This window comes from Streptomyces sp. NBC_00663 (genome assembly GCF_036226885.1).
Classification (GTDB): domain Bacteria; phylum Actinomycetota; class Actinomycetes; order Streptomycetales; family Streptomycetaceae; genus Streptomyces.
The window spans coordinates 567,879-1,019,735 of the sequence record NZ_CP109027.1; the positions used below are offsets into that span (position 1 = coordinate 567,879).

The 451,857-nt window shown below is 71.6% G+C and carries 411 protein-coding genes and 8 pseudogenes (2 of these 419 running past the window's edge); 205 read left to right on the plus strand and 214 right to left on the minus strand.

The annotated features are described in order from the left end of the window. The 9 genes from OG866_RS02685 to OG866_RS02725 form a co-directional block, all read right to left on the minus strand. Positions 1 to 552, minus strand: the 5' portion of a protein-coding gene (locus tag OG866_RS02685) for a TetR/AcrR family transcriptional regulator (protein WP_329331715.1). It extends 3 nt beyond the left edge of the window; 552 of the gene's 555 nt are visible here — the first part of the coding sequence; the start codon lies at positions 550 to 552; its stop codon lies off the left edge, out of view. Continuing rightward, positions 549 to 989: an ester cyclase gene (locus OG866_RS02690; RefSeq protein WP_329331716.1), complete on the minus strand. Its 441-nt coding sequence runs from the start codon at positions 987 to 989 to the stop codon at positions 549 to 551. Before OG866_RS02690 ends, OG866_RS02685 begins: the two co-directional genes overlap by 4 nt. A gap of 69 nt (positions 990 to 1,058) precedes the next feature. Then, positions 1,059 to 1,895, minus strand: coding sequence for an endonuclease/exonuclease/phosphatase family protein (locus tag OG866_RS02695; RefSeq protein WP_329331717.1), 837 nt, complete (start codon positions 1,893 to 1,895; stop codon positions 1,059 to 1,061). A gap of 74 nt (positions 1,896 to 1,969) precedes the next feature. Then, on the minus strand, positions 1,970 to 3,928 hold the full coding sequence (locus OG866_RS02700; RefSeq protein ID WP_329331718.1) for a hypothetical protein: 1,959 nt from the start codon (positions 3,926 to 3,928) through the stop codon (positions 1,970 to 1,972). Between the two features lie 222 nt (positions 3,929 to 4,150). After that, a complete protein-coding gene (locus OG866_RS02705) occupies positions 4,151 to 5,617 on the minus strand; it encodes a C40 family peptidase (RefSeq protein ID WP_329331719.1) in 1,467 nt (488 codons plus the stop codon). Positions 5,618 to 5,794: 177 nt separating this feature from the next. Next, positions 5,795 to 6,751, minus strand: a complete 957-nt coding sequence (locus OG866_RS02710) for a DUF1353 domain-containing protein (RefSeq protein ID WP_329331720.1) — start codon at positions 6,749 to 6,751, stop codon at positions 5,795 to 5,797. 97 nt (positions 6,752 to 6,848) lie between these two features. Continuing rightward, positions 6,849 to 7,268, minus strand: coding sequence for a DUF6083 domain-containing protein (locus tag OG866_RS02715; RefSeq protein WP_329331721.1), 420 nt, complete (start codon positions 7,266 to 7,268; stop codon positions 6,849 to 6,851). A gap of 156 nt (positions 7,269 to 7,424) precedes the next feature. Then, positions 7,425 to 8,768 (minus strand): AMP-binding protein, encoded by a 1,344-nt coding sequence (locus OG866_RS02720; protein WP_329331722.1) that lies wholly within the window; start codon positions 8,766 to 8,768, stop codon positions 7,425 to 7,427. Between the two features lie 194 nt (positions 8,769 to 8,962). Continuing rightward, positions 8,963 to 9,949, minus strand: coding sequence for an endonuclease/exonuclease/phosphatase family protein (locus tag OG866_RS02725; protein WP_329343892.1), 987 nt, complete (start codon positions 9,947 to 9,949; stop codon positions 8,963 to 8,965). Positions 9,950 to 10,317: 368 nt separating this feature from the next. Between OG866_RS02725 and vanR-Sc the strand changes: the two genes are divergently transcribed. The 4 genes from vanR-Sc to OG866_RS02745 all read left to right on the plus strand — a co-directional run bounded on the left by vanR-Sc (position 10,318) and on the right by OG866_RS02745 (position 13,668). Then, the gene (vanR-Sc, locus tag OG866_RS02730; RefSeq protein ID WP_329331723.1) at positions 10,318 to 10,989 is read left to right on the plus strand and encodes a VanSc-type vancomycin resistance response regulator transcription factor VanR; all 672 of its coding nucleotides are present in this window, start codon (positions 10,318 to 10,320) and stop codon (positions 10,987 to 10,989) included. After that, positions 10,982 to 12,064: a sensor histidine kinase gene (locus tag OG866_RS02735; protein ID WP_329331724.1), complete on the plus strand. Its 1,083-nt coding sequence runs from the start codon at positions 10,982 to 10,984 to the stop codon at positions 12,062 to 12,064. The genes vanR-Sc and OG866_RS02735 overlap by 8 nt, the downstream gene beginning before the upstream one ends. Before the next feature lie 141 nt (positions 12,065 to 12,205). Further along, positions 12,206 to 12,610, plus strand: a complete 405-nt coding sequence (locus OG866_RS02740; protein ID WP_329331725.1) for a nuclear transport factor 2 family protein — start codon at positions 12,206 to 12,208, stop codon at positions 12,608 to 12,610. Positions 12,611 to 12,636: 26 nt separating this feature from the next. Continuing rightward, positions 12,637 to 13,668: a threonine ammonia-lyase gene (locus OG866_RS02745; RefSeq protein ID WP_329331726.1), complete on the plus strand. Its 1,032-nt coding sequence runs from the start codon at positions 12,637 to 12,639 to the stop codon at positions 13,666 to 13,668. On the opposite strand, the gene OG866_RS02750 is transcribed toward OG866_RS02745, so the two are convergent. Further along, the gene (locus OG866_RS02750; protein WP_329331727.1) at positions 13,634 to 14,626 is read right to left on the minus strand and encodes a LysR family transcriptional regulator; all 993 of its coding nucleotides are present in this window, start codon (positions 14,624 to 14,626) and stop codon (positions 13,634 to 13,636) included. The two genes, OG866_RS02745 and OG866_RS02750, sit on opposite strands and share 35 nt — an antisense overlap. 217 nt (positions 14,627 to 14,843) lie before the next feature. On the opposite strand from OG866_RS02750, the gene OG866_RS02755 reads away from it, so the two are divergent. From OG866_RS02755 to OG866_RS02765, 3 genes are all read left to right on the plus strand, one after another. Further along, positions 14,844 to 15,839 (plus strand): ArsR/SmtB family transcription factor, encoded by a 996-nt coding sequence (locus OG866_RS02755; RefSeq protein WP_329331728.1) that lies wholly within the window; start codon positions 14,844 to 14,846, stop codon positions 15,837 to 15,839. 73 nt (positions 15,840 to 15,912) lie between these two features. Then, a complete protein-coding gene (locus OG866_RS02760) occupies positions 15,913 to 16,071 on the plus strand; it encodes a hypothetical protein (RefSeq protein ID WP_329331729.1) in 159 nt (52 codons plus the stop codon). Between the two features lie 189 nt (positions 16,072 to 16,260). Next, positions 16,261 to 17,772, plus strand: coding sequence for an FG-GAP repeat protein (locus tag OG866_RS02765; protein WP_329331730.1), 1,512 nt, complete (start codon positions 16,261 to 16,263; stop codon positions 17,770 to 17,772). Positions 17,773 to 17,837: 65 nt separating this feature from the next. Here the strand turns inward: OG866_RS02765 and OG866_RS02770 are convergent, their stop codons facing one another. From OG866_RS02770 to OG866_RS02780, 3 genes are all read right to left on the minus strand, one after another. Next, positions 17,838 to 18,947: a hypothetical protein gene (locus OG866_RS02770; RefSeq protein ID WP_329331731.1), complete on the minus strand. Its 1,110-nt coding sequence runs from the start codon at positions 18,945 to 18,947 to the stop codon at positions 17,838 to 17,840. 2 nt (positions 18,948 to 18,949) lie between these two features. Further along, the gene (locus tag OG866_RS02775) at positions 18,950 to 20,023 is read right to left on the minus strand and encodes a hypothetical protein (RefSeq protein ID WP_329331732.1); all 1,074 of its coding nucleotides are present in this window, start codon (positions 20,021 to 20,023) and stop codon (positions 18,950 to 18,952) included. A gap of 102 nt (positions 20,024 to 20,125) precedes the next feature. Further along, positions 20,126 to 21,091, minus strand: a complete 966-nt coding sequence (locus tag OG866_RS02780; protein ID WP_329331733.1) for an alpha/beta hydrolase — start codon at positions 21,089 to 21,091, stop codon at positions 20,126 to 20,128. Positions 21,092 to 21,264: 173 nt separating this feature from the next. Between OG866_RS02780 and OG866_RS02785 the strand changes: the two genes are divergently transcribed. After that, positions 21,265 to 21,783 carry an adenylate kinase gene (locus OG866_RS02785; RefSeq protein WP_329331734.1) on the plus strand — a complete coding sequence of 173 codons (519 nt, stop codon included), beginning with the start codon at positions 21,265 to 21,267 and terminating at the stop codon, positions 21,781 to 21,783. Between the two features lie 58 nt (positions 21,784 to 21,841). On the opposite strand, the gene denD is transcribed toward OG866_RS02785, so the two are convergent. Beyond that, positions 21,842 to 22,873 carry a D-erythronate dehydrogenase gene (denD, locus tag OG866_RS02790; protein ID WP_329331735.1) on the minus strand — a complete coding sequence of 344 codons (1,032 nt, stop codon included), beginning with the start codon at positions 22,871 to 22,873 and terminating at the stop codon, positions 21,842 to 21,844. A gap of 220 nt (positions 22,874 to 23,093) precedes the next feature. Between denD and OG866_RS02795 the strand changes: the two genes are divergently transcribed. The 3 genes from OG866_RS02795 (at position 23,094) to OG866_RS02805 (ending at position 27,142) form a co-directional block, all read left to right on the plus strand. Continuing rightward, the gene (locus OG866_RS02795) at positions 23,094 to 24,290 is read left to right on the plus strand and encodes a serine hydrolase domain-containing protein (RefSeq protein ID WP_329331736.1); all 1,197 of its coding nucleotides are present in this window, start codon (positions 23,094 to 23,096) and stop codon (positions 24,288 to 24,290) included. A 183-nt stretch (positions 24,291 to 24,473) separates the two neighbouring features. After that, the gene (locus tag OG866_RS02800; protein WP_329331737.1) at positions 24,474 to 25,532 is read left to right on the plus strand and encodes a serine hydrolase domain-containing protein; all 1,059 of its coding nucleotides are present in this window, start codon (positions 24,474 to 24,476) and stop codon (positions 25,530 to 25,532) included. 65 nt (positions 25,533 to 25,597) lie between these two features. Next, the gene (locus tag OG866_RS02805; protein ID WP_329331738.1) at positions 25,598 to 27,142 is read left to right on the plus strand and encodes a serine hydrolase; all 1,545 of its coding nucleotides are present in this window, start codon (positions 25,598 to 25,600) and stop codon (positions 27,140 to 27,142) included. Positions 27,143 to 27,155: 13 nt separating this feature from the next. Here OG866_RS02805 and OG866_RS02810 read toward each other — a convergent pair whose 3' ends face one another. Beyond that, on the minus strand, positions 27,156 to 27,941 hold the full coding sequence (locus OG866_RS02810; RefSeq protein WP_329331739.1) for an AraC family transcriptional regulator: 786 nt from the start codon (positions 27,939 to 27,941) through the stop codon (positions 27,156 to 27,158). 70 nt (positions 27,942 to 28,011) lie between these two features. Between OG866_RS02810 and OG866_RS02815 the strand changes: the two genes are divergently transcribed. Together OG866_RS02815 and OG866_RS02820 are read left to right on the plus strand one after the other, a co-directional pair. Then, complete coding sequence (locus OG866_RS02815) at positions 28,012 to 28,830, plus strand: phytanoyl-CoA dioxygenase family protein (RefSeq protein WP_329331740.1); 819 nt, start codon at positions 28,012 to 28,014, stop codon at positions 28,828 to 28,830. Beyond that, complete coding sequence (locus tag OG866_RS02820; RefSeq protein WP_329331741.1) at positions 28,827 to 29,138, plus strand: hypothetical protein; 312 nt, start codon at positions 28,827 to 28,829, stop codon at positions 29,136 to 29,138. Before OG866_RS02815 ends, OG866_RS02820 begins: the two co-directional genes overlap by 4 nt. A 15-nt stretch (positions 29,139 to 29,153) precedes the next feature. Here the strand turns inward: OG866_RS02820 and OG866_RS02825 are convergent, their stop codons facing one another. Further along, a complete protein-coding gene (locus OG866_RS02825; protein WP_329331742.1) occupies positions 29,154 to 31,973 on the minus strand; it encodes an ATP-binding protein in 2,820 nt (939 codons plus the stop codon). Positions 31,974 to 32,141: 168 nt separating this feature from the next. Between OG866_RS02825 and OG866_RS02830 the strand changes: the two genes are divergently transcribed. The 5 genes from OG866_RS02830 to OG866_RS02850 all read left to right on the plus strand — a co-directional run bounded on the left by OG866_RS02830 (position 32,142) and on the right by OG866_RS02850 (position 37,407). After that, on the plus strand, positions 32,142 to 33,134 hold the full coding sequence (locus OG866_RS02830) for a helix-turn-helix domain-containing protein (protein ID WP_329331743.1): 993 nt from the start codon (positions 32,142 to 32,144) through the stop codon (positions 33,132 to 33,134). Then, complete coding sequence (locus tag OG866_RS02835; RefSeq protein WP_329331744.1) at positions 33,131 to 34,081, plus strand: helix-turn-helix domain-containing protein; 951 nt, start codon at positions 33,131 to 33,133, stop codon at positions 34,079 to 34,081. Before OG866_RS02830 ends, OG866_RS02835 begins: the two co-directional genes overlap by 4 nt. 1,054 nt (positions 34,082 to 35,135) lie before the next feature. Further along, positions 35,136 to 36,104 carry an alpha/beta hydrolase gene (locus OG866_RS02840; RefSeq protein WP_329331745.1) on the plus strand — a complete coding sequence of 323 codons (969 nt, stop codon included), beginning with the start codon at positions 35,136 to 35,138 and terminating at the stop codon, positions 36,102 to 36,104. A gap of 20 nt (positions 36,105 to 36,124) precedes the next feature. Continuing rightward, positions 36,125 to 36,841: an alpha/beta fold hydrolase gene (locus OG866_RS02845; RefSeq protein ID WP_329331746.1), complete on the plus strand. Its 717-nt coding sequence runs from the start codon at positions 36,125 to 36,127 to the stop codon at positions 36,839 to 36,841. A 113-nt stretch (positions 36,842 to 36,954) separates the two neighbouring features. Continuing rightward, positions 36,955 to 37,407 (plus strand): VOC family protein, encoded by a 453-nt coding sequence (locus OG866_RS02850; protein WP_329331747.1) that lies wholly within the window; start codon positions 36,955 to 36,957, stop codon positions 37,405 to 37,407. Here the strand turns inward: OG866_RS02850 and OG866_RS02855 are convergent. Beyond that, positions 37,404 to 37,967 (minus strand): dihydrofolate reductase family protein, encoded by a 564-nt coding sequence (locus OG866_RS02855; protein ID WP_329331748.1) that lies wholly within the window; start codon positions 37,965 to 37,967, stop codon positions 37,404 to 37,406. The two genes, OG866_RS02850 and OG866_RS02855, sit on opposite strands and share 4 nt — an antisense overlap. Positions 37,968 to 38,208: 241 nt before the next feature. Here OG866_RS02855 and OG866_RS02860 point away from each other — a divergent pair, with 241 nt between their 5' ends. Together OG866_RS02860 and OG866_RS02865 are read left to right on the plus strand one after the other, a co-directional pair. Beyond that, on the plus strand, positions 38,209 to 41,208 hold the full coding sequence (locus OG866_RS02860) for a glycosyl hydrolase (protein WP_329331749.1): 3,000 nt from the start codon (positions 38,209 to 38,211) through the stop codon (positions 41,206 to 41,208). A gap of 104 nt (positions 41,209 to 41,312) precedes the next feature. After that, positions 41,313 to 41,960 (plus strand): dihydrofolate reductase family protein, encoded by a 648-nt coding sequence (locus OG866_RS02865; protein ID WP_329331750.1) that lies wholly within the window; start codon positions 41,313 to 41,315, stop codon positions 41,958 to 41,960. A 21-nt stretch (positions 41,961 to 41,981) separates the two neighbouring features. Here OG866_RS02865 and pgm read toward each other — a convergent pair whose 3' ends face one another. Next, positions 41,982 to 43,622 (minus strand): phosphoglucomutase (alpha-D-glucose-1,6-bisphosphate-dependent), encoded by a 1,641-nt coding sequence (gene pgm, locus OG866_RS02870; RefSeq protein WP_329331751.1) that lies wholly within the window; start codon positions 43,620 to 43,622, stop codon positions 41,982 to 41,984. A gap of 143 nt (positions 43,623 to 43,765) precedes the next feature. On the opposite strand from pgm, the gene OG866_RS02875 reads away from it, so the two are divergent. Further along, complete coding sequence (locus OG866_RS02875) at positions 43,766 to 44,401, plus strand: class I SAM-dependent methyltransferase (protein ID WP_329331752.1); 636 nt, start codon at positions 43,766 to 43,768, stop codon at positions 44,399 to 44,401. Between the two features lie 142 nt (positions 44,402 to 44,543). Beyond that, positions 44,544 to 45,050 carry a cupin domain-containing protein gene (locus tag OG866_RS02880; RefSeq protein ID WP_329331753.1) on the plus strand — a complete coding sequence of 169 codons (507 nt, stop codon included), beginning with the start codon at positions 44,544 to 44,546 and terminating at the stop codon, positions 45,048 to 45,050. 5 nt (positions 45,051 to 45,055) lie between these two features. On the opposite strand, the gene OG866_RS02885 is transcribed toward OG866_RS02880, so the two are convergent. The 3 genes from OG866_RS02885 to lexA form a co-directional block, all read right to left on the minus strand. Continuing rightward, positions 45,056 to 45,307, minus strand: a complete 252-nt coding sequence (locus OG866_RS02885) for a hypothetical protein (protein WP_329331754.1) — start codon at positions 45,305 to 45,307, stop codon at positions 45,056 to 45,058. A gap of 343 nt (positions 45,308 to 45,650) precedes the next feature. Beyond that, the gene (locus OG866_RS02890; RefSeq protein WP_329331755.1) at positions 45,651 to 46,046 is read right to left on the minus strand and encodes a GNAT family N-acetyltransferase; all 396 of its coding nucleotides are present in this window, start codon (positions 46,044 to 46,046) and stop codon (positions 45,651 to 45,653) included. A 6-nt stretch (positions 46,047 to 46,052) separates the two neighbouring features. Continuing rightward, positions 46,053 to 46,724, minus strand: a complete 672-nt coding sequence (gene lexA / locus OG866_RS02895) for a transcriptional repressor LexA (protein WP_329331756.1) — start codon at positions 46,722 to 46,724, stop codon at positions 46,053 to 46,055. A gap of 113 nt (positions 46,725 to 46,837) precedes the next feature. Between lexA and OG866_RS02900 the strand changes: the two genes are divergently transcribed. Beyond that, complete coding sequence (locus OG866_RS02900; RefSeq protein WP_329331757.1) at positions 46,838 to 47,527, plus strand: 2-phosphosulfolactate phosphatase; 690 nt, start codon at positions 46,838 to 46,840, stop codon at positions 47,525 to 47,527. On the opposite strand, the gene OG866_RS02905 is transcribed toward OG866_RS02900, so the two are convergent. Both OG866_RS02905 and OG866_RS02910 read right to left on the minus strand, forming a co-directional pair. Next, positions 47,524 to 47,937 carry a (R)-mandelonitrile lyase gene (locus OG866_RS02905; RefSeq protein ID WP_329331759.1) on the minus strand — a complete coding sequence of 138 codons (414 nt, stop codon included), beginning with the start codon at positions 47,935 to 47,937 and terminating at the stop codon, positions 47,524 to 47,526. The two genes, OG866_RS02900 and OG866_RS02905, sit on opposite strands and share 4 nt — an antisense overlap. Before the next feature lie 52 nt (positions 47,938 to 47,989). Next, positions 47,990 to 49,006 carry a zinc-dependent alcohol dehydrogenase family protein gene (locus OG866_RS02910; protein ID WP_329331760.1) on the minus strand — a complete coding sequence of 339 codons (1,017 nt, stop codon included), beginning with the start codon at positions 49,004 to 49,006 and terminating at the stop codon, positions 47,990 to 47,992. Positions 49,007 to 49,178: 172 nt separating this feature from the next. On the opposite strand from OG866_RS02910, the gene OG866_RS02915 reads away from it, so the two are divergent. Next, the gene (locus OG866_RS02915; protein WP_329331761.1) at positions 49,179 to 50,060 is read left to right on the plus strand and encodes a helix-turn-helix domain-containing protein; all 882 of its coding nucleotides are present in this window, start codon (positions 49,179 to 49,181) and stop codon (positions 50,058 to 50,060) included. Here the strand turns inward: OG866_RS02915 and OG866_RS02920 are convergent. Continuing rightward, positions 50,013 to 50,751: pseudogene (locus OG866_RS02920) on the minus strand (XdhC family protein); the annotation flags it as partial. The gene OG866_RS02915 and the pseudogene OG866_RS02920 sit on opposite strands and share 48 nt — an antisense overlap. Before the next feature lie 220 nt (positions 50,752 to 50,971). Here OG866_RS02920 and OG866_RS02930 point away from each other — a divergent pair. After that, positions 50,972 to 52,399 carry a diacylglycerol/lipid kinase family protein gene (locus OG866_RS02930; RefSeq protein WP_329331763.1) on the plus strand — a complete coding sequence of 476 codons (1,428 nt, stop codon included), beginning with the start codon at positions 50,972 to 50,974 and terminating at the stop codon, positions 52,397 to 52,399. Further along, positions 52,392 to 52,988 (plus strand): phosphatase PAP2 family protein, encoded by a 597-nt coding sequence (locus tag OG866_RS02935; protein WP_329331764.1) that lies wholly within the window; start codon positions 52,392 to 52,394, stop codon positions 52,986 to 52,988. Before OG866_RS02930 ends, OG866_RS02935 begins: the two co-directional genes overlap by 8 nt. Before the next feature lie 23 nt (positions 52,989 to 53,011). On the opposite strand, the gene OG866_RS02940 is transcribed toward OG866_RS02935, so the two are convergent. Continuing rightward, entirely contained in the window at positions 53,012 to 53,443 is a 432-nt protein-coding gene (locus tag OG866_RS02940) for a helix-turn-helix domain-containing protein (protein ID WP_329331765.1), read from the minus strand. A 110-nt stretch (positions 53,444 to 53,553) separates the two neighbouring features. Here OG866_RS02940 and OG866_RS02945 point away from each other — a divergent pair, with 110 nt between their 5' ends. After that, positions 53,554 to 54,402 carry a class I SAM-dependent methyltransferase gene (locus OG866_RS02945; protein WP_329331766.1) on the plus strand — a complete coding sequence of 283 codons (849 nt, stop codon included), beginning with the start codon at positions 53,554 to 53,556 and terminating at the stop codon, positions 54,400 to 54,402. A gap of 107 nt (positions 54,403 to 54,509) precedes the next feature. After that, positions 54,510 to 55,214: a GNAT family N-acetyltransferase gene (locus OG866_RS02950; protein ID WP_329331767.1), complete on the plus strand. Its 705-nt coding sequence runs from the start codon at positions 54,510 to 54,512 to the stop codon at positions 55,212 to 55,214. A gap of 19 nt (positions 55,215 to 55,233) precedes the next feature. Here the strand turns inward: OG866_RS02950 and ppdK are convergent, their stop codons facing one another. Both ppdK and OG866_RS02960 read right to left on the minus strand, forming a co-directional pair. Beyond that, positions 55,234 to 57,921: a pyruvate, phosphate dikinase gene (gene ppdK, locus OG866_RS02955; protein ID WP_329343894.1), complete on the minus strand. Its 2,688-nt coding sequence runs from the start codon at positions 57,919 to 57,921 to the stop codon at positions 55,234 to 55,236. 9 nt (positions 57,922 to 57,930) lie between these two features. After that, a complete protein-coding gene (locus tag OG866_RS02960) occupies positions 57,931 to 58,842 on the minus strand; it encodes a universal stress protein (RefSeq protein ID WP_329331768.1) in 912 nt (303 codons plus the stop codon). A gap of 164 nt (positions 58,843 to 59,006) precedes the next feature. Here OG866_RS02960 and OG866_RS02965 point away from each other — a divergent pair, with 164 nt between their 5' ends. From OG866_RS02965 to hypE, 12 genes are all read left to right on the plus strand, one after another. Next, on the plus strand, positions 59,007 to 59,828 hold the full coding sequence (locus OG866_RS02965; protein ID WP_329331769.1) for a universal stress protein: 822 nt from the start codon (positions 59,007 to 59,009) through the stop codon (positions 59,826 to 59,828). Positions 59,829 to 59,900: 72 nt separating this feature from the next. Then, complete coding sequence (locus OG866_RS02970; RefSeq protein ID WP_329331770.1) at positions 59,901 to 60,395, plus strand: hydrogenase maturation protease; 495 nt, start codon at positions 59,901 to 59,903, stop codon at positions 60,393 to 60,395. Beyond that, the gene (hypF, locus tag OG866_RS02975; RefSeq protein WP_329331771.1) at positions 60,392 to 62,686 is read left to right on the plus strand and encodes a carbamoyltransferase HypF; all 2,295 of its coding nucleotides are present in this window, start codon (positions 60,392 to 60,394) and stop codon (positions 62,684 to 62,686) included. The genes OG866_RS02970 and hypF overlap by 4 nt, the downstream gene beginning before the upstream one ends. Positions 62,687 to 62,692: 6 nt before the next feature. Then, a complete protein-coding gene (locus tag OG866_RS02980; RefSeq protein WP_329331772.1) occupies positions 62,693 to 62,950 on the plus strand; it encodes a HypC/HybG/HupF family hydrogenase formation chaperone in 258 nt (85 codons plus the stop codon). A gap of 149 nt (positions 62,951 to 63,099) precedes the next feature. Further along, the gene (locus tag OG866_RS02985; RefSeq protein ID WP_329331773.1) at positions 63,100 to 64,233 is read left to right on the plus strand and encodes a 4Fe-4S dicluster domain-containing protein; all 1,134 of its coding nucleotides are present in this window, start codon (positions 63,100 to 63,102) and stop codon (positions 64,231 to 64,233) included. Next, the gene (locus tag OG866_RS02990) at positions 64,233 to 64,697 is read left to right on the plus strand and encodes a Crp/Fnr family transcriptional regulator (protein WP_329331774.1); all 465 of its coding nucleotides are present in this window, start codon (positions 64,233 to 64,235) and stop codon (positions 64,695 to 64,697) included. Before OG866_RS02985 ends, OG866_RS02990 begins: the two co-directional genes overlap by 1 nt. Next, positions 64,694 to 65,500: an FAD/NAD(P)-binding protein gene (locus OG866_RS02995; protein WP_329331775.1), complete on the plus strand. Its 807-nt coding sequence runs from the start codon at positions 64,694 to 64,696 to the stop codon at positions 65,498 to 65,500. The genes OG866_RS02990 and OG866_RS02995 overlap by 4 nt, the downstream gene beginning before the upstream one ends. After that, positions 65,500 to 66,252 (plus strand): oxidoreductase, encoded by a 753-nt coding sequence (locus tag OG866_RS03000; RefSeq protein ID WP_329331776.1) that lies wholly within the window; start codon positions 65,500 to 65,502, stop codon positions 66,250 to 66,252. Before OG866_RS02995 ends, OG866_RS03000 begins: the two co-directional genes overlap by 1 nt. Next, on the plus strand, positions 66,249 to 67,610 hold the full coding sequence (locus tag OG866_RS03005; RefSeq protein WP_329331777.1) for a Ni/Fe hydrogenase subunit alpha: 1,362 nt from the start codon (positions 66,249 to 66,251) through the stop codon (positions 67,608 to 67,610). The genes OG866_RS03000 and OG866_RS03005 overlap by 4 nt, the downstream gene beginning before the upstream one ends. Further along, on the plus strand, positions 67,603 to 68,229 hold the full coding sequence (locus tag OG866_RS03010) for a CBS domain-containing protein (protein WP_329331778.1): 627 nt from the start codon (positions 67,603 to 67,605) through the stop codon (positions 68,227 to 68,229). Before OG866_RS03005 ends, OG866_RS03010 begins: the two co-directional genes overlap by 8 nt. After that, positions 68,226 to 69,329 (plus strand): hydrogenase formation protein HypD, encoded by a 1,104-nt coding sequence (hypD, locus tag OG866_RS03015; protein WP_329331779.1) that lies wholly within the window; start codon positions 68,226 to 68,228, stop codon positions 69,327 to 69,329. The genes OG866_RS03010 and hypD overlap by 4 nt, the downstream gene beginning before the upstream one ends. Then, positions 69,326 to 70,360 (plus strand): hydrogenase expression/formation protein HypE, encoded by a 1,035-nt coding sequence (gene hypE, locus OG866_RS03020; protein ID WP_329331780.1) that lies wholly within the window; start codon positions 69,326 to 69,328, stop codon positions 70,358 to 70,360. The genes hypD and hypE overlap by 4 nt, the downstream gene beginning before the upstream one ends. 323 nt (positions 70,361 to 70,683) lie before the next feature. On the opposite strand, the gene OG866_RS03025 is transcribed toward hypE, so the two are convergent. The 3 genes from OG866_RS03025 to OG866_RS03035 form a co-directional block, all read right to left on the minus strand. Then, a complete protein-coding gene (locus OG866_RS03025; protein ID WP_329331781.1) occupies positions 70,684 to 71,274 on the minus strand; it encodes an Rv1733c family protein in 591 nt (196 codons plus the stop codon). A gap of 598 nt (positions 71,275 to 71,872) precedes the next feature. Then, a complete protein-coding gene (locus OG866_RS03030) occupies positions 71,873 to 72,865 on the minus strand; it encodes an Acg family FMN-binding oxidoreductase (protein WP_329331782.1) in 993 nt (330 codons plus the stop codon). Then, positions 72,862 to 73,173: a hypothetical protein gene (locus tag OG866_RS03035; RefSeq protein WP_329331783.1), complete on the minus strand. Its 312-nt coding sequence runs from the start codon at positions 73,171 to 73,173 to the stop codon at positions 72,862 to 72,864. Before OG866_RS03035 ends, OG866_RS03030 begins: the two co-directional genes overlap by 4 nt. Positions 73,174 to 73,582: 409 nt before the next feature. On the opposite strand from OG866_RS03035, the gene OG866_RS03040 reads away from it, so the two are divergent. Beyond that, a complete protein-coding gene (locus OG866_RS03040) occupies positions 73,583 to 73,870 on the plus strand; it encodes a hypothetical protein (protein ID WP_329331784.1) in 288 nt (95 codons plus the stop codon). 340 nt (positions 73,871 to 74,210) lie between these two features. After that, positions 74,211 to 74,480, plus strand: a complete 270-nt coding sequence (locus OG866_RS03045) for a DUF1876 domain-containing protein (RefSeq protein WP_329331785.1) — start codon at positions 74,211 to 74,213, stop codon at positions 74,478 to 74,480. Between the two features lie 96 nt (positions 74,481 to 74,576). Here the strand turns inward: OG866_RS03045 and OG866_RS03050 are convergent, their stop codons facing one another. The 9 genes from OG866_RS03050 to OG866_RS03090 form a co-directional block, all read right to left on the minus strand. Then, on the minus strand, positions 74,577 to 75,545 hold the full coding sequence (locus OG866_RS03050; RefSeq protein ID WP_329331786.1) for a GerMN domain-containing protein: 969 nt from the start codon (positions 75,543 to 75,545) through the stop codon (positions 74,577 to 74,579). Positions 75,546 to 76,133: 588 nt separating this feature from the next. Next, the gene (locus tag OG866_RS03055; protein WP_329331787.1) at positions 76,134 to 77,204 is read right to left on the minus strand and encodes a zinc-dependent alcohol dehydrogenase family protein; all 1,071 of its coding nucleotides are present in this window, start codon (positions 77,202 to 77,204) and stop codon (positions 76,134 to 76,136) included. A 196-nt stretch (positions 77,205 to 77,400) separates the two neighbouring features. After that, a complete protein-coding gene (locus tag OG866_RS03060) occupies positions 77,401 to 77,814 on the minus strand; it encodes an Hsp20/alpha crystallin family protein (RefSeq protein WP_329331788.1) in 414 nt (137 codons plus the stop codon). Positions 77,815 to 77,869: 55 nt separating this feature from the next. Next, entirely contained in the window at positions 77,870 to 78,379 is a 510-nt protein-coding gene (locus OG866_RS03065) for a flavodoxin domain-containing protein (RefSeq protein ID WP_329331789.1), read from the minus strand. Between the two features lie 22 nt (positions 78,380 to 78,401). Then, positions 78,402 to 79,133, minus strand: coding sequence for a CBS domain-containing protein (locus OG866_RS03070; RefSeq protein WP_329331790.1), 732 nt, complete (start codon positions 79,131 to 79,133; stop codon positions 78,402 to 78,404). A 12-nt stretch (positions 79,134 to 79,145) separates the two neighbouring features. Then, complete coding sequence (locus OG866_RS03075) at positions 79,146 to 81,854, minus strand: bifunctional acetate--CoA ligase family protein/GNAT family N-acetyltransferase (protein ID WP_329331791.1); 2,709 nt, start codon at positions 81,852 to 81,854, stop codon at positions 79,146 to 79,148. 265 nt (positions 81,855 to 82,119) lie between these two features. Next, positions 82,120 to 82,995 (minus strand): universal stress protein, encoded by an 876-nt coding sequence (locus OG866_RS03080; RefSeq protein ID WP_329331792.1) that lies wholly within the window; start codon positions 82,993 to 82,995, stop codon positions 82,120 to 82,122. 5 nt (positions 82,996 to 83,000) lie between these two features. Then, positions 83,001 to 84,023: an alcohol dehydrogenase AdhP gene (adhP, locus tag OG866_RS03085; protein WP_329331793.1), complete on the minus strand. Its 1,023-nt coding sequence runs from the start codon at positions 84,021 to 84,023 to the stop codon at positions 83,001 to 83,003. A 25-nt stretch (positions 84,024 to 84,048) separates the two neighbouring features. Then, complete coding sequence (locus OG866_RS03090) at positions 84,049 to 84,954, minus strand: universal stress protein (RefSeq protein WP_329331794.1); 906 nt, start codon at positions 84,952 to 84,954, stop codon at positions 84,049 to 84,051. Positions 84,955 to 85,151: 197 nt separating this feature from the next. Between OG866_RS03090 and OG866_RS03095 the strand changes: the two are divergent. Continuing rightward, positions 85,152 to 85,460: pseudogene (locus OG866_RS03095) on the plus strand (SulP family inorganic anion transporter); the annotation flags it as partial. Positions 85,461 to 85,562: 102 nt separating this feature from the next. On the opposite strand, the gene OG866_RS03100 reads toward OG866_RS03095, so the two are convergent. Then, complete coding sequence (locus tag OG866_RS03100; RefSeq protein ID WP_329331796.1) at positions 85,563 to 86,486, minus strand: carbamate kinase; 924 nt, start codon at positions 86,484 to 86,486, stop codon at positions 85,563 to 85,565. Between the two features lie 244 nt (positions 86,487 to 86,730). On the opposite strand from OG866_RS03100, the gene OG866_RS03105 reads away from it, so the two are divergent. Both OG866_RS03105 and OG866_RS03110 read left to right on the plus strand, forming a co-directional pair. Continuing rightward, positions 86,731 to 87,195, plus strand: coding sequence for a cyclic nucleotide-binding domain-containing protein (locus OG866_RS03105; RefSeq protein ID WP_329331797.1), 465 nt, complete (start codon positions 86,731 to 86,733; stop codon positions 87,193 to 87,195). Positions 87,196 to 87,245: 50 nt separating this feature from the next. After that, positions 87,246 to 87,908 carry a CBS domain-containing protein gene (locus OG866_RS03110; RefSeq protein ID WP_329331798.1) on the plus strand — a complete coding sequence of 221 codons (663 nt, stop codon included), beginning with the start codon at positions 87,246 to 87,248 and terminating at the stop codon, positions 87,906 to 87,908. A 421-nt stretch (positions 87,909 to 88,329) separates the two neighbouring features. Here the strand turns inward: OG866_RS03110 and OG866_RS03115 are convergent, their stop codons facing one another. Genes OG866_RS03115 through OG866_RS03125 form a run of 3 tightly spaced genes read right to left on the minus strand, consistent with a single transcriptional unit; the run spans position 88,330 to position 92,350 of the window. After that, entirely contained in the window at positions 88,330 to 90,699 is a 2,370-nt protein-coding gene (locus OG866_RS03115) for a glycoside hydrolase family 65 protein (protein ID WP_329331799.1), read from the minus strand. Continuing rightward, the gene (locus OG866_RS03120) at positions 90,696 to 91,469 is read right to left on the minus strand and encodes an HAD family hydrolase (RefSeq protein WP_329331800.1); all 774 of its coding nucleotides are present in this window, start codon (positions 91,467 to 91,469) and stop codon (positions 90,696 to 90,698) included. The genes OG866_RS03115 and OG866_RS03120 overlap by 4 nt, the downstream gene beginning before the upstream one ends. Before the next feature lie 2 nt (positions 91,470 to 91,471). Continuing rightward, positions 91,472 to 92,350, minus strand: coding sequence for a universal stress protein (locus tag OG866_RS03125; RefSeq protein ID WP_329331801.1), 879 nt, complete (start codon positions 92,348 to 92,350; stop codon positions 91,472 to 91,474). Between the two features lie 86 nt (positions 92,351 to 92,436). Here OG866_RS03125 and OG866_RS03130 point away from each other — a divergent pair, with 86 nt between their 5' ends. Further along, on the plus strand, positions 92,437 to 92,694 hold the full coding sequence (locus OG866_RS03130; RefSeq protein ID WP_329331802.1) for a hypothetical protein: 258 nt from the start codon (positions 92,437 to 92,439) through the stop codon (positions 92,692 to 92,694). A gap of 234 nt (positions 92,695 to 92,928) precedes the next feature. Further along, complete coding sequence (locus OG866_RS03135; RefSeq protein ID WP_329331803.1) at positions 92,929 to 93,207, plus strand: hypothetical protein; 279 nt, start codon at positions 92,929 to 92,931, stop codon at positions 93,205 to 93,207. A 191-nt stretch (positions 93,208 to 93,398) separates the two neighbouring features. Here the strand turns inward: OG866_RS03135 and OG866_RS03140 are convergent, their stop codons facing one another. The 3 genes from OG866_RS03140 to OG866_RS03150 all read right to left on the minus strand — a co-directional run bounded on the left by OG866_RS03140 (position 93,399) and on the right by OG866_RS03150 (position 96,144). Further along, on the minus strand, positions 93,399 to 93,605 hold the full coding sequence (locus OG866_RS03140) for a hypothetical protein (RefSeq protein WP_329331804.1): 207 nt from the start codon (positions 93,603 to 93,605) through the stop codon (positions 93,399 to 93,401). 206 nt (positions 93,606 to 93,811) lie between these two features. Next, positions 93,812 to 95,251: an MBL fold metallo-hydrolase gene (locus OG866_RS03145; RefSeq protein WP_329331805.1), complete on the minus strand. Its 1,440-nt coding sequence runs from the start codon at positions 95,249 to 95,251 to the stop codon at positions 93,812 to 93,814. A gap of 170 nt (positions 95,252 to 95,421) precedes the next feature. Beyond that, positions 95,422 to 96,144, minus strand: a complete 723-nt coding sequence (locus OG866_RS03150; RefSeq protein ID WP_329331806.1) for a CBS domain-containing protein — start codon at positions 96,142 to 96,144, stop codon at positions 95,422 to 95,424. A gap of 314 nt (positions 96,145 to 96,458) precedes the next feature. Here OG866_RS03150 and OG866_RS03155 point away from each other — a divergent pair, with 314 nt between their 5' ends. After that, complete coding sequence (locus OG866_RS03155) at positions 96,459 to 97,352, plus strand: universal stress protein (RefSeq protein ID WP_329331807.1); 894 nt, start codon at positions 96,459 to 96,461, stop codon at positions 97,350 to 97,352. Between the two features lie 316 nt (positions 97,353 to 97,668). Here OG866_RS03155 and OG866_RS03160 read toward each other — a convergent pair whose 3' ends face one another. Together OG866_RS03160 and gap are read right to left on the minus strand one after the other, a co-directional pair. After that, positions 97,669 to 99,399 (minus strand): sensor histidine kinase, encoded by a 1,731-nt coding sequence (locus OG866_RS03160; RefSeq protein WP_329331808.1) that lies wholly within the window; start codon positions 99,397 to 99,399, stop codon positions 97,669 to 97,671. A gap of 123 nt (positions 99,400 to 99,522) precedes the next feature. Further along, positions 99,523 to 100,551, minus strand: a complete 1,029-nt coding sequence (gene gap, locus OG866_RS03165) for a type I glyceraldehyde-3-phosphate dehydrogenase (protein WP_329331809.1) — start codon at positions 100,549 to 100,551, stop codon at positions 99,523 to 99,525. A 177-nt stretch (positions 100,552 to 100,728) separates the two neighbouring features. Here gap and OG866_RS03170 point away from each other — a divergent pair, with 177 nt between their 5' ends. Beyond that, the gene (locus tag OG866_RS03170; protein ID WP_329331810.1) at positions 100,729 to 101,097 is read left to right on the plus strand and encodes a hypothetical protein; all 369 of its coding nucleotides are present in this window, start codon (positions 100,729 to 100,731) and stop codon (positions 101,095 to 101,097) included. Positions 101,098 to 101,163: 66 nt separating this feature from the next. Here OG866_RS03170 and OG866_RS03175 read toward each other — a convergent pair whose 3' ends face one another. The 4 genes and pseudogenes from OG866_RS03175 to OG866_RS03190 form a co-directional block, all read right to left on the minus strand. Continuing rightward, on the minus strand, positions 101,164 to 101,997 hold the full coding sequence (locus OG866_RS03175; RefSeq protein WP_329331811.1) for a universal stress protein: 834 nt from the start codon (positions 101,995 to 101,997) through the stop codon (positions 101,164 to 101,166). Between the two features lie 143 nt (positions 101,998 to 102,140). Beyond that, positions 102,141 to 102,572: pseudogene (locus OG866_RS03180) on the minus strand (pyridoxamine 5'-phosphate oxidase family protein); the annotation flags it as partial. Between the two features lie 210 nt (positions 102,573 to 102,782). Then, positions 102,783 to 103,643 carry an SDR family NAD(P)-dependent oxidoreductase gene (locus OG866_RS03185; protein ID WP_329331812.1) on the minus strand — a complete coding sequence of 287 codons (861 nt, stop codon included), beginning with the start codon at positions 103,641 to 103,643 and terminating at the stop codon, positions 102,783 to 102,785. A 71-nt stretch (positions 103,644 to 103,714) separates the two neighbouring features. After that, entirely contained in the window at positions 103,715 to 105,856 is a 2,142-nt protein-coding gene (locus tag OG866_RS03190; protein ID WP_443063492.1) for a glycoside hydrolase family 36 protein, read from the minus strand. A gap of 75 nt (positions 105,857 to 105,931) precedes the next feature. Between OG866_RS03190 and OG866_RS03195 the strand changes: the two genes are divergently transcribed. From OG866_RS03195 to OG866_RS03215, 5 genes are all read left to right on the plus strand, one after another. Beyond that, positions 105,932 to 106,963: a LacI family DNA-binding transcriptional regulator gene (locus tag OG866_RS03195; RefSeq protein WP_329331813.1), complete on the plus strand. Its 1,032-nt coding sequence runs from the start codon at positions 105,932 to 105,934 to the stop codon at positions 106,961 to 106,963. 67 nt (positions 106,964 to 107,030) lie between these two features. Next, complete coding sequence (locus tag OG866_RS03200) at positions 107,031 to 108,365, plus strand: ABC transporter substrate-binding protein (RefSeq protein ID WP_329331814.1); 1,335 nt, start codon at positions 107,031 to 107,033, stop codon at positions 108,363 to 108,365. Between the two features lie 2 nt (positions 108,366 to 108,367). Continuing rightward, complete coding sequence (locus OG866_RS03205) at positions 108,368 to 109,291, plus strand: carbohydrate ABC transporter permease (protein ID WP_329331815.1); 924 nt, start codon at positions 108,368 to 108,370, stop codon at positions 109,289 to 109,291. Then, entirely contained in the window at positions 109,288 to 110,112 is an 825-nt protein-coding gene (locus OG866_RS03210) for a carbohydrate ABC transporter permease (protein WP_329331816.1), read from the plus strand. Before OG866_RS03205 ends, OG866_RS03210 begins: the two co-directional genes overlap by 4 nt. Positions 110,113 to 110,206: 94 nt before the next feature. Next, positions 110,207 to 112,663: a CBM35 domain-containing protein gene (locus OG866_RS03215; protein WP_329343898.1), complete on the plus strand. Its 2,457-nt coding sequence runs from the start codon at positions 110,207 to 110,209 to the stop codon at positions 112,661 to 112,663. A 76-nt stretch (positions 112,664 to 112,739) separates the two neighbouring features. Here OG866_RS03215 and OG866_RS03220 read toward each other — a convergent pair whose 3' ends face one another. Then, positions 112,740 to 114,236, minus strand: a complete 1,497-nt coding sequence (locus OG866_RS03220) for an alpha/beta fold hydrolase (protein WP_329331817.1) — start codon at positions 114,234 to 114,236, stop codon at positions 112,740 to 112,742. A 178-nt stretch (positions 114,237 to 114,414) separates the two neighbouring features. Between OG866_RS03220 and OG866_RS03225 the strand changes: the two genes are divergently transcribed. The 11 genes from OG866_RS03225 to OG866_RS03275 all read left to right on the plus strand — a co-directional run bounded on the left by OG866_RS03225 (position 114,415) and on the right by OG866_RS03275 (position 126,264). Then, positions 114,415 to 115,671: an ATP-grasp domain-containing protein gene (locus OG866_RS03225; protein WP_329331818.1), complete on the plus strand. Its 1,257-nt coding sequence runs from the start codon at positions 114,415 to 114,417 to the stop codon at positions 115,669 to 115,671. Then, positions 115,668 to 116,528 carry a Rossmann-like domain-containing protein gene (locus OG866_RS03230; protein WP_329331819.1) on the plus strand — a complete coding sequence of 287 codons (861 nt, stop codon included), beginning with the start codon at positions 115,668 to 115,670 and terminating at the stop codon, positions 116,526 to 116,528. Before OG866_RS03225 ends, OG866_RS03230 begins: the two co-directional genes overlap by 4 nt. Continuing rightward, the gene (locus OG866_RS03235) at positions 116,525 to 117,601 is read left to right on the plus strand and encodes a PLP-dependent cysteine synthase family protein (RefSeq protein ID WP_329331820.1); all 1,077 of its coding nucleotides are present in this window, start codon (positions 116,525 to 116,527) and stop codon (positions 117,599 to 117,601) included. The genes OG866_RS03230 and OG866_RS03235 overlap by 4 nt, the downstream gene beginning before the upstream one ends. Further along, a complete protein-coding gene (locus OG866_RS03240) occupies positions 117,598 to 118,647 on the plus strand; it encodes a dipeptide epimerase (protein ID WP_329331821.1) in 1,050 nt (349 codons plus the stop codon). Before OG866_RS03235 ends, OG866_RS03240 begins: the two co-directional genes overlap by 4 nt. Beyond that, positions 118,631 to 119,881, plus strand: coding sequence for an MFS transporter (locus OG866_RS03245; protein ID WP_329331822.1), 1,251 nt, complete (start codon positions 118,631 to 118,633; stop codon positions 119,879 to 119,881). The genes OG866_RS03240 and OG866_RS03245 overlap by 17 nt, the downstream gene beginning before the upstream one ends. A gap of 12 nt (positions 119,882 to 119,893) precedes the next feature. Beyond that, entirely contained in the window at positions 119,894 to 120,682 is a 789-nt protein-coding gene (locus OG866_RS03250) for a class I SAM-dependent DNA methyltransferase (protein ID WP_329331823.1), read from the plus strand. 21 nt (positions 120,683 to 120,703) lie between these two features. Then, positions 120,704 to 122,260, plus strand: a complete 1,557-nt coding sequence (locus OG866_RS03255; RefSeq protein ID WP_329331824.1) for an ABC transporter substrate-binding protein — start codon at positions 120,704 to 120,706, stop codon at positions 122,258 to 122,260. Further along, positions 122,257 to 123,210: an ABC transporter permease gene (locus tag OG866_RS03260; RefSeq protein WP_329331825.1), complete on the plus strand. Its 954-nt coding sequence runs from the start codon at positions 122,257 to 122,259 to the stop codon at positions 123,208 to 123,210. Before OG866_RS03255 ends, OG866_RS03260 begins: the two co-directional genes overlap by 4 nt. Then, complete coding sequence (locus tag OG866_RS03265) at positions 123,207 to 124,052, plus strand: ABC transporter permease (protein ID WP_329331826.1); 846 nt, start codon at positions 123,207 to 123,209, stop codon at positions 124,050 to 124,052. Before OG866_RS03260 ends, OG866_RS03265 begins: the two co-directional genes overlap by 4 nt. Positions 124,053 to 124,069: 17 nt before the next feature. Further along, positions 124,070 to 125,665 (plus strand): ABC transporter ATP-binding protein, encoded by a 1,596-nt coding sequence (locus OG866_RS03270; protein ID WP_329331828.1) that lies wholly within the window; start codon positions 124,070 to 124,072, stop codon positions 125,663 to 125,665. A 65-nt stretch (positions 125,666 to 125,730) separates the two neighbouring features. Further along, positions 125,731 to 126,264 (plus strand): VOC family protein, encoded by a 534-nt coding sequence (locus OG866_RS03275; RefSeq protein ID WP_329331829.1) that lies wholly within the window; start codon positions 125,731 to 125,733, stop codon positions 126,262 to 126,264. 27 nt (positions 126,265 to 126,291) lie between these two features. Here the strand turns inward: OG866_RS03275 and OG866_RS03280 are convergent, their stop codons facing one another. Further along, entirely contained in the window at positions 126,292 to 127,572 is a 1,281-nt protein-coding gene (locus OG866_RS03280) for a hypothetical protein (RefSeq protein ID WP_329331831.1), read from the minus strand. Between the two features lie 61 nt (positions 127,573 to 127,633). Then, the gene (locus tag OG866_RS03285) at positions 127,634 to 129,094 is read right to left on the minus strand and encodes a hypothetical protein (protein WP_329331832.1); all 1,461 of its coding nucleotides are present in this window, start codon (positions 129,092 to 129,094) and stop codon (positions 127,634 to 127,636) included. A gap of 188 nt (positions 129,095 to 129,282) precedes the next feature. Here OG866_RS03285 and OG866_RS03290 point away from each other — a divergent pair, with 188 nt between their 5' ends. Beyond that, the gene (locus tag OG866_RS03290; RefSeq protein ID WP_329331833.1) at positions 129,283 to 129,849 is read left to right on the plus strand and encodes a phosphoribosylanthranilate isomerase; all 567 of its coding nucleotides are present in this window, start codon (positions 129,283 to 129,285) and stop codon (positions 129,847 to 129,849) included. A gap of 16 nt (positions 129,850 to 129,865) precedes the next feature. On the opposite strand, the gene OG866_RS03295 is transcribed toward OG866_RS03290, so the two are convergent. The 5 genes from OG866_RS03295 to OG866_RS03315 all read right to left on the minus strand — a co-directional run bounded on the left by OG866_RS03295 (position 129,866) and on the right by OG866_RS03315 (position 138,305). Beyond that, positions 129,866 to 130,933, minus strand: coding sequence for a P1 family peptidase (locus OG866_RS03295; protein WP_329331834.1), 1,068 nt, complete (start codon positions 130,931 to 130,933; stop codon positions 129,866 to 129,868). 42 nt (positions 130,934 to 130,975) lie between these two features. After that, positions 130,976 to 131,653, minus strand: a complete 678-nt coding sequence (locus tag OG866_RS03300) for a haloacid dehalogenase type II (protein ID WP_329331835.1) — start codon at positions 131,651 to 131,653, stop codon at positions 130,976 to 130,978. 77 nt (positions 131,654 to 131,730) lie between these two features. After that, on the minus strand, positions 131,731 to 136,935 hold the full coding sequence (locus tag OG866_RS03305) for a family 43 glycosylhydrolase (RefSeq protein ID WP_329331836.1): 5,205 nt from the start codon (positions 136,933 to 136,935) through the stop codon (positions 131,731 to 131,733). Between the two features lie 270 nt (positions 136,936 to 137,205). Next, the gene (locus tag OG866_RS03310) at positions 137,206 to 137,658 is read right to left on the minus strand and encodes a hypothetical protein (RefSeq protein WP_329331837.1); all 453 of its coding nucleotides are present in this window, start codon (positions 137,656 to 137,658) and stop codon (positions 137,206 to 137,208) included. Positions 137,659 to 137,753: 95 nt separating this feature from the next. Then, on the minus strand, positions 137,754 to 138,305 hold the full coding sequence (locus OG866_RS03315) for an FABP family protein (RefSeq protein WP_329331838.1): 552 nt from the start codon (positions 138,303 to 138,305) through the stop codon (positions 137,754 to 137,756). A 160-nt stretch (positions 138,306 to 138,465) separates the two neighbouring features. Between OG866_RS03315 and OG866_RS03320 the strand changes: the two genes are divergently transcribed. The 3 genes from OG866_RS03320 (at position 138,466) to OG866_RS03330 (ending at position 141,928) form a co-directional block, all read left to right on the plus strand. Continuing rightward, a complete protein-coding gene (locus OG866_RS03320) occupies positions 138,466 to 139,185 on the plus strand; it encodes a DinB family protein (RefSeq protein WP_329331839.1) in 720 nt (239 codons plus the stop codon). 155 nt (positions 139,186 to 139,340) lie between these two features. After that, positions 139,341 to 140,795, plus strand: a complete 1,455-nt coding sequence (locus tag OG866_RS03325) for a hypothetical protein (RefSeq protein ID WP_329331840.1) — start codon at positions 139,341 to 139,343, stop codon at positions 140,793 to 140,795. Further along, positions 140,792 to 141,928: an ARPP-2 domain-containing protein gene (locus OG866_RS03330; protein WP_329331841.1), complete on the plus strand. Its 1,137-nt coding sequence runs from the start codon at positions 140,792 to 140,794 to the stop codon at positions 141,926 to 141,928. Before OG866_RS03325 ends, OG866_RS03330 begins: the two co-directional genes overlap by 4 nt. Positions 141,929 to 141,934: 6 nt before the next feature. Here the strand turns inward: OG866_RS03330 and OG866_RS03335 are convergent, their stop codons facing one another. The 4 genes from OG866_RS03335 to OG866_RS03350 form a co-directional block, all read right to left on the minus strand. Continuing rightward, a complete protein-coding gene (locus OG866_RS03335) occupies positions 141,935 to 142,387 on the minus strand; it encodes a GNAT family N-acetyltransferase (RefSeq protein ID WP_329331842.1) in 453 nt (150 codons plus the stop codon). A gap of 33 nt (positions 142,388 to 142,420) precedes the next feature. Continuing rightward, positions 142,421 to 143,080, minus strand: coding sequence for a YceI family protein (locus OG866_RS03340; RefSeq protein WP_329331843.1), 660 nt, complete (start codon positions 143,078 to 143,080; stop codon positions 142,421 to 142,423). Between the two features lie 106 nt (positions 143,081 to 143,186). Beyond that, positions 143,187 to 144,785 (minus strand): solute symporter family protein, encoded by a 1,599-nt coding sequence (locus OG866_RS03345; protein ID WP_329331844.1) that lies wholly within the window; start codon positions 144,783 to 144,785, stop codon positions 143,187 to 143,189. Beyond that, positions 144,779 to 145,219, minus strand: a complete 441-nt coding sequence (locus OG866_RS03350) for a DUF485 domain-containing protein (RefSeq protein WP_329331845.1) — start codon at positions 145,217 to 145,219, stop codon at positions 144,779 to 144,781. The genes OG866_RS03345 and OG866_RS03350 overlap by 7 nt, the downstream gene beginning before the upstream one ends. Before the next feature lie 366 nt (positions 145,220 to 145,585). Between OG866_RS03350 and OG866_RS03355 the strand changes: the two genes are divergently transcribed. After that, a complete protein-coding gene (locus tag OG866_RS03355; RefSeq protein ID WP_329331846.1) occupies positions 145,586 to 146,314 on the plus strand; it encodes a carbonic anhydrase in 729 nt (242 codons plus the stop codon). A 68-nt stretch (positions 146,315 to 146,382) separates the two neighbouring features. Here OG866_RS03355 and OG866_RS03360 read toward each other — a convergent pair whose 3' ends face one another. After that, complete coding sequence (locus tag OG866_RS03360) at positions 146,383 to 147,321, minus strand: hydrolase (RefSeq protein ID WP_329331847.1); 939 nt, start codon at positions 147,319 to 147,321, stop codon at positions 146,383 to 146,385. Positions 147,322 to 147,521: 200 nt separating this feature from the next. Here OG866_RS03360 and OG866_RS03365 point away from each other — a divergent pair, with 200 nt between their 5' ends. Further along, positions 147,522 to 148,466 (plus strand): WD40 repeat domain-containing protein, encoded by a 945-nt coding sequence (locus OG866_RS03365; RefSeq protein WP_329331848.1) that lies wholly within the window; start codon positions 147,522 to 147,524, stop codon positions 148,464 to 148,466. A 123-nt stretch (positions 148,467 to 148,589) separates the two neighbouring features. Continuing rightward, on the plus strand, positions 148,590 to 149,393 hold the full coding sequence (ppk2, locus tag OG866_RS03370; protein ID WP_329331849.1) for a polyphosphate kinase 2: 804 nt from the start codon (positions 148,590 to 148,592) through the stop codon (positions 149,391 to 149,393). 12 nt (positions 149,394 to 149,405) lie between these two features. Here the strand turns inward: ppk2 and OG866_RS03375 are convergent, their stop codons facing one another. Next, entirely contained in the window at positions 149,406 to 149,765 is a 360-nt protein-coding gene (locus OG866_RS03375) for an ArsR/SmtB family transcription factor (RefSeq protein WP_329331850.1), read from the minus strand. A gap of 208 nt (positions 149,766 to 149,973) precedes the next feature. Beyond that, entirely contained in the window at positions 149,974 to 150,348 is a 375-nt protein-coding gene (locus OG866_RS03380; RefSeq protein WP_329331851.1) for a hypothetical protein, read from the minus strand. A gap of 385 nt (positions 150,349 to 150,733) precedes the next feature. Here OG866_RS03380 and OG866_RS03385 point away from each other — a divergent pair, with 385 nt between their 5' ends. Beyond that, positions 150,734 to 151,918 carry a globin domain-containing protein gene (locus OG866_RS03385; protein WP_329331852.1) on the plus strand — a complete coding sequence of 395 codons (1,185 nt, stop codon included), beginning with the start codon at positions 150,734 to 150,736 and terminating at the stop codon, positions 151,916 to 151,918. A 280-nt stretch (positions 151,919 to 152,198) separates the two neighbouring features. Further along, positions 152,199 to 154,136, plus strand: a complete 1,938-nt coding sequence (locus OG866_RS03390; protein ID WP_329331853.1) for a PAS domain S-box protein — start codon at positions 152,199 to 152,201, stop codon at positions 154,134 to 154,136. A 30-nt stretch (positions 154,137 to 154,166) separates the two neighbouring features. Here the strand turns inward: OG866_RS03390 and OG866_RS03395 are convergent, their stop codons facing one another. Together OG866_RS03395 and OG866_RS03400 are read right to left on the minus strand one after the other, a co-directional pair. Beyond that, the gene (locus OG866_RS03395) at positions 154,167 to 155,891 is read right to left on the minus strand and encodes a sensor histidine kinase (protein ID WP_329331854.1); all 1,725 of its coding nucleotides are present in this window, start codon (positions 155,889 to 155,891) and stop codon (positions 154,167 to 154,169) included. A gap of 116 nt (positions 155,892 to 156,007) precedes the next feature. Beyond that, a complete protein-coding gene (locus OG866_RS03400) occupies positions 156,008 to 156,703 on the minus strand; it encodes a response regulator transcription factor (protein WP_329331855.1) in 696 nt (231 codons plus the stop codon). Positions 156,704 to 156,881: 178 nt separating this feature from the next. Between OG866_RS03400 and OG866_RS03405 the strand changes: the two genes are divergently transcribed. Then, complete coding sequence (locus tag OG866_RS03405) at positions 156,882 to 157,310, plus strand: pyridoxamine 5'-phosphate oxidase family protein (RefSeq protein ID WP_329331856.1); 429 nt, start codon at positions 156,882 to 156,884, stop codon at positions 157,308 to 157,310. A 67-nt stretch (positions 157,311 to 157,377) separates the two neighbouring features. Here OG866_RS03405 and OG866_RS03410 read toward each other — a convergent pair whose 3' ends face one another. Together OG866_RS03410 and OG866_RS03415 are read right to left on the minus strand one after the other, a co-directional pair. Further along, entirely contained in the window at positions 157,378 to 158,004 is a 627-nt protein-coding gene (locus OG866_RS03410; RefSeq protein WP_329331857.1) for a hypothetical protein, read from the minus strand. A 197-nt stretch (positions 158,005 to 158,201) separates the two neighbouring features. Continuing rightward, a complete protein-coding gene (locus tag OG866_RS03415) occupies positions 158,202 to 158,900 on the minus strand; it encodes a pyridoxamine 5'-phosphate oxidase family protein (protein ID WP_329331858.1) in 699 nt (232 codons plus the stop codon). A gap of 286 nt (positions 158,901 to 159,186) precedes the next feature. Here OG866_RS03415 and OG866_RS03420 point away from each other — a divergent pair, with 286 nt between their 5' ends. Next, positions 159,187 to 159,579: an STAS domain-containing protein gene (locus OG866_RS03420; protein WP_329331859.1), complete on the plus strand. Its 393-nt coding sequence runs from the start codon at positions 159,187 to 159,189 to the stop codon at positions 159,577 to 159,579. Between the two features lie 12 nt (positions 159,580 to 159,591). Here the strand turns inward: OG866_RS03420 and OG866_RS03425 are convergent, their stop codons facing one another. After that, the gene (locus OG866_RS03425) at positions 159,592 to 160,593 is read right to left on the minus strand and encodes an Acg family FMN-binding oxidoreductase (protein ID WP_329331860.1); all 1,002 of its coding nucleotides are present in this window, start codon (positions 160,591 to 160,593) and stop codon (positions 159,592 to 159,594) included. A gap of 291 nt (positions 160,594 to 160,884) precedes the next feature. Here OG866_RS03425 and OG866_RS03430 point away from each other — a divergent pair, with 291 nt between their 5' ends. From OG866_RS03430 to OG866_RS03455, 6 genes are all read left to right on the plus strand, one after another. Then, positions 160,885 to 161,469, plus strand: a complete 585-nt coding sequence (locus tag OG866_RS03430; RefSeq protein ID WP_329331861.1) for an Rv1733c family protein — start codon at positions 160,885 to 160,887, stop codon at positions 161,467 to 161,469. Positions 161,470 to 161,553: 84 nt separating this feature from the next. Beyond that, positions 161,554 to 162,237: a class I SAM-dependent DNA methyltransferase gene (locus OG866_RS03435; protein WP_329331862.1), complete on the plus strand. Its 684-nt coding sequence runs from the start codon at positions 161,554 to 161,556 to the stop codon at positions 162,235 to 162,237. A 52-nt stretch (positions 162,238 to 162,289) separates the two neighbouring features. Continuing rightward, positions 162,290 to 164,092: a SpoIIE family protein phosphatase gene (locus OG866_RS03440; RefSeq protein ID WP_329331863.1), complete on the plus strand. Its 1,803-nt coding sequence runs from the start codon at positions 162,290 to 162,292 to the stop codon at positions 164,090 to 164,092. Between the two features lie 123 nt (positions 164,093 to 164,215). Beyond that, positions 164,216 to 165,088 (plus strand): formyltetrahydrofolate deformylase, encoded by an 873-nt coding sequence (gene purU / locus OG866_RS03445; protein ID WP_329331864.1) that lies wholly within the window; start codon positions 164,216 to 164,218, stop codon positions 165,086 to 165,088. 55 nt (positions 165,089 to 165,143) lie between these two features. Continuing rightward, positions 165,144 to 166,406: a serine hydroxymethyltransferase gene (glyA, locus tag OG866_RS03450; RefSeq protein ID WP_329331865.1), complete on the plus strand. Its 1,263-nt coding sequence runs from the start codon at positions 165,144 to 165,146 to the stop codon at positions 166,404 to 166,406. A 12-nt stretch (positions 166,407 to 166,418) separates the two neighbouring features. Further along, the gene (locus tag OG866_RS03455; RefSeq protein WP_329331866.1) at positions 166,419 to 167,786 is read left to right on the plus strand and encodes an L-serine ammonia-lyase; all 1,368 of its coding nucleotides are present in this window, start codon (positions 166,419 to 166,421) and stop codon (positions 167,784 to 167,786) included. 70 nt (positions 167,787 to 167,856) lie between these two features. Here OG866_RS03455 and OG866_RS03460 read toward each other — a convergent pair whose 3' ends face one another. The 9 genes from OG866_RS03460 to OG866_RS03500 all read right to left on the minus strand — a co-directional run bounded on the left by OG866_RS03460 (position 167,857) and on the right by OG866_RS03500 (position 182,043). After that, on the minus strand, positions 167,857 to 168,462 hold the full coding sequence (locus tag OG866_RS03460; RefSeq protein WP_329331867.1) for a sarcosine oxidase subunit gamma: 606 nt from the start codon (positions 168,460 to 168,462) through the stop codon (positions 167,857 to 167,859). Next, positions 168,455 to 171,721: a sarcosine oxidase subunit alpha family protein gene (locus OG866_RS03465; RefSeq protein ID WP_329331868.1), complete on the minus strand. Its 3,267-nt coding sequence runs from the start codon at positions 171,719 to 171,721 to the stop codon at positions 168,455 to 168,457. Before OG866_RS03465 ends, OG866_RS03460 begins: the two co-directional genes overlap by 8 nt. Positions 171,722 to 171,745: 24 nt before the next feature. Further along, entirely contained in the window at positions 171,746 to 172,978 is a 1,233-nt protein-coding gene (locus tag OG866_RS03470; RefSeq protein WP_329331869.1) for a sarcosine oxidase subunit beta family protein, read from the minus strand. A gap of 22 nt (positions 172,979 to 173,000) precedes the next feature. After that, on the minus strand, positions 173,001 to 173,861 hold the full coding sequence (locus OG866_RS03475; RefSeq protein ID WP_329331870.1) for a bifunctional methylenetetrahydrofolate dehydrogenase/methenyltetrahydrofolate cyclohydrolase: 861 nt from the start codon (positions 173,859 to 173,861) through the stop codon (positions 173,001 to 173,003). Positions 173,862 to 173,874: 13 nt separating this feature from the next. After that, entirely contained in the window at positions 173,875 to 176,313 is a 2,439-nt protein-coding gene (locus OG866_RS03480) for a GcvT family protein (RefSeq protein WP_329331871.1), read from the minus strand. 181 nt (positions 176,314 to 176,494) lie between these two features. Next, positions 176,495 to 177,454 (minus strand): ABC transporter substrate-binding protein, encoded by a 960-nt coding sequence (locus tag OG866_RS03485; RefSeq protein ID WP_329331872.1) that lies wholly within the window; start codon positions 177,452 to 177,454, stop codon positions 176,495 to 176,497. Between the two features lie 13 nt (positions 177,455 to 177,467). Continuing rightward, positions 177,468 to 179,468, minus strand: coding sequence for an ABC transporter permease (locus tag OG866_RS03490; protein WP_329331873.1), 2,001 nt, complete (start codon positions 179,466 to 179,468; stop codon positions 177,468 to 177,470). Beyond that, positions 179,468 to 180,556, minus strand: coding sequence for a quaternary amine ABC transporter ATP-binding protein (locus tag OG866_RS03495; RefSeq protein ID WP_329343900.1), 1,089 nt, complete (start codon positions 180,554 to 180,556; stop codon positions 179,468 to 179,470). Before OG866_RS03495 ends, OG866_RS03490 begins: the two co-directional genes overlap by 1 nt. A 17-nt stretch (positions 180,557 to 180,573) precedes the next feature. Then, the gene (locus OG866_RS03500; RefSeq protein ID WP_329331874.1) at positions 180,574 to 182,043 is read right to left on the minus strand and encodes an aldehyde dehydrogenase family protein; all 1,470 of its coding nucleotides are present in this window, start codon (positions 182,041 to 182,043) and stop codon (positions 180,574 to 180,576) included. 218 nt (positions 182,044 to 182,261) lie between these two features. Here OG866_RS03500 and purU (OG866_RS03505) point away from each other — a divergent pair, with 218 nt between their 5' ends. Beyond that, positions 182,262 to 183,143 carry a formyltetrahydrofolate deformylase gene (gene purU, locus OG866_RS03505; RefSeq protein WP_329331875.1) on the plus strand — a complete coding sequence of 294 codons (882 nt, stop codon included), beginning with the start codon at positions 182,262 to 182,264 and terminating at the stop codon, positions 183,141 to 183,143. A 69-nt stretch (positions 183,144 to 183,212) separates the two neighbouring features. Here purU (OG866_RS03505) and OG866_RS03510 read toward each other — a convergent pair whose 3' ends face one another. Together OG866_RS03510 and betA are read right to left on the minus strand one after the other, a co-directional pair. Continuing rightward, the gene (locus OG866_RS03510; RefSeq protein ID WP_329331876.1) at positions 183,213 to 184,049 is read right to left on the minus strand and encodes a 5,10-methylenetetrahydrofolate reductase; all 837 of its coding nucleotides are present in this window, start codon (positions 184,047 to 184,049) and stop codon (positions 183,213 to 183,215) included. A 3-nt stretch (positions 184,050 to 184,052) separates the two neighbouring features. After that, positions 184,053 to 185,729 (minus strand): choline dehydrogenase, encoded by a 1,677-nt coding sequence (betA, locus tag OG866_RS03515; protein WP_329331877.1) that lies wholly within the window; start codon positions 185,727 to 185,729, stop codon positions 184,053 to 184,055. A gap of 202 nt (positions 185,730 to 185,931) precedes the next feature. Between betA and OG866_RS03520 the strand changes: the two genes are divergently transcribed. Further along, positions 185,932 to 186,678 (plus strand): IclR family transcriptional regulator, encoded by a 747-nt coding sequence (locus OG866_RS03520; protein ID WP_329343902.1) that lies wholly within the window; start codon positions 185,932 to 185,934, stop codon positions 186,676 to 186,678. Positions 186,679 to 186,690: 12 nt separating this feature from the next. Here the strand turns inward: OG866_RS03520 and OG866_RS03525 are convergent, their stop codons facing one another. The 6 genes from OG866_RS03525 to OG866_RS03550 all read right to left on the minus strand — a co-directional run bounded on the left by OG866_RS03525 (position 186,691) and on the right by OG866_RS03550 (position 192,083). Beyond that, entirely contained in the window at positions 186,691 to 187,821 is a 1,131-nt protein-coding gene (locus OG866_RS03525; RefSeq protein ID WP_329331878.1) for an aromatic ring-hydroxylating oxygenase subunit alpha, read from the minus strand. Positions 187,822 to 187,912: 91 nt separating this feature from the next. Continuing rightward, positions 187,913 to 189,070, minus strand: a complete 1,158-nt coding sequence (locus tag OG866_RS03530) for an NAD(P)/FAD-dependent oxidoreductase (protein ID WP_329331879.1) — start codon at positions 189,068 to 189,070, stop codon at positions 187,913 to 187,915. Further along, a complete protein-coding gene (locus OG866_RS03535; RefSeq protein ID WP_329331881.1) occupies positions 189,067 to 189,429 on the minus strand; it encodes a bifunctional 3-phenylpropionate/cinnamic acid dioxygenase ferredoxin subunit in 363 nt (120 codons plus the stop codon). Before OG866_RS03535 ends, OG866_RS03530 begins: the two co-directional genes overlap by 4 nt. A 198-nt stretch (positions 189,430 to 189,627) precedes the next feature. Beyond that, positions 189,628 to 190,260 (minus strand): MBL fold metallo-hydrolase, encoded by a 633-nt coding sequence (locus tag OG866_RS03540; RefSeq protein ID WP_329331882.1) that lies wholly within the window; start codon positions 190,258 to 190,260, stop codon positions 189,628 to 189,630. After that, positions 190,260 to 191,345, minus strand: coding sequence for an S-(hydroxymethyl)mycothiol dehydrogenase (locus tag OG866_RS03545; protein WP_329331883.1), 1,086 nt, complete (start codon positions 191,343 to 191,345; stop codon positions 190,260 to 190,262). Before OG866_RS03545 ends, OG866_RS03540 begins: the two co-directional genes overlap by 1 nt. Before the next feature lie 138 nt (positions 191,346 to 191,483). Further along, entirely contained in the window at positions 191,484 to 192,083 is a 600-nt protein-coding gene (locus OG866_RS03550) for a YciI family protein (RefSeq protein WP_329331884.1), read from the minus strand. 80 nt (positions 192,084 to 192,163) lie between these two features. On the opposite strand from OG866_RS03550, the gene OG866_RS03555 reads away from it, so the two are divergent. Together OG866_RS03555 and OG866_RS03560 are read left to right on the plus strand one after the other, a co-directional pair. Continuing rightward, on the plus strand, positions 192,164 to 193,420 hold the full coding sequence (locus tag OG866_RS03555) for an MFS transporter (protein WP_329331885.1): 1,257 nt from the start codon (positions 192,164 to 192,166) through the stop codon (positions 193,418 to 193,420). 56 nt (positions 193,421 to 193,476) lie between these two features. Then, on the plus strand, positions 193,477 to 194,334 hold the full coding sequence (locus OG866_RS03560; protein ID WP_329331886.1) for a fructosamine kinase family protein: 858 nt from the start codon (positions 193,477 to 193,479) through the stop codon (positions 194,332 to 194,334). 5 nt (positions 194,335 to 194,339) lie between these two features. On the opposite strand, the gene OG866_RS03565 is transcribed toward OG866_RS03560, so the two are convergent. Then, positions 194,340 to 195,359 carry a hemolysin family protein gene (locus tag OG866_RS03565; protein WP_329331887.1) on the minus strand — a complete coding sequence of 340 codons (1,020 nt, stop codon included), beginning with the start codon at positions 195,357 to 195,359 and terminating at the stop codon, positions 194,340 to 194,342. Then, the gene (locus OG866_RS03570) at positions 195,356 to 196,684 is read right to left on the minus strand and encodes a hemolysin family protein (protein ID WP_329331889.1); all 1,329 of its coding nucleotides are present in this window, start codon (positions 196,682 to 196,684) and stop codon (positions 195,356 to 195,358) included. Before OG866_RS03570 ends, OG866_RS03565 begins: the two co-directional genes overlap by 4 nt. Before the next feature lie 187 nt (positions 196,685 to 196,871). On the opposite strand from OG866_RS03570, the gene OG866_RS03575 reads away from it, so the two are divergent. Next, complete coding sequence (locus OG866_RS03575) at positions 196,872 to 197,327, plus strand: tellurite resistance TerB family protein (protein ID WP_329331890.1); 456 nt, start codon at positions 196,872 to 196,874, stop codon at positions 197,325 to 197,327. 23 nt (positions 197,328 to 197,350) lie between these two features. On the opposite strand, the gene OG866_RS03580 is transcribed toward OG866_RS03575, so the two are convergent. From OG866_RS03580 to OG866_RS03605, 6 genes are all read right to left on the minus strand, one after another. Continuing rightward, the gene (locus OG866_RS03580) at positions 197,351 to 198,283 is read right to left on the minus strand and encodes a M56 family metallopeptidase (RefSeq protein ID WP_329331891.1); all 933 of its coding nucleotides are present in this window, start codon (positions 198,281 to 198,283) and stop codon (positions 197,351 to 197,353) included. Positions 198,284 to 198,289: 6 nt separating this feature from the next. After that, positions 198,290 to 198,676 (minus strand): BlaI/MecI/CopY family transcriptional regulator, encoded by a 387-nt coding sequence (locus OG866_RS03585; RefSeq protein WP_329331892.1) that lies wholly within the window; start codon positions 198,674 to 198,676, stop codon positions 198,290 to 198,292. A 29-nt stretch (positions 198,677 to 198,705) separates the two neighbouring features. Beyond that, positions 198,706 to 199,290, minus strand: a complete 585-nt coding sequence (locus tag OG866_RS03590) for an ATP/GTP-binding protein (RefSeq protein WP_329331893.1) — start codon at positions 199,288 to 199,290, stop codon at positions 198,706 to 198,708. Between the two features lie 244 nt (positions 199,291 to 199,534). After that, positions 199,535 to 201,205: a cellulase family glycosylhydrolase gene (locus tag OG866_RS03595; protein WP_329331894.1), complete on the minus strand. Its 1,671-nt coding sequence runs from the start codon at positions 201,203 to 201,205 to the stop codon at positions 199,535 to 199,537. 149 nt (positions 201,206 to 201,354) lie between these two features. Beyond that, positions 201,355 to 203,037 (minus strand): hypothetical protein, encoded by a 1,683-nt coding sequence (locus OG866_RS03600; protein ID WP_329331896.1) that lies wholly within the window; start codon positions 203,035 to 203,037, stop codon positions 201,355 to 201,357. Positions 203,038 to 203,077: 40 nt separating this feature from the next. Continuing rightward, entirely contained in the window at positions 203,078 to 204,235 is a 1,158-nt protein-coding gene (locus tag OG866_RS03605; protein ID WP_329331897.1) for a class I SAM-dependent methyltransferase, read from the minus strand. A gap of 295 nt (positions 204,236 to 204,530) precedes the next feature. On the opposite strand from OG866_RS03605, the gene OG866_RS03610 reads away from it, so the two are divergent. Then, positions 204,531 to 205,457, plus strand: a complete 927-nt coding sequence (locus tag OG866_RS03610; RefSeq protein ID WP_329331898.1) for a GNAT family N-acetyltransferase — start codon at positions 204,531 to 204,533, stop codon at positions 205,455 to 205,457. Positions 205,458 to 205,480: 23 nt separating this feature from the next. After that, entirely contained in the window at positions 205,481 to 206,257 is a 777-nt protein-coding gene (locus OG866_RS03615) for a class I SAM-dependent methyltransferase (RefSeq protein WP_329331899.1), read from the plus strand. Here the strand turns inward: OG866_RS03615 and OG866_RS03620 are convergent. From OG866_RS03620 to OG866_RS03650, 7 genes and pseudogenes are all read right to left on the minus strand, one after another. Then, a complete protein-coding gene (locus OG866_RS03620) occupies positions 206,233 to 206,874 on the minus strand; it encodes a class I SAM-dependent methyltransferase (RefSeq protein ID WP_329331900.1) in 642 nt (213 codons plus the stop codon). The two genes, OG866_RS03615 and OG866_RS03620, sit on opposite strands and share 25 nt — an antisense overlap. 84 nt (positions 206,875 to 206,958) lie before the next feature. Continuing rightward, a pseudogene (locus OG866_RS03625) lies at positions 206,959 to 207,240 on the minus strand (response regulator transcription factor); the annotation flags it as partial. Between the two features lie 211 nt (positions 207,241 to 207,451). After that, positions 207,452 to 207,823, minus strand: a complete 372-nt coding sequence (locus OG866_RS03630; protein ID WP_329331901.1) for a hypothetical protein — start codon at positions 207,821 to 207,823, stop codon at positions 207,452 to 207,454. A gap of 584 nt (positions 207,824 to 208,407) precedes the next feature. Then, the gene (locus OG866_RS03635) at positions 208,408 to 208,860 is read right to left on the minus strand and encodes a flavodoxin family protein (RefSeq protein ID WP_329331902.1); all 453 of its coding nucleotides are present in this window, start codon (positions 208,858 to 208,860) and stop codon (positions 208,408 to 208,410) included. A gap of 58 nt (positions 208,861 to 208,918) precedes the next feature. Then, positions 208,919 to 209,623, minus strand: a complete 705-nt coding sequence (locus OG866_RS03640; protein ID WP_329331903.1) for a hypothetical protein — start codon at positions 209,621 to 209,623, stop codon at positions 208,919 to 208,921. Between the two features lie 101 nt (positions 209,624 to 209,724). After that, a complete protein-coding gene (locus OG866_RS03645) occupies positions 209,725 to 212,061 on the minus strand; it encodes an ABC transporter permease (RefSeq protein WP_329331904.1) in 2,337 nt (778 codons plus the stop codon). Further along, positions 212,058 to 212,750 carry an ABC transporter ATP-binding protein gene (locus OG866_RS03650; protein WP_329331905.1) on the minus strand — a complete coding sequence of 231 codons (693 nt, stop codon included), beginning with the start codon at positions 212,748 to 212,750 and terminating at the stop codon, positions 212,058 to 212,060. Before OG866_RS03650 ends, OG866_RS03645 begins: the two co-directional genes overlap by 4 nt. A gap of 222 nt (positions 212,751 to 212,972) precedes the next feature. On the opposite strand from OG866_RS03650, the gene OG866_RS03655 reads away from it, so the two are divergent. The 4 genes from OG866_RS03655 to OG866_RS03670 all read left to right on the plus strand — a co-directional run bounded on the left by OG866_RS03655 (position 212,973) and on the right by OG866_RS03670 (position 217,034). Next, entirely contained in the window at positions 212,973 to 214,283 is a 1,311-nt protein-coding gene (locus tag OG866_RS03655) for a sensor histidine kinase (RefSeq protein ID WP_329331906.1), read from the plus strand. Further along, entirely contained in the window at positions 214,268 to 214,990 is a 723-nt protein-coding gene (locus OG866_RS03660) for a response regulator (protein WP_443063493.1), read from the plus strand. Before OG866_RS03655 ends, OG866_RS03660 begins: the two co-directional genes overlap by 16 nt. A gap of 181 nt (positions 214,991 to 215,171) precedes the next feature. Next, entirely contained in the window at positions 215,172 to 216,350 is a 1,179-nt protein-coding gene (locus tag OG866_RS03665; RefSeq protein WP_329331908.1) for an alanine--tRNA ligase-related protein, read from the plus strand. A 120-nt stretch (positions 216,351 to 216,470) separates the two neighbouring features. Further along, positions 216,471 to 217,034 (plus strand): hemerythrin domain-containing protein, encoded by a 564-nt coding sequence (locus OG866_RS03670; RefSeq protein WP_329331909.1) that lies wholly within the window; start codon positions 216,471 to 216,473, stop codon positions 217,032 to 217,034. An 11-nt stretch (positions 217,035 to 217,045) separates the two neighbouring features. Here the strand turns inward: OG866_RS03670 and OG866_RS03675 are convergent, their stop codons facing one another. Beyond that, positions 217,046 to 217,570, minus strand: a complete 525-nt coding sequence (locus OG866_RS03675; protein ID WP_329331910.1) for a hypothetical protein — start codon at positions 217,568 to 217,570, stop codon at positions 217,046 to 217,048. Positions 217,571 to 217,658: 88 nt separating this feature from the next. Then, positions 217,659 to 219,182 carry a methionine--tRNA ligase gene (locus tag OG866_RS03680; RefSeq protein ID WP_329331911.1) on the minus strand — a complete coding sequence of 508 codons (1,524 nt, stop codon included), beginning with the start codon at positions 219,180 to 219,182 and terminating at the stop codon, positions 217,659 to 217,661. 227 nt (positions 219,183 to 219,409) lie between these two features. On the opposite strand from OG866_RS03680, the gene OG866_RS03685 reads away from it, so the two are divergent. Next, on the plus strand, positions 219,410 to 219,697 hold the full coding sequence (locus tag OG866_RS03685; RefSeq protein WP_329331912.1) for a hypothetical protein: 288 nt from the start codon (positions 219,410 to 219,412) through the stop codon (positions 219,695 to 219,697). A gap of 10 nt (positions 219,698 to 219,707) precedes the next feature. On the opposite strand, the gene OG866_RS03690 is transcribed toward OG866_RS03685, so the two are convergent. The 6 genes and pseudogenes from OG866_RS03690 to OG866_RS03715 all read right to left on the minus strand — a co-directional run bounded on the left by OG866_RS03690 (position 219,708) and on the right by OG866_RS03715 (position 227,352). After that, positions 219,708 to 221,549: an RICIN domain-containing protein gene (locus OG866_RS03690; RefSeq protein ID WP_329331913.1), complete on the minus strand. Its 1,842-nt coding sequence runs from the start codon at positions 221,547 to 221,549 to the stop codon at positions 219,708 to 219,710. Between the two features lie 71 nt (positions 221,550 to 221,620). Continuing rightward, a complete protein-coding gene (locus tag OG866_RS03695; protein ID WP_329331914.1) occupies positions 221,621 to 223,351 on the minus strand; it encodes an amylo-alpha-1,6-glucosidase in 1,731 nt (576 codons plus the stop codon). A gap of 44 nt (positions 223,352 to 223,395) precedes the next feature. Next, entirely contained in the window at positions 223,396 to 224,205 is an 810-nt protein-coding gene (locus OG866_RS03700) for a carbohydrate ABC transporter permease (protein WP_329331915.1), read from the minus strand. After that, a complete protein-coding gene (locus tag OG866_RS03705; protein WP_329331916.1) occupies positions 224,202 to 225,161 on the minus strand; it encodes a carbohydrate ABC transporter permease in 960 nt (319 codons plus the stop codon). Before OG866_RS03705 ends, OG866_RS03700 begins: the two co-directional genes overlap by 4 nt. Positions 225,162 to 225,181: 20 nt before the next feature. Continuing rightward, a pseudogene (locus tag OG866_RS03710) lies at positions 225,182 to 226,151 on the minus strand (sugar ABC transporter substrate-binding protein). Between the two features lie 181 nt (positions 226,152 to 226,332). Next, entirely contained in the window at positions 226,333 to 227,352 is a 1,020-nt protein-coding gene (locus OG866_RS03715) for a LacI family DNA-binding transcriptional regulator (RefSeq protein WP_329331918.1), read from the minus strand. Positions 227,353 to 227,614: 262 nt separating this feature from the next. Between OG866_RS03715 and OG866_RS03720 the strand changes: the two genes are divergently transcribed. Next, positions 227,615 to 231,268: a LamG-like jellyroll fold domain-containing protein gene (locus tag OG866_RS03720; RefSeq protein WP_329331919.1), complete on the plus strand. Its 3,654-nt coding sequence runs from the start codon at positions 227,615 to 227,617 to the stop codon at positions 231,266 to 231,268. 225 nt (positions 231,269 to 231,493) lie between these two features. Here OG866_RS03720 and OG866_RS03725 read toward each other — a convergent pair whose 3' ends face one another. Continuing rightward, positions 231,494 to 231,994 (minus strand): alpha/beta fold hydrolase, encoded by a 501-nt coding sequence (locus OG866_RS03725; protein ID WP_329331920.1) that lies wholly within the window; start codon positions 231,992 to 231,994, stop codon positions 231,494 to 231,496. Positions 231,995 to 232,016: 22 nt separating this feature from the next. Continuing rightward, positions 232,017 to 232,103, minus strand: a pseudogene (locus OG866_RS03730) (nuclear transport factor 2 family protein); the annotation flags it as partial. Positions 232,104 to 232,370: 267 nt separating this feature from the next. Between OG866_RS03730 and OG866_RS03735 the strand changes: the two are divergent. Further along, the gene (locus OG866_RS03735; protein ID WP_329331922.1) at positions 232,371 to 232,778 is read left to right on the plus strand and encodes a hypothetical protein; all 408 of its coding nucleotides are present in this window, start codon (positions 232,371 to 232,373) and stop codon (positions 232,776 to 232,778) included. A 148-nt stretch (positions 232,779 to 232,926) separates the two neighbouring features. Here the strand turns inward: OG866_RS03735 and OG866_RS03740 are convergent, their stop codons facing one another. Beyond that, the gene (locus tag OG866_RS03740) at positions 232,927 to 233,601 is read right to left on the minus strand and encodes a nucleotidyltransferase domain-containing protein (protein ID WP_329331923.1); all 675 of its coding nucleotides are present in this window, start codon (positions 233,599 to 233,601) and stop codon (positions 232,927 to 232,929) included. A gap of 161 nt (positions 233,602 to 233,762) precedes the next feature. Here OG866_RS03740 and OG866_RS03745 point away from each other — a divergent pair, with 161 nt between their 5' ends. Then, on the plus strand, positions 233,763 to 234,386 hold the full coding sequence (locus tag OG866_RS03745) for a lipoprotein (protein ID WP_329331924.1): 624 nt from the start codon (positions 233,763 to 233,765) through the stop codon (positions 234,384 to 234,386). Positions 234,387 to 234,450: 64 nt separating this feature from the next. On the opposite strand, the gene OG866_RS03750 is transcribed toward OG866_RS03745, so the two are convergent. Then, complete coding sequence (locus OG866_RS03750; protein ID WP_329331925.1) at positions 234,451 to 235,776, minus strand: endo-1,4-beta-xylanase; 1,326 nt, start codon at positions 235,774 to 235,776, stop codon at positions 234,451 to 234,453. A gap of 246 nt (positions 235,777 to 236,022) precedes the next feature. Here OG866_RS03750 and OG866_RS03755 point away from each other — a divergent pair, with 246 nt between their 5' ends. After that, positions 236,023 to 236,583, plus strand: coding sequence for an AMIN-like domain-containing (lipo)protein (locus OG866_RS03755; protein ID WP_443063494.1), 561 nt, complete (start codon positions 236,023 to 236,025; stop codon positions 236,581 to 236,583). A 3-nt stretch (positions 236,584 to 236,586) separates the two neighbouring features. On the opposite strand, the gene OG866_RS03760 is transcribed toward OG866_RS03755, so the two are convergent. The 7 genes from OG866_RS03760 to OG866_RS03790 form a co-directional block, all read right to left on the minus strand. Further along, complete coding sequence (locus tag OG866_RS03760; protein ID WP_329331927.1) at positions 236,587 to 237,219, minus strand: SRPBCC family protein; 633 nt, start codon at positions 237,217 to 237,219, stop codon at positions 236,587 to 236,589. Then, positions 237,212 to 237,565, minus strand: a complete 354-nt coding sequence (locus tag OG866_RS03765; protein WP_329331928.1) for an ArsR/SmtB family transcription factor — start codon at positions 237,563 to 237,565, stop codon at positions 237,212 to 237,214. Before OG866_RS03765 ends, OG866_RS03760 begins: the two co-directional genes overlap by 8 nt. Positions 237,566 to 237,863: 298 nt before the next feature. Beyond that, positions 237,864 to 238,643, minus strand: a complete 780-nt coding sequence (locus OG866_RS03770) for an alpha/beta fold hydrolase (protein WP_329331929.1) — start codon at positions 238,641 to 238,643, stop codon at positions 237,864 to 237,866. A 157-nt stretch (positions 238,644 to 238,800) separates the two neighbouring features. Then, complete coding sequence (locus tag OG866_RS03775; protein WP_329331930.1) at positions 238,801 to 239,037, minus strand: hypothetical protein; 237 nt, start codon at positions 239,035 to 239,037, stop codon at positions 238,801 to 238,803. Between the two features lie 110 nt (positions 239,038 to 239,147). After that, complete coding sequence (locus OG866_RS03780; protein WP_329331931.1) at positions 239,148 to 239,588, minus strand: Lrp/AsnC family transcriptional regulator; 441 nt, start codon at positions 239,586 to 239,588, stop codon at positions 239,148 to 239,150. Positions 239,589 to 239,592: 4 nt separating this feature from the next. Next, on the minus strand, positions 239,593 to 240,942 hold the full coding sequence (locus OG866_RS03785) for a transaminase (protein ID WP_329331932.1): 1,350 nt from the start codon (positions 240,940 to 240,942) through the stop codon (positions 239,593 to 239,595). Between the two features lie 345 nt (positions 240,943 to 241,287). After that, positions 241,288 to 242,772, minus strand: coding sequence for a helix-turn-helix domain-containing protein (locus OG866_RS03790; RefSeq protein ID WP_329343904.1), 1,485 nt, complete (start codon positions 242,770 to 242,772; stop codon positions 241,288 to 241,290). A 164-nt stretch (positions 242,773 to 242,936) separates the two neighbouring features. Between OG866_RS03790 and OG866_RS03795 the strand changes: the two genes are divergently transcribed. The 6 genes from OG866_RS03795 to OG866_RS03820 all read left to right on the plus strand — a co-directional run bounded on the left by OG866_RS03795 (position 242,937) and on the right by OG866_RS03820 (position 248,156). Then, complete coding sequence (locus OG866_RS03795) at positions 242,937 to 243,557, plus strand: L-threonylcarbamoyladenylate synthase (RefSeq protein ID WP_329331934.1); 621 nt, start codon at positions 242,937 to 242,939, stop codon at positions 243,555 to 243,557. 121 nt (positions 243,558 to 243,678) lie between these two features. Beyond that, positions 243,679 to 244,434, plus strand: a complete 756-nt coding sequence (locus OG866_RS03800; protein ID WP_329331935.1) for a dienelactone hydrolase family protein — start codon at positions 243,679 to 243,681, stop codon at positions 244,432 to 244,434. 166 nt (positions 244,435 to 244,600) lie between these two features. Beyond that, on the plus strand, positions 244,601 to 245,833 hold the full coding sequence (locus tag OG866_RS03805; protein WP_443063495.1) for a glycoside hydrolase family 64 protein: 1,233 nt from the start codon (positions 244,601 to 244,603) through the stop codon (positions 245,831 to 245,833). Between the two features lie 109 nt (positions 245,834 to 245,942). Further along, a complete protein-coding gene (locus OG866_RS03810) occupies positions 245,943 to 246,281 on the plus strand; it encodes a Pepco domain-containing protein (protein WP_329331936.1) in 339 nt (112 codons plus the stop codon). Between the two features lie 13 nt (positions 246,282 to 246,294). Next, positions 246,295 to 247,695 carry a caspase family protein gene (locus tag OG866_RS03815; protein ID WP_329331937.1) on the plus strand — a complete coding sequence of 467 codons (1,401 nt, stop codon included), beginning with the start codon at positions 246,295 to 246,297 and terminating at the stop codon, positions 247,693 to 247,695. 35 nt (positions 247,696 to 247,730) lie between these two features. After that, the gene (locus tag OG866_RS03820) at positions 247,731 to 248,156 is read left to right on the plus strand and encodes a VOC family protein (protein WP_329331938.1); all 426 of its coding nucleotides are present in this window, start codon (positions 247,731 to 247,733) and stop codon (positions 248,154 to 248,156) included. A gap of 31 nt (positions 248,157 to 248,187) precedes the next feature. On the opposite strand, the gene OG866_RS03825 is transcribed toward OG866_RS03820, so the two are convergent. Then, positions 248,188 to 249,015 (minus strand): SDR family oxidoreductase, encoded by an 828-nt coding sequence (locus OG866_RS03825; protein WP_329331939.1) that lies wholly within the window; start codon positions 249,013 to 249,015, stop codon positions 248,188 to 248,190. A gap of 48 nt (positions 249,016 to 249,063) precedes the next feature. Between OG866_RS03825 and OG866_RS03830 the strand changes: the two genes are divergently transcribed. The 4 genes from OG866_RS03830 to OG866_RS03845 all read left to right on the plus strand — a co-directional run bounded on the left by OG866_RS03830 (position 249,064) and on the right by OG866_RS03845 (position 253,817). After that, positions 249,064 to 250,029 (plus strand): RNA-binding protein, encoded by a 966-nt coding sequence (locus tag OG866_RS03830; RefSeq protein WP_329331940.1) that lies wholly within the window; start codon positions 249,064 to 249,066, stop codon positions 250,027 to 250,029. A 179-nt stretch (positions 250,030 to 250,208) separates the two neighbouring features. Next, a complete protein-coding gene (locus OG866_RS03835) occupies positions 250,209 to 251,120 on the plus strand; it encodes an MHYT domain-containing protein (RefSeq protein WP_329331941.1) in 912 nt (303 codons plus the stop codon). 94 nt (positions 251,121 to 251,214) lie between these two features. Continuing rightward, the gene (locus OG866_RS03840; protein WP_329331942.1) at positions 251,215 to 252,717 is read left to right on the plus strand and encodes a metallophosphoesterase family protein; all 1,503 of its coding nucleotides are present in this window, start codon (positions 251,215 to 251,217) and stop codon (positions 252,715 to 252,717) included. A 71-nt stretch (positions 252,718 to 252,788) separates the two neighbouring features. After that, positions 252,789 to 253,817 carry an LLM class flavin-dependent oxidoreductase gene (locus OG866_RS03845; protein ID WP_329331943.1) on the plus strand — a complete coding sequence of 343 codons (1,029 nt, stop codon included), beginning with the start codon at positions 252,789 to 252,791 and terminating at the stop codon, positions 253,815 to 253,817. Between the two features lie 2 nt (positions 253,818 to 253,819). On the opposite strand, the gene OG866_RS03850 is transcribed toward OG866_RS03845, so the two are convergent. Genes OG866_RS03850 through OG866_RS03860 form a run of 3 tightly spaced genes read right to left on the minus strand, consistent with a single transcriptional unit; the run spans position 253,820 to position 256,982 of the window. Next, positions 253,820 to 254,797, minus strand: coding sequence for a TauD/TfdA dioxygenase family protein (locus OG866_RS03850; RefSeq protein ID WP_329331944.1), 978 nt, complete (start codon positions 254,795 to 254,797; stop codon positions 253,820 to 253,822). 20 nt (positions 254,798 to 254,817) lie between these two features. After that, entirely contained in the window at positions 254,818 to 255,414 is a 597-nt protein-coding gene (locus tag OG866_RS03855; protein ID WP_329331945.1) for an AAA family ATPase, read from the minus strand. A 20-nt stretch (positions 255,415 to 255,434) separates the two neighbouring features. Next, the gene (locus tag OG866_RS03860) at positions 255,435 to 256,982 is read right to left on the minus strand and encodes a glycoside hydrolase family 32 protein (protein ID WP_329331946.1); all 1,548 of its coding nucleotides are present in this window, start codon (positions 256,980 to 256,982) and stop codon (positions 255,435 to 255,437) included. Between the two features lie 147 nt (positions 256,983 to 257,129). Between OG866_RS03860 and OG866_RS03865 the strand changes: the two genes are divergently transcribed. From OG866_RS03865 to OG866_RS03880, 4 genes are read left to right on the plus strand one after another with little or no spacing between them, the layout of a single operon-like run. Next, entirely contained in the window at positions 257,130 to 258,539 is a 1,410-nt protein-coding gene (locus tag OG866_RS03865; RefSeq protein ID WP_329331947.1) for an extracellular solute-binding protein, read from the plus strand. After that, the gene (locus OG866_RS03870) at positions 258,536 to 259,489 is read left to right on the plus strand and encodes a carbohydrate ABC transporter permease (RefSeq protein ID WP_329331948.1); all 954 of its coding nucleotides are present in this window, start codon (positions 258,536 to 258,538) and stop codon (positions 259,487 to 259,489) included. Before OG866_RS03865 ends, OG866_RS03870 begins: the two co-directional genes overlap by 4 nt. A 17-nt stretch (positions 259,490 to 259,506) precedes the next feature. Continuing rightward, entirely contained in the window at positions 259,507 to 260,361 is an 855-nt protein-coding gene (locus tag OG866_RS03875) for a carbohydrate ABC transporter permease (RefSeq protein WP_329331950.1), read from the plus strand. After that, the gene (locus tag OG866_RS03880) at positions 260,358 to 261,725 is read left to right on the plus strand and encodes a glycoside hydrolase family 32 protein (RefSeq protein ID WP_329331951.1); all 1,368 of its coding nucleotides are present in this window, start codon (positions 260,358 to 260,360) and stop codon (positions 261,723 to 261,725) included. Before OG866_RS03875 ends, OG866_RS03880 begins: the two co-directional genes overlap by 4 nt. Here OG866_RS03880 and OG866_RS03885 read toward each other — a convergent pair whose 3' ends face one another. Continuing rightward, complete coding sequence (locus OG866_RS03885; RefSeq protein ID WP_329331952.1) at positions 261,726 to 262,790, minus strand: LacI family DNA-binding transcriptional regulator; 1,065 nt, start codon at positions 262,788 to 262,790, stop codon at positions 261,726 to 261,728. Positions 262,791 to 262,886: 96 nt separating this feature from the next. Here OG866_RS03885 and OG866_RS03890 point away from each other — a divergent pair, with 96 nt between their 5' ends. After that, positions 262,887 to 263,717, plus strand: a complete 831-nt coding sequence (locus OG866_RS03890) for an aldo/keto reductase (protein WP_329331953.1) — start codon at positions 262,887 to 262,889, stop codon at positions 263,715 to 263,717. Between the two features lie 115 nt (positions 263,718 to 263,832). Then, a complete protein-coding gene (locus tag OG866_RS03895; RefSeq protein ID WP_329331955.1) occupies positions 263,833 to 264,267 on the plus strand; it encodes a cupin domain-containing protein in 435 nt (144 codons plus the stop codon). 14 nt (positions 264,268 to 264,281) lie between these two features. On the opposite strand, the gene OG866_RS03900 is transcribed toward OG866_RS03895, so the two are convergent. From OG866_RS03900 to OG866_RS03915, 4 genes are all read right to left on the minus strand, one after another. Beyond that, positions 264,282 to 266,621, minus strand: a complete 2,340-nt coding sequence (locus tag OG866_RS03900; protein ID WP_329331956.1) for a SpoIIE family protein phosphatase — start codon at positions 266,619 to 266,621, stop codon at positions 264,282 to 264,284. A 99-nt stretch (positions 266,622 to 266,720) separates the two neighbouring features. Further along, positions 266,721 to 267,188 carry a peroxiredoxin gene (locus OG866_RS03905; protein WP_329331957.1) on the minus strand — a complete coding sequence of 156 codons (468 nt, stop codon included), beginning with the start codon at positions 267,186 to 267,188 and terminating at the stop codon, positions 266,721 to 266,723. Continuing rightward, the gene (locus OG866_RS03910; RefSeq protein WP_329331958.1) at positions 267,185 to 267,565 is read right to left on the minus strand and encodes a DoxX family protein; all 381 of its coding nucleotides are present in this window, start codon (positions 267,563 to 267,565) and stop codon (positions 267,185 to 267,187) included. The genes OG866_RS03905 and OG866_RS03910 overlap by 4 nt, the downstream gene beginning before the upstream one ends. A gap of 73 nt (positions 267,566 to 267,638) precedes the next feature. Next, entirely contained in the window at positions 267,639 to 268,388 is a 750-nt protein-coding gene (locus OG866_RS03915; RefSeq protein ID WP_329331960.1) for an AraC family transcriptional regulator, read from the minus strand. Between the two features lie 54 nt (positions 268,389 to 268,442). Here OG866_RS03915 and OG866_RS03920 point away from each other — a divergent pair, with 54 nt between their 5' ends. Beyond that, the gene (locus tag OG866_RS03920) at positions 268,443 to 269,612 is read left to right on the plus strand and encodes an MFS transporter (RefSeq protein ID WP_329331961.1); all 1,170 of its coding nucleotides are present in this window, start codon (positions 268,443 to 268,445) and stop codon (positions 269,610 to 269,612) included. Here the strand turns inward: OG866_RS03920 and OG866_RS03925 are convergent. The 6 genes from OG866_RS03925 to OG866_RS03950 form a co-directional block, all read right to left on the minus strand. Further along, positions 269,570 to 270,085: a MarR family winged helix-turn-helix transcriptional regulator gene (locus tag OG866_RS03925; RefSeq protein WP_329331962.1), complete on the minus strand. Its 516-nt coding sequence runs from the start codon at positions 270,083 to 270,085 to the stop codon at positions 269,570 to 269,572. The genes OG866_RS03920 and OG866_RS03925 overlap by 43 nt on opposite strands. 78 nt (positions 270,086 to 270,163) lie before the next feature. Beyond that, the gene (locus tag OG866_RS03930; protein WP_329343907.1) at positions 270,164 to 271,351 is read right to left on the minus strand and encodes an NAD(P)/FAD-dependent oxidoreductase; all 1,188 of its coding nucleotides are present in this window, start codon (positions 271,349 to 271,351) and stop codon (positions 270,164 to 270,166) included. A 14-nt stretch (positions 271,352 to 271,365) separates the two neighbouring features. Next, positions 271,366 to 271,560, minus strand: a complete 195-nt coding sequence (locus OG866_RS03935; RefSeq protein ID WP_329343908.1) for a ferredoxin — start codon at positions 271,558 to 271,560, stop codon at positions 271,366 to 271,368. 67 nt (positions 271,561 to 271,627) lie between these two features. Further along, complete coding sequence (locus OG866_RS03940; protein WP_329331963.1) at positions 271,628 to 272,860, minus strand: cytochrome P450; 1,233 nt, start codon at positions 272,858 to 272,860, stop codon at positions 271,628 to 271,630. A 155-nt stretch (positions 272,861 to 273,015) separates the two neighbouring features. Continuing rightward, positions 273,016 to 273,669: a TetR/AcrR family transcriptional regulator gene (locus OG866_RS03945; RefSeq protein ID WP_329331964.1), complete on the minus strand. Its 654-nt coding sequence runs from the start codon at positions 273,667 to 273,669 to the stop codon at positions 273,016 to 273,018. Positions 273,670 to 273,746: 77 nt separating this feature from the next. Next, positions 273,747 to 273,923: a hypothetical protein gene (locus OG866_RS03950; RefSeq protein WP_329331965.1), complete on the minus strand. Its 177-nt coding sequence runs from the start codon at positions 273,921 to 273,923 to the stop codon at positions 273,747 to 273,749. Between the two features lie 38 nt (positions 273,924 to 273,961). On the opposite strand from OG866_RS03950, the gene OG866_RS45210 reads away from it, so the two are divergent. The 3 genes from OG866_RS45210 (at position 273,962) to OG866_RS03965 (ending at position 275,814) form a co-directional block, all read left to right on the plus strand. Further along, a complete protein-coding gene (locus tag OG866_RS45210; RefSeq protein ID WP_443063496.1) occupies positions 273,962 to 274,333 on the plus strand; it encodes an MMPL family transporter in 372 nt (123 codons plus the stop codon). Positions 274,334 to 274,861: 528 nt separating this feature from the next. Continuing rightward, positions 274,862 to 275,149 carry a hypothetical protein gene (locus tag OG866_RS03960; RefSeq protein WP_329331966.1) on the plus strand — a complete coding sequence of 96 codons (288 nt, stop codon included), beginning with the start codon at positions 274,862 to 274,864 and terminating at the stop codon, positions 275,147 to 275,149. Further along, on the plus strand, positions 275,146 to 275,814 hold the full coding sequence (locus tag OG866_RS03965; protein ID WP_329331967.1) for a response regulator transcription factor: 669 nt from the start codon (positions 275,146 to 275,148) through the stop codon (positions 275,812 to 275,814). The genes OG866_RS03960 and OG866_RS03965 overlap by 4 nt, the downstream gene beginning before the upstream one ends. A 1-nt stretch (position 275,815) precedes the next feature. Here the strand turns inward: OG866_RS03965 and OG866_RS03970 are convergent, their stop codons facing one another. Continuing rightward, the gene (locus OG866_RS03970; RefSeq protein ID WP_329331968.1) at positions 275,816 to 276,496 is read right to left on the minus strand and encodes a TetR/AcrR family transcriptional regulator; all 681 of its coding nucleotides are present in this window, start codon (positions 276,494 to 276,496) and stop codon (positions 275,816 to 275,818) included. Positions 276,497 to 276,612: 116 nt separating this feature from the next. On the opposite strand from OG866_RS03970, the gene OG866_RS03975 reads away from it, so the two are divergent. The 5 genes from OG866_RS03975 to hemC all read left to right on the plus strand — a co-directional run bounded on the left by OG866_RS03975 (position 276,613) and on the right by hemC (position 281,509). Beyond that, positions 276,613 to 277,365, plus strand: coding sequence for an SDR family oxidoreductase (locus tag OG866_RS03975; protein ID WP_329331969.1), 753 nt, complete (start codon positions 276,613 to 276,615; stop codon positions 277,363 to 277,365). An 80-nt stretch (positions 277,366 to 277,445) separates the two neighbouring features. Then, positions 277,446 to 278,426, plus strand: coding sequence for a non-homologous end-joining DNA ligase (ligD, locus tag OG866_RS03980; protein WP_329331970.1), 981 nt, complete (start codon positions 277,446 to 277,448; stop codon positions 278,424 to 278,426). Between the two features lie 162 nt (positions 278,427 to 278,588). Then, positions 278,589 to 279,371 (plus strand): NPP1 family protein, encoded by a 783-nt coding sequence (locus tag OG866_RS03985; protein WP_329331971.1) that lies wholly within the window; start codon positions 278,589 to 278,591, stop codon positions 279,369 to 279,371. Between the two features lie 121 nt (positions 279,372 to 279,492). Then, positions 279,493 to 280,500, plus strand: a complete 1,008-nt coding sequence (locus OG866_RS03990) for a questin oxidase family protein (protein ID WP_329331972.1) — start codon at positions 279,493 to 279,495, stop codon at positions 280,498 to 280,500. Positions 280,501 to 280,573: 73 nt separating this feature from the next. Beyond that, a complete protein-coding gene (gene hemC, locus OG866_RS03995; protein WP_329331974.1) occupies positions 280,574 to 281,509 on the plus strand; it encodes a hydroxymethylbilane synthase in 936 nt (311 codons plus the stop codon). A gap of 12 nt (positions 281,510 to 281,521) precedes the next feature. Here the strand turns inward: hemC and OG866_RS04000 are convergent, their stop codons facing one another. The 4 genes from OG866_RS04000 to OG866_RS04015 form a co-directional block, all read right to left on the minus strand. Next, positions 281,522 to 282,037 carry a hypothetical protein gene (locus OG866_RS04000; RefSeq protein WP_329331975.1) on the minus strand — a complete coding sequence of 172 codons (516 nt, stop codon included), beginning with the start codon at positions 282,035 to 282,037 and terminating at the stop codon, positions 281,522 to 281,524. A gap of 192 nt (positions 282,038 to 282,229) precedes the next feature. Continuing rightward, the gene (locus tag OG866_RS04005; RefSeq protein WP_329331976.1) at positions 282,230 to 283,075 is read right to left on the minus strand and encodes an ABC transporter permease; all 846 of its coding nucleotides are present in this window, start codon (positions 283,073 to 283,075) and stop codon (positions 282,230 to 282,232) included. Beyond that, positions 283,035 to 283,856: an ABC transporter ATP-binding protein gene (locus tag OG866_RS04010; RefSeq protein WP_329331977.1), complete on the minus strand. Its 822-nt coding sequence runs from the start codon at positions 283,854 to 283,856 to the stop codon at positions 283,035 to 283,037. The genes OG866_RS04005 and OG866_RS04010 overlap by 41 nt, the downstream gene beginning before the upstream one ends. Continuing rightward, positions 283,853 to 284,308, minus strand: a complete 456-nt coding sequence (locus tag OG866_RS04015; protein WP_329331979.1) for a MarR family winged helix-turn-helix transcriptional regulator — start codon at positions 284,306 to 284,308, stop codon at positions 283,853 to 283,855. The genes OG866_RS04010 and OG866_RS04015 overlap by 4 nt, the downstream gene beginning before the upstream one ends. 242 nt (positions 284,309 to 284,550) lie before the next feature. Between OG866_RS04015 and OG866_RS04020 the strand changes: the two genes are divergently transcribed. Further along, positions 284,551 to 285,342 (plus strand): SigB/SigF/SigG family RNA polymerase sigma factor, encoded by a 792-nt coding sequence (locus tag OG866_RS04020; protein ID WP_329331980.1) that lies wholly within the window; start codon positions 284,551 to 284,553, stop codon positions 285,340 to 285,342. Between the two features lie 4 nt (positions 285,343 to 285,346). On the opposite strand, the gene OG866_RS04025 is transcribed toward OG866_RS04020, so the two are convergent. Beyond that, positions 285,347 to 285,679, minus strand: a complete 333-nt coding sequence (locus OG866_RS04025) for an ANTAR domain-containing protein (protein ID WP_329331981.1) — start codon at positions 285,677 to 285,679, stop codon at positions 285,347 to 285,349. 158 nt (positions 285,680 to 285,837) lie between these two features. Here OG866_RS04025 and OG866_RS04030 point away from each other — a divergent pair, with 158 nt between their 5' ends. Then, positions 285,838 to 286,641 carry a VOC family protein gene (locus tag OG866_RS04030; protein WP_329331982.1) on the plus strand — a complete coding sequence of 268 codons (804 nt, stop codon included), beginning with the start codon at positions 285,838 to 285,840 and terminating at the stop codon, positions 286,639 to 286,641. Here OG866_RS04030 and glgX read toward each other — a convergent pair. After that, positions 286,613 to 288,736, minus strand: coding sequence for a glycogen debranching protein GlgX (gene glgX, locus OG866_RS04035; RefSeq protein WP_443063635.1), 2,124 nt, complete (start codon positions 288,734 to 288,736; stop codon positions 286,613 to 286,615). The two genes, OG866_RS04030 and glgX, sit on opposite strands and share 29 nt — an antisense overlap. A 26-nt stretch (positions 288,737 to 288,762) precedes the next feature. Continuing rightward, entirely contained in the window at positions 288,763 to 289,248 is a 486-nt protein-coding gene (locus OG866_RS04040; RefSeq protein WP_329331985.1) for a pep a2, read from the minus strand. 252 nt (positions 289,249 to 289,500) lie between these two features. Between OG866_RS04040 and OG866_RS04045 the strand changes: the two genes are divergently transcribed. From OG866_RS04045 to OG866_RS04090, 10 genes are all read left to right on the plus strand, one after another. After that, a complete protein-coding gene (locus tag OG866_RS04045) occupies positions 289,501 to 289,800 on the plus strand; it encodes a DUF5133 domain-containing protein (RefSeq protein ID WP_329331986.1) in 300 nt (99 codons plus the stop codon). A 90-nt stretch (positions 289,801 to 289,890) separates the two neighbouring features. After that, positions 289,891 to 291,903 carry an alpha-1,4-glucan--maltose-1-phosphate maltosyltransferase gene (locus OG866_RS04050; RefSeq protein ID WP_443063497.1) on the plus strand — a complete coding sequence of 671 codons (2,013 nt, stop codon included), beginning with the start codon at positions 289,891 to 289,893 and terminating at the stop codon, positions 291,901 to 291,903. After that, the gene (gene treS / locus OG866_RS04055; RefSeq protein WP_329331987.1) at positions 291,900 to 293,618 is read left to right on the plus strand and encodes a maltose alpha-D-glucosyltransferase; all 1,719 of its coding nucleotides are present in this window, start codon (positions 291,900 to 291,902) and stop codon (positions 293,616 to 293,618) included. Before OG866_RS04050 ends, treS begins: the two co-directional genes overlap by 4 nt. 28 nt (positions 293,619 to 293,646) lie before the next feature. Then, positions 293,647 to 295,038, plus strand: coding sequence for a maltokinase N-terminal cap-like domain-containing protein (locus OG866_RS04060; RefSeq protein ID WP_329331988.1), 1,392 nt, complete (start codon positions 293,647 to 293,649; stop codon positions 295,036 to 295,038). A gap of 4 nt (positions 295,039 to 295,042) precedes the next feature. Beyond that, positions 295,043 to 297,244 (plus strand): 1,4-alpha-glucan branching enzyme, encoded by a 2,202-nt coding sequence (gene glgB, locus OG866_RS04065; RefSeq protein WP_329331989.1) that lies wholly within the window; start codon positions 295,043 to 295,045, stop codon positions 297,242 to 297,244. A gap of 64 nt (positions 297,245 to 297,308) precedes the next feature. Beyond that, the gene (locus OG866_RS04070) at positions 297,309 to 298,394 is read left to right on the plus strand and encodes a glutamate--cysteine ligase 2 (protein WP_329331990.1); all 1,086 of its coding nucleotides are present in this window, start codon (positions 297,309 to 297,311) and stop codon (positions 298,392 to 298,394) included. Between the two features lie 161 nt (positions 298,395 to 298,555). After that, positions 298,556 to 300,460 carry an AMP-dependent synthetase/ligase gene (locus tag OG866_RS04075; protein ID WP_329331991.1) on the plus strand — a complete coding sequence of 635 codons (1,905 nt, stop codon included), beginning with the start codon at positions 298,556 to 298,558 and terminating at the stop codon, positions 300,458 to 300,460. A 93-nt stretch (positions 300,461 to 300,553) separates the two neighbouring features. Continuing rightward, positions 300,554 to 300,979 (plus strand): ATP-binding protein, encoded by a 426-nt coding sequence (locus tag OG866_RS04080; protein WP_329331992.1) that lies wholly within the window; start codon positions 300,554 to 300,556, stop codon positions 300,977 to 300,979. Positions 300,980 to 301,182: 203 nt separating this feature from the next. Then, positions 301,183 to 302,547 (plus strand): NAD(P)/FAD-dependent oxidoreductase, encoded by a 1,365-nt coding sequence (locus tag OG866_RS04085; protein WP_329331993.1) that lies wholly within the window; start codon positions 301,183 to 301,185, stop codon positions 302,545 to 302,547. 283 nt (positions 302,548 to 302,830) lie between these two features. Then, complete coding sequence (locus OG866_RS04090; RefSeq protein ID WP_329331994.1) at positions 302,831 to 305,062, plus strand: FUSC family protein; 2,232 nt, start codon at positions 302,831 to 302,833, stop codon at positions 305,060 to 305,062. A gap of 56 nt (positions 305,063 to 305,118) precedes the next feature. On the opposite strand, the gene OG866_RS04095 is transcribed toward OG866_RS04090, so the two are convergent. The 3 genes from OG866_RS04095 to OG866_RS04105 form a co-directional block, all read right to left on the minus strand. Next, positions 305,119 to 305,958 (minus strand): DUF1206 domain-containing protein, encoded by an 840-nt coding sequence (locus tag OG866_RS04095; RefSeq protein WP_329331995.1) that lies wholly within the window; start codon positions 305,956 to 305,958, stop codon positions 305,119 to 305,121. A gap of 63 nt (positions 305,959 to 306,021) precedes the next feature. Then, on the minus strand, positions 306,022 to 306,855 hold the full coding sequence (locus tag OG866_RS04100; protein ID WP_329331996.1) for a SigB/SigF/SigG family RNA polymerase sigma factor: 834 nt from the start codon (positions 306,853 to 306,855) through the stop codon (positions 306,022 to 306,024). A 186-nt stretch (positions 306,856 to 307,041) separates the two neighbouring features. Further along, positions 307,042 to 307,527, minus strand: a complete 486-nt coding sequence (locus tag OG866_RS04105; RefSeq protein WP_329331997.1) for an ATP-binding protein — start codon at positions 307,525 to 307,527, stop codon at positions 307,042 to 307,044. Between the two features lie 275 nt (positions 307,528 to 307,802). Here OG866_RS04105 and OG866_RS04110 point away from each other — a divergent pair, with 275 nt between their 5' ends. The 3 genes from OG866_RS04110 (at position 307,803) to OG866_RS04120 (ending at position 310,275) form a co-directional block, all read left to right on the plus strand. Next, a complete protein-coding gene (locus OG866_RS04110) occupies positions 307,803 to 308,024 on the plus strand; it encodes a hypothetical protein (protein WP_329331999.1) in 222 nt (73 codons plus the stop codon). Between the two features lie 42 nt (positions 308,025 to 308,066). Continuing rightward, on the plus strand, positions 308,067 to 309,545 hold the full coding sequence (locus tag OG866_RS04115) for an aminotransferase class I/II-fold pyridoxal phosphate-dependent enzyme (RefSeq protein ID WP_329332000.1): 1,479 nt from the start codon (positions 308,067 to 308,069) through the stop codon (positions 309,543 to 309,545). 277 nt (positions 309,546 to 309,822) lie between these two features. After that, complete coding sequence (locus tag OG866_RS04120; protein WP_329332001.1) at positions 309,823 to 310,275, plus strand: cyclic nucleotide-binding domain-containing protein; 453 nt, start codon at positions 309,823 to 309,825, stop codon at positions 310,273 to 310,275. Between the two features lie 15 nt (positions 310,276 to 310,290). Here OG866_RS04120 and OG866_RS04125 read toward each other — a convergent pair whose 3' ends face one another. Together OG866_RS04125 and OG866_RS04130 are read right to left on the minus strand one after the other, a co-directional pair. Beyond that, complete coding sequence (locus OG866_RS04125; RefSeq protein ID WP_329332002.1) at positions 310,291 to 311,589, minus strand: MFS transporter; 1,299 nt, start codon at positions 311,587 to 311,589, stop codon at positions 310,291 to 310,293. A gap of 111 nt (positions 311,590 to 311,700) precedes the next feature. Then, the gene (locus tag OG866_RS04130; protein WP_329332004.1) at positions 311,701 to 312,318 is read right to left on the minus strand and encodes a LysE/ArgO family amino acid transporter; all 618 of its coding nucleotides are present in this window, start codon (positions 312,316 to 312,318) and stop codon (positions 311,701 to 311,703) included. A 95-nt stretch (positions 312,319 to 312,413) separates the two neighbouring features. Between OG866_RS04130 and OG866_RS04135 the strand changes: the two genes are divergently transcribed. Beyond that, entirely contained in the window at positions 312,414 to 313,313 is a 900-nt protein-coding gene (locus tag OG866_RS04135) for a LysR family transcriptional regulator ArgP (RefSeq protein ID WP_329332005.1), read from the plus strand. On the opposite strand, the gene OG866_RS04140 is transcribed toward OG866_RS04135, so the two are convergent. Beyond that, on the minus strand, positions 313,302 to 314,027 hold the full coding sequence (locus OG866_RS04140) for a TetR/AcrR family transcriptional regulator (RefSeq protein WP_329332007.1): 726 nt from the start codon (positions 314,025 to 314,027) through the stop codon (positions 313,302 to 313,304). The genes OG866_RS04135 and OG866_RS04140 overlap by 12 nt on opposite strands. A gap of 113 nt (positions 314,028 to 314,140) precedes the next feature. On the opposite strand from OG866_RS04140, the gene OG866_RS04145 reads away from it, so the two are divergent. Continuing rightward, positions 314,141 to 315,361 (plus strand): saccharopine dehydrogenase family protein, encoded by a 1,221-nt coding sequence (locus OG866_RS04145; RefSeq protein ID WP_329332008.1) that lies wholly within the window; start codon positions 314,141 to 314,143, stop codon positions 315,359 to 315,361. A gap of 175 nt (positions 315,362 to 315,536) precedes the next feature. Continuing rightward, the gene (locus OG866_RS04150) at positions 315,537 to 315,791 is read left to right on the plus strand and encodes a WhiB family transcriptional regulator (RefSeq protein ID WP_329332010.1); all 255 of its coding nucleotides are present in this window, start codon (positions 315,537 to 315,539) and stop codon (positions 315,789 to 315,791) included. On the opposite strand, the gene OG866_RS04155 is transcribed toward OG866_RS04150, so the two are convergent. The 4 genes from OG866_RS04155 to OG866_RS04170 are packed head-to-tail and all read right to left on the minus strand — an operon-like array spanning position 315,747 to position 320,466. Next, positions 315,747 to 317,579, minus strand: a complete 1,833-nt coding sequence (locus tag OG866_RS04155) for a sensor histidine kinase (protein ID WP_329332012.1) — start codon at positions 317,577 to 317,579, stop codon at positions 315,747 to 315,749. The genes OG866_RS04150 and OG866_RS04155 overlap by 45 nt on opposite strands. Further along, on the minus strand, positions 317,576 to 318,256 hold the full coding sequence (locus OG866_RS04160) for a response regulator transcription factor (RefSeq protein ID WP_329332013.1): 681 nt from the start codon (positions 318,254 to 318,256) through the stop codon (positions 317,576 to 317,578). The genes OG866_RS04155 and OG866_RS04160 overlap by 4 nt, the downstream gene beginning before the upstream one ends. A 19-nt stretch (positions 318,257 to 318,275) precedes the next feature. Then, entirely contained in the window at positions 318,276 to 319,028 is a 753-nt protein-coding gene (locus OG866_RS04165) for a L,D-transpeptidase family protein (protein ID WP_329332014.1), read from the minus strand. A gap of 52 nt (positions 319,029 to 319,080) precedes the next feature. Further along, a complete protein-coding gene (locus OG866_RS04170) occupies positions 319,081 to 320,466 on the minus strand; it encodes a M1 family metallopeptidase (RefSeq protein WP_329332015.1) in 1,386 nt (461 codons plus the stop codon). A gap of 160 nt (positions 320,467 to 320,626) precedes the next feature. Between OG866_RS04170 and OG866_RS04175 the strand changes: the two genes are divergently transcribed. After that, complete coding sequence (locus OG866_RS04175; protein WP_329332016.1) at positions 320,627 to 320,974, plus strand: DUF488 domain-containing protein; 348 nt, start codon at positions 320,627 to 320,629, stop codon at positions 320,972 to 320,974. Positions 320,975 to 321,592: 618 nt separating this feature from the next. On the opposite strand, the gene OG866_RS04180 is transcribed toward OG866_RS04175, so the two are convergent. Together OG866_RS04180 and OG866_RS04185 are read right to left on the minus strand one after the other, a co-directional pair. After that, positions 321,593 to 323,266, minus strand: coding sequence for an FAD-binding dehydrogenase (locus OG866_RS04180; protein ID WP_329332017.1), 1,674 nt, complete (start codon positions 323,264 to 323,266; stop codon positions 321,593 to 321,595). Positions 323,267 to 323,282: 16 nt separating this feature from the next. Next, on the minus strand, positions 323,283 to 323,900 hold the full coding sequence (locus OG866_RS04185) for a TetR/AcrR family transcriptional regulator (RefSeq protein ID WP_329332018.1): 618 nt from the start codon (positions 323,898 to 323,900) through the stop codon (positions 323,283 to 323,285). Positions 323,901 to 324,016: 116 nt separating this feature from the next. On the opposite strand from OG866_RS04185, the gene OG866_RS04190 reads away from it, so the two are divergent. From OG866_RS04190 to OG866_RS04200, 3 genes are all read left to right on the plus strand, one after another. Beyond that, positions 324,017 to 324,646, plus strand: a complete 630-nt coding sequence (locus OG866_RS04190) for an alpha-ketoglutarate-dependent dioxygenase AlkB (RefSeq protein WP_329332020.1) — start codon at positions 324,017 to 324,019, stop codon at positions 324,644 to 324,646. Positions 324,647 to 324,841: 195 nt separating this feature from the next. After that, entirely contained in the window at positions 324,842 to 325,588 is a 747-nt protein-coding gene (locus OG866_RS04195; protein WP_329332021.1) for an MBL fold metallo-hydrolase, read from the plus strand. A 41-nt stretch (positions 325,589 to 325,629) separates the two neighbouring features. Further along, positions 325,630 to 326,874: a DUF4032 domain-containing protein gene (locus tag OG866_RS04200; protein ID WP_329332022.1), complete on the plus strand. Its 1,245-nt coding sequence runs from the start codon at positions 325,630 to 325,632 to the stop codon at positions 326,872 to 326,874. A gap of 1 nt (position 326,875) precedes the next feature. Here the strand turns inward: OG866_RS04200 and OG866_RS04205 are convergent, their stop codons facing one another. Further along, positions 326,876 to 327,754 (minus strand): universal stress protein, encoded by an 879-nt coding sequence (locus OG866_RS04205; RefSeq protein WP_329332023.1) that lies wholly within the window; start codon positions 327,752 to 327,754, stop codon positions 326,876 to 326,878. Between the two features lie 62 nt (positions 327,755 to 327,816). Here OG866_RS04205 and OG866_RS04210 point away from each other — a divergent pair, with 62 nt between their 5' ends. From OG866_RS04210 to OG866_RS04230, 5 genes are all read left to right on the plus strand, one after another. Continuing rightward, on the plus strand, positions 327,817 to 328,176 hold the full coding sequence (locus OG866_RS04210; RefSeq protein WP_329332024.1) for a VOC family protein: 360 nt from the start codon (positions 327,817 to 327,819) through the stop codon (positions 328,174 to 328,176). Positions 328,177 to 328,242: 66 nt separating this feature from the next. Continuing rightward, on the plus strand, positions 328,243 to 329,919 hold the full coding sequence (locus tag OG866_RS04215) for an FAD-dependent oxidoreductase (protein ID WP_329332026.1): 1,677 nt from the start codon (positions 328,243 to 328,245) through the stop codon (positions 329,917 to 329,919). Then, the gene (locus OG866_RS04220; protein ID WP_329332027.1) at positions 329,916 to 331,373 is read left to right on the plus strand and encodes an ATP-binding protein; all 1,458 of its coding nucleotides are present in this window, start codon (positions 329,916 to 329,918) and stop codon (positions 331,371 to 331,373) included. The genes OG866_RS04215 and OG866_RS04220 overlap by 4 nt, the downstream gene beginning before the upstream one ends. Continuing rightward, entirely contained in the window at positions 331,370 to 331,723 is a 354-nt protein-coding gene (locus OG866_RS04225) for a UBP-type zinc finger domain-containing protein (RefSeq protein ID WP_329332028.1), read from the plus strand. Before OG866_RS04220 ends, OG866_RS04225 begins: the two co-directional genes overlap by 4 nt. A gap of 55 nt (positions 331,724 to 331,778) precedes the next feature. Continuing rightward, positions 331,779 to 334,697, plus strand: coding sequence for a helix-turn-helix transcriptional regulator (locus OG866_RS04230; protein ID WP_329332029.1), 2,919 nt, complete (start codon positions 331,779 to 331,781; stop codon positions 334,695 to 334,697). Positions 334,698 to 334,704: 7 nt separating this feature from the next. On the opposite strand, the gene OG866_RS04235 is transcribed toward OG866_RS04230, so the two are convergent. The 5 genes from OG866_RS04235 to OG866_RS04255 all read right to left on the minus strand — a co-directional run bounded on the left by OG866_RS04235 (position 334,705) and on the right by OG866_RS04255 (position 343,131). Next, entirely contained in the window at positions 334,705 to 335,895 is a 1,191-nt protein-coding gene (locus OG866_RS04235) for an SGNH/GDSL hydrolase family protein (protein WP_329332031.1), read from the minus strand. Further along, on the minus strand, positions 335,892 to 338,243 hold the full coding sequence (locus tag OG866_RS04240) for a glycosyl hydrolase family 95 catalytic domain-containing protein (protein WP_329332032.1): 2,352 nt from the start codon (positions 338,241 to 338,243) through the stop codon (positions 335,892 to 335,894). Before OG866_RS04240 ends, OG866_RS04235 begins: the two co-directional genes overlap by 4 nt. 18 nt (positions 338,244 to 338,261) lie before the next feature. Beyond that, on the minus strand, positions 338,262 to 340,040 hold the full coding sequence (locus OG866_RS04245; RefSeq protein ID WP_329332033.1) for an alpha-galactosidase D: 1,779 nt from the start codon (positions 340,038 to 340,040) through the stop codon (positions 338,262 to 338,264). 28 nt (positions 340,041 to 340,068) lie between these two features. After that, positions 340,069 to 341,241 carry an ROK family protein gene (locus tag OG866_RS04250; RefSeq protein WP_329332034.1) on the minus strand — a complete coding sequence of 391 codons (1,173 nt, stop codon included), beginning with the start codon at positions 341,239 to 341,241 and terminating at the stop codon, positions 340,069 to 340,071. Positions 341,242 to 341,373: 132 nt separating this feature from the next. Beyond that, positions 341,374 to 343,131, minus strand: coding sequence for a M4 family metallopeptidase (locus OG866_RS04255; RefSeq protein WP_329332036.1), 1,758 nt, complete (start codon positions 343,129 to 343,131; stop codon positions 341,374 to 341,376). 314 nt (positions 343,132 to 343,445) lie between these two features. On the opposite strand from OG866_RS04255, the gene OG866_RS04260 reads away from it, so the two are divergent. The 7 genes from OG866_RS04260 to OG866_RS04290 all read left to right on the plus strand — a co-directional run bounded on the left by OG866_RS04260 (position 343,446) and on the right by OG866_RS04290 (position 351,859). Next, entirely contained in the window at positions 343,446 to 344,672 is a 1,227-nt protein-coding gene (locus tag OG866_RS04260; RefSeq protein ID WP_329332038.1) for a serine hydrolase domain-containing protein, read from the plus strand. A gap of 87 nt (positions 344,673 to 344,759) precedes the next feature. After that, positions 344,760 to 346,097, plus strand: coding sequence for a CAP domain-containing protein (locus OG866_RS04265; protein ID WP_329332039.1), 1,338 nt, complete (start codon positions 344,760 to 344,762; stop codon positions 346,095 to 346,097). A 40-nt stretch (positions 346,098 to 346,137) separates the two neighbouring features. After that, positions 346,138 to 346,815, plus strand: coding sequence for an AIM24 family protein (locus OG866_RS04270; protein ID WP_329332041.1), 678 nt, complete (start codon positions 346,138 to 346,140; stop codon positions 346,813 to 346,815). Positions 346,816 to 347,000: 185 nt separating this feature from the next. Further along, positions 347,001 to 348,041 (plus strand): tetratricopeptide repeat protein, encoded by a 1,041-nt coding sequence (locus OG866_RS04275; protein WP_329332043.1) that lies wholly within the window; start codon positions 347,001 to 347,003, stop codon positions 348,039 to 348,041. Beyond that, the gene (locus tag OG866_RS04280; RefSeq protein WP_329332044.1) at positions 348,038 to 349,096 is read left to right on the plus strand and encodes a polyprenyl synthetase family protein; all 1,059 of its coding nucleotides are present in this window, start codon (positions 348,038 to 348,040) and stop codon (positions 349,094 to 349,096) included. Before OG866_RS04275 ends, OG866_RS04280 begins: the two co-directional genes overlap by 4 nt. 69 nt (positions 349,097 to 349,165) lie before the next feature. Next, positions 349,166 to 350,125, plus strand: a complete 960-nt coding sequence (locus tag OG866_RS04285) for a threonine/serine dehydratase (protein ID WP_329332046.1) — start codon at positions 349,166 to 349,168, stop codon at positions 350,123 to 350,125. Between the two features lie 120 nt (positions 350,126 to 350,245). Next, positions 350,246 to 351,859 carry a serine/threonine protein kinase gene (locus OG866_RS04290; RefSeq protein ID WP_329332047.1) on the plus strand — a complete coding sequence of 538 codons (1,614 nt, stop codon included), beginning with the start codon at positions 350,246 to 350,248 and terminating at the stop codon, positions 351,857 to 351,859. 1 nt (position 351,860) lies between these two features. On the opposite strand, the gene OG866_RS04295 is transcribed toward OG866_RS04290, so the two are convergent. Continuing rightward, positions 351,861 to 353,252 (minus strand): serine hydrolase domain-containing protein, encoded by a 1,392-nt coding sequence (locus OG866_RS04295; protein WP_329332049.1) that lies wholly within the window; start codon positions 353,250 to 353,252, stop codon positions 351,861 to 351,863. Positions 353,253 to 353,336: 84 nt separating this feature from the next. Between OG866_RS04295 and OG866_RS04300 the strand changes: the two genes are divergently transcribed. The 3 genes from OG866_RS04300 to OG866_RS04310 all read left to right on the plus strand — a co-directional run bounded on the left by OG866_RS04300 (position 353,337) and on the right by OG866_RS04310 (position 355,960). Further along, entirely contained in the window at positions 353,337 to 354,311 is a 975-nt protein-coding gene (locus OG866_RS04300; RefSeq protein ID WP_329332051.1) for an LLM class F420-dependent oxidoreductase, read from the plus strand. 96 nt (positions 354,312 to 354,407) lie between these two features. Then, positions 354,408 to 355,463, plus strand: a complete 1,056-nt coding sequence (locus OG866_RS04305; protein ID WP_329332053.1) for a hypothetical protein — start codon at positions 354,408 to 354,410, stop codon at positions 355,461 to 355,463. A gap of 62 nt (positions 355,464 to 355,525) precedes the next feature. Then, entirely contained in the window at positions 355,526 to 355,960 is a 435-nt protein-coding gene (locus tag OG866_RS04310; protein ID WP_329332055.1) for an SsgA family sporulation/cell division regulator, read from the plus strand. Positions 355,961 to 355,966: 6 nt separating this feature from the next. Here OG866_RS04310 and OG866_RS04315 read toward each other — a convergent pair whose 3' ends face one another. Both OG866_RS04315 and OG866_RS04320 read right to left on the minus strand, forming a co-directional pair. After that, positions 355,967 to 356,455 carry a DUF6328 family protein gene (locus OG866_RS04315; protein WP_329332056.1) on the minus strand — a complete coding sequence of 163 codons (489 nt, stop codon included), beginning with the start codon at positions 356,453 to 356,455 and terminating at the stop codon, positions 355,967 to 355,969. Between the two features lie 59 nt (positions 356,456 to 356,514). After that, complete coding sequence (locus tag OG866_RS04320) at positions 356,515 to 357,498, minus strand: aldo/keto reductase (protein ID WP_329332058.1); 984 nt, start codon at positions 357,496 to 357,498, stop codon at positions 356,515 to 356,517. Between the two features lie 137 nt (positions 357,499 to 357,635). Here OG866_RS04320 and OG866_RS04325 point away from each other — a divergent pair, with 137 nt between their 5' ends. Continuing rightward, positions 357,636 to 359,315 carry a cholesterol oxidase substrate-binding domain-containing protein gene (locus tag OG866_RS04325; RefSeq protein WP_329332059.1) on the plus strand — a complete coding sequence of 560 codons (1,680 nt, stop codon included), beginning with the start codon at positions 357,636 to 357,638 and terminating at the stop codon, positions 359,313 to 359,315. Here the strand turns inward: OG866_RS04325 and OG866_RS04330 are convergent. The 3 genes from OG866_RS04330 to OG866_RS04340 all read right to left on the minus strand — a co-directional run bounded on the left by OG866_RS04330 (position 359,312) and on the right by OG866_RS04340 (position 362,676). After that, a complete protein-coding gene (locus OG866_RS04330; RefSeq protein ID WP_329332060.1) occupies positions 359,312 to 359,917 on the minus strand; it encodes a TetR/AcrR family transcriptional regulator in 606 nt (201 codons plus the stop codon). The genes OG866_RS04325 and OG866_RS04330 overlap by 4 nt on opposite strands. Beyond that, positions 359,914 to 361,368 (minus strand): MFS transporter, encoded by a 1,455-nt coding sequence (locus OG866_RS04335; RefSeq protein ID WP_329343910.1) that lies wholly within the window; start codon positions 361,366 to 361,368, stop codon positions 359,914 to 359,916. Before OG866_RS04335 ends, OG866_RS04330 begins: the two co-directional genes overlap by 4 nt. Positions 361,369 to 361,455: 87 nt before the next feature. Continuing rightward, a complete protein-coding gene (locus OG866_RS04340; RefSeq protein WP_329332061.1) occupies positions 361,456 to 362,676 on the minus strand; it encodes an FAD-dependent monooxygenase in 1,221 nt (406 codons plus the stop codon). Positions 362,677 to 362,989: 313 nt separating this feature from the next. Here OG866_RS04340 and melC1 point away from each other — a divergent pair, with 313 nt between their 5' ends. Next, complete coding sequence (gene melC1 / locus OG866_RS04345) at positions 362,990 to 363,349, plus strand: apotyrosinase chaperone MelC1 (RefSeq protein ID WP_329332063.1); 360 nt, start codon at positions 362,990 to 362,992, stop codon at positions 363,347 to 363,349. Positions 363,350 to 363,380: 31 nt separating this feature from the next. Then, positions 363,381 to 364,205, plus strand: a complete 825-nt coding sequence (melC2, locus tag OG866_RS04350) for a tyrosinase MelC2 (protein ID WP_329332065.1) — start codon at positions 363,381 to 363,383, stop codon at positions 364,203 to 364,205. Here melC2 and OG866_RS04355 read toward each other — a convergent pair whose 3' ends face one another. Next, a complete protein-coding gene (locus tag OG866_RS04355; RefSeq protein ID WP_329332066.1) occupies positions 364,206 to 364,904 on the minus strand; it encodes a ribonuclease H family protein in 699 nt (232 codons plus the stop codon). Positions 364,905 to 364,945: 41 nt separating this feature from the next. Next, positions 364,946 to 365,740, minus strand: a complete 795-nt coding sequence (locus OG866_RS04360; RefSeq protein ID WP_329332067.1) for a VOC family protein — start codon at positions 365,738 to 365,740, stop codon at positions 364,946 to 364,948. Between the two features lie 192 nt (positions 365,741 to 365,932). Here OG866_RS04360 and OG866_RS04365 point away from each other — a divergent pair, with 192 nt between their 5' ends. The 4 genes from OG866_RS04365 to OG866_RS04380 all read left to right on the plus strand — a co-directional run bounded on the left by OG866_RS04365 (position 365,933) and on the right by OG866_RS04380 (position 369,764). After that, a complete protein-coding gene (locus OG866_RS04365; RefSeq protein ID WP_329332068.1) occupies positions 365,933 to 367,450 on the plus strand; it encodes an alpha-N-arabinofuranosidase in 1,518 nt (505 codons plus the stop codon). Between the two features lie 64 nt (positions 367,451 to 367,514). Further along, positions 367,515 to 368,531 (plus strand): LacI family DNA-binding transcriptional regulator, encoded by a 1,017-nt coding sequence (locus OG866_RS04370; RefSeq protein ID WP_329332069.1) that lies wholly within the window; start codon positions 367,515 to 367,517, stop codon positions 368,529 to 368,531. A 123-nt stretch (positions 368,532 to 368,654) separates the two neighbouring features. Further along, the gene (locus OG866_RS04375; protein WP_329332070.1) at positions 368,655 to 368,780 is read left to right on the plus strand and encodes a hypothetical protein; all 126 of its coding nucleotides are present in this window, start codon (positions 368,655 to 368,657) and stop codon (positions 368,778 to 368,780) included. 90 nt (positions 368,781 to 368,870) lie between these two features. Then, positions 368,871 to 369,764 (plus strand): SGNH/GDSL hydrolase family protein, encoded by an 894-nt coding sequence (locus tag OG866_RS04380; protein ID WP_329332071.1) that lies wholly within the window; start codon positions 368,871 to 368,873, stop codon positions 369,762 to 369,764. Positions 369,765 to 369,767: 3 nt separating this feature from the next. Here the strand turns inward: OG866_RS04380 and OG866_RS04385 are convergent, their stop codons facing one another. Beyond that, positions 369,768 to 370,250, minus strand: a complete 483-nt coding sequence (locus OG866_RS04385; protein WP_329332072.1) for a VOC family protein — start codon at positions 370,248 to 370,250, stop codon at positions 369,768 to 369,770. Between the two features lie 253 nt (positions 370,251 to 370,503). Between OG866_RS04385 and OG866_RS04390 the strand changes: the two genes are divergently transcribed. After that, positions 370,504 to 371,142, plus strand: a complete 639-nt coding sequence (locus tag OG866_RS04390) for a ClpP family protease (RefSeq protein ID WP_329332073.1) — start codon at positions 370,504 to 370,506, stop codon at positions 371,140 to 371,142. Between the two features lies 1 nt (position 371,143). Then, positions 371,144 to 371,746: a ClpP family protease gene (locus OG866_RS04395; RefSeq protein WP_329332074.1), complete on the plus strand. Its 603-nt coding sequence runs from the start codon at positions 371,144 to 371,146 to the stop codon at positions 371,744 to 371,746. Between the two features lie 15 nt (positions 371,747 to 371,761). On the opposite strand, the gene OG866_RS04400 is transcribed toward OG866_RS04395, so the two are convergent. Beyond that, positions 371,762 to 372,148 carry a helix-turn-helix domain-containing protein gene (locus OG866_RS04400; protein WP_329332075.1) on the minus strand — a complete coding sequence of 129 codons (387 nt, stop codon included), beginning with the start codon at positions 372,146 to 372,148 and terminating at the stop codon, positions 371,762 to 371,764. Between the two features lie 84 nt (positions 372,149 to 372,232). Here OG866_RS04400 and OG866_RS04405 point away from each other — a divergent pair, with 84 nt between their 5' ends. Together OG866_RS04405 and OG866_RS04410 are read left to right on the plus strand one after the other, a co-directional pair. Beyond that, entirely contained in the window at positions 372,233 to 373,015 is a 783-nt protein-coding gene (locus tag OG866_RS04405; RefSeq protein ID WP_329332076.1) for a class I SAM-dependent methyltransferase, read from the plus strand. A gap of 178 nt (positions 373,016 to 373,193) precedes the next feature. Next, complete coding sequence (locus OG866_RS04410) at positions 373,194 to 374,081, plus strand: RNA polymerase sigma factor SigF (RefSeq protein WP_329332077.1); 888 nt, start codon at positions 373,194 to 373,196, stop codon at positions 374,079 to 374,081. Between the two features lie 50 nt (positions 374,082 to 374,131). On the opposite strand, the gene OG866_RS04415 is transcribed toward OG866_RS04410, so the two are convergent. Beyond that, entirely contained in the window at positions 374,132 to 374,599 is a 468-nt protein-coding gene (locus OG866_RS04415; protein ID WP_329332078.1) for an ATP-binding protein, read from the minus strand. 260 nt (positions 374,600 to 374,859) lie between these two features. Here OG866_RS04415 and OG866_RS04420 point away from each other — a divergent pair, with 260 nt between their 5' ends. Then, the gene (locus tag OG866_RS04420) at positions 374,860 to 376,113 is read left to right on the plus strand and encodes a streptophobe family protein (RefSeq protein ID WP_329332079.1); all 1,254 of its coding nucleotides are present in this window, start codon (positions 374,860 to 374,862) and stop codon (positions 376,111 to 376,113) included. Here the strand turns inward: OG866_RS04420 and OG866_RS04425 are convergent. The 3 genes and pseudogenes from OG866_RS04425 to OG866_RS04435 form a co-directional block, all read right to left on the minus strand. After that, complete coding sequence (locus OG866_RS04425) at positions 376,110 to 376,400, minus strand: hypothetical protein (RefSeq protein ID WP_329332080.1); 291 nt, start codon at positions 376,398 to 376,400, stop codon at positions 376,110 to 376,112. The genes OG866_RS04420 and OG866_RS04425 overlap by 4 nt on opposite strands. After that, positions 376,382 to 377,218, minus strand: a pseudogene (locus OG866_RS04430) (ATP-binding cassette domain-containing protein); the annotation flags it as partial. The pseudogene OG866_RS04430 and the gene OG866_RS04425, both read right to left, overlap by 19 nt. A 1-nt stretch (position 377,219) precedes the next feature. Then, positions 377,220 to 377,630: a hypothetical protein gene (locus tag OG866_RS04435; RefSeq protein ID WP_329332081.1), complete on the minus strand. Its 411-nt coding sequence runs from the start codon at positions 377,628 to 377,630 to the stop codon at positions 377,220 to 377,222. Between the two features lie 344 nt (positions 377,631 to 377,974). Here OG866_RS04435 and OG866_RS04440 point away from each other — a divergent pair, with 344 nt between their 5' ends. Next, on the plus strand, positions 377,975 to 378,358 hold the full coding sequence (locus tag OG866_RS04440) for a nuclear transport factor 2 family protein (RefSeq protein ID WP_329332082.1): 384 nt from the start codon (positions 377,975 to 377,977) through the stop codon (positions 378,356 to 378,358). Positions 378,359 to 378,421: 63 nt separating this feature from the next. On the opposite strand, the gene mgrA is transcribed toward OG866_RS04440, so the two are convergent. Beyond that, positions 378,422 to 379,417, minus strand: a complete 996-nt coding sequence (mgrA, locus tag OG866_RS04445; RefSeq protein ID WP_329332083.1) for an L-glyceraldehyde 3-phosphate reductase — start codon at positions 379,415 to 379,417, stop codon at positions 378,422 to 378,424. Between the two features lie 159 nt (positions 379,418 to 379,576). Here mgrA and OG866_RS04450 point away from each other — a divergent pair, with 159 nt between their 5' ends. The 3 genes from OG866_RS04450 to OG866_RS04460 all read left to right on the plus strand — a co-directional run bounded on the left by OG866_RS04450 (position 379,577) and on the right by OG866_RS04460 (position 382,585). Then, a complete protein-coding gene (locus OG866_RS04450; RefSeq protein WP_329332084.1) occupies positions 379,577 to 380,494 on the plus strand; it encodes a LysR family transcriptional regulator in 918 nt (305 codons plus the stop codon). A gap of 67 nt (positions 380,495 to 380,561) precedes the next feature. Further along, entirely contained in the window at positions 380,562 to 382,049 is a 1,488-nt protein-coding gene (locus OG866_RS04455; protein WP_329332085.1) for a carotenoid oxygenase family protein, read from the plus strand. A gap of 26 nt (positions 382,050 to 382,075) precedes the next feature. After that, a complete protein-coding gene (locus tag OG866_RS04460) occupies positions 382,076 to 382,585 on the plus strand; it encodes a mycothiol transferase (protein ID WP_329332086.1) in 510 nt (169 codons plus the stop codon). Here OG866_RS04460 and OG866_RS04465 read toward each other — a convergent pair. Together OG866_RS04465 and OG866_RS04470 are read right to left on the minus strand one after the other, a co-directional pair. Next, complete coding sequence (locus tag OG866_RS04465) at positions 382,573 to 383,637, minus strand: adenosine deaminase (protein ID WP_329332087.1); 1,065 nt, start codon at positions 383,635 to 383,637, stop codon at positions 382,573 to 382,575. The genes OG866_RS04460 and OG866_RS04465 overlap by 13 nt on opposite strands. A gap of 50 nt (positions 383,638 to 383,687) precedes the next feature. Continuing rightward, positions 383,688 to 384,080 (minus strand): VOC family protein, encoded by a 393-nt coding sequence (locus OG866_RS04470; RefSeq protein ID WP_329332088.1) that lies wholly within the window; start codon positions 384,078 to 384,080, stop codon positions 383,688 to 383,690. A 153-nt stretch (positions 384,081 to 384,233) separates the two neighbouring features. Between OG866_RS04470 and OG866_RS04475 the strand changes: the two genes are divergently transcribed. Further along, positions 384,234 to 384,692, plus strand: coding sequence for a pyridoxamine 5'-phosphate oxidase family protein (locus tag OG866_RS04475; protein ID WP_329332089.1), 459 nt, complete (start codon positions 384,234 to 384,236; stop codon positions 384,690 to 384,692). A 20-nt stretch (positions 384,693 to 384,712) separates the two neighbouring features. Here the strand turns inward: OG866_RS04475 and OG866_RS04480 are convergent, their stop codons facing one another. The 5 genes and pseudogenes from OG866_RS04480 to OG866_RS04500 all read right to left on the minus strand — a co-directional run bounded on the left by OG866_RS04480 (position 384,713) and on the right by OG866_RS04500 (position 391,208). Continuing rightward, the gene (locus OG866_RS04480) at positions 384,713 to 385,606 is read right to left on the minus strand and encodes an aldo/keto reductase (protein WP_329332090.1); all 894 of its coding nucleotides are present in this window, start codon (positions 385,604 to 385,606) and stop codon (positions 384,713 to 384,715) included. 55 nt (positions 385,607 to 385,661) lie between these two features. Further along, on the minus strand, positions 385,662 to 388,046 hold the full coding sequence (locus OG866_RS04485) for a phosphoketolase family protein (RefSeq protein WP_329332091.1): 2,385 nt from the start codon (positions 388,044 to 388,046) through the stop codon (positions 385,662 to 385,664). A gap of 152 nt (positions 388,047 to 388,198) precedes the next feature. Continuing rightward, positions 388,199 to 388,738: pseudogene (locus OG866_RS04490) on the minus strand (pyridoxamine 5'-phosphate oxidase family protein). Between the two features lie 568 nt (positions 388,739 to 389,306). After that, positions 389,307 to 390,632, minus strand: coding sequence for an aldehyde dehydrogenase family protein (locus OG866_RS04495; protein ID WP_329332092.1), 1,326 nt, complete (start codon positions 390,630 to 390,632; stop codon positions 389,307 to 389,309). Between the two features lie 138 nt (positions 390,633 to 390,770). Then, positions 390,771 to 391,208, minus strand: coding sequence for a MarR family winged helix-turn-helix transcriptional regulator (locus OG866_RS04500; protein ID WP_329332093.1), 438 nt, complete (start codon positions 391,206 to 391,208; stop codon positions 390,771 to 390,773). 78 nt (positions 391,209 to 391,286) lie between these two features. On the opposite strand from OG866_RS04500, the gene OG866_RS04505 reads away from it, so the two are divergent. The 6 genes from OG866_RS04505 (at position 391,287) to urtE (ending at position 397,366) form a co-directional block, all read left to right on the plus strand. Continuing rightward, on the plus strand, positions 391,287 to 392,399 hold the full coding sequence (locus OG866_RS04505; RefSeq protein ID WP_329332094.1) for a substrate-binding domain-containing protein: 1,113 nt from the start codon (positions 391,287 to 391,289) through the stop codon (positions 392,397 to 392,399). A gap of 206 nt (positions 392,400 to 392,605) precedes the next feature. Further along, positions 392,606 to 393,874, plus strand: a complete 1,269-nt coding sequence (gene urtA, locus OG866_RS04510) for an urea ABC transporter substrate-binding protein (RefSeq protein WP_443063498.1) — start codon at positions 392,606 to 392,608, stop codon at positions 393,872 to 393,874. Between the two features lie 63 nt (positions 393,875 to 393,937). Continuing rightward, the gene (urtB, locus tag OG866_RS04515) at positions 393,938 to 394,834 is read left to right on the plus strand and encodes an urea ABC transporter permease subunit UrtB (protein ID WP_329332095.1); all 897 of its coding nucleotides are present in this window, start codon (positions 393,938 to 393,940) and stop codon (positions 394,832 to 394,834) included. Further along, complete coding sequence (urtC, locus tag OG866_RS04520; protein ID WP_329332097.1) at positions 394,831 to 395,922, plus strand: urea ABC transporter permease subunit UrtC; 1,092 nt, start codon at positions 394,831 to 394,833, stop codon at positions 395,920 to 395,922. Before urtB ends, urtC begins: the two co-directional genes overlap by 4 nt. After that, positions 395,919 to 396,674 (plus strand): urea ABC transporter ATP-binding protein UrtD, encoded by a 756-nt coding sequence (urtD, locus tag OG866_RS04525; RefSeq protein WP_329332099.1) that lies wholly within the window; start codon positions 395,919 to 395,921, stop codon positions 396,672 to 396,674. The genes urtC and urtD overlap by 4 nt, the downstream gene beginning before the upstream one ends. Then, the gene (gene urtE / locus OG866_RS04530; RefSeq protein ID WP_329343912.1) at positions 396,674 to 397,366 is read left to right on the plus strand and encodes an urea ABC transporter ATP-binding subunit UrtE; all 693 of its coding nucleotides are present in this window, start codon (positions 396,674 to 396,676) and stop codon (positions 397,364 to 397,366) included. The genes urtD and urtE overlap by 1 nt, the downstream gene beginning before the upstream one ends. On the opposite strand, the gene OG866_RS04535 is transcribed toward urtE, so the two are convergent. Both OG866_RS04535 and OG866_RS04540 read right to left on the minus strand, forming a co-directional pair. Beyond that, on the minus strand, positions 397,356 to 398,522 hold the full coding sequence (locus tag OG866_RS04535; RefSeq protein WP_329332100.1) for an RNA polymerase sigma factor: 1,167 nt from the start codon (positions 398,520 to 398,522) through the stop codon (positions 397,356 to 397,358). The two genes, urtE and OG866_RS04535, sit on opposite strands and share 11 nt — an antisense overlap. After that, the gene (locus OG866_RS04540) at positions 398,519 to 398,875 is read right to left on the minus strand and encodes a YciI family protein (protein ID WP_329332101.1); all 357 of its coding nucleotides are present in this window, start codon (positions 398,873 to 398,875) and stop codon (positions 398,519 to 398,521) included. The genes OG866_RS04535 and OG866_RS04540 overlap by 4 nt, the downstream gene beginning before the upstream one ends. A gap of 98 nt (positions 398,876 to 398,973) precedes the next feature. Between OG866_RS04540 and OG866_RS04545 the strand changes: the two genes are divergently transcribed. Continuing rightward, positions 398,974 to 400,020, plus strand: coding sequence for an acyl-CoA dehydrogenase family protein (locus OG866_RS04545; protein WP_329332102.1), 1,047 nt, complete (start codon positions 398,974 to 398,976; stop codon positions 400,018 to 400,020). On the opposite strand, the gene OG866_RS04550 is transcribed toward OG866_RS04545, so the two are convergent. The 7 genes from OG866_RS04550 to OG866_RS45215 form a co-directional block, all read right to left on the minus strand. After that, the gene (locus OG866_RS04550) at positions 400,017 to 400,841 is read right to left on the minus strand and encodes an alpha/beta fold hydrolase (RefSeq protein WP_329332103.1); all 825 of its coding nucleotides are present in this window, start codon (positions 400,839 to 400,841) and stop codon (positions 400,017 to 400,019) included. The genes OG866_RS04545 and OG866_RS04550 overlap by 4 nt on opposite strands. Positions 400,842 to 400,882: 41 nt before the next feature. Next, positions 400,883 to 402,028 (minus strand): LLM class flavin-dependent oxidoreductase, encoded by a 1,146-nt coding sequence (locus tag OG866_RS04555; protein ID WP_329332104.1) that lies wholly within the window; start codon positions 402,026 to 402,028, stop codon positions 400,883 to 400,885. A 22-nt stretch (positions 402,029 to 402,050) separates the two neighbouring features. Continuing rightward, positions 402,051 to 403,235 carry an SfnB family sulfur acquisition oxidoreductase gene (locus tag OG866_RS04560; RefSeq protein ID WP_329332105.1) on the minus strand — a complete coding sequence of 395 codons (1,185 nt, stop codon included), beginning with the start codon at positions 403,233 to 403,235 and terminating at the stop codon, positions 402,051 to 402,053. Between the two features lie 7 nt (positions 403,236 to 403,242). Continuing rightward, positions 403,243 to 403,797, minus strand: a complete 555-nt coding sequence (ssuE, locus tag OG866_RS04565; protein WP_329332106.1) for an NADPH-dependent FMN reductase — start codon at positions 403,795 to 403,797, stop codon at positions 403,243 to 403,245. Positions 403,798 to 403,859: 62 nt separating this feature from the next. Beyond that, positions 403,860 to 405,077 (minus strand): acyl-CoA dehydrogenase family protein, encoded by a 1,218-nt coding sequence (locus OG866_RS04570; protein ID WP_329332108.1) that lies wholly within the window; start codon positions 405,075 to 405,077, stop codon positions 403,860 to 403,862. A gap of 13 nt (positions 405,078 to 405,090) precedes the next feature. Continuing rightward, on the minus strand, positions 405,091 to 406,200 hold the full coding sequence (gene sfnG, locus OG866_RS04575; protein WP_329332109.1) for a dimethylsulfone monooxygenase SfnG: 1,110 nt from the start codon (positions 406,198 to 406,200) through the stop codon (positions 405,091 to 405,093). Positions 406,201 to 406,309: 109 nt separating this feature from the next. Beyond that, positions 406,310 to 406,393, minus strand: coding sequence for a putative leader peptide (locus tag OG866_RS45215; protein WP_356352894.1), 84 nt, complete (start codon positions 406,391 to 406,393; stop codon positions 406,310 to 406,312). 138 nt (positions 406,394 to 406,531) lie between these two features. Here OG866_RS45215 and OG866_RS04580 point away from each other — a divergent pair, with 138 nt between their 5' ends. Further along, positions 406,532 to 407,452, plus strand: a complete 921-nt coding sequence (locus tag OG866_RS04580; RefSeq protein WP_329332110.1) for a LysR family transcriptional regulator — start codon at positions 406,532 to 406,534, stop codon at positions 407,450 to 407,452. Positions 407,453 to 407,455: 3 nt separating this feature from the next. On the opposite strand, the gene OG866_RS04585 is transcribed toward OG866_RS04580, so the two are convergent. The 3 genes from OG866_RS04585 to OG866_RS04595 all read right to left on the minus strand — a co-directional run bounded on the left by OG866_RS04585 (position 407,456) and on the right by OG866_RS04595 (position 410,520). Further along, the gene (locus OG866_RS04585; protein ID WP_329343913.1) at positions 407,456 to 407,656 is read right to left on the minus strand and encodes a hypothetical protein; all 201 of its coding nucleotides are present in this window, start codon (positions 407,654 to 407,656) and stop codon (positions 407,456 to 407,458) included. Between the two features lie 96 nt (positions 407,657 to 407,752). Next, complete coding sequence (locus tag OG866_RS04590; protein WP_329332111.1) at positions 407,753 to 409,846, minus strand: MMPL family transporter; 2,094 nt, start codon at positions 409,844 to 409,846, stop codon at positions 407,753 to 407,755. Between the two features lie 164 nt (positions 409,847 to 410,010). Beyond that, positions 410,011 to 410,520 carry a MarR family winged helix-turn-helix transcriptional regulator gene (locus OG866_RS04595; protein WP_329332112.1) on the minus strand — a complete coding sequence of 170 codons (510 nt, stop codon included), beginning with the start codon at positions 410,518 to 410,520 and terminating at the stop codon, positions 410,011 to 410,013. 106 nt (positions 410,521 to 410,626) lie between these two features. Between OG866_RS04595 and OG866_RS04600 the strand changes: the two genes are divergently transcribed. Next, a complete protein-coding gene (locus OG866_RS04600) occupies positions 410,627 to 412,156 on the plus strand; it encodes an SDR family oxidoreductase (protein ID WP_329332113.1) in 1,530 nt (509 codons plus the stop codon). Between the two features lie 283 nt (positions 412,157 to 412,439). After that, positions 412,440 to 413,813 (plus strand): cryptochrome/photolyase family protein, encoded by a 1,374-nt coding sequence (locus tag OG866_RS04605; RefSeq protein ID WP_329332114.1) that lies wholly within the window; start codon positions 412,440 to 412,442, stop codon positions 413,811 to 413,813. Positions 413,814 to 413,840: 27 nt separating this feature from the next. On the opposite strand, the gene OG866_RS04610 is transcribed toward OG866_RS04605, so the two are convergent. Beyond that, complete coding sequence (locus OG866_RS04610; RefSeq protein WP_329332115.1) at positions 413,841 to 414,851, minus strand: MerR family transcriptional regulator; 1,011 nt, start codon at positions 414,849 to 414,851, stop codon at positions 413,841 to 413,843. 125 nt (positions 414,852 to 414,976) lie between these two features. Here OG866_RS04610 and OG866_RS04615 point away from each other — a divergent pair, with 125 nt between their 5' ends. Then, a complete protein-coding gene (locus OG866_RS04615; RefSeq protein WP_329332116.1) occupies positions 414,977 to 415,600 on the plus strand; it encodes a sigma-70 family RNA polymerase sigma factor in 624 nt (207 codons plus the stop codon). A 231-nt stretch (positions 415,601 to 415,831) separates the two neighbouring features. Next, positions 415,832 to 416,272, plus strand: coding sequence for an SPW repeat protein (locus OG866_RS04620; protein WP_329332117.1), 441 nt, complete (start codon positions 415,832 to 415,834; stop codon positions 416,270 to 416,272). 67 nt (positions 416,273 to 416,339) lie between these two features. Here the strand turns inward: OG866_RS04620 and OG866_RS04625 are convergent, their stop codons facing one another. Next, on the minus strand, positions 416,340 to 417,107 hold the full coding sequence (locus OG866_RS04625; protein ID WP_329343914.1) for an ArsR/SmtB family transcription factor: 768 nt from the start codon (positions 417,105 to 417,107) through the stop codon (positions 416,340 to 416,342). A gap of 179 nt (positions 417,108 to 417,286) precedes the next feature. Here OG866_RS04625 and OG866_RS04630 point away from each other — a divergent pair, with 179 nt between their 5' ends. Then, on the plus strand, positions 417,287 to 418,036 hold the full coding sequence (locus OG866_RS04630; protein WP_329332118.1) for a hypothetical protein: 750 nt from the start codon (positions 417,287 to 417,289) through the stop codon (positions 418,034 to 418,036). Positions 418,037 to 418,123: 87 nt separating this feature from the next. Here the strand turns inward: OG866_RS04630 and OG866_RS04635 are convergent, their stop codons facing one another. After that, entirely contained in the window at positions 418,124 to 418,897 is a 774-nt protein-coding gene (locus OG866_RS04635) for a phosphotransferase family protein (protein ID WP_329332119.1), read from the minus strand. 9 nt (positions 418,898 to 418,906) lie between these two features. On the opposite strand from OG866_RS04635, the gene OG866_RS04640 reads away from it, so the two are divergent. Then, entirely contained in the window at positions 418,907 to 419,452 is a 546-nt protein-coding gene (locus OG866_RS04640) for a hypothetical protein (protein ID WP_329332120.1), read from the plus strand. On the opposite strand, the gene OG866_RS04645 is transcribed toward OG866_RS04640, so the two are convergent. Next, on the minus strand, positions 419,445 to 420,884 hold the full coding sequence (locus OG866_RS04645) for a hydrolase (protein ID WP_329332121.1): 1,440 nt from the start codon (positions 420,882 to 420,884) through the stop codon (positions 419,445 to 419,447). The two genes, OG866_RS04640 and OG866_RS04645, sit on opposite strands and share 8 nt — an antisense overlap. A 280-nt stretch (positions 420,885 to 421,164) precedes the next feature. Between OG866_RS04645 and OG866_RS04650 the strand changes: the two genes are divergently transcribed. Both OG866_RS04650 and OG866_RS04655 read left to right on the plus strand, forming a co-directional pair. Then, positions 421,165 to 421,428 (plus strand): GlsB/YeaQ/YmgE family stress response membrane protein, encoded by a 264-nt coding sequence (locus tag OG866_RS04650; protein ID WP_329332122.1) that lies wholly within the window; start codon positions 421,165 to 421,167, stop codon positions 421,426 to 421,428. Between the two features lie 155 nt (positions 421,429 to 421,583). Beyond that, positions 421,584 to 422,456, plus strand: a complete 873-nt coding sequence (locus OG866_RS04655) for a GNAT family N-acetyltransferase (RefSeq protein ID WP_329332123.1) — start codon at positions 421,584 to 421,586, stop codon at positions 422,454 to 422,456. A gap of 1 nt (position 422,457) precedes the next feature. On the opposite strand, the gene OG866_RS04660 is transcribed toward OG866_RS04655, so the two are convergent. Beyond that, a complete protein-coding gene (locus tag OG866_RS04660) occupies positions 422,458 to 423,396 on the minus strand; it encodes an NAD-dependent epimerase/dehydratase family protein (RefSeq protein WP_329332124.1) in 939 nt (312 codons plus the stop codon). Positions 423,397 to 423,453: 57 nt separating this feature from the next. After that, complete coding sequence (locus OG866_RS04665) at positions 423,454 to 424,230, minus strand: GNAT family N-acetyltransferase (protein ID WP_329332126.1); 777 nt, start codon at positions 424,228 to 424,230, stop codon at positions 423,454 to 423,456. Between the two features lie 101 nt (positions 424,231 to 424,331). Here OG866_RS04665 and OG866_RS04670 point away from each other — a divergent pair, with 101 nt between their 5' ends. The 3 genes from OG866_RS04670 (at position 424,332) to OG866_RS04680 (ending at position 430,039) form a co-directional block, all read left to right on the plus strand. After that, positions 424,332 to 424,811 carry a nucleoside deaminase gene (locus OG866_RS04670; protein ID WP_329332127.1) on the plus strand — a complete coding sequence of 160 codons (480 nt, stop codon included), beginning with the start codon at positions 424,332 to 424,334 and terminating at the stop codon, positions 424,809 to 424,811. A 130-nt stretch (positions 424,812 to 424,941) separates the two neighbouring features. Next, positions 424,942 to 429,228, plus strand: coding sequence for an aminotransferase class I/II-fold pyridoxal phosphate-dependent enzyme (locus OG866_RS04675; RefSeq protein WP_329343916.1), 4,287 nt, complete (start codon positions 424,942 to 424,944; stop codon positions 429,226 to 429,228). A 76-nt stretch (positions 429,229 to 429,304) separates the two neighbouring features. Further along, a complete protein-coding gene (locus tag OG866_RS04680) occupies positions 429,305 to 430,039 on the plus strand; it encodes a class I SAM-dependent methyltransferase (protein WP_329332128.1) in 735 nt (244 codons plus the stop codon). Positions 430,040 to 430,103: 64 nt separating this feature from the next. Here OG866_RS04680 and OG866_RS04685 read toward each other — a convergent pair whose 3' ends face one another. After that, entirely contained in the window at positions 430,104 to 430,751 is a 648-nt protein-coding gene (locus OG866_RS04685) for a chaplin (protein WP_329332129.1), read from the minus strand. A 271-nt stretch (positions 430,752 to 431,022) separates the two neighbouring features. Between OG866_RS04685 and OG866_RS04690 the strand changes: the two genes are divergently transcribed. From OG866_RS04690 to OG866_RS04700, 3 genes are all read left to right on the plus strand, one after another. Further along, positions 431,023 to 432,621 carry an alpha/beta hydrolase gene (locus tag OG866_RS04690; protein WP_329343917.1) on the plus strand — a complete coding sequence of 533 codons (1,599 nt, stop codon included), beginning with the start codon at positions 431,023 to 431,025 and terminating at the stop codon, positions 432,619 to 432,621. Continuing rightward, positions 432,618 to 433,109, plus strand: a complete 492-nt coding sequence (locus OG866_RS04695; RefSeq protein ID WP_329332130.1) for a DUF4232 domain-containing protein — start codon at positions 432,618 to 432,620, stop codon at positions 433,107 to 433,109. Before OG866_RS04690 ends, OG866_RS04695 begins: the two co-directional genes overlap by 4 nt. A gap of 76 nt (positions 433,110 to 433,185) precedes the next feature. Further along, positions 433,186 to 434,745, plus strand: coding sequence for an FMN-binding glutamate synthase family protein (locus OG866_RS04700; RefSeq protein WP_443063636.1), 1,560 nt, complete (start codon positions 433,186 to 433,188; stop codon positions 434,743 to 434,745). Positions 434,746 to 434,749: 4 nt separating this feature from the next. Here OG866_RS04700 and OG866_RS04705 read toward each other — a convergent pair whose 3' ends face one another. After that, a complete protein-coding gene (locus tag OG866_RS04705; protein ID WP_329332132.1) occupies positions 434,750 to 435,178 on the minus strand; it encodes a MarR family winged helix-turn-helix transcriptional regulator in 429 nt (142 codons plus the stop codon). A gap of 79 nt (positions 435,179 to 435,257) precedes the next feature. Here OG866_RS04705 and OG866_RS04710 point away from each other — a divergent pair, with 79 nt between their 5' ends. Beyond that, a complete protein-coding gene (locus OG866_RS04710) occupies positions 435,258 to 435,680 on the plus strand; it encodes a PaaI family thioesterase (RefSeq protein WP_329343919.1) in 423 nt (140 codons plus the stop codon). 1 nt (position 435,681) lies between these two features. Here OG866_RS04710 and OG866_RS04715 read toward each other — a convergent pair whose 3' ends face one another. Further along, a complete protein-coding gene (locus OG866_RS04715; protein WP_329332134.1) occupies positions 435,682 to 436,941 on the minus strand; it encodes an arginine deiminase in 1,260 nt (419 codons plus the stop codon). Positions 436,942 to 436,960: 19 nt separating this feature from the next. Continuing rightward, positions 436,961 to 438,379 carry a basic amino acid/polyamine antiporter gene (locus OG866_RS04720; RefSeq protein WP_329332135.1) on the minus strand — a complete coding sequence of 473 codons (1,419 nt, stop codon included), beginning with the start codon at positions 438,377 to 438,379 and terminating at the stop codon, positions 436,961 to 436,963. 133 nt (positions 438,380 to 438,512) lie between these two features. On the opposite strand from OG866_RS04720, the gene OG866_RS04725 reads away from it, so the two are divergent. Then, positions 438,513 to 439,613, plus strand: a complete 1,101-nt coding sequence (locus OG866_RS04725; RefSeq protein WP_329332137.1) for a baeRF3 domain-containing protein — start codon at positions 438,513 to 438,515, stop codon at positions 439,611 to 439,613. Between the two features lie 79 nt (positions 439,614 to 439,692). Then, the gene (locus tag OG866_RS04730) at positions 439,693 to 440,082 is read left to right on the plus strand and encodes a DUF7144 family membrane protein (RefSeq protein ID WP_329332138.1); all 390 of its coding nucleotides are present in this window, start codon (positions 439,693 to 439,695) and stop codon (positions 440,080 to 440,082) included. A gap of 44 nt (positions 440,083 to 440,126) precedes the next feature. Here OG866_RS04730 and OG866_RS04735 read toward each other — a convergent pair whose 3' ends face one another. Next, entirely contained in the window at positions 440,127 to 440,540 is a 414-nt protein-coding gene (locus OG866_RS04735) for an SsgA family sporulation/cell division regulator (protein WP_329332139.1), read from the minus strand. A 437-nt stretch (positions 440,541 to 440,977) separates the two neighbouring features. On the opposite strand from OG866_RS04735, the gene OG866_RS04740 reads away from it, so the two are divergent. Further along, positions 440,978 to 442,429 carry a PP2C family protein-serine/threonine phosphatase gene (locus OG866_RS04740; protein WP_329332140.1) on the plus strand — a complete coding sequence of 484 codons (1,452 nt, stop codon included), beginning with the start codon at positions 440,978 to 440,980 and terminating at the stop codon, positions 442,427 to 442,429. Positions 442,430 to 442,459: 30 nt separating this feature from the next. Here OG866_RS04740 and OG866_RS04745 read toward each other — a convergent pair whose 3' ends face one another. Continuing rightward, positions 442,460 to 443,950 carry a DNA-binding protein NsdB gene (locus OG866_RS04745; protein WP_329332141.1) on the minus strand — a complete coding sequence of 497 codons (1,491 nt, stop codon included), beginning with the start codon at positions 443,948 to 443,950 and terminating at the stop codon, positions 442,460 to 442,462. A gap of 273 nt (positions 443,951 to 444,223) precedes the next feature. Here OG866_RS04745 and OG866_RS04750 point away from each other — a divergent pair, with 273 nt between their 5' ends. After that, positions 444,224 to 445,363, plus strand: coding sequence for an aminoglycoside phosphotransferase family protein (locus OG866_RS04750; protein ID WP_329332142.1), 1,140 nt, complete (start codon positions 444,224 to 444,226; stop codon positions 445,361 to 445,363). 271 nt (positions 445,364 to 445,634) lie between these two features. Continuing rightward, a complete protein-coding gene (locus OG866_RS04755) occupies positions 445,635 to 447,584 on the plus strand; it encodes an N-acetylmuramoyl-L-alanine amidase (RefSeq protein WP_329332143.1) in 1,950 nt (649 codons plus the stop codon). Positions 447,585 to 447,596: 12 nt separating this feature from the next. Here OG866_RS04755 and OG866_RS04760 read toward each other — a convergent pair whose 3' ends face one another. The 4 genes from OG866_RS04760 to OG866_RS04775 form a co-directional block, all read right to left on the minus strand. Next, positions 447,597 to 448,094 (minus strand): hypothetical protein, encoded by a 498-nt coding sequence (locus OG866_RS04760; RefSeq protein ID WP_097260169.1) that lies wholly within the window; start codon positions 448,092 to 448,094, stop codon positions 447,597 to 447,599. A 115-nt stretch (positions 448,095 to 448,209) separates the two neighbouring features. Then, complete coding sequence (locus OG866_RS04765) at positions 448,210 to 451,092, minus strand: ATP-binding protein (protein ID WP_329332145.1); 2,883 nt, start codon at positions 451,090 to 451,092, stop codon at positions 448,210 to 448,212. Between the two features lie 110 nt (positions 451,093 to 451,202). Then, the gene (locus OG866_RS04770) at positions 451,203 to 451,811 is read right to left on the minus strand and encodes a CGNR zinc finger domain-containing protein (protein ID WP_329332146.1); all 609 of its coding nucleotides are present in this window, start codon (positions 451,809 to 451,811) and stop codon (positions 451,203 to 451,205) included. 23 nt (positions 451,812 to 451,834) lie between these two features. Further along, positions 451,835 to 451,857, minus strand: the 3' end of a protein-coding gene (locus OG866_RS04775; RefSeq protein WP_329332147.1) for a universal stress protein. Its footprint extends 886 nt past the window's final position; 23 of the gene's 909 nt are visible here — the last part of the coding sequence; its start codon lies beyond the right edge, outside the window; it ends in the stop codon at positions 451,835 to 451,837.

Genomic DNA, 451,857 nt, shown 5'->3' on the forward strand with positions numbered 1-451,857 from the left:
GGACTCCTCGGCGGACGGGGCCGCCAGGCCGAGGATCCAGGCGCTCCAGGTCATGTCGGCGCGTACGTCGGGGAGTTCGAGCAGCAGGGTGACCGTCAGCACCAGGCCGGTCGCAAAGAAGGTGCGTACCTGGAGCATGTCCGCGCCCGACAACCGGGCGACCAGGTGCTGGAGTTGGAGGTGGCGGCGCCCCACCGCCTCGCGTACGGCCTCGTCGGCCCCGGCGGCGTAGCCCTGCATCACGACCATGCCGACGGTGCGTTGGCTCCGGAGCAGACGGCCGTAGGCGTCACCGAGGGCGACGAGCGTCGGTTCGGCGTTCTCGAAGGTCGCCTCGATCCTGTCGAACGCCGCGTGGACGACTTCCAGGAACAGGTTCCGCTTGGAGCCGAACATCTGCACGACACGCGGGTGCGAGACCCCCACGCGCGCGGCGATGGCCTCCAGACGCGCCCCCGCGAGCCCGTTCGCGGCGAACTCGGCGTCCGCCGCTTCGAGGATCTCCGCGCGCCGCTGGGCGGCAGGCTTGCGGGGTGCGACGGACCCCGTCACGCTCCGGCCGCCTCGCCCTTGATCTGCTTCACCACGAAGCTGTTGTCGTACAGGCACCGATAGGCCGTGATCAGCCCGTCCTCCCCCAGCTCCAGGCGGTCGTCGCCGTGGAACTCGACACGCCGCCCGGTACCCGCGTGCGTACCCGAGAACCGCCACGCGACCAGCACCGCACGCCGGGTCACTTCCCCGTACAACCCCGTGCGCGTGAACGAGTAGTCCGGGAACGACTGGGCCATCCCCGCCACGAAACCCCGGATGGAGTCCGGCCCGTACACCGTCCTCCCCAGCGCCGGTTCGTCGTAGACGAGGTCCTGCGCGCACATCGCCGCCACGGCGTCACCGTCATGCGTGTTCCACGCCTGCTCCCATCGGGCGCAGAACTCCTCCACGGCGTCGGTGTCGGAGGCCGCCGGGTCGATCACGTTCGTCGTCATGCTTCTAACTTACAAGTTAGTAAGAAGACGCGACAAGGACTTGGCGGCGCCTGTCGGCGGCTCGATGCCTCAGGTCAGGTCGAGGTCCGCTTGCAGCAGGTCGTGGTCCGAGTACGCGGTGGGGTGGACCTCGTGCCGGAGGGAGGTGACATCGCGCAGGAAGACATAGTCGAACTTGCTGTGCCAGTCGGTCGTCGTGTCGCAGGCGCCGGAGGCCGTGGGGCGGCACTGGGGGTCGGTGTCCTCGGCCAGGGCCCAGAGCGGGGCGAGTTCGGGGGTCTCCGGCGTGGCGTTGAAGTCGCCGACCACGATCGCGCGGTCGTACCGGGCCACGGCCTTGGCGAGCACGTCGGCCTGCTCGGCGCGGACCGACTCCTGGCGCCGCTGGGCGAAGTGCGTGTTGAAGACCCGGACCTGCCGGCCGTCCACCGTGGTGGTGACCGCCATGTACCCGCGGTCCTCGGAACCGCCGTCGGGATACTCCACGAGGACCGGGTCGGTCATCGGCGCCGCCGAGAGGATCGCCTGGCCGTAACCCCCGGGGTTCCATGGCACTCCCCCGCAACGGCCCCACTTCTGTAGCACCGTCCCGTACTCGACGTGGTACGTCAGCCCGTACAGACCCTGGAGATAGTCCCGGATCCTCGCCACATCACTCGCGCACGCTTCCTGCAACCCGATGACCTGGGGCGCGTACGTGGCGATCTCCGCCGCCCGGTCGACGTTGGCCTGCTTGCACGGGTTGCACATGTTCCACGTCATGACCCGGTTGGGCACCACGTCCGTGGCCGCGCCGACCGGCAGCGGTCTGCCGATGACCGCGCCTCTCGGCGCGCTGGAGCCGAGGAGCAGCACGCCGACCGCGATCACCGCTCCCGCACACCACCGCGCGCCCCGTCCGAACACCTATGCCTCCCCGAGCTGGTTACGCACGTACGAGGCTATGCGAAGGACCTGTCGGCAACCTGTCGCCGATCCGCTCAGCCGACGAGGTCGGTCGGCTCCAGGAGTCTCCGGTCTTCCGCGAGCTCCGCCGCGCCCTTGTCCGCCAGGGCGTTGACGGCCGTGTTGAAGCGCTCCATGGAGGTGGGGTGGTCCGGGCCCAGGACGTACTCCTTGAGGGTGCGGCGCTCCGGCGCCATCGGGTCGTTCAGCGGCTCGCGCACCGAGCGGAGGATGTCCGGGAGCCGGGTGCAGTCCCGGTCGAGGAGATAGGCGCCGCCCGCGGTGGTGTAGGCGGCCCGGAACTCCTCGTCGGGCAGGTCGTGGGCGTTGGTGAGGACGTAGGGCTTGAGGCTGGCGACGAAGTCGGCGACCACGGAGGAGACATCGCTGACGAGCATGTCCGCCTGGTTGAAGCACTCGTACAGCGTGGGCAGTTGCTCAAGGATCACGTGGTGGCGGAGTTCGCCGTGGCTCTCCCAGAACAGGCGGTGCCACTCGGCGTGCAGGGTGTGCCACTCGGCCGCGTCGTCATGCTCGGGCAGGCGCGCCTCACGGGTCCGCTGGGCGTCGTCGCCGCGCTGGCGTCCGGCCAACTCGTCGAGCCTGGTCCGGAGTTGCGTCAGCCGCGGGCGGACGGCGGCGAGGTCGGCCAGCGCCGGAGCGGCCCGGCGGAGTTCGTTGTCGGCGTGCAGCAGCTCGCGGATGGCGCGGTCGGCCTCAGCCGCCTCGGCCGAGCGCTTGCCGGTGAGCGGATGCGGCTTGTAGATGACCCGAACGTCCTCGGCCAGCAGCTTCTCGACCAGTCGGACGCCCATCGGGATGAGAGACGTGTGGCAGTCGTCGTCGCTCCACCCCTCCCAGGTGGGGGCGTACATGACCACCGGACGACGGCCGGGCACGCGGTCGGCGTGGAACTGGATCGGCGCCAGCTGCGGACGGCCCACCTCGACGATCGCCGCGTCGCTGATGGCGTGCCGCACCCGCCGGTACCGGTCGCGCCCGGCCCGGCCGGCCACCCAGATCTCGTCGTACACCTTGCTGACCCGGTTGCTGCTGGCCAGCTTGTCGCTGTCGCCGTGCCCGATGAAGACGTGCTTGGCCTCCGCGATGCGCAACATGTGGACGTTCTTGCCGGCGTTGCCGGGATAGAGGACGACGCGGACGCCGGACAGGTCCAGTTCGGCCAGATCGTCGGCCTTGGGGACGCACAGGACGGGCAGTCGGGTGCGGCCGAGGTAACGGAACGAGGCCCGCTCGCGCAGGATGATCAGCGGGCGCCGGTCGAGCCGCTCCAGCGTCTCGATCCACATGTTCACCTGGTACATGAAGTCACGGGACACGGCGGCGAAGCTGAAGTAGAGCGCCACCTCGGGCCCGTACGCCGCGAGTTGACGATTGACCTCGGCGAACACGTCCTCCCGCACCGGCATGTGCCGCGCCCGCAGGTACTGCCCCGCCAGCGCCAGCACCGCCACCGCGGTGATGCCGAGGGTGAGCGCGAAGCCGGCGTACGCCCACTGGCGGGTTCCCGTGGCCAGCGCCACCAGAAAGCCGACGTGCGCCGGGAGGTCGAGGTGCAGCAGCTTGCGCAGGAAGCGCCGGAACAGGACGGCCGGCGGCTGCTGCGGAAGCGGCAACCCGCTCATGTCCAGGTTGCGCACCACCAACGGCAGCACCCGCCGGCGCCGGACCGCGTGATGCAGCGCGGTGTACAGCATCACCAGCGCGAAGTGGACGCTGAACACGGCGAGCGCGGATACCAGCAGCGCGTCCGACGCGCCCATCCGTTCGGCCAGCGCCAGCAGCATCACCGTACGGACGGCGAACCGCAGGGTGCGGTCCAGCTGAAGCGTCGCCAGCCGGCGCACGAACCCCGGCGCCCGGACGTGCAACACCTCGTCGGCGGCGTAACTCACCATCGACGCCACCGCGAAGCCCCCCAGCCACGGCAGCAGCGCGAAGACCGGCAGCGCCACGAAACCGGCTGCCAGCAACAGGACAAGACAAAGGTCAGTGGCCCCGCGCACGCGCAGCGCACCACACAACTGACGGACCATCATGGACAAGGTTCCCCCCACGGAACTGAGCACGGTGCGGTAACACCGTTGGTCGCCAGTTCGACCCGGGGAAGCCCTGCATGGTTGTGCACCCGGAGATCACAAAATGTTCAGCTTCGGTTCATGAGGGATTCAGGGACACCGCTCGGCGGCGAGGTCTCAGGCGGGGCGGACGGCTCCCCTGATCGCGGTCTGGCCGGCGAAGAACACCGACTCCTCACGGACGGGCGTCCCCGGCCCCGGGGCGTGGATCATCATGCCGTTCCCGGTCCAGATGCCCACATGGCTGAGGTCGTCGTGGAAGAAGACCAGGTCCCCCGGCTGTACGTCCGCGAGGGTGACCGGCATCCCCGCTCCGGCCTGCGCCTGGACGGTCCGCGGGAGCGTCACCCCGGCCACCTTCCAGGCGGCCTGGGAGAGACCGGGGGCGTCGAAGGATCCCGGCCCTGCCGCTCCCCAGACACAGGGCCGGCCGATCTGCGCCCGGGCGAAGTCGATCACCCGCTCGGCCTTGGTGCTGCGGGCGACGTCCGCCGGCGGTGGTGCGGGGCGATCGAACGCGGCGGGGGTGACGGGGGGTTCGAGGGGCGTGGGAGCGAAGCTCACGGCCGGGGCGGGGGTCGCGACCTCAGAGGTCGGATAGGCGGGCGGCGCCGTGAACGTCGGCACAGAGGGCGCCGACGCGAAGGCTGCGGGCATAGCGGCCGTTGCCGCAACGGCTGCCGACTCATAGGCCGTCGGTACAGAGGGCGTCAGTTCGGACGGCATCAGTTCGAACGGCGTCAGTTCAGGGGGCATCGGCAGTGCGGCCTCATAGGTCGCCGGCGTCGCGTCGATCGGCCACTCGGCGGTGTACGAAGGGGCCGGGTCGGCCGCCCCGCCCCTGAGATACGGGGCGATCCCCGCCGTTGCCGGTCCGGTGCCGAACAGCGCGCCGTCGTTCGCGGGGGGACTCACCTCGTAGGAACCGAGGACGGAGTCCTGAACGGTCGGCAACACGGCGGTGGGCTCCGGGACGTGCGCCATGGCGGGCTCGGGCAGCGGCCACCGCGTCGCACCACCGTCAAGGACCGGCTGCGAACCCGTGCCCCACGTCGCACCACCGTCAAGGACCGGCTGCGGGCCCGTGCCCCACGTCCCCGCGTCCGGCCGGGGCTCGGCGGCAGGCGCCGGACCGGCCGTCAACTCCCTTACCGGCGCGGCGGGAAGCTCCGGAACCGTCGCCTTGGGTGCCCTGGGCGCCTCAAGGGCGAGGGGTTCCGCCGGACGTTCCGCGGGGCGGGCGGGCCGGGGTGCGCGGGCCGCGGGGGCCGGCCGGGTCGACGGCCCGCGCCCTGCGGTCCGCGGCGCCGCGACGGTCGGGCCCAACTTGGCCCGGGCCGCGTCGAACCACTGTCGGGTCAGGTCCGAGAGCGCGGGCTCCACACTGTCCTGGGAGCCACGGCCGCCCCCGCCTCGCTGGCGCGGAATCGCCAGCGCGCGGGTCGCGTTGAAGGTGCCCGTGTCGCTCTCGGCCCGGTCGTAGAGGCTGTTGATCCGCCGGCGGACCTCGTCACGGCTCGGCGCCTCTCCCTCACCTGCTGACGGGACACCTGAGGACTGCGAGCGCAGGGGTTCCGGCGACATGAGACGGGCTCCTTCCGTACGAGAGCGCACGAGACGTCCTGTTGTTCGAAGTACGTCGTGCGGGCCAGGGTCAACCTAGCCAACTTGTGATCCTTTCGTGAAGATTGAAGGGTAAAATGCCCGATACGCTTCTGTGACCTTGGGCACGGCCGTGGCAGCGGGATCCCTTGCCACGCCTCACTGTTGGAGCAGCACCGCGACGAAGACGAGCAGCACCAGCGGCGCCGCGACCCAGGCCAGCGCGAGTGCCGCTCGCGGCGCCTTCCTGGTGAGCTTCTCCAGCGCCTGGTAGACCCCGGTCAGGATCAGCAACGCGACCGTGACGTGCAGCAGGAGCGCGAGGCTCACCCCCACGACCGCTCCGGCGATCCGGAACCGTCCCCACAGGAGCGCCGGCACCAGCGGGATCACGACCGCGCCCGACAGACCTCCGGCCAGCTCGACGAACCACCTGCGGTCGCCCATCCAGGGAAGTTCCGGCAGAAAGGCGGGCAGGGTGTCGAACAGGTCGAGGGTCGCCCAGACGCCGAGCACGGCGACGGCCACGACGGTGAGGGCCGCGGTCAGGCGGCAACGCCACGCGCGCGGCGTGGACCAGCCCGTGCCGCGGCCGTCGAGCATCGTCGCCGTCGCCACCGCCGACCACACCAGCCAACGCCGGATCAGCCCCGTGCCGGCGTCCGCCATCGCGTCGCGCAGGACGCGGTCGGCTTCCGCGCGCAGCACGACATGGTGGTCGGTCGAGACGTACGTCGGCTCGTCGGGCCAGTGGATCAGCCCGTCGTGCAGCAGCGTGGCCGGGAGGTGCTCCCCGGTCTTGGGCACCAGCCAGGTGAAGGAGGCGGGTACCGACGTCAGATCGGTGCGGAAGGTCCGCGTCTCCCGGGGTACCAGGAGTTCACCGAGGTGGCGGTCCCGGTAGGCGATACGCCGCCGCATCGCGAACTCCTCGCGGCCCTCCTCGATGACCCGGACCAGCTCGATGCGCGGGTCGCGGCCGGGGTCGGGCGGAAGCTCCGGCTGCCCTTCACCGGCGTCGACACCACCGTCGTAGAACCGCCGCGGCTGCGCGGGAATCGGCTCCTCCGCGGCCCGTCTCGTCGTTCGGCCTGGTCCCACCTCGGACGCAGACATACACGCCCCCTCTCGCCTGAGGTATTCGTACCCTCCTTTCTCTTCCGGCGATCGGCCCTCGCCATCCGTCCTCGTGACACACCGTCACCCGTGCGCCTTACGGCCGGTCGGCCGCCTCGCCGGTCGTGTCGGGCACGCACATCATGCGATGCGCCGGTACGACGGGTTCGCCGGGCAGAGGATCGAGTCCGCGCACCCGTACCGCCACGACGTCGATACCGACGTGGGATCGGCCGGGAAGCTTCGTCAGGCGCCAGCGGAAGGGCTCGGGAACGTCCTTGGCGGGCAGCTCCACCTCGGCGAGGCTGACCCATCGGTCGTAGTTGGTCGGGTAGACGCGGACGGGCATCGCGCACTGCGGACAGGTCGGCGGCTCGATCCAGGACGGGTCGTCGGGATCGGGCTCGGCTCTCGGTGCGGCGGTCGCCCCGTCGAGTCGCGCCATCTCGTTCGCGAGGATGTTCCAGCACCTCTCGCAGAGCCTGGCCATCAGATCGATCCGGCCGCGATCGCGCACGGTCTCGCCGATCGCCCCGCAGCGATGGCATAACCACCCTTGGTCCCTTGATACCCCCATGTGTTCGATAGTGAGTGAATACGACACGATTGCAGTAGAGGGCGATTCGGACGCGTCCGGTCGGTGGCCGCTCAGCCGCGCCCCACCGCCGCCGCGCTACCCCTTGGCGAGGCGACCGGTCACCGTGAGGGTGCCGTTCTCGGTGGAGCGTGCGACGGTGCCGGTGCGGAAGTAGCCGTCGGGGGTGACGGCGTGTGTGTTGTCGTCGGGGGCTCGGTAGTAGCCGCGCGGGGTGTGGGGCCCGCGGATGAGGAGTTCGCCGGGCGTCCCGGGTGGTACGTCCTTGTCGTCGGTGTCGACGATGCGGATCTCGTCGTCGGGCGAGAGGGGGCGGCCGTGGCCGGCGAGCGCCGCGTCGTCCGGGGCGGTCGGCGGGGTGAGGAGGAGCAGGCCTTCCGGCGTGGCGTAGAGCTGCTGCACGCGGCAGGACAGGCCGGTGCCCAGTCGGCGCGCGGTTCGTCGGTCCACGGGCGCGCCGCCCAGCTGGGCCAGTCGTAGGCTGGTCAAGTCGGCCTGGGTCTTGGGGAGTTCCTCCAGCCAGTGCCGGGCGACCGCGGGCACCACCGACGTGAAGGTGACCCGCTCCTGAGCGATGAGGGCGAGGCACTCGGCCGGGGTCTGGTTCTCGGCCAGGACGGCCGTGCCGCCGACGGAGAGCGTGCCGAGGATGCCGGGGCAGCCGAACGTGAGGGTGAACTCGGCGGGCAGCGCGGCGAGATACACGTCGTTCTCGGTGAGCGTGATCGACTCGGCGGCGGCCCGGACCTGGTAGGTGTAGTCGTCGTGGGTGCGCGGAATCAGCCGGGGCGTCTCGGTGGTCTCGGCGGCCAGGAGGAAGAAGGCCACCTGGCCGGCGCTCTGCGCGAGGGGGCGGTCGGGTGGGGCGTCCACGGAATCCAGCGGGAAGTAGTGGCAGCCCGACGGGTCGGTGGCGAGTCCGCCGTACGGGGAGGAGGTGCCCGGGGCCTCGTAGGTGAACACCCGCCGCAGGAAGGGCCATCGGGCCGCGATGCCCGCGGCCGTCGCCCGGTGGTCGACGCCCTCGTACATCGAGGGACCGACGTAGCCGGCGGCCTCGCTGACGTGGGCGGCATGGGCCACCTGGGACGCGCGGTACGACAGTGGGCAGAACACGGGGATCACTCCCGCACGCATCAGCGCGAACGCCGTGACGACGAGCTCGGGGACGTGCGGCAGCTGGACGACGACCCGTTGCCCGGGGCGCAGGCCACGCAGCCGGAAGCCTGCGGCCATGCGGTCGACACGCCGGTTCAGTCGCGCGTACGTGAGGCGGGTGTCGCCCTGTACGAGCGCGGTCCGGGGGCCGTGCTCCAGGGCCCAGCCGCGCAGCAGGTCGTCCAGCGTATGACCCCGCCAGTGCCCTGCCGCCCGGTAGCGGTCCACGAACACCTCGGGCCAGGGCGTGCAGCCGTCGAGCATGGAACTCCTTCGCGCTCTCGTGGGCAGGTGACCGGTCGGACCCGCCCATCGCCCAGAGGGCCAGGGCGAGCGCGGCCACTGACGGTCAGTCTTTCCGCACCACGCCGGCTCCTCGTACTGGCAGAACCCACGAAGATCCGCACCGCGCCCCGGTCACGTCCACCAACAACTCGCCCACCCGACAGGCGCCCCGCTCACCAGCTGACCCCGGCCGCCACCGGCAGATGGTCGCTGCCGGTGGCCGGCAGCACCCATGAGCTCTTCGGCTCCATTCCCCTGACCAGGATCTGGTCGATCCGTGCCACCGGGAAGTTCGCCGGCCAGCTGAAGCCGAAACCGTCCCCGGCCGCCTCCTGGGCCGAGCGGAGCCGCGAGGTGAGGCCGGACAACGCGCGGTCGTCGGTGGTGCCGTTCAGGTCGCCGAGCAGCACCAGGCGCCGGCTGCGGTCGGCGGCGACGACCTCGCCGAGCGCCCGCGCGCCCCGGTCCCGTGAGTCGGTCCAGAAACCTCCCCTGGGCATGAGGCGTACGGAACCGAGGTGGGCCACGTACACCGTCAGCGGACCCTGGTCGGTGGTCACCGTGGTGCGCAGCGCCCGGGTGTAGCCCAACTTCTCGTCGGCGGACTTGGCGTCGCCGAGCGGTCCGGCGTCCTGCTCGATGTCGACCGTCCTGGTGTCGGACAGGGGCAGCCTGCTCCACAGTCCGACCGTGCCCCGCACCGTGTGGTGGGGGTAGGCCGTCGCCAGTTCCTTCTCGTACGTGCCGCGGTCCTGTTCGGTCAGCTCCTCCAACGCCAGCACGTCCGCCCCGGACGCGGCCAGGTCGCGGGCGGTCGCGGCCGGGTCGGGGTTGTCGGCGCCGACGTTGTGGCTCACGAGGGTGAGGTCGGCGCCGGAGTGGGACTTGTCGACGAGCAGCCCGCCGTAGAGGTTCAGCCACACGGTCACCGGCAGCAGCAGCGCGACCACCGCGGAGGCGGAGCGGCGCCACAGCGCCCCGGTGAGCAGCAGCGGGACGAACAGCCCGCACCACGGCAGGAACGTCTCCACCAGACTGCCGAGGCTGCCGCGGTCCGTGATCTGCCCGTGGCACAGCATGACCAGGCCCAGCAGCAGCGCCAGGACCGCGAGCACCGGGCCGCGCTTCCAGGGCCCCGGCCGGGACCCGAGACGGATCACCCGGCGGACGCCCGCGAGCCGACCACCGGAGCCCGGCCCCGCCCGTCCGACCGCCTTCTCGCGGGTCTCCTCCCCTCCGGTCTGCGCTTCTCCGGTCTGCGCCTCTCCGGTGTGCTCCGCCGGGTCGACCTGCACCGTCGTCGTCTGTCCTCGCTCACCGCCGATCACTGCTGCGTCCTCGGGTCCTGCGTGGGGTCGGCGTACATCCGCGGGCAGCCTCGGCCGAGCCGGTGGTTCCGGTGGCTCTCTGTCGTCCTCGCCGATGGTGGAGTTCGCGTCATACGGCCAGTGAAGGCGGTGCGGTGTTGCCGGTGCGTATGCAGTTTTCGATATGCCGACGATATGTGTCGGCTCGTAGCCTGGAGAGCATGCGTGTGCTGATCGTCGAGGACGAACCCTTCATGGCGGAGGCCATCCGCGACGGACTCCGCCTCGAAGCGATCGCCGCCGACATCGCGGGAGACGGCGACACCGCCCTGGAACTGCTGAGCGTCAACGCGTACGACATCGCCGTCCTCGACCGTGACATCCCCGGACCGTCCGGTGACGAGGTCGCCAAGCGCATCGTGGCCTCCGGCAGCGGAATGCCGATCCTCATGCTCACCGCGGCCGACCGCCTCGACGACAAGGCCTCCGGCTTCGAACTCGGCGCCGACGACTACCTCACCAAGCCCTTCGAACTCCGCGAACTCGCGCTCCGCCTCAGGGCACTCGACCGCAGACGCGCCCACAGCAGGCCGCCCGTGCGGGAGATCGCGGGGCTGCGCCTCGACCCGTTCCGCAGAGAGGTCTACCGGGACGGCCGCTTCGTCGCCCTGACCCGCAAGCAGTTCGCCGTGCTCGAAGTCCTGGTCGCCGCCGAGGGCGGTGTCGTCAGCGCCGAGGAGCTCCTGGAGCGGGCGTGGGACGAGAACGCGGACCCGTTCACCAACGCCGTACGCATCACCGTCTCGGCGCTGCGCAAGCGGCTCGGCGAGCCGTGGGTCATCGCCACCGTGGCCGGTGTCGGCTACCGGATCGAGGGCGAGGGCCGTGGATAGGCGGCCCGGGCTGAGCGTCCGGCTCAAGCTCACCCTGAGCTACGCCGGCTTCCTCATGGTCGCCGGCGCCCTGCTGCTCGCCGCCATCGGGTACTTCCTCCTGGACCAGGGGTGGCTTCAGACCACCGAGCAGGGGGCGTGGAGAGCCACCCCGGGCACCGCCTTCGTGCGCGGTTTCGCCCCGATGGCGGTCACGGTCATGGCGTTTCTCCTGGTCTTCGGCCTCGTCGGAGGATGGCTCCTCGCCGGCCGCATGCTCGCCCCCCTGGACCGCATCACCCACGCCACCCGCACGGCCGCGGCGGGGTCGCTCGCGCACCGCATCCGGCTGCCCGGACCCCAGGACGAGTTCCGCGAACTCGCCGACGCCTTCGACGCGATGCTCGCCCGGCTCGAAGCCCACGTCGCCGAGCAGCGCAGATTCGCCGCCAACGCCTCGCACGAACTGCGCACCCCACTTGCCATCTCGAAGACACTCCTCGACGTGGCCCGCACCGACCCGGGCCACGACCGCGACGAGATCATCGACCGCCTCCACGCCGTCAACACCCGGGCGATCGACCTCACGGAGGCGCTGTTGCTGCTCAGCCGCGCCGAGCAGCGGTCCTTCACCCGCGAGCGGGTCGACCTGTCCCTCATCGCGGAGGAGGCCACCGAGACGCTTCTGCCCCTCGCGGAAAAGCGCGGCGTCACCCTCGAGACCTCCGGCGACATCGCCCCCGCGACCGGCTCGGAAACGCTCCTGCTCCAGCTGACCATGAACCTCGTGCACAACGCGATCATCCACAACCTGCCCGAGGGGGGCACGGTACGGGTCACGACCGGCGTCCGCCCCGGATCGGTGCTGCTCACGGTCGAGAACACCGGCGGGCACCTCGCCCTGGACCTCGTCCCCACCCTCACCGAGCCCTTCCGACGCGGCACCGACCGCGTCCACACCGACCACGCGGGCGTCGGCCTCGGCCTCGCCATCGTCAAGACGATCACCGAGGCCCATGACGGCACCCTGACCCTCACACCGCGCTCCAGCGGCGGGATCCGCGTCACCGTGGAACTGCCGGCGCCCCCTCCATGAGGAGGGCCCGACCGGGGCGAGCCGCTCGTCCCGCCGTTCGAACAGGATCGAATCCCTTGCCGCCCGCCCCGGATCGGCGCCTCATAGGAGGCTGGCGGACATCCCATGCCCCCTGAGCACGGACCAGTGAGGACGGCACCCATGGCAGCAGAGTCACCGACACAGACCGTGCAACGCCTGTTCCCGCTGCTCGCCGAAGGCAAGAGCGCGGAGGCCGCGGCGCTGTTCGCCGACTCGGTGTCGTTCTCCGTCCCGCACCCGCCGGGCATTCCCTGGGTGCCGAAGGTCGACTCGGCGGACGGCATGCGGACGTTCTTCGAGTTGCTCAAGGCCCATGTGCGGGCCAAGGAGTTCGAGCTGCGTCAGGTCATCGCCGAGGGCGACGACGTGGTGTTGACCGGGCGCATGGTCTCCGAGATCAGGAAGACGGGCCGGGACATCGACACCGCGTTCGCCCTGCACACCACGGTCCGGGACGGGCGGATCACCCGCTACCACCTCTACGAGGACACCTACGCCGTCGCCCAGGCCTGGTTCGGCACCTGAGAGTGCGCTCGCTACGCTCGGGCGCCATGCGGCAGACACGGCTCGACACCGACCGGATCCGCGCGGCTCGCCAGGTGATCGACCCGGCGTTCCTCGACACCCCGCTGTACCGCTGCGAGGCGCTGGAGCCCGGGCTCGGCTGCGCGGTGAGCATCAAACTGGAGACGGCGAACCCGGTCCGCAGCTTCAAGGGCCGCGGCACCGAGCTGGTCGCGAGCCGGCTCGCCGAGGACGGGCCACGGGCCGTGGTGTGCGCCAGCGCGGGCAACCTCGGCCAGGCCCTCGCCTGGTCCGCTCGCGGCCGTGGCCTCGACGTCACCGTCGTGGCGTCGCGCTTTGCGACCGAGGCCAAGCTCGACCGTGTCCGCGCGCTGGGCGCCCGGCTGGAGTTGGTCGACGGTGACCACGAAACGGCGCGTGAGCGGGCGGCGGCCCTCGCACGGCACGACGGCATCCGGCTGCTCGAGGACAGTCTCGACCTGGAGACCTGCGAGGGCGCGGCGACCATCGGCCTGGAACTCGTGGACCGCCCCGCCGCGGTCCCGCCGTACGACGCCGTCCTGGTCGCGCTCGGCGGCGGGGCCATGGCCACCGGCGTCGGTCATGTGCTCAAGGCCCTCGCCCCCGGGGTCGAGGTGATCTGCGTGCAGCCGCAGGGGGCGCCCGCACTGACCTTGTCGTGGCGGGCCCGGCAGGTCGTCACCACCGACGCGACCGAGACCATCGCCGACGGTGTCGCCGGCCGGTTCCCCATCCCCTCCGTCCTGGACGACCTCCTCCTGGTCGCCGACGACGCCGTCCTGGTCCGGGAGCCGTCGATCATCGCCGGGATGCGGCTGCTCCTCCACCACGCCGGTCTCGTCGTCGAACCGTCGGCCGCGCTCGGCATCGCGGCCATCCTGGAGGACCGCGCACGCTTCGCCGGCCGGCATGTGGTGACGATCGTGTGCGGCAGCAACGTCGACATGGGCTCCTACCACCGCTGGATCGGCGCGCCCCCGCAGCGGGGTGCCGCCACCTTGCTCAGGTCGGATCGCGGTGGGCGGGCGGAGCGTTGACGTCCGGGGCCGCTGTGTCCGGTTCGGCGTTCCGCGCCTCGTGCAGGACCTGGCGGGCCACTTCGCGCAGCGCGGACACGGCGGGCTTGTCCCGGTTCTCAGGGAGCCAGGCGAGTTCGGCTGTCGAGACGCCCAGCTCCGGGACGTCGACGTAGGTGAGGCCGGCCCGTGGGTACAGGCGGCGGGCCGCTGCGGGCAGGAAGGTGATCGCCTGCTGCTGGGTGACGGCGAGGACCATGCTCTCGGTGTCCCTGACGACCGGGCCGAAGCGGACCCGCGTACCGTCCGGGCGCGGATTGACCGTGAGGTGGTCCCACCACGAGCGCGGCACCTCCGGGGGCATGTCGACGACGACACGGTCCGCGAGCTGGGCGAGGGTGAGCACGTCCCGGTCGGCGAGCGGGTCGTCGGCGGGCAGACAGACCACGCGTGTCTCCGTGGCCAGGTGCAGGGACTGGATGCCCGGGGGCAGCGGGCCGCGGAGGAAGGCCGCGTCGACCTCGCCGGTGCTCAGCTTGCTGAACATGTCGACGAAGGACAGATTGCGGACCTCTGTCTCCAAGTCGGCGTGCGCGCCACGGAGTCGGGCGAGGATGGCCTGGGCGTAGGGCATGGCGGCCTCGGCGCCGAGGCTGCCGATCCGCAGCCGGCCGCGGGTCGTACCGGCGTGGATGTCGGCGGCCTGGAGCAGCCGGGCCATGGCGTCGACCACCGCCCTCGCCTCCTGGGCGAGGGCCTGGCCGGCGGCGGTGAGCCGTACCGCCCGGCCGCCGCGTTCGACGAGTTCGACATCCAACCGCCGTTCCAGCGACCTGATCTGCTGACTGAACGCGGGCTGGGTGACATAGACCCGCGCGGCGGCTCTCCCGAAGTGGAGTTCCTCCGCGAGGACGAGCAGCAGCCGGAGTTGGTGAAGGCTCGGTTCGCGCGTGGCACCAACCCCACGACCAGGTCTCATACAGGGAAGTTTATCGAGCGGGAGCCGATCCTCTCCGGCGACGATCTTCCGGTCCCGGAGCGGTCTGGACAGGATCGAATCAGTCGCCGGGCCGGCCCGGAGCCCGAGCGGCCCTTGCCGCCGAGGGGTCGGCAAGGGGGCCGGTGTCGCTGCCCGGTCCGGCGACCCGAGCAGCACCGCGCTGATCGGGTGCCCCCACCACCCTTGAGGAACGCCCTTGCTTCGCATCCACTTCGACTGGAGCGATCTACAGAACGTGCGGATCGCCCGGCAACCCGACCCACTGTGGGAGTTGATGTGCGCGATCTGCCGCTGGCAGACACACCAAGGACCACTGACATTCGGACACTGGCGCAGAGAGACCACCGAGCGGCTGACCCACGACGTCCGGGCCGCACACGCGTTGCGCACCCTGCGGACGTACGTCCCGACCTCCGGATACATTCCCGACTTCCTCACGCCCACGGTCACGGGTGAGGGGCTGGACGCCGGCCTGGAGGCCGTCCGGGCGACACCGCGTGACCGGCTGACGCTCGAACTGACCAGGCTCGCCGGTTCGACGCGCTTCCCACGACGGGTGAGAGGCCTGTACGAGCCGACCTTCGGTTCGCTCATGCTCGTGGCGGACGTCATGCGGCACTCGTTCCGCACGCTCCTGGAACCGTACTGGGAGCAGGTGCGGTCCGCGGTGAGCGACGACATCTCCCTGCGCACACGGACACTGCTGGACGGCGGGACCGCCGCCCTCCTCGGCGGTCTGCGTCCGTTCGCCCGCTGGAACCCGCCGTACCTCGACGTCGACTATCCCGTCGACCGGGAGTTACGTCTGGAGGGCCGCGGACTGATGCTCGTGCCCTCCTTCTTCTGCTGGCGCAGGCCCACGGCCCTCGCGGACCCCGGGCTCGATCCGGTGCTCGTCTACCCCGTCACCAAGCAGCCGATCGAGATCCTGCGCACCGGTGGGGAACGCCTGGACCGGCTGCTGGGCCGGACCCGCACCGCCGTCCTCGTCGACGTGGCGGGCCATCACGTCCGTACGACGACCGAGGTGGCGGTGTCCCTGGGACTGGCGCCCGCCAGCGCGAGCTATCAGATCGGTGTGCTGCGCGGGGCGGGCCTGATCGTGAGCCGCCGCGACGGAAAACACGTGGCGCACTCGGCCACGCCCCTGGCCCACAGTCTGCTGGCCGGCACCGGGGCGACGATTCGATGACCGTCGAAAGCATGGCCACGCCCGGGGGACTGTGCCAACGTCCCTGTGACCAGCGAGAGAACAGGGGAAACGCATGAACCTCCGCAAGCGTGTGCTGACCGTGGTGTTCCTGACGGCCACCGCTCTGGGAGCTCTCGGTGCACCGGCCATGGCCGCGCCCATGCCCTGGGAGACCAGCGGGACACCCACGACGGGCGTCACCGTGCAGTGCGGCGATCCCTGCTACCAGTAACCAGGTGCCCCGCCCCGCACGGTCGCCGACCACGACCCTGTGTGTCGGGGCTCCGCAACAGATGTCACCGGCGTGTCACAGCCCTCCCGGGCACCACAACTGCCGGGGGGACACCGGTGTCGAACCCTGCGTCGGAACAGACCAGCCGACGAACTGATGGACCATCAACCTTTCACGGGGGAAACAGACATGAGCTTCACCATGCGCACCGGCCGCCGTACCGCGGGCTCGGCCGCTGTCGCCGCCGCCTCGTTCCTGCTGCTGGCGGGCGCGGGCATCATGGCCGCGCCCAGCGCCTTCGCGGGTGTTCCCGGCGGCACCGCCGCGGCCGACCGCAACAGCGACTTCGACGGCGACGGCTACAACGACGTCGTCATCGGCGCTCCGGACGGCACCGTCGACGGCAAGGAAGGCGCCGGGTACGTCACCGTGCAGTACGGCGCGCCCAACGGCATCGGCACCAACAACACCGTGCCCAGGGGCGGCGTCCAGCTCGTGAGCCAGTCGTCCAAGGGTGTCCCGGGGACGTCCGAGTTCGGCGACCGCTTCGGGCAGGCCGTGGCCACCGGGGACCTCGACGGCGACGGCTACGACGACCTGGTCGTCGGCGCGCCCGGCGAGGACGAGGGCACGGTCGAGGACGCGGGCCGGGTGACGGTCCTGTACGGCTCCGCGAAGGGCCTCGACGCCGAGCGCACGTCGAGCATCACCGCCGCCCGGCCGACCGCCGACGCCCGCTTCGGCCTGGCCCTGGCCGCCGCACGGTTCACCGGGGACATCGACGGCGACCAGCTCACCGTCCTCGACCAGGCAGGCCTGAACGTCTTCACCTACCACGCGGGTGTCCTGCGCCAGGTCGGCACCCCGCACTCCACCGGTCACGCCCTCAACGGGGCCTACCTGACCACCGGCGACTACGACCACAACGGCTTCGCCGACCTCGTCGTCTCCGGCTACAGCGCCGACGACGACTACACCAAGGGCTGGTCCGCGCTGTACGCCGGCGGGACCGAGGGTCTCGCCTACCAGCGCGACCTGCACGGCGGTCTCGGCTCGGCCTCCGGCGACATCAACGGCGACGGGTACGACGACCTCGTCGTCGGCCAGCTCAGCGCCGTGGACGAGTCCACGGGCGACGCGAACGCGCTCGGCGGCCTGGTCGGCGTGTACTACGGCGGCGAGGACGGCCCGTCCGGCACCCAGGGCCCCGACAGCGGCGCGCAGTGGTGGTCGCAGAACTCCCCGGGTGTGCCCGGCACGGGCGAGCGCGGCGACGCCTGGGGCAACGACTTGTCCGTGGCGGACGTCGACGGTGACGGCCGCGCCGACGTGGCGGTCGGCGCGCCCGGCGAGGACGTGGGCCAGGTGGCCGACGCGGGCGCGGTGTGGCTGCTGCGCGGCTCGAAGGCCGGGCTCACCGGCACCGGTGCCCAGTCCTTCGACCAGAACACCGCCGGCATCCCCGGTACGGCCGAGGCGAGCGACGCGTGGGGCGCCCAGGTGCGGCTGGTGGACACCGACGGCGACGGCCGCAACGAGCTCGTGGCCGCCGCGCCGGACGAGAACGCCGGCGACGGCGCGGTGTGGCTGCTGCCCGCGAGCGGGAGCGGGCTGCGCGCCGACGGCTCCTCGTCCTACGGGGCCGCCGCTCTCGGCGGCAACGCTCACGGCGCCCACTTCGGTTCGGTGATCGACGAGTAGTCGTCCGCCGAGGCAGGAGGGCAACGAGAGCAACGAGCCGCGGGGTGCGGCTCGTTGCTCTCGTCTCAGCCGAAGCGCAGGACGCGCGGGGCGAAGGTCCCTTCGGGGCCGTCGGCGCAGCCGACCGACCACACCTGCGCCGTGCCCGGGACAGGCGCCAGCCGCAGTGTCCTGGAGTCTCCCTCGCCGGCCACCGCGGGTTCCTGGTACTCGGTGAACGACACGCCGTTCCAGGCGAGGAAGTCCGGCCCGGGGACCAGCGGAGGGGTGCTGCCGGGCGGGCCCCACTTCTGTGAGCGGGCCACCGCGACCCAGCCGAGCCCCCCGGACGCGGTGGGCGCGAGTGAGGTGATCCCGCCGAAGTCGGTGGGCACGGTCACCCGGCTCCAGGTCTGCCCGTCGAAGCGGACCAGCAGGGGCGGGATCGGCCGCCCCGGCGGGCCGCCGACGAACCCCGCGGTGCCGCCCGCCCACACCTGTGTCGGCGAGACCGCCAGCACGCTTCCCACGGCCGACCGCGGGAAGCCGTCCACGATCGTCTGCGTCCACATCTGTCCGTCCCAGTGCGCCACCGCCGCGCCCGAGTTGGTCTCGCCCGCGGCCCAGACGTCGTCGGCCGCCAGGATGTGCAGGCCGTACACGGATCCCGGCGGCACCGGGACGTCCCGCCAGCCGTTCCCGTCCCGGCGCAGCAGGGCCTGAGTCCCGTCGCGCGTACCGATCAGCCAGGTCTCACCGCCACCGGCGACGACCTCCGTCGGCAGGACACCTCGCGGCGGCCGGGTCTCGTACCAGGTGACGCCGTCGGAGCGCAGGAGCCGGGCGCCGCCCGCCGCGTCACGGCCGACCGCCCAGATCGTGGTCGCCGAGGTCGCCGCCACGGACAGCAGCTCTCCCTGCCAGCCGGGTCCGGGCAGACTCTGGCGCTGCCACGCGGTGCCGTCCCAGCGCAACACCAGCGGGAAGCCCGGCGCCTCACGGCCGACGGCGTCGGCGCCGACCGCCCACGCCCGGTCCGGCCCGGTCGCCGCGGCCTCGTTCAGCGCGGCCTGGGGGCGGACCTGGGCCGGGAGCGGCATGTGCTGCCAGGACGTGGTCTCCGCCGCGGCCGAGGTCATGAGCGGCAGGGCGGTCAGGGCGACGGCGAGGGCCGTGACGAGAAGTCTGCGGGTCATGGTCAGCCTCCCAGCCGCTCGCTCATCAGGTTCGGTTTCGAGCCGTAGATCTCGGCGGTCCCGAAGGACAACAGCGTGGAGCCGGCCCTCGCGAGGACGCTCGGTCTGACGTCGATCGCGTCGGTGCGCTCGGGGCCGTAGGAGAAGGTGGCGCGCGGGCCGTCCACCCGGGCGTACCTGGACTGGAACGCGCGGTCGCTGCGCATCGGCAGCCACAGCGCGCCGTCGGGGCCGCGCACCATGCCCTCGGTGTGGGTGTCGCCCAGGGGCGGGTAAGTGGTGTGCCAGGCATGCCCGTTGAAGGTCGTCAGGTAGGTGCGGGACACGCCGTCGGTGTACTGGCTGCCGCCGATCGTGATCCGGCCGGAGGGTTCGAGCAGGATCGTGTGCACGTTGCTGTCGGCGGGCAGCGGCACCTTCGCGTCCCGCCACACCGCGCCGTCCCAGTGCAGGACGATGGTGCCGGTGTCGGTGTCCGCCCAGGCCCAGGCGTCGTCGGCGGTACGCGCGGTGATCCCCATCAGGAACAGCACGCCGTCCGGGGTGGATTGCGTGGTCCAGCCGGAGCCGTCGTAGTGCAGCACCTTCAGGCCGGTGTCGTCCTCGCCCACCACCCATGCGGCGCCCGGTACGGCGGCGAAGTCCTGGTAGGTCCACAGGGTTCGGGGCAGCGGGACGGCGCTCCAGCCGTTCGCCGACCGGCGCAGGATCTCCCCCGCTCCCGCACGGTTCTGGAAGATCCACACCTCCTCGCCGACGAACTGCACCTTGCCGAGCCAGCCGAGGTCGTCGGCGCCGGGGAAGGAGGTGTCCCGGCTCCACGCCGTGCCGTCCCAGCGGTACAGCATCGGCCGCAGTCCGTCGGCGGCGTGCTCGTACCCGGTCGCCCACGCCTCGCCCGGCCCGCGGGCGGCGAGATCGGACACGGTCACCGGCGGGGCCGCCGCCGGTACCGGGAGCGCCGACCAGCCGGGGTGGGGAGGCGCGGCGCGCGTCGCGGCCGAAGCCGAGGCCGGCGACACGATCGCGGCGCACGCCAGGACCAGACAGAGGATGACCGCACGGAGACCGTTCACGAGACCTCCCAGACTGCGAAGGTCGCACACCGTACGGGCGTTCACCCTCCGGTGAACAGACGGCATTCGGCCATCACGGGCCCCGTCGGCCCCTCGTCCTGGTCAGTGGCCCGGCCGCAGGGCGTCCAGCAGCAGGGGCAGGGAGCGGTGGAGTTCGCGCTCCCAGTAGGGCCAGTCATGGGTGCCGGGACCGTAGAAGTCGGTGGTGAGCCGTACTCCGGCCGCCTTCAGCCGGTCGGCGACGGCGTGGTTCATCTCGTTGAGAACTGCCTCCAGGTCGTCGTGGGCCCCGGGCGGGTCGAAGGGGCCGGCGGTGCCGTCGCCGCTCGACAGGAAGACCGGCGTCGGGCGCAGCCGCTTCGCGAGGTAGTAGGGGTCGTGCGCCTCCCAGATGGGACGCTGGGCCACCGGGTCGCCCCACATCGCGAGCGGGTCCTCGCCGTACCCCTTCAACAGGTCCATCAGGCCGTACGGGAAGTCGCCGTACAGCGGATGCACCACGCCGCTGTAGCTCGCCGCCGCCCGGAACATGCCGGGGTGGTGTGCGGCGTAGAGCAGGCTGCCGAGGCCGCCCATGGAGAGCCCGGCGATCACCCTGCGGTGGCCCGCACCGTAGCCGTGTTCCAGCAAGGGCAGCAGCTCCCGCAGATGGAAGGTCTCCCAGGCCGGGGAGCCGCCCTTGCCGTGGTTCCACCAGTCGCTGTACCAGCCGTACTCTCCGCCCTCGGGCATGACGACCAGGGTGTCCCGCAGCTGTGGCGTGGTCGCGACGTCGGTCTCGCGGGTCCAGCTGTCGTACGTGTCGCAGCAGCCGTGGAGCAGGAGCAGCACCGGCCAGCGCTGGTTCTTCCGGCGTTCGTCCCAGCCGTCCGGGGTCAGCAGCCGGACCTTGGCGGTGCGGCCCAGAGCGGGTGAGGAGACGGTCAGGTCGACCAGCCGGGCCCCGGCCTTCTCCTCCGCCACGACGCGGGCGCCGCCGGGTCCGCCGCCCTCCTCACCGCCTGCCGCCGCGGTCGCGGTGCCTGGCAGAATCGCCATGACCAGGGCGATCAGGGCTGTCCAGATCATCAGTCGGGCACGACCAGGGCGCACAGTGAGCCTCCACTCCGAGCGAACCGCCAGTTGCGGATCGGTGCCACCGGGGAGCGTACGGACCGTCGGGATACGGGTCACTACGCCAGACTGCTGAAGTTCGGCGGAAGGCAGAGTTCCGGCGGCAGTCGAGAGCGAGGAGTGCACCTTTGGAACGGATCTTGGTGGTGGGTGTCACCGGTGCGGGCAAGTCCACGCTGGCCCGCGCCCTGGGCGGTCGTCTGGGCCTGCCGTACCACGAGATGGACGCGCTGTACTTCAACGGCCCCGACTGGGCCGTCAACGACAGCCTCACCGAGGACGTGTCCCGGCTCACCGCCGAGCCCCGCTGGGTCATCGACTCCCTCGGCTACCCGGAGGTCCGCGACCTGCTGTGGGAGCGGGCCGACAGCGTGATCTGGCTGGACTACCCCAAGCACGTCGTCATGCCTCGCGTCCTGCGCCGATCCTTGCGGCGCACCGTCACCCGCGAGGCGCTCTTCGGCGGCAACCGGGAGACCTGGCGGGGCTGGCTGAGCCGGGAGCACCCGGCCTGGTGGGCGTGGTCCCAACACGGCCCCCGCCGCCGGGAGATCGACCGCCGCGTCCGCGATCCCCGCTTCGCCCCGCTGGACACCCTCCGCTTCGACCGTCCCGGCGCCGCCGAGACGTGGCTGGCGTCCGTCTGACCGACGACGGGCTCAGGTCGGAGGGCGTCCGGATCCCGAGCCGCAACGGGCGTGCGCTTCACCCGAGTTGTCCAAGGCGCAGGTGGTCGGCGAGGGCCTCGGGATGGTCGGCGGCATAGTGCCGTACGACCGCTTCGAAGCTCGCGTCGGGCAGCAGGCGCAGGTGCGTGGCGCGGCTGTTGTCGAAGTCCGCGGGCCAGGAGCCCACGACGGCCTCCACCGCCGGATCGGGGGTGAGGGACACGAGATCCGCGGTCCTGGCGCCGGCCAGCCGTCGCAGTGTGTCGAGCATGTCGGCGACCGAGACGGTGAGCGCGGGCACGTTGACCGGCGTCGGTCCCTGGATCTGTCCCGGCCCGCTGCCGTGCCCTGTTTCGGCGATGCGCAGCAGGGCCTGGACCGTGGTCCGCGGGGAGGCCAGGGCGAGCCGCATGTCCGGGGCGACGGGGCAGACGGTCGGCCGTCCGGCGAGGGGCTCGCGGACGATCGCGGAGACGAAACCGGACGCGGCCGCGTTGGGCCTTCCCGGTCGTACCGCCACCGTCATCAGCCGGGCCACGCGTCCGTCGACGTAGCCGCGGCGGGTCATGTCGGCGATTAGGTGCTCGCACATCAACTTCTGCGTGCCGTAGCTCGATCGCGGTGTCGGCAAGGTCGTCTCGCTGACCGTCGTCGAGAGGTCCCCCGCCACCGGGCGGCCGTAGACGGCGATGCTGCTCGTGAAGACCACCCGTACCGTCGGCCCGCCGGTCGCCGACTGTGCCCGCGCCGCTTCGAGGAGCGCGCGCGTGGCGTCCACGTTCACGCGCATCCCGAGGTCGAAGTCGGCCTCGCACTCGGCGGACACCGCCGCGGCGAGATGGAACACCACGTCCACCGGCTCGGCGAACACCTCGGCCAGGCACCCGACCAGGTCACCGGTCACCACCCGCGCGAGCGGGTCCACGGCTGGCCCGTCATCGGGCGGAGCCTCGCGATCGACCAGCACCAGCCGGGTGATCGGTGCGCCGGCGAACGTCCGTGCGCGCAGGAGTTCCCTCACCAGCAGGCCTCCCACGAACCCGGACGCGCCCGTCACGACGATCCTCATCCGCCCCTCCACCTCACCAGACGGTCGCCCGCTCACACCATGGCGCACCCCGTCGCCTTCCGACACCCGCCGTGAGGCCGGAGACGGTACGTACATCAGAGCGCTTCGTGCGGCGCGAACGGGTGGACTCGTACGACGGGGGCCCGTGCGAAGAACGCGCGCTCACGGCGCGGATGGTGACGTGACTGCCTCGCCCCAGACCTGGAAGAGGCACCGAGACGTGAGACGACGTATCCCCGCCCGCCGTGTCCTCGCCGCAGCGCTGCTCGTGGCGTCCCTGCTGACCCCGCTGGCGGCGGTCCCCGCCACCGCCGCCCAGCCGCCCGGCACGAGCGTGGGTGACGACTGTCCCCCGCACGAACTCGATCCGAAGCTGGTCACGCGGCTGGACCGGGCCATCGAGAAGGTCCGCCGGGAGGCCGGCATCCCCGGCGTCGTCGCCGGGCTGTGGATGCCGGGCAAGGGCAGCTACGTCCGCGCCACCGGTGTCGCCGACAAGGCCACCGGCCGGCCGATGACCTCGGACGTGTTCGTCCGGATCGGCAGCGAGACCAAGACGTTCACCGTCACCGCGCTGCTCGAACTCGTCGACGACGGCCTCATCAAGCTCGACGACCCGATCTCCCGGTACATCCACGGCGTGCCCAACGGGCATCGGATCACGCTGCGCCATCTCGCCGAGATGCGCAGCGGCCTCTACCCCTACACGGCCGACGCGGACTTCCAGCACGACCTGCTCAGCGACCCGGCACGGCACTTCACCCCACGGGAGGTCCTGGCGTACGGCTTCAAGCACAAGAACACCTTCGCGCCGGGCACGAAGTTCGAGTACTCCAACACCAACCTCGTACTCCTCGGTCTCGTGGTCGAGAAGGTCAGCGGGCGCTCCCTCACCCACGTCCTCGACGAGCGGGTGCTGCGGCCCGCCCGGCTGTCCCACACACTGCTCCCTCGGGACTTCGAGTTCCCCCGGCCGCACCCGCGCGGGTACACCAACCAGACGCTGACCGGTGAGGTCGCCGACAGCACGGACTGGAACCCCAGCTGGGCGTGGGCGGCCGGGGCCATGATCTCCGATCTGCACGACCTGCGCCGCTGGGCGAAGGTCGTCGCCACCGGCACGCTGCTGCGGCCCAAGACGCAGGCGGAGCGGCTCAAGATGCTCCCCACCGGCTTCCCCGGCACCAAGTACGGCCTGGGCATCTTCGAGAGCGGCGGCTGGATCGGGCACAACGGGTCCATCCCCGGATACGAGACGGTCACCGTCTATCTGCCCTCGAAGAAGGCCACCCTGGTGCTGATGATCAACACCGACATCTTCTCCCAGGGCCAGGAGCCGTCCACGCTGCTCGCCCGGGCGATCACCGAGGTCGTGACCCCGGACCACGTGTACGCCCGGCCGATCCCCCCGAAGTAGGGAGAGTCGCCTCCGCCATGAGCCTCACGGGCAGCCCTTCACGGTCCCGCCCTCACCGCCACGGCCGTCACCGCACTCCTCGCGCTTCTCCCCCTCGGCACCCCGGTGGCCGCGGGCGGGAACGATCACCACCGGCCGTGTGCCGAGTCGCCGCCACCGGCTCAGGGCCCGGCACGCACCATCGTGCGGATCGCCGAGCGGGCCAAGGCCGAGATGGATCTGAAGTCCGTGATCGTCCGGGTCACCGTCGACGGCCACGAGGTCGTCACCACCGCGCTCGGCAAGTCGATGACGGGGGTCCCGGCCGATCCCGCCATGCACTTCCGCAACGGCAACATCGCCATCAGCTATCTGGGCACGGCCCTGCTGCGGCTGGTGGACCAGGGCCGGGTCGGTCTCGACGACCGCGTCGCGCGCTGGCTCCCCGATCTCCCGCACGGCGAGAAGATCACGCTGCGCATGCTGGCCGCGTCCACCACCGGACTGGTCGACTACGTCCGCCTCCCCGCCTTCCAGAAGGCCGTCGCCGCCGACCCGTTCCGGCAGTGGACGGCCAAGGAGCTGGTGGCGCTGTCCACCAGCAAGCCCCGCTGGTACAAGTCGGGCACCAACTGGAGCTACTCGCACGCCAACTTCGTCCTCCTCGGTGCCGCCCTGGAGAAGATCACCGGGACACGGTTGGACGTCCTGCTCCAGCGGGAGGTCATGGGCCCGCTGAGGCTGCGCGAGACCCGCAACAGCTTCACGCCCGACATCCCGACGCCGGTCCTGCACGCGTTCACCGACGACCGGGGGACGTACGAGGAATCCACGTTCTGGAACCCTTCCTGGACCACCGCACCCGGCGCGGTCCAGACCACCGACATCTGTGACCTGGCCCGCTCGGCCGCCGCCATCGGCTCGGGCGAGCTGCTCTCCCCCGCCTCGTACAAGGAGTTCCTGAACCCGGGGACGGTCGGTCTGGGCCACGCCACCCGCACCTGCCCGGCCACGGTCTGTCTCGCGAACACCGCGGCCACCCACTACGGCATGGGCGTGCTGGTCCTGGGCGACTGGATCTCCCAACACCCGCTGTTCTTCGGCTACTCCGCCTCCATGGACTACCTCCCCGCCGAGCGACTGGCGATCGCCGTCTCCACCACCCAGGGCCGCGAGGCACCGGACGGCCACAGCGCCCACACCATCGCCCAGCGGCTCGCCGCCGCCCTGGCCCCGGACCACCCGATCCCCGACTTCGGCTGAGGCACCCCGGCCGGGGCTGTCCGGCAGCGCGCGACATACGGCGGCGGGGGTCTTTCAATGGAGGGGTGAGCACTCTTGGGTGGATCGCCGCGGCCGGACTGTCGGCGCTGCTGGGCGCCGCTTCACCCGGACCCTCGCCGCCCCCTCCACAGCCCCCGCCCCAGCTCGACGACACGGAGGTCCAGCGGGCTGTCGACCAGCTGGACGGCGTGGTCAAGGCAGCGATGAAACGCACCGGGACCCCGGGCGTGGCGGTCGCCGTGGTGCACGACGGCAAGGTGATCCATCTCAAGGGCTACGGGGTCCGCAAGGCGGGCGAGAAGGCCGCCGTGGACGCCGACACCGTCTTCCAGCTGGCGTCCGTCTCGAAGCCGATCGCCTCCACCGTGGTCGCCGGAGCAGTGGGCGTGGAGGGCTGGAACCAGCCCGTCGCCCCGAACCTGCCGGACTTCCGTCTGAAGGACCCGTGGGTCACCTCCCATGTGACGGTCGCCGACCTCTTCTCGCACCGCAGCGGCCTTCCCGACCATGCCGGGGATCTCCTGGAGGACCTCGGCTACGACCGCGAGTACATCCTGTCCCACCTGCGCCACGAGCCGCTGACCCCGTTCCGCGCGAGCTACGCCTACACCAACTTCGGGCTGACGGCCGCCGCCCAGGCCGTCGCCGACGAGAAGGGCGTCTCCTGGGAGAAGCTCGCCGAGGACACCCTCTACAAGCCGGCCGGCATGGACTCCACCAGTTCCCGCTTCGAGGACTACGCGAAGGCCGCCGACCGGGCCTGGGGCCACGTCAAGACCGCCGACGGCGAGTGGAAGGCCGAGTCCGTGCGGGACCCGGACGCGCAGTCCCCGGCCGGCGGCGTCAGCTCCAGCGCCCGGGACATGGCGAGGTGGCTGGAACTCCAGCTCGGCGACGGCAAGCTGGACGGCAAGCAGGTCATCGACGCCGAGGCCCTGGAACGCACCCACTGGCCCGAGGCGGTCTCCAGTCCGCCCCACGCGGCGGCCGGCCGGACCGGCTTCTACGGCCTGGGCTGGAACGTGAGTTACGACGACGCAGGCCGGCTCAAGCTCTCCCACACCGGAGCGTTCGCGCTGGGCGCGCACACCAACGTCACCATGCTGCCGGGCGAGGATCTGGGCATCGTCGTCCTCACCAACTCCTCGCCGGCCGGGGTCGCCGATGCCGTGGCCCTCGACTTCTTCGACATCGCGGAGAAGGGGAAGGTCAGCCGCGACTGGATCCCCTTGGTGGACGCGCTGTACCAGCAGCAGGCGGACGAGGGCCGCTCGAAGACCGACTACGCGCACCCGCCCTCCGGTGCCGCGCCCGCGAAGGCGGCCGACACCTACACCGGCACGTACGAGAGCGACTACTACGGGCGGGCGCAGGTCGTCGCCGACGCCAAGGGCCGCCTGACCCTGCGGCTGGGTCCAAAGCCGCAGTCGTACCGGCTCACGCACTACGACGGTGACACCTTCAGCTTCGAGACGGCCGGCGAGAACGCGGTCGGCCGGACCGGGGTCTCCTTCGATCCGGGCAAGAAGTCCTTCACCGTCGAGTACCTCGACGCCGAGGGGCTGGGCACCTTCACGCGGGCCGCATAGATGTGCCGGGCGCTCACCCGCTCGCCGCCTGCCTCACCGCGCGGGGTGAGGCGCCCAGTTCCCTGCGGCACGTCTTGTTGAAGGCTTGCAGGTCGGCGATGCCAACGGCCGCCGCGATGGCCGGGATGGCGAGGGTCGAGGCGTTCAGGAGGTGCCGGGCGCGCTCCATGCGACGCTGTCTGATGTAGCCGACGACCGTGTACCCGGTGTCCTCGCGGAACAGACGGGTCAGATGGGTGTGCGAGACACCCGCGGCGCGGGCGACCGCCGGGATGGTCAGGGGGCCGGCCAGGTGTTCCTCGATATGGGCCATGGCCGTGCGCAGGGCGGGGTGGCGCGGGCTCGGGCTGTCGTCCGCGGAGCCGGTCAGGGTGGTCGTGCGCCACAGCACCGTCCACAGCTCAGCCGAGGCGCGCAGCGGGGACTGGGTGCTCGCCGCCACCGCCTGACGCAGCAGCCCGCTCAGCGCGGCCGCGTCCGCGCCGGTGTCCTGCATCGCCGGAAGCCGGCGCCGCTCTCCGCTGCCGGGCAGCCGGAAGTGGGCGTAGAGGTGCTCGCAGCGCGGGGCGTCGTAGTGGAAGTGCACCTCCGTGTCCGGCGGCACCAGGCTCAGATGCCCGGGCCGGATCGGGTGCGCCACCCCGCCGAACTCCAGGGTGCCGGAGTAGCTGTACAGATGGAGCTGCCACAGCCGCGGCAGCCGGAACACCTCGTGCGGCCCGGCCGCCCCGTGCACGCCCACACCGGCGTTCGCCACCTGGGGCGGCATGTCGAGGGCCAGTTCCACCTGTTGCCGCATGGTGGAAAATTACCAGCAGTCGTCGATTACGGCCCATTGCGGGAGAGGTGGTCGAACCTAGGCTCGGCGTATGCCAACCACACCTCAGCTGCTGAGCAGCGTCCAGGTGGCGCGGTTCGTGGCGCACGGTTTCCTGCGTCTCGACGGCGTCGTCCCGGCGGAGATGAACGAGGAGGCGCTTCGCGTCTTCACCGCCGGTCTGCCGGTCGTGCCGTACGGCACCCCGGTCCCGAAGGCCTTCCCCGAGGGCTCTTTCGCTCGCAGGCTCGTCGAACTGCCCGTCGTGGCCGGGGCGTTGGAGAGCCTGGTCGGCCCGGACCCGACCGTCGACCACCACTTCGTGCACACGCGTGAGCCGCACGAGGGCAGCGCCCAGCCGCTGCACGCCGACGCCCTCATCGACGTCCGCCCGGACGCGTTCGACGTGCAGCTCATGTACTACCCGCAGGACGTCACCGCGGACATGGGCGGCACCCTCGTCGTACCGGGCAGCCATCTGCGCCGCACCAACGAGTCGGACACCGGCCGTTACCAGAACCTGCTCGGCCAGACCCGGCTGACCTGTTCCGCCGGCACGGTCATGCTGCTGCACCACGGCATCTGGCACGGCGGGCGGCGCAACGACAGCGACACCGTCCGCCACATGTACAAGATCCGCTTCAACCCGACCGTGCCACAGGTACGGCTGTGGGACGTATCGGATCTGAACTCCCCTGCCGTGTCGGCGGAGTTGAGCCACACCTTCCCCTGGTACGAACCGGCGACCGGCCGGCTGGAGATCCACAACCGGATCCACCTGTGGCGCGCCCTGAGCGGCGACGGTGACTTCGACATCGACCACTGGGCCACCCGTATCGCCAACCGGCCCGCCCTGAGGAGCCAGGCATGACCGTCACGGACCACGAGACGACCCGGATTCCCGCGGGCGCCATCCGCCAGCAGGTCCTCGTCCTGTACCTGTCCACCTCCGCCCTCGACTCGAACGTGGTCGGCTGGGCCCGCTACGACGGCACCGGCACCACCCGTCCCACCACCGGCGACAGCGACGAACCGCCGTACACCACCGGCGTCGCCGCCCTCCAGGACGGCTGGCGGCTCTTCCAGGCCGCTCAGCTCATCCCGCCCCACCCGGGCGCGGAGCACCAGACCTCGTTCCTCAAGCACGAGTTCTTCTTCGAGAAGCTCGTTCAACTGTGAGGCCCTGAGGAGTTGTCAGTCCGAGCCCGGCAACCGGCCGAGGGCGTCGCGCAGTTGGGCGCGGCCGGTGATGCCGAGCTTGGGGAAGATCTTGTGCAGGTGGAAGCCGATGGTGCGCGGGGAGAGGTAGAGCCGGGCACCGATGTCCCGGTTGGTCAGGCCCTCCGCGGCGAGTTGGGCGATCTCCAGCTCCTGCGGGGTCAGCCCGGCCAGGGCGTCGGCCGGGGCGGCGGGGGTCACGGGAACGCCCGCCGCGCGCAGTTCCGCGGTGGCCCGCTCGGCCCAGGGGCGCGCGTCCAGTCGTACGAAGGTGTCGAGGGCGGCCGTGAGATGGGGGCGGGCATCGACGGCGCGGCGGCGGCGACGCAGCCACTCGGCGAAGTCGAGGCGGGCGAGGGCGTGTTCGAAGGGCCAGCGGGCGGCTGCCGGGTCGTCGGTCGCCGCGCGGAAGTGGGGCTCGGCGTCCTCGGGTTCGCTCAGCAGGGCCGAGGCGCGGTGCACGATCGCGGCCAACCGGGCGGAGCGCGGCTGTTCGAGGGTGCGGCGCACGGCGTCGAGCACGGTGCGGGCGTCGTCGGTCCGGCCGGCGCGGACGGCCGCGGCGGCGAGGTCGGCGAGGTGGTAGAGGGAGGCGTGGTAGTGGACGGGGGCCGGCCGGTCCTCGTCGGTGAAGGCGCGGCGGAGCTGGCCGTACGCCGTCTCGTGGTCGCCCTCCGCCGACGCCGCCAGGGCGAGCGCGTGGCGGTGCCGCACGTACAGGCTGCGGGACGCACGCAGGTCCCGGCCGCGGACGGCGTCCGCCACCTGGGCCCGGGCCCCGGCGTGGTCCCCGCGGGCGGCGCGCAGGGTGGCCTGGAGGAGCGGTGAGCCGACACCGACGTTGTCCGCGCCCGCCTCCGTCGCCAGCCAGAAGGCCTCCTCGGCGGCGGCCAGGGCCGCGTCCCAGGCGCCGCTCTCGAAGTGCGCGAGGGCCAGGGCCTGCGCGACGGTGCAGTTGGCGCCGGCGGTGGCGGCCCGGCGCAGATGGTCCATGGCCCGGCCGAGCAGGCGTACGGCCTCGTCGGTCTCGTCCAGGATCCAGGCCGCGCCGCCGAGAGTGACAAGGGCGGGCAGGGTGCGGTCCGTGTCCTGCGGCAGGGTGTCGACGGCGTGGGCCAGGTTCTTCAGCGTCCGCCGCCGGTCGGTGAACGGCTGGGTCGCCGCCTGAATCCAGACCCGGTCGGCCCCGTCCGGCTGCGATGCGAGGAGACCGTCGATCCGCTGGATCTCGTGCCGGTGGCGGGGGTCGCCCGAGTTGTACACCGGGGTCGCCGCCGTGCCCAGCGCGCTGAGGGCGAGGGCCGGTGCCGCCGTGGCCATGGACGCTGCGACGGGGAGCAGGAAGGCGAGGGAGTCGTCGTGGCGCAGGGTGACGGCGAGGGACCAGCCGGCGCGCAGGGAGGCTTCGGCGAGGAGTTGCGGGTCGTCGGTCAGCGCGGTGACGCGACCCGCGATCTCCCCGACCCATTGCGGGTGGCCCGCGTACATGGCGGACTCCGCTGCCAAGAGCAGGCGGCGGGCGCGGGTGTCCGGGTCCGGGGTGAGTTCGGCGGCGCGTTCGAGCGCGGTCGCCGCGGCCGCGTGTCCGCCTCGGTGCTGGAAGCGGCGCGCGCTCTCGGCCAGGGCTTCGGCGATCTCCTCGTCGGGGCCGAGCGCCGCCGCGGCGAGATGCCAGGCCCGGCGGTCGGGTTCATGCGCGAGGGCGGCAGCGAGGGTCAGGTGGGCCGCACGGCGTTCGGCGAAGGTGGCCGCCTGCTGGACGGCCGAACGGACCAACGGGTGGCGCAGCCGTACCCGGCCGTCGTCGACCCGCACCAGGCCCGCCTGCTCGGCCGACTCCCACACCTCCGGCCCGCCCACACCCGGGACGTCCGACAGCTGAGCGGTACCCGCCGCCGCCACCAGCAGGAGAGCGCGCCGCGTCGCGGACGGCAGCGTGGGCAGGTCGGCGGCGAACAACTCCTCCAGGCGTGCGGTCAGCGGGAGGGAACCGGCCGCCGCGAGCTCGCGGCCGGCCGGATCGCGGGTGAAGGCGCGCGTGAGTTCGATCAGGGCGAGCGGATTGCCGGCGGCCTGCGTGAGGATCTGCGAGCGGACCCGGCCCTGCGGCCTCCGCGGCTGGGCGTCCAGCAGCCGTCCGGCCGCGGCCCGGTCCAGCGGGCCCGCGCTCAGATGCGGGAAGTCGCGGTCGAAGCGGGCCGGGACCGATCCGTCACGGGCCGCGAGCAGCAGCGACACGGGTTCTCCGTCCAGACGCCGGGCGGCGAAGGCGAGGACGTCCAGTGAGCCGACGTCCAGCCACTGGGCGTCGTCGACGGCGACCAGCAGGGGACGCTGCGCCGCCGTGTCCAGGAGCAGGGTCAGCACCGCGGTACGGATCGTCAGCGCGTCGGGGGCCGATGCCCCGTCCGCGCGGTCCATGCCGAGCGCGTGGCGCAGGGCGTCGCGCTGGTGCGCGGGCAGCCGGTCCACGCCTGGGAGCACCGGACGCAGCAACTGGTGCACCCCTGCGAAGCCGAGGTCCTGCTCCCCTTCACAGCCCCGTACGCGCAGCACCCCGCGGCCCCGCTCCGACGCCCGCGCGACCGCCTGGTCGACCAGAGCGCTCTTGCCCGCGCCGGGCTCACCGGTCAGCACGAGCACGCGGGGTCCGGTGCCGTCCGCCGCGTCGATCAGCCGCGCGATCCGCGACAGCTCCCGCTCTCTGCCGAGTAGCGCGGGGCCGTCGTCCGGCCCGGCACCGAAGTCGCTGCTGTCACTGCTGTCGCCGAAGCCGCTGAAGCCACCGAAGTCCATCAAATTCCGTTCCCGCCCGCCCCACTCGCACCCCATCCTGCCAGGTCGGCCTCGGAGACCGGTCATATGACAGAAGCGGGACCCGCCACCCCGCTGACAGCATCGGACAGCGGGCAGGGCACGTGGATCGGGGGTGCGGCAGTGCGTGGCGAAAGGGACCATTCCGCCATGGCGGACGCGGGCGAGGGTGCGGTGCGGCGGCGCGGCCAGGTGTTCTGCACGAGTTCGGTGCCCGCCCGCGAGAGTCTGGAGTTCTGGCACGACGCCGTACTCGCCACCTTGGTCGGAATGGACATCCGCACGAAGAGCGGTACGTACGACGCCACCATGCGCACGGACCGGCTGGGCGAGCTCCGTCTCACGACGGTCGACTGCGATCCGGGGGAGGTCCACCGGAACTCCGGTCACGTCGCGTGTGGGGACGGCACCCAGGTGTTCGTCGCCGTGCAGGCCAGTGGCACCGCCCAGGTCGAGCAGGACGGCCGGTACACGGAACTGCGGCCCGGTGACATCGCGTTCTTCGAGACCGTCCGCCCGTACCGGACCCGGTTCCCGGAGCGGTTCCAGCTGAAGATCTTCGCCGTGCCGCGTGGCCTCCTCGGCCAGCCGGAGGCGGCGCTCGGCCGGATCACGGCACGGGCGATCCGTCCGGTGAGCGGGCTCGCCGCACTGCTGTCACCGTTCATGGCGCGTCTGGCGGACACCTCCGAGAGCTACACCGGGCCGGTGGCCGACCGGGTGGCCGACAGCGCCGTCGGTCTGTTGGCCGCGACGGCCGCGCAGCAACTGGGCGAGGACCCGGCCGACCTGCCCGGCGCCGAGCGGGTGCTGCTGCTGCGCGTCCAGCGGTTCATCCGCTGGAATCTTGCGGACGCGGACCTCACGCCCGCGGTCATCGCCCGGGCCCACGGCATCTCCGTGCGCTATCTGCACCGGCTCTTCGAGCAGGAGGGCACGACGGTCGGCCGCTGGATCCGCCGCCTCCGGCTCCAGGAGTGCCGCAGGGAGCTGACCGACGCGGCGAGCATGGGCAGCGTGGCCCGCCGCTGGGGCTTCAGCGGCACCCCGCACTTCGGACGGGCGTTCCGCCGGGAGTACGGCACCTCCCCCACCGACTGGCTGCTGGGGGAACGTGCGGATCACGCCCTGGAGGCGTCATGAGGGCGCCGACGCGCGGGGAGCGGTCCTTCTCGGCCGCGTACGGCGATGTCGAACTGGTCGTCCGCGCGGACCCGGAGTTCTGGCGGGGCTCCCTGCGCCTGCTCCACCTGGGCATGCTCCAGATCGCGACCGAGGAGTCCGACGCGGTGGAGGTCGTACGGACCGCCCGAGACGCGACGGCGGACGGCAGAACACACCTCTTCGCCCGCCTCCAACTCGAAGGCACCGCGCTGGTGTTCCAGGACGGTCGCCGCGCGCGTCTCCGCCCGGGAGACCTGGCCTTCCACGACGCCGGCCGGCCCTTCAGCCTTGCGTTGCCGGAACGTCAGCGAGCCCATGTCCTGATGATTCCCCGGCAGTTGGTGCGGCTGAGTGAGGCGGACATCGGCCGGGTCATGGCGAGGACCATCGGGGCGACTGTCGGGGCGGCGGCGACCGAGGACCCGGCCGCGCTGCTGCTTCCGCTGCTGACCGGGCTGGTGGACGAGATCGACGCGGCCACACCGGCCGCCCGCGAGGAACTCGCCCGCGCTGTCACGGACTTGCTCGCGGCCCTGGCCGCCGCTCAGCTGACCGGCACCGGGCACCAGCGGCCTCCGGCCGGCTCGGGGGAGACCGCGCTCTTCGAACGCGTCAGGACCACCATCGAGACGCGCCTCGGTGAGCCCGAGCTCTCCCCCAGGGTCCTCGCCGAGGCGCACGGCATCTCCCTGCGCTACCTGCACAAGCTCTTCCAGGAGCGGAGCACCACGGTCGGCGCGTGGATCCGCCGACGCAGGCTCGAAGCCTGCCGAGCCGAACTCGCCCGCCCCTCGGCGGCCGAGCGCTCCATCGCGGCCGTGGCCGCCCGCTGGGGTTTCGCCAGCCCCGCCCACTTCAGCCACACCTTCCGCAAGGCGTACGGGATGTCCCCCGCGCAGTACCGCGCGCAGGGACACAGCAACTGACGAGGCGTCCGTCCGCGACCTCGCCCCGCGCACACCCGGGACGTCCACCCATGCACGCCCGCGACTTCGACCCGCGCACGTCCGCGACGTCGACGCATGCACGCTCGCGACCTCGACGCGTGCATGTCCGCGACCTCGATACGTGCATGTCCGCGACCTCGACACGTGCATGTCCGCGACCTCCACCCGTGTACTGGCAGACCGAAGCCCCTGCACGCCCGCAACCTCCACCCAAGCACGCCCGCGACCTCGACCCGCGCACGTCCACGGCGTCGACGCATGCACACTCGCGACCTCGCCACGTGCATGTCCGACAACCTCGACACGTGCACGTCCGCGACCTCCACCCGTGTACTGGCAGACCGAAGCCCCTGCACGCCCGCAACCTCCACCCAAGCACGCCCGCGACCTCGACCCGCGCACGTCCACGGCGTCGACGCATGCACACTCGCGACCTCGCCACGTGCATGTCCGACAACCTCGACACGTGCACGTCCGCAACCTCCACCCGTGTACTGGCAGACCGAAGCCCCTGCACGCCCGCAACCTCCACCCAAGCACGCCCGCGACCTCGACCCGCGCACGTCCACGGCGTCGACGCATGCACACTCGCGACCTCGCCACGTGCATGTCCGACAACCTCGACACGTGCACGTCCGCGACCTCCACCCGTGTACTGGCAGACCGAAGCCCCTGCACGCCCGCAACCTCCACCCAAGCACGCCCGCGACCTCGACCCGCGCACGTCCACGGCGTCGACGCATGCACGTCTGCGACCTCCACCGTGTACAGCCGGACCGACGCCCGTGCACGCCCGCGGCCTCCACCCGCACACGCCCGCGACCCCCACCCGCACACCACCGGACCAACGCCCGTACACGCCCGCAACCCCCACCATGCCCGCCCGCGACCCCCACCCGTACACCACCGGACCAACGCCCGTGCACTGCCGGACCGGCACTGGTGCGCTGTCGGGCAATTCGCCCCGTCCTCGCGCGCTAGCGTCGTCATCGAGGCGCCCGCACAGCGCGTCCGAAACACTGAGGAGAACCACATGTCCGACGTCGTCGAGCCGGTCCAGCCGGTGCTTGAGCCGGCCGCCGCCGCCTTCGCCGGGGCGACCGCCAACCCGCCCTACCTCTTCGAGCTGCCGCCGGCCGAGGGCCGCAAGGCGGTCGACGAGGTGCAGTCCGGGGACATCGCCAAGCCCGCGGTCGACGAGGAGTGGGTCACCGTCCCGGGCGGCCCCACCGGCAGTGTCCGGGCCCGCGTCGTGAAGCCCGAGGGCGCGACCGGCAGCCTCCCGGTGGTCCTCTACATCCACGGCGCGGGCTGGGTGTTCGGCAACGCCCACACCCATGACCGCCTGGTGCGCGAGCTCGCCGTCGGTGCGAACGCCGCCGTGGTCTTCCCCGAGTACGACCTCTCCCCCGAGGTGCGCTACCCGGTGGCCATCGAGCAGAACTACACGGTCGCCAGGTGGGTCGTCGAGCAGGGCGCGTCGAAGGGTCTGGACGCCTCCCGGCTGGCCGTGGCGGGCGACTCGGTGGGCGGCAACATGACCGCCGCGCTGACGCTGATGGCCAAGCAGCGCGGTGATGTGCCGCTGGTCCAGCAGGTGCTGTTCTACCCGGTCACCGACGCGAACTTCGACACGCCCTCGTACCACCAGTTCGCCACCGGCTACTTCCTGCGCCGGGACGGCATGCAGTGGTTCTGGGACCAGTACACGACCGACGAGGCCGAGCGCGCCCAGATCACCGCGTCCCCGCTGCGGGCCACCACCGAGCAGCTCACCGGGCTGCCCCCGGCCCTGGTCATCACCGGTGAGGCGGACGTCCTGCGCGACGAGGGCGAGGCGTACGCCAACAAGCTGCGCGAGGCCGGCGTCGCGGTCACCGCGGTGCGGTTCCAGGGCATCATCCACGACTTCGTGATGCTCAACGCTCTCCGCGAGACCCACGCCGCCGAGGCCGCGATCACGCTGGCCGTCAACACCCTGCGCACCGCGCTGCACGGCTGACCCGAGAAGGAGACCCGCCCATGTCCACCACTCCCACCGTCCTCCTCGTGCACGGCGCCTTCGCGGACGCCGCCAGCTGGTCCGGGGTGATCGAGGAGCTCCAGAAGCACGGCGTCCCCGTCATCGCGCCGCCCAACCCGCTGCGCGGCCTCGCCTCCGACGCCGCCTACGTCGCCTCCGTGGCGGCCCAGATCGACGGCCCGGTCGTCCTCGTCGGCCACTCCTACGGGGGTGCGCTCATCACCGTGGCCGGTGTCACGGAGAACGTGGTCGGTCTGGTCTACGTGGCGGCGTACATCCTCGAAGAGGGCGAGAGCCTCGGCGAGTTGCAGGGGCGCTTCCCGCTCTCCCCGCTCGTCAGCAACCTGAAGGAGTGGACGTACCCGATCCCGGGCGGAGAGCCCGGCGTCGAGGTCACCATCGCCGAGGACGCCTTCCCGTCCGTGTTCGCCGCCGATGTGCCCGCCGACGTCACCAAGGTCCTCGCGGCCGCCCAACGCCCCCTGGCCGCCTCGGCGTTCGAGGAGACCGCGTCGGCCGCCGCGTGGAAGACCAAGCCGTCCTGGGCGCTGGTCGCCGCCGCGGACGAGGCGATCAACCCCGAGGTCGAGCGCTTCGGCGCCAAGCGGGCCGGGGCCACGATCGTGGAACTCGAAGGCGCCTCGCACGCCGTGGCGGTCTCCCGCTCCAAGGAGGTCGCCGACCTCATCCGCGACGCGGTCCGCGCGACGAGCTGACCCGCGCGGAACGGACAGCGGCGCGGCCGGACTTCTGTACTGTGTCCGGCCGTGCCGTTGTCCTTCCCCGGGCGGCGGACAGATGGAACGCACTCCCCCAGGAGGCCCCCGGAATGACGATCCAGCGGATGGACAACGTGCTCATCGTGGTCGACGACCTCGACGCCGTCATCGCGTTCTTCGTCGAACTCGGCATGGAGTGGGAGGGCACGATGCCGGTCGAGGGAGGTTGGGCGGACCGTGTCATCGGGCTCGACGGCGCCCGGCAGGACGTCGCCATGCTGAGGACCCCCGACGGCCACAGTCGACTCGAGCTGACGAGGTTCCACACGCCGAAGGCGCTCGCCTCCGAACCCGCGCACGCACCGGTGAACACGCTGGGCCTGCGGCGCATCATGTTCGCCGTCGACGACCTCCAGGACACCCTCGCCCGCCTGCGCACCCATGGCGCCGAACTCCTCGGCGAGGTCGGGCAGTTCGAGGACAGCTATCTGCTCTGCTACGTCCGCGGACCCGAGGGCCTCATCGTCGGACTGGCCGAGCAGCTCGGCGGACAGGCCGGCTAACGCTTCACGCGGTGGCGGAGGTGGACGACGCCCGAGCCGAAGGTGCGGGTCTCGACGAGTTCGAGGTCCACCCGGCGCTCCTGCCGAGGGAAGTACGGGGTGCCGCCGCCGACCAGTACCGGGTAGACCACGACCTGGTACTCGTCGATCAGACCAGCCGCTGCCGCCTCGGCGGCGAGCGTCGCGCCGCCGATCGCGATGTCGCCCTCCCCCGGCTCGGACCGCAGCCGCTCGATCTCCTCCGCCACACTGCCGGAGGCCAGTCGGGCCCGCCCCTGCACCGTCTTCAGCGTGGTGGAGAACACCACCTTGGGGAGCGGATTCCAGAGCGCGACCCATTCGCGTTCCGCGTCGTCGAGCGAGGTTTCCTGCTCGGCCGTCTCCCAGTAGAGCATCGTCTCGTACAGCCGCCGTCCCAGCAGATGGACGCCGACCTGCCGGATGTCGTCGATCCAGAAGCGGAAGACCTCCTTATCGGGTGCCGTCCAGTTGAACCCTCCGTCCGGCCCGACGATGTAGCCGTCGAGGGAGCAGTTCATCGAATAGGTCACTTTCCGCATCAGAAGTCCTCCTCGGTGCCGGGTTCGACAGTAAGACCGCCGGACGCCGCGGAACTCATCGCGACGCGCACAGCCGGTTTTTCCTCGCACGGATCTTGACGCCGGAGGGACGGCGCGCTTAGCGTTCCGGCGTTTACGGCGTATTGAATCGTTTCAACCAGCGCGTTTCCAACAAGGCGTTTCCATCAAGGCGTTTCACTCAACCCGTTTCCATCGGCTCGATCAGAACCTGGGGCGACACATGCAGAAGCCCGTTCCGCAGCGTGGCGGGATATCCCGGCGTACCGTGCTGGCCGCGGGTGCGGCCACGGCTCTCACCGTGGCGGGCGCGGCGCACGCCGGTGCGGTACCGCTGAACGGCCCGCAGCAGCTGTCCGGCGACTGGTTCGGCACGCCACCGCGCTCCGTGCGTCCCAGGTTCCGCTGGTGGTGGCCGGACGGTCTCGTCGACCCGGCGGAGATCGCCCGCGAGATCGACCAGATCGCCGACGCGGGCTTCGGCGGGGCCGAGATCGCCGCCGTGCACCACAGCATCAAGGACAAGTCCGTCCTCGACACCGCGCACCACGGCTGGGGCAGCGCCCCATGGCGGGAGGGCGTCGAAGCCGCCCTGCGGCAGGCCGCCCGCAGGGGCCTGACCGTGGACCTCACGCTCGGCCCCAGCTGGCCCGTCGCCGTCCCCGGTGTCACCCCCGACGACGAGGCCGCCGCCCGCGAACTCGCCTACGGCCGCGTCTCCGTGCCCGCCGGCACCACCTACCAGGGCCCGGTGCCCGAACCCGTGCGCGCCGCCGCGAGCGGTGTCACCTCGCGCTCTCTGCTCGCCGTCCAGGCGGCCCGCGTCGAGCCCGCCAACGCGACCCGCAAGGAGACCGGCCTCGACCTCGCCGGCGTCCAGGACCTCACCGCCTCCGTGGTCGACGGCGGGCTCACCTGGACGGCGCCGGCCGAGGGCGACTGGGTGCTGCTCTCCTACTGGCAGCGCGGCACCGCGCAACAACCTGAGTCTGGCCCGCACTCCGCCCCGGCCGCCTACGTGGTCGACCACTTCAGCCCGGCCGGCACCGCCGCCGTCACCGGCTTCTGGGAGCGCTCCGTGCTCACCGGCCCCGTGCGCAGGCTGCTCAAGGCCGCCGGCGGCACCTTCTTCGAGGACTCCGTCGAGCTGGAGACCGACTCCCTCGTGTGGACCCCGGCACTGCCCGAGGCCTTCGAGAAGCGCACCGGCCGTTCCCTGCTGCCGTACCTCCCCGCTCTCGTCCTGGACAAGAGCAACCAGGTCTTCGCCTTCGAGGCGCAGGTCACCCGGCAGATCCGGCACGACTTCTGGGAGACCGTCTCCCACCTGTTCAACACCCACCACGTCACCGCCCTGCGGGACTGGGCGCACTCCCTCGGCATGGAGTTGCGGTCGCAGCCGTACGGCCTCCAGACCGACGCCATCGCGTCGGCCGCGCTCCTCGACATCCCCGAGGGGGAGTCGCTCGGCTTCAAGAACCTCGACGACTACCGCTGCCTGGCGGGCGGCCGGGACATGGCCGGGCACACGGTCCTGTCCTGTGAGTCGGGCGCCTACAACGGCTCGGCCTACAGCACGACCTGGGACCGGTTCCTGCGCACCATGGGCGGCGCCTACGCGGCCGGTGTCAACCAGACGGTGGTGCACGGCTTCTCGTACGCCACCGCCCCCGGCGTGAGCTGGCCGGGCTTCGCCGCCTTCAGCCCGTACAACGGCGCCCCCGGCTACGGCGAGTCATGGGGTCCCAGACAGCCGACCTGGCGGCACGCCGGAGACATCGCGGGCTATCTCGGCCGGGTCCACCAGGTGCTGCGGACCGGCACCCCGCGGGTCGACGTCGCCGTCTTCCGGCAGACCGGCTACACCGCCACCGGCATCGGCGCCTCCTGGTTCACCGCGTCCGGCGTGCCGCTCGGCTGGACCCACCAGTTCCTCAGCGGACCGCTCCTCGATCTGCCCAACGCCCGTGTCGCGGAAGGCCGGTTGGCCCCCGACGGCCCCGCCTACAAGGCGCTGTTCGTCGAGGGGGACTTCTTCTACTCCTCGACCCCGACCCTGGCCCTCACCGACGCCCGCAAGCTGCTGAGCCTGGCCCTGGCGGGGCTGCCCATGGTCCTGCTCGGCGCCTTCGACCAGGCCCTGACCCCGGGCGCGCCCGATGCGGACGAGACAAATCGACTGCGCGAGGTCCTCGCGAGCCTCCTCGCCCTGCCGAACGTCCGAAGGGTCACCGACAAGGCCGCCGTCGGTGACGCGCTCGCCGCCCTCGGCGTCACTCCTGACGCCCGGTACGCCACCTCGTCCACCCTCCTCAACTTCCACCGTGTCAGCGGCGACACCGACCTGTTCTACCTCTGCAACGGCAAGCACGCCGAGACGGTCAAGCCGCCCGTCGCCGCCATCGACCACGACATCACCCTGCGCCCGACCAGACGCGGCACGACCGTCCCGTATCTCCTCGATCCCTGGACGGGCGAGGCGACCCGGGTCGGCCGCTATACGGAGGACGACGACGGCATCACCCTGCGCGTCACCCTCGAACCCGGCCAGGCCACGGTCGTCGCCCTCGGGCGCCCCGGCCTCTTCGGGGACCGTAACGGCGACCGGCAGTACGCCGTGGCGAGCGACGCCGACAGCGTGCTCTTCACCGGCCGCGGTCTGGCCGTCCGTGCCACGGCCGCGGGCACGTACACCACCCGGCTGTCCCGCGGCCGTACGGTCACCACCGCCCTGCCCGCCGTGCCCGCACCGGTGTCCCTGGCCGGTTGGCGGCTCGACGTCGAGGACTGGACTCCCGGCGCCGCACCGACCGAGACCGACGTCGTCCGGCGCACGCTCTCCCTCGACGCCCTGCTCCCCTGGTCGCAGATCCCCGAACTGGCCGACTCCGCCGGCATCGGCCGCTACCGCACCACCGTGGACCTGCCCGCCGACTGGTCCGCCGCGCACGGCGCGCACCTCGAACTGGGCGTGGTCAGCGACACGTTCCGGGTCACCGTCAACGGCACCCGGCTGGCCCCCGCCGACCGGCTCCACCCGGCCGTCGACCTCGGCGGCCGGCTGCGGCCCGGGAGCAACGTGATCGAGGTGGAGGTGGCGACGCCCCTCATCAACCGGCTCCGGGTGGCCCAGCCGGCCGTCTTCGGCACGGCCGCCCGTCAGGCGTACGGCCTCTCCGGGCCGGTCCGGCTGGTGCCGTACGTCCAGGGGCTGGTGGACTGACGACGCGCTGGCGGGCGCGTTCCCGGGATTTCGCCGGCTCGCTCAGCGATCCTGGAAGGAGCCACGACGAAGCTCGACCGGAAGAACACGAGGAGCCGCCCGCCATGTCACTCGCCCGCGTCCACAACTTCGCGATCTCGCTCGACGGCTTCGCCACCGGTGAGGGACAGAGCCTCGACGCACCGTTCGGTCACGCCGGTGAACGGCTGCACGAATGGATGTTCGCCACCAGCTGGTGGCACGAGTCGAGCGGCCGCTCCGGCGGGAACAAGGGCGTCGACGACGTGTTCGTGCGGCAGTTCACGCCCGGGATCGGCGCCGAGATCATGGGCTCCCGGAAGTTCGGCCACCCCCAGTGGCACCAGGACCCGGAGTGGAAGGGCTGGTGGGGTCCCAACCCGCCCTTCCACACCCCCACCTTCGTCCTCACCCACCACCCGCGTCCGTCGATCGAGATGGAGGGCGGGACCACCTTCCACTTCCTCGACACCTCGCCCGCCGAGGCGCTGGCGACGGCCCGCGAGGCCGCGGACGGCCAGGACGTACGCATCGGCGGCGGCGCCACCACCATCCGCGACTTCCTCGCGGCCGGACTCATCGACCACCTGCACATCGTGGTCGTACCGATCCTGCTCGGCCGGGGCGTACGCCTCTGGGACGGGCTGGAGGCTCTGGAGAAGGCGTACGACGTCGAGTCCGCGCCCTCCCCCAGCGGGGTCACGCATCTGACGTTCACCCGCAAGGAGTCCTGAGCCGCCCGCCCTCGCGCGGGGTCAGCTGCCCAGTGCGTTCAGCACCACGGCCCTGGCCTCCTCCTGGACCTGCCGCAGATGGTCCGGGCCGAGGAACGACTCCCCGTAGATCTTGTAGACGTCCTCGGTGCCCGAAGGGCGGGCCGCGAACCAGGCGTTGGCGGTGCCGACCTTGATGCCACCGAGGGCGGCGCCGTTGCCGGGCGCCTCGGTGAGGACCGTGGTGACCGGCTCGCCGGCGAGGGTGTCGGCGGTGACCTGGCGCGGGGAGAGCTTGGCGAGCAGCGCCTTCTCCTCGCGGGAGGCGGGGGCGTCCACGCGCGCGTAGGCGGGGGCGCCGAAGCGGTCGGTGAGCTCGGCGTAGTGCCGCGAGGGGGTCCTGCCGGTGACCGCGGTGATCTCGGAGGCGAGCAGGGCCAGCAGGATGCCGTCCTTGTCGGTGGTCCACACCGAGCCGTCGCGGCGCAGGAAGGAGGCGCCCGCCGACTCCTCGCCGCCGAAGCCGAGCGTGCCGTCGGCGAGACCGTCCACGAACCACTTGAAGCCGACCGGGACCTCGACCAGCGGGCGGCCGACGTCCGCCGCGACCCGGTCGATCATGCTGGACGACACCAGCGTCTTGCCGATGCCGGCCCCCGCCGGCCACTGCTCGCGGTGCGAGAACAGATAGGAGATCGCCACCGCCAGATAGTGGTTGGGGTTCATCAGGCCCCCGTCCGGCGTGACGATGCCGTGCCGGTCGGCGTCTGCGTCGTTGCCGGTGGCGATGTCGAAGCGGTCGTTCTGCTCGATGAGCGAGGCCATGGCGTACGGCGAGGAGCAGTCCATGCGGATCTTGCCGTCCCAGTCGAGCGTCATGAAACGCCAGGTGGGATCGGTGAGCGGGTTCACCACCGTGAGGTCGAGCCGGTGCTCCTCGGCGATACGGCCCCAGTAGGCGACCGAGGCGCCGCCCAGCGGGTCGGCGCCGATGCGCACCCCGGCGGACCGGATCGCGTCCAGGTCCAGGACGTTCGGCAGGTCGGCGACGTAGGCGCCGAGGAAGTCGTGGCGACCGGTGCCGGGGGCGGCCAGGGCGCGGGCGTACGGGACACGTCGTACGTCCTTCAGGCCGCCGGTGATGATCTCGTTGGCGCGGTCCTGGATCCAGGAGGTCGCCTCGGAGCCGGCCGGGCCGCCGCTCGGCGGGTTGTACTTGAAGCCGCCGTCGGCGGGCGGGTTGTGCGAGGGGGTGACCACCACGCCGTCGGCGAGGCTGGAGGTGCGGCCCCGGTTGTGGGTGAGGATGGCGAGCGACACCGCCGGGGTGGGTGTGTAGCCGTCCGCCTGGTCGATGAGGACGGTGACGTCGTTGGCGGCGAACACCTCCAGGGCCGTGATCCGGGCGGGTTCGGACAGGGCGTGGGTGTCGGCGCCGAGGAAGAGGGGGCCGTCGGTGCCCTGGGCGGCGCGGTACTCGCAGATGGCCTGGCTGGTGGCGGCGATGTGGTCCTCGTTGAACGCCGCCGCGAGGGACGAGCCGCGGTGCCCCGAGGTGCCGAACGCCACGCGCTGCCCGGGCTCGGCCGGGTCGGGGTGGAGCGCGTAGTACGCCGTGACCAGCCGGGCCACGTCGATGAGGTCCTCGGGCCCGGCGACCTGTCCCGCTCGCGCGTCCTGCATTTCCCCGCTCCTCCGCAAGAGTCGACCGTTGGGTACGGCCCATTCTCCCCTGCCCGGGCCTCGGGGGCGCGCACCGGGCACCCGTTGTGGCAGGTGTACGGCGGATGCGACGATGCGGGCCGACGAGCGAAGGGGACATCGACATGGCGTACGACGACCAACGGCCGCCTGCCGCCGTGCTGTTCGACGCGCTGGGCGCCGACTACGAGAAGGCGTTCGCCCACGCACCCGCGCACCTCGCCGCGCTGGAGTGGCTGGCCGAGCGGCTGCCACCCGCCGCGCGGGTCCTGGACGTGGGCAGTGGCACGGGCCGGCCCACCGCGGCCGTGCTGGTCGCGGCGGGCCACTCGGTGCTGGGCGTCGACATCTCCCCCGTGATGGTCGAACTCGCCGCCCGTCAGGTGCCGGAGGCCGAGTTCCGCCACGCCGACATCCGTGAACTTCCCCTCGACGCGGACGTGTTCGACGGGGTGTGCGTGTTCTTCTCGCTTCTCCAGATGACCCGCGCCGAGCAGTCGGCCGTGCTGGCGCGGCTGGCCGGCGCGCTGAAGCCCGGCGGGCATCTGGTGCTGGCCACCGTGCCCGCGGACGTGGAGGACGTCGAGGTGGTCTTCATGGGCCGCCCGGTCCGCGCGACGAGCTTCGCCGAGGAGGGAGTGACCGCCGTCGTGGAGGCGGCCGGCCTCACCGTCCTGTCCCGGCACCAGCACACCTTCACCCCGGACCATCCGGCCGCGGGACCCGAACCCCACCTGTTCCTGCACTGCCGCCGCGACTGACACCCGCGCCCGCCGCCCGCCGCCCGCGGTACTAGGTCCCCAGCCCTCGTCCCCATCCAGGCCCTGGATCGGCCGCGAGCCCGATGCCGCCGCCCCGACCCGGGAGCCACCCTTGCGGTGAGAGACCGTCAAAGGAGCGCTGATGTCGTACCTCGCCTACCCGGAGCCCCGCTACCACGGCGACAAGGGAGAGGTGAACGCGGCCTTCCGCCCGGCCGACACCCCTCCGGAACTCTCCTCGCCCGGCGGCGCCACCCACTACCTCGCCACGCACGAGTCGACCGGCGGTGAATTCGGGCTCTACAAGGTCGAGTTGGGGGCACGGTCCGCGGGCGCCAAGACGCACTTCCACAAGGCGATCTCGGAGTCCTTCTACATCCTCTCCGGGGAACTCGAGCTCTACAACGGCGAGAAGTGGGTCACCGGCCGCGCAGGAGACTTCCTCTACGTGCCCGTCGGCGGTCTGCACGCCTTCAAGAACGTGACCGACGAGCCCATGTCCATGCTCATGCTCTTCTCCCCCGGCGCGCCGCGCGAGGAGTACTTCGAGCAGGTCGCGGAGATGAGCCGGCGCCCCCGCGAGGAACTCAAGGAGTTCCGCGTCCGGCACGACAGCTACTTCGAGGAGGATCTCGAAGCCGGAGCGTAGGCCCGTTACCGCCGGTCATGCACAAGGGGCGTGACCGCCGAGCAGTTGACCGACATCGTCGCGGTGCGCACCGCTCCCGCCGCGTGGGCGCGGTCGAGCAGCCGGCCGGCGAGGGAGTCCAGCGTGCCGGTGATCTCCTTGGTGCGGGGGAGCACGTGGACGGGAGCGGCGCGTACGAGGGGGAGGGAGGGGTCGGTCAGCTGCGCCGTCAAGGTGGTCTCGAGGAAGCCCGTCAACGCCTGCCACGGGTCGTCCAACGACCGCATGGTCGCCGGCCGCGAGGAGATCTACTTCGGCCACCAGTTCACCTCCAAGGCCGCCCTCTACGTCGACGCGCTGCGCGACCCGGCCGCCCGCCACGCCAGCTTCGAGGTCTACCGCCGCCTGGACGAGACCACCGAGCAGTTCCAGCGCCGGCACAAGGAGGACGGCCCGCTGACCATCCCCGTCCTGGCCCTCGGCGGCGAGTACAGCACCGGCACCGCCCCGGCCGAGGACATGCGCAAGGTCGCCACCGACGTCACCGGAGTCGCCGTCCCCGGCTCCGGCCACTTCCTCGCCGAAGAGGTACCCCGGCTTCCATGGGGCAGGGGGCGGATGTCACAGGGCGATCAGGCCCGCCGCGGTCGCTCTGAAGCCGCAGGCGTCGAAGTAGAAGCTCCGCAGGTCGTCCTCGAAGTCGACATGCAGCCACTCGCACCCGGCCGCGCGGCTCTCCTCGGCCGCTGTCCTGACGAGCGCGGCGCCCACCCCGCTCGCGCGGTTCCGCCGGGCCACGACCGTGTCCAGGAGGAAGGCATGGGCCCCTCCGTCCCAGGCGACGTTCACGAAGCCGACGAGCCGGTCGTCCTCCCAGGCGCAGACCCAGCCGAGGCTGTGTCGTCGTAGTCTCGCCCGCCAGTCCGTCCGCCCGACCGGGTGGCCGAAGCCCTCGGCGTGCAGCTCCTCCAGAGCGGCGTCGTCGACCTCGCCGCGCCACTCGTACCTGATCGTCATCGCCGGTCAGAGGACGCGCAGGACTCCGACCACCTTGCCGAGGATCTGGGCCTGGTCGCCCGGGATCGGCTGGTAGGCGGGGTTGCGGGGCATCAGCCACACCTGTCCGTCCTGGCGGCGGAGCACCTTCACGGTGGCCTCGTCCTCCAGGAGCGCGGCGACGATGTCCCCATGGTCGGCGCTGTCCTGGCGTCTGACGGTCACGATGTCGCCGTCGCAGATCGCCGCCTCGATCATCGAGTCGCCGGACACCGTCAGGGCGAACAGCTCTCCGTCGCCCACGACCTGCCGGGGCAGGGAGTAGACGTCCTCCACCATCTCGTCAGCGAGCAGCGGTGCGCCGGCCGCGATCCGGCCGACGAGGGGCACTTCGACGGGTTCCGCGCCGCGGTGGCCCAGGTCGGGTGCCCAGGAGGGGCGGACCTGGTAGGCGCGGGGGGTGTGGGGGTCGCGGTAGAGAACGCCCTTGCGCTCCAGCACCATCAGCTGGTGGGCGACCGAGGACGTACTGGCGAGTTCCACGGCATGGCCGATCTCGCGCATCGACGGCGGGTAGCCCTGCCGGGCGACGGTCTCGGTGATGTAGCGGACGATGGCCGCCTGGCGGCTCGTCAGCTCTCCTTCGGCGACCCGGGGACCCGGGGGGCGGCCCCGGCGGGCGGGCGCTGTGTTCTCCATCCGGGGCACCTCCGTACAAGATCCTTACGCAATGTGACCATAACCCACCCTCACCCTAATGGGAACACTGATTCGATCGACGGTCCCGGCTCGGTCTCGGCCAGACTGGGGCGATGACTCATCGATTCGTCGGCATCGGGGAGCTCACCGACGTTCCACGCGTCGCGGTGGTGATCGACGTGATGCGGGCCTTCACCGTGGCCGCCTGGGCCTTCTCGCGGGGTGCGGAGCGGATCGTCCTGGCCTCGTCTCGGGAGGAGGCGCTGAGGTTGAAGGCGGCTCGGCCGGGCTGGCTGGCGCTCAAGGACGGCCCACCGGCGGCGGGCTTCGACGCGGTGAACTCGCCGGGACTCGTCAAGTCGGCGGATCTGGCCGGTCGTACGGTGGTGCAGAAGACGACGGCCGGCACCGTGGGCGCGCTGGCGGTCGCCGGCGCTCCCCTGGTCCTGTGCGCGAGCTTCGTGGTGGCGGGCGCGACGGCGCGGTTCCTGCGCGCCGCGGGGCGGGAGCCGGTGACGTTCGTGGTCACGGGTGAGGACGGCCGGGCCGCCGAGGACCTGGCCTGCGCCGAGTACATCGGGCGGCGCATCGCCGGCGGCGACGTCGAGGCGGCTCCGTATCTCCGCCGGGCGCGGACCTCCGGGGCCGCGGGCGAACTCGCCGACGGAGTGCGGCGCGGATACCGGGGGGTTCATCCGGACGACGTCGAACTGTGCCTGGAGGTCGACCGGTTCGACTTCGCGATGGCGGCCCGGCGGGAGGAGTCCCTGCTGGTGCTGCGCCCCCTCCCCCCGTGCCGCTAGCGATTCCGGGTGCGGGGCCCGCCGTACTGCTCGTCGGTGACCGGTTCGGCCCAGGTGGTCTCGGGTGTGCCGTCCGCCTGCCCCTCCCACATGGCCAGGTGTTCCATGAAGCGGTCGGGGGCGGCGCCGTGCCAGTGCTCCTCGCCGGGCGGGCAGGTGACGGTGTCGCCGGGGTGTGCCTCGAAGACGGTCCCGTCGCGGGTGCCGATCAGGGCGACGCCGGAGACGACGTGCAGGGCCTGCCCCAGGGCGTGGGTGTGCCAGTTGGTGCGGGCGCCCGGGGAGAAGCGGACCATGTTGACGCGCATCCGTGACGGTTCCTGCCCGGCGACGATGACGTCCCACCACACGTCGCCGGTGAACCAGTCCGCAGGGGCCTTGCTGCTGGGGTGCTGCTGGGCGAATTCCACGATGCCTCTCGACTGTGCTTGTCGTTTGTGCCGCTGGTGAGTCGGTCGGCCGTCAGGGCCTCAGGAGTGCCTTGATGGCACGGCGTTCGTCCATCGCCCTGTAGCCCTCGGCCACCTGGTCCAGCGGCAGGGTCAGGTCGAAGACCTTGCCCGGGTCGATACGGCCCTCGAAGACGCGCTGGATGAGGTCGGGCAGATAGCCGCGCACCGGTGCCGGGCCGCCGCGCAGGCCGACGTGCGAGAAGAACAGCTCCTGGCCGTCGAAGGCCACGTCGTGCGGGACGCCGACGAAGCCGACGTTGCCGCCGGGGCGGGTGGCCCGCAGCGCCTGCTGCATGGACTGCTGGGTGCCGACGCACTCCAGCACCGAGTCGGCGCCGACGCCGTCCGTGAGGTCCTTGACGCGGGCGATGCCTTCCTCGCCGCGCTCGGTGACGATGTCGGTGGCGCCGAACTCCTGGGCCAGCTTCTGCCGGTCCGCGTGCCGGCTCATCGCGATGATCCGCTCGGCGCCGAGTTCCCTGGCCGCGATGACACCGCACAGGCCTACCGCTCCGTCGCCGACGACGACGGCGGTGGAGCCGGGCCTGACCTCCGCGGCCTGGGCCGCGAACCAGCCGGTGCCCATCACGTCGGACAGGGCCAGCAGGCTGGGCAGGAACTCGTCGGCGGGGTGCTCGGGCGTGGCGACCAGGGTGCCATGGGCATTGGGGATGCGCACGTACTCGGCCTGGCAGGTGCTCATGAACTCGCGGTTCACACAGTTGGACTGGTAGCCCGCCCGGCAGTTGGCGCAGGTGTTGTCGGAGGTGGCGAACGAGCCGATGACGAACTGGCCCGGCCTGACGTGGGTGACCTCGCTGCCGACCTCCTCGACGACCCCGACGTACTCGTGGCCCATCGGGTGCGGCTGGTCCACGGGTTCCGCTCCGCGGTAGGGCCACAGGTCCGAGCCGCACACACAGGTCACGACGGTGCGGATCACGGCGTCGGTGGGCTTGATGATCCTCGGTTCGTCGACCTCCTCGAAACGGACGTCGCCGGGGGCATGGATGACAGCTCCGCGCATGGTGGTGCTTCCTTTGCTGCGAGGGGGCGGGCGCCGCGGCCCGGGGGGCTGGGCCACGGCTCGGAATCGAGCCTCACACGCGGGAGCGGGTGGCAAAAGCGGAGAGATCCATCCTGGGAGGGAAACATCCCGGGAGGAAACTCTCCCCCCTTTCCGGGATGCGATCGGTGCCATGCTGGGGAGCATGACCAGCAATGTTCCCCTCAATGAGCTGGGAGAATTCCTCAAGAGGCGCCGCTCGGAACTGAGCCCGCGGACGGTCGGGCTGCCGGAGACCGGCCGCACCCGCCGGGTCGCCGGGCTCCGCCGCGAGGAGGTCGCCCAGCTCGCCTCCATCAGCACCGACTACTACACGCGGCTCGAACAGGGCCGGATGCAGGCCTCGGCGCCCGTGCTCGACGCCCTGGCCCAGGTACTCCACCTGGACGACGACGAACGCGGCTACCTCTTCCAGCTCGCGGGCAAGCCGGCCGTACGCACCCGCCGCCGGGGCCGGCAGAAGGTCCAGCCCCAGCTCCAGCGTGTCCTGGACGACCTGACCGCCACGCCCGCGCTCGTGCAGGGCAGGCGTGGGGACATCCTGGCGTGGAACGCGCTGGCCGCCGCCCTGGTCATCGACTTCTCCCGGATCCCGGAGAAGCACCGCAACTACCCGCGCATCCAGTTCACCGAACCGGCGATGCGCACCTTGTACGCCGACTGGGAGGCCTCGGCCCAGATCTCCGTGGCGCAGCTGCGGATGGAGGCGGCGAAGTACCCCGAGGATCCGCGGCTGATCGAGCTGGTCGGGGAACTGTCCACCAGGGACGTCCAGTTCGCGAAGTGGTGGGGCGCGCACCGGGTGGCCGCCCGGACGGTGGGGACGAAGACGCTCAACCATCCGGTGGTGGGTGAACTGGTCCTGGACTGGGACACGTTGACCGCCAACACCGATCCCGACCAGCATCTGACCGTCTGGACCGCCGCCCCCGGTTCGCCGACGCACGACCGGCTGCGCATCCTCGCCTCATGGGCCGCCGAGCAGAAGATGCCGGCTTCGCCGTCCCCGGCCTGAGCCCGGCGCCGGCGGCGGCCGGTGGATGGGGCCCGTGGCCCGGTTCGCGCAGGCGATGATCTCGACGGTGATGGAGACGGCCGTCTCCTCGGGGGTGCGGGCGCCGAGGTCGAGACCGATCGGCGACCGCAGCCGGGTCAACCGGCCCTCGGTGACCCCGACTTCGCGCAGACGGCGCAGGCGCTCGGCGTGGGCGCGCCGGGAGCCCATGGCGCCGACGTAGCCGACCGGCAGGGCGAGAGCGAGCCCGGAGCAGGGGGATGTCGAACTTGGCGTCGTGGGTGAGGACACAGACGGCCGTACGGTCGTCCACCCGCGTGCCTTCCAGGTAGCGGTGGGGCCAGTCGACGACTACCTCGTCCGCGTGCGGGAAGCGGGCCTCGGTGGCGAAGACGGGGCGCGCGTCGCACACCGTGACGCGGTAGCCGAGGAACCGGCCGGTCTGGCTGAGGGCGGCGGCGAAGTCGACCGCGCCGAAGATCAGCATGCGGGGCCGGGCCGCGTGGACATGGACCAGCACCTACAGCCGCTCGGTGCAGGTGGCGGCGTCCCCGCCGACCTCGGCGCGGGCGGTGCGCCCGGTCCGCAGCAGCGCGCACGCCGACGCGCCGACCTCCCGGCGCGCCGCTCCGGCCAACGGCCCGTCATGGACGCCGCCCGCCGTGTCGACGTACAGCATCCCGCCGACCAGTTGAACAGCACACGTTCCACCTCGCCCGCCACCAGGTCGTAGCCGCCCTCGACGGCCACGGTCGCGGGTGCTTCATCGTGCCGCGTGAACCGCGTTCACGGCAGCCCAGCTGAGCAACTGGCACCGGAGCGGAGCAAAGGGACTGCGGTCGGGCGATCATTGCGGAGAGAATGGCACCGACCGGCCCAGACCTGGGATCTCACGAATCGCCCGGAGCAGCATGAACACGGCCCCCTCGACGCACCGCACGGAGCCGGGCGGCTCCGACGGACGGGCGCGGGCCCTGGCCCGGCTCGCGCTGCTCTGTCTGGCGGGTGCCGTCGCGGCCGTGGCGGCAGGTGCGGGCCAGATCCTCATCCTGCTGCTGGGCCTGGGCGGACTGGGGCTGGCCGGTGCCGGGATCTGGTGGGCACTGGCGCACCGGGGGCTGCCGCGGCTGTGCGGCGCGCTCCTGGCCGTCGCCGCGCCGGTGGGCGTTCTCGTCCTGTACGCCGTCTCGGGGCTGTGGCTTTACGCGGTGGCGGCGCTCGGAGCGTGGGCCGCGGCGCTGGCCTGCGCCAGGAGCGCGCTGCGTCGGCGGCGCAGACCGCACGGCATGCGCTCGCGTTCCGTACGGCCGCCCAGCCGACCCGTGCTGATCATGAACCCGCGGTCGGGTGGCGGGAAGGTCGCCCGGCATGAGCTGGTGGAGAGGGCCGAGACGCTGGGCGCCCGGGTCATCCTGCTGGACCTGGACCCGGACCCGGACCCGGACTCCGGGGCCGAGGCCGGGGCCCCCGGGGTCGCCGACCGCCCCCGTCCTGATCCCGCGGCGCTGGCCCGGCAGGCCGTCGCCGAGGGGGCGGATCTGCTCGGCGTGGCCGGCGGCGACGGCACGCAGGCGCTGGTCGCGGAGGTGGCCGCGGCGCACGGCGTACCGTTCATGGTCCTGGCCGCCGGGACCCGCAACCACTTCGCGATGGACCTGGGCCTGGACCGCACCGACCCGGCGAGCGGCCTGGACGCCCTCACGGACGGCGTGGAACTCCGTGTCGACCTGGGCGACGTGGCCGGACGGCCGTTCGTCAACACGGTCTCTTTCGGGGCGTACGCCGAGATCGTGCAGAGCCCCGACTACCGCGACGCGAAGGCCGTCACCGCGCTCGACCAGCTGCCGGACCTGCTGACCGGCGAGGCCTCCGCCAAGCTTCAGGCCCGGGCCGACGACGAACCGCTCCCGGTGCCGCAGGCGCTCTTGGTGAGCAACAACCCCTATGTCCTCGCCGACCCGCTGGGCGCGGGGCGCCGAGCGCGGCTCGACGCGGGTCGCCTGGGTGTGGTGGCCGTCCGGATCGAGGGTGCCGCCCAGGCCGCCGAGCTGGCGTTCCGGGGCGAACGGGCCAGCGGTATCACCTCGTTGACCGCACGACGGGTCACCGTCGAGGCCGACGCCGGCCTCATCGCCGTAGCGGTGGACGGGGAGGCGCTCACCCTGCCGCCGCCCGTGGTGTGCACGGTGCGGCCCGGGGTGCTGCGGGTCCGGGTGCCCCGGCACCGGCCCGGCGCGCCCTACATAGCGCCGTCCGTGGACTGGCGGCGCATCGTCCGCCTCGCCTTCGACCGCCCTTCCCCGACCACCGGCACGACGCAGGAGCACAGCGATGCCTGACCGCCCCCAGCCCGATCACGGCGCTCCCCGAGCGCTGCTGCGCGATCTCGCCGCCCTCGACCAGGCGCTCTACGAGGCCGTGACGGTCACCCACACCCCGACCCTGGACCACGCCCTGCGCCGGCTGTCCGCGGCGGCCGACCACTCCAAGATCTCGTTCGCGGTGGCCGGCCTGCTCGCCCTGTGCCCCGGCCGGCCGCGCCGTGCCGCGGCCCTCGGGGTCGCGGCGATCGGCGTCGCGTCGACGACGGCGAATCTGCTCGGCAAGCGGCTGGTGCGCCGGCACCGTCCGCACCGGGCCGAGGACTCGCCGTTTCCCGGGCGGCACGTACCCATGCCGAAGTCCGCGTCGTTCCCCTCCGGCCACACCGCGTCGGCCGTCGCCTTCGCGGCCGCCGTCGGTCCCGTCCTCCCGGTCTCCACGGTTCCGCTCGGTCTGCTCGCCTGCGCGGTCGGCTATTCCCGCGTCCACACCGGCGTGCACTACCCGGGCGACGTCATCGCGGGCGCCGTCCTGGGCACCGGCGCGGCGGCCGTCATCCTCGCCGCCACCGGCTGGGACGGCCCGCTCCGCACCCGCCTGCGCTGATGCCGGCCGCGGCCGGGGCGGGATCAGCGGGGCCCGGGTGTGCGCTTTCTCGGCGGGGTCACGGCGCCCGTCGCCGCGGCCGCGAGGAGGCCGCGGAAGGTGGGGCATTCCAGGTGGCTCGGCGCGGGGCAGGCCGCGGCGTGCCGCAAGGAATCGCGCAGGACGGTCAGTTCACTGATCCGGGCCTCCAGTTCGTCCGCCTTGGCCGCGAGCATCCCCCGGTCGATGTCGGGCTGTCCGTCGGCCGCGAACGTGCGCGCGATCTCGTCGAGCGAGAACCCCGCGGTGCGCCCCAGCGCGATCAGCGCGAGGCGCTCGATGACATCGGGGTCGTACTGGCGGCGCAGACCCCGTCTTCCGCAGGAGGCGATCAGGCCCTTCTCCTCGTAGTACCGCAGCGTCGAGGCGGGGACGCCCGCGCGTCGGGCCACCTCGCCGATGTCCAGGACTGTCATCTCGTTTGACCTCAAGTCGACTTGAAGTAGCACGCTGTCATTCCGAACCCGCCGTTGGCAAACCCCTTCGTCGGCAGCTCTTCGCCGACCAGCAAGGACAGGAGACGATCATGGAGATGAAGCACCCCACCGAGGGCGAGCAGCCGGAACGCTGGGGCGGTCGCGCCGGTCATGTCTGGGTCGAGAAGCGGGAGTTGCTGGACGGGCTGCTCAAGCCCTTGGAGGAGGTGCTCGTCGAGGGGCTGCCCACCGGGGCCGGGGGCCGGGTGCTCGATGTCGGCTGCGGCACCGGGAGCACCACGGTGGCCGTCGCCCGGCGGCTCGGCCCCGATGGACGGTGCGTCGGCGTCGACATCTCCGAACCGATGATCGGCGCCGCCCGGGACCGCGCGGCGGAGGCGGGCGTGGCGGCGGCGTTCGTCGTGGCGGACGCGGCGGACCATCCCTTCGAGCCGGCGGCCTTCGACGCCGTCGTCTCGCGCCTCGGTGTGATGTTCTTCGACGACTCGGTACGGGCCTTCACCCACCTCCGGCGCGCCGCGCGGGACGGGGCCCGGCTGCGCTTCGTCGCCTGGCGGGGCGCCGACGAGAACCCGTTCATGACCACGGCCGAACGGGCCGCCGCCCCGCTCGTCCCCCAGCTTCCGGCCCGACGGCCGGACGGCCCCGGCCAGTTCGCCTTCGCGGACGCGGACCTGGTCCGCGGCGTCCTGGCCGACAGTGGGTGGGGTGACATCGACATCCGGCCGGTCGAACTGCCCTGCGTACTGCCGACGAGCGAGCTGGTGGGCTACTTCACCAAGCTCGGCCCCCTCGGGATGATCCTTCCCGACCTGGACGAGGAGACCCGGCCGCGCGTCGTCGAGACGGTCCGCGCCGCCTTCGAACCCTTCGTGCACGGTCCCGAGGTCCGCTTCACGGCGGCCTGTTGGCTGGTGGACGCCAGGGCGACGGTCTAGGGGTCCGTCCACCCGCACGGCGTGGTGCTCGGGCTGTTCTCTGTGGAGTGGGCCGTACCATGCCGGGGGCCGTTCCGGCCGACCTGCGCGCGACGAAAGGCCCCAGGATGACGAACCGTGACGCTGCCGTGCTCGACGACCCGGTGGGTTCGTCACTCGGCGGTCACCACGCTCATCTCGCCCAGCGGCTCGGCCGGGTTGCAACGTACGCGCCGGGGGTCGCGACCTTCTCCGCGGTGCCCGCCGACGCGGAGGCGAGGGACTGGGCCGATCTGGCCCAACTGCTCGGGGGCGGGCAGTTCGCCGATCTGTTCAGCTGCCCGCTCACCCCGCCGGCGGAGTGGGAGCCGGTCTTCGTCCTGGAGGGTCGGCAGCTGATCCGGCCCGGCGGTGACTCGGTCGAGCGGGCGGACGACGTGAGCGGTGCCGAGATGGTGGAACTGGGGGCGGCGGACGTCCCCGAGATGCTCGACCTCGTCACCCGGACCGAACCGGGTCCGTTCTGGCCCCGCACCCACGAGCTGGGCACTTACCTGGGCATCCGCGACGGCGGTCGGTTGGTGGCCATGGCGGGTGAACGGCTCCGGCCGCCGGGCTGGACCGAGATCAGCGCGGTGTGCACGGCCCCCGAGGCCCGCGGACGCGGCCACGCGCGGCGCCTGATCGGCGCGCTCGCCGCACGCATCCGGTCCCGCGACGAACGCCCCTTCCTCCACGTGGCCGAGACGAACACCGGTGCGCTCGCGCTGTACGAACGACTCGGCTTCGAGAGCCGGAAGCACGTCACCTTCCGGGGGTTCCGCACGCCGTGACGGTCCCCCGAGGGGGATGTCATCGGCTGTCGCTGCTCCCGGTCCGGTCCGCCACGGCCGCCCGGCCCGCCTCCAGCCGGGCCGCCGGAATGCGGAACGGCGAGCAGGAGACGTAGTCCAGGCCCGCTCGGTGGAAGAAGTGGATCGATGCCGGGTCGCCGCCGTGCTCACCGCACACGCCCGTCTCCAGACGGGGGTTGACCTCCCGGCCGGACCGCGCCGCCAGCTCCACCAGGCGGCCGACACCCTCCTGGTCGATCGTCTCGAACGGCGACGTCGTGAACACACCCTTGTCCAGGTACAGCGGGAAGAACGAGGCCTCGGCGTCGTCGCGGGACAGACCCCAGGTCGTCTGGGTGAGGTCGTTGGTGCCGAAGGAGAAGAAGTCGGCCGCCTCGGCGATGTGCCCGGCGGTGAGGGCGGCGCGCGGCAGTTCGATCATCGTGCCGATGGGCAGGTCGAGCACAGTGCCGGTCTCCGCCGCGACTTCGGCCAGCACGCGCTCCGTCTCCGCCCTCGCCAGGCGCAGTTCCTCGACCGTGGCGACGAGCGGGATCATGATCTCGGCGCGCGGGTCGCCGCCGTCGCGCCGGCGCCGGACCACGGCCTCCGCGACGGCCCGCACCTGCATGGCCATCAGTCCGGGCACGGCGAGGCCCAGACGGACCCCGCGCAGGCCCAGCATGGGGTTCTGCTCATGCATCCGCTCGACGGCGTGCAGCAGGGCCCGGTCGTGCGGGTCCGGATTCGCCCGGGAGGCGAGGCGGACGGCGAGTTCGGTGCGGTCCGGCAGGAACTCGTGCAGCGGCGGGTCGAGCAGCCGGATCGTCACCGGCAGGCCGTCCATCGCCTCAAGGATGCCGGTGAAGTCGGCGCGCTGCAACGGCAGCAGGGCCGCCAGCGCCTTCTCCCGTGCGGTGTCGTCGCCGGCCAGGATCATCGCCTCGACCAGCGTCCGGCGTTCGCCGAGGAACATGTGCTCGGTGCGGCACAGTCCGATGCCCTGGGCGCCGAGGGCGCGGGCGCGGACGGCGTCCTGGGGGGTGTCGGCGTTGGCCCGCACCTGAAGGCGGCGTACGGAGTCGGCGTGCGCGAGGGCCGCCAGCACGGCCCGGGTCAGGGACCCGGTGCCGGTGCCGTTCTCCAGGGCGCGGCCGACCTCGGACGCGGTGAGCCGCAGCGCCCCTTGGTGGACGGTACCGGCGGTGCCGTCGACGGAGACGATGTCGCCCTCGCGTACGACGACGCCGTCGGCGGTGGTGAACCGCCGGGCCACCGGGTCGACATCGAGGCCGTCCGCGCCGCACACACAGACCTTGCCCATGCCGCGGGCGACGACTGCGGCGTGGCTGGTCTTGCCGCCCCGGCTGGTCAGGACGGCCTCCGCGGCGATCATGCCGGGCAGGTCGTCGGGGGTGGTCTCCCGGCGGACCAGGACCGTCCGCTCACCGGCGGCGGCTCGTCGTACGGCCGCGGCGGAGTCGAAGACGACGGCGCCGACCGCCGCCCCGGGCGCGGCGGGCACGCCGTGGGCGATGGGCACGTCGGCGGCGGTGGTGGCGAAGCGGGGGAACATCAGCCGGGTCAGTTCCGTGCCGTCGACCCGGATCAGGGCCTCGTCGGCGCTGATGGCGCCGTCCTCGCGCAGGTCGTGGGCGATACGGAAGGCCGCCTCGGCGGTGCGCTTGCCGACGCGGGTCTGCAGGATCCACAGCTTGCCGCGTTCGACGGTGAACTCGACGTCGCACAGGTCGCGGTAGTGGCCCTCCAAGGTGCGCAGATGGTCGCCGAGTTCGACGTAGGCGCGCGGGTCGATCGACTTCAGCGAGCTGAGCGGCAGGGCGTCGCGGACGCCCGCGACGACGTCCTCGCCCTGGGCGTCGGGCAGATAGTCGCCGTACATGCCGCCGCGGCCGGTGGCGGGGTCCCGGGTGAAGGTGACACCGGTGCCCGAGTCGGGGCCGAGGTTGCCGAAGACCATTGCCTGGACGTTGACGGCGGTGCCGAGGCCGTCCGGGATGTGCTCTCGGCGGCGGTAGACACGGGCGCGTTCGCCGTTCCAGGAGTCGAAGACCGCACGGATGGCGCGGGCCAGCTGGTCGGCGGGGTCCTGCGGGAATTCCTCGCCCGTCTCCCGGCGGATGAGGTCCTTGAACTCCTCGGTGAGGGCGACGAGTTCGCCGGTGTCGAGGTCGTGGTCGTCGGCCGTGCCGCGCCGGGCCTTGTGGGCGGCGATGGCCTCCTCGAACAGGTCGCCGTCCACGCCCAGCACGGTGCGGCCGAACATCTGGATCAGCCTGCGGTACGAGTCCCAGGCGAACCTCTCCTGTCCCGAGGCCTTGGCGAGGCCGGTGACGGACCGGTCGTTGAGGCCGATGTCGAGGATGGTCTCCATCATGCCGGGCATCGAGAAGCGGGCGCCCGAGCGCACGGACACCAGCAGCGGGTCGTCGGGAGCGCCGAGGGTGCGGCCCATCGCGCGCTCCAGGGCGACGAGGGCGGTGGCGGCCTCGACGGCGAGCTCGGGCGGCTCCGCGCCGGTGGCCAGGTAGACCTTGCAGGCCTCGGTGGTCACGGTGAAGCCGGGCGGCACGGGCAGACCCAGCCGGGTCATCTCGGCGAGCCCGGCGCCCTTGCCGCCGAGCAGGTCGGCGAGGTCGCGACCGCCCTCGGCGAATGCGTAGACGTACTTGACCGGCGCGTTCATCATGGCCTCTCAGTCGTGAGGGACGACGGCCACAGGGCAGCCGACGTGGTGGATGGCGGCATGCGCGACGGGCCCGGTGCGCGGCCCCGCCGGGCGGTCGGTGACGCGACGGCCCACGACCAGCAGGCTCGCCCCGGACGCGGCGCGCACTAGCACGGACTGGGGACGGCCCTCGGTGACGGTCTCGACGACGTCGGCCTCGGGGTACTTCTCGCGCCACACCTGAAGGACGGCGGTCATGAAGCCGAGCCATTCGTCCGCGCGCCGCGGTTTTTGCACCAGGCCGATGTCCCCGGGGCCGAGCGCGATGGCCGAGGGCTGCTGCCAGGCGTGGACGACACGCAGCCGGGCGTGATGCAGCCGGGCGGCCTCGAAGGCGAACTCGATCACCTCGTCGCACGGGTCGCCGAGGTCGAGACCGAGGACCACGTCCCGGCCGGGGGTGCGGGTGGAGTCACGGGCGGAGTCCTGGCCGCGGGCGGCCGGAACGTGCTCGTCCGTCGCCGTCTCGTCCGCGCGCACGAGCACGACGGGGCGGGCGGCCCGGGCCACCACACCGAGAGCCACGGAGCCGACCACGAACCCGGTGAAGCCGCTCAGGCCGCGCGAGCCCAGCACCAGCAGGTCGGCCCGGGCGGCCGCGCGCAGCAGGGCGGCGGTCGCGGGCCCTTCGACCTGTTCCTCCTCGACGCCGACGCCGGGGCAGGTGCGCTGAATGCGTTCCTCGGCCCGGTGCAGGCAGCGCCGGGCCAGATGCCGTTGGGCGGCCGTGGCGGGCTCGCCGTCCTGGCGGGGGTGCCAGTTCCACACGTGCACCAGCTTCAGCGGCCGGTTTCGGCGCACCGCCTCCCGGGCCGCCCACTCGGCCGCGGCGAGGCTCTCGGCGGAACCGTCGACTGCGGCGATGACGGGTGCGAGCATGGCGCGCACCTCCCTGCGGTCGTCCACTGCTCTTCTCCAGCGTCGCCCCGTCGGCTACCGGCAGCTATGGGCCCCGGGGGCCCGTTCCGGGTCCGTTCGGCCCCCTGCGCGGGGTGTGGGCGCCCGGTCAAGGTGGAGGTCGCGGCTCCGAAAGGCGGCACACCATGGGCCGAACGATCATCACCGGCGTCGACCGGTCCGCTCGCAGCAGGGCTGCGGCCGACTGGGCGGCGCGCGAGGCCGTCCTGCGCGGCCTGCCCCTGCACGTGGTCCACGTGACCGCGCCGGACGACCCGGCGGCGGACGAGCGGCCGTACCGTCCGGAGACGGTGGCGGACCGGGTGTTCGCCGAGCTCGTGCAGCGTCACCCCGAACTGGCGGGCCGCGCCGGCACCCTCGACGGTGCGCCCGTGCCGGTCCTGCGCGCGCTCGCGGCGGACGCGGAGCTGCTGGTGATCGGCCTGCGCGGCGAAGGCGGCCACGCCGGTGTCGCCGTCGGGTCGACCGCCGCGGCGCTGGCCGTGGACTGCCCCGGTCCGGTCGTCCTGGTGCCCGGCACGCACGCCGGTGGGGAGTGGTCGGGCCGGGCCGACGGAGTGACGGTGGGGATCGATGCCCGCAACCCGGTGAAGCCCGCGGTCGACCTCGCCTTCGAGGCGGCCCGGCTGCGCGGTGTGCGGCTGCACGCGGTGCACGCCTGGGCGTTTCCCCCGCAGGCGCCGCGCTCGCCCTTCCCGGTGCTGGAGGAGGACCGCGCGACCTGGGAGGACCAGGAGGTGCAGCTGCTGTCCGACGCGCTGCGGCCGTGGCGCGGCACGTATCCGCACGTCGACGTCCTGGAGGACGTGGTGCTGTTCACGCCGGCCGAGGCGCTCGCGCACACGGCCCGCAACTGCGGCCTCGTGGTCGCCGGACGCCGCTCGGGCGGCATCGCGCTCGCGCTGCTGGAGCACGCACACTGCCCGGTCGCCGTCGTGCCCGCGTGAGCCCGGTCGGCCCTCGCGCCCGGGCCGTTCGGCCCCTGTGGGGCACAGTGGCCGCGCCGCACCGTGAAAGACATGCACAAGCGTGGTCGCATCGCCGTCATCGGCGTCGGGAACGAGTTCCGGCGCGACGACGGCGTGGGCTGGGCCGTCCTGGCCCGCCTGGGTGAGCGGCCGTTGCCACCGGACACCGTCCTCACCACGTGCGACGGCGACCCCGGTCGGCTGATCGGCCTGTGGGAGGGCGCCCGGCTCGCCGTCGTCGTCGACGCGGCCCACGCCCACCCGGGCACTCCCGGGCGCGTCCACCGCCTGGAGCTGGCCGCGGGGCTCCTCGGCCGGACGCCCACGACCAGCTCGCACGGTCTGGGCCTCGGCGAGGCGGTGGAACTCGCCCGCGTTCTCGGCCAGTTGCCGGAGCGCCTGGTCGTCTACGCCGTGGAGGGCGCCGACGCCACCCTGGGCACCGGTCTCTCCCCCGCCGTGGCGGACGCCGTCGAACCCGTCGTCACGGCCGTCGCGGACGAGCTCGCACGGGAGACGCGCGAAGCGGCGAGGAGGCCGGCATGACCGTACGCCGCTTCCGAGTGGAGGGAATCGTGCAGGGCGTGGGCTTCCGGCCGTTCGTCTATCGCACCGCGGAGGAATTGGGCCTGGTCGGCTGGGTGGCCAACGTCAACGGTCACGTGGAGGGCGAGGTCGCCGGACCGTCGCAGGTCGTCGAGGAGTTCGCCGCCCGGCTGCGCACCGACGCCCCGGCCCTGGCCAGAGTGCGGCGCGTCCGGCTGACCGACGGTCACAGCGGTCAGGCGCGGTACCGGGAGGGTTTCCGGGTACGGCACAGCACGCCGGGCCCCGCCGACACCACGCCGCGCGAGGTCCCGCCCGACGCGGCGATCTGCCCCGCCTGCCTGGCCGAGCTGCGTGACCCGCATGACCGCCGACACCGCTACCCGTTCATCAACTGCACGGACTGCGGCCCCCGGGCCACGATCATCGAGAACCTCCCCTACGACCGGACCCGCACGACCATGCGCCGCTTCCCGATGTGTCCGGCGTGCGCGGCCGAGTACGCCGACCCCGGTGACCGGCGCTTCCACGCCGAGCCCGTGGCCTGCCCCGCGTGTGGGCCCCGGCTGGCCTGGCACGGGCTGCGCGGCGAGGAGGCGCTGCGGGCCGCGGTGAAAGCGGTCGACGAGGGTGGGATCGTCGCGGTCAAGGGGCTCGGCGGCTATCAACTGGTGTGCGACGCGGGTGACACGGCGGCGGTGGCGGAGCTGCGTCGCCGCAAGCTCCGTCCGGCGAAGCCGTTCGCCGTGATGGTCGGCGACCTGGAGACGGCAAAGCGGCTGGCCCGGTTCGGCGCGAGCGAGCACGCGGCCCTGACCTCGCCGGAACGTCCCGTGGTGCTGCTCGCCCGGCGCCGAGGGCACGGGAGGGTGCCGCCGCTCGCCCGCGAGGTGCATCCCGGGCTGGACCGGGTCGGACTGTTCCTGCCCACCACCGGCCTGCACCATCTCCTCCTCGACGCACTCGCCCGTCCCCTCGTCGTCACCAGCGGCAACCGCAGCGACGAGCCCATCGCCGTGGACGACACGGAGGCGGCCCGGGCGCTGGCCTCGGTCGCGGACGGGTTCCTCACCCACGACCGGCCGATCCGCTCCCGTTACGACGACTCCGTGGTGCAGTTCACCGGCCGGACCCGGATCACGGTCCGCCGGGCCCGCGGGCTGGCCCCCGCCCCGCTGCGGCTCGCCGTGCGCGAGCCGGTCGCGGGCGTGGGCGCCCAGCTGAAGCACACGTTCACCCTGGCCGCCGACGGCCGCGCCCATCTCGGGCCGCACACCGGGGATCTGGCCGACCTGGCGACGTACGACGCGTTCGTGGCGTCGTACGACCGTCTGCGGCAGCTCACCGGTATCGAGCCGCGCGTTCTGGCCCACGATCCGCATTCCGGCTATCTGTCCACGCAGTGGGCCCAGGCGCAGCCGCTGCGCCGCATGGCCGTGCAGCACCATCACGCGCACGTGGCCGCGTGCGCGGCCGAGCACGGGGTGCGCGGACCGTTCCTCGGCGTCGCCTACGACGGCCTCGGGCTCGGTGCCGACGGCACCCTGTGGGGCGGCGAGATCCTCGTCGCCGACCTGTGCGGATATCGCCGCGTGGGCAGGTTCGCGACCGCGCCCCTGCCCGGCGGCGACGCGGCGGTACGCCACCCGTCCCGCACCGCCCTCGGTCATCTGCTGGGCGGTGAGACGCTGGGCCACCCGCGTCCCTACCCGTGGCTCACCCGGCCCTTCACGGAGCGACTCGACCCGGTGGAGGCCGCCGCCGTGGGCGCGATGATCGCGCGGGGCGTCAACTGCCCGCGCTCCTCCAGCGCGGGGCGGCTCTTCGACACGGTGGCCTCGCTGCTGGGGCTCTGCGACCGGGTGAGTTACGAGGGTGAGGCCGCCGTCCTGCTGGAGGCCGCGGCGGGCGGGACGCGTGCCGTGCCGCTGGCCCATCGCGTCGTACGGGAGCGCGGACTGTGGGTGTACGACCCCGCGCCGACCCTGGCTGACCTGCTGCGCCGGCGACTGGACGCGGAGCCGGTGGGGTCGCTGGCGGCGGCCTTCCATTGCACGCTCGCGGTCGTCACCGGCGAGCTGGTGGCGCGGGCCGTGGCGGAGGGCGCGCCGCGCACGGTGTGCCTGGGAGGGGGCTGCTTCGTCAACCGGCGGCTGCTCACCGAGGTCCGACGCCGGCTGCACGCGCAGGGGCTGCGGGTGCTGGTCGGCGGTCAGGTCCCGGTCGGGGACGGTGGCATCAGCTACGGCCAGGCGGCGGTCGCGGCCGCCCGGCTGGCCGGGGAGAGGTGAGCGCGGATGTGTCTGGGCATTCCGGGCAGGGTGCTGGAGGTTCACGACGACGCCGGGCTGCGCATGGCGAGCGTCGACTTCGGCGGGATACGGCGAGAGGTGTGCCTGAGCTGCACGCCCGAGGCCGATGTCGGGTCGTACGTGATCGTGCACGTCGGCTTCGCGATCACCCTCGTCGACGAGACCGAGGCCCGGCGCACGCTCGATGTGCTGCGGGCGATGGCGGGGGCGGTGGAGGGGGAACTGGGCGAGCCACTGCCGTGAGGGGAGGGCGGGACGCGGCCGCCGTCGAGCGGCCCGCGGGACCCGGTCGGACCGTCGGGAGGGCCGGTCAGCCCCTGTCGCCGGGTTCGGGCCAGGGTCGAATCTGGCAGTGGAGGAGCACGCAGCCGCCTATCGCCTGGAGGACCGCCATGAGCGCCACCGCAGCCCCGGCCGTGCTCGACCGGGACGGTCTCGACGCCTTGGTCGCGGCGCTGAGGGCACAGGGCCGGACCGTGATCGGGCCGACCGTCCGCGACGGTGCGATCGTGCTCGCGGAACTGGACTCCGCAGACGCGCTCCCTTTCGGCTGGGGCGTCGAACTGGACGCCGGGCGCTACCGGTTGGTCCGCCGCGAGGACGGGGCCGCGTTCGCGCACAGCGCGGGGCCGCAGTCCTGGAAGAACTTCCTGCACCCGGCACGGGAGCGGCTGTGGAGCGCCGACCGGACGCCACAGGGGGACGTCTCCTTCACCCCGGAGGTGCCGGCCGCGCCCTCGTACGCCTTCCTCGGTGTCCGCCCCTGTGACCTGCGGGCCATCGCCGTCCAGGACCGGGTGCTGACCGGCGGACGGTACGGCGACAGCGGGTACGCCGGGCGCCGGGGGCGGGCGCTGCTGATCGCCGTGGAGTGCACCGAGCCCGGCGCGACCTGCTTCTGCGTGTCCATGGGCGGCGGGCCCGCCGCCGACCCCGGGTACGACCTGGCGCTCACCGAGGTGGAGGGCCGGTTCCTGGTGCGGGTGGGCAGTGACGAGGGGGCCGCGCTGCTCGCGCAGGTCCCGCACCGGGCGGCCGACACCGGCACACGGAAGACGGCACGCGCCGCGGTGGACACGGCCCGCGACCGCATGGGCCGTGCCCTGCCGCCCGTGGACCTGCGGGATCTGATGGGCGCGAGCCTGACCGCCGAGCGCTGGGACGACGTCGCCGCCCGCTGTCTGACCTGCGGCAACTGCACGATGGTCTGTCCGACCTGCTTCTGCACCACCACGGAGGAGGTCACCGACCTCACCGGCGACCACACAGAGCGGTGGCAGCGCTGGGACTCCTGCTTCGACCTGGACTTCTCGTATCTGCACGGCGGCCCGGTCCGCCCGACGTCCCGCAGCCGGTACCGGCAGTGGCTGACGCACAAGCTCGGCACCTGGCACGACCAGTTCGACATGTCCGGGTGCGTCGGCTGCGGGCGCTGCATCGCCTGGTGCCCGGCCGGCATCGACATCACGGAGGAAGTGGCCGCGCTCGACGCCGAGCGCTCGGACCGGGAAACGGAGACGGACTGATGCCTCCCTCGATCGCCCTGCGCGTGCATCACGCCCTGCCCGCCGAGCACCGTGACCGGCTGTTGCGCGTCGCCCGCGAGGTCAGCTTCCCGCCGGGTACCCGCCTGTTCGACGAAGGCGGCCACGCGGACCGCTTCTGGATCGTCCGGGACGGCACGGCCGCGCTGGACCTGCATGTGCCCGGCCGCCGCGCCCCGGTCGTCGAGACGCTCGGCGTCGGTGACCTGGTCGGCTGGTCGTGGCTGTACGAGCCGTTCGTGTGGCGGCTGGGTGCCGAGGCCGTGACCCCGGTGGGTGCCTACGAGTTCGACGCCGTCGCCGTGCGGCTGATGTGCCTGGACGACGCCGAGTTCGGCCGGGCCGTGGAGCACTGGGTGGGCCGGGTGCTCGCCCACCGGCTCCAGGCGGCCCGGACCCGGCTCCTGGACCTGTACGGTCCCCACAACAGCGGCGGTGCCCGATGACGGATGTCCCGGTGCCGTACCGCGTGGTCGCCCGCAGGCCGGAGACCGCGGACACCGTCACCCTGCGGCTGGAACCGCTCGGTGCGCCGCTGGACGATTTCGCGCCCGGGCAGTTCGCGATGGTGCACTGCTTCGGGCGCGGCGAGATCCCCGTCTCGGTGAGTTCCGTGCCGGCCACCGGCGGGCTCGCGCACACGATCCGGGCGGTGGGGGCGGTGTCGGCGGGGCTGTGCGCGGCGCGGGCCGGGGACGTGCTGGGGGTCCGGGGGCCGTACGGCGTCGGCTGGGAGCTGGAACGGGCGCGCGGACGGGACGTGGTCGTCGTCGCGGGCGGCATCGGGCTCGCGCCGCTGAGGCCGCTGATCCTGCGCGCGCTGGCCGAGCCGGCGGCGTACGGCCGCATCGACGTGCTCATCGGGGCGCGCAGCCCGGCCGAGCTGATCTCTCGCAGGGAGATCGAGCGCTGGCCCACCGCGTACACCGGAGTGACCGTCGACCGGCCCGACCGGGAGTGGCGCGGGGACGTCGGGCTGGTCACCACGCTGCTGGACCGCGCGGAGTTCGCACCGGCGCGCACCACGGCGTTCGTCTGCGGACCCGAGCCCATGATCCGGGCCACGGCCCGCGACCTGGCCTTCCGAGGAGTGCCCCGGGACCGGATCCGGGTCTCGCTGGAGCGCAACATGCGCTGCGCGACCGGGCACTGCGGGCACTGCCAGCTCGGCCCGCTGCTGCTGTGCCGGGCCGGGCCCGTCGTGGGCTGGGACGAGGCCGAACGCCTTTTGTCCGTAAGGGAGTTGTGATGACACCCACCCTCGCCGTGTTCAAACTGGCCTCGTGCGACGGCTGCCAGCTCACCCTGCTGGACTGCGAGGACGAACTCCTGGCGCTGGCGGGCCAGGTGGAGATCTCGCACTTCCTGGAGGCGTCCAGCGCGGTGACGGGCGGACCCTACGACCTGTCCCTCGTCGAGGGCTCGGTCACCACGGCCGCGGACGCCGAGCGCATCCGCTCGATCCGTGCCGCTTCCCGCCGTCTGGTGACCATCGGGGCGTGCGCGACAGCCGGCGGAATCCAGGCCCTCAGAAACCTCGCGGACGTCGACGCCTACCGGCGTGTGGTGTACGCGCACCCCGAGTACATCGACACCCTCGCCACCTCCACGCCCGTGTCCGCCCATGTCGACGTCGACTTCGAACTGCGCGGCTGCCCGATCGACAGACGGCAGCTCATCGAGGTCATCACCGCCTTCCTCGCCGGACGCCGACCGGACGTGCCCAACCACAGCGTCTGCTTCGAGTGCAAGCGGCGCGGCACGGTCTGCGTCACCGTCGCCCACGGCACCCCCTGCCTGGGGCCGGTCACGCACGCCGGGTGCGGGGCGCTGTGTCCGGCGTACCAGCGGGGCTGCTTCGGCTGCTTCGGGCCCTCCGGGTCCGTGAACCTGCCCGCGCTGATCCCGCTGCTGCGCCGCGACGGTCTCGACGAGGACGCCGTGGGGCGGTTCCTGCACACCTTCAACACAACCGCGTTCGAGGAGGAGTTGGCGCCGTGACGCACCGAGGATCCCGTGTCCTGCACGTCGGCTCGCTGTCCCGGGTCGAGGGCGAGGGCGCGCTGCGCCTGCGGGTGCACGACGGGACGGTCACCGAGGCACGGCTGGAGATCTACGAACCGCCCCGGTTCTTCGAGGCGTTTCTGCGCGGGCGCTCGTACACCGAGCCGCCCGACATCACCGCCCGGGTGTGCGGAATCTGCCCGGTGGCCTACCAGATGAGCGCGTGCGCGGCGATCGAGGACGCCTGCGGGGTCACCGTCGACCCGGTGATCCGCGAGCTTCGCCGGCTGCTGTACTGCGGCGAGTGGATCGAGAGCCAGGCCCTGCACATCTACCTCCTGCACGCCCCGGACTTCCTGGGCCGGGCGAGCGCGATCGAACTGGCCCGCACGCACCGGGCCGACGTCGAACGGGGGCTGCGCCTGAAGAAGGCGGGCAACTCGGTGATGGAGCTGCTCGGCGGACGAGCCGTGCATCCGGTGAACGTCCGTCTCGGCGGCTTCCACCGGGTACCGACCCGGCAGGAACTCCGGCCGCTGCGCGAGCAGTTGACGCAAGCACTCGACGACGCCTGGGAGACCGTGCGCTGGGTGGCCGGATTCGAGTTCCCGGACGCCCGCGTCGAGGCCGACCTGCTGGCGCTGGCCGAGCCGGACACGTACGCCATCGAGGGCGGGACCCCGACGGTGCTGCGCGACGACGGGGTCGAAACCGCCTTCCCCACAGGGGACTTCACCGAACACGTCACCGAGACCCATGTCGCGCGCTCCACCGCACTGCACTCCCGGCTCGACGGCCGGCTCCATCTCACCGGCTCCCTCGCCCGGTTCGCGATCAGCGGGGCGCGTCTGTCGCCGGTGGCGCGGGAGGCGGCCGTGGCGGCCGGGCTCGGCGATCCCCGCGAAGGCGCGGTGTGCCGCAATCCGTTCCGGTCGATCCTGGTGCGGGCCGTGGAGACGCTGTACGCCGTCGACGAGGCCCTGCGGATCATCGGGACGTACGAACCACCCGAGCGCCCGTACACGGACGTGCCGTCGGTCCCGGGCGTCGGACACGGCGCCACGGAGGCACCGCGCGGGCTGCTCTACCACCGCTACGAGCTCGACGCCGACGGCCTGATCACCGATGCGCGGATGGTGCCGCCGACCGCGCAGAACCAGGGCGCGATCGAGGACGACCTGCGGCGGATCGCCCAGCGGGCCCTCGCCGAACAGGGCATGGACGACGCGGCGTTGACCCATCTGTGCGAGCGGGCGATCCGCAACCACGACCCGTGCATCTCGTGCTCCACCCATTTCCTCGACCTGACGGTCGTCCGGACCGCAGGAGACACCGCGGGAGGCTCTGATGTCTGAATCCCCCTACACCGTGAGCGATGTCATGACCCACACGGTGGTCGCCGTCGGACGCGATGCGTCCTTCAAAGAGGTCGTCGGCCTGATCGACCAGTGGAAGGTCAGCGCCCTGCCGGTACTGGAGGGTGAGGGGCGGGTCGTCGGTGTGGTCTCCGAGGCCGACCTGCTGCCCAAGGAGGAGGCCAAGGGCCGGGACGAGGAGTCCCTCGACCTCGCCGAGCGGGCCAAGGCCGCGGCGCTCACCGCCGGTGAGCTGATGAGCACCCCCGCGGTGACCGTGCACGCGGACGCCGCGGTCGCCGAGGCCGCCCGCATCATGGCGCGCCGGCACGTGAAGCGGCTGCCGGTCGTGGACCGCGTCGGCATGCTCCAGGGCGTGGTCAGCCGCGGCGACCTGCTGAAGGTCTTCCTGCGCCCCGACGAGGAGATCGCCGACGAGATCGTCCACACCGTGCTGACCCGACTGCCGGTCACCACTCCCCTGTCCGTCACCGTCACCGACGGTGTCGCCACCCTGGAAGGCGCCGCGGCCGAGCGCACCTACCTGCCCATCGTGGCCCGTGCGGTGCGGGCGGTGGAAGGAGTCGTGGACGTCCGGCTGGAGCTCACCCACCGATGAAATACCTCGACGAGTACCGCGACCCGGCGCTCGCCCGACGTCTGCTGGACGAGCTGCGGCGCACGACCACGCGCCCGTGGCGGATCATGGAGGTGTGCGGCGGCCAGACCCACACCCTGGTCCGGCAGGGCATCGACGAACTGCTGCCGGCCGGGATGCGGATGATCCACGGCCCGGGCTGCCCGGTCTGCGTCACACCGCTGGAGACCCTGGACCGGGCCATGGCCATCGCCGCCCGGCCCGGCGTGATCCTCACCAGCTTCGGCGACATGCTGCGCGTGCCCGGCAGCGACACCGACCTGCTGTCGCTGCGGGCGCGCGGGGCGGACGTACGGGTGGTGTACGCCCCGATGGACGCCGTACGGCTGGCAGCCGCCCACCCGGAACGTGAAGTCGTCTTCCTGGCCGTGGGGTTCGAGACGACGGCCCCCGCCAACGCGACGGCCGTGCTGCACGCGGCCCGCCTCGGGCTCGCGAACTCTTCGATGCTGGTCAGTCACGTCCTCGTACCGCCCGCGATGACGGCCCTGCTCGACGATCCCGACTGCGATGTGCAGGCGTTCCTGGCGGCCGGGCATGTGTGCGCGGTGATGGGCTGGCGGGAGTACGAGCCGATCGCCGCCCGGTATCAGGTGCCGATCGTGGTGACCGGGTTCGAGCCGCTGGACCTGCTGGAGGGCATCCTGATGGCCGTACGGCAGCTGGAGTCGGGCCGGTTCGAGGTGCGGAACCAGTACGCGCGTGCCGTGCGGCGGGCCGGGAACACCGACGCGCAGGACGCGGTCCGCGAGGTCTTCCAGGTCACCGACCGGGCCTGGCGCGGGATCGGGGCGCTGCCCGACAGTGGGCTCGAACTCCGCCAGAAGTACCGGTTGTTCGACGCCGCCCGGCGGTTCGACGTGGGCGGGCTGCGTCCCGTCGAGGACGCCGAGTGCATCGCGGGCGCCATCCTGACCGGGGCGAAGCTGCCCACCGACTGCGCGGCGTACAGCACCCGTTGTACGCCCCGCCATCCCCTGGGCGCGCCCATGGTGTCGTCCGAGGGTACCTGTGCCGCCTTCCACGCGGCCGGGCGCACGCCGACGAGGAGCACGTCATGAGCATCCAATGCCCCACCCCGCACCATGACGACGAGGTGGTCCTGCTCGGCCACGGCGCCGGCGGACGGCTCACCGCCGAGCTGCTCGACCAACTCGTCCTGCCGTCCCTGGGCGGCGACACGGGTCCTCTGGAGGACGCGGCGCTGCTGCCCGGCTACCGCGAACTGGTGATCAGCACGGACAGCTTCGTCGTCAGTCCGCTGTTCTTCCCCGGCGGGGACATCGGGTCCCTCGCCGTGCACGGCACCGTCAACGACCTCGCGATGCGGGGTGCGTGGCCGATCGCGCTGTCCGTCTCCCTCATCGTCGAGGAGGGGCTGCCGATGGCCGAACTGCGTGCCGTCATGGCGTCGTTGGGGAAGGCGGCGCAGGAGGCCGGGGTGCCGGTGGTCACCGGAGACACCAAGGTGGTCGGGCGCGGCGCGGCCGACCGGCTGTTCGTGAACACCACGGGCGTCGGGCAGCGGCACGGCTCGCTGCATCCGTCCGCCGCCCTCGCCCGGCCCGGCGACGCGGTGCTGCTGTCCGGGCCGATCGGGCTGCACGGCACGACCGTGCTGAGCACGCGTGAGGGTCTCGGCTTCGAGAGCGACATCGCCTCGGACAGCCGTCCCCTGCACCGTCTCGTCCTGGCGCTGGCACCGAACGGCCCCGCCATCCATGTCCTGCGCGACCCGACGCGAGGCGGCCTCGCCGCGGCCCTCAACGAGATCGCCCGCGACTCCGCCGTCACCGTCGAGATCGAGGAGAGCGCGGTCCCCGTTCCCGAAGCGGTGGCCTCCGCCTGTGACCTGCTGGGCCTCGACCCGCTCATCGTCGCCAACGAGGGCTGCTTGATCGCCTTCGTCACCGCCGACGCGGCCGACGACGTCCTCTTGGCGATGCGGTCCCTGCCCGAGGGCGCGCACGCGGTACGGATCGGTGAGGTGACCGCGCGGGAGCCGCACGGGAGGGTGGTCCTGCGGACCATGGTGGGGGCGCGGCGGATCGTGGAGATGCCGTTGGGCGAGCAGCTTCCGAGGATCTGCTGAGGGAGGGGCGGGCCCACCGCGGCCTCGCGCCGGCCCCACCGCGCGGGCGCACCGCGGCCTCGCGCCGGCCCCACCGAGCGGGCGCACCGCGGTCGTGTGGTGGCCCCACCGCGCGTGGTGGGTGCCTCGCGGTCGTGTGGGTGGCTTCGCCGCACATGCGCCATGCGGTCGGGCGGTGGTCCCGCCGCGCATGCGGCACGCAGTTGTGTCGTGGCCCCGCCGTGCATGCGCCACGCGGACGTGCGGTGGCCTCTCCGCCCACAGGCCGCGCGGACGGGCCGCGGTCCCGCCACGGGTGCGTCGATCGCCGGTTCTGTCTGCCGTCAGCCGGTCTTGTGACCCCACCTCGGACCGACCTCGGCCCACTCCGCGTCCCACTGCGCCATGCGGCCCCGGTCCAGGCGCCCGTGCAGGACCCAGCCGAGGGGCAGGACGAGGGCGCAGACGCACACCGCGGTCGCCGCGCCCAGCACGACGCCCTGGAGCTCGGCTTCCTCGCTGCTCACGGGAGGAGGGACGAGTTTGCCCTGTCGGTCCAGCCACACCCGGGCCGTGCTGCCTGCCTTGATGCCGGGTTCGACCCGGGCCAGTCCGGTGCGGGACGAGCCGTCCGCGGCCGTCCAGCGGACCTTGGCCCAGGAGTAGTCGTCGGACGACGTGGTCGAGGTGACCGTGTCGGTGGCGTCCTGCACGAGGACGGCGGCAACGGCATGGCGTTGCGTCCTGCGGTCGTCGAGGCTCTGCTCCACCGCGTGCGCGGTCACCATGCCCGCGACGGCTCCCGCGGCGACGGCCAGACAGCACAGGGCGAGCAGCAGCCAGGCCTCGACGATGTCACTGCGGCGCAGCAGCGGACTGGGCCGCCAGCGCCACAGCCGCACCTTCCGTACCCTCCGGCGCACTGTCCGTGTCATCGTCCGGCACCTCCTCGCGGGCGAGCCGCAGGCGAATCCCTCCTGTCGGCAATCTTCCAGGCCGGTGCCGGGAGCGGCAGGGGTCGACCGGGCGTCCACCAGGGACCTCCGGACCTCTTCGCCGCCCGACCGGCCCGGTTCGGGACCAGGCGCAGGATCAGCTACGGGAGTCGTTCCCAGTGTCGCGCGCCGGCCACCTGGAGCGCAGGTCGGGCGTGGGAGCGCTTGGGTGTGGAAGGCCGCCGCGAATCCGTGGGGCGCCGCGCACAGCAGGACCCGTTGGAGCGCCCGGCCCGTCCCCAGCCAGTCCAGCCGCGTGTCGTACGGGGCGTGCTCAGCACGACGACGGTGCCTGTGCGGGGCGTCCACCGCCGAGGCCGGTCGTCATCGCAGCCGACGGCCGAGGAGACGGTCCCGCCCGCCGCCCCCGGCGAACCGCTACGACCGTTCACGACCACAGCGCCGACGGGCCGCGCGCCGGGCAGGCGCTCGAAGGGTGCGGGGCTCTCTGCCGCGCCGTTCGGCACGGCGGAGGGGGACGAGAGCTCGTTGCCCGCGCCGCTCCCGCGGTGGCACGTCTCGGCACCCGGACCGGCTCTCAGGTGACGTCCAGGACGTCCCGCACGGGACGGCGGGGTGTTGCCGGGCCCTGCGGCCCGTAGCCGAGGCGCAGCACCATCTGGACGGGTCCCCGGCCCGCCACCGGATCGCGGACGAGCGTGCGCAGCTCGCGGGTCTCCAGCGGATGGGAGGTCAGCGCCCCGGCCAGTCCTGCCGCCGTGGCCTCCAGCAGGACACGTTCGAGGGCCTGCCCGGCGCGCAGCCAGTCGGCCGCGGTGTCTCCGGGCGTGGACAGCAGCGCCAGATGCGGCCTGTTCTCGAAGGAGACGGTGCCGCGGTCGGCCACCGGGCGGCGGCCTGCGAAGTCCCGCAACGGCGCGCGGCCGTCCCGCCGGCGCGGCCCGAAGGCGTACTCGGGTACGCCGTCGGTGGCGACGTCGGCCTCCGGGCCGAGCCGGGTCCACCGTTGCAGGTCCTCCCTGCCCGCCGGGTCGAGGACGTCACGGCTCTCGGCGTCACTGACCAGGTCCAGGACGGTCTCGACATGCCAGGGCCCGGGGAACAGCAGCTCGGCGCCCTCCTGGGCGGCCGCCGCCCGCAGTGTGTCCTGTACGTCGTCCGGGAGGTCCTTGTCCTCGAAGGGGTAACGGCTGGTGTGCCGTCGCCCGATCACGGGATACAGCCGCACCAGGTCGTCCGCGCCGGGTCCGACACCCGCATCCGGCAGATGGACGGCGGCCAGCGCCAGCGGGTCGCCCGCGTCCGGCAGCAACCGGACCCGCGGCGACAGGCCCGCGTGCGCGGCGGCCACGCGCAGGTTGAACAGCGCCGCACCGCAACCGATGTGCAGCGCCCTGTTGTCGGCGTCGGAGCGGGGCATGGCCCGGCTCAGGTCGGCGCGCAGCACCAGGAGGCGCTCGCCGGTGACGAAGCGGAACCTCCAGGGCTGGGCGTTGTGCATCGACGGTGCCGCCGTCGCGTCGGCGATCAGCGAGGTCACCGTCTTCGGGTCCAGCTCGCGCTCTGTCATCGTGGCCTCCTCCGGCGTGGCGCCTGGTCCGCGCCTTGGACGTGGACGCCGGCGGCGGCGCCGCCGACCTCGCCCCCGAGCCGGATCGCCGCGTCGTCGCGGACGAGCGCCTGCAACAGCCCACAGCGGCTGACGACACCGATTACCTTCGCAAGCAGGTCGGACGGGGCGATCACACCGGTCACCTGCCGTTCGGCGTCGCCCACAGGCGCCACACCGGTCTGTCGGCGGACCGTCATCCGGGCGACGTCCGGGAACACGGTGGCGGCGGGAGCACCGGTGACGGGCCGCACCGAGTGGGATGCCATGGCCGACAGGAGGCAGCGCGCCGTCAGATCGGGGCCGCTTGCTTCGGCCGGCCTCTCGGCACGGGTGCGTTCCCGTGGCTCTCGGTCGTCCATCACAGCCTCCCAGGGCGTGCGAGGGCTGGATCCTCCACCTCCACGGTCACACCGACCAGCCCGTACCGGGCAGGGGCCGTACGGCCCCCGCCCCGCGACAAACAGCCCCGGTAGGAAGCTCCGAGGCGCACTGGCGTGAGGAGTGACCGACCGGACACCCGGGCCGGGCCTGATACACCGCGCTTCCGGCGGCGACGGGGCACCCGGAGGACATGGGCGAGGGAAGAATCCGGCCCCGGTCGGCGCTGTTCCTCACAGCGGTCCGGTATGTGCGACCCGCCGGGTCCCACCGCTCAGATGGAGGAGAGGGAGAACCATGGCGGCAGCAGAACACGACCGGTCTCCGGTCCGTGCGGTCGACTCCCTCGTGACCGCCTGCGGGCGCAAGATCACCGTGCACGGGCTGCGGCTCTCGCCCGCGGGCCGGCCCATCAGGCGGATCGCCCTGGACGTGGGCCGGGACCAGGGCGGCGAACCGGGTGTATGGGCGGCCCTCACCACGGACGAGGCACGCGACCTGGCCCACCTTCTCCTGGCGCAGGCAGACCTGACCGAGCCCGGCACCGCACCCGGGTCTTCGGTGCAGCCCGGCGCTCAGGTGTAGACAATGTGCCCGCCGGCCGCGAGCTCGTGGAACTCACCGACTGCGAGATGACCTGGACCCGGACGACGAGCTCGTCCCTTGTCGAGTGCGCAAAGATCGGGTGCGAGACATCGACCGACGCCTCGCAGGCGTAGAAGCCCGCCCCGGTGTCAGCGATCATGTCGGTGGACCCGGGGGTCGGCGAGATGGAAGAGCCGGTACCGGCGGGGTGGGGAGACCTGACCGCAGCCCAGCGGTCAGGGCCGTTGTGCTCCTGGACCGGCCGCAGGAGCGGGCACAGGCTGGAGAGCGGGCGCAGGCTGGAGAGCGGAGGCCGAGAAGCGGGACGGAAGCGATCACGATGGAAGCGAAGCAGTGGACGGTTCACATCTACATCAGCGAGGAAGGAGACGAGACGCGGGCCCGGGCGGTCCTGGCCACGCGGGACAGGTCGAAGCTCACGGGCCGTGGGCTGGCCCGCCGCAACCCGATCGACCGGCCCGCTCCGGAGATCGGCGACGAGCTCGCGGCGAGCCGTGCGCTGGCGGACCTCGCCATCCGGCTGCACGACGTCACCGCCGACGACATCGTGGAGCCGGCCAGGCCGGTCCAGGCCTGGTACCAGGCGTGACGGGCGCGGGCCGGAACCCGCAGCGGCGGGGCACGGAATCCCGACCGTGCCCCTCCTCGTGCCGCCTTCACCGGCCCGCCACCGCTCCCCCTCGTGTCACCGCTGGACGGTCAGCGGGACCGTGTCCTCGACCACCGCGTGTCCGTCCTCCAGCGAGTTCCAGTACGCGCTGAGCAGCCCGGCGCCCGAGCGGGTCGCCCGGTAGGGGATCGTCACATCGAACGTGCCGCGGGTCCCACTGCCGGAGGTGGCCGTGACGCGGATGTCGGCCGCGGTGCGCCCGGCCGCGTCGGTGATCTTCAGCCGGAAGGTCGCCTCAAGGGTGTTGGCGCTGCCGGAGATCCTGAGCGGGGTCCGGACGGTGTCGCCGATCAGGGGCGACTCGACGAGGATCTGCGGGGCGAGATCCTCGAACTCGGCGCGGCCGACGGGGTGGTTGAGGACGATTTCCTCGCCGCCGAAGGACGTCACCGGCTTGCCGTCCAGTTCGAACCGCACCTTGTGGATCGGGGGGAAGCGGGTTGCGGTGAAGACGACCTGCGCGAGCCTGGCCTGCCTCGACAGGCTCCCGCCGCCGTCGTCGTAGCGCCCGGACAGATCGATCGTCGCCACATGGTGGCGGACCACCAGGGAACGCAGCGTCGTTCCCGAGGGAATCGCCGTGGTGCGGCCGTGGTCGCGTTCGTACCGGCTGGGCCCGGCCAGTAGGGCGCGCAAAGCCCCGGCCGCGGAGGTCGGTGCGGTCACCGTGCGCGGGGCGGGCGAGACCTGTCCGCTGTGCAGGAAGTACACCGCTGCGCGGACCTGGCGGTGTGGCGGGCCGGGGGACATCGGCATGGACGGCATGGACGGCATCGACGAGCCGTTCGGCGTCCCCGGTGCAGTGGGGGTGCCATGCCGCCCCCGGGCGGGGATGGTGTCGTCGTTGCCGTTCGACGCTCCCGCGGAGCCGTCGTCCTGTCCGCATCCGCCGGACAGTGCCGACGCCAGTACGACGGCCGTGGCGAGGACCAGAGTTCGACGCGGTCGGTATGGCCTGGACATGGTCGTGTTCTCGGCACTCATGGCAGCCTCCTACGACACTGCCAGCCAACCCCGTCCGTCGAGATGCCCCAAGTGCCTTACGGGCCCCCGCGGATGGGCCGTCCGGCACCGGCTTCCAGGGCCGGCCGACCGCCCTCGACGCCACGTCGGGAAGTACCGGTGGACGACACCGACGCCGGTCCGCGTTCGTCCTGGGCAGTGCGATGCCCGACCAGTCGCGGCGGGAGCCTTCCACGGCCCGCGCAACCTCCCCGGCATTCCCACGCCGACCCGAGCCACGAGTTGTTCTCCGGTGTCATCACACGGTCCCAACTACGGCTTCCCTGAGAAGTGTTGTTCCACCTGCGGGACGTGCGTGAGGTACGTCGGCCGCGCTCGGCCGTGCCGCACCGGGATGCTCCGCGTGCTGCCTCGCGTGGGCCGGCCGGTCCCGTCGGGGAGCCGCTCAGCCCTGGCGCGGCCACGCCGCGGGCCCTGTCGACGTCGAGGATCGGCATCCCCGGGACCGCGCTGCCCGGGCGACGGGCGATCAGGGGGACGGCGTGACCGGCCACGGGCACCGACGTCACCGTGCCGCCCGGCCCCGGTCGGGCCTCCCACCGCGTGCCGTCAGGCCGCCGGAACGGCGAGGACGTCGTGCCGCGGGGCGCCCAGCACCACCTTGAGGGCACCGGTGTCGGCGGCGTGGGCGAAGACGTCGTACGCCTCCTCCATCGCGTCCAGCGGGAAGGTGTGCGTGACCAGTGACGAGGTGGGCAGCCTGCCGGCGGCCGCCATCCGCAGCAGGGTGGGTGTGGATCGGGTGTCGACGAGGCCGGTGGTGATGGTCAGGTTCTTGATCCACAGCTCTTCGAGGTGCAGGGTGGCCGGCCTGCCGTGCACGCCGACGTTGGCCACGTGCCCGCCGGGCCGCACCACGCGGGTGCACAGCTCGAAGGTCTCCGGCACGCCGACCGCCTCGATGGCCACGTCGGCGCCCAGCCCGTCGGTGAGGTCCGTGATCAGTTGCTCGGGGGACTCGCCGGCGAAGGCCACCGCGTCGGCGCCCAGCGCCCGGGCGGCGTCCAGGCGAGGTGCGGCCACGTCCACGACCACGATCCGCTCGGGGGCGAACAGCCGGGCCGTGGCCACGGCCGCGAGTCCGACGGGGCCGGCGCCGACGACGGCCACGGTGTCGCCGGGTCGTACGCGTCCGTTGAGCACGCCCACCTCGTAGGCGGTCGGGAAGATGTCGGCCAGCAGGACGGCGTCCGGGCCGTCCAGGGTGCTGGGCAGCGCGTGGACGGACAGGTCGGCGTACGGGACGCGGACGTACTCGGCCTGGGTGCCGTCGATCAGGTGGCCGAGGATCCAGCCTCCGCCGCCCCGGCACTGGCCGTAAGAGCCCTCGCGGCAGTAGCCGCAGCGCCCGCAGGCGGTGATGCAGGAGACAAGGACGCGGTCTCCCGGCCGTACGGTGCGGACGTCGCCGCCGACCTCGACGATCTCGCCGACCGCCTCGTGCCCGAGGACGGTGCCGGGCCGGACCTCGGGGACGTCGCCCTTGAGGATGTGCAGGTCCGTTCCGCAGATGGTGACGGTGTCGACCCGGACGATCGCGTCGGTGGGTTCCTTGACACCCGGATCCGCGACCTCCTCCCAGGAGGACTGTCCCGGGCCGTGGAAGACGAAGCCCTTCATGATGGTCCCTGCCCTTCTCCCCCGCAGATCCGATGCCTTTCGCCGCCCCACAGATCCAGCCTGACCCTCCGGGACGCGCCCCGCATGGGCCGCTCGGCCCCTTCGGTCCGGCCGCGGGGTTCCTTCCGTCGGACAGGCGTCCGCGCACCCGGCCTCCCCTGACCCGGGTGCGCGGACGGTGCGGCACGGCCCTCGGTCAGCCGTGCCGCACCGGGATGGTCGTGGTGCCCGTCTTCGAGCTGGGCACCGGGACCGTGATCGTCAGCACTCCGTCCTGGTAGGCGGCGGTCGCCTTGTCGCCTTGCGCCCCGGCGGGCAGCCGGACGCAGCGGGCGAAGGTGCCGTACCGGAATTCGGTGCGGTGCTTCTCGGTGAGCTCCTCGCCGCGCTCGGCGCGCAGCGTCAGCAGCCCGTCCTCGACGGTGATCTCGACGTCCCGTGCGGGGTCGAGGCCGGGGAGTTCGGCCCGCAGGACATACGTCCCCTCCGTGACATGCTCCTCGATGCGGATCGCGTGCAGTCCGGGCACGCCGTGTGTGCCGGGGTGACCGGCCTCGACCCAGCCGAACAGGTCGGGCAGGGTCGGCCGGCCGTGCAGCAGCTCGATCATTCCCCTCACTCCTCTTTTCTCGCTCCTCGGTCGATCGGCGCTCTTCGCCGCGCGTTCAGTTCCCCGCCGCGTCCGTCGTCAGCTCGTCGGCGATGTTCTGGGCCCACTCCTCGATCAGGGCGAAGTCGCGGAAGTCGCCGCCCTTTCCCTTGCGGACGATCATCCGGGCGATACGGCCCTCGGCGCCCTCCACCAGGCAGCCGCCGAAGGTGACATGACCGCGGGCGTCGAGCCGGGTCATGGCACGCCGTACGCCGGGCACCGGCGGAATGTCCTTCTCCGACGCCGAGGCGTCCAGGGGACCGCTGCTGAACAGCCACAGCGGCTTCTGGGCGAGGGCGCGGTGATGGCGGCGCACGAAGCGGCGCGCGTGCCGATGCCAGCGCCCCGCGTACAGGCCTCCGCCGACCACCACGGCGTCGTAGTCCGCGACGCTCGCGACGGAGTCGGCGGGCCGTGCCCATGCCTGGAGGCCTGCCTTGTTCAGCACTTCGGCGACGGTCTCGGCGATCTGTGCGGTGGATCCGTTCGTCGTCCCGTAGGCGACCAGCACACCATCCGGCATGACGGTCCACCTCCTCTCCGATTCAGAGCTTGCGCAGCCAGTCGTCGGCGACACCGTGCAGCGCCTGTTCGGCGGGCTCCACATGGGAGTCGTCCAGTCGGTAGGTGAGCTTGCCGACGACGTCGACCACGCCGTCGATCTGCCGGGTCATGGAGCAGGCGATCTCCGTCTCGCTCTTGCGTTCCATGTGTCCGGAGAGCGTGACGACGCCCTCGACCACGGACACCTCCACCCCGCGCGGCGGCAGCCACAGGGCGCGGACCAACACCTCGTCGACGACCTCGGCACGGATCTCGGCGTCGGGCCGCAGGAAGACCTGGAGCAGGTCACGGCGGGTGACGATGCCGACCAGGCGCTGTTCCTCGTCGAGGACGGGCAGCCGCTCGATGTGGTGCTCGGCCATGGTGCGGGCGGCCTCGACGATGGTGTCGTCGGCGAAGACCGTGACAGGCGGGGCGGTCATCAACCGGCCTGCCGTTCGGGCCTTGGCCTTCACCGCCCGCGCGCGGCCGTGCCGCGTGAGCGCGGTGAACCGGAAGCGCTTCTTCGGTTCGTAGGGGTCCGGGGCGTCGGCCTGCCGGGCCATCAGATCGGTCTCGGAGATGACGCCGACGACCTTCTCGTCCTCGTCCACCACCGGCAGTCCGCTGATGCGGTGCTCGCCCAGCAGTCGGGCCACCTCCTTGAACGGTGTGCCGTACCGGGCGCGGACGACGTCCGAGGTCATGACGGAGCCGACCTTGTTGTGCTTCATGGTTGTCCCTCCTCAGCGGAGACGGCGCAGATACGGGTCGTGGGGCCTGCGGGGCAGCAGGCGGACACGCGCGTCGAGCACGTCGACTCCGCCCGGTGTCGCGAGAACGGGGTTGAAGTCGGCCTCGGCGAGCTGCGGCAGGTCGCTCGCCATGCGGGACAGCCGCAGCAGCAGCTGTTCGAGGCCCGCGAGGTCGACGGGCCCGCCGCCGCCGGCGCCGAACAGGAGCGGGGCGCAGCGAGGCGCCGTGATCAGGTCGTGCACGTCGTGGTCGGTGAGCGGGGCGAGCCGGGCGGCGTGGTCGGCGAGTATCTCGGTGGCGGTGCCGCCGAGGCCGAACAGGACGAGGGGTCCGAAGACCTGGTCCTGCACGACGCCCGCGAACAGCTCGGTGCCGCGGTCGGCCAGGGGCTGGACGACGACTCCGGTCAGCATGCCTGCGAACCGGGTCTCCAGGTCGCGGTAGGCGGCCCGCACCTGGGCGTCGCCGCGCAGGTCGAGATGGACCGCGTGCTGGGCGCTCTTGTGCAGCAGGCCCGGCCAGTGGCCCTTCATGACGACCCGGCCGTCGGCGCCGCGCAGCCGTTGGGCGGCCAGGACGGCACCGTCCTCGGTGTCGGCCCACGCCCAGGGCAGCTGGGGGACGCCGTAGCAGTCCAGGAGCTCGGCGCAGGCGCGCGGGTCGAGCCAGCCGCCGTCCGGATGGGCCGCGAGCCAGGCCTCGACCACGGCGTGGGCGCGTTCCGTCTCCACGCCGTCGAGGTCGGGGACCGTCCCGGCGGGGCGGGCGAGCCAGGCGGCACGGCGGGCCGCGTGGGCCAACGCCCGTGCCGCCGCCTGGGGTTCGGCGTACGACGGGACAGTGCCGTCGCCCTGGGCGGTGGGGAGCAGCTCGACGGGCAGGGCCTGTTCCAGCCGGACCGCGGCGACCGGCTTCGTCCTCTGTCCGGGGGCGCCGGTGAGAGCCCGGACGAGGTCGTCGCCGGTCGCCGCGGCGACCGCCGTGGGGACCAGGGCCACGAGGACGGCGTCGATGCCGCCGTACCGCATGATCCGGTCAACACAGTCCCTGAGCTGCTCCTCCGAGACGGCGGCGGTGGCGTCGACGGGGTTGCCGACGACGGCGCCGTCCGGGAGTACGGCGAGCAGGTCGTCGATGAGTTCGCGGGTGGGCGTGGGCAGGGTGAGCCCGGCCTCGGCGCAGGCGTCGGCCGCCAGGACGCCCGCGCCGCCCGCGTTGGTGACGATCAGGACGCGGGGTCCGGCGGGTAGCGGCTGGGAGTGCAGCAGGGCGGCGGCTTCGAGGAGTTCGCCGACCGAGCGGGTGGCGGTGATGCCGGCCTGGGTGAAGAGCGCGCCGCGCGTCATGGTGCGGGTGGCGGCGGCCGCGGTGTGCGAGGCGGCGGCTCGGCGGCCCGCCTCGGTGCGGCCGGCGTCGACGGTGAGGACGGGCATGCGGCGGGTGACGCGGCGGGCGGTGCGGGAGAAGGCGCGGGGGCTGCCGAAGGACTCCAGGTGCAGCAGGGCGAGGTCGGTACGGCCGTCGCTCTCCCACCACTGGAGCATGTCGTTGCCGCTGACGTCGTACTTGTCGCCGAGGGAGGCGAAGGAGGAGACGCCGATGCCGAGCCGGGACATCCCGTCGAGCAGGGCGATGCCGACGCCGCCGGACTGGACGGCGACGCCCGCGGTGCCGGGGCGCGGGTGGCCGGCGGCGAAGGTGGCGTCGAGGCGCAGTGCCGGGTCGGTGTTGGACAGGCCCAGGCAGTTGGGGCCGACCAGGCGCATGCCGTGCGCCCGGCAGGCCGCGAGCAGGGCCTGTGCCTGGTCGGCGTCGAGTCCGGCGGTCACGACGAGCAGGGCGCGTACGCCGGCCTTGCCGCACTCCTGCGCGGTCGCGGGGATCTCGGCGGCGGGCACGGCGAGAATCGCGAGGTCGGGTGTCCTGGGCAGGGCGGTGACCGACGGATGGCAGGCAACGCCGAGGATGGCGTGCGCGGAAGGGTTCACGGCGAACAGCCGGCCGGTGTAGCCGCCCGCGTGCAGCTGGTGCAGGACGGCCCGGCCGACCGAGCCGGGCTTGCGTCCGGCCCCGACGACGGCCACGGTCCGCGGGCGCAGCAGCGGTTGCATGCTGGCGATGTCGGCGGCCCGGCCGCGTTCCTCGACCGCGCTGAGGTAGCTGTCGCCGTCACTGTCGTCGAGGACGATGGTGCAGCGCACCTCGGGGCCGTCGAAGCGGCGGGCGGTGCGCAGACCGAGGTCGGCGAAGAGCCGCAGCACTTCGTGGTTCTCGCTGAGCGCGTCGGCCGTGAAGGTCGTGATGCGCGCGGCGCGGGCGGCCGAGACGAGATGCTCGACGAGCAGGGTGCCGACGCCGCGGTGGTGCAGCCCGTCGGCGACGGCGATGGAGATCTCGGCCGTCCGGGCGTCGGGTTCGCCGCCGGTGTCGTATTCGGCGAGGCCGATGACCCGGCCCTCGGTCTCGGCGAGCAGGGCCCCGTAGCCGGCGTGACGCGGTCCGCAGGCGCGATCGGCGGCCTTCGCCGCCGAGCGGCGGCTCGCGGCGAAGAAGCGCAGCCGCAGGTTCTCCGGGGACATCTCCTCGTACAGGTCCTGGAGTTGGTCGTGGTCGTCCCGCCGCACCGGGCGGATGCGGACCGTGCTGCCGTCCGCGAGCAGGGCGTGGACCGGGGGCCGGCTGAGTGTGTCGTCCGTCATCGCGGATCTCCTCACGGGTCTTGTCGACACTTGGAGCGTCTCGCGGAAGCGGCGCCGCTCCCATGGGCCGCCCGGGCGGCTCCGGTGGGCCGGTCGGCCCTCGTGGCAGGGACCGACGCGCCGGGTGGGCGCGGGCTCCGGGGCGGGCCGGGAGGCGCAGGCGAGCGCCGTCCGGGATGTGTTCCGCACGTGCGCGCGGCGTGACGTGGGTGAGAGCCGCGTGGTCCGTGGACCGGGGTCCGGGACCACGCGGCGCGTCTCCGGCTCACGCCGGGTGCGGTACGACCGCCACCGGGCAGGCGGACTGATGCAGTACGGCGTGGGCGACCCGGCCGAGTTGCAGTCCGAGGTGCCCACGGCGTCGCTGCGCGCCCACCACCAGCAGGTCGGCGCCGTGCGAGGCGTCCACCAGGACGCGGCGGGCGGGGCCCTCGACGGCGCGGGAGCGCACCTCGACGTCCGGCGGGGCGTCCCGCAGGGCGTCGGCCAGGGCCTTCTCGGCGCGCTCCGCGTGCAGCCGGGCGGGTTCCCCGACCAGCTGCGGATGGTCGGTGCTCTCGTGCGCCGGGCACCGCCAGGCCCGTACGGCCTCCAGGGGCACTCCGCGCCGCCTGGCCTCCGCGTAGGCGAACCGCCGTACGGCCGCCGCCTCGTCGGGGTCCTCGCCGACGCCCGTGACGACGCGGCCGTGGATGCCGTGTGCGGCCTTCGTGTCGTGGTTACCGCGCAGCACGATCACCGGGCAGTGGGCGTGGGCGGCGACCGTCAGGCTGACGGAGCCCAGCAGCGCCTCGGCGACCCCGCTGCGGCCACGCGTCCCCACGACCAGCGCGGAGGCGTCGCGGCTCTCGTGCACCAGGGTGTACTCAGGCTCCTCGAAGGCGACGTCGGTGGTCACCTTGAGCTCGGGCTGCCGGGCGTGGGCGCGTCGGGCGGCACCGGCGACGACGTCCTGGGGCAGCACCTCGGCGGAGGGGCTGCCGAGGTCCCGGGCGAGGGCGGCGCCCTCGTAGCGGTCCCACCGGCAGGCGTACACCACCCGCAGCGGCACACCCCGCAGCGCGGCCTCGTCGGCCGCCCAGTCCGCGGCGCGCAGGCTCGGCTCGGAGCCGTCGACACCGACGACGACGGGCAGTTCCATCACGTTCACCTCCCCTTGGCGAGGTCGAAGACGATGCGGGCCTTGACCTGGCCGCGCAGGACGTCCTCGATCGACTCGTTGACAGACGACAGCGGCCGGGTCTCGCTGATGACCCTGGTGCGGCCGGCCGCGTGCAGGTCGAACACCTCGGCGAGGTCCTGCCGGGTGCCGACGATGGAGCCGATCACGCTCGTCCCGTTCAGGACGGTGTCGAAGATCGGGACCTGGATGGTGCCGTGCGCGGGCAGGGCGACCATGACGAGTTTGCCGCCGCGCCGCAGCCCGGAGTTGACGGCCGTGAAGGCGGCCTCGTTCACGGCGAGGGCGATCGCCGCGTGGGCGCCGCCGTGTTCCTTGAGGACCTCGGCGACGTCCTGCTTGCGGGCGTCGATGACGAGGTCGGCACCGAGTTCCGCGGCGAGTTCGAGCTTGTCGTCGGTGACGTCGATCGCGGCGACGGTGGCACCGGCGATCTTCGCGTACTGCACGGCGAGATGGCCGAGTCCGCCGACGCCGGAGACGGCGACCAGCTGGCCCGGGCGCACTCCGGCGACCTTGAGGGCCTTGTACGTGGTCACGCCCGCGCAGGTCAGCGGGGCGGCGTCGACGGCGCTGACGCCCTCGGGCACCGGCTGGGCGAAGTCGGCCCAGGCGAGCATCTTCTCGGCGTAGCCGCCGTCGCAGCCGTACCCGGTGTTGATCTGCCGCTCGCACAGGGTCTCCCAGCCGGACAGGCAATGCTCGCACCGCCCGCAGGCCTTGCCGAGCCACGGCACGGCGACGCGCTGTCCGAGGCTCAGGTGGGTGACACCGGCGCCGAGTTCCTCCACGACGCCGACACCCTCGTGGCCGGGCACGAACGGCGGCTCGGGCTTGACGGGCCAGTCGCCGTGCGCGGCGTGGATGTCGGTGTGGCACAGCCCGGATGCCTCGACCCGGACGCGGACCTGGCCGGGTCCGGGTGCGGGATCGGGACGCTCCTCGATGACCAGGGGCTCGCCGAAAGCTCGTACGACGGCTGCCTTCATGGGGTCAACTCCTCTGTCTGTGACGTCAGTTGTGGGCGATGACCGCGACGGGCGCGACGGCGTGGTGCAGGACGGCGTGCGTGACGGGGCCGATATGGGAGCCGACCGGGTTGCGCCGGATGCGCCGGCCGACGACGACCAGGCAGGCGTCGCGAGCGGCGTCCACCAGCCGGTTGCCGGGGCTGCCGGAGGCGGGGGCCTCGGTGACCGCGACGTCCGGGTACTTCTCCCGCCAGGGCTTAAGCGCCTCGGTGAGGGCCGCCGCCTGCTGGCGGGCGATCTCGTCGTGCAGGTACGGGTCGGCGGACAGGCCGTACACGTAGTACGGCGGCAGGTTCCAGCCGTACACGGCCCGCAGGCCGGTGCCGCGCCGGGCGGCCGTCTCGAAGGCGAAGCCGATGACGGCGTCGTGGGGGCCGTGCGGGTCGACGCCGAGGACGACGGGCTTGAAGGGCGTGGCGGCCGACGGAATGCCGGCCGGGTCCGCCTCGTGCTCGTCGGCGGCCTGCTCCCCGGCACGCACCAGGACGACGGGCCGTTCGGCGTGGGCGATGACGGACAGGCCGACCGAGCCGACCATGAATCCGCCGATGCCGCTCAGCCCGCGGGAGCCGAGGACCAGCAGTTCGGCGTCTTCGGCGGCCTTGCCGAGAGCCTCGGACGCGCTGCCGGTCAGCTGATCGACACCCACCTCCACACCGGGGTGCCGCAACCGCAGCCCCTCGGCGGTCTCGCGGGGAATGCGCTCGCTCCAGTGCTGGTGAGTCTCCGCACCGAGGAGCGGAGCCTGGGCCATGGGGTCCGGGACGGGCTCCCAGACATTGACGATCTTCAACGGCAGGCCGCGCAGCTTCGCCTCGCGAGCCGCCCATTCGGCGGCGGCCCGGCTCTCGGAGGAGCCGTCGAGACCTGCGACAACGGTGCGCATCATGGTTCTGCCTCCTGTTGGTGTCTGAGTCCAGCCTTGTCCCGGACGCCGTCGACACAGCAGGGGCCGCAGGTCCCCACCAGGGGCCGACCGGCCCCTGGGCGGGCGGCACTGCCGGCGGAGTGCACGGCTCCCTTTCCCGCCGGGCGCACGCTCGCCCAACCTGACCCAACCTGAACGCAGCCGGCGAAAGGAACCCCATGTCACACGGCTCGGGCGGACATGGCCTGGGGTGGCGCCGACTCGCGCCCGGTATCGCCACGCTGTCCGGCTACCGCAGGGCCTGGCTGCGCGGCGATCTGCTGGCCGGGGTCACGGTGGCGGCGTATCTGGTGCCGCCGGTGATGGCGTACGCGGGCGTGGCCGGGCTGCCGCCGGTCGCCGGGCTGTGGGCGATCCTGCCCGCGCTCGGCCTGTACGCGGTGCTCGGCTCCTCGCGGCTGCTGTCGGTCGGCCCGGAGTCGACGACCGCGCTGATGAAGCAGGACCTGCTGGACGACCTGGAGGCGTACGGGCACGTCGAGTCGGTGGGCCGGGAGCTGATCTTCCCGACGCTGCCGACGGCCCTGGCGGCGTACCGGGAATGGTGCCGTACGCGCTGACCGGTGCGTTTAGGTGACCGGCAGATCCGGCCGCACCAGCGTCCCCGAGCGGCCGTGCACAATCTCGTACGCCGCGTCCAGCGCCCCGATCGCGGCCAGTTGGCCGGTGCGCTCCACGAACCGGGCGGCGGCCTCCGCCTTCGGGCCCATCGAGGCGGGGTCGTAGGCGGCGGCACGCAGTTCGGCGGGGGTGACGTCGAGAACCGGCCGCCGGTCGGGGGTGCCGTAGGCGGCGTAGACGTTGGGGACATCGGTGAGGATGAGCAGGAAGTCGGCCTTCAGGTCCTCGGCGAGCCGGGCGGCGGCGAGGTCCTTGTCGACGATCGCCTCCACGCCGCGCACCGCGCCGGTGACCCCGTCGCAGAGCACGGGGATGCCGCCTCCGCCGGCGCACACCACCACGCCGCCCGTCTCCAGCAGCACCCGGACCATGTCGCTCTCCAGGATCCGCGCGGGCTGCGGTGCCGGGACGACGCGCCGCCGGCTGTCCCCGCTCCCGGCCGTCTTCCAGCCGTACTTGGCGGCCAGAAGGTCGGCGACCTTGCGCGGATAGGCCGGTCCGACCGGCTCGGTGGGCCGGGCGAAGGCCGGATCGTCGGCACGCACCTGGGTGTGGGTCAGCAGCGACACGACCCGGCGCCCGGGCAGCGCGTCCCGCAGACCGCGCACCAGGAGGGTGCCGATCAGGCCCTGGGTCTGTGCGCCGAGCAGATCCACCGGGAAGGGCTCGGTGAGCGACCGGTCCGCCACGCTCTCGGCGGCCGCCAGAGCCAGCTGCGGGGTGTTGCCGTGGGTGACGACGAGGTCGTGCTCGTGGGCGAGGGCCGCGACGGCCGTGGCGACCCGGACGACATTGGCGCGCTGCACGTCCGCGGAGAGGCGGTCGCCGCGACGCAGCAGGGCGTTGCCGCCGAGGGCGACGACGATGCGCATGGCTGGACTCCTTGAGCTGGGGCCGGTGGAGCTCACCCCCATCGAACGGCGTTGCGTTCCCCGTCCGCAGCGTGCTGAAGGGCATCGGCGGACCGCCGGTCGGCCCTCGGCCGGGGCCGGGTGGCCCATGGTCCGGCCGGACGCCGGCCGCCACGCTGGTGGTGACAGCTCCGCACGCCTTGCCGGACGCCCGTGGATCCGGTCCTCGGGCCCGCGAGACACGCGACTGCCTGGAGGCGCCGTCATGAACGCACCCGCAACGACGACCATGCCGCGGGCGCTGCCCGCCGCACACCGCGACCGCCTGATGGGCATCGCCCGCGAGGTGTCCTTCCCCGAGGGCGTCCGGCTCTTCGAGGAGGGCGCCCGGGCCGACCGGTTCTGGATCATCCGCACCGGAACCGTGGACCTCGACATGCACGTGCCCGGCCGACGACCGGCGGTGATCGAGTCGCTCGGACACAACGAACTCGTCGGCTGGTCCTGGCTGTACCCGCCGCACGTGTGGCATCTGGGTGCCGGCACCGCGTCGCCGCTGCGGGCCTATGAGTTCGACGCGACCGTCGTGCGGCAGATGTGCCAGGACGACCCGGAGTTCGGCCGCACCATCGCCCGGTGGGTCGGCGAGGTCGTCGCCCATCGCCTACAGGCGTCCCGTACGCGGCTGCTCGACCTGTACGCCCCCTACGGCAGCGGCGGCATGCACTGACCGCGCCCGCGGACCGAAGGACCCGAGCACCGAAGAGCGAAGGAGTGACCGTGTCCGGTACCCCGCACATCGTGAGTGACGTGATGACCCGCGCCGTGGCCTGCGTGGACCGCGACGCCGCCTTCAAGGACATCGTCCGGACCATGCAGGACCGCAAGGTCAGCGCGGTGCCGGTGGTGGACGGCGGCGGCCGGGTCGTCGGAGTGGTGTCCGAGGCCGATCTGCTGCCCAAGGAGGAGTTCCGCGACAGCGACCCGGACCGCTCCACTCAGCTGCGCCGGCTGTCCGACCTGGCGAAGGCCGGTTCGGTGACCGCCGGTGAGCTGATGACCGCCCCCGCCCTGACCGTCGGCCCCGACGTGACGCTCGCGCAGGCCGCGCGGACGATGGCGCGGTCCCGCGTCAAGCGGCTCCCGGTCGTCGACGCCGACGGCCGGCCGGCCGGCATCGTCAGCCGCGCCGACCTGCTCAAGGTGTTCCTGCGCGGCGACGAGGACATCGCGGAGGAGGTACGGCGGGAGGTCGTCGCCTACCTCTTCCCGACCCAGGCGGACGCGGTACGTGTCGAGGTCCACGACGGTGTCGTGCGGCTGGGCGGCCGGGTCCGTGACAGGTCCCTGGTCCCGGTGGCGGCACGGCTGGTCCGCGCGGTGGAGGGGGTCGTGGACGTCGAGTTCCGGCTCGACCGGGAAGCGGACACCGACCTCGCCTGATCCGGTCCCCCGCCCTCCTGGCCACTCCGCTGCACGACTGCGGCCGGTCGGCCCCGGAGCGTTCGGCCCGTCGTCGTGCGCCTGCTCGAAGAGCACTCGACCGGGCTGGGAGCGCGCGGGTCCGGCGCGGGCGCCGGCTCGTTGGTTGTGGCGGCGCGCGCGGCCCGGCGCGTGAGGTGCTCGGCGTCGGTATGCCGGTGAGCCCGCACGGGCTTCGGGCCGGTGTCGCGGGAGGAGGTCGCCGTCACGGTGGCCGTGTTCGGCGCGCCCGACTCCGGGAACCCGGCCCGCCCCACGCGGCTGCTGGTCCGGGCGGACCTCGACGCGCATCTCGTCTCCGAGATCCGGATCGCCCACGTGGACACGGACGGCCCAGGGAGCAGCAGCACCGACACCGCGGCATCCGCCGGCCGGCCGGGGTTCACTCCGCCAGGTCCAGCCGCCCCGTCTCCCCCGGCGCCAGGCGTACCGCCCGGTCCGGCAGCCGCACGTCGATGGGGGTGGCGTCCGACGACGGCACCGTGATCTCCAGTCGGCCGCGCTCCAGGTGCAGCCGTACTCCCCAGTGGCCCTGATAGCGCAGCTCGAAGCCGTACGAGGAGAGTTCCGGCAGCGGCACCGGGTCGAGCCACAGGGCTCCGCCCCGGGTCTCCAGGCCGGTCAGCCCGCGCTGGACCAGATCGAGCGTGCCGGCCATGGCGCCGAGGTGGATGCCCTCGCCGGTGGTGCCGCCCTGGACATCGGCGATGTCGCCCTGGAGGGCCTCCTGGCAGTACTTCCATGCCTCCGCGCGCCGCGCCCGGGCCAGCACCCAGCCGTGCACCAGGCCGCTGAGGGTGGAGCCGTGGCTGGTGCGGCGCAGGTAGTGGTCGACGGTCCGGCGCCAGGTCTCGTCGTCGAGCGGCAGCCCCAGCCGGCCGAACAGGCCCTGAAGTTCCGCCGGGGAGAACAGATAGCCGAGCATCAGCACGTCGGCCTGTTTGGATGCCTGGTAGCGGTTGACGGTGTCGCCCTCCGCCTCCAGGATCCGGTCCAGGCGCCGGATGTCGCCGTAGCGTCTGCGGTAGCCGTCCCAGTCGAGTTCGGCGAGATCTCCGTAGCCCTCGAACTGACTGATGACTCCGGCGTGGAAGGGCACGTGCAGGGTGCGCGAGACGTCCTCCCACAGCTCCAGCTCACCCCCGTCCAGCCCGGTCCGCTCGACCAGTTCACGGCGGCGGGGTTCGGGCAGGGCCCGCAACAGCTCCAGGGTGCGGGTCAGGACCCACGCGGCGGTGACATTGGTGTAGGCGTTGTCGTCGAGGCCGGGTGTGATCGCGCCGGGGTACGCCTCGTGGTACTCGTCGGGGCCCACGACGCCCTTGATCCGGTGCCGGCCGAGACGGTCGTCGTAACCCGCCGAGTCGGCCCAGAAGCGGGCGATCTGGAGCAGCATCTCGGCGCCCTTGGTGTGCAGGAACTCCGTGTCGCCGCTGGCCTCGCAGTACTCCCAGATGTTGTAGGCGACGGCCGAGCCGACGTGGTGCTGAAGCCGGGAGTGGTCGGCCAGCCAACGGCCGGAACGCGGGTTGAGATGGAGCTGCTGGGTCTCCTCGCGGCCGTCGCTGCCGCTCTGCCACGGGTACATCGCCCCCTTGCGGCCCGCCCGTCGCGCTGCCGTGCAGGCCTGCTCCAGACGGCGGTGGCGGTAGCGCAGCAGAGCACGGGAGACCTCGGGGAAATGCAGATTCAAGTACGGCAGGACGAACAGCTCGTCCCAGAAGACGTGGCCGCGATATGCCTCGCCGTGCAGGCCCCGCGCGGGCACGCCGACATCGAGGTCGGCGGTGTGCGGGGAGAGGGTCTGCAGCACATGGAACAGGTGCAGGCGCAGGATCCGGCCCGGCTCCCCGGCCACGTCCAGGGCCGCCCGGCACCACAGCTGGTCCCAGGCGGTGAGGTGTGATTCGAGCAGTTCGTCGAAGCCCGGGGACCGTTCCACGCGGTCGACCGCGGCGGACAGCGGGTCGCTGATCGCCGGGTCGCGCGAGGTGCGCAGGGCGACGGTCTTGTCCACGGTCGCGGTACGGCCGGGCGTCAGGGAGAGAGTCACCCGCTGGACCGCGCGGGGTGGTTCGTGCCGGGCGGTGACGATCCCGTCGGCGGTCAGCCGGGCCGCCATGGCGATGCGGATGTCCGAGGTGCGGGTGCGGCAGCGCAGCCACACGGTGTCCGGTCCGGCGGAGCCGGCGTGCACATGGGTGAGATGACGGCCGTCCAGGTCGCGGTACCGGGACACGCCCGCGTTGCTGACGCCGCCGTCGAGGGCCGCCTCGACATCCAGCTCCCCGGCGTAGCCTTCGGCCGTGAACTCGGTGCGCAGGACGGCGAGATGAGGATCGGCCATGTGCACGACGCGCTGCTGGCGCACCGCCAGCACCCGTTGCGCGCCAAGGTCGTAGCGGGTGTGCCGCTCCAGCATCCCGGAGGACAGGTGCAGGGTCAGCCGGTGACCGAGCAGCGGGGTGCCGTCGGGGGTGAGCCAGTCGCCACCGGGCAGCCGGAAGCGCAACGGCAACCAGTTGGGGACGTTGACCATGTCCTCGTTCTCGACCTCGCGGCCCGCGACCTCGGAGGTGAGCCGGTTGTAGCAGCCGGCGACATAGGTGCCCGGGTAGTGCACGCCGTCCGCCGCGCACTCGGGCAGTGCACCGCGGGTGGCGAAGCAGCCGTTGCCCAGCGTGCACAGCGACTCGCGCAGCCGTTCGTCTGCGGGCGTGTAGCCCTCGTACTCCCAGGTCCAGCCCGTCACTTCGACTCCCCTGCCACGACCAGTTCCGCGAGATCCCGTACGACGACATCGGCGCCGCTGTGCCGCAGTGCGGCGCCCGATTCCCCGGTGGCGGCGCGATCCACACCGACCACGAGGGCGAAGCCGCCCCGACGGCCCGCTTCGACTCCGGCCAGGGCGTCCTCCACGACGGCGGCCCGATCCGCGGGGACACCGAGGCGCCGTACCGCCTCCAGGAACAGGTCGGGCCTGGGCTTGCCGGGCAGGGCGAGCCGGGCGGCCTCGCCGCCGTCCACGAGCGCGTCGAACAGGTCCAGCACCCCGGCGTGGTCGAGCAGCTCCCCGGCGTGCCGGGACGCGGAGGCGGCCGCGACGGGCACCCCCGCCCGGCGCAGGGCACGCACCAGGCGGACGGTGCCCGGGTAGGCGTCGACGCCGTGTGCGCGCAGCCGCTCGGTGAACAGCCGCTCCTTGTCCGCGGCGACGGCCCGCACGGTGTCCTCGGACGGATCGAGGCCCCGGGAGGCGAGGAAGGCGGCGGCGCCGTCGAGGCGGGACTTTCCGTCCACGTGGCGCAGATAGTCGTCCCGCACGTCGAACGGCCGCCGCTGGGCGGGGTCCGCGGGCGGATGCGCGCGCAGGAAGGCGTCGAGGGCCGTCTTCCATGCCGCGGCGTGCACCCGGGCCGAGTCGGTGATCACTCCGTCGGTGTCGAAGACGACGGCCCGGATGTCCCGCAGGACGGGGGCGACCCGCTCGTCGGGGTCCGTGTGGGTGCGCGGGCGGCGCACGGTCACACCGGCTGCGGGACGATGGCGACCGGGCACTGGGCGTGGTGCAGCAACGTGTGTCCCACCCGGCCGAGTTGGAGCCCGAAGTGGCCGGTCGCGCGACGCGCCCCGATGATCACGAGGTCGGCGGCCGCCGACCGGTTCAGCAGCACCTTGCGGGCCGGCCCTTCCACGGTGGCGCGGCGTACGCGCACTCCCGGATGGTCGGCCGCGGCGTCGAGCAGCGCCGCGTCGAGCAGCGTGGAGGCCTGCTCGGCGTGTTCGTGGCCCGCGTGTCCGGCGGCCGGCGGCGGGTGGTCGGCCGTCTCGTGCTCCGGACGGCGCCAGGCGCGTACGACGTCCAGGGTGCACCGGCGTGCCTCGGCCTCGCGGAAGGCGAACCGCACGGCCTCACCGGAGGCGGCGGGATCGCCGACGCCGAGCAGGATCCGCTCGTGAGTGCCCTCGCGGCTTGCGCGGTCGCCGCGGACCACGATCACCGGGCAGTGGGCGCGGGCCGCCACGGTCAGGCCGACCGAGCCGAGGAGCAGTCCCTGGAACGCACCGCGGCCGCGGCTGCCGGTCACCAGGGCCGAGGCCCCGAGCCCCTCGCGCAGCAGCGCGTCGACGGCCTCGTCGGGGACCACCTCGGTGAACACCTTGACCTCGGGGTGGCGACGGCGGGCACGTTCCGCCGCGATGCCGACGACGTCGTCGGCCATCACCTGATCGGACGGCCGGTCCGGGTCCGTGGACGGCAGGACGCCCTCGTAGCGCTCCCACAGCGACGCGTACACCAGGCGCAACGGCAGCCCGTGCCGGGCCGCCTCGTCCGCGGCCCAGTCGACCGCCGACAGACTCGACTCCGATCCGTCCACACCCACGACCAGGGGCAGCTCCATGCCTTCCACCGCCTTGTGTCGGGCTGCATCGTCGCAGCGCGGAACTCCACTCTCACCGTCCCACGCGCGGGCGCGCCACAGGAGGGGTGGATCGGGCCCTGACGGGGGACGTTCGGCCCCTGGGCCGGGCCGCGCCACCCCGAGAAGCCGCGGGCAACTACCCCGCCCACTGGGACCTGGAGTACCCCGAGCAGTTGTCCAGAGGGCTGGTCCTGGTGAAGTGGTGGCTGCTCGCCGTCCCCCAGTACCTGGTGCTCGGCATCATCATGGGCGGCGGCGGTTCCTGTGGGCGTCGAGCGGGCTCGTGGGACTCCTCGCCTTCTCCGCGGGCGTCGCCCTGTTGAACCGGAGTCCCTGCCGTGATCACCGCACTGGTCTCGGTCTTCCTGTGACCTGGCCGGCCTCGCTCGAACAGCCCGCGCGCCGCGTGCCGAGGTCGTGGCCGTCCGCGCCCGGGCGCCTGCCGGTCCTCGGCTCACCCCCTACGCCCCCGTGTCGGCCCGGCCGCCGCCCGCCGAGCAGCGTATCGAGGCCGCGCAACGGCCGGCCTCGACGCCGCGATCCATAGACTGGCCGTCATGGACGAGACCGAGACGTGGGAGACCGTCTGCCGGGTGTGCGGACACGACGACGCCGATGTGTTCTGGGCGGACGGGTGGCCGACGGCAGAGATCTGCTCCTGCTGCGGCAATGAGTCCGACGTCGGCGACGACAGCGTCGCGGGCCTGCGCAACTACCGCGGATACTGGGTCGGTCAGGGTGCCCCTTGGCAGAGTCCCCGTGCGGAACGCAAGCACCGGAGTCAGGGCTGGGATCTGCTGCGTCAGTTGGCGAACATCCCCGAGCAGTGGCGCTGAGCCGCGAGATGCACGCCGGTCGGCACGGCGCGAGGGCAGGCCGGCACCGAGGCGGGTGCGCGCCTCGGTCACCCAGCACAGAGCCGCCCGGCGCAGAGTCGGCCGGCGCAGAGTCGCTCAGCGCAGAGCCGCTCCGCAGAAGCCGCTCAGTAGGAAGCCGCTTCGTGGGAAGCCGCTCGGCGGAGCGTCGCTCAACATGAGACGGAGGTGCGGTGGTCCGTGCTCCGGACGCGGGGCGGGGTCTGCTCCGGCCCCGTCGGCGGGCGGTGTGCGCGGCGGTTGATCCGGCGCAGCGCCAGCTCGTCGAAGAACGCGGCGAGCGCGAAGGTGAGCCCCATCGCCGCGAACAGCAGCAGGGTGAACCTCTCCCAGAACTCCGGCGTCAGACTCGTACCCACTGTCCTCGCCCCCTCCTCGGTCGGCGTTGTCTCCCTCACACCTCCAGCAGACCGCGCCGGCGCACAAAACGCATGAGCCGGACGGCCCGGACCCGGGGCCATGGCGGCCCTTGCCGCACGCCTGCGGCGGTCCGAGGGCCGACCGGCCACTTCTGGCCGGCCGGATGCCCTGCCGACCACCCCCTGCGAGGCGCCCCCGGTCCCCGTCAGCGGACCAGCACCCGCTCCCCCGAGCGCGGCACGACCGCCGTCCAGCCCAGCGTCCCGTCGATCCGGTCGCGCAGGGCGGCGGCCGCGTCCGGCTCACCGTGGACCAGGTAGGTGGCGTGCGGAGCGGGGGCGTCACGCAGCCAGTCGACGAGCTGCCCGGTGTCGGCATGGGCCGAGAAGTGCGGCACGTTCGCGATCTGGGCGCGTACCGGAACGTACTCCCCGAACATCTTCAGCACCTGGGCGCCGTCGACGAGGTCCCGGGCGCGCGTGCCCTGCGCGGCGAAGCCCACCACGACGACCGCGTTGCGCGGGTCGGGCAGCAGGCGGCGCAGATGATGCACGACCCGTCCGCCGGTCGCCATGCCGGACGACGAGACGATGACGGCGGGTCCGCCGGTGTGTCCGAGGTCGAGGGACTCCTGGAGCGAGCGGACGGTGTGGAACGGCTCGGAGCCGAGTGCGGCCACGCCGCCCGCGGTCACCTCGGGGCGGAGCTCGGGAGCCTTCATCAGGGCGGCGTCCCGGTAGACGTCGAGGGCGGACAGGGCCATCGGACTGTCGACGTACACCGGCACGGCGGCCGGGAGCACGCCGGCGCGGCGCAGCTCGGCGAGCTCGTGCAGGACCACCTCGGTGCGGTCCAGGGCGAAGGCCGGTACGACGACGGTCCCGCCGCGTGCCAGGGTGCGGCCCAGTACCTCGGCGAAGCGCGCCCGGCCCGCCTCCTCCTCGTGCCATCGGTTGCCGTAGGTGGACTCCATCAGCAGGACGTCCGCCCCGGAGAAGGGCTCCGGCGGCAGCAGCAGCGGATGGCCGGGACGGCCGAGGTCTCCGCTGACGGCGAGGGTGTGTCCGTCCTCCAGGGTGAGATGCGCCCAGGCGGAGCCGAGAATGTGACCGGCGGGGTGCAGCGTGAGCCCGGTCCCGGGGGCGATGTCGACCGGGGTGTGGACGGGAACGGGGTCGAGCAGCTTCAGGGTGCGGTCTACGTCCGAGTCGTCGTACAGGGGCCGGGCGGGGTGGTGCTTGGACCAGCCGTGTTCGTTGGCGTGGTGGGCGGCCTCCAGCTGGAGCCTGGCGCTGTCCCGCAGCACGATCTCCATCAGCCGGGCGGTGAACTGTGTCGTCACGATCCGCCCCCGGAAGCCGTGCCGCGCCAGCCGCGGCAGGTAACCGCAGTGGTCCAGGTGGGCGTGGGTGACGACGACCGTCTCGATGTCCGCGCCGTCGCAGGGCAGTTCGCGCCAGTTGCGCCGGCGTAGGTCGGCCAGGCCCTGGAAGAGCCCGCAGTCGACGAGGACACGCGCGCGGTCGCTCTCGACGAGGAACTTGCTGCCGGTCACCGTGCCCACTCCGCCGAGGAACGTCAGCAGTGCCGGCCGTGAACGCGTCGCGGCGTGCCGCTCCTCCGGTCCCGCTACCCCTGTGATCATGAGGTCTCTCTCCTTCGGGAGGGGCCGATCGGCCCTGGTGACGCTCCGGGCGAAGTGGTCTGCCGAAGGTACGGAAGGGACCCGGGGCGACGCGGGGAAGCGGCCGTCAGCCGCGCACCGCGCCCTCAGGCTCCGCGAGAAGCGGGGGCGTCCTTTCCGCCCTCTCGTGCTCACGTCCTCCCGATCGGCCCGTCGGACCGTTCGGGCTGCGGGTGGTCCTCCGGATCCGGGTCGAGGACCGGCCGCCGGGGCGGACCCATGAGCGCGCAGTCCACGTCCACCACCCCCTCCACGGCCCGTGCGAGCCGTACGGCGATGGGGACGAGGCCGGTGTCCCGGATCCGGCCCGCCAGGGCGACGACCCCGTCCCGCACCTCCACCCGCACCGGGTCCAGCGGGTCGGGGAAGAGCGGCTCGACCACCTCTCGGCGCACTTCCTGGGCGATGTCCGCGTCGGTGCGCAGAAACACCTTGAGCAGGTCGGTGCGGCTGACGATGCCCGTCAGGAGGCCGGCGCCGTCGACGACCGGCAGATGTTTGACCTGGTGCCGGGCCATGATCCGGGCGGCCCGGGCGAGGCTCGCGTCCGCGTCGACGGTGACGGCGGGTGCCGTCATCAGCTCGCCCGCGGTGCGTGCCTGGGCCCGGGCGAGGGCCTCGGGGCGGTGCAGGCGGGTGTCCGGGTCGGGGTCGTGGGCACGGAACTCCTCCTTGGGCAGCAGATCGGCCTCGGAGACGACGCCCACGACCCGGTGCGCGTCGTCGATCACGGGCAGGGCGCTGATCTGCCGGCGCCGCATGGCCTTCACGATGTCCTTGAAGGTCGTGGTGCTCCCGAGGGCGACCACCGTGCGGGTCATCACCTCGCTCACGTGACGGGGGGTGCTGTACATGAGGGCCTCCGGCGGTGCTCGGCGATCGTCGCGGGGACGACCTCTGTCTCCAGACTGGGGGCAGCGGACCGCCGGGGGCTTGGGCCGACCGGCCCTCGTCAAGGGCCCTGACAGGGCAATCACGCCGGCCGCGTGACGGCCCCGCCCCGGTCGGCCCGGCGTCCGCACACGCCCCCTGCGGCGGTGCCCGAAGGGGCCGGTCGGCCCTGTGTCGGGCCGGGTCAGCCCCTGACCGTGTCGGCCCCCTGCGGGCACGCTGGTGATGAAGGGTCCGCACACCAGCGCGCGGACACGAATACGGGGAGGTGGGGTCCGTGCCTCGACCCGTTGTCGTAGGACTGGACGGTTCGAGTGAGAGTCTCGCCGCCGCCGACTGGGCGGCCCGGGAGGCGCTCAGGCGCGGCCTGCCGCTGCGCCTGGTGCACGCGTGGGAGGGCGGGACGGCGCAGGGCGTGCCAGGGCCGCCCGAGTTGGCGGCGCCCCGTTACTGGTCGCAGCGGATTCTGCGCGGGGCCCTGGACCGGCTCGGTGAGCGGTATCCGCAGGTACGACTGAGCGCCGATCAGGTGCCGCGGTCCGCGGCCGACGCCTTGGCCGCCGCGGGCGACGAGGCGGAGCTGCTGGTACTGGGCAGCCGGGCCTTCAGCGGCTTCGGCGGTTTCATGGCCGGTTCGGTGGCGCTGGCGACGGTGGCCCGGGCGACGCGGCCGGTCGTCCTCGTACGGGCTCGTCACAGCCTGGAGTCCGAGCATCTGCCGGACGCCGGGGGCGGGCCCGCCCTCAGCACGCCGTACCGGGCCGTGGTGGTCGGCGTCGACCCCGCGCAGCACTGTGACGAGGTACTCGCCTTCGCCTTCGAGAGCGCGATGATGCGGGCGGCTGTGCTCCGCGCCGTGTACGCGTGGCAGCTGCCGTATCTGCCCGGCGCCGTGGTGGCCAGGGCCGGCAGCACCATGGGTGGGGCCGCCGAACGGAGCCTTCGCGCGGTGCTCGGGCCGTGGCGGGAGAAGTTCCCCGTCGTGGAGGTCGATGAGCTGGTGCCCGAGGGCCGTGCCGGCCTGCGACTGACGCTCGCCGCACAGGACGCCGGTCTGCTGGTCGTCGGCCGCCGGATCCGGCCGGCCCGCGTCGGTACGCACACCGGGCCCGTCGCGCACGCGGTGATGCACCACGTGCGGTGCCCGGTCGCCGTCGTGCCCCACGAATGAGCCACGAGGAGGGAGAGCGTCCTTCCCGGTCCGTACAGCAGGAGGACGGATCGGGAAGGACCGTACTCGGAGCCCCCGTCCTGCTCCAGAGCCGCTCGGGCTCTCGGGGGACCACTCCCGACGGCGGAGTCGCTGTCGGTGGCGGCGTTCGTAAGACGCCGACGCGTCGGCGTCCGGGCGCGCGTATCTCGAACTCGCCCGGCGCGTCACGACGTCAGCTGCGTCCGAGTGCGACCGCTGTTGCGGCGTCCGCACCCGACACCGCCCTTCGCGTCCTGGCCCTCGACCCCGGGCAGCGGAAACGGCGCCGCCGGGCCTACCCCTCGGCCCGCGGCACCGGCACCCGCCACTCCAGCCTGGTCCCCCCGCCCTCCGGGGTGAGGATCGCGAAGTCGCCGCCCAGTTGTCCGGCCCGCTCGGCCATGTTGCCCAGGCCGCTGCGCCGACCGTCGGCCGGAACGCCCACGCCGTTGTCGGTCACGGTCAGCCGCACTTCGAGCCCGTCGGTCTCCAGGGCGACGTCGGCGCGGGCGGCGTGCGCGTGCCGGGCGATGTTGGTCAGGGCCTCGGACAGGACGGCCACCACCTCGTCGCCGATCTCGCGCGGCACATCGGTGTCGACGAGGCCCACCATGCGGACGCTGGGCGCGAAGCCCAGCACCTGAGCGGCCTCGCCGGTGACCCGGACGACCCGTGCGCGCAGACCGGTGCCCGCGGCGCCGTCACGGGCGCGCAGACCGAAGATGGTCGACCTGATGATCTTGATGGTCTCGTCCAGGTCGTCGACCGCCCGAACCACCCGCTCGGAGGCCTCCTCGTGGTCGATGAAGCGGCCCGCGCTCTGCAGGGTCATGCCGGTGGCGAAGAGCCGCTGGATGGCCAGGTCGTGCAGGTCGCGGGCGATCCGGTCGCGGTCCTTGAGCAGCGCGATCTGCTCGGCGTCCTGACGGCGCTCGGCCAGCTCCAGGGCGATCGCCGCCTGGGCGGCGAAGCCGTGCAACGGCTCCGTCTCCTTCGCGGTGAACACCGGCCGCCCCGCCGCGCGCACCAGCAGCAGCACACCGCGCAGGCCCTCCCCCGTCCCGATGGGCACGGCCACCGCCGCCCCGAGGCCGGTGAAACGCGGCACGGCGTTCGGCACACGCTCGTCGCGGGCCACGTCCGGACTGGTCGCGGGGCCGGCGCTGGCGAAGGCCTGGCCGATCAGGCTGCTGTCGACGGGCAGCACGAGTCCGTGATGCGCCTCGGCACCGGTCCCGACAGCCAGTTCCACCCGCAGCGAGTCGGTACCCTCCAGCGGCATGGCGATCACGGCGAGGCCGGCGCCGGTGATCTCCCGGGCGCTGTCGGCGATGAGCGCGAGGGCCGCGCCGCGCTCGCTGCCGGACATCAGGCTCTGCGTGATCTCGGCGGTGGCCCGCAGCCAGCGCTCGCGCAGCCGGGACTCCTCGTACAGGCGGGCGTTGTCGATGGCCACGCCGGCGGCGACGGCGAGGGTCGACAGCACTGCCTCGTCCTCCTCGTCGAACTGCGCCCCGCCCCGCTTCTCCGTCAGATACAGGTTGCCGAAGACCTGGTCACGCACCCGGATCGGGACGCCGAGGAAGGTGTTCATGGGCGGGTGATGGGCCGGGAAGCCGTACGAGGCGGGATGCTCGGAGAGCTTCGCCAGCAGCAGCGGCTCGGGATGCGTGATCAGCTCACCGAGGATGCCGTGCCCCTCCGGATAGGGGCCGATCCGGGCGATCTGCTCCGCGCTGACACCGACGGTGTGGAACGCCGAGAGCCGCTTGCCGTCCGAACCGATCACACCCAGCGCCGCGTACCGCGCGTCCACCAGCACCGCCGCGGCCTCCACGATGCTGCGCAGCGCCTGCTCCAGATCGAGCTCCCGGCCGACCGAGAGCACCGCCTCCAGCAGGCTGTGCACCCGGTCACGGGTGCCGCGGGCCGCGTCGAGGCGCGCCTGCAACTCCTCCAGCAGCTCGTCGAGCTTCAGCTGCGGCAGCCGTACGCGGGCCTCCCCGGCCTGCTCATGGCTTCCCACCGTGCTCCTCCACGTCTGCGCGGCACGTCCAGGGCGGGCCGTTGCCGTCACGTGCCAAGGTAATGGTCCGGGACGGGGAGCGATACGGGATCCGACCGGTTCGAGTTGGCCGGGGAGGCGGAGTCAGCCGCGCGGCAGGCGGGCGGCGACGTACTCGGTGAGGTCGAGAAGCCGGTTGGTGTAACCCCACTCGTTGTCGTACCAGCCGAAGACCTTGACCAGTTCGCCGTTCGCCTGGGTGAGCGGGGCGTCGAGGACGCACGAGGCCGGGTCGCCCACGATGTCGCGGGAGACGATCGGGGCGTCGGAGACCCGGAGCACTCCCTTCAGCGGCGCGGCGGCGGCCTCCCGGAAGGCGTCGTTGACCTCGTCCGCGGTCACCTCGCGGCCCAGCACCACCGTCAGGTCGGTCAGCGAGCCGTCCTCCACCGGTACCCGCACCGCGATGCCGTCCAGGGTGCCCGCCAGCTCCGGCAGCACAAGTCCCACGGCACGCGCTGCCCCGGTGCTGGTCGGGATGATGTTCACGGCGGCGCTGCGCCCGCGGCGCAGGTCCTTGTGGGGGCCGTCGAGGACGACCTGGTCGTTGGTGTAGCCGTGGATGGTCGTCATGAGTCCCTTGACGATGCCGAAGGACTCGTGGAGCACCTTGACCATCGGGGCCACGCAGTTGGTGGTGCAGGAGGCGTTGGAGACGACGTGGTCGCGCTCGGGGTCGTAGGTCCCCTCGTTGACGCCCATCACGACGGTGGCGTCGACGCCCTTGCCCGGCACGGAGAGCAGCACCTTGCGGGCGCCGGACTTCAGGTGCAGGCCGGCGTCCTCACGGCTGCGGAAGCGTCCCGTCGACTCGATGACGACGTCCACTCCCAGTTCGCCCCAGGCCAGTGCGGCGGGGTCCCGCTCGGCGGTCACGGCGATCCGGTGTCCGTCCACCGTGAGGGAGGCGTCGTCGTGCTCGACGGTGCGGCCGATGCGGCCGTACGTGGAGTCGTAGGCCAGCAGATGGGCCAGCGCCGCCGGTGAGGTGATGTCGTTGACCGCCACGACCTCCACCGGCGTACCGGCGGCGCCCTCCGCGCGCTCCAGCACGAGGCGCAGGTAGTTGCGGCCGATACGGCCGAATCCGTTGATGCCCACGCGCACGCTCATGTCCGTCGTCCTCCTGATCGGTGTCCGGTGGTTGCGGTGCGTTGCCAGCCTCCGGCCCGGGGCCGCGTCGAGGGAGGGGCCGTACGGGGGTGAGGCCCGGGCCGTCCGGCCCTGGGAGGGGGTGCGGGCGAGCGGGAGGGTGGAGGCATCGGCAGTGGATCAAGGGGAGTGGGACTCATGGTTCTCAGCGGCATCGAGGTGCGGGCGACGGGCAATGTCGACGCCGAGGCGCTCGGGTACGTGCGGGCGAAGGTCGCGGCGGCCTTCGAGCGGCCGGGGCTCCCGGACGTGACGGGTGAGGTGCGGGTCGCCCTGGCGGCGGCGCAGCACATCGGTCGGCCGTGGTCGGCGGCGGCCGAGATCCGGGTGGGCGACGCCCTCGTCGTCGTACACGCCCAGGAGGCGACCGCGTACGAGCTCGCCGACCGGCTCCAGGACCGGCTGCGGGGAGGCGCCGACCGCGCGGCCCACCGCGGTGACGAGGCGCGCAAGTCCGCGACCCCGCCACCGTGGCGCGGAGGGCCTGGCACGGAGACCGAAGACTGACGGGCGCAAAAAAAAGGGGGGGTGGGGCCGGGCCGGCCCCACCCCCCCTTTACGGCGTGCGCCGGTTCATCCGGTCGTCGGCACCAGCACCACCGGGCAGTGCGAGCGGTGCAGGAGGGTGTGTGCCACGGGGCCCAGTTGCGGTCCGAGTCGACCGGCCCGGCGGTGGGCGCCGATGACGACGACTGCGGAGTCGTCCGTGGCGGCCAGCAGGGCGTGGGCCGGACCGGTGCGTACCGTGCGAGCGTCCACCTCGACACCCGGATGCCGCTCCTCCAGCCGGGCCAGGCTGAAGCGCGGTACGGCTTCCTCGGCCCGGTCCTCCCGGTCGAGGTGCCGTTGCCCCGGGCTGGTGGCGGGGATCGGCGAGGGCAGTTCGGGGGTGATGTGCCGATGCGTGCGGGAGTGCAGGACGCGCAGCCGGACACAGCGGCGCTCGGCCTCGGCGAAGGCGTACGCGGTGGCTTCGGTGTCGGAGTCGTCCTCCAGGCCCAGCAGCACCGCTTGTCCGCCGTCGCACGGATGGTCACCCCGTACGACGAGCAGCGGCCCCCGCGCCTGTGCGGCCAGCCGCAGGCTGACGGAACCGGCCAGCAGCCCGGTGACACCGCCGAAACCGCGGCTTCCCACGACGGTGAGGACCGCGTCCTCGCTTTCCTCCGCGAGCGCCCGCGCAGGGCTGCCCGCGACGGCCCGGGACGTCAGGGTCAGGCCCGGGTGGCGTGCGTGCACGCGTGCGGTGGCCGACGCCAGGACGGGGCCGGCCTCGTCACGGTCGGGCACGGCGTACACGATCCGCAGGCCGGCCCTGTACCGCACGGCCTCGTCCGCGGCCCAGTCCAGCGCCCGCACGGAGACCAGTGATCCGTCCGTTCCCACGACCACGTGCTGGAGAGTCATGACCCCTCCTCCTCTGCTCTGTGGTCCCGATGCTCGTACGTGGCCGAGGCCCCGGGCAGGGGCCACGTGAGCCCGGTGGAGCGCCGGACGGCCCCTCTCGCAGGGCCTTCCGGACCGAGGGCCGGGCTCTCGGTCCGGTCGGGGAGGCGGACGCCGTACAGGGTGCGCCCGCCGACCAGTTCGCGGCCGGTCACCAGCTCTGCCTCGATGCGGACGAAGACCTCCTCGGGTGACGGCACCCAGGAGCGTGGGCCGGTACGGGTCAGGCGGTCGTTCTCGGCCGGGTCCGTGACGACCGAGGCCGCGCCGGTGACGACGACGCTCCAGCCGGAGTGCGTGGCGGCGTCGACCTGGTCGGCCTCGAAGGCGACGATCGAGCCGTCGATGGCGCGCACCAGTTCCGACGCGGCCGCGGTACGCAGCAGCACCGCGCCGTCGCTGTCGAGGCAGAAGTTGACCGGCAGCACGGCGGGGAGGGCCTGGCGGGTGTGGACGATCCTGCCCACGGGGACCCTGCCCAGCAGTCGCAGGCACTCCTGGCGTTCGAGTTCGCGGAATCCGTCGTTGGGATACATGGCCAGACCGTCTTTCGCCGGATGCGGCAGGCGGGCACCGCACGTCGTCCCTCCATCGTTGGCCGGCGCACGCCGTGCGCGAAGGGCCGTCGGTCCCGGATGTGCCGGACAACGGCCCTGTCACTCCGTGCCCCCGCGTCCCGTCTCAGGGGGTACCCGCCCGCCCGCGCGCGAGGTGTCCTGCTCAGCGGCGTGGAGGTGGTGCCGGCCCTACGCCTCCCCCTCCGTCGCCCCGTGCTCTCTCGGCGGGGTGGGCGCGGGGCGGGACTTGCTCAACTGCTTGAGCAGCACCCTCTCCAGCAGGCTGGTGACCCGCAGCGGGGCCAGTCGCCGGGCCCGCCACAGGGTGGTCGTGCCCCGTCCGGGGAACGCCAGGACGCGTCCCCTGGCCAGGGCGCGTTCGGCGGAGCGCAGTACGACGTCGGGGTGGATGCCGGGGGCGTCGCTGATGACGTCGGGATGGCCGCGCTGCATCTCGGTGAGCATCGGTGTCTCCACGGCGGGCGGGCAGACACACACCACCCGGACGCCGGTGCCGGCGCACTCCCGGGCCAGCACCTCGGCCATCGCGACGAGCGCGGCCTTGGACGCGGAGTACGCCCCTACCGACGTCATGGGCACCCATCCGGCGATGGAGGCGACCAGGATCAGCGCGCCACCCCGCCGGGCCGCCATGCGGGGCACGACGGCTCGGGCCACCTGGACGCTGCCGAGGTAGTTGACGCGCACCAACTGCTCGATGTCGGCGAGGGGTTGGTCCAGGAGTCTGCCCACGCGGGCGATGCCGGCGCAGTGCACGACCCGCGTCGGCGTTCCGACGGCGGCCTCGACGTCGTGGAGGGTCCGGTCCAGTGCGTCGGCGTCCGCGACGTCGCAGGCGAAGGTGTGCAGGTTTTCCCGGCGGGGCAGTTGGGCCAGACCCTCGGCGTCGATGTCCACGGCCGCGACCGGATGGCCCCGCCGGGCATAAGTGAGGGCGGTGTGTCTCCCGATGCCGCTGGCCGCTCCCGTCACCAGGACGGCCTGCGCGCCGATGTCCGAAGTGGTGCCGGTCCGCCTGCTTCCGATCACGTCGGCTCCCGAGGGAATGGCTCACGGAGGTCCCGAGGCGGCACCCCGCAGCCTCGCAGAAGAATCCTTGCCTACGCCTCGGCGGTCAACCGCACCAGCAGCACACCCGGCGCCCGCGGCACCGACACCCGCACCACGTCGCCGTCCCCGTCCCACTCGGCCGTGCCGGCCGACGCGTCCACCGGGTGCAGCACCTCCGCGCGCACCGCCCGTCCGGCCAAATGGCCGACCGGCAGACTCAGTTCGGCCTCCCCGCCGCGGCGCCACACCGACAGGTACGTGGTACGGCCGTCGGGCACCCGCATGCCGAGCGCGAGCCATTCGTCCGTCCAGCCCGGCAGCCCCAGCGGCCAGCACGGCAGGGCCGTCGCGAGGTCCCGGCGGATGCTTCGGTACACGTCCACCGCGTCCCGCACGAGCCGGAGTTGGGGCTCGGACATCCGGTTCAGATGCCCGGACAGGTGGATGCGGCCGAGGAGCGCGCCGCCGAGGGTGAAGCGGATGAGGTCGTCGTCGAACTCGGGTTGCGGGTAGGCCCATACGGCGCCCTGTTCGGGCGGGACGGCCGTGGCCGCGGAGGCGGAGACCGGCGGGTAGCGCAGCGGGTCCTGCTGGTCGCTGGTGGACTGGAGCTGGGTGACGGCCAGGGTGGCGCCGTCCATGCGCATGCCGCCCGAGGCGCAGTTCTCGACGACCAGTGCCGGGTACCGGTCCAGGACGTCGGACAGCCAGTCCAGGTATGCCTGCGCGTGACCGAGCAGCCCGGCGCCGGGCGCGAGGTCGCCGGGGCCGCGGGTACCGGGGTCGACGACGATGTTGTAGTCGAGCTTGAGGTAGCCCACGCCCCACTCCCCCACGATCCGGTCCACCGTCCGGTCCAGGTGCGCGCGGGCGGCCGGGTGCCGCAGGTCGAGCTGGTGACGGCCCTGTTCGGTGAGGCGTACGCCGTCGCGCTGGAAGAACGCGTCCGGCGGCAGCGTCGCCGCGAGGGGGCTGTCCACGCCGATGACCTCCGGCTCCAGCCACAGCCCGGGCACCATGCCGCGTTCACGGATGCGGTCCAGTACGGCCTGGATGCCGCCGCCCGGAAAGCGGCGGGGCGAGGGTTCCCAGGCGCCGACGCTGTTCCACCAGCCGCCGTCGGCCGTGTCGTCGTACCAGCCGGAGTCGATGCAGAAGTACTCCGCGCCGGCCTCGGCGGCGGCGTCGATCAGGGGAAGGAGCTTGGCCGTCGTGGGGTCGCCCATCAGCGTGTTCATGTAGTCGTTGAAGACGACCGGCAGGTGTTCATGGTCCGGGTGCGGGCGGCGGACGAGGCGGCGGTACGAGGTGAGGGCACCCATCGCCGCGTCGAACCCGGCGCCCAGCGCGAGCACACCCGGCACCGTGGTGAACTCCTCGCCCGGCGCGAGCCGGACCCGCCACTGGTGCGCGGCGTCGGTGGGGCCGTTCAGCGCCAGGTAGCTGCCACGGGCGTGTTCGCCGAGGTCCCAGCGCCAGCCCGCGGGGGACTCGATCTGCCACAGCCAGGTCCGGCCGTCGTCCCGTCGGGTCAGCGCGCCCATCGGCAGATGGCCGTCGGTGGGCCAGCTGCCGCGTCCGGTGAGGGCGAGGGCGGCCCGGCTGTCGTGCTGGTGGGCGTCGGCGTTGATGTCGGCGACGGTCGCGCGCAGGGGTTCGGTGTACCAACGGCACTCGGCGAGCCATTCGTTGCGGGCCCGGTGGACGTCGAGGGAGTCGGGCCCCGGCAGACCGGCGAGCAGGAGGCTGCTGACGGACTGGACGACGAGCGGTGTGTCGCCGTCGTTGCGCAGGCGCACACGGGACCGCAGGACGGGGACTCCGGCCGGGGAGGACAGCTCGGCGAAGGCCGTCAACCCGATTGCGGGGTCGTGGAGTTCGACGGTGAGGCGCTCCCAGCCGTCGCGGCGGTCCGTGCGGTGCCCCTGGTAGCGGAGGCGGGAGCCGAGGGCCGTGCCGGTGAAGCGCGGGCCGGACCAGCCGCTGCCGTGCCCCAGGGCGGTGAGCTCCACGAGCGGGAGCGCGGTCTCCGGGTCACCGGAGCCCGTGTCGTCGAGCCGGGTCAGCCGCAGCGTCCCGTCGGCGGCGGTGGCGAACTCGGCCGCCAGCCGCGCATGACCCCAACTGACCTTGCCCCGAGGAGAGTTCGGCGCCCGCTGGGCGAGCTCCCCCGCATCCGCCGTACCGGTCAAGGCACTCCCCCTCGGTCGCGCGGATCCGTTGTCACGTCTCTTGACGCCCCCTGTGTGACCGGTCACAATCCTCGCATGAATGTGACCGGTCACACAAGGAGCCCGGCGAGCATCAGGGACGTCGCGGCCGCCGCCGACGTCTCGTACCAGACCGTCTCCCGGGTGATCAACGGCCACCCCAGCGTCAAGCCGTCGACCCGGGAACGGGTGCTCGCCGCCATCGACGAGCTGGGCTTCCGGCGCAGCGCGACCGCGCTCGCCCTGGCCAGCGGGCGCACCCGGGCCGTGACCGTGCTCACCGCCAACACCACCCACTACGGCTACGCCTCGATCCTCCAGGGCGTGGAGGAGGCCGCGCGCGCCGCCTCCTACGCGGTCGGGATAAGCGTCCTGGAGTCGGCCGACGAGGCCGCGGTCGCCGTGGAGGTGCGACGGGCCGCCGACGCGGGCGGCGGGCTGATCGTGATCGCCTACGATCCGGCCGGAGTACGCGCCCTGGACGCGGTCCCGGCCGGACTGCCGGTCGTCGGCGTGGTGGAGACCCCGGCGAGCCCGCCCGGCGAGAACCGCCCCTGGGTGTGGACCGACGACCGCGAGGCCGCCTACGAGGCGACCCGCCATCTGCTCTCGCTCGGGCACGAGACCGTGCACTATGTCGCCATCCCGTCCAGCACCCGCCGCACGAGCGCCCGCACCAGCGGCTGGCGGCAGGCCCTGAAGGAGGCCGGCGCCCCGCAACCCCGCCCGGTGCAGGGCAGTTGGGGCCCCGCGGGCGGCCACGCGGCGGGGCTGAAGCTGGCGAAGGACCCCGCCGTCACCGCGGTCCTGTGCGGCAACGACGATCTGGCGCTCGGTGTCCTGCGCGCCCTGCACGAGGCGGGCCGCCCGGTGCCGGGCGCGGTCAGCGTGGCGGGGTTCGACGACGCCCCGCACTCCGCCTATCTCACGCCCTCCCTCACGACCGTACGCCTGGACTTCACCGGTCTGGGCCGGTCCGCGTTCGCGCTGCTGCACGGGGTGCTGGAGGCGTCGGCGCGGATCGCCCCGCACCCGGTCTCCGTCCCGGAGCTGGTGGTGCGGGAGAGCTCGGGGCCGCCGCTCTCCTGAACACCGCCTACGTGCACGGCAGTTGTGAGTCCCCGCTTCCTGAACCACCTGCTCCGAAAGGCACGTGATGAAGAGAAGAGCACTCCCCGCACTGGCACTGATATCCGCCCTGGCCCTGGCCGCCACCGCGTGCAGCGACCCCACCGCGGCCGACTCGGACTCCGACTCCGACTCCGACGCCCGGCAGACAGCCGTCGACCCCACCGCCCGCCTCGACGGCGTGAAGCTCACGATGTGGACCGCGCAGAACACCGTCAACGCGCCGAAACAGGTGATCGACGCCTTCGAGAAGGCCACGGGCGCCGAGGTCGAGACCCAGGCGATCCCGGACCTCTACGAGCAGAACGTGCCGACCAAGCTGGCCTCCGGTGACCGCCCCGACCTGATGTTCTGGCAGCCCTCAGTCTCCACCCTGCCCTTCATCCAGCCGAAGCAGAACCTCCTCCCCCTCGACGGGGAGCCGTGGGAGGCGAAGCTCGGCGACACCGAGAAGTCGCTCGGCGTGATCGACGGCAAGCGGTACGCGGCGATCGTCACCAGCCCCGCCATGCTCGGCGTCTACTACAACAAGGACGTCTTCGCGAAGGCCGGTCTCAGCGAGAAGGACTTCCCGAAGTCGTACGACGAGTTGCTCGCCCTCGGCCGCAAGGTCGTCGACAAGACGGACGCGGCCGCCTTCTACGAGGCCGGCGGTGACCAGTGGCCGTTGCAGTGGCAGATGCAGGTCCAGCTCACCGACCTCGACCAAGCGTGGTGGGACGGGCTGAACCGGAACAAGGAGAAGTGGACCGACCCCGTCGTGGTCGGTGCCGTCAAGAAGTACAAGGACAAGCTGCTCGACGCCGGGCTGGCCCAGAAGAACTACCGCACCGGCACCTTCACCGGGCAGGCCGACGCCCTGTGGAAGGGCGAGGCCGGGATGGTCCTCAACGTCACGTCCTTCCAGAGCCAGTTGCAGGCCAAGTACTCCACCGCCGAGATCGACCGCGAGGTCGGCTGGTTCCCCGTCGCCAACTCCTCAGCCACCGGCCTGTATTCACCCGACCAGACCAATGGGGTGGTCGCCTTCAGGACCGGTGACGAGAAGCGGCAGAACGCGGCCCGGCAGTTCCTCGCCTTCTGGCTCGGTCCCGACTACGCCGACTACATCAAGGCGATGAAGATCCCGTCCGTGCAGCCCTCCGTGCCGACCCCCGACGGCCTGCCGCAGACCTCGAAGGACCAGGTCGAGGCCCTGCCCACCGCCATCGGCGTGTTCCAGGCGAAGGCGATCGTCGCCCCGGACGCCCATCTGTACCTGGCCGACATGATCTACGGGAAGAAGAATCCCGAACAGGTCGCCCAGGCCGTCCAGGACCAGTTCGCCCAGGTGGCCAAGGCGCAGGCCGCGCCCGGATTCTGACGATGACTCATACCGTCGTACGCGCCAAGAAGCCCGCGCCGGTGTCGGGCACACCGAGGAAGCCGGGGCGGTTGCCGCGGGCCGCGGTGCACCATCCCTGGTGGTTCGCCCTCCCGGCGATCGTCGTCTTCGCCGGCTTCTTCCTGGTCCCCAACCTGCTCAACTTCTACTACCCGTTCACCGACTGGTCCTCCTACCACCCGGACATCGCCTTCACCGGCCTGGACAACCTCAGGACCATCGCCGACGACGGCTCGCTGCTGCGGGCGATCCGTACGACCCTGCTGTACGCGGCGCTCGCGGCGTTCTTCCAGAACGGCTTCGGTCTCGCACTCGCCCTGCTGCTGGAGGACGACACCCGCTTCAACCGCTTCTTCCGAGCGGCCTTCTTCCTGCCGGTGCTCATCTCGGCCCTTGCGACGGGTTACGTCTTCCAGGCGCTCCTCGACCAGGACGGCGCCGTCAACTCCGTGCTGGGAAGCGATGTTCCGTGGCTCGGCTCGACGACCTGGACGCTGGTCGTGGTCACCCTCATCCACGGCTGGAAGTGGATGGGGCTGTCGATGCTGATCTATCTCGCCGGGCTCAAGGGCATCCCCGGGGACATGCTGGAGGCCGCGCGGATGGACGGGGCCGGGCCGTGGCGGACCTTCTGGTCGGTGCGCTGGCCCATGCTCGCCCCGGCCGTCACCTTCAACGTGACCACGGCGCTGATCGGTTCGATGAACACCTTCGACATCGTCCAGGCCACAACCGGCGGCGGGCCCGCCGCCTCCACCGAGGTCTTCAACATCTACATGTTCCGGATCTTCGGGCAGGGCCTGTACGCCCAGGCCTCCGCGATGAGTCTGGTGCTCTTCCTGGTCGTGGTGGCCGTGGCGATCCCGCTGGTCGTCGGACTGCGCCGAAGGGAGCAACTCCTGTGACCCCGGTGTGGCGTTACGCCCGCCCGGCGCTCGTCCTCCTGCTCGCCGGCCTCGCCGTCGGCGTGCCGTTGTGGCTGGTCGCGGTCACCTCGGCCAAGCCGCAGACCGAGGCGATCAGACCCAACCTGGACCTGCCCCGGCACTGGCAGCCTTCCCGTAACTACGCGGACGCCGTCAGCGAGGGCGAGATGCTGCGCGGTTTCCTCAACTCCCTGCTGGTCGTGGTGCCTTCGGTGCTGCTCGTGCTGGTGCTCGGGGCGGGCGCCGCATGGGTCTTCGCGCGCCACAGGTCCAGGCTCGTCTCGGCGGCGTACGCCCTGTGCATCAGCGGACTGCTGCTGCCGCCCGCGGTCATCACCATCGTGATGGAACTGCGGCAGCTCGGCCTGGCCAACACCCGCCCCGGCATGATCGCCGTCTACACCGGCATGTACCTGTCGACATCGATCTTCTTCATGACCGGTTTCATCCGCGCGATCCCCATGGAACTGGAGGAGGCGGCCCGCATCGACGGGGCACCCCCCTGGCGGATCTTCGCGCGGATCGTCCTGCCGCTGCTCAGGCCGGTGATCGCCACCGCGACGATCATGGTGATGCTCTATGCCTGGAGCGACATCTTCTACGCCTTCTTCGTCCTCGGCGGCGGAGATCGGGCGACCCTGCCGCTCAACCTCTACCAGGTCGCCAGCGCCCAGCTCTATCTCGACAACTGGCATCTCGTCTTCGCGTACGTCGTGGTGATGAGCCTGCCGATGGTCGTCGTGTTCCTCGTCGGCCAGCGAAAGATCGTGTCCGGAATCACCAGTGGAGCCGTCAAATAACCGGAGGTCCGACAGCGTGCTCGTCCCCACCCGCACGAGATCCCGAACCGCCTTGCTGACCGCCGCACTTGCCCTCGCCGCCCTGCTCCCCACGATGGGCTCCGCGTCGGCAGCCGACCCCCAGCGCCTCACCGTCGACCTGGCCGACTCCGAGGGCCCGGTGACGCTCGGCGCCAACGGCGCCCTGTACGGCCTCGGTGACGACGGCGTCCCCAGCGACGCCGCCCTGGAACCCCTGAAGATCACCAGCATCTCGCAGAAGCCGGAGGGCGGCGCCCAGCACCCCAACGGCGACGCGCTCTCCGTCTCCAAGGCCTTCTTCCGCAACGGCGGCGGCGAGATCAACGTGATGATGCAGGACATGTACGCCAAGTGGCCGTACGAGGATCTCGGCATCGACGACTACCTCCCCAAGGTCGACAAGATCACCAAGGAGATCGCGGCCGACCCCAACAGCGACCGGTTCGTCTACATCCCCTTCAACGAACCGGACTTCATCTGGTACAAGCTCAACCTCACGGACCAGGCCGCGTACGAGGTCGAACGCGACCGCTTCTTCAAGCACTGGAAGACGGTCTACCACCGCATCCGTGCCATCGACCCGGACGCGGTGATCGCGGGCCCCAACGAGACCGGCTACTACCCCCGCTTCCTGCGGGACTTCCTCACCTTCGCCCAGCGCGAGAACGTCCTGCCGCAGATCATGACCTGGCACGAGCTGAGCTCCGGTTCGCTGCGCGACTTCCAGGGTCACTACGACAACTACCGTGCCCTTGAGCGTGAGTTGGGCATCGGCCCGCTCAAGATCAATATCGATGAGTACGCCAACCGCCGGGACCTGTCCGTGCCGGGGCAGCTCGTGCAGTGGGTCTCGATGTTCGAGAGGAACAAGGTGTACGCCAACATGGCGTACTGGGACGCCGCCGGCAATCTCAGCGGCCAGGTGGTGCAATCCAACATCCCCAACGGCGGCTGGTGGTTCTTCCGTTGGTACGCCGGGCTGACCGGCGACACGGTGAAGGTGACCCCGCCGCAGCCGAACACCATCGACACCCTCCAGGGCCTCGCCTCCCTGGACACCTCCCGCCGCCAGGCCCAGGTCCTGCTGGGCGGTTCGGCCGGTGACTCCGACGTCGTGGTGCGCAACGTCCCCCGCTCCGTCTTCGGCCGCACGGTCACCGCGACCGTCGCCGAGGCGGCCTGGTCCGGGTACGAAGGGCAGCACGCCGCACCGCAGGTGCTCACCCGCACCAAGCTCAAGGTGGCGGACGACGGCACGGTGACCGTGCCGCTGCGCGGCCTGCACAAGATGTCGGCGTACCGGATCGTCCTCACCCCCGCCGGCTCGGGCACCCCCTCCCCCGCCGCCGTCCCGTGGTCGGCGTCGTACGAGGCCGAGGACGCTGCGATCACCGCCGGGCAGATCTACACGCAGGGCACCGTGAGCAACGCCAACGGCTACGCGGCCTCCGGCACCAAGGACGTCGGCTCCCTCAACCAGCCCACCAGCAAGGTGGACTTCACGGTGTCGGTCCCGGCGGACGGCACGTACGGCCTGTCCATCCTCTACGGCAACCAGTCCGGCGGCCCGGCCACACAGGAGCTGTCGGTCGACGGCGCCGACCCGGTCACGGTCCCGTACCCCTCCACGGAGAACTGGACCTACCGCGCCAGGAAGGACGTCGGCATCCGGCTCACGGCGGGCTCGCACGTGCTGACCCTCGCCAAGGGCGACGCCGAGGTCACACTCGACCGCATCCACCTGACGGCCCGTACCGGCGAGGCCTCCGCGTCGTACGAGGCCACCCTCGCCGACATCAGCGGCAGGCCGTCGTACGACTACTCCTCGTCGTCCGGCGTCGGCACGGGCGCCCTCGTCCTGCGCACCGCCGACAAGGCGGTCTTCGACGTCTACGCTCCGCGCGACGGCTACTTCACGGTCCTCCCGCGTGCCTCCGCGCCGGTGAAGTTGCGGCTGCACGGGGAGACGGTGACGGCCGTGCCCGGCAAGCCCCTACGGCTGTATCTGGTGGCCGGGAACAACCGCGTCACGCTGACCGCGAAGCACGCCTCCGTCCGTTCCCTGGACGTCTCGGGCGACGGCTCGACGGCCGGCGCACTCACCTACGAGGCCTCTTCGGCCCTCCTCTCGGGCGGCGCCGAACTGGTCGACTCCGCGCACGCCTCCGGCGGCTCCTACATCGGCTCGCTGGGCAACAGCCCGTCCAGCACAGCCGAGTTCACGGTGAACGCGCCCAGGTCCGGCCGCTATCTCCTGGTCATCCAGTACGCGCACAACGAGCGGCGCGACAACGGGCACGCCTACAACACGGACATCATGTCCCGTACGGCGGACATCACCGTGGGGTCCGGCACCCCGACCCGGGCCACCTTCAAGAACACCTGGAGCTGGGACGACTACTGGACGCTCGGCGTCCCGGTCGACCTCAGGAAGGGCGCCAACACGGTGACGTTCGGCAACCCGACCGGCTGGGCGCCGAACATCGACCGGATCGAACTGGGGCGTGTCGTAGGCGAGTTCCGGCACTGATCGCAGCACGCCGTGTCACCGGGCCCGTGAGACAGCACGGGCCCGGTGACATGTGCGTCACAGGGGCGGCTACAGATCAACTCACCGTGCGACCCACCTGGGGCAGCCCGGGACCGACGCAGCGTACGTCCGCCGCCGGAACCGTTCCGTCGACGAGGTAGGCGGCGGCGGTCCGGTCCACGCAGGCGTTGCCGCGACTGGCGAAGACGCCGTGCGAATAGTCGTGGTCGAGGGTGATCAGCCTGGAGCCGGGCAGGAGGCGGCGCAACTGATGGGCTCCCTCGATGGGGGTGACGGGGTCGTGGGCGGAGGCGATCAGGAGAAGGGGCGGGGCGGCTGGGCTGCCGAGCGGGGTGCGGTGGGCCGGGCGGTGGGTCCAGTAGGCGCAGGTGGAGGCCTCCATGCCGGTCAGTACGGGCTGGGGGTCGAGGTTTCGGGTGCGGCGGATGTCGGCGAGGACGCGCCGCGGGGTGGGTCCGGGGCCGTCGGCGCATTTGGTGAGGCGGTTGGCGGATTCGTAGGTGCGTGAGTCGGGGCTGTCGAAGGCGGTGACGGGACGGAGGGCATCCACCATGCCGTCCCGCAGGTAGGCGCGGAGGCCCTCGGCGAGGCCCGTCCAGCGTTCGGTGCGTCCCAGGGCCCGGTAGACGGCACGGTCGAACTCGGCGGGACCGAAGCCGGCGACCGGGCGGGCGGTGAGGCCGTCGCGGACGCGCAGATACGCGCGGCGGACGGCCTGTGCGCTGTCGCCGAGGACGAAGCGGTCCGCGTGGGCGGCGGTCCAGACGAAGAACGTGTCGCGCTGACGCAGCAGCGCCCGGCTCTGGACGACATCGAAGTCGTACCAGTCCCAGGGGCCGACGACACTGTCGAGGACCATCCGGCCGGTGCGCTGCGGGAAGCGGGCGGCATAGGCGGCGCCGAGGTAGCTGCCGTAGGAGATGCCGAGGAAGTCGGTCCGCGGTTCGCCGAGCGCGGCGCGTATCGCGTCCATGTCCTGCGCGATCTGCTCCGTCGAGAAGTACGGCAGCACGTCGCCCTCGCGCGCCGCGCAGTCGTCGGCCATGCGGCTCAGGGAGGCGAGGTAGGCCTGTTCCGCCGTCGGTCCGACGGGGACGGGGTCGGCTCCGGGGCTGTCGAAGAGGCCGCCCATCGGGCCGCAGTCCACCGGAGCGCTCTGTCCGACGCCGCGCGGGTCGAAGCCCATGACGTCGTAGGCGCGCCGCACGCTCTCGGGGAGTTTGGCGCGCTTGGTGACCGCGTAGGGCAGTCCGGAGCCGCCCGGGCCGCCGGGGTTGACCAGCAGGGCGCCGCGGTGTTCGGCCGGGGTGCCGGAGGCGGGGACGCGGGAGACGGCCACCTCGATGCGTCGGCCGTCGGGGTGCGCCCAGTCCAGCGGGACGCCGAGGCGGGCGCATTCGACGCGGTCGGGGGCGGCGGGCTGCGGGACCGTGTCGGGGCAGGCGCCGAAGTGGAGGGCGGGTGCGGGCGGGGGTGTGGCGTGGGCAGGGGCGGCGGGCAGGGCGGCGGCTGCGGCCGTGAGCACGGACAGCAGGGCGGTACGACGAGACAAGGGTCGCTCCGGGCAGAGGGCGGTAAGCGAGGGCAGTGGCGGTGAGGGACGGCAGTAAGGGACTGGTAAATGAAAATGATTATCGATAGCTTGTCTGGGCGCAAGGTCCGGCCCCTCCCGCCCGAGGGCTTCTCCGGGCTGCCCTGAATCCTGAACTCACTGCACGAAAAGGGGAGTTGTGGCTCATCTGCTGATGGTCGAGAGCTGGGTCGGGTCGATGAGCAGACTTCTGCCGAGGGCCATCCGGGAGGGTGGGCACGAGTTCACGTTCCTCACCCGCGATCTGCACCACTACCTCCGCTCGGCGCCCGAGGGCACCGCTCATCCGCTGCTCGGCGCGCGGAACGTCATCACCGCCGACACGAACGACTTGGACACCCTGCTGCCCGAGATCGAGCGGCTGCACGCGGTGCTGCGCTTCGACGGGGTGCTCACCTCCTGCGACTACTACCTGCCGGCGGTGGCGCGGATCGCCGGACGTCTGGGCCTGGCGGGCCCCGGTCCGGAGGCGGTCGAGAACGCCTGCCGCAAGGACGCCACCCGCCGGGTCCTCGCCGACGCGGGGGTGCCCGGACCACGTTTCGCCGTGCACGAGGAGTGGGCCGATCTCGCCCGCGCGGCACGGGAGATCGGCTATCCGCTGGTGGTCAAGCCGGTCGACCTGTGCGCGGGCATGTATGTGCGACGCGTGGACGACGAGGAGCAACTCGCCACCGCGGTGCGCGCGTTGGCCGACTTCCCGGTCAACGCCCGTGGCCAGCGCCGGGACCCCGCGGTCCAGGTGGAGGAGCTGCTGGACGGCCCCGAGGTGAGCGTCGAGACCGTGTCGTACGCCGGGGCGGTGCACGTGGTGGGCGTGACCGACAAGAGCATCGCCGGGGCGCCCGCGTTCATCGAGACCGGGCACATGTTCCCGGCCGCCCTGTCGGCCGCCGACACCGAGGCCGCCGAGCACACCGCCCTCGCCGCGCTCAAGGCCCTCGGCCTCACCGACGGGGTCGTGGCCCACACCGAGATCAAGCTGACCTCCGCCGGTCCCCGCGTGGTCGAGGTCAATCCCCGCCCGGCCGGGAACCGCATCACCGAACTGGTCCGCCATGTCACCAGCATCGACCTGGCCGCGGCCTTCGTCGACGTCTCCCTCGGCCACGCACCCGACCTGCGGGGCGGCGACACCGGGCTGCGCAGCGCGGCCATCGGCTTCCTGGTGCCGGAGGCCGCGGGCACACTCGAAGCCCTCGGCGGGGACGAACTCCGCGATGCCCCAGGCGTGTTGGAGCTACAACTCGCCGATCCGGGCCGGCCGGTCACCGCGGCGGGCAGCAACAACGAGTACCTCGGGCACGTCATGGCGGCCGATGCCACGGGACTGGGCGCCCGCGAGCGGGTCGAGGCCCTGCTCGGCGAGCTGCGGTCCGGGCTGGTGATCCGATGACCGCCGTCACCGGCACCTTGAGTTTCGACGACCTCCTCACCCGCGTCCGCGCAGGTGAGCTGGGCCCGGACCCGGCCGCACAGCGCATCACCGTGGCCTTCACCACGCGACAGGCCGTACGGCACGACGGGCGCGGCAGCGGCTATCGCAACGAGGTGTTGAGCCTGCGCCTGGGCGGAGCCGTCGGCTCCTGCGCGGTCGAGCCCGGCACCCTGCCCGACGAGGCCATGGAGGAGTGCGTGGGCGCCGACGTGGCCCGACTGCTGGAGCATCCCTCGCTTCCGGTGCGCGTGGCCGCGCTGGACGCCTATCTGATGCACGTCGCCCCGCACACGCCGGAACACGGGGCGCGCCCCACCGCGCTGCCCGCCGGCACCTCGCTCGACAAGTCCCGCGCCCGGGCGGCGGCCGTGGTCGGTCTGCTCGATCTGCCGGCGGGCGCCACCGTGCTGGTGGTGGGGGTCGTCAACTCCCTGTTGGAGGCGCTGCGTTCACGGGGGCTCGGTTACGTGCCCTGTGACCTCAAGGGCGGGCTGACCGAGTGGGGCGAGGGGGTCGTCACCGACGCGCTCGCCGAGGCGGGCCGCTGCGACGCGCTGCTGGTGTCGGGGATGACACTCGGCAACGGCACCTTCGATCCGCTGCGGGAACACGCGCGGACGTACGGCAAGCAGCTGGTCGCGTTCGCGCAGACCGGCAGTGCCGTGCTGCCGCGCTTCCTCGGCCACGGAGTGAGCGCGGTGTGCGCCGAGCCGTACCCCTTCTTCTGGCTCGACGGCGGTGCGGGTGTCGTCCACCGCTACGGCGTCGGCCCAGGCGCTGCGTGTCGCGGCGACCGTCCGGAGGGCGGGCGATGACCACCGCCGCTGTCCTCCCCGTCGCCCGCCCGGAACTGCTCGGCCTCCTCGGCCGCACCCCCCTGCTCCGTGTCACCGCCGAACTGCCCGGCCCGCACCCCGGGTTCTGGGCCAAGCTCGAAGGGCTCGCGGCGGGCGGCATGAAGGCTCGGGCCGCCGTGTCGATGCTGCTGGGCGCCCGGGAGCGCGGCCAACTACGGCCGGGCGCACCGGTGGTGGAGTCGACGTCAGGGACGCTCGGCATCGGGCTCGCCTTCGCGGGCCAGGCCCTCGGGCATCCCGTCGTGCTGGTCGGAGACAGTGAACTGGAGCCTTCCATGCGGCAGTTGCTGCGCTCCCACGGCGTCCGGCTGGAGATCGTGGACCGCCCGGCCCCCGTGGGCGGCTGGCAGGCGGCGCGGCTGGACCGGTTGCGGGAACTGCTGGCGGTACTGCCCGGCGCGTACTGGCCGGATCAGTACAACAACCCCGACAACAGCGCCGGTTACGCCTCCCTGGCCGCCGAGATCGTCGACCGGCTGGACCATCTGGACATCCTGGTGTGCAGCGTCGGCACGGGCGGCCACAGCGCCGGCCTCATCGTCCCGCTGCGCCGACGCTGGCCCGCGCTGCGCCTGATCGGCGTCGACTCGACCGGGTCCACCATCTTCGGCCAGCCCGCCCGGCCCCGGCTGATGCGCGGGCTGGGCAGCAGCATCCATCCGCGCAACGTCGCCTACGACGCCTTCGACGAGGTCCACTGGGTCGGCCCCGCCGAGGCCGTGGACACCTGCCGTCGCCTTGCCCGGGGCAGTTTCGTCAGCGGTGGCTGGAGCACCGGCGCCGCCGCCCGCGTCGCGGCCTGGGCCGCCCGAGTCCACCCCGGCGCGGTCGTCGCCACGGTCTTCCCCGACGGCCCGCACCGCTACCTCGGCACCGTCTACGACGACGACTTCGCCGCCGCCCACGGCCTCGACCCGGCCACGGCCGCCACCCGCCCCGTCGAGATCCCGCACCCCCGCGCCGCCGAGGCCACCGGCTGGGTGCGCTGCACCCGCGTCGCCGACCCTCTGCTCCTGGAAAGGACCCCGTGAAGGCCAGCCTGCGCACCGTACGCCTCGCACTCGCCGAGCCGCTGCGCATCTCCCGCTCCACCATGTCCGCCCGCGACGCCGTGTGGCTGACCGTCGAGCACGACGGCGCCACCGGCCACGGCGAGGCCGTCACCAGCGTCTACTACGGACTCGACACCGACACCCTCGTACGACTGCTGGCCGCCGCCGGTACGGCCCTCGCGCGCTTCCCCGACCCCGAAACCGCCCTGTACGCATCGGAGTTGACCACCGCAGGCACTCCCCCGGCCGTGACCGCCGCCGTCGAGGCGGCCCTGTTCGACCTCGTCGGCAAGCGGGCCGGGGTCCCCGTCCACCGGCTGCTCGGCACGGCGGAACCGCCGGTCGCCGCCACCGCCCGCACCATCGGCATCACCTCGCCGTCCGACGCGGCGGCGCAGGCGCGACGGCTCGCGGCGAGCGGCTTCGAGGTCATCAAGGTCAAGGCGGGAACCGTCGACCCGGAGGACGACGTGGAGCGCGTCCGCGTCATCCGCGACGTCGCTCCCGGCGCCCGACTGCTCCTCGACCCCAATGGCGCCTGGACGCCGGCCCAGGCCGAGGCGCTGCTCCCGCGGTTCGCCGAGCTGGGCGTGGAAGCCGTCGAGCAGCCGCTCGCGCCCGGCACCCCGGAGGCGCTGGGCGCGCTGGCGGAACGCTCACCCCTGCCGGTCATCGCCGACGAGGACGCGGTGGACCTGGAGGACGTACGCCGCCTCACCGGACGCGTCCAGGGCATCAACGTCAAGCTCGCCAAGTGCGGCGGAGTGCGCGCGGCCCTGCGGATCGCCGCGTCGCTCGACGGCAGTGGCACGGAGCTGATGCTGGGCTGTCTCACCGCCAGCAGCCTCGGTCTCGCGCCCGCCGTGCACCTGGCCGACCGGGCCCGCTGGACCGACCTCGACGGACATCTGCTGCTCGCCCACGACCCGTGGACCGGCATCGGCGGCGCGGACGGCGTCGTACGCGCAAATGACCTGCCCGGTCTGGGAGTTGTGGAGGTGGGGGCGTATGAGGACGTGGCGTGAGATACGTGGCTTTCCGCTCGCCGTCCAGCTCCTGCTGGTCAACCAGCTCGGTGTCAACACCGGCTTCTATCTCCTCATCCCCTACCTCGCCACCCATCTCACCGACCATCTGGGCATGTCGGCGGCCGTCGTCGGGATCGTCCTCGGGGTGCGCAACCTCAGCCAGCAGGGCCTGTTCATCATCGGCGGCTCGGCCGCCGACCGGCTCGGCGCGCGCGGCGTCATCATCGCCGGATGCGCGCTGCGGACCCTGGGGTTCGCGCTGTTCGCGCTCGGCGACGACCTGGCCGTACTGCTCGCCGCGTCCGTGCTCAGCGGGCTGGCGGGGGCCTTGTTCAACCCCGCCGTGCGCACCTACATCGCCCAGGAGGCCGACGAGCGCAAGGCGGAGGCGTTCGCCCTGTTCAACGTGTTCGCCACGACCGGCGCCCTGATCGGCCCGCTGCTGGGCAGCGCCCTGCTGCTCGTCGACTTCCGTACGTCCGCGCTCACCGCCGCCGGGATATTCGCCGTCCTCACTCTCGCCCAGGCCCTGGTGCTGCCGGTCCGCACGGTCGAGCCCGGCAAGGGCACGGTGCTCGCCGACTGGCGCGAGGTGCTCGGCAACCGGGGCTTCCTCGCCTTCGCGCTCGCCATGGTCGGCATGTTCACCCTGGAGAACCAGCTGTATCTGCTGCTGCCCGACGGCGCCCGGCGGGCCACCGGCTGGGACGGTGCCGCGGGGCTCGTCTTCCTGGTCGGCACGCTCACCAACCTGGCGCTGCAACTGCGCATCACCCGGGCCCTCAAGGGGCGGGGTCACAGGGCGCGTTGGATCGCCACCGGCCTCGGCCTGATGGCGGTGGCCTTCCTGCCGCCCGCCCTGGCCGTGGGCTCCTCCGGCCACCCCGTGCTGCGCGCGCTGCCCGTCCTCGCCGGCGCCCTGCTGCTCTACCTCGGGGTGATGGTCGCCCAGCCGTTCGTCATGGAGCTGATCCCCGGCTTCGGCCGCAGCGAGCTGACCGGCACCTACTTCGGCGTCTTCTACGTGGTGTCCGGCATCGCCGCCGCCGTAGGCAACACAGTCGTCGGCTGGGCCATGGACGCCGGGGAGCGCGGCGACGCCGACTGGCTGCCGTGGGCCTGCTGCGCGCTCTTCGGGCTGGCCTCGGCGCTGGGCGTGGCCTGGCTGCACCGGGCGGGCACGCTCCCGACGCCGCCGAAGCCCGCCGTACCCGTACCGGCGACGGCTTGAGGAGGCACCCGGATGGCTCTTCGGCGCAATCTCCTCACCGACAACCCCGAGCTGTACGAGGTCCGCTTCCCCGACCCCGACCGGCTGGCCGGGCGCTGGGCGCAGGACTGCCTGCGCCGGCACGGTGCCGGACCGCGCGTCCTCGACATGGGCTGCGGCACCGGCCGCGACGCCGCCCATCTGCATGGCGTGGGCCGCACGGTCACGGGTGCCGACGTCTCCGAGGCGATGCTCGCCCACGCCCGCGTCCACCATCCCGGACCCGAGTACGTCCACGCCGACCTGCACGGGTTCGACATCGGGGTGTTCGACGCCGTCGTGTGCCTGGACAGCGCGCTGCTGTACTGCCACACCAACGCCCAGCTGGACGCGTTCCTGACGTCCTGCCGCCGTGCCCTGTCGGCCGGTGGGCTGCTGGTCGCGGAGATGCGCAACGGCGCGTACTTCCTCGGCCGCACCGACCTCCTGGACACACCCACCGTCGACTCCTTCACCTGGCAGGGCACCGTCCACCGCTCCACGACCACGCTCACCGTGGACCGCACAGCCCAACTCCTGTGCCGCACCCGCGTCTGGACGACCGACGACGGCTCGGAGCCGGTCGAGCAGCACTCCGCGTGGCGGCTGCTGTTCCCGCAGGAGCTACGGCAGCTGCTGACCACGCACGGCTTCGAGGTGCTCGAACTCCACGACGGCCCCGGCCCGCGCACCGAACCACCGTGGCAGGCAGGCCGGTTGCCCGGCGACACGGCGGACGCCGACCGACTGCATGTCGTCGCCCGCCTCAACTCCACCCTCTGACCTCACCCTTCAAGGACCTCCATGTACGACGAACGCCATCCCGCCCTGCGCCGACGCGGTTTCCTCGCCGCCACCTCGCTGGGCGCGCTCGCCCTCGCCGGGTGCGGCACCGACGACAGCGACCCCAAGAGCGGCGGCGCTCCGAAGAGCGGTGGGCGGCTGCGGGCCGCGTTCGCGGGCGGCGGTGCGAGCGAGACCCTCGATCCGCACCTGGCCAACCTCTTCGCCGACGCGGCCCGGGCCAAGGCCCTCTACGACAAACTCGCCGACTACGGCCCGGACTTGTCCGCGCAGCCCCGGCTCGCCGAGAAATGGGAGACGAACAAGACCCTGGACCGCTGGCAGGTGACCCTGCGTCAGGCCACCTTCCACGACGGCCGGCCGGTCACCGCCGCCGACGTCCTGTACAGCTACCGCCGTATCGCCGACCCGGACCAGGCGTTCCGCGCCAAGGCCTCCCTGGAGCCCATCGACCTCGACGCCAGCCGGGCGACCGGGCAGCGGTCGATCGAGTTCGTGCTCAAGCGGCCCACGGCCGAATTCCCCAACGTGCTGGCCGCGTTCGGGGCGTACATCGTCCCGGAGAAGGCCACCGACTTCGACAAGAACCCGATCGGCTCCGGCCCCTTCCGGTTCGTCTCCTTCGCCCCCGGCCGTTCGGCCGTCTTCCGCCGGTACGACGACTACTGGGAGGGCGCCCCGCACCTCGACGAGGTCGAGTTCGTGGTCGCCAACGAAGAGTCCGCCCGCGTCAACGCGCTCCTCGGCGGACAGGTCGAGTACGCGCACGAGCTCAACCCGACGACCGCCCGCGCCCATGAGGGCAGCGGGCAGATCGAGATCGTGCGGCTGCGCAACAGTGCGATGCAGGCGTTCTGCATGAAGACGGACCGGCCTCCCTTCGACGACGCGCGGGTGCGGCAGGCGTTCTTCCTCATCGCCGACCGCAAGGAACTCGTCGACGGCGCCCTGTCCGGGGCGGGGGCGGTCGGCAACGACCTGTTCGGCAAGGGGTACGAGTACTACGACGACTCGCTCCCCCAACGCGAGCAGGACCTCGACAAGGCCCGTGCCCTGCTCAAGCGGGCCGGCGCCGAGAACCTCAAGGTCACCCTGGACACCTCGGCCGTCGCCGCCGGGTTCACCGAGGCCGCGAGCATCTTCCGCGACCAGGCGGCCAAGGCCGGGGTCACCGTCGACGTGAAGATGGGCAGCAAGGACTCCTACTGGGCCGACATCCTCAACAACGGCACCCTGTGCTGCTACCGCTCGGGCGCCCTCCCCATCGAGGCCCATATCTCCCAGCGGCTGCTCACCGGCTCCACCACCAACGCCACCAAGTGGCGGCACAAGGACTTCGACGCGCTCTACGCGCAGGCCCAGTCCACCCGCGACGAGACCGCCCGGGCCGCCGTCTACGACCGGATGCAGCGCCGCCTGTACTCCGAGGGCGGTTTCCTGATCTGGGGGTTCGCCGACTGGATCCTCGGAACGGCCCGCACTGTACGGGGAGTCGAGGCCAAGGCACCCGCCAACACACTCGACTGGGCGCGGTTCGACAAGGTCTGGCTGGCGTGAACGGACTGCGTTCCTTCGTCGCCCGGCGGCTGCTTCTCGGTGCCGTGCAGACCGTGGCCGTGGTGCTGCTGGTCTTCGCGCTCACCGAGGCGCTGCCGGGCGACGCCGCGGTCGCCCTGGCCGGTGACCAGCCCGACCCGGCCCGGATCGCCGCCATCCGCGAGGCCATGCGTCTCGACGAGCCCGCGCACGAGCGGCTGGCCGACTGGGCGACAGGGCTGCTCCACGGCGATCTCGGCACCTCGCTGGTCTCCGGCCGCCCGGTCGGCCAGTACATCGCCGAGGGGTTCGGGCCGACGCTCCTGCTGGCCACGCTCACTCTGGTGCTGCTCATCCCCCTCGGCTTCGGCCTCGGGGTGCTCGCCGCCCGCCATGAGGGGCGCCTGGCCGACCGGTTGATCAGTTCGGTGACGCTCGCCGTGTACGCGATACCCGAGTTCGCCCTCGGGGTGCTGCTGGTGACCGTCCTGGCGCTCCAGTTGGCCTGGCTGCCGCCGACCGCCGTGGGATACGGCACCGATCTGCTCGGCCATCCCGCCGCGCTCGTCCTGCCGGTGCTGGTGCTGCTGTCACGTCCGGTGTGCTCGCTGTCCCGGCTGGTGCGGGCGGGCATGATCGACGCGCTGGCCTCGCCGTACGTGGCCCAGGCCCGCCGCTACGGCATCTCCGGCACCCGCATCCGCTACACCCATGCCCTGCCCAACGCACTCGCCCCCGCCGTACAGCAACTCGCCCGCACCGTCGACTGGTTGCTGTGCGGCGTCATCGTCGTGGAGGCGCTGTACGTGATCCCGGGACTCGGCACCGTGCTGCTCAACGCCGTCGCCGAACGCGACGTACCGGTGGTCCAGGGGCTCGCCGTCATGTTCGGCGTACTGACCGTGGCGCTGAATCTCGGCGCGGACCTGGTGGCCCAGCGGCTGGCTCCCCGGGCGGGGGTGGCCGCGTGAGCAGGTGGCGTACGGGGCGCTTCGCGTCCGGGATCGCGGTTATCGCCGTACCCCTGGTGATCGCCCTGCTGGGGCCGGTGTTCGCGGGTGAACCGGGGCCGCGGGCACCGTCGTTCACCCTCGGCGGGGGTCACTGGCTCGGTACCGACTTCGTGGGCCGGGACGTGTGGCGTCAGGTGCTGCACGGGGGCCGGCCGGTGGTGCTGACCGCGCTGGCCGCCACGGCGTTGTCGTATCTCGTCGCGCTCCCGGTCGGTCTGCTCGGCGCGCTCACCCAACGGCATTGGCTGGAGGAGCTGTTGATGCGTCCCCTGGATGTGTTGCTCGCCGTGCCCTCGCTGCTGCTGATCCTGCTGGCGGCGACCGTGTTCGCGCCGGGCGCCGTCGGGCTGGCGTTGCTGGTCGCGCTGGTCAACGTGCCCGATGCGGCCCGTCTCGTCCGGGCCGCCGCCGCGGAGGCCGCGGCCCGGCCCGCCGTCGAGGCGCTGCGGATGCAGGGCGAGACCTGGTGGCGGACGGCCGTCGACTATGTCGGCCGGTCCATGCTGCGCACGCTGGCCACCGACGCCGGGACACGGCTGACCGGCGTGCTGTATCTGGTCGCGACGGCGGCGTTCCTCGGTGTGGGGGTGGCTCCGGACGCCGCCGATTGGGCGGTGATGGTCGACCGCAACCGTACGGGTCTGTTCGTCCAGCCATGGGCCGTCGTCGTACCCGCCCTGTTGATCGTCGCCCTGACGACGGGCACCAACCTCCTTTTCGACGCCGCGCTCGGGGGCGACCGGGGCCGTCCGCGGCGCGGCCGGACCCGTCGCCGGGCAGGAAGTGAAGCACGCGCGTGAAACACACGGACGTTCAAGTGAACGGGGCCGGCGAACCCCTGGCCGAGCTACGGGATCTACGGGTCGAGGTCGACGGACGGGCGATCGTCGACGGAGTGACGCTCCGGGCCCTGCCCGGCAAGGTCGTCGCCCTGGTCGGCGCGTCCGGCAGCGGCAAGACCACCACGGGGCTGGCCCTGCTCGGCGAGTTCCCGCGCGGCGCCCACGTCACCGGTGACGTACGCCGGGCGACGGGCACCGGAGCGTTGGGCGGCGGACCTGTGAGTGGCGGTCCGGTGGGATACGTCCCGCAGCACCCCGCAGCCGTTCTCAACCCCGCCCGTCGGGTCTCCGCGCTCCTCACCGACATCGCCCGCGCACAGGTGAGTCATCTGCCGCGCCCACAGCGCCGGGCGGCGGCTCGCGAAAGGGTTCTGCGCGCCCTCGCCGAGGCTCAACTCCCGTGCGCTGAAGTCGTGTTGAAGCGTTACCCGCATCAACTCTCGGGTGGCCAGCAGCAGCGCGTCGTCCTCGCGCAGGCTCTGCTGCTGGGTGCCCGGATCGTCGTCGCCGACGAGCCGACCACCGGTCAGGACGCGCTCACCAAGAGCCGTGTCGTCGAGCAGTTGGCCTCCGTCGCGGCACGCGGCATCGCGGTCGTCCTGCTCAGCCATGACCTGGACGTCGTGCGCGCCCTCGCCGACGAGGTGATCGTCATGCGGGCGGGACGCGTCGTCGAGTCGGGTCCACCGGAGCGCGTCCTGCTCGCACCACGGCATCCATGGACGCGCGAACTCCTGAGCGAGCAGCCGGAGTTCAGGGCACCTGAAGGTGCGGGCGGACGGCCCGTTCTGGAGATCCACGGCCTCACCGCCCGCCATCGCGACGCCGAGGTGCTGCTGATGCCCGAACTCGACCTACGCACGGGCGAATGCCTGGCCGTCATCGGCCGTTCCGGCAGCGGCAAGACCACCCTCGCCCGCTGCCTGGCCGGGCTCCACCGCGACCACGACGGCGAGATCCTCCTGGAGGGCACCCCCTTGCCGCGCAGCCTGCGTGTTCGCAGCCGCGCGCAACTGGCGGCCGTGCAGTACGTCTTCCAGGACCCGCGTGCGGCCTTCGACGAACACCGTCCGGTCCTGCACCAGGTCGCCCGCACCGCGGTCCGGCTGCGCGGCTGCGACCCCGCCGCCGCGGAACAGGAGGCCCTGACCACGCTGGCCGGGCTCGGTCTGGGCGAGGATCTCATCCGTCGGCGCCCCGGGCTGCTCTCCGGCGGCGAACTCCAGCGGGCCGCCCTCGCCCGCGCCCTGCTGGCCCGCCCCCGCGTACTGGTCTGCGACGAGATCACCTCCGGCCTCGACGGCGTCACCCGCCGCGGCATCCTCGACCTCCTCACCGCCCTGCTGCACGACCGCGACGACCTGTCCCTCGTCCTGATCACCCACGACCTCGACACCGCCGCCCTGGCCCACCGCATCGCCGTCCTGGACGCCGGCGAACTCGTCGAACAGGGCCCGGCCCGTCGCGTTCTCACCGCGCCGCGCCATCCGTTCACCAGGTCGCTCATGGAGACGTCGAGGCGACTGCCGACGCCTGCCCGTGAGGCCGGCCAGGAGTCGCCGACCGTCTAGGACAGGAACCGACCTATACGGGGCCTAGCGTCGGTCTCCGAGCCGCTCCCGGCGAAAGGACCGCAATGCCCCAGCAGAAGACCGCCGCCCCCAAGGGCTACACCAGCGTCGCCCCCTGGGTCGTCACCGACGACACGGGTGCCTTTCTCGACTTCGTCGCCCAGGCGTTCGAAGGTGAGGAGCTCGCACGGGTGGTGACCGAGGACGGGCTGGTCGGGCATGGTGAGATCCGGGTCGGCGACACGGTCGTCCTGGCCTTCGACCGCCGCGCGGACTGGCCGGTCATGCCGAGCCTGCTGCGCGTGTTCGTCACCGACGCCGACGAGGCGTTCTCCCGGGCCCTGGCGGCGGGCGCTCAGGTGGTCACCGCGCTGACGAACGACGCCTTCGGGCAGCGGGGCGGTCGTGTCAGGGACCCGTTCGGCACCATCTGGTGGGTGGTCAGCCGTGTGGAGGACGTCCCCGAGGCCGAGATGTGGGCGCGGTTGCAGGAGCCCACGTACGCCAAGGCGATGCGCGTGGCCCAGGAGACCCTGGACGCCGAGCTCAGCGGGCGCCGCGAGGGTCGCAGCAGCGCCCCCGTCAGGCGGCCCGACTGAGCCGTCCCGGCCTCGACCGCACAGGGTCTATGACGCGGGGTCGACCGGGGGCAGTACCGACCGGACCTCCTCCAGGAATCTCGGATAGTCCTCGCCGTAGGTGACCACGCCCGCGAACACCGCGTCGAGCGCGGCCCGGAGCGGGTCCGCCTCCCCTGCTCCGATCAGCGCGGGGAGCGCCATGTGCGGCTGGGAGATCCGCCGGGACGCTTCCGGGGCGCCGAACGTGACCGCCATGGTCGCCGATCCGGCTGTGGGCCGACGCGTGGCGGCCTGTTCCACGACGGCGGTCGCGGGGCCGACCACCGCCTGCTCCGACCAGGTCTGCACCCCCGGTTGCCGCGTCGGCGGCTGGAAAGGGGGTCGCTCGGGCGGGACCGCCTCGCCCACCGTCCCGTCCGGGGCGTGCGGGTCGTCGGCCAGGGTCCGCCACATGCGGTCCCAGTCGTCGAAGGGCGGTGGCAGCGGGCGCCCTTCCGCCAGCTCGGCCAGAGCGTCGGTCACCCAGCCGAGGGCGGTGAGGCCGGACTGCTCGCACGCCCGCCGAGCCGCCAACACGGCCACCGCGCACTGGACTTCAGGACCGGCGGCGTCGATCGCATGGACCAGGGACGGATCGAAGCGCACCAGACCCGAGACATTGCCCCGGACCGCGCGCAGCGCCTCGCTGGGCAACTGCCCACCCCACTCCCAGCGTTCCAGGGCCAGCCGCTGCTCCCGCTCGGCCTGCTCCTTCTCCAGCCGTTCGCGGCGTTCGGCCTCGGCCCGCTCGGCGGGGGTGGGCGGCGGCGGTTGCTCACGGGCGAAGCCGTGCCAGTAGGCGGCGATCTGCGACGTCTGCTTGAGGATGCGGTCGGCCTCCGGCGGGGCGGGCCAGAACTGAAGCAGATAGGAGTCCAGTGGCGGCTCGGAGTCCAGCCGGGTGTCCTTCCTGTTCGCCTCGTCCATGCCCCTGGCGCAGTAGCGCACCCGGTAGTCGGTCTCCTCCAGGTCCAGCTCCCACATGTCTTCGCCCGCCCACTGCACCAGTTGGCTCTCCGCCGAGGCCGGGCGGAAGGACACCTCCACCACGTCCTCCCACCGTGGGTCCAGCGGCGGCGGCTCCTCGTGGACCTCCACGGTGAAGCCGACGTCACCCGTGTGCAGCCCGGTCGTCAGCCACAGCGACCCCGGGATCGCGGCGCCGCACAGTCCGGCGCTCTGTCCGGCGAACCCCTCGCCGAGATCCGGGCCGAAGGTGTCCGGGTCGCTCTCGACATAGATCTGACCGTAGTGAACGAACACTTCGCCCTCGACCGGCCTGCGCATCGCTGCCTCCCCGCGTGGTGTGCCCACCACCCTAGTGACGGGCACTGACAGTGCCGTCGGCTCAACGCGACTCGGCCCTGGTCAGCCGGTTGTGGAGGTGGACGAGCAGCGGGCGCGTCCGGGCGGCGACGTCCAGGCCCAGGCGGACGCTCCAGTAGCGGCCGTGGTCACTGGTCTGCGCCACGAGGATTTCGCGCTGCCCGGAACCGGCGTTCGGGGAGCCGTGCGCCATGTGCGACCAGGCTTCCCGGATCTGGGCCTCCAGAAAGGCCCGGTCGCCCGACGCGTCGGTGAGCAGCACGAAACGATGGACGGGTACCCGGTCGATGACCCGCTGGAGTTCGAACCGGGTGCCCTCGTTCTCCCGCCGGTAGCCGGACAGATCGATGACCACCAGGTCCACGTGGGCCAGCAGCGTGTCCACCGCCGACTTCCAGAAGCCGCCGTGACACAGCAGCGCACGTACCGGATAACTGCCGTACGCGTCCTTGACCAGGACCGCGCCCCGGGCGGCACCCACGAGCCGGTGGCGGCCGCGGGCCAGTGGGTGGACGGGCTGGTGGTAGAGCTCCTCGGACATCCGGGCCCGGGTGTTGATGAACATCTTGCCGGTCCCCAGCCGATGCGCCTCCCGCAGCTCCGCGGGGGACACCGAGGCGGCGCTGCGGATCAGATGGACGTACCCGAACTCGCGCCAGGCGCCGCGCATGAAGTCACGGACGCGCGGTTCGTTGTCGAAGAGGCGGAGATAGGCGATCCGCCAGGGCCGCCGGTCGATCACGTTCTTCTCCCGGGTGACCTGACGCAGTTCCGCGTAACGGCCTGTCATCGGCGGCTGGAACCTGACGTCCAGGGAGGGGATGGCGGAGGCTCGGCGGGGTGACACCGACGCCGGGTGGGAGAGGGTGAGTCCGACGAGGTTCGGGTCCTCCGAGAGCCGCTCGACCGTGCGGGAGCTGTACCAGCGGCGGAGCTGGGCGACGGCGGGCACCAGACAGGCCGCGGCGAACAGCCCCAGGAACACGCCCGTGTAGAGCTTTCCGAGTCGACTGTCGTCCTCCTGCGTCGGCGCCTCGCCCAGCAGGACGAGCACACCGTAGAGGGCCAGCGCGGCGAGGATCACGGCGGCCCAGGAGCCCAGGAAGACACCCACCGTCCAGTAACCGGCCCGCACGCTCAGCCGTCCCGAGCGGCGCACCGAGTCGTGTCTGGCCTCCGGCGGTACCAGCGCCGCCAGTTCGGGGTCCCGGGCCCAGCGCTCGTATCTGCGCGCGGTGCGCCACTGGCCGAAGGCGACCGCCGTCCCGGCGAGGAAGCCCAGCCCCACCAGTCCCAGAACCGCCGTCACGGTCGTGAAGAACCGGTCGGGCACGTCCAACTCCACGTACGGCCACCCGTCCGGCCAGTCACCGAGCCCATAGGCCCGTACGACCCACGCCAGCACACCGGCGACCAGGGTCACGCGCACCCGCCCGAAGACGTCTCCGCGCAGCTCCTCGGGGTCCTTCCGCACTCTGCGCATGAGCCCCTCCCGTGTGTCGCGGCGAGTGTAAGTCCGCGGCTCGGGGGACGAAAACGTTCCGTCGGACTGTCACACGTAAGGACGTCTCAGCAGCTATCCCGCGCCGGTCCGCCGGGGTGCGGGAACCACCGGGTCGGCCTGCGCATACGGTGAGCACAGCTTCGTGACATGTGCGAGAAGGAGACGGAATGAGCGGGCGGCCGACGGGGTCCGGCGGGTTCGTGAAGGTGTGCGGACTCACCCAGGAACAGCAGATCGACTGGGCCATCGAGCTGGGGTACGACGCCATCGGGATCGTGGTGACACCCAAGAGCAAGCGCTACTGCCCGCCGGAACGGGCGGTGGAACTCGCCGCCCACGCCCGAGGACGGATTCCGTCGTTCGCGGTGGCCCTGGCCCACGCCGAGACGGCCGCCGTCGCCGAGCACTTCGACACGATCCAGGTCTACGAGATGGTCGACATCCCGAACCTCGCCCTCGCGTCCGGCACCCCGCCCGAGCGTCCGGAGGCCCTCCAGTACTTCTTCTACGACGCCAGCACGGGCAGCGGCGTCTTCGCGGACATCCCCGAGTGGGTCAGGGACGTTCCCGGCCGGGTCGTGATCGCGGGCGGCCTCGACGAGCGCAATGTGGCGGGCGTGATCGAGGCGTTCGCCCCGTACGGGGTGGACGTCTCCAGCAGCGTCGAGACCGCGCCGGGCATCAAGAGCCGGGAGAAGATGGCCGCCTTCATCGCAGCGGCCCGCTCGCACTGACCCCGCGCGGGACGGCTCAGCCCGCCCGTCCCAGCAGGTCGAGCAGGGGCCCCGCGGGCAGCGGGTGACGCGTCCGCCCGTGCGGACCCGTGATCGTGGTGGCCGTCAGCAGGGAGTTGAGGACGGCCTCCTCCACGGCGTCGAGCACGGCGACGAACAGGGGGTCGAGCCGGTCGTCCGGCAGTACGGCCGGACCGGCGGCCTCGCCCAGGGGACGGGTGGCGAAGGCGAGGCCGTAGTCCCCGCTGCCGTGGCCGTACCCGGCGCCGACCCGGGCCAGCGCGTAGACCGCGCGGCGGGCCACCCGGGTCAGCTGGCGGGCGTCGAGCGGTGCGTCCGTGGCGGCCACGACCATGCAGGAACCACGGTTGGGGCCGGCGTCCGGGTCGGGCAGACCCACGTCGACGGGTGTGACCGTACGGCCCGAAATCCTGAGCGTGCCACCGAAGTTGGCCTGCACCAGCACTCCCAGCGTCACCTCCCGGCCGGCCAGTACCGGCCGCCGTGACGAGGTGCCGACACCGGCCTTGAAGCCGAGCGCGGCCGTCCCCGTCCCCGCCCCCACACATCCCTCGGCCACCGGCCCGCCGGACGCGCCCGCCAGTGCGGCCCGGACGTGTTCCTCGCGGACCGGGCGGGAGCGGATGTCGGACAGCAGCCCGTCGTTGCACTCCCCCACCACCGGGTTCACGCTCCGCACGCCCTCGTTCCCTGGCCGGTCCAGTGTCCAGCCGACCAGGGCGTCGGCGACCCGGAACGCGGAGAGCGTCGACGTGAGCAGCACCGGCGTCTCCAGGGCGCCGAGTTCGGCCACCTGTGTACTGCCGAGCAGCTTGCCGTAGCCGTTGCCCACGAACACTCCAGCGGGCAACGGTCGGGCCGGGCTCACCCCCTCGGGCACGATCGCGGTGACTCCGCTGTGCACCCGCGGCGGGTCGATCAGCGTGGTGTGTCCCACCCGGATGCCGGGCACGTCGGTGAGCGCGTTGTGCGCTCCCGTGGGCAGATCACCGACGCCCAGGCCGATGTCCCGGGCCCTGGGGGCGGTGGGAGAGGAGGACGGATCCGGGGCGGGTGCGCTCATGAGGGGCACCATACGTCCGGGTCGTCGTCGCCTCCGCCGGGTCTACGGCTTGTCGAGCCGGTCGGCCAGCTCGGCCAGGCCGTCGGCGTACAGGTCGAACCGGTCCTCGGGCGCGGGCGGGTCGCCGACCGGGCGGGCGAGGTACGCGGTGCGCAGGCCCAGGCGCTGGGCTCCACGCAGGTCCCAGGCGTGGGCGGCGACCATCAGCAGCCGCTCCGGCGCCAGCCCGGACACGGTGACCGCCAGCTGGTAGACCGCCGGATCCGGTTTGTACGTCCGGGCGTCCTCGGCGGACAGGGCCTGGTGCCAGCGCAGTCCGGCATGGGCGTTGAGCCCCAGCAGGGCCGTACGGCTCGCGTTGGACAGGCCGATCAGCGGGAACCGTTCGGCGAGCCGGGCCAGTCCTGCCACGGTGTCGGGCCACGGCGGGAGCCGGCGAGCCGCCAGGGCGAGCGCGGTCGCGTCGGCATCGACCGCGTCGGCGACCAGCTGCGCCGCTTCCCGGTCGATGGCCTCGCTGGTGACATAGGCCCTGGCCCCGTCCACGACGCGGCGCTGCTCGCGCTCGACGTGCTGTTGCCACAGGACGAGGAGCTCCTCGACTCCGGTCTCGTCGAGCGAGGGATCGAGCGCGCGGATGGCGGTACGGAGCCCCGCCGGTTCGTCGACGAGGGTGCCGAGCACGTCGAACACGAGGGCGTCGATCTCCAGCGCTGCCATGGGCGGGGCCTCCTGGACGGGTGAGGACGGCGGGCGGCGCGGGCCCTTGTCGGTGCCCGCGCCGCCCGGTGCCCGGTTCACCGTCGGGCGACGCCGATGGTGATGATGCCGGTCATCTTCGGGCTGGTGGCGTTGTCGTAAACGATGTCGCCGCCCGTCTTCTTCCAGATGCTGACGCGGATCGTGTCCGGGGTGGCGGTGATCCGGAACCCGTATCCGCTCTTGCCGTCGATCGTGCCGGATCCCTGGTAGGCGGCCTGGGAGCCGGTGACCACGAGCCAGTCGGAGCCCGTCGAGCGGAACTTCAGCCTGGCCGCGCCGAAGTCGAAGGACGCCCGCCCGGTGGGAACGGTGGCCCCCTTCTCGTACAGGGCGACGAAGGAGAAGGCGGCCTTGCCGGTCAGGTCCGGGCGGGCGGGGTAGGCGCCGGCCGGGGAGGTGAAGACGCCGGTGCCGAAGGCGGGGCCGGCCGAGCGGTCGTAGACGATCAGCTCGGGCAGGGTCGTGTCGTCCGAGGCGCCGTCGTCGTCGGTGACGGTGAGCACCGGGCGGCGTATGCCGGCCTTGGTGTAGCTGTGCTCGGCCCGGCAACCGGTGGCGGTGACCTTGCCGGACTGCGGTGCGCCGCCGTCCCTCCAGTCGACGGTGCAGGTGTGGGTGTCGGAGGTGCCCGGGTCGGTGAAGGCGGCGGTGACGACGGCGGTCCTGCCCACCGACACCGCGGACTTGGGCCCGGTGGCGGAGGTGATGGCCGGTGCCGCGTTGGCGACCTTCACGGTGGCGGTGTCGCTGCTGCGGCCGCCGGTCAGGGTGACGGTGTAGGTGCCGTCGTCGGTGCAGGTGAGCGTGGTCCGCGCCGCCGCCGGATCGGCGAGGGTGCAGGGCGCGCCGTTCTCGACCGTCCACTTGGGGCTGCCCGCCCCGGAGAGGGTGCCGTTCAGCGCGACCGAGTCGCCCTCGGTGCCCTCGACGTCCGGACCGGCGTGCACGATGGTCACCGGGTCGACGCTGGTGAGCGTCGGAACGACCTTCTTGATCAGGCCATCCGCGTCGAACTCCAGCTTGTCCACGGTGGTTTCACGGTGCGTGCCGTCACCGCCGGGGATGGCGAAGCGGTGGTAGGCGATGTACCAGTCGTCCGTGTTCGGGACGTGGACGACGGAGTGGTGGCCGGGGCCCTTGATGCCGAGCGAGAGGTCCTTCTCCAGGATCACTCCGCGCTTGGTCCACGGTCCGGTGGGTGAGGAGCCGGTGGCGTAGGCGACCCGGTAGTTCTCGTCCCGGGTGTCGTTCTCCGACCACATGAAGTAATAGGTGCCCTTGCGCTTGATGACGAAGGAGCCCTCGTTGTAGCCGCTGGGGGTGATGTCCTTCATCTTCGCGGTGTCGATCGAGACCATGTCGGCGTTCAGCGGAGCGACATAGGCATGCCCGTTGCCCCAGTAGAGGTACGAGGTCCCGTCGTCGTCGGTGAACACGGCCGGGTCGATCATCTGGCCGCTGAACTGGCCCGCCTTCAGCAGGGGTTGGCCAAGAGCGTCCTTGAACGGGCCGGTCGGCGAGTCGGACACCGCCACACCGATGTTGGCGTCGGCGCAGAAGTAGAAGTAGTACTTGCCGTCCTTCTCGGCGATGGTCGGCGCCCAGGCGCGGCTGTCCGCCCAGGAGACGTCGGGGCCGAGGTCGAGGATGACGCCGTGGTCCTTCCAGTGGACCAGGTCGGTGGAGGAGTACGCCTTGAACTGGGTGCCGCTCCAGCCGTCGAAGCCGTCGGTGGTCGGGTAGAGGTAGAAGGTGTCGCCGAAGCGGACGATGTTCGGGTCGGCGTTGAGGCCGGGCAGGACCGGGCTCTTCATGACGAGCGCCGAGACCGTCCAGGTGCGCTTCCTGCCGTCGGAGCCCGTCACTTCGTACGTCACCGGCTTGGTGAAGTCCTGGACGCTGCCGGAGGCGGGGCTGATCGCCGCGCCGTGGGCGAGGGTGAACTCCGGTGCCAGCGAGGTGAGATCGGCGCCTTCCTTCAGCGGTAGCGTGATCCTGCTGTCGGCGTTGTCGATGATCGCGTCGACCTTCAGATCCGGCTGCGTGGCCTTGGCGATGCCCGCGGTGTTGCCGCTGAGCTCCATGACCTCCGCGGCCGACAGAGCGCGGTCGTAGATGCGGAAGTCGTCGACCTCGCCGGCGAAGTAAGGGTCGGCCGAGTACAGGGAGCGGCCGATGTAGCCGCTGTAGTCCTTGTTCGCGTCGTACAGTTCGGACGGTTTGATGCCGGTCGTGGTGCGGGCGGCCTCGATGCCGTCGACGTAGAGGACCATGATCCCGGTCGAGCCGTCCAACGTCACCGTGACATGCCGCCACTCACCGGGCGTGAGCTGCGAGCCGGCCGTCAGCTTCGACTCGGCGGACCAACTCGCCTTGGTGATGGCCGAGTAGAGGCTGGAGCCGCCGTTGGACGGGGTGGCGAACAGGTACTTGTCGCTGTCGGGGCCGAGCCCGAACAGCCACTGGAAGCTCGCGCCGCCCTGCCACTTGGCGTACGTCGACACGGTCACGCTGTCCGTATTCTTCAGCACGCCGTTGGGGATCTTCACGTACGGGGACGTGCCGGCGTCGCCGGACATCTTGAACGAGCCGCCGTCGACTCCGGTGCCGAAGGCGGGAGTTCGGGCGTAGGTGCCGTGGTAGCCGTGGCCGCTGGCATCGCGGGCGATGTTGCCGCCGGTCTCGTCGAAGCCGTACTCCAGGAGCAGGTCGGCGGGAACGTCCGGGCCCTCCTGCGAGACGGTGACCTCCGCCTGGACCGGCAGTGCGGCGCCGTCGGGCAGGCTGCCGGTGACCGTGAAGGTGCCGGGCTGCGCGTACTTCGACGCCGGGACGTCCTCCCAGGCGACGGCGACGGGACGCTTGACGCCGTCGGCGTAGGTGGCGATCACGGTGGCCGGCAGGACAGGGGCCTCACCGGTCCGGGTCTTCACCTGGATGTCCTCGACGCTCTCCACGAGTTGGTCGGGCTGGTAGGCGCGCAGCAGCCGGTCGTACTCGGCCTGGGTGACCGGCAGGACCGTGCCGTGGCGCGGCTTGGACGGCAGGTCGTAGTCGGCGACCGGGGTCCAGACACCGGAGTCGAGGTCGGTTGTCTCGAAGGGGATGTAGCCGCGGCCGCCGAACTCGTCCAGGAACGCGTACCACTTCTCCTCGGTGTTCGACTTGAACACCAGCGGTCCCTCGGCGGCGCTCATCGCGCCCTTGCCGATGCCCTCGGCGACGGCGGTCCAGGAGGGGTTGAGGATCGAGTCGCTCTTCTCCTCGAAGATGAACTTGCTGTTGGGGGTGGAGGAGCTGTTGTTCCGCTCGTCCTTCGAGAGGCGGTAGTAGGTGCCGTCGTGCTGGATCATCGTGGAGTCGATGACCGAGTAGCCGCGGTCGATCCAGACCTTGGGCTCGCTGAAGGTGTAGAAGTCGCGGGTGGTCGCGTACATCATGCGGTTGTACGTGTCGCCCGAGTGCGCCTCGTTGTCGTACAGCTTCGACGCCCAGAAGACCACGTACTCGCCGAGCTGGGCGTCGTAGAAGGCCTCCGGCGCCCAGGTGTTGCCGGCGCTGTCCGGGGAGACCTTCACCAGGCGCTGGTCGGTCCAGTGCACGAGGTCGGTGGACTCCCAGACCATGATGGACTTGCTGCCGGTGCGCTGGGAGGCGTCCCAGTCGCCGTTGCCGTAGATCCGCAGGTCGGTGGCGATCTGGTAGAACTTGTCGCCCTCCGGGGAGCGGATGATGAACGGGTCGCGCAGGCCCTTCTCGCCGAGCGTGGAGGTCAGGACGGGCTTGCCGTCGTTCAACTCCCGCCATTTCAGCGGGTCGTCGCCCTTGCTGAGGGCGGAGTAGAGCTGTTCGCCGTCCGAGGTGCCCTCGCCGGTGAAGTAGCTGAACATATAGCCCTTGAGGGCTTCCTGCTTCGGGAGTTCGGGGACCTTCGCGGTGAAGGTGCGGGCCGTCTTCGCGTCGCCCTTGGTGACGGTGGCGGTCAGTTCGACGCTGGTGGCGCCGTCGCCGTGCGCGGGCCGGTGCACGACTCCGTCGTCGGTGATCACGTCCGAACTCGCGGAGGACCAGGCGACCTTGGTGCCGTAGTCACCGTTCGCGGGGAGGGTGAGGTTGCCGCGTACGTCGTCGAGGTTGTGGACGCTGAGGGCCTCGGCGGCCTGTTCCGTCGCCGCCTGGTCGTCGAAGTCGGGCAGCACCGTGACCTCGAAGGTCCTGGTGTCGGTCACGGTGCCCTTCTTCAGGGTCGCGGTGAGCGTGGCGTGGGCGTTCGGTGCACCGGCGGCGGGGCGGGTCACTTTTCCGGTGTCCGACACGGCCGCGGTGTTGTCGCTGGCCCAGCTGATCGCGGAGCCGCCCGCCGTGCCGGTCTTCGGCAGGTCCAGGTCGGCGGTGACGGCGCCGGTGTCGCCGAGGTCGAGGGCCGCCTTGTCGTCGGCGACGCCCTGGGTGGCCACGGGGAGCGAGAGCTGCTCGACCTCGGCGGCGTCCAGGGCGCGGTCGTAGACCCTGAAGTCGCGGACGCGGCCCTTGAAGAGCTTGTCGCCCGAGTAGACGGACTTGCCTATGTAGTTGGCGGTGGTGGTGCCGGAGCCGATGGCGCCGGGGGTGATGGTGACCGAGGTGTTGCGGCCGACCTCGACGCCGTCCTCGTACAGCACGGCCGTCGAACCGGTCTGCGTGTAGGTGAGGTGCTTCCACACCGCGCGGGTCAGGTTGTGCGCGTCAGACGGCTTGGTGGTCTGCTCCGTCGACCAGTTGCCGGTCGCGATCGAGGTGCGGTACGAGTTGCCTGTGGTGAACAGGTAGCCGTTCCCGTTGCTCGCGCTGGAGTTGCCGAAGCCGTAGATGAAGTACGGGGTGGTCTGCGCCGAGTCGATCAGCACGTCCGTCGAGACGGTGATCGAGGCCATGCCCTTCATGACGTCGTTCGGCACCTTGACGTAGGTGTCGGAGCCGTTGAAGGCGAGGCCCTGGCCGGTGCCCGACCAGTCGGCGGTGCCGCTGACCGTGCCGTCGCGGCCGTTGCCGGAGGCGTCGGTGACGGTGCTGCCGGAGGCGGCGTCGAGCTTGTACCAGAGGGCCAGGCCGTGGGTGGCGTCCGCGGATCCGGCCTCGGTCGCCGCGGTCGCGGAGGTGACGGGGGCGGCGAGGCCCAGGAGCAGCGACACGGCGGTCAGGCCCGCGAGGCGGCCCGCCCAGCGTCTCGCGCGGGTACGCGGACGTGCGAGGTGCGTCATGTGGGGTTTCCCTGCTGAGGCATGGCTGACGGGGGGGGAGCGGAGGGCAAGCGGGAGTCAGCCGGGAACAGGCGCCTCGGCCAAGGGCGCCCTGACGTTTCGGCTGGATGACGTCGTGTTGCGAGAGTGTCAATCGGGTTGTGGGGCAGCGTCAAGAGGTTTCGAACAATGTCCGACAGGCCGAACAATCGATGTCGCCGGTGGTCAACGGTCGGAGTTCCCCGCCGTGTTGGCGCGGGCCCGCCCGGGGCCCGCGCCCCTCCTGCCGCCTCAGCCCACCGCGCGCTTCACGAGCGCGCCGATCCGTTCCTCCACCTCGGCCGTCACCTCGGTCAGAGCGAACCCGGCCGCCCACATCGTGCCCTCGTCCAGATGGGCCAGATCACTGAAACCGAGCGTCGCGTAGCGCGCCTTGAACTTCTCCGCGCTCTGGAAGAAGCAGACGACCTTGCCGTCCCGCGCGTAGGCCGGCATGCCGTACCAGAGCTTGGGCGCGAGGGCCGGTGCGGCGGCGGCGACAACGGCGTGCACCCGTTCGGCCATCACCCGGTCCGAGTCCCGCATCTCGGCGATCTTCGCGAGCACGTCCCTCTCGGCCTCCGCCGCCTTGTCCGCGTTCGAACGCCGCCGCGCGGCCGTCTTCATCTCCCGCGCGTGGTCCTTCATCGCGGCCCGCTCCTCGGCCGTGAAACCCTCGTAGGCACCGTCGTCGGTACCGGTCATGGCAGATCCCCCCGTGGTGAACTGTGCTGTGCCGGAATTCGGTCGGGGGACTTTATCCCGGCCGCCCACCACGGTGAACCCTTCGCGGGCAGCGGTCAGCCCTGACTCCCGCGCCGCAGTTGTGCCGAGAGATGGTGCTGCAACGGCTGTCCGACCGCCGCGAGATCGTGGACGAACGTGAGCGTGTCCTCGCCGGTGAGCGTGTAGCGGCGGCGGGTGGCCTCGACCTCCTTGGCCGTCGGGGTGAGGGCCACCTGGTGGGTGGACAGGTCGACCGCGCCCTCCTCCGCGTGCCCTACGGCGATTTCCGCGATACCGGTGGGCTGGGTGATCAGGGCCTCCACCCGGCCGTCCGGCTGGAGCCGCCACCAGCCGCTCTCGCGGGCCGCCGGGCGCAGCGGCGTGTCGTCCGCGTCGATCAGCCAGGCCCGCGCCTCGTAGCGGAGGAAGGGCCGGCCGTCATGGCTGAAGGTGACCTCCTGCGCGTAGGCGAAGTCCCCGTCCAGGGTCGGATATCCGCCCCGGCCCCGGCCGTGCCAGGTACCCAGCAGGCCGAGCACCGGCTTGAGCAGGGCGTGCGGTGCGGGTGCCTCGTCCGGATCGTGGGCATCGCGGTACGGGTACGGGGGTGCGGCGGGGTAGGACACGGCGGTGTTCCTCCAGGTCGGTCCGGTGGCGGGAAAAGCCTAGGCCGCGCCGCCACAACCTCACTTCCCCGGCCGCTAATTCACTCGCCCGGCCGGAAGCCGAGCCCATAGGCTCCGCCCGCGCACCTGGGACGCGACACACGACCGCGAGGGGAACCCCATGGACACGCCCGGCTCACGCACCGACCGCTTCAGCCTGCTGCTCGACCAGTTCGACCGCGCCAGGGAGATGGCCCAGGTCCGGCTCATCGGCCTCGGCGACGAGGAGTACCTGTGGGAGCCCGTACCCGACTGCTGGTCGCTGCGACGGCGCGGTGAGGCGGTGACGCCCAGGGCGTTCGGGCCGGGTGACTGGGTGCTCGACCTCGGCGCGGCGGACATTCCGTCCAACGAGTACGAGGAGGTCGGCCGGCAGGCGGCCTCCGGCATGTCCGTCGAGAAGATCGCCGCCGACTGGAGCGTCAGCGTGGAGCGGGTCCAGGAGATCCTCGATCACACCGGCCCGCTGGAGCCCGACAAGACCCCGGTCACCACCATCGCGTGGCGCCTCGGCCATCTGCATTTCGAGTTCGCGGGCGCGTGGGAGTGGGCCTTCGGGGAGCGGCGGCAGGATCCGAAGCTGATGGTCGACTTCTCGCCCTCGGCGGCCGTGACCCTGGAGCGGTTCTGGCCGGTGATCGACCGCTGGCGCGAGAGCGTCGGCCGGATGACCGAGGAGCAGCTCGACACGGTCGGCTTCTCCCAGTACCCGTACGGCTCCGACGCCGACGAGCCGTACATCGGCGTGCTGTCGGGGGCCAACCTCGAGTTCATCCACCACATGGCCGAGATCGCCCTCCTGCGCGACCTGTGGCGGGCGCGCAGGGACGGCACCGCGTAAATGCCGTGGAACCGCAGGTCGGCGGCGTGTTAGCGTCCGAGCGCCGGCCGCGGGACTTCGGCGCGACTTCCGGAACCTGCCTGTACAGCAATGATTCGCAGCTCGTGCCCCCATTCCCCGGCCGGCATCCGGACCGAAGGGGGCGGGGAAAAGGCATGGAGTCGTACGGGGATCTCGTCGCGGCCGACGACGTACTGCTCTTCGTCAACGCGGCGATCACCGCGACCGGGCAGCGCGAGTTCCACGCCGACGCGGACACGCAGCGGCTCTCGCTCGACTTCCTGCACGCGTACATGCTCGGCAACTACCGCGATCTGTACGCGGGCGTGCTGGCGCTCGACATCAACGACCACAACGCCGCGCTGATCGTGCGCAGGCTGCTGGAGACCTCCGCCGATGCCACCGTGGAGCAGCGTCGCGGTGAAGGCCGGCTGATCGCGGGGCGGCTGGCGCTGCTGCCGCCCCAGCGGGTCTACGGACTCTTCCGCGCGCTGCGCCGCGCCGGGGTGAACAACCGCCGCACTCGCGCGCTGCTGCGCGACTGGCTGGCCGCCCGTCCCGATCTGGCCTTCGACGCGGTCAAGTACCGCAGCGGCCTCAAGCAGGCCCTGCGGCACGCGCATCTGTCCCCGGGCGACGGGGAGCTCGGCACGTTCCTGTTCGCGCCGCTGAGCCGTGCCCACTACGACACCCCGATCCTGGAGGCCTGGCGCCGGGCGCACTACGAGCAGTCGGCCCTGTACGAGCTGCCGTACACCGTGGCCGAGGGCTTCGCGGCCAGGCACGGCATCGCGCGTGGCGTCTTCCTGGAGCGGATCGCGCCCCGGCTGACGCGTCTTGAGGCGCTGCGGCTCCAGGAGACGGCCGAGCGGCGAGGGGTCGCGGACGCGGTCAGGGTCGACCTGGCGCGGATGCCGCTGACACGGCTCGCCGGCTATGTGCTGTCCCTGCCCGCCGCGGAGCGCGTCGAGCGGCGCGAGGAACTCACCGGCGCGCTGCGGGCCGCCGCCGTGCGGGTGGCCGGCGCGCACCGGGGGACGTGGGGCCGGGTGACGGCCGTGCTGGACGATAGCTTCTCCTCCTACGGTTCGGGCGTGAAGCGGCGTCGGCCGCTGGCGGTCGCCCTCGCCTGTCACTACCTCCTCGAAGCGCTCGCCGGCCGCTATGCCGGGCTGTGGACCTCCGGCCGCCGTGAGGCGCTCCTCGCGCATCCCGTGGGTCCGACCCCGCTGGGCGAGCGGATCCTCGACGCGCTGGAGACGGCTCCGGACCGGCTGGTCATCGTCTCGGACGGCTGGGACAACGCCCCGCCCGGGCTCGCCGCCGAGGTGCTCCGCGTCTGGCGCACCCGCCTCGATCCGGAGCGCCGCACCAGCGTGGTCCACCTCAACCCGGTCTACGACGCGGACGACTTCGACGTACGACGGCTCGCCCCGAGCGTGCCGACCGCGGGCGTGCGGGACGCGGAGGATCTGCCGGCGCTCGTCGAGATCGCGCAGTTCGCCGAGGGGCGGACCGGGCCGGCCGAGCTGACGGCCTACCTGGACGCCCGCGCGGAGCGGCTCACCGCCGTGCCGGCACGGCGGGCCTCGGCCGGGGGTGCGCGATGACGCCGTACAGCAAAGGCCATGCCCCCGCCGACCTGTTCGACGGGCTGCGGACGCGGCCCTCCCAGGTGTGGGGTGCGGTACGGCTGGTGCCGCTGGTGCGGGACGAGCCGGTGGCGGACCTGCGGCTGCACCCGCGGATCCATGCCGGTCACGGGGTGGTCGACCTGGGCCGCAAGGGCAGTTACTGCTCCTACATCCCGCACAGCTTCGTCGCCGAGTGGACCGGGGACGGCTCTCCCGCCGCCGCCTACGGCACCCAGCTCTCCGCGGGCCGGGCCGAGCAGGAGTCGGTGGCGGCGGTGGAGCTGCACTTCCATCGGCGGATGGCACGTCAGGAGGCCCGGCGACGGCTGCGGTTCCTGCCGCTGCACCTCGCGCTGGAGGGCTATCTCGCCCTGCACTTCGGCGGTCCCACCATCGCGTGGGAGGAGTGGTCGCGGCAGGCCGTACGGCAGGGTCTTTCGCCGCGCGTCGAGGCCGCCTACCTCGGGCTGCACGTGCCGGGGCTGGCGGACGCGCTGAGCGTCTTCGAGATCCACCCCGGTCAGTGCGGGGTCCTCGTCTATCTGGCCGACGCGCTGGCCGCCGCGTTCGTGGTGCCGCATCCGGAGGACTACCGCACGCTGCATCCGACGCTGGTCCAGGATCTGTACGGCGACCTGGTGCACCACTACGCGACGCTGATGCCGCCGGTGGCGGACTTCCGGGCGCGCATCGCCGGGACCGGCATCCGTTCGCTGGGCGAGTTGCGGGCGGCAGCCGCGGAGGAGACGGACCGCTGGGCGGAGTTCCACGACACGACCATGGCGGCCGGCCTGGTGGAGCAGGAGAGCGTCTGGCAGCCGGTGCGGCGGATGGGACGGTTCACGCTCTCCCGGTTCCTGCCCGAGTTCCGTCCCAAGCAGGACAACCACATCGGGGAGGCGATCACCGACGAGCACGGCCGGACCGTCTACCTCAAGACCTTCCGGCTCTCCGAGAACCAGGTCCGGCGCGGTTTCCTGCTCAGCCGTCTCGCCGCGCACGACTGGCATCTCGCGGACACGGCCGCCGAGTTCGGCATCGACAGCGCCGCGCTCGCCCAGCGTCTGGAGACCGCCGGCTTCGGCCGGCTGCTGCGGCAGCGTCGCTGACGCGGATCAGGGGGTGCGAGGCGCCGGGGTGCGGACCATGAACACGTCCACCTCGTCCTCGGACTCCGTCACGAATCCGTGTCGCTCGTACAGTCGGCGGGCCGCGCTGCCCTGAAGCACGTTCAGCCGGGTCAGGGCGCCCTCCCGGTCGGGGCGTTCCAGCAGGCCGCTCAGGACGGCCGAGCCGATGCCCCGGCCCTGGAGGTCCGGGGCGAGGAGGAAGTGCTCCAGCCAGTAGGCGTCGGCGGCCGGCCGCAGCGCCACGCAGCCCACCAGGGCACCGGCCACCTCGATCGCCCAGGTGTGCGCCGGCTGGTACGCGTCGCGCAGGCGCTGCCGTACCCGGTCTCCGTCGTATCGCCCGAGCCGCTCGAGGTCCGCCCTCATGACGACGGCACGGATCTCGACGATCGATTCGAGATCCGCCGTGGATGCCGCTCGGAGTTCCCAGTCCGCCATGATCATGATGTTATCGCCGGAGGGGAACGGGGCTCAGCCGATGGGAGCCGTGCGGATCGCCGCGATGTCGAACTGGAGGCGTACCTTCTCGCTGACCATGGCCCCGCCCTCGGCCAGCCTGGAGCTGTAGTTCAGGCCCCATTCCGTGCGGTCGATCGTCGTGGTGCCGTCGAAACCCGCGCGCTGGTAGCCGAAGGGGTCGGTGACCTGGCCGATGTAGGTGAGTTCGAGGTCGACGGGGCGGGTGGTGGCCTTGATGGTGAGGTCGCCGGACATCCGGTAGACATCGTCACCGAGGGGTTCCACCGCGGTGCTCTTGAAGCGCATCCGCGGGTGGTTCGCCGAGTCGAAGAAGTCGCGGCCCACCAGGTGCGCGTCCCGTTGCTCCACGCCGGTGTCGACGCTGGCCGTGGACACCGTGATCTCCGCCTGCGAGCGGGACGGGTCACGGCCGTCGAAGTAGAGCCGGCTCTGGTACTCCGCGAAGGCTCCGCGCACGGTGGTCACCATGGCGTGCCGTACCGAAAAACCGATTCTGCTGTGCGCCGGGTCGATGACCCATTCACCGGTCAGGGCGGCCAGGGCGGGATCCGGGAGAAGTGCGGTGGGGGCACCCGGACGGCCGGTGGGGGGTTGGGGGGTGACTGTGGGCTCCGCTCGGCGGAACGGAGTACCACGGCTGAACAAATTCATGATCCACCTAATTACTGCACGGGAGTTGGCGTGGCAAGTCCGTAAGGGCGGTCGACTAAAACTCCACAGGTCCCCCATCCAACTCCCCCAAGGGGCGGGCATCCGATTACTTCTCTTCGATTCCCACCAGCGTACGAACCTCGAAGTCGGCATAGTTTTCCGGCATTTCGGGGCGGGTCAGTACGGACCCCAGCCAACCGAGCAGAAAGCCCGCCGGGATGGAGACGATGCCCGGGTTCTGGAGCGGGAACCAGGCGAAATCCGCCGTCGGATAGAGCGAGGAGGCAGTGGCGGAGACGACCGGCGAGAACACGACGAGCAGGACGGAGCTCACCAGTCCGCCGCACAGGCTCAGCAGTGCGCCCTGCGCGGTGAAGCGCCGCCAGAACAGGGTGTAGACGAGGGTCGGCAACAGAGCGGACGCGGCGATGGCGAAGGCCAGGAACGCCAGCGTGGCGGTGTTGGCGCCCCAGGCGATCAGGGCGAGCAGCATGCCGAGGATGCCGATGGCGGCGGCCGAGAGGCGGGCCACGGCGAGTTCCTCCGTCTCCTTCGCCCTGCCCTTGCGGATGACCTCGCCGTAGAGGTCGTGGGCGAGGGAGGAGGCCGCGGCCAGGGTGAGGCCGGCCGCGACCGCGAGCAGGGTGACGAAGGCCAGGCAGGACAGGAGTGCGGTGAGCAGGCCGCCGCCCAGGTTCTGCGCCAGCAGCAGGACGGCCGCGTCACCCTTGCGGTCGGTCTGCGCGATGGCGTCCCGGCCGACGATGGCGGTGGCGCCGAGGCCCAGGATGCCCGCGGCGAGGCAGACGAGGCTGACCAGGCCCATGGCCCACACCACCGAGGTGCGCAGGACGGCGACCTGTTTCGGGGCGAGCAGCCGCATCATGACGTGCGGGAGCGCGGCGAGGCCGAGCACGATCGCCAACTGGAGGCTGAAGAAGTCGAGTTTGCTGGTGGTGCTGGCGCCGTAGCGCAGTCCTGGCTCAAGGAACCGGCTGCCCTCACCGCTGTTGTCGGCGGCGGCGGCGAGCAGGGCGTCGATGTTCCAGTCGAAGCGGTGCAGCACCATCACGGCGGTCACGGTGACCCCCGAGATCAGCATCACGGCCTTGACGACCTGGATGAACGTGGCGCCCGGCATACCGCCGATGGCGGCGTACACGATGACGATCGTGCCGATGACGACCACGCACAACGTGCGGGTGGTGGCACTCGGTTCGCCGGTGAACTGGGTCAACAGGGCGATACTGCCGACCAGTTGGGCCACCAGGTAGAGGGTGGCGACGGCCAGGGTACAGACGGCGAGCGCGAGCCGCACCGGCCGCTGTCCGCGCGGCAGGCGCAGCGCGATGGTGTCGCCGAGGGTGAACCTGCCCGTGTTGCGCAGGGGTTCGGCGATCAGCAGCAGGACCATCATCCAGGCGACGGCGGTTCCGCAGAGGTAGAGCAGTCCGTCGTAGCCGGTGAGGGCGACCAGGCCGGTGCTGCCGAGGAGCGTCGCGGCGGACAGATAGTCCCCGCACATCGCCAGCCCGTTGCGCAGCGGGGACATGGCCCGGTTGCCGAGGTAGAACTCGCCGATCTCGTCGCGCTGAGGCGCGGTGAGCAGGGCGGCGAACAGGGTCACGACGACCACGGACAGGAAGAGCACGAGGGTCAGCTGTAGGCCGATGCGGCCCACGACCGCGGCACCGGTCGTCACCACGAGCGGTACCCCCGGTCGTACGGGGCGGCCGGTGGCTCGGTGTGCGCCGGGCCGCGCCCCGCGCCGGTCGCCCCGTGGTGGCGGGCGAGTCCGCGCAGACCACGGACCACGGGGGTGACCCGTGTACGCAGATGGACGAGATAGCGCCACACGATGACCGCCATCAGCACGAACTGCCCGAGCCCCAGGGCGAGGCCCAGGGTGAGATGGCCGCTCAGGGAACGGTTCATCAGACCGGGCGTGAAACCGGACAGCAGGACGTAGAGGAGAAATCCACCGACCGCAGTCGCGGTCGCTTTCACTCCGAATCGCCGGTGGGCGTGCCGGAGCGACAGATACGCGGGATCGTTCGCCACTGTCGGTCGCTGGGCCTGCGCGGGTGTCGCCTCGGGAGAGGGCGGCGGGCCGCCGAATCCCAGGGGGTGCCGTGACACGGTGTACCTTCTTCGCGGGCTTCGTGGGGGTGCGCGGGGAGGAGTTCGTGGGGAGAGGTCGTGAATTCTCGAATTCACTGATCTAAGACCGGGACGGGGATTCTCGCAGCGGGTCCGTTGAACTATCAACGGACGGTACGAGGCGAAATTCACGCCTGACTCATTCACATGCCCGCACGCCCGAACTCGAAGTGAGGCAGCCTGCGCAAAGGGCGCTCCGCCGAATAGGTCTGCACCTTTCCTTCGGCCAGGTTGTCTCAAATGCAGTGCACAGGCACCACGGTGAAGGTCATGCTTCTCCCCTGTTTTGCCCTGCTGTTGGCAACGGGACGGATCACGGCCGGACTCGGACATACGTTCCTCTCCGTGAACTCTCAAGCCACCCCCGACAGACCCGTCCGCCGTACGTTCCTGCGGGCCGGACTGACCGGCGCCGCGGCTCTCGGCACCGGCCTCACCCTCGCCGCGTCCCCGGCCTCCGCCGCCTCCCCGAAGTCGCACCCTCGCCCCGACACACCCGACGCGGCGCTGCGGGAACTGGCCGCGGGCAACCGCCGCTGGCGCACCTTCCACGAGCGGCATCCGGACGAGACACCGGCCACCCGCCAGGCCCTGGTCTCCGGCCAGCACCCCTTCGCGGTCGTCCTCGGCTGCATAGACTCCCGGGTCCCTCCCGAGCTGGTCTTCGACCAGGGACTCGGCGACCTGATGACCGTGCGCAGCGCCGGCGAGGTCCTGGACGAGGCCGTGCTCGGCAGCATCGCGTACGGGGTGCTCGAACTGGCGATACCGCTGGTCCTCGTCCTCGGCCACCAGTCGTGCGGCGCGGTGCGGGCGGCGGTGGAGGCGGAGGAGTCGGGCGCGCAACTGCCCTCTCACATCCAGTACCTGGCCGACCAGATACGACCGAACATCGATCACACGAAGGAAGGCGCCGCGCGTATCGACGCGACGATCGACGCCAACGTCCGCGCGGTCTCGGCCCGGCTGGCGGCCGAGCCCGACCTCGCGGCAAAGGTGGCGGGCGGGCAACTGGCCGTCGTGGGCGCGCGCTACGAGCTGAGCAGCCAGCGCGTGCATCGCGTCGACAGCTGACGCGCGAGGGCGGCCCCGGGCAGGTGTCCCGGGGCCGCCCACCGCATCACTCGGGCTCTCGGCTCAGCTCAGGACGAGAGCCATTCGGTGGCGTTGAGGGCGAGGGCGGCGTTGGTGGCGCCGGAGTCGTTCCAGCCGTCGTAGAGCGTGTTCCCCGACTGACCCGTGCCGTCGTCGATCGGGGAACTGTCGCCCCAGAACGCGACCCGGCCGCTGCCGAAGGTGCTGGTGGCGAAGAACGCGCCGGTGTTGCCGGAGTAACCGGTGCGGTAGAGCAGGCCCTTGACCGAGGAGTTGTCGGCGGGCTTGAGCGTGGCCGTCGTGCCGCTGGCGATCAGGCTCTTGGTGACGGTGCCGAAAGAACCGTGCAGCACCGCGTTGGCGCTGTCGCTGATGGCGCTCGGGTAGTCGGAGCTGATGCTGAGCGAGTCGATGGAGAAACCGAACGGGTCGGTGGAGTCGACGCTGTTGTTGGTCATCAGGTCGTTGAGGATCTCGACCGCGTCCTCACCGTCGTTGTTGCGGTCGGCACCGGTGTGGTCGGAGATCATGAACAGACCGCCGCCGTTCTTCACGAAGTTCATGATCGCCGTCTTCTCCGATGCCGTGAACAGCGTGTTGGGCTCGGGGAGCACCAGCGTGTCGAAGTTCGCCAGGTCCTGCGCGCCAGAGCCGCCGTAGGTGAGGCCGGAGCCGGACGGCAGTGTCTTCAGGCTGTAGTCGCCGCTCTCCTGAAGGGCGACACCCCAGGACGACAGGGCGCCGGTCCAGTCGGTCTCGGAGGACGGTGAGGAGTCCTGGCCCAGCGGGTCGGGCTGGCTAGTGGAGACGATCCAGTCGGCGTTGCCCGCCGTCTCCGCGTGGGCGTTGTCGAACAGGACCCGGTGGGGGGTGGCCGCGGCGGCCGGGGTCACGGTGGCCGCCTGGACGGCGGCACCCGCGGCCAGCAGGCCGAACACGGTGACAGCGGTGGTGAGTCTGCGGGGGGACTTGCCCAGGCCGAGCATGCGATGAACCTCCATGAGTGGGGGGACGGGAGGCGGTGCGGGTGCCGAATCTTCGCGCGTAGAGCGGCAGTTGGGACGACCACCGCTCGACACAGGCTGGACGGTACACACAAGATCCAGAACGGCGGCAGGGCCTGCCGGGGGTTCACGTCGATCTCTTACCCCGCTGCAAGATAGACGGGGACGTTACGCTCCCGGACATGGCTCAGCCTCCCTCCCCCGCTCGGATCATCACGCGGCTCGTCGACGGACGTGTCCACGCCTACGACCTGGCCGTCGACGCCACCGGCGTCCTGGCCCCTGCCATGACCTGGCGGCCGGCCGACGGGGACGACGTCGTGGGACACACCGCCGCCGCCGATCTCCGGCGCGCCTACTACACGACGCTCCACGCGGTCGTCTGCCTGACACCGGAGGGGACCGAGGTCTGGCGGTCGGTGTTCGAGCCGCGGTCGCGGCGGCGGTACGGGCACCGGCCGAGCTGCGCGCTGTCGACGGACGGCCGGACGGTGTGGGTGTACCGGCCGGACGCCATGGCCGACCGCGGCGGGCCCGACCGCTGGGTCGCCCTGGACGCCGGAACCGGAGCGATACTCGCGCAGGCGGAGCTGGAGACCGTCGGGCACGGCGGCCACCATCTTCTGCACCCGGCGGGCGACGCGGTCCTCCTCGACATCGGAGAAGGGCAGGACGGCTCGGTCATCCACCGCGCGACCCTCACCGGCCACCGGCTGGATCTGGTCCGCTACCCCTGGAGCGACCGGTGTCTCATCGCCCTGTCACCCGACGGGAGCGCGTTCATGACGGTGGACCACGACCAGGGTGACGTCTCCCTCCACACCTACCCGGACGGCGAATCGACGCTCACCCTCTGCGTCGAGGCCTTCGGACACGACTCGGACGAGACCTCCGTGGAATGGAGCGGCGGCTATCTGACCCAGGACACCGTCATCGTCACCCTCGGCGGCGAGACCGAGGACGAGGAGGAGTGGTTCCGCCACTACCGCGTCGACATACGCTCGGCCGGCACCCCCACGCCGTTCGACGCCCACGCGGAGCACGCCTACGACCTGCACCCCCTCGGAGACGGAACCTGGCTCACGACGTCCCCTTCCGGCCACCCGGCCCGCTGGTCCGACTCCTAGCGCGCCCGCACCCGTCGCACACGCGCGTGGCGTCGGCGCCGGCCTGCCTGTTCCCGCGCTGGTCGGCCAGTACTGTGCCGACACGGGGACTCGACCACGTATGCGAAGAAATGGGTGGACGGCATGGCCGGTAAGGCGAAGGAGAAGCTGGGGCGGAAGGTCTATGAGCGGGAACTGCTCCGGTTGCAGACCGAGTTGGTGAAGCTCCAGGAGTGGGTGCGGGCGGAGGGCGCGCGGCTGGTCGTCGTCTTCGAGGGGCGGGATGCGGCCGGCAAGGGCGGCACGATCAAGCGGGTCGCCGAGCATCTCAACCCCCGTGTCGCGCGGATCGCGGCACTGCCGAAGCCGACCGAGCGGGAGCGGACGCAGTGGTACTTCCAGCGGTACGTCGAACATCTCCCGGCCGCCGGCGAGATCGTGCTGTTCGACCGGTCCTGGTACAACCGGGCCGGCGTGGAGCATGTGATGGGCTTCTGCACCAAGGAGGAGTACCAGCTGTTCCTGCGCCAGTGCCCGGTCTTCGAGCGGATGCTGGTGGAGGACGGGATCCTGCTGCGCAAGTACTGGTTCTCGGTGAGCGACACCGAGCAGCAGGACCGTTTCCGGCGCCGGCTCGACGACCCGCTGCGCCGCTGGAAGCTGTCCCCGATGGACCTGGAGTCGCTCAGCCGCTGGGAGGCGTACTCCCGGGCCAAGGACGAGATGATGGTGCACACCGACATCACCGAGGCACCGTGGTTCGTCGTCGAGAGCGACGAGAAGAGGCGGGCGCGGCTGAACATGATCGCCCATCTGCTGGACTCCGTGCCGTACCAGGAGGTCCCGCCGCCGGTGCTGGAGCTCCCGGAGCGCCCGGCGTCCACCGGCTACGAACGCACACCACGTGATCTCCAGACCTACGTCCCGGACCACGCGGCGAGTCTGTGACCCCCACCTGGGTCATCCGCTGGTGCGCAGGGGTTCGGCGGGGGCGTCCGCCTGCCGGAGTTCGGCGAGCAGCTCGTTCTGGCCGGCGAGCAGCTCGGTGAGGATCCGACGGGCGGCGCGCAGCAGTTCGGCGACATCGCCGCCGGCGAGCGCGTAGCGGACGGTGGAGCCTTCCCGCATGGACACGACGATGCCGGAGCGTCGCAGCACCGCCAGTTGCTGCGACAGGCTGGACGGTTCGATCTCGATGTCGGCGAGCAGGTCCCGTACGGACACCGGTCCGTGCTGAAGGAGCTCCAGCACCCTGATCCGCACGGGGTGGCCGAGCATGCGGAAGAACTCCGCCTTGACCTGGTAGAGGGGGGCCTGCATGGATGCTCGCTCCTTGTCGGCTGGAGGGACTGCGGCTGCCGGGGTGCGACGGCACCTGAGGGGGCGCCGCCGCACCACAGGCCACCCTCGGACGCCGATCCTTCACCCCCCGGGCCGTGCGCGAACACACATTGGAACCATGCTGATGTGGTGACTTGAAGAAGTCTTCACATGAAGGGCAGCGGTGGCCCCGGCAGCGGCGCCCGAGTCAGATCTCGATGCCCTCCTCGACCCGTTTGAGCTGGTGCCGGGCCATGGCCAGGTTCGAGCGGGCCTTGTCGAGGACGAGGTAGAGGAACAGGCCGTTGCCGCTGCGGCCGGTGACCGGGCGGATCAGGTGGTACTGGTTGTCCAGCGTGATCAGCATGTCCTCGATCCGGCCCTTGAGGCCGACCTGCTCCATGGTGCGCACCTTGGCCCGGACGACGTCCGTGTTGCCGGCCGCGGCGACCGTCAGGTCCAGGTCCTTGCTCCCGCCCAGGGTGCCCAGCGCCATTCCGCTGGTGTAGTCGACGACCGCGGCTCCCAGAGCCCCCTCGACCCCGGCCATCATCTCCTTCAGCGACACTTCCACACTCGCCACAGTGCCTCCCTTGCGCTGCGTTGACTGCGACGGACCGGCACCGCCGGCCCGCCTCGATGCCCCGGACCGTACGCACGCGGTCCGCCCGCGAAAAGCGACTCTCCGGGACTGATCCGTGACGGCCGGACTTCGACCGGACACCGGCGTGACCGGACCGTTCGATGGACCGGAACTGCCATCCCAGACAGCGAATTCGACGCCTTCGCCGGTCGCCCGCGGCTGTCTCGGGGCACCGAGGGACCCCCTGCCGTAGGGCCTGTCGGCCCTGGGTCCCGTCCCCATCGGGCCCTGGGGCGCACAGGGGCCCGGGGACGAAGGTGGTGTGCGGCGGGGCCGTGCCCCGCACTTCCGCGTTCCCCCCTCATCCCTCATCCCCGGAGGCTTCATGCTGTCCGCAGAGTCCGCCGCCGTCGTCCGGGCCACGCTGCCCGCCGTGGCCGGAGCCCTCGACGAGATCACCACGCGCTTCTACGGCGCGATGTTCCGCGACCGCCCCGAACTGCTGGACGGGATGTTCAACCGGGGCAACCAGGCGAGCGGCGCCCAGCGCCGGGCCCTGGCCGGGTCGATAGCGGGCTTCGCGACCGCGCTCCTCGCCGACCCGGACGTCCGTCCGGACGCGCTGCTGGCGCGGATCGCCCACAAGCACACCGCGGTCGGGGTCACCGACGACCAGTACACGATCGTCCACAAGTACCTGTTCGGGGCGATCGCCGAGGTGCTCGGCGACGCGGTCACCCCCGAGGTGGCCGCGGCCTGGGACGAGGTGTACTGGCTGATGGCCGGCGCGCTCATCGCCCAGGAGTCCCGTCTCTACCAGGAGGCCGGCGTCGTGCCCGGGGACGTGTGGCGGCCGTGGACGGTTGTCGGGCGCCACGAGGAGACCGCGGACGTCGTCTCCTTCGTCCTGCGTCCGGCCGACGGCGGCCCGGCCCCCGCGGCGAAGGCCGGACAGTACGTGAGCGTCCGGGCCCTGATGCCGGACGGCGTGCGCCAGTTGCGCCAGTACAGCCTGTCCGGCGACCCGGGTGGCGAGCTGCGGCGGATCACCGTCAAGCGGGTGGGCGGCGGAGAGGTGTCGACGCTGCTGCACGGCACCGTGCGGGCCGGCGACGAGCTGACCCTGTCCATGCCGTTCGGCGACGTCGCCCTCGACGAGTCGGACACCCCGCTCGTCCTCGCCTCCGCCGGCATCGGCTGCACGCCCATGGTCGGCATGCTGGCCCACCTGGCCGCCACCGGCTCCACCCGCCGGGTCCTGGTCCTGCACGCCGACGACTCCCCCGGCACCCACGCCCTGCGCACCGAGACGCGCACCCTGACCGAGCTGCTGCCGCGGGCGGACGCGGTGTTCTGGTACGAGCGTTCCGGCATCGCCGAACCCGGGGCCCGCTCCGGCCTGATGGACCTCGACGGGGTCGACGTGCCCGCCGACGCGACCGTGTACCTGTGCGGCCCGCTGCCGTTCATGCGCGCCGTCCGCACCCAACTGCTCGCCCTCGGCGTCCCATCCCGTCACATCCGCTACGAGGTGTTCGGCCCCGACCTGTGGCTGCCGGACGCCTCCTGACGCGGGGGACGCCTCGCCCGCGGCGCCCATGGCCTCGTAGAAGAGGAGGACGAAGAGCATCCGTCAGCCGTCACCGCATCCGGTCGGGCCTGGCTCATGAGCGCCGTACACGGTCTCAGGCTCGGCCGGTGAACGTCGTAGCGCTGTGGGACGGCCATCGTGCGCATATGCGGCGGACAGGTTCCGCCAGGGTACGGACAGTAAGCGACATAGCGTCCCGGGTCCCGTCCGGGTGCGGTGAGATGACCCGCACCATCACCGGCGGCGGATGGGGAATGGCATGGACCTGGTTCCGGTACGGGACGAGGCGGGCGGCGGGGAGCGGACACCGTGCGCCTGTGGAGGGGGGCTCCGGCCGGGAGCCGACGAGGACCGGTTCCGCGGTCTTCTGGAAGCGGCACCGGACGCGATGGTCATCGTGGACGACGGCGGCATCATCAAACTCGTCAACGCCCAGACCGAGGCCCTGTTCGGCTACCGCCGCGAGGAACTCCTCGGCCATCCGGTGGAGTTGCTGATCCCGCACCGCTTCCGCCCGCACCACACCCGGCACCGCGGCGGATACACCGCCAACCGGCAGGTCCGGCCCATGGGCGCCGGACTCGATCTGCACGGGCTGCGCAAGGACGGCACCGAGTTCCCCGTCGAGATCAGCCTGAGCCCGCTGGAGACCGCGGACGGGCTGCTGGTGTCCGCCGCGGTCCGCGACGTCAGTGACCGCAGGGCGGCCGAGGCCCGGATCAACGAGCTCGCCGCGCTCGTCGAGTCCTCCCAGGACGCGATCCTCGCCAAGACCCTCGACGGGTACATCACCTACTGGAACGCCGCCGCGCAGAGCCTGTACGGCTACACCGCCCAGGAGGCCATCGGCCGCCATGTCTCCGTCCTGGCCCCGAGGGAGACGCGCGAGGAGGTCACCGCCCTCCTGGAGCGGCTGCGGCACGGGGAGAAGGTCGAGCACTTCGAGACCCTGCGCCTGACCCGCGGCGGCGAGCTGCTGGACGTCGACGTTACCCTGTGGCCCACCCGCGACACCGGCGGACGGGTCGTCGGCGCCTGCGCCATCGTCCGGGACATCAGCGACCGCAAACGGGCCGAGGCCGAACTCACCATCCTCTACGAGCAGCAGCGGCACATCGCGCTGACCCTCCAGCGCAGCCTGATGGGCACGCCGGCCACGATCCCCGGGCTGGCCACGGCGAGCCGGTACCGGCCGGCGACCCAGGGTGCGGGCGTGGGCGGCGACTGGTTCGACCTGATCCCGCTGGGGGCCGGCCGGGTGGGGGTCCTGATCGGCGACGTGATGGGCCGCGGGCTGGAAGCCGCCGCCGTGATGGGCCAGTTGCGTTCCGCCGCGCACGCCCTGGCCAAGACCGGCATGCAGCCCCGCCAGCTGATGCAGGCCCTGGACACCTGTGTCGCCGACCTCGACGTCCCCGACCAGCTGGTCACCTGCTGCTATCTGGTCGTCGCCCCGGACAGCGGCACGGTCACCGTCTGCTCGGCCGGCCATCTGCCCGTCCTGGTCGCTCCCCCGGGCTGCGGGGTGAGCGGTCTGCGGACCCCGGTGAACGCTCCGCTCGGCGTCGGCGGCATCCTCTACGAGCAGTCCTGCGCGGACATACCGCCCGGCGCCACGCTCGTCCTCTACACCGACGGGCTGATCGAGACACCCGGCAGCGACATCGAGGAGCGCCTCGGCCAACTCACCTCCGTCCTGGACTCGTTCGTCGTCGACGCACCCTGTCTGGAGAGCGCGGCGGACCACGTCCTGACCAGTCTGCTGCCCGACGCCGACAGCCACGACGACGACGTGACCCTGCTGCTGGCGCAGCTTCCGGCCGCCCCGCTGGCGGCGCTCACCACCGATCTGCCGGCCCTGCCGTCCTCGGTGCCGGAGGGGCGCGCCTTCCTCAACAAGGCGCTCATCGCCTGGGAGTGCGGCGGCCCGGCGGAAGAGGCCCGGCTGCTGCTCTCCGAGATCCTCACCAACGCGGTCCAGCACGCCGAGGGCCCCATCGGGCTGCATCTGTGCCGCACGGTCACGGACCTCACCGTGGAGGTCAGCGACCGCAGTCCGCAGCTGCCGCAGCCGCGGATCGCGGGGGAGCACGAGGAGTCGGGCCGCGGTCTGCTGCTGGTCCGTGCCCTGGCCGACGGCTGGGGGGTGCGCCCCACCGACGAGGGCAAGACCACCTGGTTCACGTTGAAGCTGTGAGGCGCGTCCTGGTCCTGCCGGACGTGACCGCTACGCGTCCTGGACGGGGACCCGCCACACGAGCGTCGTACCGCCACCGGACGGCGAGGCCGACTCCAGTTCCCCGCCGAGTTGTTCGGCGCGTTCGGCCATGTTGCGCAGGCCGCTGCGGCGGCCCCCGGGCGGGATGCCCACGCCGTCGTCGGAGACCGTCAGCCGCAGAGCGCGGCCGTCCGTCTCCAGGACCACGTCGGCGCGCGTCGCCCGCGCGTGCCGGGCGATGTTGGTCAGGGCTTCGGAGAGGACGGCCACCGCGTGTTCGGCGACGTCCTTCGGCACATGGGTGTCCAGCAGGCCTTCCATGCGCACGCTCGGCGCGAAGCCCAGCACCGGTGCCGCCTCCCCGACGACCCGCACCACGCGGGCCCGCAGTCCGGAGCCTGGGGTGTCCTCGCGCGAGCGCAGACCGAAGATGGTCGACCTGATGATCTTGATGGTCTCGTCCAGGTCGTCCACCGCCCGCGCCACCCGCTTCGACGCCTCCTCGTGGTCGATGAAGCGGCCCGCGCTCTGCAGGGTCATGCCGGTGGCGAAGAGCCGCTGGATAGCCAGGTCGTGCAGGTCCCGGGCGATCCGGTCACGGTCCTGGAGGACGGCGATCTGGGCGGCGTCCCGCCGGCGGTCCGCCAGCTCCATGGCGACCGCGGCCTGCGCGGCGAACGCCTGGAGCGGCTCGATCTCCTGCCCGGAGTACACGGTGTGCCCGGCCTCCCGCACCAGCAGGACGACACCTCGGACACCCTCCCCCGTACCGATGGGCACGGCGACCGCGGGCCCGAGCCCGGCGACGCCCGACGGAACAGCCGACATCCACGCGTCCCGTGAGACCTCGGCGACGGTGGCGGGCACACCGCTGGAGAAGGCCCGGCCGATCAGCCCGTCGTCCGCGGGCGCCAGCAGGCCGCGGTAGGCGTCGGCGCCCTCCCCGAGGGCCAGCTCCGTCGCCAGCGAGCCGGTGCCCTCCACCGGAACCGCGACCAGCGCGAGCACGGCGGTGGTGATCTCCCGGGCCCGTTCGGCGATCACCCGCAGGACCTCGCCGCGCTCGCTGCCGGACATCACACTGTGCGTGATCTCGGCGGTGGCCCGCAGCCAGCGCTCGCGCAGCCGGGACTCCTCGTACAGGCGGGCGTTGTCGATGGCCACGCCGGCGGCGACGGCGAGGGTCGACAGCACTGCCTCGTCCTCCTCGTCGAACTGCGCCCCGCCCCGCTTCTCCGTCAGATACAGGTTGCCGAAGACCTGGTCACGCACCCGGATCGGGACGCCGAGGAAGGTGTTCATGGGCGGGTGATGGGCCGGGAAGCCGTACGAGGCGGGATGCTCGGAGAGCTTCGCCAGCAGCAGCGGCTCGGGATGCGTGATCAGCTCACCGAGGATGCCGTGCCCCTCCGGATAGGGGCCGATCCGGGCGATCTGCTCCGCGCTGACACCGACGGTGTGGAACGCCGAGAGCCGCTTGCCGTCCGAACCGATCACACCCAGCGCCGCGTACCGCGCGTCCACCAGCACCGCCGCGGCCTCCACGATGCTGCGCAGCGCCTGCTCCAGATCGAGCTCCCGGCCGACCGAGAGCACCGCCTCCAGCAGGCTGTGCACCCGGTCGCGAGTACCGCGGGCCGCGTCGAGACGCGCCTGCAACTCCTCCAGCAGCTCGTCCAGCCTCAGCTGCGGCAGCCGCACCCGGGCCGTCGAGAACTCCTCGGAGCTTCCCACCTGCGATCCTCCAGCCCCGTACGCCCTGCGGCGGCCGACCGTGCCACCTTCCTGCCACGGTATCGGCCCGCCGAACCCAGCGGTACGCAAGCCCGGGAGCCCGCGGTGCCCCCTGTTCAGCGGCCTTCCTGGCGGAGCCGGTCCTGGGCCTGGGTGGCGATGACGGCGGCCTGGATACGGCGTTCCACGCCCAGCTTGGCCAACAGCCGGGAGATGTGGTTCTTGACGGTCTTCTCCGCGAGATACAGCCGCTGCCCGATCTGCCGGTTGGTGAGACCCTCGCCGATCAGGGCCAGGATCTCCCGTTCCCGGTCCGTCAGACCCGGCAGTGCCTCGGGCTCCTCCTCCTGCTTCTGTCCCTCGCGCAGCCGGGTCATCAGCTTGGTGGTGGCGCTCGGGTCGAGCAGCGACTGGCCCGCGGCGACCGTGCGCACCGCGGACACCAGGTCGGAGCCCCGGATCTGCTTGAGGACGTATCCGGACGCCCCGGCCATGATCGAGTCCAGCAGGGCCTCCTCGTCGTCGAAGGAGGTCAGCATCAGACAGACCAGCTCGGGCATGCCGGAGCGCAGTTCCCGGCAGACGGTCACGCCGTCGCCGTCCGGGAGGCGTACGTCGAGGACGGCGACCTGGGGACGCAGGGCGGGGACCCGCACCAGGGCCTGCTCCACGGTGCCGGCCTCGCCGACGACGGTGATGTCCGGTTCGTCGTCGAGCAGGTCGCGCACCCCTCGTCGTACCACCTCATGGTCGTCCAGCAGGAAGACCCTGATCAGGTCCTCGGGGCCGGGCTGCTCAGCGCCGTCCGCCATCGAACGCTCCTCGTCACGTGTGTCATCGGCTTCTGTCTCAGATCCTTCACGTCCTCGGGCCCAAAGACCAGGGCCATCCGGCCCTAGCCGCCGCGGAGCACGGGGCGTTCCATCGGATCTGTCCCCCACCCTCCGGCGGATCGCACAGTCGGCGCCGCGGCCCCTTTGGAAGACCTTCATGACGATCAAAAGGGAACTGGACAGTTCCGAAGCCCTGAGACTGCTCGGCGGGGTGTCCCTGGGCCGGGTCGTCTTCACACGTCACGCGCTGCCGCAGATCCGCCCCGTCAACCATGTCGTGGACGGCGGCGACATCGTCATCCGCACCCACGAGGGCGCGGCCCTGACCTCGCACACCCGCCAGGGGGACGGCGAGGGAGTGGTGGTCGCGTACGAGGCGGACGTCATCGACCCCGACACCCACCTCGGCTGGAGCGTCGTCGTCACGGGGTACGCGCATCTGGTGACCGACCCGCGGGAGCTGGCCCGGTACCGGACGCTGCTGCGGCCCTGGGTGGAGCAGACGATGGACTACGCGGTCCGGATCCGCCCCGACCTGGTGACCGGGGTCCTGCTCACCGCGGCGGACGCCGTCCCGGAATCCTGAGCACCGCACGGTCGGGGCCCCGCCGCGTCAGTGCGGCGGGGCCCCGGTCGTGGGCGGGCTGATCGGTTCACATCAGCCAGCGGTTCCGGCTGACCAGGGGCATCCGCGCCCAAGCCTTGCCCAGCCCCCAGGTGGCGCCGGCGCCCGCGGCGGCGAGGGCGATCAGGACCATGGCGTAGACGAGGTGGTAGTCGGCGAACGGGTTGGTCGACATGCTGACCGAACCGTCCGAGAGGTGCTTGGCCGGCGGCCACTCCGCGATCCACATCAGCGCCATCATCGCCGTACCCGCGAGGGCGGCGAGCCGCAGACCGATCCCCGCGATCAGCGCGAGGCCGACGCCGAGGAGACCGAGCATGAACAGCCAGTCCGCCCAGCCGGCTCCGGCCCAGTCGTGGAAGGTGGACTCCATCGGGCCGGCGGCGACCCCGCTCAGGAAGCCCTTGGTGGGCGAGCCGCCGTCGATCCAGCCCTTGCCGGACGGGGTGGCGTAGCCGAAGCCGAAGGTCTTGTCGAGGAACGCCCACAGGAAGACGAACCCGGTCAGGATGCGGAGCACGGCCAGGACATACGGGCTGGTCGCCGTCGCCGTCGTGGCAGCGCTCGCCTCGGTCGAGGAGCTCGCCGTCCCGCTCCTGCGCAGGGACGGGAAACGGAATCCCGGGTGACGGTGCGGGTGATCGTGAACGGCCATGGTGTTCATCCCTTCCAGGGGTGACGCTCGGGCACTCGACGACTGTCGTCGCACCATCAATGTCCCGCTGCGCGGGCCGCGTCCGGAGGGGCTGCGAGGCCCGGCGTGGGGGGCCGAACGTCCTTGTCCGCAGGGCCCGTTCAGAACCGCACGGGCCAACTCGGGTCGGGGGACGGCAGGCAGGGGGCGGAGTACGGTCAGACGCCGAACGCCGAGACCTCGCGGAGCTCACGGCCGGTGATCTCGTCGGCGTCGACACACACCCACAGCTCGCGCCGGCCGCCCGCCCAGGGGGCGCTGTACGCCCGTTGCGTCAGCCGGCGGACGGTGTCGGGGTCCTCAGCGTGCCGGGCCCGGCCGCGGACGAGCACGCTCCAGCCCCGGCTCATGGCCTCGTCGATGTGGTCGACCTCGAAGGCGACCCGCCGGCCCAGGGCCTCGGAGGGGGTGGCGGCGGGTGTCGTCCGGAAGACGATCGTGCCGTCGACGACGGTGTAGTTGACCGGCAGAACCGTCGGTCCGTCGGCCGTGCTCACCGCGAGGCGGCCCACTCCGTGCGTGCCCAGACGGCGGCGGCACTCCGCGTCGCCGAGGGCCACCAGTTCGGTACGGCGAGCCGCCTGTTCCCGGCCCGGCGGAGCCTCGGCCTCGCCGCCGGTGAGGGCGGTCATGCCGGTCTCCAGCGCGCCCGCGAGGCGGAGCAGGGCGCTCCGGCCCGGGATCGCCGCGGAGGACTCCTCCAGGTACCTGAGGTAGGAGCAGGACATGCCCGCCCGGTCGGCCGTGTCGGCTCGGGTGAGCCCGAGTTCCTCGCGGCGTCGGACGAGGCGTCGTCCCAGATCGCCTCCGGGGCGCTCGGTGCGAGCCGCCGTGACGGATGATGTCGTGTCGGCCACGACCACTCACCTCCTGCTGGTACCGGGCCGCCGGAGCGGCCCGGGGCGGACCGGGTCCTTGCCGCCGGTCCCCCTCGCGTCCCCCCTGCGATGCCTCAGGTCCAGCATCGGCCCGGGCGGTCCGTCCGCGCTTGGGCCGGTCGGCCCTCGTCGCCCGGCGACCCGGTTCTGCCTGTCGGCCGAGAGAGGCGCGCCGGACGCATGCGGCACACCGGCCCCGATCAGCGTCTTGAACAGGGCCGTCCGACCCTTCCCCTGGTACTGGCGCACGGGGTTGTCTCTGACCATGTTCAAGGACCACGAGGAGTCCACGCCCTGCCGCACGGAACGTCTCGACGACGGCACGACCGTGGTGGAGCTGCGTGGTGAGATCGACCTGTGCACGGGGCCGCCCCTGTCGGCCCGCCTCGACGCCCTGACCGCCGCCCCGTTCCCCGACCTGGTCCTGGACCTGCGTCAGGTGTCCTTCGTCGACTGCGGCGGACTGCGCGCCCTGTGCCGGGCGCGCAACCGGGTCCTCGCCCGCGGCGGCCGACTCCGCCTGGTCACCGAGAGCGCCCGGCTGCTGGGCATTCTGCGGTACGTGGATCTGGGCGGCGTCTTCGAGACAGTGCCCCACCCGCCCGAAACCGCCCTCCGCGTGCACCGACCGGCCACTGTCCCCGTCACCGTCGGCTGACGTCACCGCCGGCTAACGCGGCGGCACCTGTGTGTCGAGCACGGCGTGCGGGTCGCGCCAGGGAGTGAGCGGGCCCGCGGGGCCGTAACCGACGCGGATCAGCATCTGTGCGTGTCCGCCGTGATCGGGGTCGGGGCTCAGGGCACGGCGCAGGTCGGGCCACTCCATCGGCTGGTGGAGCAGCGACGCGCGCAGCCCGTGGACGGTGGCGACCAGCAGGGCGTGTTCGAGCGCCTGTCCGGCGCGCAGCCAGTCGGTACGGCGGTCGTGGCTCGTCGTGAGAAGGCCGACGACCGGTTCCGTCTCGAAGTCCTGGGCGGGCAGCCGCTCCGCATGCCGCTGCGCGGTGAAGTCCCGCATGGGGATGCGTTCCCGGCGGTCCTGCGGGCCGAGCGCGGACCACGGCAGACCGGTCCGCGTCGGGGAGTCCGGGCCCTGGTGCACCCAACGGCGGCTCTCCACGCCACGCTCGCCGTCCGCGCGGTTGCGGAACTCGGCTTCCCCGGCCACCCGGAGCAGACGCGCGGTCTCGTCGGCCGCGGGGAAGCCGAGAAGGGCGCCCTCCAGGTGGGCGGCGTCAGCGAGTTCGGCGAGGGCGTGGCGCGGCAGCGGCCGTGCGGAGAAGGGGAAGCGGCTGCTGTGGCGGCGCCACAGGGCCGGGAAGAGATCACCGCGGTGGCCGGTGGCGTGTCCGCTGCGGCAGCCGCCCAGGCGGACGGTGGCCAGCAGGCCGGGGTCCTCCGGGTCCGGCAGCAGCCGTACGAACGGGGACCAGCCGAAGTGGGCGGCGGCGACACGGAGGTTGAAGACGCAGGCGCCCACCGACAGATGGAGGGCGCGGCCGACGGGATCGGTGTGGCGCAGCGCGCGGTCCACCGCCGAGCGCACCTCGAAGGCCGGGGCCTCGGGGTCCAGACGGAACCGCCACGGCTGGGTGTTGTGGATCGAGGGCGCGGCCACGGCCGCGGCGACGCAGGCTTCCAGGGTCGCGGCGTCGAGAGGCGTCGATCGCATGGTCTCCTCCTTCCGCACGAACGCGGTTCTTACGAGGGTGGGCCTGCCCCCGGGTGAGGGGACGGGGCCGTTGGTCCCTCGTGCACGGCCCTTCGGCGGGCGTGCGGTGCCGCGCTCGGCGCCGAGGGCGTCCGGAGCATTCCGGCGGTGCACGGCCGCGGGCTCAACGGCCCCTCGGGCGGCCCGGATCGGGCCCGAAGAGCCCGGCGGTGCCGTCCGGTCGGCCCCTGCCGCCATGTGCGACCTCATGTCACCTTCCTGGCAACGGCATACGGAGGGAAGGTGCGACCGATGCGCGGCGACAGGCGTACCAAGCGATGGCTGTGGCGGTTCAGGAGCAACCCGCTGCGTCGACATGACGACGTTCTGGAGGCGTGGCTCGTCCTGGCCGTCCTGCTCCTCGTGGCGGTGGGAGGAACCCTCGCGGGCGTCGTGACCGCCCGTGCCGCCGACGACACCTTCGCCGGGCAGCGCGCCGACCGCGCCCCCGTCCGAGCGGTGCTCCTCGCCGACGCGCCCCGAACGACCGGCGCGAAGGGCGGAGTGTACGGCGGCCGCACCACGACGAAGGTCCGCTGGACGACCCCGGACGGCTCCCGCCGCACCGGCAGCACCCTGGTGGACGCCGGGCAGGAGGCCGGGGCGGCGGTCACTGTCTGGACGAACCGGCAGGGTGAGCTCACCACCCGGCCACCGGGCCCGAGCGACGCGGCCGTCGAGGCGGGCTTCCTGGGCGCGGGGGCCGCCCTCGCCCTCAGCGGCCTCGTGATCGGCGCCGGAGCGGTCGTGCGGTGCCGGCTCGACCGGCGCCGGGTCGCGGGGTGGGGCAGGGAATGGGACCTGGTCGGGCCGGAGTGGGGCCACAGGACGAGCTGACCGGGCAGCGCAGCTGTCCAGGCCGCATCCCCATCGGTGTAACTATGAAAAAATCGCACATAACGGCATCGAAGGAGAACTCCTGTGAGCAGCCCCGCCGACAAGTCCGGCTACGGGAACATCCCTCTCGACCGCACGGGTCAGGCCGCGGCCTTCGACGCCCTCGGTGAGCGTTACGACGAGGCCTTCCCGCACAAGGAGGGGCAGGTCGCGGCGGCCGAATGGCTGATCCGGTCGCTGCCGACCGGGTCCCGCGCGCTCGACCTGGGGTGCGGCACGGGCATTCCGACCGCTCTCCAGCTGGCGGAGGCGGGCTTCGAGGTCGTCGGTGTGGATCTGTCGGACGGGATGGTGGCACTGGCACGCAAGCATGTGCCCGCCGGGGAGTTCCATCAGGCGGACATCGCCGACCTGCGACCCGGCGGCCCGCTGGATCTCGGCCGTTTCGAGGCGGTGGCGGCCTTCTTCTCGCTGCTGATGCTGCCGCGCGCGGAGATCCCCCTGGCTCTGCGGACCGTCCACCACCTGCTGGTGCCTGGCGGCCTGTTCGCGCTGTCGATGGTGGAGGCCGACGTCGACGACTTCTCCATCCCGTTCGTCGGGGAGAGCATCCGGGTCTCCGGCTACCTCAGGGAGGAGCTGCGCGAGGTGGTCGAGACGGCGGGCTTCGAGATCGTCGACGAGTCCTCGTTCACCTACGCCCCGGCCTCCGCGGACGTCCAGCCCGAGGTGCAGATCTTCCTGCGCTGCCGACGGCGGCACGCCTGACGACCCTGACGCGCCCGCCCCGGCGCGGGCGCGCACGGCAGGAAGGACACGCATGACCAAGCGCCTCGGGACCGGCAAGCGCACCGGCAGAAAAGCGGCCGGTGCGCAGGGGCGCGGCGCGCCCGCCCGCCGGCCGACGCGCTCCGGCCCGGCGTCCGTCCCCGGTGACCGCGCCGACGAGACGGGCCCGGCCCAGCCACAGACGGACCGGCTCCGGTACCTCGACGCGGCGACCCGGCGTATCGCCCGTGGCATGGACCTCGACGAGACCCTGTCCGAGCTGTGCCGGGCGGCCGTCCCCGCCTTCGCCGACACGGCGCTCGTTCATCTGTACGACCCGCTGCCGGTGGGCGACGAGACCACTCCCGTCCCCGGCGTCCTGCGGCTGCACACCATGGAGCAGACTTCCCCGCAGGCCCTGGACTCCGCGGCCGAGGCCGTGCACCCGGCCGTGGGCGGTCCGCTGGCCACACGGCTGAGGGACGGCCGGCCCGTCTTCGGTGACGTGCCGAACGCGGCCGCCACGGTGGCCGAGCTGCTGGGCCCGGCGAACGTCCGCACGACGCCACCGCCCGGACGGCGCCTGATCCTCGCCCCGCTGCACGGGCGCAGCCACGTCCTCGGCAGCGTCGTCCTCCTGCGCGGCACCGGCCGGCCCGCCTTCACCGACGACGATCTGCTGGTCGCCTCCCAGCTCGCCACCCACACCGCGCTCGGCATCGACAAGGCGATGCTGTACGCCCGTGAGGCGTCCGTCGCCGACACGCTCCAGCGCACCATGCTCCCGCCGTCGCTCCCCGAGCCGCCCGGCGTCCGGCTGGCCAGCCGCTATCTGCCGGCCTCGCGGACCGCGCAGGTGGGCGGCGACTGGTACGACACGATCCCGCTGCCGGGCAACCGGGTCGCGCTGGTGATCGGCGACGTGATGGGCCACTCCATGACGTCCGCCGCGATCATGGGGCAGCTGCGCACCACCGTGCAGACCCTCGCCCTGCTCGACCTGCCGCCCGACGAGGTGCTCCACCACCTCGACGAACAGGCCGAACGCCTCGGCACCGAGCACACCGCGACCTGTCTGTACGCCCTCTACGACCCCGTCCTCCAGCGACTGCTGGTGTCCAACGCCGGCCATCTGCCGCCGGTGCTGCTGCGCCCCGACGGCACCGGCGAAATCCTGTCGGTCCCGCCCGGGCCGCCGATCGGTGTGGGCGGCGGCAGCTTCGAGTCCACCGAGATCCACGCCCCGGCCGGGGCGACGCTGCTGCTCTACACCGACGGCCTGGTCGAGTCCCGCGCCTCCGACGTGCTGACCGGCATCGAGGACCTGCGTGCCCGGCTCCGTACGGCCGCCGCCCAGGCCACTCCCCCGGCGCTGGAGACACTCTGTGACGCGGCCCTCGGCGCGCTGGGCACGGGCGACCGGGACGACGACGTCGCACTGCTCGCCGCCCGGTTCGAGGGGATCCTGCCGGAGACCGTCGCGTACTGGTACATGGCACCGCGACCACAGACCGCCGGCCAGGCCCGCAGGCTGACCCGCAGGACGCTGCACCGCTGGGGGCTCGACTCCCTGATCGAGTCCACCGAGCTCATGGTCAGCGAGGTGGTGGCGAACGCCGTGCGCTTCGCGTCCCGCCCGATCACCCTGCGCCTGCTGTGCACGGACGTCCTGCGCTGCGAGGTCGGGGACGACTCGCCGGTGGTGCCGAGGATGCGGCACGCCCGGTTGAGCGACGAGGGCGGGCGGGGACTGTTCCTGGTCGACCAGCTGTCCGAGCGCTGGGGCGCGACCCGGCTGAGCACCGGCAAAGTCGTCTGGTTCGAACAGTCGTTGCACGACAGCGTTGCTCATTGAGCAGAGTTTTTCTCATCGCACAACACAACCGGGGCGGCGACGCCCTTGACCAGACCCCCTCACGCTTGGACCATGTTGCGTATCGCTCGCACTGTTGCTCATGACGCACTGCTGGAGGATGCCATGCCCCCTCGCCCCCACCCCGGCCGCGAGTTCGTCCTCACCCTCTCCTGTCCCGACCAGGCCGGACTGGTCCACGCCGTCAGCGGCTTCCTCGTCACCCACTCCGGAAACATCCTGGAGAGCAGGCAGTTCGACGACAGGCGCCAGGGGCGCTTCTTCATGCGCGTGCACTTCGACGTCTCCGACCCGAAGGCCTCGGTGGAGTGGCTGAGCGCCGACTTCACGCCGGTGGCCGAGGCGTACGGCATCGACTGGCGGCTGTGCGACGCCCACGCCCCGACCCGCGCGCTCATCATGGTCTCCAAGTTCGGGCACTGCCTGAACGACCTGCTGTTCCGCAAGCGGGCCGGCTCGCTCAACATCGAGATCCCGGCGATCGTCTCCAACCACCGCGAATTCGAGGGCCTGGCCGAGAGTTACGGCATCCCCTTCCACCACGTCCCGGTGACCAAGGACACCAAGCCCGAGGCCGAGGCCCGACTCCTCGAACTCGTCCGCGAGTTGGACATCGACCTGGTGGTCCTGGCCCGCTACATGCAGATCCTCTCCGACGACCTCTGCAAGCAGCTCGAAGGCCGGGCCATCAACATCCACCACTCCTTCCTGCCCAGCTTCAAGGGCGCCCGGCCCTACCTCCAGGCCTACCAACGGGGCGTCAAGCTCGTCGGCGCCACGGCCCACTACGTCACACCGGACCTGGACGAAGGGCCCATCATCGAGCAGGACGTCGTCCGCGTGGACCACTCCCGCGACCCCGACGAACTCGTGACCATCGGTCAGGACGTCGAGGCCCAGGTCCTGGCGCGCGCCGTGCAGTGGCACAGCCAGAGCCGCGTGCTGCTCAACGGCCACCACACGGTGGTCTTCCGCTGAGGGCCCGCTTCTCCCGCACTGATCACCCGTCCGCGACAGCCTTGGGAAGCCGCAGATGACCGTCCTCAACACGCCCCTGCACGAGCTGGACCCGGAGATCGCCGCCGCGGTCGATGCCGAGCTGAACCGTCAGCAGTCCACCCTGGAGATGATCGCCTCGGAGAACTTCGCTCCGCTCGCGGTCATGGAGGCCCAGGGCTCGGTCCTGACCAACAAGTACGCCGAGGGCTACCCCGGCCGCCGCTACTACGGCGGCTGCGAACACGTCGACGTCGCCGAGCAGATCGCCATCGACCGGATCAAGGACCTGTTCGGCGCCGAGTACGCCAACGTCCAGCCCCACTCCGGCGCCTCCGCCAACCAGGCCGCCCTCTTCGCCCTCGCCTCCCCCGGCGACACCATCCTGGGCCTGGACCTCGCCCACGGCGGCCACCTCACCCACGGCATGCGCCTGAACTTCTCCGGCAAGCAGTTCAACGTCGTCGCCTACCACGTCGACGACGCCGGCCTGGTCGACATGGCCGAGGTCGAACGCCTCGCCAAGGAACACCGCCCCAAGGTGATCATCGCCGGCTGGTCCGCCTACCCGCGCCAGCTCGACTTCGCCGAGTTCCGCCGGATCGCCGACGAGGTCGAGGCCTACCTGTGGGTCGACATGGCCCACTTCGCCGGCCTGGTCGCCGCCGGACTGCACCCCAACCCCGTCGAGCACGCCGACGTGGTCACCTCCACCACCCACAAGACCCTGGGCGGCCCCCGCGGCGGCATCATCCTCGCCAAGCAGGCCTTCGCCAAGAAGCTGAACTCCTCCGTCTTCCCCGGCTTCCAGGGCGGCCCGCTGGAGCACGTGATCGCCGCCAAGGCGGTCTCCTTCAAGGTCGCCGCGAGCGAGGAGTTCAAGGAGCGCCAGAGGCGTACCGTGGAGGGTGCGCACATCCTCGCCGAGCGCCTGACGGCCGCCGACGCCCGCGAGGCCGGGGTCAACGTGCTCTCCGGCGGCACCGACGTGCACCTGATCCTGGTGGACCTGCGCGCGTCCGAGCTGGACGGCCAGCAGGCCGAGGACCGTCTCCACGAGGTCGGCATCACGGTCAACCGCAACGCCGTCCCCAACGACCCGCGCCCCCCGATGGTGACCTCGGGCCTGCGGATCGGCACCCCCGCCCTGGCCACCCGCGGCTTCACCACCGAGGACTTCACCGAGGTCGCCGACGTGATCGCGGAGGCGCTGAAGCCGTCGTACGACGTCGAAAGCCTCAAAACCCGGGTCAGGGCGCTTGCCGACAAGCACCCGCTCTATCCCGGCCTGACGTCCTGACGGAGCTGCCTGATGGCCATCTCGGTCTTCGACCTCTTCTCGGTCGGCATCGGACCTTCGAGTTCACACACCGTGGGTCCGATGAGGGCGGCCCGTACCTTCGTCGTCCGCCTCGACGAAGACGGCCTGCTCGCCCGAACCGCCTCGGTTCACGCCGAGTTGTACGGCTCCCTGGGCGCGACCGGCCATGGCCACGGCACACCGAAGGCGGTGCTGCTGGGCCTGGAGGGCCACGAGCCGCACACCGTCGACATCGTCCGGGCCGACCAGGACGTCGAACGGATCAAGAGCGGCGGACGGCTGTCTCTGCTGGGTGAGCGGGAGATCGCGTTCTCCTACGACGACGATCTGGTCCTGCACCGCCGCAAGACGCTCCCGTACCACGCCAACGGCATGACGCTGTGGGCGTTCGACGCCGACGGCACCGAACTCCTCTCCAAGACCTACTACTCGGTGGGCGGCGGCTTCGTCGTCGACGAGGACGCGGTCGGCGCGGACCGCATCAAGCTCGACGACACGGTCCTCAAATACCCCTTCCGTACCGGCGACGAACTCCTGCGCCTGACCAAGGAGACCGGCCTGTCGATCTCCGCGCTCATGCTGGAGAACGAACACGCCTGGCGCACCGAAGACGAGATCCGCTCCGGACTCATCGACATCTGGCGCGTCATGCAGGCCTGCGTGACGCGCGGCATGACCCGTGAAGGCATCCTGCCGGGCGGACTCAGGGTCAAACGCCGCGCCGCCGTCACGGCACGCCAACTCCGCGCGGAGGGCGACCCGCTGGCGCACGCCATGGAGTGGATCACCCTCTACGCCATGGCCGTCAACGAGGAGAACGCCGCCGGCGGCCGGGTCGTGACCGCCCCGACGAACGGCGCGGCCGGCATCATCCCCGCCGTCCTGCACTACTACATCAACTTCGTCCCCGGAGCCGACGAGGACGGCGTGGTCCGCTTCCTGCTGGCCGCCGGCGCGATCGGCATGCTCTTCAAGGAGAACGCCTCCATCTCCGGCGCCGAGGTCGGCTGCCAGGGCGAGGTGGGCTCCGCCTGCTCCATGGCGGCGGGCGCGCTGGCCGAAGTCCTCGGCGGCTCCCCCGAACAAGTCGAGAACGCCGCCGAGATCGGCATGGAACACAACCTCGGCCTCACCTGCGACCCCGTCGGCGGACTCGTCCAGATCCCCTGCATCGAACGCAACGGAATGGCCGCCGTCAAAGCCGTCACCGCCGCCCGCATGGCCATGCGCGGCGACGGCTCCCACAAGGTCTCCCTCGACAAGGTCATCAAGACCATGAAGGAAACCGGCGCCGACATGAGCGTCAAATACAAGGAGACCGCCCGCGGCGGACTCGCGGTGAACATCATCGAGTGCTGAACGGACGGCGCTGTGGCAACGGCCCGGTCCGCGGGGTTGGCGAACTCCGCGGGCCGGGCCGTATCGGTGGTCAGACGTATTCCGTCGCCGCGTCGAGCAGCCAGTCCGCCAGATAGCCGGCGAAGGACGAGCGGACCAACACCCAGAACCCGGCCCGGGGTTCGCCCCGGGCGACCAGGACGACCTGGGTGCGGCCGAGGGTCGTCTGGGCACAGCGTCCGGCACCGAAGGCGCGGGGGTGGAGGTCCAGCGCGCAGCCGTGGGCCAGGAGGTCACGGGCGCGGGGGCCGGTGACCAGGAGCGTGGTGCGCTGGGCGGAGACGTCGATGACGGAGACGGGTTCGTCGCCCGCGGCCTCCCGGATGCCGCTCTCCAGGTCCCGGGCGGCGCCGGGAGGGGCGACCAGCAACCATTCGTCCGGGCCCAGCCAGAGCGCGGTCAACTCCCCCGCGCGGACCACGGTGTTGGGCTGAAGGGGCAGTTGGAGGTCGAGGGCGAGGCCCACGGCCTCCGCCGCCGCGCCCTTGGCGTCGAGACGTACGTTCAGCTGGGTCAGGAAGGGGAGTTCGGCCAGCCGTATCGCACCGCCGGACGTCCGGGTCGCGGCGGCGAAGCGGTCCGCGGCGGGCGCCAGCGGGCTGCGGAGCGGGGCGGCGGTCAGGGTGGTCTCAGCCATCGCGGCGGGCTCCTTCGGGGTCGTAGAGGACGGGGCTCGCGACGGTCACCGGGACCAGCCGGTCGCCGACGGGGGCGTACAGGCGCTCGCCGATGCGGTCCCGGCCGCCCTTGATCAGGGCGAGTGCGAAGGTCCGGCCGAGGGCGGCACTGCGGTAGCTGCTGGTGACGTGGCCGAGCATCGGGACCGGCGGGGCCGGGAGCACGCTGTCGACGATCAGGTGGGTGCCTTCCGGGAGGAAGGTCCCCGGGTCCTCGGGGAGCAGACCGACCAGGTGTTTGCGGTCGGAGCGGACCGTGTCGGCGCGGGCGAAGGAGCGCTTGCCGATGAAGTCGGGCTTCTTCTTCGAGACGGCCCAACTCATGCCCAGATCCTGGGGGGTGACGGTGCCGTCGGTGTCCTGGCCGATGATCGGGTAGCCCTTCTCGGCGCGCAGGACGTGCATCGTCTCGGTGCCGTAGGGGGTGATCCCGTACGGGGCGCCGGCCTCGTACAGGGCCTCCCAGAGGGCGCGGGCCGCCCAGGGCGACACGTTGATCTCGTAGGCGAGTTCGCCGGAGAAGCTGATCCGGCACACCCGTGCCTCGATGCCGGCGACGGTCGTCTCCCGCCAGGCCATGAACGGGAAGTCGTCGTTGGCCACGGCCAGTTGAGGCGCGAGCGAGCCGAGGACCGCGCGGGACTTCGGGCCGACCAGAGCGACGGTGGCCCACTGTTCGGTGACGGACGTGCAGTGGACCTTCAGCTCCGGCCACTCCGTCTGGAGCCACTCCTCCATCCAGTCCAGTACGGCGGCGGCGTTGCCGGTCGTGGTGGTGACCAGGAAGCGGTCCTGGTCGACGCGGATGACGGTGCCGTCGTCGAAGACCATGCCGTCCGGGCGGCACATGACGCCGTAGCGGATCATGCCGACCTTCAGGGTGCTCATCATGTTGGTGTAGAGCAGGTCGAGGAAGGTGCCGGCGTCCGGGCCCTGGACGTCGATCTTGCCGAGGGTGGAGGCGTCCATGAAGCCGACGCTGTCGCGGGTGGCGGCGCACTCGCGCAGGACGGCGGCCTCCATGTCCTCGCCGTCCTGGGGGTAGTACCAGGGGCGCTTCCACTGGCCGACGTTCTCGAAGAGGGCCCCGTGCTCGACGTGCCACTCGTGCAGGGCCGTGGTGCGGACCGGGTCGCTCAGGGCGCCCCGGTCGCGGCCGGCGAGGGCGGCGAAGGAGACCGGCGTGTAGGGCGGTCGGAAGGTGGTCGTGCCGAGCACCGACAGGTCCACGCCGAGGAGTTCGGCGACGACACCGCTCGCGAGGACGCCCGAGGTCTTGCCCTGGTCGTTGGCGGTGCCCGCGGTCGTGTAGCGCTTGGTGTGCTCGACGGAGCGCATGCCGGCGCCGGTCGCGCGGGTCAGGTCGTCCACGGTGACGTCGCGCTGGAGGTCGACGAAGCGGGGGGCGCCTTCGCGGCCGGGGACGGTGAAGACCTGCATGGCCGGTGTCGGCTGCGGCCGCGCGGCCGGTTCCGGCAGGCTCGGCGGCTGCGGGGTGTATCCCTCCGCCTCGATGGCGCGGGCGCCCGCCGCCGCGCCCTGGGCGAGGACGCGGGCGACGTCGAACACGCCGCCCGCGCCGCCCGCGACCTCGACGGCCTGGCGGCAGGCGTCCGGGACGAACGTGCCGAGTTCGGCGTCGTGGCGGAGCCTGCCGCCCGCCTGGCTGTAGAGGTGCGCGACCGGGTTCCAGCCGCCGGAGACGAGGAGCAGGTCGGCGGCGAACTCGCGTCGGCCGGTGGTCTCGCCGTACGGGGCGACGGCCACCGTGGTCAGGCGGGGGTCGCCTTCCGTGCCGGTGACGGCGTGGCCGGGCAGGACCTCGATGCCGGCCGCCCTCGCGCGCTCGGCCCACTCCCCCGGTTCGGGGCGGGTGTCGACGATCGCCGTGACGTCGACGCCGGCCGCGGTGAGGTCCAGGGCGGCGGCGTAGGCGCTGTCGTTGGACGTGAACACCACCGCGTGACGCCCGGGCAGGACGCCGTAGCGGTTGGCGTAGGCGCGGGCCGAGGCGGCCAGCATCACGCCGGGGCGGTCGTTGTCCGCGAAGGCCAGGGAGCGTTCGTGGGCGCCGGTGGCGAGGACGACCCGGCGGGCGCGGATGCGCCAGACGCGCTCGCGGGAGACGTCGGCGGGGGCGGCGGCGCCGAGGTGGTTCGTGCGGCGTTCCACGGCGAGGAGGTGGTTGTCGTCGTAGTAGCCGAAGACGGTGGTGCGGCGCAGGACGCGGACGTCGGGGGCCGCGTCGAGTGCTTCGGCGGTTCGCGCGACCCAGTCGAGGTGCTCGGCGGTGTTCAGGAGGCTGCCGCCGGGTTCGGGCTGGTCGTCGGCGAGGATGACGCGGGCGCCGGTGCGGGCGGCGGCGGTTGCCGCGGCGAGGCCGGCGGGGCCCGCGCCGACGATCAGGAGGTCGCAGTGGGCGTGTACGGCGTCGTAGCGGGCCGGGTCGGGTTCTGTGGCGAGGCGGCCCTGGCCGGGGAGGCTGGTGGCGACGAGGCCGTCGTAGAGCTCGATGGCCGGGGCGGGGAGCATCGGTTCGGGGAACGGGGCCTCTATCTGGACGACCGCGTTGGGTTCTTCGACGCCGGCCGAGAAGATGCCTCGGGGGCGGCCGAGTTTGATGCTGGTTCCGGCCTCGATGACGCCGTTGGCGAGGAGGGCGGAGGCGAGGGTGTCGCCTTGTTTGGCCTGGTATTCGGTGCCGTCGAAGGTGAAGGTGAGGGTGGTCGTGCGGTCGATTCGGCCGCGGGTGGGGTGGCGGAAAGGCGGGTTCTCGCCCCCGCCGCCCCTACCCGTCCCATCCACCAGGGGCGCCGCCCCTTCGACCCCGCTGGGGGCTGCGCCCCCAGACCCCCGCTTCGGCCCCGAAAGGGCCTCGTCCTCAAACGCCGGACGGGCTGAGAGATGCGGGCCGGTGTCGAGAGGTACCGCAGGACTCGGTTCGACAGGTGCCGGGCGTTGTTCTCCCGCCCGGTACACCGTCAGCACCTCGTTCGTCGACGTGTCGCGGATCGCGTTGAACCAGCGGCGGCAGCCCGCGGCGTGGGTCCAGCGTTCGGCGAAGGGGCCCTTCGGGTTGTCGCGGAAGAAGAGGTAGCGGGCCCATTCCTCGTCGGAGAGGGAGGCGGGGGTCTCCGGGTAGGGGACGTGGGCCTGGCCGCCGTAGTGGAACTCGGCCTCGTCGCGCGGTCCGCACCACGGGCAGGGGATGAGCAGCATGTCGTTCGGCTCCCTTGAGGATCCCTAGTGGGCCACCGCGGCGGCGCCGTGCTCGTCGACGAGCGCGCCGGTGGTGAAACGGTCGAGCGAGAAGGGGGCGTTGAGGGGGTGAGGGGTGTCGTGGGCGATGGTGTGGGCGTAGACCCAGCCCACTCCAGGCGTCGCCTTGAAGCCGCCTGTGCCCCAGCCGCAGTTCAGGTAGAGGTTGTCCACCGGGCTCAGGCCCACTATCGGGGACGCGTCCGGGCTGACGTCGACGATGCCGCCCCAGGTGCGCAGGACGTGGGCGCGGGCGAAGACCGGGAAGAGTTCCAGGGCCGCCGACATCTGCTCCTCGATGATGTGGAAGGCGCCGCGCTGGGTGTACGAGTTGTACGCGTCGATGCCCGCGCCCATCACCAACTCGCCCTTGTGGGCCTGGCTCACGTACACGTGGACCGCGTTGGACATGACCACCGTGGGGTGGACGGGTTCCAGGAGTTCGGAGACCAGGGCCTGCAACGGGTGGCTCTGGAGCGGGAGTTCTATGCCTGCCATGGCGGCGAGGACGGAGGTGTGGCCCGCCGAGCACAGGGCTACCTTGCCGGCCGCGATCGGGCCGAGTGAGGTCTGGACGCCGACCACCTTCCCGCCGACCACGTCCAGCCCTGTGACCTCGCAGTTCTGGATGATGTCGATGCCTGCCGCGTCCGCCGAGCGGGCGAGGCCCCAGGCCACGTGGTCGTGTTTGGCGATGCCGGCGCGCGGCTGGTAGGTGGCTCCGAGAACCGGGTAGCGCACGTCCGGGGAGGTGTTGACGATCGGGCAGACCTCGCGCACGCCGTCGGCGTCGAGCCACTCCGCGTCGACGCCGTTGAGGCGGTTGGCCTCGACGCGGCGCACGCTGTCGCGGACGTCCTGGAGGCTGTGGGCGAGGTTGAGGACGCCGCGCTGGCTGAAGAGGATGGGGTAGTCGAGGTCGTCCGCCAGGCCCTCCCAGAGTTTCAGCGCGTGCTCGTAGATGCCCGCGCTCTCGTCCCAGAGGTAGTTGGAGCGGATGATCGTGGTGTTGCGGGCCATGTTGCCGCCCGCGAGCCAGCCCTTCTCCAGTACGGCGACGTTGGTGATGCCGTGGTTCTTCGCCAGATAGTGCGCGGTGGCCAGGCCGTGTCCGCCGCCGCCGACGATGACGACGTCGTAGGACCGCTTGGGGGCGGGGTTGCGCCACAACCAGTCGGGGTGCTCGGGGAGTTCGGCGCCGGGGGTGCGGGGGCTCATCGGATGTCTCCGTTCGGCACGTTCATACGGTGTTCGCGTTCCTCTCCGCGGCCTCGACGACGTTGGCGAGCAACATCGCCCGGGTCATGGGGCCGACCCCACCGGGCATCGGTGCGACCCATCCGGCCACCTGCCGGGCGTCCGGATGGATGTCACCGACCAGGCCCTGGTCGGTGCGGGTGATGCCGACGTCGAGGACCGCCGCGCCGGGGCGCAGCATGTCTGCCGTGATCAGGCCGGGTGAGCCCGCCGCCGCGACGACGATGTCCGCCTCCCGTACGTGCCAGGCGAGGCCCTTGGTGCCGGTGTGGCAGAGGGTGACCGTGGCGTTCTCGGAGCGGCGGGTGAGGAGCAGGCCGATCGGACGGCCGACCGTGATGCCGCGGCCGATCACGCAGACGCGGGCTCCGGCGAGGGGGACGTCATAGCGGCGCAGGAGTTCCACGATGCCGCGCGGGGTGCACGGGAGTGGGGCGTCGACGCCGAGGACCAGGCGGCCGAGGTTGACGGGGTGCAGGCCGTCGGCGTCCTTGGCCGGGTCCATGCGTTCCAGTACGGCGTTGGCGTCCAGGTGCTTCGGGAGCGGGAGTTGGACGATGTAGCCGGTGCAGGCGGGGTCGGCGTTGAGTGCGTCGATGACGTCCTCGACCTGACGCTGGGTCGCGTCGGCGGGCAGGTCGCGGCGGATGGAGGCGATGCCGACCTGTGCGCAGTCGCGGTGCTTTCCGCCGACGTAGGCACGGCTGCCGGGATCGTCGCCGACGAGGACGGTGCCGAGGCCGGGCGGGCGGCCGGTGAGGGCGGTCGACTTGGCCACGCGCTCGGCGAGTTCGCGGCGGATGTCGGCGGCGGTCGCCTTGCCGTCGAGCAGCTGTGCGGTCATCGTCTTCCCTCGGTCAGCCACGGAGGCGGGACATGGTCGGGTCGAACAGGGGCTCTTCGGCGACGGTCGCTGCCACCCGCTGGTCGAAGTAGCCGATGTGCAAAGCCGTGCCGGGGGTGGCGAGTTCGGCCGGGAGCCAGGCGTAGGCGATGCCCTTGCCGATGGTGTAGCCGTAGGCGGCGCTGGTGACGTAGCCGACGGCGTGGTCGCCGTCGTAGACCGGCTCCTTGCCCAGGACGACCGAGCGCGGGTCCTCGATGGTGAGGCAGGTGAGCTTGCGCCGTACGTCGGTCTTGCGGCGCTCCAGGGCGGCCTTGCCGATGAAGTCGTCCTTGTCGAGCTTGACGGCGAAGCCGACGCCGGCCTCGTAGGGGTCGTGCTCGTAGGTCATGTCGGTGCCGAAGGAGCGGTAACCCTTCTCCAGGCGGAGGCTGTTGAAGGCGCCGCGGCCCGCGATGACACCGCCGAGCGGCTTCGCCGCCTGCCAGAGGGTGTCCCAGAGTTTCTGGCCCTGGTCGGCGGTGGTGTAGAGCTCCCAGCCGAGTTCACCGACGTACGACAGACGCATCGCGGTGACCGGGACGCTGCCGATGTAGGCGCGCTTGGCGCGGAAGTACTTCAGGCCGTCGTTGGTGAAGTCCTCGTCCGTCAGCGGCTGGAGGACCTTGCGGGCGAGCGGGCCCCACAGGCCGATGCAGCAGGTGCCGGGGGTGATGTCGCGGACCTGGACGGTGCCGTCGGCGGGGAGGTGGCGGGTGAACCAGTCGAGGTCGAGGTTGCCGTTGGCGCCGACCTGGAACTGGTCGCGGGCGAGGCGGGCCACGGTGATGTCGCTGCGGATGCCGCCGTCGTGGTCGAGAAGCAGGGTGTAGGTCACGGAGCCGACGGACTTGGCGACCTTCCCGGTGCACAGCCGTTCCAGGAACGCGCCGGCGCCGGGGCCGGTGACCTCCAGACGCTTGAGGGCCGTCATGTCGTACATCGCGACGGTCTCGCGGGTGACCTGGGCTTCGGCGCCGACGATCGGCGACCAGTACTGGGCGGCCCAGTCGTTCGGGGTGGGGATCGAACGGCCTGCCACGAGGCCCGCGTTGGCCTCGTACCACTGCGGGCGTTCCCAGCCGTTCGCCTCCAGGAAGAAGGCGCCGTGTTCCAGTTGACGGGTGTGGAAGGGGCTGGTGCGGATCGGGCGCGGCTTCCCGGAGGGCTGGAGGGGGTGGAGGATGTCGTAGACCTCGACGAAGTTCTGGCAGTCGCGGGCCAGGACGTACTCCGGGGAGAGCTGGTGCGGCTCGAAGCGGTTGAGGTCGCATTCGTGGAGGTCGAAGCTCGAGCAGTGGCCGTCGACCAGCCACTCGGCCATGGCCCGGCCGACACCCGCGGAGTGAGTGACCCAGACCGCCTCCGCGACCCAGAAGCCCTTGACGTCCGGGGACTCGCCGAGGAGCGGGAAGTTGTCGGTGGTGAAGGAGAACAGGCCGTTGATGCCCTCCTCGATCTTCGCCTCGCGCGTCGACGGGAGCAGGGACTGCGTCTCGGTCCAGGCGGGGTCGAAGTCGTCCTCGGTGAAATTCAGGACGGACGGCATCTCGGCGTTCTCGTCGAAGGCGCGGATGTCGTCGGCGGAGATCGGCATGGGGCGGTGGCCGTAGTAGCCGATGCCGATGCCGTCGTAGCGGTCGCGGTAGTAGAGGTCGGCGTCCTGGTGGCGCAGGATCGGGCGGACCGCCTCCTCGGTCTGGCCCGCGAGCGCCGGGACGGGGCCGGTCCAGGCGAGCTGGTGGGCCAGGGGGGTCAGCGGGAGGTTCATGCCGACCATGCGGGCGATCCTCGGGCCCCAGATGCCGGCGCAGCACACGACGATGTCGGCTTCCAGGTCGCCGTGGTCGGTGCGGACGCCGGTCACCTCGCCGTCGGTCCGCAGGATGTCGAGGACCTCGTGGCGGGCCAGGAACCGCACCCCGCGCTCGGTGGCCCGGCGGATCTGTGCCTCGACCGCGAGGACGGCCTTGGCGAGGCCGTCGGTGGGGACCAGCAGGCCGCCGAGGACCCGGTCCGGGTTGACCAGGGGGTGCTGCTCCAGGCACTCCTCGGGGGTCAGCAGCCGGGACTCGATGCCCCAGGCAGTGATCCAGCCGTGCCGGCGGTGCAGTTCGGCGAGGCGCTCGGGGGTGGTGGCCACTTCGAGGCCGCCGACCTGGAGGAAACAGGGCTTGCCGTCGACGTCGAGGGAGCAGAACTTCTCGACGGTGTACCGGGCCAACTCGGTCATGGTCTTGGAGGAGTTCGTCTGGAAGACCAGGCCCGGGGCGTGCGAGGTGGAGCCGCCGGTCGCCGGGAGCGGGCCCTGGTCGACCACGGTCACCTCGGTCCAGCCACGCTCGGAGAGCTCGTCCGCAACGGCCGCGCCGACAACGCCCGCTCCGATGACGACCACTCGGGGTCCCGCCATTGCCGCACCTCCGGTTCAGTTGCTTTCTACGCAACGTGATTCAGGTTGCGCAACTCAATGTGCCTGTCCCGCAGGTGGGTGTCAAGAGCCCGGTGACGTGCGGAAACGCGGCACGGAAAACAGGAATGCCCGGTGGGCGGCGCACGTCCTGCGCGCCGCCCACCGGGCATCCGTCAAGGAGTTACTTGATCCAGGCGTCCACCTTGGCGCGGTTGGCCTCGACCCACTTCTTCGCCGCCGCCTCGGGCGTCATCTTGTCCACGGCGATGTACTTCGCGACGGTGTTCTGGTCGTCGTTGGTCCAGTTGAAGTTCTTCACCAGGTCATAGGCGGGGCTGCCGGACTTGGCGAACTTGGCGCTCACTATCTTGTCCAGGTCGTACTCGGGATAGTCGCAGGCGACCTTCTCCGCGTCGGCGTCACAGCCGTCCTTGTAGGCCGGCAGCGCGACCTTCTTCAGCGGCACCTCGGACAGGAACCACTGCGGCTCGTAGAAGTAGCCGATCACCCATTCCTTGTTCTTCTCCGCCTTGCGGAAGGCCTGGATGAGCGCGGTCTCGCTGCCCGCGTACACCACCTTGAAGTCCAGCTTCAGGTTCTTCACCAGCGCCTCGTCGTTGGTGACGTACGAGGGGTCGCCGTCGAGGAGCTGGCCCTTGCCCCCCGACTCGGAGGTCTTGAACTTCGCCGCGTACTTGTCGAGGTTCTTGTAGTCGAGGATGTCGGGGTGGGCCTTCGCCAGCCACGGCGGCACGTACCAGCCGATGATGCCCTTGTTGCCGGTGGAACCGGCCTCCACGGCGGTCTTCTGGTCGGTGATGTACTTCTTCTTCAGGTCGGGATGGCCCCAGTTCTCCAGGACGGCGTCGACCTCGCCGGTCCCGAAGCCCTGCCAGGCGATCTCCTCCTTGAGGTCCTTGGAGTCGACCTTGCACTTGAGGTCGTTCTCCGCGACGTACGCGACGACGGCCGCGTCCGCCTCGTAACCCACCCACGGGTTGACCGCGAGGTTGAAGGTGCCGCACTTGCCGGACTCGCCCGAACCGGCGCTGTCGTCGCCGACCTTCGCGCCGCCGCAGGCGGTGAGGGCCAGGCCCAGGACCGCTGCGCCGGCCGCTCCGGCTCGCCAGTGTCTTGCCATGGTGTGGTGCTCCTTATGCGCTGGTGCGGCGAGCCGCCGCCTGAGTGATCCGGTCGAACATGACACCGAGCAGCACGATGGCGAGCCCGGCCGCCAGGCCCTTGCCGTACAGCTGTCCCTGGGAGAAGCCGGCCACGACGTCGTAGCCGAGGGCGCCCGCGCCCACCAGGCCGCCCACCACGACCATCGACAGCACGTAGATCAGGCCCTGGTTGGTGGCGAGGGTCAGCGCGCTGCGGGCCATCGGCAGCTGGACCTTGGTGATGATCTGCCAGGTGTTGCAGCCCGCGGCGGTGGCCGCCTCCACGGTGGTGGCGGGCACGTTCCGCACCCCGTCCGCGATGATCTTCATGGCGACGGGGGCGGCGTAGACGACGGCGGCGACGATCGCGGTGAAGCGGGTCGCGCCGAACAGCGCGAGGAACGGCACGAGATAGACGAACGGCGGCATGACCTGGGCCGCGTCCAGGGTCGGCCGCAGCACCCGGTCCACCAGGGCACTGCGGCCCATCCAGACGCCGAAGACGATGCCGAGCAGCATCACGAGCACCGTGGCGACGGCGGTGGACGCCAGTGTCGTCATGCTGTCCGACCAGACGCCGGTGCCGACGAGCAGACCCACGCACACCGCGGTGGTGACTCCGGCCCGCCATCCGCCGAGGACGACGCCGATCCCGATCAGGGCCGCGCCGACGAGCCACCACGGGGAGTCGGTGAGCAGCGACTGGAACGGATTGAGCAGACCGTTGGTGAGGGCGTCCCGGAACGCGTTGGTGAGGCCCGACAGGTTGTCCTGCGCCCAGGTGGTCACGTCGTCCGCCGCGCTGCGGATGGCGGTGCCCGTGTCGCCCTCGCCGGGGAACTCGGCCGCCCACACATAGGTGTGCGAGAGGTAGCCGAGGACCACGGCGACCGCAGCTCCCGCGCCCAGCAGGGGGCGCCGCCAGGCCAGGATGCGGTTCTTCGAACGCCGGGCCGCCTCCACGCGTCCGGCCGCCGCGGTCGTCACCCGGTCGAGCACGATGGCCATGACGACGATGGCCAGACCCGCGTTGAAGGCGGTGCCGACATCGAGCGACTGGAGCGCCTGGAGGACGGTCTTGCCGAGCCCCGGCGCATCGATCAGGGCGGCGATGGTGACCATGGCGAGGGCGGCCATGATGGTCTGGTTGACGCCCATGACGACGGTCCGCTTGGACATCGGCAGCAGCACCTTGGTCAGGGACTGCCGTCGGGTGGCGCCGAGCGAGTCGGCCGCCTCCACCGTGGTGTGCGGTACGGAGCGGATGGCGTGCGCGGTGATGCGGATCGCGGGCGGGGCCGCGTAGATGAGGGTGGCGATGTTGGCGGACGCGGGACCGATGAGGAAGAACAGGGTCATCGGGGCCAGGTAGACGAAGGTCGGCATCGTCTGCATGAAGTCCAGGAACGGCGTCAGGATGCGGTTGAACCGGTCGGACAGCCCCGCCCAGACACCGAGCGGAATCGCGAACAGCAGGGCCACGAACACCGCGGAGACGGTGAGTGCCAGGGTGTCCATGCTCTCCTGCCACAGCCCCTGGAGGCCGAGGAAGGTGAAGCCGGCGACCGCGAGCAGGGCGACGCGCCAGTTGCCGACGGCCCAGGAGACGTAGCCGGTGATGCCGACGACGCCGAGCCAGCCGATCTGCGGGAGGGGCCGGTCGCCGGTGGGCTGCGAGATCAGCCCCTGCACGAAGGTCACCAGGCCGTCGATGACGAGGCGGATCTCGTTGAAGAAGTACAGGAAGAGCGGGTTGGAGTTGCGGTCCGCGCCGATGGAGTCGTTGACGTCGTTGAACCAGCGGTGCAGATCGGTCAGGTCGGCCGCGGCCAGCGTGAGGGTCTGCTTGCCGCGCAGCACCACGAAGAGCAGGAGCCAGACGACGAGGATCGCGGCGATCACCATGGACCGGCTGATCCGCCGCTCGGCCTTGACCGGCGGGGCTTTCTCGACCGTCCCGGTCCTCTCCGGTTTCTCCATGACGACGGTCATCAGGCGCCGCCCTCCTGCCCGGCGACGACGGCGAGGATCTCCTCGTCGCCGACGATGCCGAGCAGTTTGCCGTTCTCGACGACCTTGACCGGCCGGTCGGCGGCAAGGACGGCCCGGGTGGCCTCCTTCACCACGACGTCCGGGCCGAGTTCGGGTCCGTCGAGTTCGTCGCCGTCCTCGGGGGCGCGCATGATCCAGCGCAGGGTCAGGACGTCGCCGCGCGGCACGTCCTTCACGAACTCCCTCACGTAGTCGTCCGCGGGGGCGCCGACGAGTTCGTCACCGGTGCCGCACTGGACCATCTTGCCGTCGCGCATGATGAGGATGCGGTCGCCCAGCTTGAGGGCCTCGGAGAGGTCGTGGGTGATGAACACCATGGTCTTGCCGACCTCGTGGTGCAGCCGGATGACCTCGTTCTGCATGTCCCGGCGGATGAGGGGGTCGAGCGCCGAGAACGGCTCGTCGAAGAAGAGGACGTCGGGGTCGCCGGCCAACGCCCGGGCCAGGCCCACGCGTTGCTGCATACCGCCGGAGAGCTGGTCGGGGTAGGAGTTCTCGTAGCCGGCGAGGCCGACGAGTTCGACGACCTCCTGGGCCCGCTTGTTCCGCTCCCGCCTGCCCATGCCCCGGATCTCCAGGCCGAACGCCACGTTGTCGACGACCCGACGGTGGGGCAGCAGACCGAAGTGCTGGAAGACCATGGAGAACTTGCGCCGGCGCAGCTCGCGCAGGCGGGCCGCGTCGGCCTGGCGGATGTCCTCCCCCTCGAAGACGATCTCGCCCGCCGTCGGTTCGATCAGCCGGGTCAGACAGCGCACCAGCGTGGACTTGCCGGAGCCGGACAGTCCCATGACGACGAACACCTCGCCGGGCGAGACGTCGAAGTGGACGTCGCGTACGGCGGCGGTGCATCCGGTGCGGTCCATGAGCTCGCGGCGGGACAGCCCGCACAGCTCCTCGGAGTCCGGGACCTGGTTGGCCTTGGGTCCGAACACCTTCCACAGCCTGCGCACGGAGATGACCGGGGTGGAGCCCGAGTCCTGGGGCGTGCCGCGCCGCTGCGGCACCTCGGTCTGTGTGGTCACGATCGACCTCTTTTCGGCGTTCAGCCGCGGAACCAGTGCTGCGGCCGGGGTTGGATGTTCTGCCAGATGTGTTTGGGCTCTCGGTACTCGTTCAGGCCGGTCGGTCCCAGCTCCCGGCCCACGCCCGAGTGCCCGAAGCCACCCCATTCCGCCTGCGGCACATAGGGGTGGTAGTCGTTGATCCACACCGTGCCGTGACGCAGCCGGCGGGCGACCCGCTGGGCCTTCCCGGCGTCCTGGGTCCAGACGGCGCCCGCGAGGCCGTACTCGGTGTCGTTGGCGATACGGACGGCGTCGTCCTCGTCGGTGAAGCGCTCGACGGTCAGCACCGGCCCGAAGGACTCCTCGTGGACGACCCGCATGTCCTGGGTGCACGCGTCGAGGACGGTCGGCGGGTAGTAGTGGCCGCTCGCGAGCGCCGCGTCCGTGGGGCGTTCGCCGCCGCAGCGCAGGACCGCGCCCTCGGCGAGGCCCGCGGCGACGTACGCCTCGACCTTGGCCAGGTGCTGGGCGGAGATCAGCGCGCCGGTCTCGGCCTCGGGGTCGAAGGGGCCGCCGAGCCGGATCTGGCGGGCGCGCCGGACGATCTCGTCGACGAGGCGGTCGTGCAGGGAGTCCTCGACGATGAGCCGGGCGCCGGCCGAGCAGACCTGGCCCGAGTGCAGGAAGACCGCGGTGAGGGCGAAGTCGACGGCGGTCTCGAAGTCGGCGTCGGCGAAGACCACGTTGGGGTTCTTGCCGCCGAGCTCCAGCGCGACCTTCTTCACGGTCGCGGCGGCGGTGGCCATGATGCGCTTGCCGGTCTCCACACCGCCGGTGAAGGAGACCAGGTCGACGGCCGGGTCCTCGGAGAGGGGTGCGCCGACCTCGGGGCCGGTGCCCAGGACGAGGTTGGCGGCGCCGGCCGGAAGTCCGGCCTCCTCCAGTGCCTTCATCAGCAGGACGGAGGTGGAGGGGGTGAGTTCGCTGGGCTTGAGAACGATCGTGTTGCCCGCGAGCAGCGCCGGGGCGACCTTCCAACTGGCCTGCAACAGCGGGTAGTTCCAGGGGGTGATCAGCCCGCACACCCCAACGGGCTCGTAGACGACGCGACTTACGGCGTCGTCGCGGCCGGTGTCGATGACGCGCCCGGCGTCGGTGCCCGCCAGTCCGCCGTAGTAGCGGAAGCAGGAGACGACGTCGGCGATGTCGTACTCGCTCTCCACGAGCCGCTTGCCGGTGTCCAGGGACTCGGCGCGGGCGAACTCCTTGGCGTCGCGCTCGATCAGATCGGCGGTGCGCAGCAGCAGTGCTCCGCGCTCCGGTTCGGGGGTGCGCGGCCAGGGGCCCTCGTCGAAGGCGCGGCGGGCCGCGGCGATCGCCGCCTCCGCGTCCGGACGCGTTCCTTCCGATACGGCCGCGACCAGCGTGCCGTCGGCGGGACATCGGAGGTCCCGGTGCCCACCGGACACCGGGTCCCGCCATTCACCATCCACATACAGGTCTGCCACGCGCCGAGCCTTTCAAGGGAAGTTCGTTGCGCATCGTGCACCCGATTGCTTGTGGTGGAACACCCTGGCGAATGTGCAGACATACGTCAAGGGGTTCGCCGATGACGATTCGGCACGGGGCCCCATGGGTCCCGATCTCTTGACCGAGGACCCCTCCGACGCCAACCATGTTGCGTATCGCTCACCTTGTTGTGCCATACGCACCGTCGGAGGCTGATGTGCCCACCCCGTCCCCCAGGCCCCGGCCCGGTCGCGAGTACGTGCTCACCCTGTCCTGTCCCGACCACGCCGGTCTGGTCCACGCGGTGAGCGGCTTCCTCGTGCGGAACTCGGGCAACATCCTGGAGAGCCAGCAGTTCGACGACCGGCTCCAGGGCCGTTTCTTCATGAGGGTGCACTTCGACGTTTCGGACCCGGACGCGGATCTGGAAAACCTGCGTTACCGGTTCGGCCCCCTCGCCCAGGCCCACCACATCACCTGGACCCTGCGGGACGCGTCGACCCCGACCCGGACACTCATCATGGTGTCGAGGTACGGACACTGCCTGAACGACCTGCTCTTCCGCCGGCGCACCGGCGCGCTGAACATCGAGATCCCCGCGATCGTCTCCAACCACCGGGACTTCGAGCGGCTGGCCGACACCTACGGCATCCCCTTCCACCACGTCCCCGTCACCAGGGACACCAAGGCCGAGGCGGAGGCCCGACTGCTGGAACTGGTCCGCGAGTTGGACATCGACCTCGTCGTCCTGGCCCGCTACATGCAGATCCTCTCCGACGACCTCTGCAAGCAGCTCGAAGGCCGCGCCATCAACATCCACCACTCCTTCCTCCCCAGTTTCAAGGGCGCACGACCCTACGAGCAGGCCTACGACCGCGGAGTGAAGCTCGTGGGCGCGACGGCGCACTATGTGACGCCCGACCTGGACGAGGGCCAGATCATCGAGCAGGACGTGGTCCGGGTGGACCACTCCCTCGACCCGGCCCGGCTCGTCACGGTCGGGCGGGACGTGGAGGCGCAGGTACTCGCGCACGCGGTGAAGTGGCACAGCGAGAGCCGGGTCATGGCGGACGGCAACCGCACGGTGGTCTTCCGCTGAGCGACGCCGGTGAGGGGACGGTCCGGAGCTCCGGCCCGTCCCCTTTGTATACGGCTTCCGGTACGGGCTTCAGCCGCCCAGCCGCTCCATCAGCGCCCGCCGCCACGCCTCCGTCTCGGCGATCTGGTTGAAGGTGAACAGGTGCAGCCCCGCCACCCCCGCGCAGGGCCGGGTGAGCGCCTCCTCGGCGCGGCCGAGCAGCTTCTCCGGTGAGTAGCCGCCGGGCGCCGCGAACCGCACGAACCAGGACGCGTGCCGGGTCAGGAACCGCGTCGACTCCCCCACCCCGATCTTCGTGGCCATCGCCAGCAGCTTCGCCCGCTGCACGGGACCTGCGACCCCCACGTGCACGGGCAGGGTCACGTCCCGGCCCCGTATGCGCGCGATCCACTCCCCCAACACCCGTGGGTCGAAGCAGAGGTTGCTGACGAGGTACGTGGCGTGCTCGCGCTTGTCCCACATGGCCTGGATGGTGAGGTCGTCGTGGATGAGGGGGTGGCTCTCGGGGTAGCCGGTGATGCCGACGTGGGTGAACGGGTCGCCGAGTTCGCTCAGCTTGCGCAGCACGGGCAGCGCCCCCTCGTAGGGGCCGACGGGCGGGTCCGCGTCGCCGGCCGGGACGAACACGTCGTCCACCGCGGCCTCGCGGAGCCGGGAGGCGACCTCCTTCAGGTGCACCTCGTCCCGCAGCAGGCGTGCGGGCACGTGCGGGACGACCCGGTAGCCGTGCCCGGCGAGCCGCTCGGCCAGGGCGAGCGTGGGCTCCAGTCCCTTGACCGGGGAGGCCGTCACGGTGACGACGACATCGCGCGGAACATGGGCGAGGACCTTGTCCTCGGTCGCCTTCGCGGGCAGCACCTCGTAGCGGACGCTGTCCAGCAGCGCCCGGAGTCCGACGGCGGCCAACGTCTACCCGACCTGCTTCTGGGCGTCACGGTGGCGGTAGTACGCGGCCTTGGACGGCGCGAGCGGTTCCTTGCCGAGGATCAGGTCGGCGGCCTTCTCGGCGACCATCATCACCGGGGCGTAGATGTTGCCGTTGGTGACGTACGGCATGACCGAGGCGTCGACCACGCGCAGGCCCTCCACGCCGTGCACCCGCATGCTGGTCGGGTCGACGACGGCCCTCTCGTCGGTGGCGGGCCCCATCTTGCAGGTGCAGGAGGGGTGCAGGGCGGTCTCGCCGTCCTTGGCGACCCACGCGAGGATCTCCTCGTCCGTCTCGACGGACGGCCCGGGGGAGACCTCCCCGTCGTTGTAGGGGGCGAGGGCCGGCTGGTTGAGCAGCTTGCGGGCGACCCGGATCGCCTCGACCCACTCGCGCCGGTCCTGTTCCGTGGAGAGGTAGTTGAAGCGCAGCGCGGGGTGTTCGCGCGGGTCCTTGCTCTTGATCTTCACCGAGCCGATCGCGTCGGAGTACATGGGCCCGACGTGCACCTGGTAGCCGTGGCCGCCGGCCGGTACAGAACCGTCGTAGCGGACCGCGATGGGCAGGAAGTGGAACATCAGGTTGGGGTAGTCCACGTCCTCGTTGCTGCGCGCGAAGCCGCCGGCCTCGAAGTGGTTGGTGGCGGCCGGGCCCTTGCGGAAGAGCCATTGCAGGCCGATGAAGGGGGCGCGCCACTTCGCCAGGTACGGCTGCATGGAGACGGGCTGCTTGCAGGCGTACTGGATGTAGACCTCCAGGTGGTCCTGCATGTTCTCGCCGACGCCGGGGAGGTCGTGGACGACGTCGATGCCGAGGGCGCGCAGCTCGTCCGCGTTGCCGACGCCGGAGAGCTGGAGCAGCTGCGGGGAGTTGATGGCGCCGCCGCAGAGGACGACTTCCTTGGCGCGGACCTGCTGGAGGGCTCCCTTGCCGCGCTGGTACTCGACGCCGACGGCCTTCTTGCCCTCGAAGAGCACGCGGGTGACCAGGGCCCGGGTCTTCACCGTGAGATTGGGCCGCTTCCGTACGGGCTTGAGGTACGCCTTCGAGGCCGACAGCCGGCGTCCGCGGTGGACGTTGCGGTCGAACTTGGCGAAGCCCTCCTGCCGGTAGCCGTTGACGTCGTCGGTGGGGGCGTAGCCGGCTTCCTCGGTGGCCTTCTGGAAGGCGGTGAAGAGGGGGTTGGTGGCGGGGCCGCGTTCCAGGACGAGGGGACCGTCGTGGCCACGGAACTCGTCGTCCGGGTCGGCGGCCAGACAGTTCTCCATGCGCTTGAAGTACGGCAGGCAGTGGGCGTAGTCCCAGGTCTCCATGCCGGGGTCGGCGGCCCAGCGCTCGTAGTCCATGGGGTTGCCGCGCTGGAAGATCATGCCGTTGATACTGCTGGAGCCGCCGAGCACCTTGCCGCGGGCGTGGTAGACGCGCCGGCCGCCCATGTGGGGCTCGGGCTCGGACTCGTACTTCCAGTCGTAGAAGCGACTGCCGATCGGGTAGGTCAGCGCCGCGGGCATGTGGATGAAGACGTCCCACGGGTAGTCCGAGCGGCCGGCCTCCAGGACCAGCACCCGGTTCGCCGGGTCCGCGGAGAGCCGGTTGGCCAGCGCACTGCCGGCCGAACCGCCACCGACGATGACGAAGTCGTATTGCAGGGGAGCCATGGTGCCTCGTCTCGCTCGCGCCGTAGATACGCGAGGCATGCTAGTACCAGTATCGCTATACGCACTAGGTTGCGAACCACGCAACTTAATGGGTCTCGGTTTCGACGTCGTTACTTGCAGCGCTGTTGTTTACTACGCGTATAGTTTTGTTGTGAGCAACTACAGCACTGACACGGAAACGTCGAATTCACAGGCCGGCGGAGTGCAGTCGGTGGACCGCGCCATCAGCGTCATGGAGATCCTCGCCCAGCGCGGCGAGGCGGGCGTCAGTGAGGTTGCGGCCGAGATCGACGTCCACAAGTCCACCGCCTTCCGCCTGCTGGGCGCCCTGGAGGCCCGCGGTCTGGTCGAGCAGGCCGGCGAGCGCGGCAAGTACCGGCTCGGCTTCGGCATCGTCCGGCTGGCCGGCGCGGTCACCGGACGTATCGACATCACCCAGCAGGGCCGCCCGGTGTGCGAGCGCCTCGCCGAGGAGATCGGCGAGACGGTGAACATCGCCGTCATGCAGGAGCACTACGCGATCAACCTGTACCAGGTGCGTGGTCCGGGAGCCATCACCGCGCACAACTGGGTCGGACAGCTGACCCCGCTGCACGCCACGTCGAGCGGCAAGATCCTGCTGGCGCACCTCCCCGCCCAGGACCGTGCGGACCTGCTCGCCGAGGCCGGCCTGAAGAAGGTCACCTCGCGCACCATCACCGCGAAGACGAAGCTCGAGAAGAACCTCGCCGAGGCCCGCGAGCGGGGTTACGCCTGGACGCTGGAAGAGCTGGAGATCGGTCTGCACGCCATGGCCGCCCCGGTCCGCAACCGGGACGGTGACGTCATCGCCGCGCTCAGCGCCTCCGGACCCTCGTACCGCTTCACCGAGGAGCGGCTGCACGAGCTCTCCCCGGTGCTGCTGAAGGGCGCGGAGGAGATCAGCCACCGCATGGGCTACCTGGGCTGAGCCGGCCCGCGGTCATCGCTGGGGGTTGCCCAGACGCTCGTTGACCCAGTCGTGGAAGGCCCCGATGTGGTGCTCGCTGGGCACCAGGACGCCGCCCTTGGCGTACATCCGGGAGCTCATCCCGGGCTGGGTGCGCTCGCACGCCTCGAAGTCCTGCCGGTTGACCCGGTCGAAGAGCTCGACGGACCGGCTGACGTCCTTGCCGCTCTCCACGACATGCGGCAGATAGAGCCAGTCGCACTCGACGATCGTGCGGTCGACGGCCACCGGGTACATCCGGTGGAAGATCACATGGTCGGGCACGAGGTTGATGAACACCTGCGGCCTGACCGTGATCGCGTAATAGCGGCGGTCCTGGTCGTCGGCGACGCCCGGAATCCGGTCCAGGCCCTCGGAGCCGTCGACGGTGAAGCCCCGCACCTCCGCGCCGAACTCGGCGCCGTGCCCCACGTAGTACTGGGCCGCGTACCCGTCCGCGAACTCCGGGAGCACCTCGGTGAGTTCGGGGTGGATGGTGGCGCAGTGGTAGCACTCCATGAAGTTCTCGATGATGAGCTTCCAGTTCGCCTTCACGTCGTAGACGATCCGTTTGCCCACGGAGAGATGGTCGATGTCGTAGTGCTCGATCGACTCCACGTCACCGAGCCGGCCGACGATCTCGCCGATGACCTCGTCCTCGAAGGAGGGCGGGTTCTCCGCGAGGCAGACCCACACATAGCCGAGCCATTCCCGGACGGCCACGCTGACCAGGCCGTACTCGGTGCGGCCCACATCGGGCATCTTGGTCAGGTTGGGCGCGGCGACGAGCTTGCCGTTCAGGTCGTAGGTCCAGGCGTGGTACGGGCATTGGAAGGCCCGTTTGACCTCGCCGGTCTCCTCCGTGCAGAGCTTGGCCCCGCGGTGCCGGCACACGTTGAAGTAGGCGCGGATCGACTGGTCGCGCGCGCGGGTGACGAGGATGCTCTCGCGGCCCACGTCGACGGTGCGGAAGGCGCCGGGCCTCGCCAGCTCCGAGGAGCGGGCGACACAGAACCACATGGTCTCGAATATGTGCTCCTGTTCCTGGGCGAAGATCCCGGGATCGGTGTAGGAGGAGCCGGGGAGGGTGGCGATCAGGCTGTCCGGCAGGCTGGTCGAGGTCACGGTGCACTCCTCGGAGAACGTCGTGGATCGGTCATTCACGCGCCGGCTACAGCGACTCCGGACGGCGTAGGTATGGGTACGAGAAGAGGCGTCAAGCTGTCGCGAGTTGCTTGCGCCAGCGGGTGAACAGCCGCGGCTGGTTCATCCCGAGGACGGCGACCGGCTGCCCGGCCCGCCGGTAGACGGCCAGGACGTCGCGGTCGTCCACGGCGCCCTGTTCGACCGTCACGCTGTCGGCGCCGGCCGCGTGACCGGCGAACTGGATCCGCACGCCGTACTGGTCCGACCAGAAGTACGGCGGCCTGGGCGTGCCCGGCTCGACCGCGCCGCCCGCGAGCAGAGTGGCCACGGCGGCGGCGGGGCGTTCCAGCGCGCCCGTCCAGTGCTCGACGCGGCGATGGGCGCCGGCGCGGGGGTCGTACCAGTTGGCGCAGTCGCCGACCGCGACCACACCGGCCAGGCTGGTGCGCCCGTCGGCACCGCACTTGACGCCGTTGTCGAGCGCGACGCCGGATCCCTCCAGCCACTCGACGCAGGGCCGTGCGCCCACCCCGACGACGACGATGTCTGCGGGGAGACTGCGGCCGTCCTCCAGCAGGACGGCGTCCACCTTCCGCTCCCCGCCGAGCCCCTTGACCCCGACCCCGCACAACAGCCGTACGCCGTGGTCGGTGTGGAGGCCGGAGACGACGGCGCCCATGGTCTCGCCGAGAGGTCCGGCGAGCGGTGTGGAGGCCACCTCGACCACCGTCACGTCGAGGCCGAGGGCGTACGCGGTGGAGGCGACCTCGGCGCCGATGAAGCCACCGCCGATCACCACCAGCCGTCCGCCGGCCGCCAGTTCGTCGCGCAGGGCGCGGGCGTCGTCCAGGGTCCGCAGGGTGTGCACGCCCGCCAGGCCTTCGCTGCCGGGCAGGCCGCGCGCGGCGGCCCCGGTCGCGATGACGATGCCGTCGGCGCGCAGTGCGCGGCCGTCGGCGAGCCGGACCGCCCGCTCGGTGCGGTCGAGCCCGGTGGCGCGGGCGCCGAGCAGCCACTCGACGCCCAGTTCCTCGTCGTCCGTCTCCAGGGCCAGGTCCGCCTCGCCGAGGGTGCCGGCCAGGAACTCCTTGGACAACGGGGGTCGGTCGTACGGGCGGTGGAGCTCGTCGCCGACGACGACCAGCCGGCCGTCGTAGCCCTGCTTGCGCAGCGAGCGTGCCGCCGACAGTCCGGCCAGCGAGGCGCCGACCACGGCCACCGTCCTCACGCGGGACCCCCGGCGAGCCGGGCGGCCACGCAGGGCGGCAGGTTGGGGGCGTCGGTAGAGAGCCGTACGTAGATCATGCCGTCCTCGACGGCGACCTCGTGGGTCCGCACCGGGAGCTTGGCCGGCGGGGCGTCGACCGCGCCGGTGCGCAGGTCGAACTTCGAGGCGTGCAGCGGGCATTCCACCTCACAGCCCTCCAGCCAGCCGTCGGCGAGCGAGGCGTCCTGGTGGGTGCAGGTGTCGTCGATCGCGAAAAGCTCGCCCTCATCGGTGTGGAAGACCGAGACCGGCGGATCGATGTCGAGCCTGGTGGCCTCACCTCGCGGCAGATCCGCGAGACGGCACGCGGGAATCATCATGACACCTCGGTGCGTATAGCGAAACGGATTGCGGTTAGCGCAACGTCAGTCTGCGGGCCGCTCCGAACCGTTGTCAAGGCGTCCAAAAGGCCTGGTTCCAACGGTTCTCACGGCCTGCCTCCAGGCAGCCCGAAGCGCCCGAACCACCTGCGGAAACAGGCGGAACGGGCGCCGTACGACAGCGTGCGGACGGGCGGTTCAGAAGCCGCGGTCGATCCACTCCTCAAGGTGCGGCGCCTCGGCGCCGACCGTGGTGGTGTCCCCGTGTCCGGTGTGCACGACCGTGTCGCCCGGCAGCGCGAGCAGCCGGTCCCGGATCGACTCGATGATCGTCGGGAAGTGGCTGTACGACCGTCCGGTGGCCCCCGGTCCGCCGGCGAACAGTGTGTCGCCGCTGAAGAGGGCCCCCAGAGCGGGGGCGTGGAGGCAGACCGCTCCGGGAGCGTGTCCTGGCGTGTGCAGCACGGTCAGCTCGACGCCGGCCACCGTGAGCCCCTGGCCGTCGGTCAGTTCGGCGTCCGGCGCCCGGTCGGGGTGGGTCTGTTTCCACAGCGGCAGGTCGTCCGGATGCAGGAGGACCGGGGCGCCCGTGCGCTCGGCGAGTTCGGGGGCGGCGTCGATGTGGTCGTTGTGCGCGTGGGTGCACACGACGGCCGTGAGCCTGCGACCGGCGAGGGCCTCGACGATCGCGTCGGCGTCATGGGCGGCGTCGATGACGATCGCCTCGGTGTCGTCGCCGACGATCCACACGTTGTTGTCGACGTCCCAGGTGCCGCCGTCCAGCGAGAACGTCCCCGAGGTGACGAGGCGTTCGATGCGGGCACCGGGCATCAGAGGACCACCACCGAGCGCAGGACGTCGCCGTCGTGCATCCGCTCGAAGGCCTTCTCCACCTCGTCGAGCGCGATGGTCTCCGTGACGAAGGCGTCCAGGTCGAGCCGGCCCTGGAGATAGAGGTCGACGAGCATCGGGAAGTCGCGGCTGGGCAGGCAGTCGCCGTACCACGAGGACTTCAGCGAGCCACCGCGGCCGAAGACGTCGAGCAGCGGCAGTTCCAGCTTCATCTCCGGGGTCGGCACGCCGACGAGGACGACCGTGCCCGCGAGGTCACGGGCGTAGAAGGCCTGCTTGTAGGTCTCCGGACGCCCCACCGCCTCGATGACGACATCGGCGCCGAAGCCGCCGGTCAGCTCACGGACCGCTTCGACCGCGTCGGTCTCGCGCGAGTTGACCGTGTGGGTCGCGCCCAGCTTCCTCGCCGTCTCCAGCTTGCGGTCGTCGATGTCCACCGCGATGATCCGCGCGGCGCCCGCGAGGTTCGCCCCGGTGACGGCCGCGTCGCCGACGCCGCCGCAGCCGATGACGGCGACCGTGTCGCCGCGACCGACATTGCCGGTGTTGATCGCGGCGCCGATGCCCGCCATCACCCCGCAGCCGAGCAGCCCGACGGCGGCGGCCGACGCGGCCGGGTCGACCTTGGTGCACTGGCCCGCCGCGACCAGCGTCTTCTCGGCGAACGCGCCGATGCCGAGCGCGGGCGACAGCTCGGTGCCGTCGGTCAACGTCATCTTCTGCTCGGCGTTGTGCGTGTTGAAGCAGTACTGAGGACGCCCACGCAGACACGCCCGGCACTGCCCGCACACCGCACGCCAGTTGAGGATCACGAAGTCACCGGGCGCGACATCGGTGACGCCCTCCCCCACCGACTCGACGACACCCGCCGCCTCGTGCCCCAGCAGGAAGGGGAAGTCGTCGCTGATGCCGCCCTCGCGGTAGTGAAGGTCGGTGTGGCACACCCCGCAGGCCTCGATCTTCACCAGCGCCTCGCCGGGACCCGGGTCGGGCACGATGATCGTTTCCAGGCTGACGGGGGCACCCTTCCCCCGCGCGACGACAGCACGGACCTGGTGCGACATGGCCACTCCTCGGCTGGTACGAGACTCGAGTCAGACTGTTGCTCATTACGGCACTCATCTCATGTGCCGCAACACAGCATCGTGGAGCGTCGACCCGGGGTCAAGGACTCGGATCCGCCGAATACGCCCCCCTCCGTCCTACCGGCGTCCCCCGAACTCCCAGTCATGGATCTCGACGCTCTCGTACAGCCCCGCCCGGGCGTACGGCTCGTCCGCCATCAGCGCCTCTGCGGCGGCCCGGTCGGCGAGCTCCACCAGCAAGGCGCTGCCCAGCCAGGTGACACCGTCCTCGCCCAGCAGCGGCCCGTAGGCGATCAGGCGGTCGCGATAGCCGTCTTCGAGATACCGGCGCTGTGCCGCGTCCAGTAGCCCCAGATCCGCGGTCGCGTCCGCCCCGCCCTGCGCGAGGATCAGGAACCGGCTGAATCCGGCCGTCGTCCCCGTGTACTCCCACATGGTCCGGCCCAGCGTGTTCCGCCACCGGCGGATCAGCACGTCCCGATAGACGCCCGCCTTGTAGTTGGGCTCCTCGAACGCGAACGTCCGCGCAGCAGCCGCGTCAGGCAGGTCGACGATGTGCATGCTGCCGCTCACACCCTCGCCCTCGGCCGGGAACGTGGGTCCCCGCGCGATCAGCTCCTCGGCATAGCCGTCCATGAAAGTCCAGTGGTCCTCGGTCAGTTGCATGCGCAGATCGAGGGAATCGGCCCGGTCACGGCAGTAGACGAAGTACTCCATGTCACTCCTCAAGAAGGTCGTCCGTACGAGATGGCCGGTTCGGATCGCCACCCCGTGTCGATCTTCTAGTGTCCGTGGCCATGACACGCCCTACGCCCCCTTCGCCGTTGTGGCGTGACCAACGCTTCCTCCTGCTGCTGTCCGCCCTGGTCGTCTCCGTCCTGGGCAACGGTTTTGCCCGGGTGGCACTGGCCTTCGCGGTGCTCGCGCTGCCCGGGGCGAGTGCGGGACGCCTCTCGCTGGTGCTGGCCTGTCAGGCGTTGCCGCAGCTGGTGTTCGTCCTGCTGGGCGGGGTGATCGCGGACCGGATGTCGCGGTCGCGGCTGATGGTCCTGGCGGACGTCCTGGGCACCTTCGCCTACGCGGGCCTGGCCGCGATGGTGCTGAGCGGTCACGCCCCGACGGCGGGCATGTGCCTGCTGGCGGTCGCCGCCGGAACGGCCACCGCGCTGTTCGCCCCCGCGATGGACGGCCTGGTGCCGCTGCTGGTCCCGGCAGAGCGCCTGCAACGGGCCAACGGTCTGCTGCGGATGGGCACCAATGCCTCCCTGCTGCTGGGGCTGGCGTTGTCCGGGGTGACGGTGGCCCTCGTCGGCGCCGGGTGGGCGCTCGCGCTCAACGCCGCGTCCTTCGCGGTCAGCGCCGCGCTCACCGCCCGCCTCCCGGTGGCCTCGCGACCGCGCGGCAAGACCTCCGGCTGGGCCGAACTCCGCGAAGGATGGCAGGAGTTCGCCTCCCGGCAGTGGCTGTGGGTCGTCGTCGCCCAGAGCGCGGTCGTCGTCGCCGCGCTCAACGCCAACGTCGGGGTGCTTGGGCCGCTCACGGCCGACCGGCACCTCGGCGGGGCACGCGCCTGGTCGGTCGTGGTCGCCGCCCAGGCCGTCGGGACGATCGGCGGGGCGGGGCTGGCCGCCCGGGTGCGGGTGCGCCGCCCGCTGCTGGTCGCCGTGCTGTGCATGTTCCCGGCCGCCGTGCCGATCTCGCTGCTCAGCGCGCGGGCCCCGGTGTGGGTGATCGCCACGGCCATGTTCACCGCCGGGGTCGCCAGTGACGTGTTCGGCGTGCTGTGGGCCACCACCGTGCAACGCGAGATCCCCGAGCACCTGTTGTCGCGCGTCAGCTCCTACGACTGGTTCGGCTCCCTCACTCTCGCCCCGCTCGGCCTGCTCGTCGCCGGGCCTGTGGCAGCCGCCGTGGGCATCGGCCCCGCCCTGGCCGGCTGCTCGGCCCTGGTGGTGCTGGCCACCGCCGGGGCGCTGCTCTCACCGCAGGTCCGGACCCTGCGTTCCCCGGCGGGCAGGGTGTCGGCGGACTCCCTGGAAGGCGCCGGTTCCTAGACTCGTGGGCCGGATGCGAGGGAGGTCGGCATGGTGCTGGACGCGGAGTCCGACGTATGAGCGGTGAACGGCCCGAAGCCGTGGCGGCCCGTCTCACCGGGCGGGACGCGGTGTCGTGGCGGCGGCTCACCGGGGCGGTCACCGAAGTCGTCCTCGACGACGGGCCGGTGGTCGTCAAGGACGCCGGAAGCGCGGGGGCGGCACGTGCCGAGGCCGCGGGGCTGGAGTGGCTCGCCGCCGCCGATGCGGTGAGCGTGCCGCTGGTGCATGGGCGGGAGCGGCAGTGGCTGGTCACCGGATCCGTCCCGCAGGGGCGGCCGGAGGCCGCGGCGGCGCTGCGGTTCGGCCGTGCGCTGGCCGCGCTGCACGCCACCGGTGCCGATGCCTTCGGCGCCCCACCGCCGGGCGGACCGAAGGACGCGTACATCGGCGCCGCCCCGATGGGCAACGTGCCGGGCGACGACTGGCCCGACTGGTACGCCCGGTACCGGGTGCTCCCCTATCTGCGCCGGGCGGTCGACGACGGGACCCTGCGGGCCGCCGAGGCCGCCTTGATCGAGCGGGTGTGTGAGCGCGTCGGGCAGCTGGCCGGCCCCGCCGAGCGGCCCGCGCGGCTGCACGGCGACCTGTGGAACGGCAATGTGCTGTGGGGCGCCGACGGACAGGTCTGGCTCATCGATCCCGCGGCACACGGCGGGCACCGCGAGACCGACCTGGCCATGCTCCAGCTCTTCGGCTGCCCGTGCCTCGCCGAGGTGCTGGAGGGTTACGAGGACGCCGCGCCGTTGGCCGCCGGGTGGCGGGAGCGGGTGGGTCTGCACCAGCTCTTCCCGCTGCTGGTGCACACCGTCCTGTTCGGCCGCTCCTACGCCGAACAGGTCCTCGCCGTGGCCCGCCGGTACGCCGCCGGCTGACCTCGCTACGGCTGCGGCTGAAGATAGCGGGCGAGCAGGTCGTCCAACGTCACCATCCCCGTGAGCAGACCCGCCTCGTCGCGCACCACCGCGAGGGAGGCGCGGTGGCGGCGGAGCAGTTCGATCGCGGCGGCGACGGTGGTGGCCCGGGTCAGCTCCGGTACCGGACGGGCCAGGGTGCGGGCCGTCGCGGTGCGTGAGCGGGCGCGGGCCACGAGCGCGTCGCGGGCGTGCACGGAACCGAGCACCTCGCCGCCCGCCTCGCGCACGAGCAGACGGGTGCGGTCGTGGTCGGTGGCGAGACGGAGGATGTCGTCGATGCCCGCGTCCCCGGCGACGGAGGTGATCCGGGCGGCCGGGATCTGGAGGTCGACGACAGGGGTCTCCGGCTCGACGAGCGAGCGGGTGAGCAGGTCCGAGTCGGTCTCGCTGATCAGGCCGAGACGCTCCGACTCCTCGACGAGATGGGTGAGCTGCTCGCGGTTGTGGACCGAGGCCAGTTCGTCGCGCGGGGTGACCCGGCACAGTCGTACGAGCGCGTTGCTGATCCGGTTGAGGACGCCGATCAGCGGCCGTACGACCTTGACGACGGCCCGGAACGGCGGGGAGAGCAGCATGGCCGAGCGTTCGGGGTGGGCGATGGCCCAGGACTTGGGGGCCATCTCGCCGACCACCATGTGCAGGAACACGACCACGATCATGGCCACGGCGAAGGCGATGCCGTAGCTGACGGCGCTCGGCAGGCCCACCTTGTGCAGCAGCGGGTCGAGTTCATGGGAGATGGCCGGCTTGGACACCGAGCCCAGGCCCAGGGTGCAGACGGTGATGCCGAGTTGGGCGCCGGCCAGCATCAGCGACAGCTCCCGCATCCCGGCGAGCGCGGCCTTGGCACCACGCTGGCCCTGGGCCGCCGCCTTCTCCATGCGGTGCCGTTTGGCGGCGACCAGGGCGAACTCGGCGGCGACGAAGAATCCGCTGCCGATCAGCAGCAGGACGGTGACGAAGGCCGCCATCGGGAAACTCATGCCGGTTCCTCCGCCGTCTGCTGGATGCGGACCCGCTCCGGTACATGCCGGTCCAGGGTGCGTACGTCGATCAGGGCCCGTCCCCCGACGGCGAGGTCGACGGTGAGCCGGTCGCCGACGGCCGGGAAGCGGCCGAGCCGGTCCACGATCAGGCCGGCCACGGTGTCGTAGTCCTCTTCCTCGGGCAACTCGATGCCGGTGACCTCGGCGATCTCGTCGAGCCGCCTCCCGGCGTCCACCAGCCAGCCGTCTCCGTCGGGGACGGCGACCTCGATGACCGTGTCGGTCTCGTCGGCGATGTCACCGACCAGTTCCTCGGCGATGTCCTCGTAGGTGACGATGCCGGCGACGCCGCCGTGTTCGTCGAGGACGACCGCGAACTCCTCGTCCCGCTCGCGCAGTTGCTCGACCGCGTCCGGCAGCGGCAGCGTGTCGGGGAGCAGCAGGGGGCGGCGGGCCAGCGCGCCCGCGGTGGTGGCGGCCAGGGCGGTCGCGGGCAGGCGCATGAGCTCGCGTACGCCGATGACGCCCGGGACGTCGTCCGGGTGGTCGCCGAGCACCGGGTAGGTGGAGTGGCCGTGCTTGGCGATCAGGTCGACGGCCTCGGCGGCGGTGGCGTCCTTGCGGACGAAGACGGCGTCGACGCGGGGGACCATGACCTCGTCGAGGGTGCGCTCGGAGAACTCCAGGGCGTGGTCGATGAGGGCGGCGGTCTCCTTGGGCAGCTCGCCCTGCTCATGGGACTCGCCGATGAGATGGCCGAGTTCCTCCAGGGTGGCGCCGTGGTGCAGTTCCTCGACGGGCTCGATGCCCGCCTTGCGCAGCAGACGGTTGGCGGCGCCGTCGAAGACGTGCACGAGCGGCCCGACGACCTTGAGATAGGCGAGGGTCGAGCCCGCGAGCGACTTCGCCAGGCGTTCCGGCACGGCGATGGCGAGGTTCTTCGGGGCCAGTTCACCGAGGACCATCTGGACGACGGTGGCGAGGACGAAGGCGAGCACCACCGAGATGCCGCCGACCGCTCCCTCGGGCACTCCTGCGCCGGTCAGGGCGGGCTTCAGCAGCGCGGAGACGGAGGGCTCGGCGATGAAGCCGACGACCAGGCCGGTGACGGTGATGCCGAGTTGGGCGCCGGACAGCATGAACGACAGCCGCTCAAGGACCGTCAGCGCCCGGGCTGCCTTCCGGTCGCCCGCCTCGGCCTCCCGGGCGAGGGCAAGTCGGTCCGCGGAGACGTACGCGAACTCCTGGGCGACGAAGTAGCCGGTGCCGGCGGTGAGGACGAAGACGGCCAGCAGGCCGAGCAGGGCGTTGGCGGTACTCATCCCTGCCCCCGGGGGTCCGTCGGTCGGGCGGACAAAGCGCGCTCCTTCAATGGTCGTTCCATGGCCGTTTCCAGGATCGCCGGAACTAATCGACCCAGCCGCTAGTTTCTACGTTGCTGTAGATATTACGGGGGTGCCGGTCCGTCAGCGGGACGGGCCGGGCCCCGACACACCTTTGGGAGTTGCGATGGCCCTGTGGGACCGCGTCAAGGAGTCCGCGTCGACGATGCAGACCCAGCTCATGGCGAAGAAGAACGACCTCAAGAGCGGCGCCTTCCGCGATGCCAGCATGGCCATGTGCGCGCTGGTGGCCGCCGCCGACGGCACGGTGGATCCGTCCGAGCGGCAGCGCGTCGCCCAGTTGATCGCCGGCAACGAGGTGCTCCAGAACTTCGACGCCATGGACCTTCAGCGGCGCTTCGACGAGAACCTGAACAAGCTCACCGCCGACTTCGCGTTCGGCAAGGTGAGCGTGCTCCAGGAGATCGGCAAGGCGAAGAAGAAGCCCGCCGAGGCGCGTGCCGTCATCCAGATCGGCATCGTCATCGGCGGCGCCGACGGCGACTTCGACAAGACCGAGCAGGCCGTCGTCCGTGAGGCGTGTTTCGCCCTGGACCTGCCGCCGCACGAGTTCGACCTCTGAGTCCGGTGCCCGGCGACGCCTCGCTACAGGGGCGTCGCCGCGCGCAGGATGAGGACCATCGTCACCGCGGAGTTGGCGGACGACATCGCCGACGCCGCGGTCCCGGCGGCGGCCGCCCAGGCCGCCAGGCCCACCGCCGTGAACATCGACGGCCAGCTGCGCGGCGCGGGTGCCGGCCGCAGCAGGGCGGCCACCCGGCGCGGTACAGGGCCGGGCAGCGCGAACCCCGCGAGCGTGGGCACCGGTGTCCCGCGTGAGGCCAGGGCCGCCTTGCCGATCGCGCGCGCCACGGTGCGCCGGTCGCCGACGGCCCGCGCCGCCTCCTCGTCCGCCCAGCGCTCGGTCGTGTAGGCCACGGCCGTGCGCAGCGGCGCCAGGAACGGATTGGCGCGCGCCGCGAGTCGCGCGACGAGCAGGAACCGATGGTGACGGGCGGCCAGATGGGCCCGCTCGTGCGCGAACAGGGCCCGCCGCTCGGCGGGCCGCAACCCGGCCAGCAGCGCCGTCGTCACGACGATCCGGCCCCTGGCCCCACCGGGCAGGGCGTAGGCGTACGGCTCCTGCTCCGGCAGTACGACGACCTGCGCGCCCGGCAGCCCGCCCAGCGCCCGGTGGGCGCGCCGCCGTGTCCGGCCGTGCCGCCACAGGGTGCGCCCGCACACCATGGCGACAGCCAGCAGGACGGGGATGGCGGCCCGCCCGGCCACCTCGTCGTAGGGCACGGCCGCGCGGACCTCGGGGTCCGACCAGCCGTCCGGCAGCGGGTTGCCCGGCAGTTGTGCGGTGCCGACCACCATCAGCAGCGCCAGGCAGACCGTGCTGCACACCGCCATCACCCCGGCCACGGCCGTCAGCAGCCGGGTGGCGAGGCGTGGATGCAGATGCTGCTCGGCCAGCCGCGCGATCGGCCAGGCCGTCAAGGGCAGGACCAGCGGCAGAAAGACAAACATCCCCATGTGGTCTCAGTCTTCCCCTTCGCTCTCCGCCTGCCTCAGCAGTTCCCTCAGCAGTCGCTCGTCGTCGGGTTCGAGGGAGGTGACGAAGCTGGCGAGGACCGCCTCCCGGTCGCTCTCGCCGTCCAGCAGCTTGCGCATCCGGTGCGCGGCGAGTCCCGCCTCGTCCGACACCGGCGTCCAGGCGAAGGAGCGGCCCGCGCGCTCGCGGGTCACCGCTCCCTTGGCCAGCAGCCGGGTCAGGATCGTGATCACCGTCGTATAGGCCAGATCCCCGCCGAGACGCTCCTGCACCCAGCCCGCGGTCGCCGGTCCGTCCGCCGCCCGCAGAGCCGACAGGACCTGTACCTCCAGCTCGCCCTGCCCCCGTCGCCGGGGACGCCGGTGATCCGTCACTCCCTGTCTCCCTTCCGCTGCCGCGCACGTCACGGGCGGTCCATCGTAAGGACACCCGGCGTCGGATCCGCGGGTCCGGGTGTCGAAAGGACGGAACGCACCGCGGCGATCCGGTCCGCGAGGTCGGCGGCGGGGATGTCCAGGAGTTCGTAGCCGAAGGCGCGGTAACTCTCCTCGTGAACCTTCTCGAACTCCAGCGACTCCTCGAAGCTGATGCGGCGTGCGCGGGTGGGTGCGCAGAAGCCGAGGTTGCGGACGAAGAACACCTGGCGTCGGTAGACGCGCTCGGTGGTGATCCGCTCGATCTCCGCGGTCAGCGACGGGGGAATCGGGCGGCCCAGGTACCGGGCGAGGGCGTGGGTGCAGATCGGTGACCGGTCGTACACCTGCGCCGGGCCGGTGGCGGGAGCCGCCAGCTGCCGTGCCTTCTGCATCGCCACGATGTCGTCCAGGAACGACGCCCGGGTCCACGGCTCGTCCTCGCCCCGGGCCTGGGCCAGGGCGATGACGGCGGTGGCCGCCTCCTCCACGACCGGATGGCCGAGGTCGGCCAGACCGCGCAGGATCGAGGTCTTTCCGGCACCGGGGGTGCCGGTGAGGATGTATCGGCGCATGGTCGCTCGCAAGGGTGAGGGGCCGTCAGCTGCTCGGACGCGTGGCGGGTCGGCGTCGCCGTGTGGCCCGGAGACGGGCGAAGTCGGCGGAGGATTCCCGCGGTTCCTGGACGAGAAGGTCGAGGCTCGCGTCGTCAGGGTAGCCGGTGCGGGCGTGGTGGGCGTCGGCGACGGCCGCGGCTGACCGGCGGGCGCATGCCGCGCCGGTCAGCCCGGAGTACCGGTGGTCAGCCGGAACGAGGGATCAACTGGTCGCGCAGGTACTGCCGTTGAGCGTGAAGGCGGTCGGTGCCGCGTTGGTCGTGCCCTTGGCGCCGATGAAGCCGACGGTGACCGAACCGGCGGCGGCGATGCTGGACGTGTACGAGGCGGGGGTGACGGTGACGTTGGCACCGCTCTGGGTCGGGGTGCCGCCCCACATGTTGGAGACCGTCTGGCCGTTGGCGAAGGAGAAGCCGAGGGTCCAGCCGTTGATGGCGGTGGTGCCGGTGTTGCGGACCGTGATCTCACCCTGGAAGCCGCCCGGCCACTCCCCCACGATCCGGTAGCCGACCGCGCAGTTGAGCACCGGGGCCTTGCCGGTCGTGACGTTCACGGTCGCCGATCGGGTTGAGCGGTTGCCCGCCGCGTCCCGGGCGTAGACGGCGAAGGTGTACGCCGTCTCCGCCGAAAGCCCCGTCACCGTCACCGAGTTGGTGGTGGAGGCGGCGACCTTGGTCTCGGTGCCGGCGCCGACCCGGACGACGTCGTAGCCGGCGACGCCGACGTTGTCGGTGGAGGCGGTCCAGGTGAGGGCCGCGGAGGTGGCCGTCACCGCGGAGGCGCTCGGGGTGCCGGGGGTGGTGGGGGCCTGGGCGTCGCCGGAGCCGCCGCCATAGACGGTGGCTTCCTTCGCGGTCTGGGCGATGCCGTTGGTGCCGTTGAAGATGCGCTGGCCCCAGGAACTCAGCTGGTTCGGGTCGAAGTCGATCGCGAGGTCGAGGATCGGGTCGGTGTTGCCGCTCCACGACCAGGCCAGATACCCGAGGTCGAGCTGCTCGGCGGTGGCCATCATGGTGTCCTCGTCCGGGTCGCCCCACTGGTCGGCCGGACCGCCGAACTCACCGATGAGAATGGGGAGTTTGGCATTGACGAAGGCGTTGAGGTAGTCGGTGATCTCCGCGGCGGTGTCGAAGACGCTGTACATGTGGATCGAGAAGATCAGGTTGCCGGTGGTGTCGGCGTTGTAGACGGTCTGGGCGTTGGTGCGCATGACCTGCTGCCAGTCCTGGCCCCAGTTGGGGGCGTCCACCATGATCGTGTGCTCGAACCCGGCGTTGCGCAGTTTCTTGATCGCGGCGACGGTGGGGTCGGTCCAGCCCTCGGGGCTGGTGTTGCCCCAGGGCTCGTTGCCGATGTTGATGATGATGTAGTTCTCCTGGCCGGCGAGCACGTTCTTCAGGCCGATCCAGTAGTCGGCGGCCTGGTCGAGCGTGCCGGCCGCGCTGTCCTCGCCGTAGCCGGTGGTGTCGTGCACCTCCAGGACACAGATGAGCCGGTTGGCCTTGCACTGGGTGACAACGTTGGCAACGTCCGTCGCGGTGTTGGCGGTCCAGCGGTGGCCGTCGGCCAGGACGACCCGGACGGCGTTGGCGCCGAGCGCCTTGATGTCGGACAGCGACTGTGTCTCGTTCGGGTACCAGGTGTGGGCGTGGTTGACGCCGCGCATCACGAAGTCGTTGCCGTTGCCTTCGAGCAGCCGGCCGTTGCTGATGTGGAGGCCGGTGGCCTGGGTGCCCGGCGGCTCGGCCTGGGCGTGGGCGGCGGCCGGCCAGAGAGCGCCGAGCAGGACGAGCCCGAGGAGGGCTGCCGCCAGTCGGGCGAGGAGGCTCGAATGCGTCGTGCTGTTTCTTGTCGTGCTTCTTGTTCTTCTCACTGCGACTCCTGGGAGTGAGCGCCAAGAAACTCAGGCATGGGAGGAGAGCGATATGGGAGCGCTCCCATACAACCGATCGCGCCAGGTACACGTCAAGGGAATGCGCAAAGACCACTGGATGACCCATAGATGGTCGACACTGCGCCGGCTCAGCCGCAGCACCCGTCTCCGCCGCCGTTCCCCGTCACCGCGTCGAGCCGGCAGAAGCAGGACGCCTCGATCGGCACGTCCGCCAGCGCGACCGCGAACTTCAGCTGCTGGGCGACGATCCGCGCCTCCTCCGTCTTCCCGAGCCGGACCAGGCACTCGTGGAAGCCGTGCAGCGCCCAGACGTTGCCGGGGTGCTGGACAGCTCGGGGCAGCGTGTCGTCGAGGCCCAGGTCGGCGCGGTAGACCACCTCGGCCTCCGCGACCCGCCCCTGTTCCAGGAGCAGGGCTCCGTAGGCGTGCCGGGCGGGCTGCATCCAGCCCCACGGCTCGTCGTAGGGCAGGGCGTCGGCGAGTGCGATCGACCGTTCCAGTGCGGTGAAGGCGGTGTCGAAGTCGCCCTTGCGGTAGGCGAGTTCACCGTCGAGCATCGCGGAGGCGATGGCGAGGATGTCGGCGCAGGTGTTGTTGAACAGCATGCGCGTCCCGGGGACGCGGGCCACCGCCGCACGGAACGAGGTCCGTTCGGCCTCGGCCTCGGGGAGGCGGCCGAGGGCGGACAGGGCGACCCCGCGGGCGTAGTGGAGCATCGCGGTCGTCACGCAGTACAGCTCCGGGTCGGCGGGCAGCGGCAGTTGGAGGATGTCGGCCCAGCGGCCGAAGCGGATCAGCACATGGACCCGCATGGCGAGGAAGCCCTCCAGCCAGTCGGCCATGGGCGGGCTCTGCACACGCAGCAGGCCCTCCGGGATCGACGCCTCCAGTTCGGCGGCGGTCTCCAGGGCGACCCGGGACTGGCCGAGGAACATCGCGCCGTAGATCTTGAAGTGGTAGTTGTGCGACCGGTACAGGGTGTAGAAGTTCATCGCCCCCGCCCGTTCCCGGTACTTCTCGTCGGCGGCGATGGCCGCGCTGTTGTCCGACACGACCCTGCGGTAGTCACCGCACAGCACGTCCAGGTGGGACGGCATGTGCTGGAGGTGCCCCGCGTCGGGCACCAGGCCGCGCAGCCGGTCGGCGACGGGCAGGGCCGCCTCCGGGGTCGGGGACATCTCCATCAGATGGACGTACAGGTGCAGCACGCCCGGGTGCCGTGCGCCGGCGTCCGCGGCGAGCGCACGGTCGAGCACCGCCTTGGCCGCCAAGGCGCGCGAGCCGTCCGCCGGTTCGCCGGTCCTCAGGTCCCACAGCTGCCAAGGGGTCAGGTTCATCAGGGCGTCGGCGTACAGCGCGGCGATGTCGGTGTCGTCGGGGGCGAGTTCATGGACGGCCCGCATGCTGTCGGCGTAGGGCTCGTTCCACACCGCGCAGTCCGCCACCGGCTTCGCCTGCGGATAGCGGGCGCGCAGCGCCTCGATCAGGGCCCGCTCCACGGGGGTGGCGCCGGTCCGCGCCTTCTCGTGCGCCCGCTCGACCGCGGCGTGGGTGCGCTCGACGGTCCGGGCGAGGTCGTCGCCGTCGAAGAACTCCCACGGCTTGTTGTAGTTGGGGCCCAGCGCATACGCGATGCCCCAGTGGGCCATGGCGCAGTCGGGATCGGCCTCGGCGGCGGCCTCGAAGCACCTGACGGCCTCCTCGTGATGGAAGGCGTACGTCCACACCAGCCCCCGGTCGAACCAGAGTTGGGCCTCCGGCGAGCTGGTGGTCACGGTGCGGGTGTGGGTGCCGAGGTCGTAGTAGTCCATGGGGTTCCCCCGAGCGCGAGCCAGGTCTGGATGCGTGACGTTACAGGGCATTTCGCCCCCGACACGCCGACATGGAGGGGTGGACGGCCAGGCGCCACAGGGAGGTGACTTCAGCGGCTCGCGCGGCGTGCAGCGGGTCGTTGGTGTCCCTCGACCGGGGGTGCCGCGGCCGGGTGTCGATGCGGTCCACGACGCGAAGACCGGCTGCCTCGACGGCGGTGAGCAGTTCGCCGCGGGTCCTGAGGCCGAGGTGCTCCGCGAGGTCGGAGAGGACGAGCCATCCCTCGCCGCCCGGGGCGAGGTGGTCCGCCAGGCCGTCCAGGAAGCCGTGCAGCATCGCGCCGTCGGGGTCGTACACGCCCTGCTCGACGGCGGACGTGGGCCGGGCCGGCAACCAGGGCGGGTTGCACACGACGAGGTCGGCGCGGCCTTCCGGGAACAGGGCGGGGCCCACGACCTCGACCCGCCCGGTGAGTCCCAGCCGCCGCACGTTGTCGCGGGCGCAGGACAGGGCGCGCGGCGCGATGTCCGTGGCCACGACGCGTTCGACACCGCGCCCGGCCAGGACGGCGGCGAGCACCCCGGTCCCCGTGCCGAGGTCGAAGGCGGTCCGGCAGGGCACGGCCGCGGGCAGCGGCGCCCGTGCGACGAGGTCGACGTACTCGCCCCTGACCGGGGAGAAGACACCGTAGTGCGGGTGGACGCGGGCGCCGAGGGCCGGTACTTCGACCCCCTTCGCCCGCCACTCCCGCGCGCCGATGACACCGAGCAGCTCCGTCAGAGCGACCGCCATGGACCCGTCCGGCGGGCCGTACGCCTCGGTGCACGCCCGCCGCACGTCGGGTGCCCGGCGCAGGGCCAGGCTGTGGTCGTCCTCCAGCAGCACGATCAGCCTGCCCAGGACACGGGCGCGATGGCCGCGCGCCCGGCGGTGCAGATGAAAGGACTCCTCCGGGGTGGTGCCGGGACGGGCCGGTCGACCGTCGACGCGGCGGCGCATCGCGTTCAGCAGGTGACGTGCGTGGGGGAAGTCGCCCCGCCACAGCAACGCCGTGCCCTCGCAGGCGAGTCGGTAGGCGGTGGCGGCTTTCGTCCGGTCGTCGGCGACGACGATCCGGCGGGGCGGTGGGGCGGCGCTCTCGGAGTGCCAGTGGGCGGATCGGGCGGCGTGGTCTTCGGTCCAGTGGATCGTGGACACGGAGGTACTCCTCGTGTTCGAACGTGCGGGGGCACGAAGAGCACTTCGACGAGGAGCAGCACCGACGGCCCGTGCTACGGCACGGGCTCGGGGATCGGGGCAGGTGAAACTACGGCTCCCGCGTCGAAGCGCGCGAGGAGACGTCGCCCAGAACCATGCCGAGTGTCACGAGGGGTCCTTCCGGAGAGATGACGTACGAGGCTCGCACGGCGTCCCGCGTCCGGGCAAACCGTGTCGGTCTCCGGGCGCCGAAAACCCGTTGCGGCGGCCCGCGGCCCCCAGGACCCTGGCCCTCATGCCTTACCTTCAGCGCCCCGCCGGGCTCGCCGACGCGCCCGCGATCACCGAGCTGCTCAATGTCGTGGACGAGATCGAGATCGGCCGGCGTGAGACCGACCTCGCCACGGTGGAGGCCGATCTGCGGCATCCCGAGGTCGATCTGGAGCGCGACTCCTGGCTGACCTTCGACGGGGAGAGGCTGGTGGCGTACGGGCTGCTGTGGGACGACTCCGGGAACGAGCGGATCGACGTCGACCACTACGTCCTGCCCGACCACCAGCGGGCCGGGGCACAGATCCTCGACGCCCTCCAGATCAGGGCCCTTGCCCGGGCCCGGGCGAACGGTGCCGCCAAGGCCGTCGTCCATCTGCACCTCAACACCCGGCCGACGCTGGACACTTCGCTCCTCGATGAGCGCGGCTGGTACGTCGTACGGCGCTACCACGTGCTGCGACGGCCCCTCGACCGGGCCGAGGACCGTGCGCCGCAGCTGCCCCAAGGCGTGCACATCCGCCCCTGCACCGCCGAGGCGGACCGGCGGCGCGCCCATCGGCTCTACCAGTCCACCTTCGCCGAGCACTTCGACTTCCAGCCGCGTACGTACGACCAGTGGCTGCACGACATCGACGCCGAGCGCCTCGACTGGTCACTGGTGTGGCTCGTCGACACCGAGGAGCTGGGGGACACCGGGTTCCTGATCGCGCGGGACGATCGCGAGGCGATGGGGTGGATCCGCAGTGTCGGGGTGTCGCGGGAGGCGCGCGGAAGGGGACTGGGCGGGCTGCTGCTCCGGCAGGCCTTCGCCGCGTTCGCCGCGCGGGGCCGGGACACCGTGGGGCTGGGCGTGGACACGGCCAACGCGACCGGCGCGCCCGAACTGTACGGGCGCAACGGGCTGAGCCTCCACTACGCGGTCGATACTTGGGAAACGGTTCTGACCTGATCGTCGCGGCGAAAGGTGCGTGCATGTCCTCGGCCCGGGATTTCTACGACGACCTTGCCGCCGACTACCACCTGATGTTCGCGGACTGGGAGGCGAGCACGGCCCGTCAGGCCGCCGTCCTGGACACCCTGGTCCAGCGGCGCCTGGGCGCGGGGCCGCATCGCGTCCTGGACTGCTCCTGCGGGATCGGCACCCAGGCGATCGGGCTGGCCGGGGCCGGGTACGACGTCGTCGGCAGCGACCTGAGCCCCCGTGCCGCGGCGCGCGCCACGGCCGAGGCCGCCGCACGGGGCGTCCGGCTCCCGACGGCCGCCGCGGACATGCGCCGACTGCCGTTCGGGGCGTCGGTCTTCGACGTCGTCGTCTGCGCCGACAACGCGCTGCCCCATCTGCTCTCCGCGCAGGACGTCTCGACGGCGCTGAGCGGGATCCGGCGCGTGCTGCGGGACGGCGGGCTGCTGGTGCTCACACTCCGGGACTACGACGAGCTCCGCCGGACCCGGCCGGCCTCCACGCCGCCCCAGGTCAGGGAGACACCGGACGGCCGAGTGATCACCTTTCAGCTGTGGCACTGGCACGAGGACGGCGAGCGCTACGACCTGGAGCACTTCCAGGTGATCCCCTCGGGCGAGGGCTGGACGGTCCGGCGGCGCACCACCACCTACTGGGCGCTGACACGGCCCCTGCTCACGCGGCTGCTCGCCGAGGCGGGCTTCGCCGACGTCATGTGGCACGCGCCGGAGGCGACGGGGTTCTACCAGCCGGTCGTGACGTGTCAGGAGCGGCGGGCCAGCACATAGGCCCGGTGGGTCTCCGCCTCGTGGGCGTAGTGCGCGCGCTCCAGTTTCATCTCGACCGTGAGGCCCGCCGCTTCGAGCAGGTCGGCGATGTGGACGGGGTCGAGGAAGCGGAAGTCGACGTCCACGGAGTGGCCCCACCACTCGTCCAGGTGCCGGACCTCCTCGCCGATGTGGAAGGAGAGAAGGAGCAGGCCGCCGGGGCGCAGCACACGCGTCATCTCCTCGAAGGCGCGCGGCAGTTCGCCCGGTTCGAGATGGATGACGGTGTAGAGGGCGACCAGGGAGCCGAACTCGGCGTCCTTGGCGGGCAGTTCCAGCAGGTCGCCCTGACGGAACTCCACCCGCGGGAACCGGCTGCGCCCCGCCTCGACCATCCCCGCCGACAGATCGATGCCGACCGTCCGTGCTCCCTTCTGCGCCAGCCAGGCCGCCACATGCCCGGGCCCGCAGCCCAAGTCACCGACCGGCGCCCCCGGTTCGGTCTGCTCGAGGAGCGCGGTGAGCAACGCCCGGTCCAGGGGCTTGCCTTCGAGCTCGGCGTGCAGCCGGGTCGTGTACTCCTCGGCCACGGTGTCGTAGCTGTGCCGTACGGAGTCGTGCCGCGCGTGATCACTCATACGGCCAGCATGGCATCCCCGCCTCCGCGCAAGGGTTTCCGGACGGGAACTGGACAGGGTGGGTGCAGTCGGGCGGCACGATCCTCAGCGGGGCCCGGACCGGGGCCGGACCAGCCCGGTCCGGTAGGCGATCACGACCGGTTGGGCGCGGTCGCGGGCGCCGGGCTTGGTCATGGCGCGCTGGACGTGGGTGCGCACCGTCAGCACGCTCAGGACGAGGTGCTCGGCGATCTGCTCGTTTGACCGCCCCTCGGCGGCCAGAACAGTGACCTCCCGTTCCCGCGGGGTGAGGTCGGCCAACCGCTCCGGCGGGGTCAGGAAGCTGCCGGACGCCGGTGCGCTGAGGAAGCGGGTGATGAGGGCGCGGGCGACGTACTCCTCGGTCGGCCTTCTGGGACTCGATGCCCGGCATCGAGAACTCCTCGTCGGAGGTTCCCGGGGCCTGGAGGGCGCCGAGTCCGACGGCGGCCAGGACGGCCATCCACGCCAGGGCGACGTATCCACGCCGCCCGAAGGCCAGTCGGCCCAGTCGATAGAGAAAAGCAGCCACGTCAGGGGACCCCACATCCGTGCTCGATCAGGTCACCCAGCCTGTCCCGGCGGGGGTCCCCGAGTCGTCGTCCGGCCGCTGGCAGTGCCGGCTGCTGCACTCGCAGGACCGTCTACTGAAACCGCAGTACACGCCGGGCCCGCGCTCTCCTGCCCCGGGACTACGACCGGCGCATCCCGCCACGGTCACCCGGTCGCGCGCACCGCTCGCAGCACGGCCTGGGCCATTCAGCGGTTCGACCCAGCGCACGTCGGCCCTCGCGCAGGCGCCGCGTCCGTCGGAGGGGCCGCAGGTGTCGACGCAACCGGCTCCGGCGTCGTTCGCGGCCTCCCGCAGCATGGTGTTGAGCTGCTGTTCCTTCTGCCGCAGGTAGGTGACGTCGCCGGGGGCCAGCCCCATCTCCCGTCCGCAGTCGGCGCCTTGGGCGGGCAGGATCGCCGGCTAGCCCACCAGAGGTCCGCCGCTCACGGCACGGGGCCCGTCGGGTGCCAAGTCCCCGATGCGGCTCTCCAGTTGGTGGCGGACACCGGCCTTGACGCAACCGGTCACCAGCGAGCCGAAGCCGATGTCGTTGCCGCCGACAGGTCGCCCGTCGTGGCCCCGTCGCAGCTCATGTCGCGGAACTGGGCCGGTTGCAGGCCGAGTTCGGCGGCGACGAGCGCCGGGTAGTTCCGGTCGGAGCGGTCGCCGACCGCGGTGACGAGCGCGGCGCACGACTGGGCCGCCCCCAGCCCGAGGCTGGTACGAGTTCTCGTCCGAGGTCACGCCTTCCGGTACGGCGCCGACGCGGCGCGGGCGGTGCTGCACACCGCCTCACGCTCGCCTCACGAGGCCGGTCGCGTCGTCGTCCCGCTGCGGGCTGTACCGGCTACTGAGCCCGCAGTAGCCGCCACCCGGCCCGTCCTCCGGAGGGACGCGCCGGCTCCACGACGCCGCATGGACCGCCCGCCGTCACCCCCACGGTCGCGCGAGGGAGGCCGCCGTCACTCCATCAGCCCGGCCGCGACCGTCGCGCCCAGCTCCCAGCAGGCCTCCACATCGGACTTGCCCGGCGCGCCCGTCACCGTCACGGCGTCTGCCGCACGGCGCCAGCCGAGGCCCGTGGTGATGGACTCGATGCCGCGGACCGCGCCGGTGACATCGCTGCCGCCGTGGACGTAGTAGCCGAAGGGCCGCCCCCGTGTCTCGTCCAGACACGGGTAGTAGACCTGGTCGAAGAAGTGCTTGAGGGCCCCGGACATGTAGCCGAGGTTCGCCGGTGTGCCCAGCAGGAAGCCGTCGGCGGCGAGCACGTCGGAGGCGGTGGCCGCGAGGGCGGCCCGCCGCACGACCTGGACGTTCTCGATCTCCGGGTCGGTGGCCCCGGAGACGACGGCTTCCAGCAGCTCCTGGCAGTTGGGCGAGGGGGTGTGATGCACGATCAGCAAGGTAGGCACACCCCGAACCCTGCCGTCGTCCCGGCGCCCGGCGCAAACGCGGCGGCCGCCCGGACGGCTACTTCACCTTGCCGGTGAAGATCGCGGTCTCCGACTCGTAGTCGGGCGCCACCTCGACCTGGAGGAAGGTCTCGCCCTTCGGCAGCTCGCAGCCCCAGGGCACGGAGAGCGAACGGCCGGCCAGGATGCTGGTGTCGGGCAGACCGTCGAGTCCGTCGTCGTAGATGGACTCGCCCTCCTTGCCCTCGTCGCCGTAGGCGCAGTTGACCGTCATCATCGAGGCGTCGATCTTCTTGTCCGACTTGTTCACGATCTTGATGGTGAACTTGGCGTACGGAGTCTTCTCCGGCGACGCGTACTCGCTGGAGACCGCCCGGGTGATCTTGGTCAGGCTGATCTCGACGTCGTTGTCGTACGCGATGGTGTCGTCGAAGCCGTAGGAGTCGTCGCCGGACTCCTCGGCCGGCGCGTCGGAGTCCGCCGCGTCCGTGGCGGAGTCGTCGGCAGCGGTGTCGCCGCCCTCGGCCGGCGCCGTCTTGGTGACGGTGACGGTCGGCGCCGCCTCCGCCTTGCCGTCGCCGCTGACGCTCGCGGTGACGACCGCGGCGAGGACGGCCGCGACCACCGCCGCGCCGGCCGCGATGAGGACCGTGGTGGTCTTCTTCGGGCCCTGCGGCGCCTGAGGCGGCTGCGGCGGATAGTAGCCGGGCGCGGGCGGCGGCGTGTAGCCGGGCATGGGCGGCTGCGTGTTGTCGTAACTCATGGTCCCCCCAGGGATGGTTCTGTTGCGCGGTCAATCATCACCCGGGGGACCGCCATTGTGGAGGTGTCGTAATGAAAATGTGCTGATGAGGGCTCTGTTCGCTACTCCGTGCGCAGGGCCGTCGCGGTGCGGGCCCGCGCCGCCCAGCTCGCCGGGAGCAGTGCGCCGAGTGCGGCGATGAGGAGGCCGGCGCAGCCGAGCAGGAGCAGTTCCGGGGTGTCGTACACGTCCAGGACGGCCTTCGGCAGTCCGGTGTCGGCGGTCTCCGCCATCTTCGGCAGGACATAGCCGTGCAGCGCGTACCCGAGCGGCACCCCGATGACTCCGCCGACCACGCCGATCCCGGCCACCGAGGCGAGCACGAGGCTCACGGTCTGCCGGGGTGACATGCCGAGCGCCTTGCACACGCCCAGGTCGTGGACGCGTTCGCGGGTGTCGAGGACGACGGAGTTGAGCACGCCGAGTCCGGCCACGGAGACCAGCATCAGGGTGAGCAGCGCCGCCATCGCGTCCAGGACGAGGATGAGGTTGTCCTGCCGCGACGAGGAGTTGGCCATGGCCTCGCCGCCGAGCGCGCGCACCGTCTCGCCGAGGGTGGTGGCGTACTGGGTGGCCTGGACGCCCGACTTGAGCTCGACGAGGAACATCTGTGTCTCGACGGCCGGGAAGTCGGCGAGGCTCGCGTGGAAGCGGAGTCCGTCGTCGGAGGTGTCGAAGGCCTCGCCGACGATCGTCAGGGTCCGTGTCCGCTTGCCGACCGTCACCCGTACCGTGTCGCCGACCTCGGTCTCGGTGGTGTTCAGGAAGTGGGTGGAGACCACGACCTGGCCGGGTCCGGTGATCCAGTGCCCGGAGATCATCTCGTAGGAGGCGGAGCGCAGGTCGCCGTCGTAGAGCACCGCCTGCACGGCACCCGAGACGCCGGCGGCGGTGGCGTCCGTCTGGGTCCTGCCGTAGTAGGTTTCGGTGCCCGACTGCTGCTCGATGGCGGCGGCCACCCGCACCGGATCGGCCGTGGCGGTCTCGCCCCCGCCGGGTCCGGAACGGGGTGGGCCGGTGAAGACGGTGACCGGGGTGCGGTCCTCCGGGTCCTGGGCCGATCCGACCGCGTTGAGGGACGCGGTCAGCCCGAGTGCGAAGGTGGCCGCGACGGTGCCGAAGGCCACCGCGAGCAGCATCGCGAGGGTGCGCACCGGATGCGCGAAGGGACCGGCGAGGCCGTAGGTCACCGCGCGCGGCAACGGCAGCCGCCCCGCCGCCCGGTGGGCCCACTGCCCCCGCCCGGTGCGCGGCGCCCGGCCCACCGCGATGGCCTCCACGGTCGGCAGCCGTCCGGCCCGCAGCGCGGGCACCAGCGCGGCGACCGCGACGACGAACAGCGCGGCACCGGCCACCAGGACGTCCACCCACCAGGCCACCGACAGGGACGCGCTCCCGTAGACCGTCTCGGTGTCCTCCAGGAGCGGCATGGCCATCAGATTTCCCAGTACGACGCCGAGCGCGATCCCGGCTCCGGCGGGGACCAGTGCCTGCGCGACGTAGGCGCGTACGACCTCGCGCGGGGTGAAGCCGAGGGCCTTGAGGATGCCGATCCTGCGCAGGCTGGTGCCGACGGCGCCGCTGATGACGCTGCCGACGATGATGACCGACATGACGATGCCGAGGACGCCGAACGCCATCAGGAAGGGGATGGTCGGCGCCGCGTTCTGGTCGGCGGCACGCTTGGTGTCCAGCCAGGACTCGGTACCCATGAGCGCGCCGGAGGGCAGGGCGGCGGTGAGCTTGAGGCGGTCGGCGGCGATCTGGGCCTTGGTGGCCGCGGAGTCGAAGCGGTAGAGCATCTGGCTGCTGACCCGGGTGACGTCGGAGGCGAGTGCGGTGACCTGTGCGGGGGTCGCCCAGGCGTCGGCGGTCTCGCCGACCGAGTGGGCGAAGCCGACGACCGTCAGGGCGGTGCCGTCCGCGGCGTCCGAGGTGTTGAGCGTGGCGCCGAGCCGGAGGGCGGGGCCCTCGAACTCGCTGGAGAGGACGACCTCGCCCGCCTTCGTCGGCCACCGTCCGGACTTCAGGTTCAGCCGGTCGACGTCGGTGTCCGGTGCGGACCGCCCCACCAGCGTCACCGACGGCAGATGGCCACCGCCCTCGTCCACCGGACGGATCGTTGTGACGGGATACGGCCCCGCGGTCCCCGTCACCCCGTCGAGCCGTGCGGTGGCCTTCAGTTGGGCGGTGCTCGCCCTGGCCAGGTCGAACTGCGCGACGAGGTGCGCCCCGTTCTGCGCGGCGAAGGCGTGGTCGAAGGGCGCGTTGGAGGCGACCATCAGCGATCCGGCGACCACGGCCGAGGCCACGGCCATCATGGTGGCGAGGGCGATGACGACCGTCTGCACCCGGCGCCGGCCCACCCCGGACCGTACGACGCGGCTGAGCGCGCTCATCGGACCGCCTCCGCCTGGGTGTCGAGGGCGAGATGGCCGTCGACCAGATGGATCGTGCGGCTCGCGACCGCCTCGGCGAGGGCCGGGTCATGGGTGACCAGCACGATGGTCTGGCCGCCCCGGTGCAGGTCCACCAGCAGTTCCCGTACGTCGTGGCCGGAGGCGCTGTCGAGGGCGCCGGTCGGTTCGTCGGCGAGGAGCAGCGCGGGCCGGTTCACCAACGCCCGTGCCACCGCGACCCGTTGCCGCTCGCCGCCGGACAGCCGGCCCGGGTAGGCGCGGGCGTGCTTCTGGATGCCCAGCAGCTCCATGAGCTCACCGGCCCGGGCGGCGGCCTTGCGCCGTGCGGTGCCGGTGAGTTGGGCGGGGAGCTGGATGTTGTCGGCGACGGTGAGGTCGTCGAGCAGGTTGAAGAACTGGAAGACCATGCCGATCCGTTCGCGGCGGAACCGTGCCGACGCGTGCTCGCTCAGCCGGTCGACGCGCTCACCGGCGACGGTCACGGTGCCGGTGGTCGGCTTGTCGAGGCCCGCGACGAGGTTCAGCAGCGTGGACTTGCCGCTGCCGGAGGGGCCGGTGACGGCGAGGGCCTCGCCCTGGGCGACACCTAGGTCGATCGGTCCGAGCGCGGGTGCGCCGGAACTGTCGTAGCGCTTGGCCACGCCCGCCAGTTCGATCACTTGAGTCATGGGAGTCGTCCGTCCTTGTGAGTGGAGTGGGCCCGCGCTGTGCACCGGCCCAGTGAACGTAGGGGCGGGCCCGGGTGCGGCGCGTCGGCCGGGGCACCGACTTGCCGCCCTTCGCGCGGACGATCCGGGCGTGGGGTCATCCCTGCGGAGTACGCCCCGGGGACGGCCCGCTGGTCGTCGAGACGGACGCGGGTCCGGGCGGGCGGACCGCACAATGTGCGGATGGAGACGGAGGACCTGCGCCTGCGGCGTACGGAGGACCGGCGCGGGTGGCGGCGGCAGGTGCGGGACGCGCTGCGGCCGGAGCCGAGGCGTGAGCCGTTGTCTCGGCGGGCCGTGTGGGCCGACGTGGTGCTGGCGGTGCTGCTGACCGCCGTCGCGCTGTTCGTCGCCGCGCGCTATCCGGGCGACGGGCCGATGAACGTGGCCCCGGTCGATCCCGGCGCACCGGTCCCGCCCCGGCCGCCCGCGCCGGACAGGTGGATGATGGCGGAGGAGCCGACCGCCCCGCCCTTCGTCCTGGTCGTGCTCTCCGCGCTGCCGCTGGCCGTGCGGCGGCGGTGTCCGTTCCTCGTGTTCGCCGTGGTGATGGGCGCGGTCCTGGCCATCGGTGACGACGCCTCCTGGATCAACGTACTGACCTGTGTCGTCGGCGCGTACAGCGCCGTCATGTACAGCAGGCACCGGGCGGGGTCGCTGGCCGGGCTGTTCGTCGCGGCCGTGCTCGCCGGGCTGGCGTTCCGGGACACCGAGCCCGTCCTGCCGGGCTGGTCGAGCCCGGCGGTGGTGCTGCTGATCGCCGGGGTGCTGGCGGGGCTGGCCCGGGTGTGGCAACGGCAGGTGGCGGCCGGGCGGGAGCGGTTGGCACACCTGGAGCGCGATCAGGAGGAGGCGACGCGGCGGGCGGTGGAGGAGGAACGTGCCCGCATAGCCGCCGAGTTGCACGACGTCGTGACCCACAATGTGAGCGTGATGGTGATTCAGGCGGGGGCGGCGCGCAAGGTGATGGACGCGGCGCCGGAGCGGTCGAAGGAGGCGCTGCTGGCCGTGGAGGCGGGCGGCCGGGCCGCGATGGCCGAACTACGGCATGTCATGGGGCTGTTGGCGGCACCGGACCCGGACCAGCCCGAGGCGCTGGAACCGCAGCCCGGGCTCGCCCAGCTCGACGCGCTGATCGTCCGGGTCCGGGCCGCCGGCACGCCGGTCGGCATCGCGGTGTCGCTGCCGCCCGAACCCCTGCCGCCCGGCGTCGACCTGACGGCGTACCGCGTGGTGCAGGAGGCGCTGACCAACACGATCAAGCACGCGCCGGGCGCGGAGGCCTCCGTCACGATCGGCTACACCGGCGACCGGCTGGAGATCGAGGTGGCCGACACCGGCGCCGTCCGCGACGCCCCGCCGGCGGAGGGCAACGGCCGCGGCCTGATCGGGCTGCGCGAGCGGCTCGCCGTCTACGGCGGTGAGGTGACGGCCGGTCCGACGCCCGCCGGCGGCTACCGCGTCAGAGCCGGCGTCCCGTGGCGGACGGCGTGAGCGGGCCGGCGCTGCGCGCCGTCATCGCCGACGACCAGGCCCTCGTACGCACCGGCTTCGGCATGATCCTCGCCGCCGACGGCATCGAGGTGACCGCCGAGGCCGCCGACGGCGCCGAGGCGGTCACCGCGGTCCGGCGCACCCGCCCCGACGTGGTGCTGATGGACATCCGGATGCCCGGCATGGACGGCATCGAGGCCACCCGGCGCATCCTCGCCGACGACACGGCCGAGGGCACCCGCGTCATCATCCTCACCACGTACGACCTCGACCACTATGTGTACGCGGCGCTCGCCGCGGGCGCCTCCGGTTTCCTGCTCAAGGACGTCACCCCCGAGCACCTGGTCGCCTCCGTCCGTCTGGTGCAGTCCGGCGACGCCCTGCTCGCACCGGCGATCACCCGCCGGCTGATCGAGCGGTTCGCCCAGCGCGAGGAGCCCCGGCCCGCCCCTCCCCTGCACCGCGATCTCTCCGGTCTGACCCCGCGCGAGCTGGAGGTGCTGCGCCTGCTGGCGACCGGCCTGAGCAACGCGGAGCTCGCGGAGCGCCTCTTCCTCAGCCCCACCACGGTGAAGACGCACATCGGCCGCATCCTGTCGAAGCTGGAACTGCGCGACCGCGTCCAGGCGGTCGTCCTCGCCTACGAGTCGGGGCTGATCACCCCGGGAAATCCAGAAGACGTCCCGGACGTCGATCGTTACCGTTGACCCATGGAGGTCACCCAGCACACCCACACCGCAGCCGCGCGAGCGACCAGCTCCCCGGCTGCCACCGTCTGACCTCACCTCTCCCCCCGGCGGCCGGAAACGGACCGCCGGTGCAGGGTGCTCCGCCTTCCTGCGCGTCGTCGCGGTCCTTTCCGGTCCCCCGACCCGAAGGAACACCGTCATGAACACGGACCGGACCCTGCGCACCTTCACCGACTTCTACGTCGAGCGCGGCCACCACCTGATCACCGGCAGCACCCTGCTCCCGCCCCCCTCGGACCCGGTGCTGTTCACCACGTCCGGCATGCACCCCCTCACCCCGTACCTGGAAGGCCGCCCGCACCCGCGGGGCCGCCGCCTGGTCAACGTCCAGCGCTGTCTGCGCACCACCGACCTCGACGAGGTCGGGGACTCCACGCATCTCACGGTCTTCGAGATGCTCGGCTCGTGGTCGCTGGGCGACTACGGCCATTCACAGAGCCTGCGCTGGGGGTACGAGCTGCTGCGCGACGGCTTCGGCATCCCCGAGGGGCGGTTGTACGTCACCGTCTTCGGCGGCGACGACCAGGTCGGCCCGGACACCGAATCGCTGCGCACCTGGGAGGAGTCGGGGGTGCCCGTGGAGTCGACCGTGGAGGACAACTGGTGGTCCAACGGGCCCGTCGGCCCGTGCGGTCCCGACTCGGAGATCTTCGTCTGGACGGGCGGCGACGGCACCCCGCCGGAGGGCACCCCGACCACCGATCCGCGCTGGGTCGAGGTCTGGAACCACGTCAGCATGCGCTACCGCCGCCACGAGGACGGCAGCCTCTCCCCGCTGTCCCAGCCGAACATCGACACGGGCATGGGTCTGGAGCGTCTGCTGACCGTGCTCCAGGGCCGTGACTCGGTCTACGAGACGGATCTGTTCGAACCCTGGACGCGACTGCTCCCGCGTCTGTGGGACCTGGACGAGCTGTCGTTCCGCCTGGTCAGCGATCATCTGCGCTCCGGCGTCGTCGTCATCGGGGAGGGCGTACGCCCCTCCAACACCGGACGCGGCTATGTCCTGCGCCGTCTGATCCGACGCCTCCTGACCACCCTCTGGCAGCAGGACCCCACGCGCACCCTGTCCGACCTGCCGCGGGAACTCGTCGACCACACCCTGGACCACTTCCGGCCGTCCGACGGCACCGACCCGGTCCTCGGCGTCCTCCTGGAAGAGGAGGACCGCTTCGGCAAGCTCCTCGACCGGGGCCACCGTGTCCTCTCCCACCCGCGGTACCAGGGGCCGCTGACCGAGGAGGACTACCACTACCTCCACGACACCCACGGACTGCCCCGCGATCTCGTCCTCGGAATGCGGAGCCTGCGCCGATGAGCCGCCGTACATGATCGTGACCAGGTCCCCCGGCCGCGTTAACCCTCGTGCGGCCGGGGCACTCGGGGGCCGCGGCGGCTTCCCTCCCGGAGTCGCCCGGTCCAACCGGAGGTGGAGAGCATGGGGCACGGTGGAAACGTCATCGACGAACTGGTCGCCGATCACCGCGAGGTCGAGGAGTTCTTCGGTCGCATCGAGGCGCTGCCCTCCGGCGACAAGGACCGCAAGGTCCATGCCGACCAGGCCACCATCGAGCTGGTCCGGCACTCGGTCGCCGAGGAGGCCTATCTGTACCCCGCCGTGCGGGAGCATCTGGCGAACGGGAACACCCTCGCCGACCGGGAGATCGAGGACCACTCCAAGGCGGAGCAGCTCATGAAGGACCTGGAGTCCTGCGACGCGGGCGACCCGGAGTTCGACCGGATCGTCGGCGAGCTGATGACCGAGGTGCGCGCGCACATCGCCGACGAGGAGGAGAACCTGTTCCCCCAGCTCCGCGCCGTGTGTCCGCCGGAGCGCCTGGACGAGCTGGGCGAGAAGATCCGCATGGCCAAGAAGGTGGCGCCGACCCGGCCGCACCCGTCCACCCCGAGCGAGCCCCCGGCGAACAAGCTGCTCGCGCCGGGCCTGGGTCTCGTCGACCGGATGCGCGACGCGCTGACGGGCCGAGGCAAGGAGAGCTGACCGGGACCGTCTCAGGCGACGAGCCGCTCCAGCGGCTCGCGCGGCTCGAGAACGTCCAGGAGCCGCGCACGATGCAGCTCCGCCACGGGCGCGACCAGGTCGGGATGGCGCAGCAGAGCCGCCGCCCCCTGGTCGCGCTCGTCCGGCGCGACCAGCCGCCGGAACTCCACCGGCGTCCCGGACAGGTGCTCGCCCTCCCCCACCGCGGCCGTGGCCAGGCGGGCCAGCTCCGGGTCGGTGAGCAGACAGGCGGCCCAGCTCGCGACGACCTCGTCCACCCAGGTACGCCAGGCGTCCTCCTCCCGGAGCGGGCCCGCGCCCGTGACCCCGTCGAGCCGCGCCGAACCGCCCGGTCCCGCCAGCTCGACCAGCCCGGCGTCCATCGTCGTCGGGTAGCACAGCCATGCCGCGACCGTGACGGCCTGCCGCGCCTGCGCCTCGCACAGGGCGGCGGCCAGGGCGCCGCCCGGCGCGGGATAGGCGCGGGTCAGCCACTGAGCGGTCGCCGCGATGACCGGGGAGAGATCTGCCTGCACTGCGGGACCGTCCGAACTGCCGTGTAAAGGGGTGCGGAAAAGGTAGCCCGCGCGGCGGCACCACGGCGAAAACTCGGGAAAAAAGAGGTCAGCGCCACTCCCGGAGCCGGGCGAACAGCGGTTCCGCCTCCGGGAGCGTGCCGTCCACGGGGGTGATGTGCCGGACGATCCGTGCCGCCGCTCCCGGCACGAAGGGCCGCAGTTCGTCGCCCAGGACCCGGCATGCCCCGACCAGCGCGGCGAGGACCGCGTCGAGGCGTTCGGCCGCGTCGGTGTTGCCCTGCCGTTCCGCCCGGGCCAGTTCCCAGGGCCGGGTGGTGTCGATGCAGCGGTTGGCCTCTTCCACGATGTCCCAGGCGGCGTCGACGGCCCGCCGGAAGTCGAAGTCGGCCAGCGCGGTGTCGATCCGCCCGGGTGCCGCCCGGCACACGTCGAGCAGCGGCGTCACCGCGAACCGGTCGGCGCCGAGCTCCGGTACGGCCCCGCCGCGATAACGGTGGACCATGGTCACGATCCGGTGGACCAGGTTGCCCAGTCCCCCGGCGAAGTCTGCGTCGGCACGGGCGATCAGCCGCTCGACGGTGAAGTCGGCGTCCCCGACCCGGGGTACGTCGCGCAGCAGCCACCACCGCACGGCGTCCGTGCCGTACGCGGTGGTCAGGGCGACCGGGTCGACGGCGGTCCCGTTCCCGGACTTGCTGATCTTTTGCCCGGCGACGGTGAGGTAGTCGTGGACGAGGATGTCGGTCGGCAGCGGCAGGCCCGCCGACAGCAGCATGGCCGGCCAGTACACGGCGTGGAACCGTACGACGCCCTTGCCGGCCAGGTGGACGCGGCGGTCCCCGGCGGCCCACCACCGCTCGTACGCGGGGTCGTCGGTGCCGTAGCCGAGGCTGGTGACGTAGTTGCCGAGGGCGTCCCACCAGACGTAGACGACCTGCTGGGGATCGTCGGGGACGGGGATGCCCCAGCCGTGGGCGCGGGTGTGGGAGCGGGAGACGGAGAAGTCGTGCAGCCCGCTGTCGATGAGCGCGAGGACCTCGTTGCGGCGGGCGGCGGGCTCGATGCGCAGCGCGCCGCTGGTGATCAGTTCGCGGAGCCGGTCGGCGTGGCGGGAGAGTCTGAAGAACCAGTTCTCCTCGGCGATGGGCTGCGGCTCGGTGCCGTGTTCGACGCACCTGCCGTCGACCAGTTCGTCCGGCGTCCAGAACTGCTCGCAGCCCACGCAGTACAGCCCCTCGTACTCCTTGCGGTACAGGTCGCCGGCCTCCGCGCAGCGGCGCCACAGCCGTTCCACCCCCGCACGGTGCCGGGGGTCGCTGCTGGTGCGGATGAAGTCGTCGAAGGAGAGCGCCAGCGGGTCGCGCAGGGCGGCGAACGCGTCGGCGTTGCGGTCGACGAACTCCCACACGGGGACGCCCTCGGCCTCCGCGGCCAGCACGTTCTTGAGCGAGTTGTCGTCGGTGCCGCTCAGCAGACGGACGTCGTCGCCCCGCCCGCGGCGGTGCCGGGCAAGGGTGTCGGCCTGCACCAGCTCCAGGGCGAAGCCCAGGTGCGGGCGGGCGTTGACGTACGGAATGGTCGTGGTGATGTAGTGGCGTGATGCGGTCATCGGTCCTCCCGCCGGTACCGGGACCTGGTCCGCACACGCGTCGAGGCCCCGTCCCGGGGCCTCGGATTCGGTACGCGTCCGTGCTCAGCAGCCCCAGTGCGGGGGCATCATCCGGTGCTGAGTCGAAGGCGTGATCATGGGGTCGAGGCTAGCAAGGGGGCCCGGCCGCGGACATCTCCTTTTCGGCGTCCGCCGCAGCCGATGCCGTTGCTCTAGGGTCGGGCACCATGACGGTGCAACTGTGCGTACTCCTCTGGGCCCGGCCGGGCGCCTCGGCCGCGCTCACCGCGTACGAGGACAAGGTGCTGGCGCTGCTCGGTGACCATGGCGGGCGGCTGGTGCAGCGGGCGCGGGCGGACGGGGCCGAGGGCAGGCCGGACGAGGTGCAGCTGATCGAGTTCGCGGCGCGGGCCGGGTACGAGGGGTTCCTGGACGACCCGCGCCGGACGGTGCTTGCGGACGAGCGTGACGCGGCTGTGGCCCGCACCGATCTCTATCCGGTCGAGCTCGTCTGACCGCTTCCCGTCAGCTCTTGCCGAGGAGCCGCCAGATCTGGTTCCTCTTGGTGCTGAGCACGCTCGCCGCGTCGCACGTCCACTGGTGGACCGGCGCCCCGGCCGTGGTGGAGACGTTGCTGACGTCCACGCACTTGCCGCTGTGCACGGCGACGAGCTGGTAGTCCTTGCCGTTGCCGAGTGCGGTGACGGGGTGGAGCGTGAACTGCTGGTTGGTACCGCCGTTGCAGGTGTACTGGGTGACGGCGGCACCGTCCGCGGTGGACGCCTGCCGGACGTCGAGGCACTTGCCGCTCAGCTCGTTCACCACGGTGTAGGTGTTGGTCTTCCCCGCCACCGGCTTGAGGTCGAGCATCTGCTGGTAGCCGCCCTCGCAGTACCACTGCTGGTACTGGGTGCCGTCGGCGGTGCTCAGGTCGGTGTCGTCCAGGCACTGCCCGCTGTTCTGGCTGACCGCTACGGTGGAGACGGTGGTGTTGGACGGCGGGAGCAGGGTGACGGTGTAACCGTCCTTGGCGTTGGTCCAGGGAAGGCTCACCGAGGCCGCGTTGCCGCTGACGGTGAGGGTGGTGTCGGCGATCGTCTCGGGACCGGCCACCGCGGCACCGTTGTTGTGGGGGACGCGCTGGACGACGGCACGGACCCTGCCGCTCTCCACCACGGACGTGGTGTTGAGGCCCGTGAGGTTGACGATGACCGTGCCGGTGTTGCCGTTGCTGCCGAGCAGGATCTTGGCGTTCTTGGCGGTGTTGTCCTTGGTGGCGAGGCCGTCGGTGCCCGTGCCCGGGACGAGGTTGACGATGTTGCCGCTCTGGGAGCCGTAGTACCGGTACATGAACCACTCGCCCAGCGGCAGATACTGCCCCGCGCTGTTCTTGGTCAGGAGGTTGGCCTCGTTGTCGTGCAGCCCGTTGCCGGAGGCCCAGTTGCCGCGCAGCCCGTCGGCACCGGCCCGCTCCAGCCGCCCGATGAACCAGGCGCCGCCGCCCGGGGACTGCATGGAGAGGGTGGCGTACTCGTTGATCTGGTACGGACGGGTGTGGGTCAACCCGGCTGCGGCGAGCGTGGAGTTGGCGCGGCCGACGTCGGTGGCCGGGTCGCCGGGTTCGTCGTGCCAGCTGTAAATGTCCGGGGCGGCGTTGTTGGCCTTGACGTAGTTCAGATACGTCGTCCACCAGGTGTTGGAGGCGTTGGGCTGGCTCGCCGAACTCGGCCCGACGATCAGCTGATCGGGGAACGCGGCCCGCACGCGGGCGTGGAAACGCGACCACATCTGGAGGTACTGGCTCTGCGAGGCGCCCCAGAAGATGTTCAGGTCGGGCTCGTTCCACAGGTCCCACTGGACCGTCATGTTGTTGGCGCGGACGTCGTTGACGAGTTGGGTGACGAAATTGTCGAACTGCGTCCAGTCGCCGTTGTCACCGGGCCAGCCCTGGCTGGTGGTGCCGTCGGCGCCCCACAGGTCGTGCGGGAGCAGCACGAACGTGCCGCCGAGGGCGACGGTGCGCTTGTACTGGGCGAGTGTGGAGTTCCAGCGGGTCCGGTAGTCGGCGAGGCTGGTGGCGTAGCCGCCGCTGTTGAGCTGGGCGCCGCCGGCCCGCATGGAGTGCCACTTGATGTCCTTGAAGAAGTGGTCCTGCGGGAGTGAGCCGTTGGGCGTCATGCCGTAGATCATTCCGGAGGCGTGGTAGGTGGGGGCGCCTCCGGCGGTGGCGAAGTCGACGGTGACGCTGGTGTCCGCGGCCTGTGAGGGGGCTGCGGGCAGCAGGGTCGTGGCCAGGGCGGTCAGGAGGACGGCGACGGAGGCAGTGACTCGGCGGCCGGATCTGCCGGGCGTCCAGGGCGATTTCACAGTGCGGCTCCTGCAAGGGTGGGGTGGTCCCCGGGCCCGGTCAGGCCCGGGGTGGTGCAGGAGGCGGCCGGTCAGTGGCCGTCTCTGTGGGCGTGCGCCTCGGCCAGCAGCAGATAACTGGCGGCGGTCCAGGTGTAGGCGCGGTCGCGGAGGCCCGTTCCGGTGACGGCGTCGAAGTTCTCGGCGAAGCCGTGCGTCTCGCACAGGGTCCGGAAGCGGGCGCTGATGTCGTCGGCGAGCCGGTGATGGCCGGCGCGGCGCAGACCGTCCTCGATGAGGACGGTGGCGGGGGCCCAGATGGGGCCGCGCCAGTAGCCGTCGGCGAGGTAGTGCGGGGAGGTGGTGAGTTCGGTGGCCAGGCCGTACGGCGTGAGGTGGGCCTTGATGTGGTCGGCGAGCGCGCTGCCGACGTCGGCGGGCAGCTGCTCGCCCAGCACGATGGGCATCAGGTCGAGGAGACTGGCGGTGCTCCACGTGTCCCCCGTGGCGGCGCCCCGGGCGACGAACCGGTCGCCGGTCCAGAGCTGGTCCAGGAGCGCGGCCTGCATCTCCTCGGCCGCCCCGGTCCACCGGAGTACGTCCTCCTGTTGGCCGAACTCCTCGGCGAGCGCGGCGAGTTCCCGCATCTGAAGGATCAGGAAGGCGGCCAGGTCGGCGGTGACGACCACCCGCTCGGGGTCGAAGGTGGTGGCGTTGTCCCAGCCGCTGTCGTTGCCGTGCTGGTAGTACGGCAACGCGGCGCCGGGAGCGCGGCGGGCGGTCAGCCAGAAGTCGGTCCAGCGCTCCAACCGCTCGTACACCTCGGCGAGTTCGGCCCGGCTCGGCGGCGTCGGCAAACGGCGGCGCAGCCGGCCGAAGGCCCAGCCGTGGATGGGCGGTTTGACGAAGTTGTGGAGCACCTCGGAGTGGGTGACCGAGTCGGGCAGGGCTCCGCCGGCATCCTGGTGGTCGAAGGGCAGATGGAACTGGTCGAGGCCGAGTTCAGGGCAACCCGGCGCCAGGGCAAGGGCGTTGAAGCAGTGGTCCCAGCTCCACACCTTGTCCATCCAGTGCTTGGACATCAGCACGCCCGGCCGGGTGACCAGACCGGCCGGGCGGACGGTCGCCGACCAGATGACGTATGCGGCGAGTTCGGCGGCCGGGGTGTCGGCCGATCGCCAGGGGGCCACCGCGTCGACGAAGTCGGCGAAGGCACCTCGCGCGGACTCCACGACGTCGTCGAAGGCCGTCGAGGCCGCGTACGGCGGGCGGGCGGTGTCGAGTTCCTCGACCGCGATCTCCCAGCCGCCCGCCCCCGCGCCGCCCACGGTGAGACCGCGGTCGCCGCTGCCCAGGGCCTGGTCCCCGGCCGTCTCCGCGATCGTGCCGGACAGCACGGTGACGCGGTAACGGCGTCCGGTCTCGTACGACGTGAACACATACGCGTCCGCCGCCGGGTCGTGGAAGAAGTACGTGCCGCTGAACGGGGTCAGGGCCCGCGCCGCGGCGAACACCCCGAGGTCCAGGCCGCTCCCCCGCAGCCGTACGGTGTCCGGCGATGCGTAGGCGAGCTCGACGCGCCCCTGTTCGCCCTCCCAGGTGAGCAGTCCCGGGGTCGCCCGCCAGGTGGTCCGGGCCCGCTCGCCCCGGGTGAGTGGGACCAGGCGCAGGACGGCGTGCATGCCGTTCTGGTGCGAGACGAGGTGGAGATCGTCGGCGTACGTCTTCTCGGCCACGACGGGAGAGATGTCGAACCAGGATCCGTACGTGCTGAAAGGGATGTCGGAGAGGGAGAAGGCCGGGCCGGTCCGGGCGACGGTCATGAAGGGGCTACTCGTTTCTTCGGCGAGGGCGTGCGGAGGGTGGCTCAGTCCTTGACGGCACCGGCGGTCACACCGGCGGCGACATAGCGCTGGGCGAGGACGAGGATGACCGCGGCGGGCAGGGAGGCCACGACGGCGGTGGCCATGATGGCGTTCCACTCCTGGTTGTTGTTGCCGATGTAGTGGTAGATGCCGAGCGTGATCGGCTCGTGGGCGCCGCCGTTGACGAGGGTGCTGGCCAGGACGAAGTCGGACCAGGACCACAGGAACGCGAACAGCGACACCGTGACGACGGCGTTGCGGCTCATCGGCAGCACGACGGACCAGAAGGTGCGCAGCGGCCCGGCGCCGTCGGTCCGGGCGGCCTGGAGGAGTTCGCCGGGGATGCCGGACATGAACGCGGTGAAGATGAGCACCGCGAAGGGCACGGCCAGGGTGGAGTCGGCGACGATCAGGCCGGGGACGGACTGGAGCAGGTCGAGCTGGAGGTAGATGGCGTAGAAGCCCATCGCCATGATGATGCCGGGGATCATCTGGGCGGCCAGCAGGACGAAGCTGAGGACGCCGCCCCCGCGGGGGCGCAGCTTGGCCAGCGCGTAGCCGGCGGGCGCGGCCAGGGCCACGGTCAGGGCGACGGTGCCGAGTCCGACGACGAGGCTGGTGCCGAGGTAGGGCAACTGGTCGTCGAGGACGGCCCGGTAGCCGGCCAGGGTGCCGTGCACCGGGAACAGGTCGGGTGGGCTCTTGCGCATGTCCTGGTCGCGGGTGAAGGACACGTTGACCATCCAGTAGACCGGGAAGAGCATGATTCCCGTCAGCAGCACACCGAGGGCCGTCTTCCATCCTGTCCTCATGACAGCGCCTGCTTTCTCTGCACCCGGACGTAGACCAGGCCGAAGACCAGCGCGGCGACCACGAGGAGGTTGCCGACGGCCGCGCCCGGGCCGAAGGCGGGCACCAGGTTGCCGAAGCCGAGCTGGTAGGACCAGGTGGCGAAGGTGGTGGACGAGTCCGCGGGACCGCCCTTGGTCATGATCCAGATGATGTCGAAGACCTTGAGCGTGTAGACGAGGCCCAGCAGCAGGGTGATCGCGGAGACCGGGCGCAGCAGCGGGAAGGTGATGCGCCAGAACCGCTGCCAGGCGCCCGCGCCGTCGAGGGCGGCGGCCTCGTACAGCGAGGTCGGGATGGACTGGAGGCCGCTGTAGAGCACGACCAGGTTGAAGGGGACGCCGATCCAGACGTTGGCGATGATCACCGAGGTCAGTGACCAGTCCGGCGAGGTCAGCCAGTTGACCGGGTCGATGCCGACGGCGCTCAACAGGGCGTTCACCACCCCCGATTCACTGCTGAGCATCCAGGACCAGGTCGAGGCCGACACGATCAGCGGCAGCAGCCACGGCACCAGGAACAGGGCCCGCAGGGTGGCCGAGAGCCGGAAGTGCTGGTTGAAGAAGACCGCGAGGGCCAGACCGAGGGCGTACTGCAACACCAGGCACACGGCGGTGAACACCACGGTGTGCAGCAGGGCGGGCGCGAAGGTCGGATCGTCCAGAATCGTGCGGTAGTTGGCGAGACCGGTGAAGGGCGCGTCGCCCTGGACGAAGGAGCGGACGGTGTAGTCGCGCAGGCTCAGATCGAGGTTGCGGTAAAGCGGATAGGCGTAGAAGAGGACGAGGTAGAGGGTCACCGGGGTGAGGAACGCCCAGGCGGCCCACTGCTGGGAGGTGGGGCGGCGGCGCGGTGCGGTGGTGGGGGCCGGACCGCCGAGCGTGGCCCGGCGGTCCGGCTGCTGGAGCGTGGCACTCATCAAAGGGCCCTGACGTGAGGTCACTTGACGGCGGACTGGGCGGCGGACAGCGCGTCCTTCGGGGACTTCGAGCCACTGAGGGCGAATTGCACGGCCTTCCACAACTGCTCGGAGATCTTCGGGTACTTGGTGCCCAGGTCGTCACGCGAAGCCGGCCTTCTTGGCGTTGGCGAGCTGCCAGGTGCCGTTCTCGGCGAAGGCGTAGTCGCCGCTCGCGAACTCCTGCCAGCTGGTGGTCTGGGTGTTGTTGATGACCGAGTTGGGCGCGTACCCCTTCTTCATCCAGTCGCTCCACAGGGCCAGGGCGGAGACGCCCTCGGTGGAGTCGAGTTCGGTGAGCTGGGCGCCCGATCCCCAGAACCACGGCAGGAACTGGAAGCTGCCCTCCTCGGTGCCGATCGCGGAGAAGGTGATGCCCTTCTTGCCGGCCTTGTCGACCTTGGCCAGGGCCGCGGTCAGCGAGGCCCAGTCCTTGACCGAGGCGATGTCGACGCCGGCCTTCTTCAGGACGTCCTTGTTGTAGTAGAGGGCGAGGGTGTTGGCGCCGATCGGGGTGCCGTACGTCTTGCCGCCGGTCTGGCCGGCCGCCAGCAGGTTGGGGTCGACCTTGGAGGTGTCCAGCTTGTTGTCGTCGGTCGTGGTGAGCACCCCCGCCTCAGCCAGCGTCGAGACGACCGGGTTGTCGACGATGAGGAGGTCCGCGGAGTTGTCCTGCTGGGCCGCGAGCAGCGCCTTGTTCGACAGGTCGCTGGTGTCGAAGGCGGTCCGCTTGACCTTCACCCCGGCCTCGGTGCCACAGGAGTCCAGCAGCTTCGCCCAGGCCGAGCTCTTGTCGAACTGCGGGTACGGGTCCCAGATCGTGTACGTCCCGCTGTCCGCCGTGTTCGATCCATCGTCCGAGCCGGAGCCACAGGCGGTGGCGGTGCCGGCGACGGCCAGGGCGGCGAGGGCGGCGGCGGTCAGGCGACGGCGCCTTGAGGTGCTGTTCATCGCGGATTCCTTCGGTTCTGGGCATGCGGGTGCCGAGGCACGGGCTTTCGGGCAGGGAGGTGCCGAGGTGCGTGGCGTGGAGACATGACGGTGCCGAGGCAGTGGGGTGCCGGGCGGAAACGGGCACGGCGAACGGCGCCGTGGTGCGATGGCGCTGAGAAGGGGTTCCGGGGAGCCGGGGTCAGGCGGTGGCGACCCCCGCGGGCCCGGTACTGGCCCGCAAGGAGATCGGCGGCGTGAGCAGATGGTGCCGGGGCGGCGCGTCAGGATCGTCGAGCCGCTCCACCAACAGCTCGACGGCGAGACGGCCCAACTCGGCCGCCGGTACGTCCGCCGCCGTGAGCTGCGGGGTCACCGTCTCCGCCCAGCGGCCGGCCACGACACCGGTGATGGAGAAGTCGCGCGGGACATGGCGGCCCGCCTCGGCGAGCCCCCGGTAGATGCCGCCGAGGGCGGCCTCGTTCAGGGTGACCAGGGCGGTGGTGTCCGGGTCGTCGTGCAGGATGCGTTCCACGCAGGTCTGCCCCGAGGCCGCGTCGTCCCCGCAGCAGTACGTCCGGACCGTCAGCCCACGCTCGGCGGCGGCCTTGGTGAAGCCGTCCAGGCCGCGGTGGGCGGACTCGTATCCGGCCCGCAGCAGCTGCTCGGGCCGGTTGACGAAGGCGACCCGGCGGTGGCCGAGGTCCGCCAGGTGGTGCACGCACGCCGCCGCCAGGGCGGTGTGGTCGAGCGCCACCCACCAGTCGCCCTCGGGGCGGGCGGTGCGGCCGATGGCGACGAAGGGGAAGTCCAGCTCGGCCAGGTGATCGACCCGGTCGTCCGCCAGCCTGATCTCCATCAGGATCGCGCCGTCCACCCGCCGCTCCGCCAGCAGCCGCTGGAAGGAACGGTCGCTGTCGACGCCGCTGGGTGACAGCAGCACGTCGTAGTCGTAGGCCGCGGCGGCCTCCACCACGCTGCCGATGAAGTCGAGCTGCATGCCCGTGTAGTGGTTCCCGGCCGGTGGGAAGACCAGCCCGATCGTGCTGGTCCGCCCGTTGGCCAGGGCGCGGGCGCTGGCGCTGGGCCGGTAGCCCAGTTCGTCGACGACCTGCTGGATCTTGCGTCGGGTGTCCTCCGAGACCGGGCGCTTGCCGCTCAGGGCATAGGAGACGGTGCTGCGGGAGACACCGGCCCGCCGGGCGATCTCACCGATGTTCACGGGACTCCTTCATCGAACCGGTGCCGGCGCGAACCGTTGTCGAACCGGTTCGCGTGAAGTGACGGTAGGAAGGGTCCGAGCGGCTGTCAACACCTTCGACGGCGTCAGGAGTTCCTTGTGTCCGGGGGATTGCCCGCCCCATGCCCCGGTGCTAGCTTGCCGAACCGGTTCGACGGGAAGATCCGCAGTGGCAGCTGACCGCCTCCCCCGACGGAGTCGAACCGGTTCGATGTGCCGAACTCAAGGATTGAGGACGCGATCCATGCCATTCCCTGACAGAGCCGCCCGGCGCCGCGCCCCCGCCGCCGTGGCCCTGACCCTCGGCGCGGGCCTGCTGGCCGCACCCGCCGTGCCCGCGCAGGCGGCCGGGACCCCGCAGCCCACCGCCCGCTACACCTTCGACCAGGACGACCTCGCCTCCGGCCGGATCACCGACAGCTCCGGCAACGGCCTCACCGCGACGCTGGTGAACGGCTCCACCGCCCGGTCCGTCGACGGCACGGGCGGCGGCAAGGCCCTCGCCCTGCCCGGCGGGGCACCCACCTCCGACGGCGCCTATGTCCGTCTCCCCCGCGACGTGGTCGGCGACGCCGGCGACCTGACGGTCTCCGCCCGCGTGAAGTGGAGCGGCGAGAAGTCGTCCTGGCAGCGCATCTTCGACCTGGGCACCGACACCACCAAGTACCTGTTCAGCACCCCGTACAACGGCGATGGGCTGTTCCAGACCTCCGTGACCACCGGCGGAGGCGGCGCGGAGACCCAGGTCCGCGGCTATGCGATGCTCCCGGCGGACGCGTGGCGCACGGTGACCGTCACCCTCGACACCGCGGCCGGCCGGCTGACCACCTACCTCGACGGTGTGGCGGTCTCCTCCTCGGCGACCGGCATCAAGGCCAAGGAGCTGCTGGACGGTTCGGCCACGGCGGCCGGGTACATCGGCAAGTCCTTCTGGCCGGACCCGCTCCTCAAGGGCGCGATCGACGACTTCACGGTGTGGCACTCGGCGTTGAACGCCGACCAGGTGGCCGGCCTGGTCGACGCGGTCCCGACCGTCGGCGAGCTCACGCAGACCTCCTTCGACGTCCGTACGACCACCGGAACCGCCCCGTCCCTGCCCACCGCCGTCCGCTCCGCCTTCTCCGACGGCTACGACCGTGACACCCCGATCGCCTGGGACGCCGTACCGGCCGAGAAGTACGCCCGGCCCGGCACCTTCACCGTGGCGGGCAGGGCGGCCGGACGGACCGTCGAGGCGACCGTCACCGTGGTCCGCGAGGGAGCCCTCACCGTCGACCTCGGCTCGGACACCGGCGCCTTCCACGGCGGCGCCTCCGGCACCCTCTACGGCGTGTACGGACCGGACGTCCCCACGAACAACCTGATGGAGGGTATGGGCCTGCGCACGGTCTCCACCAAGGCACAGGACGGCCCGCAGCACCCCGGCGCCGATGCCCTGGAGGTGGTGAAGCCGCTGGCCGACTCCACCGACGGCGACGTGTACATCTACATGACGGACATCCACCGCGGATTCCCGTACGAGTGGCCCGGCGACACCCCGGCCGAGAAGCTCAAGCTCTACGAGGAGAAGCTTGCCAAGCAGGTCGACCAGGTGCTCCAACTGCCCAAGGAATACCAGGACAACATCGTCTTCGTGCCGTTCAACGAGCCCGAGGGCAACATGTTCGGTACCGGGCAGTGGAGTTACGACAAGGTCAGCTGGCTCAACAACCCTGACGCCTACTTCGCCGCCTGGGACTCGGCGTACAAGCTCATCAAGGACAGGACGCCGGGCGCCCGGATAGCCGGCCCCAACACCAGTGTCCTGTACGACCAGGTGAAGGGCTTCCTCACGCACACCCTGGCCGCCGGCACCCTCCCCGACGTCATCACCTGGCACGAGCTGAGCCACCCGGAGGCGGTGCGCGCGAGCGTCGCCAAGTACCGGTCCTGGGAGAAGGACCTGTTCAAGGGCACGACCCGAGAAGGCACCCAACTCCCCGTCAACATCAACGAGTACGCCTTCAATTACCACACCTCGGTGCCGGGCCAGATGGTCCAGTGGGTGTCCGCGATCGAGGAGTCCAAGGTGGACGCCGACATCGCGTACTGGAACATCGACGGCAACCTCTCCGACTCCGCGGTGCAGTCCAACCGTGGCAACGGCCAGTGGTGGCTGCTGAATTCGTACGCCTCGATGACCGGGCACACGGTGGCGGTGACCCCGCCGTTCCCCGGCGAGAACTACACCATGCAGGGCGTCGCCACGCTCGACTCGAAGAAGAAGCAGGCCAGGCTGATCTTCGGCGGGTCCACCGGCAAGGGCCACATCACCTTCGACGACGTCCCGAAGAAGGTCTTCGGCTCTCAAGTACACGCCTGGGTACGGGAGATCGAGTGGAGCGGCCAGGTCGGCGACAACTCCGGCCCGAAGCTCCTCACGGAGACGAACCTCAAGGTCGGTGACGACGGCAAGGTGGTCGTCGACTTCGGCGACGGCACACTGCCGACGCTGAAGGAGTCGTCGGCGTACGAGATCGTCCTCAGCCCGGCCGGGAAGGCGAAGGCCACGCAGACCGCACCTGTCCGCTGGCAGGGTTCGTACGAGGCGGAGGACGCCGCCCACACCGGGTCCGGCTATTCGAAGAACGGCCCCGAGGGCTCGCCTCGTGACGTGTCGAAGTTCTACACCTCCGGCGGCTACGACGTCGGCGGTCTGCGCACCGGCTCGGACGTCACGCTCGACTTCACCGTGGACGTGCCCGAGGACGGCACCTACGACCTGGGCGTCTTCGCCAACTCCCTGAACACCTACGACAAGGTGAAGGAACAGGGCCCGACGAACGTGTTCCTGCGCGTGGACGGCAAGGCGGACGGCGAGCAGGAGCTCCAACTGCCCCTCGGCTACAAGTGGGTGGTCTGGGACCACACCGACACGCAGGTCCACCTCACCAAGGGCAAGCACACCCTGACGCTCGCCGCGAAGAGCCTCGACGGCAAGCGCGTCACTCAGGGCGACGCCATCGTCGACCGCCTCACCCTGACGCTGCCGGAGTCCTCGGCGGACACCCAGGTGTACGAGGGTGAGCTGGCCTGGCTGAGCGGTGGGGCGCGGCCCGTCTACGACCTGCCGAAGCGCGCGGCCACGGGATCGGGCGCGGCCCGGCTCGGGAAGGGCCAGACGGCCACCTTCTGGGTCTACTCCCCCGCCGACCGCGAGGCCACCCTCGATGTCGACACCCTTGGCGGCACCGGCGCCCGGCTCGCCGTGAACGGCCATGACGTCCTGCACCTGGCCAAGGGCCGGAGCAGCGTCGCGGTCTCCCTCGCGGGCGGCCTCAACAAGGTGACCCTGACCGGGAGTTCGAGCCCCGTGCTGGTCGACCGTCTCTCGGTCACGCCCACCGAGGGCGCCCTGCCGGTGCGGACGTACGAGGCGCAGGACGCCGTACTCACGGGCTCGGCCACACTCACCCCGCTGTCCCTGGCGACCGACGGAACGGCGATCACCGGCATCGGCGGCGCCCCGGGCAACGCCAACACCGCCCAGTTCACTGTCACCGCGGACCGGGCCGGTCTCTACGCCCTGCGCGTCCGCTACTCCAACCCCGAGCAGTCGGAGGCCACCCACTACAACCCGGACCCGCTCGCCCGCCACGCCGACATCACCGTCAACGGCGGTGAGACCCGACGGGTCGGCTTCCCGCACAGCTTCCACCAGAACAACTTCTGGGAGCTGACCGTGCCGGTCCAGCTGAAGAAGGGAGAGAACACCGTCACCTTCCGGTCCGAGGAGCTGCCGAACTTCGACGGCACCACCTACGCCTCGGACACCTTCCCCGGCGTCCTGCTCCGCTCCCGGTACGCGCCGCTGATCGACCGGATCACGGTCGCGCCGTACGCGAGGGAGGTCCGGTGAGCTGATCAGCGCGGGCGCACTTCACCGGGCGTACGGCCGTAGCGGTCGAGGTGGACCCGGGTGAAGTGCGCCTGGTCGCCCACCTGCTCGTGGGCCCGGGCCAGACGCCGTTCGGGCTTGAACTGTTGCGGACACTGCCCGCCGACCGTGATTCCGTGGTCAAGGTCGAGGCCGGCTCCGGGGAGTCAGGACACCCGGAGCCGGCCGTTCACGTCCCCGCCGCGCTCAGCTGTCGTGGCGCGCCCGGGAGGCGGCCTCGGCGAGGACGGGGGCGACTTCGTCGGTGTGCGAGAGGTGCGTTGAGTGCCCGGAGGCGACGCGGACGGTGCGCGTGGCGCGTGCGGCCCACTGTTCCTGCACCGCGGGCGGCAGCGAGGGGTCCTGAGTGGCCACGATGTACGTCTTCGGCAGCCCGTCCGGTGCGGCGCCCAGATCCTCGGTGAAGGCGCGCAGTCCCTGCCAGTTGAGGCGTTTGACGGCCTCGGCGGTGACGTCCGGGTCGACTCCGCTGAAGATGGACTCCTCGGCGTCCCCGGCCTTGACGGCGAGCCCGTCGGGCGAGTGGATCCAGGCGGGCGGGAAGTCGCCCCCCATCCATTCCATCATCGAGGTGCCCTGCTGTAGGGCGAACGCGCCGATGTAGACCAGCTCGACGACCTGGTCCGCCTCAGCGGCGACCCAGGTGGCGGGGACACCGCCGTAGGAGTGGGCGGCGGCGCTGCCCACTGTGGGATTGATGAGAGGTACCTCACGGGGTCATGGCGTCGCGGACGAGGGCGGTGTCCACGAACCGCTCGAAGCGGACGATGAGTCCGCCGCGGACCACGAAGTGATGCCAGGCGGTGGCCGTCGGCGCGCGTGAACGAACGAGGACCCCAACCTGCTCGTCGCTCACCTCGACCGCTGACACCTGGAAGTTCGCAAACGAAGGACGGATCGACGCCCAGATCGCCGACGGCACCTGGGCCGCGATCAACATCTACAACGTTCCCCGCCTTCATGGCGGACCGCGAGCAGCCCCGGGGGTCTTGAGCGTGGCCCTCTCGTCCGCGCTTCGGGATGCTTGCGATGAATCAGGCACGTTCCTGGCATTATGTCCGTTATGCAGCTGCCCGTGCCCTGCCCTGGCCCTCTGATCCCGGACGCCACTGACCGGTTCGATGCTGTGTATCGGGCGGCCAAGGCGCAGCGTGTCGTGTTCGTGGGCATTGAACGTGAGGGTGAGCGGTGGACGGTGAAGGCGGATGCACTGACCGCCGGCCCGGGCCACGTCGTCGACGACTCCGTGAACGTCGCCCTGCGGGCCGCCGTCGTCCGCCTGGTCCGCGAGCGGGAGGCCGGCTCGGATGCCTTTGCGGGGCCGGTGTACTTCATGCTGCACGGCGTGCCGAGCGAGGGGCGGGCCCGCGAGCTCGCTGCGGCTTTCCATGCCGCCCTGTATGGGGATCTGGGGCCGCTGCGCCGTGCGGCGCCCGGTAGGGACGTTGATCAAGACGGTGCCGCTGGTTGAGGTCGCCGGGTGATCTGCCCCGTCCTGAGGGTTGAGCCGGACAGGACGCGTGCACCGTCGTCCGGGGCCTCGGCTTGCTTCCCGCTGTCGGGGCTGGGGCCATGGCAGGCGTCCCTTGGCCGCGAGGTGGGCCGCGCCACGCTCTCCGCTACACCCCGGCCGCCGCGTAGAAGTGCCCGCGCACACGGCGCAGCCACGCCTCCACGGCCGTCTCGTCGGGCTGCTCCGGCAGTGCCGGGCGGGTCTCGGCGAAGGCGGCCTCGTAGTGCGCGAGGAGCGGGCGCGCGGCCGCCGGGTCGGCGGCGACACGGTTGCCGAACTCGACGTACTCCTGCGGGTTTTCGAGGCGGATGGTGAGGTTGCCGGTGGTGTACAGCTCCAGGCCCTGGTGGCACAGCCGTTTGAGGTGACGGGCGTGCTTGGCCGTGCGGGCGTCGGGCTCGCGGTTCTCCAGGCGGCGGAACTGCTGGGTGGCGTACCCGAGATAGGCGTCCCGGACCCGCTGGGCGCTCAGGAACGCGGTGCGCAGGCCGATGAGTTCGTCGCCGAGCGGAGTGCGGACCTCGTACAACTCCGGGGGCAGCCAGGCGAGTTCCATCGCGGTGGGGTTGCCGCCCAGGGCGAGCCTGCACCACTTGGCGGCCTCGTGAAAGGTGCTGTCGGGGTGCGTGGTGACGTGGGACTCCTTCGGCCGGTGCAGGCCGTGCAGGGCTTCGGTCGGTGCGGCGAAGACGCCGAGGCGGTCCACGTCGGAGTCCGCGTGGGCGAGGCCGTAGGCGGTGGAGCCGACGATGCCGGACAGCAGTACGTTCGGGACGGTCATGGTCGGTCACCTCTCCTCGGGGCGGGGTCGTCCGGCCCATTGTGGTGACCTGCGAGGATGCGGTCATCAGATTTATTGGGGCAGGGCATCCGAGGGGAGTCGGCGCGGTGCTGGTCGGGGTGGGGAAGGCTTGGCGGCGGACGGCTCATGCGGCCGTGCTGGTGAGCGTGTTGGCAGGTTGCTCCGGGGCCGCGGAGAAGGACGCGGGGCCGTCCGCGAGCCCGTCGGTGAGCGCCGCCGGGGAAGCCGAGAGCGGTGGCAGGGTCGGCGCGGCCGGCTCCGCCTGTCTCCTGCCGGTCGGTTTCGATCTCGCCGCCGAGTGGAAGGCGGACGCCATCGACGGCTCGGCCGCGGACGCCGAGGCGGACGGCAGCGGTGCGGCCGATGCCGACGAGGACATGGCGTCCCTGCTGCGCCAGGGGCCGGTATCACTGGTGTGCGAGGTCGACGCGAAGCCTGCCGGGCACCTCGGCTTCCTCCGGGTCTTCACCGGCGAGTCCGGCAAGGGCGGCGACGCCCAGGCCGTGCTCAAGGCGTTCGTCACGGCACAGGACGGGGCGAAGAAGGCGAGGTACAGCACGTTCGAGGCGGGCGGCCTCTCCGGTGTCTCGGTCGACTACCTCGCCACCAGCGAACTCCTGGACGAGACGAAGCAGGAGAGCGCCTTCGCCGTCATCACCCCCGACGGCCCCGTCGTCGTCCACCTCGGCGGCGCGGACACCGAGGAGCACCAGGACATGCTCCCGGCGTTCGAGCTGGCGAAGAAGACACTGAGCATCGTCTGAACCGACCGCCCGGCGCGGTGAACTCGCGTACCGAGCCGGGCCGTCGGGGTGAGCGGCGCGTCCGTCAGGACGCCGTACAGGATCCGAGCGCGGGGCTCGCGGTGCTGCCGTTCTTCATGACGGTGAAGCCGAAGCTCGTGGAGGCTCCGGCGGCGAGGCTGCCGTTGCCGTTCGGCTTCATGGTCATGACGTTGCCGCTGCTGTCCCAGGTGGGGGTCCCGTTCCAGGTCGCGGAGATCTTCTGCGGGGCGGTCAGGGTGACGGTCGTGGTCCAGCCGCTGATCGCGGTGCTGCCGGCGGTGACGGTCACCGTGCCGTTGTAGCGGTCGCTCCACTCCTCCTGCTTGCTGTAGGAGACGTTGCAGGCGGCCGTACCGCCACCGCCACCGCCGGATCCGCTGCCGCCGAGCGCGGTCAGTACGGCGGTGTAGGCGGCCTTCTTGGTGTAGTTGCCGTCGAAGAGCAGCGGGGTGCCGCTGGCGCGCCACGAGTACTTGTCGGTGACGCCCCACACGGTGATGCCGGTGCAGCGCGAGACCGCGAGGCAGGCCTTGACGACGCTGCTGTAGCTGGTGGCCTGGGAGCTGCCGGAGCCCTCGATGTCCAGCTCGGTGATCTGGACGTCGACGCCGAGGTCGGCGAAGCGCTGGAGGTTGGCCTGGTAGTCGGAGGGGACCGGGGAGGCGCTGTTGAAGTGGGACTGGAAGCCCACGCAGTCGATGGGGACGCCGCGCGCCTTGAAGTCCTTGACCATGTTGTAGACGGCGGTGCTCTTCGCGTTGACGCCGTCGGTGTTGTAGTCGTTGTAACAGAGCTTGGCCGCGGGGTCCGTGGCGCGGGCGGTGCGGAACGCCTCCTCGATGAAGCCGTTGCCGAGCTTGTCCTGGAAGGGCGAGCTGCGCCGGGCGCCGCTGCTGCCGTCCTGGAACGCCTCGTTGACCACGTCCCAGGAATGGATCTTGCCCTTGTAGTGGGTCATGACCTGGGTGATGTGGTTGTTCATGGCCGTTCTGAGGTCCGTGGCGGCCAGACCCGACACCCAGCCGGGCAGTTGGGAGTGCCAGACCAGCGTGTGGCCACGGACCTTCATGCCCTTGCTCTGCGCGTGGCTGACGATCTGGTCGGCGGCGCTGAAGTTGAACGAATTGCGGGTGCTCTCGACGGCGTCCCACTTCATCTCGTTCTCGGGCGTGACCGAGTTGAACTCGGTGTCGAGCGTGGAGACGTACGCCGATTCGCCCAGGTGACTCGCGGCGACCGCGGTGCCGAAATAGCGGCCCTTCTCGGCGGCCGAGGCCCCCAGTGTGGAGGCCGCGTCCGCCGTGCCCGACAGGACGGCGACGCCGGCCATCGCCAGTGCGGTCAGGAGGATGGGTGTGCGGGTGACCATCTCGCCCCTTCCATTCGAAAGTTTCGATCATTTTCCGGAATTTCGCCGAGACGGTAGGGGCCTGCCGTCACAGCGTCAACAGGGTGCGCACGCACCTCTCGGAATTGGCCGAAGACCGCCTCTTGGCGCTCAAGCATGCGATCGGGAGCCCGAATCTTTCGGAAAGAAATATCGGGACAAGGTGCAACCTTTCCCTGAACCGGGTTGTCTCATCAGATAACAGACACATGAATCCCGGGGGACATCATGCGACGCAGCAGAACGACATGGGCCACCGTCGCCCTCATGAGTGCGACGCTCGCGGTGGCCGCAGTACCCGTACAGGCCACCACCAGCTGCCCCACCGGCTGGGGCAGCCTCGACAAGAGCCGCGCGGTCGGCTCCACGGACTCGGTGACGAACGCCAGGACCGGCCACCACACCTGCTATGACCGGCTCGTCGTCGACATACCCGGCGCCGAGAAGGCCGGCCTCGGCTATTCCGTCCGATACGTCGACCAGGTCCACCAGGACGGCTCGGGCCGCCTCGTCCCGGTCGCGGGCGGAGCGGTCCTGGAGGTGCGGGTGGCGGCACCCGCGTACGACATCGAGACCGGCGCCCCCACCTATCCCGGCCGGGTGGGCCGCCCGCTTCCCGGCGTGGACCTGGACGGGTACCGCACCTTCCGGGACGCCCGGTTCGTGGGCAGCTTCGAGGGCGACACCCAGTTCGGCCTCGGCGTCCGCGCCCGGCTGCCGTTCCGGGTCCTGCGCGTCGACGACCGGGTCGTGGTGGACGTCGCCCACACCTGGGGGGTGAAACCCTGAGCCCTACGCTCCCGTGTAGAAGGCGATCGTCGCCGCGGTCGTGGACTCGACCGTCCCGGTGTCCGCGCCCGACGCGCTGTACGCCGCTCCCCAGGCCTCGCCGGAGACGGTCGCGCACTCCTTGCCCTCGTCGGAGAGCTGCCAGGCCACCGACTCCTCCTGGGTCATGGTGCCACCGGCGAGGTGCAGGCCGAGGCCGAGGGACATCAGGTCCCAGCCGACGCCGGTGGCGCCCGGGCCGTACTGGCCCCAGAACGCGTCCGGTACGACGGCCACGTGCTCCAGCACGAACTCGGTCCGCCCCTCGCCCTCGGAGGTCAGCCGTACCTCGACCTCGCTGAAACCCGGGTCGGGGCCGAACAGCCAGCTCACCCTGAGCCGCTCCGGCTCCACGCATTCCAGGATCTCGCCGCCCGCCTGGCCCTCCAGCTGATAGCGGCCGCCGACCTTGAAATCGCCGCTGACCGGCAGGAACCAGCGGCTGATGCGCTCGGGGGACGTCACCGCGTCCCACACGTCGGCGATGTCGGCCTCGTAGGTGCGCCGCAGCAGCACGGTGCGGGCGTCGCCCGCGTCGACCTCGCGCGTGCCGACCTCCCGGTGCAGCCGCTTGATCTCCTCGACGAAGTCAGTCATCTCCGCTCGTTTCCTCTCTCAGTCTGCGCTCGCGCCTGCCTCGCGCGAGCTCCGTCCCCAGCGCGTCGAGGCGCTGCTCCCAGAACCCCCGGAACCGGTCCAGCCAGGCGTCCACCTCCCGGAGGGGCTCGGCCTGGACGGCGTACAGCCGTCGCGTTCCCTCGGCCCGCACGGACGCGAATCCGCTCTCCCGCAGCACCCGCAGATGCTGTGAGACGGCCGGTTGGGAGATCCCGAACTCACTCCGGATCACCGCGCTGACCTCACCCGACGTCTGCTCACCCGAGGCGAGCAGCTCCAATATCCGGCGCCTGACCGGATCTCCCAGTACGTCGAAGGCGTGCACGCTCCCGACTCTGCCACGAGCCACTTATATAAGGCAACACTTAAATAAACGGACTCAGCATGCCCCCGGCCCAACCGGCGCCATACGGCCCGTCGGCGGCGGTGGATCTCCTGGTGCGTCAGCCCCCGCGCACGGCGCCGCGCGGCGTGCTCGCGCGAGCGGCGGGCGGCCCGCACCCGGGCCCGGCGCATCCGGATCTCGCGCCGTCCGTGCCGCTCGGCGGCGCCGCTCCAAGGCCCGGGCATCGGCAGACTCCCCCGTCGTCCCCTGGGGAGGAGCCTTCGGAGCGGTCGGTGGTTCAGGCGGGGACGCGTACGAACCGGTCCAGGGCCCGGGTCAGTTCCTCCGGCTTCTCGACCGGGAGTTCATGGCCGGCGTCGATGATGCGGACCTCGGCGTCCGGGTACGCCTTCGCCATGCGCAGCATCTGCCGTACCGGCAGCTGGATGTCGTGGTAGCCGTGGATCATCAGGGTGGGGACGCTGATCTCGCCGACCCGGTCCAGGACGTCGAAGGCGCGCATGGCGCCGTACAGGGTCATGACGACCTCGCGCGGGGTGTCCGCCGAGGCCTTGATGTAGGCGCGGATCTCTTCGCGGGGATAGCCGGGGGCGAAGGCGCGCTGGATGTTGGTGGCGACGAACAGCTTGAAGGGGACGAGCGTCGAGACGCCCATCAGCAGTCCCCTGCCCCGGCTGTAGGTCATCCGGCCGATCGAGTTGACCAGCACCAGGCGCTCGACCCGTTCGGGGTGGGCCAGCGTGATGGTCTGCGCGATCATGCCGCCCATCGAGTGGCCGACGAGGACACAGCGCTCGATGCCCAGATGGTCCAGGAGGGCGAGGACGTCGTTCGCCAGCTCCGCGATCGTGCGCACCCCGGCGCCGCCGCTCTCGCCGTGGCCGCGCAGGTCGAGCCGTATCACCCGGCGCTTCTCGGCGAAGTGCGCGAGCTGGTGGTTCCAGCGGTGCCGGTTGGCGGTCCAGCCGTGGACGAACACCAGCGGCACCCCCTCACCGTCGCGGGGGCCCTCGTCGTCGTACGTCAGCGCTGCGCCGTCGACTTCGAGCTGCGGCATGGCGGCCTCCCTGCGGTCCCGTGGGTTACTGACCGGTACGGTAGCCGCCCACGAGGCCCACGTCACCGTGCGGTGGGCCACTGCGTCGCACCCCCGGGTACGCCCATGACGAGGCACCCGGCCGGGAGATCCGTGCCGGGCGCCGCCATGGGCCGGGTCAGCCGCCGTTCAGTCGCGCGCGCAGGAGGCCCTTGCCGATCTCGGCACCCTTACGGCTGTCCGCCTGGGCCTTGCGGAAGAGGTCCGCGACCTCGGTGTCCTTGCCGCGTTCGGCGTCCTGGATGTACGACTCCAGACGCAGCGCGTTGGCGAGGCACGCCTCGACGTACCAGATGAGGTTGTAGTCCTTGTCCGGCGTACCGGTCACGCCGCCGGTCTCCGTGCTGCTGGTCATGGGGCTCCCTCCAGCGGTTGTCGTTCCGGGACCGGCCGGGTACCCGCTGCGCGCGGCTCAATCGTTTCCGCGCAGGGCTTCAGCCGACGTGCCACCAGGAAGCAGGTCGGTCAGCCGACGTCCCACAGGAAGCGGTGCGTGTGGATGCCGAAGTAGGGGAACGAGCGGACCTCGCGCACCCCTTCGACGGCCCGTACGACGTCGTTGACGAAGTCCAGCAGGTCGCGCGGCCCCGGGGCGACGACCTCGACGAACAGGTCGAAGCCGCCGGAGGTCAGCACCGAGTAGATCACCTCGGTGCGCCCGGCGAGTTCGTCGGCGACGGCACGCGGGTCGCCGTCCACGCCGATGCCGAGCAGGGCCATGGCCTGGCCACCCATCGCCATCGGGTCGGTGACCCCGACGACCTGAACGGCCTTGGCGTCCAGGAGGCGTTGCAGGCGCTGCCGGGCGGCGGAGGCCGAGAGGCCGACCTTGGGGCCGAGGTCGGCGTAGGCGATACGGCCGTCGGCCTGTAGTTCGCGCAGGATGGCCCGGTCGATCTCGTCCATGCGCTCAGCCCGCCAGTTCGGTGAGGGCGGCGGCGAAGACCTCGGTGTGGGTGTCGACGTCACCTTCGGTGGTGTCCGGGCACATGAGCGCCATGTTGTGGAAGGGGGTCAGCAGGATGCCCCGGTTGGCGAGGTAGAGGTGGAGGAGGTCCTCCAGCTCCTCGTCCGCGGCCGCCGCGGACTCGGTGCCGGTGCGGGGCGCGGGCGAGGCGAAGCGGTACTCGGTGCGGGCGCCGAGCCTGCTCACCGACCAGGGCAGCGCGTGGGCGTCGATGCCCTGGCGGACGCCCGCCTCGAAGCGTTCGGACAGCTTGGCCATGCGGGCGAACGCGTCATCGGTGAGGACGTGTTCGAGAGTGGCGCGCATCGCGGCGACCGAGAGCGCGTTTCCGGCCAGGGTGCCGCCGACGCCGCCCATGTCGACGAGGTCGAGGTCGGCACGGCCGAGCAGCCGGTCGGCGAGTTCGGCGGACAGTCCGTACGCCCCGGCCGGGATGCCGCCGCCGATCGCCTTGCCGACGGTGAGGAGGTCGGGTTCCAGGTCCCAGGCGGCCGTGCAGCCGCCGGGTCCGGCGGAGAGGGTGTGCGTCTCGTCGTTGATGAGCAGGGTGCCGTGCCGTCGGGTCAACTCCCTGACGCCCGCGAGGTATCCGGGCTCCGGCAGCACGATGCCGATGTTGGTGAGGGCGGGTTCCATGAGGACGGCGGCCACGTCACCGTGGGCCAGCTCGCGCTCCAGCTGCTCCAGGTCGTTGAACTCGGCGACCCGGCTGGTGAGGGTGACGTCGCAGGGGGCGCCCACGTTGCCGGGTCGGGCCATGCCCTCGCCGTCCGGACCGACGACGATGAGGGACTCGTCGACACTGCCGTGGTAGCTGTAGCTGTTCACGAGGATCTTCGGGCGGCCGGTGACGGCCCGGGCCAGCCGGATCGCCCACCGGTTGGCGTCGGTCGCGGTCAGCGAGAAGCTCCAGCGGGCGAGTCCGAAGCGCCGGGTCAGCTCCGCGCCGACCCACTCGGCGTCCTCGGTGGGCAGCATCGCGGTCGCCCCGCCGAGTTCGGCGAACCGCCGCTGGACCGCCTCGGCGACCGGCGCGGGCGAGTGTCCGGCCATGGCGCCGGTGTCACCGAGGCAGAAGTCGAGGTACTCGTGGCCGTCGATGTCGGTGACCCGGGCACCGCGGGCGCTGTCGAGGTAGCGCGGGAAGGGGCCGGCCGTCTTGTTCATCCAGGTCATCGGGACCCGTCCGAAGAGATGGTCGGCGCGCGCGTAGGCGTCCCGGGAGCGCGGGCAGCGCCGCTCGGCCTCCGCCCGCTCGCGGGCCAGCAGATAGGGAAGGCGGGTGCGGTCCATGGATACCCCGAGCCGTGAGAGCCGACTGATCAACGGCAGCGTACGGCTGAAAACGCACTGATCTCAAGCCATGAGAACTGATTCGATTGCCGCCGCGATCGATTCGAGCGTCATCGACCGGACCAGCCGGGAGAGCACGCGTGACCCGTCACCGGCCGCATCGCCCAGGCTCTGAAACGGGAACAGGGGCCCGACCGGTCCCCCGTTCCGGTCGTGCCCCTGCGGCCCGATGAACTTACGTGAATGACAGAGCGGTTGTGAATCGCGTTCATGCCAGATGCGGCGTCACGGGCACTCACCTGTGCACAGATGCGTCCGAATAGCGCGCTTTCGCACAGCGAACGGCTACCCGGCCAGCAGCGGTTGCCGGACGTCCCCGGTGGCGAGATGGGCGAGGACGACCTCGTACAGATCGCTGCCGCCCGCGAGGAGTTGGCGTTCCAGGACGGGTTCCGCGCTGCGGACGTGCTCTCGCACGGTCTGCGCGTGTACGCCCAAGGCCTGTGCGGTGCGTTCGGAGTTGCCGCCGGCGGCGATCCAGGTGCGCAGGGTGCGGCGCAGATCGCGGGCGTCCGGGGCGAGGCGGCCGACGAGGTCCTGCCCCCAGGTGCGCAGCGCGGGCCCTGACAGTACGTCACCGAGCCCGACGGGCGCCTCGGGCTCGGCCTCGGGGGCGGCGGGCACCGACTCCATCCCCACCTGGGTGTTCAGCGCCAGGTGGACCACGGCCCGGGCGGTGAGGTCGGTGAAGGACACGCCGAGCAGCCCTTCGACGCGTTCCATCCGGGCGCGCACGGTGTTGCGGCTGACGCCGAGGACCTTGGCCGCGTTCACCGCGGTGAACTCAAGACCGAGCCGGGTGGTGGCGAGGAGCTCGGCCCGGGTGTGGTGGGCCAGCGCGTCGAGGGGGCGCAGCAGTTGGGCCGTCCAGCTGTGCAGGAGGGCTGGGTCCATCAGACGTTCGGGGTGGGTGCGTTCCGCGTAGACCGCCGCGTTGTCCGGCCGGAAGTGGGCGACCGCGAGGGCGCTGACGGCCTGTCCGTAGGCGGTGGCGGTACGGGCGAGGCTCTGCCGGGCGCTGCCGCCGAGGAAGGTGCCGGGACGTCGTTGGATCACCGCCCGCAGCTCACGGGCCGTGGTGTCGCCGGGGGTGACGACGATGACGTGCTGGTCCATCGCCGGACAGCGCACGACCAGGGCCTGTTCGGCGGTGGCGTCCAGGCAGTCCGCCAGCAGGCGGTCCCGGTCCTCGGCGGCGCTCTCGACGACGTAGACGCACGCCGAGTCCGTGTCGAGCAGCCCCGGCCACAGGCCCGCGGCGACGCGGCGGGCCGAGACGATGTCCTCGACCATCAGCAACTGGAGGATCGCCAGCCGCAGATCGGACGTGGCCCGTTGCAGACGGTGCCCCGCGGCCGTCGACTCACGGGCCCTGAGCAGGAGTTCGACGACCTGGGCGGTGTGCGTCACCATGTCGGAGGCCCGCCGGTCGAACGGGGCGTCACGGGAGACCGCCAGTACGCCCGCCGCGGCCGAGTGCGGCTGCGCCACCCGGACCAGGCGCTGGTGCCGCCCCTCACCCTCCCAGGCGGCGGACGCGATCCGGCCCGTGACGAGGTCCTCGACCAGGACCTCGTCCAGCGGAATGCGGGTACCCGCGACGAGGGTTCCCGTGTCGTCCTGGAGTACGGCCGTTCCCCGGACGCCGTCCGCGAGCCAGGCCACGACACGGCGGACGTCCCGTCCTGTCGGCCGCAGATGTTCCAGCAGTTCCTGCGCCCACGTCACCTCGGCGCCCGTCGTCCGCGCACCGTCCTCGCTGCCCGCCACGTCACCCTTCTCCTCGTCCCTCGCGTCGACCTCGCCCTGCCGGTACAGGTGCCGGGACGTTACCTCACCCCGTCGATCCATGGCCCTACGGTGAACCGGTGGCCTTGGGCCTCCCCTCCCCCGTCCTGCGCGGCCGACACCCTCGTACGGCATAAGCTCGACGGATGGCGAAGTACTTCGACGTGCACCCCGACAACCCCCAGCCGCGCACCGTCTCCCAGGTCGCGGACAGCATCCGGGCCGGGGCACTCATCGCGTATCCGACGGACTCCTGCTACGCGCTCGGCTGCAAGCTGGGCAGCCGGGAAGGCATCGAGCGGATCCGCGCGATCCGCCGGCTGGACGACCGGCACCACTTCACCCTGGTGTGCCAGGACTTCGCGCAGCTGGGTCAGTTCGTCCGGGTCGACAACGACGTCTTCCGTGCGGTGAAGGCCTCGACGCCGGGCAGTTACACGTTCATTTTGCCGGCGACCAGGGAGGTGCCGCGTATGTTGCAGCACCCCAAGAAGAAGACGGTCGGCGTCCGTATCCCCGACCATGTCGTCACCCAGGCCCTGCTGGCCGAGCTCGGTGAGCCGCTGCTCTCCAGCACCCTGCTCCTGCCCGACGAGGACGAGCCGATGACCCAGGGGTGGGAGATCAAGGACCGTCTCGACCACGTCCTGGACGCGGTGCTCGACTCCGGCGAGTGCGGCACCGAGCCGACGACGGTCATCGACTTCTCCGGCGGCGAGGCGGAGATCGTACGGCGGGGAGCGGGCGACACCTCACGGTTCGAGTGAGCGGATCCCGGGCCCAGGGGGCCCTCGCACCGCAGTTGCATGGTGCGTGAAACGATATTCGCGGCCCGACCCCGCCGGGCCGGCGAGCTGCTCGCCGTCATATGCACAGAGAGGCACCCCCATGACCTCGGTACAGGGCACCCCCGTCGACATCACCACCGCGGACGGCGTCGCCGACGCCTATCTGGCCCGTCCCGACGACGGGCTCCCCCACCCCGGCGTCCTGCTCTACCAGGACGCCTTCGGCCTGCGCCCCCATCTGCGGTCCATGGCCGACCGGCTCGCCGGGGAGGGGTACACGGTGCTGGTGCCCAACGTCTTCTACCGGCACGGCCGTTCGCCGGTCTTCGACCTGCCGGAGTTCATCGACACCGACGCGCGGCCCGACCTGTGGAACGCGATCGGTCCGGTCATGCAGTCGCTCACCCCCGACCTCGCGATGCGTGACGCCGGCGCCTATCTGGCCCTTCTGGCGGAGAGCCCGTTCGTGGCCGAGGGACCGGTGGCGCTGACCGGCTACTGCATGGGCGCGCGGCTCGCCCTCCTGACGGCGGGCACCTACCCGGACCGGGTGGCGGCCGCGGCCGGTTTCCACGGTGGCCGTCTCGCCACCGACGCCCCGGACAGTCCGCACCGGGTGGCCGAACACATCACCGCCGAGGTGTACTTCGGACACGCCGACGAGGACCCCTCGATGCCGCCGGAGCAGATCCGGCTCCTGGAGGACACGCTGACCGAGGCGGGCGTACGGCACCGCAGCGAGGTCTACCCGGGCGCGCACCACGGGTACACGCAGGCCGACACGTCGGCGTATCACCACGAGGCGACGGAGCGGCACTGGGCGGCGCTGCTGGATCTGCTGAAGCGGACGTTCTGAGCGAAGCGGACCCGGGGTGGCGCACGCGGACACCGTGAGCGCCGCCCCGCGGGTGCATTCGGTCGACTTCATTGACATGCCCGCGTCGCAGCGCGAATCTGAGAGCGCTCTCAAAGCAGGTACGGACCAATCCCGTACCTCTCCCATCCCCCCACGGAGGTGGAGCGTGCTCGGATCCGGACAGCTCGGACGGCCTGGACCGCCCGGACGGCTGAGGCATCGACTCCTGGCCGCGGCTGGCGCGGCCACCCTGCTCGGCGCCCTGCTCACCCTCGGCGCACCGTCGACCGCGAACGCGGCGGTGCCCGCCACGATCCCTCTCAAGGTGACGAACAACTCGGGCCGCGGCGACCCGGTGTACGTCTACAACCTCGGCACCAACCTGGCGACGGGCCAGCAGGGTTGGGCCGACGCGGCCGGCACGTTCCACGCCTGGCCGGCGGGCGGCAACCCACCGACCCCCGCGCCGGACGCGTCGATCACCGGCCCGGCGGCAGGTCAGTCGAAGACGATCCGCCTCCCCAAGTTCTCCGGCCGCGTCTACTTCTCGTACGGCAAGAAGCTCGACTTCCGGCTGACCACCGGCGGTCTGGTGCAGCCGGCGGTGCAGAACCCGAGCGATCCGAACCGCGACATCCTCTTCAACTGGTCGGAGTACACGCTCAACGACTCGGGTCTGTGGCTCAACAGCACCCAGGTGGACATGTTCTCCGCGCCCTACGCGGTCGGCGTCCAGCGCGCCGACGGCAGCACGGTCAGCACGGGACACCTCAAGTCCGGTGGCTACAACGCCGTCTTCAACGCGCTGCGCGCACAGTCGGGCGGCTGGGGCGGCCTGGTCCAGACCCGCGCCGACGGCACGGTCCTGCGCGCGCTGTCCCCCGCGTACGGCCTGGAGACCGGAGCCCTGCCCGCCACCGTCCTGGACGACTACATCAACCGGGTCTGGCAGAAGTACGCCACGTCGACCCTCACGGTGACCCCGTTCGCCGACCAGCCGAACACGAAGTACTACGGCCGGGTCTCCGGCGGCGTCATGAACTTCACCAACTCCTCCGGCGCGGTGGTGACGACGTTCCAGAAGCCGGACGCGAGCAGCGTCTTCGGCTGCCACAAACTCCTCGACGCCCCCAACGACGCCGTCCGCGGCCCGATCTCCCGCACCCTGTGCGCCGGCTTCAACCGCTCGACCCTGCTCACCAACCCCAACCAGCCGGACACCTCCGCGGCGGCCTTCTACCAGGACCCGGTGACCAACCACTACGCCCGCGTCATCCACGACCGCATGGCCGACGGCAAGGCCTACGCCTTCGCCTTCGACGACGTGGGCCAACACGAGTCCCTGGTCCACGACGGCAACCCGCTCCAGGCGTATCTGACTCTCGACCCGCTGAGCTGAGCAACCCGGCCGCCACCCTCGACCCCCGTCCCCGTCCTGTCCGACCGGGCACCAACTCGGCCCATTTGCACTAAAGTTTCCCCGTCGCATCGGGGGATGGGGGTCACCAATGGACATGTCCGGCGCCGTACCCGGCGAGCCGACACTGCCCTTCTGGGTTTCGTACGACGAGGAGTCCGACCCTGACGGCGAGGACTCGATGGGACTCTTCGGCAACCGTCAGGAGGCTGTGCTGCGCGGCGTGCCACTGGGGGTGCTGCGCAAGAACCTCGCCGACGCCGTCGACGCCCTTCAGGACCTCTTCGCCGAGGTCGCGGCACGGGGCGGACCGCTTCCGCTGCGCGAGGCCCAGCTGTCCGTGCAGGTGACGGCGGCCGGCGGAGTGCAGTTCGTGGGCAGCGCGCAGGTGCAGAGCAGTCGCGGCATCGTCCTCGTCTTCCGGCAGTGACCGGGCGTCGGTCATGGGGCACCATCGCGCGCTGCTCATCGGCGCCAGCGACTACGAGATGCGCGGCATCCAGCCGCTGCCCTTCATCCCCGGCGACCTCACCCGGCTCGGCGCGGTCCTCACCGGGCACGGGTTCGCCGACGTCCAGGTGCTCGCGCGGCGCCCCGGCGGCAAGCAGATCTCCGCGAACTACATCAACGCCCGGGTCATCGGCTTCCTGCGCAGGGTGCGGCCCGGCGACACCGCGTTCATCCTCCTGAGCGGACACGGGGTGCACGCCCGTGGCCAGGACTTTCTGGTGCCGGAGGACATCGACGAGGACGTGCATCCCTTCGAGTCGGGGTGCGTACCCATCGACTGGCGGCGGCACCTCGACGAGACCCCGGCCGACCATGTGGTGTTCCTCATCGACGCCTGCCGCGAGGGCATCGAACAGGACTCGATGGGTGTGGCAGGCGTCAGGGAGTGGGGGCGTCAGCAGATCAGCGCGGCCCTGCGCCGGAAGGTGGCCTATCTGTACGGCTGCTCACCGGCCCAGCTGTCCCTGTTCGTCCGCTCGCACGAACAGGTGCGGGACGGCCGCGACCACGGCACACGCCCGGGGGAATCCTTCAGCATCTTCTCGCGGTCGATCTCCGACGTGGTGACGGCCCACCCGCACGGGCGGCCACTCGCTCTCGCCGAGTTCCGCGACGCCGTGCAGGACCGCGTCACGGAACTGCACCGCGCCTACGGCAAGAAGGGCGACCCGCAGCTGTTACGCGTCGTCTCCGACATTCCCACGCACGACTTCTACTTCCTGCCCCGTCCCGGTACCGCTCCGGCCCCGCGGCAGAACCCCTCGCCCTGGCCGGGCCGCGACACCGCGGCGATGAGCATCGCCGCGATGCCCCACGTGGCGCCCACCCCGTCCGCTCCCGCTTTCGGCCCGCCGCCGACCATGCCCTCGCCTCCATCGGGCGAGAGGTGGCGGTTCCGGTGGCCACGAGGCCGGCGCTGGACGCGCCGCAGGAAACTGATCGTGGCCCTGGCCGGGGTGTGCCTGACGGCGATGGGCGGCGGGCTGTTCGGCTTCTACCAGTGGACGCAGACCCAGTACTACGTGGGCAAGAGCGGCGATCACCTGGCCGTGTACCGGGGCATCGACGACACCGTGGCAGGCATCGGCAAGGGAAAGGTCGACCAGGATCATCCGGAGATCGAGCTGAAGTACCTGCCGTCGTACCCCAGGACGCTCGTCGAGGACACGATCGCGCTCGCCAGCCGCTCTGAGGCACAGGCAAAAGTCAGAGAACTCGCCGTACAGGCCTCCGCGTGCAAGAAGAACGAAGAGAACCAGGCCGGCGGCAGCAAGGTCACCCTCACCAAGTCCGAGCAGCAGGTCGTCGCGCAGTGCGGGACCGAGACGCCGTAGCCGCCGCGAAGCTCACACAGGCGCACAGTGGAGACATGAACGCAGACGACGAGAACATTCTGGCCCGGGGTCGCGTGGCGACGAGGCTGCCTGCGCAGGACCTTGAGCGGGCGCGGCGTTTCTACTCCGAGGTGCTGGGTCTCGAGCCGGTCGACGAGCGGCCCGGTGGGCTGCTGTACCGGTGTGGTGGGACAGAGTTCGCCCTGTTCAGGTCGTCGGGGGCCGCCTCGGGCACCTTTACGCAGATGGGCTGGGAGGTCGACGACCTCGACGGTGTCGTGGCGCGGCTCCGGCAGCGTGGGGTGACGTTCGAAGAGGTCGACGTGCCGGGGCTCCGGACGAAGGACGGGATCGCCGACGTCGACGGGAACTATCCGAGCAAGGGGGCGCGTGGGGAACGCGCCGCCTGGTTCCGGGACAGCGAGGGCAATCTGCTGGGCATCGGGGAACCGGTGGTCTGAGAGGCGGCACTCCGCCGAGGGCGGCTCCGCGTCACGCTCCGCGCCGCAGGAATTCGCGGGCCCCGCGCAGCCTCGTCCGCAGGGTGCGCTGCGTCCGTCCGCTGTCCAGGCGGACGTCCAGCGCGCCCGGCGTGTGCAGGTCGGCGTGTCGTCCGGCGGGCAGCCTCGCCGCGTCCAGTCCGTCGCGGGCGGCGATCAGAATGCCGAGCTCGTGGCGGCTGACCCCGTCGGGTCCGCCGAGGTGGCACACGCCCTTGTTGTCGGTGGCGGCCAGCTCCAGGAGCGCGGCGGCGAGGTCGGCGACATGGACGGGGCAACGGATGACATCGGTGAACAGCACGCCCTCGCGCCGCCCCTCGGCCAGCTCGTGGACGAAGTCCTCGTGGTCCGAGTCTCCGTCGCCGACGATCAGTGAGGTGCGGGCGATGACGGCGTCGGGGGCGAGCAGCCGGATCGCCGTCTCGGCGGCGGCCTTCGCGGCGCCGTACGGCGTGACCGGATCCGGTGTGGCGGACTCGTCGTAGGGGACGGCGGAGCCGGAGAAGACGGCGTCGCTCGACACGTGCACCAACCGGCACGCACGCGCGCTCGCCGTCCGCGCCAATCGGGCCGCCCCGTCGGCCGTCGTGGCCCAGTCACCCTTGCGGTAGGCCGCGTTGACGACGACATCGGGCCCCGCCTCGTCAAGCGTCGCATCGATCTCGTCCGCCCGCCGCAGGTCCAGCGGCAGCCAGCGCACTCCGGCCAGGTCACCCGCGTGGGTCGCGAAGGTCGCCGTCACGGTGTGCCCGGCGGTCGTAGCCTGTCGAGCCAGCTCGCGGCCCAGGAAGCCGCTGCCGCCGACGATCAGGATCTTCATGATCGGCCACGCTAGGGCCCGGCCCTGCCTGTGCGAAAGGATGCGGCCATGCCGACCCACGTCTACCGCGTCACCAAGTACGACCCCGCCGACCGCGACGAACACGGCCACTACCACGGCCCCGAGGACGTCGTCAGCGACCACGGCGAGGTCGAGGCGGCGTATCTCCAGGCGGTGGCCGCGTTCGCCGCGGACACCGGCGTCGATCATCTGGTCGTGCGCGAGCCGGGGATTCCCTCGCTCGCCCACTTCGGTGTGGAGCCCGCGAGGGAGGACTTCGGCCTGGACGGGCTCTTCCCGTCGGGTCGGGACGGCTTCCATGACGGGGCGCGGGTGCCGCTCGACGTCGCGCTCGGGCTGGTGCGGGTGATGCTGCGGGACGGCGGCGCCTGGTGCCGGCTGGAGGTGGAGGACACGTTCGCGGTCCACGTGGGGTGGGACCAGTACCTCTACATCAGCTCCGACCGGGCCTGTGCGGAGGCGCTGGCCCGCACGCGTGCGCTCGGGCTGTTCCCGGAACGCCTGGCCGCCTCCCCGTACGCCTTCGGGGCCGGAGAGGAAGCGGACGAGCCGGGCGTCCAGCGCCCCGCGGACGACGCCTTCTGGGCAGACCTGCGTGCGGCGGTCGCCGCCGGGCGTGCGGGGATCCTGGAAGAGATGTATCTGGAAGGCGCCTCGCGGTGGCATCACCTCACCGATGACACCGTCGGGCCGGTCCGCGCGGGGCTGGCGCCCCGGGCCCGGCTGGCTGTCTGGCCACCGCTGTCGGCCGACGTCGACGCCGTCCTGGGCGCCCTCCCCGCCGACGGCCTCGTCGAAGGGGTGTGGCAGGGCGCCGACGGACTTGTCCACAGCGCCATCGCCGACGAGGAGGCGTTCCCGGAACTGACCGCCCGGATGTCCGGTGCCCGCGCCGCCGCGTTCCTTTCCGTGTACGCGGACGAACGTGTGCCTTTGTGCACGGCGGTCATGCCGGACCGGGACGGCGTCCTACGGGCTCGTTGGCGGACCTGACCGTGCGCGCGTGAGCGGTCATGAAGTCGTTCATGGCTCAATTTCATCGCCCCGTGGCCGAAGTGAACACGTGGTGCTCCAGAGTTCGCTTGTTACCGCCGGTAAATCCTTGCTTTACGCGGTCCTTACGGCGTAGACCTTGCCCCAGCATTCACGGTGGCTCTGGGGGGAGTTGGCGTATGGAAGGCACCGTCGACGGATTTCGCTACGGCGTGGTGACGCCGGTCGCGGCATATGTGATGGCGTGTCTGGGTGGGGCCTTAGGGCTGCGCTGCATAGTGCGGTCGCTGCTCAACGCCCAGTCGTGGAAGGCCGGTTGGCTGGCGCTCGGTGCCGCGTCGATCGGGTGCGGCATCTGGACGATGCACTTCATCGCGATGATCGGCTTCCAGGTCGAGGAGACCCGGATCCGCTACGACGCGGGGCTCACCCTGCTCAGCCTCGCCGTGTCGATCGTCGTGGTCGGCATCGGCGTGTTCATCGTCGGCTATCGCGGCGCCGGCACGGCCAACCTCTCCCTGGCCGGGATCGTCACCGGGCTCGGCGTCGCGGCCATGCACTACCTGGGCATGTACGCCATGCGTCTCAACGGCGCGCTCGACTATGACGCGTTGGCCGTCGCCCTCTCGGTCGTGATCGCGATCGTCGCCGCCACCGCGGCCCTCTGGGCGGCCGTCACCATCCGGGGCTTCATGACGAGCCTCGGCGCCAGTCTCGTCATGGGCGTGGCCGTCTCCGGCATGCACTACACCGCGATGGCCGCCGTCAGCGTCCATGTGCACGGCACGACCGGCGGCTCCTGGGCCGGTGACTCGGCGTCCTCGCTGCTGCTGCCGATGCTGCTGGGGCCGGTCATCTTCCTCGTCCTGGCCGGAGTTGTCGTCATGTTCGACCCGCTGTTGGTGCTGGGCGACAGCCAGTGGAGCCGCCCCGTGTCCCGCCGGGAGCCGGCCGCGCGCCGGCCGGCGACCACATGGTCCGCCGAAGAGCCGCCCGCACCGACCCACGGCTCGCTCTTCGAGACCCCCGCGAGCCCCGCACGGGCACGACAGCACCCCTACGACACCCCGCAGCGCGCCGGCGAATGGTGACGACGCCCCCAACGCCCCGCGCCACCCGGCCCGTTCACGGGTACCGAGGATCCCCGCCGATCGGCCTCCTATAGATCATTGTTACGGTGCACCGGTGTCTGACTCTTCACGCGATACCGCCGAGGGCGCCGGCTGGGGTGCAGCCGAGCGCGGCGACTTCGAGCGCCTGATGCCGTCCGAGGTCGAGAAGATCTCGTGGCTCGACCCGAGGATGCTGTGGGCGGCCCGCAACGGCGTACTGGCCTCCTGGTTCGGTGACCCGACGGGCCGCACCCGCAGCCGCTGGGTCGCCCAGCGGGCCGAGGCGGGCGCACCGGCGGACAAGGTGATCCGACGGGACGACCCGGACCGCTTCTCCTTCATGGTCATCGGCGACACCGGCGAGGGAGATGCGTCCCAATATGCCGTCGTGCCAGGGTTTTTGAAGGTCAGTCAGGACACCCGTTTCACCGTCCTCGCCAGTGACGTCATCTACCCGGTCGGCAGCGCCGACGACTACGGCACCAAGTTCTTCCGCCCGTACCAGGACTATCGCGCCCCGATCTACGCGATACCCGGAAACCACGACTGGTACGAGGACCTCGGCGGGTTCATGCGCGTCTTCTGCGACGACGCCCCGCCGCTGACCCCCGAACCCGCCTCGCGCCCGCTCAGCCGCGCCTGGCTGCGCTCCCTGCTCTGGCACCGCCCGCGCCGCAGTGACGGTCAACGACTCGACGCGGTACGGCAGTTGCGGTCCGACCCGGCCCAACAGGGCGTCCAGCCGGGCCCGTACTGGGCGATCGACGCCGGACCGGTACGGATCATAGGCATCGACACCGGCCTGCTCGGGACCCTGGACGCCGAGCAGGGCGCCTGGCTGCGCGAGGTCTCCCAGGGACCGCGCCCGAAGATCCTGGTCACCGGCTCGCCCCTGTACGTGGACGGCGAGCACCACCCCTGCCCCATCGACGGTGGCGGCACGGTCGACGACATCGTCCGCGACCCGGCGCACCACTACGTCGCGGCGATCGGCGGCGACATCCACAACTACCAGCGCTATCCCGTCGATGTGGACGGCCGCACCATCCAGTACGTGGTCTCGGGCGGCGGCGGTGCCTTCATGCACGCCACCCACACCATCCCGCGGGTCGACATCGCGAACGTCACCGAGGACACCTTCCGCTGCTACCCCCTGCGCGGCGACTCCCTGGCCTTCTACAGCAGGCTCTACGGCCGTCGGCTACGGCTGCGCCGCTTCTTCACCCTCAGCGAGGCGGAGGCGACGGCGGTCGTCGCCGAGCGGTTGCAGATCCGGCCGGGCCGCTCGCACGACCCCGACGCCCGTATCACCCGGCGCACCCGCCTGGTCGCCGGGTTGCTGGGGACGGGCCGCCGCCCCGACCAGGCCAAGCGGTTCCGGCTCCCCGTGCGCAAGATCTACACGCAGCTCTTCTCGCCCAGTTCGGCCACCTACAGCCCGCCGTTCTTCAAGTGCTTCCTGCGCCTGGACGTCACCCCGGAGTCGGTACGGCTGCGCTGCCACGCCGCGACCGGCAACCGCGCCCAGGAGGTCGACCCGCCCGTCGAGGACGAGGTCACCATCGCCCTGACCTGACGGGAACATCGTGGAACGCGACCGGGTTGGCACTGCCGTACGACGTTGATCCATGACCCGTGGAGGGGCCCGTGTCACCCACCTCTCGTCCTCTGCGCAAGCTCGGCTTCCTCACCATCGGGCTCTTCGACGAGACGGACCCCCGCCGCGGGCACGAGTCCACGCTGGAGATCATCGAGCTGGGCGAGCGGCTCGGGTTCGACAGTGCCTGGCTGCGCCACCGGCACCTCCAGTACGGCATCTCGTCCCCGGTCGCCGTCATGGCGGCCGCCTCGCAGCGCACCCGCCGCATCGAGCTGGGCACCGCGGTCATCCCGCTCGGCTGGGAGAACCCGCTGCGGCTGGCGGAGGACCTGGCGACCGTCGACCTGCTGTCCGGGGGCCGGGTCAACCCGGGGGTGAGCGTGGGCCCGCCGATGCACTACGACCAGGTCAAGGAGGCCCTCTACCCGGACACGGCGGACGCCGAGGACTTCTCCTACGAGCGGGTGCGGCGGCTGCTGGACTTCGTGCGCGGCAAGCCGGCGACCGACTTCAGCGGGGTCGAGGGCTTCGAGGTGTTCTCTGATCGAGTCCAGCCGCAGTCCCCCGGGCTCGGCAACCGCCTCTGGTACGGCGGCGGCAGCCTCGGCTCGGCGCGGTGGGCCGGCGAACACGGCATGAACTTCCTCACCAGCAGCGTCGTCAAGGCCGAACATCCCGAGGAGACAACGGACTTCGCCGAGATCCAGCTGTCCCACATCCGCGCCTTCCGCGCCGCCCACCCCGACGGCGAGGCCGCCCGGGTCTCCCAGGGACTCGTCGTCATCCCGACCGACTCGGCCTCGCCCGAACAGCGGGCGAAGTACGAGGAGTACGCCGCCAAGCGCACCCCCCGCACCACGTCACCGCAGGGCCCGGCCCGGCTGATGTTCGCGCCGGACATCGTCGGCACGTCCGAGGAGATCGCCGAACGCCTGCACGCGCACGCCGCGTTCCGTGAGGTCGACGAGGTCGCGTTCGCGCTGCCGTTCACCTTCGGGCACGAGGACTACGTCCAGATCCTCACGGACATGGCGACGAGGCTCGGGCCCGCGCTGGGGTGGCAGCCCGCGGGCTGAGGTCACCAGCGGCCGGGGGCGGTCCCGACGACCGGCTGGGACGGCTCGCCGTCGACGCCCACGGGGACCTCGCCGGTCAGCATCACCCGGTGCATGACGCGGGGGAAGTCCAGGTGCGTGTTGTCGCTGGGGGCGAGGTGGATCGTGGCCCGGTTGTCCCAGAACGCCACGCTGCCCGGCTCCCAGCGGAAGCGGACCGTGTACTCGGGCCGTACCGCCTGCTCCAGCAGCATGTCCAGCAGGGCCCGGCTCTCCGCCCGGGAGACGTCGGCGATCTGCTCGACGTAGTACCCGTTGACGTACAGGATCCGCTCCCCCGTCTCCGGATGCACCCGGACCAGCGGATGCAGCGTGGCGACCTGGTGGTCCAGGAGGTGGCGGACGTAGGAGTCGTCGCCGGGGCGGGGCTGGTAGCCGACACCGAGCCGGTGCTCGGCGCGCAGGCCGTCCACGAACTCCCGTACGGGGGTGGAGAGTCCGGCGTACGCGGCCGCCAGGTTGGACCAGGTGGTGTCGCCGCCGTAGGGCGGGACGGTTTCGGCGCGCAGGATCGTCGCGGCGGGCGGGTCGACGCGGGCGCCGTGGTCGCAGTGCCAGCCGCGCAGCAGGGTGTGGCGGCGGCGCTGGAGCCACTCGTCGTGCTCCATGCCGAACTTCCCGCCCAGTTCGAGCCGGTCGGCGGTCGTCTCGACCTCGGGGAAGTCGGGCGGCGAGGCGCTGCCCCGCTTCCGCAGGACCACCGGTTCGCCGAACCGGCGCGCGAACGCCACATGCCCGGCGTGATCGAGCTTCTGATCCCGGAAGAACACCACTTTCCACCGCAGTACGGCCGCACGGATCGCGGCGACCACGGTGTCGTCGATGTCTCCGGCCAGGTCGACGCCCGTGATCTCCGCCCCGATGTGCCCGGCGACCGGTTTCACCTCGATCCCGGACACGCCTTCCGCCGCCGTCGCGTCCCTGTCCGCATTCGTCGTCATGACGAAGATCGTGTCAGCGATCACGGGCCCTGGCGACCGTGCCTGACCAGGATCTCCTCCACCAGGTCGGTCACGGTCCGCCCGGTGGTGTCGATGCGGCACAGCCCGGCCGCGTCGACGGACTCCCGCACCAGTTCCTGGAAACGCCCCGCACGTGCGAGGAACGTGTCCACGAGACGCCGCTCCTCCGCCGTCGCCTCCCCGTACCGTGCCGACGCGTGCATCCTGTCGGCCAGCACCTCCTCGTCCGCGGTGAGCCAGACGGCCTCGACGTGGGGGACGTCGAGCGTGGCGACACGGCTGGGCCAGAGCGCGGAGCCCTCCAGCACCAGGCCTGGACCGGTGCCCTCGGCGTGCTCGGTGATCAGTTCCTCGATCCGCGGCCACAGGCCCGCGTAGTGGTCGAGCACCGAGTCGATCAACTCGTCGACGCCGAGGGTGCCGTAGTGCTCGGCGACATGCGGCGGCACCTCCCGGTCCGGCGTCCGCCAGGGTCGGCCGGGATGCCGGGCCAGCAGATCCGTCGGACGGCAGGTGAACCCGAGCCGCTCGGCGGCGGCCCGGGCCACGGTCGACTTGCCGGTGTGGGAGGTCCCCCCGATGAGCAGTACGCGCATCTCCCCGACCCTAGGGGACCTCACACGGCGAACTCCCGTATCACCGTGTTCCGGAACACCGCCGTGCCGTCGATCGAGAACAGCGCGAGCCCCGTGTCGACCAGATACGGGAACGCCTCCGACGAGTGCACGTACCGCCCGTCGTCCACGAACATCTCGACGGACGTCCGGTCGACCAGGATGCGCAGCTTCACCGTGCGGGCGGACGGGTCGAAGGGGCTGTGGCTCTCCTGCCATCGGCCGGAGGTGTCGGGGTTCACGGTGTTACGGCGGTTGAGGAACGCGTAGTCGCCGTAGACGCCGGCGTCGATGTGGCGGCCCCCGTCGGCCGAGCGGCGCAACTGGAAGCCGGCGCCGGTCAGCGACTGCCAGGTCACCTCGGTCGTCACCTCGTAGGAGAGGCCCGTGTAGTCGAGGACACGGGTGCCGGAGACCGTCAGGTCGCCGAGTTCGATCGTGCGCGAGACGTGGTCGTCCAGAGCGGCGACCGGGCGTGAGGCCAGGTAGTAGGTGCCGTTGGAGGCCCGCTTCAGGGTGATCTCGCGGACGATCGAGTCCGTGCCGTTGAAGCCGTCGCAGTCGATGGTGGGGGTCGTGTTGGCGTAGTCCCAGTTGTTCAGCCAGCCGATCGCGTAGCGGGCACGCTCGTCGAGGGTGCCGTTCGCGGCCCGCTTCTCGAAGGTGACAGCCCCGTACCAGTCCCAGCCGTGGTCCAGCCACTGCGGGTCGCTCGCGTCGGCGGTGAAGGCGGTGCCGTCGAAGGAACCGGTCCAGTAGGCGTACGTGTTGGGCTGCCCGGACCCCTTGCCGTTGGCGCTCACGCCCAGCACCCACTTCACGGTGCCGTCGGCGGCGGTGATGCGGAACAGGTCGGGGCACTCCAGGACGCCGATGCCGTCCTTGACGAACCCGCCCACGTACGTCCAGGACTTGAGGTCCGCCGAGTGGTAGAAGCCGACCTTGGTGTTCTCGGCGAGGGCCATCACCCAGCGGCCGCGTTCCTCGTCGCGGATGACCTTGGGGTCGCGGAAGTCGCGCACTCCGGGGTTGGGCAGCACCGGGTCGGTGCCGTGCGGGAGGAAGGTGCGGCCGCCGTCGGTGGAGTAGTACAGGAACTGCTCCTGGTGGTCGGTGCCCCCGCCGGGCGACATCGTGACCAGGACGATCACCGCGCCCGCTCCGAAGCCCGCCGTGTTCCCGGTGTCGACGACCGCCGAGCCCGACCAGAGGTCACCGTTGACGGTGGTGTCCTTCGGGATGGCGATCCCCCGGTCGGTGAAGGAGACCAGGTCCCGGCTGGTGGCCAGCCGCCAGGCGGTGCCCGCCTCGGTGCCGCCCGTGAGGTAGTCGGCGTTGTACAGGTAGTAGTAGTGGTACTCGCCGTCGATCCACACCGGCCGCTGCGGGTCGTTCTTCCATTGGTCGGGGACCGTGAAGTGGTACGCGGCGCGGTAACTCGCGCAGGTCCCGGCCGCTTTGGGCTTCGCGGTGGCCGGTGCCGTCGGCAGCAGCGCACCGGCCGCGCCGGCCGCCGATCCCGCGAGAAGCGCTCTTCTGGAAAGTCTCATGGCCTCAGGACTGTGCGACCTAACACGTTAAAGGTCAAGGCTTCTAACTCGTTAAAGGTGAAGCCGTCACGACCCTTGACAGGGACGTGGCGAGCTTTCCATCATCTGGGGCATCAACCCTGAACTAACACGAGTTAGGCCCGTTGGATGACCGACTCGCACTTCTCCCGCCGCTCGCTGATGCGGTACGGCGCCTACGGCGCGGGTGCCGCCGCGCTGGCCGGCACCGCCGCGAGCTGGGACCGGCTCACCGGAGCCGACATACCCGGCCGTGACGACGGCTCCCTCGTCGTCGCCACCCTCGGCCCGGCCTATGGCCCGGAGGCCATCCGCACGCTCACCGAGGGCTTCAAGAAGCTCCACCCCGACATCAAGCTGCGGATCAACGCCGTGCAGGCCACGGACTGGTCGGACTTCTTCGCGAAGATCCTCACCCAGATCGCGGCGGGCACCGCCCCCGACCTCGTCTACGTCGCCACCGAGGGCGTCCAGCTCTTCGCCCAGCGCCTCGGCGTCGCCCTCGACAAGTGGGTGAAGCGGGACGCGGACGAACTGCGCGAGTACTTCGCCGACGTCCACCCCTCACTGGTCGAGTCGATGATGTACGAGGGCAGCCTCTACCAGCTCCCCGTCGAGTTCAACGCGGCCGACATCTACCTCAACAGCCAGGTCCTCAAGCGGGCGGGCGCGTCCTTCCCGGCGGCCGACTGGACCCGCGACGACTTCACCACGCTGCTGCGGGACATGAAGAAGTCCAGCGGCTCGCAGTTCACGCCGTACTTCTGGACCAACCGCCTGTGGGGCGGGGTGGTGCCCTGGCTGTTCGCCAACGGCACCAACCTGCTGAGCGAGTCCAAGGCGCCGGGCGGCGCCTGGCTGTGGGACTCCTTCTACCCGGCCGCCGACCGGCAGGGCCGCGGGGGCGGCTACCGCTGGACGACCCCGCAGGCCACGCACGAGCGCGTCGAGGAAGCGTACGACTATCTGGCCTCCCTCATCCAGGAGGACCTGTGCACCCGCCCCGAGGGCGGCAACGGCCAGAACCTCATCGGCGTGTTCTCCACCGGCCGGGTCGGGGTCACCCCGGCGGGCGGCTTCTGGGCGGGCGGACTGAACCTCGCGGGGATGAAGAACGGCAGCTTCGACGTGCAGTACTTCCCGCGCTGGCGCACCCAGCGCATGCAGTTCGGCGCCGCCGGCTACGCCCTGCTGCGGACCTCGAAACTCCAGGACGAGGCCTGGGAGTTCATCAAGTTCGCGTCCCGCAGGGACACCCTGATGCGGCTCTTCGAGACCAACCAGACCACCCCGGCCCGCCGTTCGATGCTGACCGCCGACCGCTACCGGGAGATGGGCCCGAACCACTGGCAGGTCTTCTACGACACCCTCGACAAGTTCCCGGACACCGGGCCCATCCCCGCCCCGCCGCAGGTCGCCGAGGTCGAGCAGGTGCTGCTCAAGCACACCGGGACCGCCCTGGCCTCGCGCCGCTCGGTGGCCCCCGCGCTGCGCCGGATGCAGTCCGATCTGGAGAAGGCCATGGAGCGTGACGTATGACGAACACCCAGATACCCGCCGTACGGCCGAAGCGGCAGGTGGCCGAAGCCGCCCCCGCGCCCCGGCCCTCCGCCCGCGAGCGCGGGACCCGGCTGCTGGCCGCGCTGTTCCTGGCGCCGACGATCGTCGGGATCGTGATCTTCACGGTCGTCCCGATCGTCGGATCGGTCGTGCTGAGCCTGTTCCACTGGAACGTGATCGACTCGCCCACGTTCGCCGGAGCGGACAACTACCGCGAGATGGTGACCGATTCGACCGTCCTGGTCTCCTTCCGCAACACGCTCGTGTTCATGGTGCTCGCGGTGGCGCTCCAGCTGTTCATCGCGCTCACCCTCGCCCTGGCCGTGAACGGGCGGATGCCGGTGTGGCTGCGGTCGGTGTTCCGCTCGGCGTTCTTCTTCCCGCTCATCCTCTCCGCCGCGTCGATCTCGGTGGTGATGAAGTACCTGTTCAACCAGGACTTCGGCGTCGTCAACTGGCTCCTCGGGCTGATCGGGATCGCCCCGGTGCCATGGCTGACCTCCGAGAACTCCGCGATGGCGGCGGTCATCCTGGTCTATGTCTGGCAGCAGTTCGGCTTCTCGTTCCTGCTGTTCGTCGGCGGTCTGAACAACATCCCGAAGGAGATCCACGAGGCCGCCTCCCTCGACGGCGCGACCGGTCTGCGCAAGCACCTCACCGTCACCCTGCCGCTGCTGTCGCCGACCCTGCTGGTCGCGTCGGTGGTCGGCATCATCAACGCGCTCCAGGTCTTCGAGCAGCCGTACGTCCTCACCAACGGCGGGCCCGGTGACTCCACCCGCACCGTCGTGATGGTCATCTACGAGACCGCGTTCGAGCAGCTCCGCTTCGGCGAGGCGTCCGCGGTGGGCGTGCTCCTGTTCGTGCTCGTCATGGCGGTCACCGCCCTCCAGTTCCGGCTCAGCCGGCGTTTCGTCCACTACCAGTGAGCCGGGTGAACTCCCCTATGAGCCAAGCGACCTTGACCGCGAGCCGGGCACGGCGGACCCTCGCGCCCTGGGCGCGGATCGCCGGACTGGCGGTCTGCGCCCTGCTGACCCTGGGACCGGTCATCTGGACCGTCTCCACCTCACTGCGCACTCCTGCCGAGTCCTTCGACCTCCCCCCGAAGATCATTCCGACCAGCCCGACGATCGAGTCGTACCGCGGTGTCTTCGATCAGATCGATGTGTGGCTGCTGGCCCTCAACTCCACCCTGGTGACCGCGTTGATCGCGGTCGGCCAGATGATCACGGCCGGGCTCGCGGGGTACGCGTTCGCCCGTCTGGAGTTCCGTTTCAAGAAGCCGCTGTTCGGTCTCGTCCTCGCGACCATGATGGTCCCCTTGCAGGTCACGATCGTTCCGGTGTTCCTGGTGCTCAAGTCGATGGGTCTGACCGACACGCTGCTCGGTCTGATCATTCCGGCGTTCCCGACCGCCTTCGGCACCTTCCTGATGCGGCAGTACTTCCTCGGCATGCCGAAGGACCTGGGCGAGGCGGCGATGCTGGACGGCTGCGGCCCCTGGCGGACCTTCCGCTCGGTCTACGCCCCGCTGGCCACGCCCGGCCTCGCGATCGTCGGCGTGCTGGCCTTCAACTACCACTGGAACGAGTTCTTCCGGCCACTGATCCTGGAGACCTCCGGCCAGAACTACACCCTGCCGCTGGGCCTCGTCTCGCTCCAGGGCAACCTCGGCACCGGCTCCATCTCGGTGGTCCTGGCCGGTGTCGTGCTCTCCATGATCCCCGCCGTCGCCGTGTTCGTCGTCGGCCAGCGCCCTCTGCGCGAGGGCATCACGTCCGCAGGAGTCAACCGTTGAACATCGACCCCGACGCCCCGCGTTTCAGGGTCCGTCCGCCCGCCCACTGGATCAACGACCCGAACGGGCCCTTCCGTTGGCGGGACCGCTACCACCTCTTCTACCAGCACAACCCGGACGCCTCCGTCCACGCGAACGTCCACTGGGGCCATGCCTCCAGCGCCGACCTCGCCCACTGGGAGCACCACCCCATCGCGCTCACCCCGACGCCCGGCGGCCCCGACGAGGCGGGCTGCTGGTCGGGCTGCCTGGTCGACGACGACGGCACACCGACCGCCGTCTACACGGGCATCGACCGCCACCACACCGGCCTCGGCACGATCTGCCTGGCCCGGTCCGTGGTCCCCGAGGACGAGACCCTCACCGACTGGAAGCCGCTGCCGAAGCCCGTCGTGAGCGGCCCGCCGGACGGCCTCGACGTGGTGATGTTCCGCGACCCGTTCGTCTTCCGCGACGGCGGACGACGCTGGGCCCTGGTCGGCGCGGGCCACGCCGACGGCACCCCCTCCGTCCTGCTCTACGACTGTGACGACCTGGCCGACTGGCGGTTCGCGGGCGTCCTCCTGGACGGCAACGACCCTGTGGCGACCGATGTGTTCGGCGACAAGGCGGTCGGCTGGGAATGCCCGCAGCTGTACGCGACGGCGAGCGGGGAGTGGGTTCTGGTGGTGTCCCTGTGGGACGGCGACCCCATGAGCACGGGATATCTGACGGGCCGTCTGACACCTTCGACCGACGCCGGATTGAGGTTCGTCGCACGCGGCGGCGGCCAACTCGACCACGGAGGTGCCTTCTACGCCCCCGCCGTACTCCAGGAGGACGACCGGGCCCTGATGTGGGGCTGGTCGTGGGAGTCCCGCGAGCAGGGCGAGGTCGACCGCGCGGGCTGGGCCGGCACCCTCACCGCACCGAGGGTCGTGGACGTCCACGCCGACGGGGCCCTGAGCGTCGTACCGGCACCGGAACTCCAACTGCTGCGCGCACCCGAGCCGTTCGTGACCGCGCCGGACGAACGGACCCCGCTGCCAAGGTCGTACGACCTGACGGTCACCGCCGGCACCCGGACGACCGTCGGCCTGCTGCGGTCCACCGACGGCACCGAACTGACCGTCGTGCTGGACCCGGACGAAGGCAGGGTGACCGTGGACCGCGGCGTGGGCGGCGCGGCGCCGGTCATCGTGCGGGCGCCCGCACGGCAGGTGCGCATCCTGGCCGACGGCTCTCTGCTGGAGGTGTTCGTCGACGACCGGGCGACGGTCACCGAGCGGATCTACCGACGCGACGGCGACGTACCGGAGCTGACGGTGACGGGAGCCGGGGCGACCGTCATCGGATGGGAGCACGTCCCACCCGCGCACAGCTGATCACCGGAGGGGAACGGGTCCCACCGACGCGCGGCTGATCACCGGGCACGCGAGACGCCGTACCGTCGCGGGCGGCGTCTTGCCCGTGTCGATGGCGTCCAGGAGCAGCCGCGTCGCCGCCTCGCCCATCGCCCGGTGCGGCAGCGCGACCGTGGTGAGGGGCGGGGAGAGATGGGCGGCCATGTGCTCCTGGTCGTCGTAGCCGACCACGGACAGGTCCTCGGGGACGGTGATCCCGAGCCGGGTCGCGGCGTGCAGGACGCCCGCCGCGACCCGGTCGTTGTAGCAGAAGATGCCGGTAGGGCGACGGTCGGCGGGTACGCCGTCCAGGAGCCGCAGGGCTCCCTCGTGGCCGCCGGAGATCTCGCCGCCCGTGCGGACGACCCATTCCTTGGGGACGGTGATCCCCTCGGCGCGCAGCGCGTCGCGGAAGCCGCGCAGGCGTTCCACGGAGGCGATGTCGTCGAGGCCACCGACATGGGCGATCCTGCGGTGGCCCTTGTCGAGGAGGAGCCGGGCCGCCGTACGGCCCCCGGCGCGTTCGGCGGGGATGACGGCGGGCAGGGAGTCGTCCTCGGGGACGCAGTTGGCGAGGACGGAGTGGGTGCGGTGCAGGCCCTCGGGGACACGGACGCGGCGCAGGGAGAAGGCGGCGTAGATGATGCCGTCCACGCGCCGGTCGAGGAGCTCGGCGACCGCCGCGTCCTCCTTGGCCGGGTCGCCGCCGGAGTCGACGGTCAGGACGAGGTGCTCGCTGTCCCAGGCGGTCTCCATGGCGCCGCGCAGCAGCCGGCCGGCGAAGGGCGAGGAGGCGATCTCGTCGGTGACCAGGCCGATCACGGCCGTACGGCGGCGGCGCAGGCCGCGGGCGACGGGGTCGGGGCGGTAGCCGAGCTGGGCGGCGGCCTGGCGGATGCGTTCCTGGGTGGCGGGCGAGAGGTTGCCCTCGGCGCGGCCGTTGAACACGAAGGAGACGGCGGTGTGCGAGACACCGGCGAGCCGCGCGACGTCCCGTGACGTGGGGCGGCCCTTGCGCGCCGGCTGCGTCTCCTCGGTGCTGCCCATACCGTCCGCTGTCCTCATCCCCGCCCGTCCGCTTGATCACCGCTCACCCTATCCGTGACGCTGGAGGGACGACATGGTCGAGGGAAAGGTCCGGCAGTGATCGACATCGCGGAACACACGCTCAACGACGGCACACGCTTCCCGGCGATCGGCCTGGGCACCTGGCCTCTGGGGGACGCGGAGGCGGAACGCGCGGTGACCGCCGCCCTGGGACTGGGCTACCGCCTGGTCGACACGGCGACGAACTACCGCAACGAGGCCGGTGTCGGTCTCGGCATCGCCCGTGCCGGGGTCCCCCGCGAGGAGATCGTGGTGACCACGAAGCTCCCGGGCCGGCACCACGGCTACGAGGAGACCCTGGCCTCCTTCGAGGAGTCCCGCCGCCGTCTCGGCCTGGACTATGTGGACCTGTATCTCATCCACTGGCCGCTGCCCCGCGTCGACAAGTACGTGGACTCCTGGCGGGCCATGATCAAGCTGCGTGAGGACGGTCTCGTACGGTCGATCGGGGTCTCCAACTTCACGCCCGCGCACATCGAGCGGCTGGAGAAGGAGACGGGCGTACTTCCGTCCGTCAACCAGGTCGAGCTGCATCCGCACTTCCCGCAGGAGGAGCTGCGCGCCTTCCACACCGCGAAGGGCATCCGCACCGAGAGCTGGAGCCCGCTGGGCCGTGGCTCCGGCCTGCTGGACGACCCCATGGTGATCAGCGTCGCCGAGGCGCACGGGGTGACTCCCGGCCAGGTGGTGCTGCGCTGGCACACCCAGCTCGGCGCGGTGCCGATCCCGAAGTCGGCCGACCCCGAGCGGCAGCGCGCGAACCTCGACGTCTTCGGCTTCGAGCTGAGCCCCGGCCAGATGGCGGCGATCGCGGACCGGGGCCACCGGCGGATGGGCGGGGACCCGGAGACGCACGAGGAGTTCTGAACGGGGCGGTCCTCGACGTGATGTTTCGCCGAAGGCGCCCCCAACTCCCCTCTGCTGCCTCTATGTTCGCTGCGGCACCTCGCCGATCGTCCGTTCGAGACTCTGGAGGCCCCCTGTGCGCACTTCACTCCGCGTCGGACTCGCCGGGGCGGTGGCCGTCGCCGCCGTCCTCACCGGTGGCACCGCCCGGGCGACACCGCCGGGTCCCGGGGTCAGCGCGAAGCTGATCAGCCAGAAGACCGTGGGCGACACGGACTATGTCGTCCGTGAGATCACCGTTCCGCCCGGCCAGGCCACCGGCTGGCACTACCACGACGGTCCGCTCTACGCCTTGGTTCGGCAGGGCACGCTGAGCCACTTCGACTCCAGCTGCGCGTCGGACGGCGTGTACGACAAGGGCGACTTCGTCCAGGAGCCGGCCGGTCCGGGCCACGTGCACATCGGGCGCAACCTCGGGGACACCCCGCTCGTCCTGGACGTGCTGTACGTGCTGCCGCACGGCGCGCCGTTCTCCGAGGACGCGCCCAACCCCGGCTGCCCCTTCGAATAGCAGGCCCCGGGCGCTCAGGCCGGGGGCAGTGGCTGTTCGGCCCAGATCGTCTTGCCGGAGCCGGTCTGCCGGCTGCCCCAGCGCTGGGTGAGCTGGGCGACAAGGAGCAGTCCTCGGCCGCCCTCGTCGTAGGCGTGGGCGCGCCGCAGATGCGGTGAGGTGGAGCTGCCGTCGGAGACCTCGCAGATGAGGGTCCGGTCGCGGATCAGGCGGAGCTGGACGGGTGGTTCGCCGTACCGGATGGCGTTGGTGACCAGTTCGCTGACGACGAGTTCGGTGACGAACGCGGCCTCGTCCAGTCCCCACGCGGTCAGCTGCTCGGTGGCGGCCTGCCGGGCCTGGGCCACGTGCGCCGGGTCGGGCGGGATGTCCCAGGTGGCGACGCGGTCCGCGCCGAGCGCCCGGGTGCGGGCCAGCAGGAGGGCCACGTCGTCGCTGGGCTCCTCCGGCAGCACCGCCTTGAGAACCGTGTCGCACAGGGCGTCGAGGGAGCTGGCGGGCGCGGTCAGGGCCCGGCACAGTTCGCTGGTCGCGTGGTCGATGTCGCGGTCGCGGTCCTCGATGAGGCCGTCGGTGTAGAGGGCGACGATCGCGCCCTCGGGGAGCTCCACCTCGGTGGCCTCGAAGGGCAGGCCACCGACGCCGAGCGGGGGTCCCGCGGTCATGGGGACGCATTCCGAGGTGCCGTCGGGCAGCACCAGGGCGGGCGGCGGATGGCCCGCGGCGGCGAAGTTGAGGCGCCGCGAGACCGGGTCGTAGACGGCGTAGAGGCAGGTGGCGCCCAGTTCCGCCACGTCGTCGTCGCCGTCGTAGGCGGCCAGGTGGGTGACCAGGTCGTCGAGGTGGGTGAGGAGTTCGTCGGGCGGCAGGTCGACGTCGGCGAGGGTGCGGACGGCGGTGCACAGGCGGCCCATCGTCGCCGAGGAGGAGATGCCGTGGCCGACCACGTCGCCGACGACGAGGGCGACGCGGCTGCCGGACAGCGGGATGACGTCGAACCAGTCGCCGCCGATGCCGGCGAGGGAGCCGGACGGCAGATAGCGGTGGGCGACCTCGACGGCGGCCTGCCCCGGCAGTCCCCGGGGCAGCAGGCTGTGCTGGAGGGCGAGCGCGGTGGTGCGTTCGCGGGCGAAGCGGCGGGAGTTGTCGACGCAGACGGCGGCCCGGCTGGCGAGTTCCTCGGCGAGGGAGGCGTCGTCCGGGACGTAGGGGTCGGCGTCGCCGATGCGGATGGTGACGGCGACGCCCAGTGTGATGCCGCGGGCCCGCAGCGGCACCGCGATCAGTGAGTGGGCGCCTTCCCGGTAGGGCTTGCCCTTGGGGGCGCGGGCGTTGCGTTCTCGCACCCAGCGGTCGAAGGAGGGCTCCCCGGCGCGGCTGAGCACGGCCCGCCCTTCCCGCATGGCCCGCGCGGGCGGCGAGTACGGCGGGTAGACGTCCGTGAAGCCCAGGTGCACGGCGGCCTCCGGGGTGCCCTCGGTCACCGAGCCGTGGGCGACCCGGCGCAGGACGAGGTCCTGGGGCAGCACGCTCGGGGGTTCGTCGGGGCCGAGGACCCATTCGAGGAGGTCGACGCTGGTGAAGTCGGCGAACCTCGGGATCACGAGCGAGACGAGTTCCTCGGCGGTGCGGACCACGTCCAGGGTGGTGCCGATGGCGTCCGCCGCCTCGTTCAGCAGGGCCAGCCGGCGCCGGGCCCAGTGCTGCTCGGTGCTGTCGAACGCCGCGAGGCCGACGCCGACGAGCTCGTCGAGGGCGTTGCGCACCGGCCACATCTCGATGTTCCAGGCGTGGTAGCGGCTGCCGGAGGGGGCACGGGTGTAGCTCTCGTAGTGGATGGGCCGGCCGGTCTCGGCGACGTGCCGCAGATGCCAGTTGAAGCCCCGGCTGTGCTCGGCCTCCTCCACGGTCTCGGGGAAGTAGCGGCCGAGCAGGGCCTCCTCGGGGACGCCCATCACCTGGCAGGCGACCTCGTTGAGCCGCAGATAGCGCTGGCGGGGGTCGAAGACCGACATGGACATGGAGGCCTGCTGGAAGGCCTGCCCGGCCAGGGTGGGCTCGGCTCCGCCGGGCTGCTCGGCGGTGATCACGAATCCGCCGGGCGCCCCGTCCGGGCCGAGGACCTCGCAGGCCCGCACCGGCACGGCGACGGGCGTGCCGTCGCGGTGCCGCAGGACGACGGTGCCCGCCCGGGCGGCGACGGTCTCGGGCGGCGGGTCCTCGGCGAGCAGCTCACGCACCGCCCGCCCCACGACCTCCTCGGCCGGGTGGCCGGTCAGTCGCCGGGCACCGTCGCTCCACCCCGTCACCGTGCCGTGGGCGTCGATGATCGCCGCGGCGGAGGCATGCTCCATATCGTCCAGGATGGTCCCTTTGCCGCACCGCATCAACCTCGGTACGGCCTCCCGGACTCGGGCGTCACGTCCAGCGGGGCCCTTGAGTACGGTTTCTCGTCACTTCCCGTGGGCCCGCAGAGCGGCCAGTGCCTTGTCCGCGTGGGTGTTCATCCGCAGCTCGCTGCGGACGACCTCCAGAACGGTGCGGTCCTGCGCGATGACGAAGGTGACCCGCTTGGTGGGCGCCAGCGAGAATCCGCGGGCGACTCCGAACCTCTCCCGGATGGCCCCGTCCGCGTCGGACAGCAGGGGCATGCCGAGCGCGTGCTTGCCGGAGAACTCCTGCTGGCGTTCCACGGAGTCCCCGCTGATCCCGACGGGCCGGGCGCCGGCCGCGGCGAACTCGGCGGCGAGATCACGGAAGTGGCAGGCCTCGGCGGTGCAGCCGGCGGTGAGCGCGGCCGGGTAGAAGAACAGCACGATCGGCCCGTCGGCCAGCAGCGAGGTCAGGCTGCGGGGTGTGCCGGTCTCGTCCGGCAGCTCGAAGTCCTCGACCTTGTCGCCGACGTCGATGCGCTTGCTCATACCTGGGCCTCCGTGTTCCGTGCGATGTTGCGGGCCCACAGGACGAGGGGCACCTGAAGGGGCAGCCGTCCGATCGCGGCGGCCTTCTGCGGGGTGGGACGGTGGCGCCAGTCGACGGCCATCTTCACGTTCGCCGGGAAGACCCCGACGAAGAAGGCCGCGGAGGCCAGGGCGGCGGCCTTCCGGGTGCGGGGCGCCACGAGCCCCGCCGCCAGCGCGAACTCGGCGACGCCGCTGGCGTAGGTCCAGGTCCTCGGCGATCCCGGCAGGAACTTCGGGATGGTCGCGTCGAAGGAGCGGGGCGAGGTGAAGTGGGTGACGCCTACCCCGGCCAGCAGGCCGGCCAGCAGCAGGGGTGAACGTGGGGACCGGGGCACGGTTCCTCCTATGGGGGGCCTGCCGCGCGATATTACTGGACGGTACAAGCAGGTCGTACGGCGGCCTCTTTCCTTACGGGGAAGGCCGGTTGTGGGTCCCTGGCGTGTGGCCGAAGGAACGGCGGAAGACATCGATGAAGGCGCTGGTGGAGGACCAGCCGCAGCGATGGGCGACGGTCGTGACGGGTTGGCCGTCGGCCAGCATGCGCAGGGCGTGGTAGAGGCGGGACTGGGTGCGCCACTGCGGGAAGGTCATGCCGAACTCGGTGCGGAAGAGCCGGCTGAGGGTGCGTTCGCTCGCGCCGGTGGCGGTGCCGAGGGCGGCGAGGGTGCGTGGGTCGGCCGGGTCGGCGTGGAGGATCGCGCAGACGGCGGCCAGGCGCGGGTCGGTGGCGGTCGGCAGGCGCAGCGGCTGCTGGGGTGAGGCGCGGAGCTGGTCGCGCAGGACGGCGAGCAGGCGGCGGCGTTCGGGGCCCTGGTCGCCGGGGTCGCGGGTGTAGGCGACGATCAGCTCGCGCAGCAGCGGGCCGACGGCGAGGACGGTGGGGGCGTCCAGGCCGAGCGGATTGTCGTCGGCGGGCAGGCCGACCAGGTGAAGATGGAGATGACCGTGGGCGCGGTGCGCGTGGACGGTGCCCGCGGGGACCCAGATGGCCCGGTTGCCGGGTGCGAACCAGGTACCGGCGTCGGTGGTGACGGCCAGGACTCCCGACCCGGCGTAGACGATCTGGTGGTCGTCGTGCCGGTGGGCGTCGATGCGCTCGCCGGCGGCCAGGCTCTGCGCCCGGGTCGGCGCCTCGGGTGTATGGCGGATGTCCGGCACAAGGAGGCAGTTTATCGAAAGCGCGCCATGCCCTGACCTCGGGACGATCAGGTCATGACCGCGATACGCCATCTCTCCCTGGGGCACGCCTGCGTCGACGTCTACCAGGGTGCCGTCGCCGCCCTGGTGCCGTACTTCGTCGCCGAGCGCGCCTACACCTACGCCGCCGCCTCGGGCGTCGTCCTCGCCGCGTCCCTGCTGTCCTCGGTGGTGCAGCCGCTGTTCGGGGCGCTCACCGACCGGTGGGCGATGCCGTGGCTGCTGCCGCTGAGCACGCTGACGGGCGGGGCCGGGGTGGCGCTGAGCGGGGTCACCGACTCGTACGGGCTGACGCTGGCCGCGGTCGCCGTGTCCGGCATCGGGGTGGCCGCCTACCATCCGGAGGCCGCCCGTGCCGCCCGTGCCGCCGCGCGGGGCAGTCACACGGCGATGGGCTGGTTCGCCCTGGGCGGCAACGTCGGCTTCGCGGCGGCGCCGCTGCTGGTCATGGCGGTGGTCGCCATGGGCGGTCTGCACGCCACTCCCCTGCTGCTCGTGCCCGCCCTCGTGGGCGCGGCCCTGTGCGCGGCGGCGGTGCGCGCCGCGGGCGACCGTGCGGGGACGGCCGGTACGGCGGCCGGCTCCGGCCGCGACGACCGGTCGTCGTTCCTGCGGCTGTCGGGGGCGATCGTCTGCCGGTCGGTGGTGTTCGTCGGGCTGAGCGCCTTCGTCTCGCTCCACGTCCGTCAGCGCACCGGCGGCGGCGACGCCGCGGGCACGGCCGCGCTGTGCGTGCTCTACGCGGGCGGGGCCTTCGGCACGGTCCTCGGGGGCCGGCTCGCGCAGCGGTACGGGCGGCTGACGGTGGTGCGGCGGTCGTACGTCCTGACGGTGCTCGCCGTCGCGGGGGTGGTGCTCGTGCCCGGACCGGGCGTCTATCTGTTCGTCGGGCTCGCGTCGGCCGGGTTGTACGTGCCGTTCTCCCTGCACGTCACGCTCGGCCAGGACTATCTGCCGCGGCGTGTCGGTACCGCGAGCGGGGTCACGCTGGGGCTGACCGTGAGCGTGGGTGGCCTCGCCGCCCCGGCGGTGGGGGCGCTCGCCGACGCGACGTCCCTCCAGGTCGCGCTCGCCCCGCTCATCGCGCTGCCCCTTGTGGGCCGGCTCCTGCTGTGCGGACTGCGGGAGCCGGACCCGGAGGCTCAGGCCGTGCCCGCCGGCTCCGGCTCCTCGTCGACGGCGTAGGCCAGGAAGTCGTCGACCATGCGGTGGAACAGCGTGGCGAGCTGCCCCAGCTCCTCCGGCGACCACTGCGACAGCGCGAGCATCATGCCGCGCGCCCCCGCGTCCCGGACCCGGTCGACGGCGAGCCGGCCGGCGTCGGTGAGCTCGATGCGCTGGGCGCGCCGGTCGTCGGGGTCGGGGACCCGGGTGACGTAGCCGGACTTCTGGAGCTGCTGCACCGTGCGCGTCACATGCGAGGCCTCCACGCCCAGCCGGTTGGCCAGCTCCCCCGGGCGCAGCGGCTCGGAGTCGGCGACCTGCCGCAGCAGCGCCACGGCGGCCCGGTCCAGCGGCACTCCGGCCAGGGCCATGAGCCGCTCGTGCTGCCGGGCGCGCGTGCTCAGGTACGTGATGCGGTTCAGCGCCCGCTCGATCTCGGTCACTTGCGGAGACACGGGGCCGACGGGGATCTCGGGGAGCGGTGGTGTGGCCATGGGAGCCACTTTACCATATTGTTGCGTAACTCAAGTAATCTACTGCGTGCGTGTACCTCCCCTCCTCCTCAGGGACGACTACGGACGTACGACGGGCAGCGCCCCGGGGCTCACGGTCTCGTGCCACCCCGCCCCGGTCGCGACGGCCTGCCGCCACCCCCGGATCGCTTTCGGCGGCATGCCCACGGCGAGCACCCCGCTCACCCGCTCACCCGCGCGGTACAGCGCGACGAACCGCCGCTCGGCCAAGTCCCCCTCCACCACGGCGACTTCGTCATGGCCGCGCAGGAACCCGTACGCCTGCACCTTCATGCCGTACTGGTCGGACCAGAAGTACGGCACCGGCGCGAACGGCTTGCGCGCCTCGGGGGCGAGGAGGTTGCGGGCGACGGCCATGCCCATCTCGGCGGCGTGGGTCCGGTGCTCGATCCGCATCGACGTTCCGAACAGCGGGTTGTGCCAGCGGGCCACATCACCCGCCGCGTACACGTTCCGGGCGGCCTCGCCGTACACGTCGCAGACCACGCCGTCAGCGACGGCCAGGCCGCTGCCGTCGAGCCACGCGGTGTTGGGCACCGAGCCGATCGCCACCAACACCTCGTCCGCCTCGACGACTTCACCGCTCGCGAGCAGCACCCCGTCCTCGGTCACCTCGGTGACGCCGGTCCCGCATCGCAGGTCCACTCCCTCGTCCAGATGCACCCGCGCCAGCATCCGCCCGACTTCGGCGCCGACGGCGTGGGCCAGCGGCACCGGGGCGGGTTCGAGGAGGATCACCTCGGTCCCGAGGCGCCGGGCCACCGCGGCGGCCTCCGCACCGAGGAACCCGGCGCCGACGACGACCAGCCGGCGTCCGGGGCCGAGGCGGTCGCGCAGGGTCAGCGCGTCGTCCAGGGTGCGCAGCACATGCGCGCCCTCGCCGGGGAGCCGGCGCGGCCGGACTCCGGTGGCCAGGATCAGTCCGTCGTACGACAGCGTCGTCCCATCGGCCAACCGGACCGTGCGCTCGCCGAGTTGAAGGCCGGTCGCGGCGCCCCCGAGACGCAGGTCCAGGTCGAGGGCGGCGAGGTCGGCGGGCGTGCGCAGGGGCAGCCGGTCGGGCCGCCATTCCCCGGACAGGATCTGCTTGGACAGGGGCGGGCGGTCGTACGGGGCGTGGGGTTCGTCGCCCACGAGGGTGAGCGGGCCGGCGTAGCCCTCGCGGCGGAGCGTCTCGGCGGCGGCGAGTCCGGCGGCCGAGGCGCCCACGACGACGATCCCGTGCAGCAGGGCGGCTGGGCTCACTGCTCGACCAGTCGGATCGCGGCGGCCGGGCAGACCGCGATCGCTTCCTTGACGTCGTCGAGGAGTTCGGGCGCGGGCCTGTCCTCCAGGAGGATCGCGATGCCGTCGTCGTCCTGGTCGAAGACGTCCATCGCGGCGAGGACGCACTGCCCCGAGGCGACGCACTTGTCGGCTTCCAGCTCCACCTTCATGTCAGATCTCTTCCTCATACGTGAAACGTGGTTCGTGGCTCTTGACGGTGTGCGGGACGGTGAACCGTCACCAGGCGACGGGCAGTTCGTGCACGCCGTAGATGAACGCGTCGTCCTTGAAGCGCACGTCCTCCAGGGGGCAGGCGAGCTTCAGCGTGGGGATACGGCGGTACAGGGTGCCGTAGACGACCTGGAGTTCCATGCGGGCCAGCGGCTGGCCGAGGCACTGGTGGACGCCGAAGCCGAAGGCAACGTGGCGGCGGGCGTCACGGGTGAGGTCGAGGCGGTCGGGGTCGGGGAAGACCTCGGGGTCGCGGTTGGCGATCTCGTTGGCCATGATGACGCCCTCGCCGGCCCGGATGACCTGACCACCGATCTCGATGTCCTCGGTGACCGCGCGGCGCCGGCCCAGGTGGGTGATGTGGAGATAGCGCAGCAGTTCCTCGACGGCGGAGGCGACGAGCTTCGGGTCGTCGGTCTCGCGCAACAGGGCCAGCTGGTCGGGGTGTTCGAGGAGGGCGAGGGTGCCGAGGGCGATCATGTTCGCGGTGGTCTCGTGGCCCGCGATCAGCAGGAGCAGGGCCATCTCGGTGGCCTGCCGGTGGTCGATCTCACCGGCGGTGACACGGCCGGCGATGCTCGACAGCAGGTCGTCCCGGGGGTCCGCGATCCGCTTCCCGAGAAGCTCGGCGAGATAGCCGGCGACCTCGCGGCTCGCCGCGCCCCGCTCCGCCGGGGTGGCGGTCGTACGGACCATGGTCTTGGTGCTGTCCTGGAAGAACGCGTGGTCGTCGTAGGGCACGCCGAGCAGTTCGCAGATGACCAGGGAGGGCAGGGGAAGGGCGAACGCCTCCACCAGGTCCACGGTTCCCGACCGCGCCAGCATGTCGTCGATCAGGCCGTCCACGATCCGCTGCACCGCCGGGCGCAGCGCCTCGATCTTCTTGATGGCGAAGGGGGCCGTCACCATCCGGCGCAGCCGGGCGTGTTCGGGGTCGTCCATCATGATGAAGCTGAGCTTGCCCTCGCCCGCGTCGGGCGAGGCCTTGGTGGGGTAGCCGGGCCGGTCGGTGTCCGCGCTGACCCGGGCGTCGCCGAGGACGGCGCGCTGTTCGGCGTAGCGGGTCACGAGCCAGGGCTCGCTGCCGTCCCACAACCGCACCCGCGTCAGGGGCGCTTCCCGCTGCAACTCCTTGAGGGCGGGCGGCGGGTCGAAGGGACAGCGGGCCGCGCGGGGCATCGGGAACTCGGGGGCGGTGTCCGGCTCCTGGGACACGGGGTCGGCCAAGATGTCGGCCATGGTTCTCCTCGGTGGTGGGGGGCTCCGCGAGCGGAGCGCCGGGGGGAAGGGGTCGAGGCCTCGATGCCTAGGCAAACAGAGGTGTCTGACGCCTTCCGGTCAGTTGCCTGACAGCTTCCTGACGTGACCCGGCTCACATACCGAGAGGTGTTCGCTCAGCGCTCCGGGGTCACCGGTGCCAGCCACAGCCCGATGACCGCGTCGGCCAGACCCGAGGCCGCCGCCTGCCAACTGGCGCGCGGGGTGGGGCGGTTGTCGGCCAGAGCACGCTCGCGCTCGGCGGAGACGTGCAGGATGAGATGGCGGGCCATCTCCCCGCGTTCGGCGCGGACTTCGCCCGGCAGTTCGGGCAGGCAGCGCCGGAGCCCCTCGACGATCTGCCGCATGGCCGGCGAGGAGAGGGACTCCTCGACCATGATCTCGTGCAGGGCCGGGTCGGTCGCGACCTGGGCGCAGAACCTCGCGTACCAGGTGGGGCTACCGAGAGCCGCCAGGTGTTCGGGGGCCGGGCGCACCAGACAGTCCACCCAGTCCCGTACGTCCGTGGAGTCGCCGATGCCGGCCAGCAGCCGGACGCGGATCTCCTCGATCCGCGCCGCGTGTTTGCGGATGATGGCGCGGACCAGGTCGGCCTTGGTGCCGAAGTGGTAGCCGACGGCGGCGTTGTTGCCCTGTCCGGCGGCCTCGCTGACCTGGCGGTTGGACACGGCGTAGACACCGCGCTCCGCGAACAGCCGCTCGGCCGCCGTCAGGATCAGCTCCCGGGTCGCGCTGACCTGCTCCGCCCGTACCGCCCTGCCTGCCGCCATCGTCGCCTTCCGTTCGCCGTCCCGTGATGCTGCCGCCCCGAGGACGAAAGCCTACGCAACCGCACGTCAGGGGCGCCTCAGCGGTCCCGCGTCCGCAGCAGGCTGACCCCGGCCCCCAGCGAGACGACGCCCATGCCGACGCCGGTCAGGACGGCCTGCGCGCCGCTCACGACGAAGGGTGCCGCCGCCGCGACGCCGAGATTGAACAGGAACAGGAACCACAGCACGGGACGCGAGGACAGCAGGGGCTTCATCGGGGTGTCCTTCCGGGACGGTGAACGGCGTCGGCCTTGTGGCGTCCACGATCCCGGCGCGTGATCACCACGACGAGGGTGTGCGCTCCCGGACCGGTGGTGCAGCGGGCTACACCCCCGTCCCGACCGTGCTCCCCGGGAACTTCGTCGGGCTCACCGTCGGCATCGCGCCGGCCGGTCTGCCGGTGGTGGGCAGCCCGGTCCTCACCAAGACGGGGCCGGCCGCGGCGGGCGTCGTGGTGATCGCGGTGCTGAGCGCGCTGACGCCGGTGCCGGCGCTGCTCGGCAAGGCGGCCTGGTGGATGCCGGGGGCTGGACCGGTGGCGAGTGTCGGCGTCGAGGGCGGGTCGCTCACCCGGGAAGGTCCCACGGTGGTCGGCGCCGCCGAACGGCCCACCGCTCGCATCTGACCCCGCCCCCGACACGGGCGGCCCTCGCCCGTCGTTCCCGGCGGGCATCGCCGACCATGTCCTGAGGACCCCGACCGGAGAGCGCGATGAGCATCCCTTGGCAGCGTTACGCGGACGAGCACACCCGCACCGTCGACACGATGACGGACGCGCTGCTGTTCGCATGCTTCCTGCTCGGCAGCGAGATCCACTTCCCGCACGAGAAACAGCCGGACGCGGTCAGGCCCACGATCGCCCTCGCCGCCCTCGCCTGCGGCTCCCTGTTCGGGCAGCGCAGCCGTCCGCGGACGGTCGTCGTCGTCACCGCCCTGTGCACCGCCGGGGCCGGCTCCCTCGGCCACCTCTTCTTCGAGGTCGGCACCGCGGTCCGGCTCCGGGACGCCTACGTCGAGGCCGATCAGGCCCGCGCCGAGTACGCCGAGCAGAGCCGGGAGAAGGAGGCCCGGCACCGCGTCGCCGAGGAACGCATGCGCATAGCCCGCGAGCTGCACGACGTCGTCGCCCACCATCGAGGTCACCGTCGAGGGGATGCCGCGTCCGCTGTCGCCGGGGGTGGACCTGAGGGCGTACCGGATCGTGCAGGAGGCGTTGACGAACGTCACCCAGCACGCCGCGGCCGGGGCGGCCCGGGTGCGCCTGTGGTACGCCGTCGACCATCTGACGCTCACCGTCACCCACGACGGCACCGCGACGGCCAGGTCCGTCGGCGGCGCCCTCGACGCCGGTCACCGCGTCGAGGTGACCACCCGTCTGCCGCTCTACCCCACCACACCCACCACGCCCACCGCGCCGGAACCGGAAGATCGGACCCCATGACCATCCGTGTACTGCTCGCCGACGACCAGGCCCTGCTGCGGGCCACCTTCCGGATCCTCATCGACTCCTGCGACGACATGGAGGTGGTCGCCGAGGCCGCCGACGGCAAGGAAGCCGTCGCCCTCGCCCGCATCCACCGTCCCGACCTGGTCCTGATGGACATCCGGATGCCGGGCACCGACGGCCTCGCCGCCACCTCCGCCATCTGCGCCGACCCGGACCTCGCGGACACCCGGGTGCTGATCCTGACCACGTTCGAGATCGACGAGTACGTGGCCGAGGCGCTGCGGGCCGGGGCGAGCGGCTTCCTCGGCAAGGACGTCACCGCGGACGCGCTGCTGGCGGGCGTGCGGACGGTGGCGGCGGGCGATTCCCTGCTCTCCCCGCTCGCCACCCGCACCGTGATCACCCGCTTCCTGGCCGCTCCGGCGAAGGGCGTCCGGCCGGCGGACCTGGCGCGGCTGACCGCCCGGGAGCGCGAGGTGATGGCGTGGGTGGCCGAGGGGCACTCCAACGAGGAGATCGCCGGGAAGCTGGTCGTCAGTCCGCTGACCGTACGTATCCATGTGCACCGGGCCATGACGAAGCTGGGCGCCCGGGACCGCGCCCAGCTCGTCGTCATCGCCTACCAGTCGGGGCTGGTGCAGGCCGCGCCGCGCGGCTGACTCAGCCGCCGGCGAGGGTGTCCAGCCACTGCTGGAGCAGGGCCGACTCCGCCGCGGTGAAGGTCTGCGGCGGGTCGGCGCGCAGCCGGGCCCCGAGCGTGGCGGCGGCGACGGGCACCCCGCCCTCCGGCCCCGGCGCGGTGGCACGGGTCACCGAGTCGATCACCGCGTCGCGCAGCCGTGCCGAGAAGCCCGGGTCCGGGTACTGCTCCGGCCTGGTGAGCATCGACAGGGCCGCCCCGACGTTGGCCGACATGATCACCTGCGTCGCCACGGCGGGCGGCACGGTGAGGCGGCCGGCCGCCGCGCAGCGTTCGAGGATCGCGTGCAGCAGGGCGTGGGCCTCGCGCGCCGCCGCGGGCGGGACGGTCAGCTCGGGCGAGTACATCAGGCGGTAGTGGTGGGGGTGCTCCAGCGCGAAGCGCAGGTGGTTGTCCCAGCCGCTCCTGAGGTCCGCCACCGGATCGGCCCCGGGGCGGGCGGCCCGCTTGGAGGCGAGGTACTGCTCGAAGCCCCGGTCCACCACGGCGGCCAGCAGCCCGGCCTTGTCGCCGAAGAGCCGGTAGAGCATCGGCGCCCCGACCCCGGCCGCCTCGCACACGGCCCGCGTCGAGACCTCGGCGGCCGGCGCCTCGGCCAGCAGTGCCGCGGCGGCTTCCAGGATCTTTTCCCTCGCGTCCATGGGTGCACGGTACGACATCCGTAGCGGCGATACGAACGGGGAATAGCATCGCTACGGCCCCATGTTATCGTCGCTACGAGACAGACGTAGCACCGCTAACCCATGAGGGAGCCATCATGACCACCACCGACCCCGGCACCGGACAGCGCGTAGCGATCGTGACCGGCGGCTCGCGCGGCATCGGACGACAGGTCGCCCGCCGGCTCGCCACCGACGGTTTCGCCGTCGTGGTCGGCTACGCGGGCAACAAGGAGGCGGCTGACGAGGTGGTGGCCGCGATCGTGGCGGAGGGCGGCAGCGCCGTCGCCGCTCGTGCGGACGTGGGCGACGAGACCGAGGTCGCCGCGCTGTTCGACCAGGCCGAGACGGTGTACGGCGGGGTGGACGCGGTCGTGCACGCGGCGGGCCGGATGCCGCTGGCCCCGGTCGCGGAGCTGGACCTCGCCGACCTCGACGCGCTGTACCGCACCAACATCCGCGGCACCTTCGCCGTCGACCAGCAGGCCGCCCGACGGCTGCGTCCGGGCGGGGCCCTCGTCAACTTCTCGTCCTCGGTCGTCGGTCTCGCCTTCCCCGGCTACGGGGCGTACGCCGCGAGCAAGGGCGCGGTCGAGGCGCTGACGCTGATCCTCGCGCGGGAGCTGCGCGGCCGTGACGTGACCGTGAACGTCGTGGCGCCGGGACCGACCGCCACCGACCTCTTCCTGGACGGCAAGGACGAGGAGACGGTCGCCCGGCTGGCCGCGCAGGCCCCGCTGGAGCGCCTCGGCACCCCGCAGGACATCGCCTCGGTGGTGTCGTTCCTGGTCGGCCCGGCCGGCCGGTGGGTCAACGGGCAGGTGCTGCGGGCCAACGGCGGCATCATCTGACGCCGCCCTCCCCGCCGCCGTTCAGGGGAAACCACGCCCCGGCGCGCGTGCGGGAGCGGGGGCCCGTCGACAACTGAGCCGTGAGCCTTCCCCTGATCCCGCCCATGCTGGCCACCCCCGGCACCCTGCCGCCCGCCGCGCAGGACGCCCGGTGGGCCTACGAGACCAAGCAGGACGGCCAGCGCGTGGTGGCGTACCTGGCCGGGGACACAAGTGTGACGCTGCGCGCCCGGTCCGGGGAGGACATCACCGCCGCCTATCCGGAACTCGGGGCCCTGGGCAGCGCGCTCGGCGGGACCGCGGCCGTACTGGACGGCGAGATCCTGGCGCTCGACGAACAGGGGCGCGCCGACTTCCAGTTGCTCCAGTCGCGGATGGGCCTGGCCCACGCACCCGCCCGGGCCGCGCGGAAGGCGGCCGAAGTCCCGGTCCATCTGGTGCTGTTCGACGTGCTGCACCTGGCGGGGCGGCCCCTGATCGCGCGGCCTTATCTGCGACGGCGCGAACAGCTTCAGGAACTGGGCCTGGAGGGCCCGTTCTGGTCCACGCCGGGTGCCCTCGTCGGGCACGGCGCGCAGGCCCTCGAGGCGACGCGCGCGCACGGCCTGGAGGGCCTCGTCTGCAAGCGGCTGGACTCGGTGTACGAACCCGGGGTGCGCTCCCGCGCCTGGATCAAGATCCGGAACATGCACAGCGAGGACGTGATCGTCGGCGGCTGGCTCCCCGGCAAGGGACGGCTCACCGGTCTGCCGGGCGCGGTACTGGTGGGGCAACGGGGCGGCGGACGGCTGCGATACGTCGGCAGTGTCGGTACGGGATGGAGCGAAGCGGAACGGACGCGGCTCGCCGAGCTGTTGCGGACCGCCGCCACGGACACGTGCCCCTTCGACCCGGCGCCGCGCGTCACGGGCGCCCACTGGGTACTGCCCCGGCTGGTCGGAGAGGTCCGCTACAGCACCCGCACCCGCGCGGGCCTGCTGCGCCAACCTTCCTGGCTGCGGCTGCGACCGGACCTCGCGGCAGCGGAGTCCGCGGCCGATCTGCCGGACGATCCGGTCTGAGATCTCGAACAAGATCCAAGCGTTCGGACGCTTGTTACCTATGAGTCGCTTACGACCTCTTGGCGCGGACATGAAAAGCCGGGAAGCTGTCCTGGCCCGGGAAGTGGAACTTCCCTCTCCCCCACAGCCGTTGGGCTGCGCCCGTATCAAGAGGAGGACGCAGTGTCGTCGAAAACCTCCGGAACCCGCCGTAAGCGAGGGGCCGTCGGCGTGGCCGGCGCCGCCGCCGCCCTCGTGCTCGGCTTCCCCAGCACGGCCCTGGCCGCCCCGCCCTCTGCGCTGCCGGCCAACGCCGAGACCGCCGAGTACACCTACCAGCCCGCCTTCGACTACGACACCGACGGCTGTTACTCCTCGCCGGCGATCGGCCCCGACGGGACCGTCAACGGCGGCCTGAACCCGACCGGTTCACTGAGCGGCGACTGCCACGACCTCTCGGACCTGAACAACACCAACAGTTACTCGCGCTACAAGTGCAACAACGGCTGGTGCGCCTACATGTACGGCCTGTACTTCGAGAAGGACCAGGCCGTCGCCAACAGCAGCATCGGCGGCCACCGGCACGACTGGGAACACGTCGTGATCTGGGTGCAGAACGGCGCGGTCCAGTACGTGTCGACGTCCAACCACGGCTCGTTCACGGTGAGCGCCGCCTCCGGCGTCCGCTTCGACGGCACCCACGCGAAGATCGTCTACCACAAGGACGGCATCAGCACGCACTGCTTCCGGCTGGCCAACTCCAATGACGAGCCGCCGGAGAACGCCAAGGGCACCTGGCAGTACCCGCCGCTGGTCGGCTGGAACGGCTACCCGTCGACGGCCCTGCGAGACAAGCTCAGCGCCTACGACTTCGGCAGCGCCAACTTCGGTCTCAAGGACGCGAACTTCGCCGCGCATCTGACCTCGGCCAAGCCGTCCGGCATCGCGTTCGACCCGAACGCCTGATCAGACCGGGCCTGTTCAGACGGGCCCCGGTCCTCGGGCGCGGGACCTAGGTCCCCGGCACCGGCGGGTTTCCGTCCCGCGCCCGATCACGGCACACCCCCGCCCGGCATACCGTCCGATCATGACCACGACCGGACACCTCGAAGAAGCCCTCGACCGCCTGCACGCCGCCGGCCCGGAATTCGACGGCTGGCTCACCAACCACGCCCCCATGGTCGTCGAGGCACTCGCCGCGCACGGGCAGGAGGGCGCGGTCCACCGCTGGCTGGACCTGTATCAGGACAGGCTGGACGCCTTCCCCGACCGCTCGGAGCCGGTCACCGAGGCCAACTGGGCCGAGGCGCTGGGCGATCCACGCCGGATAGCGGACTGGATCGACTTCTACTCCCGCACCCTCGCCGAACAGCCCTGGCGCGACGTCCTCGCCACCTGGTGGCCGCGCCTGCTGTCCGGCATGTACGGCGGCGCCACCCACACCATCATCCGCGTCGGCCACGCCGTGCGCGCCCTGGAAGCCGAGGAGAACGCGCCCCGTGTAACCGAGTTCGCGCACGCCCTCGGCTACTGGGCGGCCCGGCACCAGCCGGTGACCGGCGTCGCCGCCGTGCCGGGCGCGCCGACCGCGGCCCAGGCCCTGGACGCCGTACCGGCCATCGCGCCGGGCATGGTGGGCTTCCGGAAGCGACTGGCGGCCGTACGCCAACTGCCCGTCTGGGCGGACGACGTGACCGACCCGGACACCGCCCGCGCCCGGCTCACCGAGCTCGTCCACGCGGCGACCCACCGCTACGCCACCCACGGTCACGGCGAGCCCACCATGCTGGTGCACGCGGCCACCGCCCCCAACGCCGTGCTGCGCAGCCTGGATTCGCTGCCGCGCGAGCTGTGGGCACCCAGCCTGCACGCGGCGTGGACCGCGTCCGCCGCGGTGACCGCGATGTACGCCCCGGTCGAACCGGTCGTCTACACACCGCCCGCCCGTCTCACCGCGGAGGAGGTCGTGGAACGCGCGATGGCCCATGGCGACGAGCACGTCATCAAACTCACCGACACGGCCCTGGACGTCGGCGACGAGCAGGCGCTGGCGGCGGCGCTTCGGTCGGTGGAGATGAGTGATCCCCTCGTCTGAGCCCGCCGGTCCGAGCCGGCCGGTTCCGCCGGTACGGCACGGACACTCCACCGCAAGGGTCTATCGTGTCCGCATGTCCGTGCCCGAACTGATCCGTATCGTCTCCCGCGACTCACCCATGGCGCTGGCCCAAGTGGAGCGGGTCCGCGCCGAGTTGACCGCCCTTCATCCGGGGGTGCGCACCGAGGTCGTGCCGGTGCGGACGACCGGCGACAAGTGGCTGGGCGACCTGTCCCAGGTCGAGGGCAAGGGGGCGTTCACCAAGGAGGTCGACGCCGCCCTGCTGGCGGGCGAGGCCGATCTCGCGGTGCACTGCGTCAAGGACGTGCCCGCCGACCGGCCACTGCCGGCCGGCACCACGTTCGCCGCGTTCCTCAAGCGCGACGACATCCGCGACGCCCTCATCCACCCCGACGGGCTCACCCTGGACGAGCTGCCCGAGGGCACCCGGATCGGCACCTCCTCGGTGCGCCGGGTGGCCCAACTGGCCGCCACGCACCCGCATCTTCAGTGTGTGCCGTTCCGCGGCAACGCCAACCGCCGGCTGGCGAAGCTGGCGGCCGGGGAGGCGGACGCCCTGCTGCTCGCGGCCTCGGGCCTCGAACGCATCGGCCGCGAGGACGTGATCAGCGAGATCCTGTCCCCCGAGACGATGATGCCGCCGATCGGCGCGGGCATCCTCGCCCTCCAGTGCCGGGAGGGCGACACCGCGCTCATCGACGCGGTCAGCGGCCTCGGCGATCCGGACACGCACCGGGAGGCCACCGCGGAGCGCATGTTCCTGCATGTCCTCCAGGGGCACTGCAACAGCCCGATCGCCGGGTACGCGCGCGTGGAGCACGGCGGCGAACTGTCGCTGCGGGCCTGTGTGTTCACCCCGGACGGCAAGACGCGGCTGAACGCCCACGAGTGGGCGGGCCGTCTCGACCCGGCGACGCTCGGCACCTCCGTGGCCGTGGCGCTGCTGCGTCAGGGTGCCCGCGAGATCATCGACGGCATCCCGCACTGACCGTGGCGACGGTCAGGCGGTGCCCTCTTCGGCCTGGTCCCGCAGGAAGTTGCTGACCTGGCAGGCCAGGCCCTCCCGGGCGGTGCCCGGCTGCACCGTTCCTTCGAGCAGGCCGATCCCGCCGGTCCACAGCCGGCGTTCGGCCCACTCCTCGTCGACCCGCAGCTGGATCTGCACGTCGACCTGGCTCAGGGACGCCTCGGGGCCGGCCGCGTAGAGCACCACGGTGGCCCGGCGCAGGGGGTAGACGTCGAAGCCCTCGATGAACTGCGAGTTGCGCCAGTCGATGAACGCGCTCTCGCCGTCAGGGCCGACCCGGACGTCGATCTGGCCGTCCTCCAGGTGGATGGTGGAGTGCCGCCTGCCACGGTTCTCGACGGTCACCCGGACACTGAAGTACGTGAGCCCCTCAGCGGCGTCGTCCCGTCCACGCGGTGGCTCCGAGGCCTCCAGACGGTGGACGCGGACACGCAGACCGGCATGCTCGTCGTACTCCTGCCAGTCCCCGACCACGTTCGGCTCGTACACAATCCACCTCTCCACCCTCAGAGAGCTGCTTCCTATCTGTGTGCTCAGTGCACTGTCAAATGAGCGGAATGCGCTGTGGCCAGCCCATTCACCCCCTTTGATCAGCGATCATGCCGTGCGCAGGAAGAATTCCCCCGGAGCGGTACTCGGGCGGGGGCGGGGGCGTGCCGCACATCACGTCCGTGCGCATGATCAGCGCGCGAGCCGGCCGAGCAGTGAGGAGGCCGCGGCGATGCCGAGCGCGGCGGCGACGAGAAGCACCGCGAAGTCGAGCGCGAGGTGTGCGGGCGTGCCGAGGAGGAGGCCGCGCAGTGCGTCCACCTGATAGCTGAGCGGGTTGACCTTGCTGACCGCCTGGAGCCAGCCCGGCATGACGGAGAGCGGGTAGAGGGCGTTGGAGCCGAAGAACAGCGGCATGGTGATGGCCTGTCCGAAGCCCATCAGCCGGTCGCGGCTGAGAACGATGCCGGCGATGGTCATCGACAGACAGGAGAAGAAGGCCGAGCCGAGGACGACGACCGCGGCGACACCGAGCAGTTTCAGCGGGTTCCAGGTCAGGGCGACCCCGAGCACGGCGGCGATGAGGACGACGACCACGGCCTGCACGAGCGACTTCACGCCGGCCGCGAAGGCCTTGCCGGTGATCAGCGCCGAGCGCGGGGTGGGGGTGACGAGGAGCTTGTTGAGGATGCCGGCATCGCGTTCCCAGATGATCTGGATGCCGTAGAAGATGGCGATGAACATCGCGGACTGGGCGATGATCCCGGGCGCGAGGTAGTCGATGTAGGGGATGCCGTCGGTGGGGATCGCCTTGATGCGGGTGAAGGTCTGGCCGAAGATCAGCAGCCAGAGGGCCGGCTGGACCGCGCGGGTGTAGAGCTCGGTGCGGTCGTGGCGCAGCTTCTGGAGTTCGACGGCGCACATCGCGCCGACCCGGGCGGGCAGCAGCCGCCAGCCGGCCCGGGGCCGGGGCGCCTGGAGCAGCAGGCTGATGCCGTCAGCCGACGCGGCCTGCGGTACGGCGGGTGCTTCGGACATCGCGGAAGTCTCCTGACTCGTCGTCGAGACCGCTGCCCGCGACCTCGCGGAAGACGTCCTCGAGGGTGGGCAGGGTGGTCGTGCCACGGCGTGCGGCGAGGCCCTGGCGCAGTTCGGCGGGGGTGCCGAGGGCGCGGACGCGGCCGTGGTGCATGAGGCCGACCCGGTCGCAGTACTGGTCGGCCTCGTCCATGTAGTGGGTGGTGACGAGGACCGTCATGCCGGTGGCCGCGCGGACGGCGTTGATGTGTTCCCACACCCCGGTGCGGGCGATCGGGTCCAGGCCGATGGTCGGCTCGTCCAGGATCAGCAGCCGGGGCGCGCTGACCAGGGCCTGGGCGAGTTCGAGGCGGCGGACCATGCCGCCCGAGTAGGTCTTGGCGAGCCGGTCGGCGGCGTCGGTGAGGTCGACGGCGGCGAGGGCCTGTCCGACGCGTGCGGCGCGTTCCCGGCGGGGCACGTCGAAGACGCGGGCGAACAGGGCGACGTTCTCGCGGCCGGTCAGGCTCTGGTCGGCGGACAGCTGCTGCGGGACGTAGCCGAGCAGCCGTCGTACGGCCATCCGTTCCGCGGCGGTGTCGTGTCCGAAGACCCGGACCATGCCGGCCGGTACCGGCAGCAGGGTGGTGATGCAGCGGATCGCGGTGGTCTTCCCGGCGCCGTTGGGGCCGAGCAGTCCGAAGACCTCGCCCTCGGCCACGGTCAGGTCGAGTCCGTCCACCGCGCGGGTGCCGCCGAAGGCGTATGCGAGCCCGGTGCACGCTACGGCGTCCTGGGTCATGGCTCCTCCCTTTCCTCACGCAGGTTCTCGGCCAGCAGCCGCAGGGCCGGTACGGCCGCGGCCAGTGCGTCCCGGTCCGCCTCGTCGAGCTCCGCGACCTGTTGGCGTACGAGGTCGGCGCGGCGCCTGCGCCATTCGCCGAGCCGGGCCTCGGCGGCCGGGGTCGGCATCAGACGGGCTGCCCGCCGGTCGGCGGGGTCGGTCTCACGGACCAGATAGCCCTGCCGGGCCAGCTGGTTGACCAGCGTCGACACCGAGTTGCCCGCCAGGTAGAGGTACTTGGCGGCGTCCGAGATGTTGATGCCGGGCCGGGCCACGACGAGCCGCAGCAGTTCCACCTCGGCACCGCGCAGCTGAGGTGCGGGCATCTCCCGGCGCAGCCGGCGCCGGATCAACCGCTGGACCCCGACGAGCGCGTCGGCCAGCTCGTCCGGGAAGGTCTCCTGTTCCACACCGTCGAGATTAGCTCTGTAGCAGAGGTAATGAACCCAAGGCACGGTCAAGGCCGAAACGGATCCGATGAGCGGATATGAGTTTGGATCGATTTGTGGCGGGAATTCGCATTTAAGTGCTTCGGACAGGAGGCACGTCCATGGGAGCCCTCCTCGGCCCCGGCGTCCTCCGCTGTCGTCCGCGCAGCCCTCCTCCCATGGTGTCTGTCCCAGCCGACATCCCGCTGAGGGAGGTGCGCACGATGCCTGTCTCGACCAGGACCAAGCCGCACCCGCACGACGACGCCCCCGACACCACCGAAGCCTTCGTACGTCTGGCCGACCTTTCGGACGGACCCGAGCGCCAGGCCCTGCGCGACGAGCTGATCCGGCTGTGGCTGCCCATGGCCGAGCGGATCGCCGTCCGTTTCAAGGGCCGCGGCGAGTCCCTGGAGGACCTGTACCAGGTCGCCGCCCTCGGCCTGGTCAAGGCCGTCGACCATTACGACCCGGAGCGCGGCCACGCCTTCGAGGCGTACGCCGTTCCGACCGTGACCGGCGAGATCAAGCGGCACTTCCGTGACCACATGTGGACGCTGCACGTACCTCGCCGGGTCCAGGACCTGCGCAACCGCGTCCGGCGCTCCGCGAAGGAGCTGTCGCAGACGACGCCGGGCCGGGCCCCCACCGTCCCCGAGATCGCCGAGCACGCCCAGCTGACCGAGGACGAGGTGCGCACCGGCATGGAGGCGCTGGAGTGCTTCTCCGCGCTGTCGCTGGAGGCCGAGATGCCCGGCACCGACGGGTACGCCCTCGGTGACGCGCTGGGCGGCCCCGACCCCAGCTACGACGTGGTCGTCGACCGGGTCTCCGTCGCACCCTGTCTCCTGGCCCTTCCGGAGCGCGAGCAGACCATCCTGTATCTGCGCTTCTTCCTGGGCATGACGCAGAGCAGCATCGCGGAGCAGCTCGGCATCTCGCAGATGCACGTCTCCCGGCTGCTCAGCGCCTGCTTCGCCAGACTCCGCGCCGAACTCGAGGCGGAGGCGTGCTGAGCCGTCACTCCGAGGGGGCCTCGGGGATCTGGGTCGGACCGTGACGGTCGAGAGCGGCCTCCAGCTCGGCCCGGATCTGCGGGGACAGCTCCCCGTAGCGGCCCCAGATCAGGATGAGGTCCGCGACGTTGCGGAGCTTGATGTTCGTACGCTGGGACACGTCCTTCAGGACCACCCAGCCCTCGTCCGGCGTCACCCGCCCGAGGGCCACCATCATCCCGATCGCCTGGTCCACCACGGCGTGCGAGGTGACGGCCTCCTTCAGCTGCTCGACCTCTTCTTGCAGCTCGAAGATGCGGTCGGCCTCGTCGGACGGGTCGTGCGGTCCCGGGGTCACCCCTCCATCCTCGTCATTCGACCGGCTCAATGCCACTGGGCCCGCGAGGTCGTTTCGGGCGCGCCGCGGGGGTACTCGACAGGCGCCCGGCACAGTTCCGGTTGGACACTGGAGACAGACCGGTGGCTGGAGGCCGGCGAGGTCAGGACGCGACTGCCATGAATCACGACATGAAACATCCCGCTGGTACGACGGATGTCGTCTCCACGCATTCCGTGTTCGGCGCACCCTGCTGGGTGAGCCTGACCAGCCGTGACCTGGAGGCCACCGAGGGGTTCTACTCCGCCGTCCTCGGCTGGGAGTGGCGGTCGGCCGAGCTCGGCGACCGGTTCCGGATGGCACTGGTGGACGGCACGCCGGTGGCCGGGATCGCGGCGGTCGCCTCGATGTTGCAGATGGCAGTGGCCTGGACGCCGTACTTCGCGGTGCGCAGCGCGGACGAGGCCGTGGCCCGGGCCCAGGAGCGGGGTGGTACGGCCGCGGTCGGGCCGCTGTCCCTGCCGCCCGGACGCGCGGCGCTGCTGGCCGACCGGGACGGGGCGACCTTCGGGATCTGGGAGGGCGAACTCTTCTCCGACTGGGAGAGCTGGCGCCGCGCGGCACCGACCTTCATCCGGCTGCACACCCGTGACGCCTTCGACGCCGCCATCTTCTACGGCGAGATCCTCGACTGGGCCTCGGACCGGCCCGGATGCTGCGAGGTCAACTACGAGGGCGGCGAAGTGGTGCTGCGCAGCGAGGGCGACATCGTGGCCCGGATCGAGTCGGGCGCGCTGGGCGCCGCGCCCGATCCCACGATCCGCCCGCACTGGCAGGTGCACTTCTTCGTGTCCGACGTCTCCGCGTGCACGCGCGCCGCGGAGGTCCACGGCGGCAGCGTCCTGTCCAAGTCCGGCATCGAGGCCGTGCTGCGGGACCCCGACGGCGCCCGGTTCACGGTGACGGCACGCCGCGCCCACTGACCGGGGCGCCCGCCGGCGGCCGCGACAACAGCACCAGGCTGCGCGCCGCGACGGTCACCAGCGACTCCGCCTTGTGCTCCGTCTCGTCCGCCCCCCGGGGTTCGGCGGTGTCGATCACCGTCGTCCAGCGTTCGCCGTACGCCGCCTCCGGCAGCCGGAAGCCCACGGGCTCCCAGTAGCTGTTGAGCAGCAGCAGGAAGGAGTCGTCGACCACGGGGCGGCCGCACGAGTCGGGTTCGGCGATGGCGTCGCCGTTGAGGAAGGCGCCGACGGAGTGCGCGTCGGGACGCAGCCAGTCGCCGTCCGTCATCTCGCGCGCGTCCGGCGCGAACCACACGAGGTCGGGCAGCGGCTGGCCCGCGTAGGTCACGGTCTCGCCGCGGAAGAAGCGACGGCGGCGCAGCACCGGGTGGGCGGCGCGCAGCGCGACGAGATCGCGGGCGAAGTCGGCGAGGTCACGCTGCTCCTCGGTCAACCGCCAGTCGATCCAGGAGACTTCGTTGTCCTGGCAGTAGGCGTTGTTGTTGCCGCGCTGGGTGCGGCCCAGTTCGTCGCCGTGACAGAGCATCGGGATGCCCTGTGACAGCAGCAGCGTGGCGAGGAGGTTGCGCTGCTGGCGGGCGCGCAGCTCCTTGACGTCGGAGGCGTCGGTGTCGCCCTCGAACCCGCAGTTCCAGGACCGGTTGACGCTCTCACCGTCCCGATTGCCCTCCCCGTTGGCCTCGTTGTGCTTGTCGTTGTACGAGACGAGGTCGCGCAGGGTGAAACCGTCGTGCGCGGTCACGAAGTTGACGCTGGCGCGCGGTCGGCGCCGGTTGCGCTGGTACAGATCGGAGGAGCCGGTCAGCCGGGACGCGAACTCGCCGAGCGACCCGGGCTCGCCGCGCCAGAAGTCCCGTACGGTGTCCCGGTACTTGCCGTTCCACTCGGACCACAGCGGCGGGAAGTTGCCGACCTGGTAGCCGCCCTCGCCCACGTCCCACGGCTCCGCGATCAGTTTGACGCGGCTGATCACCGGGTCCTGCTGGATCAGGTCGAAGAACGCCGACAGCCGGTCCACCTCGTGGAACTGCCGGGCCAGGGTGGCCGCGAGGTCGAAGCGGAAGCCGTCGACATGCATCTCGGTCACCCAGTAGCGCAGCGAGTCCATGATCAGCTGGAGGACGTAGGGGTGCCGCATCAGCAGGCTGTTGCCGGTGCCGGTGGTGTCGTAGTAGTGGCCCCAGTCGCCGTCCACCAGACGGTAGTAGGAGGCGTTGTCGATGCCGCGGAAGGAGAGGGTGGGCCCCCGCTCGTTGCCCTCGGCGGTGTGGTTGTAGACGACGTCCAGGATCACTTCGAGGCCGGCCGCGTGCAGGGCCTTCACCATCGTCTTGAACTCGGCGACCTGCTCGCCGCGGCTGCCGTGGGCGGCGTAGGCGTTGTGCGGGGCGAAGAAGCCGATGGTGTTGTAGCCCCAGTAGTTGGACAGACCGCGGTCCTGGAGCACCCCGTCGTGCACGAACTGGTGCACCGGCATCAGTTCGACCGCGGTCACGCCGAGGGACGTCAGGTGCTCGACGACCGCGGGGTGGGCCAACCCGGCGTAGGTGCCGCGGAGTTCGGCCGGGACGTCGGGGTGGGTGCGGGTCAGGCCGCGGACATGGGCCTCGTAGATGACCGTGTCGGCGTAGGGCCGCCGGGGCGGGCTGTCCGCGCCCCAGTCGAAGGCGGGGTCCGTGACCACGCCGAGCAGGGTGTGCCCGGCACTGTCGGCGTCGGGGGCGTAGAGCGAGGGGTCGTTGTCCATCCGGCCGTCCACGGCCCTGGCGTACGGGTCCAGGAGGAGTTTCGCCGGATCGCAGCGGTGGCCGAGCTCTGGCTGCCAGGGCCCGTGGACCCGGTAGCCGTAGCGCTGCCCCGGGCCGATCCCGGGCAGATAGCAGTGCCACACGAAGCCGTCGACCTCGGCGAGCGGAACGCTGTGGTGGCTGCCGTCGTCCTCGACGAGGACCAGCTCCACGCACTCGGCGACCTCGCTGAACAGCGCGAAGTTGGTGCCCTTGCCGTCGAACGAGGCACCCAACGGGTAGGGGTGCCCGTTCCAGACGGGCACCCCTACTGTGCGGCGGCGTTTCGCGGTCACCGGGCGTCCTCCAGGACGCCGCCGACGACCGGTTCCTCGCGCGGTACCTGGAGCACCTCGCGCAGGCTCGGCGCGGGTGCCGTCGGCACCCGCGGGACCCGCTCGCCGGCCCGGGCGCGCTGCGAGAACCAGATGACCTTGCTGCCGGTCTCGGTGGCGCAGCAGCCCCACCCGTCGCTCATCGCGGCGATGCGTGCCAGACAGGCGCGGAGGTCCTGGTCCGGGCGCAGATCGCGGTCGTTGTCCCCGATCGCGGTGATCAGGTGCTGGCCGTTCCACCACATCTCGATCGACGTCTCCTTGTCGGTCGCGTGCTCGTCGATGGCCTTCAACAGCATTTCGGCACCGCGACAGACGGGCTCGACGAGGGTGTCGAGATCCCAGTACCGGAGATGAGCGGCCAGAATGCGCTTGACCTGGCCGACCCGTTCCGGGGTGACTTCCACGTCGAGGTGGTAGTAGCAGGGCACTGCGGTCTTCATCTTCGTTGGCTCCTCACCGGCGAAGCTCCACTTCCGCCTCTCGCCCCTTTGGGACGAGCCCCGAACGCGTAGCGTGAGCAATGATCGCTCCTGAGTGACCTCAAGCGTGCGGGTGCTACGCCATTCGTGCAACACGAGCGCGTCGACCCAGACCACGACCGCTTCCACCGGCGATGGTTGAAGCTCCAACAAGACGCTGCGTCGTCACCCGTGCACCATGAGTGAAACTCCCCATGGAAGGTGAACCGCGCCATGCTGCTACCGGCCAAGGCCGAAGTCGCCCGGCAACTGCGCCGGTACCGGGCCTGGGAGCGCGTGATGCTCGCGTCCCCCGCCGACCGCACCGTACGGGCCACCTTCGAGGACTCGGGCTACACCCTCTGCGTGCTGATGGGGAAGCGCTGCGCCAGGGAGGCCGCCGACGCCGCCGAACGCTATCTGCGGACCAGCCTCGTCACCTACCTCCAGGAGCAGGACGCGCAGCTCTGTGCCACCACCCCGGTCCACCGGGGCCCGCCGGTGATGCTCACGCGTTCTCCCGCCGGGAGGTAGGTCCCTTCCGACGCAGCTTGGATCCCCGGCCGGGCCTCATGGCCCGGCCCTCGGCACGGCAGAGGCGAGCCCCCCATGAGGACGAGACGCATGAGTACGAGGTCCACGAGCGCGAGGGACATGAGCGCGCGGGCCACCATCGGCCGTATCCCGGTCCGGGATGTCCGGCCGGCCGTCGACGGCGGCCGCAGCCCGGCCAAGGCGGTCACCGGCGAGACCTTCCAGGTCACCGCCACCGTGTTCCGCGAGGGCCATGACGCGGTCGCCGCCAATGTCGTCCTCACCGATCCCGAGGGGCGTCCCGGCCCGTGGACGCCGATGCGTGAGCTCGCCCCCGGCAGCGACCGCTGGGGCGCGGAGGTCACCCCCGGCTCGACGGGACGCTGGACGTTCCACGTGGAGGCGTGGAGCGACCCGATCAGCACCTGGCGCCATCACGCCGGCATCAAGATCCCCGCCGGTATCGACGTCGGGCTCGTCCTGGAGCAGGGCGCCGACCTCCACCACCGCGCGGCCGCCGGGGTGCCCCGCGGCCGGGAACGGGCCCTGGTGAAGGCCGCGGCGGACACCCTGCACAACGACTCGCTGTCCGTTTCCACCCGGTTGGCGGCGGCGTTGACGCCGGAGGTGGACGCGGTGCTGGCCGCGTATCCGCTGCGGGAGTTCGTCACCGCCTCCGAGCCGCTGCCCCTGCTGGTGGAACGGGAACGGGCCCTGTACGGGTCCTGGTACGAGTTCTTCCCCCGCTCCGAAGGCACTCCGGAGTGCCCGCACGGCACCTTCCGCACCGCCGCCCGCAGGCTCCCCGCGATCGCGGCGATGGGCTTCGACGTCGTCTACCTGCCCCCCATCCACCCGATCGGCACCACCTTCCGCAAGGGGCCCGACAACACCCTGTCGGCCCGACCCGAGGATGTCGGGGTGCCGTGGGCGATCGGCTCACCGGAGGGCGGGCACGACGCCGTCCACCCGGACCTGGGCACGATCGAGGACTTCGACGACTTCGTCGCCACCGCTCGACGGCACGGCCTGGAGATCGCCCTCGACTTCGCCCTCCAGTGCTCGCCGGACCACCCCTGGGTCCACAAACACCCCGAGTGGTTCCACCACCGCCCCGACGGCACCATCGCCTACGCCGAGAACCCGCCCAAGAAGTACCAGGACATCTACCCCATCGCCTTCGACGCCGACCTGGAGGGCCTGGTCGCCGAGACGCTGCGGGTGCTGCGGCACTGGATGGACCACGGGGTGCGGATCTTCCGCGTCGACAACCCGCACACCAAACCGGTCGTCTTCTGGCAGCAGGTGATCGCGGACATCAACGCCACCGACCCCGACGTCATCTTCCTGGCCGAGGCCTTCACCCGGCCCGCGATGATGCACACCCTCGGACAGATCGGCTTCCAGCAGTCCTACACGTACTTCACCTGGCGCAACACCAAACAGGAACTCACCGAGTACCTCACCGAGCTGTCCGGGGAGGCGGCCGCCTACATGCGGCCCAACTTCTTCGCCAACACCCCCGACATCCTGCACGCCTACCTCCAGCACGGCGGACGCCCCGCCTTCGAGGTCCGCGCCGTCCTGGCCGCCACCCTCTCCCCCGCCTGGGGCATCTACAGCGGCTACGAACTCTGCGAGAACACCCCCCTGCGCGACGGCAGCGAGGAATACCTCCACTCCGAGAAATACCAACTCCGCCCCCGCGACTGGGAAACGGAGAACGACAACATCACCCCCCTGATCACCCGCCTCAACAACATCAGGCGCCGCCACCCCGCTCTCCAGCGCCTCAGGAACATCCGCTTCCACACCACCGACAACGACGCCGTGCTCGCCTACAGCAAGCGCACCGGCTCGGACACGGTTCTGGTGATCGCCAACCTCGACCCCCACCACACCCAGGAAGCCACGGTCTCGTTGGACATGCCGCAACTCGGCCTGGACGGGAACGCATCCATGTCCGTGCACGACGAACTGACGGGTGAGACGTACCGCTGGGGCAGGAGCAACTATGTGCGCCTGGAACCGGGGCGGTCCCCCGCGCACGTGCTCCACGTCCAGCCATCGACACCGCAGAGCGGAGGGTCAAGCGCGTCATGACTGTCAACGAGCCCGTCCACGACACCTTCGAGGACACCCCGGCGAAGGACCGGGACCCCGACTGGTTCAAGCGCGCCGTCTTCTACGAGGTGCTCGTCCGCTCCTTCCAGGACAGCAACGGCGACGGCGTCGGCGACCTCAAGGGCCTCACCGCCAAACTCGATTACCTGCAATGGCTGGGCGTCGACTGCCTGTGGCTGCCGCCCTTCTTCAAGTCGCCGCTGCGCGACGGCGGTTACGACGTCTCCGACTACACCGCCGTCCTGCCCGAGTTCGGCGACCTCGCCGACTTCGTCGAGTTCGTCGACGCCGCCCACCAGCGCGGCATGCGCGTCATCATCGACTTCGTCATGAACCACACCAGCGACCAGCACCCGTGGTTCCAGGAATCCCGCGCCAACCCCGACGGCCCCTACGGCGATTACTACATGTGGGCCGATGACGACAAGCAGTACGCGGACGCGCGGATCATCTTCGTCGACACCGAGGCGTCCAACTGGACCTTCGACCCGGTGCGTCAGCAGTACTTCTTCCACCGCTTCTTCTCCCACCAGCCGGACCTCAACTACGAGAACCCGGCGGTCCAGGAGGAGATCCTGGCGGCCCTGCGCTTCTGGCTGGACCTCGGCATCGACGGCTTCCGCCTGGACGCCGTCCCCTATCTGTACGCGGCCGAGGGCACCAACTGCGAGAACCTGCCGCCCACCCACGAGTTCCTCAGGCGGGTGCGCCGCGAGATCGACCTCATGTATCCGGACACGGTGCTGCTCGCGGAGGCGAACCAGTGGCCCGAGGACGTCGTCGACTACTTCGGCGACTACCAGTCCGGCGGCGACGAGTGCCACATGGCCTTCCACTTCCCGGTCATGCCGCGGATCTTCATGGCCGTGCGACGCGAATCCCGCTACCCCGTCTCGGAAATCCTCGCCAAGACCCCCGCGATCCCGTCCAGTTGCCAGTGGGGCATCTTCCTGCGCAACCATGACGAGCTGACGCTGGAGATGGTCACCGACGAGGAACGCGACTACATGTGGGCCGAGTACGCGAAGGACCCGCGGATGCGCGCCAACATCGGCATCCGGCGCCGCCTCGCCCCACTCCTGGACAACGACCGCAACCAGATCGAGCTGTTCACGGCTCTCCTGCTGTCGCTCCCCGGCTCGCCGATCCTCTACTACGGCGACGAGATCGGCATGGGCGACAACATCTGGCTCGGCGACCGCGACGCCGTCCGCACCCCCATGCAGTGGACCCCGGACCGCAACGCGGGCTTCTCCACGGCCGACCCCGGGCGCCTGTATCTGCCGACCATCATGGACCCCGTCTACGGCCATCAGGTCACCAACGTCGAGGCGTCGATGTCGTCGCCCTCCTCGCTGCTGCACTGGACCCGCCGCATGATCGAGATCCGCAAGCAGAACCCGGCGTTCGGGCTCGGCACGTTCACGGAACTCCCGTCGTCCAACCCCGCCGTACTGGCCTTCCTCCGCGAGTACGAGGACGACCTGGTCCTGTGTGTGCACAACTTCTCCCGTTTCGCGCAGCCCACGGAGCTGGATCTGCGTGAGTTCGACGGCCGGCATCCGGTGGAGCTGTTCGGCGGGGTGCGGTTCCCGGCCATCGGTGAACTGCCGTACCTGCTGACGCTGGCGGGACACGGTTTCTACTGGTTCCGGCTCTCCCGAGTCGCATCCCGCATCGGTCGACGACTTTGAGCGTGTGCCGAGGAAAGGACGCGTCACCATGCCGAAGACCGCATTCCCGAGCCCGAGCGGCACGGCCGTCGCGGGGCCCATGGCCTCGCTGGCGGGACTACTGCGCGAGTGGCTGCCCCGGCAGCGCTGGTTCGCCGGGAAGGACCGGCCCGTCACGGACCTCACGCTGCTGTCCCTGACGGAGCTGTTCCCCGGCTGTCTGCATCTGCTGGTCCACACCGGCCACGCGCCCGTCCCCGCCCCCGGCGGCACCACGGCCGTGTCCGGGGACTGCTACCAGCTGCTGCTCGGCGTACGGAAGCATCTGTCGCCGCGGCTCGGCCGGGCCCTGATCGGGCGGGCGGAGTCCGGACCGCTGGCCGGGCTGACGGTGTTCGACGCGTTGCAGGACCCCCGTTCGGCGCAACTGCTCCTGGAGCGGCTGCGGCATCCCGGCACGGCGGGCCCCCTGCGCTTCGAGGCCGATCCGTCGGTGTCCGTGCCGACCGGGCTGGTGCCGCGGGTGCTGGACGCCGAGCAGTCCAACTCCTCGCTGGTGTACGGCGACGCGTTCATCCTGAAGGTCTTCCGGCGCGTCCAGCCAGGCGTCAATCCCGACCTGGAGGTGCCGGGTGCGCTGGCCGGACAGGGGTGCCGTCGGGTGCCCGCGCCCGTGGCCTGGTTCCGGACGACGCATCCCTATCAGGCCACGCTCGGCGTGCTCCAGCCGTTCCTGCCCGACGCCTCCGACGGCTGGACCCTGGCCCTGGAGGCCCTGGCCCACGGCGACGACTTCACGGCGCAGGCCCACGAGCTGGGCCGGGCCACGGCGGACGTGCACCTCGCACTGGCCGCCGCCTTCCCCGACGGGACCACCACCGAGCCGGCCGGCGGCCTGGCCTGCGACCAGAACGGCCGCACGGCGGCGGCGATGACCGAGCGGCTGACGTCCGCCGCGCACTGCGTGCCCGCCCTCCAGCCCTTCGTCCCGCGTCTGCGGACCGCGTTCGCGGCGCTGGAAGGCTGCGATTCCGGTCCGCCCGCGCAACGTATCCACGGCGATCTGCACCTGGGCCAGGTGTTGCGGGCCGGGCGTGAGTGGTTCGTCATCGACTTCGAGGGCGAGCCGTCCCGCCCGCTCACCGAGCGGCGCAGCGTCCACTCGCCGGTGCGGGACATCGCCGGCATGCTGCGCTCCTTCGACTACGCGGCCCGGCAGCGCCGCCCCTGGCGTCCGGAGTGGGCGCGCCGCTGCCGGGAGGCCTTCTGCGCCGGCTACGCCGCGCGGGCGGGCTGGGATCCACGAAAGAAGCACGGTCTGTTGCGCGCCTACGAGACGGACAGAGCCGTGTACGAAGTCCTGTACGAAGCCCGGCATCGCCCCGACTGGCTGCCGGTTCCGATGGCGGCGATCGAGCGTCTTGCCGTAAGGGGAGGCTGAAGCCATGGCTCTGCGTGACATCTCACCCTCAGAGGCGGGTGGCCCGGTTCCGTGCCGTGCCGCGCCCGCCCTGGACCCCGGCGACCGCGCCCGTCTGCTGGCGGGCGCCCACCACGATCCGCACGCCCTGCTGGGCGCCCATCCGGTGCCCGGCGGGATCGTCTTCCGGGCCCTGCGCCCCTTCGCGCGGTCGGTGAGCGTGGTCGTCGCCGGGAGGCGCAGCCGGCTGATCTCGGAGGGTGGGGGCCTGTTCGCCGGTGTGCTCCCGCTGACGGCGATCCCCTCGTACACCCTGCTGGTGGCGTACGAGGACGGCGAGCACGAGGTCCATGACCCGTACCGCTTCCTGCCCGCCCTGGGCGACACCGACCTGCATCTCATCCGGGAGGGGCGGCACGAGCAGTTGTGGAAGGCGCTCGGCGCCGAGCCCATGACCCACCAGGGTGTGACCGGCACCCGCTTCACGGTGTGGGCGCCGAACGCCCAAGGGGTGCGTGTCGCCGGGGACTTCACCTGCTGGGACGGCACGGCGTTCCCGATGCGTTCACTGGGCGCGGCCGGGGTGTGGGAGCTGTTCCTGCCGGGGATCGGTGAGGGGGCCCGGTACAAGTTCGAGATCACCTCCCGGCGCGGCGACCGCTTCCTGAAGGCGGACCCGATGGCCCGTCGTGCCGAGATCCCCCCGGACACGGCGTCGATCGTGAGCGTGTCGCGCCACGAGTGGGACGACGCCGAGTGGATGGCTCATCGGGGAGACGTTCCGGTGCATGTGGCGCCGTTCTCTGTGTACGAGGTCCATCTGCCCTCCTGGAGGCCTGGACTGACCTACCGTCAACTCGCCGAACAGCTCCCGGAGTACGTCAAGGACCTCGGCTTCACCCACGTCGAGCTGATGCCCGTCGCCCATCACCCCTTCAGCGGTTCCTGGGGCTATCAGGTGACCGGCTTCTACGCGCCGACGGCCCGCCTCGGCACCCCCGACGACTTCAAGTACCTGATCGACGCCCTGCACCGGGCCGGCATCGGCGTGATCATGGACTGGGTGCCCGCTCATTTCCCCAAGGACGACTGGGCGTTGGGGCGGTTCGACGGGGAGCCGCTGTACGAGCCCGGCGACTGGCGGCGGGCCGAGCATCCGGACTGGGGGACGTACGAGTTCGACTACGGGCGGGTGGAGGTGCGCAACTTCCTCGTCGCCAACGCCGTGTACTGGTGCGAGGAGTTCCACATCGACGGGCTGCGGGTCGACGCGGTCGCCTCGATGCTCTATCTCGACTACTCCCGTGACTCCGGCCAGTGGACGCCCAATGTGTTCGGCGGGCGTGAGGACCTGGACGCGGTGCAGTTCCTGCAAGAGATGAACGCGACGGTGTACCGGCGGGTGCCGGGGGTCATGACGATCGCGGAGGAGTCCACCGCCTGGGACGGGGTGACCCGGCCGACCGAGAGCGGCGGTCTGGGCTTCGGCCTGAAGTGGAACATGGGCTGGATGCACGACTCGCTCGGGTACGTGGAGCACGAGCCGGTGCACCGCAAGTACCACCACCACGAGATGACCTTCTCGATGGTCTACGCGTACAGCGAGAACTACGTCCTTCCCATCTCCCACGACGAAGTCGTCCACGGCAAGCGGTCGTTGGTCTCCAAGATGCCCGGCGACTGGTGGCAGCAGCGCGCCACCCACCGCGCCTACCTCGGCTTCATGTGGGCCCACCCCGGCAAGCAACTCCTCTTCATGGGGCAGGAGTTCGCCCAGGGCGCCGAATGGTCCGAGCCCGACGGCCCGGACTGGTGGCTGCTCGATCCCGCCTACGGCGCCGAAGCCGATCACCGTGGCGTCCAGGACCTGGTCCGCGACCTGAACGGCCTCTACCGTCGCACCCCCGCCCTCTGGCAGCGGGACACCACCCCGGACGGCTTCCGGTGGGTGCTCGGCGACGCGGCGGACGACAACGTCTTCGCCTTCCTGCGCTACGACGCCCAGGGCAGCCCGCTCCTCGCCGTGTCCAACTTCTCCCCCGTCGTCCGGCACGACTACCGTCTCGGCGTCCCCGGCGACGTCCCCGCCTGGCGGGAGGTCCTCAACACGGACGCGGAACGGTACGGCGGCAGCGGTGTCGGCGACTGCGATCCGGTCAAGCCGGAGGACGGTGTCGTGCCGCTCACCCTGCCGCCGCTCGCGACGGTGTGGCTGACGCCCGTGTGATTGGCCGCCCCGTGGGCAGTCGGGGCGTACGGACCCCGTCGTCGCGACAGAAGGGCGGCCTCACGTGCGCACCGTCGGAGTGGAGGAGGAGCTCCTCCTGATCGATCCCGAGACCGGCGAGCCACAGGCTCTGTCCGCGGCCGTACTCGCGCGCGCCGCGCTGGACGACGGGGACGAGCAGGTCTTCGAGAAGGAACTGCACACCGAGATGCTGGAGTTCGCCACGCACCCGCAGTCGGGCATGGCGGATCTCGGTGCGGAGATCGTCCGCTGCCGCAAGGAGGCGGCGCGGCTCGCCGAAGGCATCGGCTGCACGGTCGCGGCGCTGGCGACCTCGCCCCTGCCGGTCAGGCCGTCCATCGGAATGGGACGCCGGTACCGGTGGATGGCCGAGCAGTACGGCATCACCAGCCAGGACCTCGTCCTCGGGTGCCATGTCCATGTGTCCGTCGAGTCCGACGCCGAGGGCGTCGCGGTGATCGACCGGATCCGGCCGTGGCTGTCGGTGCTCTCCGCGATCAGCGCCAACTCGCCGTTCTGGCAGGGCGGGGACACGCGGTACAGCAGTTATCGCAGCCGGGTGTGGCAGCGCTGGCCGTCGGCCGGTCCGACCGAGGTGTTCGGCTCGGCCGAGTGCTATCACCGGCGGGTCGCGGACATGGTCGCGACCGGGGTCATCCTCGACGAGGCGATGGCCTACTTCGACGCACGGCTGTCCCGGCGCTATCCGACGGTGGAGATCAGGGTCGCGGACGTCTGTCTGCACGCCTCGACCGCCGTCCTGGTCGCCACCCTCGCCCGTGGCCTGGTGGAGACGGCGGCACGGGAGTGGCGGGCGGGGCGGGAGCCGCTGCCGCACAGTGTGAGCCTGTTGCGGCTGGCCGCCTGGCGGGCCGCCCGGTCCGGGCTGACGGAGGAGCTGTTGCACCCGGCGACCATGCACCGGCTGCCCGCGGAGACCGTCGTACGGGCCCTGTTGGACCACATCGGTGAGGCGCTGGCCGAGACCGGCGACCTCGACTGTGCGCGCGAGGCCTGCGCGGAGCTGCTGCGGCGCGGCAACGGGGCGCGGATGCAGCGGGAGCTGATGGAGCGGACCGGGAGTCTGCGGGAGGTCGTCAGGGAGTGCGCCCGCCGCACCCAGGAGTAGGAGCCGGACGGGCGACAGTTCCCTCGATCACGGCGAGATCAACAAACCGGCGCTACTTGTCGAATCCAGACACCGGCCGCTCTCGCCTGGGCTAGATTCAGGCACCGCCGATAACGGTTCTCATCGGTGGAGTCACACCCCGTACACATCAGGAGCAGCGCATGCGCGACGTCGCCCTCGCTCCCCCGGCCGTCTCCCCGTTGACCGGCGGGCTCGCCGACAGCGTCTTCGAGACGGCGGACCGCAACCCCACCCTGCCGACGCTCGCACGCCGCTCCGGACCCTCCTCCTCCACGTGGGAGGAGGTGACCGCGGTGGAGCTGCGGGACGAGGTGGTGGACCTCGCCAAGGGGCTGGTGGCGTCCGGGATCGCGCCGGGCCACCGGGTGGCGATCATGGCGCGTACCCGTTACGAGTGGACGGTCCTCAGCCACGCCCTGTGGGCGATCGGCGCCGAGGTCGTGCCGATCTATCCGACGTCCTCGCGCGACCAGGTGGAGTGGATCCTCCGGGACGCGGGCTGTGTGGGCGTGGTCGTCGAGGACGAGCAGAGCGTGATGACGGTCGGGTCGGTGTGCGCCTCGCTGCCCCGGTTGCGGCATGTGTGGCAGCTGGACGCGGGGGCGCTGGAACAGCTCGTGGAACGGGGCGCGTTCATTCCGTTCACCACGGTGGAGTCGCTGCGCCGGATCGTGCTGCCGGACTCCACCGCCGCCGTCGTCTACACCTCCGGCACCTCGGGCCGGCCGCTGGGCTGCGCACTGAGCCACCGCGGCCTGGCGGGCGCCTGCGACACGCTCCTGGAGGGCTGGGGCCACACGGTGGTGCCGCCGGGCGGCCAGGGCAGCGTCCTCGCCTTCCTGCCGTTCTCCCATGTGTACGGCCTGCTCGTGCAGACGCTGTGTCTCCGGGGCGGGCTGCTGATGGCCCATGAGCCGGAGCTGACCCAGGAGGCGCTCTCGGCGTCCCTGATGTCGTTCCGGCCCACGTACTTCTGTGCGGTGCCCTCGCTCTTCGAGAAGATCTACAAGACCTTCCTGCGCACGGCACAACAGGCGGGTCGCGGTGCGCTGTTCGAGCGGGCGGCGGAGACGGCCCGGAACTTCGCGGCGGCCGTCGAACGACATCGGCTGGGCCAGGGACCGGGGCCCGGACTCGATCTGCGGTTGCAGCACGCCCTGTACGAACGGACGGTGTACCGCAGACTGCGGGCCGCGCTGGGCGGCAGGGTCCTGCGGGCGACCTCCGGCGGGTCCCCGCTGGGCCGCGAACTGTGCCTGTTCTACGAGGGCATCGGCGTGTACGTGAACGACGGCTACGGTCTGACGGAGACGAGCGGCGGCGTCACCGGCCAGCCACTGGGCCGGGAGAAGTCCGGCACCGTCGGACGGCCGCTGCCGGGCACCGACATCCGGGTGGCCGACGACGGGGAGATCCTGGTCCACGGCCCCTCCGTGTTCCAGGGCTACGTCAACGACGAGGCCGCGACCCGCACGGCGCTCGGCAGCGGCTGGCTGGCCACGGGCGACCTCGGCTATCTGGACCCCGAGGGCTATCTCACGATCACCGGCCGCAAGAAGGACGTGATCATCACCAGCAGCGGCAAGAGTGTCGTACCGGCGTTCCTGGAGCAGCGGCTGCGGATGCATCCGCTCATCCACCAGGCGGTCCTGGTGGGCGACAAGCGGCCCTGCATCGGTGCCCTGATCACGCTGGATCCGGACTTCCTGGTCCACTGGCGCGGCGGGCTCGCGCTGCCGGGCGACTCGCCGAGCCGGGAGGCGCGGGAGGAGAACGCGCTGCGGGAGGAGATCGGCCGGGCCGTCGCGGCGGCCAACAGCGCCGTGTCCCGGTCCGAGTCCGTACGGGTCTTCCGGGTGCTGCCGCAGCCCTTCGATCACACCCGCGGGCTGCTGACCCCGTCGATGAAGCTGCGCCGGGACGCGATCGTCGAGCATTACGCGTTCGAGATCGACGCGATGTACCAGGCGCGCTCGCACGGCATCCGGCAGCGGGTGCCCGAGGAGCCGGCCGGCTGGGAGGACCCGGACGACGTGTTCCGGTGACAGGGAGTCCCGGTGGGGTCCGATTGACCTCAGCGACCTCGGGAACTCGCACAAGCGTCGACGTCGAAGGACGCTGTACGAAGGACATTCCCGATGACTCGTAGGGACGACCTAGTGGCCGCCGTGGAGATCCCGAGCCGCACCACGAGCTTCGCGGGCGAGCCGCAGAGCGTGACGAGCGCCCGGCTGGCCGCGGAGGACTTCCTGTGCGTCCTCACCGACGTCCGTCCACCCGGCGCGCCCGAGTACTGGCACGACATCCTGCTGGTCGTCACCGAGCTGGCGGCCAACGCCGTGCAGTACGCGCCCGGGGAGTTCTCGCTGACCATGCGACGCACCTTCGACGGTGTGCATGTGACCGTGCACGACTCCAATCCCACCCCGCCCGCCCCGAGGCCCTTTCACCCGAGCACCGGCGGCGGCGGTGTCGGCTGGCATCTGATCCACGCCCTGTGCCAGCAGGTGAGCGTGGTGACGGAGCCGCACGGCAAGGACGTGCATGTGTTTCTGCCCTGGTGAGTCACACACGACTTTCACCTGCTTTCGGTGCACTCGCGCACCTGTGCGGGCATGGTGGTGCTCAACGCGTTCGTCTGCCTGCCGCACCCGGCTGGCGGAACGGCTGGAGGCACGGTGGGATCGGTGGGGTGGGCAGCAGCGATCCAGGGCAGACGAACGACGTTCGACTCGGACCGCCGGAGCCGCAGAAGGGAAGAAAGACCGTGACACGACCCAGGATCCTGGTGGTTGGCGCAGGCTTCGCCGGCGTGGAGTGTGTACGCCGGCTGGAACGCAAACTCGGTGCGGACGAGGCAGACGTCACGCTGGTGACACCGTTCGCCTATCAGCTCTACCTTCCGCTGCTCCCGCAGGTGGCCTCCGGGGTGCTGACACCCCAGTCGATCGCCGTGTCGCTGCGGCGGAGCAGGAAGTACCGCACCCGGATCATCCCGGGCGGTGCCATCGGCGTGGACCTCAAGGCGAAGGTGTGCGTGATCCGCACCATCACCGACGAGATCGTCGACGAACCGTACGACTACATCGTGCTGGCGCCGGGCAGTGTGACCCGCACCTTCGACATCCCCGGCCTCACGGACCACGCGTTCGGCATGAAGACCCTCGCCGAGGCCGCCTACGTCCGTGACCACGTCATCTCGCAGCTCGATCTCGCCGACGCCAGCCATGACGAGGCGGAGCGGGCCGCGCGGCTCCAGTTCGTGGTGGTCGGCGGCGGTTACGCGGGCACCGAGACCGCGGCCTGTCTTCAAAAGCTCACCCACGCCGCCGTCAAGCGCTACCCGCGCATCGACCCGGCGCTGATCAAGTGGCATCTCATCGACATCGCCCCGAAGCTGATGCCCGAGCTGGGCGACAAGCTGGGCAGCACCGCGCAGAACATCCTCACCAAGCGCGGCATCGACATCTCCCTCGGCACCTCCATCGCCAAGGCGGGCCCGGAGGAGGTCACCTTCACCGACGGCCGGGTGATCCCGACGCACACGCTGATCTGGACGGCGGGTGTGGTGGCCAGCCCGCTGATCGGGACGCTGGGGGCCGAGACGCTCCGCGGGCGGCTCGTGGTCGGCCCGGACATGAGGATGCCGGGCCAGGACGGGGTCTTCGCGCTCGGCGACTCCGCCGCGGTCCCGGACGAGGCCAAGGATGAGGAGGGCGCGATCTGCCCGCCGACGGCGCAGCACGCGATGCGGCAGGGCAAGCACGTCGCGGACAACGTCATCGCCACCCTGCGCGGGGGGGCGACGAGGCCGTACGTCCACAAGGACCTCGGTCTGGTCGTGGACCTCGGCGGCAAGGACGCCGTGTCCAAGCCGCTCGGCATCGAGCTGCGCGGGCTTCCCGCCCAGGTCGCGGCCCGCGGCTACCACTGGGCGGCGCTGCGCACCAATGTGGCCAAGGTGCGCGTCGCGACCAACTGGACGCTCAACGCGATCGCCGGTGACGATTTCGTCCGCACCGGCTTCCAGCACCGCCGGGCGGCCCGGCTCAAGGACTTCGAGTACACGAACGCGTACCTCACGCCGGACCAGGTGCGGGCGCATGTGGACGGAACGGAGCGACAGGAATAGGGCCAGGCCACAGGAGCACAGCAATGCCGCACCCGCCCCGGGCCGACCGCTTCCGGTACCCCCGCCCACGGCCGAACGCATCAGCGGACGACAACAGCACGCAGGCCACGCGGGCCGAGGCGCCGGTGGCGGGTGGGCTCGTGGTGGACGCGCAGTCCGGGGCGTCGGCGCGGATCCGCCGTGCAGCAGGCGCGCAGGGCGGGGTGTCCGTGGTGGCCGGGTGTGGGGTGGGTGTGTGTGGTCGGGGTGGGGCTCGGGGGCCGGGTTTCGGTCGGGGGTCGTGATGGGGGTCGGGCGGGTGCGGCTGCGGGATTTCGTGGCGGCGTCCGACCCCGGGCTGTTGCGGCTGACGGCGGGGCTGCGGACGGTGGGGGCCATCGCGCTGACGCTGGCCGTGCTGGCGCCGCTGGGCGCCGACGTGCCTCATCTCGTGGCGGGGGCGATCGCCGCGATGGTCGCCACCTTCGCCGTCCGCGACAAACAGCGGGCCGGGCAGGCCGTCACCCTGGCGCTCGGGCTGCCGGTGGCGTTGGCCGCCGTGACTCTGGGCGCGCTGCTCGCCTCCCGGGTCGTCGCCGGTGACCTGTTCTTCGTCGCGCTGATCTTCTGCGCGGTCTACGGGCGGCGGTTCGGGGACCGGGGCACCGCACTCGGGCTGATCGGGTTCCAGGTGTACTTCCTGTCCCTGTTCGTCGGCGCGACCGTCTCGGGACTGCCCCAGTTGTACGGGGCGATCGGCGTTGCCTTCGCGAGCAGCGCGCTGGTGCGGTTCGCCCTGGTACCGGAGACGCCGACGGGGACCCTGGAACGGCTGCGCTCCGCGTTCCGTGCCCGGCTGGCCCGGTTGGTGGCCGCGCAGCTGGAACTCCTCGACGCGGGTCCCGCGGACGTGGACCGGGCTCTGGAGCACGTACGGGACGGCACGGCGCGGCTGCACGACACCGCGCTGATGATCCAGGGCCGCCTGGAGGCCGGCACCGCCGACGAGGGCGTGGCCCGCCTGGTGCAGCGGCGGGTGGCGGACGCCGAGGTGGCCGCCGAACGGCTGGGGCTGTTGCTGCTGACCGCGCGCAGCGCCGAGCGGGCGGACACGCTGACCCTGCATCTGCCGGGTGCGCCCGTTCCCTCGGGTGGGCTGCTGCCCGTGCGGGACAAGGCGATCGACACACTGCGCCGGGATCTGGAGGCGCTGCGGCTGCTCGTCCTGCGGCCGGTGTCGGCGCAGCACGGCACGGCGCTGTCGCATCTTCGCAACCGGCTCCTCGGCTACCGGGACGAGGAGAACCTGCCGCCCGCACCGCCCGCCGTCCAGGACGTGTTCCGGGGCGTCGGCGAGGCCGCCCGCGCGGTGCTGGGGCTGCGGGTCGCGCTCGACGGGCCGCAGGACGAGTCGGACGACAGTCCGGCCACGGCGCGGTCACGGGAGGAACTGGACGCCGAGGACGCGGCCATCGACGCCGGCGAGGAGGAGGCGCAGGAAGAGCTCACGGGGCTGCGGCGGCCTACGACGCGGGCGGCAGTGCAGGTGGCGGTGGGGTCGTCGCTGGCCATCGTGGGCGGGGAGCTTTTGTCCAGTCAGCGCTGGTACTGGGCGGTACTGACGTGCTGGATCGTCTTCATCAACACCGCGTCCACGGGCGAGATCCTGGTCAAGGGCTCTCGGCGGCTGGTCGGCACGGTGCTCGGGGTGGTGGCGGGCATCGGGCTCGCGGCGCTGGTCGGCCCTCACACATGGCCGGCGTTCGCGCTGGTGCTGGTCTGCGTGTTCCTGATGTTCTACTCCGCGCCGCTGTCGTACACGCTCATGTCGTTCTTCGTGACCGCCGCGCTGGGGCTGCTCTACACCTTGCTGCACACGTACAGCTTCTCGGTGCTCGTGCTGCGCATCGAGGAGACGGCGCTCGGAGCGGCCTGCGGGGTGCTGGCGGCGGCGCTCGTGCTGCCGGTGCGGACGGACCGTCGTACGAACGACCTTCTCGTCGCCGTGCTGGACCGGCTCGCGGACGTGACCGAGACCGCCGTGGACCAGCTCAGCGGTGGGCCGCCGGCCGATCTGCTGGACCAGGCTCGCGAGCTGGACCAGGCGCTGGCGGATCTGCGGGCCGCCACCAAGCCGCTCACCCACCCCGTCACCCCGTTGCGGGCCCGGCGGGACACGGCGCGCTATGTCGTGGCCCTCCTGGAGACCTGCGCCTACCAGGCACGGGCTCTGGCCGCGACCGCCGAGCTCCTGCCCACGCACCCCTCCATCGCGGCCGACCCCCGGCTGCGCGGCGCCGGTGAGCGCATCCTCCAGAACATCCGCGCCCTCGCCGCCCATGTCGCCGACGAACACTCTCCCGAGGAGCTCCGCACCGGCCCGAGCATCGCCGCCCTCCTGGAAGCCGGCACGGCGGGCTCACCCCGCTTCGGCCGGGTCACGGACCGGGTGCTTCGCCATCTGGGACGACTGGACGAGGGGGTGACGGGCCTGGCTCGACCACTCGGGGTACCGGTGGCCGGGCCACGGGGCTGACACCTTCGCCGCCGCAGGGGTTTTGCAGCCCGAGAGGCCTTACACCCCCAGGGGCCTTACACCCTCCGCCACCGGGCCATGGCGAACGAGAACAGGCCGAAGAGGACCAGGCCGGCTGCCACGCAGGCCAGGAGCCAGGGGCCCAGTGGGGTGTCGGCGAAGGAGCGGAGGGTGTCGTCGAGGCCCTTGACCTTGTCGGGTTCGTAGTCGACGGCGGCCCGCACGGCGAAGGCGCCCGCGGTCGCGAAGATCAGGCCGCGAGCCGCGCCGCCGCTCACCCCGGTGATGTCCACCAGGCGCCGCGCCCCCGGGGACATCTCGCCGAGCTTGAGCTTGTCGTGGTAGGCCCGCATGACCGCCCGTGCGCCGATCCACACGCCGGCCACGGCGATCCCGGCCCCGGCCAGCGCCACGAGCCACTGACCGGCCGGCATCTCCAGCGCCCTCGCCGTGACGTCACGCGACTGCTTGTCGCTGGAGCCCTTGCCGCCCCCGCCGGAGCCCGCCGCGAACGACAGCACGGAGTAGGCGACAAAGCCGTAGAAGACCAGCCGGACCACCGCCAGCAGCCGCTTCTTCGCGCTGCGGCCCTCCGGTCCGACCGAGCCGAACACCGCCTCCGACAGCCGCCACAACGCCATGCCGACGAGCCCGGCGCCCAGGGCCCACAGCAGGACGGCGCCGAAGGGCTTGTCCGACAGCTCGGCGAGGGCGCCGCCGCGGTCCGCCTGCCGTTTTCCGTCGCCGAAGGCGATCTGGAGCGCCAGTACGCCCACCAGCAGATAGATCACACCGCGGGCCGCGAGCCCCGCGCGGGCCGCGCCCTCGGTCACGGAGCCACGTGCCGCGCGTTCGGCGTCCATACGACCGTTGCGCGCGATGGCAGTCGGATTCATCTTGGCCTCCCGCCCTCCGAATGCCCCGGTCACCGCACGGCACACCCCGCGCCGGGCGGGTGCTCAGACCGTGGCCCGTTCTCCCATCGCCTCGGCGCGTACCCGGGCGCAACTGCGGCTGATCAGCCGCGAGACGTGCATCTGCGAGATACCGAGCTGGTCGGCGATGCGGCTCTGCGTCATGTCCTCGAAGAACCGCATGTAGAGAATGGCGCGCTCCCGCTCGGGCAGCCTGCGCAGGCCGGCCTTGACGGACTCGCGGTCGACCACGACGTCGTAGGAGGCGTCGGACGAGCCCAGAGTGTCGGCGAGGCTGTATCCGTCCTCGCCGGAGGAGAGTTCGGCGTCCAGGGAGAGCGCGCTGTAGCTCTCCAGCGCTTCCAGCCCCGCGCTGACCTCGTCCTCGGTCAGGCCGGTGTGGGTGGCGAGGTCGGCCACGGTGGGTTCGGCGCTGCCCGGGGTCTGGGTGAGCTCGCGGCGGGCCACGCGCACCTTGTTGCGCAGTTCCTGCACCCGACGGGGCACCCGCAGCGCCCACATCCGGTCCCGGAAGTGCCGCTTGACCTCGCCGGTGATGGTCGGCACGGCGTAGCTCTCGAAGGCACCGCGTTCGGGTTCGAAGCGGTCGACGGCCTTCACCAGACCGAGGGCCGCGACCTGCCGCAGGTCCTCGAGGGACTCGCCGCGCTCGCGGAACCGGCCGGCGATGCGGTGGGCCATGGGCAGCCAGGCGGTGACGAGCTCGTCGCGGACGGCGTCCCGTTCGGGGCCGGGCTCCAGGGAGTTCAGACGGGCGAAGAGCTTGGCGGTGTCGGGGGCGTCGTCGTGCCGCCGCCGGGGGGCGGCGGTCTGCGTACCGGTCAGGCCGGAACGGCTTGTCGATTTATCGATAAGCATGCGGGATCGCTCCTGAAGGAAGGTTTCAGGGACTTTGCCGCGGGAGGATCGCTGTCCGGACACCCGGGGGGGTCCGGGAGCAGTCGTACCACTCCCGCCGCGCGCCTCCGGTCCGAAGCACGATGGTGCGTCTGCCCTGCCGCCCGGAGAGCAAACTCCGCTTTCCGGGGGAAGACAGACGTCGTGTCAGGACAGGGGTACGACCGCGGTGATGCACTTGCCTCCGGAGGGCAGGCCGGTGACCCGGACGTCGCGTGCCAGCCGGCACACGATCGGCCAGCCGAGGCCGCCGATCCGACGTCGGCCGTGCAGGTCGACGGGTTCCGCGCTCACCGGGAGCGCGTCGCTGCGGTCGCTGACCGAGACCCGTACTCCGGGTTCGACGAGGTCGACGCGGAAGTCGGTGATCCCGCCGCCGTGCAGGATGGCGTTGGTGGTGAGCTCGGAGGCGACGAGCAGGGCGTCCGCGACGGACTCCTGGTCGCACGCCGTTCCGGTGGCCCGGCAGCGCGCGTCCACCGCGCGCTCCACGGCCCGCCGCGCGTCGGCGGGCCGGCACGGGCAGCGCAGCCGACAGCGTCCCACCGCCGACGGTTCGTGAACGGACGCCGGTGGTGTGCCGGCGGACACCGACGGTTTGGGGGCGGATTCGGTCCTGTGCTCCCTACACATGTTCTGGGCTCCCTGAACGGTTTCGGGTAGAGCCGGACCCTTCTGTGCCCTCGGCCGCCACGATCGGGGAGGCTCTCGCCGCCACGTCACATGGCCGATCCGCCACGGCGGAATGCCGCACCGTGGCCGACCCGGGCCCATGACCGGCCGGCCACGGCGGACTGTCTACGCCGCGTGAGCACCGCAGGTCTCTTCTCTTCGGCTGACCGATCCGCAGCCCGCCAAACCTCGAAGACACCTGCCATCCGACCCTTTTGCCGGGGTACCCGGTACGCATGACGGATGTCGTGGACTCAGACGAGCTGTTGCGGCGCATTCAGCGGGCACGGACCTGTGCCCTGGAGGAGGAGCGAGCCTGGCGGACCCGCAGCGACGCCCTGCGGCCGACCGATCCGGAGGGCGCGCGGGACGCCACCGTACGGACGCTGGCCTTCGAGTCGGTTCTCCGGGTGCTGGACGAGATCCTGACCCCAGGCAAGCGGGCCGGTGACCACTGACGGTCGCGATTGATCACCTGGTCCCCGGGAACCCGGGGACGCATGGCAGTCGATCACACCCGAGCACCGGTACTGGAAGCCCTGGAGGCCTATCACCGCGAGGGCCTTTTGTCGTTCACGCCGCCTGGGCACAAACAGGCCCGGGGCGCCGACCCGTCGGTGCGGAGGGTGCTGGGCGACGCGGTGTTCCTCGGTGACGTCCTGGCGTCGGGCGGACTCGACGACCGGCTCACCCGGAGCCGGGTGCTGGAGCGCGCCGAGGAGCTGATGGCGGACGCCGTGCACGCCGAGCACACTTTCTTCACCACCTGCGGCAGCTCCCTGTCGGTCAAGGCGGCGATGCTGTCCGTGGCGGGCCCGCACGAGCAGTTGCTGATCGGCCGGGACGCCCACAAGGCGGTCGTCTCGGGGCTCGTCCTGTCCGGCATCGAACCCGTGTGGGTCGAGCCCCGCTGGGACGCCGAGCGGCATCTCGCGCATCCGCCGTCCGCCGAGGCCTTCGAGAAGGCGTACGCCAACCACCCTGACGCCAAGGGGGCGTTGGTCACCAGCCCGACGCCGTACGGGACGACCGCGGATCTGCGGGCCGTCGCCGAGGTGTGTCACCGGCGCGGACGGCCGCTGATCGTGGACGAGGCCTGGGGCGCCCATCTGCCGTTCCACCCCGATCTGCCGTCCTGGGCGATGGACGCGGGCGCCGACATCTGCGTGACGAGCATCCACAAGATGGGCAGCGGTCTGGAGCAGGGGTCCGTCTTCCATCTCCAGGGCGATCTGGTGCCGCCCGAGGTGCTGAAGCTGCGCGCGGACCTGCTCGGCACGACCAGCCCGTCGGTGCTGCTGTACGCCGGGCTCGACGGCTGGCGGCGGCAGATGGCCCTGCACGGCGAGGAACTCATGGGCGGCGCACTGGATCTCGTGGCCGAACTCCGGTCGGCCGTAGGGCGGATCGAGGGGCTGCACGTCGAGGGCCGGGAGGACTTGTGCGGTCCGGGGCTCGCCGATGACATGGACCCCTTGCAGGTCATCATGGACCTCACCGGCCTCGGCATCACCGGGTTCCAGGCGGCGGACTGGCTGCGGGCCGAGCGGAACATCGAGGCGCATCTGGCGGACCACCGCCGCCTCGGCGCGCAGCTCACCCACGGCGACGACCGGGAGACGAGCGCCGAGCTCCTGTCCGCGCTGCGGGAGCTCGCGCGCGTAGCGCCGGAGCTGCGTCCCGCGCCGCGGGTGGAGGTGCCGGCGCCGTCCGAGCTGCGGCTGGCGCAGGCCCGCTCGCCCCGCGACGCGTTCTTCGGGCCCGCCGAGAGCGTGCCGGTGGAGAAGGCCGCGGGACGGATCGCGGCCGAGATGATCACCCCGTATCCGCCCGGGATCCCGGCCGTGCTGCCGGGTGAACGGCTGACCGGGCCCGTGCTGCGGTATCTGCGGACGGGCAAGGACGCGGGGATGAACCTGCCCGATCCGAGCGACCCCGAGCTGAGGACGATCAGGGTGCTGAAGACCGGCGAGGAGTGAAACCGGTCACGTGGCCCGCTTTGGGTTGCGCACCATCCCCCAGGATGGTTTACGGTTCATCCATACGTGGTCGTGGAGTTGACAACGACAGTCCTCCGCCGGCCACCCCAGAACTGCCCTGGCTGGCCTCCCCCGTCCAGCCAGGGCTTTTTCTTGCCCTCGGGGCGCCGGTACCGGAATCAGTGCCTGCCGCCGAGGTGCCCGAGGCGGCGCCAGCGGCTGAAATGGGGCGTAGGGAAAACCCCCGAACCGAATCGCCGGCGAGGAGCCCCGCGTCATGACCAAAGCGACGAAACTGCTGACCGCCCTGCCCCCGCCCCAACGGCAGCGGCTGATGAGCCTGGCCCGGGAGGTCTCCTTCCCGGAGGACGCGCGGATCTTCGAGGCGGGCGGCACGGCCGACCGCTTCTGGGTCATCCGCTCCGGCGCGGTCTCCCTCGACCAGCAGGTGACGTCCCTGCAACGGGTCACCGTGGCCAGTCTCGGCTCGGGGGATCTGCTGGGCTGGTCCTGGCTGTTCCCGCCGCACCAGTGGGACTTCGGCGCGGTGGCCTTCAGCCCCGTGCGCGCCTACGAGTTCGAGGCGACGGCCGTGCTGGGCCTGTGCGAGGAGGACCCGGCGCTCGGTCTGGTCCTGGTGCGCAACGTCGCCGAGATCCTCGCGTACCGGCTGGAGATGACCCGGGGCAAGCTCATGGAGCAGTACTCGATGCGGCGGCATGCCTTGTAGGGCTCGCCTCGCGGGTCAGACGCGATAGCGCCGCAGCGCCGGAACCGCGGCGGCCAGCCCCAGCATGACGGCGACGACGAGGAGCCCGCCGCCCGCCACGGCCACGCGCGGGCCGAAGGCCGAGCCCGCGGTGCCGTGCAGGACGTCGGCGAGCCGCGGACCGCCCGCGACGACGACCGTGAAGACGCCCTGCATCCGGCCGCGCATCTCGTCGGTGGCCGCGGACAGCAGGATCGCCCCGCGGAACACCATGGAGACCATGTCCGCCACCCCGGCAAGCGCGAGGAAGGCGACCGCGAGCCACAAGCTGTCGCTCAGTCCGAAACCGGTGATGGCCACGCCCCAGGCGACGACCGCGCCGATGACCATCCAGCCGTGCCGGCGGGCCCGGGAGAAGGTGCCGGAGAACAGGCCGCCGAGCACCGCGCCGATGGGGATCGCCGCGAACAGCAGGCCGAGGGCGAGCCCTTCGCCGTACGGCGCGTAGGTCTCCGAGGCCAGCTGCGGGAACAGGGCGCGGGGCATACCGAGGACCATCGCGACGAAGTCGGCGAGGAACGACAGCAGCAGCACCTTGTGCAGCGCGATGTAGCGGAACCCCTCCGCGATCTCGCGCAGGCCCGCCCGGCGCTTGGCCTGCCCGGCGAGGGGCGGCAGCGAGGGCAGCTTGTACACCGCCCACACCGTCACGCACAGCGCCAGCGCGTCGATCAGATACAGCTCGGGCAGCCCGATGACCGGGATCAGGGCACCCGCCAGCAGCGGCCCGACCACCTGGCCGGTCTGCGCGACGGTCGAGCCGAGGGCGTTGGCGGCGGTCAGCTCCTCGGCGGGGACCAGCCGGGCGATGGAGGCGTTGCGGGCGGGTGCGTTCAGGCCCCAGAACGCCTGTTGCAGGGCGAGCAGCACCATCAGGGCGGTCACGGACTCCAGTCCGGCGGCGGCCTGGACCCAGAACAGCAGCGAGGTGACGGCGATGCCGCTGTTGGTGACCAGGAGCAGCTTGCGGCGGTCCACGCTGTCGGCGACGGCGCCGCCCCACAGCGCGAACACCATCAGCGGCAGCAGTCCGGCGAGGCTCGCGTAGCCGACCCAGGCCGAGGAGCCGGTGATGTCGTAGACCTGCTTGGGCACGGCGACGGCGGTGAGCTGGCTGCCCACGGCCGTGACGACGGTCGAGCTCCACAGCCGGCGGTAGGCCGGGCGGCGCAGCGGGCGGGTGTCCATCGCCCACCGGCGCCAGCCGCGCCGGGCCGGCGCCTCCTCGGCCGGGGCCGATGTCTGGGGTTCGGTGCTGCTCTCGCTCGTGTCCACGGACTTCCTGGTTGCTCGTTACATCTTTCGGGACCAGGGTTCACTATGGCACTTCCGTCCGAGCATGCGGGACGCGCAATCTCAGCTTGTGGAACGGCTGTTGGCGGGTTCCTAGGCCCCGGCGATCAGCAGGGCGCCGAGGGCGATCATCGTCGCGGCGACCAGTGCGTCGAGGACGCGCCAGGCGGACGGGCGGGCCAGGAAGCGGCCGAGCAGGCGTGCGCCGAAGCCGAGCGCCGCGAACCACACCAGGCTCGCCAGCGCCGCCCCCAGCCCGAAGGTCCAGCGCAGGTCGCCGCGGTCGGCGGCCACGGAGCCGAGAAGGAACACGGTGTCCAGGTAGACGTGCGGGTTGAGCCAGGTCAGCGCGAGACAGGTCAGGACGGCCCGCCTGCGGGAGCCGGCCGCGTCTCCCTCCGTGCGCAGTGCGCCACCGGACGGGCGGAACACACGCCGGGCGGCGAGGGCGCCGTAGCAGAGCAGGAACGCGCCGCCGATCCAGCCCACCGCGGTCAGCACCCCCGGCCATGCGACGACCATCGCACCCACCCCGCCGACACCGAGGGCGATCAGGGCCGCGTCGGACAGGGCGCAGATGCCGACGACGGCGAGGACGGCGTCGCGGCGGATGCCCTGGCGCAGGACGAAGGCGTTCTGGGCACCGATGGCGACGATGAGCGAGAGTCCGGTGCCGAAGCCGGCGGCCGCGGCGGTGAGGGAGGCGGTCATGGCATCGACGCTAGTCAGACGCATGAATGGAGTACAGCTAAAGATTCTTACGTATCATTAGCGCTCGTGATGTGTGATGTGCCGTCGAGCCGCTCATGATGCCGGAACTCCCCCTCGACCAGGTGCGGACCCTGCTTGCCGTGGTCGACGAGGGCACCTTCGACGCGGCCGCCGCGGTGCTGCGTCTGACGCCGTCGGCGGTCAGCCAGCGGGTCAAGGCGCTGGAGCAGCGCACGGGCCGGGTGCTGCTGGTGCGGGCGAAGCCGGTGCGGCCGACCGAGTCGGGCGAAGTGGTCGTGCGGTTCGCGCGCCAGCTGGCCCGGCTGGAGCGGGACGCGTGGTCCGAGCTCGGCGGGGGCTCGGACGGCGAGCCGGCGCGGGTGTCGATCGCGGTCAACGCCGACTCGCTGGCGACATGGTTCCTGCCCGCGCTGACCCGGGTGCCGGACGCGCCGCCGCTCTCCTTCGAGCTGCACCGCGAGGACGAGGAGCACACCGCGACGCGGCTGCGGGAGGGCCTGGTGATGGCCGCGGTGACGTCGTCGCCCGACGCCGTGTCGGGCTGCTCGGTACGTCCGCTGGGCCGGATGCGGTACGTCGCGGCGGCCAGCCCCGACTTCGTGGACCGGTGTCTCGCCGGACCGCTGGGCGACGCGCTGGCCGAGGCGCCCGTGGTGACCTTCGACCGGCGCGACTCCTACCAGGACCGTTTCGTCCGGGAGTTGCGGCAGGGCGCCGGTGGGGCGAGCCCGGCCCGGCACGCCATCCCCACCTCCGAGGGGTTCGTGGAGGCGGTCACGCTGGGGCTGGGCTGGGGCATGGTCCCGGAGATGCAGGCGGGCGCCCTGCTGCGCGCCGGGCGGCTGGTCCAACTGGCGCCGGAGCGACCGGTCGACGTCCCCCTGTACTGGCAGCAGTGGAAACTGGACTCCCCCGCCCTGGCCACGGTCGCCGAGGCGGTGACGGCCGCGGCGGCGCAGGCGCTACGGAGCTGAGCCGGGACCGCCGGCCAACGCCGCCAACTGCGCCTGCGCGCTGTCCAGCAGCATCTCCAGCGCCGTCGGATAAGCGCTGTCGACCATGCGCTGCACCAGCAGCGGCGCGGCCTCGGCGATGCGCGGGTGGGTGGTGCGGGGCAGATGGGCGTACGTCGAGCTCCACATGTCCTCGTCGGCGTGGAGCGCGGCGCTCGGCAGGGCGAGGGAGGCGGCGTCGAGCGCGGCGAAGGCGAGGGTCTGGTCGATGAAGGCGTGATAGATCCGCACGGTGTCCGGGAGCGGGAACCCCGCCGTGCGCAGCACGTCGAGGACCGCCTCGTCAGCCGCCAGTTCATTGGGGCGGCCGGTGACCCGGTTCGTGGTCAGCAGGGCGGCCTGCGGATGGGCGACGTACGCGGCGTGGATGCGCCGCCCGACGGCCCGCAGGTCCGCCCGCCACCGCCCCGTCGGCGCCCAGCCCCGCAGGGCCTGTCCGATGAGCGCGTCGCCGATGGCGAGGGTCAGGTCGTCCATGCCGCGGAAGTAGCGGTACAGGGTGCTCGGATCGGCGTCCAGGGCGAGGCCGAGGCGGCGGGCGGTCAGGCCCTCGGTGCCGTGTTCGCGCAGCATGCGCAGCGCGGTCTCGACGATCAGTTCCTCGGACAGGACGGTGCCGCTCTTGGTCGGCCGGCGACGGCGCCGCCTCTCCTCGGGCACCACGGGCTTCGGCACGACCAGGACCTCCCACGCTTATGCCAACGCCATTGACCTTAACCGGACCGACGGCGTTGTATCGACCGCAGGGCCCCCTCACGTCGTAGACCTTCAGTCGTAGGAGTCTTGTCATGCGTGTACTGCTCGTGGGTGCCGGTGGAGTGGGTGGCGCCATCACCCGGATCGCCGCCCGGAGGCCGTTCTTCGAGGCGATGGTGGTGGCCGACCACGACCTGGCGCGGGCCGAGGCCGCCGTCGCGGCGCTCGGCGAGGCCGGGGCCCGGTTCAGGGCCGAGCGCGTCGACGCGAGTGACGAGGCCGCGGTGGCGGCGCTGCTGGAGCGGCACGCGTGCGACGTCCTCCTCAACGCCACCGACCCGCGCTTCGTGATGCCGCTGTTCCGTGCCGCCCGCACCGCCTCCGCCACCTATGTCGACATGGCGATGTCCCTGTCGCGTCCGCACCCCGAGCGTCCCTACGAGGAGTGCGGGGTCAAGTTGGGCGACGCGCAGTTCGAGGATGCCGTGGAGTGGGAGAAGGCGGGGCTGCTGGCCCTCGTCGGCATGGGCGTCGAGCCGGGTCTCTCGGATGTCTTCGCGCGGTACGCGGCCGACGAACTCTTCGACGAGATCGAGGAGATCGGCGTCCGCGACGGCGCCGACCTCACCGTCGACGGCTACGACTTCGCGCCCTCCTTCAGCATCTGGACCACGATCGAGGAGTGCCTGAACCCGCCGGTGGTCTACGAGGCCGACCGCGGCTGGTTCACCACCGCGCCGTTCAGCGAGCCGGAGGTGTTCGACTTCCCCGAGGGCATCGGCCCGGTGGAGTGCGTGAACGTCGAGCACGAGGAGGTGCTCCTCATGCCCCGCTGGATCGGGGCGAAGCGGGTCACCTTCAAGTACGGCCTGGGCAACGAGTTCATCGAGACGCTCAAGACCCTGCACCTGCTGGGCCTGGACCGCACCGAGCCGGTGACGGTGCCCGGCCCCGAGGGCCCGGTCCGTGTCTCGCCCCGGGACGTCGTCGCCGCCTGTCTCCCCGACCCGGCCGGCCTGGGCGAGCGGATGCACGGCAAGACCTGTGCCGGCACCTGGGTGAAGGGCGTCAAGGACGGGGCGCCGCGCGAGGTGTACCTGTACCACGTGGTCGACAACCAGTGGTCCATGGCGGAGTACGGCAGCCAGGCCGTGGTGTGGCAGACGGCGGTCAATCCGGTCGTCGCCCTCGAACTCCTCGCCACGGGCGCGTGGAAGGGCGCGGGCGTCCTCGGCCCGGAGGCCTTCCCGGCCGGCCCCTTCCTGGATCTGCTCACCGCGTACGACTCCCCGTGGGGTCTGCGCGAGCAGTGAGACCGGGCGCTTCGAGCGGGCAGATCCGGCGCTTCGGGCGGTGGGATCCGGCACTTCGGGCGGTGAGATCCGGATTTTCCTCAATTCCGTTGTTTCACATACGCATCGACAGGTGACCCGAAAGCGGGTAAGCCATCCGCGAGGGCACGGACGACTTCGAGCGCAGGTGACATCGATGGACAACTGGCGAACGCATGCCGCATGCCGCCACGAGGACCCCGACCTCTTCTTCCCGATCGGCAACACCGGCCCGGCACTGGTCCAGACGGAACAGGCGAAGGCGGTCTGCCACCGCTGCCCCGTACGGGAGCGGTGCCTGGAGTGGGCCATGGAGTCCGGGCAGGCCATCGGAGTCTGGGGCGGTACGAGTGAGACCGAACGACGTTCACTGCAACGGCGCCGGGCCAGGGCCGGGCGTTCCTCCCATTAGACCCGGCACGCGCAGGGTGAACACGCTCCCGGCGCCGGGTTCGCTCGCCGCCTCCACGGTGCCGCCGTGCGCGGCCATCAGGTGGCGGACGATCGGCAGTCCGAGGCCGCTGCCTCCGGTACGGCGGCTGCGGGACTTCTCGGCACGCCAGAAGCGGTCGAAGACCTGTGGGAGGTCCTCGGATGCGATACCGCTGCCGGTGTCGCTGACTTCGAGGACCACGTCGTCGCCCTCGCACCGTGCCGCGAGGGCGACGGTCCCGCCCGCGGGTGTGTGACGCAGCGCGTTGGAGACGAGGTTGCCGAGCGCCTGCCGCATCCGGACCGGGTCGGCGTCCAGCCACGGCTCCCCGTCCGTCCCGATGCTCAGGGTGACGCCCGCCGTGTCGGCCGCCACCCGGTGGGCCGCGGCGACCTGTCCGAGCAGTTCGTCGGCGCGGACGGGCTCGCGTTGCAGCCGCAGTGTGCCGGCGTCGGCGGCGGCGAGGTCCTGGAGGTCGTCGATGATCCGCTGGAGGACGAGTGCCTCCTCGTGCAGGGAGGCCAGCAGTTCGGGGGCGGGGGCCACGACGCCGTCCATGGTCACTTCCAGCCAGCCGCGGATGTTGGTGAGCGGGCTGCGCAGTTCGTGGGCGATGTCGCTGACCATCGCCCTGCGCTGGGCCTCAAGGCGTTCCCGGCGTTCGGTGAGGTCGTTGAAGGCCGCGGCGAGGATGCCGGTCTCGTCCCGCGTGGTCACGGGCACCCGCACATGCAGCTGAGGCGGCTGCTGGGCGGCCGCGGTCAGCGCCCGGAGCGGCCGGACGAGCCGCGTGGCGACGACGGCGGTCACGGCGACGGTGACGGCGAGCACCAGCCCGGCGACACCGACCACCTTGGCCTTGTTGGCCGGTGACATGTCGAACCGCACCGCCGTGCGGTCCCCGCCGCCCAGGAACAGCTCCGCGGTCGGCGCGACATAGGGGTCGAGCTGTGCGCGGCGTGCGCCGTCGACGCAGTTCTGGAGGGTGCGGGCGGTCTCCGAGCCGGGCGGCACGTCGATCTTCCCCAGCTCGTAACGGCCGCCGAGGCTCCGATCGGTGAAGTCGAAGTGGACGAACAGCGCCTCGGGGAACTTCACGTCGTCCGGGCCCAGACAGCCACGGGCACGTTCCGTCAGGTCCACGAGGGCCTTCTCCTCGCTGGGGGTGGGGGTGTTGAGCCGCCCGTCGGCGCAGTCGATGGGCACCTCGTCGGCGTCGCTGAGGACCGGCCGCCCGCTCGGCGTCTCGACGATGCTGGTCTCGATGCCGAACCGGGCGAAGCACTTCTGCCGCACCAGGGCCAGTTTCCCCAGCCTGGCGCGCTCCTTCGCCGTCAGCAGGTACGGCCCGACCACTCGTGGATCGACGCCGCTGCGCTGCGCCCCGCGCTCGGTGTAGGTGTCCGTGCGCAGGGGGTCGACGGTGGCGGCGGCGCGCGGCGGCAGGGAGGTGCCGGCCGGCGCGGAGTCGGCGATGGTGGTGCGGTCGGTGGTGGTGAGGGCGATCCGTCGGCCGGTCTTCCGCGACAGGGACCGGACGAGTTCGTCGACTCCCCGCCACGTCGGGTGAGTTGCCGCGTATCCGCTCAGCCGGGCGAGGACGTCCATGTCCTCGGTGAGCACCTGTCCCTGCTCGGCCCGCAGTGCCCGGGTGGTCGTCTCCACCGCCAGCCACGCCGTCGCCGCGACCGAGCACACGGCGATCAGCACCGAGGCGACGAGCAGCCGGACCGACAGGCGTTTGCGCAGGGGTATGCGGCGGCTCATCCGCGGCCGCCGCTGAGCTTGTAGCCGACGCCGAACACGGTCAGCAGCCGGACCGGCCGGCGCGGGTCGGCCTCGATCTTCCGGCGCAGGTTCATGATGTGGACGTCGACGGCCCGCTCGGTGGACGCCCGGTCGATACCGCGGGTGCACTCCAGCAACTGCCGCCGGGAGAAGACCCGTTCGGGTTCGGCGGTCATGGCGAGCAGGATGGCGAACTCGGCGGGCGTGCACTCCACCAGGTCGCCGTCGCACCGCACTTCATGCCGTACAGGGTCCACCTGGAGCCCGGCGGCCCGTACGGGTCCCGCGCCGTGTCCGCTGCGTCGCAGGACCGTCCGAATCCGTGCCATCAGCTCGCGCGGGCTGTAGGGCTTGGTCATGTAGTCGTCGGCGCCGACGTCCAGGCCGAGCAGGATGTCGTCCTCGCAGGCACGGGCGGTGAGCATGAGCACCGGGACGTCCCCCTCCCGCCGCAGCGCCCGGCACACGCCGAGCCCGTCGAACACGGGCAGCATCAGGTCGAGCACGACCAGGTCGGGCCGCAGTCGCCGCACCGCGTCGAGGGCGGCACCGCCGTCGTGCACGACGGTGGCGGTGTGGCCCTCCGCCAGCAGGGAGCGGCGTATGAGTTCGGCCTGCATCTCGTCGTCCTCGGCAACCAGCACATGTGCGCACACCTGGCGGATCCTAAGCGGCTCAGCGGGCGAGGGAGTCGGCGTCGCCCATGACGACGACCGGATGCCGGTCCGGGTCGAGGGCGCGGAGGAGCTTCCTCATGTGCTGCTCGGCGATGCTGACGCAGCCGTGGGTGGGGCCGCCGTGGTCGACGTGCAGCCATATGCCGCCGCCGCGGCCGGCGCCGAGCGGGCGGGTCCAGTCGAGGGGCGAAGTGCCGGGCTCGCGGTTGTAGTTGATCGCGACGACATAGTCGAAGGAGCCCGCCAGGCGTTCGCCCTCGAAGCCGGTGCCGGACGCGGTGAAGCCGCCGCCCTGGTCGTAGGGCAGGCGGGTGCCCGGGTCGCGGAGCAGTCCGCCGGCGTCGGTGAGGCCGAAGACACCGATGGGCGAGCGCAGGTCGCCGGCGTGGTGGTCGTCGGTCCAGCCGCGCAGCGCGTTGTGCGCGGGCCAGGTCTCGTCGGCCTCCCATCCCGCGTCGGTGCGCTCGTACAGGACGACGGTGGACCGCGAGGAGTTCTTGCCGCGTCCGGTGACGACGACGGCCTGCCGGGCGTCGTCCGGCACCTGCGCCCAGGTCTTGGGCCCGAGGCCGGGCAGTTGCTGCGGGGCGACGACCAGGGAGACCGGGGGCGCGGGCCGGACCGTGGTGGTGACCGGAGGGTGATCGGTCGTGGCCGGTGGGCGCGAGGTGGTCGCCGCGGCCCCTCCCCCGCACCCCGCGAGTACGAAGGAGGCGGTCAGCAGCGCGACATGGGGTCTGCGAATGATCATGCTTCGACCTTCGCCGACACTTGTTTGGAACTCGTCAGGTCCGCTCCCTCCCCTAGGGAGCGCTCGGCTTGCCCTGTCCGTACACCCATGTCCGGAACAGGCCGCCCAGGTCCTTGCCCGACGTGCGCTCGGCGAGCGCCACGAACTGCGCGGTCGTCCCGTGCCCGTCCCGGTGCTCGGCGGCCCAGGCCCGCAGGATCCGGAAGAACGTCCGGTCCCCGACGGCCGTACGGAGCTTGTGCAGGGCCATGGCGCCGCGCGCGTACACCGGTGTGCCGAAGATGTTCGCGCCGCTGCCAGGGTCGCCCGGCGGGAACTCCCACAGGCCGTCGTCCGCCGGTCGCGCGTACAGCGCGTCGAAGGTCTTCTGCGCGCTGTCGCCGCCGTGCTGTTCCTCGTAGAGCCACTCGGCGTATGTCGCGAAGCCCTCGTTGAGCCAGATGTCCTTCCAGGAGGTGAGGCTGACCGAGTCACCGAACCACTGGTGGGCGCTCTCGTGCACGAGGGTGCTCAGGTCGGGTGCCTGGTCGTACACGGGCCGCGTCTGGGTCTCCAGTGCGTAACCGACGTTCGGGGCCCGGTCCACGATCGAGCCGGCGGCCTTGAACGGGTACGGCCCGAAGAGCCTGCTCTCCCACTCCAGGACGGACGGCAGCTTCTTCAGGACGGGGTCCGCCGCGGCCGCCTCGCGCGGGTCGACGGCGTTGTAGACCTGGATCCCGTCGCGGGTGGTGTACTGCGTCACCTTGAACTTCCCGACCGTGGCCGTGGCCAGGTAGGCGGCCATGGGCTCGCTCTGCCGCCAGCGGAACGTGGTGTGCCCGTGCGCGCTGTGCCTGCTGAGCAGCACGCCGTTGGCGACGGCGGTGCGGCCGTCGGGAACGGTGATCGTGAAGTCGTACGACGCCTTGTCCTTGGGGTGGTTGTTCGCCGGGAACCAGGTCATCGCGCCCTGCGGCTCGCCCGCGACGAACGCGCCGTCGTCGGTGGGGATCCAGCCGTCGAGGGAGCCGTCCGGGTCGGTGACGGGGGCGGGCTTGCCGCTGTAGGCGACGGTGACGCGGAACCACTGTCCCTTGTGCAGGGCCTTGCGCGGGGTGACGGTGAGTTCCTGTCCGTCGCGGCGGAAGTCCGCCTTGTCGCCGCCGACCTTCAGGCCGGTGATCTTGAGGCCGTTCAGGTCGAGGTTGAAGCGGTTCAGGCCCTGGGTGGCGCGGGCGGTCAGGACGGCCGTGCCGTCGAGATGGCGGCTCGCCGGGTCGTAACGGAGGGTCAGGTCGTAGTGGTGGACGTGGTAGCCGCCGTTGCCCGCGAGCGGGAAGTACGGGTCGCCGACGCCGGACGAGCCGGCCGTCGGGGGTGCCGCGGCGCCGAGCAGGGCGACGAGGGCGACGGGGACGGTTCCGAGGACGACGGTGCGTCTGACGGCTTGTGGCACGGGCGCTCCTACGGTTGGGGGGTGGCGGCTTCCATGACGGCCTCCGTAACGGCCTCACACTAAGGGTGATCTCCGCGGAACTCGCCCTGCGTCGGGTCAAGTCGCGCCCTGCCCGGAGTTACGCTCCCGGCACACCCGCCGCCGCAGAAGGGCCCCTGCCATGAGCGTTCGCATCCGCCGCGTCTACGAGTCGCCCGAGCCGGAGGACGGCGTCCGTGTCCTGGTCGACCGACTGTGGCCGCGCGGCCTGTCGAAGGACGCGGCCCGGGTGGACGAGTGGCCCAAGGCCATGACCCCGTCGACCGAGCTGCGCCGCTGGTACCACGCGGGCGAGGGTTCGTACGAGGAGTTCGCGCACCGCTACGAGGCGGAGCTGGCCGCACCCGAGGCGACCGAACTCCTCACCCACGTCCGCGAGTTGGCGACCAAGGGCCCGGTGACCCTGCTGACGGCCGCGAAGACCCCGGAGGAAAGCCACGCGGCCGTGCTCGTACAGCTGTTGGGATAAGGGGGCCGACCGCACAAGTGCTGAGGTGAGGAGACCCGATCACCCACCCGCCGAGGCGAGGGCGCCCCGATCACACGGCTGCCGGCAGGAGACACAGGGCTAACCCCAGCCCACCACACGTACGGCTACGGGGCGACGACCCCGCCGGCCACCCGCCTGCGGGCAACGAGCCCACGGGCCACAGGCCGGCCTGCCGGGTGACGAACCCACCCGGTGACACGGTGGCCGGGCGGCGAGCCCACCCCGTCACCCACCTGCTGGACGAGAGGCCCACAGGTCCGCCGCCTGCCTGCTGACAAGCCCACCCAGCCACACGACTGCCGAATGACAAGCCCACCCCGTCACCCACTGCCGGATGACAAGCCCACCCGGCCCACGGCTGCCGGGAGGCGAGCCCTCCAGACATCCGCAGCCGCACTGACAACCCGTCCAGGCACACCACCGCCGGACCGACAAGCCCGCCAGACACCCGCCGCCGCACTGACAACCCGTCCAGGCACAGCACCGCCGGACCGACAAGCCCGCCAGACACCCGCCGCCGCACTGAAGCCCCCGCCAGTCACACCACCGCCGCAGGACTCACGCCCCCGCCGACCGCCCCGCCTCTCAAATGACGTCTCAGCCCGTCTGCTTCGCCGCCGCTCTGCCTGCCGCCCGGCCCGAGAAGAGGCAGCCGCCGAGGAACGTGCCCTCCAGGGCGTTGTAGCCGTGGACGCCGCCGCCGCCGAAGCCGGCCACCTCGCCGGCGGCGTACAGGCCCTCGATCGGCGTGCCGTCGGCGTCCAGCGCCCGTGAGTCCAGGTCGGTCTGGATGCCGCCGAGGGTCTTGCGGGTCAGGATGTGCAGCTTGACGCCGATGAGCGGGCCGGCCTCGGGGTCGAGGATGCGGTGCGGGGTGGCGACGCGGCCGAGCTTGTCGCCGATGTAGCGGCGGGCGTTGCGGATGCCCTGCACCTGGGCGTCCTTGCTGTAGGGGTTGGCGATCTGGAGGTCCCGGGCCTCGATCTGGCGGCGGATCTCGGACGCGTCGAGGAGCGGCTTGTCGGTGAGGGCGTTCATCTTCTCGACCAGCTCCTCCAGTCCGGGCGCGGTGACGAAGTCGGCGCCCTTGCGCAGGAACGCGTCGACCGGCCCCGGCGCCCCCTTGCCCAGCACCCGTGTCTTGAGGAAGCCGACCCGGTCCTTGGCGGTGATGTCGGGGTTCTGCTCGGAGCCCGACAGCGCGAACTCCTTCTCGATGATCTTCTGGGTGAGGATGAACCAGGAGTGGTCGTACCCGGCGATGTCCTCGGTGGTGCGCAGGTGCTTGAGGGTGCCGAGGGTGTCGTAGCCGGGCAGGCACGGGTCGGGCAGCCGGCGGCCCAGGGCGTCGAACCACAGGGAGGACGGGCCGGGGAGGATGCGGATGCCGTGTCCGGGCCAGATCGGGTCCCAGTTCTGAAGGCCCTCGGTGTAGTGCCACATGCGGTCGCGGTTGACGAGCCGTACGCCCGCCTCGGCGCTGATGTCGAGCATGCGGCCGTCGACGTAGGCGGGGACGCCGGTGACCATCTCACCGGGCGGGGTGCCGAGGCGCTCGGGCCAGTAGCGGCGCACTATGTCGTGGTTGGCGCCGATGCCGCCGGTGGTGACGACGACGGCCTGGGCGGTGAGTGCGAAGTCGCCGACGCGGTCGCGGTTGGACCGCACACCGCGGGCCGAGCCGTCCTCGGCGAGGACGGTGCCGCGTACGCCGCGGGCCTGGCCCTCCTCGATGACGAGCGCGTCGACCTGGTGACGGTGGTAGAAGGTCAGCAGCCCGTCGCGGGCGGCCTGCTTGGCATGGTCCACGAAGGGCTCGACCACGCCGGTGCCGGTGCCCCAGGCGATGTGGAAGCGGGGCACGGAGTTGCCGTGTCCATGGGCGCGCAGGTCACCGCGCTCGGCCCAGCCGACCGTGGGCAGGAACTTGATGCCGTGCCCCTCCAGCCAGGACCGCTTCTCGCCGGCCGCGAACTCGACGTAGGCGCGCGCCCAGCGCACCGCCCAGGAGTCCTCGTCCTCGACCCGGTCGAAGCCGGCGCTGCCCTGCCAGTCGCTCCAGGCCAGGTCGAAGGAGTCCTTGATGCCGAGCCGCCGCTGCTCCGGGGAGTCCACGAGGAACAGCCCGCCGAAGGACCAGAAGGCCTGCCCGCCGAGGTTGGCGGCGTTCTCCTGGTCCACCAGGGCGACCCGGCGGCCCCGGCTGGTCAGTTCGTGCGCGGCGACCAGGCCGGCGAGTCCGGCTCCGACGACGATGACGTCGGCATCCATGGCGACCGTCCCTTCCTCATACGGTGGTGTCGCTGCCGTCGGTCAGCAGCGCGGTGAGCAGTTGCTTCAGCCAGGCCCGGGCGCGTTCCACGTCCCGGTCGAGGAGCAGTTGGGTGGTGACCCCGTCGTACGCGGCGACGACGGCGTGGGCGGCGCCGTCGAGGCCGGCGAGCACGGAGGGCAGTTCCGTGTGGCCCCGCGCGCGGGCGAGCCGTTCCTTGATCGCCTCTCGCAGCCGCGCCCGGTGTTCGAGGAGGCTCTCGGCGACGGCCGGTTCCCGGGCGGCGTGCACCAGGAAGTCGGTCTTCACCAGCAGCCAGTCGCGGTCCAGGAGCAGCACCTCGGTGACCCGGTCGACGGCGGCGGGCACGTCGAGGTCGGGCCCGTCGAGGGCCAGCGCGCCGGAGACCTGGTCGGCGATCAGGTCGGCGCGTTCCCGGTAGAGCGCGAAGAACAGCTCGTCGAGGCTGTCGAAGTTCGAGTAGAAGGCGCCTCTGCTGTATCCGGCGGCCTCGCAGACCTCCTCGATGGAGACGCGCCCGAAGCCCTTGGCGGCGAAGACGGCGAAGGCGGCGTCGAGCAGGTTGGCGCGGGTGCGCACCCGGCGTTTCGTCACTCGTCGCACTGCGTCCACGGGCCGGCCTCCATTCGATACGGGAATGTATCCGATACACCGGTGTATCGAAAGAGGTTCGGAGAGGCGCTCTCCGTGATGGGAACAGATATTCGAATAAGGAGTACGCTGGATCCATGAGCACGCACCTCCAGTCCTCGCTCTTCGACCAGACCGACCGCCTGGGCCTCGGGCCCCTCGACGGAGTCGCCCGTACCGAGCTCGGCTCCGGCGCCTGGATCGATGTGCTGCCCGGCTGGCTGGCAGGCTCCGACACCCTCTTCGAACAGCTCGCCGCCGAGGTTCCGTGGCGGGCCGAGCGACGGCAGATGTACGACAACGTCGTCGCCGTCCCCCGACTGCTCGCGTACTACGGCCGCGACGACGCCCTCCCTCACCCGGTGCTGACCGAGGCGCGCGAATCACTCGGCGCGCACTACGCCGAAGAACTCGGCGAGCCCTTCACCACGGCCGGCCTCTGCTACTACCGCGACGGACGGGACAGCGTCGCCTGGCACGGGGACCGGATCGGCCGGGGTGCCCGCGAGAACACCATGGTCGCCATCGTCTCCGTCGGCGCACCCCGCGACCTGCTGCTGCGCCCGATGCACGGCGGCGCGAGCACGGTCCGCCGGCCGCTGGGCCACGGCGATCTGATCGTGATGGGCGGCTCCTGCCAGCGGACCTGGGAGCACTGCGTACCGAAGACCGCACGCGCGACGGGACCGCGCATCAGCATCCAGTTCCGCCCGCACGGCGTGCACTGAGGCGGAGAGGCGGCCGCTTCGGGCGCACGCAGGGGGCTGCCTCCGGCGGACGGTGCCGGAGGCAGCCCTTCCTCCGCACGGGACCGCGCCACTCCCCCGCCCTGGGCACGCGGGCGGCCCCGCCGAGCCCCCCGACCACCGCATCTGATGTGATGCCCCCGTCGGGCACGGAACCTCCTCACACGCGGGACGATCATGCGGGCTGAAGTGCAGCAAGTCGCCGACGGCACCTATCTGGTGCACGGCTCCAACACCAACTGGGTGATCCTCACCGAGGGGGACGCCGTGACGCTCGTCGACACCGGTTACCCCGGGGACCGCGAGCAGCTCCTCGACTCCCTCTCCCAGGTGGCCGGTTCACCGGAGGCGGTGACGGCGGTGCTGATCACGCACGCCCACAACGACCACCTGGGCTCCGCCGAGCATCTGCGCGCCGCGTACGGCACCCCGGTCCTGCTGCACGAGGCCGAAGTACCGCACGCCCGGCGGGAGTTCCTGCACCAGGTCACCGTCGGCGACGTGGTGCGCAACGGCTGGCGGCCGGGCGTCGTGCCGTGGGCGCTGCACGCGATCCGCTCCGGCGGCAAGGCGCACGTCCCGGTGACCGCGCCCGAGGCGTTCCCGAAGCCGGGCCCGCTCGACCTGCCCGGCCGGCCCGTCCCCGTGCACACACCGGGCCACACCGACGGCCATGTCGCCTTCCACCTCCCGGGGACCGGCGTGCTGATCTCCGGGGACGCCCTGGTGAGCGGCCACCCCACCTCGCGGATCGAGGGCCCGCAACTGCTGCCGGACATGTTCCATCACGAGCGCGCCCGTGCCGTCGCCTCGCTGGACGTCCTCGCGGAACTCGACGGCGACCTCATGCTCCCCGGCCACGGTCCGGCCCACCGCGGTCCACTCCGTGAAGCGGCACTTCAGGCCAAGGAGCGCGCGCTCTAAGGTGAGGTGACGATCACCCGCGAGACGAGGACGAACGGCCCATGGCACTCCAGATCAGCGCGACGAACCCGGAGCACCCCGCGCTCCTGCTGGAACTGCCGTGGGACGTACCCCTGGAGGAGTGGCCGGAGGAGGTCCTGGTCCCGCTGCCGCGCGGCATATCCCGGCACGTCGTGCGCTACGCCCGGGCCGGTGACGAGGTAATCGCCGTCAAGGAACTCGCCGAGCGGCCCGCCCTCAACGAGTACGACATGCTCCGCGACCTCGACCGCCTCGCCATCCCCTCCGTGGACCCGCTGGCCGTGGTCACCGGACGTACCGGCCAGGACGGCAACCCGCTGGAGTCCGTCCTGGTCACCCGGCATCTGGGCGGCTCGATGCCGTACCGGTCGATGTTCGAGACGACGATGCGGCCGGCGACCATGCACCGCCTCATGGACGCGCTCGCCGTCCTGCTGGTCCGGCTGCACCTGGCCGGGTTCGCGTGGGGCGACTGCTCGCTGTCCAACACCCTGTTCCGCCGGGACGCGGGTGCCTACGCCGCCTATCTCGTCGACGCCGAGACCGGCGAACTGCAACCCCGCCTGAGCGACGGCCAGCGCGAGTACGACCTCGATCTGGCCCGCGTGAACATCAGCGGCGAGCTCCTCGACCTGGAGGCGTCGGGGGCGCTGCACCCCTCCGTCGACCCGATCGAGTTCGGCATGGAGATCTGCAACCGCTACCGAAGCCTGTGGGAGGAGCTGACCCGCACCTCGGTCTATCCGGCGGGCAAGTACCACTACATCGAGCGCCGCATCCGCCGTCTCAACGACCTCGGTTTCGACGTGGCCGAGATGCAGATCGAGCACGCCAACAACGGCGACACGGTCACCTTCGTGCCCAAGGTCGTCGACGCGGGCCACCACCAGCGCCAGCTGCTGCGGCTGACGGGCCTGGACACCGAGGAGAACCAGGCCCGGCGGCTGCTGAACGACCTGGAGAGCTGGATGGCCACCCAGGACGACTACGCCCCGGGCGACCCGCTCGGCGCCCGCCCCGAGGTCCTCGCGCACCGCTGGGTGCGGGACGTGTTCCGGCCGACCGTGCGCGCCGTACCGCTGGAACTGCGCGGCTCGATGGACCCGGCCGAGATCTACCACGAGCTGCTGGAACACCGCTGGTACATGTCCGAGCGGGCCCAGCACGACATCGGCCTGGACACGGCGGTCACCGACTACATCGAGAACATCCTCCCCAAGGCCCGCGAGACGTTGCAGCCCACCGAGCCGGTGGCAAAGGACTGACTCAGACGGGCGGGATCACGGCCACCGGGCAGCCCGCGTGGTGCAGCACGCCGTGCGCCACGGATCCGATGCGGGCGCCGACCGCCGTACGACGGGCCCGCCGGCCGACGACCATCAGCTGGGCCCGCGCGGCCACCGACAGCAGCACCTGCCCGGCGCTGCCCATCTCGACGTGCTCGACGACGGGGACGTCCGGGAAGCGCTCCCGCCAGGGCTTCAGGGCCGACTCCAGCGCCTGCTTCTCGCGCGGTTCGAGTCCGCCCGCCTCGTCGAGGAGCGCCAGCGAGCCGGGGCTGTAGGCGAACACCGGAGGCAGCGTCCAGGCCCGTACCGCCCGTACCGTCGCCCCGCGCGCGGCGGCCGTCTCGAAGGCGAACCCGAGCGCGGCGGCGCTGTCCTCGGGGTCCTCGCCCTGCTGGCCGACGACGATCTCCCGCCCGGCGGCCTCGGCGGTGGGTTCGTCCCCGGCGCGGACCAGCACGACGGGCCGTACCGCCTCCGCGATCACCTGCTGGCCGACCGAGCCGAGCAGGAACCCGACGACCGGGCCGTGCCCGCGCGAGCCCAGCACCAGCATCTCCGCGCCCGCCGAGGCCTCCACCAGCGCCTCGACGGTGCCGCCCTCCAGGACGTCGGTGGTCACGGCGAGCCCCTGGTGCCGGGCGGTGACCGCCCGGGCGGCCTCGGCGACCGCGTCCCGTACCCATCCGGCCTGGGTCTCGGGGTCGGTGAGCACGTCGAGCGCCATGTCCGCCTGGAACCGCCAGGCCTGCACCACCCGCAGCGCCGACCCCCGGCGGACCGCCTCCCGCGCCGCCCAGTCCAGGGCGGCGAGGCTCTCCTCGGTTCCGTCGAAACCCACGGTGATCGGGCGCGTCATACGGCTGTCTCCCTCACGAAATTGATCAGGCACGTCTCCCCAGTCTTCACTACGCTGACGTCATGAGCCTGGTGTGGGAACAAGTGATCGTGGACGCGGCCGATCCCGCCGCCCTGGGCCGCTGGTGGACCGAGGCGCTGGGCTGGGTCGTCGTCAACGACGACGCCGAGGAGTACGAGATCCGCCCCGAGAAGGACCGCGTTCCGGGCCTGCTCTTCGCCCCGGTCCCCGAGGGCAAGACGATCAAGAACCGCCTCCATCTCGACTTCCGCCCCGACGACCAGGCGACCGAGGTGGCCCGCCTCCTCGCACTCGGCGCCCGGCACGCCGATCCCAGGTACGGCGGGTTCTCCTGGGTGACGCTCCTGGACCCCGAGGGCAACGAGTTCTGCGTGCTCCGCGGCGGTACGCCGCATACCTGAGCGAAGCAGGACGTTCGAACATACGATGGGCGACAGCCACAGCCGACAACCCGGGGTGGGAAACGCATGGCACAGGCCGCCGAAACAGCGCGGACCGTCATCCTGACCGTGGACGACGACCCGGGGGTCTCCCGTGCCGTCGCCCGTGACCTTCGGCGGCGCTACGGCGAGTCGTACCGCATCGTGCGCGCGGAGTCCGGTGAGTCCGCGCTGGAGGCGCTGCGTGAGCTGAAGCTGCGCGGTGATCTGGTGGCGGTGATCCTCGCCGACTACCGGATGCCGCAGATGAACGGCATCGAGTTCCTGGAGCAGGCCCTCGACGTGTACCCGGGGGCGCGGCGGGTGCTGCTGACGGCGTACGCGGACACGAGCGCGGCGATCGACGCGATCAACGTCGTCGATCTCGACCACTACCTGCTCAAGCCGTGGGACCCGCCGGAGGAGAAGCTCTACCCGGTCCTGGACGACCTGCTGGAGGCCTGGAAGTGCAGTGACTACCGGCCGGTGCCCAGCACCAAGGTGGTCGGGCACCGCTGGTCGGCCCGCTCGTCGGACGTGCGCGAGTTCCTGGCCCGCAACCAGGTGCCGTACCGCTGGTACTCGGCCGACGAGCCCGAGGGGCAGCGCCTGCTCGCGGCGGCCGGGCAGGACGGGCAGCGGCTGCCGCTGGTGATCACGCCGGACGGGACGCCCCTGGTGGCACCCGAGGCGCCCGAACTGGCCGCGCAGGTGGGCCTGGCGACCACGCCCACCGCCGAGTTCTACGATCTGATCGTCATCGGCGGCGGTCCGGCCGGGCTCGGTTCGGCCGTGTACGGGGCGTCGGAAGGGCTGCGGACCGTGCTCGTGGAGCGGTCGGCGACCGGCGGACAGGCCGGGCAGAGCTCGCGCATCGAGAACTATCTGGGCTTCCCCGACGGTGTGTCCGGGGCGCAGCTCACCGACCGGGCCCGGCGCCAGGCCGGGAAGTTCGGCGCCGAGATCCTCACCGCACGCGATGTGACGGCACTGGAGATCAACGGAGCCGCCAAGGTCGTACGGTTCTCCGACGGCTCCGCGATCGCCGCGCACAGCGTGATCCTGGCGACCGGTGTGTCGTACCGGCAGCTTCAGGCGCCGGGCTGCACCGACCTGACCGGGTGCGGGGTGTACTACGGCTCGGCGCTGACCGAGGCGGCCTCCTGCCAGGGGCAGGACATCTACATCGTCGGCGGTGCCAACTCGGCCGGTCAGGCGGCGATGTACCTGTCGAAGGGCGCCAAGTCGGTGACCCTGCTGGTGCGCGGCCCGGACCTGGCCGCGTCGATGTCGCACTACCTGATCCAGCAGATCGGCGAGGCACCCAACATCTCGGTACGGGCGCGCACGGTCGTCGAGGCCGCTCACGGCTCCGACCATCTGGAACAGCTCACGCTGCGCGATGTCGACACCGGGCACACCGAACTCGTCGACGCGCAGTGGATGTTCGTGTTCATCGGCGCGGCCCCGCTCACCGACTGGCTGGACGGCACGGTGCTGCGGGACGACCACGGGTTCATCCTCGCGGGGCCCGACCTCACCGCCGACGGACGGCCGCCGGCGGGCTGGGAGCTGGACCGGCCGCCGTACCACCTGGAGACCAACATCCCCGGCGTGTTCGTGGCGGGCGACGCGCGCGCCGAGTCCGCCAAGCGGGTCGCGTCCGCCGTCGGAGAGGGAGCCATGGCCGTGATGCTCGTCCACCGTTATCTGGAGCAGTCATGAGCGGGCAGTTGATGCCGTGCAGCCCCGTGGAGATCGGGTCGCTGTTCCTGTTCGAGAAGCTGTCCGCCGAGCAGTTGGGGCAGTTGTGCAGCGCGGGCCGGGTGGAGAGGTTCGAACCCGGTCCCGTCTACACCGAGGGCGAGCCCGCCACCTGCTTCTACGTGATGATCGAGGGTGCGGTGGTGCTCTCCCGCCGGGTCGGCGGGGACGACGTCGAGGTCACGCGCACCTCCCAGAGCGGGGTGTACGCGGGCTCGATGCAGGCGTATCTGGGCGACCGGGTGCCGCAGGTCTACAACAACTCCATGCGGGTGACCCAGCCCACCCGGTTCTTCGTGCTGCCGGGTGAGAAGTTCTCGGACTTCATGCAGGAGTGGTTCCCGATGGCGGTCCATCTGCTGGAGGGGCTCTTCTTCGGTTCGAAGAGCACCCAGCGCGCCATCGGTCAGCGCGAACGGCTGCTGGCGCTCGGCTCGTTGTCGGCGGGCCTCACCCACGAACTAAACAACCCGGCGGCCGCCGCCGTACGAGCCACCGCGACCCTGCGCGAGCGCGTGGGCAAGATGCGGCACAAGCTCGCCATCATCGCCCAGGGGAACTACGCCCCCGAGGTCATGGCGAACCTCATCGACATCCAGGACCGCACGGCCGAACGGGTCGCCAAGGCGCCGACGTTGAGCCCGCTGGAGGCCTCGGACCGGGAGGACGCGGTCACCGACTGGCTGGACGACCACGACATCCAGAACGGCTGGCGGCTGGCCCCCACCTTCGTGCAGGCCGGGCTCGACGTGGACTGGCTGAATCAGGTCGCGGCGGCCGTGGACGAGGAGCTTCTGCCGAACGCGATCGGCTGGCTCAACTACACCGTCGAGACCGAGCTGTTGATGGACGAGATCAACGACTCCACCAACCGCATCTCGCATCTCGTCGATGCCGCCAAGCAGTACTCGCAGCTCGACCGGGCGCCCTTCCAGAACGCCGACGTCCACGAACTCCTCGACAGCACCCTGCTGATGCTCTCCGGCAAGATCGGGCGGCAGATCAAGGTCGTCAAGGAGTACGACCGCACACTCCCGAAGATCCCCGCGTACCCGGCGGAGCTCAACCAGGTGTGGACGAACCTCGTAGACAACGCGGTCGCCGCGATCAACGGGGCGGGCGGGGAAGGGACGTTGACCGTGCGGACCGCCCTGGAGCACGAGCGGCTGCTGGTGGAGTTCAGGGACACCGGGCCCGGAGTGCCGCCGGAGATCCGCGGCCGGATCTTCGACCCGTTCTTCACCACCAAGCCGGTCGGCGAGGGCACGGGGCTCGGGCTCGACATCTCGTGGCGGATCGTCGTGAACAAGCACCACGGCACGCTCCAGGTCGAGTCCGAGCCGGGTGACACCCGCTTCCAGGTGCTGCTGCCGCTCACCGCCGAGGAGACCGACACCATGGAGGAGTTGGCATGACCGACATCCAGGGCCTGGACCCCAGCGTGCCGCCGAGCGGGAGCGGGTGCGTGGACTGCGACGCCGTCGGCGGATGGTGGTTCCATCTGCGGCGGTGTGCGCAGTGCGGGCACGTGGGGTGCTGCGACTCCTCCCCCGCCAAGCACGCCACGGCCCACTTCCAGGAGACCGGGCATCCGTTGGTGCAGAGCTACGAGCCCGGCGAGGACTGGTACTGGAACTTCCAGACCAAGGAGATGTTCGAGTCGGGGCCCGCGCTGACCCCGCCCGACAGCCACCCGGCGGACCAGCCGGCGCCGGGGCCCGCGGGACGGGTGCCCGCGGACTGGGCGAGGACGCTGCGCGGCTGAGCGCCGCAAGCTCCCCCCGCGCCCGAACGGGTCGGCACAGTGACAGGATGGATGCGTGCCTCTGACCTCCTTCTCCTCGCCACTCGTCGGGCGTGACGACGAACTGGCCCGCCTCGCCACGGTCCTTGAAGGTGCGCGCGGCGGGGCCGCTCGGGCCGTTCTCATCGGTGGGGATGCCGGGGTCGGCAAGACCCGGCTGCTGGACGAGGTCACGCAGAGCGCCGCCCGGGACGGGATGACCGTGCTCACCGGGCACTGTGTCGACCTCGGGGACGTCGGTCTGCCCTATCTGCCGTTCACCGAGATCCTCGGTGTGCTCGCCTCCGACGAGCGCTTCGCCCCCGTGCTCGCCGGTCATCCGGTCGCCGAACGGCTGCTGGGCGGCGAGGGCAGCGGCGGCCGGCTCCAGCTGTTCGAGGGCATCGCGGGGCTCCTGGCCGATCTCGCGGACGTGGCCCCCGTGTTGGTCGTGCTGGAGGATCTGCACTGGGCCGACCAGTCCTCGCGGGATCTGCTGCGCTTCCTGCTCAGCCGGGGCATTCTCCAGCGCCCGGCCGGCGGGGCGCCCACGCATCGGCTGGCGGTGTTCGCGTCGTACCGTGCCGACGATCTGCACCGGCGTCATCCGCTGCGGCCGTTGCTGGCCGAGCTGGTGCGGCTGCCCGCCGTGGAGCGCCTTGAGCTGCGGCCGTTGGGCGACGCGGAGGTGACGCAGCTCGTGCAGGCGCTGCGGGAGCGGCCGCTGCCGGACGCCACGGTCCGGCGGATCGTCGAACGGGCCGAAGGCAACGCCTTCTACGCCGAGGAGCTGGTCGCCGCGACCGACACCGAGGTCGGCGGGGTGCCGAGCGGGCTGGCCGACGTACTCCTGATCCGGTTCGAGCAGTTGTCGGACACCGCCCAGCTCGTGCTGCGCACGGCCGCCGTGGCCGGGCGGCGGGTGGAGCACGACCTGCTGCGGGAGGCGGTCGGACTCCCCGAGGACGAGCTGGAGACGGCGCTGCGCGAGGCCGCCGGACGGCAGCTTCTGGTACCGGGCGACGGGGACACCTACTCCTTCCGGCACGCACTCGCCCGTGAGGCCGTCTACGCCGATCTGCTGCCCGGTGAACGGGCCCGGCTGCACGGCGCGTTCGCCCGGCTGCTGTCCGCGCGGGGCCGTCGGGCCGAGTCCGCCGCGGAGCGCGCCCACCACTACCGCGAGAGCCATGATCTCGCCGAGGCCCTGGCCGCGTCGCTGGAGGCCGCCGATCACGCCCAGCGGGTGGGGGCGCCGGCCGAGGAGCTACGGCATCTGGAGGCGGCCCTCGACCTGTGGTCGGCGGTGGAGGCGTCGGCGCGGCCCTCCGAGGACCGGGTCACGCTCACCCTGCGCGCCTCCGCCGCGGCAGCGCACGCCGGTGAGTCGCATCGGGCGGTCTCCCTCACCCGGTCCGCGCTCGCCGGCATCGACCAGGACGCCGACTCCGAACTCGCCGCCCGGGTCCGCTACACCCTCGCCGGGAACCTGATCAGCGTCGACAGTCTGACCGCGGCGTTCGCCTACAGCAGCGAGGCGCTCGCCCTGATCCCGGCCGATCCGCCGTCGCGGACGTGGGTGTGGGCGGCGGCCACCCATGTGATGGCGGCCCGCCATGTCGGCGAGAACGAGACCGCGTTGCGGATCGCGCACGAGGCGCTGCGAGTCGCCGAGCAGCTCGGGGCCGTTGACGCGCGGGCCGACCTGCTCATCTCCCTCGCCGGCCTCGAAGGCGCCGGCCGACGCACCCCGGAGGGGCGCGAACGGCTGGGGCAGGCCCGGGAGTTGGCGCACAGCTCGGGCAACGCGCCGGTGGAGCTGCGGGCGTTGTTCAACCTCGCCATCGGCAGTTACGAGTCCGGCGATCTCGAAGAGGCGCTCCCCCATCTGGCCGAGGGCATCGACCGGGCGCGGCGCGCCGGACTGCTGTCCTCGCTGTACCCGCAGGCGATGCGGCATCTCCAGCTTCTGGTGCTGTACACGCTGGGCCGCTGGGACGAGGCGCTCCGGGCGGCGAACGGGGCCGGGACGCTGCCGGCGATAGACGGATACGCGGCCGGTCCCGCGCTCTATGTCGCCCTCGCCCGCGGCGACTTCACGGCCGTCGACCGGGCCCGCGCCCTGCTCCACGGCCACTTCGACTGGATGGCCACCCTCGTCGCGGCCATCGCGCTGACCGAGGCGGCGTCGCTGCGCGGGGACGCCGAGGCGGCGGTGGAGCAGGTTCGCTCGTCCGTGAAGGCCCTCACCGACGACGCGGGCACCCGCCCCGACGTCGCGGTCCGGCTCGCCGCGCTCGCGCTGTCCGCGGTCGCGGACACCACCGCCGGGCTGAGGTCGAGCGGTGACGACGCGGGCGCGGGACGCTGGGCGGCCCCGGCGGACGAACTGGTGGAGCTGGCCCGGCACTCGGCCGCCCGCGGCGACGACGGGAATCCCCAGGGTCCGGAAGGGCAGGCGTGGCTGGCACGCGCCGAGGCGGAGTGGGTGCGGGCGGTGTCCGGTCCGGACGTGACGGCCTGGGAGAAGGCCGTGGCCGCGTTCGACTTCGGTGACACCTATGAGCACGCCCGCTGCCAACTGCGCTACGCGGAGGCGTTGTTGGCGGCGGATCGGCGCGAGGAGGCGGCCGTCGAGGCCGGTGCGGCGCGGGAGGCCGCCGTACGGCTGGGGGCGACGCTCCTGCTGGAGCAGACGGACGCGCTGATGCGCCGGGGACGGCTGTCCGCGGCGCCGAAGGCCGCGTCCGGACCCTCGCCGCTGACCGCCCGTGAGCAGGACGTGCTGCGGCTCCTCGCCCTCGGCCGCAGCAACCGGCAGATCGGCGAGGAGCTGTTCATCAGCGGCAAGACGGCCAGCGTCCATGTCTCCAACATCCTGGCCAAGCTGGGTGCCGCGAGCCGTACCGAGGCGGTGGCCGTCGCCTATCGCGAGGGCCTGATCGCCCCGCAGTGACGGCCCGTCAACTCCCGTCGCACTCCAGGCCGTCGAGGTCGACGGCGTCCGCCATCGCCTGCATGCCCTTGTCGCCCGGGTGGATGTGGTCGCCGCCGTCGAAGAAGGGCAGCATCCGCTCGTGGTCGTAGGGGCTGCGCAGGATGCGGTCGAAGTCGGTGACCGCGTCGAACTCCCCGCTGTCCCTGATGAACCGGTTCACCTCCTGCCGTACGGTCTCGGCGGCGGGGTCCCATTCCGACCAGCCCTTGAAGGGGCCGACGGTGGAGACGACGAGGCACTTGCCGGCCGCGTGCACCCGGTCGGCGATCTCCCGGTAGCCGTCGATCATGTTCTGGGCGGTGACACCGGTGTGGGACTTGATGTCGTTGACGCCCTCGAAGAGGAACACCGTGCGCACACCCGGCTGGGAGAGGACGTCCCGGTCCAGTCGGTTCAGGGCGCTCTGGCCGGGGCCGTCCGTGAGCACCCGGTTCCCGGCGATGCCCTCGTTGGCCACGCCCTTGACCGTGGTCCGCGCCTTCTGGAGCCGTCGGGCCAGGTAGTCCGGCCAGCGGCGGTTCAGGTCGGTCGTGGACCGCCAGCCGTCGGTGATGGAGTCCCCGAGCGCGACGACGGCACCGGTGTCCGGGGCGGCCCGCACGGAGACCGCGTCGAGGTAGAACCAGGAGCCGATCGACGCGGCCCACCGGGCGCCGCTCTCCTCGGCGGTGTGGTCGCCCTCGGCGAGGTACGACGTCTGCATGGCCATCCAGTGCCCGGTGACCGGGCCTGCCGCGTCAGGGGTGTGGACGCTGACGACCAGGTCGGTTCCGGCGGGCAGCTTCCCGGGCAGCGGATCGCTGTAGACGGTGGCACCGGCCGGGACGGTGACGGAGTCCGCGCCGCCGAAACCGAGCCGCCGGTTGCTGCCGCGGACCAGCTCGGCGCCCTCCCGCTGGATCCCGGCGTAGACGCTGTCGAAGGTCACCGGCCGGTCGCCGAAGGCGTTGGAGAGCCGGATACGCGGGTCCCGGCCGGCGACGCTGGTGTGCACGACCATGCGATAGCCGCGGTCGGCGACCCCGTCACCCATGCGGTCGGCGCTGGCACCCCAGGTGACGACGCCCTCGGGCGGACTGTCGGCGGCCGAGGCGGGGGTGACCTGGAGGGCCACGGCCGTCAGGGTGGCGGCCAGCAGGCGGCGGGCCCGGGTCATCGGTCGAAGTCCTTCAGTGTGACCGACGCGCCCGGTCGCAGCGTCACCGTGCGCCTCGATCCCCCGTACTCCACGGTCGTGGTACGGCCGTGGACGCTCCGTATGTGTGCCTCGATCGGTATCCCATCCCTCCACCGTAGATCGACGACGAATCCGCCCCGCGCCCCTACCCCGCTGACGGCTCCCGAAGCGGCCCAGGCCTGCGGAAGTGCCGGGAGCAGTTCGATGTGGCCCGGACGGGAGTGGACGAGCATCTCGATCATCGCGGCCGGGGTGCCGAAGTTGGCGTCGATCTGGAAGATGCCCCGGCCGCGCTCCACCTCGTAGATGTCGAAGAGGTTGAACGCGGTGCCGTTGCTGCCGTCGGTGGACGGGCGGAGGTTGTTGACGACCAGCTGGTAGGCGTTCTCCGCGTTCTTGAGGCGGGCCCAGCACAGTGCGCGCCAGGCGTTCGCCCAGCCGAAGCTCTCCATGCCCCGGGCGGTGAGCAGGGCGGTCGCGCCCGCCACGAGGTCGGGCGGGGAGTCGGGGCGGAGGCGGTCGCCGGGGAAGAGGCCGACGAGCGGGGACAGATGCCGATGGGTGGTCTCCCCTAGGTTGTCGGGGGACATCCACTCCTCCAGCCACCCCGTCTTCGGGCTGACCTGCGGCAGATGGAGCCGCTTGCGCAGACCGGCGACGGTGTCGGCGAAGCCGCTGTCCCGCTTCAGCTCTGCCGCCGCCGTGCAGTAGTTGCCGAAGAGTGCCCACACCAGCTCTTGGGCGTAGGTGATGCCCTTGGCGTCGAGCGGCCCGTGTTCGGGCGACCAGTCGCTGTCGGCGACGAGCACTTCCCGTGTGGTGCCCGGCAGGGTGATGGTGAGCAGCCGGGCCTCCCAGAACTCGCAGGCGCCTTTCAGGAGGGGGTAGATCTTCTCCAGATGGGTGCGGGAGCCGCTGAACTCGTAGTGCTCCCAGAGGGAGTTGCACAGCCAGGCGTTGCCCGCCGGGTGCCACCACCAGCCGCCTCCGCCGTACGGGTTGGTGGAGATGGCGACGGTCCAGCCGGCGTTCCTGCCGGTGGAGTTGCGGTAGCGGTTGCGCGGGTCGTCGAAGAGGCGGCGGGTCAGGTCCGTCCAGGACGGGAGCTGGGCGAGGCAGTAGTCGGTGAACGTGTCGAAGGACCGCGGGAGTGCCGCCCGGTCGGCCATCCAGTAGTTCATCTGGAGGTTGATGTCGGTGTGGTAGTCGCCCATCCAGTCCGGGTCGTTGCCGTCCAGCCACAGGCCCTGGAGGTTCAGCGGGAGACTGTCCCGTGACCCGGCGATCATCAGATACCGGCCGAACTGAAGGTACTGGGCCTCCAGTTCGGGGTCGGGCACTCCGTCGCGGGCGCGGGCCCTCAGCCGCTCCCAGGTGTCCAGTGAGCGCTGGGCGGGCGTGGAGGTGCCGAGGGTGAGGTCGAGTTGCCCGAAGAGGGCGCGGTGGTCGGCGACATGGGTGCGCAGCAGGGTGTCGGCCGGGTGCGCGGCGGCGTCGCGGACCTTGGTGCGGGCCAGCCTCTCGGGGTCGAGGGAGGGGTCGCGGTAGTACGCGTTCGCGTCCGGCGCGTAGTTGGTGCCGCCGCTGACGATCACGGTGAGCTCGTGGCAGCCGGAGAAGTCGACGCGGGTGCCGTTGACGGCGACCCGGCCGCCGCTGCCGTACGCCTGGACCGCGGCACCGTAGCGCAGCCCGTTGGGCAGGGCAGCGCCGAAGGAGACGCCCGTCGCGTCCTCGCCGTGCGTGCCCTCCAAGGTCACGGAGCCGGTGTACCGGCCGCCGCCGCTCTGGGTGAAGTGCAGGACGATGACGTCGTCGGGGTGGCTGGCGAAGATCTCCCGGTGGTAGGTGACACCGGAGCGGACGTACGACGTGGTGACCACGGCTCGGGCGAGGTCGAGGGTGCGGCGGTAGGCGTTGACGGCGGACAGGTCGTGGTCGGGGATGTCCACGGTCAGCCGGGCGAGCAGGGTGAAGGATCCGAAATCCGCACGTCCGTAGGGGAATTGGCCGTCGGTGTCGAGGGTGTCGTTGAGGCCGCCGGTCCACATCGTGGCGTCGGTGACGAGGAGGAGTTCACGGCCGGGGTCGTTGCTCGCGAGGGCGCCGAGCCGGCCGTTGCCGACGGGCAGGCCCTGTTCGATCATCGAGTGCTCGTCGGCGGGGGCCTGCCACCGGAGCGTGGTGCGGGAACTGCCTTCGTACGACGGTGAGTCGGCGGCGGGCCGGTCCGGGGCCGCGGTGGCGGTGCAGGTCGGCAGCGCGGCGAGGGCACCGGTCGTCGCGGCGAGGGCCAGCAGGCCGCGTCTGGAGGGTTCGGTGGTCATGGCGGCTCCTGGTGGGGGTCAGGACTGGGGGACGTCGATCCGGTCGATGTCCGGCGCGTAGCCGGTGCCGCTGTCGAAGGTGACCGTGTTGGTACCGGCCTTGAGGGTCACGGGCACGTAGACGCTGGAGACCGTGCCCCAGTCGCCGGTGGAGGGGAACTTGTGGCCGGTGCCCGCGCCGCCGTTGGCAAAGACGTTCACCGAGCGGGCGTCACCGCTGACGTAGGAGACCTTGATCTGGTAGGTGCCGGGCTCGGCGGCCATGACGTTGTTGACGGTCAGCTTGCCGCCGACGTAGAGGTTGCCGACCTTCCTGCCGTCGGAGCAGGCGGAGCAGTCGGCGACGGAGGCGTTGCCGGCGAGGGTGTTGGACGGGGCCTCGGCCTCGATGCCGGTCCATCGCAGCGCCGTACCGCGCGGGGTGACGGTGAACAGGCGGGAGCCGTGGGCGGGCAGGGCCTCGGTGATCCTGCCCTTGTGGGTGCCGAGGTTCTCGTGGTTCCACAGGTCGCGGACGGCCGCCTTGCCCTGGAAGCCGAGGGTGGACCAGTCGGCGGTCACCGAGGCCGGCTTGTCCGCGAGGTTGAACAGGGCGACGGTGTAGGTGCCGTCGGTGTTCTTCGCGGCCCACACCTGCTGGGGGTCGGACGGGGTGACCGGGTGCGCGGGCGGGTTGGGGCCCTGGTCGACGGCGATGACCTCGCGATTGGTCAGCAGGGAGAGGCCGTAGGAGTCGAGGCGGGTGAGGTCGTCGCCGGTGTAGAGCGGGGACTTGGCGATGGCCCACAGGGTGGCGTAGCTCTGTCGCTCGGCCTTGGTCAGGCCGTCCATCTCGCCGTTGCCGACGTCGAGGGAGTCGAGGTCGTTCCAGCCGCCGGGGCCGGCGTGCCGCGTCCAGGCCGGGGTGTCGTCCCAGCGGTCGTCGACGGAGTTCTCCCAGCTGACGAGGGTGTTGCAGTAGCACTCAACGTCGGTGTCGACGCGCCAGCCCTGTGCGTACGTCTTCCAGTCGGTGGCGTGGCCGATGTCCAGGGACCAGGACAGTTCGAGGTGGATCGGGCGGCCGGTGGCGGCGATCGCTTTGTTCCAGGCGGCCACGTCGGCAACGTTGTCGTACTGGTCGCCGCTCTTGCCGGAACCGGGACCGACTCCGTCCAGCTTGAGGAAGTCGTATCCCCAGTCAGCGATCAACTGCGCCTGCGAATCTATGTACTTGGAGGTGCAGGGCTTGGCGAAGTCGAGCTTGTAGGAGCTGTCCCAGCCGTTGGTGGTGCGCAGGTCGTCGTAGACGATGTCGGCGGTGGTGCAGCCGTCCGCGTTCCGGATCGGCGTCTTGCCGTCGCCGTACGCGCCCTTCTCCAGACCGGCCGGGAGATAGATGCCGGCCTTGAGGCCCTTGGCGTGGAGGTCGTCGGCCACGGCCTTCATGCCGCGCGGAAAGCGGCCGGGGTCGGGCTTCTGGCGGCCGTACTGGTCGAACCCGGACTTCCAGGCCTTGTCCATCCACCAGCCGGCGTCGATGTTGACGTGGTCGTAGCCGTACTTCTTCAGCTTGACGGCCAGGGCGCCGGCCTGCTTCAGGACGTTGGCCTCGGTGAGATAGCTGTAGTCGCCGTCCGGGTTGAGGCCGGGGTACTTGGAGGACTGCATGCTCCAACTGGACCAGCCCATGTACGGCTTGGCGGCGAGGGCGGGCGGGGCGGTGTCGGCGGCGTGGGCCGTCGGGACGGCGACCGCGGTCAGGGCGAGCACCAGCAGGGCTCGCGCGGGCATGGCGAAGTACGAGGATGACCGCATGGGTCGTACCTCCTGGGGTCGGCTCGATTCAGCTGTCGGCTCGGATGAAGGACTGGATGGCGGTGGCGGCGGCTCCGCGCGCCCACTCCTCGAAGGGCAACGGGCGGGTACGGACGTCGCATTGGGCGGCGGAGCCGAAGGCGGCCGCGACGAAGGCGTCACGGATCTGCTCGGCGAACAGGTCGTAGGCGGCCAGGCCCTCGCCGGAGATGATCACGCGCTCGGGGCCGAGGAGGTTGGCGACGGTGGCGATGCCACGGCCGATCGCCTCGCCGGCGCGCGCGTACACCTCCCGCGCCCCGGGGACGCCCCGGTGGGCCATGGCCAGGGCCTCGGCGGCGTCGGCGAGTTCGACGCCGGTGGCCTCCCGGATCTGCCGGACGATGGCGGCCTCCCCCGCGATCGCCTCCACACAGCCGTGGTTGCCGCAGTGGCAGAGCGGGCCGGCCGGGTCGACGGTGACATGGCCGATCTCCCCGGCCACGCCGTGCGCCCCGGCGACGACGCGGCCGTGCACGACGAGACCGCAGCCGATGCCGGCGCCGACGGTCACCACGGCGAAGTCGGACAGTCCGGCGCCGGCGCCGAACCACTGCTCGGCGACGGTCAGGGCCCGCACGTCGTTGTCGACGGTGACCGGCAACCCCGTGGTCATGGCGGCGAGTTCGGCGAGCGGCACGTCACGCCAGTCGAGGAACGGCGAGTAGCGGACGGCCCCTTCGCCGCGGTCCACGTCTCCGGAGACGGCGACGCCGAGGCCCAGGACGGGTGTCCGGAGGTCGTCCGCCTCGGCGAGGAGGTCCCGCGTCAGCTCGGCGATCGACGCCAGGACCGCCTTCGGGGCTCGGTCGGGCAGGGGTGTGCGGCGGGCGTGGCGGATGCGGCAGCACAGATCGGTGAGGACACCGATGATCTCGTCGCCGGTGACCTTGACGCCGATGAACAGCGCCCGGCCGCCGTCGACCCGGACCAGGTTGGCGGGGCGCCCGAGCGCGGGCCGGGCCTCCTCGTCCACGTCCTCCACCAGGTATCCGGCCTCGATCAGCGGCCGGACCGCCTTGGTGACGGCGGCCGGTGAGAGCCCGACGCGCCGGGCCACCTCCAGCCGGGCGAGGGGGCCTTGGGTGAGGACGGTGGTGAACACCTGGGGGGTGGCGGGAGTGTTGACGGGGAACGTCTCGGCACGCGGGGTCGGGTGCATGGCCGGAAACCTATGAGGGTTCTTTTCCGTCGTCAATAAAAGAAACAGAATTGGCTGTGCGTCGGCTCTGTCCGCTCTGTGTCGAGCGGTCCGGCCGCCGGATGCGAGGCACCCGGCGGCCGGACCGGTGGATCAGCGCCGTGCCGCGGGCGTGTTGGCCGCGGTCACGTTCACGGCGGCCCAGGAGCGGTTCACCGCCTTGTACTCCGTGCTGCCCGCCCCGTAGAGGTCCTTCGCCGCCTTCAGCGTCGCCACGCGGGCGTCGTGGAAGTCGGTGGTGGAGACCATGTAGCGGGTCAGGGCGCGGTAGTAGATCGCCGTGGCCTTGGTGCGGCCGATGCCCTTCACCGGCAGGCCGTCGATGGTCGGCGAGTCGTAGGTGACGCTGCCGATCTTCTTGCGGCCGCTGCCCTCGGCGAGGAGGTAGTACGCGTGCGAGGAGACGCCGGATCCGGCGTGCACCTCAGCGTCGTAGACGGCCGGCGCCCAGTAGTCGATGGCGCCTTCGAGCTCGTCGAGGGACGGCTTGTCCAGGCGGCGCAGGAACTTCTGGTCCAGGCCGAGCTTCTCGCCGAGGAGGTAGTTCGGCGGGTTCTTCGGGTTGTTGGCGCTGAACTCGACGTTCGAGCCGAAGATGTCCGCCAGGGACTCGTTGAGGGAACCGGCCTCGCCGTACTGGTTGCCGTCCGCGTCCACCCGGGTGGGCTCCAGGCGGGCGGTGGAGTCCACGACGCCGTGGGTGAGTTCGTGGCCGGTGACGTCGAGGACGACCAGCGGCTTCTTGAACATGTCGCCGTCACCGTCGCCGTACAGCATGCAGCCGCAGGTCGGGTCCCAGAACGCGTTGGCCACCTTGTTGCCGAAGTGGACCATCGCCTTGGCACCCTTGGAGTTGTTGGCGATGCCCTTGCGCCCGAAGGTCTTCTTGTAGAAGTCCAGGGTCTTGGTGATGCCGTACTGGGCGTCGACGGCGGCGCTGGCCCGGCTGGAGACGGTGCCGTTGCCCCACTTGTTGGTGGTGGAGGTGAACTTCTTGCCGCGGGTGAAGTTCTCCAGTTCCTGCCCCTTGGCGTCCCGGGTCTCGGTGCCCCAGCGGCTGGGGTCCTTCAGCAGATAGCTGCGGCTGCCCGTCTTGGTGGTGGTCAGCGGGACCTTGCCGGCGAACAGGGACGACCCGGTGCCGGACGCCGTGGTCGCGAGCGCCGAGGCCTGCGGGGCGGTGCCGGTGGCCGGGTCGAGCGTCTCGCCGCGCTCGCGCAGGGTGTCGACGAGCTTCGGCGACAGGAACTCGTCGCTGTCGGGCGTGTTGCTGCGCACCTTGCCGGTGAGGGCGTCGACGACGACCGTGCGGGAGCCGCCGGCCTCGGTGGTGGCGCTGTCGGTCACCCGCACCTGGTAGGCGAGGGCCGAGGCACCGTCACGGGCGTCGACGACCAGTTCCGCCGGTTCCGCGTCACCCTTCGCGACGGCGGCGGCCTTCTCCTGGGCCTGGCCGGCGGTCAGCCGGGCGCGCGCGGCCTTGGGCGCGACCGTGTGGTCGGCCGCCCGGGTGACACCCGCGTAGGTCAGCCGCTCGGTGAGGTGGACGACGAGATCGCCGCCGAGCACGGGCATGCCCTGATGCGCCCGGACGAACCGGACATGCCGGGCGCCCTCCGGGTCGATCAGCACGTCCTGGGCGTGGAGTTCGTCGCCTTGGGCCACACCGGTGGCGGAGGCGTGGGCGAACGCGGCGGCGCGGGCCGCGTCGACGACGGTCGTGGCGGTGACGGCCGCGGCCTGGCCGGGCTTGGCCGTGGACGGGCCGGCGAAGGCCGTGCCCGCGAGCCCCGTGGCGGCCGTCGCCACCGCGACGGCGACAGCCAGGCTGCGTATGTGGGGTCTACGCACTATTGAGGGTTCCTTCGTGCGAAGGCGGCCGGGATCACCAACCGCCCTGGGACATGGCGCGGTTGGGCGCCATGGGGGCTGGTCGGGCCCCGGCTCGCAACCCTTACGGATGAGTCATGTCCACGTAAAGCCCAAATGATCGGTTTTCTGGCTTTTCAGGGCAATACTTTGCAAATCCGCAGCGCGCAGTGATCAGCGGGTGACCAACTGTGCGTCGGCTGTGGAGATGTGACGGGATGCGAGAAGGTTGCCCGGCGTCCGTGTGACCGATCTCGCATCGAGGACTCACCGCCAGAAACGGGAGAAACAGTCGGATGGCATCACAAACACTGCGCACGGCAACGGTGTCGGGGACGGTCCTGCTGTCCCTGCTGGCGGTCCCGGCGCACGCCACGGCGGACAGCGCTCCCGCCCCGACCGGCGCCGCGGCCCTGGCGAAACCGGACCTCGAAGGCGTCCGCGCGGTGCTGCGCACGGCCGTGCGGCAGGGCGCGCCCGGCGCGCTGGCCCGCATCGACGACCGCGGCACAGTGCAGCGGGCGGTCACCGGAGTCGCCGACCGCAAGACCGGACGCACCATCAGCACGCTCGACCGGTTCCGCATCGGCTCCGTCACCAAGACGTTCTCCGCCGTGGTGCTGTTGCAGCTGGTCGACGAGAAGAAGCTCAGGCTCGACGCGTCCGTCAACCACTATCTGCCGGGGCTGCTGCCCGACGACGGCATCACCGTGCGGCACGTCCTGAGCCATCGCAGCGGTCTGTACGACTACACGAACGACATGTTCGCGCGCACGGTCCCGGGCTTCGAGGCCGTCCGCACCAAGGTCTTCACCTACCGCGAGCTGGTCAAACGCTCCCTGCGGCACGCCCGCACCAACCGCCCGGGCGCCGCCTACGCGTACTCCAACACCAACTTCGTCGTCGCCGGGATGCTCATCGAGAAGCTGACCGGCCACTCCGTGCAGACCGAGTACCAGAACCGCATCTTCGAGCCCCTGAAGCTGCGCGACACCTTCTACGTCCACCCGAACACGAAGCTCCCCGGCCGCTACGCCCGCGGCTACCTCACCCCGGACACACCCGGCGCGGCCCTCGTCGACGCCACCCGGCAGACCACGTCCTGGGCGCAGAGCGCGGGCTCGATCATCTCCACCGCCGGGGACCTCAACACGTTCCTGTCGGCACTGCTGCGGGGCAAGCTCACCTCCGCCGCGAGCCTGGACCGGATGCAGCGCTGGTGGACGGTCAACAGCAACACGTCCTACGGCCTCGGCCTGCGCCGCCGGACCCTGTCCTGCGGGGTCAAGGTGTACGGCCACACGGGCGCCGTCCAGGGCTACTACACGTACGCGTTCACCTCGAAGGACGGCGGGCGCAGCCTGAGCGCGGCCGTCAACACCTCCAACAACGGGACGGTCCTCAACACGATGTTCGGCACGCTGGAGTCGGCGTTCTGCGGGAAGCGGGCGAAGACACTGCGCGGCTCGGCGGCCGGGGTGGAGCGGTACGAGGACATCGCGCCCGGCGTGCTGAGGGACTGAGGCGGCGGGAACCCGGGACTGGGGGGCGGACGTTGTCCGGACACCCCCTCCCGGGGCTCCGCACCACGACACCAGCAGGACGGCCCGATGACCGAGTTGGTTCCCGGGGGCAATCTGCCCCTGCCGGGCGGCATCGTGACCGTCCGGGTCCCCGGCCCGTTCGATGTGTCCGCGCTGATCACCGACGATGACGGCAAGGTCCGCGGCGACGCCGACTTCGTGTTCTACAACCAGCCCGCCGCCCCCGGGGCCCGGCTGACCGGCGACACCCTGACCCTCGATCCGGCACGGCTGCGCGCCGGTGCCACCAGGGTCACGGTCGTCGCCAGTCCGTCCGACCCCGGCACTCCCCTGGGCCGGCTGCCGGCACCCGTGCTGGACGTCACGGGACCCGGTGGGCGTCCGCTGGCCCGGTTCGCCCCACCCCGACCGCGGCAGGAGACCGTCCTGCTCCTCGCGGAGGTCTACCGCCGCGGCCCCGGCTGGAAGCTCCGCGCCCTGGGCCAGGGGTACGCCGACGGACTGGCGGGACTGGCAAGGGACTTCGGCGTGGAAGTCACCGCCGACCCGCCCCCGTCGCCCACGCTCCGACCCACCCCGTCGCCGACACCCGCACCACCGCTCGCCCCCGCCTTCCCTCCCGCTCCCGACCCCGACGGCTTCCTCGGCCTGGTCAACTCCGCCCGTGCCGCCGCCGGTTCACCCCCCGTCGCCCTGGACGCCCGGCTCACCTCCGCCGCCCGCGCCCACGCCGCCGCCATGGCCGCGTCGGGCCGCCTCGGCGTCGAGGGCCGCGACGGCGTCTCCGTCTACCAGCGCCTGACCGCCACCGGGTACACCTACGTCACCGTCGGCGAACACCTCGTCTCCGGCCCCCGCACCCCGGCCGAGTTCGTCGACCACTGCCTGCGCACCGCACGGCCTCGACAGACCCTGCACGACCCGGCGTTCACGCACGCGGGCCTGGCGTACGTCCCCGACAGCCGTTCCGGCGACACCTACTGGACCGCCCTGTGGGCCCGCCCTCTCACCCCCACCGAGCTGACCCGCACCGCGTCCGAGGTCGTCGACCTCACCAATCGTGAGCGCACCCGGCAGGGTCTGCCGCCCCTGAGCGTCGACCCCCGTCTGACCACCGCCGCGCAGGCGCACAGCACGGACATGATCGCCCGCGCCTTCTACGACCACACCGCGCCGGACGGGAGCAGGCCCTGGGACCGCGCCGCCGCCGCGGGAGCCACACAGCGCTCGATCGGCGAGAACATAGCCTGCGGTCAGCGCTCCCCGGCCGAGGTCGTCGAGGGCTGGATGAACAGCCCTGGCCACCGCGCCAACATCCTCACACCCGGCTTCACCCACATCGGGGTCGGCTTCGCGGGCGGTGGTTCGGCCGGGACGTACTGGACGCAGCTCTTCGGCGCCTGACCCCGTGACGGAACGAAACCCTCCGGGACACCATGCCCTCATGAAGGGTGACCTGTTTTCCAGTGAGCACATGGTCCAGCCGGCCACGGCGCCGGGCATGACCGTCGAGAACGCCAAGTGCATCAGGTACGCGGTGAACGGCGAGATGCTCGCCCGCCAGGGATCGATGATCGCCTACCGCGGCAACCTCCAGTTCGAGCGCAAGGGCCAGGGCGTGGGCGGCATGCTGAAACGCGCGGTCACCGGCGAGGGCCTGCCCCTGATGGCCGTGCGCGGACAGGGCGAGGCGTGGTTCGCGCAGGAGGCGCAGAACTGCTTCGTCGTCGATGTCGACCCGGGCGACGAGTTCACGGTCAACGGCCGCAACGTCCTGTGTTTCGACGCCTCGTTGGCGTACCGGATCGCGACCGTGAAGGGCGCGGGCATCAGTGGTGGCGGCCTGTTCAACAGCGTCTTCTCCGGGCAAGGCCGCCTCGGTCTGGTCTGCGAGGGCAATCCGCTGGTCATCCCGGTCTCGGCGCAGTTCCCGGTGTACGTCGACACGGACGCGGTCGTCGGCTGGACCGCCGGCCTGCGGACCTCGCTGCACCGCTCGCAGTCCATCGGTTCGATGCTGCGCGGCGGTTCGGGTGAGGCGGTCCAACTGATGCTGGAGGGCGAGGGATACGTCGTCGTACGACCGAGCGAGGCGACCCCGCACAAGCCGCAGCAGCACTGACGGACCACGACGGAAGGTGATCTGCGCCTCACGAGCAACCCCGCCCGGCCCCTCCACGTCTTGATCGGCAACAGGTGACACGCCCTGGCCCGCAACGGGTCAGGGCGGGTTTTCGGCGCACTATACGCACCGCGTATACACAAGGCGTATACATGTCGCGTATACATGCACTTCGAAAGGCATCCATGGTCGGCAAGGCATTCGCCCCTGAATATCAGGGCGCCCTCACCACCCTGTCCGTGAACTCCTCCCTGACCGAGGTACTGGCCGTCGGCACCGAGCAGTTGCGGGCCGCCGAGCAGGCCGGGAAGAGCGCCGAGGCGGCGCGGTCCGGACTGGCGGTCGCCGAGGCGCATCGACGGCTCGGCCGCGTCGGCGAGGCCGACCGGGCGTGGAAGGCGAGCTACCGGTCGGCCCGGGAGGCCGGTGACCTCGGTGCGATGGCCTGGGCCCTGTGGAGCGGCGGCACCCTGGCCCGGCAGCGCGGGGCGCTCGCCCTCGCCCGGCGGCTGCTGGGTCTGGCGGCCGAACTGGGCGAGCGCGGCGGGGACGTCGTCGTACGCGGCTACTCGCTGGCGGGGCTCGCGGAGACCGGCCGGATCCAGGGCGACTACGAGGCCGTGGGGCGGCTGCACGAGCAGTTGCTGGCCGAGGCCCGGCGGCGCGGGGAGGCGCGGCACACGGTCTGGGCTCTGGAGGGCATCGCGCAGATGCACCGCAACACCGGTGCCTACGACACGGCGTACGCGCTCTTCGAGGAGGCCGCGGAGGTCGCCGCTCGGGCGGACGACCGGCGCGGTCACGCCTGGGCGCTGCGCGGGCTCGCCGACATCGTCTCCGTGCGTGACGGTGACATGGAGCGAGCCCTGACTCTGCTGTCGGAGGCGGAGGCGGGCTGCCGGGCGATGAACCTCTCCGGCGCGCTCGCCTACAACCACAAGATGCGCGGCAACGTCCTCTACCGGGCCGGGCGTTACGCCGAGGCCCGGGAGTTGTACGAGCAGGCGCTCTCTGAGTTCAGGTCGATGAGCGAGCCGCGCGGGGAGGCGCTGGCGCGGCTGGGGCTGGCCAAGTCGCTGGCCCGGCTGGGCCGCGACCGGGCCGAGACGGCCGCCGAACTCGCCGATCTGTACGTGGTGTTGGGTCGCATCGGGCTCCGGCACGCGCAGCAGATGGTGGCGCGGGCCCAGGCCGAGTTCGGCGTGGAGCCGGAGGCCGCCCGGTGACGACGGCCCTCAAGCAGCCCGTCCAGGTTCCTCAGGTCCTCGACCGCTGCCGGGTGCTGGTGCGCCCGGCGCTGCGGGCCGCCGTCGATCGGCTGCATCCGTGGGTCGGTGAGATGGCCGCCTATTCCTTCGGCTGGTGCGAGGTCGGTGGTGCGCCGACGGTCGCGTCCGGGGGCAAGGGCGTGCGGCAGGCGCTGGCGGTGCTCGGTGCGGAGGCCGCGGGGGCGTCCGCGCGGGCCGGGGTGCCGGCCGCGGTGGCGGTGGAGTTGCTGCACACCTTCTCGCTGACGCACGACGACATCATGGACGGCGACCCGGCCCGGCGGGGCCGCGCCACCGTCTGGCACGCGTACGGCACCGGCCCCGCGGTCCTGGCGGGTGACGCGCTGTTCGCGCTGGCCGTCGAGACCCTCGCGGTCACCGGCCAGGGGCCCGCCGCGCTGCGGCTGGTGAGCCGGGCGCTCGGCGATCTGGTGCGCGGACAGGCCGACGACCTGCTCTTCGCCGACCGGCCCTGGACCGGGCCGGGGCGGGTGGGGCCGGCCGAGTACCGGGCGATGGCCGAGCACAAGACGGGGGCGCTGCTGGGCTGCGCGCTCGCGCTGGGTGCCCTGCTGGGCGGTGCCCCGGCGGCCGTGGTCGACCCGCTGGACCGGGCCGGCCGGCACATCGGGGTGGCCTTCCAGATCGTGGACGACGTGCTGGGCGTCTGGGGCGATCCCGCCGTCACCGGAAAGCCCGTCCACGCCGATCTCCGGGAGCGGAAGAAGACGTTCCCGGTGCTGGCCGCCCTCGACGCCCCCGCCCTCGACGCCCCCGGCCTCGACGCCCCGGGCCTCGCCGCGCCGCACCTCGCGGAGCTTCTGGAATCCGGCGACCGGCCCGCGGAGGCGGCCGCCCTCGTCGAGGAGGCGGGCGGCAGGACGACGGCGCTCGCCGAGGCCCGCCGCCACCTGGACGCCGCCGAGGCGGCGCTGACCGAGCTGCCGCTGGAGGAGAGCGCCCTGCACGAGCTGGGGGCCCTGCTGGACTTCCTGGTCCGACGCGACCTCTGAGGCGCCCTGCGCGAAGCGCTGTGTGATTCTGAAGCGGCGCGGACCGTCCGCGCCGGAAGGGTGAGTGCCTTGATCGGGATCTCCGACATCGAAGCCGCGGCCGAGCGGATCGCCGGACATGTCGTCCGTACCCCTACCGTGCCGAGTCCCGGACTGTCCGCGCTGCTCGGGGCCCCGGTCACCGCCAAGCTCGAACTGCTCCAGCGCACCGGCTCGTTCAAGGCCCGCGGGGCGACCATGAAGCTGCTCTCGCTGGGCGAGGCCGAGCGGGCCGCCGGTGTGGTGGCGGTCAGCGGCGGCAACCACGGCATCGCGCTGGCCATGACGGCCGCGGCCCTACAGGTGAAGGCCACGGTGGTCATGCCGCGTTCGGCACCCGCCCGTGCCGTGGAGATCGCCGAGGCGGCCGGGGCGGTGGTACGGCTGACGGAGGACATGGACGGCGCGTTCTCCCTCGTGACGCGGCTGCGGGACGAGGGGCTGACGCTCGTCCACCCCTTCGACGATCCGCTGGTCATCGCCGGACAGGGCACCGTGGGGCTGGAGTTCGCCGAGGACGCCGGTGAGCTCACGGACGTCCTCGTCAGCATCGGGGGCGGCGGGCTGATCGCGGGGGTCGCGGCGGCGCTGCGGGCCCGTCGTCCGGGGGTGCGGATCTGGGGCGTGGAGACGGAGGGCGCGACGGCCATGTCCGAGGCGCTGGAGGCGGGTGGGCCGGTGCCGGTCGCCCTGTCGTCGATCGTCTCCACGCTCAGCGCGCCTGCGGTCTCGCAGCTGACGTACGACCATGTGTCGGCGCTGGTCGACGAGGTGCTCGTGGTCACCGACCGGGAGGCCGTGCGGGGCTCGCTGGACCTCGCCGAGCACGCCAAGGTGTGGGCCGAGCCCGCCGCCGGCTGTCTGCTGCCCGCAGCCCGGCGGGTGCGGGAACGGGTCGGCGAGGGCGTCCGGTTGGGGCTGGTGGTGTGCGGCGGCAACGCGACGACCGGAGACGTCATGAGGTGGGCGGAACGATTCGGCCTTCTCTGACCTTTCGTCAATTCCCGTCCGGTGACCGTGTGTCAGGAAAGCAGTTGCCGTTCGGCTGAACGCACCCCGTCGCGCCCCTCGTACCTGTGGGAAAGGTGAGAGCCAGGGGTTCAGCGAGGGATGACCATGGTCAAGGCGCACGTCTCCACACAAGAGCTGATCGCGGGACGGTACCGGCTCCTCGATGTCCTCCACCGCGAGACCAACCGTGTCTGCTGGTACGGCGAGGACATCGAGGCCGGTGGCCCCTGCCTCCTCACCCAGATCGGTCTGCCGCCCGATCCGGACGGCGAGAGTTCGCGGCGGGCCGTCGCCCGGGTCGTCCGGATGTCCGAGACCATGGAGCGGCTGGCCCCCGGCCGGGTCGCCGTCGTCGTCGACGCGGTCGAGGAGTACGGCACCCTGTGGACCGTCACCGAGTGGCTCGACGGCACCCCGCTGGGCGAACTCCTCAAGCGGCAGGGCTCGTTCACCTACGTCCGGGCGGCCCGCGTCGGCCTGGAACTGCTCGACGTGCTGGAGGCCGGGCACGGCGAGGGCATCACACACGGCGAGCTCAGTCCGGGCCAGGTGTTCGTGCGGGACAGGGGCCCCGTGGTGGTGACCGGCTTCGGGCTGGCCGGCGCGACCCTCGCTCCCCGGGTGAGCGCACCGTCGTACGCCTCCCCGGAGCAGGCCCGGGACGAGCGGATCGGGCCGGCGGCGGACCTGTGGGCGCTGGGCGCGATGCTCTACACGATGGTCGAGGGGCGGCCGCCGTTCCGGGACCGGGACAGCCCGGAGACGACGCTGAAGGGCGTGGACCGGCTGCCGCTGCGCAGCCCGGTGCGGGCCGGGCCGCTCACCCCGACCGTGCAGGGGCTGCTCCGCAAGAACTCCCGGGAACGGCTCAGTCGGCAGACGGTCCGCGAGGCCCTGACCCGCGTCGTGACCGAGAACCCCGACGCGTCGATGGCGGCGGACCCCGCGCCCCGGCCGCGCCGCCTGTACGCGGCAGGGCCGGGCCGGAGCCGGCGCACGATGGCCGCGGGCACGGCGCTGGCCGTGGTCACCGTCACCGCCGCGGTCCTCGCGGCGACGGGTCAACTGCCCACGGACTCCGACGACTCCGCGGCCGACGCCCCGCCCGTCAGACCGACCGCCTCGGCCACCGGCGGACAGACGGCGCAGCCCTCACCGAAGCCGACCCCCACGCCGACCCCCACCCCCACCCCCACTCCTACTCCCCCGCCGACCACCGCGGCCCCGTCGCCGTCGCCGTCCGCCTCGTCCCCGGACTTCCAGCGCTACACCGCGCCTCAGGGGTTCTCCGTCTCTCTTCCCCGGGGCTGGGAGGTGCTGAGCACGAGGAAGCAGGACGATCTGGCGTACCGGGTCGTCCTCGGCGCCGAGGGCGACCCGCGCACCCTCGCCGTCACCTACAGCACACGCGTGGGCGACGATCCGGTCGCGGTCTGGCGGGACGACGTCGAGCCGGGACTGAAGCAGTCCGGGAACTACCGGCGCCTCGGGGACATCCGCGCGACGACGTACCAGGGCCGCGAGGCCGCCGACATGGAGTGGCTCGCCACCGTCGACGGTGTCTGTGTGCGGACCCTGGGCCGGGGCTTCCTGATCGGCGACGGGCGCGGCTACTCGCTGCGCTGGACGACACCGGCGGCGGACTGGGACGACGCGGCCGACCAGGAGGCCCTGGAGACGGTCCTGCGGACCTTCGAGGTGCCGTCAGCCTGAGTCACGGTGCGCGCATCGCCAGGATCCGGGAGCTGTGCAGGGGCCGTGTGCGCCACTTCGCGGTGAACGTCCGGTCGGTGAGCGAGCAGGCCACCTCGACGTGGTGCGGTGTCTCCAGCAGCGCCACGTCGAGCACCAGGGTGTCCTCGTCGGTCCAGCCGCCGCTCACCGCGGCCGGTACCGGCGCCTCGGTGACGGTCCATCCCGGCTCACCGAACCCCAGTTCCAGGCGGTGCCCGTCCTCGACGAAGGTCACCCGCCGCCCGGCCGCGTCGACCTCCACCGCCGTCAGCTTCGGAAGCTCGGCGCCGCCACCGTCGTACGGCGTGAACACGACCGCGGTCTCCAGCACGGCGGGTTTGCCCGCGGCCGGCGGCAGGGCGAGCGCGGCCGTCCGCTCGGCCAGCGAGGCGTCCGCCTCGGGGGTGGTGCGGCCGAACGCGGGGATCAGGTGCCGCCAGACGAGGTCCAGCACCGCCTGCATCTGGTCGGTGGCCCCGGTGATCGCGACCACGGCGTCCTGCTCGGGCAGCACGAGGCAGTACTGCCCGTAGGCCCCGTCCCCGCGGTAGCCGAACCGGGACATCCAGAACTGGTAGCCGTACCCGAGCCGCCAGTCGGCCGACCAGGTCTCGTCGCCGCTCGGGATGTGGGACCGGGTCGCCTCCTCGACCCACCCCTCGGGCAGCACCCGCTCGCCCTCCCAGGTGCCGCCCTGGAGGTAGAGCTGACCGAGCCGGGCGATCGCGTCGGTGGTGGCGTGCAGTCCGCTGTAGCCGAGCTGGCGTCCGGTCCGGCCCGCCAGCCAGGCCACGTCACCGATGCCGATCGGGTCGAGGAGGCGGGGGCGCAGATAGTCGGTGAGGGACTGGCCGGTCACCCGCTGGAGGATCGCGGCGAGGGTGTAGGTGGTGGGCTGGTTGTAGGCGAAGACCGTGCCCGGGTCAGCGTCCGGCGGCAGCAGGAGGAAGCCGCGCACCGGCTCCTCGCGGTCCGTCTCCAGCGCCCGTTCATGGGTCTCGGCCGCGTGGCCGCTGGCCATGGTCGTAACGTGGCGGACCAGCATCGCGCGGCTGCGTGGGTCGGTGATGTCGGCGTCGAACTCCGGGAAGTACGAGATCACCGGGTCGTCGAGCCGCAGCAGTCCCTCGGCCACGGCGAAGGCGGCGGCCGTCGCGGTGAAGCTCTTGCTGAGCGAATAGAGGAGATGGCGGCGGTCGGCGGTGTACGGCGCCCACCAGCCGGAGGTCACGACCTTGCCGTGCCGCAGGATCATCAGACTGTGCGGCTCGATGTCGGGCGAGGCCTCGACGGCGTCGAGGAAGGCGTGGACGCCGGACGCGCCGACGCCTTCGGCGGACGGGGTGCTCGTGGGGAGGGGGCGCGCACTCATGCGGGCATCCTCCCCCGGTGGGTCCCCCATGATCCAGATGCCCGTCGGCCGTTTTCCGCGGCCCAGCCAGGGGACTCGCCGCTTATGGTGCAAATCGGATACACGATGATGACCGAGCAGGCCGGGCCCCGAGAGCTCGTCGACCATGTGGTGCGGGCCGAGGAGGTGGGTTTCGACTTCTCGGTGACCTCGGACCATTACTTTCCGTGGCTGCGCTCGCAGGGGCACTCCCCGTACGCGTGGAGTGTGCTCGGCGCCGCCGCGCAGGCGACCTCGCGCATTCCGCTGATGACCTATGTGACCTGTCCGACCTTCCGCTACCACCCGGCGGTCGTGGCCCAGAAGGCGGCGACGATGCAGTTGCTGTCGCAGGGCCGGTTCCGGCTGGGGCTCGGCTCGGGGGAGAATCTCAACGAGCATGTGGTGGGCGGTGGTTGGCCGTCCGTGGACGTGCGGCACGAGATGCTGGAGGAGGCGGTGGAGATCATCCGGGCGCTCTTCGCGGGCGGTCATGTGAACCGGCGCGGCACCCACTTCGACGTGGAGTCGGCCCGGTTGTGGGACCTGCCGGACCAGCCGGTGCCGATCGGCGTCGCCGTGTCCGGTGAGCAGTCCTGCGCGCTCGCGGGCCGCCTCGCCGACCTGGTGATCGCGACGGAGCCGAAGGCGGCCCTGCTCGACTCCTTCGACCGGCACGGCGGCGCGGGCAAGCCGCGCGTGGGCCAGCTGCCGGTCTGCTACGACCCCGACCGGGACACGGCCGTGCACCGGGCGCACGACCAGTTCCGCTGGTTCGGCGGCGGCTGGAAGGTCAACTCCGAGCTGCCGCACCCGGATTCGTTCGCGTCGGCGACCCAGTTCGTGACGCCGGACGACGTCACCGCGTCCATCCCGTGCGGCGACGACCCGGACGACTTCGTCGAGGCCGTACGTCCCTACGCGGACGCCGGGTTCACGGAGATCGCCCTGGTGCAGATCGGCGGCGAGTCGCAGCCGGCGTATCTGGACTGGGCGGAGAAGACCCTGCTCCCGGCGCTCCACGACGCCCTCGACCACTAGACACAGAGGGCCTGCCAAAGCATCGCCAATGGGTCGATATAGGCTGCCGGTCTGCACTCGTGCAGCCCCACCAGCCCCTCCCCAGGAGAGACACCTGTGACCCTAGCGATCGCTCCGTCCGAGACGTCGCCCGAGACGACGCCCGAGTCGTCTCCCGCGCCCCTGTCCGACCTCGTGGCGCGAGACGCGCGTGAGTTCGGGACCTACGCGCGGACCGGCGGATGGGCCTTCGGCCTGATGGTGGCGCGCAGCGTACGGCCCGGCGGCCAGGGCGCGGACGAGACGCCGAAGGTGTCGGCGAAGGAGTTCGCCGAACTCGCCGGCTGCTCCGCCGATCGTGTCATGCGCTACTACAAGGCGTGGGACCGGGCCGCCGACGACGGTCTCGTCCCGCACTTCGAGGCGCTCACGCCGGGCCAGGAGGTGGAGCTGCCGGACGCCGACGTGTGGCTCGGCTACTACGTCTCCCGCAACAGCGCCACGTCCGAGCGCGGTACCGCCATCGCCGAGGCCGCCGAGGCGGAGGGCATCCGGCCGACGAAGGCACTGGAGGTCGCCGAGAACCCGACCGCGCTGCGCGCCGCGATCCTCGCCGACCCCTCCACCGCGCGGGCGGCCCGCCAGGCGCTCCTCGACCGGGTGCGCGAGGACCCGGAGCTCCAGTCCGAGCTGGCCCGTGACGTCGTGCGCACCGACGACCTGAAGAAGGCCGTCGCCACCGAGAGCCGCGCCGCGGACCGGATCGGCTACGTCCGCCAGATCGCCGAGTCCGGCCAGATCAAGACCCCCGCCGGTCAGACCGTCGACGCGCCCGTCGACCTCCGCCAGGAGGCCGAGCGCCATCTGTCGCTCCTGGACGAGCTGGAGGACGACGAGGACACCGGCGAGTGGGCCACCGAGGCCTACGACACCATGAAGACCCTCGTCGTCGAGGCCGTGGAGGCCGACCCCGAACTCCGGGTCCAGGAACGGCGGACGAAGTTCTACAGCAGTCTCCAGAAGGCGACGAAGGTGTTCGAGGAGCTGACCTTCGACGACGCGCAGGACTTCTACGAGGACGACATGGTCCAGCAGCTGGAGGAGTTGCAGCAGGCCATCGGCGTGTGCATCACTGCGTTGCGCGGGGCCCACGGGAATCACCCCCAGGAGTGAGCATCTTGTGCGCGACGGGGGTACTAGAGGGAACCAAGTCCGTTCTCCCCGGAGGCCCTCAGGTGAACCCCCTCGTGCACAAGTCCCTGGTCGTGCAGCTCCAGGCGGGCGTCGCGCACCGTTTTCCCGTGCTCGCCCACCTGTCCTACGACGCCTCGGACCCGTTCGCCGTCACGGCGGTGTTCAGCCATGACGGCCGGGTGCTCGCCCGCTGGCGGCTCGACCGGGAGATGCTCGCCGAGGGGCTGTTCAGCCCGGTCGGGGTGGGAGACGTACGCATGGGTCCGGTGTCGACGGGCATGGGGCACGAGCTGCGGGTCGAGTTCTTCGGCAATGCCCACCCCGACGGCGGCCGGCACCACGCCGTGGTCTTCATGTGGGCCCCGGCGGTGACCACGTTCCTGCGCAGAACGCGCGAGCTGGTCCCGCCGGGCAGCGAGAAGACGGGGGTCGACGACTTCCTCGCCGAGCTCTTCGCACAGGACCGGGCCGAGTAGCCGTACTCATTTCGTCGTATAGCGGTGCCGGATCCACAGCGGCACGACGAACCAGCACAGCAGGTACCAGACCACGACCGCGGTGACCAGCCACGGCACGAACGCGTCGTGGGTGGCCACCCGGAGGATCAGCAGGAGCGAGGAGGCGGTAGTGACGAGGAGCAGCAGCAGCCCGATGAAGGTCAGCCTGGACGCCCACTCCACCGCCCGCGGCTTGATGCGCCGGCCGGAGACCAGGCGGTGCAGGGACACCGGGCCGATGAGGGCGCCGGTGGCGGTGGCACCGAGGACGACCGTCACGATGTAGATGGCCTTCTCGGTGTGGCCGAGGTCCGCGTACTTCGGGGTGAACACGACGGTCAGCAGAAACCCGAACAGGATCTGCACGCCCATCTGGGCGACGCGGATCTCCTGCATGAGCTCGCCCCACATACGGTCGGCTCGCTCGTCCGCGGTCTCGTCACGGCCGGTACGCCTCTCCGGTGCCTGCACCATGCGGGACGGGTAACCCGGTGCCTGATCGTTCAAACAACCGGGCTCGCCGTCCGCGCGGACTACCAGCGGTTCTCGACCTGGTCCTTGATCCGCCGCTCGTAGATGTCCCGGACGGCCGAGAGCGTCTCGTCGGACAGCTCCGGCAGCGTGGCGGCGGCCGCGTTGGCGCGGGCCTGCTCCGGGTTGCGGGCGCCCGGGATGACGGTGGTGATGCCCGGCTGTTGGATGATCCAGCGCAGCGCGAGCTGGGCGGGGGTGTACCCCTCGGGGGCGAGGGCGGAGAACTCGGCGGCGGCCTCCACGCCGGTCGTGTAGTCGACGCCGGAGAAGGTCTCGCCGACGTCGAAGGACTCGCCGTGCCGGTTGTAGGTGCGGTGGTCGTTCTCGGGGAAGACGGTGTCCTTGGTGTACTTGCCCGACAGCAGACCGGAGGCCAGCGGCACCCGGGCGATGATGCCGACGCCCGCCTCCTGGGCGGCGGGGAGCACCTTCTGGAGCGGCTTCATGCGGAAGGCGTTGAAGATGATCTGCACGCTCGCCACACCGGGCCGGGCGATCGCGGTGAGGGCCTCTTCGCAGGTCTCCACGCTGACGCCGTACGCGGCGATGCGCTCCTCGGCGACGAGGGTGTCGAGGGCGTCGTAGACCTCGTCGTTCGAGTAGACGGGCGTGGGCGGGCAGTGCAGCTGCACCAGGTCGAGGCGGTCGACACCGAGGTTGCGGCGGGAACGGTCGTTCCAGGCGCGGAAGTTGTCGAGGACGTAGTTCTCCGGGATCTGGTCGACGCGGCGGCCCATCTTCGTCGCGACGAACACATGCAGATCGGGGCGGCTGCGCAGGAACGTGGCGATGGTCTGCTCGCTGCGGCCGTCGCCGTAGACGTCGGCGGTGTCGAAGAAGGTGACCCCGGACTCGGCCGCGGCCTCCAGTACCGAAAGGGCTTCCTTGTCGTCGACGTCTCCCCAGTCGGCACCCAGCTGCCATGTGCCGAGACCGATGACGGATGCCCGCTGACCCAACCTGCCGAAAGTGCGCTCGTCCATGGCGTCAGTCTGTCATCCGTCACGCTTGTGCGCGGAACGGGCCCCTCCGGCGCGGCACCTGTGAATGATTCACTCACAAGAGTGAAAGGGCTCGACGGACAAGCGCTCTCTGTCAAGCAGGTCCCTAGCTTGACCCCGTGACTCACAACTGGACCCGCAGAAGCTTCCTCCTCAGCGCTGCCGCCCTGACCCTCCTGCCGGCCGATCCGGCCGTCGCCGCCCAGGAGTTGCCGGACTTCCCCGAGGACGTCGCCCTCTACCGCTCGGCGTACCGGAACTGGGTCGGCGAGATCACCGCCGTCGGTCTGTGGGCCTGTGCGCCGGCCGACGGCGAGCAGGCGGTCTCCGTCGTCAACTGGGCCTGGCGCAACGGCTGGCGGGTCCGCGCCCGGGGCTTCTCGCACGGCTGGTCACCGCTGACGATCACCGAGGGCACGTCGTCGGACGCGCCGGTGCTCCTGGTCGACACGACCGCCCATCTGACCGGCATGTCCCTCGACGCGGCGAACGCCGTGCGGGCCGGTGCGGGCGTCTCGATGGAGTCCCTCCTGACCTTCCTGGAGGGACACGGCCTCGGGCTCACCGCGGCTCCCGCCCCCGGCGACCTCAGCCTCGGCGGCGCCCTGGCGATCGACGCGCACGGCAGTGCCGTACCGGCGCGGGGCGAGGCGCGGCTGCCGGGGCAGACGTACGGCTCGCTCAGCAACCGGGTGCTGTCGGTGACGGCGGTGGTGTGGGACGAGGACAGTGACGCCTATGTCCTGCGGAGATACGAGCGCGACGAGGCCGACGCCGCCGCGCTGCTGACCCATCTCGGGCGGGCCCTCGTCATCGAGGTCGTGCTGCGGGTGGGCGCGAACAGCAATCTGCGGTGCGTGAGCCGGACGGACATCCCGGCCGCGGAGCTCTTCGCCGCGCCCGGCGGCGACGGCCGCACCCTCGCGAGCCATCTGGACGAGGCGGGGCGCGTGGAGGCGATCTGGTTCGCCTTCACGGAGTTCCCCTGGCTGAAGGTGTGGAGCGTCGAGCCGACGAAGCCGCTCACCTCGCGGCGGGTGACAACGCCGTACAACTACCCGTTCTCCGACAACGTCCCGACGCTGGTGGCGGATCTCGCCGGGCGGATGGTCGCGGACGCGGCCTGGTATCTGGCGCCGGTGCTCGGCAACGCGCAGGCCGACGCGGCGGCGCTGGGGCTGGTGACCACCCTGTCCGCGGACATCTGGGGACCGTCCAAGAACACCCTGCTCTACATCAAGCCCACGACCCTGCGGATCAACGCCAACGGCTACGCCGTCCTCACCAGCAGGGCCCAAGTGCAGCGGGTCGTCTCCGAGTTCACCGACTTCTACCGGGAGCGGGTCGCCGCGTACGCCGCGCTCGGCCGCTTCCCGGTCAACGGCTCGATGGAGATCCGGGTGACTGGCCTGGACCATCCGGCGGACGCCGAACTCGACGGTGCCGAGGCCCCGTTGCTGTCCGCGCTGCGCCCCGACGCCGACCACCCCGAGTGGGACACCGCCGTCTGGCTGGACGTGCTGACGCTGCCGGGGACGCCGTACGCGGAGAAGTTCCTGCGTGAGCTGGAGCGGTTCCTGCTGGACCGTTACGACGGCACGGACGCCCTCACCCGCGTCGAGTGGTCCAAGGGCTGGGCCTACACCGAGAACGCGGTGTGGGACGACGACGAGGTGCTGGGCACGGTGGTGCCTGCGTCGCTCGGGGACGGGGCATGGGATCAGGCGGCCGGGATCCTGGACCGGCTCGATCCGCACCGGGTGTTCGGAAACGCCTTCCTGGACCGGTTGTTCGGCTAGTCCGTGGGACTGGAGGGCGTCAACTGGGCCTGTACGACCGGGGCGTAGCGGTCGACGAGGTTCTCGATCGCGCTCGACCTCAGATGCGGGCCGCGGGCGATGCCGTACATCACGCCCAGGCCCAGCAGGGTGCCGACGGCCAGTTCGGCGCGCAGGCCGGAGTCGGGGCCGGTGAGGCGGTCGGCGAGGTGTTCGGTGACCTGGGTACGGAAGTTGGCGCGCAGGATGTCGCCCTGTTCTCCGTGCAGGGGGGCGAACGCGATCCGCAGCAGGGGGTCGGCGCCGCGCTCGCTCTGGCTCTCCAGGACGTGCCGGACCATGTGCCGGCCCAGTTCGCCCAGCGGGGCGTCCAGCAGCGCCTGCGCGTCGGCTTCGAAGGACATGACGCGGGCGAAGAGGGCGTCCTTGTTGCCGAAGTACTTGAGGATCAGCGGCGGGCTGACGCCGGCACGTTCGGCGACGTCCTTGAGGGTGATGTCGGTGTGGGCGTGCCGGGCCAGGAGGTAGCGGGCGGACTTGAGGATCGCCGCCCTGGTGGCCTCGGCGTCCCGGCGTGCGGGTGCGGGGTCGGAGACGGTGGGTGGGGTGCTCACGGTGCTCATGCTCCCTCCAACACCTCCTTCCGGGCTCCCCGGGAACGCCGGGTCCCGCCCTTGTCCGGGTCGCCCGGGATGCAGAGCGCGGTCGCACTGGCCGCCAGGGCGATGGCGCCCGCGATGCCGAAGGCGAGCAGATATCCGTGCAGGGTGGGCACGGGGAGCCCGCCGACGGGACTGGTGTGCCGGACCAGGACCGCGGCGACGACGGCGCTCGACACGGCCTGCCCGATCGTGCGCATCAGGACGTTGACGCCGTTGGCGGACGCGGTCTGTCCGGCCGGGACGGCGTGCAGGATGAGCGTCGGCAGCGCCGAGTACGCCAGCGTGGTGCCGGTGCCCACGACCGCCGCGCCCACCATGATCATCCACAGGTCGTGGCTGTCGGCGATCCGCACCGCGTACCCCACCGCGATGATCGCCGCGCCCAGCGCCAGGGTGACGCGCGGGCCACGGGCCGCCGAGATACGGGCGGACAGGGGCGAGAGCAGCAGCATGATGAGGCCGCCCGGCAGCAGCACGAGGCCGGTCTGCACGATCGAGAGCCCGAGCCCGTACCCGGTGGCCTCGGGCGCCTGCACCAACTGGGCCGTGACGAGCGAGTTGGCGTAGAAGGCGAACCCGGTGAGCAGCGCGGCCACGTGCGAGAGACCGACGCTCGGCCGGGACACCAACCGCAGGTCCACCAGGGGTCGTTCGGCACGCAACTGCTGCCACCACCACACGCCCAGGACGAGAACGGCCGCCGCGAACAGTCCGACGATCCGCGCGCTGCCCCACCCCCACTGCCCGCCCTGTGACACCCCGAGCAGCAGACACACCAGCCCGGCGGCCAGCCCCAGCGTGCCCGGCACGTCGAACCGCCCCGGCTCGCGCACCGGCGACTCCCGTACCGCCCACCACACCGAGCCGACGCCCGCGGCGCCCAGGACCGCGGTCACCCAGAACATGGTGTGCCAGTTCGCGTACTGCACGATCACGGCCGCGAGCGGCAGCCCCAGCGCGGCACCGATGCCGACGGTCGAGCTCATCAGCGCCACCGCGCTCCCCCGGCGCTCCGGCGGCAGCTCGTCGCGCAGGATGCTGATGGACAGCGGTACGACGGCGGAGGCGGCGCCGGACAGGGCGCGGGCGGCGATGAGCACGCGGATGTCGGAGGACAGGGCGCACAGCACCGAGCCGAGGACCATCAGCGCGAGCGCCGCCATGAGAACGCGGCGTTTGCCGTACATGTCCCCGGCCCGGCCGAGGACCGGGGTGAGCACGGCTCCGGACAGCAGGGTCGCGGTGACCATCCAGGAGACGGCGCCGGGTGAGGCACCGGTCAGCCGTGGCAGGTCCGGCAGCAGGGGAACGACCACGGTCTGCATCACGGCCATGAGGATGCCGCCGAAGGCCAGCACCGGGACGGTCAGCCGGTCCCGGAGCGGGCGGGGTATCGGAGCGGGCGCGTCCATCGGCACTCCAGGCACGAAAAAAGGGTGAATGGCTATTCACCCTAGTCGGTGAATAGCCATTCACCTAGTGGAATTCTCGACGATCGCTCAGTCCTTGCGGGAGCCCAGGGCCCGCGCGTGGACGTTCCGTGCGATCTTCGGCCCCAGCCAGCGCTTGAACCGGCGCAGGGCGTCGAGGCGCCCGGCCGCCCGGTCGATCCGGTAGTAGAGCTGGGGCGGGACGTAGGGCAGCAGTGGTGAGTGACGCTGGCCGAGCAGGGCGAACATCTGCTCCGGGGGCAGGTCGATGTAGCGCGGGAGGTTCTCGTACCACTGGGCGCTGTACCGAGCGGCGCTCTGGACCGAGAGCAGCTCGGCCTTGCGCCGCTCTTCGTACCGGGCCAGGGCCTCGGGAAGCGCGGAGTGCTCGTGCAGGGCGTCCGCCAGGGCCATGGCGTCCTCCAGTGCGAGGGTCGTGCCCGCGCCGATGGAGTAGTGCGTGGTGTGGGCGGCGTCGCCCATGAGCACGAGGTTGCCGTGGGACCAGGTGCGGTTGGTCAGGGTGCGGAAGTTCAGCCACTGGGACTGGGTGCCGCCGTCGGCCGAGGAGCGGCCGATGAGGGCGTGGCCGTCCAGGATGTCGGCGAAGAGCTTCTCCAGCAGCGCCAGCCCGTCGCCCTCGTCGGCGCGGTCGAGGCCGAGGCCGGTCCAGGTCTCGGGGGCGCATTCGATGACGCAGGTGCTGCGGTCGGGGCCGAATCCGTAGCCGTAGCACCAGATCCAGCCGTGGTCGGTCTCGACGAAGGCGAAGGTGAAGGCGTCGAAGACCTTGGTGGTGCCGAGCCAGATGTAGTGGTTGCGGCCGGCTCTGACCTCCGTGCCGAAACGGTCGGCGTGTGCGGTGCGCAGCGCGCTGTGGACGCCGTCGCCCGCCACGACCAGGTCGGCGTCGGGCAGGTTCTCCGGGGTGATGCCGTGCTCGAACTCCAGGCGGACGCCGAGCGAGCGGGCGCGGGTGGCGAGGAGTTCCAGGAGGCGGTGGCGGCCGATGCCGTGGCCCTCGTCGCCGTCCTGGCGGGTGGCCAGGTCCCGGACGTGGGCGACGCCGTGGTTCCAGCGCACGGAGTGCTCCTCGACGGCGCGGGCCGACTCGGGGTCGTGTTCGTGCAGCTTGTCGAGCAGTCCGCGCCAGTAGGTGACGCCCCAGCCGTAGGTCGAGCCCTCGGGATTGCGCTCGTGGACGGTGATGTCGTGGGACGGGTCCCGCAGCTTGAGCAGGATCGACAGATACAGGCCGGCGGGCCCGCCTCCGACACAGGCGACCTTCACGCGCACCCCTGGGAATCACTCAGAGCGGTCATTTGACGACGCAGGGTAGCAGGGGTTTGCGCCAGCTTCCGCGGGTGAGGCAGGTCACCGGCGAGGCGCCGCCGCGCAAAAGATCACCTGCGAGGCGGGGCGCACACGGTGGAATTTCCTCCTCCGGAGCTCAGGGCCGGCCCTTCACAGCAAGATCATCTTCGTTCAAGGTTGCACGAGATATCGGGAATTGTCCGGATCGTAGCCAACCGGTCGCAGTCGCCCCTTCGGCACCGATAGGCATACGGGGTCATCCACCACCCCCTCCGAAAGGACTGCCCCTGTGCCCGAACTGACCCGGCGTCACGCCCTCGCCGCCGCGGCCGCCGTCGCCGCCACGGTCGCCGTCGCCCCGCAGGCCACCGCACACGACCACCACTCCCCCGACACCTTCGACGAGGTCTACAAGGGCCGCCGGATCCAGGGCCGGCCCGCCACGGGCGGCGGTCACCACCACGGCGCCGACTACGCGGTGTTCATCGACGGGGTCGAGCTGCACCTGATGCGCAACGCCGACGGCAGCTGGATCAGCGTCGTCAGCCACTACGACCCGGTGCCCACCCCGAAGGCCGCCGCACGCGCCGCGGTCGACGAACTCCAGGGCGCGGCGCTCCTCCCGTTCCCGGCGTCCCCGGCCAACTGACCTTTCCCGTCACCGCTTTGGAGTACCGCACATGACCGTCCGCAAGAACCAGGCGAGCCTGTCCGCCGACGAGAGGCGGCGGTTCGTCGCCGCCGTCCTGGAGCTGAAGCGCAGCGGCCGCTACGACGCCTTCGTCACCACGCACAACGCGTTCATCATGTCCGACACCGACAACAGCGAACGTACGGGCCACCGTTCACCGTCGTTCCTGCCCTGGCACCGCAGATACCTGCTGGAGTTCGAGCGGGCCTTGCAGTCGGTGGACGCCTCGGTCGCGCTGCCGTACTGGGACTGGTCCGTGGACCGCTCCCCGCGTGCCTCACTGTGGGCGCCGGACTTCCTCGGCGGCACCGGCCGCAGCCGGGACGGCCAGGTGACGGACGGCCCGTTCGCCGCCTCGACGGGCAACTGGCCGATATCCGTGCGGGTGGACGGCCGTACGTTCCTGCGCCGCTCGCTCGGCACCTCCGTGCGCGAGCTGCCGACACGGGCGGAGGTCGACTCCGTGCTGGCGATGGCGACGTACGACATGGCGCCCTGGAACAGCGCGTCGGACGGCTTCCGCAACCACCTGGAGGGCTGGCGCGGGGTCAATCTGCACAACCGGGTCCATGTCTGGGTCGGCGGCCAGATGGCGACCGGTGTCTCCCCCAACGACCCGGTGTTCTGGCTGCACCACGCCTACGTCGACAAGCTGTGGGCCGAGTGGCAGCGCAGGCACCCCGGCTCGGGGTATCTGCCGACCGCCGGGACACCGGACGTGGTGGACCTCGGCGAGACGATGAAGCCCTGGAACGACGTACGCCCGGCGGACCTGCTGGACCACCGGGCGCACTACACCTTCGACACCGACTGATCAGGCCCCTGCCGTACGGCACTCCGGGTGGCCCCAGCCCTGGTCGTTCTTGGCGATGTCCGCGCCCGCGGCGTAGGGGCGGCCGCACATGCAGCGGCCGGGGAACTTCGCCTTGATCGTGCGGGACGAGGAGGCCGAACCACCGCTTCGCCGGGGCGACTTGGCCTTGGCGGGGCGGGAGGTCTTCGGGGTGTCGGGCGAGGGCGGCGGCTCGGGTGAGCCGTGGTCGCTGCCCGCGGGCTCCTGGATCGTGGCCGCCTGGCTGGCGGCGCGGTCGGCGAAGTCGTTCAGTCGGTCGCCGTCGACCTGGTGGGCGGGGACGTAACGGAAGTCGACCGTGCGGCCGTCGAGGAGTTCGTCGATGCGCACGACCAGTTCCTGGTTGGCGACCGGCTTGCCCGCGGACGTCTTCCAGCCGTTGCGCTTCCAGCCGGGGAGCCAGGTGGTGACGGCCTTCATGGCGTACTGGGAGTCCATCCGGATCTCCAGCGGCACGTCCGGGGCGACCGCGGTCAGCAGGCGTTCCAGCGCGGTGAGTTCCGCGACGTTGTTGGTGGCCCTGCCGAGCGGCCCCGCCTCCCAGCGGGCCGGGGTCTCCGTCTCGTCGGCGACGACCCAGGCCCAGCCGGCCGGTCCGGGGTTTCCCTTCGATGCACCGTCGCACGCGGCCACCACACGTTCACGCATGGGACCGATCATGCCACGGCCGGAAGAGGCGACGGGCAACCGGGCCCGGGACCTCACACCTCGCTGATCTTGGGCATCTCGCCCTCGGTCGTCGACATGTCGATGACCGAGAAGCTCGCGCCCTGCGGGTCGCTGAGGGCGGCGAACCGGCCGAAGGGGCTGTTCACCGGGCCGAAGCGCAGGGTGCCACCGAGCTTGGTGGCCTTGGCGACGGCGTCGTCGCAGTCGGCGACCGCGAAGTAGACGTTGATGTACGAGGGGACCTCCGGCGGGAACTCCTCCGTCATCTTCATCCGGCCGACGACCGTCTTCTCGCCGACGTCGAACATGCGGAAGTCCATCGAGTCGTCCTCCATCCGCTTCATGGAGTACGGGAAGACGGCCGGGAAGAACGCGTCCACCTTGTCGGGGTCCCGCGTGAAGATCTCCGCCCAGGCGTACGCACCAGGGGTGCCGACGGCCTCGAAGCCCTCGTGGACACCGGCCTGCCACACGCCGAACACGGCGCCGCCCGGGTCCCGGCCCAGGCACATGGTGCCGAAGTCGCCGACCGCCATGGGCTCCATCAGGACCTCGCCGCCGTTGTCGCGGATCTTGGCCGCGGTGGCCGCCGCGTCCGGGCTGGCGAAGTACAGGCACCACTGCGAGTGCCCCTCCTGCCCGGGCATCGGCGGGACGACGGCCGCGACCGCCTTGCCGCCCGCGTAGGCCTGCGTGTAATTGCCGTACTCCGACGACGCCTCGCCGAAGGTCCAGCCGAGGACGTCGCCGTAGAAGGTCTTGGCGCCCTCCACGTCACTGAACATCGCGTCGGCCCAACAGGGGGTTCCCTCAGGTTGTACGGCCATGGTGGCGGCCCTCTCCGATTCGGTGGGTGGTCCGGTTCCTCACGCTAGCCACGTGTCCGCCGGGCCGCGCGTCGAACGGTGGTTCCCGCGCCGGGACCCGACCCCTTGACTCAGGGCGTTCGGTTGGGCGAGTTTTAGTGACGGGTTTAACGATAAACCCGATCAGCCGAACCTCGTCCTGGAGCGCGCCCAGTGTCAGACAGCACCGCGGTCATCAACCTCGACATCGAGGGTCCGACGATCAGCCGCCATCTCTACGGTCATTTCGCCGAGCATCTCGGCCGCTGCGTCTACGGCGGGTTCTGGGTCGGCCAGGACTCGCCGATCCCGAACGAGGGCGGCATCCGCCTGGATGTCGTCGAGGCCCTGCGTGCCCTGCATATTCCGAACCTGCGCTGGCCGGGCGGGTGTTTCGCGGACGAGTACCACTGGAAGGACGGCATCGGCCCGCGCGAGCAGCGCCCGACCATGGTCAACACCCACTGGGGCGACGTCGAGGAGAACAACCACTTCGGCACCCACGAGTTCATGGCCCTGTGCGAACTGCTGGGCGCCGAGCCCTACATCAACGGCAACGTCGGCTCCGGCACGGTGCAGGAGATGAGCGAGTGGGTCGAATACCTCACCCGCGCCGGCGACAGCCCCATGGTCCGCCTGCGCAAGGCCAACGGGCGCCAGGAGCCCTGGCGGGTGAAGTTCTGGGGCATCGGCAACGAGACCTGGGGCTGCGGCGGCAACATGCGCGCCGAGTACTCCGCCGACCTGGCCCGCCAGTACGCCACGTACTGCCGCGACCACGGCGACAACAAGCTCTACCGCATCGCCTCGGGTGCCTCGGACGCCGACTACAAATGGACCGAGACGCTGATGCAGCAGATCAGCTGCTTCGGCTGCGAGGCCACACCGCGCAACTTCTTCCAGGGCATCTCGCTCCACTACTACACGCTGTCCGGCCCGTGGGAGGCGAAGGGCAGCGCCACCGTCTTCGACACCGACGACTACTACCGCACGATGGCCGCGGCTCAACGCATCGACCGGATCATCGCGGGTCACTCCACGGTCATGGACGTCTACGACCCCGGCCGCACGGTCGGTCTGGTGCTGGACGAGTGGGGCACCTGGTGGGATGTGGAGCCGGGCACCAACCCGGGGTTCCTGTTCCAGCAGAACACCCTGCGCGACGCGCTCGTCGCCTCCACCCACTTCGACATCTTCCACAAGCACGCGGCCCGGCTGCACATGGCCAACATCGCCCAGACCGTCAACGTCCTCCAGGCGATGGTCCTCACCGACGGCGACGCCCTCGTCCTCACCCCGACCTACCACGTCTTCGAGATGAACAAGGGCCACCAGGACGCCACTTCACTCACCGTCCACCTCAAGTCGGACCGCAGTCGCCGCACCGTCGGTGACGCGGAGCTGGAGACCCTGTCCGCCTCCGCCAGCGTCAAGGACGGCGCGGTGCTCATCTCGCTGTCCAACCTCGACGCGGAGGAGCCCGCGCGGGTGACGCTCGACCTGCGTGGGGGCGCCATCGGCGGGACGACCGGCCGCATCCTCACCGCCGACAAGCTCCAGGACCACAACGCCCCCGGCACGCCGGAGACGGTGGCTCCGCGCCCCTTCGACGACCTCAGGACGACCGACCAGGGGCTCGTCCTCACCCTGCCGCCGCACTCCTTCGTCACCGTCCAGGGCCGGCTGGCCTGAGCCGCGCCCCGGGCCGGGGTGTAATGGTTCCGAGGAACTCGGCGGCGCGGAACAGGGGGTGACCATGGCGACCATGCAGGACGTGGCGCGGGCGGCCGGCGTTTCGGCGATGACCGTGTCCAATGTCATCAACGGTCACTCCAAGGTGAGTGAGGCGACGCGGGAGAAGGTCCTCAAGGCCATGGTCCGCCTCGACTACCGCGTCAACGTCTCCGCCCGCAATCTCCGCAAGGGCCGTACGGGCACCATCGGGCTGGCCGTCCCGGAGGTGGACAGCCCCTACTACGGACGGCTGGCCGCGGCCATCATCGCCACGGCCGCGCCGCTCGGCCTGCGGGTCGCCATCGAGCAGACCTACGCCCTGCGGGAGAGCGAACTCGAGGCGCTGGCCCTGTCCCGCAACCGTCTCTACGACGGGCTCATCCTCAGCACGGTGGGCATGGGGCCGCAGGACACCGAGTGGCTGACCATGGACCACCCGGTGGTCATCCTGGGCGAGCGGATCTTCGGCGGCCCGGTGGACCACGTGGCGATGCCCAACGTCGACGCCTCCCGGGCCGCCACCCGCCATCTCGTCGAACGGGGCTGTCGGCGCATCGCGTTCGTGAGTGGCGCGGTCGGCGAGGAGGTCGACGTGTCGAGCCTGCGCCACAGCGGGTACCGGCAGGCTCTGGAGGAGGCCGGTCTGGTCCCGGACCCGGTTCTGCACCGACGGCTGGCGGCCTTCTCGCTGGCCGAAGGGGCGCGCTGCGCCCGGGAGATGGTGGCGAGCGGGCTCGACTTCGACGGGGTGTTCTGTGTGACCGACACCGTGGCCATGGGGGTGCTGCGCGGGCTGGCCGATGCCGGGGTGCGGGTACCGGAGCAGGTCAAGGTGATGGGCTTCGACAACGTCTCCGAGAGCGGGTTTCTGGTGCCGTCCCTGTCCACCGTCGACCCGGACCACGACACGATGGCGGAACGGGCCGTAGGCCTCCTGGTCCGGCGGATCGAGGGGACCGGGTCCCGGCCGGAGCCGGAGGAGTTCGTCAGTCAATTCACGGTGGTGGTACGGGAGTCCACGGGCGACGATCCGGCATGACTTCCGAAGGCCTCCGCCCTCACCAAGAGACGGTGGCAAGGTCCGTGTCGCCGCGGAGTTCGGCGATGAGCGGGCCGTTCGTGACCGGCCCGCCCGCACGGCGACGGGCTGCGGCTCATCTCCGTGTCCGGATTCAGCCAGGGCGCCGACCGCACCCAGTCCCGTACCGCGGGCTTCGACGCGCACCTGGCCAAGCCGCTGCCACCGAACGACCTCCTCGACCTGCTGGAGCGCTACGCCCGCCCGTAGCCCCGTCCCGACCGGCGAGGGTCTTCCCCCTTGCACCCGGCTGTGCTTGCCTGGGGAGCCGTTTACGGTGTCCGGGGCGGGAGTTGCCGCATGCGCAAGCCGTGGATCGTGGGGTTACTGCTGGCCGGAGCGCTGCTCGGCGCGTGCGGGGACCCGGAGTCCGGACCGGAGGCGCCGCCGCCCTCGGTCACCGCGGGCACCACCCACCAACGTGCCGCCGCCGGCCCCAGCGCCCCGGCGAAGGCGCCGAAGGTGCTCTATCTCGGGGACTCCCTCGCGATGGAGGCGCAGAAGGTGCTCGGTCAGCAGCTGCGCCGGGATCTGCGGGCCGACTACACGAGCCGCCCGTACTCGGGGACGACGGTCTGCGACTACCTGGAGGGCACCGGCGCGAAGTCCCTCGTACCGGACGCCGACAAGGCGGCGGCGCTGGTGCGGTCGCTGCGTCCGGACTATGTGGTGCTCCAGTTCTGGGGCAACGCGTGGGGCTACACCTGGTGCATGGACGGCATCACGCACGCCGACGACCCGGCCACGTACTACAAGCGGTACCGGGCCGACATGGCCCGGCTGACCGAGCAGATCGCCGCCGCGGGCGGCGCCGCGCGGCCGCGGATCGTGTGGGTGGCGCAGGGGCCGGACCCGATCACCCCCGACCGGGTCCGGCGCGTCAACGAGCTGTACGAGAAGCAGGCCGCCGCCTCCGGGGACGTCGTCGCGGACGCGGGGGCCCGGGTGAGCGCGGCCGGGGCCCGCTACAGCTGGGTCCAGTACCTGCCGTGCGACGCCTACGAGCACGAGCACCCCGACTACTGCACCGAGCCGGGCCGGGACCGGACCGCCCTGCATCTCGACAAGGACTATCTGCACTTCTGTCTGGCGCCCACGACGTCCACGCCGAAGCCGTGCCCGATCCGCTCGCCCGGCATCCTGCGCATCGCCCGGGAGATCACCCGGGTGATCTCCCGGACCCCGGCCGGCTGACGCTCACTCGCCCGCGTAGACCCGCTCCAGCTCGGCCTTGTCGAACTTGCCCATCGCCATGAACGCCTTGGTCACCCGGGTCGCCTTCGCCGGGTCCGGGTCGCTGATCATGGCGATCAGGTTGTCCGGGACGATCTGCCAGGACACGCCGTACTTGTCCTTGAGCCAGCCGCAGGGGCCGGGCTCTCCGCCGTTCTCGGTGAGCTTGGCCCAGTAGTAGTCGATCTCCTCCTGGTTCTCGCAGAAGAGCTGGAAGGAGACCGCCTCGGTGAACTTGAACTGCGGTCCGCCGTTCAGCGCGACGAACTTGTGGCCGTTGGCCGTGAAGTCCACGGCCATCACGGAACCGGGCTCGCCCATCCCGGCCTCGTTGACCCGGGCGACCGAGCCGATGCTGGAGTTCTTGAAGATCGAGACGTAGTAGTGGGCGGCCTCCTCGGCCTGGCCGTCGAACCAGAGACACGTGGTGAAACCGTCGGTTGCCATGAGTTCCTCCTGGGGCGTGGATCCGCTGTCATGGGTGTCGACTGATCCATGCCGCGAAACTCATCGGCGGCACTGCCGACCGCCCCGAACGGCCGACAGATCCGTCCTGCCATCCGGGCGCACCGGCGGACTGTCGGTCGGGTTCTCTGCCCGTGGCGAATCTGCCACGGGCAGAGAAATCGCCTACCGGCGGCCGGTCGGGTCAAGAGTGAGGTCGACGGCATCCCCGACCACTCCGTACGGAGGCGAACCGATGACTGCACTCACCCCGCTCCTGCCGCGGGCCGAGGAGGGCGACACCCCGCCCTCCCGGTTCGACGACGATCTGGCCGCCCAACTGCTCGGGCAGCGGATCGTCCTGCTCGGCACGCAGGTCGACGAGGTCTCCGCCAACCGCGTCTGCTCGCAGCTGCTGATCCTGTCGGCCGAGGACCCGCGCACCGACATCAGCCTGTACATCAACAGCCCCGGCGGCTCGGTGTACGCGGGTCTCGCCATCTACGACACGATGCGGCTGATCCCGAACGACGTGTCGACCCTCGCCATGGGTTTCGCGGCGAGCATGGGGCAGTTCCTGCTCTGCGCCGGCGCGCCCGGCAAGCGGTACGCCCTGCCCAACGCGCGGATCATGATGCACCAGGGGTCGGCCGGCATCGGCGGCACCACGGCCGACGTCGCGATCCAGGCGGAGAACCTGGAGCACAGCAAACGGACCATGGAGCGGCTGCTCGCCGAGAACACCGGCCAGACCCCGGAGACCATCGCCCACGACGGCGACCGGGACCGCTGGTTCACGGCCGAGGAGGCCAGGGAGTACGGCATGGTGGACCGGGTCCTGGAGTCCCTCGCGGACGTCCGCCCGGCCGCCTCGAAGCGACGGATGGGGCTGTGACATGGGGAACTACACGATTCCGTACGTCGTCGAGCGCACCGCGCACGGCGAGCGCTCCTCCGATGTGTTCAGCCGGCTGCTGTCGGAGCGGATCATCTTCCTCGGCACCGAGATCGACGACGGTGTCGCCAACGTCGTCATCGCGCAACTCCTCCACCTGGAGTCCTCGGCCCCGGACCACGAGATCTCGATCTACATCAACTCCCCCGGCGGCTCGTTCACTTCACTCATGGCGATCTACGACGCGATGACCTATGTGCAGGCCCCGATCTCGACGGTCTGCGTCGGGCAGGCGGCCTCCACCGCGGCCGTGCTCCTCGCCGGCGGGGATCCCGGGCGCCGGATCGTGCTGGAGCACGCGCGCGTGCTGCTCGGCCAGCCGGCCAGCGGCGGCAGCCGGGGCATGATCTCCGACCTCGCGCTCCAGGCCAAGGAGATGATCCGGATCCGCGCACAGGTGGAGGAGGTGCTCGCCCGACACACCCACCACGACATCGCGACGCTGCGCGCCGACATGGACCGCGACAAGTTCTTCACCGCGCAGGAGGCCGTGGCGTACGGACTGGCCGACGAAGTACTGAGCCGGCGCCTCGTGACGGTGTGAGGCGCCGGGTGCGCGTCAGGCGGCGAGGCAGAGTCCGTCGTACGACGAGGTCGTCGCCCGGCGACCGCCCGCGGAGGTCCGGCTGGTGATCCGGAGCAGCTCGCCCTGGGCGCGGCCGAGCAGGTCGCCGAGGCCGAGGCCGAGGGCCTGGGCGGCGGCCGCGAGGACCTCCGACGAGGCTTCCTTGCGGCCGCGCTCCACCTCGGAGAGGTACGGCATCGAGATCCGGGCCGCGTCGGCGACGTCCTTCAACGTGCGCTCCTGGGCGAGCCGTTCACGCCGCAGCACGTCGCCGACCAGGTCCCGCCACAGGGGTTCCCTGGGCGGCGGCGCGGCGGCCGGGCGGGCGGCGGCCGGGCGCAGAGGGATGACGCGGGCTCGGTTCGGCGCTTGTTCGGTCACCTCCTCAGCCTAAAAGCGTTGGACGTCATGGGAAGGGATCAGCATTCTGCCCTGGGTGGAATCACGGAGGCGGAGGGCCGGGGCATGGCGCTGAGGGAGACGTTCGACGAGGACGCGGAGCTGTACCAACGGGCACGGCCCACCTATCCCGCCGCCCTGGTCGCCGAGTTGGGCCGCGCGGCCGGTCTCGGGCCTGGGCGCCGGGTCCTTGAGGTCGCGCCCGGCACCGGTCAACTCACGGTGCCGCTCGCGCGGTTCGGGTGCCGGATCACCGCGGTGGAGCTGGGCCCCGACATGGCCGCCGTGGCCCGTCGGCGGCTGGAGGAGTTCCCGCAGGTCTCCGTGGAGGTGGCGGACTTCGACACATGGCCGCTGCCGGCCGATCCCTTCGACCTCATGGTGTGCGCCACCGCGTGGCACTGGCTCGACCCGGCCCTGCGGGTGGAGAAGGCCGCAGACGCGCTGGCGCCCGGCGGCCGGCTGGCGGTCGTCGTCACCGATCATGTGGCGGGCGGCACCACGGAGTTCTTCCATCGGTCCCAGGAGTGCTATCGGCGCTGGGACCCGGACACCCCGCCCGGCCTGCTGCTCAAGGAGGCCGCGGAGATCCCCACCCGCACCGAGGAGTTCGAGGGCTGCCCGCGGCTGGCCGACGTCGAGGTGATCCGGTACTTCCAGGAGATCACGTACACCACCGACGAGTACCTGGACGTCCTGTGCACCTACTCGAACCACCGCGCGCTGGAGGCCTCGCGCCGCGCGGGGCTGCTGGCGTGCGTCCGGGAGCTGATCGACTCCGGCTACGACGGCCGTGTCACCAAGCGCTATCTCCACGACCTGATCACGGCCACGCGCACCGAAGCGTGACCACGCGATCTGTGACCTGCGTCATAGATCCAAGCTCGCGCCGCACGCCAGGCGCCCCCTCCCCGCCACTCTTCTTCGTCTCGACCGCCTTCACACGCATGCGTTGTGCGACCAGGGGTACGCGCTGAGAGAGAACCGGCGGGTCGCCCGCCGGTCCAACCGTGACGTGGGAGAGGAAATGGACACCGCCGTGACCGGGTCGCAGGCTCAGCTCATCGAGGGGACCGCCGGGACCAGCACGGGTGACGGACCGCTGCCGGGAGTCGCGGATCCGCGGAGTGTGGCTCCGCGTGACGCGCGGGAGTTGTCCCGCCAGTTCTTCCAGCGCCTGACGGAGGTCGAGGAAGGCACACACGAATACCAGTACGCGCGCAACACGCTCATCGAGATGAACATGTCCCTGGTGCGGTTCGCCGCCGGCCGGTTCCGCGGTCGCGGGGACGACATGGAGGACATCGTCCAGACCGGCATGATCGGCCTGATCAAGGCCATCGACCGGTTCGAGCTCGCGCGGGAGGTCGAGTTCACGTCCTTCGCTCTGCCCTACATCGTCGGTGAGATCAAGCGGTTCTTCCGGGACACCACCTGGGCGGTGCATGTGCCGCGGCGGCTCCAGGAGCTGCGGGTGGAGCTGGCCAAGGCGCGCGAGGAACTGGCGAGCAGGCTGGACCGGGAGCCGACGGTGGCCGAGCTCGCCACCTTGATGAACATCTCCGAGAACGAGGTCGTCGAGGGCCAGATCGCCTCCAACGGCTACAACTCCTCCTCGCTGGACGCCGCTCTGACCGGCGACGGTCCCGAGCACGGCGAGTCGGTGCTGGCCGACTTCATCGGTGTCGAGGAGTACGGGCTGCGGCTGGTCGAGGACTTCCAGTCGCTCGCGCCGCTGATGGCGGAACTCAGCGACCGGGACCGGCAGATCATCCATCTGCGGTTCGTGGAGGAGGCCACCCAGGCGGAGATCGGCGAACAGCTGGGCTGTTCCCAGATGCATGTGTCCCGGCTGATCAAGCGGATCATCGCGCGACTGCGCGAGGGAATGCTGGGTGAACTGGGCTGCGCCTGAGGGCCATGAGCGCAGGTGAGGGGTGATCGCCGGGACGGACGTCCCGGCGATCACCCCTCATCGGGTTCCTCGGCGAGTCGGAGTACCGCGCTGACCCGCTTGCCGACCGGTACACGCTCGGCGGTGACCCGCGCCGCCAGCGCGTGCACGATCTCCAGACCGTGCCGGCCGACCCGTTCCGGGTCCTTCGCGAAGCGCAGCGGCAGCGCGGCGCTGCTGTCGTAGACGGACACGGTCACGGCGGCGTCCGTGCCCTCCAGGTCCAGGATGTACGGGCCGTTGCTGTGCCGGTCGGCGTTGGTGACCAGCTCGCTCACCACCAGGAGCACCGCGTCGTCGACCCGGGCGCCGATCTCGGCGCACCACTCGGTCCTGAGCTGGTCGAGGAATTGGGCGGCGAAGTGGCGGGCCTCAGCGATGCATCCCGGTTCGCCGGTGTAGTGGGCCGCCCTGCGCAAGGGGTCCACGGGCACGTCGAAACCAGTCGATATCACTGCCCCGTTCAGGTGTTCGATCATGCGTTTCTCTCTCGGAAGCCGGACTCGCCGGACGCTGCTGCACCAGTGCTCGTACCCCGAGCAGCGCGCCGCAGTCCCCAAAACGGGTCGTGTCGGTCACACCGGTGATGACGTCACGTCCGAGGCATTCGGTGCGGAGGAGTCGCCGCTTATGTCCAAGATGTTTTCCGTTGTGTGCCCCGGTCCGGTGCGGCTCGCAAGCCGGCGCGGACGGCTCTCCCGGCGGGCAGGGTCCCCGGGCGCTGCTTAGCGTGGGCAGGGTGAGCCCGAGAACCCGCTCCGACCAGGCCGTTGCCCCGCACGGCTGGGTACAGGCAGCCGTCACCGTGCTGGCCGGACTGCTCGCGATGGGCGTGACCGCCGCGCTGGGGCTGTGGGCGACCGGGGCGACGGACCTGCCCGACGGAGCGTTCCCGCGGGTCGTCGCGGCGACGGTCGTCACCGCGGTGGGCGGCACGATCGAGCTCTCCGGGAACGCCGGGGGCCTGGCCGACACCCAGGCCGGGCTCACCGTGATCCCGCTGTCGGTCACGCTGGCCGGCTCCCTCGTCATCGCCGCTCTCTTCCTCCGGCCGCTACGGCACCGGGCGGTCGCGGGCGCCGCGGAGCTGACGGGCTGGGCGGCGCGCGTCGCCGTGCTGTGGCTGGCGGCCCTGGTCGCTCTCGCCCTCGGGGCCCGCCAGACCTTCACGCTCTCCCTGGGCGAGAGCGCGCTGTCGGACCTCGGCGACCTGTTCGGGGTCACGCCGAAGGTCGGCTTCACGACGGACCTGCCGCTCACGCTGCTCTTCGGTCTGCTCTGGCTGGCCGGTGTGCTCGTGCTCGCGCTGCTGGTCTCGCGCGGGGCGCCACTGCCGGGCCGGCTGCTGCGCTTCCAGGCGTCGGTGCGGCCGGCGGCGTACGCGATGGTCGTGCTGCTGCTCGCCTACGTGGTCCTGGGCATCGTCATCGGCCTGGTCGTGGCGGTGACGGGCGACTATCCGGCGGAGACGTTGGCGGTGCTCCTGCTCGGTCTGCCGAACCTGGCCTGGCTGGCGCTCACCCTCGGCCTCGGCGCCACCTGGAACGGCCGTGTGGAGGGCCCGTTCGGGCTGCCGATGCCCCACGTCCTCGACGAGGTGCTGCGGTCCGAGGACACCGCCACGCTGAACCTCTCCACCCTCGCCGAGTACGACGGCCGGGTGTGGTGGCTGGTGGCGGTCGACGCGGTGCTGGTGCTCGCCGCCGCGTTCGTGATGGCGGCGCGTTCCCCGGCGCGGACGCGTGCCTGGCAGCACGCCCTGCACCTGGCGGTGGCCCTCGCCCTCACGGTCCTGATGATCTGCCTCGTCGGCCGTATCTCCGCCCACTACGGCCTCTCGGTGCTCGGCATCGGCGACCTCGGCGGCGATCTGAACGGGGAGCTCCTGTTGAAGCCCGAGGTGTGGACCGCCGTCGGCCTCGCGGCGCTGTGGGGTCTGGTCGCGGGTTTCCTGGGCGGGCTTCTGGCGCGTCCGGTGCGACGGCAGGACTAACCGCCCCGGAAGACCGGCTGGGCCCACGGCGGCGGTCGCCTCGGGGTCTTCCGCGCGAACTCCGCGGCCTTCACCGCGACCTGTGTCGGCGGGTGGCCGCCCGGGTCGGCGCCGGTCGCGGCCAGGCGCAGGGCGGCCACGAGGGCGAGGCAGGTGGCGCGGCGGTCGTCGGGGCTCTTGGCGAGGGACGTGGCGAAGACGGTGTCGAGGCCGGGCGGCAGGTCGGGGCGGGACTCGGTCAGCGGGGGCGGCGTCGTACTGGTGGGCCCAGCACGCCGCCGACGCACAGGATCAGCAGCGCGTTCATCGCCGTCTGCTGGGTCAGCTTGCCGCCGGCCAGGGCGCGGGCCATGGCGCCCATCACGAACGGCAGCGCGATCATGACGGCGAGGAAGGTGCGGTCGGCGCCGAGGGCGGTCAGGTAGCGGCGGACCAGGGTGCCGAGCCGGGCGCCCCGGCTGCGGGGGCGCGGGGGCGGGGTGGTCACGACGGGGCCGGATCTCGGCACCCGGGGCTGTCCGGTGGCGTCGGCGACGTGCTGGCGGTGGAAGGGCGAGGTGCGGAACTCGCCGGCCCAGTCCCGGTCCCGGTCCCGCTCGAAGGCCTCGAACGCCTCCGGCCACTGCGGGTGACCGAAGTAGGCGAGGGGGTCCTCGGGCGGCCCGTAGTAGGCGATCCTCCCGCCGGGCGCGAGGACGACGAGCCGGTCGCAGACGTCGAGGCTGAGGACGCTGCGGGTGACGACGATGACGGTCCGGCCGTCGTCGGCGAGACAGCGGAGCATGTGCATCACCGAGCGGTCCATGCCGGGGTCGAGGCCCGAGGTGGGCTCGTCGAGGAAGAGCAGCGACGGCTTGGTGAGCAGTTCCAGGGCGACGCTGACGCGCTTGCGCCGGCCGCCGGAGAGGCTGTGCACGGGCTGGTCGGCGCGCTGTTCCAGGCTCAGCTCGCCGATGACCTCCTCGACCCGCGCCTGTCGCTCGGCCTTGGCGGTCTCCTGGGGGAAACGCAGTTCGGCGGCGTAGGCGAGGGCGGCGCGGACGGTGAGCTGGGCGTGCAGGATGTCGTCCTGCGGGACCAGGCCGATGCGCCGGCGCAGCTCGGCCTCAGCCGACGGAGACGACCAGGGCCGGGATCGTGCGCTGCATCCGCAGGGCGTCGACCGACTCGGCGAGCAGTTCGTACTCGGTGGTGTCGTCGCTGGTGGCGATCCGGATCAGCCGTCCGGCCGCCAACTCCTCGGCGACGAGCTCCTGTTGGGCGGCGTCCCCGCACCAGGCGCGCAGCACGGCCGGGACGTCGGGCGCGGAGGGGGCGACGGGGACGAGCGCGCTCGGCGGGATGCGGCTGATCTCGGGCTGCGGGTCGAGGCGCTCGGCGATCCAGGAGGCCCGGTCCCGTAACCACCACAGGGCGAGGGCGAGGGTGGGGGCCCGGTAGCTGCCGAGCGGTACGCCGATGCGCTGCCCTCCGCAGGTTCCGTACGCGGTGACATGGCACAGGAATTCGTCGTGCACGTTCACTCCCCCGGTGCGTAGTGTGCCTCTCGGCTGGCCTCGCTTTCGGTGCGGCTCTTGTGCGGCGGGTACCGCGGCTCATGTGCGGTGTGTGATGGCATCCTCGCTGGATGTGAATGCCCTGTCAGTTGAGTATGTTCACTACTGAAACACTGTCACCACGACTTTCCGGCCACTCTCCTGGCATATTCACGGCGGGAGTTGGCCGAAATCCGGCACCCGTCGATTACCCGAGGGGTAATCGACGGTCCGGGGCGGTGCGGGCATGGTTGCGGTACCGGGTCAGCACGACCGAGATCCGGGCACTGACCAGCAGATGCGACCTCGACGGAGGCTGATGCCCCATGTCCGTGAACACCGACCGCCACGAGAGCGCCGTAGCCCGTTACTTCGAGGCCTGGAACGCCAACGACCAGGAGACGCTGACGAAAGCGGTGGCGGCGGCCTGGGCCGCGGACGGCGGCTACACCGACCCCCTGGCCGACGTCAGCGGCCATGAGCGGATCGCCGGGCTCATCGCGGCGGTGCACGAGCAGTTCCCGGGGTTCGTCTTCCGCCCCACCGGGGCCGTGGACGGCCATCACGACACCGCCCGCTTCTCCTGGGAGCTGGTGAACGAGGCCGACCACAGCGCGCCCGTCGCGGGCTTCGACGTGATCACCCTGGACGACCAGGGCCGCATCCGGCAGGTGTACGGCTTCCTCGACCGGGTGCCCGACGGGGCGTGAGAAGGAGGCGGGCGGCACCGTCGCCGTCCGCCTCCGGAGCGCCCCGCCTCGTGAGCCGGGTGCCTACTTCTTGATCACCGCGTCGATGCGGGCCAGTTCCTCGGCGTCGAAGTCGAGGTTGCGGATCGTGCCGACGCTGTCCTCGATCTGCTGCGGGCTGCTCGCGCCGACGAGGGCGGAGGTGACCCGGCCGCCGCGCAGGACCCAGGCCAGCGCCAGTTGGGCCAGGGTCTGGCCGCGGGACTTGGCGATGTCGTTCAGCTCGCGCAGCTGGGCGACCAGGTCCTCGGTGAGGGCGTCGGAGTTCAGGAACGGGCTGTCGCTCGCGGCCCGCGAGTCCTCCGGGATGCCGTCGAGGTAGCGGCCGGTGAGCACGCCCTGCTCCAGCGGGGAGAAGACGATGGAGCCGACCTGGAGCTCGTCCAGGGCGTCCAGCAGGCCCTCGTCCTCGGGGCGCCGGTCGAGCATCGAGTAGCGCGGCTGGTGGATGAGGAGCGGGGTGCCCAGCTCGCCCAGGATGCGGGCGGCCTCGCGGGTCTGCTCGGCGGAGTAGTTGGAGATGCCGACGTAGAGCGCCTTGCCCTGCTGCACGGCGGAGTGCAGGGCGCCCATCGTCTCCTCCAGCGGAGTCTCCGGGTCCGGGCGGTGCGAGTAGAAGACGTCGACGTAGTCCAGGCCCATCCGGGTCAGGCTCTGGTCCAGCGAGGACAGCAGGTACTTGCGGGATCCCCACTCGCCGTAGGGGCCGGGCCACATCAGATAACCGGCCTTGGTGGAGATGATCAGCTCGTCGCGGTAGGCGGCGAGGTCGGACTTCAGGGCCTCGCCGAAGGCGGACTCGGCGGCACCGGGCGGCGGGCCGTAGTTGTTGGCGAGGTCGAAGTGGGTGACACCGAGGTCGAAGGCGCGGCGCAGGATCGCGCGCTGCGTCTCGACGGTGCGGTCCGCGGGGCCGAAGTTGTGCCACAGGCCGAGCGAGATCGCGGGGAGCTTCAGGCCGCTGCGTCCGGTGCGCCGGTAGGGCATGTCCGAGTAGCGGTCGGGGTGTGCGGTGTACAACGCGACTCCAGAGGGGTTGGCACGGTTTCCCGAGAACCACGGTTTCCTGAGAACCGGTGTCCTCTACCGGTGTCCACTCTTTCGCGACCTGGGGGCATTGGTCCAACAGAAGAATCCGATGGAATTCAGCGGACGCGTTTCTGAGTAGGCTTCTGCGTCATGGAACTCCGCCATCTCCAGCACTTCGTCGCGGTCGCCGAGGATCAGCATTTCACCCGGGCCGCCGAACGGCTGCTGGTCTCCCAGTCGGGGCTGTCCGCCTCGATCCGGGCGCTGGAGCGGGAGCTACAGACCCCGCTGTTCGTGCGCACGACCCGGCGGGTGACGCTCACCCCGGCCGGGCGGGCGCTGCTGGGCGAGGCGGAGCGGATCCTGGCGCAGGTGCGGGCGGCCCACGAGGCGGTGGCCGCGGTCCAGGGCGTCCTGCGCGGGATGCTCGCCCTCGGGTCCGAGCAGTGCATCGCCGGGGTGCATGTGGCGGGGCTGCTCGCCGCGTTCCGCCGGCAGCACCCCGACGTGGAGATCTGTCTGCGGCAGGCGGGCTCGGGCGCGCTCGCCGAGGAGGTCGCCGCCGGACGCCTCGACCTGGCGTTCGCGGTGCGGACGGCCCAGGAGGACACCGACCAGCTGCGGGTCGTACCGCTGGCCGGGGAGCCGATGACCGTCCTGTGCCACCCGGACCACCGGCTCGCGCGCGCCGGTGCCGCAGTGACCCCGGAGGATCTCGGCAGCGAGGTCTTCGTCGACTTCCACCCGGACTGGGGCCCGCGCCGCACCACCGACGCCGCGTTCGCCGCGGCGGGCGTACGGCGGGCGGTCGCGCTGGAGGTGAACGACGTGCACAGCCTCCTGGACCTGGTGGACGAGAACCTCGGCGTGGCCGTCGTTCCCCGCCACTTCCGGCACAAGCGGCCGGCCCTGACCGCGCTGCCGGTGAAGGGCACCGGGGAGACCGTGTACGAGACGGTCGCCCTGCTGCCGCCCGAGCAGGCCACCAGCCCGGCGGCGCGGGCCCTGATGGCGCTGCTGGAAACAGGGGGCGTAGGTACACCCCAGGACGGGGCTCACCCCTCCTGACCGGGCCCGTCTCCCACCGCAGACTCATGAGCGTCCCCAGACGACAACTGCGGTCAGGAGTACGGAGATGACGGACCCCACACGACGGAACGTGCTGCGCGGCGCGGCGGCGCTCGCGGCGGCGGGCGGACTGGCCGGCACGGGAGCGAGGGCGGCGGTCGCCGCCCCCCAGGCGCCCGCGGCACACCGATTCCCCTTCCTGGAGGGCGCGTTCGAGCCCGTCACGGAGGAACTGACGGCGTTCGACCTGCCGGTGACCGGGCGCATCCCGCGCGACCTCAACGGGCGCTATCTGCGCAACGGCCCCAACGTCCTGGGCCTTGAGGACCCGCGCGCCCACCACTGGATGCTCGGCGACGGCATGGTCCACGGCGTCCGGCTGCGCGACGGCCGGGCCGAGTGGTACCGCAACCGCTGGGTGCGCTCCTCCCAGGTGGCGAAGAAGCTCGGCGAGCCCTACCCGGGTCCGGTGCCGCCGGACGACTTTCCCTGCAACACCCATGTGATCCCGTACCGGGGGCGGATCCTCACGCTCCAGGAGAGCGGTCCGCTGCCGTACGAACTCGACGACGAGCTCAACACCGTCGGGACGTACGACTTCCGGGGCACCCTGAAGGGCCCGCTCACCGCGCACACCAAGTTCGACGTCCACGCCGGTGAACTGCACGCCATCGCCTACTACCCGACCTGGGACCACGTACGGCACCTGGTCGTGGACCCGACGGGGCGGGTGTCCCGCACCACCAGGATCCCGGTCGCGGACGCGCCGATGATCCACGACTTCGCCCTCACCGAGCACCACGTGGTCATCCTCGACATGCCGGTCACCTTCGACCCGGCGGGCGCCGAGCGCGGCGACATCGTCCCGTACGTCTGGAACGACAGCCACCCGGCACGGGTCGGGGTCCTGCCCCGCAAGGGCGGCACGGTCCGCTGGTTCGAGGTCGACCCGGTCTACTACTCGCACACCCTCAACGCCTACGAGGAGGGCCCGAACATCGTCATCGACATGACGAACTTCGACGCGCCCTTCTTCGTCGCGGGCAAGGGCTCGGGCGGCCCCTACGGGGCGAGCACACCCCGGCTCGACCGCTGGACCATCGACCTGCGCCATGGCCGGGTCAGGACCCGGACCCTCGACGACCGCCCCCAGGAGTTCCCGCGCGTGAACGAGGCGCTGGTCTCCCGCCGGCACCGCTACGGCTACACGGCGGCGTCCGCCGAGATGGCGCGGGCGTACATGACGCTCGACGGCAACCCGCCCGACGAGGCGTTCAGCAACGCGCTCATCAAGCAGGACCTGCTGCGCGGCACGACCCAGGTGCACCGGCTGCCGCGCGGGGCGGCGGCGAGCGAGGCCGTGTTCGTACCGCGTGAGCACGCCACGGCCGAGGACGACGGTTATGCGATCGCGTACGTCCACGATCCGGACCGCGGGGCGTCGGACCTGGTGATCCTCCCGGCGCAGGACTTCACCGGCGAGCCGGTCGCCCGGATCCAGCTGCCGGGACGGGTGCCGCTCGGCTTCCACGGCAGCTGGATCCCGGACGCGTGAGCCCTTCGGATGCGATGGTGGAGGGCATGCACGCAAAGGACATCCTCATCGACGGTTTCAGCCGCATCCAGGAAGAAGTCCATGCCGCCGTCGAGGGCCTGACCCCCGACGAGCTCAACCACCGCCCCGCCCCCGACGCCAACTCCGTCACCTGGCTGCTCTGGCACCTCACCCGCGTCCAGGACGATCACATGGCCGACGCCTTCGGGCTCGACCAGGTGTGGCTGACCCAGGACTGGGAGAAGCGCTTCGGCCTCGACCTGCCGCCCCGCGACCACGGGTACGGCCACACCACCGCGCAGGTCGCGAAGGTACGGGTCGATTCCGCGGAGCTGCTGACCGGGTACTACGACGCCGTCCACGCCCAGAGCCTTCAGGCGCTGCGCGAGGTGACCGCGGCGGACCTGGAGCGGATCGTGGACGACAACTGGGATCCGCCGGTCACCCTGGGCGTACGGCTGGTCAGCGTCCTGTCCGACGATCTCCAGCACGTCGGACAGGCCGCCTACCTCCGTGGGCTGCTTCAGACCGCGTAGCCCGGCAGGACGACGTCCTCGATGAGGGCCTTGCGCTCGTCGAACGGGATGAACGCGCTCTTGACGGCGTTCACCGTGACCGTGCGCAGGTCCTCGACCGTCCAGCCCGCCTCCTCGACCAGCAGGGACATCTCACGGGTCATGGTCGTGCCCGACACCAGACGGTTGTCGGTGTTGAGCGTGACGCGGAAGCCCAGGTCCTTCAGGGCCGTGATCGGGTGTTCGGCGATCGAGGCGGCTGCGCCGGTCTGGAGGTTGGAGGTGGGGCACATCTCCAGGGCGATCCGGCGGTCGCGGACCCAGCCCGCGAGCCGGCCGAGCTTGCCGTCCACGATGTCCTCGGTGAGGCGCACGCCGTGGCCGATGCGCTGGGCGCCGCAGACCTGGAGGGCCTGGTGGATGCTGGGCAGGCCGTGGGCCTCACCGGCGTGGATGGTGAAGGGCACGCTCTCGCGGCGCAGGTGCTCGAAGGCGGCGAGGTGGTCGGCGGGCGGGAAGCCGTCCTCGGCGCCGGCGATGTCGAAACCGACGACACCCGCGTCACGGAAGGCGACGGCGAGGTCGGCCGCCTCGGCGACGCGGTCGAACATCCGCATGCCGCACAGCAGCGTGCCCACGCGGACCGGCGTCCCGGCCGCGGCGGCCTTGGCCATACCGGCGGCGAGGCCCTCCTGGACGGTCTCGACGACCTCGCTCATCGCGAGCCCGCCCCGTGTGTTCAGCTCGGGGGCGTAGCGCACCTCGGCGTAGACCACGCCGTCGGCGGCGAGGTCGAGCACGTACTCCTCGGCGGTGCGGAGCAGTCCCTCGCGGGTCTGCATCACGGCGAGGGTGTGCTCGAAGGTGGCGATGTAGCGGACCAGGTCGCCGGAGTTCGCGGCGTCGTAGTACCAGGCGGCGAGCTCGTCCGGGTCCGTGGTGGGCAGGGTGTGACCGACCTCGGCGGCCAGCTCCACCACGGTGGCGGGGCGCAGGCCGCCGTCGAGGTGGTCGTGCAGGACGGCCTTGGGGAGGCGGCGGATCACATCGAGGTCTACGCGCGTAGCAGTCATGGCGGGTCTTTCTGAGGAGCTGGGGCGGAACGGCGGGGAGAGGAAGGGAGTCAGTCGGCCGGCTGGAGCAGGTCCCAGCGGTTGCCGTACAGGTCCTGGAAGACGGCGACCGAGCCGTACGCCTCATGGCGCGGCTCCTCCAGGAAGGTCACACCGGCGGCCACCATCCGGGCGTGGTCGCGGGCGAAGTCGTCGGTGTGCAGGAAGAACCCGACGCGCCCGCCGGTCTGGTCTCCGACCCGGCCGCGCTGGGCGTCGTCCTTGGCGCGGGCGAGCAGCAGGCCGGTACCGCTTCCCTCCGTGCCGGGCTCCACGACGACCCAGCGGGCGCCGCCGGGACGCGGGGCGTCCTCGACGAGCCGGAAGCCGAGGGCCTCGGTGTAGAAGCGGATCGCCTCGTCGTAGTCGTCGACGACGAGGGTGACCAGGGCGATGCGTCTCATCGGGGCCTTTCGGGGCGTGGGATTAGCCGGAGAGGTTATACGTAAAACTCGTCGGACGCCAGTCGCATTCCACGCCGGGGGCCGCGGCTGGGTCCACCGCCCTAGGACCGCGGTCCGATGCGGCGGGGGCCGAGGCCGGTTAGCGTCCCGGGGATGGAGATCAGTAAGCGGCCCCGCGAACCCGAACAGCGCAAGCGTGAGCTTCTCGCCCGGCTCGATCAGGAGATGGACGTGTGGGTGGCCACGGCGGACGCCGACGGGCTTCCTTGTCTGGTCCCCCTCTGGTTCCTGTGGGACGGCGAGGCCGTGTGGCTGGCGACGCGTCTGAGGACGCCGACCGGCCGCAATCTGCGGGACGCCGGACAGGCCCGGCTGGCACTCGGGGACACACAGGACGTCGTGCTGCTCGACGGCGCCGCGCAGATGTACGCGGCGGACACGGTGCCGCCGGCCGCGGCGGAGGCGTTCCGCGCGAAGACCGGCTGGGATCCGCGGGCCGACAGCCTGCCGTACGCCTGGTTCCGGGTACGTCCGCACACGGTGCAGGCGCGCAACGGTGAGCACGAGATGCGGGGCCGGTATCTGATGCGGGACGGGGTGTGGGCCGTGTGAGGCGTCGGGTACGGGGCTGATCAACCTGCCTGTGCGTGCACGGAGTTGAGGCGGGTCAGCTCGTCGTCGGTCAGGCGGATGGCGGCCGCCGCCACGTTCTCGGTCAGGTGGTCGGGGTTGCCGGTGCCGGGGATGGCGAGCAGGTGCGGGGCCTGGTGCAGGGTCCAGGCGATACGGATCTGCGCGGGGCTCGCGCCGTGCGCCTGTGCGATGGCGAGCACTTCGGCGTCGTGGTGCGCGGTGGCACCGTGTTCGCCCGCGTCACCGGCCACCGCGTAGAACGGGACGTAGGCGATGCCCTGTTCACCGCAGATGCGCAGCAGTTCGTCGGGGTGGTCCAGGGCGTAGCGGTTCTGCACGCTGACCACGGGGGCGATGGCCTGTGCCTCGGCGAGATGGTGCGGCCTGACGGCGGAGAGGCCGAGGTGGCGGACCAGTCCGGCCTCGCGCAGTTCGGCGAGGGCACCGAAGTGGTCGGCAACGGAGTCCTGGCCCATGCGGCGCAGATAGACGACGTCGAGGTGGTCGCGGCCCAACTGGCGCAGGTTCTCCTCGACATGGCCGCGCAGGTCCTCGGGGCGGGCGGAGGTGCCCCACTCCCCCGTCCAGTCGCGGAAGGGGCCGACCTTGGCGGCGATGACGAGCTCGTCGGCGTACGGCGCCAGGGCCGTGTTGATCAGTTCGTTGGCGGAGCGCAGCGACGAGAAGTAGAAGGCGGCCGTGTCGATGTGGTTGACGCCGAGTTCGATCGCCTTGTGCAGCACGGCGATCGCCTGTCGTCGGTCGCTCGGTGTCCCGTGGTGGAAGGCAGCGCTGCCCGTCAGCCGCATCGCGCCGAGGCCGAGGCGGTTGACGGACAGGTCGCCGAGTTTCCAGGTGCCCGCGGCGTCCGCGGTGATCGTTTCGGAGGTCATCGGTGGAGTGTCACACAGGGTTCCGCGGCGGACGACCCCTTTACGGACTCATGGATCAGCCGTCCCAGGACCAGTCCGCCACCTCCGGCAGGTCGGTGCCGTGCTCGCGGATCCACTCGTGGTGGCGCAGCCGGCTGTCCGCCATCTCCTGGCGTACGGCGGTGGCGCGGACGGCGAGGCCGGGGACGCGGTCGATGACGTCCATGACGAGGCGGTAGCGGTCGAGGTCGTTGCGGACGACCATGTCGAAGGGCGTTGTGGTGGTGCCGATCTCCTTGTAGCCGCGGACGTGCAGATGGGGGTGGCCGGTGCGGCGGTAGGCGAGGCGGTGGATCAGCCAGGGGTAGCCGTGGTAGGCGAAGATCACCGGCTTGTCGGGGGTGAAGAGCCCGTCGTACTCGAAGTCGCTCATCCCGTGCGGGTGTTCCTCGCTCGGCAGCAGCCGGGCGATGTCGACGACGTTGACGACGCGCACGGCGAGGTCGGGCAGATGACGGCGGAGCAACTGGGCCGCGGCCAGCGTCTCCTGGGTGGGGACGTCGCCCGCGCAGGCCAGCACCACGTCGGGTTCGCGGCTGCCGTCCTCGGTGCCGGCCCAGTCCCAGACGCCGAGTCCGCGGGCGCAGTGGACGCGGGCCTGGTCCATGGACAGCCAGTCGTAGCAGGGCTGTTTGCCGGCGACGACGACGTTGACATAGTCGCGGCTGCGCAGCACATGGTCGGCGACGGAGAGCAGGGTGTTGGCGTCCGGCGGGAAGTAGACCCGTACCGCTTCCGGACTCTTGTTGAGGATGTGGTCGACGAAGCCGGGGTCCTGGTGGGAGAAGCCGTTGTGGTCCTGGCGCCAGACGTGCGAGGTGAGCAGGTAGTTGAGGGAGGCGATGGGGGCCCGCCAGGGCAGCCGGCGGGTGACGCGCAGCCACTTGATGTGCTGGTTGACCATCGAGTCGACGATGTGGACGAAGGCCTCGTAGCAGGAGAAGAGTCCGTGGCGGCCGGTGAGAAGGTAGCCCTCCAGCCAGCCCTGGCAGGTGTGTTCGGAGAGGATCTCCATCACCCGGCCGTGCCGGTCGAGATGTTCGTCGACGTCGTAGGTGTCGGCCTGCCATGCCTTGCCGCTGGCCGAGTAGACGGCCTGGAGGCGGTTGGAGGCGGTCTCGTCGGGGCCGACGAGGCGGAAGTCGCGGCGGTCGGCGGTGGCTTGCATGACGTGTTCGAGCAAGTCGCCCAGGACTCGGGTGGGTTCGTGGAGGGTGGCGCCGGGTTTGTCGACCGGTACGGCGAACCGTTCCAGGGGCGGCAGGGGCAACGACCGTAGGAGAAGGCCTCCGTTGGCGTGCGGGGTGGCGCCGAGGCGGTGCGGTCCGTCGGGGACATGGGTCAGGAGATGGGGGCGCGGGCGGCCCTGTTCGTCGAAGAGTTCCTCGGGGCGGTAGGAGCGCAGCCACGCCTCCAACTGCCGTAGGTGGTCCGGGTTGTCGCGTACGGCGGACAGGGGGACCTGGTGGGAGCGCCACGTGTCGGCCACGGGGAGGCCGTCGACCTCGGCGGGGCCGGTCCAGCCCTTCGGTGTACGCAGCACGATCATCGGCCAGCGAGGGCGTTCGCCGGCGCCCTGCTCGCGGGCGGCGTGCTGGATGGCGGCGATGCGGTCGAGCGCGGTGTCCAGGGCGTCGGCCATGGCGCGGTGGACGGTGGCCGGGTCGTCGCCGGTGACATGGAGCGGGTCGTGGCCGTATCCCCTGAGCAGGGCGTCGAGTTCGTCCTCGGGGATGCGGGCGAGGACGGCCGGGTTGGCGATCTTGTAGCCGTTGAGGTGGAGGATCGGCAGGACGGCTCCGTCGTGGACGGGGTCGAGGAACTTGTCGGAGTGCCAGGACGCGGCCAGCGGGCCCGTCTCGGCCTCGCCGTCGCCGATGACACAGGCGACGAGCAGGCCGGGGTTGTCGAAGGCGGCGCCGTAGGCGTGCGCGAGGGAGTAGCCGAGTTCGCCGCCCTCATGGATCGAGCCGGGGGTCTCCGGGGCGACATGGCTGGGGACGCCGCCCGGGAACGAGAACTGCCTGAACAGCCCGGCCATGCCCGGCCCGTCCCGGGTGATGTCGGGGTAGGTCTCGCTGTACGAGCCCTCCAGCCAGGAGTTGGCGAGCACCGCGGGGCCGCCGTGACCGGGTCCCCACACGCACAGGGCGTCCAGGTCGCGGGCCTTGATCACCCGGTTGAGGTGGGTGTGGACGAGGTTCAGACCGGGCGAGGTGCCCCAGTGACCGAGCAGCCGCGGCTTGACGTGCTCGGGGCGCAGGGGCTCGGTCAGCAGGGGGTTGGCCATGAGGTAGATCTGGCCGACGGCGAGGTAGTTCGCGGCACGCCAGTGGGCGTCCAGGGAGGTCAGCTCCTCGTCCGTGAGTACGCCGGTCGACTGCCGGGTTGCGGCGGACATAGGGGGCCCCTTCCGAATCGGGGTATCTGGATCTCGGGCGAGTACGGGTGGACGGTGCCTGCCGTCCACCTTCGCCGCCGCGCCGGGTACCCGACAGGGCCGACCGGGCCACATGTGGGGAGGCCGATGGGGTGAGGCGAGCCGCCCAGGACTCAGGAGGCGAGAGCCGCCCTGGGCTCAGGAACGCGCGGGACGCCATACCTCGTGCGTCCGCCGACGAGTGCGCGTCCGGCGACCGGTTCGGGCTCGATGCGGACGAAGGCCATGCGGGGTGCCGGGGCCCAGGACGGGGGGCCGGTACGGGACAGCCGCTCGTGTTCGGCGCGGTCGGTGACGAGGGGGGCCTGACCGGTGACGGCGACGGTGTGACCGGTGACGGTGACGCTCCGGCCGGCCTGTGCACCACCGCGGCGAGGTAGGGCAGATCCGGGTCAGGGGGCTCGGCTCCGACGGCCACACCGTGGTCGCACGCCAGGACCGGGAGGCGACCACGGCGCCGCCGACGGGCCGGCCCGGCTCGGACGCGGCTGAGGTGCGCGGGAGCACCGCCTCGTCAGCGTCGAGGGCGGAGTTCACGGGGAGGACGGCGGGGAGGGCCTGAGGGGTGGGGACGGTCCGGCCGATGCGCGCGTGGCCGGCAGGGGCAGGCCCTCCTTTCGGTCGGGCTCGCGGAATCCGTCGTCGGGGTGGATGCCTCGCCGGCCTTTCGCCCGGAGTCATGGTCTGCCTCCCATACCCGCGCCGCCCGACGTGAGGGACCACGGGCCCTGATGACATGGCCAGTGGTCGCCCCTGACAGGGCCGCGCGGCCGGGGTCGGTGCGGGTCCGGTCGGAGGGTTCGGGGCGGGTATGGGAGGCAGACCACGGCGCCGCCGACGGGCCGGCCCGGCTCGGACGCGGCCGAGGTGCGCGGGAGCACCGCCTCGTCAGCGTCGAGGGCGGAGTTCACGGGGAGGACGGCGGGGAGGGCCTGAGGGGTGGGGACGGTCCGGCCGATGCGCGCGTGGCCGGCAGGGGCAGGCCCTCCTTTCGGTCGGGCTCGCGGAATCCGTCGTCGGGGTGGATGCCTCGCCGGCCTTTCGCCCGGAGTCATGGTCTGCCTCCCATACCCGCGCCGCCCGACGTGAGGGACCACGGGCCCTGATGACATGGCCAGTGGTCGCCCCTGACAGGGCCGCGCGGCCGGGGTCGGTGCGGGTCCGGTCGGACGGTTCGGGGCGGGGAGCCGGGGCACCGGCGGCTCGCCGCCCCGACGTCCGTCAGGCCAGCGGCTTGCTCAGGACGGCCTTGCGGTGGCTGAACGTCTCGATGGAGTAGCGGCCGTGGTAGTTGCCCATGCCGCTCTCGCCGACGCCGCCGAAGGGCAGGTCGGAGACGGTGAGGTGGGCGAGCGGGAGGCCGTAGCCGAGGCCGCCGGAGGACGTCTCGGCGGCGAGGCGGGCGCGGGTGGCCTCGGACTCGGCGAAGACGTAGAGGGCGAGTGGCTTGTCGCGGTCGTTGATGAAGTCGATGGCCTCGTCCAGGCCCGGGACGGTGACGATCGGCAGGATCGGGCCGAAGATCTCCTCCTGCATGACGGGCGAGGCCGGGTCGACGTCCGCCAGGACGGTCGGGGCGATGTACTTCTGCGCGCGGTCGGTGTCGCCGCCCACGACCACACGGCCCGAGTCGAGCAGGCCGCTGAGCCGGTCGAAGTGGCGTTCGTTGACGATCCGGCCGTACTCGCCGGAGGCGGACGCGTCGGTGCCGTAGACCGCCTGGACCGCCTTGGTCAGCAGGGGTTCGAGGGCCGCCGCGGTCTCGGGGTCGGTCAGGACGTAGTCAGGGGCCACGCAGGTCTGGCCCGCGTTGAGGAACTTGCCGCGGGCGAGGCGGTCGGCGACGACGGCGAGGTCCGCGTCGGGGTCGACGAACGCCGGGGACTTGCCGCCGAGTTCGAGCGTGACCGGCGTGAGGTGCTCGGCGGCGGCCCGCATGACGATACGGCCGACGACGCCGTTGCCGGTGTAGAAGATGTGGTCGAAGCGCTCGGCCAGCAGGGCCGTGGTCTCCGGGATGCCGCCCTCGACCACCGCGAAGGCCTCGGTGTCGAGGAACTCCGGCAGCAGCCGGGCCAGTGCGGCCGAGGTCGCGGGGGCCAGCTCGCTCGGCTTGACGACCACGGCGTTGCCCGCGGCCAGGGCGCCCACGACCGGGGCGAGCAGAAGCTGGGCCGGGTAGTTCCAGGGGGCGATGACGAGGACGACGCCGAGCGGGTCGTACTGCGTCCAGGCCGTCGCGTCGGCGCCGAGGTGCGCCGGGACCGGGGCGGACTCGGGGCGCAGCCACTCCTCCAGGTGGTCGAGGGTGTGGTCGATCTCGCGGACCGTGAAGTCGATCTCGGTGCGGTAGGCCTCGGTGGAGCTCTTGCCCAGGTCGGCGTGGAGGGCGGCGGCCAGCTCGGCGCCGCGTTCCGTGAGCAGCTCGCGCAGCCGGCGCAGCTGGCCGGTGCGCCAGGCGAGGGGCTTGGTGCGGCCGGTGCGGAAGGTGGCGCGCAGACGGGCCACGACGTCGGCGGGCTGCTCGGGGGTGGGCTGCTGGTTCACGGTGCCTCGCTGATGCTGCGCGGCCGCTGGGCACGGCCTCGACGGGTGGATGCGTTCGACGGTTGGATGTAAATGCCAACCATTTCTACACCCGAATGCATTCCCTCACCACGTAAGTGACTTTGCGCTACGCCGCGATCACACCCGGCTGGCGTCGTCCAGCGTCCCCGCCAGCCGCTCCAGCAGTCCCCGCAGCAGTTCCTCGTCCCCCTCGCTCAGCGCGGGCCAGTCGGCGCGCACCGCGCGGTCGATCCGTCGCCAGTACTCCTGGCCGCGGGGGGTGAGGTGGGCGAGGATGCGCCGCCGGTCCTGCGGGTCCACCCGGCGGTGGACGAGGTTCTGGTCGACCAGGTGGTCCACGAGCTTGGTCAGCGTCGGCGGCGGCAGGAACGCGGCCTCGGCTATCGCCGTCATGTGATGCCCCTGCCCGTCGGAGAGCAGCCCGAGCACCCGCCAGGCGTCGAGCGAGCAGCCCTCCTCGTCGAGGACCACCTGGAGGCGGCGGGCCACCAGCCGCTCGGCCCGGGTCAGGAGCTGCACCAGATCACGAGGCCGACGCGGGGATGAGGTGGGCATCGCGCTCCTAGGTCACGGGGTGCGTACATCGTATGAGACAGGCTGGAGTTCACCGGGCGGACCGGAAATCATGACGCCATGTTCCGGCACGATCCCCCCGCGCCCGAGTGGTTCACGGCCGACGACTCCGTCCTCGGTGTGGCCCTCGTGTTCCCGATGCAGGGGCCGGCCGGGATCTTCGGGCCCACCTGCGAGTTGTGCGCACAGCTGGCGGCCGAGGAGGTCAACCGGGCGGGCGGGGTCCTCGGGCGGGAGCTGAGGCTGCTGCCCGTCGACGGGGGCGGGTCGCCGCGCGAGATCGCCGACCATGTCGAGGCGCTGGTGGACCTGGGGGCGGTGCAGGGCGTCACGGGCTGGCACATCTCCTCGGTGCGGCAGGCGCTGGCGCCGAGGATCGCCCATCGGGTGCCGTACGTCTACACCGCCCTGTACGAGGGCGGCGAGCACACGGCCGGCGTGTTCCTGACGAGCGAGACCCCGCGCGACCAACTGCGCCCCGCGATGGGCCTGTTGGCGCACGAACGCGGGGTGCGCCGCTGGTTCGTCGTGGGCAACGACTATGTGTGGCCGCGCCGTACGGCACGGGCGGCCCACGGATACGCCCATGAGTCGGGCGGCGTCGTGGGTGGCGAGGTCTATCTCCCGCTCGGCACCCATGACTTCGAGCCCGTCCTGCGCCGCATCGAACGCTCCGACGCCGACGGCGTGCTGATGCTGCTGGTCGGCAGCGACGCGGTGCGCTTCAACCGGGCGTTCGCGGCCTACGGTCTGCACGAGCGCTGTCTCAGGCTGAGCACGCTCATGGACGAGAACATGCTGCTGGCGAGCGGCCCTTCGGCCACCGAGGACCTCTACAGCACCGCCGGCTTCTTCGCCTCGCTCGCCAACCAGGACACCCTCGACCTCCATGGGCAGTACGCCGGCCGGTACGGCATCGAGGCACCCGCGCTCGGCAGCCTCGGCGAATCCTGTTACGAGGGCGTCCTGTTGCTCGCCGCGCTGCTGAGACGGGCCGGGACCCTGGACGTGACCGCGATCGGGGCGGCGGCCGGCGGTGTGTCGTACGAGGGGCCGCGCGGGCTCATGCATCTGCGGGGCCGGCATGTGCGCCAGCGGATCTACCTGGCCCGCGCCGACGGGCTGGACTTCGACGTCCTCACCGAGCTCGACCTTCACGGTTCCCGCTCTTGACAGGGCCCACGACCGCCCAGATACTTCCCACAGAAAGTAATTAGAATGCCTCGGGCGAATTGTGAATTCAGTTTCTGAATGCACCTCACATACCGCACGGGGCGTTTTTTGTTGCCTCCGGGAAAGTCCCGCGAAACACCGCGGAAACAGCGGGACTTGAGTCTGTGGACCGCACTTCAGCAGGCCGTTCACCCTAGGGGGTTGGTTTGTCCAGCGGTTCCCGCAGTTCCCGTGTTCCTCGCCGTGGCTTCCTCGCCGCAGGCGCCGCCCTGACCGCGGTCGTGACACTCTCCGCGTGCGGCGCGAAGACCGACGCGGCCGGCTCGTCGTCCGACAAGGCGGCGAAGATCGACGTCAGCGGCGACACGGTCAAGGTCGGCCTGCTCAACTCGCTCTCCGGCACGATGGCGATCAGCGAGGTGACCGTCCGCGACTCGCTGAAGCTCGCGATCGACGAGATCAACGCCTCCGGTGGTGTCCTCGGCAAGAAGATCAAGCCGATCAGCGAGGACGGCGCCTCCGACTGGCCGACGTTCGCCGAGAAGGCGCAGAAGCTCATCAAGGAGGACGGGGTCGCGGCCACCTTCGGCTGCTGGACCTCCGCCAGCCGCAAGGCCGTCAAGCCGGTCTTCGAGAAGAACAAGTCGCTGCTGTTCTACCCGGTGCAGTACGAGGGCCTGGAGGAGTCCCCGTACATCTTCTACACCGGCGCGACCACCAACCAGCAGATCGTCCCGGGCCTCGACTACCTCAAGAGCAAGGGCCTGAAGAAGATCTACCTGGTCGGCAGCGACTACGTCTTCCCGCGTACCGCCAACAAGGAGATCAAGGCGTACGCCAAGGCCAACGGCATGACCATCGCCGGCGAGGACTACGCGCCGCTGGGCTCCACGGAGTTCTCCACGATCGCCAACAAGGTGAAGGCGTCGAAGGCGGACGCCGTCTTCAACACCCTCAACGGCGACTCCAACGTGGCCTTCTTCAAGGAGTACAAGTCCGCGGGCCTGACCGCCAAGTCCATGCCGGTCGTCTCGGTGTCGATCGCCGAGGAGGAGGTCAAGTCGATCGGAACGCAGTATCTGGCGGGCCAGTTGACGGCCTGGAACTACTACCAGACCACCGCGGGCGCGGCGAACGCCAAGTTCGTGAAGGCGTACAAGGCCAAGTACGGTCAGGACAAGCCGACCAGTGACCCGATGGAGGCCGCGTACACCTCGGTCTACCTGTGGAAGGCCATGGTCGAGAAGGCGAAGTCCTTCGACCCGGAGAAGGTGAAGGCCGCCTCCGACGGCATCACCTTCGACGCCCCCGAGGGCAAGGTCACCGTCGACGGCGCCTCGCAGCACGTCTACAAGACCGCCCGCATCGGCGAGATCGGCACCGACGGCCAGATCAAGGAGGTCTGGAACTCCGGCAAGCCGATCAAGCCGGACCCGTTCCTCAAGGGCTACTCCTGGGCCTCCGGGCTGTCCTGACCGACCGTCATCCCCCGCGGGGTCCTCAGGGGCCCCGCGGCGGCCGTCTCCCGGAGCCGCCTCATGACCGTGATCCTCGGTCAGACCTTCACCGGCATCAGCATCGGTGCCGTCCTGCTGCTCATCGCGCTCGGCCTCTCGCTCACCTTCGGCCAGATGAACGTCATCAACATGGCCCACGGCGAGTTCATCATGGCGGGCGCCTACACGACGTACGTCCTGCAGAAGTCCATTTCGAGCGCGGGAATTTCACTGCTGGTCGCGCTTCCCGTCGCATTTCTCGTCTCGGGCGCGCTGGGCGCTCTGCTGGAATGGCTGCTGATACGCCGCCTGTATCTACGGCCACTTGACACGCTGCTCGTCACCTGGGGCGTCTCGCTGATGCTCCAGCAGCTCGCCCGGGACATTTTCGGCGCGCCCAATGTGCAGACACGGGCGCCGGACTGGCTGACCGGCAACATCACGGTCCTCGGCGGGGACGACCCGCTCACCTTCGCCAACAGCCGGCTGTTCATCCTGGGTTTGGCGATCGCGGCGGTCGTCGCGCTGTCGCTGACGCTGCGGCTGACACCGCTGGGCCGGCGCATCCGGGCCGTGGTGCAGAACCGGGATCTCGCCGAGGTGTCCGGTATCTCGACGTCGACCGTGGACCGTACGGCGTTCTTCATCGGGTCCGGGCTCGCGGGCGTCGCCGGGGTCGCGCTGACGCTGGTCGGGCCGATCGGGCCGACGATGGGCACCAACGTGATCATCGACGCCTTCCTGGTGATCGTGGTCGGCGGCATCGGACAGCTCAAGGGCACGGTCATCGTGGCCTTCGTACTGGGCGTGCTCCAGTCGGTCCTGGAGTACTCCACGACCGTCAGCGTCGCCAAGGTGCTGGTGCTCGTCGCGATCGTCGCGTTCCTCCAGTGGCGGCCCCAGGGGCTGTACACGCTGCGCACGAGGAGTCTCGTATGAACCTGCTCAAAGGCCGCTCGGCACGGGCATGGGCGGGTTTCGCCGGGGCCGCGGTCCTCCTCTTCGCCGTCGCCCCACTCGCCCTGTCCGACTTCCGGCTCGGGCTGCTCGCCAAGTACCTGTGCACCGCGATGGTCGCCGTCGGCATCTGTCTGGCCTGGGGCCGGGGCGGGCTGCTGACGCTCGGCCAGGGCGTGTTCTTCGGGCTCGGCGGCTACGCCATGGCGATGCATCTGAAGATCGCCGACGCCGGGCCCGGCAATCTGCCCGACTTCATGCAGCTGTACGGCACCGCCACCGAACTCCCCTGGTGGTGGAAGCCTTTCGAGAACCCGCTGTTCGCACTGGCGGCGACCGTGCTGCTGCCGATGGCCGTGGCCGCGCTGCTGGGTCTGTTCATCTTCCGGCGCCGGGTCAAGGGCGCCTACTTCGCGATCCTCAGCCAGGCCCTCGCCGCCGCGCTGGCCATCTGGCTGATCGGCCAGCAGGCCACCACCGGCGGCACCAACGGGCTCACCGACATCCAGGGCTTCTTCGGCTACGACCTCGACGACCCGGTCAACCAGCGGATGGTGTACTTCGTCATCGCCGCCGCACTGCTGCTCCTGATCGCCCTTGCCCGGCAGCTGATCAACAGCCGGTACGGCGAACTCCTCGTCGCCGTACGGGACTCGGAGGAGCGAGTGCGCTTCCTCGGCTACGACCCGGCCAACGTCAAGCTCGTCGCGTACGTCGTCGCCGCCGGCATGGCGGGCCTCGCGGGCGCGCTGTTCGTGCCGGCGGTCGGGATCATCTCGCCCGCGCTGATCGGCATCGTCCCGTCCATCGAGTTCGTGATCGGCGCGGCGGTCGGCGGCCGGGCCAGCCTGGCCGGCGCGGTGCTGGGTGCCGTCGCGGTCGCCTGGGCCAAGACGGCCCTGTCCGAGGAGTTCCCGGCCGCCTGGACCTACTTCCAGGGGCTGCTGTTCATCGTGGCGCTGGCCTTCCTGCCGGGCGGGCTGGCCTCGCTGGCGGTGTTCGTACGACGGCGCAAGGCGTCCGCGTCGGAGCGGAAGTCGGCCGTGATCCCCGTGGGAGAGGCAGCATGAGCGGGCTGGAGATACGCCGACTCCGGGTGTCCTTCGACGGGTTCACCGCCGTCGACGGGGTGGACCTGGACGTCGCCCCGGGCGATCTGAGGTTCCTGATCGGGCCGAACGGCGCGGGCAAGACGACCCTGGTCGACGCGGTCACCGGGTTGGTGAAGGCGGAGGGTTCGGCGAAGTTCGGCGGCGAGGAGCTGCTCGGGCGGGCCGTGCACCGGATCGCTCGGTCCGGGATCGGGCGGACTTTCCAGACCGCCACCGTCTTCGAGGAGTTGACGGTCCTTCAGAACCTGGACATCGCGGCCGGCGCGGGCCGGGGCATGTGGACCATGCTTCGGCGCCGCAGGGACGTACCGGAGTCCGTCGCGCAGGCCATGGAGACGGTCGGCCTCACCGGCCTCGCCGACTCCCCCGCCGGCACCCTCGCCCACGGTCAGAAGCAGTGGCTGGAGATCGGCATGCTGCTCGTACAGGACGTGAAGCTGCTGCTGCTCGACGAGCCGGTGGCCGGCATGAGCCACGACGAACGGCAGGCGACCGGCGAGCTGTTGCAGCGGATCAGCGAGGAGCGCACGGTCGTCGTCATCGAGCACGACATGGACTTCATGCGCTCCTTCGCGCGCAGCGTCAGCGTGCTGCACGCCGGCAAGGTGCTCAGCGAGGGCACGGTGGCGCAGGTGCAGGCGGACCCCGAGGTGCAGAAGGTGTACCTCGGGCACGTCGAGGACGACACCCTGGAGGTGCAGGAAGCATGATGCTCCAGATCGAGGACGTCCGCGTCGGCTACCACCGCAGCACGGTCCTGCACGGGGTGTCGGTGGACCTCCCGGAGGACGGTGTCGTCGCCGTGCTCGGGCACAACGGCGCGGGCAAGAGCACGCTCCTGCGCGCGGCCGTGGGTCTGCTCACCCCGGTGGGCGGGACGATCCGCCTGGACGGCGAGGACATCACGCGCCGCAAGCCGCACGAGCGGGTCGCGCGCGGGATGGCGTACGTCCCCCAGGGCCAGCAGTCCTTCCCGCATCTCACCACCGCCGAGAACCTCCAGCTCGTCGCCGACGGCCGCAGACGCGGCAAGGAGGCGGTGGCGGCGGCCCTGGATCTCTTCCCCGCGCTCCGGGCGCTGTCCGGCCGTCGCGCCGGGCTGCTCTCCGGTGGCCAGCGGCAGCAACTCGCCCTAGCCCGCGCCTTGGTGACGGAGCCTCGGATCCTGCTGCTCGACGAGCCGACCGAGGGCATCCAGCCGTCGGTGGTCGCCGAGATCGAGGAGACGATCCTCGCCCTCGCCGCACGTGGCGGACTCTCGGTGCTGCTGGTCGAACAGCACGTCGGCTTCGCGATGCGGGCGGCGCAGAAGTACTACGTCCTGGAGGCCGGACGCGTCACGTCCGCCGGCGAGGGCGGCAAGGAGTCGGAGCTCGCGGTGCGGGAGGCGCTCAGCGTGTGAAGCGTTCCAGGTAGGCGCGCTCAGCCGGATTCCGGCTCAGGACGACGGCAGCCTCGTACGCCCGCCGCGCCTCCGCGTCCCGGCCGAGCCGGCGCAGCAGGTCGGCTCGTACGGCGTGGAGGACGTGGTAGCCGTCGAGGGCGAGGCCGTCCACGAGGTCGAGGGCGGGCTGCGGGCCCTCGACCTCGGCCACGGCGACCGCCCGGTTGAGGGCCACGACAGGGCTGGGGGCCACCGACATCAGCTGGTCGTACAGCGCGAGCACCTGCCCCCAGTCCGTCGGCGGGCCGTCGCTGTGGACGGCCTGGACGGCGGCCTGGATCTGATAGGGCCCCGGCTGGTTCCGGCGCAGACACCGTCGTACGAGATCCTGCCCCTCGACGACGAGCGCGCGGTCCCAGCGCTCCCGGTCCTGCTCGGGCAGCGGCACGAGGACACCCTCGGCGTCCTCCCGCGCCTGTCTGCGGGACTCGACGAGCAGCATCAGGGCGAGCAGACCGGTCGCCTCGGGCTCGTCCGGCATCAGCTCGGTGAGCAGACGGCCCAGCCGGATCGCCTCCGCGCACAGGTCGGCCGAGCCCTCGTTGAAGATCAGGTAGATGACGGCGAGCACGCCCTTCAGCCGGTCCGGGAGATCGGCGTCCCTCGGCACCCGGTAGGGGATGCGGGCGTCGCGGATCTTCGCCTTGGCGCGGACCAGGCGCTGGGCCATGGTCGGCTCGGGCACCAGGAAGGCACGGGCGATCTGCGGTGTGGTCAGTCCGCCGAGCAGGCGCAGTGTGAGGGCGACCTGTGCCTGCGGGGCCAGCGCGGGGTGGCAGCAGGTGAAGACGAGGCGGAGCCGTTCATCGCGCACGGGGCCCTCCTCGGGCGGCGCGTCGGGGGTGTGCAGCAGGGCGGCCTCGGCGTGTCTGTCGTCCCGGGTGGCCTCGCGGCGCAGCCGGTCGATCGCCCGGTTGCGGGCGGTGGTGATGATCCAGCCCGCCGGGCTCGGTGGTACGCCGGTCGCGGGCCAGCGCTGGACGGCCGTGGTGAAGGCGTCCTGGACGGCCTCCTCGGCGAGGTCGATGTCACCGAGGAAGCGGACCAGGACGGCGACGGCGCGGCCGTACTCCGCGCGGAAGACGGCCTCGACGTCGACGGTTTCCGGTGTCACTCCTCCGCCTGGTGCATGAACGGGCGTACCTCGATGGGCAGGGTGGTGGCCCGCATCGCCTTCTTGCCCCACTCCAGGGCCGCGTCCAGGTCGGGCGCCTTGATCAGGCAGATCCCGCCCAGGTACTCCTTGCCCTCGGCGTACGGCCCGTCGGTGATCAGGACGTCGCCGTCGCCCGGGCGCAGCACGGTGGCCGTCTCGGGGCCGTGCAGTCCGCCGGCGAAGACCCAGGCGCCCGCCTCGCGCAGTTCGTCGTGGAAGGTGTCGAGATCGCGGACGATCGCCGCCATGGCCTCGGGCCCGGGGGGCGTGCCGTCGGCCGGGGTGATCACGCTGAGCAGGTAGTACTGCATGACGTCCTCCTTGGCGTCGTGAGGTGCTCTCACCTCCTACACGAACGGCACACCCCCGGATCGACACCGCGCACGACCGGATCGGGAGAATCTTTTCCATGACCATCTCGCCAGACGCTCTGCTCGCCCGCACCCGGGAACTCGCCGACAGCCTCCTCGTCCCCGACGCGGCGCGGGTCGACCAGGGTGAGGTGCCCGCGAGTCACCTCGACGCGATCCGCCGGTCGGGTGTCCTCGGGGTGAGCTCGCCCGAGGCGTACGGCGGGGCGGGCGCCCCCGACTCGGTGGCCCGGGAGATCCAGGAGATCCTGGCCGGGGCGTGCGGCTCGACCTGGTTCGTGCAGACCCAGCACCACACACCGGTGCGGATGCTGGCGAAGTCCCGACTCCCGGTGCGGGAAAGGCTGTTGCGGCCCCTGGCGTCGGGCGAGCGGCTGGCCGGGATCGCGTACGCCCATGTCCGTTCCTTCCCCCGGGTCCCCGTGCGGGCGACCGCGGAGAGCGACGGCTGGCGGTTCGACGGGACCGTGCCCTGGTACACGGGCTGGGGTCTGAACGACGTGATGCTGCTCGCGGGTGTGACGGACTCCGCGGAGATCGTGTTCGCGTTCGCCGACGCGCGGGAGCAGCCGGGGGTGCGCGCGTCGGAGCCGATGCGGCTGGCGGCGTTCACGGCCGCCCGTACGGTCTCCCTGGAGCTGGACGGCCTGTGGCTGCCGGAGTCGTCGGTGGTGCTGCGCACCCCGCAGGAGGAGTTCGCCCTCCTCGACATCCCCCGGAGCACCAACACCTCCCCGGCCGTCTTCGGGGTGACGTACGCCGCGCTGCGCGTGCTGGAGGGCGGCGGCGAAGCGGAGACGGCCGGTGCGCTGCGCGTCCGCGTCGAGGAGGTGCGCCGGGCGGCGTACGAGCTGGCCGACCACCCCGTCGCGCACGAGCACGTCGAGGAGCGGCTCGCCCTCAGGACACGCGCGTACGACCTGATGCGGGCGGCCACGACGGCGGCGGTCGTGGCCGGCGGCGGCCGCACCATGGATCTGCGCAACCCGGCCCAACGCCTGGCCCGCGAGGGGATGTTCCTGCTGATCCAGGGCCAGACGTCGGTGGTGCGGCGGGCGCATCTGGACGCGCTGGCGGACCGCTAGTCCAGGAAGTCGAGCAGGGCGGCGGTCAGTTCCGCCGGGGCGTCCTCCTGTACGAGGTGGCCGGCGCCGGCGATGAGTTCGAGCCGTGCGCCCGGGATGCGGGCGGCGAGTTCGTGGCCCTTGGCGACCGGGATCCAGGTGTCGTCCTCGCCCCAGCAGATCAGGGTCGGGAGGGCGATCTGCGCGTACCGGTCCTCGAGTTCGTCGGTGTACCGCTGGTCCGCCTGGGCGATCTGCCGGTAGAAGGCGGCCTGTCCCGGATCACCGAGCCAGGGCTGGACGAGCCGGTCGAGGACGGCGGGGTGCAGGCCGGGGCTGCTGGCCGAGGTCACGTACTCGCGCACGAGGGCCCGGTGCAGTGCGGGCGGGAGTTGTTCGAAGACGTCCGAGGACGTGCCGACGAGCCGGAAGAACGGCGACCCCCAGGGGGCCAGCGCGACCGGATCGACCAGCGCGAGCGAGTGGTAGCGGGCGCCGTGCAGCAGATGCGCCCGCAGGGACACCGCGCCGCCGAAGTCATGGGCCACGACCCGGGGTTCGTCCAGGCCCCAGTGCGCCAGCAGCTCGGTGAAGACCCTCCCCTGGGCGGCCAGGGAGACGTCCTGACCGGCAGACATCTCCGAGGTCCCGTACCCGGGCATGTCCCACACGAACACCTCGTACTGGCGGGCGAGCGAGCGGGCCACGGCACGCCACACGTACGAGGAGAAGGGCGTGCCGTGGTTGAGGACGACGGGGGCGCGACCGGGCTCCCCGAGGCTGTCCCAGCGGACCTCCCCGGATGTGCCGCGGTAGGTCCTGGTCAGTTGCCACTCACCCACGGATTCGCTCCTCTCGATACGCGCCCGGCAGAGCGCCGGCCTCAGCCCGCGAACGGCACCTGTGCCGAAGGTGTGGCCTCCTTCCCGGCCGGGTGGCGCCACAAACCCTGTGCGGCGAGCCGCGGCAGCACTCCCTCGCCGAACCAGTACGCCTCCTCCAGGTGCGGGTAGCCGGAGAGGACGAACTCGTCGATGCCGAGGGCGTGGTACTCCTTGATCCGCTCGGCGACCTCGTCGTGGCTGCCGACCAGCGCGGTTCCCGCGCCGCCGCGCACCAGGCCGATGCCGGCCCAGAGGTTGGGGTGGATCTCCAGGCCGTCGCGGTGGCCGCCGCCGTGCAGGGCGAGCATGCGCTGCTGTCCCTCGGACTCGCTGCGGGCGAGCCCGGCCTGCACGGACCTGACGGTCTCGGGGTCGAAGCCGTCGAGAAGTCGGTTCGCCTCGGCCCACGCCTGTTCGGAGGTGTCGCGGGTGATGACGTGCAGCCGGATGCCGAAGCGGAGGGTGCGGCCGTGCCGCGCCGCCAGCCCTCGGACCCACGCGATCTTCTCCGCCACCTGCGCGGGCGGCTCGCCCCAGGTGAGGTACACGTCGACGTGCTTGGCCGCGACCTCCCCGGCGAGGGGCGAGGAGCCGCCGAAGTACACCTCGGGCACCGGGTCGGGCACCCGGGCCAGCCTCGCGTCCTCGACCCTGAGGTGCTCGCCGTGAAGGTCGACGGTCTTGCCGTCCCACAACCCCCGTACGACCTCCAGGAATTCGTCGGTACGGCGGTAGCGGCCGTCCTTGTCGAGGAAGTCGCCGTAGGCCCGCTGCTCGTGGCTCTCACCGCCGGTGACGACGTTCAGCAGGAGCCGTCCGCCGGACTGCCGCTGGAAGGTGGACGCCATCTGCGCGGCGAGCGTGGGCGAGACGAAGCCGGGGCGGAAGGCGACCAGGAACTTCAGGCGCTCGGTGTGCTGGCTGACCATGGCGGTCGTCAGCCACGCGTCCTCGCACCAGGCGCCGGTCGGCGTGAGCGCGCCGACGAAGCCGAGATCCTCGGCGGCGCGGGCGATCTGGCTCAGATAGGCCACCGTCGGCGGCCGGTCCCGTCCGGAGACGGTGGCCGGGGTGCCGTGGCCGCCGCCGACGACGTGCCGGCTGTCGCCGTTGGTGGGCAGGAACCAGTGGAAGGTGAGGGACACGTGGGGGTCTCCGATCGATGGGCTACAGCAGACCGTGCCGGGGTGGCCGGGTGCCGTTGAGCACGTACCGGCCGATGTGCTGGATCTTCCAGCGGGTCGGGTCGTGCAGGGTGTGGGTGCGGGCGTCGCGCCAATGGCGGTGCAGATTGAGGGAGTTGAGGGCGGAGCGTGTGCCCGACACCTCGAAGAGCGCGCTTGCCACGTCCACGGCGGCCTGAGCCGCCAGCACCTTGGCGGCGGCCACGGCGACGGACGCCTCGGCCGCCGAGTCGTCGGTGAGCCCGGCCCCGGCGGCCTGCACCGTGCGGGCCGCCTCGCGCAACAACGCCTCCGCCGCGCGCACTTGGACGGCCAGCTCGCCGAACCGCTGGATCAGGAGCGGGTCTTCCGCGGCCGTGTCGAAGCCGCTCTCGAACCACGGCCGGCTTGTCGTCCGCACGAACTCCGCCGCCTCCGCCAGCGCTCCCCCGGCGATGCCCGCGTCGATGGCGGCGTGCAACAACTGGGCCACCGCGCCGTGCAGTTGAGGGCCTTCGAAGGTGAGGTGATGAGGAAGGACCCGGTCGGCCGGGACCTCCACGCCGTCGAGGCGGACGGTGCCGCTGGCGGTGGTGCGCTGGCCGAGACCGTCCCAGTCGTCGACCACCGTCACGCCCGCGGCGTCCCGGGGCACGTACGCGACATGGAGTCTGTCGTCCTCGGCGCGGGCGAGCACGGGGATCCAGTCGGCGAACAGGGCGCCCGTGGAGTAGTGCTTGACGCCGTCGAGGACGTACGAGCCGTCCGCCTGCGGGGTCAGGCGGGTGCGGATGTCCTGGACGTGCCGGGTGCCCGCCTCCGACTGGGCGTTGCCGAAGCGGCGGCCCGCGAGGAGTTCGGCGAAGAAGAACTTCCGCTGCTCCTCGGTGCCCTGACGGCAGATCACATTGACGTAGGCGAAGTGGCTCTGCGGGATCTGGGCGAGGCTGCCGTCGGCGGTGCCGAGCAGCCGGAAGATCTCGGCGAGCGTGGTCGCGCCGACGTCCGCTCCCCCGTGGTCGGCGGGGACGGTGACGGCGAGCAGGCCGGACGCGGAGAGCCGGTCCAACTCGGCGTGCGGCAGCCTGCGTTCGACGTCCCGTGCGGAGGCTCCGGCGCGGAACTCGTCGGCCAGGGCCGCCGCGACGGCGAGGGCCTCCGCGTCGTCGGCGATCACATGGGCGGTCATCGGGGGCTCAGCTCGCCGCGGCCAGGACCGGGGTGCGGCCGAGGGCGGTCGAGAACCGGTCGACGATCTGGGCGAGGGCGTCGCGGGTGGCCGTGGCGACGCTCACGGTCCCGTCGTCGTGCACGGTGATGTCCTTGTCGAGGGTGAACCAGCCCTGGACGATGTGGTCGGCGCCCATGGAGTTGAGGACCGGCCGCAGGGCGTAGTCGAGGGCCAGCACATGGGCGGTACTGCCGCCGGTGGCGAGCGGGAGCACGGTCTTGCCGGTGAGGGCGTACTGCGGCAGCAGGTCGAGGAGGGCCTTCAGGACGCCGGAGTACGACGCCTTGTAGACGGGGGTGCCGACGACGACGCCGTCGGCGCGGGCGAACAGCTCGGTGGCCTCGACGATCGCCGGGTGCTTGAAGTCGGCGCCGAGGAGGGCCTCGGCGGGGATGGTGCGGACGTCGAGGGGGATCACCTGGTGGCCCTGGGCGGTGAGCCGCTGGTCGAGGTGGCGCAGCAGGCGGTTGGTGCGGGAGGAGGCGGAGGGGCTGCCGGAGACGGACAGGACGGTGGCCATGGGTCCTCTTTCGGGGAGGCGGGGCGCCCCCGGTTCAGGCGGGGGCGCCCCTGGGGAAGCGGTCAGGAGTACCAGGTGGGTTCGGGCAGTTCGCCTTCGAGGACCCAGCGGCCGACCTCGCGGCGCTTGTAGGCGACGGGGTCGTGGAGGGTGTGGGTGCGGAGGTTGCGCCAGAACCGGTCCAGGCCCTCGGTGGTGGCCGTGGAGCGGGCGCCGGTGACCTCGAAGATGCGGTTCGAGATCTCCAGGGCGACATCGGTGGCCCGGGCCTTCACGGCCGCCACCCGTACCTCGAAGTCGCCGCGCGTCTGCTCGGTGACCGCGTCGGGGTCGTCGTGCAGTGTCTGTCCCTCGGCGGCGACGGCGTCGGCGAGCGCCTCGACGGCCCACAGCTTGGCGGTGAGGTCGCCGTAGATGTCGATGACGTACGGCTCGTCGACCGCGCGCTCATGTCCGCCGTGCAGCCAGGAGCGGGACTTGGTGCGGGTGTAGGCGGCGGCCGTCTCCAGGGCGCCACCCGCGATCCCGAGGTAGAAGTTGACGAAGACCAGCTGGATGGTGGGGACGTTGAGGGTGTTGTAGGTGCGCGGCCGGAACTGCTTGTCGACGTAACCGGCCGCCGACGACCACGGCGTCCGGACTCCGTCGAGGGTGACGCCGCCGCTCTCGGTGAGCCGCTGGCCGATGTTGTCCCAGTCGTCGTGGAAGGTGAGCCCCTCGCTGTCGGAGGGCACGATCGCGAAGACATGCTGGTCGGTGCCTTCGAGGACGCCTTCCAGGACGGTGACGTCGGAGACCTTGCTGCCGGTGGAGAAGGTCTTGCGGCCGGTGAAGACGAGGTCGTCGCCGTCCTCGGTGACGATCACGTCCTTGTCGCGGGGGTTGACGGCCCCGCCGAAGAACCAGCGGCCCCGGGCGGCCTCGGCCTCCACGTGCTCCCACTGTTCGCGGGTGCCGACCAGGCGGGCGGCCCAGTTCCAGAGGTAGTGGTAGCCGAGGAGCTGGCCGATCGAACCGTCGGCCTTGGCGACCTCACGGACGACCCGGTACGCGGTGGGCCAGTCCTGGCCCGCGCCGCCGTGCTCCGTGGGGCCGAGCAGGGTGACGAGACCGGCGTCCTTGAGCAGCTGGACCTCGGCGTACGGGGTGGCGCCGGCCCGGTCGCGGGCGGCGGCGTCGGTGGCGAGGACGGCGGCGACCTCGGCGGCGCGGGCGATCCAGTCCTCGGCGGTCCGGGGGGCGGGACGGCTGTGCCAGTCGGTGTCGGTGACGGTGCTCATGTCGGTTGCCTCCTCAGACCTGGGCGGGGACGGACTCGGGGAGCTGGGCCTCCAGCTCGCGTACCAGCGGCAGCACCCGCTTGCCGAAGTACTCGACCTCCTCGTGGTAGTGCAGGAAGCCGAGGAGGAAGAGGTCGACGCCGAGCTTCTTGTAGGCGACGATCCGCTCGGCGATCTGCTCCGGGGTGCCGATGAGGCCGGTGCGGAAGCCGTCGTTGTACTGGACGAGGTCCTCGAACGAGGAGTCCTGCCACATGCCCTTCTTGTCGGCGGTGGACTGGCCCGCCTGCCTCACCGCGGCGCCGAAGCCCTCGACGGCCTCGGTGTCGGCCCGGGCGACGATCTCGCGCAGGGTGTCGCGGGCCTCGGCCTCGGTGTCGCGGGCGATGAGGAAGGCGTTGAGCCCGAACTTCGGTGCGGTGCGGCCGACTTCGGCGGCGGACTTGCGGACGTCGTCGATCTGCTCGACGACCCCGTCGAAGTCCTGGCCGTTGGAGAAGTACCAGTCGGAGACCCGGCCGGCCATGGCGCGGGCGGCGGTGGAGTTGCCGCCCTGGAAGATCTCCGGGTGGGGGCGTTCGGGGGTGTTGAGGGGCTTGGGCTTGAGGGAGAAGTCACGCAACCGGTAGAAGTCTCCGGCGAGTTCGGTGTGGTCCTCGGTCCAGATCTGGCGGAGGGCGCGGATGAATTCCTCGGAGCGGCGGTAGCGCTCGTCGTGCTCCAGCCAGGGCTCGCCGAGGGCGGTGAACTCGCCCTTGAACCAGCCGGAGACGACGTTGACGGCGAAGCGGCCGTTCGACAAGTGGTCGGCGGTGGCGCCGAGTTTGGCGAGGACGCCGGGGTGCCACAGGCCGGGGTGGACGGCGGCGATGACCTTCAGGCGCTCGGTGGCGAGGAGCAGGGCGAGGCTGAAACTGGTCGACTCGTGCTGGTACTCGGCGCCGTAGCTGGCCATGTAGCGGACCTGGCTGAGCGCGTAGTCGAAGCCGTTGTTCTCGGCGAGGACGGCGAGTTCGCGGTTGTAGTCGTAACCCCAGTCGGTGCGCTGCTCGATCCTGCTGGTGACGAGTCCCCCGCTGACGTTGGGGACCCAGTAGGCGAATGTGACGGGCTCTGCGGGCATGCGGAACTCCTGTTGCGGAATGTTTTCGGGCACGCCGAATTCAGGAAATGCGCGGGCGCAGTGAATTCAGGCGGGAAAACGGAGGGAGCGCGGCGAATCTGTGGAGTGATCAGGCCGCGGGGCAACAGGAGGCGCTGGAAACCCGTGCGAGGTCGACATGGCGTCGCCGCGTGAGGTCCAGTCGCATCTTCATGTCATCGATCGTCGCAGTCCTCGTCGAGAAGCGTCAAGGAGAACCCGACCGGTCTCGCATCCCGGACCATTGAATTTCACGAACGTGTGACAGGGAAACCCTTGAACGCTCCGGGAAACCACCCGCATTCTGCGGGGTGTGCGTACCGAACAACTGGAATACATAGCGGCCGTGACCCGGCTCGGTTCGCTGCGCCGGGCCGCCGAGGAGCTGCGCCTTTCGCAGCCCGCGCTGAGCGAGACCGTGCGGAATCTGGAACGCGAGCTGGGCGTGGACCTCCTGGAGCGCAAACGCTCGGGCGCGACGATGAGTTCGGAGGGCCGGGAACTGCTGCCGCACATCATCAATGTGCTGGACGCGGTGGACCGGCTCAGGGAGGCGGCGGGCGAACAGCACCGCATCAGCCGGATGGTGCGGGTCGGCACGGTGAACGCGGCGACCGTGCCGCTACTCCTCCCGGCGGTGCGGGAGTTCCGCGCCACGCATCCGGTCACCCAGGTCGAGGTGGTCGGCGCCCAGCAGAGCGACATCCACCGGGCGCTGGACGAGGGCGGGTTCGATCTCGGGCTCGTCAACCATCTGGAGGGCGACGACGTCCCGGCCGGCCTGGAGGGCACGGAGCTGCTGCGGGGCCGCCCGGTGGTGTGCCTGCGTCCGGACAGCCCCCTCGCCGCACGCGCCGCGCTGTCGGTGGCCGACCTGCTGGAGGTGCCGCTCGTCGCGATGCGCTCCGGCTATGTGATGCACCGCTATGTGCACCGGCTGCTGAACGGGCGGGCGCCGTCGTTCTCGTACTCCACCGACGGCGCCGAGATGGGCAAGCTGATGGTCGCGGAAGGGCTGGGGGTGACGGTCCTGCCGGACTTCAGCGTGATCGACGATCCCCTCGTACGCGGTGGTCTCCTCACGTACCGCCCGATCGCCGGGGACGCGACGCGGGTCCTGCTGATGCTGCAACGGCGCCGGGCGGACCCGGTGCCGCGTGCGGTGCTGGAGCTGCACGAGGTGTTCGTGGCGCGGGCCCGGGCGCTGGGCGGCGCCCTGTCGGCCCGCGCCTGAGAGTCAGCTCCCTGCCCGGTCGTCCTCCCGGCCCGGCACCACCACGAGGAACGCGTCCGACTTCAGGTCCATCACGACCGTCGCCGGCTCGCCCTCCGCGCGCCGCCGTGCCGCGAACTCCTCCGCCGGCCACGATCCGCGCGGAGCGCCTGCCGGGAATCGCTCCAACACCTTCGCGCCCATAGCGGCGATCACCTCCGGCATCGATCTTCGGTTCATCCTCGGTTCGGTACGACGGCGGTCCTCACCACCGTCGTACTCTCCGCTTGCCCGGGAACCGCGCGGACAGTCCCCCCGATGTCAGCCGGCCTCAACTCCCCCTCGCGGCTCGTCCGTCGGGAACGCCTTCGCCCCCGGCCACCAGGCGACGTCCCCGAGGTCTCGGGCCAGGGCGGGCACCAGCAGCGAGCGCACGACCAGCGTGTCGAGGAGTACGCCGAAGGCGACGATGAAGGCGATCTGCACCAGGAAGGCCAGCGGGATCACCCCGAGGGCGGCGAACGTCGCGGCGAGCACCACACCCGCCGAGGTGATGACACCGCCGGTGCCGACCAGTCCGCGCAGCACACCCTGGCGCGTCCCGTGCCGCAGGGCCTCCTCCCGTACCCGTGACATGAGGAAGATGTTGTAGTCCACGCCGAGGGCCACGAGGAACACGAAGCCGTACAGCGGTACGGACGGGTCCGTGCCGCCGAAGCCGAGGACGTGCTCGAAGACCAGGGCGGAAACGCCCAGCGTGGCGAGGAAGTTGAGCGCGACGGTCGCCACCAGCAGGACCGGCAGCAGCAGGGAACGCAGCAGCACGGTGAGGATGACCAAAATGATCGCGAGGACCACGGGGACGATCAGGGTGCGGTCGTGTTCGGCGGTGCGCAGGGTGTCGTACTGCTGGGCCGTGTAGCCGCCGACCAGGGCGCCGGCGCCCGGCACGGCGTGCAGGGCGGTGCGCAGCCGGGCCACGGTGTCCTTGGCGGCGTCGCTGTCTGCGGCCGAGGCCAGGGTGACGTCGACGCGGACCCGTCCGTCGACGACCAGCGGGGTGCCGCCGGGCTGCCCGCTCTTGGTGACGCCGGCCGCGGCGGCGACCCCTTTCGTGGCGAGGGCGGTGTCGATGACGCGGTCCAGGCGGTCGGCGTCGGCGATGACGACGGTGGGGTTGCCGGAGCCGCCCGGGAAGTGGCGTACGAGGGTCTGCTGGGCGGTCACGGAAGGGGCGTCGTCGACGAAGGTCTCGTCGAGGGGGACGCCCCGGGAGGCGAGGGTGGGCGCGAACGCGGCGCAGACCAGCAGCGCGACGAGGGAGCCCGCCCAGACCTTGCGGGGTGCCCGGTCCACCAGGGCGGCGACGCGCCGCCAGACGCCGTGGCCGGTGTCGGGGCGGGGGGCGGCGGGCCAGTAGGCGGCGCGGCCCAGCAGGACGAGCACGGCGGGCAGGAAGGTGAGCGTGCTGAGCACGGCGCAGCCGACACCGATCGCACCGACCGGTCCGAGCGCCCGGTTGTTGGTCAGGTCGCTGATCAGCAGCGCGAGCAGCCCCAGGGCGACCGTCGCGCCGCTGGCCACGATCGCGCCCCACGACTGCCGCAGCGCGGCCCGTACGGCCGTGAACCGGTCCGGGTGGACGGCGAGTTCCTCCCGGAAGCGGGCGGTGAGCAGCAGGGCGTAGTCGGTGGCGGCACCGATGACGAGGATCGACAGGATGCCCTGGACCTGTCCGTCGACGCGGACCACTCCGTGGTCGGCGAGCGCGTAGACGATCGCGCAGGCCAGGCCGAGGGCGAGGACGGCGCCGACGATGATGACGAACGGCAGGAGCAGGCTGCGGTAGACGAGCAGCAGGATCACCAGGACGGTGACCAGTGCCACGGCGAGGAGCAGTCCGTCGATACCGGCGAAGGCGTCGGACAGGTCGGCCTGGGTGGCGGCGGGGCCGGCCAGCCGGACCGTGCTGCCGGGTACCCGCTCGGCGGCCGCGCGGATCCGGTCGAGGGTCTCGGGCAGCCGCTCCCCGAGGTCGGGGCGGAGCTGGACGACGCCTTCGAGGGCCTGGCCGTCCTTCGAGAGCAGCGCGGGCGACACGTCCCCGACCACACCCGCGGTGCCGGCGAGGGAGGCGAGCGCACGTCCGGCCGTGGACCGCCGGTCGGCGACCTGGCCCTCGTCCTCGTCGGTCCAGAGGACGATCACGGGCAGGGTCTCGTCCTGGCGGAAGGCGCGCTGGGCGGCGACGACCTCGGTGGACTCGGCGCTGCGGGGCAGGAAGGCCGCCTGGTCGTTGGTCGCGACCTCGCCGAGCCGGCCGGCGAAGGGGCCGAGGATCCCGCCGACGCCGAGCCAGACGGCGAGCAGCAGGAGCGGCACGAGGAAGCGGCCTCGGCGCGGGGTGAGGGACATGGTTCTCCAAGCTGTGAGCAGATGCCTCAGGTATCTCAATGACAGGTATCTCAATGGCAAAGAATCTCAATCATTGAACCTTCTGCTCACACCGGGTCCCCGGATGCGGCGGACGTCATGTTTGTGCGGCGGCGGATCCCCCTGATTTCGGCGGCGGATGCGCTCTAGGTGCCGTGCGGCGGGCGGAGCAGGGACAGCTCCTCGTTCATCGCCGTGAGGAAGCGGGTGACGACCGTCAGCTCGTCCTCACTGAAGCGCTCCCGAGCCCCCTCGGCTGCCCGGGCCAGCGGGCGGAAATAGGTGCGGGCCGCCACCCTGGCGTCGGCGGCGTAGTACAGGTGCACCACCCGGCGGTCGCTGCTCTCGCGGACCCGCCGGATGTGGCCCGCCCGCTCCAGCCGGTCGACGCAGGCCGTGACGGCCCCCGAGGTCAGCCCGAGGTGCTCACGCAGCCGCCCCGGGGTCATCGGCTCGTCGGCATCCAGGATCGCCGCCAGCGCCTGGACGTCGGTCGCGTGCAGCCCCTGATCGCCCGCGAACCCGTGGACCAGGCGGTTGATCTCGCCGTTCATCCGGCGCAGCTGGACCGCCAGCGACTGGAGATCCGTCCCGGCAAAAGGACGGGGCCGTCCCGGTGCTGTCGCCTGCGGATTCGGTTCGTCTGCGGTGCCCACGCGAGAAGCCTATAGAAGCGGGCGCACCAGGAGACGACTGCATCCGGCACCGCCCCGCCCATGGAAGTGATCACAGGGGACACGACACGAAAGGTCTGCCGCAGATATGAACGACGTGGACACCGGGCCGGCGCCGCGCTGTCTGGTGACCGGTGCGACGGGTTACCTCGGCGGCCGGCTCGTGCCGGAGCTGCTGGCCGCCGGGTACCGGGTGCGCTGTCTGGCCCGGTCCCCCGGCAAACTCCGCGACCAGCCATGGTCGGCCGAGGTGGAGGTCGTACGAGGTGACGTCCTGGACGCCGGCGCGGTCGCCGAGGCCCTGCGCGGCACCGAGGTCGCCTACTACCTGGTGCACGCACTGGGCACCGGCGACGCCTTCGAGGAGACCGACCGGCGGGCCGCCCGGATCTTCGGCGAGGGGGCCCGTGCCGCGGGCGTGCGCCGCATCGTCTATCTGGGCGGGCTCACCCCCGCGGACGTGCCCGAACGGGAGCTGTCACCGCATCTGCGGTCCCGCGCCGAGGTGGGCCGCATCCTGCTGGACTCCGGCGTGCCCACCACCGTCCTGCGGGCGGCGGTCGTCATCGGCTCGGGCTCGACCTCCTTCGAGATGCTGCGCTACCTCACCGAACGCCTCCCGGTGATGGTGACCCCGAGCTGGGTGCGCACCCGCATCCAGCCAGTGGCGGTGCGCGACGTGCTGCGTGCCCTGGTGGGCAGCGCCCGGATGCCGGCCGCGGTCAGCCGCGCCTTCGACATCGGCGGCCCGGACGTGCTGACGTACCGGGAGATGATGCTCAGGTACGCGGCCGTCGCCGAACTGCCGCACCGGCTCATCCTGACCCTGCCCATGCTCAGCCCCGGTCTGTCCAGCCACTGGGTCGGACTGGTGACCCCCGTACCGGCGTCCCTGGCGCGTCCGCTGACCGAGTCCCTGCGGCACGAGGTCGTCTGCCACGAGCACGACATCGCACGGTACGTGCCGGATCCGCCCGGCCACCCGATCGGCTTCGACGAAGCCGTCCGTCTTGCCCTGCGCCGGGTCCGCGACGCGCAGGTGGCGACCCGCTGGTCCTCGGCGTCCGTCCCGGGCGCCCCCAGCGATCCGCTGCCCACCGACCCGGACTGGGCCGGCGGCAGCCTCTACACCGATGTCCGGGAGATCGACGTCGACGCCCCGCGCGCCGCGCTGTGGCGGGTCATCGAGGGGATCGGCGGCGAGAACGGCTGGTACTCCTTCCCGTTGGCCTGGGCACTGCGCGGTTGGCTGGACCGGATGGTCGGCGGGGTCGGTCTGCGCCGGGGGCGCCGGGACGCGGCCCGGCTGCGGGTCGGGGACTCGCTGGACTTCTGGCGGGTGGAGGAGATCGAGCCGGGACGGCTGCTGCGGCTGCGCGCCGAGATGCGGCTGCCGGGTCTGGCCTGGCTGGAGATGCGCGTGCGGACCGACGCCGCCGGACGCACCCGGTACCACCAGCGCGCCCTGTTCCACCCCCGCGGTCTGCTGGGGCACGCGTACTGGTGGAGCGTCTCCCCCTTCCACGCGCTCGTGTTCGGTGGCATGGCCCGCAACATCGCGCGGGCGGCGGCCCGAGCGCCGGCCGAGCCGCCGAACCGGCCCGCGTCTGTCCGCTGACCGCGATGCCCCGCCCGCACAGATCGACCTCGACGCCTCCGCCCTCACGGATCGGCTTCGACGCTCCGACCTCACCCGCTCACCTCGACGCCCCCACCCTCACCCATCGACCTCGAACTCCCCGCCCTCACCGGTCGACCGCGACGCCTCCGCCCTCACGGATCGGCTTCGACGCTCCGACCTCACCCGCTCACCTCGACGCCCCCACCCTCACCCGCTTACCTCGACGCCCACCCCGACCCGACGCGACCGACCCGCCCTCGCCCCTCCCGGAGCTCACGTCATGCCCGACGTCTCGATCGTCCTGTTCACCTCCGACCTCCGCCTGCACGATCACCCGCCGCTGCGGGCCGCGAACGAGGCCCGTCAGGTGGTGCCCCTGTTCGTGCGCGACCGGGGCGTGACGGACGCCGGGTTCGCCGCGCCGAACCGGCTGGCGTTCCTCGCCGACTGTCTGCGGGACCTCGACGCGGGCCTGCGCGAGCGGGGCGGTCGCCTGGTGGTCCGCGACGGCGACGTCGTCGAGGAGGTCTGCAAGGTCGCCACCGAGACGGACGCCGACGAGGTGCACATGGCGGCCGACTTCAGCGCCTATGCCCACCGGCGCGAGCAGCGGCTCCGGCGCGCCCTGGAGACGGAGGGCCGCCGCCTGCACGTCCACGACACCGTGACCTCGGCCGTCGCACCCGGCGCGGTGACCCCGGGCTCGTCCGACCACTTCGCCGTCTTCACCCCGTACTTCCGGCACTGGAGCGGCGTACGGCTGCGGGAGCCGCTGGCCGCGCCGCGCGCGCTCCTGGTCCCGGACGGTGTCGGCTCGGAGCAACGGCCCACGCGCGACGGGCTGTCGGGGGTCTCGCAGGGGCTGGCCGCCGGTGGGGAGGCCGCGGGCCGGAGCCGGATGACGTCCTGGCTTCGAGGCGTCGGCGCGTACGAGGTCCGCCACGACGATCTGGCCGGCGACGCCACCTCCCGCCTCTCCCCGCATCTGCACTTCGGCACCCTCTCCCCGGTCGAACTGGTCCACCGGGCGCGCAAGGCCGGCGGCCCGGGCGCCGCGGCCTTCGTACGACAGCTCGCCTGGCGGGACTTCCACCGTCAGGTCCTCGCGGCGCGCCCGGACGCCGCGAGCGCCGACTACCGCACGAAACGCGACCGTTGGCGGTCCGGGCGGGCCGCCCGCGAGGACGTCGAGGCCTGGAAGGAGGGCCGCACCGGCTACCCGGTGGTCGACGCGGCGATGCGCCAACTGCGCCACGAGGGCTGGATACACAACCGCGGCCGCCTCCTGACCGCGAGTTTCCTCACCAAGACGCTGTACGTGGACTGGCGTGAGGGCGCCCGGCACTTCCTGGAGCTGCTGGTCGACGGCGACATCGCCAACAACCAGCTCAACTGGCAGTGGATGGCGGGCACCGGCACGGACTCCCGCCCCAACCGGGTGCTCAACCCGGTCACCCAGGCCAAGCGGTACGACCCGGACGGCGCCTATGTACGGCGCTGGGTGCCTGAACTGGCGGACCTGGACGCCCCGTCGGTGCACGAGCCGTGGAAGCTCCGCGGCCTGGACCGGGCGGCGATCGACACCTACCCGGACCCGATCGTCGACCTCTCCGACGGCCTCGCCCGCTTCAAGCGGGCCCGCGGGCTCGACTGACGGGCGAGGCCCCGCAGGAGACGTCCCTCAAGATCCGCTTCCGGCGGCGGCCAGCAGCTCGACCGCGTCCTTCAGGGCCGTCGGCCGCAGCATCTCGCGTGCCGCCGAGCCCGACCAGCCGGGTCCGCCGAGCATCACCACGGGCTGCCGGCGGGCGCCCTTCACGCCCCAGCGGGTGGCGGCGACATGGCGGGCGAGCGGCAGGTTCGCGGTGGAACGCGCCTGCGCCCACAGGAACACGGCCGTGGGACCCAGGCGCCGCACCGCGGCGGTGAGCGCCTCCCCCGGCACCGCCGCGCCGAACATCCTCGTGGGCAGCCCCAGTTCACCCAGCGCGGCATTGAGGGCTTCGAGCGGCAGGGTGTGCTGTTCCCCGGGAACACAGGCCAGGACGACGGGCCCGGCCGTGAGCGCCTCCGCTCGCTGCGGGGCGGCGGGGGTGCTGCGGCGGAGCACGGTGGAGACATGCCAGGACAGCAGGTGTTCGACCTCGACGTAACGGTCGCCGGAGGACGCCCACTTGCGCCCCACCGCGTGCAGGGTGGGCATCATCACCTCCTGCCAGGCGGCGACGACGCCGTACTGTTCCACGGCGGCGCCGAGAAGCTGGTCGACAGCGGGGGCGTCGAGCCGGACGGCGGCGCGCGCCAGACCCCGGCACTCCTGGCGCACGTCCCCGAGCGGCAGCGTGCCGGCCGCCCGTGAGCGCGGCGACTCCCGTGTGGACGCCTGAGGCGCCGGCCGCGGTGTGCCCGTACCGGAACGGGCGGCGCGGGCGGCTTCGGCGGGCGGCACACCGGACGAGGTCAGCCGGCACATCGTCTCCAGGAGCCGGACGTCCTGAGCGCTCCAGCGCCGATGCCGTCCCTCGTCCCGCACGGCGGGTCCGATGCCGTAGCGGCGGTCCCAGGAACGCAGCGTGGTGGGCGACACGCCCAGCCGCCGGGCGACCGCGCCGGTCGTGAGCGGTGCGTCGACGGTCCGGGAGGTCCGCTCGGGCTGTTCCGCGGGAGCTCGGCGCGCGGACGACTCACTCATGACGCGACTATACGACGCACAACCGACGCAAGTTGATGACCTTGGCCGCCGGCTTCCACGATGGGTCCACCGGGCCGAGTTCCCGAGTTCCCGGGGGGCGTTCCGAAGGGTGAGGAGCCGTCGCCATGAACGAGCAGAAGATCACCGCGCCCGCGACCACCGCGCCCGCAGCCATCACGCGCCGGTGGGCACCTGTGGAAGGGGCCCTAGCCGACGAGGAACTCGCCCGCCGGCTCGTGGCGGGCGACGAGGCGTGCCTGACGGAGGCGTACCGACGGTGGTCGGCCCTGGTGCACGCCCTGGCCCGGCGGTCCCTGGGCGATGCGGAGGAGGCCGCCGACGTGACCCAGCAGGTGTTCCTCGGGGTGTGGCGCGGACGCCGGGGCTTTCGCCCGGAGCGCGGGGAACTCGGCGGCTGGATCGTCGGCATCACCAGACGCAAGATCGCCGACGCGCTGTCCGCCCGGACCCGACGCACGGACCTGGTGACGGCCGTCGGCTCGTCGTCCGCGCTCGCCGCCCCCGCCGCCGGGCGCCCCGAGGTGGTCCTGGACCGGGTCCTCGTCCAGCACGAGCTGGTGCGGCTGCCCGCCGCCCAGCAGCAGGTGCTGCGGCTGGCCTTCTACGCGGATCTGACGCAGACCCAGATCGCCGAGCACACGGGCTGGCCGCTGGGCACCGTGAAGAGCCATGCCCGGCGCGGACTGTGTCGGCTGCGGGGGCGCCTGGAGGCGGAAGCCTTCGTCTGAGATCCGGTCCACCGCGTCGGTACGTCATTCGACGCGGAAACGCTGCGCACCTCGCGCATACGGTCCCCTGTTCCGTGGCGGCCCCCGGGGAGAGTCGGTGCTTCCCGGGGGCCGTCACCTCCCCACTCACCTCTACACATAAAGGAAAAATAAGAGCAGAATGTACGCAGGCGGCGCTCACCGCACACCGCACCAGACGCGGTCAGCCTGCGAGTCAGAAGGAGACGAGTCATGGCCAACGTCTCGCCCACCAGAGGTGACATGACCAGCCACCCCGATGTTCCCGAAATGCGGGCCCGGTACGCCCGTATGCTCGGCGGTCGCGATGTGGCGCTCGTGGACGGACCGGTGTTCCTGCTCGGTCTGTACTGCGCCGTGTCCCCCTGGATCCTCCACTACACGACGAGCCAGCCCGCCCTCGTGACGCACAACCTCATCGTCGGCATCGCGATCGGCCTGCTCGCCCTGGGCTTCACCCAGACCCCCGAGCGCATGTACGGCCTGAGCTGGGCGTTCTGCGCGGTCGGTATCTGGATGATCATCGCCCCATGGGTGGTCGGCGACAGCCCGGACACCGGTGTCGCACTCAACAACATCATCATCGGCGGCCTCGCCGTGATCCTGGGGCTGTTGTGCACCAGCGCGGCGGCGAAGAGCACCCCGAGGACGTGACAGCACTGACGGAAGGACGACATGACGGCCGGCCCGCGTCGAGCGGACCGGCCGCTTCGCACACCGCTCAGTCGCCCGGCACCAGCCACGGCTCCTGAGGCAGCGGACTGCCGGTCTCCAGCAGCGACTTGAGGTTGGACAGCACCGCCGGCCAGCCCTGGGACACATCGCTGAGCGCGCCCTCGTCGGGCAGGTCCTCATGGGTCACGGTGAGGCGGACGATGTCGCCGTGCGGCCGGATATCGAAGGTGACCCGGGAGTACCGGTCGTCCCGCCCCTCGTCCTCGGGCGCGGCCCAGCTGGTGACGAGGCGGTGGGGGCGGTCGCTCTCCACCACGGTGCCGATGACGTCGGCGACGCCGGAGCCGTCCGTGCGGACGTGTTCCCAGCGGGAGCCCCGCTTCCAGTCGGAGACATTGCGGTGGCCCCAGTAGGCCGCGGTGAGGTCCGCGTCGGTGAGCGCGTCCCAGACCTTCTCCGGGGTGCTCCGGATGTAGGTGACGTACACATACGTGGGCTTGTCGGTCATGGCTTCCTCGGCTCGTCGTTTCACGGCGCCGAGCGCGCTCAGGCGCGGGCGCTCGAACTTGTCGATCCACCGCTCCTGGATCTCATGGAGCGGGACCGGGTTGAGGTAGTGCAGCTTCTCCCGACCCCGCCGCACCGTGCTGACCAGGTTGGCGGCCTCCAGGACGGACAGATGCTGGGTCACCGACTGGCGCGTCATGGCGATGCGCTCGCACAGCTCCCCGAGCGTCTGGCCGTTCTGCTCGTGCAGCCGGTCGAGAAGCCGTCTGCGCGTGTCGTCGGCCAGCGCCTTGAAGACCTGGTCCATCCCGGGGTCGCTCTCTGATCGCACACCCCAAGTTATGCAGGCAATTACCTGCATGTCAATGGTGACCGATTTGAGCCATATGAGCCATGCGCCTGTTACATGACGTATGGGGGCCTTTGATGAACGGTCCGTAGCTTCGAACGCGTCGGAACGAACCACCACCGAAGGACACCGAACTGATGCGTGCCCCCCGCACCCTGCGCACCGCCCTCGTCGCCGCCGGCGTCACCGCCGCCCTCGGCGTCTCCGCGGCAGGAGCCGTCGCCCTCCCGAGCCACGCCGCCGCCGGAACGGCCGTCAGCGCACCGGCCCACCACAACACGAAGCGGGTCCACGTCAAGACGGTGAAGCTCGCCGACAAGGTGTCCCGGGCGAAGGTCTACAAGACCGCCAAGCACCACTACCAGGCGGAGATCTGGGCCAAGGGCGTGAAGCACGGGACCCTGTACGCCACCGGCAGGACCGCCCACGCCAACCACAACGGCCTCCACGTGTCGCTCACCGCGAACGGCAAGGTCACCTCCTGGGTCGAGCGGGCCAAGCCGAAGCCCAAGCCGAAGCCGGTGGTCAAGCGCGTCCTCGTCTCCTCCCAGACGCTGGCGGACGGCACCTCGACAGCGAAGATCTACAAGCTCACCGGCAGCCACCACCAGGCCGACATCTTCGCCGACGGCAACCGGCTCGACACCCTCGACGCCAACGGCCGCGCGGCGTACGGCCAGAACAACGGGCTGCATGTCGCCCTCCAGCCGGACGGCCTGCTGACGTCGTGGGTCGACGAGGCCCCGGACCCCGACCCGACGCCGCTGCCCGACGACTCCACCCAGCCGCAGCCCGCCCCGGACGCCTCGGACTCACCGAACACGGCGCCCACCCCGCCGACCGGCGACACCCAGCTCCCGGACATGCCCGCGCCCCACACCCCCTGACCACCCGGGCCCAGACACAACCGGCGGCCCCACACCCCTTGCCCCCGGCGCGCCGCGGAGTCCCCCGAGGGGCTCCGCGGCGCGCTGTCAGCTCAGCCGCGCGCCCAGTTCCCGGCGATGCCGGTCGACCCACTCGTACGCGGCCCGCACCTCTTCCACGGCTCCGCCCTCCCGCAGCCCGACCATGGCGGGTTCGCCGCGCTCCGCCCCGGCCTCGATGCCCTTCCAGCACCGGTCCTGCCACCACAGGACCGCCTCCACCAGCCCGCCGCCGTCGGTCAGCCCGTAGGCGTCCCGGACGAGCCGCATCCGACGCGCGGTCTCGGCCACGTCCGTCACCCCGGGCCCTAGATCCAGGTACTGCCAGCAGACATGCGCCACGTCCTGCACCCGTTCGCCGGGCGCCGCGAGGTCCCAGTCGATGAAGGCCAGCGGTCGCCATCGGGCGCCCTCGACGGCGTAGACGGTGTTCTTGGGCGCGAGGTCGTGGTGACAGACGACGTCCTGGTCGCCGGCCAACGGCGTGCCATGGGTGAGGTCGTGGAACTCCCGGACCAGCCGGGCGACCCGGACGAGCGCCGCGTCATCACGCGCGGCGGCGCGCTGTTCCGAGGTGACGGCCGCCCGCCCCGCCAGAAAACCGAGCGTCTCCCGGCCCTGCTCGTCCATACCGAGGAACCGCGGCGCACCCCGCCAGCCCCGCTCCTCGAAGAACGTCAGCAGCTCGCGCGTGTAGGCCGATCCGGCCGACGGGGTGCGGCGCACGGTCGACCCGATCCGCACCGCGCCGCTGACGGCTCCGCCTCCCAGGTACGTCTCCTCCACGAAATGCAGTATCCGGCCCTCGGTGCCGCCTGGCACGCTCCCCTCATGGATCACTCCGAGGTGCTGCTCATCGGCGGACGGGCCGGCGTCGGGAAGACGACCGTGGGCTGGGAGGTGTCGGCGCGGCTGCGGGGCGCGGAGGTCGCGCACGCCGTGATCGACGGGGACTTCATGGGGGCGGTGCATCCCGCGCCCGCGGACGATCCGCATCGGGCCCTCGTCGCGGAGCGCAACCTCACCGCGGTATGGGCGAATTACGCCAGGCTCGGGTGTCGGCGGCTCGTCTACACCAACACCGTGTCCGTGCTCGACGAGGCGACCGGCATGTGGCGGCGGGTCATGGGGGACGACGTACGGATCGTACGGGTCCTGCTCACCGCCACCGACGAGACCGCCGGACAGCGGCTGGCCGGGCGGGAGTTGGGGTCCGAGTTGGAGCAAGAGCTGCTCGGCAGCGCGCGCAAGGCGCGGTTGCTGGACGAGCGTGCGCCCGCCGACACCTTGCGGGTGGTGACCGACGGGCGCACGGTGATCGACATCGCGGCCGAGGTGGTGGCCTCGACCGGATGGGCCGGTGCCAAGGTCAGCTGACGTTGAGCGCCGTGTCGTCGATGACGAACGACGTCTGGAGCGTGGAGCCCTCCGTGCCGGTGAACTTGAGGGTCACGGTCTGGCCCGCGTAGCTCGCCAGGCTGAGGCTGCGCTGGGTGTAGCCGCTCGCGGCGTTGAGGTTGGAGTAGGTGGCCAGGGTGCCGAGGACCGTGCCCGAGCTGTTGAGGACCTGCACCTTGAGGGTGTCGTAGGCGGTGCTGGTGGTGGTCTCGGCGGTGTCGACGTGCAGAGCGAAGCTGAGCGTGGCGGTGGTGCAGGCCGAGGGGATGGTCACCGACTGCGCGAGCGTGTCGGTGTGCGCGGAGCCGTAGCCGTCCAGCCAGGCGTAGTACGCACCCGAACGGGCGGACTGACTGCTGGAGTTGGTGATCACGCCGCTGCTGGCGCTCCAGGTGGTGTTGCCCGACTCGAAGCCGTTGTTGCCCAGGAGTTGGGCCGCGGTGCAGGTGGAGCCGCCGCCACCGCCGCTGCTTCCGCCGGTGAGCCATTCGGTGGCGTTGAGGGCGAGGGCGGCGTTGGTGGCGCCGGAGTCGTTCCAGCCGTCGTAGAGCGTGTTGCCCGACTGGCCCGTGCCGTCGTCAATGGGTGAACTGTCTCCCCAGAACGCGACCCGGCCGCTGCCGAAGGTGCTGGTGGCGAAGAACGCGCCGGTGTTGCCGGAGTAACCGGTGCGGTAGAGCAGGCCCTTGACCGACGCGTTGTCCGCGGGCTTGAGCGTGGCCGTCGTACCGCTCGCGATCAGGCTCTTGGTGACCGTGCCGAAGGAGCCGTGCAGCACCGCGCTGCTGCTGTCGCTGATCGCACTCGGGTAGTCGGAGCTGATGCTCAGCGAGTCGATGGAGAAACCGAACGGGTCGGTGGAGTCGACGCTGTTGTTCGTCATCAGGTCGTTGAGGATCTCGACCGCGTCCTCACCGTCGTTGTTGCGGTCGGCACCGGTGTGGTCGGAGATCATGAACAGCCCGCCGCCGTTCTTCACGAAGTTCATGATCGCCGTCTTCTCGGCAGTCGTGAACAGCGTGTTGGGCTCCGGCAGGACGAGCGTGTCGAAGTTCGCCAGATCCTGGGCGCCGGAACCGCCGTAGGTGAGGCTGGAGCCGGACGGCAGTGTCTTCAGGCTGTAGTCGCCGCTCTTCTGAAGGGCGACACCCCAGGACGACAGGGCGCCGGTCCAGTCGGTCTCGGAGGACGGTGAGGAGTCCTGGCCCAGCGGGTCGGGCTGGCTGGTGGAGACGATCCAGTCGGCGTTGCCGGCCGTCTCGGCGTGGGCGTTGTCGAACAGGACCCGGTGGGGGGTGGCCGCGGCGGCCGGGGTCACGGTGGCCGCCTGGACGGCGGCGCCCGTGGCCAGCAGGCCGAACACGGTGACAGCGGTGGTGAGTCTGTGGCGTGATCTGGGCAGCTGGGGCATCCGGCTTACCTCCGTGTGGGGTTGGGGCAGAAGCGGGTGCGGGGCCATGGCTACACGCGTAGACGCAGGGCAGTTCTGCGCGCGTAGAACTGCGGCCGCACGACTGACCTGCGACCGTCGAATTGAAAGGTACATGGCAGCCATGACACTGAACAGACGTCCCTTCGAACACTGGGCCAACGCTTGACTCGGCGTTGGCCGTTGGTTGAAACGGCACGGACTGTCCCCGGCTCCCGGGGGCATTCGAACGAGTGCGGGGGCCTTGAGAGGAGGGGCTGAGATGGAGATCTCAGGAATCATCAGCGCCATAGTGATCGGCATCGTCATCGGCATATTGGGCCGGCTCGTGATCCCGGGCCGGCAGCGCATCGGCATCCTGCTGACCATCCTCGTCGGCATCGTGGCCGCACTGCTCGGCTCGGCGATCGCGGCGGGGCTGGACGTGGCCGACACCAACGGCGTGGACTGGATCGAGTGGCTCATCCAGATCGGCCTCGCCGCGGTCGGCGTCGCCGCCCTGGACCGGACGAGGGCCCGCCACTGACCGGAGGCGAACGGTCGATAACTCGTTGCGGACACGATCGGGCGGCAGCTAGCTTCGGCTGGCTCGCCGCCCGAGCCGGACGCGGACCAAAGTCCGTCGTCCCGCGTAGGGCTCAGGCGGGCTCGCCGCCCGAACCCGACCGTGACGGAGTTCCGTTGACCCTGCGTATCGTCCCGCTGACCGACCCCGCCTCCGGTCCGTCGAGCCGCCGTCTGGCCTGGCTCGCCTCCGCCGCAGACGGGGCACCGGTCGGATCCGCCTTCCTGCGGCTGTTCACCAAGGAGGGCCAGGAGCACCTCGCGGAGCTGGAGATCGCCGTGCACCCCACCGAGCGACGACAGGGTGTCGGCACCCGGCTGCTGGACGCCGCGGTCGCCGCAGCCCGGGACGAGGGGCGACGATCAGTGATCGCCCAGGCCGAACAGGGCTCCGCCGCCGACGAGTTCCTCGCCGCGCGGGACTTTCGCCGGGTGCTGGCTCTCACGTACGCCAGGCTCACGCTCAAGGACGTCGACCCCGCCGCCATCGCCGAACCGCCGCGTCCCGGCTATGAGCTGACCGAGTGGGACGGCACCGTCCCCGCCGAACTGGCCCAGTCCTACGCCGACTCACGCCGGGCCATGGACGACATGCCCATGGAGGGCACCGACTACGGCACGGTCGTCTGGGACGTGGAGCGCGTGGTCGCCGCCGCCGAGGCCGTCGCGCGGCGCGGGGATCTGCTGCACACCGTCGCCGCGGTGGACACCACGGACGGAACGATCGTCGGCTTCTCCGAGCTGGTCGTGCCGGGCGACGGGCTCGGGGACGGCCAGCACTACGGGACGGCCGTCCTGCCGGAGCACCGGGGCCGCGGACTGGCCCGCTGGATGAAGTCGGCGTCCGTCCGCCGGGCCCGGGAGCGGCACCCGGATCTCGCCGGGCTGCTCACGGACACCGCGGACAGCAACGCACCCATGCTCGCCGTCAACGCGGCCCTCGGGTACGTGCCCACGCACCAGGCGGTGGAGTACCAGCTGGACCTCTGAGTCAGCGCCGGCCCGCCCGCAGCGCGGCGAGACCCTCACGGGCCGACGGGTACACCGGCGTCCAGCCCAGCTCCCGCTCAGCCTTCGCGATGGACACCCGCAGCGTCGACGCCATGATGGCGTGCGCGTACGACATCGGCCGCATCATCCACAGCGGTACGTTCATCGGCTTCGGCACCCCGAACTCCTCGGCCACGGCGAGGAGATGGGCCCGGAACCCGAGAGGCGTGCGGTCGGCGACGTTGTACGCCTGGCCGGGCCGGCCGTGCTCGACGGCGGCGACCATCGCACGGCCCGCGTCGCCCAGCTCGATCCAGGGCACGACGTGACCGTGGTCCGCGGGGGCGGGCAGTTGCCGCTTGCGCAGCATGGGCAGCAGGTTCTCGGTGCCGCCGGGGCCGTAGAACGCGCCGTAGCGCAGAGCCACGCCCTCGAGACCGGGGGCCTCGAAGGTCAGTTGCTCCTTGGTGCGCATGCCGGCGAGGTGCCGCTCGAACTCCGCGTTCGCGCCGCGCGGTCCGAAGGTGTCGTCCTCGGTGAGCTCCCGGTCGCCGTGGTCGCCGTAGCCGTAGCCGAAGACCATCGACTCCGCGACGAAGCGGCGGGCGCCGGTCGCCTGTGCGGCCTCGATCAGATGGGCGGTGCCCTCGATGCGCAGGGCGTTGGTGGCGTACATGTCGCGGTGCCGCAGGGGCGCCTTGCTCAGGGCCGTCACCGCGTGGATCACCGTGTCGAAGTGCTGGCCGTCGACGGCGCGGAGCACGGCGTCGCGGTCCATGAGGTCGGCCCGCACCCCGTTGTCCCGGCCGCGGCCGAGCCCGGTGACCTTGTGGCCCGCCTCGGTGAGCGCGTGGGTGATGTGCCGGCCGAGGACGCCGCTCGCGCCCGCGAGGAGGATGCTCTGGCTCCGGCCTCTGTCGTTGCTCTGGTTCGTCGTCATGTCTGTGCGACGGATCGGGCGGACGCGGATGTGACATCCCTGCCCATGTGCGCTACGTCACGGCGTGTAGAGGTACGGCGTGGTGGTCGTCAGGGGCTCGAAGCCGAGGCGCTCCAGGATGGGGCGGCTGGTGCTCATGGCGTCGACCTGGAGGTAGCGGTAGCCGCGCTCCGCGGCCTCGCGGGCCCGTACGGCGACCAGGGCACGGTAGATGCCGCGCCCGCGCCAGGCCTCGACGGTGCCGCCGCCCCACAGCCCGGCGAACCGGGTGCCGGGCACCAGCTCCATCCGGGCGGCGCTGACGGGCGTGTCCCCGGCCAGGGCGACGACGGCGACCACGGTCTCGGGGTCGGCGGTGAGCTGGGCGAGCAGCTGGTGGCGCAGCCGGGTGCTGTCGGTGCCGAAGGCGGCCTCGTGCACATCGGCCACGAGGTCGACGCCGGGCCGGTCGGTGACCGGCAGGATCCGGATGCCCTCGGGCGGCTCGGCGTCCAGGGTGAGGTCGTTGACCTCGCCGATCATCAGGGTCTCCTCGGGCTGCGCGGTGAACCCGGCCGTGCGGAGCCGCTGTCCGAGGTCCACGGGCAGGTCGTGTCCGTAGAGCTTCCACTCGAACTCGTGCCCGAGTCCGGAGAAGTAGGCGATCTGCTCGGCGATGGCCGCGTCGGCGCCGCTGTCGTCGAGATCGGACCAGACCACGCCGTTCCAGCCCTGCGCGGTGGAGACCTGCCGGACCACCTTGCCGGTCCGCTCGATCCGGGACTCCGGGCTGTCCGGCTGTGCGCCCTCGCGCATGTCCCGGTCGTACAGGGCGAGCACCGCGGCATGATCCATGGGTTCACTCCAGCACCAGGAAGCACCCGGGGCAACACCTTTACGGGCCATGATGGTCCGGGTGCATCGCTGGGACGCCGGGTCGAGGAGGGCCGTACGCCATGGTCGTGAAGGACGGGGAGCTGTCGTATCTGCGCCGCTGCGTGGAGCTGGCCGCACAGGCACTGGAGGCCGGGGACGAGCCGTTCGGTTCGGTCCTGGTGGGCGGGGACGGCACAGTGCTCGCCGAGGACCACAACCGGGTGGCCTCCGGGGACCGCACCCGGCATCCCGAGTTCGAGCTGGCGCGCTGGTCCGCGGCCCGTATGACGCCCGAGGAGCGGGCGGCGGCGACCGTGTACACCTCCGGCGAGCACTGTCCGATGTGCGCGGCAGCGCACGCCTGGGTGGGCCTCGGCCGCATCGTGTACGTGGTCTCGTCCGAGCAACTGGTGGGCTGGCTGACGGAGTTGGGCGTGCCCTCGGCACCGGTGCGGGCCCTGCCGGTGCGGGAGGTGGCGCCGGACGTCGTCGTGGACGGGCCGGTGCCGGAGCTCGCGGAGGAGGTGCACGCGCTGCACCGCCGCTTCCACCGGCGGTGACGCCCCGTGGCCTCGGGATGCGCCCGTACGGGTGGGATGCCTACGATCGGAAAGGATCCCGGACCAGGTAGGACGGCCCGGTCTCCTCCACAGGGGGAGGCGCTTGCCTTTGCTGCCGGCACACCGGCTGATGACGGCCTACATCATCGCGGTCGCCGTCGCCACCATCGTCTATCTGACGGTCCCCAGCGCGCGCACGCCGGTGTGGGCCGTCATCGGACTCAGCGGTGTCGCCGCCGTACTCATCGGTAGCCGGCTGCACCGTCCCGCGCACCGCTGGCCCTGGTGGGTGCTCGCCGCCGGTCTGCTGACCTTCACCGCGGGCGACACGTACTACAACGTGCTGGAGGACTACTTCGACGCCTCCAACCCGTTCCCCTCCCCCGCGGACGCCTGCTATCTCGCCACCTATCCGCTCTTCGCGATCGGCCTGTCCGGGCTGGTCCGCTACCGGTGGTCGGGGCACGACCTGCCGAGTCTGCTGGACGCCCTGATCCTGACCAGCGGGCTCGCGCTGCCGGTGTGGGTGTACCTGGTGCAGCCGCTCACCGAGGTGGACGGGCTGACCTGGCAGCAGCGGGCGATCAGCGTCGCCTACCCCCTCGGTGACGTGCTCGTCCTCGCCCTGCTGGCCCGGCTGCTGACACCGAGCCCGGTCGACGGCCACAACCGGTCGGTGCAGCTGCTGGTCGTCGGCACCGCCACGCTGCTCGGCTTCGACATCGCGTACGGCTTCCTCCAGCTCAACGCGATGTGGGAGACCGGCACCCTGCTGGACACCGGGTGGATCGTCTTCTACACGGCGTGGGGTCTGGCCGCGCTGCATCCCTCGATGGTGAAGCTGACCTCGGCCGTCCCGCAGAAGGTGTCCCTGCTCCCCCGGCCGCGCCGCCTGATCCTGCTGGCCGTGGCCACGCTCATCGCGCCGGGCATCCTGCTCTACGAAGGGCTGAGCGGCTCGCCCCACCACGCCGCCGTCATCGCCGCCTTCTCCAGCGTGCTGTTCCTGCTGGTCATCCTGCGTCTCGCGGGCATCGTCGTGGTCCACCGCAAGGCGGTGGTCCGCGAGCTGGCACTGCGCCGGGCAGGGGCCTCGCTGGTCTCCGCGGTCCGGCAGGAGGAGGTCGCCCGGTCCTGCGAGACGGCCGTCGACACCCTGCTCGGCCCCGCGGTCCGGCACCGCACCCTGCTGCTGCCGGCCGAGCGGGCCACGGAGTTCGTCCCCGGGGGCAGCCGCATGGTGCCCCGCGGCGAGCTCGGCCCCGACATCGCCACCGGCCTGGCGGGCCTGCCCGCCGTCCTCGCCTGCCCGATGACACCGCCCGACCGGCCGGCCGCCCAGATCCCGGGGGTCCTGCTGGTCGCCGGGCCGCCCCAGCCGCTGCACGAGACCCGCGCCTCGCTGGAGATCCTCGCCTCGCACGCGGGCCTGGCCGTCGAGCGGGTCGCGCTGCGCCAGGAGATCATCCGCCGGGAGAGCGAGGCCTACTTCCGCACCCTTGTGCGCAACGCCTCCGACGTCATCCTGATCGTCGAGGACGACAACACCATCCGGTACGCCAGCCCGTCCGCCGCCTCCGTCTTCGGTGGCGCGGAACTCGTCGGGGCCTCGCTGCCCGACCTGGTCGATCCCCGTGACCGCCACCGCGCGGCCCGGGAGCTCCAGGGCGTACGGGAGAGCGGCCCGCGGGCCGCCCACGACCACTGGTGGGTGCGGCACCGGGAGGGCCGGGTCGAGGTGGAGGTGCGGTGCAGCGACTTCCGGGACGAGCGCACCGTCGCCGGGCTGGTGGTCACCCTGCGGGACGTCACCGAGCAGCGGCGTCTGGAGCACGAGCTGACCCAGCGGGCCTTCCACGACTCCCTCACCGGCCTGCCCAACCGGACCCTGCTTCTGGAGCGCATCGAGCGGGCCCTGCTGCGCGGCCGTCGCGAGTCCTCCCTGACCTGTCTGCTCTTCATCGACCTGGACGACTTCAAGCAGGTCAACGACACCCTCGGTCACTCCGCGGGCGACCATCTGCTGATCGCCGTCGGCAGCCGGCTGGCCAAGGCGCTGCGGCGCACCGACACGGCGGCCCGGCTGGGCGGCGACGAGTTCGCCGTGCTGATGGAGGACGCCCGCGAGCCGCTGGACGCGGAGCTGCTCGCCGCGCAGGTGATCCAGACACTGACCCGGCCGTTCGAGCTGGGCGAGGAGTCGGTGACGGTGTCCGCGAGCGTCGGGGTGGCCACGGCCCGGGACAGCACGGACGCGGAGGAGCTGCTGGGCCACGCGGATCTCGCGCTGTACGCGGCGAAGGCGGCGGGCAAGCGGCAGTGGCGGCGCTTCCAGCCGCTGCTGCACACGCGCATGGTCGAGCGGCACGATCTCCAGAGCCGGCTCGCCCGGGCGGTCGCCGGAAAGGAGTTCGCGCTGCGCTACCAGCCCGTCGTGGACATCACCGCGGGCGAGGTGGTCGGCTTCGAGGCGCTGGTGCGCTGGCCCTCCCCGCGCCACCGGCCGGTGTCGCCGGAGCAGTTCATCTCGCTGGCAGAGGAGACCGGGCACATCGCGGTGCTGGGCTCCTGGGTGCTGGAGAACGCGGTGCAGGACATCGCGGGGCTCCAGCGGCTGCCGGGGCCGGGCGAGCCGCCGTACGTCAGCGTCAACGTCTCCGCCCGGCAGTTCCGCGACGCCGGGTTCGTCGACCAGGTCGGCGAGGCGCTCAGGACGCCGGGGCTGGCGCCGGGATCACTGCAACTGGAGCTCACCGAGACGTTGTTGCTGCGTCACGACATCCAGATCCAGGGGGTGCTACAGGCGCTCAAGGAGCTGGGCGTGCACATCGCCGTGGACGACTTCGGCACCGGTTTCTCCTCGCTGCGCTATCTGCGGGACTTCCCGATCGACGTACTGAAGATCGACAAGACGTTCATCGACGACATCACGCACGACCCCCAGCAGGTCGCCCTCGTGGAGGGCATCGTGCGCATCGCCGACACACTCGGGATGCAGGTGATCGCGGAGGGGATCGAGGAGCCCGGGCAGCGGGATCTGCTGCTGGGCATGGGGTGCCGGTTCGGGCAGGGCTATCTGTTCGCCCGGCCGATGACGGTCCAGCAGAGCGAGCGGGTACTGCGGGAGCGGGACGGGGTACGGCGCGCGACGGTCACCGACGGCGCGCCCGCCGCCCCCCGCAGGGCGCCCGTGCGCGGCGAGCGGGCGGTGCGCTGGGCCGACCTGGAGCATCTGCGGCGCACCAGCCTCATGACCGACGCCGTCCTCGACGAGGTACGGGGCCGGCACATCCGCAGCCGCGGCCACTGGCTGATCGACTTCGCCTCCTGCAACTACCTGGGCTTCGACTGGGATCCTGAGATCGCCGCGCGGATCGAGCCCATGGTGCGCCGCTGGGGCACCCACCCGAGCTGGTCGCGGCTCATCGGCAGCCCGCGGCCGTATCCGGAGATCGAGGAGCGGCTGGCCGAACTCCTGGGCGCGCCGGACACGTTGCTGCTGCCGACGCTGACGCTCATCCACTCCTCGGTGATCCCGGTCCTCGCCGAGGGCGGTCATGTCTTCGTCGAGGCGACCGCGCACCGGACCGTCTACGACGGCTGCGTCGTCGCCCGCGGCCAGGGCGCCACCCTGCGCCGCTTCCACGCCGAACGCCCCGAGGAACTGGACGCGTTGCTGGCCGCGGTGCCCGGCAGTGGGCCCCGCCTGGTGTGCCTGGACGGCGTCAACAGCATGAGCGGCAACGTGCCCGACCTGCCCGCGCTGGCGGCCGTGTGCCGGGGCCGGGGCGCGACGCTGTACGTCGACGACGCGCACGGGTTCGGTGTCATCGGGGAGCGCGCCCCCGACGAGTCCTGCCCGTACGGTTCACGCGGCAACGGCGTGGTGCGGCACACCGGGGAGTCGTACGACGGGATCGTGCTCGCCGCCGGTTTCTCCAAGGCGTACTCGTCGCTGCTGGCGTTCCTCGCCCTGCCGACGGAGCTGAAGGGCCGGCTGAAGACGGCCGCCGCCCCCTACCTCTACTCGGGCCCGTCACCGACCGCGTCCCTCGCGACCGTGCTGGCCGGTCTGGACGTCAACGAGCGTCGCGGTGACGGCATCCGGGCCGAGCTGTACCGCAAGACGGTCCGGGTGCTCGACCATCTCGACGACCTGGAGGTGCGCACCCTCAACACGGACCGGCTGCCGATCCTGGAGATTCCGCTGGCGGACCCGTCCGACCTCGACGCGGTCGCCGCGTTCCTGTGGGAGGAGGGCATCTATGTCACGCTCGCCGCCTATCCCCTCGTACCGCGTGACCGGGTCGGCTTCCGAGTCCAGATCACGGCCCTCAACTCCGACGAGGACATCGAGCGGCTCACCGCGACCCTGTCGCGGCTGACCGCGCGGTTCCGGCTACGGGCGAAGGAGTGAGAGGGCGATGACCGAAGGGTTGAGGCGGCGTTGGCCGAAGGGTCGAGGCGGCGACGGTCGAAGGGTTGAGGCGGCGATGACGACGCACAACGACGACGTGGACTGGGACCGGTGGCCGGTCGCCGACTACCTCGCGGAGAACTACCGCGAGGTGCATCCCTCGGACGCGGCGGTCATCGCCCACCACTCGGCCTTCTACCGCCGGTTCGCACCGGGCGGGATCTCACGGTCGGTGGAGTTCGGGGCGGGGCCCAACCTCTACCCGCTGATCCTCGCGTCGGCCGCGAGCCGCCGGATCGAGGCCGTGGAGGCGGGGGCCGGCAACATCGCCTATCTGGAGCGGCAGATCCTGTGCGGGCCCGAAGCGAGCTGGCTGCCCTTCCACGCACTGTGCCGACGGCTGAATCCCGAACTGCCCTCGACGCTGGCCGGGTCGCTGGCGCGGGTGCACGTCGTCCACCAGGACGTCCGCGCCCTCGAACGGGGCGGGTACGGGCTCGCGTCCATGCACTTCGTCGCGGAGGGCGCCACCGAGGACCGCACGGAGTTCACGGAGTTCTGCCGGGCGTTCGCGCGGTGTGTGGCGCCGGGCGGGCATCTGGTGGCGGCGTTCATGGAGAACATGCCGACGTACCGGATCGGGCCGGCGTCGAGGTGGCCCGGGTGCCCCGTGGATCCCGAGACGGTGAGGGCCGTCTTCGCCCCGATCACCAGTGAGTTGACGGTCCATCACATCGACTCCGATCCGACGCTGCCGGACTACGGGGACTCGGGGATGGTCCTGATGACAGCCACCGTGGCGCCTTCGTGAACACGGCGGAGGCCCCGCCGGTCGCCATTCCGGCAGGGTCTTCCGTCGTCCTCGCGGGGAGGGATCAGCGCTCCGCCCCGGGGCGGAAGCGCCGGTACAGCGCCGCTCCGCCGAGCAGCAGCGCGGCGCTGCCCGCCGCGGCCGGGAGGGTGAGGTCGGTGCCGGTGTGGGCGAGGGAGGCCACGGGCTGCCGGGGTGGGGTGGAGGGGGCCTTCGGGCCCGGGTGCGCCTTGGGCGGGGCGGGCGGCTTCGGGGCCGGGTGCGCCGGGGTCTTCGGGGGCCGGCCGCCGGAGCTGTTGCCGGAGCTGTTGCCGGTGGCCGGGTTGCCGACGCCGACCACGTTCACGCTGTTGCCGGTGACGTTCACCGGGAGGTGGACGGGGAGCTGGACGCCGTTGCCGGAGATCACCCCGGGCGAGTCCTTCTCGTCGCCCCGGGCCGCGGCGCCCGCCGGTGCCCCGGAGTCTCCCCCGCCCTCGTTGACACAGTTGTTGCCCGCGGCCGGGTTGAGGAGCCCGACCACGTTCACGGTGTTGCCGCACACGTTGACCGGCACATGCACCGGCAGCTGGATCGTGTTGCCGGAGATCACCCCGGGCGAGTCGGCCGCGGCACCCTCCGCCGACGAGTCGGCGTACGCCGGCATCGACACAGCCATGGCGCCGGACAGCGCGGCGACGGCGATCACACCGTTTCGGGTAACCCGTTTCATAGGTTCCCTGCCTTCCAGACATGGGTCGCGGGCAGTCACCCGCACCGGATAAAACGCAGACGAACCATCCGAGTTATGGCTTATCGGCCTTTCACCCCATCGAGCGTCACGGTCGTCGAACTAGCCGTAAAGCCGTCGAATACGCATCGAGGGGCACAGGATAAGGCACTTCATATGATCCCGCCCGCCCGGAGGCGACCCTCCAGGGGGCCGCTTATCGTGAGCGTGGGTGCCGTTCCCCGGTCCGCTGTGGGCGCCCCTGGAGGCATTGATGCTGGCCAAGCTGTGTACGCGGCCCCGGGTCCGGCGCTGCGCCATCACCTCGGCGGTCGGACTGGCACTGCTGGGCACGGCGCTGCCGACGGCGGCCCCGCACCGCGCCAAGGACAAGCCGGATCTGTCGCGGTTCTACGACCAGAAGGTCACGTGGTCCAAGTGCGAGGGCATGGAGGCGCCCAAGGACCTCCGCTGCGGCAAGGTCACCGTGCCCCTCGACTACTCCCGGCCCGCGTCCGGCACGCTGGAGCTGGCGCTGGCCCGCTATCGGGCGACGGGAGAGTCGCGAGGGTCGGTGCTGCTCAACTTCGGCGGTCCCGGTGCAGCGGGGGTCAGTGAACTCGCCGCCGGGGGCGATGAGTTCATGGGCCTGGCCAAGGGCTACGACGTGGTGTCCTTCGATCCGCGCGGCGTCGGCCGGTCCTCGCCGGTCAGTTGCGGGGACGGCACCGACGAGGCCCTGCTCGCGACGGACGACAGTGTCGACGTGAGCGACGATCCGCGGGCCGTCCTCGCCCAGGTGAAGAAGGCCGCCGACGCGTGCGCCGAGCACTCCGGCCCCGTCCTGCCCCACATCGGCACCGTGAACGCGGCCCGCGACCTCGACGTGATGCGCCAGGCGCTCGGCGACAAGAAGCTCAACTACCTGGGTTTCTCCTACGGAACTCGGCTGGGCGCCGTGTACGCGGCCCAGTTCCCCGAGAAGGTGGGCCGGTTGGTGCTCGACGGCGTGGACACGCTGACCGAGCCCCTGACCGAGCAGGCCCTTGTGGGCGCCGAGGGCCAGCAGAAGGCGCTGGACGACTTCATCGACTGGTGCGCCGACGACATCGCCTGCCCGTTCGGCCAGGACACCCGCTCCGCCCGGGAACAGGTCGTACGGCTGGTCGACTCGCTGGACGAGGACCCGGTGCCGACCGACTGGGGCGACACCTTCTCCGGCCAGGACCTCGTGGGCGCCATCTCGCAGGCCCTGTACAGCAGGGAGCTGTGGCCGTCCCTGGAGCGGGCCGTCGCCCAGCTCGTCGAGGACGGTGACACCCGGGGTGTGCTGAGCTTCTCGGGCGGCGGCTACGCGCTGCCGGGCCGGGCGGACGACGACGGGGAGAACGACGGCGAGCTCGCCGACGAGGAGGACGTCCCGCTGGACAACCTGCCGGCGGCGCTGATGGCGATCAACTGCGCGGACGACCCGGACCGCCCCACCGCCGACCAGATCACCCGCAACCTCGGCCGGCTGCGCGCCGAGTACGAGGAGGCCTCCCCCGTCTTCGGCCGCTACCGCCTCACCGAGGTGCTGCTGTGCTACGGCCGCCCCAAGGGCACCGACTACATCCGCGAGGACGTACGGGACGTCGACGGCCCGAAGATGCTTCTCGTCGGCACCCGCGGCGACCCGGCGACCCCGTACCGCTGGACCGTGGAGACCGCGAAGCGGCTGGGCGACGCGGCCGTGGTGCTCGACAACAAGGGCGACGGCCACACCGGGTACGGCTCCTCGAAGTGCGTCCAGCGCAAGGTCGACGCCTTCCTGCTCTACGGCACCCTGCCGCCCAGCGGCAGCTCCTGCGGCTCGGAGGAGAGCGACCATTGATCCCCCTCACCGCCCTCACCCTGACCGCCGCCCTGCTCACGGCCGCTCCGGCGAGCGCCACGGCCTCCCCCGTCTGCCCGGAGCGGGCGCTCACGCTGCGGGCCAGGGTCTCGGCGGCCGACCCGTCGGTGGTGCGCGTCAGCGTCACCCACCGGGGCGGCAGCACCTGCACGGTGGCCCGCATCCCCACCGTGACCTTCCAGGACCTCGACGGCTCGGCCCAGCCGGTGCCCGCGGGCCCCACCGGGCGCTATCGGCTCGGGGCGGGCGACACGGCGTACGCGACCGTCCGGACGGCCGCCGACCCGGCCGGCCCCGAGGCCCGCCGGGTGGGCGCCCTGGCGGTCTCGGCGGACCCGTCCCACTGGGGCCGCGCCTTCACGGCGTCCCAGCTCGGGGCCGGGGACCGGATCCGGGTGTGGGAGCCGGTGACGAGCTGGTGGCAGCCCTCGGCGTCCGCCGCGGACGCGGCTCTCGGCATCGGGTGAACCCGTACGCGCTGCACCTTTCGCCGTTCGGCTCCGTCTGCGTTTGACTCGTGGTGTGCGTCGCTTCCTGTTGCTGGTGACGGTCATCCTCGGTGCGGCCGGGGCCCTGGCCCTGTCCCTCGCCGTCTCTCCCTGGTGGTGGTGCGCGGCGGGGCCGCTGCTCGCCCTGGCCGCGCTCGGCGCCTGGGATCTCGTACAGACCCGCCACTCGGTGCTGCGGAACTACCCCCTGCTCGGGCATCTGCGCTTCCTGCTGGAGAAGCTGCGGCCCGAGTTGCAGCAGTACTTCGTCGAGCGGAACTTCGACGGCCGGCCCTTCGACCGCGATGTGCGCAGCATCGTGTACGAGCGCGCCAAGGGCGTCGACGCCGAGGAACCGTTCGGCACGGAGCTGGACGTGTACACAGGCGGGTACGAGTTCCTGGTGCCGTCGATGCGGCCGGTCCGGGTACCGGAGGAGGTGCCAACGGTACGGGTCGGCGGGCCGGACTGCCGGGTGCCGTACGACATGGCGCTGCTGAACGTCTCGGCGATGAGCTTCGGTTCGCTCTCCTCGCACGCGATCCTCGCCCTCAACCGGGGTGCCGCGCTCGGGGGTTTCGCGCACGACACCGGCGAGGGCGGTCTGTCCGAGTACCACCTGCGGGGCGGCGGCGATCTCATCTGGGAGATCGGGACCGGGTACTTCGGCTGCCGCACCCCCGAAGGTCGGTTCGACGGGCGGGAGTTCGCGGACAAGGCGGCGCTGCCCGAGGTGAAGTGCGTGTCGCTGAAGCTCTCCCAGGGCGCCAAGCCGGGGATCGGCGGCGTGCTGCCGGGAGCCAAGGTGAATGCCGAGATCGCGCGGGCCAGGGATGTGCCGGAGGGCGAGACGGTGGTGTCGCCGCCGTACCACCAGGTGTTCGGCACACCGCGTGAGCTGGTCAAGTTCATCGGTCTGATGCGGGAGTTGGCGGGTGGCAAGCCGACCGGGTTCAAACTGTGCGTGGGGTCGCGGCGGCAGTTCCTGGCCGTGTGCAAGGCGATGCTCGCGGAGGGGGTGACGCCCGACTTCATCGTGGTGGACGGCGCCGAGGGCGGCACGGGCGCGGCGCCGCTGGAGTTCGCGGACCATCTCGGGATGCCGCTCACCGAGGGGCTGGTCACGGTGCGCAACGCCCTGGTCGGCACCGGCCTCAAGGACCGTGTGCGGATCGGCGCGAGCGGCAAGGTGGCCACCGGCACGGACATCGTCAAGCGGCTGATCCAGGGCGCCGACTACACGAACGCGGCCCGGGCCATGATGTTCGCGGTCGGCTGTATCCAGGCCCAGCGCTGTCACACCAACACCTGCCCCGTCGGCGTCACGACCCAGGATCCGCGCCGGGTCCGCGCGCTGGACGTGGCCGACAAGTCGGCGCGCGTGCACCGGTTCCAGCGGGCGACGGTCAAGAGCGCGGTGCAGATCATGGCGGCGATGGGGGTGAGCGATCCTCGCGAGCTGACCACCGAGATGCTGGTACGGCGCCTCGATCCGATGACGATCGCCCCGTACACCGAACTCTACGAGTGGCTCGCCCCGGGCGAGCTGCTGCGGGAGCCGCCCGCCTCCTGGGACGCGGACTGGCGGGCGGCCGACCCGGACTCGTTCATCTGAACGGTCAGCCTTCCCAGTGCGCGAGACGCTCCAGGGCGCCGGCCGTCGCCACGAAGCCGTCGCCGCCGAGCAGACCGCGCAGTTCGGCGTTGAAGCGGTCGATCGCGGGCTGGGCGGCGATCAGCGCCGCGGCTCCGGCCGCGGTCAGTTCCAGGACCACGGCCCGGTGCTCGCGCGGATGCGCCGACTTGTCGACGAGCCCCGCACCGGTGAGCCGGGCGACGAGCGCGGTGACGGCCGACTCGCGCAGCCCGAGTGTGCGGGCGAGCTGCTGCTGGCTCAGGCCCGGCTCGTCGCGCACCGCGAACAGCGCGCCGAGCTGGGCCGTGGTGACCCCGGCGGCGGTCAGGCAGCGCCGGTCCGCGGAGGTGCGCAGACGGTGCGCCGCCCGCTGGAGCAGGAAGTAGAAGCGCTGATCGGGCTCGGCGGACATGGGGCGATGTTGACAGAGGACACCGGTTCGCGCCACTCTCACTTCACTGATGAAGTGAGAGTGCGGGGTGAGCGGCACGATGGATCTGGAACTGGCCGGGAAGGTCCTCGCGGAACAGCCCTTCAGCAGGCTGCTGGGCGCGCGGGTGACGGCTTTCGGAAACGGCGAGGCCACCCTGGAGCTGGACATCCGCGAGGAGCTGCGCCAGCAGTACGGCTTCGTCCACGGCGGCGTGCTCTCCTACGCGGCGGACAACACCCTTACGCTCGCCGCGGCGACCGTCGCGGGGCCGGGGCTGATCACGTCCGGGTTCACCATCGACTATCTGCGTCCGGCCACAGGCGCGGTGCTGCGCGCGCACGCCCAGGTGGTGCGGGCCGGCCGCACCCGGGTCGTGACCCGCTGCGACGTCCTCACGATCGACGACGCCGGTGCGCAGAGTCTGTGCGCGGTGGCTCAGGGGAACATCGCCGTGCTCGACGGGCCGGGCGCGAAGCGGTAGTTCAGAAGTCCACCGGGTCCCGCACGATCGGGCAGGTCATGCAGTGGCCGCCGCCCCTGCCTCGGCCGAGCTCCGCGCCGACGATCGTGACGACCTCGATGCCGGCCTTGCGCAGCAGGGTGTTGGTCTGGGTGTTGCGGTCGTAGGTGAACACCACGCCGGGTTCCAGGGCGACCGCGTTGTTGCCGCTGTCCCACTGCTGGCGCTCGGAGGCGTAGACGTCGCCGCCGGTCTCCACGACCCGCAGCCCGGGCAGGCCGAGCGCCTTGGCGACGACGTCGACGAACGGCGTCGAGCCCTCGTCGACCAGTTCGATGCCGGGCGCCTTGTCGCTGGGCCGCAGGGAGAAGGTGTGGACGCCGTCCATGATGCTCGGGTAGAGGGTGACCAGGTCACGGTCGGCGAAGGTGAAGACGGTGTCGAGGTGCATCGCGGAGCGCAGCTTCGGCATACCGGCGACGATCACGTGCTCGGCGGCGCCGTTCTTGAACAGGGCCGCGGCCACCTGGGTGATGGCCTGGCGCGAGGTGCGCTCGCTCATGCCCATCAGGACGACGCCGTTGCCGACCGGCATGATGTCGCCGCCCTCGAACGTGGCCTGCCCCCAGTCGAGTTCGGGGTCGCCCCACCAGACGGTGGAGCCCACGTAGTCGGGGTGGAAGCTGTAGACCGCCTTCATCAGCAGCGTCTCGTCGTGCCGGGCGGGCCAGTAGAGCGGGTTGAGGGTGAGGCCGCCGTAGAGCCAGCACGTGGTGTCGCGGGTGTAGAGGGTGTTGGGCAGCGGCGGCATCAAGTACTCGCGTACGCCGGTGGATTCACGGGCGAGTTCCAGATAGCCGGAGCGGAAGTCCTCGGGCAGGTCGGTGGTGGCGAGGCCGCCGATCAGGTACTTGGCGAGGCGTTCGGGTTCGAGGGACTCCAGGTACGCGCGGGTCTGGTCGACGAGGCCGAGGCCGACCTCGTTGGCGACGATCTTCCGGTCCAGCAGCCAGTCCCGGGCGCCCGGCACCGCCATGGTCTGGGCCAGCAGATCGTGCAACTCGACGACCTCGACGTCCCGTTCGCGCAGCTTGTTGACGAAGTCGGCGTGGTCGCGCTGGGCGTTCTCCACCCACATGACGTCGTCGAAGAGCAGGTCGTCGGAGTTGGTGGGGGTGAGTCTGCGGTGGGCGAGCCCGGGGGCGCAGACCAGCACCTTGCGGAGTCTGCCGACCTCGGAGTGGACGCCGTAGGCGGGACGGGTCTCTTGACTACTGGTCACGGTGCACCTTCCGGGGACTTCACAGGCTGATCCAGCCCACTGCCAGGGCCACGACGCCGAGGACCGCGCCGGCCACCGACGCGGCGAGGATGACCAACTCGCGCGGTGAGAACAGGCGTCGGCCCTGCTCCCTGCGGGCCATCACGAACAGCACGGTGGCGGGGGCGTAGATGATGAAGGAGACGAGGACGAACTTCAGGCCCGCCGCGTAGATGAGGAACGCGGTGTAGACGGTGGCGAGCGTGGCGACCGCCACCTGGCCACGCGGTCCGCCCCAGCCGATCTTCACCGCGAACGCCGCAGCCAGCAGGAAGGGGATCAGGGTCAGCGCGCTGGTCAGGTCGAGGGCGAAGTTGAAGGCGTCGTCGGAGAACAGGGTGACGACGAGGACGATCTGGCTGAGCACCGTGGACATCACGAGCGCCGGCACGGGCACGTCGGCCGCCGTGGCACGCTTGAGGAAGCGCGGCATGTCGTCGTCCTTGGCGGCCACGTACAGCACTTCGGCCGCCATCAGTGTCCAGGCCAGATAGGCGCCGAGGACGGAGACGATCAGGCCGACGCTGACGAAGACCTTGCCCCAGGTGCCGACCGCGTGTTCCAGCACCTCGGCCATGGAGGGCTGGCGCAGTTCGGCGATCTCGGCCATCGGCATGATGCCGTACGACACGATCGTCACCGACGCGAAGATCGCGAAGACGCTGACGAAACCGAGGATCGTGGCCCGGCCGACGTCCTCGCGGCGCCGCGCGTGCCGGGAGTAGACGCTCGCGCCCTCCACACCGAGGAACACGAACACCGTGGCCAGCATGGTGCCCTTGACCTGGTTGAAGAGGGAGCCGGCGTAGTCCGCGCCGCCGAAGTTGTCGGCGAAGACGCTCGGCTTGAGATAGAAGAGCGCGAGGATGACGAAGACGATGATCGGTACGACCTTGGCGACCGTGACGATCCGGTTGATCGCCGCCGCCTCCTTCACACCCCGGCTGATCAGCGCGAAGAACAGCCACAGCCCCACGGAGGAGAGCACCACCGCGAGCACGGTGTCGCCGTCGCCGAGCGCGGGGGCGATCGCGCCGATGGTCGACATGATCAGCACCCAGTACGTCACGTTGCCGACGCAGGCGCTCGCCCAGTAGCCGAACGCCGAGAAGAAGCCCAGGTATTCACCGAAGCCGGCCTTGGCGTAGGCGTACACGCCGGCGTCGAGATCGGGCCGGCGCACCGCGAGCGTCTGGAAGACGAAGGCGAGCATCAGCATGCCGGTGCCGGCCACCGCCCAGGCGATGAGCGCGCCCGCCACACCGGTCTCCTGCGCGAACCGGCGCGGCAGGGAGAACACGCCCGCGCCGACCATCGAGCCGACGACCATGGTGGTGAGCGTCGGCAGGGACAGCTTCGCGGCGGGCGGCGACTGGGTCTTGGTGTCTGCCTGAGTCATGGGCGTCCTCGGTTCCGGCGACTCAAGCGACGCTAGCAGCGAAATGTCCCGTTTGCTCGGCTTGACGGTCCCCGCCGGGGAGGCCCTCCCGCCCCTGATGCCCCGTCGTCAAATCAGTCCTATCGTGCTTGATATGGAGCACGCACTCAGTCCCACGACCCTCTCCGAGCTCCGGCGCCCACGCCCCTATCCAGCGGTGTCCGTGCTGACTCCGACACATCGCCGGGAGCCCGACAACGCCCAGGACCCGGTCCGGCTGCGCAATGTCGTGGCCGAGGCCAAGAAGCAGCTGGAAGCCGATCCCGCGGTCCCCCGGGAGCGGCGCCTCGACGTCGCCCGCCAGCTCGACCAGGCCCTCGCCGAGGTCGACCTGGCACACACCGAGGACGGCCTGGTGATCTTCGCAGCGCCGGGTGAGCACCAGGTGTGGTCGCTCGCCCGCAGCGTGCCCGAACGCGTCGTGCTGTCGGACACCTTCCTCACCCGCAACCTCGTCTCCGCGCAGGCCTCCGAGCGCCCCTTCTGGGTCCTGTCGGTCGCCCCCGACCGCGCCACCCTCTGGAACGGCGGCACCGACCGCGTCGTCGAGGACCGGCTCGCCGGCTTCCCCCTCACCAGGGACCACCGCGAGAACTTCGACGCCGAGCGCCAGGAGCGGATCGGCGACATGCCGAGCACCTTCCGGGACGAGAGCACGCGTCACTTCCTGCGCGACGCCGACACCGCGATGGCCAAGATCCTCAGAGATCAGCCACGCCCGCTGTACGTCACCGGCGAACAGGCGGCACTCTCCGTCCTGGACGAGGTCGGCAGTGTCACCAAGGACGCGGTGCACATCCCGCACGGCGGCCTCGCGCACGGCACGCCGGACGCGGTGTGGCACGCGGTACGGCCGTTGCACGAGGCCGAGACCCGCAAGAACACCGCCGCGGTGGCCCGTGAACTGGAGACGGCACGCGGTCGCCGCGCCTTCGCGGCCGGCGTCGACGAGGTCTGGCAGAACGCCCGGGAGGGCAGGGTCCGGCTGCTCGCCGTCGAGGAGAACTACCGGATCACGGTGCGTGACGGCGGCGGGGACCATCTGGTCCCGGCCGCGAGTGACGACCTCGACGCCCGCGAGGACATCGTGGACGAGATCGTCGAGCAGTGCCTGGAGACGGGCGCCGACGTGCGCTTCGTCCCGGACGGAACCCTGGGCGACGCCCACGGGATCGCGGGGGTGCTGCGGTACTGACGCCGGTCCCGGCAACGACCGCACGGCACGGAAAGGCCCTCACATGGCGCAGACATCCGGCGGGGTCCGACACCCCGAAATGAGCGCACGACGCCTGGGCGGAGGTCTCACCCTCTTCGCCGGCTGGGCACTGGAGCTGAGCGGGACGCTCAGCATCCTCCTCGGTGTCGTCGGCGTCACGAGCGACACCCTTTTCAGCTCGCCCGACTACACCTACGAGTTCAGCCTGACGGCCTGGGGCTGGATCCATGTCGTCGTGGGCATCGGGCTCGTCGCCGCCGGCCTGGGCGTACTGCTCGGCAAGAGCTGGGGCACGGGGGCCGGCGCCGCACTGGGCGCGATCAGCCTGATCACGCAGTTCATGTTCATCCCCTTTTATCCCCTGTGGTCGATCAGCGTGATGACCCTCGACATCGTCGCCGTCTGGACCTTGGCGAGAGCCGTCGCGGTGGACGACCGGCAGCCCTGAGGCCACGCCGAGCCACCTGACCCCAAAGGCGCGGCAGGACCCCTTCACACGGTCCCGAACAACGCGGTCAGCCCGCGCTCCACCTCCGCGCCGACGTCCTCCTGCCCGGCCGCCACGACCGCGTACGTGCGCAGCAGGAAGCGGCGCAGCGCGGAGGTGTCGAACTGGAGCAGCGCCAGCCCGTACGGCGAGTGCAGCTCGACGACCGTACGAGCCCGGCCGCACGGCCACAGGTGCACGTCCCCGCCGCCCGCCGGACCGCGCAGGCCCGCCTCCAGCAGAGCGCGCGCGAAGGTCCAGGTGACCACGTCGCCGTCGAGGGAGATCTCGGGCGGGAAGTCGATGTGCACCGCGAGCGGGTCCGCGGACGTGTAGCGAAAGGTCGTGGCGGCGGGCAGCTCCTGCTCGTCGGCCGTGATCAGGCGGCCCTGGGCGGGCTGCTCGATGGTGATGTCCATGATCGGTCCCCACTGCGGGTCGGAGGTCGGCCGTATCACCGACGTGTCTGTAGGAGCTCGCAGCTGCCGTTTGCATTACGCGGAAGCCCCATCAATTCCTGTGACCTACGTCACCCGAACCGCCTCGGATCCGCGCCCGGCACGACCCCGTCCAGATCCGCTGGCACCTCTTAGAACACCCGACCGTCGAACACGTAAATGAATCCGCGCTCAGAGCACTCGACAGCCCGTCAACTCACGTACGCTGACTACGACTTGCCCGGCAGGCGAGGTACAGCATTCAGACGGGGAAACCCCTCCGTGAAGACTGTGGCATATGCCAGAAGCACCACCGTATCGGGTGTTGCCAAATCCCTTACAGGGCGTCGCGGGCTGTGCCACAGTCGTAACGGTCCCTCCGCCCGCCTTGGTCGTACCGTCCCGCATCGGAGTGCGTCATGCCGTCCCATCTCTCTGCGGACCGCCCAGCCGCCCAGCCGCCCGGTCGCGGCTCGGTCGACGCGCTGATAACGCAGGCGCGACGGCTCAAGGGCGACGTGGACGCCGTACGACGGGACGCGCAGGACGACGGATCGGACCCGCAGGGACGCTGGCAGCGCGCGCTCTACGACCTGGCACTGCACCAACTCAGCGATCTGGACGAGCACTTGGCCCAGTTGCGGGACGGCCCCGCCGTTCTCGCACCCGCCGCACCCCCACCCGTCGAGCAGGCCGCGCCGACCGCTCCCCGGCGCGGCTCCCTCCTCAGCCGGGTGGGCAGCGCGGAGTGGAACCTGCTGACGGACGAGGCGAGTTGGTCCGGCGAGCTGTACCAGATCCTGGGCCGCGACCCGGCGGCTCCCCCGCTCACCCTCGACGAACTGCCCGCCGTGGTCCTCGACGAGGACCGGCCGAAGCTCACGTCGATGGTCACGGACTGTCTTGTCGACGCCAAGCCCATCGACGGCGAGTTCCGTGTGCTGCGCCCGGACGGCGCCGTACGCACGGTGCACATGATGGGCGAGCCCGTGCTCGGCACCGACGGCAGCACCGCCTCGATGTGGGCCGTACTGCGGGACGTCAGCGAACTGCGCCGCAGTCAGCGGGTGGTGAGCGAGAGCCGAGACTCGCTACAGCGCCACCGGCATCACGCGCAGACGGAGCACCGGCTCGCGGTCGAGCTCCAGGAGGCCGTGCTGCCACCGTGGCTCGGCTCCCCGCGGCTCCCGCGACAGGGTCCGGGGAGGGGTGCGGAGGGCAGCTCGGAAACTCTCGATCTGGCCGCGCGCTATCTGCCCTCGTCGGCGAGCACGCTGATCGGTGGCGACTGGTACGACGCCCTCCCACTCGCCGACGGCGACATGCTGCTCAGCGTCGGCGATCTCACCGGGCACGGCGTCGCCGTGACGTCCGGCATGGCGACGCTGCTCGGTGCCGTCCGCGGCATGGCGATGGCGGGCACCGCACCGGGACAACTGCTGTGCTGGCTCAACCAGTTACTCCACGCCACGGCACAACCGGCCCTCGGTAGCACGGTCTGCTGCCGCTACCGGCCCGGAACCCGGACGCTCACCTGGGCACAGGCCGGACACCCCGCCCCGCTGCTGTTCCGCGACGGGACGGGGCGCAGGCTGAGCGCACCGGACGGCGTCCTGCTCGGCGCGACCTCCGGTGCTGTCTACGAACAGGCCGAAGAGACCCTCGAAGCCGGCGACCTGCTGGTGCTGCACACCGACGGACTGATGCCGGGGCACGACAGCACAGCGGCCGTGAACCGTCTCCTCGACCTGGCTCCGCGCCTTGCCGGGGCGCGCACCGCACAGGACTGCCTACGGTTGGTCGTGGAGGAGTTCGGCGAGACCGAGCGCGAGAACGACGCCTGCGTGCTCGTCGCCAAGGTCACTGCCTGAGATTCACGTCGGACTCAGCGCACAAACCCCCTATGCCCGTGCGCTGTTGCCGCTCTTCACCGGCTTCGGCAGGGCCAGCTTGATCTCCTCCCTCAGCTCGTGGATCTTCGGGTAGCTGGAGTACTCGGCGGTGAGCCGGTACATCTGGCGCAGCCGGTCCCAGGTGCGGTGCGAGGAGTTGGAGCCCATCGACACCAGGGCAAGCCGGGCGTACGTACCGCCCTGTTCCGGGTCGTCCGCGATGAAGCAGGCGGAGGCCATCGACAGGAAGTCGAAGATCTTCGACCGCTGCCGTCCGTCGACCCGCAGGGCCAGGGCCTTCTCCGCGTAGTGCTGGGCGTGCGCGGCCGCGCCCGGCTCGTGCTCCGCCAGCGTGCGGTAGGCCAGGGCCTGCATGCCGTACAGGTCCTCCTCCTTGAACATCTGCATCCAGCTCGGCGGCGGCACGTCGCTGCGGTCGGAGACGAAGAGGTCCTCCGCCCGGCCGAGGGTGCGGCGCATCGCCTGCCCCTTGCCCATGGACGCCTGCGCCCAGGCCTCCACGGTGTAGAGCATGGCCATGGTGCGCGGCAGCACCTCGTCGCCCGAACCGGACTGGGCGAGCTTCATCAGGTCGAGCGCGTCGTCGGGCCGGCCGAGGTGCACCATCTGGCGAGCCGCTCGGGAGAGCGCCTCCCCGGCGCGCGGCCGGTCACCGCCCTCACGGGCCGCGTGGGCGGCGATGACGAAGTACTTCTGGGCCGTGGGCTCCAGGCCGACGTCGTGCGACATCCAGCCCGCGAGGACGGCGAGGTTGGCGGCGACGCCCCACAGGCGCCGCTGGAGATGGTCGGGGTGGCGGTAGGCGAGCATGCCGCCCACCTCGTTGAGTTGGCCTACGACCGCCTTGCGCTGAAGCCCGCCCCCGCGGGCCGCGTCCCAGGCCCGGAACACCTCGACCGAGCGCTCCAGTTCCTCGATCTCCTGCGACCCGATGGGGGCGGCCTCGTAACGGTCGAACCCAGCGGGGTCGGCGTGCAGGGGGTCGTCGAACTGGGGGGCGTCGGCGGTGAGGGCCGGGTCGGTGTGCAGCCAGTCGTGCATGGCACTGCTGAGTACGGATCCCGCGGTGAGCGCGGCACCCGCACCCACCAAGCCGCGTCGGTTGAGCATGAGGTCCATTCCCGTGAATTCGGTGAGGACCGCAGCGGTTCGGTCGGGCGCCCATGGCATGCCGTCGGGATGTTCAGCGCTCCCGTCGCCCTGCCGTTTCCCCGTACGCCCGTGCCGGACCAGACCGAGGTCCTCGATGGTCACGACACGGCCGAGACGCTCGGTGAACAGGGCAGCCAGCACACGGGGCACCGGATCGCGCGGGATCTCTCCCATGTCGATCCAACGCCGCACCCGCGAGGTGTCGGTCGAGAGCTGGGGGTGGCCCATGGCCGCCGCCTGCCGGTTGACCAGCCGCGCGAGTTCGCCCTTGGACCAGCCGGCCAGGCCGAACAGATCCGAAAGACGGGTGTTGGGTTGTCCGCTCACGTCAAGCCCCCAGGTTCTCGGCTGAGTTGACAGTAGCCCGGTGAGAGTTGCCGGGCGACTATTCGCCAGGGTTCGCCAGGGTGCGCCAGATGGTGTGCCACTGGGCATCGGGTGTCAGGTAGGAAAGCGCCACCCCGACCCGGTCTCCTACATATGACGGGTGCATTCCCCAGGGTGCATCCAGGGGGCCGGGCCGGGGAGCGCGATTGCGTGGACCTGACCCGTTCGCGCAGATACCTGCACTGCTGGCACACGAAGGGATCTGTCTCGCCCATGTACGCAGCATCGTCCTCCGTGTCCGCCCCGCCCCGGTCGCTGCACCCCCGCCCGGCGGGCAGCGGCCCCTACCTCGACCCCGCCCGCCCGGCGGCTCCCGTGCTCGGTGCCGGCCGGACGCGGCGCGTACCGGGGATCGGTACCCAACCGCTCAGCGGGAGACTCGACTTGTCCGGCCCTCAGGGCGCACAGCTGCGTACGGCGATCGCGTCGGTGCACCGGATCTGCCCGGAGTTCGCTCCGGTGCAGGTGCTGCGCCGCAGCGGACGCTCCGTCCTCCTGGTGGGGACGACCGGGCGCAGCACGGCCGTCGCGAAGTGTTTACTGGACCACTCCCCTGTGTGGGCCGAGCGGATCCGCCACGAAATAGCGGCATACCGCTCGTTCGTCCGGCACCGCCCGCCCGTGCGGGTGCCCCGGCTGATCGCGGCGGACCCGGACAACTGCACCCTGGTGATCGAGCGGATGCCCGGCCGGGTGGCGGCCCTGCACCGGCATCCGGCGGAGGCGCCGCCGCGGGCGGACATCAGGGCGGCGCTCGGCGCGATCTGCCGGCTCAACGCCTGGCGGCCGCCGGCGGGCACCTTCGACGCCCCGCTGGACTACGCGGCCCGGATCAACCGCTACCACGAGCTGGGGCTGCTCACCGACCGGGACATGGGCGACCTCCAGAAGCTGCTGCACGGCATCGCGCTCTCGGCGGGCCGACAGGGCATGGGCCAGTTCTGCCACGGCGACGCACTGCTCTCGAACATCCTGCTCTCACCGGCCGGTCCAGTGCTGGTGGACTGGGAGCACGCGGGCTGGTATCTGCCGGGCTACGACCTGGCGACGCTGTGGTCGGTGCTCGGCGACGCCCCGGTGGCGCGCCGTCAGATCAGCCAGATCGCGCAGTCGGCGGGCCTGGCCTCCCGTGACGCGTTCCTGGTGAACCTGATGCTCGTCCTGACCCGGGAGATCCGTACCTACGAGACGGCCGTGCAGCGGTCGATGCACGACACGACCCCGGCGGCACCGGGAGCGGCCCACCCGGGTGCTGCGCCGTCCGGCGAGGAACAGCGGCTGCTGCTCAGGCGGCTGCACGACGACTGCCAGCTGGCCCGACGGGCCGTACGCGCGGCGGTCGGCACTCGCTGACGGGGACGTCGGTCCGCGGTGCGCCAGGGACAGCGGCGCAGCGCGGACCTTCGTATGTCCGCTCGCGGACCCGCGGCCGCACGTCCATTGGTGTAAGCCACTGACGCCCCGCAGGCACGGGAGCCGCCGCCACGAAACTCCCGTGGCCCCTGGTTGACAAGGGAATTCGCCCTTTCCTGGGCATGATTGACGGATCGTCGGCAAGCCGGTACCACTGACGCACGCCCGGCCCCGCACGGCTCATCGCGCCCGACCGTCCCAGGAGGCTGCTTTGCGAGTCCCAGCCAACAGTGCCTCCGGGCACAGACGTACGCGCACCGCCGTCGCGACGGCGGCCCTGCTGCTCCCCCTGCTCGGCGCGGCCCCCTCCGCCGGGGCGCAGTCGTCGGCGAACAGCCTCCAACTGGCGTTCGCCTCGGCGGCCACCGAGTACCGGGTGCCGCAGAGCGTCCTGCTCGGCGTCTCCTATCTCCAGTCCCGTTGGGACGCGCACGCCGGTGCGCCGAGCGTGACCGGCGGCTACGGCCCGATGCATCTCACCGACGCCCGCACCGCGCTCGCCGGGGCCACCCACCACAGCGAGGGCACGGAGGACGCGCGCGGCGACAGTGCCCGCGCCGCCCTGCTCCCCTCGGCGCAGGCACCGACGCCCACCGAGTTCCCGGCCCGGCTGACGACGCTGCCGAAGGCGGCGGAGCTGACGGGCCTGAGCGCGGAGGAGCTGCGCACCGACCCCGCGGCGAACGTCGCCGGTGGCGCCGCACTGCTCGCCAACGCCCAGAAGAAGCTGGGCGAGCCGCTCAGCGACGACCCGGCGGACTGGTACGGGGCGGTGGCCCGCTTCTCCGGAGCGGACGACACCGCGACTGCGGAGGCCTACGCGAACGACGTGTACGACGTGATCCGCACCGGCGAGGAACGCACCACGGACGCGGGCCAGCAGGTCGCCCTGGCCGCCCGGCCCGGCGTCGACCCCGCCACGGCGCAGCTGGCGGAGACGGGTCTGCGCACGCTCGGCGCAGGTGACACCGAGTGCCCGAGGTCGGTGTCCTGCGAGTGGATCCCGGCGCCGTACGAGGAGTTCGGCGACAACGACTACGGCAACCACGACCTGGGAGACCGCCCGGCCTCGCAGAGCATCAAGTACCTCGTCATCCACGACACGGAGGGTGCCTGGGACGGTGTCCTCAACCTGGTCCAGGACCCCACCTACGTGTCGTGGAACTACACCCTGCGCTCCACCGACGGCCACATCGCCCAGCATGTGAAGGCCAAGGACGTGGCCTGGCACGCCGGCAACTGGTACGTCAACGCCAAGTCGATCGGCCTGGAGCACGAGGGTTTCCTGGCGAACCCGGACGCCTGGTACACGGAGGCGATGTACCGGTCGTCGGCCCGGCTGGTGAAGTACCTCTCGAAGAAGTACGCCATCCCGCTGGACCGGCAGCACATCCTCGGCCACGACAACGTGCCGGGGCCGACCACGGGCAGCGTTCCCGGGATGCACACCGACCCCGGCCCGTACTGGGACTGGCGGCACTACTTCGAGCTGCTCGGCCGTCCCTTCGACGCCCCCGACGCCAAGCGGGGCCACGGCGTGGTGACGATCCTGCCGGACTACGCGACGAACCAGCCGGAATACACGGGGTGCGTCACCAAGGGCGAGCCCTGCGCGGCACACGGATCGAGCGAGGTACGCCTGTACTCCGGTCCCGGCGAGGACTACCCGCTGATCAAGGACATCGGCCTGGGCACGACGCCGGGCACCGGCGTCAACGACATCTCCTCGCGGGTCTCCACCGGTCAGCAGTACGCGGTCGCCGACCAGCAGGGTCGCTGGACGGCGATCTGGTACCTGGGCCAGAAGGCCTGGTTCGAGAACCCGGCGAAGGATCCGACCGCGGTGCGCACGAGCGGCCTGGTGGTCACCCCGAAGGCCGGCCTGACGTCCGTGCCGGTGTACGGCCGCGCCTACCCCGAGGCCTCCGCGTACCCGGCGGGGGTGCCCGCGCAGGCGGTGTCGCCGCTGCCGTACACCCTGCTGGAGAAGCAGAAGTACGTGGTCGGTGACAAGGTGCCCGGCGAGTACTACTACGCGGTCACGTTCACCACGGACTCGCACAAGGTCGTGGTCGGCAAGGATCTGTACTACGAGATCCAGTACGGCCACCGGGTCGCGTTCGTGCGGGCGGCAGACGTGGACGTGCTGCCGTCCCGCTAGCGGCGGGGCCGGTCAGCCCTGCTGGAACAGCTCCGCCGGGAGCGGTTTCAGCAGGGCGTACAGGTCGTCCGTGATGGGGCGGTCCCAGGCGGCGATGGTCACCAGGACGTTGTCGCTGCGGTCGAACTGGACGCAGGAGATCCGGCTCTCGGAGAGCTTGAGGCGGCGCACGATCATGAGGTTGTCGCCCTGCATCACGGGCATGTCCTCGGTCTCGGTGACGGTCACCTCCTCGTCGTTCTCCAGCGCGATCAGCAGCTGGGCGACCTCGAAGGGGATCTCGCCCTCGGCGAGGTCGCGGGCCGGGGAGCCCTCGGGGAGATTGCCGATGATCATCGCGGGGCCGCGGCCGCCGAAGAGGTCGTAGCGCAGAAAGACGCCCTGGCAGGTGCCGTCGGGGGCGGGGAGCAGGCCGGCGCCGAGGTTGCCGGGCCAGTCGCCCGGGTCCATGGCCAGTACGTCGAAGTCTGGGCCGGCGGGAGTCGCGCTGCGGCGGCGGAGGAACGACATGTGCCAATGGTACGGGGCCGGGCCGGGTTGGTGCGGGGTGGGCTGGGGTCGGTTGCAGGGTCCGGGCTGGGTGTGGCCGGCCGCGCAGTTCCCCGCGCCCCTTACGGCGTTGCCCTCAGGTCCCTTTCAGTGCCTCCCGCAGTCCTGTGCTGTCTGTTCCCATCTTTCGGTAGACAGCCGACAGCAGGCGTACGACGGCCTGCTCGTCCAAGTGCAGTTCCCTCGCGATCTCCGGCCTCGTACGGCCCTCGGCCGCCAACGTCGCCGCTGCACGCTCTCGGGTCGTGAGGGTGTCCGTCTCCGTGCTGTGCAGGCGCCTCGGTCGGAGCCCCGCCGCGGCCAGTTCCTCCCGGGCCGCCTCCACCAGTCCGTCGGCGCCGCACTGCACGGCCGCGTCGAGCCCCCGGTAGAGGTGTTCGGAAGCCTCCGCCGCCCTCCCCGTCCGCCGCAGCTCCGTGCCCAGGGACACGAGCGCGCAGGCCAGCTCGTAGGCCGCGGGTGAGCACTCCAGGTGGGCGACCGACTCCTCCAGGTATTTGACGCGGGCCGAACCCGACGAGACCTCCGCCGCCGTCCGCAGCGCCTGGCCGATGGCGGAGGGGGTGCCGAACTGGCGGGCGCGGGAGAGCGCTTCGAGGGCGGTGGTGAGCGCGCGTTCGGGAGTGTCGTGGCTCTCGGCGCGGGCGAGGTGGAGCTGCCAGGGGCACCAGGCGGGGTTGCGGATGCCACGCGGGTCGAGGCGCCGGCCCGCGGAGGCCAGCTGGCCCACGGCGTCCTTGGTGAGGCCGCGGGCGAGGAGCAGTTCGCCGTAGACGGTCTGGGCGTCGGGGAAGACGACGGCGGCCGGGAAGGGCTCGCTGAAGGCGTGGTCCTCGGCGGTCCGCGCGGCCTCCGTGACCCGGCCGCGGGCGAGGAGGACCTCGATGAGGATGCCGACGGCGTACCAGTGGGCGGGGGTGCCGGGGCCGACGCGTTCGGCCAGCCGCAGTCCCGCGCGGACGAAGTCCTCGGCCTCGGCGAGACGCCCGCGGCGGTAGCGGACGTAGGCGAGGAGGGTGTAGCCGAAGGAGAGGTGGCCGCCGCGCCAGCCCTGGCGTTCGAAGTCGGCGATGCCGGCGGCGAAGAGTTCCTCGGTGCGGCCGGGGCGGTCGGCGTACATGAAGGCGAGCGCGACCAGGACCGGTACCTCGAAGCCGCGGTCGGGCTCGGCCCAGCCGAGACCGCCGGCGAGGGCGCGTTCCGCGTGCTGGAGGGCGACGTGGGCGGGTTCGCCGCGGAGGACGGCGTCCCAGGTGCGCAGGCCAATGATGTACCGCTCGGTGAGGTCGCGGCCCTTGAGGCGGTCGGCGAGTTTGGCGAGGCGGCGGGAGCGGGAGGGGTGGTCGGGTTCGTCGGCGCGGAAGGCGTCCCACATGAACTGCTCGGAGAGCATGCGCAGCTTGACGCGGGCGTCCTCGGTGACGCGGATCTCGCGGGCGAGGGTGTCGGAGGCCTCGGCGAGACGGTCGCTGTGGGCGAGGACCTGGGAGAGCCGGTAGACGATGTGGTGGCGCAGGCCGGGCTCGGCGATCGGTTCGTCGAGGGCGGCGCGCAGGTGGTTGACGGTGGTGGCCGGTTCGGTGAGCAGGGAGGCGCTGCCGAGTTCGTAGAGGACGGTGGCCCGGTCCTCGAAGGGCGGCGGTTCGCGCAGGGCGCGGGCGAGGTAGCTGCGGGCGGCGTCGGGGGCGCCGGAGCGGAGGGTCTCGCCGGCGGCGGCGCGGAGCTGCTGGACGACCCAGGCGTCGCCGTCGGGGTGGGTCTCCAGGAGGTGGCGGGCGGCTGCGGAGGGGCCCTGCCCGTCGTTGATGAGGCACCAGGCGGCCTGGCCGTGCAGGGCGACGCGGACGCCGGAGGGGATGGCCCGGTAGACGGCGGTGGCGATGAGGGGGTGGACGAACTCCAGGGTCTCGGCGCCGGTGAGGACGCGGGCGCCGCGCAGGGCGTCGGCGGCGTCCGCGGCCTCCTCATGGCCGAGGCCCGCGACGGCGGCGGCGAGCATGGGATGGATCTCGGTGCCGAGCACGGCGCAGGCCCAGGCGAAGCGGACGCTGGAGGTACCGAGGCGTTCGAGGCGGGCGATCAGGCCGCTGCCCTTGACGGCGGCGGCGAGGTCGCGCAGCAGATGGGCGCCGGCCTCGGTCGGGTGGAGGCCTCGGTCGTGGACCTTGGCGGTGAGCTCGACGGCCTCGAAGGGGTTGCCGGCGGTGACGGCCCAGCACTCGTGGCAGAACGCGTCGTCGGCGTGGGTGCCGAGGGCCTCACGGACAAGACCGGCGACAGCGACGGCGCTGAGCGGTTCGAGGTCGATGGGCCGGCCGCCCGCGCGTCCCGGCAGGCCCCTGAACGACTCGGCGTGATCGGGGAGTTCGTCGGGCCGGTAGGCGACGACGACGAGCAGCGGCAGTTCCTCCGCGCGGGGCGCGAACGCGGCGAGCCAGCGCAGGGATTCGGGGTCCGCCCAGTGCGCGTCGTCGAGGGCGAGGACCACCGGGGCGCGCTGCACGGCGAGATGGGTGAGCACCCAGTCGAGGCCGTCGCGCAGGCCCTGGGGGTCGGGTGGGGCGCCGTCGGTCGGGGCGCACAGGCCGAGGGCGGGGCCGACAATGTCGTACCAACTGCCCAGCTGGGCACGGAGGTCGGCCTCTGCGGCGCCGGCGAACCGGGGTTGCAGCAGTTGGCGGGCGACATGGAAGGCGACGCGCTGTTCCTGGTCGCCGCCGCGGGCGGACAGGACGGTGCAGCCACGGGCGGCGGCGCGGCGGCGGACCTCGGCCATCAGGGTCGTCTTGCCGAGTCCGGCGGGTCCGGCGAAGGCGAGGAGCGCGCCGCGGGGCTGCCCGACCGGTTCCGCGCCGTCCGCGCGCAGCCCGGTCAGTTCTCCCAACGCCTCGTCGACAGCGGCGAGTTCACTCTCACGCTCGAAGAGCGTGCGATCGCTCCGCATGCTGCGCCGCCCCATGGCACACCCCCTGCCGCGGCGGTACGTCCGCGCGGGGAGCGGACGCACACCGTGACCTTCAGGCACCTCAGCGTACGCCTGCCGGGGGCCGCGCGACCCGGGTTCGGGCGTTACTCGCCGAGGCTGTCGGCGGGCCTCCGGTGCCGGTCGTGATGCCGGGCCACCCGTGCCCGGTTGCCGCAAGCCGGCTTGCACCACTCCTGTCGTGGATGTTCCTTGAGGAAGTACCGCACACAGCGCGGCGCGTGACAGGCGCGCAGCCGTTGGCGGTCGGGGCCGGCGAGGAAGGCGGTCGCGGCCCGCGCGAGCACCGCCGTGAGGTCGTCCTCGGCGCCGGACACCCGGTGCTCCACGACGGGTTCGGCGTCCTCGGCCCAGTGCAGCACGGGGACCGTGGGCGTGCGGGCGGCCGCCGTGTTGAGGGCGTCGAGGGCCGCCGGTAGCGGCATCAGCCGGGCCGCGTCGGCGGGGCTGGGCGCGCCGGGGCGTACCGCGCGGGCGAACAGGGCGCGGACCGCCGCGCGCAGTTCGCGTACGGCGGCCAGCTCCGCGTCCCCGGCGACGAAACCGGAGGGGGCGGTGTCGGGGTGGGCGCGCACCCAGTCGGTGAGTCCGGCGGGGTCGGTCAGGTCGTCGGTGACGCCGCCGTGACCGTCGTGGCGGATGGTGAGGGCGAGGTCGAGGGCGAGGCGGGCGTCGCCGTTCGTCGGGTCCTGCATAGAGCTAATGATAGAGGGCACCCTCACCCATTAGCCGCCTCCGGCG

What these genes read in the sequence shown, in the direction of transcription:
- gap (WP_329331809.1), bottom strand. Translation starts at nt 100,551, where the DNA reads ATGAGCGTGCGCGTGGGCATCAACGGATTCGGCCGTATCGGCCGCAAC.
- OG866_RS03865 (WP_329331947.1), top strand. Translation starts at nt 257,130, where the DNA reads ATGACCGACTCGCACTTCTCCCGCCGCTCGCTGATGCGGTACGGCGCC.
- OG866_RS03835 (WP_329331941.1), top strand. Translation starts at nt 250,209, where the DNA reads ATGGAAGGCACCGTCGACGGATTTCGCTACGGCGTGGTGACGCCGGTC.
- OG866_RS04040 (WP_329331985.1), bottom strand. Translation starts at nt 289,248, where the DNA reads ATGAAGACCGCAGTGCCCTGCTACTACCACCTCGACGTGGAAGTCACC.
- OG866_RS03975 (WP_329331969.1), top strand. Translation starts at nt 276,613, where the DNA reads ATGACCACCACCGACCCCGGCACCGGACAGCGCGTAGCGATCGTGACC.
- OG866_RS04685 (WP_329332129.1), bottom strand. Translation starts at nt 430,751, where the DNA reads ATGAAACGGGTTACCCGAAACGGTGTGATCGCCGTCGCCGCGCTGTCC.
- OG866_RS03205 (WP_329331815.1), top strand. Translation starts at nt 108,368, where the DNA reads ATGACTCATACCGTCGTACGCGCCAAGAAGCCCGCGCCGGTGTCGGGC.
- OG866_RS03615 (WP_329331899.1), top strand. Translation starts at nt 205,481, where the DNA reads ATGTCCTCGGCCCGGGATTTCTACGACGACCTTGCCGCCGACTACCAC.
- OG866_RS04725 (WP_329332137.1), top strand. Translation starts at nt 438,513, where the DNA reads ATGGAGCACGCACTCAGTCCCACGACCCTCTCCGAGCTCCGGCGCCCA.
- OG866_RS03870 (WP_329331948.1), top strand. Translation starts at nt 258,536, where the DNA reads ATGACGAACACCCAGATACCCGCCGTACGGCCGAAGCGGCAGGTGGCC.
- OG866_RS03810 (WP_329331936.1), top strand. Translation starts at nt 245,943, where the DNA reads ATGGACATGTCCGGCGCCGTACCCGGCGAGCCGACACTGCCCTTCTGG.
- OG866_RS03575 (WP_329331890.1), top strand. Translation starts at nt 196,872, where the DNA reads ATGGCCCTGTGGGACCGCGTCAAGGAGTCCGCGTCGACGATGCAGACC.
- OG866_RS04650 (WP_329332122.1), top strand. Translation starts at nt 421,165, where the DNA reads ATGGAGATCTCAGGAATCATCAGCGCCATAGTGATCGGCATCGTCATC.
- OG866_RS03125 (WP_329331801.1), bottom strand. Translation starts at nt 92,350, where the DNA reads ATGGAGCTGCCCCTGGTCGTGGGTGTGGACGGATCGGAGTCGAGTCTG.
- OG866_RS03200 (WP_329331814.1), top strand. Translation starts at nt 107,031, where the DNA reads ATGAAGAGAAGAGCACTCCCCGCACTGGCACTGATATCCGCCCTGGCC.
- OG866_RS02740 (WP_329331725.1), top strand. Translation starts at nt 12,206, where the DNA reads ATGGCAGCAGAGTCACCGACACAGACCGTGCAACGCCTGTTCCCGCTG.
- OG866_RS03070 (WP_329331790.1), bottom strand. Translation starts at nt 79,133, where the DNA reads ATGAAGCACAACAAGGTCGGCTCCGTCATGACCTCGGACGTCGTCCGC.
- OG866_RS03390 (WP_329331853.1), top strand. Translation starts at nt 152,199, where the DNA reads ATGGACCTGGTTCCGGTACGGGACGAGGCGGGCGGCGGGGAGCGGACA.
- OG866_RS02965 (WP_329331769.1), top strand. Translation starts at nt 59,007, where the DNA reads ATGGGCCGAACGATCATCACCGGCGTCGACCGGTCCGCTCGCAGCAGG.
- OG866_RS03655 (WP_329331906.1), top strand. Translation starts at nt 212,973, where the DNA reads ATGGAGACGGAGGACCTGCGCCTGCGGCGTACGGAGGACCGGCGCGGG.
- OG866_RS04290 (WP_329332047.1), top strand. Translation starts at nt 350,246, where the DNA reads ATGACCATGGTCAAGGCGCACGTCTCCACACAAGAGCTGATCGCGGGA.
- urtD (WP_329332099.1), top strand. Translation starts at nt 395,919, where the DNA reads ATGAGCGGGCTGGAGATACGCCGACTCCGGGTGTCCTTCGACGGGTTC.
- OG866_RS04010 (WP_329331977.1), bottom strand. Translation starts at nt 283,856, where the DNA reads ATGACCCAGGACGCCGTAGCGTGCACCGGGCTCGCATACGCCTTCGGC.
- OG866_RS04605 (WP_329332114.1), top strand. Translation starts at nt 412,440, where the DNA reads ATGCCCGACGTCTCGATCGTCCTGTTCACCTCCGACCTCCGCCTGCAC.
- OG866_RS03650 (WP_329331905.1), bottom strand. Translation starts at nt 212,750, where the DNA reads ATGACTCAAGTGATCGAACTGGCGGGCGTGGCCAAGCGCTACGACAGT.
- OG866_RS04300 (WP_329332051.1), top strand. Translation starts at nt 353,337, where the DNA reads ATGGTGCAAATCGGATACACGATGATGACCGAGCAGGCCGGGCCCCGA.
- OG866_RS03360 (WP_329331847.1), bottom strand. Translation starts at nt 147,321, where the DNA reads ATGCTCGGCCTGGGCAAGTCCCCCCGCAGACTCACCACCGCTGTCACC.
- OG866_RS04620 (WP_329332117.1), top strand. Translation starts at nt 415,832, where the DNA reads ATGGCCAACGTCTCGCCCACCAGAGGTGACATGACCAGCCACCCCGAT.
- OG866_RS03045 (WP_329331785.1), top strand. Translation starts at nt 74,211, where the DNA reads ATGGAAGCGAAGCAGTGGACGGTTCACATCTACATCAGCGAGGAAGGA.
- OG866_RS03245 (WP_329331822.1), top strand. Translation starts at nt 118,631, where the DNA reads ATGAGGACGTGGCGTGAGATACGTGGCTTTCCGCTCGCCGTCCAGCTC.
- urtE (WP_329343912.1), top strand. Translation starts at nt 396,674, where the DNA reads ATGCTCCAGATCGAGGACGTCCGCGTCGGCTACCACCGCAGCACGGTC.
- OG866_RS03875 (WP_329331950.1), top strand. Translation starts at nt 259,507, where the DNA reads ATGAGCCAAGCGACCTTGACCGCGAGCCGGGCACGGCGGACCCTCGCG.
- OG866_RS03600 (WP_329331896.1), bottom strand. Translation starts at nt 203,037, where the DNA reads ATGGACTACTACGACCTCGGCACCCACACCCGCACCGTGACCACCAGC.
- OG866_RS03780 (WP_329331931.1), bottom strand. Translation starts at nt 239,588, where the DNA reads ATGGACGAGATCGACCGGGCCATCCTGCGCGAACTACAGGCCGACGGC.
- OG866_RS04250 (WP_329332034.1), bottom strand. Translation starts at nt 341,241, where the DNA reads ATGCACCCGACCCCGCGTGCCGAGACGTTCCCCGTCAACACTCCCGCC.
- OG866_RS02750 (WP_329331727.1), bottom strand. Translation starts at nt 14,626, where the DNA reads ATGAGACCTGGTCGTGGGGTTGGTGCCACGCGCGAACCGAGCCTTCAC.
- OG866_RS03400 (WP_329331855.1), bottom strand. Translation starts at nt 156,703, where the DNA reads ATGGCGGACGGCGCTGAGCAGCCCGGCCCCGAGGACCTGATCAGGGTC.
- OG866_RS03560 (WP_329331886.1), top strand. Translation starts at nt 193,477, where the DNA reads ATGAGCGGTGAACGGCCCGAAGCCGTGGCGGCCCGTCTCACCGGGCGG.
- OG866_RS03325 (WP_329331840.1), top strand. Translation starts at nt 139,341, where the DNA reads ATGGAGTCGTACGGGGATCTCGTCGCGGCCGACGACGTACTGCTCTTC.
- OG866_RS02915 (WP_329331761.1), top strand. Translation starts at nt 49,179, where the DNA reads ATGCTGGGGAGCATGACCAGCAATGTTCCCCTCAATGAGCTGGGAGAA.
- OG866_RS04175 (WP_329332016.1), top strand. Translation starts at nt 320,627, where the DNA reads ATGAGCGTTCGCATCCGCCGCGTCTACGAGTCGCCCGAGCCGGAGGAC.
- OG866_RS02690 (WP_329331716.1), bottom strand. Translation starts at nt 989, where the DNA reads ATGACGACGAACGTGATCGACCCGGCGGCCTCCGACACCGACGCCGTG.
- purU (WP_329331864.1), top strand. Translation starts at nt 164,216, where the DNA reads ATGCCCCCTCGCCCCCACCCCGGCCGCGAGTTCGTCCTCACCCTCTCC.
- OG866_RS04570 (WP_329332108.1), bottom strand. Translation starts at nt 405,077, where the DNA reads ATGAGCACCGTCACCGACACCGACTGGCACAGCCGTCCCGCCCCCCGG.
- OG866_RS02830 (WP_329331743.1), top strand. Translation starts at nt 32,142, where the DNA reads ATGGCGGACGCGGGCGAGGGTGCGGTGCGGCGGCGCGGCCAGGTGTTC.
- OG866_RS03105 (WP_329331797.1), top strand. Translation starts at nt 86,731, where the DNA reads ATGAACGCACCCGCAACGACGACCATGCCGCGGGCGCTGCCCGCCGCA.
- OG866_RS03480 (WP_329331871.1), bottom strand. Translation starts at nt 176,313, where the DNA reads ATGGCGGGACCCCGAGTGGTCGTCATCGGAGCGGGCGTTGTCGGCGCG.
- OG866_RS04600 (WP_329332113.1), top strand. Translation starts at nt 410,627, where the DNA reads ATGAACGACGTGGACACCGGGCCGGCGCCGCGCTGTCTGGTGACCGGT.
- OG866_RS04220 (WP_329332027.1), top strand. Translation starts at nt 329,916, where the DNA reads ATGAGCGGGCAGTTGATGCCGTGCAGCCCCGTGGAGATCGGGTCGCTG.
- OG866_RS04095 (WP_329331995.1), bottom strand. Translation starts at nt 305,958, where the DNA reads ATGAATCCGACTGCCATCGCGCGCAACGGTCGTATGGACGCCGAACGC.
- OG866_RS02900 (WP_329331757.1), top strand. Translation starts at nt 46,838, where the DNA reads ATGACTCATCGATTCGTCGGCATCGGGGAGCTCACCGACGTTCCACGC.
- OG866_RS03830 (WP_329331940.1), top strand. Translation starts at nt 249,064, where the DNA reads ATGCCGACCCACGTCTACCGCGTCACCAAGTACGACCCCGCCGACCGC.
- lexA (WP_329331756.1), bottom strand. Translation starts at nt 46,724, where the DNA reads ATGGAGAACACAGCGCCCGCCCGCCGGGGCCGCCCCCCGGGTCCCCGG.
- OG866_RS04240 (WP_329332032.1), bottom strand. Translation starts at nt 338,243, where the DNA reads ATGACCACCGAACCCTCCAGACGCGGCCTGCTGGCCCTCGCCGCGACG.
- OG866_RS03785 (WP_329331932.1), bottom strand. Translation starts at nt 240,942, where the DNA reads ATGGACCGCACCCGCCTTCCCTATCTGCTGGCCCGCGAGCGGGCGGAG.
- OG866_RS03060 (WP_329331788.1), bottom strand. Translation starts at nt 77,814, where the DNA reads ATGATCGAGCTGCTGCACGGCCGGCCGACCCTGCCCGACCTGTTCGGC.
- OG866_RS02865 (WP_329331750.1), top strand. Translation starts at nt 41,313, where the DNA reads ATGTCACTCGCCCGCGTCCACAACTTCGCGATCTCGCTCGACGGCTTC.
- OG866_RS03755 (WP_443063494.1), top strand. Translation starts at nt 236,023, where the DNA reads ATGCGACGCAGCAGAACGACATGGGCCACCGTCGCCCTCATGAGTGCG.
- OG866_RS04060 (WP_329331988.1), top strand. Translation starts at nt 293,647, where the DNA reads ATGCCGAAGACCGCATTCCCGAGCCCGAGCGGCACGGCCGTCGCGGGG.
- OG866_RS04705 (WP_329332132.1), bottom strand. Translation starts at nt 435,178, where the DNA reads ATGTCCGCCGAGCCCGATCAGCGCTTCTACTTCCTGCTCCAGCGGGCG.
- OG866_RS04610 (WP_329332115.1), bottom strand. Translation starts at nt 414,851, where the DNA reads ATGAGTGAGTCGTCCGCGCGCCGAGCTCCCGCGGAACAGCCCGAGCGG.
- OG866_RS03970 (WP_329331968.1), bottom strand. Translation starts at nt 276,496, where the DNA reads ATGGACGCGAGGGAAAAGATCCTGGAAGCCGCCGCGGCACTGCTGGCC.
- OG866_RS02705 (WP_329331719.1), bottom strand. Translation starts at nt 5,617, where the DNA reads ATGTCGCCGGAACCCCTGCGCTCGCAGTCCTCAGGTGTCCCGTCAGCA.
- OG866_RS03665 (WP_329331908.1), top strand. Translation starts at nt 215,172, where the DNA reads ATGAACACGGACCGGACCCTGCGCACCTTCACCGACTTCTACGTCGAG.
- OG866_RS03055 (WP_329331787.1), bottom strand. Translation starts at nt 77,204, where the DNA reads ATGAAGGGCTTCGTCTTCCACGGCCCGGGACAGTCCTCCTGGGAGGAG.
- betA (WP_329331877.1), bottom strand. Translation starts at nt 185,729, where the DNA reads ATGGCTCCCCTGCAATACGACTTCGTCATCGTCGGTGGCGGTTCGGCC.
- hemC (WP_329331974.1), top strand. Translation starts at nt 280,574, where the DNA reads ATGTCCGTGCCCGAACTGATCCGTATCGTCTCCCGCGACTCACCCATG.
- OG866_RS04480 (WP_329332090.1), bottom strand. Translation starts at nt 385,606, where the DNA reads ATGACCTCCGAAACGATCACCGCGGACGCCGCGGGCACCTGGAAACTC.
- OG866_RS04100 (WP_329331996.1), bottom strand. Translation starts at nt 306,855, where the DNA reads ATGCTTATCGATAAATCGACAAGCCGTTCCGGCCTGACCGGTACGCAG.
- OG866_RS03965 (WP_329331967.1), top strand. Translation starts at nt 275,146, where the DNA reads ATGACCATCCGTGTACTGCTCGCCGACGACCAGGCCCTGCTGCGGGCC.
- OG866_RS04440 (WP_329332082.1), top strand. Translation starts at nt 377,975, where the DNA reads ATGTCCGTGAACACCGACCGCCACGAGAGCGCCGTAGCCCGTTACTTC.
- OG866_RS03705 (WP_329331916.1), bottom strand. Translation starts at nt 225,161, where the DNA reads ATGAGTGCCACGCTCCAGCAGCCGGACCGCCGGGCCACGCTCGGCGGT.
- OG866_RS04765 (WP_329332145.1), bottom strand. Translation starts at nt 451,092, where the DNA reads ATGGGGCGGCGCAGCATGCGGAGCGATCGCACGCTCTTCGAGCGTGAG.
- OG866_RS02995 (WP_329331775.1), top strand. Translation starts at nt 64,694, where the DNA reads ATGACGGATGTCCCGGTGCCGTACCGCGTGGTCGCCCGCAGGCCGGAG.
- OG866_RS04720 (WP_329332135.1), bottom strand. Translation starts at nt 438,379, where the DNA reads ATGACTCAGGCAGACACCAAGACCCAGTCGCCGCCCGCCGCGAAGCTG.
- OG866_RS03300 (WP_329331835.1), bottom strand. Translation starts at nt 131,653, where the DNA reads ATGGCAGCGCTGGAGATCGACGCCCTCGTGTTCGACGTGCTCGGCACC.
- OG866_RS03770 (WP_329331929.1), bottom strand. Translation starts at nt 238,643, where the DNA reads ATGCCGCAGCTCGAAGTCGACGGCGCAGCGCTGACGTACGACGACGAG.
- OG866_RS03010 (WP_329331778.1), top strand. Translation starts at nt 67,603, where the DNA reads ATGTCTGAATCCCCCTACACCGTGAGCGATGTCATGACCCACACGGTG.
- OG866_RS04190 (WP_329332020.1), top strand. Translation starts at nt 324,017, where the DNA reads ATGAGCACGCACCTCCAGTCCTCGCTCTTCGACCAGACCGACCGCCTG.
- OG866_RS04335 (WP_329343910.1), bottom strand. Translation starts at nt 361,368, where the DNA reads ATGGACGCGCCCGCTCCGATACCCCGCCCGCTCCGGGACCGGCTGACC.
- OG866_RS04110 (WP_329331999.1), top strand. Translation starts at nt 307,803, where the DNA reads ATGACGGATGTCGTGGACTCAGACGAGCTGTTGCGGCGCATTCAGCGG.
- melC2 (WP_329332065.1), top strand. Translation starts at nt 363,381, where the DNA reads ATGACCGTCCGCAAGAACCAGGCGAGCCTGTCCGCCGACGAGAGGCGG.
- OG866_RS04410 (WP_329332077.1), top strand. Translation starts at nt 373,194, where the DNA reads ATGGACACCGCCGTGACCGGGTCGCAGGCTCAGCTCATCGAGGGGACC.
- OG866_RS04455 (WP_329332085.1), top strand. Translation starts at nt 380,562, where the DNA reads ATGACGGACCCCACACGACGGAACGTGCTGCGCGGCGCGGCGGCGCTC.
- OG866_RS02845 (WP_329331746.1), top strand. Translation starts at nt 36,125, where the DNA reads ATGTCCACCACTCCCACCGTCCTCCTCGTGCACGGCGCCTTCGCGGAC.
- OG866_RS03420 (WP_329331859.1), top strand. Translation starts at nt 159,187, where the DNA reads ATGTTCAAGGACCACGAGGAGTCCACGCCCTGCCGCACGGAACGTCTC.
- OG866_RS03800 (WP_329331935.1), top strand. Translation starts at nt 243,679, where the DNA reads ATGACCTCGGTACAGGGCACCCCCGTCGACATCACCACCGCGGACGGC.
- OG866_RS03295 (WP_329331834.1), bottom strand. Translation starts at nt 130,933, where the DNA reads ATGAGCGCACCCGCCCCGGATCCGTCCTCCTCTCCCACCGCCCCCAGG.
- OG866_RS04235 (WP_329332031.1), bottom strand. Translation starts at nt 335,895, where the DNA reads ATGACCCGGGCCCGCCGCCTGCTGGCCGCCACCCTGACGGCCGTGGCC.
- OG866_RS04225 (WP_329332028.1), top strand. Translation starts at nt 331,370, where the DNA reads ATGACCGACATCCAGGGCCTGGACCCCAGCGTGCCGCCGAGCGGGAGC.
- OG866_RS03825 (WP_329331939.1), bottom strand. Translation starts at nt 249,015, where the DNA reads ATGAAGATCCTGATCGTCGGCGGCAGCGGCTTCCTGGGCCGCGAGCTG.
- OG866_RS03645 (WP_329331904.1), bottom strand. Translation starts at nt 212,061, where the DNA reads ATGAGCGCGCTCAGCCGCGTCGTACGGTCCGGGGTGGGCCGGCGCCGG.
- OG866_RS04505 (WP_329332094.1), top strand. Translation starts at nt 391,287, where the DNA reads ATGTTCCGGCACGATCCCCCCGCGCCCGAGTGGTTCACGGCCGACGAC.
- OG866_RS03545 (WP_329331883.1), bottom strand. Translation starts at nt 191,345, where the DNA reads ATGTCGCACCAGGTCCGTGCTGTCGTCGCGCGGGGGAAGGGTGCCCCC.
- ssuE (WP_329332106.1), bottom strand. Translation starts at nt 403,797, where the DNA reads ATGGCCACCGTCCTGTCCGTCTCCGGCAGCCCCTCCGCCTCCTCCCGC.
- OG866_RS02770 (WP_329331731.1), bottom strand. Translation starts at nt 18,947, where the DNA reads ATGACCCGCAGACTTCTCGTCACGGCCCTCGCCGTCGCCCTGACCGCC.
- OG866_RS03255 (WP_329331824.1), top strand. Translation starts at nt 120,704, where the DNA reads ATGTACGACGAACGCCATCCCGCCCTGCGCCGACGCGGTTTCCTCGCC.
- OG866_RS03700 (WP_329331915.1), bottom strand. Translation starts at nt 224,205, where the DNA reads ATGAGGACAGGATGGAAGACGGCCCTCGGTGTGCTGCTGACGGGAATC.
- OG866_RS02850 (WP_329331747.1), top strand. Translation starts at nt 36,955, where the DNA reads ATGACGATCCAGCGGATGGACAACGTGCTCATCGTGGTCGACGACCTC.
- OG866_RS04630 (WP_329332118.1), top strand. Translation starts at nt 417,287, where the DNA reads ATGCGTGCCCCCCGCACCCTGCGCACCGCCCTCGTCGCCGCCGGCGTC.
- OG866_RS03285 (WP_329331832.1), bottom strand. Translation starts at nt 129,094, where the DNA reads ATGCGCAGAGTGCGGAAGGACCCCGAGGAGCTGCGCGGAGACGTCTTC.
- OG866_RS04475 (WP_329332089.1), top strand. Translation starts at nt 384,234, where the DNA reads ATGGAGATCAGTAAGCGGCCCCGCGAACCCGAACAGCGCAAGCGTGAG.
- OG866_RS03065 (WP_329331789.1), bottom strand. Translation starts at nt 78,379, where the DNA reads ATGCCGGATGGTGTGCTGGTCGCCTACGGGACGACGAACGGATCCACC.
- OG866_RS03170 (WP_329331810.1), top strand. Translation starts at nt 100,729, where the DNA reads ATGGTTCTCAGCGGCATCGAGGTGCGGGCGACGGGCAATGTCGACGCC.
- OG866_RS02935 (WP_329331764.1), top strand. Translation starts at nt 52,392, where the DNA reads ATGCCTGACCGCCCCCAGCCCGATCACGGCGCTCCCCGAGCGCTGCTG.
- OG866_RS03610 (WP_329331898.1), top strand. Translation starts at nt 204,531, where the DNA reads ATGCCTTACCTTCAGCGCCCCGCCGGGCTCGCCGACGCGCCCGCGATC.
- OG866_RS04050 (WP_443063497.1), top strand. Translation starts at nt 289,891, where the DNA reads ATGAGTACGAGGTCCACGAGCGCGAGGGACATGAGCGCGCGGGCCACC.
- OG866_RS03565 (WP_329331887.1), bottom strand. Translation starts at nt 195,359, where the DNA reads ATGAGTTTCCCGATGGCGGCCTTCGTCACCGTCCTGCTGCTGATCGGC.
- OG866_RS04500 (WP_329332093.1), bottom strand. Translation starts at nt 391,208, where the DNA reads ATGCCCACCTCATCCCCGCGTCGGCCTCGTGATCTGGTGCAGCTCCTG.
- OG866_RS03460 (WP_329331867.1), bottom strand. Translation starts at nt 168,462, where the DNA reads ATGGCTGAGACCACCCTGACCGCCGCCCCGCTCCGCAGCCCGCTGGCG.
- OG866_RS04150 (WP_329332010.1), top strand. Translation starts at nt 315,537, where the DNA reads ATGGACAACTGGCGAACGCATGCCGCATGCCGCCACGAGGACCCCGAC.
- OG866_RS03150 (WP_329331806.1), bottom strand. Translation starts at nt 96,144, where the DNA reads ATGTACAGCACCCCCCGTCACGTGAGCGAGGTGATGACCCGCACGGTG.
- OG866_RS03580 (WP_329331891.1), bottom strand. Translation starts at nt 198,283, where the DNA reads ATGGGGATGTTTGTCTTTCTGCCGCTGGTCCTGCCCTTGACGGCCTGG.
- OG866_RS04710 (WP_329343919.1), top strand. Translation starts at nt 435,258, where the DNA reads ATGGATCTGGAACTGGCCGGGAAGGTCCTCGCGGAACAGCCCTTCAGC.
- OG866_RS04090 (WP_329331994.1), top strand. Translation starts at nt 302,831, where the DNA reads ATGGGGGTCGGGCGGGTGCGGCTGCGGGATTTCGTGGCGGCGTCCGAC.
- OG866_RS03485 (WP_329331872.1), bottom strand. Translation starts at nt 177,454, where the DNA reads ATGGCAAGACACTGGCGAGCCGGAGCGGCCGGCGCAGCGGTCCTGGGC.
- OG866_RS04320 (WP_329332058.1), bottom strand. Translation starts at nt 357,498, where the DNA reads ATGGACGAGCGCACTTTCGGCAGGTTGGGTCAGCGGGCATCCGTCATC.
- OG866_RS04740 (WP_329332140.1), top strand. Translation starts at nt 440,978, where the DNA reads ATGCCGTCCCATCTCTCTGCGGACCGCCCAGCCGCCCAGCCGCCCGGT.
- OG866_RS03680 (WP_329331911.1), bottom strand. Translation starts at nt 219,182, where the DNA reads ATGACCGCATCACGCCACTACATCACCACGACCATTCCGTACGTCAAC.
- OG866_RS04080 (WP_329331992.1), top strand. Translation starts at nt 300,554, where the DNA reads ATGACTCGTAGGGACGACCTAGTGGCCGCCGTGGAGATCCCGAGCCGC.
- OG866_RS04540 (WP_329332101.1), bottom strand. Translation starts at nt 398,875, where the DNA reads ATGCAGTACTACCTGCTCAGCGTGATCACCCCGGCCGACGGCACGCCC.
- OG866_RS04665 (WP_329332126.1), bottom strand. Translation starts at nt 424,230, where the DNA reads ATGGATCATGCCGCGGTGCTCGCCCTGTACGACCGGGACATGCGCGAG.
- OG866_RS04115 (WP_329332000.1), top strand. Translation starts at nt 308,067, where the DNA reads ATGGCAGTCGATCACACCCGAGCACCGGTACTGGAAGCCCTGGAGGCC.
- OG866_RS03145 (WP_329331805.1), bottom strand. Translation starts at nt 95,251, where the DNA reads ATGATCACAGGGGTAGCGGGACCGGAGGAGCGGCACGCCGCGACGCGT.
- OG866_RS03000 (WP_329331776.1), top strand. Translation starts at nt 65,500, where the DNA reads ATGACACCCACCCTCGCCGTGTTCAAACTGGCCTCGTGCGACGGCTGC.
- OG866_RS04615 (WP_329332116.1), top strand. Translation starts at nt 414,977, where the DNA reads ATGAACGAGCAGAAGATCACCGCGCCCGCGACCACCGCGCCCGCAGCC.
- OG866_RS03320 (WP_329331839.1), top strand. Translation starts at nt 138,466, where the DNA reads ATGGACACGCCCGGCTCACGCACCGACCGCTTCAGCCTGCTGCTCGAC.
- OG866_RS03860 (WP_329331946.1), bottom strand. Translation starts at nt 256,982, where the DNA reads ATGAGACTTTCCAGAAGAGCGCTTCTCGCGGGATCGGCGGCCGGCGCG.
- OG866_RS04750 (WP_329332142.1), top strand. Translation starts at nt 444,224, where the DNA reads ATGTACGCAGCATCGTCCTCCGTGTCCGCCCCGCCCCGGTCGCTGCAC.
- OG866_RS04205 (WP_329332023.1), bottom strand. Translation starts at nt 327,754, where the DNA reads ATGACGCGCCCGATCACCGTGGGTTTCGACGGAACCGAGGAGAGCCTC.
- OG866_RS04270 (WP_329332041.1), top strand. Translation starts at nt 346,138, where the DNA reads ATGAAGGGTGACCTGTTTTCCAGTGAGCACATGGTCCAGCCGGCCACG.
- OG866_RS04195 (WP_329332021.1), top strand. Translation starts at nt 324,842, where the DNA reads ATGCGGGCTGAAGTGCAGCAAGTCGCCGACGGCACCTATCTGGTGCAC.
- OG866_RS04560 (WP_329332105.1), bottom strand. Translation starts at nt 403,235, where the DNA reads ATGACCGCCCATGTGATCGCCGACGACGCGGAGGCCCTCGCCGTCGCG.
- hypF (WP_329331771.1), top strand. Translation starts at nt 60,392, where the DNA reads ATGACCGTACGCCGCTTCCGAGTGGAGGGAATCGTGCAGGGCGTGGGC.
- OG866_RS03250 (WP_329331823.1), top strand. Translation starts at nt 119,894, where the DNA reads ATGGCTCTTCGGCGCAATCTCCTCACCGACAACCCCGAGCTGTACGAG.
- OG866_RS03940 (WP_329331963.1), bottom strand. Translation starts at nt 272,860, where the DNA reads ATGGCCGACATCTTGGCCGACCCCGTGTCCCAGGAGCCGGACACCGCC.
- OG866_RS03550 (WP_329331884.1), bottom strand. Translation starts at nt 192,083, where the DNA reads ATGGAGTACTTCGTCTACTGCCGTGACCGGGCCGATTCCCTCGATCTG.
- OG866_RS03430 (WP_329331861.1), top strand. Translation starts at nt 160,885, where the DNA reads ATGCGCGGCGACAGGCGTACCAAGCGATGGCTGTGGCGGTTCAGGAGC.
- OG866_RS02765 (WP_329331730.1), top strand. Translation starts at nt 16,261, where the DNA reads ATGAGCTTCACCATGCGCACCGGCCGCCGTACCGCGGGCTCGGCCGCT.
- glyA (WP_329331865.1), top strand. Translation starts at nt 165,144, where the DNA reads ATGACCGTCCTCAACACGCCCCTGCACGAGCTGGACCCGGAGATCGCC.
- OG866_RS04770 (WP_329332146.1), bottom strand. Translation starts at nt 451,811, where the DNA reads ATGCAGGACCCGACGAACGGCGACGCCCGCCTCGCCCTCGACCTCGCC.
- OG866_RS04030 (WP_329331982.1), top strand. Translation starts at nt 285,838, where the DNA reads ATGAATCACGACATGAAACATCCCGCTGGTACGACGGATGTCGTCTCC.
- OG866_RS02985 (WP_329331773.1), top strand. Translation starts at nt 63,100, where the DNA reads ATGAGCGCCACCGCAGCCCCGGCCGTGCTCGACCGGGACGGTCTCGAC.
- OG866_RS03620 (WP_329331900.1), bottom strand. Translation starts at nt 206,874, where the DNA reads ATGAGTGATCACGCGCGGCACGACTCCGTACGGCACAGCTACGACACC.
- OG866_RS03080 (WP_329331792.1), bottom strand. Translation starts at nt 82,995, where the DNA reads ATGGAACTGCCCGTCGTCGTCGGTGTCGACGGCTCCGAGCCGAGCCTG.
- OG866_RS02825 (WP_329331742.1), bottom strand. Translation starts at nt 31,973, where the DNA reads ATGGACTTCGGTGGCTTCAGCGGCTTCGGCGACAGCAGTGACAGCAGC.
- OG866_RS03695 (WP_329331914.1), bottom strand. Translation starts at nt 223,351, where the DNA reads ATGACCGTCGCCCGGACCGGCCCGGCCTTCTCCCTCTCCGACATCCCT.
- OG866_RS04005 (WP_329331976.1), bottom strand. Translation starts at nt 283,075, where the DNA reads ATGTCCGAAGCACCCGCCGTACCGCAGGCCGCGTCGGCTGACGGCATC.
- OG866_RS04355 (WP_329332066.1), bottom strand. Translation starts at nt 364,904, where the DNA reads ATGATCGGTCCCATGCGTGAACGTGTGGTGGCCGCGTGCGACGGTGCA.
- OG866_RS03670 (WP_329331909.1), top strand. Translation starts at nt 216,471, where the DNA reads ATGGGGCACGGTGGAAACGTCATCGACGAACTGGTCGCCGATCACCGC.
- OG866_RS04180 (WP_329332017.1), bottom strand. Translation starts at nt 323,266, where the DNA reads ATGGATGCCGACGTCATCGTCGTCGGAGCCGGACTCGCCGGCCTGGTC.
- OG866_RS03175 (WP_329331811.1), bottom strand. Translation starts at nt 101,997, where the DNA reads ATGACTCTCCAGCACGTGGTCGTGGGAACGGACGGATCACTGGTCTCC.
- OG866_RS03555 (WP_329331885.1), top strand. Translation starts at nt 192,164, where the DNA reads ATGACACGCCCTACGCCCCCTTCGCCGTTGTGGCGTGACCAACGCTTC.
- OG866_RS04585 (WP_329343913.1), bottom strand. Translation starts at nt 407,656, where the DNA reads ATGCCGGAGGTGATCGCCGCTATGGGCGCGAAGGTGTTGGAGCGATTC.
- OG866_RS03720 (WP_329331919.1), top strand. Translation starts at nt 227,615, where the DNA reads ATGCCATTCCCTGACAGAGCCGCCCGGCGCCGCGCCCCCGCCGCCGTG.
- OG866_RS02745 (WP_329331726.1), top strand. Translation starts at nt 12,637, where the DNA reads ATGCGGCAGACACGGCTCGACACCGACCGGATCCGCGCGGCTCGCCAG.
- OG866_RS04200 (WP_329332022.1), top strand. Translation starts at nt 325,630, where the DNA reads ATGGCACTCCAGATCAGCGCGACGAACCCGGAGCACCCCGCGCTCCTG.
- OG866_RS03935 (WP_329343908.1), bottom strand. Translation starts at nt 271,560, where the DNA reads ATGAAGGTGGAGCTGGAAGCCGACAAGTGCGTCGCCTCGGGGCAGTGC.
- OG866_RS03365 (WP_329331848.1), top strand. Translation starts at nt 147,522, where the DNA reads ATGGCTCAGCCTCCCTCCCCCGCTCGGATCATCACGCGGCTCGTCGAC.
- OG866_RS03040 (WP_329331784.1), top strand. Translation starts at nt 73,583, where the DNA reads ATGGCGGCAGCAGAACACGACCGGTCTCCGGTCCGTGCGGTCGACTCC.
- OG866_RS04135 (WP_329332005.1), top strand. Translation starts at nt 312,414, where the DNA reads ATGATGCCGGAACTCCCCCTCGACCAGGTGCGGACCCTGCTTGCCGTG.
- OG866_RS03025 (WP_329331781.1), bottom strand. Translation starts at nt 71,274, where the DNA reads ATGACACGGACAGTGCGCCGGAGGGTACGGAAGGTGCGGCTGTGGCGC.
- OG866_RS03760 (WP_329331927.1), bottom strand. Translation starts at nt 237,219, where the DNA reads ATGACTGACTTCGTCGAGGAGATCAAGCGGCTGCACCGGGAGGTCGGC.
- ppk2 (WP_329331849.1), top strand. Translation starts at nt 148,590, where the DNA reads ATGGCCGGTAAGGCGAAGGAGAAGCTGGGGCGGAAGGTCTATGAGCGG.
- OG866_RS03215 (WP_329343898.1), top strand. Translation starts at nt 110,207, where the DNA reads ATGGGCTCCGCGTCGGCAGCCGACCCCCAGCGCCTCACCGTCGACCTG.
- OG866_RS04735 (WP_329332139.1), bottom strand. Translation starts at nt 440,540, where the DNA reads ATGGACATCACCATCGAGCAGCCCGCCCAGGGCCGCCTGATCACGGCC.
- OG866_RS03820 (WP_329331938.1), top strand. Translation starts at nt 247,731, where the DNA reads ATGAACGCAGACGACGAGAACATTCTGGCCCGGGGTCGCGTGGCGACG.
- vanR-Sc (WP_329331723.1), top strand. Translation starts at nt 10,318, where the DNA reads ATGCGTGTGCTGATCGTCGAGGACGAACCCTTCATGGCGGAGGCCATC.
- OG866_RS02930 (WP_329331763.1), top strand. Translation starts at nt 50,972, where the DNA reads ATGAACACGGCCCCCTCGACGCACCGCACGGAGCCGGGCGGCTCCGAC.
- OG866_RS03990 (WP_329331972.1), top strand. Translation starts at nt 279,493, where the DNA reads ATGACCACGACCGGACACCTCGAAGAAGCCCTCGACCGCCTGCACGCC.
- OG866_RS04120 (WP_329332001.1), top strand. Translation starts at nt 309,823, where the DNA reads ATGACCAAAGCGACGAAACTGCTGACCGCCCTGCCCCCGCCCCAACGG.
- OG866_RS04545 (WP_329332102.1), top strand. Translation starts at nt 398,974, where the DNA reads ATGACCATCTCGCCAGACGCTCTGCTCGCCCGCACCCGGGAACTCGCC.
- OG866_RS02860 (WP_329331749.1), top strand. Translation starts at nt 38,209, where the DNA reads ATGCAGAAGCCCGTTCCGCAGCGTGGCGGGATATCCCGGCGTACCGTG.
- OG866_RS04625 (WP_329343914.1), bottom strand. Translation starts at nt 417,107, where the DNA reads ATGGACCAGGTCTTCAAGGCGCTGGCCGACGACACGCGCAGACGGCTT.
- OG866_RS03465 (WP_329331868.1), bottom strand. Translation starts at nt 171,721, where the DNA reads ATGCTGCTCATCCCCTGCCCGTGGTGCGGACCGCGCGACGAGGCCGAG.
- OG866_RS03855 (WP_329331945.1), bottom strand. Translation starts at nt 255,414, where the DNA reads ATGCGCGTACTGCTCATCGGGGGGACCTCCCACACCGGCAAGTCGACC.
- OG866_RS02720 (WP_329331722.1), bottom strand. Translation starts at nt 8,768, where the DNA reads ATGCTCGACGGCTGCACGCCCTGGCCCGAGGTGTTCGTGGACCGCTAC.
- hypE (WP_329331780.1), top strand. Translation starts at nt 69,326, where the DNA reads ATGAGCATCCAATGCCCCACCCCGCACCATGACGACGAGGTGGTCCTG.
- OG866_RS03340 (WP_329331843.1), bottom strand. Translation starts at nt 143,080, where the DNA reads ATGAATTTGTTCAGCCGTGGTACTCCGTTCCGCCGAGCGGAGCCCACA.
- OG866_RS03375 (WP_329331850.1), bottom strand. Translation starts at nt 149,765, where the DNA reads ATGCAGGCCCCCCTCTACCAGGTCAAGGCGGAGTTCTTCCGCATGCTC.
- OG866_RS02950 (WP_329331767.1), top strand. Translation starts at nt 54,510, where the DNA reads ATGACGAACCGTGACGCTGCCGTGCTCGACGACCCGGTGGGTTCGTCA.
- OG866_RS03275 (WP_329331829.1), top strand. Translation starts at nt 125,731, where the DNA reads ATGCCCCAGCAGAAGACCGCCGCCCCCAAGGGCTACACCAGCGTCGCC.
- OG866_RS04675 (WP_329343916.1), top strand. Translation starts at nt 424,942, where the DNA reads ATGACGGCCTACATCATCGCGGTCGCCGTCGCCACCATCGTCTATCTG.
- OG866_RS03950 (WP_329331965.1), bottom strand. Translation starts at nt 273,923, where the DNA reads ATGAAGCCCCTGCTGTCCTCGCGTCCCGTGCTGTGGTTCCTGTTCCTG.
- denD (WP_329331735.1), bottom strand. Translation starts at nt 22,873, where the DNA reads ATGAGGATCGTCGTGACGGGCGCGTCCGGGTTCGTGGGAGGCCTGCTG.
- OG866_RS03815 (WP_329331937.1), top strand. Translation starts at nt 246,295, where the DNA reads ATGGGGCACCATCGCGCGCTGCTCATCGGCGCCAGCGACTACGAGATG.
- OG866_RS02880 (WP_329331753.1), top strand. Translation starts at nt 44,544, where the DNA reads ATGTCGTACCTCGCCTACCCGGAGCCCCGCTACCACGGCGACAAGGGA.
- OG866_RS04660 (WP_329332124.1), bottom strand. Translation starts at nt 423,396, where the DNA reads ATGACGACGAACCAGAGCAACGACAGAGGCCGGAGCCAGAGCATCCTC.
- OG866_RS02760 (WP_329331729.1), top strand. Translation starts at nt 15,913, where the DNA reads ATGAACCTCCGCAAGCGTGTGCTGACCGTGGTGTTCCTGACGGCCACC.
- OG866_RS04640 (WP_329332120.1), top strand. Translation starts at nt 418,907, where the DNA reads ATGGATCACTCCGAGGTGCTGCTCATCGGCGGACGGGCCGGCGTCGGG.
- OG866_RS04215 (WP_329332026.1), top strand. Translation starts at nt 328,243, where the DNA reads ATGGCACAGGCCGCCGAAACAGCGCGGACCGTCATCCTGACCGTGGAC.
- OG866_RS03100 (WP_329331796.1), bottom strand. Translation starts at nt 86,486, where the DNA reads ATGCGCATCGTCGTCGCCCTCGGCGGCAACGCCCTGCTGCGTCGCGGC.
- OG866_RS04295 (WP_329332049.1), bottom strand. Translation starts at nt 353,252, where the DNA reads ATGAGTGCGCGCCCCCTCCCCACGAGCACCCCGTCCGCCGAAGGCGTC.
- OG866_RS03385 (WP_329331852.1), top strand. Translation starts at nt 150,734, where the DNA reads ATGCTGTCCGCAGAGTCCGCCGCCGTCGTCCGGGCCACGCTGCCCGCC.
- OG866_RS03235 (WP_329331820.1), top strand. Translation starts at nt 116,525, where the DNA reads ATGACCACCGCCGCTGTCCTCCCCGTCGCCCGCCCGGAACTGCTCGGC.
- OG866_RS04265 (WP_329332039.1), top strand. Translation starts at nt 344,760, where the DNA reads ATGACCGAGTTGGTTCCCGGGGGCAATCTGCCCCTGCCGGGCGGCATC.
- OG866_RS02835 (WP_329331744.1), top strand. Translation starts at nt 33,131, where the DNA reads ATGAGGGCGCCGACGCGCGGGGAGCGGTCCTTCTCGGCCGCGTACGGC.
- OG866_RS04395 (WP_329332074.1), top strand. Translation starts at nt 371,144, where the DNA reads ATGGGGAACTACACGATTCCGTACGTCGTCGAGCGCACCGCGCACGGC.
- OG866_RS04020 (WP_329331980.1), top strand. Translation starts at nt 284,551, where the DNA reads ATGCCTGTCTCGACCAGGACCAAGCCGCACCCGCACGACGACGCCCCC.
- OG866_RS04165 (WP_329332014.1), bottom strand. Translation starts at nt 319,028, where the DNA reads ATGATCATTCGCAGACCCCATGTCGCGCTGCTGACCGCCTCCTTCGTA.
- OG866_RS04045 (WP_329331986.1), top strand. Translation starts at nt 289,501, where the DNA reads ATGCTGCTACCGGCCAAGGCCGAAGTCGCCCGGCAACTGCGCCGGTAC.
- OG866_RS04460 (WP_329332086.1), top strand. Translation starts at nt 382,076, where the DNA reads ATGCACGCAAAGGACATCCTCATCGACGGTTTCAGCCGCATCCAGGAA.
- OG866_RS02970 (WP_329331770.1), top strand. Translation starts at nt 59,901, where the DNA reads ATGCACAAGCGTGGTCGCATCGCCGTCATCGGCGTCGGGAACGAGTTC.
- OG866_RS03475 (WP_329331870.1), bottom strand. Translation starts at nt 173,861, where the DNA reads ATGACCGCACAGCTGCTCGACGGCAAGGCGACCGCCGCCGACATCCGC.
- OG866_RS03305 (WP_329331836.1), bottom strand. Translation starts at nt 136,935, where the DNA reads ATGACGCACCTCGCACGTCCGCGTACCCGCGCGAGACGCTGGGCGGGC.
- OG866_RS03795 (WP_329331934.1), top strand. Translation starts at nt 242,937, where the DNA reads ATGGCGAAGTACTTCGACGTGCACCCCGACAACCCCCAGCCGCGCACC.
- OG866_RS03425 (WP_329331860.1), bottom strand. Translation starts at nt 160,593, where the DNA reads ATGCGATCGACGCCTCTCGACGCCGCGACCCTGGAAGCCTGCGTCGCC.
- OG866_RS04105 (WP_329331997.1), bottom strand. Translation starts at nt 307,527, where the DNA reads ATGTGTAGGGAGCACAGGACCGAATCCGCCCCCAAACCGTCGGTGTCC.
- pgm (WP_329331751.1), bottom strand. Translation starts at nt 43,622, where the DNA reads ATGCAGGACGCGCGAGCGGGACAGGTCGCCGGGCCCGAGGACCTCATC.
- OG866_RS02820 (WP_329331741.1), top strand. Translation starts at nt 28,827, where the DNA reads ATGACCGTCACGGACCACGAGACGACCCGGATTCCCGCGGGCGCCATC.
- OG866_RS03335 (WP_329331842.1), bottom strand. Translation starts at nt 142,387, where the DNA reads ATGGCGGACTGGGAACTCCGAGCGGCATCCACGGCGGATCTCGAATCG.
- OG866_RS02810 (WP_329331739.1), bottom strand. Translation starts at nt 27,941, where the DNA reads ATGCGGCAACAGGTGGAACTGGCCCTCGACATGCCGCCCCAGGTGGCG.
- OG866_RS04155 (WP_329332012.1), bottom strand. Translation starts at nt 317,579, where the DNA reads ATGAGCCGCCGCATACCCCTGCGCAAACGCCTGTCGGTCCGGCTGCTC.
- OG866_RS03405 (WP_329331856.1), top strand. Translation starts at nt 156,882, where the DNA reads ATGACGATCAAAAGGGAACTGGACAGTTCCGAAGCCCTGAGACTGCTC.
- OG866_RS04670 (WP_329332127.1), top strand. Translation starts at nt 424,332, where the DNA reads ATGGTCGTGAAGGACGGGGAGCTGTCGTATCTGCGCCGCTGCGTGGAG.
- OG866_RS04470 (WP_329332088.1), bottom strand. Translation starts at nt 384,080, where the DNA reads ATGAGACGCATCGCCCTGGTCACCCTCGTCGTCGACGACTACGACGAG.
- OG866_RS03470 (WP_329331869.1), bottom strand. Translation starts at nt 172,978, where the DNA reads ATGAGCCCCCGCACCCCCGGCGCCGAACTCCCCGAGCACCCCGACTGG.
- OG866_RS02855 (WP_329331748.1), bottom strand. Translation starts at nt 37,967, where the DNA reads ATGCGGAAAGTGACCTATTCGATGAACTGCTCCCTCGACGGCTACATC.
- OG866_RS04390 (WP_329332073.1), top strand. Translation starts at nt 370,504, where the DNA reads ATGACTGCACTCACCCCGCTCCTGCCGCGGGCCGAGGAGGGCGACACC.
- OG866_RS03630 (WP_329331901.1), bottom strand. Translation starts at nt 207,823, where the DNA reads ATGGGGCTGGCCCCCGGCGACGTCACCTACCTGCGGCAGAAGGAACAG.
- adhP (WP_329331793.1), bottom strand. Translation starts at nt 84,023, where the DNA reads ATGAAGGCAGCCGTCGTACGAGCTTTCGGCGAGCCCCTGGTCATCGAG.
- OG866_RS04760 (WP_097260169.1), bottom strand. Translation starts at nt 448,094, where the DNA reads ATGTCGTTCCTCCGCCGCCGCAGCGCGACTCCCGCCGGCCCAGACTTC.
- OG866_RS04485 (WP_329332091.1), bottom strand. Translation starts at nt 388,046, where the DNA reads ATGTCCGCCGCAACCCGGCAGTCGACCGGCGTACTCACGGACGAGGAG.
- OG866_RS02940 (WP_329331765.1), bottom strand. Translation starts at nt 53,443, where the DNA reads ATGACAGTCCTGGACATCGGCGAGGTGGCCCGACGCGCGGGCGTCCCC.
- OG866_RS03885 (WP_329331952.1), bottom strand. Translation starts at nt 262,790, where the DNA reads ATGGGCAGCACCGAGGAGACGCAGCCGGCGCGCAAGGGCCGCCCCACG.
- OG866_RS03640 (WP_329331903.1), bottom strand. Translation starts at nt 209,623, where the DNA reads ATGAGTTACGACAACACGCAGCCGCCCATGCCCGGCTACACGCCGCCG.
- OG866_RS04260 (WP_329332038.1), top strand. Translation starts at nt 343,446, where the DNA reads ATGGCATCACAAACACTGCGCACGGCAACGGTGTCGGGGACGGTCCTG.
- OG866_RS02960 (WP_329331768.1), bottom strand. Translation starts at nt 58,842, where the DNA reads ATGCTCGCACCCGTCATCGCCGCAGTCGACGGTTCCGCCGAGAGCCTC.
- OG866_RS03590 (WP_329331893.1), bottom strand. Translation starts at nt 199,290, where the DNA reads ATGCGCCGATACATCCTCACCGGCACCCCCGGTGCCGGAAAGACCTCG.
- OG866_RS03050 (WP_329331786.1), bottom strand. Translation starts at nt 75,545, where the DNA reads ATGAGTGCCGAGAACACGACCATGTCCAGGCCATACCGACCGCGTCGA.
- OG866_RS04275 (WP_329332043.1), top strand. Translation starts at nt 347,001, where the DNA reads ATGGTCGGCAAGGCATTCGCCCCTGAATATCAGGGCGCCCTCACCACC.
- OG866_RS02875 (WP_329331752.1), top strand. Translation starts at nt 43,766, where the DNA reads ATGGCGTACGACGACCAACGGCCGCCTGCCGCCGTGCTGTTCGACGCG.
- OG866_RS03945 (WP_329331964.1), bottom strand. Translation starts at nt 273,669, where the DNA reads ATGGCGGCAGGCAGGGCGGTACGGGCGGAGCAGGTCAGCGCGACCCGG.
- urtC (WP_329332097.1), top strand. Translation starts at nt 394,831, where the DNA reads ATGAACCTGCTCAAAGGCCGCTCGGCACGGGCATGGGCGGGTTTCGCC.
- OG866_RS03075 (WP_329331791.1), bottom strand. Translation starts at nt 81,854, where the DNA reads ATGACGGACGACACACTCAGCCGGCCCCCGGTCCACGCCCTGCTCGCG.
- OG866_RS03410 (WP_329331857.1), bottom strand. Translation starts at nt 158,004, where the DNA reads ATGGCCGTTCACGATCACCCGCACCGTCACCCGGGATTCCGTTTCCCG.
- OG866_RS03455 (WP_329331866.1), top strand. Translation starts at nt 166,419, where the DNA reads ATGGCCATCTCGGTCTTCGACCTCTTCTCGGTCGGCATCGGACCTTCG.
- OG866_RS03900 (WP_329331956.1), bottom strand. Translation starts at nt 266,621, where the DNA reads ATGGAGCATGCCTCCGCCGCGGCGATCATCGACGCCCACGGCACGGTG.
- urtB (WP_329332095.1), top strand. Translation starts at nt 393,938, where the DNA reads ATGACCGTGATCCTCGGTCAGACCTTCACCGGCATCAGCATCGGTGCC.
- OG866_RS04145 (WP_329332008.1), top strand. Translation starts at nt 314,141, where the DNA reads ATGCGTGTACTGCTCGTGGGTGCCGGTGGAGTGGGTGGCGCCATCACC.
- OG866_RS04385 (WP_329332072.1), bottom strand. Translation starts at nt 370,250, where the DNA reads ATGGCAACCGACGGTTTCACCACGTGTCTCTGGTTCGACGGCCAGGCC.
- OG866_RS03570 (WP_329331889.1), bottom strand. Translation starts at nt 196,684, where the DNA reads ATGAGTACCGCCAACGCCCTGCTCGGCCTGCTGGCCGTCTTCGTCCTC.
- OG866_RS04590 (WP_329332111.1), bottom strand. Translation starts at nt 409,846, where the DNA reads ATGTCCCTCACCCCGCGCCGAGGCCGCTTCCTCGTGCCGCTCCTGCTG.
- OG866_RS02840 (WP_329331745.1), top strand. Translation starts at nt 35,136, where the DNA reads ATGTCCGACGTCGTCGAGCCGGTCCAGCCGGTGCTTGAGCCGGCCGCC.
- OG866_RS03925 (WP_329331962.1), bottom strand. Translation starts at nt 270,085, where the DNA reads ATGGCCACACCACCGCTCCCCGAGATCCCCGTCGGCCCCGTGTCTCCG.
- OG866_RS03905 (WP_329331957.1), bottom strand. Translation starts at nt 267,188, where the DNA reads ATGAGCAAGCGCATCGACGTCGGCGACAAGGTCGAGGACTTCGAGCTG.
- OG866_RS03280 (WP_329331831.1), bottom strand. Translation starts at nt 127,572, where the DNA reads ATGCGCAGGCCGGTCGAGGGCGAAGTGTTCGTTCACTACGGTCAGATC.
- OG866_RS03740 (WP_329331923.1), bottom strand. Translation starts at nt 233,601, where the DNA reads ATGACCGTCCCGAACGTACTGCTGTCCGGCATCGTCGGCTCCACCGCC.
- OG866_RS04730 (WP_329332138.1), top strand. Translation starts at nt 439,693, where the DNA reads ATGAGCGCACGACGCCTGGGCGGAGGTCTCACCCTCTTCGCCGGCTGG.
- OG866_RS02710 (WP_329331720.1), bottom strand. Translation starts at nt 6,751, where the DNA reads ATGTCTGCGTCCGAGGTGGGACCAGGCCGAACGACGAGACGGGCCGCG.
- OG866_RS02780 (WP_329331733.1), bottom strand. Translation starts at nt 21,091, where the DNA reads ATGATCTGGACAGCCCTGATCGCCCTGGTCATGGCGATTCTGCCAGGC.
- OG866_RS03030 (WP_329331782.1), bottom strand. Translation starts at nt 72,865, where the DNA reads ATGACAGAGCGCGAGCTGGACCCGAAGACGGTGACCTCGCTGATCGCC.
- ppdK (WP_329343894.1), bottom strand. Translation starts at nt 57,921, where the DNA reads ATGAACGCGCCGGTCAAGTACGTCTACGCATTCGCCGAGGGCGGTCGC.
- OG866_RS04330 (WP_329332060.1), bottom strand. Translation starts at nt 359,917, where the DNA reads ATGAGCACCGTGAGCACCCCACCCACCGTCTCCGACCCCGCACCCGCA.
- OG866_RS02815 (WP_329331740.1), top strand. Translation starts at nt 28,012, where the DNA reads ATGCCAACCACACCTCAGCTGCTGAGCAGCGTCCAGGTGGCGCGGTTC.
- OG866_RS02890 (WP_329331755.1), bottom strand. Translation starts at nt 46,046, where the DNA reads ATGACGATCAGGTACGAGTGGCGCGGCGAGGTCGACGACGCCGCTCTG.
- OG866_RS04245 (WP_329332033.1), bottom strand. Translation starts at nt 340,040, where the DNA reads ATGCGGTCATCCTCGTACTTCGCCATGCCCGCGCGAGCCCTGCTGGTG.
- OG866_RS03330 (WP_329331841.1), top strand. Translation starts at nt 140,792, where the DNA reads ATGACGCCGTACAGCAAAGGCCATGCCCCCGCCGACCTGTTCGACGGG.
- OG866_RS03440 (WP_329331863.1), top strand. Translation starts at nt 162,290, where the DNA reads ATGACCAAGCGCCTCGGGACCGGCAAGCGCACCGGCAGAAAAGCGGCC.
- OG866_RS04450 (WP_329332084.1), top strand. Translation starts at nt 379,577, where the DNA reads ATGGAACTCCGCCATCTCCAGCACTTCGTCGCGGTCGCCGAGGATCAG.
- OG866_RS04415 (WP_329332078.1), bottom strand. Translation starts at nt 374,599, where the DNA reads ATGATCGAACACCTGAACGGGGCAGTGATATCGACTGGTTTCGACGTG.
- OG866_RS03035 (WP_329331783.1), bottom strand. Translation starts at nt 73,173, where the DNA reads ATGGCATCCCACTCGGTGCGGCCCGTCACCGGTGCTCCCGCCGCCACC.
- OG866_RS04680 (WP_329332128.1), top strand. Translation starts at nt 429,305, where the DNA reads ATGACGACGCACAACGACGACGTGGACTGGGACCGGTGGCCGGTCGCC.
- OG866_RS03775 (WP_329331930.1), bottom strand. Translation starts at nt 239,037, where the DNA reads ATGACCAGCAGCACGGAGACCGGCGGCGTGACCGGTACGCCGGACAAG.
- OG866_RS02910 (WP_329331760.1), bottom strand. Translation starts at nt 49,006, where the DNA reads ATGCGCGGAGCTGTCATCCATGCCCCCGGCGACGTCCGTTTCGAGGAG.
- OG866_RS03195 (WP_329331813.1), top strand. Translation starts at nt 105,932, where the DNA reads ATGAATGTGACCGGTCACACAAGGAGCCCGGCGAGCATCAGGGACGTC.
- OG866_RS04405 (WP_329332076.1), top strand. Translation starts at nt 372,233, where the DNA reads ATGGCGCTGAGGGAGACGTTCGACGAGGACGCGGAGCTGTACCAACGG.
- sfnG (WP_329332109.1), bottom strand. Translation starts at nt 406,200, where the DNA reads ATGCCCGCAGAGCCCGTCACATTCGCCTACTGGGTCCCCAACGTCAGC.
- OG866_RS04075 (WP_329331991.1), top strand. Translation starts at nt 298,556, where the DNA reads ATGCGCGACGTCGCCCTCGCTCCCCCGGCCGTCTCCCCGTTGACCGGC.
- OG866_RS03960 (WP_329331966.1), top strand. Translation starts at nt 274,862, where the DNA reads ATGCCGCGTCCGCTGTCGCCGGGGGTGGACCTGAGGGCGTACCGGATC.
- OG866_RS03685 (WP_329331912.1), top strand. Translation starts at nt 219,410, where the DNA reads ATGACGGTGCAACTGTGCGTACTCCTCTGGGCCCGGCCGGGCGCCTCG.
- OG866_RS04380 (WP_329332071.1), top strand. Translation starts at nt 368,871, where the DNA reads ATGCGCAAGCCGTGGATCGTGGGGTTACTGCTGGCCGGAGCGCTGCTC.
- treS (WP_329331987.1), top strand. Translation starts at nt 291,900, where the DNA reads ATGACTGTCAACGAGCCCGTCCACGACACCTTCGAGGACACCCCGGCG.
- hypD (WP_329331779.1), top strand. Translation starts at nt 68,226, where the DNA reads ATGAAATACCTCGACGAGTACCGCGACCCGGCGCTCGCCCGACGTCTG.
- OG866_RS02945 (WP_329331766.1), top strand. Translation starts at nt 53,554, where the DNA reads ATGGAGATGAAGCACCCCACCGAGGGCGAGCAGCCGGAACGCTGGGGC.
- OG866_RS04645 (WP_329332121.1), bottom strand. Translation starts at nt 420,884, where the DNA reads ATGCCCCAGCTGCCCAGATCACGCCACAGACTCACCACCGCTGTCACC.
- OG866_RS04315 (WP_329332056.1), bottom strand. Translation starts at nt 356,455, where the DNA reads ATGGTGCAGGCACCGGAGAGGCGTACCGGCCGTGACGAGACCGCGGAC.
- OG866_RS03920 (WP_329331961.1), top strand. Translation starts at nt 268,443, where the DNA reads ATGACCGCGATACGCCATCTCTCCCTGGGGCACGCCTGCGTCGACGTC.
- OG866_RS04690 (WP_329343917.1), top strand. Translation starts at nt 431,023, where the DNA reads ATGCTGGCCAAGCTGTGTACGCGGCCCCGGGTCCGGCGCTGCGCCATC.
- OG866_RS04370 (WP_329332069.1), top strand. Translation starts at nt 367,515, where the DNA reads ATGGCGACCATGCAGGACGTGGCGCGGGCGGCCGGCGTTTCGGCGATG.
- OG866_RS03310 (WP_329331837.1), bottom strand. Translation starts at nt 137,658, where the DNA reads ATGACCGGTACCGACGACGGTGCCTACGAGGGTTTCACGGCCGAGGAG.
- OG866_RS03490 (WP_329331873.1), bottom strand. Translation starts at nt 179,468, where the DNA reads ATGACCGTCGTCATGGAGAAACCGGAGAGGACCGGGACGGTCGAGAAA.
- glgB (WP_329331989.1), top strand. Translation starts at nt 295,043, where the DNA reads ATGGCTCTGCGTGACATCTCACCCTCAGAGGCGGGTGGCCCGGTTCCG.
- OG866_RS03735 (WP_329331922.1), top strand. Translation starts at nt 232,371, where the DNA reads ATGCAGCTGCCCGTGCCCTGCCCTGGCCCTCTGATCCCGGACGCCACT.
- OG866_RS04465 (WP_329332087.1), bottom strand. Translation starts at nt 383,637, where the DNA reads ATGACTGCTACGCGCGTAGACCTCGATGTGATCCGCCGCCTCCCCAAG.
- OG866_RS03230 (WP_329331819.1), top strand. Translation starts at nt 115,668, where the DNA reads ATGACCGCCGTCACCGGCACCTTGAGTTTCGACGACCTCCTCACCCGC.
- OG866_RS03535 (WP_329331881.1), bottom strand. Translation starts at nt 189,429, where the DNA reads ATGATGATTCCCGCGTGCCGTCTCGCGGATCTGCCGCGAGGTGAGGCC.
- OG866_RS03090 (WP_329331794.1), bottom strand. Translation starts at nt 84,954, where the DNA reads ATGATGCGCACCGTTGTCGCAGGTCTCGACGGCTCCTCCGAGAGCCGG.
- OG866_RS03135 (WP_329331803.1), top strand. Translation starts at nt 92,929, where the DNA reads ATGGACGAGACCGAGACGTGGGAGACCGTCTGCCGGGTGTGCGGACAC.
- OG866_RS03540 (WP_329331882.1), bottom strand. Translation starts at nt 190,260, where the DNA reads ATGCCCGGTGCCCGCATCGAACGCCTCGTCACCTCGGGGACGTTCTCG.
- OG866_RS04360 (WP_329332067.1), bottom strand. Translation starts at nt 365,740, where the DNA reads ATGGCCGTACAACCTGAGGGAACCCCCTGTTGGGCCGACGCGATGTTC.
- OG866_RS02980 (WP_329331772.1), top strand. Translation starts at nt 62,693, where the DNA reads ATGTGTCTGGGCATTCCGGGCAGGGTGCTGGAGGTTCACGACGACGCC.
- OG866_RS03290 (WP_329331833.1), top strand. Translation starts at nt 129,283, where the DNA reads ATGAGCGGGCGGCCGACGGGGTCCGGCGGGTTCGTGAAGGTGTGCGGA.
- OG866_RS04130 (WP_329332004.1), bottom strand. Translation starts at nt 312,318, where the DNA reads ATGACCGCCTCCCTCACCGCCGCGGCCGCCGGCTTCGGCACCGGACTC.
- OG866_RS03750 (WP_329331925.1), bottom strand. Translation starts at nt 235,776, where the DNA reads ATGGTCACCCGCACACCCATCCTCCTGACCGCACTGGCGATGGCCGGC.
- OG866_RS04210 (WP_329332024.1), top strand. Translation starts at nt 327,817, where the DNA reads ATGAGCCTGGTGTGGGAACAAGTGATCGTGGACGCGGCCGATCCCGCC.
- OG866_RS02990 (WP_329331774.1), top strand. Translation starts at nt 64,233, where the DNA reads ATGCCTCCCTCGATCGCCCTGCGCGTGCATCACGCCCTGCCCGCCGAG.
- OG866_RS03850 (WP_329331944.1), bottom strand. Translation starts at nt 254,797, where the DNA reads ATGACGACGAATGCGGACAGGGACGCGACGGCGGCGGAAGGCGTGTCC.
- OG866_RS45215 (WP_356352894.1), bottom strand. Translation starts at nt 406,393, where the DNA reads ATGAAGATGCGACTGGACCTCACGCGGCGACGCCATGTCGACCTCGCA.